The sequence below is a fragment of the Echinicola vietnamensis DSM 17526 genome (assembly GCF_000325705.1).
Classification (GTDB): Bacteria; Bacteroidota; Bacteroidia; order Cytophagales; family Cyclobacteriaceae; genus Echinicola; species Echinicola vietnamensis.
The window spans coordinates 3,550,050-4,011,422 of the sequence record NC_019904.1 but is presented as its reverse complement, the minus strand read 5'-3'; the positions used below and the strand labels follow the sequence as shown (position 1 = coordinate 4,011,422).

Sequence of the window (461,373 nt, the reverse complement as noted above, 5' to 3'; positions counted from 1 at the left end):
TAACCGCATCATAGGCGGGAAGCTGATTGTTGTACTCATCTTTCTTAAAAGGGCTAAGGATGGGCGCCTTGTAAAGGGCAGCCATCAACGGATTGGTAGCATCATTCAGGATTTGCTCGTGCAATTTGCTATTCCCATAGGTCAAGCCCATGGAAGTCACCAATTGAAACCGCTCACTCAGCTCAATTTGAGCATTGAGGCGCGTGGTATAGCGGGTAAAATTGGTATTGTCATAGGTTCCTCCTTGATTGCTGGCCCCTACGGACAGGTCATATTTCGCAATCGCATCCCCTCCTTTTACACGCAAGTGATTGGAAGTCACAAAAGCGGATTTATTGACCAGCTCCTGCCAGTCGGTTTGATTGTTGTAGAGGAAATTGTAGTAATAATCTGGATCGTCACGTAAAAACGGAAACAAGTCCAGCATATCCCCCATATCTTCATATCGGGTAAGGCCCACATCTCCAATATAGCTCTTGAAATCATCTACCCCTAACACCGGCAAGCGCTTATTGTTATAGGCCATTCCATATTGACCGGAAAATTCGATGACCGTTTCCATATCTTTTGGAGAGCTCGTCTCGATCAGCAGCACCCCATTAGAGCCCATCGAGCCATAGCGGGAAGCGGCACTTCCAGTAACCAATTTGATATTGTCAATATCATCCACACTAAGGACATTAAACATGCTGGGAGAATAGCCTTGGATGATCGCAGAATTGTTCAAATCCGGTAAATAAGGCATGCCATTGATGATGATCAGCGGAGCATTTTTACCGGTCAAGGACCGAATGCCCCGTAAATTCACCGTGGCACCCTCACCCGGCATACCACTTTTATTGATAACATTTAGCCCGGGAAAAGCCCCTTGAAGTACGTCTTCCACATACATTGCACTGGGTTTAAAGCGCTCTGCCGGCAATAATTGACCTTTCATGCTTCCCTGAGCATCACTTTTGACAGGGACTTCATAATAATCATTTCGCTGGGGAATCAGTACAATTTCAAGGTAGTCCCTTCCAAGCAAAGGAATCACCTGTTCTTGGAAGCCTGGTGCCCAAACGGTCAGGTCTCCTTCCAACTGGTTTAGAGTTATGCTGAATTCGCCTTGCTCATCCGTCTGGGCAGTATTTTCCTCATTTGCTATCGAAATGTAAGCATCACTGATAGGGTCGGCGCCAAACGGGCTGCTTACCTTTCCTTTCAGCACTTGCTGGGCATGGGCCCCGAAGGCCAACACCATCATCACTGCAATCAGCAAGGCTACTTTATGTTGTTTTATCATTGTTCCTTCCATTTTCATCAATAGTTATTTTGGGTGGGTACCAATGCCCAGTGATAGAGTTTCATTTCTTCTCTGGAGGATTTCCCCAGCAAAGCCACTTCTACCCTGATCTTAAAGGTGCGCACTTCATCTCCTTCGATGTTTACTACTCCGACCAAGCCTCCGAGACCGTCCCATTTGGTTCCTGAAACGGTATTGGTACTTCTGTCATAATTCCATGGTGAAGAAGGTTCCACGTTAAGTTCAGAAGCCACCAGTTGGTCATCGATGTAGACATTTAAGAAGGGATGGTTCTTAGACTGAACTCCCATGTATAGGTTATACTCTCCCGGGGGAACTTCCACCACCGAAGCGGTGGTCGTACCGTCTTCATTTTTGTCCAGTTTTACCGGGGTATAATCCACCGCCAGTGGTTGTCCGGGAATATTATCACCAAACAACCGGAGGATGGTGTAAGTACCTGACACATTCAAGCTGGGGAAACTATAATTGTCTGTTCCCTGCGCCCTGATCTCGGTGGCATTATGAAAGGTAAAAAGCTCGTCACGCTGCGCGTCCGGCACAAATTCATAATAGTAAAACAATTGCTTAATTGCCGATATGTGTACATTGTTCGGAATTTTCAGAAAGTTCACGTCATAGACACGACCATTGCTCATCCGTTTGTATTGTGTATTGACCCCCTGTACGGACGTTTTCCACCGGGCGCCAAATGCTGAAATCAAATCTTCTTCCGCCCCATAATCCTCAACGATCTCATCATAGAAAACCGCATCCATAATCCAATTCCATGCCGTCAAGGAATCCTCTCTTGTAAAAGGCTTGCCAAATTGGTCATATAGCCCCTGAAGGTTCTGAAAGCAATTGTCCACCACCTGATTACTGGGCAGAAACATGGTTACCTGGGAAAATTCTGACCGAAAGTCAACTTCCTCGAAAATTGGGTTTTCAATCACAAAGGCTGAATCGTAGATCGTATTTCCTGATTTATCAACCCCAACCGGAACACTGTTTTGGGCATCAAAAACCGTATCATTGGCTGCAAAAACGGAATCCCTGATCATAGAGTAATCGTCTGACAGCTTAAACACGTAATCGTAAATGCTCTCATCCGGCATCATCAGTTCACTAATTTCATGCACCACTCCATTTTGACAAAATTGATTGCCATTCGTAATGGTCGCATCGGCCACCATGATGCTATTTTCCACCTTACGGGTCACCGGAATGTATTTCCCATTTAGGGACCTTAACCTTAGCCCATCCCGTAATTTGCTCATATCATAGGTCAGGTTATTGATATGGTATCGAAGTACAAATTCGGCCTCCAAGTCCATTTGGGCGAGGGCATCCATTGCTTCATTATTGACTGCCCAAACCGATAAATACTGATCTCTGGTCAATTCCTCTGCAATTCCATTCACTTCCAATGCCTCCACAAACTTGGCATAGTCAGGATTCGATTTCAGGTAATCCAACAGGTTAAGTTCTGAAACCACTTCCGTACTTTCATCTGCTCCTTCCAAGCCATAATGCTCATCCCACGTTTCTTCACACCCCATACAGAGCAGGAACATCAGGCCTAATAGATATTTTAAATTTTTCATGCGCTTCATTTTTAGTCAACAGGTTTAAATCTGATGTGATCTAGTGTAAGTAACTCACCGTCAATCGCCACGATCCTAAGGGTATGGCTGCCGGTTTCATCAAAGGTGAATGAACTGGTCATCCTCCTCTCCAATGCCCTGTCATAGCGTCGATTGGACACGGGCCACTGGCTGCCCAGTCGCTTTCCGTCCATCGAACACTGCAGGTAACCTGTGTTTTCTCTTTCGGTATAGCTGAGGTAAGTCATGGTGATTTCATAACTTCCCTTGATCAGCACGGGCGTCTCCATCTCTATCCATCCGGACTGCCCCAAGTCCAACCGGAGGTGATCGTGATTTACCGCATCGGCATACCAGATACCATCAGCTCCACGGTTATTCCGGTAGGCCACTGCATTTGTTCGGTATTCGGGTGTGGATTTCCACGTATAACAGGTCAATTCCTCTTGGGTAAAGGTCCTGGTATAGGTAGAATTTAAACTGCTGTTTTGGTATTGATCACAAAGGGCCTGCAGGTCAGCATAATCCGTCAAGTCCCAAATGACCGTCACTCGTTCTGGGGTGAATAGCGGCATCCAGTGATCCACCTCATGCATGACCCCGTTTTTACAATTGATGTTTTCTTCTATAAACTCCACTCCCTTATGGGCTGCGGTATCATAGTTCATCACCAGACTTCCAGAGCGATCGGCGATGTTGATCAACTCATTGGTAGCCAAGGTGTTGATGTTCATAGAGGTCTCCCCTTCGGGAAACTTACCCAAATCTGCAAAAGACCTGACTTGCGACAGCAGGTGATAATCCACGTACTTTCTCAAGCCACTTTCTTCGGAAGTATAATCATTGTCTTCCACCTCCAATTTTGCAATAAGATCCGCCAAGCTCGTGATGCCGGCTTGGGAGAACACTTCATCGGAGACGGCAAAAGCTGTCATGCGAATCCTGTATTCCAAGGGATTGCCGCTAATGTCTGTTTCTTCTTCCACTATGGTATTGAGCATCTCCGCTCTTCCTGTGGCTTCCACCGCTTCCCGGAAAATGGAAAAACGCTCTTCACCCAATCGGTCCATTATTGTGGCCCTTACCGGCACCAATACATCTTCCAAACCATGGATGATGCCGTTTGTGGCTTCAATGTCCAATTCCACTATCCGGGATTCCCCATTTAAGTAAATGGCATTCAGTCCGCCTTCCCTAAACTCGATGGACAAATTATCGTCCGTCGCATTTCGGTCATTGATCACGCCATTTTCAAATTGGCTTTGGCCAATCTTTACCAGATTGATCGTGTGGTATTTTACCAGATAGGAAGCATCCTCTTTGGGAATGTCCGTAACGGAGGACCAGCCATTGGCATCCAAGTAGCGCTCCACCCCCTCATTCGTCGGAGCAAAGACCGTGTAGGTGCTTTTTAGGTTCAGCGTATTGTACATGTCCGCATGTCGCATAAGCTCCACCCACATCGAAAATTTTTCCGGTTCGGATTCCAGCAACAATGAGATCGGCAGCTCTTCGTATGCGGTAAAAGTCGTTTCCTCGTAAGGGTCCGTACAGGAGGCCAGTGCCATGACCATCCCCAAAAGGTATATGATATAATTCTTTCTAATATCCATGGCGTGGTTAATTTAGGTTATCGTAATATGGGTTTTGCTCCAGCAGCCTGTTTGCGGCCAGCTCCTCAAGATGAATAGGCAGATAATGACTGTTCACGTCCAGTAATTTGGAGCGTATAATCGGTGCAGAACTTGCAGGAGCCGTCAGCAATACCTGTGTGATCAGGTAATCTTTGTACTCATAATCGTTCCTGCTCGCCACGCGAAGGATATCGTACCAGTTTTTACCTTCTCCGACAAACTCCCTTCCCCGCTCTTCCATGACCAATTCCAGCATTTCCAGCTCCGTGGAAGCAGCCGATACGGGTTCGGAAATTTGCGCTCTTTCACGGACCTGGTTGATAAGTGCTACTGCATCGCCATAGCTGCCGGCACCTTTCATCACCATGGCTTCTGCCTTCATCAAGTAAATGTCAGCGATGCGATAGATAATCCAGTTCTGATCACTGTACACCCTAGGAATCCCGGTTTCTGACTCAGCACCCAGGTATTTCCACACACTAAAGTCTCCTTCCAAGTAGCTTGATCCCTCTCCCCGGATATCTTCATCCGATTCAGCAAACAATGCCACGGTACGCTCGGTAACATTGTACCGTTGATTGGTACCAAACCAGGACATCAGGTTGTTGGTCTGTCCTTTGTCAAAGTCAAACTGGATTTCAAAAATCCCTTCATTGGTATTCCCTTCGCTGAAGATCCGGTACCAATTGTTATTGTTATTGACCATGCCTTCCAATAACCCCAGCTGGCCACTGTTGATCACAGCATCGCAGGCTTGAATTGCCTTATCGTACTCTTCTGTCCATAGGTAAACATCTGCCAAGGTGGCGTAGATGGACCACTTGGTAGCCCTTCCTTTGGCTTCCCAAACAGTCGGCGCCACTTCCTTGGCGTATTCCACCGCCCCTTCCAGGTCCATTTTGATCTGCTGAAAAACCTCATTGGACGGCGACTTGGCCATTTCAAAGGCGGTCTGATCATCCATATAAGGTTCGGTGATCAGCGGTACATCCCGGAAATTCCTCACCAGGTAGAAATAGGCCAGGCCTCTTAGGAAATAGGCTTCTGACAAATAAGATTGCATTACATTTTCATTGAAGGAAGGATCTCTCTCCACTACCTCGGGACCATATTTGATGACCATGTTGGCATAATTGATCACTTGGTAAAACTTATCCCACTTCACAAAGTCATTTCCGGGAAGGATATCCCATTGGTTGATTCTGAAGATATCTGCCAAGATGGCTCCACTGCCGGTGGTCAGGCCATTTCCTCGCATTTCTCCCCAAACCAACTGCTGCTCCATGGTTTCCCGAAGGCGCACATAGCCCGCTCCGAGCACCGCTTCTACTTCTTCTTTATTGGTCCAGTATTCGTCACTGACCTGATTGTTTTCGGGCTGGAGTTCCAGCCAATCGTTACATGAACTGATGGCCAATGTCAATACAGCCATTAAGCATATATATGTCTTTCTCATGATTCCTTCGGATTAAAAGTTCATATTTACCCCCAGTGCAAACCGCTTTGGACGAGGCGTAGACGCACCATCCACACTAAGCATGTAAATATTGCTGGAGAGGTTGACTTCTGGATCTTGGCCGGAATAATTGGTCCAAGTATGCAGGTCCTGTGCGGTAAAGAACACATCAAACCGATCGATCTTATTGGATGACAACCAAGCTTTCGGTAAAGAATACCTAAGAGAAACGGTCTTTAAGCGCACAAATGATCCATCTTCTACAAACCGATCCGAGCCGAGGTAATTGTATCCTTCATTATAGAGGGCCCTAGGGATGTCGGTATCGTCCCCTTGGTGCCTCCACCGCTGAAGAACCGCCGTGCTTTGGTTGGCTGTACCGTACATGTTTTCGGTATTGATGCGGGTTTGGTTCACGATCTTCTGTCCAAATCTTCCATGGAAGAAGGTCGTCAGCATAAAGTTTTTCCAACGGATATTAAACCCTGCACCTGCTGTAAACAGCGGCATGGCATTGCCCAGGTACACAATATCAAACTGGTCTATGACACCATCACCATTGACATCCTCATATTTGGCATCTCCGGGATACACACGCCGGTTTCCATTTTGCATGTACACCAATTCTCCATCGATGTCATACATCAAATTTCCATCATTATCACGGGCATAGGTCTCTTCCCCGTTCTGGTAAACGCCCTCATACCGGTAGCCGTAAAATGAACCGATCGGATTGCCTTCCACGATCTTATGGGCATACTCGCCATTATCGAATTCATAATTTTCGAATAGCATATTGTCGGGAAGCTCCTCTACCTTGTTTCGGTTACGGGCAATGTTAAAGTTGAAAGAAATCCCTAAATCCTCTCGCTTGATCGCGTCATAGTTAAAGATCATTTCCCAGCCCCTGTTGTACACTTCACCGGAATTGTAGTACCTCACCTCTGAAAAGCCCGTGGAAGAAGGCAACCGATAATCCTTCTGTAACAGGTCCGTGGTCCTTCTGTCATACACCTCTGCGGTCACATAAAGCCGCCCTTCCAAAAGGGAAAAGTCGATGCCGATATTGGACTGGGTGATGGTTTCCCATCGCAGGTTTTCCAACTGGATAGAGGAAGGTGAAATGGCCACCATATCCATATAGCCTGGCGTGATGGGGCTGAAGGTTCCGATGTAGGGGAAAGCACCTCCCGGAGGGTTTCCACTTTTCCCCCAGCTGGCCCGTAGCTTGCCGAGCTCAATACCGGCAAAATCCTTCATAAAGGGCTCATCTCCAAAGTGCCAAGCCAAGCCGATGGATGGAAAACCTGCCCAGCGGTTACTGGCACCCAAACTGGAATTGGCCTCCCAGCGGTAGCCCCCCGAAATGATGTACTTCCCATTAAAGGTGTAGTGGGCATTTGCAATGGTCGCAATCCTGCGTGTCATGGAATTATCCGACTCCATTTTGGAAACGGCGGCCCCATCGGTGGGATCGCTCAGGGATACGGAAGCATTTCCGCTCGTCTGGCTCACATAGCCAAAGTTTCGGCCTTCATTGGTCTGCACCAATCCACTCAGGATAATGTGGTTCTTATCATCGATGGTCTTATTATAAATCAACTTGTTTTCGGTATTGATATACAGCTGATCGGACAGCATGTCGGAGCTTCTGTTAAAATAAGGGTCCGTCCAGAGTACACCGGTAACGGATTGTGGCAAGAAGCTGGTGTTTTTATTGGTTCGTGTATCAAAACCAACCGTTCCTTGGTACTGCAAGTCAGGGTTAAATTGATACCGCAGCCGGAATATTACCCGCGCATTGTCCGCTTGGGTCTGGTTACTGGATTCCCGCACCAATGCCACGGGATTGTAGTATTTGTTATTGGCAAAACTTCCCTGAAAATTCTCCAATGGAGAAAAATACTCAGAAGTTCTGTTGCCATTGGCATCCAGCACATAGGGGCTCATATTGGGCATCTTTCGCATGGCCATGGACCGGGCAGAAGGGAATCTGCTTTCCGTCCAGTTCGCTTCCTTCAAACTCTGGGAATAGGACATATCCGCGCTGACACTCAACTTATTGGAAAAATTATAGGTAACACTGGCCATGGAATTAAACCGGTCCAAGGAAGTACCGATGGTGGTTCCCACATCCCGGAGATAGCCGACGGACACCCGGTAGATGGCCTTGTCTCCTCCTCCACTGAGGGAAAAGTTATTGTCCAGAAAATAACCCAGCTGCGTGACCTCATTCACCCAATTGGTGTTTTGGTTGTATTCATCGAAGTACACCCACTCCGGATCAAAATTGATCTCTGGCGTCTGGAACAATAAGTCCGTATAGGCAGAACCCGACTGATAGCCCACGTCATTGATCGAGTTCCAAATCCCATCCTGCATCAAGCTGACATATTGAGAGCCATCCAACATGGGGATGGTATTTGGCTCTTTCTTGATTTCGGATTTGGTAGAGAAAGAGAACTTCGTTTTACCTTTTTTACCTTTTTTGGTTTTGAAGACCAGCACGCCATTGGCTCCTTGAGATCCCCAAATGGCTGTGGCCGCGGCATCTTTCAGCACCTCTATGGACTCGATGTCGTTGGGCGAGATGTTCACCAAAGCCCCGAAATCCTGGTCATTTGCCGTGGCAAAATTAAAGTCATCACCGAAGTTGGTAGGATAAGGAATCCCGTCCACGACAATCAAAGGATCGGAATTGGCATTGAGGGAAGATGTTCCGCGGATTCGAATGGTACTCCTTGACCCAGGGTCAGCACCGGAGATAATGTCCACATTGGCCATTCTTCCCTGAAGTCCCGATTCGATGGACGTCATGGGCACTTCCTCCAATTGCTCCACATCAAACCGCTGACTGGAAGACACCTGCTCACGTTGGCTGATGCCCAGTGAATTGGTCTGCACGCGCTCGGCCACTACTTCTGCTGAGCCGTATTCAAAGGCGTCTTCATCCAGCGTAGTATTGATGGTCGTTTGGTTGCCGATGGTCACCTTTTTGGTTTTGAAGCCAATATAGGAGAAGACCACCTTTAGGTTATTTCCCTGAGGAACGGCCAATCTGTAATTACCATTTTCATCAGAGATGGTTCCGTTTAAGTTCCGTTGCTGTTCATTCTCGATAAAGATGCTCGCGCCAATAAGCGGCTCTCCACCTGTATCGGTTATCTTTCCTGTCAAGACCGTCTGCGTCTGCTGCTCCTGTGCCCGTAAAGGCAATACCGTGAACAGCATTAGCAGGCAGCTAATGATATAAGTTGTTTTCATAAAACTGGTATTGAGGGTTTAATGTCCTGAATTGAGCACTTTATCGATCTGATAAACAGCGCCGTCCACATAGGTTTTAGGGAAAGTGCTGACCACATTGGCCGTCTCTCCTGTCGCAGACCTTAGCTGTAAGCCTGTACCATTGTCCAAAAGGGAAAGTTCACTGAAGCCATCACCATTTTCCTGAGCAGTGACCAGCTCTCCCTGAACGCCCATTCCTGGAAAAGCATAATCGCTGTAGCTATTGGTACCCGCCGGGACAAAATAATACCGGAGAAAATCCTCCAATTCACCTTCATCCTCGGGAATAAGTCCTTGTTCCTTGGCTTCCAAAATGGCTTCATTGGTCGGTGCGAACAGCATGTAATTGTCCCCAAACAAAAATTCAAATTCGTTATTGGGTTCTACCAGCCCCGCTTGGGACAGGAGTTTTGAAAACTCTGAAAATTCCTGAATTGTACTGGTCCCTGAACTGGCTGAGGCTATAATGTATTTAAAGCTTCCTTCTTCACGGATCAGTGAGCGATCGACTTCGTAGACCATACCGTTGTTCCATTCACCACTGACCGTCGTGGATGCTGCAAATTCCCCAAGGTTATAATTATTGGAAGATGCCACCCCCGCATCCGTGATGTACAGGTAACTGAAAGGATTTCTTGTTCGGTACACCTTGGTGCCAGAAATCTCCGTGATTTCCTCCGTTACAATGTGGTTTTGGACAAAGGCCCGCATCGCACCGGTACTCATCGGCACCCTGATGCCATCGGCATTTTCCACCTCTACTGCCTCGTCACCAAACTGCAAGGGATTACCTTCGTTCCAGAAAATCTCACTTCCCCCATAAATGGTGTTAAGGATGGTCTCATTGTCAGGCACAAACACGGTAAACCTCAGTGCATCTCCTAGAAATGCTTGAAGGCTACCAGAGTCATAGAGCATTTGTAAAAATATACTGTATTCCGGCTGTTGGAGCATTGGACCGACCACGCCGCGGAAAAGCGCCGGAACAATCACTTCGTTTAAGCCATAATAAACGCCATTTACCCCTATTCCTTTCGTCTCTACATCTTGTGCAGGATCAAACTGAATGGAGTTACCGAAGACACTTTGGATGTCTCCACGTTCGATTTCGGAAGGAAACACGATGCTTCCCTGGTAAACATGGTTACTCAGCAATAGCCTGATCGGCAAAAATGGAACCTCACCAAGTGTAGCGTAATGTTCGGCCCAATACTCGCTGAAAAAGGATTGCAATGCCGCATTATTGGGAGCAAAGACATTGAAGGCATTCCCAGAAAGGATAGCCAGGTTAGCATAATCCGCCAAGCCCGTACCGCCATTATAGGACCACTCAGAAGCAATTTCCGGCAAACCTGAATGGGTCTTTACGTACAAGGAATCACCTGCATCTGCATATGCCTTAGAGGTCTCATCATCATACCAAAAGCTGGTAAAACGGTCATAAACTTCAATGAAATCACTGTAATTCTCTTCTTGCTCCAACTCCGTATATACCGTCTCCAAAGGCTTGACCACCCGATCGACGATATACACATACCCGTTATCTGTCGGCAGAGCATATTCGTTTACTGTAGCATTGGAAATGTTAAAGCCACCTGAGCCGGTCCAAGTACTTTCTGGATAGAAATATTCGTAATTGGAAGCAGCATCGATGCTCTTGGAAGTAAAGATGTTGTAAGAAAAAACAGGCACAAATCGCTCTTTGTGAAAAATGGTCCGTTCTTTTCCCGCTACATGGTCCATTTCCACCGAAACGGTGTCCCGGCTTTTGGTTCGGTGCTTGTAAAACATGCCTGCCATGGCTGGCATTTCTACAGCTTGCCCCTGAGGCATATAGTTAGCAAATCGCTCTCGGGAAAATGAATAGTAGACCAGATGATAGCCTACTAACTTTTTGGCCTCGGCTGAGGTAAGGTTATCTACACTTCCGATCCCCTCTTCAGAAAAATACTCCACGAAGGCTTCATCTGGTGGGGCGATCACCGTGATGATCCCTTTTCCTTCTACCAGGCTCTTGAAACCAGCTTTCTCGACAGCTTCCAAGAAAATGGTAAAATCTCCCCTGCTCTCCAGCAATTCCCAAGCATTGCCTTTAAGCCACTCGGGGCGTTCATAATGTTCTTCCCAGCCTACTTCTCTACATCCAAACAGTAGAAAGCAAGCTGAAAAAAAGTAAGTAATCCTTTTGATCATCTTGACTTGGTTTAGGTTATTAAATTGGGTTGCTAATTTTTCCTGAGTCTTATAATAAAGTGTAAAAAAAACACGTTATTAGGTAAAACATCAGTTTAATAAAATTTACTTTCTACTATTAGTTCAGGGTCAAAATTATGTTCGTAAGATAAAAGCTTGCTCCACCTTAACTAGTCTGTACTGTACTGTTACGCCATCACAGCACGGGTAAGCTTGTATATTTCAAATATTTTTTTATATTATACTATGTACGATATTAACTCATATACATACTATTTTTGCAAAAAATAGCGTAAAACACTTCGTTAAATCGATTGCATTAAAAATAGCTGCAAATATTTACGCAAAGATTCTTATGAAAATATCAAGATAAAGCATTAAAATATGGAATCAAGTGTAATGACTGGTGATTGCCCGTTTGCTTAGTGGTGAAACAAGGTGTGTTAAAAATGTCCCAAAGGCACTAATTGGATGCTGTAATCTGCAATGAAAGAAATTTATAATTGCTTTGTGCCTTGGAACCTTAGTGGAGAATCATAATTCCGATAAACAGCAAAATTTATCGTCTTCCAGAAATTATGCTTGATCCCAAACATGCAAATTAGGCCCATTAGCATAGACTGAAGGTATTTTTAGGCTGGTGTTATGCAAAGGTTTTCACATGGTATTTTATGCCTTTAAACATAAACCAAGGCACTTTTTGGTCGTCAGCTTGTCCATTCATGCATGCTTGAAAATTGTATCAGAAGAGGCAGATATGTAAATTGGAAGCCATAATAAAACCAGAACAAAACTAGGCCCGGCCAAACCAACGTTTAAGGAAGACCCTATAAATCAAACAGATCTCATGAAAAAGCCCAATACCATAGAAAACAATCCCCTGAAGAGCATCGAGGACTGGGAAAAAGACCTTTTAAAGCGGTATCCAGATCCTGCAGACCACAACAAGTCTAAAGAAGCTTACCGCAACTATGAGGATGGGGATCGCCACGATACCGTTAAGGAATTTTATCGCTTAAATCACCAGTACCAATCCTACGACTTTGTACTTGAAAAAGAAAAGGAATTTCTGTCGTTCAACAAAAAAGAAATGGGTTTCTGGGAAGCTGTGGATTTTCTCAATACACTGGTGGATGATTCTGATCCGGACACCGATTTGGACCAATTGCAGCACCTGCTCCAAACCTCAGAAGCCATCCGGGCAGACGGCCATCCCGATTGGTTTGTGTTGACAGGATTCATCCATGATTTTGGCAAAGTCCTCTGTCTTTTCGGAGAACCCCAATGGGCAGTCGTAGGGGACACTTTTCCTGTGGGCTGCCAATTTTCGGATAAGATCGTCTTCCCTGAATTTTTTGACTTGAATCCTGATAGCCAAAACCCTGAACTCAACACCAAATACGGAATCTACTCACCAAATTGTGGACTGGATCAGGTGAAGATGTCATGGGGACATGATGAATATCTTTTTCAGATGGTAAAAGATTATTTACCAGAAGAGGCATTATACATGATCAGGTATCACTCATTTTATGCACAACATAAGGAAAATGCATATGACCACTTATTGAACGATCATGATAAAGCCATGTTTGAGTGGGTCAAAAAATTCAACCCTTACGATTTGTATTCGAAAGTCCCTACACCACCGGACGCCAAAGCCCTTCGCCCCTATTACGAAGACTTGGTAGCGAAGTACCTTCCTTCCGTGTTGAAATTTTAAGAGGGGGACTCCATCCCCCTCTAAATGCTGTGCTTGCCTCTCTTATTCCACATCCAAATCCCACTCTTCATTCATCTGGGTAATGGCATGGTAAGCCGTCATGTCAAACTGACAAGGCACCACTGAGGCGTAATTATTGGCGATCGCCCATTCGTCATTGTCCTCTCCTTTGTCGAAATTTACAAAGTTACCTGCCATCCAGAAGTATTTCCTGCCATTTGGGTCAAAACGCTCGTCAAATTCCTCTTGCCATTTGGCCCTGGCCTGACGGCAAAGCTTGATTCCCTTAATGGGCTCGTTGCGCTTTGGCGGAAAATTCACATTGAGGGCTACCCCTTTGGGCATCCCATGCTCAAGGACTTGCTTGGCGATCTTGTACACATAGTCCTCTACGTGAGAAAAGTCTGCCTTTGCACTGTAATCGCACAGGCTGAAGCCAATGGAGGGATATCCTTCTATCGCCCCCTCAATGGCTGCGGACATGGTGCCTGAATACAATACACTGATGGAGGTATTGCTCCCATGATTGATGCCGCTGACAATCAGGTCTGGCTTACGGTCATGAAAGACATAATGCTTGGCCAATTTCACACAATCCGCAGGAGTGCCGCTGGATTTGTAAGCCTCTACATCATCAAAAATCTCCTCTTCATCCAACCGCAGTGTATTGCCAATGGTGATGGCATGGCCCATTCCAGACTGGGGACTGTCAGGAGCCACGACTACTACATCGCCAAGCTTTTTCATTACACTCACCAGGACCCTGATGCCCCGTGAGGTAATACCGTCGTCGTTCGAAACTAAAATGAGTGGTTTGGTCATTAAAATGTTGTTTTATGATTTATATCCTGAAATTTTCTTTGTGCTAAAAATATGATCCTAACATGCCTAATCGATACCAATACAGGCAGCATCAGGGAAACTATAGCCCGGCTTATGCATTAGGAATCGTGGTGAAAGCAGTATTAGGTCGTAACAGATCGGCTAATGCATATTCTGGGTTTAATACCCTTCCCACTGTTCAAATTTACGATAATGCCTCTAAAAACAAAGCATGATGGAACCCCTATCCATCATGCTTTTGATACTTAATGATTTCATAAACTTCCTTCCCTAATCCTTGCCTATTGGTCTTTTAATTGATTATAGTAGGCCGTAATGCGCAGTAAGTCACCTCGTCGGTCACAGTCAAGTCTGTTTTTCCGCATGTATAGTTTGACTTCATCTTCCCGGTCCTCCATATAGCCCAACAGGTCCTTCCGCTTTTGGCTGTATTCCACGATCTTGCCGTCGGTTAAAAAGAAATAATCGAATGCCAATTTATTGGTCGAACTCATGGGTGGGCCATACATGGGAGACATGTACATGCTGTACATTCCCATATTGCGGGTATCTGTGGTGATGTATTCCCTGCACAACAGCGTAATATCCTCTCCTTCGGTCAGCAATTCGAAAAAGATCGGCACCTCGTAATTGTTATTGTTCACATCAAAGGGAAGGCTGTAAAAAGAACGCATGCCGCCATAAAACTCATCGAATATTTCAAAGCGTGAAATCGATGAGCTGTTATAGGTGTGAACACCTTCACTTTGGAGCTGCACAATGTTTTTTTCCAAGTCATACTTTACTTTTCCCTTATAAACTTCACCATTAGCTAGGTACAAAGTACCATCGTGCCAAACTTGCGATGGAAAATTCTGTGCGCCAGCAATATGCACGCCCACAAACAGCAAAACGATAATTGGAAGGAGTCTTTTCATGGCAATTGGATTTGATTCTACTTTAAACTAACGAAAATATAGACGAATTAGTTAAACATCATGTCTCAAATAGTAGTAGAAAAGTTAAAATAAACCGTAAATGAGGCTGATCTCACACGATATTTCCGAATCAAGCAGTAAAGTGCTAGCATAACTTGTACTTCGTTCCATTAGCATCGCTTGATCTTTTTTTACCCCATAAAAAAAGCTACTGACCGGAAATTACCTTTCTGATCAGTAGCCTCGTGTTGTTGGCCTTTAGCCGCAACATCTCGTATTCAACAGGCCGTACGCTGCCCGAATTATTTCATCTTGTTGATTTCCTTTTTAAGGATTTGGTGGCCCATTTTGTCGCGCTTAGTAGTCAGGTAGCGCTCGTTATGGGCATTTGGAGAGATTTCCAAGGCGACCGTTTCCACTATTTCCAGACCATAGCCCAATAGGCCAGCCCGTTTGGTTGGGTTATTGGTCAGCAGTTTGATCTTGGACACGCCAAGGTCTCGTAAGATTTGGGCACCTACCCCATAATCCCTTTTGTCCATGGGGAAGCCCAGTGCTTGGTTTGCCTGGACGGTGTCCATTCCTTCTTCTTGGAGTTTGTAAGCTTTTAGTTTATTGATAAGCCCGATTCCACGGCCTTCTTGGTTCATGTAAAGCACCACGCCTTTTCCAGCTTGATTGACCATTTCCATGGCACTGTGCAGCTGAGGTCCACAGTCACACCTGCAAGAGCCGAAGATATCTCCGGTCACACAGGATGAGTGTACCCTTACCAGGATGGGCTCCCCTTCCTTCCACTCTCCTTTAACCAAGGCCATGTGGATTTCATCTGTATTGGTCTGACGGAATGCTATCAGGTCAAAATCTCCGAATTCCGTTGGCATTTCGACACCAATTTCCCTTTTGATCAGCGACTCATTTTTCAATCTATAAGCAATGAGATCTTTGATGCTCACCAATTTCAGATCGAAACGCTTGGCCACTTCTACCAAATCAGGAACACGCGCCATGGTACCATCATCATTCATGATCTCCACCAACACGCCAGCAGGATAAAGTCCTGCCAATCTCGCCAAGTCAATGGCCGCTTCGGTATGGCCCGTTCTTCTCAGTACTCCGCCTCTTTTGGCTTTTAATGGAAATATATGGCCCGGCTTGCCCAGCTCATCCGGATGAATATCGTCATCGATCAAGGCTTTGATGGTTTTGGCACGGTCGCTGGCCGAAATTCCAGTGGTACAACCATGGCCGATCAAGTCTACCGAAACGGTAAATGGCGTTTCGTAGGTAGCGGTGTTCCGTCCTACCATCAACTCCAGTCCCAACTCCTCACACCTATCTTCTATAATGGGCGCACAGATAAGCCCTCGCCCGTGGGTCGCCATAAAGTTGATAATCTCAGGCGTTACTTTCTCTGCAGCACAGACGAAATCTCCTTCGTTTTCGCGATCTTCATCATCTACCACAATGACCACTTCACCGTTTTTGATCGCTTCTATCGCTTCCTCAATGGAATCAAGTTTAATTTCTTCAGCCATAATTTTTTCTTCAATGCTCAATTCGAAGTGCAAAAATACACCCTTTATTCTCTAAAACCGAGAAACCCCTTATTTAGTTTGGTCTATCGTGATTTAACGGTTCCCAGCTGCTTATTGATATCACGTAAAGAGCCGGTCAGGGAAATCAAAACCATCTGAAAATCTGTCACTTCATCTTCTTTACCTTCCGTTTCTGCCGCCTTGATTTTTTCCATGGTTTCATCCACCATTTTTTCCAGCACCCTTCGCTTCAAGCGAAGTATTTCATTGAAAGTGGTCCTCGGCAAGTCATCCGATTCCCGGTTCGTATAGATCATGTGTTTTTGTTCCCAATTGTCAGACATTTCGTGCCGTTGGGAAATCATATTGATCACCTCCCCTTTCAGCTGACTGTCATCCAGCTTAATAAAATATTCTGCATCAGGAAGTATCCCTTTTTTAAGGGCCCGTTTGTATTCAACAAATAACTTCTGGTATATCGGCGTCTGAAAGGAGACATCTCCTGTTTCCTGAATCAAATACTCGCACACATGCAGATCATCCGACACCTTTTCAAACCCATAGGTTACCAAAAGCCTCATCATTTCCCTTTCCTGCTTGGCCAAAACATCGGAGGAAGACCATTTGGTTTTCTCTTCTGGGAGAAAATCCTCAAAGGGTGTATCCATTGCCGGGGGAGGCCCCTGTTGCTTGTCCTTGTAATAGGCATCCTTCTGCCCTTTCAGGAGGATTTTGTTCAGCTCTGCCAGTACAATGTCCTCGTCCATCTTGAGCAGCCTGGCAGATTCTTTTACATACACCGAACGGGTGATCGGATCGGGAATTTTGGCCACGCTCTGCACGACTTGTCGTACCGTATCTGCCCGCTTGATCGGATCATGTGCTGCTTCCTCGGCATACAGCTCGATCTTAAAGGCAATAAAATCCCGGGCATGGTCATGCAAGTAGGCTTGGAATGCCTCTGATCCTACTTTCCGGGAATAGCTGTCCGGGTCATCACCCTCAGGAAACACCACGGCTTTTACATTTAGCCCTCCTTCCAGCAACATGTCGATGCCGCGAAGGGATGCCTTGATACCTGCAGCATCACCATCATAGAGGACGGTTACGTTATCCGTAAACCGTTTGATCAGCTTGATTTGACTTTCGGTCAACGAGGTTCCCGATGAAGCGACCACGTTTTCGATGCCCGAAAGGTGCATGGAGATCACATCGGTATATCCTTCTACCAAATAGCAATTATCTTGGCTTCGAATGGCCTGCTTGGCTTGGTAAATCCCATAGAGCACATCACTTTTATGGTAGATGGCCGTCTCCGGCGAATTGATGTACTTGGGTTGCTTTTTGTCATTGGTGAGTATCCGGGCACCAAAAGCAATGGGCTTGCCTGCCAAATTATGGATGGTAAACACCACCCGGCCACGGAAGCGGTCATATTTCCGGGAAGGGTCTCCCTCCTTTTGAAGGATCAACCCGCCCTTTAGCAAAATATCATCTGAGTGGCCGGCCGTGTGGGCTGCTTGGTGCAGGTGATCCCAGCTGTCCATGGCATAGCCCAAATCGAACTTTTCTATGGTGGAAAGGTTGAAGCCTCTTTCCTTAAAATAGCTCAGCCCTACCGATTTTCCTTCATCGGACTCCAGTAGGTTTTTGGAAAAATGGTCCCTTGCAAATCCTTGGACAATATAAAGGCTTTCCCGCTCATTATAGGCTTGGACTTCTTCCGGTGTGGCAGCTTTTTCCTCTTCGATCTCAATGCCATATTTTTGGGCCAAGTGCTTGATCGCCTCATTGAACCCGATGCCCTCTATGTCCATCACAAATTTCAGGGCATCCCCCGCTGCACCGCAACCAAAACATTTATAGATCTGCTTGGCCGGCGAAACAGAGAAAGAAGGGGATTTTTCATTATGAAAAGGACAGCATGCCCACAGGTTTTGACCCTTTTTCTTTAATGAAACGTAGTCATTTACGACCTCCTCAATATCTACTCGCTCCTTTACTTTTTCTGTCGTTATATTACTTAATGCCATGACTCATGCTTAATTCATCTCAAAGATAGAAAAGTCCAAGGAAAGTTCCTTTTCTAGCACCGTTCTAAAAAGAAACTATTCCCTACCAAACGAGGTTGTAGGAGTAATGGAAGGTTCGAGGTAAGCTGAAGGTTTATTTATCCTGTGCCAATTGACCAAGGATTCGATTTCCCGATAAATGAACACAATAATTTTATTTCGCACCAATTAAGCACTAAATTGCGCAAAATTTACACGTTGTAATGATCATTAGTAAAGAAAAGGTACTCAAAGCCCTGTCCACCGTAGAAGATCCGGATCTCAAAAAAGACCTTGTCACCCTTGGCATGATTCAAGATATCGAGGTCGAAGACAAGAAATTGAGTTTTAAGGTAGTATTGACGACCCCAGCATGTCCGCTCAAAGAGCTCATCAGAGGGAACTGTGAAGAGGCGCTGATAAAGGAGTTTGGTGAGTCACTGGAAATGGACATTACCATGACCTCCAATGTCACCACGGTCAGAGACAATTCTCCGCTATTGCCCAACGTCAAAAACATCATTGCCATTGCTTCTGGCAAAGGTGGTGTCGGCAAATCCACCTGCTCGGCAAACCTCGCGGTTGCCTTGGCCAATACAGGTGCCAAAGTAGGATTGGTAGATGCTGACATCTCCGGTCCTTCTATCCCCGTTATGTTTAACGTAGAAGGCGAACAGCCGGCCGTCAAGCAGGAAAATGGCAAGAACATCATCGTTCCCATCGAGCAGTATGGGGTAAAGCTGATGTCCATCGGTTTCTTGACCCCAGCAGACAGTGCCGTGGTATGGAGAGGCCCCATGGCCAGTTCGGCACTAAAGCAGTTTATTGGCGATGTGGAATGGGGTGAATTGGATTATTTGTTGATCGATCTGCCTCCGGGAACCTCCGATATCCACCTTACCATGGTACAGACCGTACCGGTAACCGGTGCCATTATCGTGACCACCCCACAAAAGGTAGCCTTGGCAGACGCCACCAAAGGATTGTCCATGTTTAAGCAGCCCCAAATAAACGTTCCCGTTTTAGGTGTTGTGGAAAATATGGCTTATTTTACACCTGAAGAGTTACCGGAAAACAAGTATTACCTTTTCGGTAAAGAAGGCGGGCAGCGATTGGCGAGGAAGCATGAAGTACCCTTTTTGGGAGAAATCCCTATTGTACAGAGCATTAGGGAAAGTGGAGATACCGGCTATCCTGCCGTGCTGAAAGAAGGCATTACACAAAAGGCATTTTCTGATTTGGCCGAGGCCATGGCCAGACAAGTCGCCATCCGAAATGCAGAAAAAAGTAAAACCAAGGTAGTACAGGTAAATACCTAATAGAAAAAATGGAAACAGCACTCATTGGAAAAATAGAAAAAGCATTGGACACCATTCGTCCGTACCTAGAAGCAGATGGTGGCAATGTCAAAATAGTAGACCTTACGGATGAAATGGTTCTCCAATTAGAACTTACCGGAACGTGCAGCTCTTGTCCGATGTCCACCATGACCCTGAAGGCCGGTGTGGAAGAAGCGGTCAAAAAAGCCATTCCGGAAATTAACCGAGTAGAAGCCATCAATATTTCCGTTTCGGAGTAAAATTTAGACAGAAGCCGTTTTTAATGAAAAGGATAATACTGATTTTAAGGATAGGGTTGGTACTATCCTTTTTGTTATTTATAAATAGTGCAACACTTTTTGCCCAGCAGCTGCTGACGCCTTCCTTAAACACTTCCTCCCAAGTCCCCCTTGAAAAGTGCACTGCTCCCCTGATGGAGCAGAAACAAATGGAAGCTTTAGGGATTTTTGGCTCGAAGGAATATTTTGAGGCTTGGATGGAAGATAAAATCCAAGACCGCAAAAGTGCCAACCTGAGGACGACAATGGATGAAGTTCGGCTCATTCCTGTGGTCGTGCACGTGATCCATAATGGAGAACCACTTGGCCAAGGTGCCAACATCCCACTTGAGCAGATCGAAGCGCAGATCCGCATCCTTAACGAAGATTATAACCGCACCAATCCAGATGCAGCCAATACCCTGACAGCCTTCCAGCCTGTAGCCGCCAACGCCAACATCCAATTTGTTCTGGCCAAGCAGGATCCCAGAGGTTTGCCCACCAATGGAATAGTAAGGGTTCAGGGAAGCCAATCAGAATATGACCAATCCGATGCTCCACGGCTCAGCCAACTTTCCTATTGGAATTCTGAAGAGTATTTAAACATATGGGTCGCCCCATTGACTTCCATTAACTTAGGTTATGCTACTTTCCCTTTATCTGATTTGGACGGGCTTAACTTTCCTCCTACTGCCAAAGAAACCGACGGGGTAACCATTGATTATGAATATTTTGGTGAAGGAGGAAGCGCCATAAATGCCTCTCAGGGCCGAACCACCACTCATGAAATAGGCCATTTCCTTGGACTAAGACATATCTGGGGTGATGGCGGGTGTGATGTGGATGACTTCGTCAACGACACTCCTGACCAAAACGGACCCAATAGTAATTGCCAAACGGACCGGGCCACCTGTGGCAACTTGGACATGATCCAAAACTACATGGACTATACCCCGGACGCCTGCATGAACCTGTTCACCCAAGGACAGCTGGAAAGGATGAATGTGGTCCTCGCCAACAGCCCTCGAAGGGTTTCCCTGATCAATAACCGTGCAACCCAGGATCCCCAAATCTTTGCTCATGACCTTGCGATTGAAACCGTTATTGATCCTAAAGATTATATCTGCTCGACCACCATTACACCGCAAATAAGTGTTTATAACGCAGGGACCAATTCCCTTACAAGTGCTGAAGTGGCCATTCGCCTAAATGGCCAGGTATTGGAACAAAAGTCATTCAGCCTTGACCTTGACCAGGGAGATGCTGACACCCTTTCCTTTGCTTCCATACAGGTGGCTCCTTCAGGCAATAATTTTGTGGCAGAGATCGTATCCGTCAATGGCGGCGCGGATGAAAACAGCACTAATAATACCCGCGCTACCTCCCCCGTCATACAGCCCAATTTATCGTTACCTTACACCTATTCATCAGGGGATTTCAATTCCGTATGGACAGTGAAAAATGAAGATGAGGCACTTACGTGGGAAACCCAACCGTTAACCTTGGACGGCCAATCAGTCGAGGCACTTCGGTTGAATTTTTATAATTATGAAACTAGTGGTGCCACAGATTACCTGATTTCGCCGCAGATTAACCTTGCACAGTTCCCTGATGCACAGCTGGTTTTTGACATGGCTTATGCGCGGTACCCACAAACGGGATTGGATGACCAGTTGATCATCGGCATATCCACAGATTGTGGTAACACCTTTGATTTTATCAATCCTCCTTATCAGAAGTCCCAAGAGCGTCTTGAAACAGCCACAGCCTCCACGGCAGAATTTATTCCCTCCTCACAGCGTAACTTCCGAACGGAAGTAGTGGACCTTAGCCCTTATGCCGACGAAGGCAATATCAGGATAGCATTCATCACCATCAATGGATTTGGGAACAACCTATATTTAAAAGACATCCGCCTCAATCCAAACCAAGCGACCAATTACAGCTATACCTTGGACGAGCTGGCCAGTCCTTCACCTTTGCCAGATGGAAGCCAGGAAAACGATGTGATCCACCTGACCAATACGGGGCAATTGGCCATTAACACCTTATTGGTAGACCGTGTGCTAAACGGTTTTGCTCAATCCCTCTTGACACTGGAAGACATGGACATTGCTCCGGGCGAACAGGTAGCCCTCGAACTCCCCTCTTTGCTCAGGGATGAATTAAATGGAGTGGAATACCGTTTTCACTCCCCTAATTACGACCAGAATGCCAGCAATTTGCAGGAATTAGAACGCTACTTTTATCAAGACGCAGCCACGGTCGCTGTTCCTTGGCGACAATATTTTGATAACCTGCCCGAACTGGATCCTTGGGTCACCGTCAACCCCGAAAATGGGCAGACCGCTTGGGAAGTGGTCACAAAAGACGGGGGCCAAAACGACAACTTGGCGGTCCTTCAAACACAAACCAATGGCAACACCTATTGGCTGGGATCACCACTGATGGATTTGAGCAATACTAGCAGGGCCAGTATTTTCTTTGACCGGGCGGCAAGTGGAATTACCGGAAACACGCGGCTAAAAGTGATGCTGAGTTTGGACGGTGGCAATACCTTTGGGCAGCAAGTGGCCATCTATGAGGGGGAAACCCTGAACACCATCACTGGAGATAGTCCTGTTAATCCCAATACCCCCAATGAATTTGTAAAGGAATTTGTTGATCTCTCCGAATTTACTGGGGATGGCAGTGAAAAAGTAAGGATTGCATTTGTCTTGGAGAATGGCACGGAAAACACACAGCCCATTTACTTGGACAACATCGAATTGTTCCTTTCTGATAATCCAAACCCGGTTTACCCCTCGGATGGAGATGCCGTTTTATACCCTAATCCGGCCACCAGTATTTTCAACTTGGCCTTTAACCTCCCTCAGCGGGAAGATGTTCGTATCCAAATTGTCAGCACCAGTGGCCAAGTGGCGCATGATGTGGTTTACCCCGGCACCCTTAACCAAACCTATTCCTTCAGTTCGGAGCTATTTGCCAAGGGCATATTCATCATTAAAATCCAGAGTGAAACGCTTTCGCTCACCAAGCGACTGATTATTCGATAAAAGGTTAGTGGTGGATGATCGCTCTTGGGCGATCATCCATGCCTGGATCTACCCTACTTGGCCATACCCCCCTGATTGAAAGACTGTTTTTGCTCACCGTGGGAATTGGTCAAGATAAATGACGCCATTCCTACATTAAGAATTGAGTCTTGAGTATTTCGTGACCGAACTTTACGGGGTCAAGCCATATTTTTGGAGGGATGAATATTGACACATTTACAGAAGTATTGTAAAGATGATAGGCTGCTTCCATCGGCCTAAAAATGGGAGTGTTAGCGGCATGGATGGATAGCTGCCTTGTAGGATAATCCCCTACCGCCTATTTGACACTTTACCACTTACTGGGGGCAATCCTTGAACGGACGGCCACTTCCCCAAACTTTTCCGCATGATCCGCGATATAACGAATACGCGTCCGTGATATGGCATGATGCCTTCCTTTTTCACTTTGCCCCTTGATTCTATTTCACATCAGCTACTAATACGCACATTTCTGGCACGTTTATTATGGTATAGCATGCTATTTATGGAAGAAATCATTCCATGGAGAAAAAATTAAAATTACCTTTACATAAGAATAAAAATTTAGAAAATCGTCGATGAGCAATTTTAAGCAAGGTGCCAAAAGGGTTCTGATCCATCTAGCAGTGATATTGGGACTTTTATTTGCCGTATTATTTATTTTCTTTCAAGTTTACTTGCCAGGCTACACCAATCATGGGGAAACCGTAACGGTTCCCGATCTGGAAAATTTTAGCTATCATGAAATAGAAAGTTACTTGGAAGCCCGCGATTTGCGTTATGAAATCACCCCTGACAGTGGCTTTGTGGCAGATGCCGAGCCACTTTCCGTGCTCAAGCAAAACCCCAGACCGGGTGCCAAGGTGAAACAAGACCGCAAAATCTATATCACACTGAATGCAGAAAACGCCCCACTCATAAAAATGCCCAATTTGGTTAATAGTCCTCTAAAAAATGCCCAAGAAGTCCTTTCTAACTATGGCCTGTTAAGAGGTGAGATCATCTATGTACCAGACATTGGTCAAAATGTAGTTTTAGAGCAAAAATTTCATGGAAGGTCTATCCAAGAGGGTTTCGAAATACCAAAAGGTTCCCAAATCGATTTGGTAGTGGGCGATGGCCTGGGTAAGCAGAGCTTGTCCATCCCTAACCTTATCGGAATGGAAGAGGAAGAGGCTGAGTTTTTGATCGTGGGTTCAGGGCTACGAATGGGCAGGGTAAACTTCGTTACCACAGATACCGTACCCAAAGGTACCATTGTCAAACAGCTTCCTCCTTCCGGGATAGAAGCCAAAACAGGAGAACTGGTAGATGTATGGGTATCGGAACTTGGAGCTACAGAGAATGATTTTTAAATGAAAGCAAATTTCGCCAAGTTGTGTCTTTTTTTATGTGGGCTATTGGGCCTCGCCCAATGCGCTTTTGGTCAGCTGCGCCAGCTTAGTGTCAATCGGCAAGAGTATACTGCCCATAAGCAGCATCAGGCCAATGCCAGGCTGTTAGCAGACACCTTGGATTTGCCTTTTTGGGATGATTTTTCCGGTGGCTTTTTAGACAGTACCAAATGGGAAACCAACGGGGCTATTGTTTCGCTTAATGGCGGAGTAGATGCGCCCTCCTTGGGTGTTGTACTCCTGGACGGAACCAAATCAAACGGCCAACCGTACAGTACCGATATTGGCCAAGTAAACCTAACCGATCACCTTACCTCCAGGCCAATTGACCTTTCAGGGCTTGACGAAGAAGCAAAAGGCAGCACGTACCTCAGCTTCTTTTGGCAGGCAGGCGGCAATGCTGAGATCCCTGATGCAGACGACTTTCTTCAGTTATCGTTTTTGGACAGTTTGGGCAATTGGAATATCATCTGGACCCAATATGGAGGAGACAGCATTCAGCCCTTTCAACAGGAGCTCTTCCCCCTTACCGAAGAATATTTTCATGGCCAATTTCAAATGCTCTTTCAAAGTTCCGGCCGGATGGTTGGGCCTTTTGACAGTTGGCTAATCGATTATGTGTATTTAAACCAAAACAGATCCGCCAGTGACCAATATTACCCTGATCGGGCACTAACCCAGCTTAACAGCAGCTTTTTGGGGAAATACACTGCCTTGCCTTTATATGAATTCAACGTCCTTTCCGATACATTATTGACCGCCATTGGCAATCAGTTTTACAATTTGAACAACCGCTTTAGGGCCATGGAATATTCAGCGGCCATTCGGGACAAAAGCAGCCAAGAACCGTTCATGGTGCTCAATACCGACACCCCTTTCAACCCTGTACCACTCGCCAATGAACGGAGGGATTTTGCCAGTGGCCTCCCTACTGCGCTGATGCAGCAAGAGCGAGAAGAAGCATTTGACTTGGAAAGCATCGTGTACCTCAGCTCAGGGGATGGTTTGCTGGTGGATGAAATCTCTGCTGAAGACACCACCTACCATAGCCAAGTGGATTTCCGGGTCAATGATACGGCCAGGACCACCATTCCCATCAGGGATTATTATGCCTATGACAGGGGAACGGTAGATTATGCCGCAGGAATCAACCAACGATCAGGGATGGTGGCGATAAAATTTAACACTTCCCTGCCTGCATTCGTCAATGCGCTCAGTATCAATTTCACCAATCCAGCGCAAGCTGGCACCGCAGTCGATCTTTTAATTTGGTCCTCATTGGATTCAGAACCGGTGTTCGCCAAAGAAGTTATTATCCAACCCAAAGATAGATTGGAAGACTTCACCAAGTTTCCACTCGACACGGCCATCCAAGTGGAAGGAGAATTCTATATCGGCTACAGACAATTTACCAATGATTTTGTTCATATTGGTTTGGACAAATCAAACGATACTTCCTCGGATGTGCAGTATAATATTTCAGGCTCTTGGGCGCCCAGTGAACAGGTAATCGGCTCCCTGATGATCAGGCCTCACCTCCAAACTGAAGCGCCATTGCCTCCAGAAACTCCGGAAGCAGCCTCGTTGATCAAGGCCTATCCCAACCCAGTGGAAAACAATAAGATTTTCCTAGAAGGCGACGTGGAAGCCGTTAAGCTTTTCGACACCTTTGGCAGGGAAATAAAAATCGATATCAGTGAGGCAGAAAATGGCAAATTCCTTAATTTTACGAGCAACAGAAAGGGAGTTTACCTGATCAAGGCCTGGAAAAACAACTCCCCGCAATTAATAAGAATTTTAGTCAAATAGAGATTATGGAAGACATTACGGTAGAAGAACTAAAGGAAAGATTAGACAATAAAGAGGAATTCCCGTTTGTAGACGTTAGGGAAGAATGGGAATACGAAGAAGACAACCTAGGAGCCCTGAACATCCCTTTGGGTCAATTGGCTGCTTCTTTGGATGAGCTGGAAGAATATAAAGACCAGGAATTGGTCGTGCACTGCCGATCAGGCGCCAGAAGTGCAAACGCCAAAAAATTCCTGGAAACCAAAGGATACACCAAGGTACGAAATGTCTTGGGCGGCATCATGGCTTACAGGGAACTGGAAGAAGAATAAACGAAATACACCTGAGGCTGTCTCATCCCAAATGGAGACAGCCTCTTTTTTTACGATACGATGGAGACAAGCGTATTTTTCAAAGAACTTTTTGATTATGGTTTTACCCAAAACCAACGGATCATTTTGGCGCTACATAAACACCCGAAAATGGCTTCAGAACGCTCTCATCTCCTGATGTCCCATATCATCAATGCCCATCACATCTGAAATGCCAAAATCATGCAGTCTACTCCCCTGATGAAGCCTTGGGATGTGCATTCGCTGGAGAAGGTTAACTCCCTGGACAAGGAAAATCTGGAAAACAGCCTCGCCATTCTTTCCAACATGGAGGTAGACCAAAAAGTATCCTATCAATTAAGGGGAAATCAAGTCTTCAACCATCCTGTTCGCGATTTACTTTTTCAGGTCATCAACCATACCACCTACCACAGGGGCCAAATCGCCATGGAATTCAGAAAATGCGGTTTGGAGCCTATTATGTCCGAATATATTATGCATAAAATGGCCGGGAAGTAACCGCAGGAAACTGGTAACCGTTTCACCATTGGACTAACAGTCCCAATTTTAGTAGCTGCTCCCACATTCCGCAATTTTCGGGTGGTATCCTAAACGTCTTCCCGCTATCTTTAACCCAGTTTATGTATTAGTAATCGTGGTGAGCGCTGAAACTGCCAAAAAACCAGGCTGTTTGGAGATTGAGGCATCCACCGCGGCGGATGGTGAGCCCGCTGCCGCTAGGTAGAATCGAAACAGCAGCGAAGTGACTGATTTTGAAGCAGTATCAGGTCGCAACCGATAGGCTAAGGCATAATCCGGGCTTAACCTGACCAAACCAATATCGCATGAAAGACCAGGAAATCATCACATACAAGCGTGTTGCGGAAGCGCTAAACTACCTGCAAAACAATTTCCAGCGACAGCCAACGCTGGATGAAATAGCGGATACTGTCCATCTCAGCCCCTATCATTTCCAGCGGATTTTCACCGAATGGGCCGGAGTAAGTCCAAAAAAATTCTTGCAGTACATCAGTATCGGCCATGCCAAAAAAATCCTCAGCCAGCCTGCTTCTACCCTATCGGAAGCTTCACTGGAAACGGGACTTTCCGGCACTGGGCGGTTACATGACCTGTTTGTGAACATTGAAGGCATGACGCCAGGGGAATATAAAAATGGGGGAGAAAATTTGGGCATCGATTACCAATTCTTCACGACACCATTTGGCAGGGCATTGGTGGCGGCAACCGCAAAAGGGATATGTCATTTGAGCTTTGTGGAAGATGATGATCATGCCCTCCAGCACCTTCATTCCCAATTCCACAAGGCTACATTTACCAAACAGCCCTCCCCTCATCATCACGAGGCCATGAAAATTTTCCATCAGGATTGGCACCAGATGGACACAATCAAACTTCATCTAAAAGGCTCTGATTTTCAGCTTAAAGTATGGGAATGTCTCTTGAAAATCCCTCAAGGGAACCTCAGCACTTACGGCCACGTCGCCCAACACATTCACCAGCCCAAAGCAGCCAGGGCAGTTGGCACGGCCATTGGCAGCAATCCGGTCGCCTTTCTGATCCCCTGTCACCGCGTCATCCAAGCATCGGGAGTAATTGGGGGATACATGTGGGGAACGCTCAGAAAAAAAGCCATCATAGGTTGGGAAGCTGCCGCCGCGGACCGAAAAGGATGAGCTAGGAAAATTCTTTTTGCAGGTAAGGCTAAGTATGACGAAATATGCGATAGAAAAAATGGAAAAAAGGGCTTCATGCATTTAACACACTTGTGGCAATACGTTTTTTTCCGCCCTTAGAAATATGGCTTGATCCCCAATTCACAGCTTGGTAAAATTTGAAAATCCATTCCATAACTCTATCTTTATTGGTCATCTTTTCATACAAAAACCTATAGAAAACCTATTATCATGACAAAAACAATCAAAGCAGCCATTGTAGGTACCGGCTTTATCGGACCTGCGCACTTGGAAGCCCTACGAAGAATCCCAAACATTGAAGTGATTGCGCTTTGTGAAGTAAACCAGGAATTGGCTGAGGAAAAGGCAAAACTTTTAGGAATTCCCCAAGCCTTTACTTTTGAGGAAATGCTCAAGCAACCGGAAATCGAGGTCGTCCACATCTGTACGCCTAACTTCCTTCATTACAACCAATCCAAGGCCGCACTGGAAGCCGGAAAACATGTGGTTTGTGAGAAACCCTTGGCCACCAAAATCGACGAGGCAGAAGCGCTGGTAGCCTTGGCCAAAGAAAAAGGCTTGGTAAATGCAGTGCACTTCAATTTACGGTATTACCCCATGGTCCGTCAGATGAAAACCATGCGGGAAAATGGTGAATTGGGAGATATTTACAGTATCATGGGCTCCTACTTGCAGGACTGGCTTTACCTCAACACCGATTATAACTGGAGGCTCGAGCCGGACAAATCAGGTGATTCCAGGGCCATTGCAGATATCGGTTCCCATTTATTGGACCTTACGGAGTATGTCACGGGACTCAAGATCACAGAGGTCATGGCGGATTTCAGCACCGTACACAAAACCAGGCTGAAACCTTTGAAGCCGATTGAGACATACTCTGGTAAAATGCTCCAAGAATCAGACTATGAAGAAGTGCCTATCAATACAGAGGACCATGCCACCGTCCTGCTGCGATTTGACAATGGCAATAAAGGATCGGTAACGGTGAGCCAAGTAAATGCAGGACGGAAAAACCGCCTGAATATTGAAATCGCAGGGTCGAAGTCCAATTTTGAGTGGTGCTCCGAACGACCAAATGAAATGTGGATAGGAAAACGTGAAAGCCCTAACCAGCAACTGATGAAAGACCCGGCACTTTTCACCCCTGAAGCAGCGGGACTGATCAGCTTTCCCGGTGGCCACAACGAAGGATTTCCCGATACCTCCAAACAAATGTTCAAGGAGGTCTATGCCGCCGTCGCAGCAGGAAAACAACCAGAAAATCCTTCCTTCCCGACTTTCAAAGATGGTTACAGGGAATTGTTGATTTGTGAGAGAATCATTGAAAGCAACCAAAAACAAGCGTGGGTAAAAATCTAAGGATTATTCTCCAATAGCTAAAAACAGTGCCTTTCTTGCCTAGCTTGAAAGGCACTTTTATCATTAGAGCATGACTGAACTTGAAATCCTCTTTGAAGACGAACATTACATCGCCGTAAACAAGCCCGCTGGCGTTATGGTCCACCGTTCCAGTATTGCAAAAGACGATGACCCGATATATGCCATGCAAGTACTGCGAGACCAAATGGGACATCATGTTTATCCACTCCACCGAATCGATCGGCCTACCTCAGGAGTATTGTGGTTTGCCCGAAACCCCGACGTGGTTCCGGCCTTTCAGGAGCAATTTATCAACCAGAACATCCGAAAATCCTACCTCACTGTAGTTCGGGGCTATACCAAAGAGGCTAAGGGCATCATCGATTATCCCTTGCGCAAAAACCTCAAAAAGGAACTCCAGGAAGCGCAAACGGAATATGAACGGATTGGCCAAGTGGAGATACCTTTCCAAAGCTCCCCACGTCATGACACCAGCCGTTATTCGCTCGTTCGGGCGCACCCCCTGACCGGACGTATGCACCAAATCAGACGACACCTTGCGCATGAGCGAAACTACATCATCGGCGACAACACCCATGGGGACAACCGTCAAAACCGGTTTTTCAGAATGCACTTTCACATGCACCACATGCTCTTGCATGCTCGGTCCACCGCCTTTGATCACCCGATCACCGGTGCACCTGTACTGGTGACGGCGCCCCTACCCGATTACTTTGAAAAAATCGTCACCACATTTGGTTGGAAATCCCTGGTTTAATTTTCCCTTATGCGGGTTAGAGGATTAAGACTCGCTGGGTACTAGGTCCCCCACATGATCCCATCACGAAGGTTTCCCATTGTGGGAAAAAAAAGCCTATCTTTATACTAAATATAACGTTAGACTAGCTTATGAAGAACCATTTTATCCATGCCACGATGGTAGGCCTGATGCTTCTGCCTTTCTCCTCCAATGGCCAAAAAGCCCTTATTGATACGTCCATTGAAGAAAAGGAAGCCATATCGCATTTCCGGTACTTGGCAGCCGATGAACTCAAAGGAAGAGATGCCGCCCGACCAGAAATCAACATTGCCGGCAGGTACATCGCAGAACAATTCCGGAAATACGGTGCTACTCCCATTGATGCCGAAAACAATTACTATCAAGCGGTTCCTTTGCGGCTTTCCGCTCCACCAAAATCTGGAGAAATAACACTTGGTGAGACTGCATTGATACAAGGAGAATCCATGCTGGTGCTGGACGGAGAATCTTTGGAAGGTGATTATGAAATGGTGGTGGCCGGCTATGGACTGGAAAGTGATTTGGAAGGTAAGGATGTGGCCGGAAAAATCCTGGTTGTTCGTGTGGGTGGGCCCGAAAAAATGGGACCTTCTCAGTTGTTTGCGGCAGGAAGGAAAAAATTGGCGCTGGCCACGGAAAAAGGTGCTGTGGGCCTGATAGAGATGTACAATCTCCAGAATCCCCCTTGGCCATTATTAATGGGATACTTAAATAAACCGCAACTCATGTTGGCAGATAACCAAGAGCCCGAAGACGCCGGTATCCCTTACATTTGGGCAAAAGACCTGAATGGAGAACTTATCAAATCCATTGATGAAGGCAAAATTGAGCAGGCGGCAGTGGCGATTAAAGGAAAAGACAATAAAGCCATCAGCAGCAACAATATCGTGGCCGTGGTGGAAGGAACGGACGAAACCTTAAAGGATGAATTTGTGATGCTTTCTGCCCATTACGATCATATTGGAGTGGGCACGCCAAACAGCCAGGGAGATTCCATTTATAATGGTGCCCGGGACAATGCTGTCGGCACAGTAGCCATCATCAACGCGGCCAAGTACTTTGCCGAAAACCCGCCAAAGCGATCGATTTTACTATGTGCATGGACTGCTGAAGAAAAAGGACTCTTGGGATCGGCACACTTTGCGGAGCACCCTTTGGTTCCCTTAGAGAAAATCATCTATAACTTGAATATCGATAACGGCGGATACAATGACACCAGTATTATCACGGTCATTGGACTGGGTAGGACGACGGCTGATTATCTGATTTATGAGGCCGTGGATGAATATGGCCTGTCTGCAAAAGGCGATCCATCCCCAGAGCAAGGACTCTACGATCGCTCGGACAATGTAAACTTTGCCAAAAAAGGCATCCCAGCTCCCACGTTCAGTTTAGGCTTTACCGCTTTTGATGAAGAAATCATGAAATACTATCATCAAGCTGCCGACCAGGTAGATAATTTCGACTTGGACTATGCTATGAAGTATTGGAAAGCTTACCTGCTGACGGCGGAGAAAATTGCCAACACTGAAGAAAAACCGGCATGGGAAAAAGGCGACAAGTATGAAGAGGCAGGGAAAGCACTCTATGGTGGCGAGTAAGGATCAGGTAAAAAGAATCAAGTGGCAAAGTTGGGGAGGAACTCCCTTTCATGATTAAACTTGGGAAGCGGCAAAGTACGAAATACGGTGTTTCAGTATTTGGTAGTTGGTAGGTTGTAGCTAACCAGCTATCATAGATTCCCTTTTTAGGAATTGCTTGCCGTTTTTTATTTCCTGACCTGAGCATAACGAAGGGTGTAATCAAGAACTCATAAGAAAGGGCTGTCTCATAAGATTTATCAAACTAATATTGAGGAAAGTAACTTCCCTCAATATTAAAACGACTACTTATGAGACGGCCCTTTTTGTCATTTTGAGAAATTAGGGGCAATAAATTTTTTCCAAATATAGAGAATGATCAGGGCTCCGATGATGGCCCAAATCAGCCCCCAACCCAAACCACTTCCTCCGGCACTATCAAAGCCCAAAGCCCGGCCGATATAACCTCCCACGAAGGCACCTCCAATACCGATCAAGATGGTAACAATAAAGCCTCCCGGATCCTTACCGGGCATAATCCATTTTGCCAATGCTCCGGCTATCAAGCCAAAAATAATCCACCAAATAAATGACATAAGCGTTAAAGGTTTAGTTGTTAATGAATGAATTAAAATAACAAAAACACCTCTAACAACCTATTGATATGCAATATTTTACAGAACCTAACGCCTACAATAGTATAAACAGCACAAAGGCAATTGAAAAAAGCACCTCAAGGGGTGCTTTTTATCTATAATGATTAGAAAATACTATTCCAATTAATTCTCAATACTGATACTTCCAGAGCTCACCGCGCCGTGCACCGTTTGGGAAGCATTGTTATTGACGTGCAAACTATTTCCACTTCGCTGATTACCGACACGGACACTTCCACTGCTTGCCCGAAGTTCATAATTGTAGTCATTCAGATCATCGGAGGTCTGGATATGGATCGCTCCAGAACTAAATTTAATTTCAGTATTTTCACTCAAGCCTGATTCCTCCGCATCAATCTTTCCTGAAGAGCCGATCAGTTTGCCCAGCTCACCAATGTTTCGCAATTCGATTTTTCCAGAGGTGATTTTGACATCGACTTTACCTGTAGCATCGGAAATTTCGATCTTTCCACTACTTCCTACTGCATCGACATTTCCTTCCACGCCATGTAGCTCCATCAGACCAGAAGAAACCTTTCCGGTAACATTTCCTTTAAGGTTTTTTCCCTCTAATCTACCTGAGCTCACTGTAAGACGCATATCGTCCACCTCCAGGTCTGAAGCATTCACCCTTCCTGAGCCGGCAGAAATATTCACTTCATCATGGATCACATTGGAAACATTGACGACTCCAGACCCGCCTTTTACCTTAAGTGCCATTTCTTTTGGCCCGATGACACTAATGAAGCCTTTGTTTCTATGGTTGCCCCAGCTGCCGAAGCCCTCTCGCTGATCCCACTCGATGACCAACCGGTCTCCTTCCATTTCGTAGTGAATCTCCACTCCTTCTGGGTTATTTGATTCCAGGTATGCATTTAATGACACTTCCGTGACACCAGCCCTTCCTTCATAGGTTACCTCAAGAGGGCCACCGTAAATTTCAACCGACTGTACACCATCAAACACCTCTTCGATGTCTGAAACGACAGTCATATTCCCGGAATACGAGCAAGCACTGAGCAGTGCAGCCCCAAAGATCAGGGCCGCCACTTGGTTTATCCAGTTATGCTTCATCAGTATTGGATTTTGGTTCATGGGTACTTGTATTTTCTGCGCTATAAGACATCATGGAAAGGGTCTCATGCGCCACCTTGATATTATATTCATAGGCCAAGCTTTTATAATTGACCAAATCCACAATGGTACCGATCCAGCATAGTCCTAGCGTAAAGAAATATAGAATACCAAGGCCAATTTGTCCCAAAACAAACCGGTGAAGTCCCGCAAACCCGAAGAATCCCAAAAGTGCCAAGATCAATACCATCTGGCTGTCTTTTCTTCTCGCTCGGTATACTTGGGCAAAAAGCCCCGCTTGCTCATCGTCCATGTTTTTGAGGATCCCTTGGATATAGCCCAATTCCATTCCTTCCAACTCCGGAAGGTGCTTTAATACATTAGCCATAATTAAGTCTAGTTTTTAGTTGTCTTATGATTTCAAATATCCTATAAGGAATTACTGCCCAGGCAAATGCTCCCATCGGGTGCATCTGAAACGATTGCCGGAATTCTCCTAAGGCAAACAGCTTCATGCTTCTTCCCAATCCACATCCCGGGCACCATTCGATCCCCGCCATGCTGAGGGGACAAAGGGTAAAATGGTGCGCTGAATTTGGGTCGATAAACATGATGCCCACCAAAGCAGCAATCCAAAACAATAGCTCTAAGGGTAATTTTGCTTGTATTTTCCTTATTGATATCATGTGTCCATACAAATACTAAAAGGATGCCAGTTACCAAAATGCAGCTCAATTAAGCATAGAGCCCCTTTTACCTCTTTAAAATTGGTCAATACCGAACAAAAAACGATCGATTCCGAACACTTTTGGTTGGATGGTTTATCGACAAGGTACAGTCTTTCATCTTGGAATACTCCCAATCTCCTAAAGATAAATATTAAGCAGATAGGTATCCCCGATTCTACCCAAAAAGTCAACCTATCTGGTATGCGACTTTCAAAGTATTACTGGAGGCATTTACCTGCTGATCCACTCATGCTCATGTTTCTTTAAAAGAAGCTTTAAATTTCAGGTGGAAAAAAAACGTCACTGCGAGGCTTAGGGAGAGATTTAGGGGTGGGAGTCGTGCCAGTCTTAGTATTTGGGGTTTGCCACACATTTTCAAACCCACACCCTCCCAAAAAGGGTTCATTGACGTTTTTAATACTAAAAATAGGTCGCGCTCAGGTTTTACCTGTTTCGACTATTTTGGGGCACTTCATGGATGTGCAAATATCCCCCGAAAACCGGCACAGGTGTAAAATACAGCCTTAAAAGCGCGAATGATCATTTGAGAAATAATGATCACCAGTTCGTCAAAACCACTTTCCTTTTGTATTTTAGCTTTTAAACAGTTTAAACCCATTGAAAACGAAAAGATGAAATACGCGCTTTGCCTGCTATTTTTTTTAGGAACTGGAGTTTTTGCACGTGCACAATCCTCCTGTGACCTGATCCTACTCGAGACCAAAAAGCTGTTTGGCAACTTCAGCATCATTCCGGGAAGTGCCCAGAAATTAACGGACCGTGAAGGCTATGACAACCAACCTTCCTTCATCAATAACGACCAAGTGGCCTTTTCATCGATCGATGAAAACGGTAACAGTGATATCATCGTGTACAGCTTTGACACAGAAGAATTCATGAACATGACAAGGACCACGAGCAAAAGTGAGTTCTCACCGCGTTTGACAGATTGTGGGCAGTATATTTCTGCTGTGACCGTGGAAGAGGACAGTACCCAGCGGCTGTGGCTTTATCCGATCAATTTTGGAGAGCCTGAACTGCTCTATGATGACCTATCACCAGTCGCCTATTATGCATGGTACGATAACATCGCTGCCATGAGCCTTTTGGGAGATCCCAATAAACTGGTTTATCCCTATAGTCGTGAACAGGTGGCCGAATTGGCCGAGAACGTAGGAAATTGCATCCAAACAAGGCCTAAAACAAGCGAAATCACCTATATCGATAAAGGGACCAGTGTGGTGCTCAATGGAAAGGAAACCTTTGAAATCAAGTCATATGACCTTGAAGAAAAAGTAGCAGGCAACCACGGTGTGGCCCTCGGTCAAGGGGATGATTTCACCTGGATCGACAAAAACACCCTTATCATGGCACAGGGACAAGAACTCTTCATCAAGAAGATCAACAAAAGCATGGAATGGGAAAAAATCGCCGCCGTATCCATGCCGGGCTATGGGGCCATCAGCCGCATCGCTGTAAGCCCCCGAAATGATAAATTGGTTTTGGTGATGGAAAGGAAATAAAACCAGCCATGATGAACTAGGCTGGCCGTAGCGTTTTACTCCCGCTTTAACCTGCTTTCAAGCTGCTCTACAGCTTTTCGGGGATCCAAGAAATTATCCAGCTGCTTTAGTTTGCTGATCGCTTGGTTGACTTCAAAAACATAATCCCTGCTCTGGGGATTATAGGGCAAATTGTTCAGTGTTTGGAGGATATCATCCATCTTACTGGCAGCTTCCAATAATTTTGGCTCAAAATAAGCCTCATTGAACTTAGACGTAATGTATTCAATGGCCAGATCATTGGGTTGCAACAGGTCACGTTCATAAAAACGATAATCCCTCAAATCACTGATTTGTAATTCGTAAGCAGGAAAATATTTCACTTCTGGAAATTCATTGACAATCTGGTGTATGGCCACACGTAAAACCGATTTGCTGACACAGTTCAATGTAATCGTATCCTTGGTGTGCATCACCGGGCTGAGCACGAAAATAATGTTTTTGATATGGTTCAGCTGCGGATAAATATGCCTAAAGGCTTCTAGTATTTTGTCCGGTGTCAGCAGTTCTTTCTCGAACTGCTCTTGAGGAGCCTTGTGACAATTGGCCACCACTTTTTTGGATTCCAGGTGTCTGAACACATAGGCTGTCCCCAAATTGATCATTAAAAACTCCTGCTTCTTAAAGCGCTCTTGCATGGTATCCACCTGCTTTTTAATGTTCTCCATCAGCTCCCCTTCGGAAGCTTGCCTCCTTAAAAAATTGTACTGAAAATGATTCCAGTTTCCTTCATACTCGGTCAGTAAGGAAGCATCCAGTTCAGTGTGTTTACCCAATAATTCGATATGTTGAAAAAGGCTTATAGGGTTATATATTCGACCAAAGGGATTACTGATGACATCCAGTCCATATTGCCGGAGGTTCTGGGCCATCATCGATGAAAATCCTGAACCCAGTGACATGATCTTGGCTTCTTTATTGATTTTTGTTGGGTTTTCTTCTATGATCAATTCACTTCTAAAGGTGCTCATATAGGTTATATTAAGTAAGAAAATATGTCAAAAATGGGTCAATCCCCATGCTAAAAACGCTTCAATTAAGTTAAAAAAAAGATCAAAGAATAAACTCGTCTAGTGAAATAAATCCCTAATTTATTTCAAATCTAAATTTAACACTTCCTTTTAGCAGCTCGGTAACCATCCCTCTAGAAATCCCCTGTCTTCTAACATGCAAAATGGAAGGATGAATGCCATAAATACGGCTGCATCTTGGACTTCTTAGGATAGAATGATTTTTTATGGGGCATGGCTCCGTTATCTGTGTTCCTTTAATTTACTTTCTCTCAATAAACGCTATCTTTGCAGCTTTACGTTAGATTGAAAACACTCAAAGATACAATGAACAACTTTATTGAAGAGCTGCGATGGCGAGGCATGGTCCAGGACATGACTCCGGAATTGGAAGAACACCTAAATAAGGGCATTACCTCAGCCTATTTGGGCTTTGATCCCACAGCAGATTCTTTGCACATAGGGCACTTAGTGGGCGTGATGACCCTTCTTCACTTCCAACGTTCGGGCCATAAGCCAATCGCGCTGGTGGGAGGTGCCACAGGCATGATCGGTGACCCTTCTTTCAAATCAGCCGAGCGAAACCTCTTGGACAAGGAAACGCTGGACAGCAACATCGCGGGTATCCAGAAGCAACTTGGGAAATTCCTGAACTTTGCGGATGATAAAGCGAACAGAGCTGAATTGGTAAACAATTATGACTGGATGGCTGAATTTTCATTCCTGGAGTTTATCAGGGACGTGGGCAAACACATCACCGTAAACTACATGATGGCCAAGGACAGCGTAAAGCGAAGGCTTGAGGAAGGCAATGGCCTCTCCTTTACGGAATTCACCTACCAGCTCATCCAGGGGTACGATTTTTACCATCTGTGGAAAAATAAAAACTGCACCATGCAGCTAGGGGGCTCTGACCAGTGGGGAAATATCGTCACAGGTACGGAACTGATCAGGAGAAAAGAAGGTGGCAGCGCCTATGCGCTAACGGTTCCTTTGATCACCAAGGCAGACGGTTCCAAATTCGGAAAAACAGAAGGCGGCAGTGTATGGTTGGATCCTGACAAGACTTCTCCTTATGCATTTTACCAATTTTGGCTGAATGTCTCCGATGAAGACGCTTCCAAGTACATCAGAATCTTTACTACGCTGGACAAGGAAACCATCGAAAAGCTGGAAAAGGACCATGCGGAAGCACCACACCTGAGAATTCTCCAAAAGGAAATCGCCAAAGAGATAACCATTATGGTCCATTCCGAGAAAGAGTATGAAATGGCGGTAAAAGCCTCTTCGATCCTTTTTGGCAAATCCTCTACCGAGGACTTGGCGGCATTGGACGAACGTACTTTCCTTCAGGTTTTTGAAGGCGTCGACCAAGTGGAACTGACCATGGAAGCCTACAAAGAAACGACCGGCATCCTAGACCTTCTCGGTGATAAAGGCCAAGGCGTTATATTTAATTCAAAAGGTGAAGCCCGTAAAATGATCCAAGGCGGTGGCGTGAGCATTAACAAAAATAAGCTCTCTGATCCACAAGCCACCACTGAAGGACTGGAACTCCTGCAAGGCAAATACCTTCTCGTCCAAAAAGGCAAAAAGAATTATTTTATCATTAAAATAATCAATTAATGATGCTGGAGGCTGTCTCTTCATGACACCTTATCGATAGCTACGATATGGGTGCATTTGAGACAGCCTCTTATACTTTTTAATCGCCCCTTTCATATTGACCCCTGCGCTCACAACCAGTAAAACACTGGTTTACAGTTAAGTAATGTATCTAACTGAAAAATAGTCATCATCAAATTTTCTATTTTTTTCCACTTTTTTAAACAACAAAGTATCAATTTTAAATAAAGTTCAATACCTTTAAACCCTATTTAACACAAATACTTTTTAGTACCATGGGAGTTTACGAAAGACAGAAAAAAGAAAAGGAGATATTGGAGGCTGCCATCCAGTTGTTTGCTTCCAAAGGCTATCATTCCACCAAAATGGATGAAGTGGCGAAACAGGCCAAAATGAGCAAAGGGCTGATTTATTTTTATTACAAAAATAAGGAAGACCTGTACATGGCAGTTACCAAAAAGGCTTATGAGCAGTTAAAGGACATCTTCCGTGACACACAAAAGACCAAAGGGAAATCCGGGATTGACCTGATCACGATGCTGATCGAGCAATTCATTACATTCTCTTCGGAAAACAAGATGTACCATGAAGCCATTCTTAACTTTATGGGGTTAATGGCACAGTTTAACGATCCAGAAAAACGGAAGCTAATGGATCCACTTATTCTTGACAGCCCAAATTTCAATGAACTGCTTGAAATCCACCATGATCCGGCTAAAATTGGGATTCAATTGATATCGCATGGCGTGCGAGATGGTTCCATGCGACCCGACTTACAGCCAGAGATCACCTTCTACACCATCTGGACCATGATGATAGGTTATGAGCGGCTAATGGGACCGATCGAATACGAGAAGAAGGAGGTCAAAATCAGCCAGGAAAATTGGAAAAACGGTTTCATAAAACTCATTCACGAAATGCTGAAAGGTACCATTCAGGCCCAAAGGCCAAAAGCGGTACAAGGCAGCTTATTCTGACAAAAGTGTATTTCTATAATCTGACATATTTCCATCCTAAAAAGCCCGGTTTTATAAATCGGGCTTTTTAATTTCCATTCCCCCTATCCTACTTGCCCAAGGATGCGAAAAACCATCATCCGTTTCAAAACTTCTAATCCATTAGGAGCAAAACATCATGTGGGTCATCAGGACAAATTGCCAAAAACAACTTAAAAACGACTATTTTTTTGAAAAATTAACATGAATTCATCCAAACTATTTCACTAAATTTCCTATCTTAATCCAACAGTTTTCGTGATCAAAACCTAGAAGAGATGGATCTATCGTCATTGTTTTCACTTAACAATAAAGTGGCCCTCATTACGGGGGCTAGTAAAGGAATAGGCTTGAGCATCGCTGAATTTTTTGCTGCCGCAGGTGCCAAAGTTGTCATTTGCAGCAGGCACCAAGAACACCTGGATGAAATTGCTAAAAAACTATACGAAAAAGGATACGATATCATGGGAATTGCCTGCAATGTCGGCCGCCCTAATGAACTCGTGCAGTTGGTCGAAAAAACCATTGAAGCCTATGGCCAAATAGACATCTTAGTGAACAATGCCGGAACCAATCCTTATATGGGACCTGTCCATGAAACCACATTGGAGCTTTTTGATAAAATAATGGACGTGAACGTGAAAGCCCCTTTTGAGCTTTCCAAACTTTGTCTTCCCCACCTCAGGAAATCTTCGCAAGCTTCCATCATCAACATCAGCTCCATCGGAGCACTGTCCCCAGAACCGCAACTGGGCATTTATAGTGTGAGCAAATCGGCCCTGCACTCCCTCACCAAAGTATGCGCCAAAGAATGGGGCCAACAAAAGATTCGTGTCAATGCCATTTGTCCAGGAATTATCAAAACCAATTTTAGCAAAGCCCTTTGGGGAAACGATCAAATCATGGATGTCATCATGAAGCGATTGGCCATCAAGCGGCTTGGTAAAACGGAGGAAATAGCTGCCTTGGCTCTATTCCTGGCCTCTCCTGCGGCGAGTTACATATCTGGCAGTATCTTTACCGTAGATGGTGGATTTACCAGTTAATCTTCCTCTATATCCTCCGTATCTTCAATTTCTTTTACTTGGATTTTCACTGCATTTTTTACCGGTTTGATACCTCTGCCGGTATTTTCCGCAATATAGAAGGTAACTTGTGCCCCATACAGAAAAATGATCACGGAATAATATACCCAAACCAAAAAGATCACCAAGGAACCGGCAGCTCCATAGGCACTACCAATATCACTATTTCCCAAGTAAAATCCGATCAAGTATTTCCCAAGTGCAAACAGCAGCATGGTACAAAAAGCCCCTAACCATACCGATCGCCACTTCACTTGGGCATCAGGTAATATCTTGTACATTAAGCCAAAAATCAATACCATCATGGCCTGTGTGATGATAAAATTCGTAATCGCAGCCAAATAGCTAGAAAGCCCTTCGAAAAGCATCGATAATTCATTAAAGAAAATCACGATAGCAGTATCAATAACCAAGGAGATCAACAACACAAATCCAATGGAGGCCACCATCGAAAAGCTGAGCAATCGGTTAACTACGAATTTAATAAGGCCCTTTTCTGGTTTAGGTTTAATGTGCCAAATATGATTAATGCTGTTCTGCAAACTCACAAAAACTGTCGTAGCACTAAACACCAGCACCCCTATGGCAATGGTTCTGGCCCAAAAACCATCCACATCCAATGCAGCATTATAAATGATTTCATCCAACATATTGGCCATCTCCATACCACTGAGATCAGAGATTTGGGCCAATAACTCATCCCTAACTTCCCCTCTACTGTAGAAGGTAGCCCCAATATTTAACACAATGACCAATAAGGCCGGCATACTGAAAATCGTATAAAATGCGATACTTGCCGCAAATGTCATCGATTCACTTTGCCCAAATGCCTTGACACTGTCAAATAGTATCGTAAAAATGGTAAATTTTCTTAGCTTCTTTATCATAAGGTGTTGATTTATAAAAATATAACAAAATGTATGCCTTCAAAAGGCTATAAACAACCTTAATATAAAATTAAAGCTCCAAATGCTTCTCCACCTTCTAATTTAGTGGATTTTAGTTGGCATCATAAATCCCTATTGACACCAGCCCATTTAATCCATTAATGGGAAAAATTGGGCTTAAGAAGGTTACAAAATCCCTTGCTCGGGATATTTTCCCGTCACATTTCTACCAAATGCTTTGATTTCTTCCATTTGCCCTTCCAGGTCTCCATTAGGATAAATCACAGGCCCAATACCGGCATGTTTCTTTTTGTAATCCAAAAATCCAATGACAATGGGTACCCCTGCACCATCCGCGACATGATAAAACCCGGTCTTCCAGCGCTTGGCATAGCTTCTGGTTCCCTCTGGCGTAACCATCATGACCAGTTCATCACTCGATTTGATGAGTTCTATCATGGCCTCCGTGTAGGTTTGTTTTCGCTTCCCTGCTATCCGCTTGCGATCAATGGACATACCGCCCAAACCACGGATAAACCAACCCAATGGTCCCATCATAACTTCCTTTTTGATGGTGAACCGCACTGGCACATCCAAGATATAAAAGGCCGCACGTGCATATAACAAATCCCAATTGCTGGTATGCGGAATTGCTACCATAACGGCCTTCTTTAACCCCTCGGGAAAATTGCCCTTCACTTTCCATCCGGTCAGCCAAAACACCAACCGGGACAATAGCTTCATCATTAATTTTATTTTATTGATTTACTTCACCGAGCTTTAACAAACCTTCATTATAGGTAATAAAACGCTGGGCCGATTCATATCCAGCCGCAAAGATATCGGCTGCTTTCTTGATATCAAAGACACCATACCGGGCCAAGCCTTGGGGTTCGATAAAAAAGTCACACTTATTTTTACGGGTATAGACATTATAATTCATGGACATGATCACCGTACGCTCAATTAACCGTTTCATGTTCGAAATATTATCTTCCTCGTGAAGGTGGTTACAGTTTACCCCGATGATATCCTCACAGTGTCCTTCCAGCGGCTCTACAGGCAGGTTGTTTAACGCACCGCCATCAATATAGAATTTATCTCCTATTTTAATGGGATCAAATATCCCAGGAATACAACAAGAGGCCATCAATGGCTTGATCAGCTCCCCTTGGGAAAAGTACACTACTTTTCCTCTACTGATCTCGGTGGCGGTAATGGTCAAAGGTATCTCAAGGCTTTCGAAGGTGTTTTCCGGCAAATGCACCTCAAAAAGCTGTTCTAAAGTATCCATTTTCAAAATCCCGGTCCAGCTGATCGCAGGCCGCAAGAATTTAAAATAGTTGGTACTGATGATGATGTCCAAAATGGCATCTGGCTTTAGCCCTTGGCAATAAAGCGCTCCCACAATTGCTCCTGCACTGGTGCCGGACACCCTACTGGGCCTGATGCCTATTTCTTCCAGGGCCTTCAAAACGCCGAGGTGAGCGATTCCCCTCACCCCACCACCTGACAGTGCTAATCCGATATTTTGATTAAAGTTCACTCAATGAAAACGTTTGGTCCAACCTCACTCCCTTTTCGGTCATTTTTACCGTACAGCATTCATGTACCGGGTCATGCTCCAAAAAAAGAATATATTCATTTCTTGCAGCCTCCTCCAAAAAGGATTCCTTTTCCTTCAAGGTCACCAACGGCCTGGTGTCGTAGCCCATGACATAAGGAAGCGGTATATGCCCTACCGAAGGCAGTAAGTCTGCCACAAAGATAATGGTTTTTCCCTTGTATTGGAGCCGGGGAATCATCTGTTTATCCGTATGACCATCGGCCGTAAAAAAGCTGAAACCCGAAAACAGCTCTCCCTTCTCCAAATCCAAAAAGTTCAACTGACCACTCTCCTGCATAGGCAAGATATTCTCCTTCAGAAAAGAAGCCTTTTCACGGGCGTTAGGGACAGTCGCCCACTTCCAATGATCTTCATTACTCCAGTATTGGGCATTTTTAAACGTCATTTCGGGCGTCCCCCCCTCCGTCTTGTAGTGCACCCCGCCTCCACAGTGATCAAAATGAAGGTGGGTCAAAAAATTGTCCGTTACATCGTCCAATGAAAAACCTGCCTTTTTTATGGATCCTTCAAGGCTGGCGTCTCCATGTAAATAGTAATGGGAAAAGAACTTCTCACTTTGTTTACGGCCTATCCCGTTATCAATCAACACCAGTCGATCCCCTTCCTCCACCAGTAAGCAACGCATCGCCCAAGTACACATATTGTTCTCGTCAGCCGGATTGGTACGTTCCCACAAGGTTTTGGGCACCACCCCAAACATGGCTCCTCCATCCAACTTAAAAAAGCCCGTATCGATCACGTGAAGTTTCATGTCCTGTATGTTTTTGAGTTTACACGTTATAAATATTCCTTAAACCCGAAATTGCTCCTACATCAGTTGCTAAGCCTTATTTTTTGATGTACCCAAGGTGGTGTTACACCCATGCTTCAAACTAACTGAAATGGCACTTCCAGCGCTTCCTGAGTTCCCTCGGTACAGGCTAGCACAATGCATAAATCGGGTTTATTGTTAACGCCTACCGACAAAAAAACCTCTGCTATTTACAGAGGTTCTTTCAGTAGGCTAAAGTTTTGCTATTCCTTTACTACGCCCATCGCAGAGAACTTATTGATGCGATCCTCAATTCGCTTCTCCGGTTTTATTTTATCCAATTCATCCAAGGCCTTTTTAATGGCAGCCTTAAGGTTTACTGCCATGCCTTTCATGTCTTTATGGGCTCCTCCAAGTGGCTCAGGGATGATATCATCCACCAACTTATTGCCCAGCATATCAGAAGCTGTCAGTTTCAAGGCCTCTGCTGCTTGTTCTTTATAATCCCAACTTCTCCATAGAATGGTTGAGCAGTTTTCTGGGGAAATCACTGAATACCATGAGTTTTCCAACATCATCACCCGGTCTCCAATCGCTATCCCCAACGCGCCACCGGAAGCACCTTCACCGATAATAATACAGATCACGGGGACTTTCAGCATAAACATGTCCCGGATATTACGGGCAATCGCCTCCCCTTGTCCTCTTTCTTCCGCTTCCAATCCGGGAAATGCACCGGGTGTATCGATTAAGGTCACCACGGGTTTGCCGAATTTCTCGGCCATCTTCATCAGACGGAGTGCTTTACGGTACCCTTCAGGGTTGGCCATACCGAAGTTACGCTCTTGACGCTGTTTGGTATTCCTACCTTTTTGCTGTCCAATAAACATCACCGACCTGCCATCAACATCTCCAAGGCCACCGATCATGGCTTTGTCGTCTTTCACCGTACGGTCGCCGTGAAGTTCCACGAAATCATTGGTGATTTCATATATGTAATCTAGGGAATAAGGCCGATCAGCGTGCCTGGACAGCTGAACGCGCTGCCATCTGGTTAAATTTTGGAATGTTTCTTTTTTCAAAGTTTGTATTTTTTCCTCCAAAGACTCAATATCGGCTGACAAATCGATTTGCTTGCCTTTAGCCAATTCCTTCATTTCTTGAAGTTTAAGCTCTAAATCAGCAATCGGCTTTTCAAATTCTAAGACCATATTTACATTTTTTTAACAGGACAAAGATAAAAAGATTATCCCGAAGTAAAATCATTGACTTGTCTGTCTTTACAAATATGACGCCATCTGATCACTTGATTTGGCGAAAGATAAGGATAATTGTTTTAAAATCAACAACTTGAAATCATTCACTTTAAACATAAAAAATAAGACAAATTCCATAATTCCGCTTGTTACCTTTTATTCTAGCAGCAAACCATTGTTATTTTACTTTATTCTGGTAAATAGCCTTAATGAACTTGTCTGTTTCACCAATACCCGTTTGTTTAAGGATTCTTAACGCTTCGGGTTGTGTCATGCTAGTAGGGGTCACTTGGGAATTTTTATAAATGATCAAATTTCCAGACCACGGATCCGGTGAACCTGGCACAAACACCAACTTATCCCCCTCGGGAAGCTCATCCACCAGAAACCCCAGCACCAAACCATCCATCGGAACTAACACCACTGGCAAATCTTTGTTTTCACGTATGCCTGCTGCTGATTGGAACGTGCTTTTCATTAATCGATATGCGGGGAACATCGTCAGAATATTATTCTCTATCCAAGTAACAAAAGACGTCCCCACAGAAGATGAAGCAACTAGCCCTAATATAAAACAAATCAGAATCAACAATATAATGGCCATCATATAGCTGAAGTCCAAAATCTTATCTTGGTCTTCATGTAGTGATTGTGAAATCTTCAAGGCCAATGGATGAATGATGCGAATGACTTTCCCCATTAGCATGAAAGTCAATATCAACGGAATGACAAAAAACAATCCGCCTTTCAATGTTTTATTGATAAAATCCATCACTAGCTTCATAGCTCTAAGGTATCACCTATTTCGTAAGAAAAACTTTACCTAAAATAGTCAGGTTTTAGATGAAAACCATCAAAGTGAATAAAAATCGTCCAATATCCTATCCATTTGTAGAGAGACCAACTGCAAAAGGAAGGAAGGGCTAAACTCCCTAATCTTAAAACCACGGACAAATAAAAACACCATGAATTCCCAAAGGGGCCAAGGCCATGCTCTAACCTGTGCTGAAAGGAATTTATAAGTGCTTTGTGCCATAGAGCCTTAGTGGCAGCCCCTTGTTCCGATAAATAAAGAAATTCTCCACCAAGAAATAAGGGATCAAGCAATATTTCTGGGGGGATGATTTTCGACATGTTTTTATGAAAGAAAATTTTACACCGCTAAAACGATGCTTTTCCTCCATCCGCTCGAATGGGGTTAAACGGAAAATGTTGAATGGGTTAATTTACCATGGGCTTCACCCATGGCTACGAATGTGTCGAGGTTGTTTCAAAAATAAATAATCCGTCATCACGAGCGGAGTGAAGTGATCTCGATGTGCTTTCATTGCACGAATGACGAGATTGCTTCTTCCGATAACCATCGGAATCGCAATGACGAGAACTTATGAGACAACCTCTGGTTTTCGAGTTTACATCATACCTAATGCCACGGATCAAGCAATATTGCTGAGGGCAACTTTATTTAAAAGGATGCTATTTCATCTATGAACTGGATGAATCCAAGCTTTGCCAAGAAGTCCTCTTCATAGCCAAAGGCAGGGGCATCGTAACCTTTTAAGTCATGTAAGCTACTGATAAAAGATTTGAACACGGATTTGCAACGCCTTAAGCATTCTATCTGTGTTTATCAGCGTTCATCCGTGGCCAAATAGCAACCAAAGGTGGCGAAGAACATATTTACCCATCGAAATAGGCTACCTCCATCTTTTCGGCTTGATCCGAAATAAGGCTTGATCCCAAGCATCCTTGGAGTCTAGCTAAAATTCTAATCGCCCAAAAATGCAAAAAGCCTCACTTTCGTGAGGCTTTTGCGGAATGGACGGGACTCGAACCCGCGACCTCCTGCGTGACAGGCAGGCATTCTAACCAACTGAACTACCACTCCAATTTTTTGATGAACCCGAATCAGCGAATATATGTTAGAAACATTACACTGCTCAAGCTACTGTATTTTCAGAAAAGAACTAAAATATTCAAGCGGAATGGACGGGACTCGAACCCGCGACCTCCTGCGTGACAGGCAGGCATTCTAACCAACTGAACTACCACTCCGTTTATCAATTACAAAAGCCAGTTTCTTAAAGAACTAAAGACTTTTGTCTGTTTGTTTTTCAATTCTTATTCCAACTCCTCGTTTGAAGTGATGCAAAGGTAGTAGTTCTTATTTTTATTGCAAAACCTATGTCAAAAAAAATACCATACACACGTTTAGTACCCTCTTTTTCAGCTCAATAATTTTCAATATTATGCTACCTTGGATATTGGAAAGCTTCTTAAAAGCTTTAAAAAGGGAGAAATCTATTTTAGGCACCTCATAATGTCGTATAAATTTCCGCAAGCCTATCTAACCCCGTATATTTGTAGTCCATTTATCAAGATGTAACATCCCCGTCATGAATCAGGTCTCCTTTCAAGGTATTATAGAAGCCAGTGAAGCACTCCAAGAAGTCCTCCATCCTACTCCGCTCCAATTCAACGAGCAATTAAGTGAGGAATACGGATGCCGAGTTTACCTCAAAAGGGAAGACCTCCAGGCGGTAAGGTCCTACAAGATCCGGGGAGCTTATCATAAAATAAGTTCCTTATCGGAAGAAGAGAAAAGCCGTGGGGTCGTCTGTGCCAGCGCAGGGAACCACGCCCAAGGGGTTGCTTTTGCCTGCAAAAAGCTAGGCATCAAAGGCACGATTTTCATTCCGTCCACAACTTCTGCCCAGAAAATCAACAGAATGAAATTGTTTGGTAAGGAAATGGTGGAAATCGTCCTTTCAGGAGACACGTATGACGATGCTTACCAAACGGCCGCTGAATACTGCGAAGAAAGAGGAGCGGTTTTCGTACACCCCTTTGACGACCCCAAAGTCATCGAAGGGCAAGGCACCATTGCCAAGGAAATCTTGGACGATGCTGAATTCCCAGTGGATTATTTATTCCTTCCCATTGGCGGGGGAGGCATGGCTGCCGGTGTCAGTACTTATTTCGAACAATCCAGTCCCGAGACCAAGCTGATCGGCACAGAGCCCAAAGGGGCACCTTCCATGCTGACATCCATCCAAAACCTAAAGAACACGGTTTTGGACGAAATAGATGGGTTTGTGGATGGTGCAGCCGTGAAAAAAGTTGGCAACATCACCTTTGAGATCTGCCGGAAGAGCTTGGACGAAATGCTCTTGGTGCCTGAAGGCCGCATCTGCACCACCATTCTCAACCTTTACAATAATGAAGGGATTGTGGTGGAGCCTGCCGGTGCCATGACCTTGGCTGCCCTTTCACTTTACGACAAGGAAAAACTCAAAGGAAAGAACGTAGTCTGTGTGGTGAGCGGTGGCAATAACGACATCATGCGAACAGCAGAGATCAAAGAACGCTCATTGCTCTACGAAGGGCTCAAACATTATTTCATGGTTCAGTTTCCCCAGCGCCCTGGAGCACTGAAAGACTTCGTCTCCAAAATCCTTGGGCCAGATGATGACATCGCTTATTTTCAGTTCACCAAAAAGAACAACAGGGAAAACGGCCCTGCAGTAGTAGGCATCGAGCTCAAGGATCCTCAAAACCTGCCCGGGATTTTTGATCGCCTGAAGGAAAATCGCTTTAAATATAATTACCTCAATGAAAACCTGGACCTACTGACCCTCCTTATGTAATCAGTTGACTATCGTGAATACGCCTCTCTTTTGACTGGAAATGTATTCCCCGTCCATACGATAGCGGTATTCCAAAAAGTAAGTGTAGGAATCGTTTGAGGCCAAATCTCCTTTAAAAGTCCCATCCCATCCCTGGGATCCGGAATAAATCAACTCCCCCCAGCGGTTGTAGATCCTTAAGGTAAATTCAATCGGACAGCTTGACACGGGTTGATATATGCTATTGACACCTCCTCCTTGGGGATTAAAGCCTGTAGGCATCCTCACTTCGGGGGGTAACTCCTGTATTCTTTCACGCGCAAAAGCTAAGCATCCATGATTGTCCTGAACGGTCACGCTGTACTCCCCCTTGGGAATAGCTTCGAGTGTTGCCTGGGTACTGCTTCCATAATCCCAAGTAAACTGATAAGGGCTGGTTCCGCCAGTAGGAATGGCCATCAATGCCCCTCCTGATTCCCCGGGACAACTCCTGGTCAGCACCTCAATCCTCGCTTCCAATGGCCTTGGCTGTGACACCTCTACTTCCAAATCGACTTGGCAATCATTGGCATCGAAAACGATAAAAGCATGGCTTCCCGCTGCCAAGGTCTTTACCCGCATTTCATTTCCATTTACCTCAGCTTCATGATCAATGCGGTACGGTCCCGTACCGCCACTAACATTTAAGACCACTTCAGCATCTGCCATGCCATAACAGCTTGTTCCTGGATTTGACATAACGGATGCTGTTAAAGGAGCAGGCTGCTCCACCTGCAAATCGGTATAATGAACTTGACAACCCAACGCATCGGTAATGCTTACATCATAGGCCCCGGTGTCCAAGTCCTTTGCCAATGGACTGTTCAATGAACCATCATGGCTCCATTGGTAAGTATAAGGACTTTTTCCCCCTGAAACTTCCAAGCGTATTTCACCAGAATTCCCTCCATGGCAGGCAACATCCTGGATAGCAGGTGTCGCGGTAATGGGATCGTTTACCCGAACCTGCAATACCTCAGAAGCCTCCATACATTGCGGAGCAGCTTTTTGATACACCTCATACCAAATCCTTTTTTCTGTTTCCAAGGCATTCCACCTGACTTCTACCCTTTCTTGATCATTGGCCGTAACCAACACTCCGCCCTCTACAAACCAACGGTACCCAAGCTCCTCCTCCGGAGCTATTACTTGATACAGATGTGAAGTTTCGGGATCCGCACATACTTCCTCCGGCCCATCTGGTGCCGCTGGCGTCGCAGGATCCCAAAGGGTTATGGCCTTGGAGATCGGCGCGCCAGGACAACCTTGCTCCGTGTAGGGCAAAAGCGAAACCGTCGCCATATCCGAGCTAACATCCCATAAAACGGTGGCCTTATTCCCTTCCGTAGAAAGCAGCTCCCCACCCGTTACCTCCCATTCAAAATGGTCAATATTCTTCATTTCAACAGCCTCGTAAGTGATCGGCCCCATCCCCTCACATACAAAATCATCTCCCAAAATTTTGGCATGGGTAGCCACGACCGAAACGTCAAAATGAATTTCTTCAATGTGGTCACAAGTGGTCGGGCCATCCGAAGCATAAACGGTCACTTGATAGGTTCCCGGTTCCTTAAATTCGTGCTGTATCTCCGCTCCGAATTTGGCCTCTTCCGCCCCTTCGATATACCAATTAAAGTAATCAAAAACAGGGTTTTCAGGAACGATCTTCCATGTAAAGGGTTGATCGAGACACGTCACATTTTCTCCTATCACCTCAAAATTATCATAATACGTATCCGTAGAAAAATCCAGGTTTTCCAAATTGGCCCCTACCGCATATCCATAGGATTCCAGGTCACCAAAACCATAGGCATACGCAATAAAACCTCCCGGATTATTCAATCGGTGAACACCACCTTCCACCTCCATCCTGGCATAGGCATAATCGGTGTTGCCGGGAACAGGCTGAAAAGCTGCCGATATATCCTCCCCATCCAATCGCATCCCATTGATTCCTGCCTGTTTGACGACAATATTGACGTAGTGAAATTGGATTTGTACGATATCCATCGATGTGAAGGTCACATCTTCCAACAATCTTTCAGAGGGGTTTAAGGTCACCATAAACGGGTCACCCAAAGCATAAAGGGGATCCTGTTGATCATTACAATTTCTACTTTTGGAAAAGGCGGTAACAGAAATGTCTTTTGATCCGCGGATGGAAACCACCTCATCAGGACCTACGTCCATGGCCATCCATTCACCTGCATCAAGCGTTCCCTTACTTTGGCCGTTCGCCATGATAGTGGTACCATTTTCTGCTGCCAACACCTTTACCAATTCACCTGAAGAGCGGGATTTTAACGGAACATGGATGGAAGATTTCCCCCAGGTATTTACGGGATACATTTGCTGAAACAAGTGATCCGGTGCCGATCCGCATTCCCCGACGCCGGACCATTTATTCCCCCCAAACACCGCAATGTTTTTACAGTCAGACGATTGGTCATCGCGCACCCTTACCCGGCTACCCGTCAAGTCTCCTTTGGCTTTTAGTTGATAGCTTTCGCCGGCCTGAAGGAGCACCGTAAAAGGCACATCCGCCTGCTTCCCATCGATGGTATTGACAGAAGGAGTGATTTCCACCGTAGTGTGATCTTCCACTCCCACCACCAGTAAGGTACTCTCATCATTCACATTCATTTCCGCTCCGGGAGTAGTATTGGGCGTGATTTCGTAATGCGAGGTGACGAGATAATCCTTCCCAAGCGTTCGTTTGGGCAATACAACTGTTCCATCAGCACTTTTAAAGCGCTCGTTAAAGGCAAAAACAGAAACTTTTCCGGTTGAGGTAATAAAAATGCCTTTATTCTCTTTGATTCCGGAATTTCTATGCAGCAAATCAAGGTCATATTCAGGAACCCGCATGGTATAGCTTTCCCCTTTCGCCAAATCAAAGGAATATACCATCCCTGCAGCAATCCCACTGAGGTCTATGGTGCCTTTTGCAGGTTCATTTGCAGAAATAACAATCACCGCTTTCCCATTTCTTCCATCTGTATTGTTGTCCATAAACCCGACCCAAAACTCCTTCCCCACCGTAGTCAGCTGGCCATGTACCGGAAGGACGGGCAGCATGTACATGCACCAAATAAAAAAGCAATAAAGGGAAATTCTTGGCTTCATGTTGACAGGGGAATTATTTAGGGTAAAAAATCACACGTTGCAAACAGGCCAACTTCACATCATCATGGCCTAGGTTACTTGATTTATCATCAACCGAAACAAGCCTTTAAATGCTTGACTTTGCAGAAAGGTAATCGAATCGATTCAAAGACCTTTATCACTTGCTGCTATTTGATAATAAAAGGTATTTTTTCAGCCTGACACTTATCGAATAAAATAAGCCGTCGCCTGCATGGTATTCTCCACACCCTTTTCCAATTTTCTCTGGATGCCACCATCAACCAAAACAAAATAATAAACCAATAATAATATATTTATAGAAATAATATTTCACTCAAACTCGAACCTAACCTAAACTAAATTCTAACAAAAACACCCTACACCTACTTTTAACACAATTAATTATTATAAAAATTACGAATAAAACAATATTTACCCCTTACCTTTTCGAACTAAGCTAACAAAGTTGGTGTTGGGAGTAAGACAAAGTTTATTTTGATCCGATAATGTCAGAAGGGGTATGAGCAAAAAGCAATATTTTGTAGTTATTTTAATTTTGGGGGCCTTGAGTACCATCAGCCCTTTTTCCATTGACATGTACCTTCCTGGGTTTCCTTCCATTGCGAAAAACCTCGGAACTAGCATTGCCAATGTCCAGCTTTCGCTTACCAGTTATTTGGTAGGAATAGCCATTGGTCAGCTTTTTTATGGCCCTTTATTGGATCGATTTGGCAGGAAAAAGCCCTTGTATATTGGATTATTGATCTATGTCCTGGCTTCCATGGCCTGTGCCTGGAGCAATAGTGTGGAAAACCTGATCTTGATGCGTTTTGTTCAAGCCATTGGGGGCTGTGCCGGCATGGTGGCTGCCCAAGCAATGGTGAGGGATATTTTCCCGGTAAACAAGACCGCACAAGCGATGGCGCTACTGATGCTTGTGATCGCAGTTTCTCCTATGATTGCGCCTACTGTGGGCGGTTTTGTCACTGCCCATTATGACTGGCACACCGTTTTCATGATCTTGGCCGGCATCACACTGGTGATTTTGATGGCTTCTTATTTCTTCTTGCCTGACGGCGCAAAGCCAGACCATGAAGTTTCCCTGAAGCCCAAGCAAGTCGTAAAAAAATACGTGGAAGTCACCAAAAACCGCCAATTCCTGGTTTATATGCTGATCGGTGGTGTGGCCGGTGCCGCTCCATTTGCCTATATCTCTGGTTCTGCTGATGTTTTCATGAACATCTATGGGGTCACTGAGCAGCAATACGGATGGATATTTGCCCTGTTGGCCTTTTCCATGATCGGCTCCACACAGCTAAACCACATTTTGCTTAAGAAATTCACCAGTGAGCAGATCATCAAGGTCGCCCTGACTTACCAGACGATCATTGGTTTTGCCATGATCTTGGGCGTTTGGAATGGATGGTTAAATGTATACACCCTGATCGGAATGATGTTTATTTTCCTTACCGGCCACGGGTTGTGTAACCCCAATGCGGCTGCCCTGACATTGGCACCATTTAGCAGAAATGCTGGAAGTGCTGCCGCCATGATGGGCAGTATGCGGATGGCCATGGGCGGTGTGGTATCAGGAGCGGTCAGTATTTTCCACAATGGCACAGCCAGTCCGATGGTCATCATGATGACCTTTTGTGCTGTCGGTGGCTTACTGACATTGGTCATTGACACAAACCAAAAAAAAGTCGAAAAAAAACGCAAAGCCTTGGAAGATGAAAAACATCACTCCATGGCGGTTTAATATCATATAACAGTTGATTAACAGCCGATTAATTTTTGAAGGGCCGTTGGTTTGTCGTACAGACCAGCGGCTTTTTATTTAATGGCCACCAATACTCCATTCAGGGCACGCTACAGCATACACTTGATAGCTTTGCAGCACTTTTAAGTAATCCGTGGCTTTAACGTGAAGCAAACGGGCAGTACCCAACTTTACGGTTGGTCCTGAATCAAAACTTAGCATAGCCGGCGGCAGGAAGCTTGGAAGGTAACCAAAGAGGATTGGACGGCATGGTCCTTTACAGATGGGGCATATTTATTTTAAAATGACTCCCATCCACCTTTTATTCTCATCAACCGCCCTTATCGGTGGCAAAAATCGTTTCTCCGCCCAATAAAATTTGTATCTTTGCCACTTGTAAAAACAGCAACGGAACGATCCATGATTTCAGTAGATAATCTTTCTTTAAAGTTCGGAAAACGAACCCTTTTTGATGAAGTAAACTTAAAGTTCACCCCAGGCAACTGCTATGGTGTGATCGGTGCCAACGGGGCAGGAAAATCCACCTTCCTGAAGATCCTTTCTGGTGACCAAGACAGTACCACCGGCAGTATAAATATCACGCCTGGCCAGCGTATGGCCGTTTTGAAACAAAACCACTTTGAATTTGATGAAGTGGAAGTACTCAAAACAGTGGTGATGGGCCATAAAAAGCTGTACGCTATCATGGAGGAAAAAGATGCGATCTACATGAAACCTGACTTTTCGGAGGAAGACGGATTGCGGGCGTCAGAACTGGAAGCTGAATTTGCAGAAATGGACGGTTGGAATGCGGAATCTGATGCCGCTGCCATGCTTTCTGGTTTGGGCATTTCTGAAGACCTTCACCATGTCTTGATGAAAGACCTTGCCGGTAACCAAAAAGTGAGGGTCTTGCTTGCCCAGGCCTTGTTCGGAAATCCAGACATCCTCATCCTCGATGAGCCTACTAACGACCTGGATGCCGAAACCATCAATTGGCTGGAAAACTTCTTGGTCAATTTCAAAAACCTGGTGATAGTCGTTTCCCACGACCGGCACTTCTTGGATGCCGTATCCACCCACATCGTGGACATTGACTTCAGTAAGATCAAAATCTACAGTGGTAATTATACCTTCTGGTACGAATCATCCCAACTGGCGGCCAAGCAAAAAGCCGATCAAAACAAAAAAGCAGAGGAAAAGCGAAAAGAGCTTCAGCAATTTATCGAGCGGTTCTCTGCCAACGTGGCCAAGTCCAAGCAGGCCACGGCCAGAAAGAAAATGTTGGAAAAGCTCAACGTGGAAGACATCCAGCCTTCTACCCGTAAATACCCGGGCATCATCTTCAAACCTGAAAGGGAAGCGGGTGATCAAATCTTCATGACTGAAGAACTCGAGCTGAAGGACGAAGGGACCACTTACTTCACCGATGTAAACCTGATGGTGGACAAAGGCGACAAAATTGCTTTCATTTCCAGGACCAAACAAGCGGTCAACAAATTCTTCCAGACCATCATGGAAGAAATTCCTACCCAAAAGGGAGAGTTTAAATGGGGCGTAACCATCAACAAGGCTTATCTGCCAAATGACAATTCGGAATACTTCAAAACCGACCTGAATCTGATCGATTGGTTGCGTCAGTATTCTTCCAACCAAGAAGAGGCATACGTGAGGACATTTCTCGGCCGAATGCTGTTTACGGGAGAAGAAACCTTAAAATCGGCTTCGGTACTCTCTGGAGGTGAAAAAGTAAGGTGCATGATCTCCAAAATGATGCTCCAAAACCCCAACCTTTTGGTCATGGATGAACCGACCAACCACTTGGACTTGGAATCCATCACAGCCTTTAACAACGCCATCATAGAATTCAACGGCACCGTGCTCTTATCCTCATATGACCATGCTTTTGTCCAGTCTACGGCCAATAGAATCATAGAATTCACTCCTAATGGCACCATCGACAGAAGGATGAGCTATGATGATTACCTTGAAAGTGACGAAATCAAGGCCCTTCGGGAAAGCATGTACCAAAAAGGGTAAACTTACCAAAAGAAAAACCATTGCCCAATCCCTTTTTGGACATGACTGCATGTCTAAAAAGGGATTTTTTAGCTCCATAGACCTATGACTACGTATCCACAAATCACCCTAAAAAAAGGCAAAGAAATATCCCTCAAAAGAAGGCACCATTGGGTGTTTTCAGGTGCGATTGCCCATACAGCTCCAGACCTCAAAAACGGTCAGCTCGTCAGCGTCTTCAGTCATCGACAAGAATTTTTGGGCACGGGTCATTATCAAAAAGGCTCCATTACCGTCCGCATTATCAGTTTCGAGCCAAAAGAAATCAATGCTGCCTTTTGGGAAGAGAAGCTCCAAAACGCTTACGAAATGCGGGCGAAGATCGGGCTGGCCGATAATCCTGCCACCAATGTGTACCGCCTCGTTCACGGGGAAGGCGATCAACTCCCAGGACTGATCATCGACCATTACCATGGTACGGCAGTGCTCCAAACCCACAGTGTGGGAATGTACCAACACCGGGAGGAAATTTCAACCGCATTGCAAACTGTTTATGGAGAAAAATTAAAGGCCGTTTACGACAAGAGTGCTGAGACACTTAAGGGCTTGGCGGGCATCGAAAACCAGTTTCTTTACGGCGCCCCCCTGACCAATGTAGTGCTGGAAAATGGCTGCAAGTATGAAATCGACTGGGAAAAAGGGCAAAAGACAGGTTTTTTCATCGACCAACGGGAAAACCGAAAACTGCTGGGAACGTACAGCCAAGGGAAAAAAGTGCTGAACACCTTTTGCTATTCCGGTGGCTTCTCCATTGCCGCCTTGGAAGCAGGTGCCGCAGAAGTGCATTCGGTAGACATTTCCGCAAAAGCCATTGAACTCACAGAGAAAAACTTACAGCTCAATCGCCAATTTGACGGAAAGCATGCTTCCAAAGTAGCGGATGTCGTCAAATACATTCGAGAAATAGAGCAAGATTATGATGTGATCGTGCTGGATCCGCCGGCATTTGCCAAAAACATGAAGGCTCGCCATAATGCTGTCCAAGCCTACAAAAGGCTGAATGCAGAAGCACTGAAGCATATTAAGCCTGGTGGCATCCTGTTTACATTCAGCTGCTCACAAGTGGTGGACAAGCAGCTATTTGCCCATACCATCACCGCAGCAGCGATCGAGGTAGGCAGGAGTGTTCGTATCCTACAGCAACTCACCCAGCCTGCAGACCATCCGATCAATGCATTCCATACGGAAACAGAATACCTGAAAGGTTTGGTCTTGTACGTGGAATAAAGGAATCAAAGCGGAAAAAGGTTCATGCAGGAATGTCCCTTTCCATTATTTAACGTCTATGTTGTACACAAAGGCCCGGTACTTCAGCAGTGCCACGAAAACGGCTCCGCCCACTGCATTTCCTAAGAGTGCAAACACTTGGAAGTTAAGGTATCGCTCAAATGTAATTTCCGGTGAGCCTATCAAACCGGCAAACACTTCCACATTTCCCACGATACTATGGTGAAGTCCGGTAAAGGCCATCATGGAAGTGATGATGAAAATAATCACTATTTTACTCAATGTGTCCCGGGAGGAGGACAATAACCACGACAGTAAGCCCATTAGCCATCCAGCCAATACCGCACTGGTAAAAATCACCAAACTGGGAAAATCCACTGCATGAAGGGCTACCTTACCGACAATCTGCATATCAAAAATACCCAGTCGCGGACCGATCCATAGCAGCAGCATTGCAATCAGGAAACCGCCAATTAGGTTACCTGAAATCACCAATCCCCAGATTTTCAGCAGACTTCCAACACTCCGTTTTTTATTCAGCACGGGCAAGGTCAATAAGGAAGTTTGTTCGGTAAACAGAATGGATTGGCCCAAAATAACCATGATAAATCCCACAGGATACACCAAAGCGGTCAATTTATAGCTGATGTCTTCAGACAGGCTTTTGGAAAAATAGGCATATACTGTACAAATCAGCAAATAACTAAACCCGATTTCCAATCCGGCCGTCAGCGAACTGAGCAGTAAACTACTTGCTTTTTTATCGTATGTTTCCAGCCCCTCAGTGATCTGCTGCTTCAGAATCTCACCATGTGACTTCGTCCCGTCATTTGAGACGGACTTGGATTTCTTAAGCTCAGAATCGATGCTTTTCTGCCGCTTCTCTTCTTCCCGTTGTCGCTTTGCTTCTTCTTTATCTTGCTTGTCTGCCATGAAGTTTCTGCTTTAAAACCGCAATAACGCACAAAATCCGTTTCCTTCATAGTTTGGTGAAAGTAAAATGGTAAAATAACCAGATAACAATATCCTATATTTCGCGGTATGTACTAGCTCATCTTAGCATTATTTAAGGCAATTCCCTCACCTTGGTGCTCCTTTTCCCTCCCGCGATAAAGCAGGAATATGTATATTTGTCCATCATAGTTTTTAGCACATAAACTGTCAAGGTTCAAAAACTTCAGGAGAGAAAAAAATGACATACGATATTGCAATAGTAGGTGGTGGCATAGTGGGCTTAGCCACTGGACTGAAAATCATACAGCAACGACCAGAATTGAAGGTGGTAATCTTGGAAAAGGAGCATGAACTGGCGAAGCACCAAACCGGCAATAATTCAGGTGTGATTCACTCCGGCCTCTATTACAAGCCAGGGTCTCTAAAAGCCACCAATTGCATCAGCGGCTACCACGAGCTGATCCAGTTTTGTGAGGAAGAAAACATCCCCTTTGAGATCACGGGGAAGGTCGTGGTCGCCACAAAAGATGAGCAGCTTCCCCTCCTGCAAAACCTGCTTAAGCGAGGCCTGCAAAATGGACTAAAAGGCACCCGCCAAATCACCTTAGACGAACTAAAGGAATATGAGCCCTACTGCAAGGGTGTGGCGGCCCTCCACGTGCCCCAAACCGGAATCGTGGATTATAAAAAAGTGGCTTTGGCCTATGGGGAAAAATTCAAATCCCTGGGCGGAGAAATCCTGCTTGACCACCAAGTCAAAAAAATCAACCATAAAGCCAATCAAACAGAGCTGATCACTACTGGTAAAACCATTCTTTCCCGGCTAATGATCAATTGCGCAGGACTATATTCGGATAAAGTGGCCGATATGAACGGTGAATTGGACCTGGACGTCAAAATCATCCCTTTCCGTGGAGAATACTATAAACTCAAAAAAGAACGGGAGTATTTGGTCAAAAACCTGATTTATCCGGTTCCTGATCCTAATTTTCCTTTCTTAGGCGTACACTTTACCCGCATGATGAAAGGTGGTGTCGAAGCAGGCCCCAACGCCGTCATGGCCTTCAAGCGTGAAGGGTATAAAAGAACGGATTTTAACCTCAAGGAATTTCGTGAATCCATCACTTGGCCAGGACTTCAGAAGGTGGCCGCCAAATATTGGAAAACTGGCATTGGCGAATATTACCGCTCCTTCTCCAAAGCAGCCTTTACCACGGCCTTGCAAGAGCTGATTCCAGACATCAAGGAAGACGACCTTGTGGATGGTGGCGCAGGTGTAAGGGCCCAGGCATGCGACCGCACAGGAGGGCTACTGGATGATTTTGCCATTACCGAAAACACCCATGCCATCAATGTCCTCAATGCACCTAGCCCAGCAGCGACGTCGTCACTTTCCATTGGCGGCACGGTCTCAGCGCGGGCATTGAAACGGTTTTTGTGATGGGATGTCGCAGGCGCAACAGCAGGAAAAATGATGACCGGATCGGTTTTCCATTTAGCTAATTTCACGCTGATATGAAGGTATTGAACGTCCAATGCGTATTGTTGGTTGGTGTCCTGATGGCCTTAACCTCCATCTCCATGGCGCAATCCAGAAAATGGAAGGAGAAAGATTATGCCGATGCCATCCAGGAAAAAATCAACGGGAAAACGGGAATATGCCGTCAAAAGTGGGCGTGTAGACCTGCTGACTGATGAGTTTGCCTTTGAAGTGGAATGGGCAAGTAAATGGAAAAACGCTATCGGCCAATCGCTCTGGTATGGACTCCAAACCAGCCAGAAACCCGGTATCATTTTGATCCTGCGCTCTCAAAAGGATTATTCTTATTTCGTCCAACTCAATTCAGCCCTCGCCTATTCCAAATTGGAAGACGCAATCACCGTATATATCTATCCAGATGACTTCCAATAGGCTTGGCTTCAAATATGGATCAGGTAATGATTGTGGTGAAAAAACTTGTGTTCATTCTTTTTTCTCTGTGACTTGGATGGGTTTTAGCGGGAACTTATAAGGAATAGGGAGGTCCACGCCGCTAAAACGGGAAACTTTGGAGGGATCATTTAACCATGGGATTCCCCTATGGCTATGGTGATGACGCCCTTACAGGGCTGATTCTGGAGAATCTGTAGGGACTAAATTCCGTTAATTTTCCAATAGATCGCCAGGACATGGTATTCACCGGAATTCGTTCATACCGTCGATATACATTCATCGTGATCCGCCAAGACCGAGAGGCCTACCTGCGGAGACTATTGCAGATCAAGCAATATTCCAGGGGGGGATAAATTTCTTTGTTTATCGGAACAATGAAATGTCACAAAGGCAACTCGTAAAACGCAATTATCCACCTTGTTTTTCTTTTATTGATTTTTATGCCCATATTTTGTTATTTACTTCTTTCATATAAACAAATCGAACATGAAAATCTCCTGTTTAATTTTTCTTTTTTTTCTAACACACACTCTCTATGCCATAGACCCCGACCATGAATATATCCTTACCCCAGATTCGGTCAACTTGTCTTATGAAGAGCTTATCATTACCACTGAAAATGGCATTAACCTCAACACTTGGATCTATGAAGCAGATAAGTCCAAAACCAAGAACACGGTCCTAGTCCTCGCTTACCCTGATGCGGGTAATATGTCCTACTTCGTTTATTATGCTGGGATCATGGCAAAGTCAGGCTACACCGTGGTCACTTTTGACTATCGTGGCTTCGGAAAAAGCGATGATTTTAACATTGACCGTAACGCTCTCTATTATTTAGAATTTGTCACGGACTTAACCGCCGTGGTAAATGAGATATCCCATAAGTTTGAAGGAAAAAAAATTGGGCTCTGGGGCATGTCAATGGGCACCATCATTACGGCTAAAGCATACCCCTTAATTCATGAAAAAATCGACTTTATTATTGGTGAAGGCTATGTTACAGACACCTCGCTTATCATTGACAGGTATCAAGCCAAAAACAAGACCTTAATACTTCCGGAGCCTGCAGAGAATTATCGGGCCTCTCTCCAAAACATGGATGTTCCTGTACTAATTCTTGCAGCTTCAGAGGATACCATCACCACCTATCAAGATGCTGTAAACTTAAAAGAAAAACTTGGCGAAAAATGCCAAATAATTCAATATCAGGCAGAGCATCTTCAAGGCTTTCAATACCAATACGAAACCTTGGGATTTGGAGGATGGTACAAAAACCAAGTTAATGCATTTTTGGAATCAATTTCTTGACCCTATCCCCTGCCTCCACAACCATGATCTTTAAATTCCGTGTAATCCCCAATTAATCCATGAAAAAATGGCTTGGGTGTAAACGGAATCCTCTGAATGATCGTTGAGAGAACAGAGGAATCAAGTAACTGATCAATTGACAACTACTTTTACACGGCAGATAAACCCGTTGGTAACCGGTAATTAAAACCAATAAATTCTTAAGGATACCAATATGAAGACGACATTAATTTTTGCATTAACCTTCCTTCTGGGTAGCACCATCCATGGCTACAGTCAAAGCCCGGATTTAAAGTGGCTGGACATTGAGCTATCCAACTATCAATACCCGTATGAGGTGCATACGATTGACCTGAGCGTGCAGGAACAAACCCTTCACATGGCCTATATGGATGTAATGCCGGACAACTATAATGGCAAAAACATCATGCTGCTACACGGTAAGAATTTCAATGGTGCCTATTGGGAAACCACAATAGAAGCACTTGTCCAAGAAGGATTCAGGGTGATCATTCCCGATCAAATCGGGTTTGGGAAATCATCCAAACCGGATCATTTTCACTATACCTTCCAGCAATTGGCCCAGAACACCAAAGCAGTGCTGGATAAAATCGGCGTAAACCAAACGGCTGTGCTCGGGCACTCCATGGGGGGAATGTTGGCGACGAGATTTGCCTTGATGTACCCTGAAATAACAGAAAAGCTCATCTTGGAAAATCCCATCGGCCTGGAAGACTGGAAGCTCAAAGTACCCTACAAGCCTGTGGAATGGTGGTACCAAAACGAACTCAAAAAAGACTATGACGCCATCAAAAAATACCAATTGGAAAACTATTATGATAACCAATGGGAACCCGCTTATGATGAATGGGTGAATTTATTGGCAGGTTGGACGTTTAATTCCGACTACAAAACCATCGCATGGAATGCAGCCCTCACCTATGACATGATTTTCACTCAGCCAGTAGTCTATGAATTCGAAAACATCACGGTTCCTACCCTTTTGATCATCGGGACCCGAGACCGTACAGCTTTGGGCAAACCACTGGTTTCGGAAGAAGTCCGGGCCACCATGGGAAGGTATGATGAATTGGGAAAGAAAACCCAAGAAAAGATTCCCAATGCCCAATTGGTCGAAATCAAAGACACCGGGCATTTACCCCATATTGAGCGTTTTGAACGTTTTATCTCTCCACTACTTGCTTTTCTAAAACCATAATTCCGAAAAAAAACACCCCACATGAAAACTATTTAATATTATAATTTATAAGTTTGAACACTTAAGACACGAGTAATTGATATTTTTACTTAAAATCAGTATATTTTACGTATACATTTTCCTAACAAATAACATCAATACTTCCATTCATGACTAAACTATCCCCTTCCACCGCCCTTCTGGTAATGGACATGCAATCTGTCATCCTAAACTTCCTACCCAACCACGAAAGCACTTTGCATAATGTCGCCAAATGCCTTAAAAAAGCGCGAGAAGAAAAAATCCAAGTAATCTACGTTCGGCTGGGATTTCGGGACAGCTTTCCAGAAATAAGCCCCAAAAACAAATCTTTTTCGAGCTTTAAAAAACACCTTAGCACAATTTCACCTGAAGAAATCAGCCAAATTCATCCGTCCATCCTTCCCTTTCCGGGAGACATCGTGGTGACCAAAAAACGGATCAGTGCGTTTTCGGGGAGCGACCTTGACATGATATTGCGGTCCTTGGACATTGATCATTTGATCCTTTCCGGTGTGGCTACCAGCGGCGTAGTACTGTGTACCTTTCTAGAAGCCATGGACAAAGATTACGAGCTCACCGTCATTGCTGATGCCTGCCAAGATAAAGATAAAGATCTTCATCATGTGGTCATGGGGAAACTGTTTCCCGGGAGAGGCAATATCATGACCACCAAAGAATGGGTGGACTGATCACATATGGGTAAAGTTCAAAATACCTTTAGGGCCCTTCAATCCTCAAACTACAGGATATTTATTACTGGACAGGCCATTTCCCGGGTCGGGACATGGATGGAAAGAACAGCCGTTAGCTGGGTGGTTTATGATATGACCCATTCCACCTTTATGTTAGGGCTCACGGCTTTTGTATCGCAATTTCCTTCTTTCCTCTTTTCGCTATATGGCGGCATTTTATCGGACAAATACCCTCGGCTAAAAATCGTGATGATCACTCAGGTAGCCTCCTTTGTCCAAGCGGCTATTTTGGCCATTATCGTGCTGGGAGGTGATACAGCCATCTGGCATATCCTTTCACTGATCACCCTTCTGGGAATCATCAATGCTTTTGACATTCCTGCCAGACAGTCCCTGGTGAACGAGCTGCTCACTGATCCTGCCGACTTATCCAATGCGGTAGCCCTTAATTCCTCAGTGGTAAATTTAGCACGCCTCATCGGCCCGGCCATAGCAGGGTTAGTGTTGAGCAGCTTTGGTGCCGGCATTTGCTTTTCTCTTAATGCCTTGAGCTATTTAGCGGTAATTGTTTCTCTCTTCTTTCTCCGCCTAAAACCACAACCCAAAAAGGCAAAAAAACAAAGCAACCTATCTGAAATTAGGGATACCCTCCACTATTTAAAGCATCATTCCGTCCTGGCCCCGACCATGCTGTACATCGCCATCATAAGCTTGCTGGTGATCCCTTACAACACCCTGTTGCCGGAATTTGCAAAAGCTGTATTTCAGGGAAACGCACAGACCTATGGGTTTATGGTCAGCAGCATTGGTTTAGGTGCATTTTTGGGCACCTTGTTTTTGGCCTCCTTGGCTCCTGAAACCAAAAAATCGCGAATACTAATCATCAATGCTGCGGTTTTAGGCGGTTGCCTCATGCTCTTTTCTGTCACCAAATTGCTGCCCTTGGCTTTATTTCTGGCAGTCATCACGGGCTTTACAGGACTCACCCAATCTACCATCTGCCTGACCATCGTGCAAACCGCATCCAGTGAAGAAAAAAGAGGGCAACTCATCAGTCTTTATGCCATGGCACTCTTTGGAATGATGCCTGTAGGAAGTTTACTGGTCGGGTTAGTTTCCAATCAAATCGGCAGTTCCACCACGATATTGATACAGGGATTAATTGCGGTGGTGATCTCCCTTTCATTCTATCGTTTCCTGAGAAAGAAAAAGCTACAAACCATGAAAAACCTCCTTCAAATTTCCTTACTTATAGTCGTTTTTTCTTGTTGCCATTCTTTAACGGCACAGGAGGTGGATACCAGCCAACTGATCGGCAAGTGGAAGCTCAAAAGTTACGATACCATAGAATTGATCCTAAGTTCTCCTGCGTTTCAGCAAATGCCGGAAAACACTAAGAAAGAGATGACTGATCGCATCGATCAACAATTAGACAATACGGTTTATCATTTTGTGTCCAACGATAGCTTGATCTACACTGATATTGAATCAGGAAAAGTAGTCCACAGAAAAGCCATCTATAACCTTAACGGTACCTACTTGACTTTAAAAGAGATCGACAGACCCTATAGCCGACAAGCCAAAATCCTAAAACTCAATAAGCAGACCTTGATTTTTACTCCTGTAGTGGAAGGAAAAGACGGCAAAGGAGAGATGGTATTCGTCAGACTACCAATTGATTAATAAAAAAGTGTACGGATTATTAAACTTTTCACCAATTTATATCGTTTACGATATAATCGCTAGAGATAAATTAAATACCATTAAATTTTATTCGTATGAAAACTATATTTGAAACACGCGCAACAGCAGTAGGTGGTAGAAATGGCCATGTAAAAAGTGAAGATGGAATTTTGGATTTTGACGTCAAGGTACCTACCGGAATGGGAGGCAAAGGCGGTGAATTCACCAATCCAGAACAGCTTTTTGCTGCAGGATATTCAGCCTGTTTTGACAATGCCGTAATCCACGTCGCTTCCATGAAAAAAGCGAAAATACAATCCCAAACTACCGCTACAGTGGGATTGGCAATGACAGATGATAAGCGTTACGAATTGACTGTATCGCTTGAGGTCTCCATTAAAGGTGCGGACCAAGCCACCGCAGAGGACATCGTAAACACTGCCCACGCCACCTGTCCATATTCCAATGCCGTAAAAGGTAATGTGAATGTAGCCATTACGGTCAAGGCAGAAGCCTAATCAATTACCATTTAGATCCATGAAGCCAATCAATTGGCTTCATGGATGCCTTTAAATCACAGATTCTCCAACCCAACATTCGAAATCATGACAACCAACCCTTCCAAAACATCCTTGCTACAACAAATATTCCGCATTTTGTTAGGCCTGAACATGCTCTTTGCAGGTGTGGGGCACATGACCTTTTTAAGGGCAGAATTCCAAGCACAAGTTCCTGATTGGACTCCCTTCTCCAAAGACTTTATCGTGCTGGCTTCTGGAGTTGTTGAAATCCTGTTGGGGCTTGCCATGGTCATAGGCACCAAATACAGGGTATATACTGGCTTGGCGCTGGCCTTGTTCTTTGTGCTGGTCTTTCCGGGAAATATCGCGCAATACATCAATGGCATTGATGCCTTTGGCCTGGACACGGATACCAAAAGGCTGGTCAGGCTATTCTTCCAGCCCGTGTTGATCGCTTGGGCAATGTGGAGCAGTGGAGCTTATCAATATTGGATTAAGCATAAAAACTATCGTAATTTGGGTTGACATCTTGTCCAAACATTCACCTAATCGGCTTTGATGCTTTGGGATTTCTCTATGGAATACCGGCATGGAGCTGATTTAGAATATCCGTGGTGAACTTGGAATAAACGACAACATGATCATGACAAAAAACGAAGACTACGAAACCTTACGGCTTGAAAATCAACTGTGCTTTCCCCTATATGCCGCTTCGCGGCTAATGATTAAAGCCTATCAGCCCCATTTGAGCAAACTAGACCTGACCTATCCCCAATATTTGGTCTTGCTGGTACTTTGGGAAAATGACCACCTTACGGTCAGTCAGATTTCCCATGCATTGATGTTGGAATCCAATACGCTTACACCGCTTTTAAAAAGATTAGAAGAAAAAAACATCCTTAAAAGGGAACGTGACAGGGAAGATGAGCGAAAGGTTTTTGTCTCTTTAACTGAAAAAGGCCAAACCATGAGGGAAAAAGCCGTTTGTATCCCCACCGAAATCATGAAGAATGTAGATATCTTGAATCTGGACGAAATGAAAGCCCTCTATGCCCACCTCGGTAAATTGATCCATCATTTAAAATAAAGGGAACAAATCCACGGTTATGGCCAAATTGGGCATAATGCATGCCAGGTGTACGCTACTTTACAGGCGAAACACCTTACCTAGCCCCTTCTTTGAACTGGAATTTGATCAGTTGATAGTCAAAAAGGCAGCCTTCAATCCACCCTATTCAACACAGAATCAGGGAAATACTTATTGGTCAAGGCAACCATTTCGTCCCCCTTCACAAACATGCTGATATCAATTTCATTGGTATGTGTGACACCGCAGGCCCCTAACAATTCAAGTACAGCGTGCATGGTATTGTGATGGAAATTAAACACCCTTTCGGCTTTGTCCTCCACCACTAAGCCTTTTACCAACATTTTATTTTGTGTGGCCACACCCGTGGGACAATCATTGGTATTGCAGCGAAGGGCTTGGATGCATCCTACCGTAAACATAAAGGCCCGTGCAGAATTACACATGTCGGCTCCCAAAGCCCGCATCCTTAAAATTGAAAAGGCCGTCAACACCTTTCCACTCGCGATTACTTTCACTTCTTGGCGCAAGCCAAATTTCTCCAACGTCCTGTTCACAAAAATCAATGCAGGCTCCAGCGGGATCCCTACTGAATCAGAAAATTCCAATGGAGCGGCTCCAGTACCTCCTTCTGCTCCATCCACCGTAATGAAATCGGGCACTACCCCACTCCGCTTCATGGCCGAGCAAAGGTCAATAAACTCTTCGGTTCTTCCCACACATAGTTTAAAGCCGATCGGCTTCCCTCCACTGAGTTCCCTAAGCTCACTGATAAATTTAATTAACCCATCAGGGTCTGAAAACTTTCGATGACTGGGCGGTGAAACAATGGTCGTATAAGGCTTTACACCCCGAATTTTGGCTATTTCCGGGGTATTCTTCTCTCCTGGGAGCACTCCACCATGCCCCGGTTTTGCCCCTTGGGAAATCTTAATTTCAATCATTTTGACTTGCTCATGTGCAGCTTTTTCCTTGAATTTGTCCGGATCGAAATCTCCATCTTCGGTACGACAGCCGAAGTAGCCCGTTCCTATCTGCCATACCAAGTCTCCTCCTCCTTCCAAGTGGTAAGGTGACAGCCCTCCTTCTCCTGTATTATGATAGAAATGCCCTTTCTTAGCTCCTCGATTTAGGGCCATGATCGCATTTTTGCTCAAAGAGCCGAAGCTCATTGCAGATACGTTCAATATAGAAGCACTGTAAGGCTTTTTACAGGCTTTACTGCCCACGATCACCCGTGGAATTTCACTTACCGGCGGGGTGGCGTAAATAGAATGGCGAATGGCCTCATAACTCTCTCCAGAAATCTCAAGTTGCGTCCCAAAAGGATGGGTGTCGTTTACGTTTTTGGCCCTCCTGTAAGCCAAGGCCCGGTGGTTTCTACTGAACGGTTTGCCATCGGTACTCCGCTCAATAAAATACTGCTGAATCTCCGGAGAAATCATCTCAAAAAAATACCGGAAATAGCCCAGAATCGGAAAGTTCCTTAGAATAGTATGACGCTTCTGAAAGCGATTATAAATCCCAATAATCGCCAACGGACCTATCACCACAAAAGCCCAAATCCATTGTTCATAATAATAGGTCAAAATGGCTACCAAAACCACCAAGATAATGGTAACATTATAAAAAAGATAACGCATATTTTCCGTATTTAATACTTAGTCAAACTACTCGGCCTTTCCATACCCAGGGCAAAAACAGCCCTTATCTTACATTAGATTTAAATATAAGCTTTTTGGAGCATGCTAAAAACTATTTCATAGCCTAAACTATCAAAACCCCAAAAGGTTTCGGGCAGCACCTCGGATACTGACTTTTCGCTAGGAATAACGTATGGTCTGACAGGACTTTGGAAAAATATTTAACGTTCCCTAGGTTCATCCTGCCTATATTTTCACCTTACTTTACCTAAGAATCTGGATCCTGAACCGTCAAAAACTGCAGTAAACGCCGCTCTACCCAGCTAAACTCCTGTCCGCTGACCGCAAAGCCCGTGTGCCCTCCTCTTTTGGGCATTTCCAAATAAACCTGATCATGCTGAGAAGCCAATTGCACTGGATAGCAACGATCCATTAACAAGGGATCGTTCAGCGCATTGACGATTAACGTGGGGATGGTAATTTGCTGCATCCAATTGTCTGGACTGACCGAATGGTAAAAATCTTGGCCATCTTTAAAACCATGCAACTTGGCGGTAAAATGATCATCAAACACATCAAAATCCTTTACTTTTTGAAGCAACTCTTCATCGATAATTCCTGGAAATTGTTTCGCCTTCTCGGCCATTTTTACTTTCAGCTTAGCCAAGAATTTATTTTTGTAAAAAACGTTCCGTGGCAAACGTAACGTAGCCGCGCTGTCAGGAAGGTTACAAGGGGTGCTGTACACTGCTGCTCCTTTAATGGAAGAAGACAACATCGCCCCTTCCTCACCCAGGTATTTAAGGGTTTGTGCTCCTCCCATACTTATGCCTGCCAAATAGATCCCTTCATATTCCCGATTGCTTACCACATGATCGACTACCGCCTTAAGGTCATCAGATGCGCCATGGTGGTAAAGAACGGGCCGCAGGTTCATTTCACCGCTACACGAACGGTTATTCCAAGCCAATACATCTATCTGATGCTGGTTAAATAATTTCACCAAGCCCGTGACATAGTGCCTCCCTGAATTTCCCTCCAGGCCGTGGGAGACGATAAGCAGCTTTTTACTTCCCACCTCACTCCAATCCAAATCCAAAAAATCTCCATCTACTGTATCGATCCGCTCACGCTGATACGTAACCCCTTGGATTTTTCGGAAAACACTGGGCAAAATGGTTTCAAAATGACCATTGAAATACAGTCTGGGCGGGCCAAGATAAGTCGAATTTTTAATTAACGGCATGGGAAGTTTACACGGTTCTAAACAACAAAGAAAAAGGACTGGCGCAAAGTAAACAACATCCTTCCTGAAAAGCTGCCCATTATCCTGAATCTTCCCTTAAAATCTCGCTTCCAAATTGCCCATACAGAAGCCCCTATCCTATTGTTCTCTCAATGGGTAAAACAAACTCATAACGAAAAAACGGGAGTAGTGTAAAATAAACCTTATTGGTACAAACACATGGTTTGCGATAGGCCAAACCAAAAATCAGTAGTAGAGACTAAAAAGCATTATCAAAAGTGAAGGTATGGCATCAAAAACATACCTGATGAGAATTGATTATTTATCATTCGTTCATTTCATTAATTTCACGAAGCAATTCATCAACAGCTTTTAGAAATTGTTCATGATGCGAATTGACCTTTTCCTCCAATTCATCATGTCTGATAATTTGTTTTCCTTCCTCTAGCACTTGGCTGAGATTTCTCAATTCAAAAATGGTAACAGTAGGCTTTACTTTATGCCTGGCTTGATGCAGTAGATCCTCATCTCGCTGTTCAATTCCTTCTTCATAACGATCCCTCAGTTCTTCTACAGAACTAGCAATCGCCTGAAGCAGTTCCTTTTGGAATTCCATATCCCCTTCCGACATTTCATGGACTTTGTCCATGTTGATATTCATACTTCTAATCATGTTAGGCATCGTGTTGATCATAGTTAGTTGTGTGTTGATAGTCCTGCAATATATCCTGTGGTCCAGGCAGCTTGAAAGTTAAAACCACCTGTAATTCCATCAATATCTAAAACTTCTCCTGCAAAAAACAAATTCGGTACCAAACGGCTTTCCATAGTAGCGGGATTGACATCTTTTAGGGCCACCCCACCAGCAGTAACGAACTCCTCTTTGAAAGTTGTCTTTCCTTTCACTTGTAATATATAGCAAAAAATATGCTGTTCCAAAATATTTATTTGTTTTTTGACACATTCACTCCACGTAAGTGACTCGTCAATTCCAGCGCTCTCTGCCAAGTGTCCCCATAACCTTTTGGGCAAATCAAACAGCGGATGAGCATGTACTTTTCGTTTAGGGTAACGCTGCTTGTACACTCTTAAGGCTTCTCGAATTTCAGCTTCTTTCATATCCGCTTTCCACCTGATGTGCACATTGGTGTGATACACATGCTCATGTAACCATTTCGCTCCAAATGCCGACAATTTCAGGACCACTGGCCCACTGATTCCCCAATGCGTAATCAGCAGCGGCCCTTCATAAGTTAACTTGGTTCCTTCTATCCTCACTTGGGCATTGGGTACGGTCAACCCGGGTAATTTTTTTAGCTCAGCTTCTGGCGTATTGAACGTAAAAAGACTGGGAATGGGGTCCACCACGCTATGTCCCAATTCCCGGTACATTTGGTAACTGTTGGATTTAGGACTGCCACCTGCTGCCACGATCACTTTATCCATCGCTCGATCTTCGCCATTTACCCTAAGAACAAAACCACTTCCATCTCGGGAAATATGTTCAACCGAAGCCCTCGTTTTGACCTTCACGCCTAATTTATCAGCCTCTTGGCGCAGGAGGTCGATGATTGTCTGAGAAAGATCTGATATCGGAAACATCCTCCCGTCACTTTCTGTTTTTAGTTTCACTCCCTTGGACTCAAACCATTCCACTGTATCTTGTACCTGGAACTTCTTGAATGCTTTTTTCAGGAACTTTTCCCCTCTGGGATAATGCTTTACCAATTGTGACAGCTGAAAAGCTGCATGGGTAACGTTACACCTTCCTCCACCTGAAACCTTGACTTTTGACAAGGTTTTTCCTGTTTTTTCAAAAATGATTACCTTGGCTCCCTTCTGTGCAGCGTGTATAGCGGCAAAAAAACCAGCAGCTCCGCCACCAATTACTCCAATTTCTCCCATAGAATACAAAAATATTCAACTCCCCCTATTTAAAAAAATCATTTCTGATTTCTCCGGATCGAAACATCCAACAGTCTAATATAGAATTATATTGAGACAATTAAAACTATCTTCGCTTTCCAGATAAAGTTCCCAAGATACTTCTGGTGAGTTCCCTGAAAATCGTCCTGCCAATTTGCCTTACCATGGTATTTTTTGACAATTCCTCAAAGAGGCTGTCTTCTTCTTTTGGGGAAGTCCTGCCGGTCGGTCGCGATGTCGCCTTCTCTTTGGCCGTCAATTCAGCTTGTACGAGTTTTTCTTCAAGGATCTCATGAGCACTTTTCCTGTCGATCAGTTGATTGTACTTGGAGGCAATGCCCGAGTGCTGGGCCAATTCGCTGATTTCATCGGCTGTAAGGACATCCATTCGCGAAACAGGTGCCCGCACAAGGGTATGTGCCAAAGGTGTCGGTATCCCTTTTTCGTTTAAGGCCGTCACCATCGCCTCGCCAATCCCCATGGATGTCAATACGGCTTTGGTGTCATAAAATTCGGAAATGGGATAGTTTTCCGCTGTCTTCCCAATGGCTTTGCGGTCTTTGGCCGTGAAAGCCCTCAAGGCATGTTGGACCTTTAACCCTAATTGCCCCAACACATTTTCTGGAATATCGGTCGGGCTTTGCGTACAAAAAAATATCCCCACCCCTTTTGATCGGATCAATTTTACAATGGCCTCAATCTTATCGATCAACTCCTTGGAGGCATTGTCAAAGACAAGGTGGGCTTCGTCTATGAACAAACAGAGCTTGGGCTTATCTGCGTCCCCTTGCTCGGGAAAGGTCTCATAGATTTCAGACAAAAGGCTAAGCATAAACGTGGAAAACAATTTGGGTCGATCCTGAATATCCGTCAGCCGGATAATGGATATCACGCCCCGATCGTCCTTGAACCTCACCAGATCATTGGCATCAAAAGAAACCTCCCCAAAAAATGATGCCGCTCCTTGCTGCTCCAATTCGATGATTTTTCGCATGATGGTGTTCACAGAGCTGGTGGATACCGCACCAAATTCCTGTTTGATCTCCTCCTTTCCTTCATTGATCACATATTGAAGCACTTTCTTTAAGTCCTGTAAATCCAGTAACGGCAATTTTTTGATATCACAAAACCTAAAAACAAGGGCTATGATACCCTGTTGGGTACTGTTCAGGTCCAAAATCTGCGAAATCAACACCGGGCCAAATTCCGTCACCGTGGCCCGCAGGCGAGTGCCCGGTTCCTGACTGATCGTCAACAGCTCGACAGGAAGACCCGTCGGCTCATATTCAATCCCAATCGCATCGCTGCGCCAAACAATATGGTCATTTGAAGTCCCCGGGCGGGCGAGGCCAGAAAGGTCTCCCTTAAGGTCCATGAGCACACTTGGAATGCCTTTCAGGGAAAGCTGCTCTGCCATCACTTGCAAGGTCTTGGTCTTGCCAGTTCCTGTGGCCCCTGCGATCAAACCATGGCGGTTGAGGGTTTTTAATGGAATCTTAACAGTGGCGTCCTTTACCGGGGCTTTTTCCAGTATGCCTGTTCCTAAGGTAAAAAAATCCTTTTTGGTTTGGTATCCAGTGGAAATATGCTGCTGAAAGTTTTCTTTTGTAGTCATAAACGATTTATGAAATTTTCATCCCTCTTTATTCACCCGCATTTCCCTTTTGCAGGTGAATAGCCTGTAAAACAATCCAACAATGGGTGCTGCTGCATTATCCCCCTCCATCTTTTTACATGTATCATTTTAAGAGGCTGTCCCCGCAGGTGATTCAGGGATTTTATGGACACCTTGAAGACAGCCTCTTGTCTTTTTGATTTAATAGCATCGATCAATGGGTCACCACTGGCTCCAATGCTTTGGCCTGGTTGATAAAATCTTCGATTTGGCTCAAGGCTGGCACCACCCGGGTAAGTTTTTTGGCTTCATTCGTCTCTGTGAGCGCCTTATGAAGATTTTCAGGATTACGGGTACGAAGTTCCTTCACCGTGTCCACGCCAGTAGCTTTCAGCAGCTCGGCAAATTGACTGGCCACGCCAGTGATTCTAAACAGGTCGGCCATGTTGACAAAGTCCAATATTTTGCCTTCATCTATTCCTGTGGCATCGGCTAAAGCTTTTCTGCCTTTTTTTGAAGCTCCTTTTTCCAAAAGTGCTTCTACTGTTTTTACATCGGCTTTGGCAAATTTCTCTTGGTTTACGGGACCGATCCCCTCAATACTAGTGATGGTTTTTGACATGGTTATTAATGAATTATGAAATTGAAAATAATATAATGTAGTAAAGGACCGTGTGATGACACGGCCAATGGTTTGTTCAATAACTGCAAAATGCAGCCATTCCAGAAAACAACGTGGATAAGGTAAAAGGGCTTACTTGAACATATTTCCCAATCCGCCTAGCATGTCCCCTGCTTTTCCCTTTAGGATATCTCCTGCACTGCCCCCAATCAGCTTCATCAGATCTCCTTTACCGGCATTCCCACCGGTTTGTCCCATGATCTTGTCCAGTACTAGCGGTAAGACAAAATTGGATATTTGCTGGGCGATTCCCTCGGAAATCCCCAGCTTGGAGATGTAGTCACTGGCCAGATTGCCGGCAAATTTCTGAAACATGCTTCCCCCAGCAGCGCCACTTCCTTGATTGATCATATTCAGCAGGCCATCGATATTGCCCCCTGCAGCCTCTTTGGTCGCTGTAGCTGTAAGCGATTCCTGGGTGGTATCTACCGCTTTGGAAGCCTGTTCCTCGGAAAGCCCAAATTGACCGGTGATTTTTGAAATCACCTCAGGCCCGACATTTTTTAAAATTTCATTGATCATGGTAAAAACAGTTATGTTATTTGTACATTAAAAAGAGGTAGTCATTGCCTGTCAATAACCAAACCTATTTTTAACAAATCCTTTTTAAGATAATAAAAATTTACAAATCATTTAACAAAATTCACCTGGATTAACCATAAATTATAAAAACCTTAACAGTAACGCAGTAATAAACCCTAAAAATATTTTCTTTTCACCCATCATGGTATCCGTTCAATGAGATCAAGTAAGGGAACATCTTTCAAGGTGATACCCCCACCAAATGGCATTGTATAGCCCATCCCCATCCATCGTATGCTAATCATAAAAATGTACCGATAATGTTAATAAACATTAAAAAAAAGGAAAAAACTGCGGACATTTCCCACAAATTTTGGTTCTTTAGGCTCGATTAGAAAGAGAGTTGATTACTATGCCGCGACAGAGAACTATTCAGGCCCTATCCTGCCTAACACTGTTAAAATCCCTTCTTGTAATGGTCTTCCTTTGGCTAGGCACGGGGCTCCAAAGTGTTGCTTTGGCCCAAGGCCGTCCAAGCTTGGGAAGGACAGACCGTTTGATGGAGATGGCCAAAACTTCCATTGCCAACAGCGAGTATGAAAAGGCGAATTATTATTTCCGTCAGATCATTGAAAGCAGTGCCTCCATCCCCCCGGAAATGCCGTACTATTTTGCAGAGACCTTGTATGAATTAAAGCAATACGACAACAGCTCAAAATTCCTTAGCAAATACCTGGAGATCAATGGATTCAAGGCCGAAAACTATGAAGCAGCCAAAGCGCTGGAAAACAAGTTGAAAGCCCCATTGGAAGCCATTGCCAGCTGTAAATTATGTGACACCAAAGGTTACCGCTACCAGGCATGCCCCACCTGTCATGGCAAGAAAGTCATCGAACAGGATTGCAGTCTTTGCAAAGGAAGAGGCATTGTGGGCTGTAGTCGCTGCAAAGCGACAGGTATTGTCACCAAAAAGAACGTATTTAACATTACCGAATACTATCAATGTACGCGATGCAAAGGGGAAGGCAGGCTCACCTGTCCCAGATGCGACGGAAGCCTCAAAGAAGTCAGTGCATGCCATACATGTTCAGGCTTTGGTGAAGTGCATTCAGAAGAACTTTGTGACCATCAGGAGCACCATGAACATACCACCGCAGAACCTGAAGTACATTAATTCCCTATCCAATCGGACTTTAACATGACAGACCATATCCCATGCCCAGCATGCCATTCGCCCTATGCTTATCCTACTGGAATTTCCATGATGTGCCCAGAATGCGGACACGAATGGAACCCGGAAACACAGGCTACCGATGAAGGCGAAGAAGGCTTTGATGTCAAAGATGCCAATGGAAATGCCCTTCAGGATGGTGATGATGTGGTGGTGATCAAAAACCTTCCCGTGAAAGGTGCTGCACAACCTATAAAAGCCGGCACAAAAGTGAAAAACATTCGTTTGGTCGAAGGGGACCATAATATCGATTGTAAAATTCCTGGCTTTGGCGCGATGGCGTTGAAATCCATTTTTGTAAAAAAAGCCTAAGAACAAACTTTCACCATCACCTAAAGCCCTTACGTCCACGTAAATCTTCCGTTTGGCCATCAACTACAATTGAAGGATGTTTTCAAATTTTAAGAGGTAGCCTCAGAAGCAATGCATAAAATTACTTGAGAAAGCCCTATATTGCTATCGTAGCTGGCGACTTGCCATTTTTTTTAATAGACTCTATTTTACCATTCATATATGGCCGAAAATCACGAAAAGCTGGACGCACTTCTGAAAAAACTTGAGGCGCTGATGGAAAAACAAGAAGCCTTTTCCAAAGAAGTAAAAGCGCTGCAAAATGAAATCCATCATCTCAAAGGATCGAACCCTATCCCGGCAGAAAATCAACGTACAACTCCCACTCCTTCTGCTCAGTCCCCCAAAACACCTTTGCGTCCTTTCCGACAGGCTAAAAAGGCTACCGCTGATATGGACTGGGACCTTCCTCCCAAACCCAAAAAGTCCAAAACAGACTTTGAAAAGTTTATAGGGGAAAATTTGGCCAATAAGATTGGCATTATCATCGTCGTAATTGGGGTGGCCATAGGTGCCAAATACACCATTGACAATCAGCTAATCGGTCCCTTAACCCGGATTATCATGGGCTATGTCGTGGGCATCGGCCTGCTGGGTGTAGCCATCAAACTCAAAGAAAAATATGAAAATTTCAGCGCGGTGTTGCTCAGCGGTGCAATGGCCATCCTATATTTCATCACCTTCGCTGCTTTTAGCTTTTACGGGCTTATCGGGCTGTCCTTGACCTTCGCATTAATGGTCATATTCACCGCCTTCACCGTATTGGCAGCATTGCATTATAATAAACAGGTCATTGCACACATTGGACTAGTGGGGGCTTATGCGGTGCCTTTCCTGCTCAGTGATGGATCCGGAAATGTAAAAATTCTCTTTGCATATATGGCCATCATTAATTTAGGAATCCTCTCCATCGCCATCAAAAAGTACTGGAAAGCACTTTACTATTCCGCTTTTGGCCTGACGTGGCTTATCTATTTGGTTTGGTTCCTGATCGATTATGCCCAAGCCGAACATTTTGGGTTGGCATTGACGTTCCCCTCCTTGTTTTTTGTCATCTTTTACTTGGCCTTCTTGGCTTATAAATTCCTCCAGAGGGAACAATTCAGTTCCTCGGATATCATCATGCTGTTGAGCAATGCTTTTATTTATTATGGATTGGGCTATGCAATACTATCCAACCATACTGAAACAGCGCATTTCTTGGGTCTATTCACGCTAGCCAATGCCGTGATCCATTTTATCGTCAGTGTTCCAATTTATCGCCGCAAACAAGCTGATCGAAATCTTTTTTTCCTGGCCATTGGCTTGGTGATAACCTTTATCACACTCGCATTCCCGGTACAATGGGACGGAAATTGGGTGACTTTGCTTTGGACTTCAGAAGCAGCATTGCTGTTCTGGATAGGAAGGACCAAACGCGTGGCCTTCTATGAAAAACTGTCCTACCCTCTTATGGTCATCGCCTTCTTCAGTCTAATCCATGATTGGTCCATCGTCTATGGCGCTTATTTCCTGGAAGAGGAGGCCAATCATTTTTCCCCATTATTAAACATTCACTTTCTTTCATCCATGTTGTTTTTGGTCGGTTTTGGATGGATATATCAGGTACAGGCCAATACAAGCAGTTCTCCCGCTTGGAAACCATCCTATGGAACGGCCAAACTCCTTGCATTTGGTATACCGGCTGTGCTGCTGTTTACTACTTACTATGCGTTCCTGGCAGAAATCAACGCTTACTGGCAGCAGCTGTACGTCATCTCCGAGGTCGAAATGAAAAGTGCTATGGACACCATCGAAATGTTCAGAAACGAGGATTTGATAAAATTTAAAATCATTTGGGGCATCAATTATACGCTGTTCTTTTTGACAGGACTGGCATTCCTAAATGGCAAAAAATACCGTAACCGATCCCTCGCATGGACCAATTTGACATTGATCGGCCTTGCTTTGCTGATGTTTTTATCCGGTGGTTTGTATGCGTTAAGCGAACTGAGGGTATCCTATTTGGCTCCTCCCCATCCGGAATATATCGAATATGGCGTAAGAAACATCCTGGTGCGGTACTTCTCCTTCATCTTTGTGGCATTGGCCTTAGGAGCAGCCTTTGCTTACCAAAAAATGCCTTTTATGAAAAAATCATTTGACATGGCTTTTGATTTCGGGCTACACCTGACGCTTATTTGGACGCTCAGCAGTGAACTGATCCATTGGATGGATATGGCCGGCTGGTCCCGGCAATACAAGCTTGGCCTTAGTATTTTCTGGGGAGTATATGCCTTGGTTTTGATAGGAATTGGCATATGGAAAAACAAAAAATACCTGCGGATTTCGGCCATTGTATTGTTCGGCCTCACGTTGCTCAAATTATTCTTCTATGACATCATCCACTTGGATACCATTGCCAAAACCATTGTCTTTGTTTCTCTGGGGATTTTATTGCTGATCATTTCATTCTTGTACAACAAATTCAAGCACCTTATCGCTGATGAGACCAATCATTAAACTCCTTTTTCCGTTCTTCCTGATGATAAGCCTTAATGCCTACGGCCAAATGAAGGATTATGCCTATAGGCAAGAACTGGGAGAGATTACGGATACTTGGCACCAAATTGATCTACCACTCACCATGTTCAGGCATGTCAACCAACAATTTGGGGATATTAGGATCTATGGCATCACCGCCCAGCAGGATACCATAGAAGCCCCCTACTTGCTTACATCCTCAGCGCCTAAAACTGAAAAAACGGGGTTGAATTTCAATTTATTGAATGCCTCCCGAAATGGAGATCGCTATTTCTATACTTTCGAAGTCACCGATGAAATCATAACCGACCACATTTCCCTTGATTTTGACGTTGAAAACTTTGATTGGAAAATCACCTTGGAAGGAAGCCATGATCAAAAAGAGTGGTTTACCCTGCTGGAAGATTATCGTATTCTGTCCCTAAAAAACACTTCCACTGCCTTCCAGTTTACCACCTTAAAATTCCCAGCAGCCAATTACCCGTATTATCGCCTGACCATTCCCAGCCGTCACAATCCTCAACTCCAAAATATGGCGGTGGAGCAACTGACCATCCAAAAAGGAACCTTCCATAACCGAAAAGTCCGCAGCACAGTCTCCCAGCAGGATACCGAAGCGAAATCTACGCTATTAGAAGTTAATTTGGCCCAGCCAGTCCCAGTAAGCCAAATTAGCATAAACGTCAACGAAGATTTTGACTATTACCGTCCAGTGACGATCCGTTACCTTGCTGACAGTGTCAAAACAGAAAAAGGATGGCATCATCAATACCGGACTTTGGCCACAGGGGTGTTGAATTCCCTCTCTGGGAATGAATTTGATCTCCCTGTCACCGTCCTTCAACAACTACAAATCACCGTTCAGCACCAAGACAACCCTCCGCTGACGGTGAGCAGTGTAGACGTGAGCGGGTTTGACTATTCCTTGGTTGCACGTTTTACTACACCTGCTGATTATTTTTTGGTCTATGGAAATGCCAATGCTAGCCCTCCAAATTACGACATTAGCCAATTTATGGATCGAATTCCCACCACTGCTAAAACGCTTGCCCTGAAGTCTGTATCCCCTATTAATTCTTCTCCAAGTTCTTCGACGATCCCTCTTTTCCAACATAAAGGGTGGCTTTGGGCGGTTATGGCTGTCATCATCATGATCTTAGGCTGGTTTTCAATCAACATGATCAAAAAAGCTTGATCCCTTTATATTTGCAGGACGGTGCTTTACGGATCTTTTACGCCCTATTCACCTCATTTCCCAATGCAAAAGAGTGTCTCTCCCTTGTTTGCGGGAGGGGTGCCGATTTTGTAAAGTACAATCCCAGAAGATGGAGCCCTCACTTCATCTAACTTTTTCCCGAAGACATTGGTGATATAACCCAAAACCTGGCCTTTTTTGATTTTATCTCCACTCCTAAAGTCGCTATAAAAAATACCGGTAGCGGGACATTTGATGTAAACCTGTTCTCTGAGCCATTTTTGATTTACGCGCTTATCATTTTCATATGGATACATATCCATCTTATTCAGCATATTCAATACCCCCGAGGTAATCATGGCCACCATTTCAGGCTGCACATTTCCTAATTTTCCCGCTTCTATACTCAGGGCTGTTTTGCCTTGCTGCACCGCCTCTTTGAAGGCATACTCAGACATGTCATCAGGTGATAAATGGTAAGGATAGATCACATTGTATTCAAAGTTGGCTGCCTCGGTAAGCCTATGGGCCTGTGCTACCTGATCTGGCTTGTCCGCACGATGGTAGTAACACACAAATGGCAACAGGTCTTCACTGGCATCCCCTCCATGAATATCCAGAAATACATCTGAAATGGGAATCACTTTCTGGCTAATCCAATGGGCAATTCTTTCAGTAATACTTCCAGTGGCATTGCCCGGAAAGGCCCTGTTTAGATTTTTGTCATCAGTGGGATTTACGAAAACAGACCTTTCATAAAAAGCCGCTTCATTCGCCATGGGGAGTACAAGTAAGGTCCCGTGAAGCTTATCAGGATCTACTTTTTTCAAAAGTTCTTGTACAGCCATGATAGGAGGATATTCAAAACCGTGGATCCCTGCCACGATGGTAAAAACAGGACCATCGAATTTCCCTTTGATGATGCTGAGTGCCACAGCATCATTATTGTCAATACGCACCAAGGTATCCTTCCGTGTCCCCTGCTGAATTGAAGTAAGGTCCTGTCCGGACACAGGATGACAAATAAACCCTACCATTATGGCGAACAATAGTATGGCGTACTTTATACCGTTCCTCATCTCTACTTTTACAATTAATTTAATCTGATGTTTCCTCTTTTAGGCCTAAAGGGTGATCCCTTCATGTTCATATCCTTTGGCAAACAACTTTTCGATCCCTTTTCGGGTCAGTCCTTTTCCGATCACCACCAAAAACGGCTTTTGCCCTACTTCTTCCAGAACGGGTGAAATGCTCAACTGTTGCCCCACGCTTTGGACAAGGTGAAGCTGTTTACGGGATGAAAGCCGGACAAACCCCTTGATCCTGTAAATTTGGTGATAATGTAGGAAAAGAGAAACCGTCAAGACACTTCGCAAGCGGCCAAGGTCAAACACGATATTTTCAAAATCCAGTAAAATGGACTTCATATCACTGTGCTCATGGGACTCTGGAGCCTGAAAAGTAAAAAGTTGCGTTTCCTGCGAAGAGGCTTTGTCGATCATCGCCAGTGTTACTTCTCCAAAATTTGTGGGAAGTACCTGTGCAAGTGGATTGATGTTCTTGATTTTTTCTTCCAGGGCATGCACATAATCTTCCGTCACCATAGCGGCTTTATTGAGCAATATCAAGTCCGCAACGGCCAGTTGCCTTCCCGCTTCAGGCACCTCATCAAGGCAATCCTCGAATAAAACGGCATCTACCACCCCTATGACTGTTTTCACCTCAAAAAACTCACGGACCGTTTCGAAGATAAATACACTGGCCAAGGCTCCAGGATCGGCCATGCCTGATGCCTCAATAAATACATTGTCTGGCGGTGAGGGCATTTGGGTAATTTCTCTGAGTACCGCGTACAATTCCTCTCCCAGTGAACAGCAAATGCAACCATTATTGAGCTCAAATACGCGCTCTTGTTTTAAGTTCACCAAATCCCCATCAACAGACTGCGAACCAAATTCATTCTCGATGACCAAATTCTTTTGATGAGCATATTCAGAAAGCAGGTTATTTAGAACTGATGTCTTGCCCGCTCCAAGGAATCCGGTTAGGATAATGACATTAATTTTTTGTTGATGCATGGCTATTTCTTTAAGTGCTTACAGCTACAAACTTAATGGTAGATTATTTTAAACGCAACATTGTTGCAATAATTAAAGCTTATAATTCTATGTTGACAAAGTAATTTTTGCGTGTGAAATAGGGAACATTTACGTATCTTTTTATTAAAATTACGTTAGATAGGACGATTAAATGACAACACTAACCCCACTGCCCATGAGTAATTTAGGCAAAACAATCCATGATCATTATTGCCATGGATTTGGCAACACCACTGAGAACCTTTCCGGAAGTATCATAGAAGCAGAAGGTAAAGATTGGATCATTTTACGCACTCCTTTGAAAGCTCCTGTATTTATAGATTTTTCCAAGCACCTCCCCAAAAAGCAACTTTTGATCGATGCGTGGTGCCAAGACCAACGACAACAAGCCTGATGTAGCCCTTTAAGATCGTCTTTAACGATTTATAATTCATTCATTTTCAATGATGAAACCATAATATTTCATACAGATACATTTAATAGGATTTTATTTACAAATAAATACTCCATATACTTTTTGAAATTTTGCAATTATTACTTAAATTATTCACAAACTACACTCTACCAGTAATTCATCAACTATGACAAAGCATCTCATCGATTTTGAGCTGTTTAAAATTTTGTTTCCATCCCTCTTAAAGTTGGAAATAAACCGATTCATGACAGCCATTGACCTATCGGAAGAAGTATATTTTTTGGAGGGAAAACGAAAAGTAAAAATTCGCTCAGTACGAGAGCTAAAAAGCATTCTCATCAAGAAACTCCCTTCTGAAACCTATAGCAAATGTTTTCCGCTCATTTAGTACGGTAATGCTATCCCTCCGTGCCGCGGGCACTCCCTTAGGAGATTGGGGTTCCACGAGCATCCTGTGGCTAAAACCGGCAATGTTAAATGGGGTAATTCACCATGGCTGAAACCTACGGCCATGGATGTGTTGCCCTTCCGGGCCAAGCATCGGGTGTGCTACAATCCAGATTCCTTGTATTCATTGAAGTTTCGCGCGCTGGGAGTTAATATTCCCCATGAAGGAAAATCCTAGTCCCAGAGGAAAACAGCTTGATCCTCATTCATGACTGTTTCTCTCGAGGTGTCGTGCGAATATTCATAGAAAATGGCTCTTAAGTCACGGCCTTACCTTTTGAATTTCAGGTTAGACCTTCCCCATTATAATCCTGCAAACTCAAAGGGTTCTGCTGCCTCAAAATGGTCAAAAGCATTTCCTTCATAGGTTTCATTATTTGCCAAGCTTAGCTTTAGGGTATTCGCCATTCCGAAATCTACCTTGTTAAGGTCTACCCAAAAGGTATTGGGAGTCAATACGGATTCAAAATAGTATGTGAGGTGCTTTTGGTCCGAAACGGTGCGCCATCTCGTAGAAGAAATATTTGGTTCATCCGCAGAAGAAATGCCATATGGGACCGAACAATTCCTAATCACACTAAAAACACTCGCTACGGCTATCTTTCTGTCGGAAGTCTTGGGAATGGCATTGATATAGTAAGATGCTCTGACAAACCGGTCGGCAGCATTATTGGTCCCTGGTAGCATCATCGTTCCCGGGATCCGCTGCCAATAGGCATTCAGCGCCAATTGCTGCTCATAAACAGGAGAATTGGTCATCACCACATAGGAGGGATCATGGTGAATCACCAGCTTTCCACCGACATACTCAAAGACCGCATTATCCCCCGAGGCATCAGAAATGGACAAATGACAGGTGGCAAATCGCTCCGTTCCGGGAATATTACTGGAAACCACCACAAAATCCTCTTTCGCCATCTTGTTTACCGCCTCATCCACCGTGGCAAAATTATCCAATATATACTGTGCCCAAGCAGCAATGGACAAGCCCGGTTTGCTCCCACTGAATGTCGGATATTCAGATTCTGTCAACCAAAGGATATTCGCCACCAAACCCTTTTCATTCATGCCATCAACGGTGGCCACATCATATGAACTGGCGACGATGCTCCCGTACTTGGATTGCCATGTGATGGAGCTGGGCCCCACCTTGCCTTCTCGCTGCATCTCTCGCGGAAATAGCCATAAGTTGGCAGGAATTTCATCATTCCAATCCATTGACCTAGCGGTGATCACCAAGTTTTCTGGCCCTTTGTACACCACTCGCGTACACGGCACCGCTATACGTGCCAAAAAAAAGAGTGCAAAAATGATTATCACATGCTTGGTTTTCATAATATGATGATTTTATACTTAAATGGAACAATGCCTTAATTGGTATAATTTAACTAAAAAATAGAATTTTTAAACAGTGACTGGTCATTAATTATTTATGAAGGCCATGCTGGTCTTTGGTCACAGTGGCTTCATCGTATATAATGCGATCGATCCACCACATAAATAAAACCGAAATCAGGCAGCATTGGCTGTTAAAATTAAGTTACTCCACCACTTGGCCAGTCAGCCAGCATAATCCCCTTCTTTGTAAGAAACTGGTAAAAAACACCATGGTAATGATGATTTAAGCAAACAAATGCTAAAATTTGAAATAATTACGTGAATTACCTGTTTATATAAATAGGAAGACAATATTCCGAAATTAATGATCATAATATCTCCCATTATAACTACCCTTCTCTCGTTGGTGTTTTCTTGGTTTGTTGGTGTCGTGTGTTGCCATTGGATCAAGGGGCATCTCCTCTATCCCAAATATGGCCACCTCTTTTTGATCCAAAACCGGAAATGGGAGGTATTCATTGCCCTAAAATGGTTTGAAAAGATCATTTCCTTATTCCCCTTGGAATATTGGGAGTTTAAATTAATGTACGGCAAAAACGAGGACCATCTCCGGCTGGATGAGATAAAGACCAAACATTTTACCCGTGAACTCGAATACCTTATTGCCGCAGCAGTATTGACTGGCATTGCTGCAATCAATTATTTCTTCGGTAACATAGGCACCTTTTACGTTCTATTAGCCACCAACATATTTGGCAATATTTACCCCTTATTGGTTCACCAACGGATCAGGAGAAAATTGAGAAGGGATTATAGGCTAGGCCATTAGTAAGCCTCCATAATGGTTTCCCCGTTTTTAAGTCCCTTTGCAGTGGCTTTTATGTGGATATTGCCTGCTTCCTTTGCCGAAACGATAAGCGTCAGCTGTCCATTAAACACCTTCATTTGGGGTTCGTGGAAAAGCTCCAAGCTCCCCGGGTCCCCATTTGCCACGGCCCTAAAGGCCCCTGCTCCTGCGACATCAAAGGAAAGCGATCGCTGATCCGTCGGACATACCCTGCCTTCCTTATCCACCACCTGCACCCGAATAAAAGCCAACTCATCTCCTTCTACAGCAATTCGTTTATTCTCCGGTACCAATTCGATGTGGTGAGGCTTTCCGGCGGTATGGAGGATCTTTTCAGCAGCTTTCTTCCCAAGACTATCATAGGCCACCACCTTCACTTCCCCGGGTTCATAGATCGCATCCATCCACATCAACCTGTATCGCTCCTGAAGGGTACCTTCTTTGTGCTTGGTCTGCTTGCCTTGGCTCTCACCATTGATAAAAAGCTCTGCTGACGGATAATTGGTGTATACAAACAGGGGTGTTTTCTGGCCTTCTCTCCCCTCCCAGTTCCAATGAGGTAAGATATGCAATGTCTCTTCTTCTGGCTTCCATACACTTTTATACAAATAGTACCTGTCCTTCGGAATTCCCGCCAAGTCCACAATCCCGAACATCGAGCTGTGATTGGGCCAAGCATCGGTATCATAAGGGGTGGGTTCTCCCAAATAATCAAAACCCGTCCACACAAACTGTCCCAATGTCCAGTCAAAGTCGTCAGCAAGTGCAAAATCATCCTCTGGCAGGTTTGACCAACTACAATACTCCAGGCCATAGGCACTGGACTGCTGGTTTTCATGTATGACCTGCGCCCCTTTTTCTACAGGAAAATGATAAACACCACGAGAACTCACGGTAGATCCTGTTTCAGACCCCAACACCAAACTGTGCGGAAGTTTCTGATATCCCTCTTCATAACGGTGGGTACGGTAGTTGAAGCCCGTCACATCGATCATTGCTGCGAAGCCATTGTCCAGTACACAGGAAATTTGATCCATTCCTGCCGTAACCAAACGGGTAGGATCTTCACGATGACAAATGTCCTGCAGGAATTTCGCCACTTGGTAACCATCGGCACTACATTGCGTAGGCACTTCATTGCCGATGCTCCACATGACCACGCTGGGATGGTTGCGGTAGTGCCTTACCATATTGACCAAATCTTTTTCGGCCCAATCATCAAAAAAACGGTGATAGCCATTTTTACATTTGGCCACATCCCATTCATCAAAAGACTCTACCATCACCATCAAGCCCATCTCATCGCACAGCTCCACCAATTCCGGAGCAGGCATATTATGCGAGGTCCTAATGGCATCTGCGCCCATGTCCTTCATCAGCTGCAATTGTCGCTTGATAGCAGAACGGTTCACAGCAGCTCCCAAAGGTCCTAAATCATGGTGCAGGTTCACCCCTTGGAATTTTCTCCGCTGCCCATTCAGGAAAAAGCCTTTGTCCGCAATAAATTCAATCTTACGGATCCCAAAACGTGTCGTAAACTCATCTATTTCACGACCTTCGATAGAAATAACGGACTTGGCCACATACAGGTGAGGCGACTCCGGAGACCACAGTTCTGGATGATCAACCGTCAAAAATTGCTCTAAAGGCCTTCCGTGGTTAAGCCTTTGGACGTTCTTTTTCTTCGCCACCACTTTCCCCGAAAGATCAAGGATAGAAGTTTCAATGGATATGTCAGTTCCTTCGGACACATGCTCCAGCTCCGTTTTGATGTTGACAGAAGCATATTCCTCCGAAACATAAGGAGTCGTCACAAAAGTCCCCCAAACCGGAACATGAATTTTGGGGGTTACCAATACATGGACATTTCGATAAAGTCCTGCTCCAGGATACCAACGGGACGATTGCGGTTTGTTTTCCAGCCTTACGGCCAATTGGTTTTTTGTTCCATCGGCGTGTAAGAAATCTGTCACATCGAAATAGAATGAATTATATCCATATGGCCAAAAACCGACTTTTTCGCCATTGACGTATACTTGCGCCTCGCTCATGGCCCCATCAAAAATAAGCTTCACCCGTTGTTTTTCCGGGTCAAAACCGGGCACTTCAAAAGCTCTCCTGTACCAGCCGACTCCCATATAGGGCAAACCGCCAGTTCGCCCGGTTTTTTTGGTGGCCACCTTCTCTCCGTTCTGGGTGACTGCCACAATTTGTAAATCATTACTTTCGTCAAAGGGACCATAGATCGCCCAGTCATGCGGGACCTGCACAGATTCCCATTCACGGTCATCGAAATCGATTTGATAAGCCTCTTCTTGCTCTCCCTTACTGAACCGCCAATCTTCCTTCAGCGGCCAGGATTTACGGACCCTTTGGGCATGTGAAAAGGAACAAATACTGCCTATCAACAACAGGCAAATCAATATCGAACGGAAACGCATAAGCTTTTTCTTGTTAGTTGAGCTAAAAAATAAAGATAGCCACTTTAAAAATTTGTCGTGTCCTGGCCATAATAATTTTATCCCTATTGTGCTGCACTGTCCTGCTTCCGGAGATATCCCCGGATCAATCGCTGGCTGTCCCTATCCTCGGTTTTTGGTTCAATTAGGGCATGAAGGTCTGTTCCATCCTCCAGTTCTCCCTGAAAAAAACCATATCCTCTGTAAACACCTTTCTCGATGAGCACCAATCCTCGTTCTCCCCTTTTTCTTCCTTTCAACAAGATCGCCTGATCGGTTTCAGGAAAACGAATAGCTTCCATATAACTGCCCACCCGTTTGTTATAGGCTTCGACGGCCTCTTCTTGGACACAAGCCCCGCGACAGGTTCTCAAGGAATATTGGAAACAGGCTCCATTGGTGGGATAGAGGCCATTGATCTTTTGACAGAGCTGATAGCGGTCGGTAATCCGAAAGAGGTATTCTTTTCCTTCCTTTTTAGCGGTAAAAGCCATTAACTCCCGCTGGTCTGTGGTAATTTTCTTTAATTGCAAGGAAAGATAACCTTCAGCTGTGTGCTCCAAATAAAGCCCCCAAAGGAAAATACTCCTTCTCAGTGCTCGGTTAAACATCGGCTTGTGGAATTTGATCAACTCCGATTCCCGTAACAAAGCCATCAGCTCGTTGCCCATGTTTTCATATTCGATGCGTCTAACTTGATTTTGCATCCTGAGTGCCTTGGCGGTGCCCTGCTGAAAATGCTGCAAGAGCCGTTTTCTGATATCGATACTCTTGCCAATGTAAATGATGCGATCACCCTCCCCCATCAAATAATAAACGCCCACAATACCTTTTGGGACTTCCTTGACCAAGGAGGATAAGTTCTCTGAGAGCATGGTATGGGTAGCAATGGTTTGACCTACTAACGCCCTGTCAAAGCGAATTGTTTTACGCCATTCATCATCAGGAGATGGCTACATCGGTTTCCTGTCCAATTTTCCTCCCCGAAGGTGCTTTCTTACCCAAATCACACGAATCAAGGAAAGGCTTCAATTTAAGTATTGTAGGCTCCCTTCCTTGCTTAAAGTGACATCTACTCCACGGGACAAATGATTGTTGGTCTTTTGTCGGGAAGTAGGTTTGTTTTGCTTGGTGGGCTTTTTCAGGCTCCATCCTATGATCAAGGCGACTATGGAAATGCATATCCAAAAAACATCCACCGCAAAAATCTGAATGTGCCCGGCAGGAAGCGTCACCCAAGGCCAATTACCCGTTACCAGTCCATTGGCTACAGGAACCATCATGCCCAATATTCCTCCACCAAGTAAGGTGAATTTATTGGTAAAATAATTGTCCCGCTTGACCGTGAAGAACACTGATAGCACCAACCAACTGTAAAAGAATACCTGATAGATAAAAGTCATGCGCGAAGCATCGAATGTGGTCAGGAAAAACTTGACCGCCAAAAAGGTAATGGCTGTTGCGGGAAACATGCTTAAACATACCCCCAGGTAAATCCAGACCACCCAAGCATTAAACCTTCGTTGTTTTTCAGGAATATTTTTTTTGTCGCGCGCTACGAGCCAGATCATCACTCCCGAAAGGATGACAAAACATGAAATGATTCCCAAGATAAAGTAGACTGCTTTTAGCGGCATTCCACCAAAATCCCCAAAATGCAACTGGGTAATAATAGCCGTTACGGCGTTTTGATAAGAGGTGGCTGTAAAAGGGTTCACTACCTTCACCTCTTCGCCGGTGGCAGCATGGTAAACAATCTCACCTCTACCGGCAAATTTGGCGTCATAGTGTGTGCGGCCTTCAATGCCGACATGCATGTTTTGGTCGCCATAATCGAATATCTCTACGTTTCGGATTTCGAAGCCCTCCCACTTTGCCTCTGCACGTTCCACTAAAGCGTTGATGCTTGGCACTTCCGTTAATGGATCATTCGCCCAAGCAAAATGGGGCGGATTAAAGCCAAAGTCTTCATAGAGCTGGTTTGTATCTCCGTCATACATAAACGTTACCACGGCCGGAGACATCACCGATGTTCCGATAATCAGACAAGTCCCCGTCACGGCATACACAAACTGATACGGCAGCCCAATGATTCCAAGGGCCGTATGGGCATCCGTCCAAAGGTTTTTCAAACTGGCTTTTGGACGAAAAAGGTAAAAATTAGAAACGATTTTCTTCCAATGCACCAATACCCCCGTTATAATCGCAAAGAGAAAAAAGAAGGCTATAAGCCCCGCTAGCAAATATCCCGATGTGCCCCACAGGTTAAGTTGCGCAAAAAAGTGCAAGCGGTAAAGAAACTCTCCAATGCTATAATTACTTTGGTAAGTGTAGGTATCCGAGGTCTCGGGATCCATATAGAAAAAAGCCCGTCCCCTAGCTGCTTCATTGGCTGTAGTGTCCTTCGATGCAGAAAGGCTTACGTTTATCCTGCGCTCATCAAAATACTTGGTAAATGCCACATCACGGGCTTGAAGTTCATGCCGTTGATTCAGCGTATCCAGCAATACATCAAAATCCAAATCGCTCAGTGTAGCCGTTTCGACAATAGGTTCATTTCTTTCCCAACCCACTATTTCATCCCTGAAAAAGGAGAACGAACCGGCAAAGAAAATCACAAACAACGCCACACTGATGACAATACCACTAACGGTATGGGTATGGAAAAGCACATTGTAAATCCTGTTGCTCATGATCAGACAATTGGGTTATAAATTTTACCGATATAGATCAGGCCTGAAAACACCAATGTGCACAGCAAATAAACGCCCCATGCTTTCCAGCCATCCCTAAAAAGGAAGGCCACTAAAAACAAGGTCGCCCAGAGCATAAATCCTCCAAATCTTAAGGTCATCAGCACATTAATATGATCTACCCAAAACCCAATAGCCATAAAAAGCGATACGGTCACTGCATATCCTCCTAAGAAACCCGCAGTGATTTTGGCAAATCGTTGTCTTTTTGATGTAGTCAGGTGTTTTTTATTCGCTGGCATATCAGAGGAATTCTAACATTAAGGAAATGGCAAATAGAACAAGAAGGCTTCTGTAGCCTACAAATTTTAGGGGGGTGACCACCACTACGAGACTCGCAACCGTCATCAAAATAACTAAGAAGGTAAACATCCCCGCTCCTACACCACTATCAAACATGGCTATCAACATGCCCAGTGATAATAACAGCAGTCCAATGGCCTTGGCTGGCCCCGGGTGAGAATGAGCCCATTTTTCCAAGTGGTTGGACAGGAGGAGTGGTGCCTTTTTGGAAGTATTATACAATGTATAAAAGCCCAGAAAGATGATTAATGTTGCTAATGTGATCATGGTCAGTCAACTTCTAACTTCACTATACAGCAAATATAGAAGCAGGAACCACCCAAAGCAACTTTATTTAGATTTAATTTAAATTAATAGCTTTAAAAAATAGTTTCGAGAAATGAAGCGTGGACGCTTCTTCACTTATGTATGAGAATTATAAAAACTCCGAATATGTGCTTCCACGTTTTTGATGACACTTTTGTACCACCTGAAACGGATTTCTTCCTTTTCTTCTTCCCTTAAGTAGTATATCTCTGGTCGGGAACGGATGATCTTTTGCTGCAAATCATACAGACATATGGAAGCACTGACCGAAATATTGAAGCTCTCTGTAAAGCCTGTCATGGGAATGTGGACCACACCATCGCTCTTTTCGATGACCTCTTGGCTTACCCCTTCATGTTCATTTCCAAAGACCAAGGCCGTTTTTTGATCTGCCTCGAGTGCATGCAGCGGAATACTTTCCCCATGCGGAGAAGTGGCCAAAATCCGATAGCCCTTTTCCCTCAATTCCTCAAAACAAACATCCACGGCCGATACGTGCGGGGTTTCTTGGTACTTGTAAATATCCACCCATTGGGCCGCGCCCCTGGTGACATAGGGGTTGACATCATAGGAATTGGCCTTTTCAATGATATGGATATCCTGAATCCCAAAGCAATCACATGTCCTGATCACCGCACTGGCATTATGGGGCTTATAAATATCCTCTAGCACCAAGGTGAAAAACCGGGACCTTAAAGCCAGGATCTCTTCCATCCTGGCTTTTTTATGGTCGGTTACGTATTGGGACAGATAAGCTAAAAGGTCGGGATCCTTTGAACTATTTTCCATTTTTAAACAATCCTAGCTGATCCTTGTCGTCATCATCATCATCCTTCTTTACATTCAGGTCGATGGTCGAGCCGACTTCCAAATCATCTTTATTTCCATTTTCTTCTTTGGTGCCTGTTTCCTTTTTTACGGGTTCAAGCAGCTTGATGCTCTTTACCGTATGGGCACTGAGCTTATTCCCCACGGATTTCCAACCCTTGACATCTATCAGCATGTCCAGGTCGTATTCCACTTTTTCCGTTTCCTGGCCTTTCTTAAGGGTAACAGCTACCTGAGGCTGTTTATCAGTAGACACGATTTCTAAGGTAGACCTTCTGTGGTCGGAGATAAAAGTAAACTTCTTCCCCATTGTACTGGTCTCGATATTGAACCGCTTGACATAGTGATTTTTGCTGGCTCCGTCGTAATAGACACAGGAAATGACGGCCTGTGGATCAAATTTCTCGATCAGCATAAGGGTATTCGGATCGTAGCGATTGGTCAGCTCATAAGAGGTCAACTCATAACTGCCGTCTTTGTAAAATGCAATGACCTTGTCATCTCCTAGGAAATTGCCGATCAACCGGCCCCGCTCATCTGTATTCAATCTGCCCACCGCTTCATCATAAAACACATCCAACCCTCCGAGGGTAGACCCCCCTTCCATTTTCAACTGGATCTTTCGAACGGGATATTTGGTCAGGATATTTCCGCCGGCCCCACGTCCTTTGATATCCAGTTCCTTAAAGTCAAAGTCAAATACTTTTACCCTTGCTTTGCTTCCTTGCGTAAGGTAAACGGTCACGATTTCGGCTTCTCCATTTGGATTGGCAGTAAAATACAGGACCTTCGAACCCTTGGTACCCTTGGTCAATACATATTCCCTGTCCCGGGTGACACTGAGGATTTGGAATCGCTTCACCATGGTACGGCCAGAAGCGCCATCCAAGTAAATCATATTATAAACCATGCGCTCATCTCCCTTTCGGAAAACGCCCACATGAATGATATCTTTCCCTACAAAGACCTTGTCTTGGATTTTGGTCACCACACAGGTACCGTCCTTCTTAAAAGCAATGATATCATCAAGGTCGGAACAATCGCAAACAAATTCATCCTTCTTCAGGCCAAGTCCGATAAAGCCATCTTTTCGGTTGACGTACAATTTGGCATTATTGGCCGCTACGACAGTAGCTTGAATGGTTTCAAAATTGCGTATTTCAGTTTTTCGCTCCCTGCCCTTACCATATTTCTTTAGGAGGTTTTTATAATAATCGATGGCAAATTCCGTAAGATGCTCCAGGTTGTATTCCACTTCCTTGAGTTCATCCTCCAATTTACGCATCAATTCATCCGCCTTGAAACTGTCAAATCTCGAGATTCTTTTGATCTTGATCTCGGTCAGCCGGATGATATCGTCTTTAGTGATCTCACGGTAAAAGTCCGGTTTATGGGGATCCAGGCCTTTATCGATGGTGTCGATCACATCTTCCCAGGTTTCACACTCCTCAATGTCCCGGTAAATCCGGTTTTCGATGAATATTTTTTCCAACGAAGAGAAAAGCAATTTCTCCATCAATTCCCCTTTGCGAATCTCCAGTTCCCTTTTGAGGAGCGCTTTGGTCTGTGTGGTATTATAAGCGAGGATGTCATTCACCCCCATAAACACCGGCTTATCATCGATGATCACGCAGGCATTTGGAGAGATGGACTGTTCACAATCCGTAAAAGCATAAAGCGCATCAATGGTCATATCCGGTGATTGGCCGGGTGCCAAAAACACCTGAATCTCCACATCCTTGGCCGTATTGTCCACCACTTTTTTGATCTTGATCTTACCCTTGTCATTGGCCTTGATGATGGAATCGATCAAAGAGGTCGTAGTAGTACCAAAAGGGATATCCTTGATCAGAAGGCTCTTCCCATCCCCTTCTTCGATCCTCGCGCGAACTTTGATCTTTCCTCCTCTGAGGCCTTCATTGTACTCAGAAAAATCCGCCAGTCCCCCCGTAGGAAAGTCCGGGACAATATTGGCTTTTTTACCTTTCAGCACATCGACAGAGGCATTGATCAGCTCACAGAAATTATGGGGAAGGATTTTGGTAGAAAGCCCAACGGCAATCCCTTCCACCCCCTGTGCCAATAGCAAAGGGAACTTCACCGGCAAGGTCACTGGTTCTCGCTTCCTGCCATCATAGGAAACTTGCCAATCCGTCGTTTGTGGATTAAAGACCACTTCCAGGGCAAATTTGGACAGACGTGCTTCGATGTATCGGGCGGCTGCAGCTCCATCACCGGTACGGATGTCGCCCCAGTTTCCCTGTGTCTCGATAAGCAGGTCTTTTTGGCCCAAGTTCACAATGGCATCACTGATGGAAGCATCACCGTGTGGGTGATATTGCATGGTCTGTCCAATGATGTTGGCCACCTTGTTAAACCGCCCATCATCCATTTCCTTCATCGCATGCAAAATCCGCCGCTGCACCGGCTTAAATCCATCTTCAATGGCAGGAACGGCCCGTTCCAAAATCACATAAGATGCATAATCTAAAAACCACTCTTGATACATGCCGGTCACCGGTACGGAATCATGCAAAGCATCTCCGTTTTCGCCCTGACCGTTATTTTCTATGTCACTCATATTCGGGGTACATTAATTGGAAAACTGTAAACTTGGAAGATTGCCGGCCTTAGAGGATACGCCAGCTATGCGCAATAGGCCTTTCATATCCGACTATACATTCCCAATTCGTCATGCTAAATTCAACCTTATTCATTCCTTGTCCTTGATTCTTCATACTGATCATGCTGCTTCCGTTTCTTCGGTGTCGGCCTTCACGCCTCCATCTTTCTCCTCCACAATGTCTTTTTCGACTTTCAAGTTATCAATGATAAAGCTCTGCCTGTTTGGAGTATTTTTACCCATAAAGAACGTCAGCAGATCGGCTATCTTGGTTTCCTTGTTCAGGATGATCGGTTCCAATCGGATATCTTCACCGATAAAACCACCAAATTCCTCTGGAGAAATCTCCCCAAGCCCTTTGAATCGGGTGATTTCCGGTTTATTTCCGAGCTTGGCAATGGCCTTTCGCTTCTCATCTTCTGAATAACAATAAATGGTTTCTTTCTTGTTTCTCACCCTAAACAGCGGTGTATCCAAAATGTATAAGTGGCCATTTTTAACCAACTCAGGGAAAAACTGCAAGAAATAAGTCATGATCAGTAGCCTGATGTGCATGCCGTCCACATCGGCATCGGTGGCAATGACAATCTTACGGTACCGTAAGCCATCTACCCCGTCTTCAATGTTCAGCGCATGCTGCAGCAGGTTAAATTCTTCATTTTCATACACCACCTTTTTGGTCATGCCAAAGCAATTTAGCGGCTTGCCCCTGAGGGAAAATACGGCCTGGGTCTGCACGTCCCTGGATTTGGTAATGGATCCTGATGCTGAGTCCCCTTCGGTGATAAACAGCATGGTATCGTTCTTCTTTTCCTCATTGGCCTTGACATCATCATAATGCACGCGACAATCCCTCAGCTTCCTGTTGTGCAAATTGGCCTTTTTGGCCCTTTCATTGGCCAGTTTTTTGATGCCGGAAATTTCCTTTCGCTCCCTTTCAGATTGCAGGATTCGCTTGAGCAGGGCATTGGCTGTCTCTTGATTCTTATGGAGGTAATTGTCCAGCTCTGTTTTTACAAAATCATTCACGAAAGTCCGTAAGGTCGGTCCGTCAGGCCCCACACTGTGCGAGCCCAATTTGGTCTTGGTTTGCGACTCGAACACCGGCTCCTGCACCCTTACGGCGATGGCTGCGGCGATGCTCTGGCGAATATCAGCGGCATCATAGTCTTTCTTGAAAAACTCCCTTACCGCTTTTACAATTGCCTCTCTAAAAGCGGCCAAATGCGTCCCCCCTTGGGTGGTATATTGGCCGTTTACAAAGGAGTGGTACTCCTCTCCATACTGATTGGTATGGGTAAGGGCCATCTCTATGTCATTGCCTTTTAGGTGAATGATCGGGTACCGCTTGCTATCATCATCTACCTTTCTGTCCAGCAGATCATGGAGGCCTTTATCGGAAAAGTATTTTTTTCCGTTAAAATTGATCGTCAACCCAGAGTTCAAAAAGGCATAATTCCAAATTTGGTTTTCTAGGTACTCCGGAATAAAATGATAATTCTTAAACACGGTGGCATCCGGACTAAAAACGATCTTGGTACCATTTCGGTCCGAACTTTTTTCCACTGGCCGGTCTTCTATGAGCTCCCCTTTCTCGAACTCAGCGATTTTCGTCTCCCCATCGCGGTAGGATTGTACCTTGAAGTACTGCGAGAGTGCATTTACCGCTTTGGTACCCACTCCGTTTAGGCCAACCGATTTTTGGAAAGCTCCTGAATCGTACTTACCTCCAGTATTGATCTTGGAAACACAGTCGACCACCTTGCCCAAGGGAATGCCGCGTCCATAATCCCGAATTTCCACTTTGTGTTCACTGATCTTGATATCGATGGTACGGCCATGGCCCATCATATGCTCATCGATACTGTTATCCAAAATCTCTTTGACCAGCACATAAATCCCATCATCCTGGGCACTGCCATCTCCAAGCTTCCCGATGTACATCCCTGGCCGCAGGCGGATATGTTCTTTCCAGTCGAGTGATCGAATACTGTCTTCGGTATATTGTACGTTCTTTTCTGCCATGTGTCATTTAAATTTTCTGCGCTACTTTATTCACTTGGTGCTTATTTGCCGGACTGGACAGTTCTCATTTTTTTGGTCAACAACACAAATAAAAGGACCATCCAAATCACAAATAAAACAGGCAAAACATATAATCCAAATCCTGATGGACGTCCTGTCTCTTCTATCACGCCATTCAATTGGAAAATGTACACTGCCACTACGATAATGGACACATTGATAATGCCCACAAAAGAATAAATCCAGGTCAGCATCTTGTCCCTGAAAGGGTCTCCTTTGGCAAATAACCGCTTAATATTAGGACTGGCACCACTCTCGATGAGTTTTGCCGGCGTCACCAAAAGGATATTCAACACCAAAAAAATACCGATCATGATGTAGAAAAATATATTCTTGTTCATCACCCCATGGGCAAACCCTTCTTCATTCAACTCAAACCCCACCATTTCTGGCAAACCCGAATAAATGTACATGAAGATGACGATAAAAGCCAATACGGAAACTACGTGGAATGCTTTAGCAAATCTATGATTCATATATGCGTGTTTTAAACTGCTAATATAAGGGTTAAGATGATAGAATGCCTGTTTCTAATGTATTAGATTTCCCTTTGTAAAAGGAGTAAATCCATTGAAAAGGTCTAATCTGCTGACAGTAAGTAATATTTGAAAGATAAGGGAAATTTGTCCTCCTTGCGCCAAATTCAGCGGCACCTTACACTTTTATGACACCTGATCTTCCTTAAAAAGCTGCCATTTTTAAGTTGATTTCTCGCTTGTTCTTCACTTTCTGGCCTACCCTCGCCGATTGCCAGTGGTTGCCACACTTGTATCCCCCCTTTTCTTAGACTACCTTTGGCACCGAATTGTAAACAAATATCCTTTCCATGAAGTCAAGCACGCTGTCCTCCATTCTGTTGGTTCTGTTATTCGGTACATTTACCAGCTGTGTATCCAAATTGGACACTGGAAAGATCAACATGGAAAATTGGAAAAATGACCGCTACGGCTGCAAAGGCCTTCGCATCCAAGACTTGGAAGAGCTGGAATCCCTGAAAAATACGTTTCTCGGCGCAACCAATCAAGAGCTAATTGTCACTTTTGGACGGCCTGATAGGGTGGAATTGCTGAATAAGAGTCAGAGCTTTTTCTTTTATTTTTTGGAACCATCCAGTGAATGTGAAAATCATGACAAAGAAAAAGAGCCCCTAAAGGCCCTTTTCCGTTTGAATGCCATAAATAAGGTCAGTGAAGTAACGATTACAACCCTTAATCCTTAAGCATCATTTTTTCACACCGAGGCAATATACCTTGCGGATCGGTTCATACATTTTTAGTAAATGCCCTCTTGAAGGCATAATCCCAAACTAAAAGCACAATGCCGCCGCACCTTGGGTACCGGCATTATTGCCCAATGTTGCCTTTTTCAACTGGAGGTCATCGGTGTAATAATGGGTCAGGTATTGCCTTACGGTCTTTTCCAGGGAAGGCATCATAAACTCCAATCCTGCAGATATTCCTCCTCCGAAATAAACTTCATTAATGTCTAAAACACGGATCGTGGAAACGATGGCCTCGCCAAGGATGTCCCCCACTTCCTCGAAAGTCATCAATGAAACTTCATTTCCCTCCTTAGCTGTATCTACCAATAAGTGGGTCCCTAATTCCTTTTCCAGTAACACCCCTGCTTTTTCAGGATAGGCATCGATCATCCTTTTCATGATACTCAAGATGCCTTTCCTGCCGATGATGGTTTCTAAGCGTGCATTGCCGCGGGAGAGCATATGCCCCATCTCCATGGCATTGCCACGGGCTCCTTTAAAAATCGCCCCTTCCACTACCGCGGCACTACCAATGCCTGTTCCCATGGTGATAAACAGGAAATTGGCAGATGGCCTGGAAGACGCAAATTTATACTCCCCCATGGCCGCAGCACTGGCATCATTTTCCAGAAAGAAACTCTTCTCGGGATATTTTTCCAACAGCGCCCCCTTCAGGTCAAAGCCATTCAATTCAGGAATGGCCGGTATCTCCAAAGTGGTCGTCCGCTCCTTGTTGATCAAGCCCGGCAGGCCAATGCCTACTTTATTGATATCGGGGTATTTTGATAGGTATTTCCCAATGACATCCACAAAACAAGTATTGAAACCTTTGGGGTCTTCCTTGTAATGACTGGTATCTTCTTTATCAAATGACACAATTTCTCCTTGCTGGCTTACTTTACCAATTTTTAGGTGGGTTCCACCGACGTCTACACCCAAAAAGTGCTCGTTTTGATTATTCATGGTTTACGGTTTAATAGGTTTTGGATTCTAAAATAGTAAACAGATCAGCTTACTTCCTAAATTCTTTGGAAAAGACTTGAAAGATTTCATGAACGGCAGGACAGACCAAGGTGTTTTTCAAGGTCAAGCCAAGGATCCCATGCATATTTTTACGATTGGTGTGCGGATATTCCCGACATGCCTTGGGCCGTGATTCATACACAAAACACTTGTTGTCATCCCCAAGAAAAGGGCATGGCGCACTATTGAGCACAAAATCCCCTTCCTCATCCCGATGCAGATAGGCATCAATAAACTCAGAAGATTTCATTCTTAGCTTTTTGGCCAGTCGGTCAATGTCTATTTGCAGAAAAATAGGACTAGTGGTCTTACAGCAATTGGCACAGTCCAAACAATCGATCCTTTCAAACTGCTCCTCATGAGCCGCTGCAAATCGTTCATCAAGCAGCTTCGGTTTGATTTTCCGCAGTCGTGCCCGAAGCTTCTTGTGGTGGTTATATTCCGAAAGGGATTTTTGTTTAAAATGTTCCAGGTCCATACCTTTTTGTTTAGGATTATCAGGAATGCGTACAGTCAAACTGGATACTTACCTTGGGTAAAGCTGTGATGCCATTAACGGACGGCCCCACCGTCTTAACAAGTCAATAGACCATATTTTCAACCATCACTGGTAAATTTCACAATAAATTGTTTGGATATTACAATATTTTTCGTATTTTTATAAGTATCCAAACCAGTTTCGACATGAAAATGCATCCTAATGAATTGTTCTTCTATTACATTCCCTCGCATTCAATCGATAAGCAAGCAAGGGCATATGCGCGATCGGTTTCTCGATATGTCAATGAGATCAATATTGAGAAAGAACACATTACTACGACTGGCTGGCGGACGATCTTGGACAAGTTGCACCTACGCCCAAAGGATCTCTTGAATCGGGCCCACCCTGAATACCAGCGTCAAATTGCGGGCAAAACGTGGGATGATGAAAGCTGGCTCCACATTTTGGCAAAACACCCTTACCTGCTCAAGGCTCCCATCGCGATCAAACGGGAAAAGGCTGTGCTGTGCACCAAACCAGGGGAAATATTCAAGCTAAATTAATCCACTAGTGCAATGCCATCCGTTTTGATTTCAATTTTCCTACTTTTATAAAGTTGACCAATGGATTGTTTAAAGTGCTTTTTACTCATCCCTAAAGTCTTTTTGATTTCTTCGGGGGATGATTTATCATGAAGGGGCAAAAAACGCTTAACTTTTAAAAGGTTTAAGATTTTTTCTGCCCCTTCTTCATATTTTTGCCGGCCAATGGGCGTTAGCTGCAAATCCAATTTACCGTCATCCCTGCGCTTCTTGATATAAGCCTTTATGTTGTCACCCACTGCAATATCCTTAAAGGTTTCATTCTCATAGAGCAGGCCTTCATAATGCTGATTAATCAGGACTTTATAGCCCAAATCCGTGGATTCGAACACCAATCCATCCACTTCTTGGCCTTCCTCGAAGATCGTGGTATCCGTGAGCATAAAATCTTGGTATTTGGACACGCCGATTAGCCTGTTGGTCTTAAAGTCCACACAGATCATCACCAAGTGCTGCTCCCCTTCCTTCATGGGCTTGCCCATTTCAGACATTGGTACAAAAAGATCCTTTGGCAATCCCCAATCCATAAAGGCCCCAAATTTGGTCACCTCTTTCACCTCCATTACGGCAAATTCATCTACCAACGCTACAGGGCGGTCGGTGATGGCCACCAGCCGGTCTTCACTGTCCGTATAGACAAACACCGCCACTTCTTCTCCTTCTTTTTCATCCCCCAAGAGATAGCCCTTCGGCAATAATACTTCAGTACCATTGGACAAATTCAAATAGGCTCCATTTGCCGTAAACCGGGTAATAGGCAATGTCGAAATATTGCCTAATTCTTTTATCGTATCCATATCCTGCAAAGGTAACTAAAAGTGAGGAAATAGTAAGAAGGTGGCGGTTATATGACCAAGGCTAACGCTTTTAAAGAGATCACCCCCATTTTCGTTTCTAAGCCGGAAGGTTTCTTCAAGCTGTTTTTTTGTCCCTAACCACCACCAGAAGCCAAAGGCTGAAGGCCTTGGGGTGATATGCCCAAACCCATTCCCGCCACAGACGGAAAGCCCAGCTCACCCTTCCACCAAGTATTTTTAACGGTATTATTCTTAATTGGCCTTACTAGCCGTAAGGAGTGCTTGTTCCCACCATTCTAGCCCAATAGGCTCCATTGGGCTGAATTAAGTTGAGGCTGTCTCATAAATAAATAATCCGTCATCACGAACGGAGTGAAGTGATCTCAATGTGCTTTCATTGCACGTATGACGAGATTGCTTCTTCCGATATCCATCGGAATCGCAATGACGAGGACTTTTGAGACAACCTCGAATTTCCCTTATGCTGCCATTAGCGCATACTTGAACATGGTAGATTTATGGACCGCCGCAAACTGGATTTTCCAAATACGTTTGCCCTAGATATATGACCTAGGCCCAATCGGAATCTTCCAATGTGAAAATTTCGCTTATTTCAACTTCAAAAATCTGAGCTAATCTCAATGCCAAAACTGTTGACGGAACATATTTCCCTAATTCCATCGCATTAATGGTTTGTCTGCTAACTTTTGCCAGTTTTGCCAATTCAGCTTGGGTTATATTTTTTTTTGCTCTTTCAACTTTGATACTATTCTTCATAGCCAACAGATCTTTTAAGTTTGGAAATTTGCCAGTTAAACCGAATAATGAAAAACAGTAAAATTGTAAACATGTTAAATATCATAACCCATAAAAAGGACAGTTCGAAAACGAATAAAAATAATACTAAAAGGATTCCGTAATTGAAATAAACAGCCCAAACCAACGATTCTAACCTGATTTTTGAAATATATTCATCCTCTAACTTTTCTTTAGAAAAAGCAACTAAAATTGAACTCAATATTATCAGAACACCTAAAATCTCATTTAGTATGTTGTTCTTTACATTCCCAATAACACGCTTGTCCCCAAAAAACTCATCAATAAAAACATTCATGAATTAGGACTTCACAAACGGGAATGAAAGAGGAGTTTATCCGTATAAGTAGAATATTCACATTCACTTATCGGTTATGTCATCACAAATTGAATTCGAACAGGTGATCCAGCGGGGCTGTGGCCTCGATGTTCACCAAAAGACGGTAGTGGCCACAGTCAGTGGCATTGACGTTGAGATTGATACCCGTACCTTCGGGACCTTTACTGCTCAGATCGAGGAGCTTAAAACATGGCTGAATTCCCTTTCCATTACCCACATTGCGATGGAAAGTACCGGAGTTTATTGGAAACCTGTCTACAACATCCTGGAAGAGGATTTTAAGATTATCCTGGTAAATGCCCGGCATATCAAGAATGTTCCCGGTCATAAGACAGATAAGAAAGACAGTGAATGGATTGCCAAATTGCTTCTAAGCGGTCTGTTAAAGGGGAGCTTTGTCCCTACCGAGTGGATAAGAGAGCTACGTGATCTTTGCAGGTATAAACGTAAGCTGATCGCACAGCGGGTCGCCCAACGCAACAGGTTGCATAAAATCCTGGAAGATGCCAATATCAAACTGGCCTCAGTGGCTTCGGATATCTTTGGGGTCACAGGTACGCTCATCATAGATGCCTTGATCCGGAAACAGGATGATCCTGAATACCTGGCCAACCTTGCCAAAGGTTCCTTGCGCAAAAAGATGGCGGACCTCAAACTTTCTCTGCAGGGAAGACTCACCGAACATCACCGGTTCATGCTGGCCACACTCCGTGATTCCATTGATTCGATCAACGCCCAGATCGGGCACATCGAGGCTAGAATTGAGCGTTATGCAGTCGAGCTTCAACAAGAGGTCGATTTACTCCAGACCATACCCGGAATAGGTAAAGAAACCGCCATGAATATCCTGGCCGAGTCAGGCAATGACATGGAGGTTTTTCCTGATCACAAACACCTGGCATCATGGGCAGGTGTCTCCCCGGGCAACAACGAAAGTGCAGGCAAGAAGAAGTCAACCCGCATCACACATGGGAACAAATACTTGAAAACTGCATTGGTCGAAGCTGCTTGGGCCGCATCACACACAAAGGACACCTATTTGGGCCGCAAATATGGGGCAATAGCTGCTCGCCGCGGATCTAAAAAGGCCCTGATTGCCGTAGCTCATAAAATCTTGACCGGACTGTATTACATCCTCAAAAACAAGGAGCCCTACCTAGAGCCTGACGATACAACCTATCAGGAAAAAAGAAAGCAGGCGCAGATTAAGAAATCCTTAGAGCGCCTGCGCGGGCTCGGAGTCCAAGTGGACATCCGTCCCAATTAAGATTAAGTGAAAGTTCGAGCTTTTATTGGTGATTTACAAGTCCCGGAATAAAAACTGAACTCATAGGCCAAGAACAAACGGTTATTGCTTCGAGCATGTAGAAAAAATTTTACTCTCTAACTTGGCCTAACTTAATTTATAGTCCTTTAAAAAACCTTTCAAAGGATAGCAAAACTATGCCCTACCAGTTTTAAAAATGACTGAACAAGCCTATTTTTAGATTTTCTCTTTCAGAAAAAATAGCAGGGACATTAAAATCCAAATAATTCGGTTCAAGATCTAAAACTAGCGTTATCAAACCAATGATGGCAGAGGGAATAGGGATTAACCATCCAATTTTCTTGTACTTGTTAGGAAACAGATATTTTAATTTCATAATACTCAGATTTAGTTCTATCTAAATGTAAAGTAATTAAATCATTTTGTCAAGTTTACTTTACATATAGTAACACAAACACTACTTAAATTTAGACACACAGCTCATGGGAAGTTAAGTGTTTGACTTGAAAGCTAGCACTCAATTAGAGTGTCAAATGTAACCTTGAACCCGATGAATTAATCAGCCAACAGTCAGCCAAGGCCTGCACATGTTCCTCCTCTTTGCGGTGGTGAGGATAGATGAGGCTAAAAGCGAGTTGTGATGAGGCTGTTATACTTTGTGCCCAACACTTGCTAAACCCAGGGATAACATTTAGTTTTAATTTAAGAATAACAAACCAAGCCATAAACCGTCCCAAGCGCTTTCATCCCTTGGGCATAATTTACTTTTATGTCAAAAATAGCCGTAATAGGATCAGGCACCATGGGGAATGGTATCGCCCATGTATTTGCCCAGCACGATCATCAAGTATCCTTAATCGACAAGGATGAAAAAGCCTTGGAAAAGGGGCTGGCGACCATTGCCAAAAACTTGGACCGACAAATCGAGAAGGGAATTATTCAAGCTGAAACAAAGGATTCCACTTTGGCCAATATCACCCCGTATTCCGACATGGAAAAAGGGGTGAAAAATGTGGCCATCGTGGTAGAAGCGGCGACCGAGAACACCGAATTGAAATTAGAAATTTTTCGACAGCTGGACCAGTTCAGTCCTAAAGAAGCCATCTTGGCCACCAATACTTCCTCCATTTCCATCACCAAAATCGCTGCTGCCACTTCGCGGCCAGACAAGGTCATTGGCATGCACTTTATGAACCCGGTTCCCGTGATGCAACTGGTGGAGGTCATCAAAGGATACAAGACATCCGAAGAAACCACCCATCAGGTGATGTCTGTCGCTAAAGCACTGGAAAAGGCACCTGTGGCAGTCAATGATTACCCGGGATTTGTCGCCAATCGCATCCTGATGCCCATGATCAATGAAGCCATTTACGCCCTTTACGAAGGGGTTTCCGGGGTACAGGAAATCGACACCGTCATGAAGCTGGGCATGGCCCATCCCATGGGGCCGTTGCAGCTGGCAGATTTTATCGGTTTGGACGTCTGCCATGCTATCTTGGATGTTCTTTACCAAGGCCTGGGCAACCCAAAATATGCCCCATGTCCACTCTTGGTCAATATGGTGGAAGCAGGAAATAAAGGGGTCAAATCAGGTGAAGGTTTTTACATCTATTCACAAGGAAGCAAAGAACTGGTCGTATCCGAGCGGTTTCAGAAGCAACCATGATCCCTTTAAAAACAGCCAAACCGACTGTCCCTGAACACTAAATTGGACGTTATGTCCGCTTACAAACCGTTAACTGCTCAATCTTATACCGAATATGCACATCGCGATAGCTGGAAACATCGGAAGTGGTAAGACCACCCTGACCAAAAAACTTGGCCATCATTACGGCTGGAAGGTCGAGTTAGAAGATGTAGAGGCCAATCCTTATTTGGAGGATTTTTATGCGGACATGAAAAAGTGGTCCTTTCATCTTCAAGTTTTCTTTTTAAACAGTCGTTTTAACCAAATCAAGGAAATTGCCCGCTCACCCGTATCGACAGTACAGGACCGAACCATTTACGAGGATGCCTATATCTTTGCCGCCAACTTGCACCAGTCAGGCTGTTTCGATGAGCGGGACTACCAAAACTACCTAAAGCTTTTCCATTCCATGATGGAATATGCCGCTGCACCGGACTTATTGATCTACCTGCGGGCAGACATTCCCAAACTGGTCGGCCAGATCGAAAAAAGAGGCCGGGATTACGAAACCACCATCAGCATCCATTACCTCAAAAGTCTCAACCAGCATTATGAAGACTGGATCAGCGGCTATGACAAAGGAAAACTGCTAATAATTGATGTCAATGACCTGGATTTTGTGTCCAACAGGGAAGATTTCAGCTTTATCGTCAATCAAATCGATCGGGAGATCAATGGGCTTTTTTCATACCCCCCCTATAAAACGGAAGCCAAACCTGCCATCCCCTAAACGGTTTTCCGCTGAAGCCAATTCAAGATGGCGTTGTAATTTTCCTCTTTTGGATTCAAGAGGAGTTGGTCGATTTTCTTTAGGCTCCCCCCGGTCATGATGTTTTCGTACATGGGAATTCGGATAATCTTATAGCCGTGAAGCCTCGTGAGTAAATCATACTGGGCATCATTATAGGCATTTAGCTTCCATCCTGCCGCGCCATTTCCGGTAAGATCCCCCGGTTCCATGGAGCTGCCAAAGCACTTAGAAGCAATCGGTGGCCCATTCCAAATCCTGTCATGCAGTCCGGCCTTATGGCATTCCCGCTCAAATGTCCTGCACAGCCGCTTATAACTGTCCAACCACGAAAAAGTAAACACCTCATAAACGGAAGTCTTCAAGGTCGCCAAACGATACCGGTTAAAATGAACGGCATCATCGTATATAAACAACATTCGATCAATCCTAAAATCAAACCGCAGCCTATCCAACAAAATTGGAGACCCTATCCCGCCCAGACATGCATAAAGCTCCGTCTGCAAATCGAGTGCTTTATCATCAAGCAATTTTTTATTGATTTCCAACCGGAAATCCTCTTCCAGCTCAATTTTATTCTCCAATAGGACCTTGATCAGGTTTTGGACTTTTAATTGGTGCACGTTAATAAATCTTTTTACAGGTAATTTGGATGATTTAACTTATTCGGAATCCGAATTGATAATCCGCTCTTTTAGATTCCCCTTAGACCCCGGAAAGGTCGTTTTGGACGAAATATCAAGTCCGATCAAGATCATGATGATCAGAAAAATAATACTTACCAAGAGAAATATTTTTTTCTTTGTTTTCATATTGAAATCTTTTCGCCTATTTTTCCAATATAAATTTTGCCAAAAATAGTTTAAACTTAACGTTCTTAAAACACTATAAGCCCCTAAAACGTTAAAAAAGCCAATTTTAGGTTTAATTCTTTACTGGCAAAACAGACAAACTATTACTTCTTAACCCTTTTCTTTCATTGTCAAATGTACGAACTTATCAATAAGGATGTTATTTTTCAGTTTTTGGGGGATGATCCAGAACTCATACGCCCTATGCTGGAAATGGTGATGAACAATAACCTCACTGAACTCGACGAACTGGACAGCCTGTTCGACGAAGGTAACTATGAAGAAGTCCGAATCAAGGTTCACAAGGCAAAATCAGCCATGGGGTATGTCGGGGCTTCATCCACCAAGAAAATGCTTCAGGAAATCGAAAAAGACGTCCCCAATATCTATCCTCAAAACATCACGGCCCTCAAAGCAGACATTGAAATCATCAAACGGGAAATCTCCGACTTTCTGGGCACCCTGTCATGACATATTTTTATTCATAAGCTTTCGTAACCATTTAACCTTTTTGCCTTGCAAGGCATCGACTTCTTGAACATATTGGGAAAAAATCCCAAATATGAAAAAAGTTTATTTCCTGTTTTTAATCGTTTTCGGCAGCATTTTGACCTCAAGTGCCCAGCAGAGCACGCTCACTGTGGAAAAAATCATGCAAGACCCCAAGTGGATGGGCACATTCCCCTCCAATATAAACTGGGGTGCAGATGGTAAAACCATTTATTTTCACTACAATCCAGAAAAAGATCCTGCCGATTCACTCTATAAAATCACACTTTCCGATACGGAAAACATCATCAAGGTGCCCGTAGAGGAAGAAGAACACCTGCTCCCCTCCTCAGGAGATTTCAACAAGGCCAAAGACCTCAAAGTTTATACGCGAAACGGTATTTTATTTCTGTACGACTTTGAGAATGGTCAAGAACAACAGCTCCTCGAACTGGGAGAGCGTATTTCCCAACCAGTATTCTTGGCCGATGAAGATTTCATCGCATTTCAGGCCACAAACAACGTGTTTACCTATCATCGCTCTTCTGGAAAAATCAAAAAGCTCACCAACATCATCAGTGGTGAAAAACCAGCGGAGAAAGCCTCTCAATTATCCGAGAAGGAGGATTGGCTAAAATCCGAAAACCTTGAACTGCTCCAAGTGATTCAAGAACGGGAAGACAAAAAAGAAAAGCGAAAAGCTTATCGCGAGGCCACCAAAACACCGGAAAAATTCGCCTTTTATACAGACAAAAAGCGCTTGGCAAACCTGAGTATTTCGCCGAATGCGGAATACGTCACTTTCAATTTGATAACCCCTTCCAAGGAACGAAAAAACACGTTTGTTCCTGATTATGCTGACGCCTCCGGGTACACCACTGACCTGGATGCCCGACCAAAAGTAGGAGACGAAGCGTCCAAGGTCGAAATGGCTATTTATAATTTGGAAAAGGACACGGTCTATTTTGTCCAGACGGATCAATTGCCGGGCATCAAAGACCTCCCCGACTATGTAAGCGACTATCCTGAGCGGGAGTGGGAAAAGAAAAACCGGTCCGTTTCCACTTCTGGAGCCTATTTTTCCCGAGACGGTCAGGCCATCGTCAATATTCGCTCCGCGGACAATAAGGACAGGTGGATTGCCTTGATCAACTTGGAAGATGGCACATTGGAAACACTTGACAGGCAGCGTGACGAAGCTTGGATTGCCGGGCCGGGCATTGGCTACAGTTTTTGGGGAGGGACATTGGGCTGGCTTCCTGATGGCAAGCATGTATACTTCCAGTCGGAAGAGACAGGCTATTCCCACCTTTACCTCTACAATGTCGAAAAGGGCACCAAAACCGCTCTTACAGAGGGTGAATATGAGGTTTTTTCACCAATGCTCTCCCGAGACGGCAAACATTGGTACCTGACCACCTCTGCCGTACACCCTGGTGAACGACACTTTTACAAAATGCCCGTCATGGGCGGAAAGATGGAAAAACTCACCTCCATGGAAGGGAACAATCAAGTAAGCCTTTCCCCGGATGAAAAGCACATGGCCATCTTACACAGTTACAGCAACCGGCCTTGGGAGCTCTACCTAAAAGAAAGCAATACCAAGGCAAAGCCCATCCAGCTTACCGCTGGTCAAAGCACTGCCTTTGAAGCCTATGAATGGAGAGATCCACAGCTGATCCACTTTGAAGCAGCGGATGGCGCAAAAGTGCCCGCTAGGCTGTATACCCCTGCCCCATCGGCAGCCAATGGGGCTGCCGTGATCTTTGTGCATGGAGCGGGATATTTGCAAAATGCCCATAAATGGTGGTCGAGCTATTTTCGGGAATACATGTTTCACAACCTACTGACTGATCTGGGGTATACCGTATTGGATATTGATTACCGGGGAAGCGCAGGTTATGGCCGGGACTGGAGAACGGGGATCTATAGGCATATGGGGGGAAAGGACCTTTCTGACCAAGTGGATGGCGCCCATTACCTGACCCAGCAGATGGGCATAGATCCGGAAAGAATTGGCATCTATGGCGGCAGTTATGGTGGGTTCATTACACTGATGGCCTTGTTCAATGAAGCGGAAACCTTTTCCTCAGGGGCTGCCTTACGCTCTGTAACGGACTGGGCGCATTACAATCACGGCTATACTTCTAACATCCTCAATGAGCCGGTCAATGATCCGATCGCCTATCGTAGAAGTTCTCCAATCTATTTCGCCGAAGGCCTGGAGGGAAACCTCCTCATTGCCCACGGTATGGTGGACGTCAATGTACACTTTCAAGATGTGGTCAGGCTCTCCCAGCGGTTGATCGAATTGGGCAAGGATAATTGGGAAATGGCCGTATATCCCGTGGAAGACCACGGATTTGTGGAACCCAGCAGCTGGACAGACGAGTACAAACGTATATTGAAGCTCTTTAACGATACACTACTGAAATAGCCCTTTCCATCAGCCAACAAGAACAGGAAGCTATGCTGGTCATAATGCTTACCAGCTAAAAAAGGTTATAAAAAGTGTGTCATTATTGAAGGTTATATCAGGGGAATGGCCCCGGTATAACCTTCTTTTGTTTGGAACTCAAGGAAAGTAAGAGGCCAATGCATCATGCGGGTTTAGGGCAAACACCACTTCCCCGTGAGCAAACCATTCCCTAATATATTTCCCAATCGAAAAATTAGGTTATCTTAGTAATCAAAACCAAAAAGCCACTTCCACTATTTAGCCCGATAACCGTTATGAAAATTCTTAAAACCATCTTGCTTTCAATCCTCGGACTAGCACTTTTGGTGCTGATTGCCGCTTTTTTTGTACCGAGGGAATTGAATGTCGAAAAAAGTGTAATGATCAATCGTCCGGTAGAAGAAGTTTTTGAATATGTAAAAATGCTCAAAAACCAGAACTCATTTTCCGTCTGGATGACGATAGATCCCAAAATGGAAAAGACCTACGAAGGAAAGGACGGCACGGTGGGGGCCATCACCAAGTGGGACAGCCAGCACCAAGATGTGGGCAAAGGTGAACAAGAAATTACAACCCTTGAGGCCAATAAAAGAATCGATTATGAGCTGAGGTTCATCAAGCCTTTTGAATCCACTGCCCAGGCCTATATGGTCACCGAAAGCACTTCTGCCCACCAAACCAAAGTGATCTGGGGCTTTCATGGCGAAAGCAAATACCCAATGAACCTCGTCCAAAAGGTGATGGGCATTGAAAAAATGTTAGGAGACCAGCTTCAACAGGGGCTGGATACGCTTAAAGATCAAATGGAAGGCTCATTTTAGGGGTAAGCCATATTTCCACGAAGATACGTTTCGACCAGTTTTAGGGAAAAAGCGTGCCCCGTTAAGAGGATGAACTTCCGCTGTTAGCCATAAAACAGGTTTAGGCGGAAACTCATGGGGATTCGCGCCAGGCAAACGCATTTTAAAAAACAGCCATCAATATATTCACCTGAGGTCAATTTTAAAACCGGCATTTCGACCCGCCGCGACGGAGAAGCCTGCCTACGGTCAGGCAGGCTTCTCCGCTCGTAATGACGGATTGTTCAATCCTGAGACGGCCTCTGGTGTTTGGTTAAGTATAGTTTTTTAATTGGCATGGGAAACGATACCACCTGACCTGCTAACTTATCTGACAAGGAAGAAAAATCATTTCATGCTTGCCTTATCATAGGCCAAAGGAGACGCTCCCCATCTGCATTCCAATACTGCCAGGAAATCAATCGCGGAATCAGCTAGGCTGCTCAAACCAACGCCTTTAGTCAATCACGACCATTTCCACACGCCTGTTTTTTTCTCTTCCTGCCGCCGTGTTGTTATCAGCAATCGGCTCACTGCCGCCCAGTCCACGTAACATGATCCGTTCAAAAGCGACCCCGTGATCTACCATATAATCCCTGATGGATCCAGCCCTTTCCATGGACAATTGCTTGTTGAGTGCTGCATTCCCTACATTATCCGTATGTCCTTCCAACCTGATCTTCTTGGAAGGATTTTCTTTCATAAAATCCACCAATTGATCGATATAGGTCAGGGAATTTTGGTCGGCCAATTCCGCTGTTCCCTTCTTGAATAACACTTCTTGCAGCACCAAACTGGTACCTTTATCAGCCGGGGTCAGCATGACCAGTTCCTTGTCCCTGAAATCGGTGACCAAGATCGTCTCAGGAAGGTAGTTTTCAGAAGAAACGGTCACTTTAGCGGTATTTTCCCGTAACGCCAGCTCATGAGCCCCCTTTAGCCCTTCATCAATCCCAAGCTTATCACCATTGGCATTTTTAAACGTTATTTTATAGGGAATCTCAGCGTTTGTGTTTTTATCCAATGCACTGACCTTGATCATCGAGTTGGTTCTTGCGGCGTCCATGGAAGGCGCTTGCTCTTCCTCGGCTTCTGCCATGGGTACCTCCTCCACGTTTTTCGCTTCTTCGACTTGTACGGCTGCACTTTCCTGAGCGATTTCAACTTCTTGTCCTTGCTCCTCGGAAACTGCAGCAGGCCTCTCCTCTTCTATTGTGGGCTGTGCAGGTGTTTCTGGCACTTTCGGTTCCTCAGGGGTTTCCGGAACCACCTCGGCGGCATTGGTCACGGATACGGAGCTGCGATCGCTCACGGGGAAATTCGCTGCCAAAAACCTTTCATCTTCCACAGGAGTCACTTCTTCCAACACGATTTCCTCTTTCCTTCTCATGAGGATGTCACCATACCCTTCACTGTTTTGGGTGGTAGTGACAAAAGCCGTATACGGGCTATTGGGGTCGATAAAATACGACAGTTCCACGCCCCTGGAATTGATATCATCTTGTAGCATTTTGGGCTTGCTCCACCGCTCCCACGAGTCATCGAGGCGCTGGGAATAGTAAATATCCCTGCCTTCACCGGTTCCATGCCCATTGGAAGAAAAGTACAACACCTGTCTATCATCCGACAAAAAAGGCGTCATTTCCTGTTCGAAACTGTTGACATCGGCGCCAATATTCTTTGGGACAGACCATTTCCCTTCAGATTGCTTGAAGCTCACATAAATATCCTCATTGCCAAAAGTTCCATACGTATTCATGGCCATGACTAGAATCTCTCCAGATGGATGCAATCGGGCGCTAAAGCTTTTGCCATTGTTCTTAAAACTGCCAAAGTCAAGCTGGTATTCATATTTCCAATCCGTCTCTCCCGTGCGCCGGTACAGGTGAATACCGTGGGGTTTCTTTTTCCCATCATGATACACCAAGGCCGTCTGGTCATCAGGAAAACCGATAAAAAGGTCGTAACCTTCGGTACTCAGGCTGGCCACAGGTTTAGCCGCTTGCCATTGGTTGAATTCATCCTTCTTGCTGTACCAAACATCACCATAATCCCGGCTGCCGCCGGTATTTTCTGGATGGAAGGCTACACTAAGGAACAATTCTTCCTGGGCAGACAACACGGGCTGCTGCTCATCATAGGGAGTATTGACTTGTTTTAGGGCATAAACACCCTGTCCTAAAGATGGTGTAAATGCACAAAAAGCAAGCACGGGTACCGTGCTTGCTTTTAGAAATGCTGATGTTAGTTTTCTTGTTACGCTCATTTTATTGATCTAATACAATCGCAAATACCAATGGGGCCACAATGGTCGCATCAGATTCGATGATGTATTTTGGCGTGTCGATCCCCAGCTTACCCCATGTGATTTTTTCATTCGGCACGGCGCCAGAATAAGAACCATATGAAGTAGTCGAGTCGGAAATTTGGCAGAAATACCCCCAAAGCGGTACATTTTCTCGCTGCAAATCCTGATGAAGCATCGGCACCACACAGATCGGAAAATCTCCCGCAATCCCTCCTCCTATCTGGAAGAAGCCTACCGTACTGTCGTCGGTAGCATTTTCGGTATACCACTCTGCCAGATACATCATGTACTGAATACCGGTTTTAACGGTATGGACATTTTTCACATCTCCTGTGATCACATGTCCTGCAAACATATTGCCCAGTGTAGAATCTTCCCATCCCGGTACGATGATCGGAAGGTTCTTTTTGGCCGCTTCTAGCAGCCAACTGTTTTTAGGGTCTATCTGATAATCCTTTTCCAGTTTTCCCGAAAGCAAGATTTTATAGAAAAACTCATGAGGGAAATAGCTTTCGCCTGCACGGTCGGCTTTTACCCATTCCTCCAAAATGACATTTTCTATCCTCCTCATCGCTTCCATTTCCGGAATACAGGTATCCGTCACCCTGTTCATGTGTCTGTCTAGCAAATCCTGTTCCTCTTGTGGTGAAAGCTGACGATAATGTGGTACTCGCTCATAATAATCATGCGCCACCAGGTTAAAAACATCCTCTTCGAGGTTAGCCCCGGTACAGGTGATGATCTGTACTTTGTCCTGACGGATCATCTCTGCTAGAGAAATTCCCAATTCTGCAGTGGACATGGCCCCGGCAAGGGTCACCATCATTTTACCGTTATTGTCCAAATGGGCCTTGTAGCCGTCTGCTGCATCGATCAAAGCGGCAGCATTAAAATGTCTGTAGTTGTGTTTGAGAAATTCTGTTATTTTCATCAAGAATATCGTTTACGTCCTCACTAAAATTACTGATATTATCTGATACAAAAAAAGCCCGGACATTTCCGGGCTTTTGATCGTTTCTATTGTCCCTCAGGATGGCTTATTCACCTGCAGCTGTACTGTCTTTTTCTGCTTCTGCTGGAGCAGCAGTGTCCCCTGCTTTATACGCTTCATTTAGGCCCTTGGTCACATCCTTGGTGACATCCATGGCCTCATGGGCATACCATACCCCTCCACCTCGGGTATAGCTCAGCACCATCTCCAAGCCATTTTCTTCCGCATAGCCTTTCATGAATTCCTGAATTTTATCGTATACCTCATTGTAAAGGTTGGTCTCATCGGCAGAAAGCTCTTGCATCAAGTTGTTCCTATAGGTCATCAGGTTTTGCTCTTTCTTCATCAAATCCTCCTGCTTGGCCCTGGATTGGTTCGGTGTCATGTTTTGAGCAGATTGCTGAAAATTGGCTACCTCCTGCTCAAATCCCTTTGCACGATTGGCCAACTCGCTCTCATAACGTTTTCCTTTCTCGGAGATCTCATCGGACTTGTCCTTGAAAAATTGATAGTTATTGATCACACTATCGGTATTGATATAAGCAATTTTCACTTCACTTAAATCCATTGTACTGCCCTTGGAATCATCAGAGCTTGTAGAGGTTCCTTGGTTTCCTTGGTTACAGGCTGTAAAAAGAATTGCAGCCATTCCTAAAATGCCTAATGCTTTGCTAATGTTTTTCACTTTTTTTCTTTATTATTTCAACTTGCCGCAAATATAAACAAAGTTCTCATTCTACAAATTGTAATTGATGATTTGAAGGCTATAATTAACACCAACCGGCCCCAATCATGCCTTTGGTGCATTATACAATACAGCACCTATTTTTGCTTTGCTCCAGAAAAACCGTTAAAAAAACAGCTCTTGGGCCAATCGGTATGTGTTGGCGTGGGCTTCAATGATATGACTGATTTTTTCGGAATATCCTCCTCCCATGCAGCACATGATGGGCAATTCATGCTGATGAGCCAGTTCCAGCACCAAACGGTCGCGCTCCTTACACCCTTCAATGCTCACTCCCAATCGTCCCAGTTTATCGGTGGACAAGACATCCACGCCGCATTGATAGATGATAAAATCAGGCTCCACCTGATCCAATAACGGCGGGAGATGTTCTTTAAGCTTCCTGATGTAGAATTCATCCCCCACTTTGTCGGGCAAGGGCACATCCAGATCCGATGTTTCCTTGTGCAGGGGATAATTGGCCGCACCATGCATGCTGAATGTAAAGACTGCCGGATTGTCTTTGAAAATTTCTGCCGTCCCGTTGCCTTGGTGCACATCCAGGTCCACCACCAACACTTGCTTGGCCAGCTTTTTCTGGACCAGGTAATTGGCTGAAATGGCAATGTCATTGAGCAGGCAAAACCCTTCTCCTCTGTCCGAAAAAGCATGATGGGTGCCTCCGGCAATGTTCATTGCTATCCCATGTTTCAGTGCAAAAAGACAACCTTGGACAGAGCCATCCATGATGTGAATCTCCCGCTCCACCAAAGCAGCACTTAGCGGAAAGCCAGTCTTTCTGATTTCAGATTTGGTAAGGGACAGTTCGGTAAGTTTCTGGAGGTAGCCTGCTTTGTGCGGGCCGACAATCCACTCCTCGCTCAGCGCGTTAGGTTCGAAAAGGTTATGCGCCGCGATGGTGCCTTCATACAACAGCTGTTCTGGGAGCAGTTCATATTTTTCCATCGGAAACCTATGCCCTGCTGGCAGCGGATGGGCATATTTGGGAGACCAAGCAATCTTTAACATAAGTAAACAAATAAAAACCGTTTGCTGAAGGTCAACAAACGGTTTGTCCAATAAGTTTTAAAAATGACAATTACTCCTCAATATCCTCCGACTGAAAAGAATAAAGGGTGTCATCCAACTTGATCGTATCATCGTTAAATTCCTTGATAAATTTTTTGATCACTGCATCGTCAATATGATCAACGTGCAATGCCGCATCCACTCCAATCCCAAAATCATGGTTGGTATCCATGTCAATAAACTCCTGTACTTTCACAGCTTCTTCCTCTTCCAAATCCATGATGATCTCCGTTATAAACCACCCGATCTCTTCTTCATCATTGTCCAAGGGTTTCAGGTTACCATTCTCATCCTCCTCATAGTGAATTCCTTTGAAGTTAGGGAATTTCTGGGCAGCCTTATGTTCTGCCAGCTCATAAATTTCGCTCGAGTGATGTAGCCTCAGCGTATAAAGCGCTGCGTCATATATCACTTCCCTTCCTTCAAACATCCCAATAAAGTAAAAGTTGACAAATTCTTCATTGTTCCCATCTGAAGGAATTACCTTGTAGGATTTACCTGAAGCCTTTAATTCTTCCTTTAGGGCTTTGATTGTCTCGGGCTTAAACCCATCATTCTTATATAACATATCTACTGTCAAAAGGGTGTATTAACTAATAATCTAATCAATTGATATAAAAATGTACATCCTGAATTGTACCAATCTACACTCAAACTTTATAAGTAATTAAATTACAATTAATTACATTAAAAAGAAATGAATGTAGAAAAATTTCAGAAGCCTTGTTCCAACATCAGCCTTATGCCAATTGAATTATGCGATTCCTCAGAAATTACCGATTCATGTCACCTCCAAATTAATTCTTTCAGGGTAACAGAACCATTCATAAACGTCGTAAAGCAGTTTTTTGTTTAAAATTGGCACATAGCCTGGAAAATCGAAATCACTTTTCATTATCGAACAAAGAAACGCCAAAAATGGCATTGATAATCGACAAAATAAAACTGAATAGCAGCGCCCACCAAAAGCCGTCTACCACAAAACCCGGGATAATTTCCGCAGCAAATAAAATAATCAGTGCATTAATTACCAGCAAGAACAACCCCAAGGTCACAATTGTAATGGGAATGGTCAAAATTATTAGGATAGGTTTTATGGTATAATTCAGTAAACTGATGACCGCTGCGATGACTATCCCTATCCAGAAATCTTCCACATATACTCCAGGCAAAAGATATCCTGTAATAATGACCCCCAAGCCCCCAACCACCAGCTGGACGAGGACATTACCCCAGCTATTGCGATTACCACTCATAATTTTTGCATTTAATCTTTAAGTTCCCCATAAAAGTATGTGCATAATACCAGTTTAAAAACGCTTATACAATAAAAATCTTTACAAAAAATCATGAATAATGTCATCTTTAACAAAATTTATCTGACCTTACTCAAATTTTACGGTTTAAGAAATTATCTTTGTAATCTTAAATCAACAATAAAATCAAGTGATACTAATCGTATTCTTCCTTCTTCACTGGTATTTCTCGCTGTTTTGCCAGAGTTTCTTTCTGCACCGGTATGCAGCACATCAGATGTTCATCATGAACAAGTTTTGGGAAAAGTTCTTTTACCTTTTCACTTGGGCTTGTCAAGGCAGTTCTTATTTGTCTCCTAGGGCTTATGCGATCCTACACCGGATGCACCATGCCTATAGCGACACCCCAAAAGATCCCCATAGCCCACATCATACGGAGAACCTCTTTACCATGATGTGGAAGACTAAAAATATTTATAACGATTATTTCAGCTTTAGGCTCAAGCCTGAAGAAAGGTTTTCCAAGGATGTTCCCGACTGGAAAAAATTTGACCTGATGGCGGACAGTATGTTTGTCCGTGTGGCCTGGGGATTAATCTACGTAGCGATCTATGTGCTGAGCATAAGTGTTTTTGAATTGGCCGGTACACATTGGTGGATGTACTTCCTACTACCGATCCACTTCTTGATGGGACCTGTACATGGCGCCATTGTAAACTGGAGTGGACACAAGTACGGTTACGCTAATTTTGACAATAACGATCAATCCAAAAACAGCTTGCTACTGGATGTACTTATGCTAGGTGAATTGTTCCAAAACAACCACCATAAATTGCCAAATCGTCCCAACTTTGCCGTAAAGTGGTATGAATTTGACCCTACTTACCCTGTGGTGAAATTATTGCACTTTACACGCATCATTAAGCTGAGAACGACCTGATGTAAATATTATCCCATAAAAGATCATATAAAGGACTGCCCTACCCGAGCAGTCCTTTTCTTTTTTCCTAAACAACTAACTTTTTAATTAAAACTAACAAAATAGTTGTTTAACTAGATTTTTCAGGCTAATTTTATCCTTGCCTAAAGGAAGATCTGTCCTTACTTGTTATTTTCAAACTAAATGATTAAGTTGACAGAAAAACATACAGAACCAAAATGAGAGAGTTAACAAGAGCAGAGGAACAAGTAATGCAAATCCTGTGGGATATCGAGAAAGGCTTTGTCAAGGATATCCTGGCCAAAATGTCATCACCCAAACCCGCCTACAACACCGTTTCTACCATTATCAGGATTTTGGAAAAGAAAGGTTTTGTGAAACACAAAGCCTATGGAAAGTCCCATGAATACTTCCCTATCGTCACAAAAGACCAATACAGAAGTTTCTCTATCAAGAACCTATTGACAGGTTATTTCGGCGGTTCATTTTCAAAGCTGGCATCTTTCTTTGCCAAGGACGAAAACCTGGACATTAAAGAATTGGAAAAATTAATGAATGAGGTAAAAGACGATGTAAAATAAACTAAATGGCACATCTGATCGACTATATCTGGCAGAGTTCATTCTGCCTGTTATTTTTTTTCGGGATATATTGGTGTTTCCTGAGGAGGGAAAAGGTTTTTGGTTTTACGCGGGTGTTTCTGCTAATCACCCCTGTGCTGGCCTTGCTTTTCCCCTTGATCGAAATCCCGGTGGAGTTTTCCAAACCCACCATATCCTTAGAAAACACGGACTTTTTACAGTATTTGACTGCTCAAGAGGCCAAAGAGGACATTGCGGCGAGTTATGGCCTTCCTGAAGTCACCGTCGAAAGCACCAAGCTTCCCATCCTGTTGGAATGGAAGGACTATTTGTTCTTGGGGTACTTGGTGATCGCCCTGTTACTCACCTTCCGACTGTTGTGGCAGTTTTTACAACTAAGGTTATTAACGGAAAAGGGCTGGTATCAAACTGTCTTCAATTTAAAAAGCAGTTACTTTTTGATTCCTACCTTCGGCCTGGCACCGGTTTTTTCTTTTTTCAATCGGCTATTTTGGGATGACAGCCAAGAGCTCAGGCCAGAAGAAAAAGAACATATCATCAAACATGAAATTGAACATATCCGGCAAGGGCATTCCTGGGATATGATGTATTATCAAGTGTTGAGCATTTTATTTTGGTTTAACCCGGGCATCCATTTGATGCGGAGTGCTTTAATTGACACCCACGAATATTCGGCAGACGCCAACGTGGTCAAGCAAGCTGCAAATAAGGATACCTACACGAATCTTATTGTCAAAATAGCATTTAAGGGACTAGATCTTCCTGTTGGCAACTATTTTATTAGATCGACAACCTTAAAACGCATTATGATGATGAAAAACAACAAAAAGACCAATTGGTTTAAGTTGCTGATGGTGGTGCCCCTTACGGGGATGTTACTGGGCTTGGTCTCCATGAAAACCATTTCCACTTCCGGTTTCTTCAACACAGAGTCAAGCATGAGCTTGGCTAATATGAAGGAGCTGATCGAGCAGGCTCAAGACACAATCAACGTAAGCACAAGAGTCGTGCACATTCCGAATCCTACCCATTATGAATATGTTTCGGATCTAAAAGACGGCAAAGTCACCGCCCAACTTGGAAACCTCCAATATGAAATTGGCGATATTTCCAATGACCAAGAATACGCTGATGTCATGGCTATGATCAATGTATTCAAGCGACACAGCAACTTCATCAAAAAATATGACACGCAGGAGCTCCATACCTCTGCTGATAAAATGCCGGAGGCAAAAGGCGGTATGGGGGAATGGAATAAGTTCCTATCCAAAAACCTAAAATACCCCACCCAGGCCCGTAAAATGGGCATGACCGGAGACATCTACATCGAGTTTGTGGTCAGTAAAGCGGGCGAGGTCTTGCAGCCCACGCTTAAAAAATCTTTGGGCATGGGACTGGACGATGAGATCCTGAGAATTTTCTCCCTTGAAAGCATGCCAAAATGGAATCCAGGCATCATCGATGGAAAACCCGTCAACACCTTAATGGTGCTCCCCATCCGGTTTAAACTCAAGGGTGAAGTGGCCAAATCCTCCACGTTCTTTTCCCCTCCCTCCTACGCTTCCGATAAGGAGGTGTTTGATGTTGTCGAAAATATGCCCTCTCCACAAGGTGGCATGGAAGGCTGGACGGATTATGTGTCCAAAAATTTGATCTATCCCAAAACCGCTCAGGAAAAAGGCGTGGAAGGAACCGTTTATGTCAGCTTTATTGTAGATGAGGATGGCAGCCTTCAAAACCCTAAAATCCTAAGAGGGATCGGCAGCGGAGCGGATGAAGAAGCCATGAGGTTAGTGGCAAACGCCCCCAAATGGACACCTGGTCAGCAGCGTGGCAAAAACGTACCAGTCGAGATGAAGGTACCCATTAAATTTGAATTGAATACCAAGGCAATTGGCACTCCCCAGCCCAACCAACTCGATGATGTGGTAGTCGTAGGATACAATACCGTAAGTATCAAGAAAGACGACAATGGCCGTCCCCAGAAGCCTGCCATAGATTCATCCGGCAAGTTCGATGAAATAGGAGAAGATCCGCTATACGTAATTAACGGCGAAGAATATCCAAAGGAAGATATCAGTAAGGTTTCCCCTGAGGACATTAAATCCATCAATGTCCTGAAAGGAGCATCAGCCATTGAAAAATATGAAGACAATGGCAAGCATGGCGTTATTGAGATTACTTTGAAAGAGGGGGTGTCACTTCCGAAAAAGCAACCTGCTAGCAGTATCCAAAAAACCAAAAATAGTGAACCAAAATTAACTTTAGGTGCGGACCCTATTTTCATGGTGGATGATGCATTCACTAGAAAATCGGAGCTGAAAAATGCCTATGATCCAGAGGATATAGAATCTATTTCAATCTTAAAAAATGGAGACGCTATTAATCTCTACGGTAAGAACGCTCAAAATGGTGTTGTACTCATTACCACTAAGAACAACCCTTAAACAGATCTATCCATAGCTCATTTGTTGTTCTCTTTTATGACTATTACCTTAGCATTTATAGATGAAATAAATTCTTAAACCGTAAAAATCATAAAAATATGGGCAAAGGAGATATGAAATCCAAAAGAGGTAAAATCCACAACGGAACCTTTGGTAAAAGCAGACCACGAAAAAATCAAAATATCGCTACGAAAAAAGAGCAATCGCAAGCCACCAAGTAAGGTTTATATTGCTAAAAATTAGAAGTCAGGCCGGATAAAACTCCCGGCCTGACTTTTTTTGTCCCTATCTACTAACCCGATTTCGGATCAAGCGGGGATCAAGCAATATTTCCGAGAAGCTAATTTTGACATGGTCTTTTAAAAGAAAATTTCATACTGTTAAAGCGATGGGCTTCCTCCCCAGGACAAACGACTTAAAAAAAAATGTTCCTATTTGCATTTATATCTGCCGTTCCTACGGAACTTACCCTTTTGTCCGTAATCATTTTTGGATGCAGGTTGTCACCTGCAACTTCTATATGACCCTCCGCCAAAGGCGGATTAGGCAAGATGCTCAGTTGCCAACGCATATTCAGGGTGTAATCTCAACCAAGCCAACCACTATACATGAGCAGATAGCTGCGACGGCTTGTACGATCCAAATCAACAACTCATTCTCATTCTTCAGCCTATTCCGCCATTCGGCAAAATAGGCTACTGCGGTTTCCAATATACAAATTGGGGCAAAGTGCCTGCGGCACGATAAATTTTTTAACCTGCAGATTCATCCGCAGGAACTTAAGCTCTCTCCTCAACCTTCCAAAGGTGTGCCAGTGGCACGGTTGGAACTTCACTTCAGGTCCCATATCGGATGCAGCGTAGGCTCCTAATAAGCGCCCAATACTGAAACGCTTTCCGCCACACAGTAATCACTTTTTGAATAATTGTCCGGTTGTTTATTTAAAGTTCCGTCACTTTTACACACATATTTCCCTATTTAATCTACTTTTGATGCCATTACGCTGATCCAGTTCATCTATCCAGGTCGTATATAGTTTTCATAAATCACAACGCACTATCTTATGAAAACTTTAACAAACACTATTTTAAAGACGACACTCATTGTACTACCCGCATTTGGCTTTTTTGCCTGTGACAATGATGAGGACATGGACATGCCCGAAAACGATGTGGCATCGTTATTTGTTTCCAGCAATACCAGCGGCATGATCACGGTCATGGATTTCTCGTCATCCGATGTCAGCAGCAGTACCTTTGCTTCAGCAGGAGCGGATGCTGACGGCATCTACTACGATGATAAAAATGACGAAATCATCCAGTTGGTTCGATCAGACAATTCCCTGAATGTTTATGCTGATATCATGGCGGCCAAGATGGATAACGGCCTGTCCATTTCTTTGGGACTATCCGGATCGGGGACTTTTGTCAGTGGACGCGAAATAGCCGTCATGAATGATATGGTCGTCGTGGCAGAGTCACCTGTAGAGGCAAATGGCAACCAAAGCAGCTTATATGTCTATCAGAAAACCAACAACGGCTTCACGCTACAAAACACTTATGAAGTGGACTTTGCACTTTGGGGCATTCACCTAGAGGGCAATACGCTCTATGCCGTCGTGGACAAAACCGCTGACTTGGCAGTGTTCAACAACTTCATGGCCAATACAGACGGCATGATCAGCCCCGATAAGCGTGTGACCATCGAAGGTCTGGGCAGAACACACGGGTTGACCTATTCCATGGAAGATGACCTGATGGTCCTCACCGACATTGGTGATGCCTCTTCAGACAGTGACGGTGGCTTGGTGATCATTACTGACTTCACCAGTACCCTAAACGGCACCACAGACGGAGGAACTATTGCTATGGCTGCGCAGGCCCGGATAGAAGGTAACAACACCATGTTGGGCAATCCAGTAGATGTGGCCTACAGCGAAGACAGCAAAATGATCTTCGTCGCCGAAAGAGCAAATGGAGGCGGTAGAGTATTGGTATATGATTACTTCTCCACCAACGGCAACCCTTCACCAGCCTTTAGCCAAGACGTAGCAGGTGCATCTGCCGTTTATTACTATGAAGATTAAACCCATCACCTAATCCATACGCGATTTGATCGCAGGTCAAACAATATTAAGAAACTACTTACTCTACTACTTCTAAAGGTGTGCTGATGTCCTCAGCCACCTTTTTTTATACCTTGCAAAACGCTTTCGATACCTTTCGGCTCAACACCCCTTCTAATTACGCTTTTCGGTATATCCTTTGAGCCAGAAACCTAAAAACAGTATTCTCTATCGATTTTATAGGGTTTTATGATCGCTTTAATTTTTAAAAAACTCTTTTTCGAATACTTGCAAATTCAAAAATTGGATTGTTACTTTGTGCTATCCTTTACTTTTTAAAAGTACAAGGATTTATACAGAAGAGGTGAGAGACAGGCTCGTAGACCCTCTGGCAACCTGGAAAATCCAAGGTGCCAATTCCTGCCGAATGTGAATATCCGCATTTGGAAATATAAATTCTTAAACAATGAATTTTATAAAAAGGATACACACAGCAATACAACTTCACACACAAAGCATCATCGAATTAATTTTTATCCAAAGGGAAAGTGCCTTGCATCAACGAATGTGCATGTGCAACTAAGCACCCTCCTATTTTGCCCGTTTCGGGCGTCTTTACTTGCTTTTATTCCCATTCTTGATGATCCCAGTTGGCCGAAGTCAACGCTAAACAAAGAGTAAAATGAATCTAACATCACCGTATCTGATTACCGATATGACACAGGAAACATTCCACTGTGAAGAGGAATTAAATCTCGAATCAGGAGAATCACTACCAGGATTTGAGATTAGCTATACCACTCAAGGGCATTTGACGCCTAAAAAAGACAATGTCATCTGGATCTTGCATGCGCTTACCGGCGACGCCAATGTACACGAATGGTGGAGTGGTCTCGTGGGAGAAGACAAGTTTTTTGACCCTACCAAATATTTTATTGTCTGTGCTAACCTGCTAGGATCTTGCTATGGCTCTACCCAGCCCCTTAGCGATAATCCCAAAACCGGCAAACCGTATTATTACGATTTCCCAAACCTCTCCACCCGGGACATGGCCAAGGCCTTTGACCGGTTGCGGCAACATTTGGGTATCCAGCAAATTGACACCATCATCGGGGGCTCGCTTGGTGGACAAGTCGCCTTGGAATGGTCATATAACCTACAGGAGCAAGTGAAAAAGACCATCATTGTCGCTTCCAATGCCAAGACTTCCCCGTGGACCATTGGCTTTAATGAAGCCCAAAGAATGGCCATAGAATCCGATAGCACCTGGGGACAGAACTCACCGGACGCCGGCAAAAAAGGCTTGGAAGCAGCTCGTGCCATCGGAATGCTCAGCTACCGGCACCAAGATATCTTTCATGCCAGCCAAGCTGAAACAGAAGAAAAAACGGATCACTTTCGGGTAAGTTCGTATTTGCGCTACCAAGGTCAAAAGCTTTCCAACCGCTTCAATGCCCTCTCCTACTGGGTACTCACCAAAGCCATGGACAGCCATGACCTGGGCAGAGGCAGAGGAGGAACCGCCAAAGCCCTGTCAGCAATCAAAGCAAAAGTGCTCTCTATCGGCATCAATACCGATTTGCTGTTTACCAAAGAAGAGTCCCAGTTTATCAGCAAAAATGTCCCTAACGGCACCTACAGAGAGATTTCTTCCATCTATGGACATGATGCCTTTTTGGTAGAAAACGAACAATTAAATTATATTCTAACATCTTTTTACTTGGAAAACAATGACTAACCGCATTGGACTGTTTGGCTTTGGAGTGGTCGGACAAGGCTATTATGAAATCGCTAAAAATGACCGCCCATCGCTTCTGCCCGAAACGATTGTCGTACAAAATAAGAATAAAGAAAGGCCCCATTCGCTCCAATTATCCTTTGACCCAAAGGACATTTTAAACACCCCGCATGACATTGGAATAGAGCTGATCTCTGATCCCATTCAGGCCTATGATTATGTCAGCAGCCTGTTGAAATCAGGAAAGAAGGTCATCTCTGCCAATAAAAAGATGCTTGCCGCCCACCTTCCTGAGCTACTGGAATTGGAGAAAAGCTATGGAGGCAGTCTTCTCTATGAAGCCTCTGCCGCCGCAGGCATTCCGATCATCACGTGCCTCGATTGCCATTTTGCGGGTGATCACATCAGCAAGCTCCAAGGCATCCTCAACGGTTCGTCAAACTACATCCTTTCCCGGTTGTTCCAGGATGACCTCAGCCTGTCGGATGCCGTAAAGCTGGCACAGGAAAAAGGCTTTGCCGAAGCAGATCCTACCTTGGACATTAATGGAAGCGATGTCAGCAGCAAATTGACCATCCTTAGCCTCCATGCCTTTGGAAGGTACATTCCTGAAAATGAAATCCTGACCATTGGGGTACAGCATGTTCATGCAGAGGATGTGGCCTTGGCCAAGTCCCTTGGCCTGAAGATCAAGCTGATCGCCACGGTACAAAGGAGCCAAGACGGATTGAGCATGTATATCCTCCCCGCTTTGGTGGGAGAAAGTGATCCATTGTTCTTGGTAGAAAATGAATACAATGCAGCAAAAGTCACTTCCCACAATTTGGGTGAGCAGTTTTTTCAAGGAAAAGGTGCAGGCAGTCTGCCCACGGGCGCTTCCGTTTATGCGGACCTGACCAAAGCCATAAAAGGCTACGCCTATAGCTATGACAAACTGCAAGGAGCGAAAATCAAGCGCGAAAAACCGCTCACCGCATCCTTGGAAGTCATCGTCAGTGCTGACACTGCTGATGCGCTGGCCCCACTGATCGGGCAAGCCACCATCCATCAGGCCCAAGAACGGTACTGGTCGATCTGCACGCTCGCTACAGAAGATCTAATCAAACACCTTCCTGCCATAGAAGCCAATAACGTTTCCATAATCGCACTTAACGGCTCCGTCCGTCAAGAACGCATCCTTGACAGCATCCAAAAGCTGGAAAATGTCCATTTAGGTTAATCCCTTAATGCGATAAGGCTTTGCATCAGGATGTGGTTGATGAAAATCCCATCGTTTTGGTTATCTTCACGTTATGGAATTTTCACAAATAAAAGAAACGTGTCTTTATATCCCTGACCTGGATCAGGCAGAAGATTTCTATCATAAAAAACTTAAGATGCCGGTGATTTCCAAGGAGAAAGGCCGGCATATTTTTTTCAGGTGTGGCACCTCCGTCCTGCTGTGCTTTGTCCCGGAAACTACCCAAAACGAACAAGTGCTGCCGCCCCATTTTGCCCATGGCAAACAACACATTGCCTTTGAGGTAGAAGCCAGTGCTTATCCCGAAAGCAAAGCAGCCTTGATCGAGCAAGGCATCATCATCACCCACGAACAAGAGTGGAAAGACGGATTGGAAAGCTGCTATTTTGAAGATCCCTTTGGGCATGTCTTGGAAATCGTCCCGAAGGGAATTTGGGAGTAGGGATCAAGCAATATTTCTGGGGGATGATTTTCGACATGGTCTTACAAAAGAAAATTTCAAACCGCTAAAACGATGCTTTTCCTCCATCCGCTCGAATGGGTTTTAGCGGGAAGTCATGGAGAATAGGGCGGTCAATGCGGCTAAAACGGAAAACGTTGAATGGGGTAATTTACCATGGACTTCACCCATGGCTATGAATGTGTCGCCCCTCTGGGGCTGGCTTTCGAGGTTACATTATACACGATACCAGGGATTTGCCATTTCTTAAGCATCCTATCTGTGTTTATCAGCGTTCATCCGTGGCAAAGCGCAACCAAAGGTGGTAAATACATTGGTGGATCAACCTATATTATTGGAGGCGATAAATTTCTTTGGTTATCGGAACAATGATAGCCACCAAGGCTCAAAGGCACTAAGAATTATTTTCCTTTAGGCCTAGATTGCAGCATCCACTGGGTGAATATGGGAGGTTGCGGCTTGCTTATTTATGCGTGGTATTACCATTTGGCCACCTGCCAGTCCCCAAAACCCATGCAGGAACCGAAGGCTGAAAGCCTTTCATCATCCTAGCCCAAGGCAAGGCCTTGGGGTGTAGTCGCCATAATCTCTTCCTTTTCAGGCTGAAAGCCTAGCTCAGCACTTCGGTAAACACCGTCCTGATGCTAATTGGGATCAAGGAATATTTCTGATCTGAACTGGAAGAAGCCAAGCTTTGCCGAGGAACCCTCTTCATAGCCAAAGGCATGTCCCAGGTAAATGTTAATCTCATTTCAAGTCACGGATAAAAGGGGTCAACACAGATTTGCAATGGTTTAAGCATCCTATCTGTGCACATCAGTGTTCATCCGTGGCCAAATAGCAACCAAAGATGGCAAGCGCAGGTATAATGGATCAAGCAATATTTCTGGGTGATAATTTTCGACATGGTCTTATGAAAGAAAATTTCACACCGCTAAAACGATGCTTTTCCTCCATCCGCACGAATGGGTTTTAGCGGGAACTGGTGGAGAATAGGGCGGTCAATGCGGCTAAAACGGAAAACGTTGAAGGGGGTAATTTACCATGGGCTTCACCTATGGCTATGAATGTGTCGCCCCTCTGGGGCTGGCTTTCGAGGTTACATTATACACGATACCAGGGATTTGCCATTTCTTAAGCATCCTATCTGTGTTTATCAGCGTTCATCCGTGGCAAAGCGCAACCAAAGGTGGTAAATACATTGGTGGATCAACCTATATTATTGGAGGCGATAAGTTTCTTTGGTTATCGGAACAATGATAGCCACCAAGGCTCAAAGGCACTAAGAATTATTTTCCTTTAGGCCTAGATTGCAGCATCCACTGGGTGAATATGGGAGGTTGCGGCTTGCTTATTTATGCGTGGTATTACCATTTGGCCACCTGCCAGTCCCCAAAACCCATGCAGGAACCGAAGGCTGAAAGCCTTTCATCATCCTAGCCCAAGGCAAGGCCTTGGGGTGTAGTCGCCATAATCTCTTCCTTTTCAGGCTGAAAGCCTAGCTCAGCACTTCGGTAAACACCGTCCTGATGCTAATTGGGATCAAGGAATATTTCTGATCTGAACCGGAAGAAGCCAAGCTTTGCCGAGGAACCCTCTTCATAGCCAAATGCATGTCCCAGGTAAATGTTAATCTCATTTCAAGTCACGGATAAAAGGGATCAACACAGATTTGCAATGGTTTAAGCATCCTATCTGTGCACATCAGTGTTCATCCGTGGCCAAATAGCAACCAAAGGTGGCGAAGAACATTTACCCATCGAAACAGGCTACCCCCCCATCTTTTCTGCTTGATCCCCTAAAACGATGCTTTTCCTCCATCCGCTCGAATGGGTTTTAGCGGGAAGTGGTGGAGAATAGGGTGGTCAATGCGGCTAAAACGGAAAACGTTGAAGGGGGTAATTTACCATGGGCTTCACCCATGGCTATGAATGTGCCGCCCCTATTGGGGCTAACTTTCGAGGTTACATCATACACCATACCACGGATTTGCAACGCCTTAAGCATCCTATCTGTGTTTATCAGCGTTCATCCGTGGCCAAATAGCAACCAAAGGTGGCGAAGAACATATTTACCCATCAAAATAGGCCACCCCCCATCTTTTCTGCTTGATCCGGGAGTAGCTGGTTTTTTTAAAAGTTCAAGTGAGAATAGCTTCCTTGAGTCCATCAGTGCGTGGAAAATTGACGAAGTGGCCTATTCTTGAACAAGCGTAAAAGTTGGGGACCGGCAGTTTACTTAATGGTAAAACCACAGATAAATAACGTAATTTATCACCCTCCAGAAATATGACCTGCCCCTCTATTCTTTAAAAGAACAGATCACCTCACTTCATCACCATTTCGTTCGCGATGACGGTTTCATCCACCTCATTACAAACCAAGCGACAGCCAAATGAAGTCGTAACCTCTTTTCCAAATGCCGAGATCCCTTCGTTGTTTCCTCACCGCGTCTTAAGGGACCATTACTTCCAAAAGTCCGCATTGTCCACTCCAGCTTCCTTGGCTTTGAAAACGGGATCTTTTCCAGCTTTAAGTTGCTTTCTGTAGTCATTAAAAGTCTTCATGGCCGGTTTTCTCAACAATACGATCGCGATGACGTTTAGCCAAGCCATCAGGCCCACCCCGATATCTCCCAGCATCCAGGCGACCTTGGCGGTTTTAATGGTGCCATAAAACGTAGCAGCCAAAATCATGACCCTCAACGCCCATAAACTCCACGCACGGTGCTTGAAACGGTTGAGATAACTTAAGTTGGTTTCTGCGATGTAGTAATAGGCCATTATGGTGGTAAAGGCAAAAAACAGTAATGAAATCGCTACAAATCCACTCCCCAGATCAGGGAAATGCGTGGCCACGGCGTACTGCGTGTATTCAGGTCCCACTTCCACACCGGGTAAATTTTCTTTGATAAACCCGCCTTCCGGGTTGACGACATTGAATTGCCCTGTAAAAAGTATCATCAATGCCGTGGCCGTGCAGACGAACAACGTGTCCACATAGACTGAAAAAGCCTGAACGAGCCCCTGTTTGGCGGGATGGCTCACCTCTGCCGCTGCAGCAGCATGCGGCGCGGTGCCCTGTCCTGCTTCATTCGAATAGATGCCGCGTTTAACTCCCCACGCGATGGCCATCCCAAAAACCCCACTGAAAGCTGCCTCCAGATTAAAAGCGGATTTTACGATCAAGGTCAAAACCGCCGGTACTTCGGTGATATTGGAGCCGATGATGACCATGGCCATCAAAATATAGGCAGCAGCCATAAAAGGCACCACCACTTCGGCTACTTTCGAGATCCGTTTTACCCCACCGATAATGATCAATCCCAGAAAAAAAGTAATGACCATACCGGTATATTCCACGGGCACGCCGAAGGCATTCTGCACGCTGAGGGCTATGCTGTTGCTCTGTACCCCGGGCATCAACAGGGTCATGCTGATGATGGTGGCAAAGGCAAATAGCATCGCATACCATTTTACTCCTAATCCTTTTTCGATATAATAGGCCGGACCTCCGCGGTATTGGCCCTCGTTTACTTCTTTATAGACCTGTCCCAGGGTCGATTCCACAAAGGCGGAAGCACCACCCAAAAAGGCAATGACCCACATCCAAAAGATGGCTCCGGGGCCTCCCATGGCAATGGCCATCGCCACACCTGCAATATTCCCTGTACCGACCCTTCCAGAAATGGCAATGGCAAAAGCTTGGAAAGATGAAACACCTTTTTCGGATGATTCGCCCCTGAAGAGCAAGCGGAACATTTCCTTCAGGTAAGTCACTTGCAGGAATCGGGTCCTGATCGAAAAGTAAACGCCTGCAGCCAAACACAATCCGATAAGGGCATTGCTCCACACCAAATTATTCACCACTTCTACAATCTCTTTCATAACGGTCTTTTTAATCGAGGTTCACCAATGAACCTTTTATATCTGGGTAATTATTCAACAAGGCCCCAAATAAAAGAAAAAAATCCGAATTTAATCGAAACAATATTCCATACTATCCTTTATTTTGTACCAGTGGTAAAAATCACGCAAAATTTTACGGACATCTGATCGTTATACTGGCAATATTTTACGGGTTTCATTTTAATCCAATATCATTGGTTTAATACAGATACCTGATTAATTTTGGAAGAATTCACAGCAGCATGGGCAAATCTTCAAGGAAAAAGAAAAGGTTAGGGAGTTTTAAATTTATGAGTGTGCTATTCAGCACCACACTCTCGCTTTTCATTGTAGGACTTTTTGGGGTCATCGTCATTCAGGCCAAGACCCTCACTTCGATCATTCGTGAAAACATCGAAGTTCAGGTATTTCTACACAAAAATATCTCCGAGGCAGACCAGGCCAAGCTTGGCAAACTGCTCGAAAGTCAGCCCTATATTCTGAAAAAAGAGGACGGCGCCCAGCTTTCCTTTATCACCGCTGATGAAGCCGCTGCCACTTTTCTGGCAGACACGGGGGAAGATTTTAGCAAATTCCTGGATGACAATCCTCTTCGGGACAGCTACGTGCTATCGATCAACGAGGAATACCAAACCTCCGAAAAGATGGAAAAAATCGTCGCCGGCATCCAGAAGATGGATGGTGTCTTCGAAGTAACGTACATGAATGACCTGGTGGAGTCCATCAATAAAAACCTGATGAAAGTAAGCATCGTTCTTGGTGCTTTCATCTTGATTTTGGTCGTTACCGTAATTATATTGATCAATAATACCATTAGGCTTGCGTTATTCAGCCAGCGCTTTCTGATTCGAAGCATGCAGCTGGTCGGTGCGACGAGGGGATTTATCCGTAAGCCCTTCCTGAACCGTTCCTTTATGTTTGGAGCCTTGGCAGGGATCATTTCCTCGGCCATGCTTTACGGACTGATCGAATATACCAAAGCCAACATAGACGGATTTGCATTACTCCAAAATAACCAAATGCAACTGATGCTCTTCGGAGGGCTGGTGCTTTTGGGTGCCATACTTTCCTTCTTCAGCACGCTCAGGGCAGTGAACAAGTATTTACGAATGTCATTGGACGAACTTTATTAAGATGAACAACAACTTACCTTTTTCTAAGAGAAATTACCTGTTAATGCTGATCGGCATTGCCATCATCGTGGTAGGATTTATCATTATTGGGCTGGACAGCGAGCCGCACGGATTTGGTTTCATGGGCCTTACATTGGGGCCATTGGTCACCCTTTTTGGGTTCATTTTTGAATTTTATGCCATTTTTTCAAAATCTAAATCTGAAGAATAAATGACCATCATTGAAGCGATTATCCTGGGCATCATTCAGGGGTTAACTGAATTTTTGCCGGTGTCCAGTAGTGGCCATATCGAACTGGGCTCTTTTCTTTTGGATGTACAGGCAGCAGACAACCTGCTCTTTACCGTGGTGGTCCATGCCGCCACGGCCCTGAGTACGATCGTAGTATTCCGGAAAGACCTGGCCAATATCATCAAGGATCTCTTTAAGTTCCAGTGGAACGACGGCACACAGTTTACGGCAAAAATCCTACTGTCCATGATTCCCATCGGAATCGTAGGCGTCCTGTTTGAGGAGCAAATTGAAATGCTGTTTGGAGGAAAAATAATATTTGTCGGTGCCATGCTTTTGGTCACCGCTGCCCTTTTGGCCTTTTCCCACTTTGCCTCCAAGCGGGAAGGTCATGTCACCTTTCCGAAGGCACTGGTCATCGGTGTAGCGCAGACCATCGCCATTATGCCGGGCATCAGCAGGTCAGGATCGACCATTGCGACCGCCCTGCTGATCGGCGTGGAAAAAGAACGGGCCACGAGGTTTTCATTCTTAATGGTCTTGCTGCCCATTCTAGGTGCATCAGGAATCAAGATGCTAAAATATTTGGAGGATCCCAGCTTGGCTGAGGGCATCTCCATGACCGTCCTATCTGCCGGCTTTATCGCAGCTTTTATCGCTGGACTGGCCGCCTGTATCTGGATGATCAATATCGTAAAACGCGGCAAACTCATTTATTTTGCCGTTTATTGTGCCATTGTGGGGCTCATTGCGCTCATTGGCGGATTAACAATGTAAAATGGAAACACCTTACGGAGAAGTATTTCTGGTCAACAAGCCATACCGCTGGACCTCTTTTGATGTGGTCAAGAAGATCAGGAATACCCTCAAAATCAAAAAAGTAGGCCATGCGGGCACCTTGGATCCGCTGGCAACAGGATTATTGATCATTTGTGCTGGCAAAAAGACCAAAAGCATCAATGACTATATGGGACAGGAAAAGGAATACACCGGGACCTTTGTCCTTGGCAAAACCACCGCTTCTTTTGACTTGGAACAAGAGGTAGAAGTGGTGGCCGATCCATCCCACCTTACCTTAGAAGCCATACAAGAAGCCTGTAAATCCCTGACAGGTGATATCATGCAAGTACCACCTACCCACTCGGCCATCAAAAAAGACGGCAAAAGGGTTTACGAGTCTGCCCGAAAAGGCATTGATGTAAAGCTGGATCCCAGACCGGTCACTGTTTTCGTTTTTGAAATCACGCGGTGCGAACTTCCGGAAATCGATTTTCGTATAGTCTGTTCCAAGGGGACATACATCAGGAGCCTTGCCAGGGATTTGGGGGAAGCGCTTCAGGTGGGTGCCTACATGTCTGCCCTGACCCGGACGAGAATTGGTGACAGCCACCTATCGGACGCCTCTGAAATCGATGAGATTGTAGAAAAAATCAAAGGAGAAGCCCATTCATGAAGATTTACGAAGGCCTTGACCATTTTAAACCTGTAAAAAATGCCGTTGTTACCAGCGGTACTTTTGATGGTGTGCACTTGGGCCATCAAAAGATCCTGGACCGAATCGATAATATGGCCGAAAGGATGCGTGGTGAAACGGTTTTGATTACCTTTTGGCCCCATCCCCGGCTAGTGCTGTATCCGGAAGAGCACAACCTTCGACTGCTGACGACTTTTGAAGAAAAGGCCCGGTTGCTCGAGATGTTCGGCATTGACCACCTGATCACCATCCCTTTTACCAAAGAATTTTCCCAAATGACCAGTGAGGAATTCATCCAACAGGTCTTGATCGAGAAAATCCAAACCGAAAAGCTGGTCATCGGCTACGATCACCGGTTTGGCAAAAACCGGGAAGGGAGTTTTGAACACTTGATGGAAAACAAGGCCCGTTACGGCTTTGATATTGAAGAAATATCCAGGGAAGACATCGATAATGTAGGCATTTCCAGTACCAAAATCCGGACCGCCCTGCTGGAAGGAAATGTCACCGAAGCCAATGAATTTTTGGGCAGGGAGTACGAGTTAAACGGCATCGTCATCAAAGGCCAACAGATCGGCCGCTCCATTGACTTTCCCACGGCCAACATCCATGTCCCCAACAATTACAAATTGATCCCAGGGGACGGGGCTTATGCCGTACGGATAGGTGTCGGGCAAGAAATGTACTACGGCATGCTCAATATCGGCAATCGCCCTACCGTGGACGGGATAGAACAAACGGTAGAAGCACACCTTTTTGATTATAATGACAACCTCTACGACAAACAAATCACAGTTTATTTCACGGAATTTTTGAGACCGGAAAGAAAATTTGCAAATTTAGAAGAGCTAAAGGCCCAATTGGAGCGAGATAAGCAAAAAGCCCGGCAAATCCTTGGACTTTGACCGTTTGAGTGTGTGCTTTTGGGAAAATTGCCTATCCGTGGACAGGTGATCGCTAAGGAAAATGGATCTTCTCCCCTTCCAGACTTTTCCTTTGCGGCATAAAAAAAGCCAGCACAAGAAAAAACGGGGGCCATATAGCCGGGTTCGATTTTAAAACCATCACTGCGAGACTTCGAGGGAGGTTTGTGGGTTGCCATGGGGTTTTGACAGTGGTTTGATGGTCGAAAAAGGGTCAAAAACACAGATGGTGCAGTCTGCTGTTTTCAGGACCTTGATCACGGGATACTGTCGACCGATCCTTGAATAGCAAAGTTCTCCATAAACGATAAAAGTATGATCAATAAAACAGTTAGCGGTGCCGAAGAAGCGGTAGAGGACATCCCCAGCAATTCCGTCTTAATGTTGGGTGGTTTTGGCCTTTGTGGCATTCCCGAAAATTGCATCGATGCCCTGCTCAAGAAGCCGATCAGTGGACTCACCTGCATTTCCAACAATGCCGGAGTGGACGATTTTGGCATCGGGCTGATGCTCAAAAAGCGCATGGTCAAAAAGATGATTTCCAGTTATGTGGGAGAAAATGCGGAATTTGAGCGGCAGCTTCTCAGTGGTGAGCTGGAAGTGGAGCTGATCCCACAAGGGTCTCTGGCAGAACGCACCCGTGCCGGTGGCGCAGGGATTCCTGCTTTTTTTACGCCTGCTGGTGTCGGGACAGAAGTGGCTGAAGGCAAGGAAATGCGGGAGTTTGACGGTAAACTGTATATTTTGGAACGATGGCTAAAAGCCGATTTCTCCTTGGTCAAAGCGTGGAAAGGTGACACCGCCGGAAACCTGATCTACAAAGGGACGGCCCGGAATTTTAACCCGATGATGGCCACTGCTGGCACCATTACCATTGCCGAAGTGGAAGAACTGGTCCCTGCTGGCACATTGGACCCCAACCAAATCCATACGCCGGGGATTTTTGTACAGCGGATTTTTCAGGGAGATCATTATGAAAAACGAATCGAAAAACGAACGGTAAAATAGGACAAGGCTCTCCACAGGAAGACGAATCCCGTTCGCGGGACGCCCCATGAAGGCCACCCACCCGGAGCCATAACGCTGAAAAGACCTGTACCATCGAACCTTAGTTTATGTGATTTAACCTTCTTTTACCCAAACACAACAGCCATGCTCAACAAAGAACAAATTGCCCAGCGGATCGCCAAAGAAATCAAAAATGGCCAGTACATTAACCTGGGCATAGGCATTCCCACCCTCGTGGCCAACTATATCCCCGAGGGATTGGAAGTAGTCCTGCAGTCGGAGAACGGGCTGCTGGGGATCGGCCCCTTCCCTACCGAAGACCAAGTGGATGCCGACCTGATCAATGCCGGCAAGCAGACGATCAGCATGGTCAAAGGTTCGGCACTTTTTAATTCCGCAGATTCCTTCACCATGATCCGTGGTGGCCATGTGGACCTGACCATCTTGGGTGCCATGGAAGTGTCTGAAAATGGGGATATTGCCAACTGGAAAATTCCCGGCAAAATGGTCAAAGGCATGGGGGGTGCCATGGACTTGGTGGCCTCTGCAGAAAACATCATCGTGGCCATGCAGCATTGCAGCAAAGACGGAAAATCCAAGCTTCTCAAACGCTGCACCCTTCCCCTGACAGGCATCCAATGCGTCAAAAAGATCGTGACAGACCTGGCCTACTTGAAGGTGCTACCTGAGGGAGGCTTCAAACTGATCGAAAGGGCACCCGGAGTGAGCGTAGAAGAAATTCGATCCAAAACCGAAGGCAGGTTGGTAGTGGAAGGAGATATTCCTGAGATGGATTTATGACCTACTTAAAAATGATTATAGGTTAATTTTTGCTGATCAAAATGTAAGCAGAAGTGTTTTTCATAGTAATACGCCTTACAAAGCAATACATTATTATCATTAGGACTGCTTTGTCCTATTTTGGAAATGAATAAAACCAGACAAGTTTTTGCAGTCCATAAAGTCTTGTAGGCTTGCCTTCAAAAAACCTGTCAGGTTTCAATCTTCTGATACAACCTGATCAAATTTGAACTAAGAACTTTTTGTATGATGAAAAATATTATTTTATCTAACAGCTTTTTGGGAAAGAAGCCTATGGTCAAACTGGAATTCCCCTACGATTTTGAACTGAAGGAACTGGTAAAAACCTTTCCCAATTGTGAATGGAACAGGCATGAAAAGGCCTGGTGGGTTCCCTACACTGATGATATTCTAGATCGCTTGATCCTATTTTTCAAAGGAAAGGTGTGGTTGGATTATTCCTCATTTAGAAAAGCCAATTTGCCCAAAACTTTCCCTGAACTCCCTCCATTAGCGCTTGAGATTTTTAAAGAAATAGAAGCATTTCAGGATTGGATGAAAAATAAGCGGTACAGTGAAAGTACCGTAATGACCTACAGGGGTAGTTTGGAAATATTTTTCAGGTTTTTGGAGAACAAGCCTTTAAGCGAGATAAAAAATGAGGATCTAGAAAAATTCACCAAAGACTTCATTATTGACAGACAATACTCGGTATCTTATCAAAGTCAAGTAATCAATGCGATTAAACTATTTTTCAATATTAAGCAAAACAGAAAACTTGATCCAGAAGTGGTTTCAAGGCCCCGGAAGCCTTCCAAATTACCCAATGTACTGAGTAAAGAAGAAGTTAAAAGGATATTGGAAGCGCATAAAAACATCAAGCACAGAACCATGCTTTCAATTATATATGCTTGTGGACTTAGAAGAAGTGAAGTGTTGCACTTAAAAATAAGCGATGTAGATTCCAAAAGAGGCTTATTGATTGTACGCCAATCTAAAGGAAAGAAAGATAGAGTGGTGCCTTTATCTGACAAGACAATAGCCTTGCTGAGGGAATATTATAAATATGAGCGTCCCCAATATTTCTTGTTTTAAGGTAAAAAGCTAAATTCTAAGTACAGTTCAGGTAGCTTGCAGAAAATACTTAAGTCAGCCTTGGGAAAATCAGGTATAAAAAAGCCAGTCACTTTACATTGGCTTAGACACTCTTTTGCTACCCATCTTTTGGAAAATGGCACCGACTTGCGCTATATTCAGGAAATATTAGGTCACAATAGCAGTAGGACGACAGAAATTTATACACACGTCACTGATAATAGTATCAGGAAGATTAAATCTCCCTTTGATGACCTTTAATAAAAATCACCAATGGTATAACAATCCAACAAATAACAGGGGCTTGTTAAACCTTTGGTTTACAGATATACAAGTTAGCTTGCATTAAAAAACCGAATCGAACATTGAACAACTTTGGAATAAAAATAAAGGAAGTATATCTACCATTTTTAGTAGTTTCAATTGGAACTATTCTTTATTATAACCTATTCAGGTGGACTTTTGACATTAAACTAGGAGTTCTTCCATTAAAAGAAGACTTGCTTAATTTTTGGATTCCTTTTGCCCTACCATGGATACCAATACTAATTTGGCTTAGAAGGAGAATCAGAGTTCTAAACATAAGAGGTAAACGAGATAACGGATATTTCGGCTATCAATTTGCTATGGCAGCAGCAATTGCAGTCCCAATAATTGTAAGCCAGACTTATATTGAAAAAGCATCATATGACTTGGTGTCGATTACCAACGCCTATGAAACTAAAAGTCAAAAAGATGAAAAGTACTTCGATATCAACTCATTTATAGTTGACAAAAACGCAAGACTTCCATATGTCACAGCAAGAACTTCAGGCAGGAACAATGACAATCTAAACTTCTATCTATATCTCGCTTGTCCTTTTGAAAATTCAGATAATGTTTGGTACGGAGTTGAGTACTCCAAAAATTTGAGCAATCGAATTAGTGACGATAAAAAAAATAGAGAATACAGAAGTTTCATTGAGAAATCTGAAAGAGAATTTGAAACTTACAATTTCCAAAATGCGAAATACTTTGAAAAACTTGGTTACTCTGACGACAGAGATGGTTTTATAGAAGCAATCAAAGAAAAGAATCCCAATATCAAGGAATCGGAACAGATCATTCTTGTTCCTAAATCTGACGTTTTTGAGGAAAGACTTGGGAATACATTTCCTTGGATATTCGGTTCATTTGGAATAGGAGCTTCTATCCTTCTATTGATGGTGGTCATTCCAAAAATTGACGAAAAAGAATTGAGAGACTTTAAAAAGGACAAACCATTAAAAGAAGACGACCTGAAAGATATGCTGGAGTTTTTAGACCCGAGAGGACCAAATAAAGCTACTGCAATCCTACTTCTTTTAAATATTGCTGTTTTCGTAATAATGATTTTCGCAGGACTGAATATTGTCTCACCGACACCTAAAGAACTCTTGGAGATTGGAGGAAATAGGCGGTTTGAAGTAGTGAATGGAGAATATTGGAGACTTTTCACTTCGATATTTATCCACGGTGGACTTATGCACCTTTTTATGAATTTGTTCGGATTGGGATTAGGAGCAAGTTTGTTAGAAGGAATTCTCGGAAGAACACAGCTGATAATAAGCTTTATAGTTTGTGGTATTCTAGCAAGTATTGCCAGTATCTATTGGCACGAGAATACAGTAAGTGTTGGTGCGTCAGGAGCAATATTTGGACTGTATGGATTGATTTTAGCTTTTACTGTTTTCAAAATCTATCCGACACATATGCGTGGAATGACTTGGATGTTATTAGGACTTTATGCCGGACTAAGTTTACTATTCGGTTTTTTAGGTGGGATTGACAATGCGGCTCATTTTGGTGGATTAATCAGCGGATTTATTCTTGGAGGAATATTGATACTAATTGAAAAAGAAAAATTAATAAAAAACGCAAGCAAACACAGTGTATAGTGCATAGCTACCCTGCGGGATAGCTACGACACCATACACAAACCGTTGTGTGCAAGCTAAAAACGACAAACATTGAATTGGAGAAAAATAGATGACAATTGGAAGTCCTTTGTAGAGGACTATAACTTGAAAGAGGAAAGTGGTGAAAACAACTACTTTTATGGAAAGCAAGAATTATATAGAGCTTCCGAAGACTTTCAAGGGTTCTATATCCATTACGAGAATAAGTTTAACAAATCAGCTGAACTTGGCTCGTCATTTCGTATTGGACACCGATTAACATTTGTTTCACCAATTGAACTTGACCAAAATTGGAACTTGACAATGGAGAAAAAATCACTTTGGACAAGAATTTTTAATTCTTCCGAAAAACTAAAAATAGAATGTTCAGACAAATTGGTAATTAATCTTTTACCGATTGACGAAATTGAGTTTGTCACCTCTTTTTTTCCTGACTTAAAGCTATCAGTTAAGAAGTTTGACAAGTTTCAAAATCAATATATAACCTACGGACAGAATGTTTTAATGATTGAGACTAAGTATCAACCTGAAGAATTTGAACATTTGAAAAAAACTCGTGAAGTAATGATTTTAATTCTTGAGAAGCTGAAAATGAATAAAAAAATAAAGCCAGCACACAACACGGTATATAGCAAATAGGGCGTTCGGTGGTTACGAGAGTTCAAAGCTATTCACAAACACCGCCAAATCATTGATTTGGCTTTTAATATGAATAAGTTAAAAACAAAATACAACGCTTTGGCTAAGTGCAAATTTGAAAGTTTATCGCTTTCTATTGCCCTACTTGCCATATACTAACCGTTGTAGCCAATGAAAAAAAGACACGAATGAGCAAAGATGATTGGTATAGAAATACGGAATGGAACGACCAAATCGAATCTGAATTTGAAGCTCGACTGAAACGCTCACGTGGAAACTCTAATAAAGCTCAATATTTACGTATTCAAGCCAGTTATCTTCTCGACTCTCAAAAGACTGAAAATCAGAAAAAGGGAATTCAGCTAATGGAAAGAGTCATAAACGATTACCCAGAAGAAACTTTTAGCACGATACACGGACACGAACAACTTGGCGACTATTACTTGCAAAACGGGAATTATAAAGAAGCCGAAAGTCATTTTAGAATTGTAACTGGCCATTATCACTCGAACACACGGAGCGGAACAACTGGACTTGCAGATTTGAAATTAAGCGAAACGATTTTGCTTTCTGACCAAGAAGACAAACTTCAAGAAGCTTATGAACTGTCGACTTTAAAATTTGACGAAACAGGTGGCAACTTATTAATGAACGACCAAAAATTCTATTATGCGACATTGATGGCTAACTTGTGCCTAAGAATGGGGGAAATTGAAGAAGCTTCAGAATACGCAAATTCAGCTTTGCAACTTTCAACAATTACAGAACCCCAATTCAGTAGACATAAGACCGTTGGAATTATTAACGCAGAAAAGAACACAATCGACAGACTGAAAAAAATAAAAGAAAAATCACTGGCTACAATAACTAAGCATTCTGACGGCTGGAACAGCCCAGTCTGAATGCAGTGTTGAACGAATTGTTTGTGGGAATAGGGTAATTATGAGGAATGCTTTTTTGTTTTTTGTGATTTTCTTCAATGATTGTCTGTTTTTTTATAGCTTACCCTGTTAAAATTCACGATAAGGCTAATTTAGGAAGATCCGGACAATCATGCCGGCTTCCTGCTTTAGCTGGATTCGTTCAACAAAACCTATAAGCAATAGTGCCCTTCGGGACGCTACTGCTCATAGCCAAACCGTTGTGCCCAATTTGAGAAAATGACCACACCTAAAGAAATTCACGATACGAAAAGAAGAAATTTTGTCAATAAAACAAGGTGGATATTCCGGAGCATGTTGACCCCATGATCCGGGAATGACCCGGAGGTTGAAAAGTGGCTTAATCGGCTGTTTTCAACTGCCATTCCGGCGGATGCTGACCCCCTAAAGTAATATTTCAGCAATAATTCCGGAGCATATTGACCCCTCTGTTGTCAGATTCCGGAGCATGTTGACCCCTTATAATGCTGGTTTTGGTTTTTTAGCGGATGATTTATATACCGCTAACCGTGATCCAATGGCAGGAAAACCAAAACCAATGAGTCAGATAAAACAATTGATCATTCTCAACAAGCAGGGCAAAGGGACCAAGACCATTGCCCGAATGCTTGGCATGAGCAAGAATACCGTAAAGGCCTACCTTGTCAAGCTTGAAAAGCTGCTGGGACAGACAGGTACGAACCTAACCATAGATGATCTGCTCGCCCTTGAAGAGCCGGAGATCCATTCCCGTTTCCATCCTGGCAACCCTTCCTATAAGGATCCCCGGTACGATCATTTTAAAATGCGTCTTGAATATTTTCGTAAAGAGCTGAAGCGTACCGGGGTTACCAGGACACTTTTGTGGGAGGAATACAGACAGTCCCATCCGGATGGTTACAGCTACTCACAGTTCTGCCACCACCTTGACCAGCATGACCTTGCCCGGTCAAAACCAACCATGGTACTTGCCCATCCGCCCGGGGAAAAGCTTTATATTGATTTTGCCGGCAAGACGATTGACTACATAGACCGGGAAACCGGAGAGGTCATTTCCTGCCAATTTTTTGTGGCCTGCCTGCCCTGTTCGGACTATGCTTTTGCCATGGCCGTGCCCAGTCAGCGTATAGCTGATTTTCTCCACGCCCTGGCCTGCTGCCTGGAACATTTGGGCGGGGTCCCTTCCCTTCTGGTCCCCGACAACCTGAAGTCGGCAGTGGACAAGGCCGACAAGTACGAACCGGATATCAACCGGGCACTGGAAGACTTTGCCAACCATTACGGCACGGCCGTCCTTCCGGCAAGGGCCAGAAGGCCCCAGGACAAGGCCCTTGTCGAGAACCAGGTCAAAGTGCTCTACTCCAGGGTATATGCCAAGCTGAGGAACATGCAGTTCTTTGACCTTTATGCGCTCAACCAGGCCATTAAAATGCGGATCAGGGCCCATAACCAGACACGGATGCAGCGCAGGCCCTACTGCCGGGAAGAGAAGTTTTTGGCCGATGAAAAACCCCTGTTGGGAAAACTTCCCGAGGACCGGTTTGAGCTACGCTACCATGCCCTGCTGACCGTGGCAAAGAACAACCATGTTTACCTGGCAAGGGACAAGCAATATTACAGTGTCCCGTATACCCTTATTGGCAAGAAAGTGAAGGCAGTCTACACCAGGTCCATGTTCTATGTCTACCATGAAGGCAAAAAGGTAGCCGTCCATGCCAGAAGCACCAAGGGCGGCTATTCTACCGTTGAAGACCATCTGTGTTCCCAGCACAGGCATTACAGGGACAGGAGCCCTGAATACTACAGGGAACTTGCCCGTAAAAAATCGGAGGTCCTTTACCGGTATGTCTCCCTGCTGTTTGAGCAGAACCGGTATCCCGAACAGCTTTACAGGACCTGTGACGGGCTGCTGGCCCTGAGCAGGAAGTCCGACCCGGACACCTTTGACAGGGCCTGCAAAATAGCCATGGACCACCAGGTCTATTCTTATGGGTTTATCAGGAACGTCCTTGAAAACAACATGGCCCATGAACAGCCCGATATTACACAAAAAGCCCTGCCCAAACACGACAATGTCCGGGGCAAGGAATATTACGACCAACAGAAACTCCAATTTTAACACCTAATGAATATGAACCAGATCGAAGCACAAATGACCAGGCTTAAACTGCACGGCATGTCCAAAACATGGACAGCCCTGAAGGAAACCCGCAAAACCCAAAACCTCACGCTGACAGAAGGCCTTGAGATGATGCTCCAGGCCGAGGAGCAGGAAAGGGACAACAGGAGGTTCAGAAGGCTGAAGTCCAATGCCGGATTCAGGTATAAGGCCTCCCTGGAAGAACTCAGGCTTGATAAAACCAGGGGGTTGGACGATATGGTGCTGGCATCCCTGTCCACCGGAGACTACATCACCAAAGGGGAGTCGGTGCTGATAACCGGGGCCACCGGCTGTGGTAAAAGTTACCTCGCATCCGCACTGGGACACCAGGCCTGTATCCAAGGATTTAAGGCCGCCTATTTTAATACCCAGAAACTGATGCTCAAAACCAAGATGGTAAGGCTGGAAGGCACCGCTATCAAGTTCTTTGACAAGTTGGCAAAAGCCGACCTGCTCATCATGGATGATTTTGGGCTGACACATCTGGAAAAACAGCACCAGATGGACTTTATGGAGCTCATTGAGGACCGGCACGGGAAGAAATCCACCATCATCGCAAGCCAGTTGCCCGTATCCAGTTGGTATGAGGTGATCGGGGAAGAAACGATAGCCGACGCCATCCTTGACAGATTGGTACACTCATCATACAGAATCGAACTTAAAGGTGATAGTCTAAGAAAAAAAATGTAAAATTGTCATACCATTGGATTCACAGGACCAAACCAACTTTTAGAGGGGTCAATATCCCCGGAGAGGGGTCAGTATCATCCAGAATATCCACAAGGTTTCATTTTGAATTTCTGACATCGGAATTTGATTTTGATAAACCGAATTATACATTCTCGGAACAATCAAACGGAACTGTAATAGCAGACATATTTGAATTTAATAATTCGGACAATAATTTGAGAATAACTATATCAAACGCATATCATCCTGTGGACTACGGATTTGAAATAAATCTGACGGATTTAAATACTGGAGCGGAAGAAATGATTCATCACGTGCTAAAAGAAAATCAAGATATCGAACAAAGCTATCTCGAAAAAGCATCGGAATTTTTAAAAACTGGATACGGACAAAGATTACGCAGAAAACACTGATGAATAAACCGAATAAAAAACTGTGTACAATAACCAAGCATTCTGACGGCTGGAGCAGCCTAGTCTGAATGCAGTGTTGAACGAGTGGTGATGGGAAAGGGATAATTATGGGGAAGGCTTTTTTGTTTTTTGTGATTTTCTTCAATGATTGTCTGTTTTTTTATAGCTTAACCTGTTAAAATTTACGATAAGGCTAACTTAGGAAGTTCCGGACAATCATGCCGGCTTGCTACCTAAGCAGGATTCGTTCAATAACAGGTATAGCGCATGACCTGTGGGACACACACCATCCCCAGACCGTTGGCAAGAATATAGAAACAGAAAAATCAATAATAAATGAAAAAAATCGGCTTAATTCTATTGACTTTAATCATGCTATCTTGTAGTGATGATACTACTAATACCGAGCCTTCTACTATTTATGAGGGCAATTATGAAATCCGTTCAGAAGCCGATTTAATTTCTTTCGCCAAATCAGGATATACAGAAATTAACGGCAACCTGGTTATTAACTACACCGAAGATATAGAAGACCTTAAAGGGTTAGAAACATTAGAAAAAGTCAATGGTATTCTCATAAGATACAACGATGAGTTAAGAACACTTGAAGGCCTTGAAGGCCTATCTGAAATTGAGTTTTTTACGCTTTCCTATAATTTAAATCTTAAATCGTTAAAAGGCCTTGATAATTTAACGAAAATAATATCAAGCATTATCATCGAGCATAATGCAAGTTTAAAAAACTTAGATGGCCTCAATCAACTTGCAGAAGTAGGTGGTGATTTTTTCATTTCACATAATGACATATTAGAAAATTTCAATGGTATAGAAAGCTTACAGAATGTTTCAAGGTTTTTAGTGTTAAATAATATCAACCTGATAGCGTTGACGGGACTTGAAAATATTGTTACCACTACACGATTTCAATTTGACTCAAATGACTTACTACATGACTTTTGTGCTTTGACTAGTTTTTTTCAACAACATCCAGACCCTGATTTATTTGGAGCAAGGCATAATGCTTACAATCCAACAGTCGAAAATATATTGAATAAAAACTGTTCTGAATAAATACTATTGCCAAAAATGCCTACAAGTAATTGCTCGTTCTCGCCTACTTCTAAAATTCCTTGAGGATTTTCAACTTGGTGTGTACTTGCAAAGTTAAGTGCTAACCCACGCAACTACTCATAGCCCAACCGTTGTAGCACATTAAAGAACACATATGAAATTGAATAAAACGATATATGTATATCCGCAATTGCACCAGTAGCCAAATAAATTAATAGTGACAGTTAGTGTCAATTGCTTCAATTGAGTTCTTACTCTCAATAAATTGTGTCAAGATAAACGGTTTTGACCATGAATATCATCAACTTCATCAATCGGTTTCCTGACGAATCTTCCTGTATCGAGTTTGTAAGGCAGAAAAGGAGCCAAGCAGGTATTGTCTGCAAAAGATGCAACTGTACCAGGCATTATTGGTTGGCAAACAAAAAGGCCTTTCAATGCACTTCCTGTAGCTTCAGGACAAGTATCAGAAGCGGAACGATAATGGAAAACAGTAACCTTCCGATCGGACCTGGTTGTTGGCCATGACCTTCATCACAGCCACCAAAAAGGGGTTCAATGCTTCTGAACTGCAAAGACAGCTGGGCATGAAGCGGTACGAACCGGTCTTCAGGATGTACCATAAACTCCGCAAGGTAATGGGGAAACGCGATGATCGCTTTTCCATGGCCCTATCCATAATGATCTGGATTTTTTTCTTAGCTTGAACTGCTAAAAATTACGGTAAGGTTAGTTTACAACGTCCTTGGCAGCCAAAAAACTACATGACGAATAAAAACCTCTTTACAAAAAAACTTTTATTTAAATCTAACCAAGAATTACAAGGCATTCTGGAGCGTAAACATTATGTTGAAGATGCCAAACTTGCTGCAAAGTGGATTCTTGAGGATCGCGGTGAACAGACAAACTATCTGCCACCACCCAAGCCGACAAAAAAGGAACATAAGCCCTGGATACTTGGAAAGACCTTAGACCCAATTAAACTAAACTATTGGTGGAGATTACTGCCTTTTGGAGTTACATGCATTATCGTTCCACTCTATTTTAACTTTCAAAACCTCATAACAACTAAAAATTCCTTAACTGAGATTAAGGGAAAAATTCGCAACTCAGAAGTCATTGTCGCTAATGTTTCAAGCAGAAGTCGCTTAGGCTATAAAACGAAGAGCCGAAAAGCAACGTTGTATTTCAGTCTAAATGAACATCAAAAACTGTTCAAACTTGTAGAGAACATCGGACAAGATTACTTACATGACGAATACAACCAAATTTCGAAACTTTTAAATAAATCCAATAGCGTAGTGGTTTGGATCAACCAGAACGAACTGGAAAGCAATCAACCAAAAGTCTTTCAGGTCGATGTCAACGAACGAACAATGTAACCGCCCTATTAACCGCGTGTTGTTTGGTTAAAGTTTTGTGGGTATAGGTCACGGATGTTCTTATGGTTGGTGGTCATGATATTTCTCAGAGCATGTTCGAGCCACTGTTGGGGATTGACGTCATGTAATTTACAGATGCCGAAGAAGGAATAGATCATGGCCGCCCTTTGGGCCGCTTTATGGGAGCCGGCAAACAGGTAGTTTTTTCTGCCGACCACCATTGATCTGATTTCCCTTTCCACGGGATTGTTGTCGATCTCCAGTTTACCGTCATACAGGTAATTGGACAGTTCGGCCCATCTGTTTGCCGAGTAGAACAGGGCTTTTCTCAGCCCACTTTTGGGCAGGGCCTTGGGCAGCTGCTTCTTGATCCACTCGGACATTTTGTTGATCACCGGCAAGGCCTCGTCCAAACGGAGCTTCTTGCGGTCTTCGGCAGAGAGGTTTTCCTTCTTGGCCTTTCTTTCCACATCGTAAAGCTTGCCGATAAAGCCCAGGGCCTCGGAAGCGGCCTTCTTGTTTTCCACCAAGGTCTCAAAAAACTTTCTCCTTGCATGTGCCCAACAGGCCAGGTGGGTGACCTGCTTATTGGCCACATAATGTTCGTACACGCCATATCCATCACTCTGCAGGTAGCCCTGAAAGTTTTCCAGTATGGCACTGGGGCCTTCCTTGCTCCGGGTAGGCCGGTAATCAAAGAGTACGGTGTTTTCCAAAGGGTTATGGTATACCCAGTAGTAACCCGTGTGGCAGGCGCCCTTCTTGTTGTCGCTGTCCAATACCCGGATGGTACTCTCGTCCACCATAAGATAGCCCATGGCCTTGGTGTCGTCCACCAGACAGTCGTACAGGGGTTCGAGTTTTTCCAGCCCCTGTTTCACCCATCCCTCAAGTGTGGTGGGCGCTATGGGGATCTTTTCCCGTTTGAAACGCTGCGCCTGCCGGTACAGCGGCATATGTTCCAGGTATTTCCTTGTAAGGATGTCGGTGAGCAGGCCGTAACCCGGGATGCCCTTTGGAATGGCCCTTTCCGGCAACAGGCCGATCTTTACCCCGGCACTGCTGTACCTGTCCTTTGGGGCATACTTATAGCGGATGTATCTTCTGCGGATATATTGGGCAGGGATATAGTCCAGCTCTTCGGTCACTTCCTTGCCGATACACTCCATGCCGGAAAGGTCCCCTTCCGGATGGATCTCGATCTCTTCCACGGGAAGGTGGTCGGGCAAGGGCTGTCTGCCCGTATGGGCGGGACGTTTCTTGCGGATGTATTCCACCTTGCGGGAAAACCCTTCCTGCTGTTGCTGTTCTTGCTCTTGGTCAGGTTCAAAGGGCAGGGCCATCTGGTCCTTGTTCCCTAAAAAGCGCTCCCGCTTCTGGGCAAAGGACATGCGCTTGAACTTCTCGATCATCGCCAACAACTGCTTCTCATAAGCTTCTTTCTCGGCCAGGATACGTTCCTTCTCGGCTATCACCCGCTCACGGTCGGCCACCTGTTGCTCTGACTTTTGCAGCAGGGCAAGCAGTTCGGCTTTGGTCAACTGGTCGAGTGGCTTTGACATGCCCGAAAATAAAACCTCCCGCTTATAAAACCATGGACTTTTTTTCCACAGCCCCTGTGGAAAAAAACCTCAGGAGATGATTTCGGCCATTCTGGCTTCAAAAAGCTGTCCGTAGGACTAACAGAAGGGCATACAGCCCCGAAAAGCTGAACACGGGTCAGTAAAAAAAATCAACCGGGGATATACCGGGGACGCTGCCGGTAGCCTTCCACCTGGATGCCCGCGACCATCAGCACCAGTTCGGGCCAATCCAGCACGCCGTCACCCCTGTCCTCCGGGAGCAGGAAAGTGCCTTTTTCCAATCGTTTGTAATAGACCACGAAACCGCCCTTCTCCCAGTGCAGGAGTTTGATCAGGTTGCGGTGGCGGTTGACAAAGACGAACACTTCCCCGGAGACCGGGTCACGGTCCAGTTCATTGGTGACGATCCCGGAAAGCCCGTTGAACCCTTTGCGCATGTCAACCGGGCTGCGGTACAGGAAATATTGGTGGTGGGAGCCCAGCGAAAACATCAGTACAGCCTGATCAGGTTGGACAACAGCGATAGGTCCTCGGACGGCACCCGCAGCTTTACCCCGTTCGGGTACACCACTTCCACCGCCTCTGCAGGAACACTGCTGCCCTGGGTACGGACCGGTAGAAAACCAGTGGGTTCCCGGACCTGTTCCCCCGCCAGCTTTCGGTACCAATAATTGAACTTGGGATAACCGATCCCCTTTCGCGCACTGAAGGATTTCTGCGTCAGACCGCTGCTCTTGTACTCTTTGACAAGGGCGGCCATTTCTTCTTGTAGGTTCATCACTTTTGCTTTTTCCACAAAGCTATGCGGTCAAAACACGCCATGAAACATGTACTTTATAAGGTGGTTACCATTTACTCGCCATTACCGTGGGTGTCATTACCATTGTTATCTTATGGGCATTCCCCAACAAGAACAATAAATCTCGGAAGTTACTGAGTTGGTCTTTTTTCATTTTGACGAGCAGTTTGGTTTATGTGTCTCTTATCAAAAGTGAATTTATCCTTAAGGTTCCGTTCGCTTATAGTATAGGGAGTGTGGTGTGTTTTTTATTTATGCCCATGGCCTATTTGTATGTAAGAGGGGTACTAAATAAGGTTTACCCCTCCTATAAAGACATTTACCATTTTATACCATTTTTTTTATACCTGTTAAACACCATTCCCTATCTGATATTACCGTTGAATAAGCAAATAAGTCTTTTGCAGGAAAACATCCTGCAAGAAGGGACGGGAGAATTGTCGACCTATGCATTGATTTCAATTCCCACTGAGGTAAACCTCTTCATCTACCATATGGTATTTGGGATCTATTGGCTTTTGCAAGTTTGGGTCATTATCGCTTTTATCAAACATGGTGATGCAGAAGTAAAACAAGAAAACAACCACGCCATAAATTGGCTGTTCTTCTTTTGTAGTCTTCAGTTCCTGTTATTCTACCCGTATTTTTTAGATAGTTATAATCCATTCCAAATGTCAACATATGCCAATTTTTCTGGAATTGGTGGTGCTCTATGTGTTATTTTTAGCGCGGGATATTTGTTCTGTAAACCTGAAATTCTGTATGGTTTTTCCGATGTCCTTACGCCCATTAAGGAAACGACAGTCCATCCCGTGAAAAAGTCTAAGATGGAAAAATCTGGAAACTATTCTTCAAAATTTTTAAGTGAGGCAAGAGTGATTGAACTTGATTCGAAACTTTCAGAACACATCCAAAACAATACCCCATACCTCAATCAGGGATATAATTTGAAGGATTTATCTGATGATCTTAATGTGCCCTTATACATTATCAGTTCCTTTATAAATAAAGAAAAAGGCCTGAATTTCAATGATTTTTTAAACAAATACCGCATTGAATATTGTAAGGAAAAGATCAGAAAAGGTGAATGGAAAAACATCACCCTGGAAGCGCTTGGATATGACTGTGGCTTCTCCAACCGTAATTCCTTTACGTCCGCCTTCAAAAAATGGGTAGGTAAAACGCCTTCTGAGTTTATAAAAGAATACAAATAGTCACTGATTTTCACAACATTATAATTCTTGGCATCAATTACTTTTTATTAGTCAACATTAATTTCACATATTCTTAAATTTAGGTCAATGATGTTTTTTTGAATCGTTCACCAGAATTCGAATTCATCCTGGTTTATACAGACATGACATCGTTAAATAACACTAGTGTTGGATTAGTTTATTTATCTGTTCACCATGCCACATCAATTGACGATTTATGCCACACTTTCATTTGTAGTTGCGATAACCGCAATGATGATTGCAGCAATCCTTTGGTGGTATCCCAATGTAACTCCAGGACAGAAAACACCTAAAAGAATTTTAGCGGTGTCATTTTTAGTCCTTTTTAGCTGGCATACCTTCCAGTTTTTAGATGCCACATATATGGAACAAGGGTACCAATATTTTCATAAGACGATGGTACTACTCAGCATGTCGCTATTTTTGCCATTAACCTATTTATATTTTCATACGCTGGCCTTTTCTTCATTCGGAAAGTCCATTTTGATCCATCTGGTCCTACCTGCCATTATTGGAATTATGGCTATTCATTATGTCCATAATTCTAACGCCATTACTTCTGATCTACCGTATTTACTGGTCCATTTACAAATGATCATCTATTGGATCTTGGAAATAAACCTTGTTATAAAATTAACCTCTATTAGCAAAAAAGGGCTTATCCATATTAATACCCATTGGATACGGTGGACATTAGGTTTTATTACTATCCAGTCATTGTTGTTCTTTCCATATTTTTTGGTCGCTTTAACAGGCATTTCGCTTCCCCCATTGTTGCGACCAGAAATAATAGGGATAATTGCAGGTTTTATGTTAAGCCTTTCGTTATTCTTCCAACCCTTTTTGCTATTTGGTATCAGGGACATAAAATCCAAGGATTTTTCCGACAAGGCTCATTTTAACCTTTTAGCCAAAGGCTTAGAGAAAATGAATGCCAACTTATCAATTGAAGAACAAAGTATTGAACGTTATGTGTCTAAACATCACCCTTATTTAAACAAAGACATCACTCTTGATCATATGGCAGCTCAAATAGGCGTTTCCAATAATTGTATTAAAAGCTATCTAAAAAAGAAGGGCGTAAATTTTGAGGAATATTTAAACTTAAAGCGTATACTTTTTAGCCAAAACATTATCAAAGAAAAGGTATATCATGATATGACATTGGATATGCTCGCCAAGCAAAGTGGATTTATAGATCGAAAGAGCTTTATTTCTTCCTTTAAAAAACATACGGGGTACAGCCCTTCAGATTATATCAAGCATTTTTTTTAGCCCTTACATGACACTGCATGCCAAAATATATAAAAGTTGGCAGGTGTATTTTTTTATGGTAAGTCAAGTGGCCAAATAGTTAGTACCTTAAGGTTTAATATCAAAGGCTGGAAATTTGCGTTCTTAAGAAACGATTAGCCTTTTAACTTTATTTCAAGATGAGAAAGCTATTATTGGTTATTTGCCTTACCCTTCCGCTCAGCAGTTATGCGCAGGAAAGAAAAATCGATTCGGTAGCCGTATTTATTCTGGATCATATGAGTGCGGTCATTGGAGACATGAAATCTTGTAGCTATAACCTTTCCACATCCAATGACATTCCTGCAGCAGAAATCAGCTACTCCAAGGAATACACGGAAAATGAAGTGTTTATGCAAGGGCCTGATAAAATGTTGGTCCACCAAAAGGGGCAACATGGTCACAGAGGCTTTTTTTATAATGGAGAATTCTTCACCCATTATTCATACAGTGAAAATAATTATACCACTGTTCATGCTCCAGACGATATCGTTTCCATGATAGATTCCATCAACCATCAATTTGGAGTGGAATTTCCAGCTGCTGATTTTTTCTACCCGACCTTTACTGATGATTTGCTTACTCATTTTGACACCCTGCTGTATTTGGGGACAAAGTACGTAAATGGCAAAGATTGCTTTCACATTGCTGCCAGCAATGAAAATCAAGATGTCCAAATTTGGATTGCTAATGATGCCATGAACCTGCCCGTAAAGTTTGTAATTGTGAACAAGCAAAAATCACAAGCTCCACAATACGAGGCATCATTTAGTAGTTGGAAGGTCAATCCTGATCTACCTCCGACAATATTTGAATTTGTACCGCCTCCAGGAGCCAGATTGATCGCCATTTTACCAAAACCTCACTAATCCCTTTGATATGAAAAGTCAGCTAAAAAAACTATCCACACTGATCATATGCTGCGGCATCATTGCCATGCTAGGGGTTCCTAATATCGCAGAGGCCCAACGACTCCGTCATGGTGGAGGAACATCCCGAGGATCAAGACCTGCTGCAGCAAGACCTGCAGGAAACAGAACGATCAATGGAGGTGCTCACCGTTCACCCTCCAGACCCACTAACCTCCAACAACGAAATTATTCCAATAACAGAAACCGGACCAATAACAATTTTAGCAATCAAGGAAATAGAAATAACAATGTTCGGACCAATAACAGTCGAAACAACAATACGCGCGTTTCGAATATAAAAAGCAATAACAGGACAGGTAGTAATAACCGGATCAACATCGACAACAGTACCAATATAAATGTAAACAGAAATGTCCGAAGAAATGTCAATCGACGAAGTACAGTAGTCATCCGAAACCCGCGCCCATATCATAGGCCACCTTACCGCTACGGTGGATTCAGCTTTTATTGCTACCACCCCTATTACTACCATCCATTTGTACCTTACTATTGGGGCCCTGTATGGCACCCATGGGGCTTTTTCGTAGCCTCTTTGGCCGCTACTGCGATTGTGATTTCGATTGAGAATGAAAAGTATCATTATGACCAAGGGGTATTTTACCAAGAAAGCAATGGTGGCTATACCGTAGTGGAAGCCCCTTCCGGTGCCACCGTCAAAACCATCCCAGGTGATTCTGAACAAGTCATCATCAATGAAACTACCAACAATTACTATTATGGTGGCACATATTACGAAAAATCAGAAGATGGCTATACGGTCGTCCCCCCGACCTCAGGATCCGTCGTAACCAATCTTCCAGATGGTGCCGAGGAAGTAAAAGTGGGCGACCAAACTTATGTGAAGTATGGGGAGACATATTACCAACCTGTCCAGGTAGAAGGAAAAAACAAATACGAAGTGGCGGATGTACAGGATGCAGATCAATGATGATCTGAAGGTGATAGAGCAGGTTTTTTAACACCTAGTGCTATCTTGATATAAGAAAATTCTCAATTACAAATTATTTCGTATGAAGCGTTTTTTAATTTCAATATGCATTATTTTAGGGGTCTCTATCAGCAGTACCACCTATGCCCAGACATTCACCATGGGCAAAAAGTGCAGGGCATTATTTGATGAAGCGAACGCCCTCTTAAACGAAGAAGCCTATGCTGAAGCTTTGGCAAAGCTGGATGAATTTTCAGGGAACTGCAAAACTAAGGATGCCAAAGAACTAGGAGCTGTAAGCAAAGCAGAAGCCTACAATAACTTGGGGCACTATGAAAAAGCCATCTCCGAGGCTGATAATGCCCTAAAAATCACCAAGGATAAAAGTTTGGCCGCTTACTTCCAAAAAGGCATAGCCCTGCAAAATTTGGGGGATGTGGAAGGATCCAAGCAGGCCCTTTCCAATGTCATCAAGCTGACCGAAATGAACCAGAATACTGGTGAACGTGCCAATAATTACGCCTTAATGGCCAGGATCTATGGCCGCCAACTCAATGAAGAAGATTCCGCGATGTGGTATTTGGATAAAGCCATTGCCTTGGATCCACAACAGTCTGATTTTTTGATCCAAAAAGGAGACCTATATCTCTATTATGATCAATATGAAGATGCTTACGCTGCGTACGATCAGGCTTTGGCCAATGGTCATGACCGTTTGGTGGTGTATCAAAGCAGAACACAAGTAGGCCTAAAAAAAATGGAAAATAAATATGGCACCAACAAAACCCAAGAGCTCCGGAAACAAATGACAGAAGAAGAAAAAAATATGCTCTGTGCAGATATCCAAAAAGCGTTGGACCTAGGATGGAGAGATATGAGTATGGACATGTTTTCGGCAATGATCTGCCAATAAATTCACTATTTAACCACCAACAACCATGATGAAACAACTTGCAATTTTTACCATGATCGCCTTCCTAATGGCCAGTTGCGCCAACTGGAACAATCAGCAAAAAGGAACCGCAATCGGTGCGGCCAGTGGTGCTGCAGTCGGCGCAGCAGTGTCCAAAGGTAGTGTTTGGGGAGTATTGGCCGGTGCGGCCATTGGCGGTACAGCAGGAAACCTGATCGGGAGAAAAATGGATCAGCAGGCAAAAGAACTACAACAAGCCATCCCCACCGCAGAAGTAAACCGGGTGAATGAAGGCATTAACGTTACATTCGATGCTAGTTTGGCCTTTAAAATCAATTCCGCTGCCCTCAGTGATAACTACAAGGAAGATCTCCTTAATGCCATCCCTGTTTTCCAAAAATACCCAGACACCAATATCCTAATTGAAGGGCATACAGATGATACCGGATCGGAAGAATTTAACATGCAGCTTTCACAGAAAAGGGCAAATGCGGTCGCTGCATTCCTTGCCGATAATGGTGTCGACCGATCCAGGTTAACCGAAAAATGGTATGGTGAAAGTCAACCCAAATACCCCAATGACAGCGAAGAAAACCGCATCAAAAACCGTCGTGTGGAAATGGCCATTTACGCCAACGAAGAGATGAAGGAAGAAGCCAAAACAGGAGAATTATAATTCATAAGCCTTTAGAATAGGATGGTTTTGCCCAAATGCATGTAAAATGTACCTCCAACCTTTCTTTTATGTTCTGCCCAATGGAAATAGAAATAAAGAAAAAACTATTCCTTACCGTTACACTTTGCCTTTTATATCATATTGGTCAAGGGCAAGTACTTATTTCCCTGCTGCTGGGAGACAAACTCAATTCGGACAAAATTGAGTTTGGGCTGGATGGGGGCATTGCCTTTACCCACCTCAACGGCCCCAATACTTCCGATATGGCCCATGCCTTACATTTAGGGTTTTATTTTGATTTTTACCTCAAAGAAAGCTTACAACTACATACCGGAGTGATCGTCAAATCCACCATGGGAGCCAAGGGGATCCCCTCCTACTCCTTAGGTGATGAAGAGCTGGATCAAATGCTTTCTACGGCTGACGTACGCAGAAGATTAGGATATTTCAGTATTCCTATATTCCTCAAGTACCGTTTTGGGAACAGTAATTTTTATGTAGAAGCTGGTCCTCAGATTGGGTGGAGGAATAAAGCTTACGATGAATTTTCGGACAGTATATTAGAAAAAAACGACTTATCGTATGAGCATAACATCAAAGGTGAAATTAAAAGGGCGGATATTGGCTTCACGGGAGGATTTGGCTATCGCTTGATGAAAGGGCATGGAATGAACTTGGGACTGCGCTATTATCTTGGCGTCATAGATATCAGCAAATCCATGCCTGATCCACTCTATAACCGTTCATTATACTTGACCGTGGGAATTCCCATTGGAGCTGGTAAGGCAGAAAAAAATAATGTAACTACGGCTTATTGACCCTCAAAATAAACAATCATGAAATGCATTAAAATCGGTATCCTTATTTTATTCTGCTTAGGCATTGTCATTACTTCATCCGCCCAAGGAATGAACCGTTCTGAAAACCCCTATTATAAGCCCTATTTTGACAGTTTAAAAAACATGGAATGGCCCTATAAATTGCCAATTTTAGGGAAGCAAGTATATAAAAGAGGTTACGATATTCCCTATGCTTACGGTGTAAGTGGCATTTATTTCACCCAAACCCAGGAAATCACCATCCAATCTATACTCCTTGGATTTAATGGAAGTAACATGGTGGATTTTAGTGAATTCATCACTTTCGGCCCTACGATAGCAGCCACCAACGCTTATACCTTTAGACCTGACATTTGGGTACTCCCATTTTTAAATGTTTATGGCATGATCGGAGGAGGAACAACCGAAACCAATGTAAGCCTTCTCAAGCCGGTTGGGCTACAGACAGACCAACATTTTAAGGCCAGCTCTTTCGGATTGGGTGCCACCTTATCCGGTGCTGTAGGGCCTTTGTGGATTGCTTGGGACAATAATTACAATTTTGTAGATGTAGATGTAGTGGTAGAGCCGATTCCAGCTTTTAACAGTAGTTTACGTGTCGGCCATTCGATCCTTAACCCGGTAAATCCCGAAAAAGCCCTTTCCGTTTGGGCTGGAGTATTTTTCCAAAATATTTCAAATGATACCCAAGGAAGTATCAGTATTAAAGAAATATTCCCCCAGCTAGGAGAAGGTATTCTGATCGATTATATGTACGAATGGGCCAATGGTCTTCCGCCAGCCCAGCGAATCGTGGCCAATCAAATCATTGGTAAAATAGAAGACATGTCAAATGAAATTGACCCGGGAAATGCCAATGTTGATTATTTATTGGATAAAAAAGTCACTTCACCATTTAACATCATCCTTGGCGCCCAGTATCAATTCAACAAAAACATTATGCTTAGAAGTGAATTAGGTGTTTTTGGGAAAAGGAGTCAATTCCTGTTAAATCTAAATTATAGATTTCCAGGGTTTATAAAAAACCCAAACAAGTAGTCTTAGGCACAGTTTTACTGTAAACATACGTCGTAATTAATCTTATAATTTAAATTAATTCAGTTTTGAAAAAATTATTTACCTTTTTGATCCTTTCACTCATCATAAATGCTGCATTTGCCAGAGAAGTAAGGGATTCACTGATATTTAAAAACGATAACGTCATCGTTGGTGAGATCAAAGCACTGGATAAGGGGGTCGTCACTATTGAAACAGATTATAGTGATAGCGATTTTCAAATCGAATGGCAAGAAGTAAAAGAAGTCTATTCCAAACAAAATTACCTCATTACCTTAATGTCCGGAGAGCGACATAACGGTTCACTTTGGACTTATGATCCTGCACATGTTACCTTACACCTGACTACAGGGGATAGCCTAAAGGTCAGGATTGAGGACATCGTATACTTCAAAACGTATGAAAATGACTTCTGGAGTAGGTTGTCAGCATCTATAGACTTTAGTTACAGCTTCACCAAAGCCAACAACTACACCCAATCCGGAATAAGGAGTTCCTTGGGATATGTGGCTTCAAGTTGGTCGGCTAGTGCTGGATACAACCTCATCCGCTCCAATCAAGATGATGTGGAACCTACCCGTAGGGAAGATGCCAATTTGAACTATAAAAAATTCCTTCCCCATGATTTTTATGTTCCGGCAAACTACGCCTTTCTATCAAACACCGAACAATTGATAGATGTCAGAAGTACTTTTTCTGCCGGTCTCGGTAAATACCTCATCCACACCAATGACTCCTACTTTGGTATAGAAACAGGTATTTCCTACCTAAATGAAGTATATACTAGCGATGATCCCAGTAAGAACAGTATGGAAGCCTACTTTGGGGCTGAACTAAATTTATATGACGTAGGAGACCTTACATTGCTCACCAAGGGAATAGTATTCCCAGGTATCACCGAAGGAGGAAGATGGAGGATTGACTATTCCCTCGATACCAAATATGACCTTCCTTGGGATCTTTACTTTAAAGTGGGCTTTACGCTTAACTTCGATAACCAACCTGTGGAAGGAGCCGGAAAGGCCGATTATGTTCTCCAAACAGGTGTCGGTTGGGAATTGTAAGGCAGATAAAGACATTATCTGAAGTGTACATTGCACCAATGTTGGATCCAGCAACAAAAGCAGGAGCTAGTGCCTTACCCTTGCCAAACCATTCATTTTTATTCGACGACAAATAGCTTCTGATACGCTCATTTTTGATGATCAAAATTGGGTGCATCGTCTCTATCTGTAGCTTATTTTTTTAGGCCAGGAGATGAATTAAGCGATTTACGTGATTTAATATTTTCTCAGGAAATCGCTTTTAACCAAAGGTGTTATATAATTCAAGCAATATAGTGTCAGACCGAGCGCTTGCCTGGCCGGCGGGCAGGGAGTCGAGGTCCAATGTCTAGCCTTCGACTCCGCTCAGGCTGACATCACTTTTAAAAGCGATTTCCCTGAATATGCTTTACCCCACGGTGGTAGTGGTATTAGCTTTATTTACCTTCTCCAATGCTTCATCAGACCAATTGGACAGAAAACGAGCTGTAAACCTTAATCCATTGGAGAATAAGAACTTGTCGATAACTTCCTCCAAAAACTGTTGGTCCACCGTTCCATTTTCATGGTATTTCAAGGCCTTTACGCTATGGAAAAACAAATGGTATTTATCAGCTAAGGGCAAATATTTCTGAAGCGATGAAGATAGATCTCCTAGCTTCGTCACATCCTCAAATCCATTGATCGGATTGATCAAGCCGTCAAAATCAGATCCAATGCAGATATGATCCCAAGGAGAGCTTTCCTCTAGCCATGGTAATTTTTCATACCCCAGCTTTACGGCATGTACGATATGAAGGCACAGTAACATCACATGACGCTCCTCCTTGGAAGGAATCAAGTTCAATGTATCGAAAAAGCCTTCTTCTCCCGGCAATTTCCCCTCTTTATAAAGTTTTTTAAACTCATGGTACGACACCTGTTCCTTTTCGTAATACTTATCCCTTATGGAATCAAAAGCAGGGTTGGATGCCCCCAATATCCGTTGGTCTAAGCTGATCCCCATCATGCCTCCTGAAGCCATGATCTCAATGATTTCTTCATCGAAGAGGTTGATGGTCCAAGGATTGGCGTACAGCCCTTTGTTCAACTTATCATTCGTACGGCCGATCTTTCTATTTTCCGGGGCTATGGTGACCGTTTTGCCGGCCACTGTTTCCGATACATCAGCTCTATAGGTTTGACGGTTGAGATAATCATCGATGGAGGTAAACGTAAATCCGGTGTGACTGGAAAGGATGGGCAACCGGTCTACCATCGGTGCTTCATCTGCCAATTGGTCCTTAAACCGATAATACTCCAATCGCGTATACAGACTCATGTGCTTGACATCAATGAGCACTGATCTGCTAGGATGTAACAAACACTGACGAATCAGTTTTTTCCCAATCTCCGTCAACCCCAATCCTACAGTAGGTAGAAAATGATCACTCCTAAAGGCAATTTGGGAAAGCTTGTTGACGCCTTGGGCAAATCCTCCAAGCCGTTGTTCCGGAATATCGCTCAGATGGCACAGGTTTATGGCCATAAAGTCCACATCATCCATTTCCTGCAAGGTCTTCATTTGATGATGCGGATAAGCTGAAAGGATGCACTCTTCGTTTCCCGCAGGAACATCGGAAAGGTTATGGCCACCCTCTATTGCTAAGGTAAACCGCCGCTTATTTCCCTTGGTGAGCAATGCTTCTATTTCATGAATCCCTTTTCCTTTAAAGTCCTTTCGCTTTAAAAACTGGATGTTATATGGCTCTTTTGAAAGCTTGTCAAAACTCTTTTGATGCTGATCTACAAGCTCCAGAAAATCCTGCCAATAGGTGGTTTGATGGGACTTAATACGGTTAAAAATCCGGTCATTGATGGGAAGAACAAAAGAAAAATCCTTGTCACAAATATGTAAGATCCTTTCTGCAAAGGCATATTCAATACTGCTCAGGGAGACCACCCCTAAATAGAGCTGACTCTCCTTAACCTGCGCGGGGGAAGATTGACTGTCAAATGAACCGCCCACCAGGTCGTTTAGCACTTTTGCAACCCCGGTAGTATTAAAATTCTTGCTAAAATCCAGTTTTAATTTCGGGTCTGCGATATAATGCTTAAACAATAAATGAAAATGGAAATCAAATATCTTTTGCATGGCTTATTTCTTTAATTCAGATTCAATTTTTTGGTGCACTTTGGAAAAGAGCTCTAAAAGTGTTTCCTGGGATACATCATCGCCTGATTCTAGGGAAGTGGTGCTTTCATTTATCAAGGTTCTTTCCAGCATCTTTGCGTAATCGGAAAGTTCCCTGCTATCCGGAGCATAAGCCTCCTGCCCTCCCCTCGGAATACCAAAAGCCCAACCATGGATTTTATTCCAAAGGGTCTTGGCCATCTCGCCATAGGCTTGGGTAACTTCCCCTAACCTTCCCTGATCTGTATTTTTGTAGGCATATTCTAATTGAACAGGCGCCACGGGGGGTGTTTTGAGCAATTTCTCCACGTCCAATATCCCATGCCCAAAGCCCACTCTTGGGAGGCGGTTTTTTCTTCTGGCAGAAACATCCACAGCCTTCCTAAAAGCTTCTACTTTTCGCCAACCTGCATATTCTCCATTGCTTAAGGTATCGTCATACTTGGCCAACCAAAGGGCGGCTGCAGCAGCCACATGAGGCGTGGCATAGCTCGTACCATTTCCGTAGGCAAACGATTCACCAGGTGTGCCATTGCTTTCAGGCTCCAAAAAGATCGGAACGTACACATCTTCTCCCGGCGCGGTGATGTCCACCGTGCTGCCACGACTAGAACCTTTCCATTCTTCATCCATAGGATTGGATGCAGCTACGGCGATAGTGCCTGGGTAAACTGCCGGAGCCACTACGACCTGTACCACATTACCTGCAGCACAACACCAGATCACCCCTGCATCATAGGCTTTCTTGGCCATGGCTGCCGTGGCCATGGTAGGCGGAAGTCCAAGGCTCATCGAAATAATGGGGTAACGCTGGGAAATACACAGATCCAATGCATCGGCCAATTCCTGCTGCCGGCGAATCAAAATGACACTTTTACAAATCCTGTAAGGAACCAGCTGAAACCCAAACTGTGAAAGCAAACCGCTATTACCATTTTTTTCGATCAACGTCACCTCATTGCCTATCAGTAAACTCCCCGTTCGAGTGGCATGTCCTGGATGCTTTAATATTCCTGCGGTAAAGCTATCTGTAGCATCATCATCCTGATCCACAAAATCCATATCCAAGTCCTTGTCAAATCCTCCCTGGACCTTTGCATGATCCGTAAATCCCGTATCAAATTGGATAATCCTAATTCCCTTATCCACTGGAGAAACGACCTGCTTATCTGCAAGGACTGAATCAAAAGCAGTCGCATACCAATTCCACTTACGGTGATACTGCGGCGTTTTATCCTGAACATAGATGCTTTGCCGTTCGTGACGGTATTTTTTTAAAAACTCATCCTCATTAAACTTTCCATAACCATCCTCTACCATTCCTTCATAGATGGAATGATCAGGATCTTTTTGATCCTTTCCTGTGTTAAGGTGGAGAGGCACATCTGTTTCTACATTGATAATTCCAGGAATCGTTGATAGATTTCTGGCCTCATCTTCAATATTCCCCACCACTGGAGCACTTAGACTAAACAGCTCCACCCTGTCCACAGCCGCAAAAGAAGGCATGGATAACTTAATTAGTGGAGTTTCTCCATATCGTGCTTTTAAGATTTCTGCAATCGTCCCCAACACTTTTGGGTTATTGATTGCAGTAAAAATATAGTCTTGTCGTGATGTTGGAGATGATTTCATGGCTATTTTGGGCTTTTGTTCCTTCTCTGGATTAACGGGAATGGGGGCTTTATTAAAACTAGCTTCTCTATTATCCCTGCCATCATTGATTTCGCCTTGGGTCTGTGTCGTTTTGTGTAAAAGCCTTTCTTTTACCGCTTGCATACCTGGAGGAAGGGCTGAATCTTTCAAGGCATTAATTATCCTGCTGATTTTGATGCCCTCATTTCCGATCCAATCAATTTCCTCGTCTGGGGTGCTGGCAGTGGCAATAGCTCCTGAGCGTGTAAGAATCCTGTTTTGACTGTCGGTTCTCGGGAGACCAGCATGATGAAGAGCGATAATCTCACCAGTTCCCAATGCCACGACCATCGATCCAGAAGATCCCGGCAGGGTATCACTCTCATACACAATCCTGGTCCTGGTCTCTGAAAAAAATGCAGTGTTTTTAAGCACAATTTTTTTGGGCATTCCCCTGGGGTGTTGGATAATGACACAGGATTCCCCTTTGATAATCTTTCCCCTGACACCATCCAAATAAATCGGCTTTACGGTCGACAGCGGGACATTTTCTTGGCTGCCTTCGGAGACAGCAATCATCGTAAAATCCAAACCCGAATAGGGAACTTCTGGATTTGCAGTATAGGATGATGTTAGAAAAAACTTGTCTGGATCAAGCGAAAAGGAAAAACTCTTTTTGATATTTTTATTGCTGTCCAACTCATAATTAAATTCGGCCATCATGCCTTGTGCATTTTCAGGCCGATCAATGACATGGTTATTGGTCATGATAACATTTTCGGAAATCAAAAAGCCGGTACCGATGGGGCGACCATGCTGGGTGATCCTACAGACGGCCTTGGATAAGGTAGAAAGCATTTCCAATATATAACTATCCTGAAAATCCACTCCCCCATTTATCCGCTCCATGATAATGGGCATCTCTCCCTCCTCACGGGCCATGCGAAGCTTGACCCTTTCCAAGTCATCTTCAAGGCTTAAGAGAGGGATCTCTTTGGCTTTCACACGTTGTAACTTCTTGGCCGCTTCTTCAAAAACCGGCTGAACTTTCCCATAACGGTTAGCAACATACTCCATTAAACTCCACCGGGTTACCATATAGACACATTTTAGTTGTAAAATTTGTTAAGCAGGAATGACCACTGTCAAGCCGTAAGATTCTCGTCTGGAAAGATGAAGGCCATCATGAAAGATTAAGCAGACCATTCGCCCTGAAATAAAAGTGTGGTGTTAAACATGTGTTGATATCTACCTAATTTACAAGATTTTAACCTCTTAAAAAATACCAATAACACGGTATTTTATTCATTTTATCTTATTTTTAGACTTATTATCGGTAACTATTGAAAGATTTTGATCGGGTAAGTGAGATTTTCTAGCATTCCATGGGATTAACCGTTCAAAAAATATGGTCTAATCTCTCTTGACCACTTGAAAGGAACATTTAAAATAATTCCAAAATTTATATAATCGATTAAAATTTGGTACAGGCTTTGTACATGCATTAATAAATTAATCTAAACACTAATCTTTAACTATTGAAACGATGAAAAAGGTATTAGCATTATTCGCAGTAGCAGGAATGCTTTCACTATATTCCTGTGGTAATGACAAAAGTGATAACGCAGAAGACAAAATGGAAGAAGCTGGCGATGCCGTGGAAAACACCATGGAAGATGCCGGTGAAGCTGTAGATGACGCGGCTGAAGACGTAGAGAAAAAAGCTGAAGAAATCGAAGAAGAAGTAAATAATTAAGTTCAATCTTTTGTTGATTAAAATCATGAAGATGCCAAGTTTTTGGCATCTTTTTTTATTTTTAAGGGATATACCTTTGTCGCCGCAAGTAACTATCAATGAATATATTAAACCATTTATTTTTCACCACTAACAGTTAATATCAGTATTGTTTCCATTTATAAATTCTTAACCAAAACTAATTTACATGTACTCTTCTACGCTACTCCAAAAAGTTGCCTACATGATAGGTATCGCAGGACTTGCCATTCCCTTACTCTGGATCGGAATATTCAAATTTACCCCTACCGAAGCTGCCACCATCAAGCCCCTTGTGGAAAATCATTTCGCCATGGGATGGCTTTACCACTTTTGTTCAGTTCAAATGGTCTCCAACGTCATTGGAGCATCAGAAATTGCAGTCGGAATAGGTCTAATATTATCCTTTTGGACAAAAAAAATAGGGAAATATGCTGGTATAGCATCTACAATTATTTTTCTAACCACCATTTCATTCTTATTTACGACACCCGGTGAATGGAGGACAGTGGATGGAATACCTGTTACGGACTTTTTTATCATTAAAGACATCGGTCTACTCGCCTTATCGGTATGGGTATGGAGCAAAAATGCGTAAAATGAGGTCAATGGTAAAAATCGAGTCCCACTCCGATTCCTTTAACCAGGCCAGGATTTTATTACCATCCTGCGAATGCTTACAAGAAGATTTACTGGAGCATTTAGAGAATGTCTCTCGTAGATTAGATGGGCGCACTGGTGGCAGGATCAACAAGCTCTGTAACCCAAGACTTGGAGGAGAATCCGCTTCATAGCCAAGGACAATAGCAAGGTAGACGTTAAACGGATAAAAGGCATGAGCGCAGACTTAAAACGCCTTCAGCATCCTATCTGTGTTTATCCATGTTCATCCGTGGCCAAATAGAGGATCGAACAATATCTTTGGGTACAGCTTCCCGAAAAGGAAAGCATTTCGACTTTGGACTGGACAAATGCATACAAAATCATCCTGAAGCATTTAGAGAAGTCTCTCGTAGATAAGATGGGCGCACTGATGGCAGGATCAAAAAGCTCTGTAATCCAAGCCTTGGAGGAGAATCCGCTTCATAGCCAAGGGCAATAGCAAGGTAGACGTTAAACGGATAAAAGGCATGAGCGCAGACTTAAAACGCCTTCAGCATCCTATCTGTGTTTATCCATGTTCATCCGTGGCCAAATAGAGGATCGAACAATATCTTTGGGTACAGCTTCCCGAAAAGGAAAGCATTTCGACTTTGGACTGGACAAATGCATACAAGATCATCCTGAAGCATTTAGAGAAGTCTCTCGTAGATAAGATGGGCGCACTGATGGCAGGATCAACAAGCTCTGTAACCCAAGACTTGGAGGAGAATCCGCTTCATAGCCAAGGACAATAGCAAGGTAGACGTTAAACGAATAAAAGGCATGAGCGCAGACTTAAAACGCCTTCAGCATCCTATCTATGTTTATCCATGTTCATTCGTGGCCAAATAGAGGATCGAGCCGAAAAGCCGGGGGCATTTTACAACATAATGAAAATTGGCCGTTCCCCCAGGGCAAACACTTTTGAACTGTTAGTAAAGAGATGTCAGCCTGAATTAAAGAATTTCAAGGGGCTAAAAGCGATTTCCATGATGGCTTTCAAGTGTGGCAAATGCATTTAGTACTAATTTCGTGTAAAGGAGCTATCATCCGTGCCGCTGGCACTCCTTCGGGAGGTTGAGGAGCCCTTAAGTTCCTGCGGATGAATCCGCAGGTTACGAAATTTATCGTGCCGCTGGCACTTTGCCCCGATTTGTACATTGGAAACCGCAGTAGCCTATGGTGCCGAATGGCGGGATAGCCTGAAAGAATGATTTGTTGATTTGGATCGTACAAGCCGTCGCAGCTATCTGCTCATGCATAATGGTTGGCTTGGCTGAGGTTAAACCCTGAATATGCGCTAGCAACTGAGCATCCTGCCTAATCCGCCTTTGGCGGAGGGTCATACAGAAGGTGCAGGTGACAACCTGCACCAAAATGATTACACACAAATGGGTAAGTTCCGTAGGAACGGCAGATATAAATGCAAATAGGAACATATTTTTTAAAGGCGTTTGCCCTGTGGAGGAAAACCATGGTTTTAACGGCATGAAATTTTCTTTTATAAGACCATGTCAACATTCGTCCCCCAAGAAATATGCTTGGTCCATAAAAGGGATGAGCACAGATTTAAAAGGCCTTTATCATCCTATCTGTGTTTATCCATGTTCATCCGTGGCCAAATAGAAACCAAAGGAGGCAAAGAATAGATTTAGCCATCAAAATAGGCTCCCGCCTTTCGTTTACACTTGGTCCTTTAATTATACTACCGATAAATGTTTTTACCATTATAAAAATAAAAACCCTCTAAACATGACATTTAGAGGGTTTTGGTTCTTTTGAAATAAATCCAGTCGTCCTCCCGGGACAATTTTCGAACCATTTTTTGGAAGATTTAAAATTATTAGCCTCGAAAAACGATGCGTAAGTAATTAAAAATCAACCACTTATATTGAATTTATTTTTCTTCGTATACAATCAGAAAGAGAAAGATTCGTCTTGGTTCGAACTAACCGGTGCAAAAGTATGAAGAAAATATCGAGAAGCAAGGAGACACCGCTGTTTTTTATCATTTTTATTTTGACAGGCTAAATTTACGCTTCCTTTCAACAAGAGATGTAAAGCTCCAATTATGAGGTTGCAGCAAAAAAAAAAATCTCCCAACTTGGGTAGAACTTGGGGAAATATTGTGCTCAAAATCATAAAGTTTGTACTTCATTTGGGAATACTTGTCTCTAAAAAGCCTGTAGCCCCATAAAATTGGCGGATATGAAACACGCTCTACAAAACATCATTTTGGAGATACACCAAAAGGAAGACAAGATTTCATCGCAAGGCAAAACATTGATTGATGAGGCCTACGAAATGACACTGTATCTCCAAGACCTACTATTCTCGGCTAAAGGACACATTATCGAGAATGGCTTCTGCAACGATGCTGAAGAAATCAACTTCTTCCGAACGATAAAACCGCAGATACTCGGTAAACTAATCTACTACAACAAGGTTTACCGCATTGAAACAGCCTGCCCCGTGGACAACGGGAAAATGTATTATGGATATTTTTCAACGCAGTTGGCCAACCTAAAACGGGAATACATGGCACATGTCTGTAATACCGATTTTTACCGTTATTACCGCTCAGGACGAACGGATCGTGACGACACCTATTTTAAGCGTGGAAATATCAATTACCACGATGGACTTAACAGTATAGTGTTCGAGATAGATCCGTTATTCTCAACTTTTTTTGATTACAAGATCGCAAGGATCATTGCCAATGAATTGCTTTATTCCTACCTGCTGACCAAAATCAATCCTGAAGAAAACCCGGACACCATATTGCAGAAGCCGGAAAGTTCCAATGACGTTTTCTGGACAGACAGCAAAAACGCGCTCATTGAATTGGTTTATGCACTTCACGCTTCCGGTGTTATTTCACATGGTAAGATCGGCATCCGAAAAATAAGCCTGATGTTCCAGATACTTTTCCGTATTCCTCTCGGAGACCTGCATCACGCTTTTCACCGGATGAAAACCCGGGCTGGTTCGAGAACCGCATTTCTGGATCAGTTGAAATTATCTCTCGAAGAATACATGGATAAAGATCTTTGACAGCATCCAAAAGGTCAAGTTCAAGGCAGTGCATTTTATGTGCTGCTTTCTTTTTGCCCATATCCGCCAATTGGTAAAATCTCTGTTCCGTTCTCCAACGATATACTCTACAAGAATTAACCCATTGTTTTTCAGCTAATTCTCATTACTGCTAAAATTTAAAAAAACAGCTAAACCAATTGGCTAGCCTTGGCAGACAAACCCTTCCACACTCCTGAATTTTGTAATGAAACAAAAACGGAGTCCTTATGAATATTGATAAAATGGAATTTACGGCATGGATGGAACGCATTATGGGGCGCTTTGACATACTTAGCGACCATTTAGAGGATGTGCAGAAAAAACGCAACTGCATAGATGGTGAGGAGTTGCTCGACAATCAGGATCTGCTCCAGATGCTAAAAATAAGTAACCGTTCCCTGCAACGCTACCGCTCCATCGGCAAGTTGCCCTATTACACCATAAGTGGAAAATTGTATTACAAGCTCTCCGACGTCCATCGCTTCATCCGTGAGAGTTTCAGGGCTCCGGTCCCCAAAACGAACGCCAACAAGTGACAAACACTGCCAGTGGATGCCAATTGAAGCAAAACGATGAGTACGTCTTTTACTTTCGGCACTGAACTTTAAAATTTTCAAGCGATGAGTGAGCAAACGTTAGATAAACCACAAGTACCGGAACAACTCTCGGACATATTGCTGGTACTGGATAAGGAGAAAAAGAAAATCCAGGCTGTAAAAAGCATTGACAAAAATGGGAAAATGGAAACGGTTGATCCTACAAGGAAAAACCAGAACCAGTTTATGCGGGTGGACAGACATGGCGATTTCTTTTCCAACTTCTTCTCCAACTTTTTCAGCCAGTTGAAGAACCCCACCAACTTCTCTTTTTTCAAAGTTCCCTCACCTATTGCCATTGATACGGCGGATAAAATGCAAAAGCAGGTAAGCAGTCCAACTCCTGAAGGCGAACACCTACTAAAACAGCACGAGATCAAACCGGAAATAAAAGAGAAACAAAAACAAGAAAATCAAAATGATATGGAAACGACACAGAAAACCCCGGAAACCAGCGAATACCGCTACAAGCTGGAACAGATTGATTGGGAAACCATGAACAATCTTGGATTAGGTAAGGAGCGCCTTGAAAAAATGAACCTCCTTGAACCTTTACTGAAAGGCTATAAGACCAACGAACTTGTACCGGTAAGCCTAAACCTTGGTACTGCGGTAACCCGAATGGACGCCCGCTTATCCCTGCAACCCAATGATGACGGACAGGTGGTGGTTGCCATTCACGGCATCCGTAAAGAGCCAAACCTGAACTTTGAGTTTTTCGGCCATAAGTTTACCGATGAGGACAAGAAAAATCTACTCGAATCAGGAAATATGGGACGTGTGGTTAACCTGACCAATCCCAAAACAGGCGAAACACTTCCGTCCATTGTCAGCGTAGACAGGCTGACCAATGAACTGGTCGCATTACGGACGGATTTTATCAGAATCCCGGATGAGATCAAAGGGGTAAAACTGGGCGATGCGCAAAAACAAGCCTTAATGGAAGGTAAACCGCTTTATCTGGAAGGTATGATTTCCAGGAAAGGAACCGAGTTTGCGGCTATGGTTCAGTTCAACGCGGACAAACGCTATGTGGAGTTTCTTTTTGACAGGAACAATTCCAATCGGCAAACACAGAGCAATGTTCAAAACAATCAGCAAAACCAGCCGCAGGAAGCTCCACGAACATTCCGGGGCAAGGAACTGGACGAAGAGCAATACAATAAGTTCAAAGCCGGTCAAACGGTGTACGTAGATGGCCTGATGGATAAAAAGGGGCAAAAATATCAGGGATATATCACGCTGAATCAGGAAACAGGCAGAACGGAATTTTCTTTCCGAAATCCTGATAAGCTCAAAGAGCAGGCAAAACCTACCGAACCCCACAAAACCCAAACAGCAGTCAACTCAGAGGGAAAAACCAACGAAGCTACCAAGAATATCAAAGAGCCTTTGAAGACAGCGCAACAAACCCCGAAAGACAAAAAACAGCAGCAACAACAGGAAAAACCCAAAACACCTGCAAAGGCCAGAAGCAGAAAAATGTAGTAAAGTATGAAAACAGTCATTGCAGAAAAACCAAGTGTAGCAAGGGAAATAGCCAGCCTGTTGGGAGCCACCGAAAAGAAGGAAGGTCACCTGACAGGCAACGGCTATTTTGTTACCTGGGCATTCGGACACCTTGTCGGGTTGGGAATGCCCGAAGATTATGGCATAACGGGATTTGACAAAGCAGCTTTGCCGATATTGCCCCATCCGTTTTTACTGGCAGTCCGCAAGGTGAAAAAAGACAAAGGCTACACCACCGACGCAGGAGCGATAAAGCAACTGAAAATCATTGAACAGCTTTTTAACCGAAGTGATGGCATTATCGTAGCGACCGATGCCGGACGTGAGGGCGAGCTCATATTCAGATACATTTACGAGTACCTGAAATGCATCAAGCCCTTTCAGCGACTTTGGATCAGTTCCCTTACGGAAAAAGCCATTAAACAGGGTTTTGACAACCTCAAAGACGGAAAGGAGTTTGACGGACTATACCAAGCGGCACAAGGCAGAAGTCGTGCAGACTGGCTGGTAGGAATCAATGCCACGCAGGCACTCTCCATTGCGGCTGGCAATGGTGTTTATTCGCTTGGACGGGTACAGACGCCAACACTAGCTTTGATATGTAGGCGTTACTTGGAAAACAAAAACTTTTCGGTACAGAAATACTGGCAGATACAGTTGTCGCATACCAAGGAATTCATCGAGTTTAAAAGCCTTTCCAAAAATAAGTGGGATAACCAAAAACTGGCAAAGGACACCTTGAAATCCATAGAGAGAAACGGGAATACGGCTGCTGTCACATCCGTAGAAACCAAAAACGTTACAGAACAGCCGCCCTTGTTGTTTGACCTGACCGGCTTGCAAAAAGAAGTAAACAAAAAACTGAACCTATCTGCGGAAGAAACCCTCAAAATTGCTCAAAGTCTTTATGAGAAGAAGTTTATCACCTATCCACGTACCGGAAGCAAGTACATACCCGAAGATATGTGGACAGAGATTCCCAATCTCATAAGAGCTTTGCAGGATAGGGACACCTGTAAACAAGCCGTTGCCAAAGTGAAATGGGGACGTTTCAATAAACGCATCGTGAATGACCTGCGCGTGACCGACCACCACGGGTTATTGACTACCGACACAATCCCATCGGCACTGAATGCAAAGGAAAATGCGGTTTATGATATGATTGCCTTTCGACTACTCGAAGCGATTTCCGGTGCCTGCACCAAGGAGGCCACTCATATTACTTTACAGGCATTGCATTACGATTTTACGACAAAGGGCTGCAAGGTGCTCGAACCCGGCTGGCGTTCCATCAAAGGTAACTTCACCGATGATGATGCAGAACCTATAGAGGATCTACCGGACATAAAAGAAGGTGATGTACTCAAAATCAAACAAGCCGCAGTTTTGGAAAAGAAAACCAAGCCTCCCGTATTATACACCGAAGCAGGGCTTTTGTCGGCTATGGAAACGGCGGGAAAGGATATCAAGAACGAGGAAGAACGGAAAGCTTTGCAGAATATCGGTATTGGCACTCCGGCTACAAGAGCCGCAATAATCGAAACCCTGTTTACCCGCAATTATATCCAGCGGGAAAAGAAATCTTTGATTCCTACGGAAAAGGGATTGCAGGTATATGAGTTGGTCAAAGACCGGAAAATTGCAGACGTGGCCATGACCGCCGAATGGGAACTGGCACTTCAGAAAATCGAAACCAGTGAAATGAATGCCATAGCATTCCAAAAGGAAATGGAGGCCTATACCAAATCCATCACCGGAGAACTGTTGCAAACTTCCATTGCCAAGGATAATTCACCCGAACTTGTCTGTCCGAAATGCAAAAAACAAAAACTGCTCATCCGGGATAAAATCGTGAAGTGTCCGGACGAGGCTTGCAATTGGGTCCAGTTTCGCATTGTTTGCGGCGTGCAAATCGGCATTGTTGATATTGAAAGCCTGGTGGATAACGGCAAAACATCGCTTATCAAAGGAATGAAAAGCAAGGCGGGAAAGACGTTCGATGCCTATATCGTCTTGAACGACAAAGCTGAAAGCTCCTTTGAATTTGAGAAGCGGAAAAAGAAATAGTTTATATAAATCTTATTCAACGGCGATAAACGCCGTTATTTTTATTTTATATAAACAAAATATTTACGTATCTTTGTTTTGACGGCGATAAACGCCGCCTAAAATAAATTATGTAAACATGGCATCCAATCCTGAAAGACGACGATTATTGGAACAGATAATACCCGAAAGTATGATTGTAACCCGTAACTGGCTTATGGAAGAGGCTTCTTTGGACAAACATGCCATAGACAACCTGGTAAAAAGCGAACAGTTGAAATTACTGTGGAAAGGGCTATATACAAGGGGGAGTATCCTGCTTTCCTGGCAAAGTATGGTCTATACCTTGCAAACCGTTATGAAAACGGATTATGTGGTAGGTGGGCTGTCGGCTCTTGAATTAAAAGGGTTTTCGCATTACATACCCGTTTCCCAAAAAGAAACCATCCGTCTATACGGTAATGATAAATTACCCTTATGGACGAACGAACTATCGGAAAACATAGCTTTTATACGCCATACCCGGAATGAACTTTTCTCCGGTATGGAAAGAGATATTTCCGGGAAATACACCAGTTCCGTTTCTTGGAAAGAAGGTTTCAAAGACCTGAAAATATCATGCCCGGAAAGAGCCTGCTTGGAAATGCTCAACGACGTTCCCAGAAAAATATCATTTGAACATGCAGATCAGCTCATACAAGGAATGACCTCCCTTTCCCCCCGAACCTTGCAACGATTATTGGAGGCGTGCACAAATGTCAAAGTCAAACGGCTTTTCCTTTGGTTCGCTTCAAGGCATAATTATACATGGTTTTCAAAGCTGGATACGGAACATATAGCCCTTGGGTCCGGCAACCGGGTAATTGCAAAGGAAGGAGAGCTTGATAAAACATATAAAATAACCGTACCCAAGGATTTTCAACCCTAACAGATGAAGAAAGACAGTATTTATTACCGGCAGGTCCAGTTATTGGTACGCATCCTGCCACTTTTGGACAGTGAGAAATGTTTTGCCCTGAAGGGCGGAACCGCCATCAACCTTTTTTACAGGGAACTTCCCAGACTATCAGTTGATATTGATTTGCTCTACCTGCCCTCAGAGGGACGTGAAGAAGCACTCGCTAATATCCGTGAAGCATTATCGAGATTGAGCGAACTGATTAAGAAAACCATTCCGGGCATTCGCATACAGAACACGCACGAACAGGGGAACGCACTCCGTCTTATTCTGCAAGTGGAAGATATACGTGTCAAAGTGGAGTTGTCACCGGTTATCCGGGGATCGGTATTCCCTGAGGTTCGCATGGAAGTTTGTGAAACCGTAGAGCGTGAATTTGGTTACGCCGAAATACAGGTAGCATCATTACCCGATTTATACGCGGGGAAGATTGCCGCGGCATTGGACAGGCAACATCCCCGTGATTTGTTTGATGTAAAGTTTCTGCTCGAAAATGAGGGGTTTACGGAAAATCTACGAAAAACATTTCTTGTGTTCCTGATCAGCCACCAGCGACCAATGGCTGAACTGCTTGCGCCACACCGCAAAGACATACGTGAAATATATGAATCAGAATTCGCACAAATGGCAGAGGTGGATATTTCCGTAGAAGTACTGGAACGGACAAGGGAGCAACTGGTGACCGTTATCAATAAAGAAATGACTCCAGATGAGAGGGCATTTTTGTTGTCTTTTAAAGAACGAAAACCGCAATGGGAGTTATTGGGTCTGCCCAATATGGAGGAAGTCGCTCATTTGCCATCTGTTCAGTGGAAACTGCTCAATCTCTCAAAAATGGACGAAAAGAAACACAGGCAAGCAGCCGAGAAACTGAAAGAGGTACTTTTCAATAACAAAACGTGATATTTTAAAAGCATCCTATTGTTGGCAGGATAATTCAAATTCTTGACAATCCCATAAATGCCCTCCGACATTCCGGAGGGTTTTTGATTTTAATTACTGTCCTGTAAAAAGCAACGATAAGCCAAGTCCTACCCTTCAACGCCAAGCCCTGCCACTTCTATAAAAATCCCTATTTGCTGCTCTAATTTTAGACTTCAAGAAAATTCTAAAGAAAATTAGTATGGATACGCAGCGAAAAGACTTGTCTTATTTCAGGCTACAGCTACAAGAACTATTAAATACCAGCTTTCCCGAAAAAGCTTTTGACACAAAATTTATAGACCAGCGTTCCTCCTGGGCTGCCAATGCCTATGAGGGCGCTTTTATGGCGGGAAATCCCATAGAACAATGCGATGAAATAGCAAATTACATTCTTTTTGAAGGCTTGCATTTTTCCAGATTCGATACCGTTTTCCAAGTGGTCTGCAATGAGTTCGACACCAATATGGCAGATGAGGAGTTGCGACCGTTCGCCCTGAAAATGCTCCCTATTTGTGAACCTGTTTTCGCTCGATATGAACTGACCGATGATTTCGCATACGGGTATGAGTTTGACCTGCTCTATATCGAACTCACCGGAACCATAGCCATCTGGATAGAGGAAAATGGGCTTCAGTAAAAGGCAACATCTCCAACAGAATATTGATGCTTTACGGATTGCTTTTAAACTGGAAAAGGAGAAACGACAAGCCACCGTAGGCGAAAGACTGCTCTTGATGCAATACAGCGGATTTGGCGGTCTTAAATTCGTGCTGAACCCCATAGCAAACGAAACAGACATCAATCATTGGAGAAAAACCGAACACGATCTTTTTCCACTTACGCAGGAACTCCACCAGCTACTCAAAGAAAACTCCCAGGACGATAAGCAATATCGCAGATATGTGGATAGTATGAAAAGCTCCGTACTGACAGCTTTTTATACCCCGCCACAAGTCATTGATGCAATTTCATCAACCTTGCGTGACAGCGGTCTGAAGATGGATAAATTTCTAGAACCCTCCGCAGGAATTGGCTCATTCATCCAGTCCTTTTCAGAAAGCCAAATCCCAAGTATTACCGCTTATGAAAAAGATCTGCTCACCGGCAAGATTCTAAAGCAGCTATATCCCGAAAGTAATATCCGCATCAGCGGTTTTGAGGAAATACCCGAAAGGGAACAGAATACTTATGATGTGGTTGCCAGCAACATCCCGTTCGGCGATACTTCCGTGTTTGACCTTTCCTATTCTAGGAGTAAAGACACGGCAAAAGTACAGGCGGCCCGGAGCGTCCACAATTACTTTTTCCTGAAAGGAACGGATATGCTCCGTGAGGGTGGTGTATTAGCGTATATCACTTCACAGGGGATTCTAAATAGTCCGAAGAACGAGCCAATCCGCCGGGCATTGATGGAGAATAATAACCTGGTTTTAGCCGCTCGATTGCCCAATAACCTGTTTACCGACTATGCCGGAACAGAGGTTGGCAGCGATCTGATTATCCTCCAAAAGAACACGGCAAAGCAAAACCTGAGCGAAGTTGAAGAACGGTTTTGTCAAAGCAGGCAAACAGAATATGGCACCCCGGGTAATGCCATTTTTCAGGACAACACAAGAATTGTACATACCGACTGGAAATTAGACACTGATCCCTACGGACAGCCTGCATTAATCTACACGCATAAAGACGGTACGAATGGTATCGCTAAAGACCTCAAACAAATGCTTTCCGAAGATTTTGGAAAGCACTTGAATTTGAATTTATACAAAGAGGAACGGAACGATCAGTCCTTTATACAAAGTCCTTTCACTCCAACGGTTAATCCTCCGGTTATCGATCCTGTCATCATTAGGCAGGAACCGAAACCCGTACCTGCCGCCTATCAAGAAAGTCCAAAAGAATTAAAACAGCTAAGCATTTTCGACCTGTTTGAAAATACAGACGAACCCGTAACAGTTGCTGCTACATCCAAAGGAACGCTACAACCCAAAAGGCAAACCTCTAAAAAAAGAAGGGCGGCAATAGGTCGCCAGACAAACCTGTTCGGTGGAGTGATGCAACAACCACATACACCACCAAAACCTAACGGAACTGCACAAATAAACGGAAAAAAACAGGAAGCTATCGGTGACCTGTTTTCACAAATAAACGGGAATGGTCAGACTGAAAAGCAAGCCGATTCCAGCATTATTGCTGAACCTGCCCCGTATAGTGGCGAATTGCAACCCTTCCACAGAAACGATTGCCTTGTAGTGGATAAGGGATGGGTGGGTCATTTGCAGGATGTAGATACAGCAGACGGTTCGGCTATTTTCCACCCGTTACAATTACCGCCTTTACAAAAGGCAAGAGCCGAAGCCTATATCGAAGTGCGTGATGTTTACCAAAAGCTCTATATCAAAGAAGCGGAACAACAGCGTGAACATCAAGAAGAAAGGGAAAAGCTTAACCGCCTTTACGACGTCTTTGTCAAAAGGTGTGGCAACCTTAATAGTGCCGAAAATATCAAGCTCATCAAAACAGACAGTTCCGGAAAGGAAATCCCTTATCTGGAGCGTGTTGTTGGCGGGGTGGTGCATAAAGCGGAAATATTCCATCGTCCTGTAAGTTTCTCTACCGCAACATTAGCTACCGACAATCCTAAAGAGGCATTGGCGGCTTCGCTCAACAAATACGGAAGCGTGGATCTGGGCTATATGTCCGAAATCAGCGGTATGACCGACGATGCCTTGAAAGAAGCCCTGCATGGTCGTATTTTTTACAACCCACTCCAAAAGGAATACGAAATATCCGAACGCTGGATTGCTGGCAATGTGGTCGAAAAGGCTGGAGAGGTACACGCCTACCTCAAAAACAATCCCGATGATACGGAAGCGAAAGCAAGTCTTACCGTTCTGGAAGAAGCCCGACCAAGGCGTATCGAGTTTGAAGAGCTGGATTTTAACCTCGGTGAACGCTGGATACCCACTGGTATTTACGCCCGTTTTGCTTCGCATTTGTTTGATACGGAAGTGCTGATCCATTATTCCGATAGCACCGATGACTTTTCGCTAAAATGCGACCGGAAGAATGTGCATATATGGGACAAATACGCCGTCAAATCGGAAAGCCGAACCTTTGACGGGATAGCCCTGCTAAAGCATGCATTGGTCAATACTACACCCGATATTACCAAGAAAATTAAGGTCGATGATAAAGAGGTCAAGGTGCGGGATATGGAAGCCATCCAAATGGCGAACACCAAGATTGACGAAATCCGAACCGCTTTTTCCGACTGGCTGCATGCGCAAAACGATGAGTTTAAAAAGCGGCTGACAGACCAATACAACGACACCTTTAACTGTTTTGTCCGCCCAAATTACGACGGAACCCATCAGGACTTTCCGGGATTGGACCGCAAGGGATTAGGTATGCAAGACCTGTATTCCAGCCAGAAAGATACCGTCTGGATGATTAAGCTAAATGGCGGCGCCATTTGTGACCATGAAGTAGGTGCAGGAAAAACACTGGTTATGTGTACCGCTGCACAAGAAATGAAGCGATTGGGATTGGCACACAAACCGATGATTATCGGGCTGAAGAGTAATGTTCACGAAATAGCCGAAGCCTACCGAACTGCCTATCCGCATGCCAAGATATTGTATCCCGGCAAGCAGGATTTTACGCCCAAGAACCGCCTGCGGATTTTCGGGGAGATTAAAAACAACGATTGGGACTGCATAATCCTTACGCACGACCAGTTCGGAATGATACCCCAATCGCCCGAAATGCAAAAAGAGATCCTCGAAATCGAACTGGACAGTGTGGAGCGGAATCTCGATGCGCTCCAAGCCCAGGGGAATGAAGTAACTCGGGGGATGCTTGCCGGAGCAATCAAACAGAAAGAAAACCTTGAAGTCAAGCTAAAGACATTGCAATACGATATCGAAAACCGCAAAGACGATGTCGTGGATTTCAAAATGATGGGCATCGATCATCTATTCATAGATGAAAGCCACCAGTTCAAAAACCTGATGTTCAATACCCGGCATAACCGTGTTGCCGGATTGGGCAATATGGCAGGGAGTCAAAAGGCGATGAACCTGCTCTTTGCCATCCGGACCATTCAGGACAGGAAGGATAGTGACATGGGAGCTACCTTTCTTTCCGGGACAACTATCAGTAATTCGCTGACAGAACTGTACCTGTTGTTTAAGTACCTCCGCCCACGTGCTCTGGAAAAACAGGGCATTAACTGTTTTGATGCCTGGGCTGCCATATATGCAAGGAAAACGACGGACTATGAGTTTTCGGTAGCCAATAACATTGTGGCGAAAGAGCGTTTCCGCTACTTTATCAAAGTGCCGGAGCTGGCTCAATTCTACTCTGAAATCACGGATTACCGAACGGCAAAGGATATAGGTATTGACCGTCCCGAAAAGAACGAGGTATTGTACAATATTCCACCCACACCGGATCAGCAGGTATTTATCCAAAAGCTGATGGAATTTGCCAAAAACGGTAATGCCACTTTGCTTGGGAGGGAACCGTTATCGCAAAGGGAGGAAAAGGCAAAGATGCTCATCGCCACCGATTACGCCCGTAAGATGTCGCTGGATATGCGTATGGTAAGCGGCAGGTACGAAGACCATCCCGACAATAAGGCTTCGCATTGTGCGGTAAACATTGCCAAATATTACAACAGGTACAACACACAGAAAGGAACACAGTTCGTGTTCTCCGACCTGGGCACCTATAAGCCCGGTGAATGGAATGTGTACTCCGAGATCAAACGCAAGCTTGTGGAAGATCACGGCATACCCGCACACGAAGTTCGATTCATTCAGGAAGCCAACAATGATAAGAAACGTAAGGAACTCATTAAGGGAATGAACGAAGGTAAAATCCGGGTGCTGTTTGGTTCTACCAGCATGCTGGGTACCGGGGTCAACGCACAGAAAAGAGCCGTTGCCGTGCATCATCTGGACACGCCGTGGAGACCGAGCGACCTTGCCCAACGGGATGGTCGGGCTATCCGCAAAGGCAATGAGATTGCCAAATTCTTCGCCGACAATAAAGTGGATGTTATCATTTATGCGGTAGAAAAATCATTGGACAGTTATAAGTTCAACCTTTTGTACAATAAACAGCTATTTATCGACCAGCTAAAATCCAACAACCTCGGCAAACGTACTATCGACGAAGGCAGTATGGATGAAAAATCGGGAATGAACTTTTCCGAATATGTAGCAATTCTTTCCGGCAATACTGACCTGCTGGACAAAGCCAAGATAGAAAAGCAGATTGCCGGATTGGAAAGCGAAAAACAAGCCTTCAACCGCTCCAAATTCAGTTCCAAGTACAAGCTGGAAGATACTATGGCAATGCTTGAAAGCGCCGAATCCCGCTTGCAGCGGATGAGTCTTGATTGGAATAATCTACAGGAGCGGATACAAAAGCGTTCGGACGGTACTGTTGCAAACCCCGTTCTGCTGTACGGATTATCACCCAATGCGGATATAAAACAAATTGGTGCAAAGCTCAACCAAATTGCTGACAAAGCCCGCACCGGAGGTGATTATCAGGAAATAGGCAGCTTGTATGGCTTTCAATTACTGGTCAAAACCGAAACATCTGAAAAAGAGGGGATGGATATACGGGTAAACCGCTTCTTGGTTCAGGGCGAAGGCAATATCAAATACACCTATAACAACGGTATCATCGCCAAAGACGAAAAGCTGGCCGCAATGAACTTTTTGAATGCCTTGGAAAAACTGCCCGGTTACATGGAGCAGGAACAGAAGAAAATAGCGGAACTTCAAAAAGATCTGCCAGTTCTCAAAGAAGTAGTAAACGGTACATGGGCAAAAGAAAGCAGATTAAGCGAGCTAAAAACCGAGTTGGCAGCTGTTGACCGTAAAATACAGCTATCCATTTCTCCTGAACCCAAGGAAGAGCAAAAAACGGCTGAGGTTATAGAACAAAGCCCTCTGGCAACCGTCGATATGGCTAACTCAAACTTGATGAGGAATGGAATTCACTGATCCCGAGGGCTATAATTTCACCCGTTTTGGGGAAATTAATTTTGCAACAGGAGTTACCCACAGTTACAGTTACACAGTTGTTATTGGGTATTTTTCTTGTCTTCGCCACGCCACTTTTCATTTGTTCTAATATCGGAATATGACACATATTGTCCAGTATTTGGCGCCCAATCAAAGTAAACTGCCTTCCCTAGTTCAATGTCCTTAGTCTGGTCTGTTGTCAGGGACAATTTTTGTTCAAATAATTTCTCCGTTTTATTGTTAGGGGTTTCAGCATATACTTCAAGTCTATATTCTCCAGAAACGAAATTCCATTGTTCATTTTTCGGCAGTAAAAAATGATGATAAACTGATATACCTGTCTTACTTGCAAAAAGTCCGCTACCTCTGACAATCCCATTGTCACCGTAAGCCCAAACATTAAAATTTTGTATTGTCTCAGCCCGGTGAATTTTCACAAACATATTTTGAATGTGTTGCCCTTGGTCAGCAGTCGCATAAAGTAATGTCCGAATAAATATTTTTGGTTCATCATTGCCATTTTGTCCAAGAAAACAGATGATTGAAGGTCGTGTCATTTTTAAACTGCCTTTCCTAATTCTCGTCAACCAAAAAGTTAGTCCAGAAATGATAAGTGATATTATTGAAATTGTCAAAGCCATGTTTTCTGTTGTCAATTGCCTGCACATCGGTTTCTGTTTTAAAAGGCCCTATGCCCCAAATATACGCATTAATCCCCTGTGTACGGAGACCATCGTAGCCCTTCCAACAATCACTTCTCATCCTGTTCATCCATCTTTTTAACAAGGCTTTCCCGCAGGGTGTCGATGAATTTGGTACGGTTGATTTTCCTGCCGCGCAGTTCCAGGTAGGTATGGTAAAAATCCCCTAGGCCAACATTGAACATCTTTTCAATTTTTTTTGTGATGACTTTTATATCAGCGTTTCCGTGGTCAAATACACCCTGAGCATGCATGGCATAGATGAGTTCGATTAAGGCCGTTTTGCTGCTCGTCCAGTTTAGGTTGGGATTTTTCGCCATTCGCTTGTCCAAGTAACGGGAATTATAAAGCTGGTCTTCGATATATACCTGTATCAGATCATTGGCTATAATTTCGGCAACCTTATAGTCGTGGGAGGAGGAAAAGTTGTGATCTGACTGGATATAGTACGGTTCTAAACAGAGTTTGTAATCGTGTTTTCCCCTGACAAAGAGGATTTCATCCAGGTAGGTGTTATTGGTGCGATAATACTTGTAAAACTCAAGATTCTCGTCAAAATACCGCTTGAGTTTGCGCAATTCCCTATTCAGGTACTTTTTAGTCGCTTTACAACCGTAAGGTTTCTTAGTCTCTATCCTGTAGATTGAGTTATAGAAAATCAGCTTTGAGACGATAATCGGTTTCCTGTGTTTGAAAAACTGAATTTCCTCGTTGGTGTCCTTAAACCCCTTTGTTAAAACATGCTCTTTAACTGTAGCCAGGCATCGAACAATAAGCTCAATTCCAGCCTCGATGCGCTGTATTGAAAAATCAGGTTCGATCTCCAATTCTTTTATTCCTGATTCCAGTTCCAGCAACCTTTGATTGAAAAATTTCTCCATAACGTAATTATGTTTGATGATAAAATTATCTTGAAAGATATGTTTTTCCGGGTATATGAACCTTTTAATACCTTCTTGCCTTAGCATCAGCGTATTATTATAGAGCTACCCGTTATTTTTGTTTTCGCTCTCTTTCACAACAAGATGCTGCAAGCTTGGATCATTTTTGATTCGCTCCAGCTCGTTCCCGACAATACCCAAAATGTCCGATTTTATCTGGCGGTAATTGTTTTCAATCTGTTCTTTCATCTTATCCTCTCCCTGCTCATCAACGAAAGAAAGAATCTGAGGTATCTCCCGATACGCTTTGGTTTCGGCGGCAACCTTTTCATTGTCCACGACAATTTCAGCGTGAAAAATCTTTTGCTCAATGCGTTCATCGTAATTATCCGATACTGATCCCACGAACATCCCCTGCGTAAGCGTTGAGATTTTGGAAGCAGGTATCAAGCTGTCCATTTGAGTGGATATGGAGGTTGATTTGTCGTTTCGATTAATGGTCAGGCTCTGGCGTTTCTGCAATACCTTGCCAAAGCGTTCCGAAAGATTCTTGGCGGTTTCACCAACCACCTGACCACTGAATACATTACCAACGGTATTTTGTATCACTTTGCTTTCCTTATCGCCGTAGTCACGGGTTAGTTGCGAAAAATCCTGAAATCCCAAACATACAGCCACTTTATTACTTCTGGCAGTTGCGATTAAGTTATCCAACCCCCTGAAATAAATCGTGGGCAGCTCATCTATGATCACGGAGCTTTTCAATTGCCCTTTTTTGTTGATAAGCTTGACAATCCTTGAATTGTATAAGCCCAACGCTGCCGAGTAAATATTTTGCCGGTCGGGATTGTTTCCCACACATAGAATTTTTGGCGCTGCCGGATTATTGATGTCCAGCGAAAAATCGTCTCCGGTCATTACCCAATACAACTGCGGACTGATCATCCTTGACAAGGGGATTTTTGCCGAAGCAATCTGCCCTTGTAACTGATCTTGTGCGCCACCTTGCCAGGCATCCATAAAGGGCGATAGATAATTTTCCAGTTCAGGATAGGAAGTCAAGATCGTGAAAACGTCTGCGTATTTTTTATTCAACAACTCGATAGCGTGTGGAAACGTACAGTATTTTCCATTATCATAAATTTTGAGAAACCAGATGATCGCTGCAAGCAATATAATTGGGGATTCCACAAAGAAATCTCCCTGCTTTTGTATCCAGCTACGGTTCAGGTTTAGCATGATGGTATAAGCTGCCTCGTAAGCATCGGATATGTCCGTCATAAAGTCGGGGTTCAACGGATTACAACGATGGCTTCTCCGTGGGTCGTCAAAGTTGATGACGTAAAACTTCGGTTTTACCTTGTACTTATCGCTGTGCTTCAATAAATGGTTGTAGGCAATGGTGGAAAGGTCGTCAAACTTAAAATCATAGATATACAGGGAGAAACCTTTCTCGATCTGCTGCTTGATGTAGTTGTTTACGATGGCATACGATTTTCCTGATCCCGGGGTTCCGAGTACTATCGTAGCCCGAAAAGGATTGACAACATTGATCCAGCCGTTGTGCTGTTTCTTGCTGTACCAGAATTTGGTAGGCAGGTTAATGGAATACTCGTTTTCCATCAATCTGGTTTCCTGCATGAAACTTTCGTTTTCGCTGTTGAACACATCATCCATAAGGTTGTTGTTAAGCAGGCGGTGCATCCAAACACCCGCCATCAATAGGGCAATGTATCCGGCAGCAAGGGTGAGTATATAAAGGGAAGTCCCAGCGACTGGCGATAGCTTCAAGAGTGGCGTATTCAGGAAAAACAATACAAACCCAATTCCCAAAGCAACAAAGATCTTGCTCCAGGTTATCTTCTCGTTCTTGACACCTTTGGTACCCAGACAGCTTAATGCCAGCAAAACCAATGCAAACAGTTTAGTATAAAGGGGATGTGAAAACAAGCCCGCCGTCCGGTTGAAATTTCCTAATATTTTGTTGATGATTTCCAGTATCCAACCACGCTCTGAAAAGAAACCGTAGCAAAACCAATAAAGGTGCATCAACACCAAAAGGATACTTACCGCACGCATAAAAGCCATGATTTTGGCCAGCCCCCGTAAATCGTCTTCTCCCTGCATTTTTTGTAATTAAATGTCCAAACGGAAATTTAAGGGAGAAGAAGACCGGCGATACGAATGTGGCAGTCAGTGGCGGAGCGTGGCAATGTTTGTCCAGATGCTATTGATGACCTCTTCGGCGTTTTTTTCTTTTCTTCATCCTATTAGCAAAAGCCTGTTCCTCATAATCTTCGCCTTGCGCTTCTGGCAGCAATCCACCCAATGCTTCGATTAGGCCACTTTCAGGCTTTTCAGAAGTATTCAAGAAGTTGAACAAGTGGTGCGGTTCTTCGGCAGGAAGAACAGCATCATTTGATGTGGATAGTTTGGATGGTGCCAGGGCAGGCTCTTTTATATCCGGTTTGATATTGTGGTTCCAGTAACCATTAAAGGTGTTGGCAGAAAATTCCTTTCCTAATCGTGAGCCGTTCCAGACCGTCTTGGAATTGTGGTCAATGAACGTCATTCCATAAATACGCCCGGTATCATTTCTCCGTGCCACTACGTTAATGCCCTGTTCAGCTAACTGCTTTTTAAAAGCCTGCTCATCGCTTGTGTTTTTCAGGGCAATGGTAACGGCTGCTTTTAAGGTCTGCTTGCTTGGGTCGTTTTTTAATGCCGTTTTACATTTTGCAAAATGCAATTCCAAAGCCGGAATCCCAGCATTCTTCCCGAAAAGCGAAGCCTTGAACGGATGTCCGGATTTTTCACCTTTTTCATTTAAGGGAATGTACAATAAACCTTGTTGGGGCTTTCCCTGTAATTCGCCCTCCACTTTTTCAGTAGTTATATTGAATAGGGAAAGCAAAGCATTGTATTCTCCCAAAGTCTGGAACTGGTAATAGCTGGGCAAGTGGCGAACAACCGAAGCGATTTGACTTTTTATATCACCTGCTCGGTAGTCCACCGGACGGAAAATCTTTTCGTTCAGCCGTCGTTCCTTATCGGTTGCAGGTATCAGACCGTACTTGCTTTCCAATTCGCGGCATACCTTCATCGACCGCACTTTCTCAAACTTGTCAGAAATCTTTTTGCCCTGCTCGTCCACGCAGACCGATACGATATGGATATGGCTTCGGTCAATATCGGTATGCTTGAATACGACAAAAGGCTGTCCACCGTAACCCATTCCCCGCATATATTCTTCCGCCATCTTCCGGAACTTCTCGTCGCTTACCTTGTCTTTCGGGTCCGGATTAAGGGAAATATGCAGAGTATGTTTTTCGGTATTGCGGTTGGCAATCAGATAAGGAGCAAAAGATTGGGCTAATTGTGGCACGGAATAATGCCCGCTTGCGTTTTCAATCATCTTATTGGCAAACAAAATCTTACCGTTTTCCTGCTCCACTTTAAGCTGATTGTACGCCAATGCCCCATATAAATTTGCGCTTCTACCGATCTTCGCAATCATTTTTACCGCTGTTTTTTCAGATATTTTGCATCAAACTCCGCGCTTATCTGAATGATTTTTTGACAAAGCACCGCCATTTCAGCCGTCTGTTTTTCCAGTTTATACAGATATGCTGCTGCTTTTTTCTCGGAAAAATGACGGTACAGCAGTTTCACCACCTGATTATAATTCACGCCAACGGAGCGGAATTGACTATGAAAGGAAGTCAAACGCATATAAAAATCCACCGTTCCTTTGTCAATTTGAATGGTCTTTACCGTGTTGTTGAAGATACAGGACATTATAAAATGTGCCTTTACCTGCATACTCGATTTGTCAAAAAGAGCAAGAAATCGAGCGTGTCGTTCTTGATTAAAGGAAATGGTGTACCGAATCTTCGCCGGATCCTTTTTTGGCCGGCGTCCGGTCTTTTTCACTTGTTTTTTGTTGTTCTCATTCATCGCTAATCCATTTTAATTACCACAGAAAACCCTGACTTCGGAAGGTGTTTTTAGCTCCCTGCAAGGGCAAGTTGTTTTGAGCATCGGAAATCGTTTGGAGATGCTCAAAACACAACTTGCCGTGTTCCGGTGAACACAAGAATCCGCCCTCCGGGACGGATTAGATATAGCAGGGAAAAACGGCTTTAGGCCGTTCCTGTTACCCCCCCCCATTTTGTCAAAAGTCCTTTGCATAAATCTGCTATTAAAAATCCTTCTACAAAGTAAAGTCCTATCCATTAGAGCACTGCACTGTTGCGCAGTGCCAAACACTGCCCCTCAACGCCAAACAGTGCCACAGCTACGCCATCGAATAATATTGATGGGTTCTTTGTCCTTGAATGTTGGCAGGAAGACAGACCGTCCGTGCTTCAGGACCAGCAGACGGCGTGCATTCAAGATGGCTGGTTATCCAGCCTGCTTGATTTCCGGAATACAAGAAAGCAAGATTGCAGGAAAGCTTGCTATCCATATATCCTGCCCACCTGATGAAATGCTTGAAGGACGGAATGAAAGCAAGACGTCAATCCTGCCTGATGAGCTACCGGAATGAATGCCGTGCTGCCGCACTGCAAGGAAGCAGGTATGATCGCAGGCAAGGCTGATAGCTATCCTGATAGAAAGCGGGAAATCAGAACGGCTTGCCGGAACGCCTGCAAGCCTGCAAACAGTAATTTGAAAACTTTAAATTTTTAAAATATGGACACAAAAAAGAGAACTCTGTTTATCGCCTTTTCTTCTCAAAAAGGAGGGGTTGGCAAAAGCACATTTACGACGCTTGCAGCGAGTACCCTGCACTATCGCTTAGGTTACAATGTAGCCGTATTTGATGCAGATTTTCCGCAGCACAGCCTGATGAAAATGAAGAAAAGGGATTTGGCCATGGTCATGGAAAACGAGGCTTTGAAAAAGCTGGCATACAAACAATTTACGACCATCAATAAAAAGGCCTATCCCATTATGCAGCACAGAGCTGACAGTGTGTTGGAAGCGGCTCAGGAGTTTGCAAATACTTCGTCTGTTCCTCTTGATGTGATTTTCTTTGACCTGCCCGGAACGGTCAACACGCCCGGAATCCTGAAGGCATTGGCTGGAATGCACCACATTTTCACCCCCATTACGGCAGACCGTGTGGTAATGGAAAGTACGCTCATCTTCACTCAGCTTTTGCAGGACGTGATTATGAAAAAGGGAGAAACTTCCATCGAAACCATTAACCTCTTCTGGAATCAGGTTGATGGCAGGGAAAGGACGCCGCTATACGCCGTATATCACAATCTCATCCATCAATTAGGGTTGAGTCTGATGCAGAGCCAAGTCAAGAACAGTACACGCTTTCGTAAAGAAAGCGAAGTGAACAGCAAGACCGTTTTCCGCTCTACCGTAATGCCTCCCGATGAACGCTTGATGAAAGCCTGCCAGTTAGACCTGTTCATCAGCGAATTTTTGAAAATCATTCAATTATAGCCTTATGGAGAACGATCATAAAAGAAAAGCCACGCCGGATATTAATGAGGAACTGATGATGAACCTGATGGTCGATGGCGTCAAAAAAGAAGGGATACGGCTTCCTCCTGAACCACCCGAAGTTCGGGAAAAGGAAGTGGCAAAAGAAGGCGTAAAACGGGAAGAATCACCACGGAACAAAGCTGTTCAAAGAGAAAAGAGCCGGGCGAGGAAAAATCTTGACGGAAGTTACGGCGACCATTTTTTGAAAAGCCACGCCATGACAAAGCGCGGTGATAAAAGCATTTATATCCGGCAAGAATACCACGAACGATTATCCCGTATTGTCCGGGTTATTGGAAAAGATGAAATACCCCTGTATGCCTATCTTGACAACATTCTGGAGCATCATTTTGAAATGTTTGAGAAAGCGATTACGGATGATTTCAATGAAAATTTTAAACCCATTTTTTAAAGCATTTGATAATGGAAATAGTAATGGTGATTTGCCTGCTGATAGTCATTGCCCTGCTTTTGCAGGACAAGATTGTCATCAATAAAAGATCAGACCAAAAACCCACGCAGGAAAAAGTGAATCCACACCTGCCTGATATTATGGGGCAACCCAAGCCTGTAAAACGACTTTCGGTGCCAAAGACTGCCAGGGAACGCCAAATTGAGGAACCGGAAGCGAATCCTGATAACTTAGACATCGAATACGACGAGAATGAGCAAGTCGCTATTCAAGTTCCGCAGGAAGAACTGGATGAAGTATTCAGCAATACGCCTGATTTTGAAGAAGAGGAAGAAGAATGGAACAGGTATGGAAATTCCGGAGGCGATAACGGTCTTGCCCAGGGGGTTACCTTCGAGGAACTAAGCACCGTGGGGATGCTGCTGCAAAAAGACATATTGGAGCCATCCCAGAAGGAAACAGCAGTAGCCATAGTTCAGAAAATACAGGGGACCGAATTATTCAGCCTACTGGAAAATTCTATGGAAAGTGCTTCCCAAAAAATAGCCATGCTGTTGGATAAAAGCCTTTCTGCTGAAACGGAAGCCGGTTCTTCCACTTTGCGGACAACTCATCTGGATGATTTTGATATCGGGAAGTTTGTGTAAGCAAGCTCCCTTTTTCACGCGAATAAATAATAGTTAATTTTTTTGTTTTTCAATCATTTATAAAAATCAGTTAAGAACATCTTTTAGGTAAAATTTTCATGCACATGCTCTTGGTGATACTCTTTTGTGCTTAACTGATAAGGTCAGTTTCATTTTCGTGGTTTTCCCAATAGTAAAATTCGACCTTTGTTAAAACTTATGCTACTTGAAAAGCTTCCTCCCCAAGTTGTGCTAATTGCTTTTTGTAATAAGCAACCAGCTTATCTCTCTTAAAATTGTCGAGGTGGTCTGCTCCCAGTTCTTCGTAATCTACCTTGTCCTTGAGTATGTGGTAGGAGGCAATCAGGATTTTATGTCCTAAAGCAATAATGGTTTTCTTTTGCCCCGTCTGCCCACCAAAATTTTGTATTTTGTTTCAAAATAGATGTTTTTTGTCCTGGATGCTGCCCAGCCCAGCTCCACCAGTGTGGAACGTAGGTATTTGTTGCCATAGGTTGGAACCTTCAAGGGTTGGACTACATGGCAACAATCAGAAGATTAGGATTGATAGCTTACCGAATCTGCATGATATTTTCCGCTTTGCGGATCATGGAAGTGCGCCACATTATACACGATAAAAATATTGGCGCATTCGACAGTGCCACTGGAGAAATATTATCCAATAGCTGTCAAACAGGCGACACTTCCCATAAACTGATTTGTGAGGAAAGGGATTTTCAAGCTTCGCTTTCAATGGTCAAAGTACTGGTTAAGCATTCAAGCAAAGTATTTGGAGAACTTCCACAAGAAGAGCCTAAGCCAACTCGCATGAATAAGAAGGAGAAGTTTCTGTATGCCTTACCACAAACCTTCAACCGTCAGAAGTACCTCGAAGTAGCAAAAGTAATGAGCATTCCGGCAAAGACAGCCGAAGGCTACATTGCCAACTTTGTGAAATCAGGTCTTATCCATCGTGAGGCACACGACCAGTACATAAACACCTCACTTGAGGAATCGAATTAAAAAATGTTAATTTGCAATACCCTTGCACATTAACATTTTGCGTGTGTCTACGGGTATATGAACTCCATCTTATCCATATCGTTCAGTTTTCTGTTCCTGATGCAATTGCAATCCAAACTACCAGTAGGTCAAAAGACAGTTAATTTCCGCTGACATTTAACAGACAAATCGGCATGATGAGGGGCTGAGGTTATCAGCCCCTCCTTCCAAGCAGATTTTTACAAGCGGCTTCTCCCAAGGTCGCTTGTGGAATGTTGCCATAACTAACGGTCATGCTTGCATCAAAAGCCTCAACCGAAAGAACAGTAATCTCAGTATCCAACTTCAACCGGTGACTATTCAGGTAGTGAAGAAATTCTTCACTGGAATTCGCAACTGCCAGCAAAGTGAATTTATCACCTGCCTTGCAATCGCTGAGCTTGTTATATTTCGGTTTTTCAACATTTCCCTCATTGTCAGGAATCGGAGAGCCATGTGGATCAATGGTCGGGTAGCCCAAAAGCTTGTCCATCCGCTCAAAAAACAAAGGTGAATGCACGTGCTCCACCTGTTCGGCTATTTCGTGCACCTCCTCCCAGCTAAATCCCATCTTCTCTACCAGGAACATTTCCGTGAGCCGATGCTTTCGCACGATGAGCCCTGCTTCTTTAAGCCCCCGACTGGTCAGTTTCAGAGGTTTGTAACTTTCGTAATGCACCAAACCTTTTTCAGCCAGCTTTTTCATCATGCTGGTGGCTGTGGGCATTTTTATAGATAACTGATCCGACAGATCCTTGACGCTCACATCTCCATTTTCATGGGAAAGGTGAAAAAGAATCAGGAAGAGGTGAGGAATAATGGATTTTCAGCCAAGAATGCTGAAGTCACCATCGTTGGCCAGTTGGTTAAGAACGAAAATGCATGGCAAGTAAATGTTAATGGGGAGACTTTTATTGTGAGTTCTGATACACCTTCAGAAATAGTCAAATCCCTAAACACCGGGAAGATCAAGCTAAAAGTTTTTGGGAAAGATAAAGAGGACAATCACTTAAACGGTACTTGGGATATAAGGATAGTTGAAGTTCTAAAATCTTGAATTTTACAATGAAGAAAATACATTATTAAGCGTAAGCCTGCTTTCTGTTATCATCTGTTAAAACCGAAGGAAGGGGATTGTTGCGTGTATTGCTCCTATGGCTCAGCACCTTGTCCACCAGTACAATTGGATTCTGATCAAGCATGTTGCTAGCGTAGACAATGCTTTATGTGACATACATCATGTTTTGACATGTGCAATGTCATAGCCCTCTCAATAACCGTTGCGTACTTTTGAGTCATATTGAAGTGGATACTAAATAGATTCCCTTTCAATGAATGGCATTTTACATTAAAAGGCTCATGAAGCGCAACTTATATATCGTCCTGCTCATTGTAATGCTTCTCCCTGGCAAAGGGATGGCAGTGTTTCAGCACTTTTGCGGGGGCGAACTGATCAGCTTCGAGCTTTTTCTAAAACACTACGAACCATGCTGTGAGGATCATAGCAACCCTTGTGATGGCTGTGAGGATCAGGAAACCATCTTCTCTCTCGATGATTTCAGGACACTTCATTCTGACATTTCGGTCATTGATTTTTCACATGCGGCAATGGCTCAGCCATCGTTCCATTTGCCTTCTACACAATTTTTCGAGTCAAGAAACTACACAACTCCTAAAAAGGCTCCCCCCGGCTGGTCAGGGCGGTATCGCTCTATCCTGTTCCAGTCATTTCTTCTGTAATTCTACATTTGACGTTCAATTGTATTGTCACACACACAGCTTCCTGTAGTGTACAATACTTTATCAAATGTAAAATCTAAACAAAAGAAGAATGTAGTCGGTAACTGACAATGCACCAAAAATGGAAAACAGGAATGCGCCACTATTGGCAACATGGGTGCGCCAGGGGCTCGAAAACCTCGGTTTCCAAATAGCCTGCATCCATTTGGGTGAGGCAGTGATTATTGGGGAGCTCAATGATGAACGGATCAGCCTGATTCAGGAATTCCTAAAGCAATCAGGACTTGAACTTATCGAAGAAAAGAAGCTCCGGCTCATTGAGCACATCAAAAGCCTTGTAATCGATTACGCACGCTCCGGGTACCAAGTGCAGGAAGAAAAAATTTCAAGCTATCTGTGCCGACATCTTGAACACGATTACGGCTATTTAAGCACCCTGTTTTCGTCTTTTGAAAACATTACCATTGAACGCTACCTCATCCTGCAACGGATTGAGCGGGTGAAAGAACTGCTGATCTACAATGAACAAACCTTGAGCGCCATCGCCTTTCAGGCGGGTTACAGCACGGTTCAGTAAATGACCAGCCAGTTTAAGCAATATACAGGAATGACCCCTAAAGAATTTCAAAAGCTCTTTCTCAACAGGAGAAAGTTTATTGATCGGCTATGCTAGTCAATAATTCTGTAAAAAACGGATATACAGACTATAATTTCCTGAACGAACGCTATTCAAAATGTGAGATAGCTTGAATTTATCACAATTAAATAGTTGATAATCAATAATGTAGATGATTTTAAATTTTAAACTTCAAAATGGAACACCAAGAAAATTACGTAAAAGATCAGGCTTGTTGAGCCAATAAATTTGCAGGCGTTTGGCGCTATTTGGATTCGTTCGGTTGGCGGTCTACAACCAAACGCAGGATGCGAAAGGAACAGACTAAATGTCAATTTGACTGATGTGTCAATGTTAGAAAGTATTCATTTAAATAAATAAACCATGTTACCAAAAACCATGAAAGCGGCTGTGGTCACAGAGTTTGGCCAACCGCTTAAAATTGAAGAGATACCTGTAAAGGCCCCAAATGAAAACCAAATCCTGGTGCAGGTAATGGCATCAGGAGTATGCCATACGGATTTGCATGCAGCTGATGGCGACTGGCCTGTCAAGCCCAGGTTGCCGCTCATTCCTGGCCATGAAGGCATTGGCTATGTGGCGGCTGTGGGCTCCAATGTAAAAAACACCAAAGAAGGTGATATAGTGGGTGTTCCCTGGCTCTACAGTGCCTGCGGTCATTGCGAGCATTGCATTACAGGTTGGGAAACACTGTGCGAGTCGCAGGTAAACGGAGGCTACAGCGTAGATGGCGGCTATGCGGAATACGTATTGGCAGATCCCAATTATGTAGGGCGGTTCAGCGGAGCCATAGACTTTGTGCAAATGGCCCCTATTTTATGTGCGGGTGTAACGGTGTATAAAGGCCTAAAAGAAACCGAAGTGCGACCAGGACAGTGGGTGGCCATTTCAGGCATAGGTGGCCTGGGTCATGTGGCAGTGCAATACGCAAAAGCCATGGGTTTGCATGTGCTTGCAGTGGATGTGTCAGATGACAAATTGAACCTGGCCAAAAAGCTTGGAGCTGATAGAGTGGTCAACGGTAAAAATCCCGATGAAGTGATGAATGCCCGGAAAGAAACGGGTGGTGTTCATGGCGTGTTGGTCACGGCTGTGTCACCGGTGGCTTTCCGGCAGGCACTGGACCTGCTACGCAGAAAAGGAACGTTGGTAATGAATGGACTTCCTCCAGGTAGCTTTGACCTGCCCATTTTTGAAACCGTATTGAATCGCTATACGGTGCGTGGCTCCATTGTTGGCACCAGGAAAGACCTGCAGGAAGCTATCGACTTTGCAATGGAAGGAAAGGTAACCACCACGGTAAAATCCGCTCCGCTGGAGGATATCAACCTAATCTTTGATCAAATGAAAAAGGGACAGATAGAAGGCCGTATGGTGCTGGATATTGGTCATTAACCCACCTAACAATGAAACGATTCATAAAAATAAAAACTTATATCCTGCTTTTAGCAGGAGTGGCGCTTTCCCTACCGGCAACTGCACAACAGCACTATGAGCTGATGGGCAGTCAATCTTTAAAGGTAACAGGAACCTCCACTCTACATGATTGGGAGATGGTTTCTGAAAAATCGGAGGGTTCGGCAAGTATTACGCTGAGCGGTGAGCGGATCAAGGAAATAGCGTCCTTGTCGGTAAGCATACCGGTAAATACGTTGAAAAGCGGCAAAAGTGGGATGGACGAAAATGCCTATAAGGCGCTGAAAGCGAAGCAACATCCTAACATCCACTTTGAGCTTACCACGGCACAGGTGGATGACCTCACCATCTTTGCCGGTGGCAGGCTCACGATTGCCGGTACCGCCAGGCCAGTTGAATTCAAAGTAAACTATCTGGTTTCCGGAAAAAACATTCGCTTCAAAGGAAGCCTGCCCGTGACTTTCAGTCAGTTCAATATGGAACCGCCCACAGCAGTATTTGGCACTATAAGGACAGGGAATGACCTGAGGATTTCTTTTGAAACCATTTTTAAACAATCAAACAATTAAAAGTTCAAACAAAATGAAAATGAAAAATAAAATAACTCAATCCATGCTTGTTGCCTTTCTAATATTGGCATCTGGCGTAGTTTATGCCCAGCAACCGACCTTGCAGTATTTCAGGCCAAATGACAGGGCCGGTGTCAATGTATTTGAGCCTTCAAAGGAAGATACCGTTGCTTTTGACGGAGTAAAAGTCCGGGTAGGGGGTGATTTCGCCTTGCAATTTCAAGCCTTGAACCAATCCAATGATCTGGATAGTTTGGTAGAACTCGGCTCCAACTTCAATCTGCCTACTGCCAATTTGAATTTAGACGTGCAGCTTTATGAGGGTGTACGGATGCATTTGAGGACTTACCTTTCTTCTAAAAACCATACTGAAGCCTGGGTAAAAGGTGGGTATGTGCAAATTGACAAACTGGATTTTATCAAACCCGGGTTTCTGGAAGGCATCATGGACGTTACCCGCATCACCGTAGGGTTAGATGAGTTCAATTATGGAGATGCTCACTTCCGCAGAAGCGACAATGCCCGTGCCATTTTCAATCCGTTTGTAGGCAACTACATCATGGATGCTTTTTCTACAGAAGCATTTGGTGAAGTTACTGTGATGAAAAACGGCTTTCTGGGTGTTTTAGGGCTAACCAACGGAAAGCTTAACCAAAGTGTGGTGGTAAACGACAATTCCGATAACAAAGCATCATTCTTTGGAAAACTGGGTTATGATAACCAGATAAACAATGACCTGAGAGTGCGTCTTACAGGCTCATGGTACATCAACAAGGGCACTACCACGGGGAATTACCTTTACGGTGGAGATAGGGCCGGATCCCGTTATTATAATGTAATGCAAACACTCGATGGTGATGGGAATGCTTTTGAGGGAAGGTTTAACCCACGGTTCAGGCAACTAACAGCTTTTCAGGTTAACCCATTTATCAAATTTAAAGGCTTGGAGTTTTTTGGCATCTATGAAGTAGCTTCCAACAGCGATGAGGAAGGAGCTGGTTCTTTTACGCAGCTTGCAGCAGAAGTGCTTTACCGCTTTGGCAACACGGAACAATTTTACTTCGGGGGAAGGTACAACACCGTCAACGGGAAAATGTCTGACACAGCAGCAGATCAAAGCGTAAACCGATTGAATGTTGGTGCCGGTTGGTACCTCACCGGCAATGTGATGGCTAAATTGGAATATGTGACCCAAACTTATGAAGATGATGGCTGGGCAGGCACAAAATATGCCGGAGGAGAATTCAACGGTATTAACCTTGAAGCTGTAATTAGTTTTTAGGCTTGGGGTTTTCCGGGTGGAGAGATGCTCTCCACCCGGATTTTTTAAATACGATGAACTGGTTTGAATACAGCAAGCTCAGCCTGAAAAAGGTAAGCTTTGATAAAAGCCTTTTAAAGAAGGAGCTTAATAAATCACTGACAATGCTCGGACAGGAGGAGCGCCAAAAATTACTTCGCTGGTACCGGGAAAAGTTCAAAAACAAACAGAACAAGAGCTAGCCAAATGAATACCCTTTTTAGAACCAAAGGAATTTACCCAACACTTGTGCTGTTGATTTTACTGATGTTTGGAAGTTTCACGATAAACAGTCAGGGCAGTAAAGTTTGGCTCATAACAGGAGATAGCCGACTTGAATTGACCGTAGGCAGCAATGTCAAAGACTTTCACTGCCAGTCAATGGATTACCACGGTACGGACACGCTTGTGCAGGTTTGGGAAATTAGTTCAGGGCGCACCATTTTCAATGGCAAAGTTACCCTGAAGGCATCCTCTTTTGATTGTCATAACCGATTTATGACCAGGGATTTTCACAATACAATAAAGGCTGGTGAGTTCCCAACGGTTATAATCCAGTTTGAGCAGTTGGTGAAGCAACCTGATTCCGACTTGATAAATGGAGAAGTTATAGTTTCCCTGGCGGGAAAGTCTGAAAAATACAATGTTCGATGCAAAATTACAGACTATACCAATGATGGCATGCACATTGAAGGGAGCCGGTCATTTTCACTTTCAGATTTTGATCTGGAGCCGCCTCAAAAATTATTTGGTGCTATCAAAATAAACGATTTAGTTCTGGTTGACTTTCACCTGGTAATGAGGTATTTATGAAATAATGGGTTTAAAACCATAAGTTACCAAGCAATATAATGCTAATTGCTTCGTTTTACCCCATTATAATTTGAACATTCTGAACTAAATTCCGTAAATTCGCATTAGACTTTCTACAAAGTGCAACGTTTTAGAAAAATATCGGCCATCCTGCTTTCCATATTGGTGCTGCTCAGTTCCACGAGCTTCACCCTTGGGATGCACTTTTGCATGGGGCAGTTGGAGAACATTGCATTCTTTTCAGGAGCTGAGCCCTGCGAAATGGCCACACAGAAATCACCTTGTGCCACGGATAAGCATGATCCAGATTGCGAACATCAGCAGGTCACTAAAAAGGGTTGTTGCGAAGACCAGGCTGTAGTAATGGAAGGACATGAAGACCTTACCCAAGTGTCCAAAGTGGCGGTTCCTGACTTTCAAATGATCGCAGTGCTCTACGCTGTGGTATCGTTTCTTTTCAGAGCCCCTGCAGTTGATTATTATTCGTTTAACGACTATTCCCCCCCATTGATTGAGCGTGACATTATTGTACTCGTTCAGTCCTTCCTTATTTAAGCATTTCATTCAAATTTTTCACTGAGTCGTAGCGTCTTGCTACGCCCCAAGTGCATGCTTTGGCGTGCGCTTTTCTCAATTGGCGTGCGCTTTTCTCAAAACAGTTTCAAAGAAAATTGAATGAAATCATGCTTAATAAAATCATTAAATACTTTCTTGAGAACAAGTTAGTTACCGTTCTCATCTTAATTGGCTTCATTGCCTGGGGCATTGTGACCGCCCCTTTCGGTTGGCAGATAGGCGCATTACCTTCTGATCCCGTTCCGGTAGATGCTATTCCGGATATAGGAGAAAACCAACAGATTGTCTTTACCCAGTGGCAGGGCCGATCACCACAAGACATAGAAGACCAAATTTCCTATCCGCTGACTACCTATTTATTAGGTATTCCGGGCGTAAAATCTATACGGAGTTCTTCTATATTTGGCTTTTCCAGTATCTTCATTATTTTCAGTGAAGATATAGAGTTTTACTGGTCACGTTCCCGTATCCTTGAGAAACTAAGTTCCTTGCCTTCCGGCTTATTACCGGAAGGGGTCCAGCCTGCACTTGGGCCTGATGCCACTGCGCTGGGCCAGGTGTATTGGTATACCATTGAGGGCAGAGATAAGGATGGAAACCCTACCGGAGGATGGGATCTCCACGAAATCCGTACCGTACAAGACTTCTACGTCAAATATGGATTAAACGCAACAGAAGGCGTTTCGGAAGTGGCTTCTATTGGTGGCTTTGTACAGGAATATCAGATTGATGTTAACCCTGATGCTCTAAAAGCCTATGATATCCCATTGCATAGAGTAATGCAGGCGGTACAGAAATCAAACAAAGACGTGGGGGCTAAAACCATTGAGATCAACCAGGCAGAATATCTGGTACGTGGTTTGGGCTACATCAAAAAAGTAGAAGACATTGAAAAGGCCGTGGTGGCCGTTCAGGAAAATGTTCCCGTCCGTATTAAAGACATTGGTGTAGTCACCTTGGGGCCATCCACCCGTAGAGGTCTGCTGGATAAAGACGGTGCTGAAGTGGTAGGTGGCGTAGTGGTGGCCCGCTATGGTGCCAATCCCTTGCAGGTCATTAACAACGTCAAGGATAAGATCAAAGAAATAGCCCCGGGACTGCCGAAAAAAACGTTGGCAGATGGAAGGGAAAGCCAGTTAACCATCGTTCCGTTTTATGACCGCTCCGAGCTTATTTATGAAACATTGGGAACCCTGGAAGAAGCCATTTCGCTTCAAGTGCTCATTACCATTTTGGTAGTGATCGTGATGGTGTATAATCTCAGGGCTTCATTTCTCATTTCAAGTATCCTGCCCATTGCAGTATTGATGGTGTTTATCGCCATGCGCTATTTTGGTGTAGATGCCAATATAGTTGCACTTTCCGGTATTGCCATTGCCATTGGTACAATGGTGGATTTGGGAGTAATACTTTCCGAAAACATTATTAAACATATAGATGAGGCTCCTCCTGGTCAAAAACTGATAGATACCATTTACAATGGAGCTTCGGAAGTGGGTACTGCTATTCTCACCGCTGTTTCCACCACCATTGTCAGCTTCATTCCGGTATTTACCATGCAAGCAGCTGAAGGAAAGCTCTTTGGACCTTTGGCATTCACAAAGACCTTTGCCCTGGTAGCTGCGCTGTTAGTGAGTCTATTGATCATGCCTACCTTGGCACATTGGTTCTTTGGGTTCAAAATCAATAATAAATTTCTTAAGAAATATGGCGGCTATGCATTAGTACTATTTGGAATTTTAGGGCTCTTCACCGGTCAGATATGGGGTGGCGTATTGCTGGTACTATTTGGTACAATCGGAATTTTAAAGAATATTTTTGACACTAAAAAAGCAAACTTTTCTAAACCTGTATTATTTCTCTACAATTATGCCGAGCTGATCATTGTACTAATTGGCGTAACCTGGCTTTTAGCTAAATACTGGCTACCGCTAGGAGCCTCAAAGTCTCTGTTACTCAACTTTATTTTTGTGACCTTATTGGTAGGATTTATCCTGGGGTCGTTCACGCTTTTAGAATATTACTACAAATCTATATTAAAATGGTGCCTGGATAATAAAATAACTTTTTTATTGATACCTACTTTCTTGATTTTGCTTGGCGCTAATGTTTGGTTGGGTTTTAATACCATTTTCGGGTTTATTCCTAAAGCATTGGACAATCTCGGCTGGGATGTCCGGACAACTACAGTTTGGTCAGGCTTGACCCATACTTTCCCGGGTGTAGGAAAAGAATTTATGCCTTCTCTGGACGAAGGAAGTTTCTTGCTCATGCCCACCTCCATGCCACATTCCGGTATTGAGTTCAACCGTAAAGTAGTTGGTCAGTTGGATATGCTCCTGACCAACATCCCGGAAGTAGAATTAACGGTAGGCAAATTAGGACGGGTAGAATCTGCCCTTGATCCGGCACCTATTTCCATGTACGAAAATGTCATCAACTATAAACCGGAGTACATGCTCAGTGAAAAAGGGCACCGAATAAGGTTCAAAGTTGATAAGGAAGATCGCTTCATACTCAATAGCGGTGATAGCCTTTCTAATGAGGAAGCCATTAACCGAGGTGTTGTTTTGGAGGAACTCATCCCTGATGATAACGGGAATTATTTCCGCAACTGGCGGCCGCAAATTGAATCTCCAGATGATATCTGGAATGAAATTGTTAAGGTCACCAAAATACCGGGAGTAACTTCAGCACCTAAGCTGCAGCCTATTGAAACCCGCTTGGTGATGCTACAAACAGGTATGCGAGCCCCCATGGGTATCAAAGTATATGGTCCGGATCTGAAAACGATAGAAGACTTTGGGCTGCAACTGGAGGAAGTGCTTAAAAATGTTCCTTCGGTAAAAGCGGAAGCCGTGTTTGCCGACAGAATTGTAGGTAAGCCCTATCTTCATCTTAACATCAACAGGGATGAGATTTCACGCTATGGGCTTAATGTGGAAGATGTACAGCAGACCATTGAAACAGCCATTGGAGGAATGAAAATTACTTCAACTGTGGAAGGAAGGGAGCGTTTTCCAGTGAGGGTACGTTATCCACGCGAACTCAGGGACGATCCTGAAGCATTGGGTAAGATCCTTTTGCCTACACCTACAGGAGCACAAATACCGATCAGCCAGGTGGTGGACTTTGAGTATGTGAGGGGACCACAGGCGATCAAAAGTGAGGAAACCTTTTTGGTGGGTTATGTACTATTTGACAAAAGGGACGGATACTCGGAAGTTGGAGTGGTGAATGATGCCCAGGCAGCTATTCAGGAAAGAATAGATACAGGTGATTTAGTCGTTCCTGCCGGGGTCAGCTACAAGTTCTCAGGAAGCTATGAAAATCAGGTAAGGGCTGAAAAGAGGCTTTCAATCATTGTTCCGTTGGTATTGGGTATCGTCTTCCTCATCCTTTACTTCCAATTCAAGTCTGTAGCGACTTCATTAATGGTGTTTACTGGTATTGCCATGGCATTTAGTGGAGGCTTTATCATGCTATGGTTGTATGGCCAGACCTGGTTTGCGGACTTCTCCCTTTTCGGTACGAATTTCCGAGACTTGTTCCAAATACATACTATCAATTTGAGCGTGGCTGTTTGGGTCGGGTTTATTGCCTTGTTTGGTATAGCCACTGATGATGGGGTATTAATGGCTACTTATTTAGATCAAAGTTTTAATCGTAATAAAACAGACAGTCTGAAAGGAATAAGAGCGGCAACAGTGGAAGCTGGTCAACGAAGAATAAAACCTGCCGTGATGACCTCCGCCACCACCATCATTGCCTTGCTGCCTATACTTACCTCAACGGGTCGCGGAGCAGACATCATGATCCCAATGGCTATTCCAGCATTCGGAGGTATGTTCTTCGCAGCCGTCACCTTCTTCATCGTGCCGGTTTTATACGCTATGAGGGAAGAAAGAAAATTTAAAAAGACACAATCATGAAGATTATTGTAAATATTGTAATACTTGTTTTTCTCGGAACCAGCGTAAGTCAGGCGCAGGTCCTGGATGACTATTTTAAAATAGCAGCGGAAAACAATCCGGGTCTACAAGCGAAATATCGGGAATTTGAAGCGGCCATACAGAAGGTGGAGCAGGTAAATACTTTACCGGACCCTAATTTCTCTTTTGGTTATTTCATTTCACCGGTGGAAACGAGGGTAGGACCACAAAAGGCAAGGTTTTCCCTAACGCAGATGTTCCCCTGGTTTGGGACGCTACGGGCACAGGGAAATGCCGCAGCTTTAATGGCGGAAGCAAAATATCAAGCCTTCTTAGACGCTCGGAATAGGTTGTATTACCAAGTGGCAGCGGCCTATTATCCGCTTTATGAACTTAATCAATGGAAAGAGATTGAGCGGGAGAATATTGAAATACTGGAGTCTTATAAAACCATTACCAACAAAAAGTTTGAAAATGGAGTGGGTACGATGGTTGACTTCTTGCGTGTGGATATTATGTTGAAAGACGCCACTACAAACCTTTCCATTCTGAACGATAAGGAAGCTCCTCTGCTGACCCGGTTTAATAAACTACTCAACAGAGAGGAGGACGCATTGGTAACCGTAGAGGATTCACTCGTTGCTCAAGCCTTGCCTGATAATTTCAGAAAGGACTCTTTGCTTACGAACAACCCGGTATTGGAAGAACTGGACTTAAAAATAGCCTCCAGTGAGGCAAGTGAGGAGGTCGCTTACAAACAAGGACTTCCAAAGTTTGGTCTGGGCCTTGACTATGTGTTGGTTGGAGAACGTACGGATTTAGCCTCCGACATGGCTGCTCCGCAAGGCAATGGCAAAAATGCGATGATGCCTATGGTTTCCGTTAGCATTCCCATTTTCAGGAGTAAATACAAAGCCGCTGTTAAAGAAGCGCAACTCATGCAGGAAAGCTATTCACTCCAAAAAGAGGATTTTGCCAATACCCTTACGTCAAGCTACGAAATGGCCTGGTTTGAAATTCAGCAACAGCAAGAATTGATTGATCTATACGATCAGCAAATTCAGGAATCCATTCAGGCTTTAAATCTATTATTTACGGCTTACAGTAATTCAGGAAATGAATTTGAAGAGGTACTGCGTATGCAGCAACAGCTTTTAAAATATGAAAAGATGAAGGCAACGGCCGAAACACAATATCAAATTGCCCTTGCTAAACTCAATTACTTAACCGCAAAAACATATTAAGATGAACGCGAATAAAAAAATAATAATCGTAGCACTGTCAACACTGGCAATAGGGTTATTGCTGGGTTGGTTGATTTTTGGTGGTTCATCATCTGAGAGTAAAATGGATGATGAGCACCAGCACACGACAGAAATAGCCGGAGAGACCGTATGGACCTGCTCTATGCACCCACAGATCCGTCAGAGTGAACCCGGAGACTGTCCTATTTGTGGAATGGACCTCATTCCTTTGGAGGATGATCAGGATGAAGTACTTGACCCAATGGCAGTAAGTATGTCGCCTACCGCCATGCAACTAGCTGATATTAGAACTGCCACTGTGGGTACCATGGATCCAGTGAAAACAGTTAGATTAAACGGGAAGGTACAGGAAGATGAGCGGCTTGTTTCCTCTCAATCCAGTCACATTCCAGGTAGAATTGAACGACTGAATGTTAACTTCACAGGTGAATATGTGCGCAGGGGACAGGTAATTGCCTATATCTATTCGCCTGATTTAGTTACTGCTCAGGAGGAATTGTTTGAAGCGCAAAAAATCAAAGATACACAACCACAATTATTTAAATCAGCCCGGGCAAAACTCAAAAACTGGAAGCTTTCAGACGGTCAGATAGATAAAATATTAGAAAGTGGTACCCCTTCCGATGAATTTCCAATTACGGCAGACATTTCAGGCTATGTGTTGAGCAAAAATGTTAATGTGGGTGACTACATCAAGCGAGGGGAACCTATTTATGAGATTGCAAATTTATCACGCGTATGGGTGCTGTTTGATGTGTATGAGTCGGATATGCCCTGGATAAATAAGGGAGACCAGGTGCGGTTTACAGTTCAATCACTCCCGGGCCAAACGTTTGAAAGCAAGATAAGCTTTTTAGATCCGGTAATTAATCCAAAAACCCGGGTAGCCAAGGCCCGGGTAGAAGTGCCCAATAAAGACAATCAGCTAAAACCTGAAATGTTTGCATCCGGTACGGTAGAAGCTACATTGCCGAAAAAGTCCAACAATGTTATCGTTCCGAAAACAGCCGTAATGTGGACGGGTAAACGCTCTGTAGTCTATGTGAAAAATACCTCCGGCAGTGGAGTAAGTTTCATGATGCGTGATGTAACGCTTGGGCCGGGTTTAGGTGACAGCTTTATTGTGGAGAGTGGCCTGGAGGAAGGTGAGGAAATAGCCGTGAATGGTACCTTCAGTATAGACGCAGCGGCTCAACTGGTAGGGAAACCGAGCATGATGAACCCTGAAGGTGGCCCGGCCATGACAGGCCATAATCATGGGGGTATGGACATGCCCGCTTCGTCAGGCCAGGTCAAGAAAAAAGAGACTGAGCCAGTGTCAATTAGTCAGAAGGCGAAAGAAGCATTGCGGCCCCTTTATACTGAATACCTCAAATTTAAGGATGCCTTAACGGCCGATGAATTTGATCAGGCTCAAAAAGCCGCTTCCGATCTCAAAACAACACTGGATAAGGTGAATATGTCTGCTTTTACCGGTGAGTCACACAATGCCTGGATGAGCTATAGCAGTGACCTGAAAAATGCATTGCAACATGTTCAGCACCTTAAAACGATAGCCGAACTACGCACTACATTTCAGCAGGTATCTGAAGGAATGATTGCCATGACCAAAGCCTTTAATCCATTGGATCAGACACTGTACGTTCAGTTTTGCCCAATGGCAGATAATAACAAAGGAGCTAACTGGCTAAGCACCGAAGAGGAGATCCGCAATCCCTACTTCGGGGAATCTATGCTCACTTGTGGGGAGGTAGAGGAAAATATCAAGTAAAATGAAAGAATGCTGTAAAACAGGGGATGAAAAAGCCCCTTCAAAATTAAAAATGTGGACTGGACGAATCGTCTGGGGTATAGTAATTCTTATTGTGATTTGGATAGCCACCATACAAATTTTGAATCTTTAATATTAATGTTTAACCCGGCCTGTCGGTTGACAGGCTATCAAATTGAAAACAAAAATGAAAAACACAATTCTAATAGTTTCAATGGCTTTAGTAAGCTTTGGAGTATTTGCGCAACACGATCACGGTAGTCATGATGAAAAAAAGGAAATGAGCCAAAAGATGGAGCCTATGTTCAAAGACAAAAAATTGGGTATTGCTTACGGCCATTATATCCACTTGAAAGAAGCCCTGGTCGCTTCACAGATGAATGAGGCCAAAAAGGCTGCAACCAAACTGGAAGCGTCTTTAGGCTCCGAAGATAACTGGCAGGAAGCTAAGGCGGAGGCGGCAAAGGTGGTTTCAGCTACTACTTTGGATGGCCAGCGCAAAGCTTTCGCTTCGTTGAGTAATGAAATGGCCTCTTTAGTAAAAAGTGGTGAACTTTCTATGGGTGAAGTGTACCTGGAGTATTGCCCCATGGCAAATAACAATGCCGGTGCCTATTGGCTATCCAATCAAAAGGAAATCAAAAACCCATACTTCGGTGACAAAATGCTGAAGTGCGGGAGTGTAAAAGAGACAATAAACTAATAACTAATATAAGCCCTGTTGGAGAGTGGCCCTTGTGCAGGTTGTCATGCATACAATCCTGCCGCCACTCTTCCATCAAGCACCAAACGGAAAAGTCATGAAGAAGAAAAGCAAAAAGGACAACCCTAAGACATCTACCCGGAATCTGGTCTATGCCTACCTGACCATTGCGGCATTAGTAGTGACAGCCACAGCATTGGTGTACTGGATTAACTATCAGCAGCTAAAGCCTTCTATAGGCTATAGCCCAGATGAAATTGAGCGACCGGTGGAACCAAGCCTGGTATGCATGGTGAATGACGCCTACATGGGCAAGCCGCAAATCCCGGTACCGGTCAATGACAAAACCTATTATGGTTGCTGTGAAATGTGCGTGGATAAGCTTAACAACCTGGAAAGCGCAAGGATCGCGATTGACCCCTATAGTGGTAATCCTGTAGATAAATCAGAAGCATTTATAGTAGTGACTAACCAACAAGGTGCAGTTGCCTACTTTGAATCAGAGGCCAATTACAACGCATTGAAGAAAAACTAAAAACAATCCTGTAACCCCAAATCTATGAAATTGACAATGAAAAATATTCTAAAAGCAGTTGTATTGGTACTATTCACCACAGCAACCCTATCGGCACATGACGGCCATAAAAACAAACAAGACAGTACCGCCCAACAGGCGGATACCGTGATGAATGCTCATTCCACCGGGGAAGAGCATAAAGACCACACCCATGCCAGCGAGGCAGACAGCCACGATTCACATCCACAAGATGCTCACTACGAAAAAAAGGTCACGGCTGATCTTGCGGACTTTCCCACAATTCATCCGTTAATTGTGCATTTCGCTATTGTATTGCTGATTGTGGGAGCCATTCTGGCGGTCGTCAACATCTTTTTCATCAAAAGGGAATTGGCGTGGACAGCATTCGCTATGGTGCTGGTAGGTTTTGTAGCTGCCTACTTAGCTGGCAGAAACTTCCATCCGCATACTCACGGACTAACAGAACATGCCAAGCTCGTATTGGAACAGCACGACTTCTGGGCTGACTGGACAATCAATCTTGGGTTTATCGGCCTGCTGTTACAAGGGATCAATCTATTTATTTTCAAATCGAAAAGATGGGCAATGGCTATTGTGGCAGTTGTGCTATTGAGCGCAGCGTATGCTGTGGCACATGCAGGGCATTACGGAGCACAATTGGTACACATAGAAGGTGTAGGTCCGGAAGGTAAATTTTTAGAACTGGAGCATGACCACTAATTGACTTGAAATCACCAGTATGCCTGGGTTATTTTTTGATTCGGTACTTACCTGTCCGGTATGTGGCCAGCAGCAGGTTCGCAGAATACCTTATAACGAGCGGCTGGATAGCTTCATTTGTAAGGGATGCGAATGCGAGATTACTGTTCCGGGCGATCAATGCTGCATTTTTTGTGCATTCGGGTCACATAAATGCTTGGTCAGCCAAGGCTGGGAAAAATTAGAACAAAAACAATGGAGAGAAAAAATGAAAAACACAGACCATAAAAAAGAAAAGGAATTCATCCCTGCATTAAGCTATAATTTCCTTACCGGCCTTTATGATACCACCATAAGACTGACCATGCCTGAAAAGAAATTTAGAAGCGAACTAATAGACCGTATAAAGCCCGAACCTCATGAGCAAATTTTTGAGTTTGGCTTTGGCACAGGGGCTAATCTGGCGATTGCCTCTTCACGGTCTCCCAACTCTTCAATTTTCGGATTAGACATTGACCCTAAAGTACGGGAGATTGCCTTTTCAAAGCTCAAAGACAAAGACATTCTGGTTGAACTCCAACTCTACAATGGGGGCATTTTTCCGTATGATGATGCTGTTTTTGACAAGGCCTACAGTTGTCTGGTATTTCATCAGTTAGATGATGAAACTAAAGCGCATTGTTTCAGTGAAATCTACCGGGTTCTAAAGCCCGGAGGCAAGCTCATCATTGGCGATTGGGGCAAGGCAAAGAACCGATGGATGCGCACAGTTTTTTACACCGTGCAGCTTCTGGACGGTTTCAAAACCACCACAGCCAATGTGAAGGGCTTGCTGCCGGATTAAATCCGTGAGGCAGGGTTTTCGGATGTGCAGGAGACAGGCTTTATTAATACCAGGATCGGGTCATTTTGCTATTATGAGGGAACTAAATCATTGAAAATCAAAAATCAAATTTAATTACGGAAATCATGAACTTAAGATTCTACTATATTTTGACCATTTCTTTTTCGTTGCTTAGCCTGTCTACGAGGGCACAAAACCTCACTGAAAAATCAGTCGAAGGCAACACTGATAATCTTCCTGTAAGAGAATATGCCATTTCCATAAATGAGCTGGCAGTGAACAAGGCAGGCAAAGAAGTCATGGGAATGGCCATTAATGGCAGTGTCCCGGGACCCACACTTACTTTTACTGAAGGTGAATATGCCGTAATATATGTAAAAAACGAGATGGATGAAGAAACTTCCATTCACTGGCACGGTTTGTTGTTGCCAAATTTTTATGACGGGGTTCCTTACCTCACCACTCCGCCCATCGCGCCTGGGGAAACACAGAAGTACGAATTTCCCCTGAAACAAGCCGGTACCTATTGGTATCATTCACATACCATGCTGCAAGAGCAGAGTGGTGTTTTTGGCTCTATCGTCATCCATCCTAGAAAAGAAAACCTGGCCTATGACAAAGAGCTCGTTATAATACTTTCGGACTGGACGAATGAAAAGCCTATGAACGTACTCCGTTTTCTGAAACGAGGAACCGAATGGTACAACTGGCGAAAAGGTACGGCCACACCCCTCAACCGCGTTATTGCCAGAGGTGCAATGGGAGCACAGTTAAATTTCTGGAGGCAGAGAATGGAAAGTGCAGACATTGCCGATATATATTACCCGGCCTTTTTAGTTAATGGTGAACAAGTTCAGGAATATTCCAATTTCAAACCCGGAGAAAAGGTTAGGCTTAGAATTATTAACGGGGCAGCTTCTACCTCGTTTTGGATGACGTTTGGTGGTGAAATGCCGACCTTAGTTGCGGCCGATGGACTAAATGTTGAGCCGGTCAAGCGCAATAAAACATTTATTGCCATTGCGGAGACCTACGATTTTATTGTAAGTGTTCCGGAAAGTGGAAAGATGGAATTTCGGGCCACCGCTCAGGATGGTTCGGGAACAGCCTCTGCTTTTTTGGGCCAAGGTGAAGTTTTAGCAGCCGAAGATGTTCCCCGCCCTGATAAAATAGGGATGATGATGCAAATGGCAAAAATGGACATGCGCATGGGGGCTCCTGCCCTAAAATTTAATCCTAAAAAGGACGATCCCCAAAAAATGATGGAGAACTGGGGAATGCAAATGAAAGGCGACAAAAACCCGGATAATGATATGCCGGGTATGAATATGGCCGGAAATAAGGAAGAGGTCTCCCAAATGGATCATTCCTCAATGGATATGTCTGATGATAAAAACTCCAAAATGGATCCGCCAAGTGCTCCCATGGCTGAAATGCCCGGGATGGAAAACATGGACATGTTTTCAGAATTCAATTACAATTATCTGAAATCACCTGAAAAAACGGTTTATGGTAAGGATGTTCCAGTCAATGAAATCCTCCTCAATCTTACTGGGAATATGAACCGCTACATCTGGAGCATGAATGGTATTCCCCTATCTGAAACCGATAAAATAAAAATCAAAGAGGGGCAAATTACCCGAATCACCCTTAACAACCTGACGATGATGCACCATCCCATGCACCTGCATGGTCATTTTTTCCGTGTCATCAACGAAAGCGGTGATTACTCACCCCTGAAGCACACGGTGAATGTGCCCCCCATGCAAAAAGTAACCATTGAGTTTTACGGGAACGAATATGGGGACTGGTTCTTTCATTGTCATATTCTCTATCATATGATGGGTGGTATGGCACGGGTAGTCAGCTATGATACACCGGAAGACCCTAGAATGAAACCCTTTCCAATTTCCAAACTGATTCACGAAACCAACCGCTTCTATAGTTGGGGAATGACAGATGTTGCCTCACATAATACAACAGTCAATCTGACCACTTCAAACATTCGCAATCAATTCAATTTATCAATGGAATACGGATGGAATCAGAACCTGGAAGCTGAATTTTCTTATGAGTATTATCTGTACGATTATTTGAGGGTTTTTGGAGGTATTAATGTTGAGAATACCACCAGGAATAGTTTGGATGATATGAAGACAATTGCCGTGGCTGGTATCCGGTGGTTTACACCTTATATGTTCAATGTTGACCTAAGGATAGATAATGAGCTTCGGCCTAGAATTGGAATCGGTCGATCGCTGATGATATTTCCGAAGTTATCAATTTTTGGCTATTACGAATATCAAATTGATGCAGGATTGGTAAACGGTCTGGAGGCCGGCCAAAATTACAAAGAAGAAATTGTATGGAGTGCCGGTGCACAATACATGCTTTCTAAGAATTTTTCACTGATGACAAGCTATGACAACCGCTTCGGAGCAGGGGGCGGATTATCTGTCATGTTTTAATTAGGAAGTTATGGAAGAAAGTTATAAAAAAGGAAGTTTAAGTTTATTAGGATCAATTGCTTTAGGCACTGGTGTAATGATCGGTGCAGGAATCTTTGCATTATTGGGCCAGGTGGCTGAACTGTCAGGGACCTGGTTTCCTTACATTTTCGTTTTGGGAGCTCTCATTTCAGCATTTAGTGCTTACTCCTACATCAAAGTTTCAAATACGTATCCTTCGGCTGGGGGGATAGCCATGATTTTGAAAAAAGCTTATGGTAAATCAACCATAACAGCTTCTGCATCATTATTAATGGCACTATCCATGGTAATCAACGAAAGCCTGGTTGCCAGAACTTTTGGCTCTTATACCCTACAACTGTTCGAAGTTGAAAACAAGGAACTTTGGATTCCCATATTGGGTGTTGCTCTTTTGGTTAGCGCTTTTTTGATTAACATATCTGGCAACAAGCTGATAGGAAAGTCATCACAGTTCATGTCATTTATCAAAATTATCGGAATTCTGATTTTTGCCATAGGAGCTCTCTGGGCAGTGGGTTTTTCTCTGGAAGGGTTGATACCAAAAGCCATCAAAAACACTGATTATTCAGCAACCAGTTATATTGGGGCTTTAGCACTTTCCATTTTGGCCTACAAAGGATTCACTACAATAACTAATAGTGGTGGCGAAATTACAGAACCTCAAAAAAATGTTGGCCTGTCTATTATTATTTCTTTGTTGATATGCACAGTGGTGTATTTTCTGGTTGCTTTCGCTGTAAACTCAAGCCTTACAATCTCTGAAATTATTCAAGCCAAAGATTACTCCCTTGCTGAAGCTGCCAGACCTGCTTTTGGAGATTTTGGTCTTCATTTTACCGTTGCTATTGCCATAATAGCTACTATTTCGGGAGTGATTGCCAGCATTTTTGCAGTCTCTCGTATGACGGCTATGCTTACAGATATGGAACTTATTCCACATAGTCATTTGGGCATGTCAGGCCGAATACAGAAGCATATGTTGGTGTATGTGGTGTTTATCGCTATCATCCTGACTATTTTCTTTGATCTGTCCAGAATTGCTTCCATAGGAGCCATTTTTTATATGGTGATGGACATCATTATTCATTGGGGTGTATATAAGTATTTGAGGAAAGAGGTGAAAGCCAATGGAACAATTGTACTCACAGCGATGGTGTTGGATTTCATCGTATTGGCAGCTTTCTTATGGATCAAGGCATCATCTGACCTTTTGGTTCTTATTGTTTCTGCATCTGTGATGCTAATAGTTTTTGCAGGTGAAAAATGGTTCTTAAGTCGAGCAGATAAATCTACCCAAAAATGAAACGAAACAGAAACTACTACATCCGAAAAACACACCGGTATCTGGGGATTTTTATAGGCATTCAGTTTATTGGGTGGACGGTCAGCGGCCTCTATTTCAGTTGGACGGATATTGACGAAATCCATGGAGACCAGTTTCACCATGAGCATGTCACGACCCATTCACCCCGGAACCTGATCAGTCCGGCACAATTGGATTCAACGATTGGTATTTCATCCCTTGAACTTCGCTACATCAATCACCAACCGCATTATTGGGTCAACGATAGTCTGCTTTACAATGCCCTGACCGGGCAAATCAAAAAGGGCATAACCGAAACGGAGGCGGCCGAAATCGCACAGAACCATCTCGTAAAAAACCTGGAAATCCTGAAAACAGAATGGATTACTGAAACCGACAACCATCATGAATACCGTGGCAGGCCGCTACCAGCCTGGGCTGTCCACTTTGAGCATCCCGAAAACCTTACGGCCTACGTAGATGCCCGTAACGGCAACTTCGAACGGGTACGCCACAGCCGTTGGCGTTGGTTCGATTTTCTTTGGATGTTCCACACCATGGATTATGCCGGGCGGGACAACTCTAACAATTGGCTGCTCAGGGCATTTTCAGTCTTTGGCCTTTTTACAGTGCTATCAGGCTTTACACTTTACGCAGTATCCTCTAAAACTTTCTTAAAAACCACTTCAAAACTTAAAAAGAATAAATGATGAACAAACTGATTTACATACTTGCACTGGGATTACTGATCGTATCCTGCCAAAACAAAAAAGGTGAAAATGGTGGTCACGAACACCATCAGCCGGAAAAAGCACCTACTGAGCAATCGGACAACTCGAAAAAGAGCATCCCTCAGGAAGCGCATGGCAATGTGGGTGATACGCACATTACCATCAAGTACCACTCACCCGCAGTGCGGGAAAGGGTCATCTGGGGAGGTTTGGTACCCTATGGCGAAGTTTGGGTGACAGGTGCACACAGTGCCACCAATATAGAATTTTCCAAAGCAATCCAGGTCGAAGAAACTACGATACCAAAAGGGAAGTATGCATTCTTTACCATTCCCGGACAGGACCGTTGGACATTGATCCTAAACAAAAACTGGGAGCAGCACCTGGCAGATGATTACGATCAGGCCGATGATGTCATCAGGATTGAGGTAACACCGGAAACGGGAATGCCACTTACCGAACGGCTAACTTATACCATAGAAGACAAAGGAGAGGGCTCTGGCGCTATCCGCATGTCATGGGAAAAGCTAAGTGTTTCACTTCCATTCAAAACAGATTAACCACTAAAATTTTTACTCATGGAAAAGCATAATCACGAACACCACAAGCATCATACACACGCGGGTCACCAAAAGAGCCAATCATCAGATCATCAAACCATCAACAAATCAGACCATCAGCATGGGCACCATGACCACCATGCCATGATGATCGAGGATTTTAAAAAGCGTTTTTGGATTTCTCTGGTGCTCACCGTACCGATCCTGGCACTATCTCATATGATCCAGCAATTACTGGGATTTGAGCTAACCTTTTTTGGTGATCAGTACGTCCTTTTTGGGCTTTCCACCATTGTCTTCTTTTATGGGGGCTGGCCTTTTCTCAAAGGACTTTGGGACGAGTTGAACCCGGATTATGCATTAGAGTACTTAAAAGGGTTGTTCAGAGTTGATATTTGTGCAAAAATCCCTTCCATCCAGGGCCTTCGTTTCGTAGGCAAAGAGATCTTGAGGACCTTTTTGTTGGCGTGCGAAGCAGTCCATGCCCCTAATGCAAAGCAATAGGATCTGAGAGTTCCCAAAGTTGCCCAGTTATGGTGGTTTAGTGCAAAATGCCGGAATAGACTCATGAGGTTGTAGGCAACCATAATGAATCTAAATGAGGCTTCAGTAGCCCAGAAGTCCTGTAGGCAGAAGTTTTCCAGACCAAAGTCATACTTGAGTTCCTTGATTCTGTTTTCACAGTCTGCTCTGTTGTTGTACATGTTCCATATCTGATCCAGCGGAAGATCCATATTGGTCACATAGCAACTGTAGCGATAGCCGGGCTCGTCCTCAAAGAGCATCTTGCCCCCTGAGTTTGGCCTGATTTCGATTTGCTTTTTTATCAGAATGTACCGTCTGGGTTTTCCGTTTTCGTGGCTGAACGTCATCTCGCTGAGTTCGATTCCTTTGGCCAGTTTGATCCAGTCTTTGATGGCCCAGACTTCACTTTTCACATTAGGATACATCTTTACAGCTATGATGTAGTTGAGTTGTTCTTCTTCCAGGTATGACATTAACTCTTCGGTATAAAACCCGCTGTCTGCACGAACAAGACCTATTTCCTTGTCCTTGAGCACTTGTTTGAAGGTCTCCTCCATGAACTCCTTGCAGCTGCTACTTGCAGCGGTGTCTCCCGGACGCATCCAGGCATTGGCCACCATGCGTGTCTGCTCCACAAAAGCCATCAGCGGATGGTGTGAGTTTCTGCCTCGTTTGTTAGGGTTGTATCCTTTGGCGCTGCCCTGCTGATCTCCATATCGGGTGATGACCGAACTGTCAAAATCTACGGTGAGGCTGCCGATATTCAGCTGGTCAAAAAACCAGTGCTGCAGGTCAGGAAAAATCTCTGTATTGAGAGATTGGGAAAACTTGCCAAAAAAACGACTGTATGTACTCTGAGATGGCATCGTATCCCAGCCGAATATGGAATGGAGAACCTGATCATAGCGCAGCCAGTCACAATGAATGAAGCGGCTTGCCCCAGTCCAAATCCCCAGCCAGAAGCTCTCCACGATCTGTTTGGGATCATACCCCCGGTTGGAGCCTGGTTGGGGAAGGTTAAGCGCTTCCAACTTTTCACGGATCCCTACCTGATCAATAAATCGTTTCATCAAACTCATCCCTCCAAATGGGGTCACTGGCTTGGAGGAATACTCTATTGGAAGGTTAACCATTTTGGTGCTACTCTTCATAAGTCATAAATAGCTTGTACAGCAAAATCTAACCACTTCTGAGCTAAATTTGAAATCCTATTGCATAATCACGGTTGAAGGACAAAAACCCGGGCATGATGACCCTGATTGCAGTGGCCATTACTGTGGCTTATGTGTACAGCTCGGCTGTGGTGTTTGGCTTGGAGGGGATGGATTTTTTCTGGGAGCTGGCGACCCTTATTGTCATCATGCTGCTGGGGCATTGGATCGAGATGAAATCGGTAATGGGTGCATCAAGAGCGCTCGAATTACTGGTGCAGATGATGCCTTCCGAAGCTCATTTGGTTCAGGGAGACCAAATCAAGGACATCAAGGTTGATCAACTGAAAAAGGAGGATATCATCCTGATAAAAGCCAATGAAAAAAACCTGCGGACGGTACAGTGGTGGATGGGGAAAGCCACCTGGACGAAAGCATGCTCACCGGTGAGAGCAAGCCGGTGAAAAAATCCAAGGGCGACCCGGTCATTGGCGGATCAGTAAATGGCAGCCAATCCATCAAGGTGAAAGTGTCCAAAACCGGGAAAGAAAGCTACCTCAACAAAGTGATCACGCTGGTTGAAGAAGCTCAGAAAGCTAAATCGAAAACTCAAAACCTGGCCAATGTTGCCGCAAGATGGCTCACTTTCATCGCCATTGGTGCGGGTACTATTACGTTGTTTACCTGGATCAGCTTGGGTAAGCCTTTAGATTTTGCATTGGAACGAATGGTGACCGTCATGGTTATATCCTGTCCACATGCGTTGGGTTTGGCCATACCACTAGTTGTAGCCATTTCCACTGCTGTTTCAGCAGGAAAAGGCTTGCTGATCCGCAACCGTACTGCTTTTGAAAATGCTCGGAAGATTACCGCAATGGTGTTTGACAAAACAGGCACGTTGACCGAAGGCAAATTTGGTGTCTCACGATATGAGAGCCTTTCTGATGATATGAACAAAAATGAACTGCTGTCCTTTGCCGCTTCGCTGGAGCAGCAATCGGAGCACCCAATTGCACAAGGCATTGTGAAAGCAGCGAAAGAGGCAGGCCTGGCATTGAAAAAGGTAGAAAATTTTGAATCATTAACGGCCAAGGGCATTCAAGGCAAGATCGAGGGACAAAATTGGAAAGTAGTCAGCCCCGGCTACCTGAAAGAAAACGACATAAATATCCCCGATCAGGCAGGATCTGATGAGGCAGAAACCATCGTGTATGTGCTGCAAGAGAATCTAATAATAGGCTTCATAGCCTTGTCCGACCAAATCAGGGAAGAAAGCCCTAAAGCCATCGAAACGCTTCGGGAAAAAGGCATGAAGCTATACATGGCTACCGGGGACAATGAGAAAACCGCCAAGGCAGTCAGTGAAAAACTCGGGCTGGATGGCTACTACAGTGAGGTACTGCCCCATCAAAAAGTGGAAATCATCAAGAAACTCCAAAAAGAAGGCCACTTTGTAGCCATGACGGGTGATGGTGTGAATGACGCCCCTGCACTGGCACAGGCTAATGTGGGTATTGCAGTAGGTTCCGGTACCGATGTGGCTGCTGAGACAGCCGACATCATCCTGGTCAACAGCAACCCAAAGGACATTGCCAACCTGGTTCTGTTTGGCAGGGCAACCTACAACAAAATGATTCAAAACCTCGCCTGGGCTACCGGTTACAATGCCATCGCATTACCTTTGGCCACCGGCTTTATCCCCGGCCTGGTTATAAGTCCTGCCATAGGCGCAGTGTTCATGAGCCTGAGTACGGTCATAGTCGCCATTAATGCGCAATTGCTGAAACGAAAAATTAAGAACTGACTACCCCTGCTCAGATTTGGGAAGACAAGGTAAAATCTGCTGTGTTTATTATTTGAACCAGTTCATGCAGTAAATAGACACTATGAAAATGAAAAACTCACTTTTTAAATGCCTGAAAATTATAACCAACAATATGAAGATTTAGAGGACAAACTTAGAATGATCGATCTGGAGGAAGATAACCTCCTCAAAAAATCAGAGCTGAGCTTTCAAAGGGTTCTAATTGCCATTAACAGGTTACAGAATGTCTTAACTAAAAACCTTGTAGATTCTCAAGCCGGTGAAATACTCTTCTTTAAGGAGATTTAACCCAAATACGCCTGCAAACTCATTTACAATCTCAACGTGTTCAATTTTGGAACTAACAAGCCCAATAGGGATTAAGATTAGGCGCAAGTATTATCAAAACGAATTAGATAAGCTCACAGGCTTCTTTGACAATATCTTGGAGTTTTACCTACGCAATTAAAAACCCAAAGACCACCAAAAGCCGCTTGGAAACAATGGAGTGATGAGGCACCTAGAGAGGTTCTGGAAGATGGTGACCATGGCTGTAAAAATGGAATGGGTAAGCCGGGATCCCTTTGAAAAGTATCTGCTCAAATTTCATCGAGTTGATAGGGATTTCCTTAATCACGAAGAGTTGGAGGCAGTAGAAAACAAGGACTTCAAGATTGTGCGTTTGCAGTGGGTCAGGGATCTGTTTGTGTTCAGTTGCTATACCGGACTGGCCTACATCGATGCGATGAACCTGACACCATCCAACATCACGATTGGCATTGATGGGGAGTACTGGCTTTCCACCTGCCGCCAGAAAACCGACCAACCTGTCAGGGTTCCCATCCTTCCCAAGGCCTGGGAGATTATTGAGAAATACAGAACCCACCCAAGGGCTTTGCAAAAAGGATCTGTATTCCCTATGATCTCTAATCAAAAGCTTAACTCTTATTTGAAAGAAATAGCCGACCTGTGCGGGATTGAAAAGAACCTCACCTTTCACCTGGCCAGGCATACATTTGCCACCACCGTTACTCTTTGCAATGGTGTCCCGTTGGAGACTGTGAGCAAGATGCTGGGTCATTCAAAAATCACCACTACTCAGGTTTACGCTAAAGTGGTGGAGAAGAAGGTAAGGGAAGACATGCACACTCTCCGGGAGAAGCTGGCAGCACCAAAATTGATGAGAAGGGCGAAGTAGCCCTTCGAAGTAGCCCTTTTTTGTATTTAAGTGATTGCTTAAATACATTTAATTCCTTAGCTTTGTTAAGCAAATGCTTAAATACGAAGTTATGAATACATGTATCCGTGTCTTTGCCGATAGCGACCAGATCAATAGGTGCAGGGAAGACTTGAAGAGTAAAGAAGAAGGCTTTTTAGAACTGGCAGATGTACTGAACCTGGCTGGTAATGCGGTTCGCCTCAAAATCCTGTATCTCTTGAAACAGGAAAATGAACTTTGTCCGTGCGACTTGTCAGACATCCTAGGCATGACAGTGCCGGCCATTTCCCAACATCTGAAAAAGCTGAAGGATGCAGGAATCGTGACAACCAAAAAATCCGGACAAACCATCTTCTATTCAGTAGAAGCGCACAGTCAGCGGATCATTTCATCAGTGCTCGATTTGTTTAATCTCCCAAATACAATTCCTGCCCTATGATACCCAGTGATCTTACCCAAAGCATAAAGGTTTCCTTAAAAACTGCTACCGGGCAGTTGGGATATATCCTCAGTAAAATTGACGATGAGGACCAGGTGGAAAACATACTTCTCCAGTTGAAGGCGGTACAATCCACCCTTACCAAGACTACTTATGAATTATTGGATGATACCTACAGAAAAGCATTAGCAGAAAGAATCTCGTCAGCTTACCAGAACTGCCCCGGTAACTGTGGTAATGAAGAAACAATAGAAAAGCTGAGAACACTATTTCCAGAGCTTAAACTCGAAGAAGTGCCTGAAAAACTAAGGGAAGCCCGGACCGTGGAAGAAGAATTGAAGAAATTTTTATCCGAACGTTTGGACACCCCCTCCCCCCGTGACTGAACTTTGGAGAGATGTTTCAATAAAATAGTATTGATATGAAAAGTAAACTCATGATTTTGGCCACAGCGGGTATTCTCGCCATTGGTGGCCTTGCTTACGGGATCAACTCATCCCCAAAAGCTTGTCCTTTGGAAGGTACTCCAGATTGTCCAAAAGTTAGCTGCCCTTTAGCAGGCACTCCGGAATGTCCTTATGATTTGAAAGTGGCGGAAATACCCGCCTGCTGCAAGAAAAAGTAACCGGGAGGGCGCAGAGCCATTCTTTTTTTGAAATGAAAAAGTATATGAAAAATTCGCTTTTAACCAGCGGTATTATGGCTGCACTCTTAAGTTCACTTTGCTGCATCACCCCGGTGCTTGCACTAGTGGCCGGTGCAAGCGGGATTGCCTCCACTTTTTCCTGGCTGGATCCTGCACGGCCCTTTTTTGTGGGCATTACGGTTGTAGTGTTGGGTTTTGCCTGGTACCAAAAACTTAAACCAAAGGCCAAAGGTGAAATAGAATGTGCGTGTGAGGAGGACCTACAGCCCTCCTTTTGGAAAACAAGGAAATTCCTTGGGATAGTCACCGTTTTTGCGACCCTGATGCTCACATTCCCGCTTTATGCTCACATTTTCTACCCTAAATCTGAAAAGCAAGTGATCATCGTTGATAAGTCAGACATTCAGACCGTAAATTTTCAAATCAAAGGCATGACTTGCCAGGGTTGCGCAGATCATGTTGAACATGAGGTAAATAAGCTCAGCGGTATCCTTAAAGTAACCGCATCCTACGAACAGGGCAATGCCATTGTAGAATTTGACAATACCAAAACAGGCATCCTTGAAATTGAGTAAGCTATCAACTCGACCGGATATTCCGTGACCAATAAAACAGAGAAATAAATGGAAATCATATTAGAATCAACCATCACCTGCCCGGAATGCGGGCATCAAAAAGAAGAAACCATGCCCACTGACGCCTGTCAGTATTTTTACGAATGTGAAAATTGCCACCAGGTACTAAAACCGAAGGAAGGGGATTGCTGCGTGTATTGCAGCTATGGCTCAGCACCTTGTCCACCAGTACAATTGGATTCTGATCAAGCATATTGCTAGCGTAGACAATGCTTTATCTGACATACATCATGTTTTAACATGTACAATGTCATAGCACCCTCAATAACCGTTGCGTACTTTTGTGTCATATTGAAGGGAATACCAAATAGATGCCCCTTCAATGGATGGCATTTTACATCAAAAAGGCTCATGAAGCGCAACTTATATATAGTCCTGCTCATTGCAATGCTCCTCCCTGGCAAAGGGATGGCAGTGTTTCAGCACTTTTGTGGGGGCGAACTGATCAGTTTCGAGCTTTTTCTAAAACACCACGAACCATGCTGTGACGATCACAGCAACCCTTGTGATGGCTGTGAGGACCAGGAAACCATCTTCTCTCTTGATGATTTCAGAGCACCTCATTCTGACATTCCGGTCATTGCTTTTTCACCTGCGGCATTGGCTCAGCCATCTTTCCATTTGCCTTCTACACAATTTTTCGAATCAAGAACATACACAAATCCTAAAAAGGCTCCCCCGGCTGGTCAGGGCGGTATCGCTCTATCCTGTTCCAGTCATTTCTTATTTAGATACATCTGATTATCAGTTAGTTGCCTGGGTTATGAAACCTTCGAGCAATGTCGGAAATGGTTCTGTAAAATATAGCTGTTCCGGGATATTCGAACAGCATTAGAACACGATCTATCCGACAAAACTATCATCAAGTTTCTTTAATCAGACTTTCAATAAAATAATTTCTGCGTGCAATTGTCCGGCAATCGCTCCATGCAAATCAAACCTCTACCGGATCTGGTTGCTTATCGAAAAAAAATAACAGCATTGGAAAAGGAAATTTCAAAGTTAAAATCGGCCATAGCCAAGAGCAAACAGTTCAATCAAAAAGTGGAATTGAACCAACAGCTAAAAGCCGCTGAAAAGGAGCTGGAGTGGCTATTTGCAGATGGGAAAGGATCAAATTGATGGAGTTCGGAATTCCGAAATACTTAACTTCGATAAAACATTGTCTAAAGGAAGTCGGCCGAAAATCATGAATTTAATTTTCCCAGATGATGCTTAGGATGGTTTTATACCGCCTTGTTGGAATGCAATACTCATAGAAGTCTGTATCTTCATCATATTCACTTAGATTGAACCATGTTGATTTGTTAATGTTCTGTGCTTTTTCTTCAAGTTTATACACAAACTCGTAATCTTTTTGAATATACTCTGCGGCAACTGAATCGGAAGGTGGTGCTAACTTGGTGTAATCGCCCAACCAAACTTTTAAGTCGTTGGACTTTTTCCAATATTTCACTTTCCCATTCTCGATAAAGACAAGGCAAAGAGGGTGTAACTGCTCAAACTGCAAATAGCGAAAAATAGTTGCTGTCAAACTAGTTTTAAATCGTTCTGAAAGTTGCTTGATCAAAAGGGGTGAAAACTTCTTGCCTTTTGCTTCTTTAAGGAATAAATTTTCAGGCATTAGAAGTTCACTGGCGAATTCATTTGCTTCCAATTCTTGCCTCCCGTTTTTCAATGTATTTTCCGTACCTTCAATAATGTTAAAATTAGTGAATGTATCATCGGGAAGCTGCATATTTCTATGCATCAAGAGATGCCCTATCTCATGGGCTGCAACGAAGCGTTTTCTCTCCTGGAACTGTATCTTTGAATTTACCTTTATAACCGCCTTATTGTTTCCAAACACAATTTTTCCATCACAATTAGAGAGCTCTTCTTCGATAAGTATTGCATCATGCCCAGCAACCACTAATCCGGCGACAAACAGATCCATGTCCAAATCGGTTATCTCATCCAATCCACAGTCGTCTAAAAGTTTGCGAGCCTGTAAGCGCGCATTATTGACGCTTCTCATCGTTCTCCAATTCTTCAATTAGTTGAACAAAGTTCTGATCCTTGATTATTTCGATAATATCCTCTTTGGACAATTTATCGAGATTTCGGTACAAGGCCAAAGAAGCATTACCCTGAATAAATTGTTTGAGCATAGCCACAGGCTTCTCAATATTCGCTTCGATGGCTTGTTGAAATTTACTGACTAATTTCAATAAATTGTCATTCCGTTCCTTCTGTGCCTTTGCCCTTGCCAAAAAAACAAGTTGCTTCTTTTTTTTGTTGTACGCATCGATATCTGATACATCATCTTTCAGCATATCGGCGAGGGCATCCTTGTCCACTTCTTTGTAGAAAGCAATCAGAGCATCGTCAATTCTATTTTTAATATTATTGCTCATATGATACTTTTTGCTTGTTCTCTTATTTTGGGCAATCTTCGTTCCAATCGTTTCACGGTCCTGTAAATCTCCTTTACATCAATGCCGAGATCCTCTGCAATTTCTCTTGGTTTGCAGATACCGTCCATCCAATACTCGAACACCATTAATTCGTCATCATCCGCTCCAGCCTGTTGCAATAATTCTGAAACTTGTTGCCTTTCTTCTTTAATATCATCTTGATGATTATACGCGTGACTCTCCAAAAGATCCTGCGTTTGCCCAACCAGAGATCCCTTTAAAAAATTGCTGATTTCACTTCGAAGACTCCCGAACATAAAATCGGTAAACGAACAATTCGCATTTTCCCAATCACGGGTACCTTCAATTACCTTTAAAAGTAAATCTCCAACAAAATCAAAAGGCTCTTTTCCTCCCAAATCCTTTAACCCGGCTGACTTCAAACGATTAGTCGCATACGAGGTCAACCTGTCTAACAGGTCGTCCAAGTCAATAGATTGCAATTCGTCATAAAGATTCATCAGCACTTGTCTATAATAATATGCTAAGATGGGGAAAAAATTTGCCACTCGTAAAAAAAAAATTCTTGGTCGTGGCAAAAAATTGAAAAACATCAGCATGTATATATAAAGGCTCCCATTAAAGAAGGGGACGAAGAATATTAAAAATTAACAAATAATAAAGACATGGCTAAAAAAAATCAACATGTGGTGCCGAGGGGCGACAATTGGGCAGTCAAAGGTGCCGGAAACGAAAAGGCTACAAAAATTGTAGGAACCCAGAAAGAAGCAATTAAGATAGCACGGGAAATTGCTATCAATCAGCAATCAGAAGTTGTTATCCATAGACCGAATGGTACAATCCGGGATAAGGATTCCTACGGCAACGATCCTCACCCTCCAAAAGACACAAAGCATTAGTCGATGAAAGGAAAAGTAAGTTTGGTTATCGGCCTTTTAGGGTTCCTCTCCTGCTTTTTTCTGGCAGGGGACGAACCAAAAGGCACAGTGTTTAAGATCTCTTTAGGTCTCGTAGTCGGTGGCATGGTAGAGTTCTGTGTATTCTTGTTGGAGAACCGAAAAAAATGGAGGCTATTTAAGACATTGATTATAAAACGTAATCAACCAGTCAGGGTCACGGTCGCTTATTTGTTTAGAATTGAAGTGAATGGCAGATACCTATTAATCAAGAGGCACAAGAATGACAATCCCGGCTACCAACCGGTTGGAGGTGCATACAAATATTTGAAGGAAGAAAACAGGGAATTGTTCGATCGGCTGGGTGTTGAGCCCTGCAATCACGTACCGAGAGACGAGGATACCGAAAACGATTTACGGATTATTGTTAAAAGGAGGAAAAATCTAATTGATTTCCTGAAATGGTTTGAAAGCAGAAAAAACCGTGAAATGGATCCAACCAGAGAATTCCGTGAAGAGCTGATCGATGCCAACATATTACCTGGTGATATTTTCAAGCACATTAAATACGTGTTTATAGGGAAACACATCGAAGGCGTTTTAAAATCACCGGCATACCCTATCGATGAATTACGATATGCAGACATCTTTGAATTGAGGACTGAAAATGATGCCCAAAAGCAATCTATCAATGCCCTGATAAGCAAAAGGGACGAGGTTTACTTTGCTACGCCAAATGAGATCCGGAACGGGTCAACCATAAATGGTGAAAGGATTTTGCCACACACATTTAAAATTTTACCAAAATGATACTATTAGGAAAGAAAGCTACACAAATTGATGATCTGCTCGATAGGATGGCAGAAGAGGTTCAACTGGACAAGACACGGCGTGATCGTATGAAAAGTAGTTACGAGGCCGTGAAAGAGTGGATTGAAGCGGATGAAAAATTCTTCAAGCCATACAAGTATGATGTGTATCCTCATGGGTCTGTTCGAATAATGACAACTGTCAAGCCTTTCGGAAGAGAAGAGTTTGATTTGGATATTGCAATACACCTGAAATACGGAACCCCACATAGTCCTGAAAGGATATACAATGAACTGAGGCGACGATTAAATGAGCATGGATTGTATAGGGATATGTTAGAAGCCAAAAACCGATGTATCCGTTTAAAATATGCAGGGGATTATCACATGGATATTTTGCCAGGGGTTCAGGAAGTTGAATATGATAGAAATCGTATCATGGTTCCTGACCGTGAATTAGGAAGCTGGGTCAGTAGCAATCCGCGAGGTTATGCTGACTGGTTTATAGCGCAATCAAATCTTGTTAAGGAAAGCCTGCTTGAGAAGGCACTTAGAGCCGAAAATCTGCCTGTTGACGATTTCAGTAAGAAAAAGCCATTGCAGCGCGGAGTACAGTTAATTAAGCGCTACCGAGATATCTATTTCCAAAAGGATGACAGCTACAAAACATCAAGCGTGATCCTGACAACGATAGCCGGCCAATTTTATCAAGGCGAAGACAGTATTTTTAACACCGTTGATAATATTGTTTCTACGATCCAAAATAGCATTGGGCAGTCCTATGGGAGACTTAAAATACTCAATCCGGTGAATGCAGATGAAGACTTTACCGATAAATGGGATAAGGAGCCTGAATATTACGAAGCATTTAAACGGTTTTCATTTCATTTACATAGTGAATGGCAAAAATTGAAGAAGGATAACGGCATCATTGAAGAAAGTCGGATTATGAAAGGCCTGTTTGGTGATGATCTGTTCGTGAAAGCGCAAGGTAGTCAAGCGATGGAGATTGAAAGATCTCGAAAAAGTAATGCACTTGGGGTAGCAACAGGTACTGGGGTATTGGCCTCGACCAGCTCACTGGGCAGTATCCCGATTAAGAATAACACTTTTTTCGGCGAATGAGAGCTAGTTACACGTCAAGGATCAGAGAGAAAAAACTATCGGAACAGATAGCTTATATGAAGACGAAATTTCCGCAATTTGCGACCAAGTTTACCTCTCCAAGCTCTATGAAAGTGGAAGGAGCTCTGCGGCCCAGTGCCCGAAGTTGTTTATATGAATTTGTCTTAAAATATAAGCTTTCAGACATGCCAAACATAACCATCGTTTCACCAAAATTGGAACTGAATGCAAATGGGGAAAAGGTACCTCATTTGTATTCATCTGGGAATCTATGTTTATATAGACCGAAATATAATGAGTTCAAGAAATCTGATTTTTTGGCGGATACAATTATTCCCTGGACGGCCTTGTGGTTATATTACTATGAGCTATGGCACACAACTGGTGATTGGCTGGGAGGCGGTGAGCATCCGAATTGAAATGAAAAAAAAGCAGATTACACCCCGAGTTCTATTTGCCCCACTCGGGAGACAACCATTTGTCGCTCATTAGCTTGCTTTTAAGCAACCTATTTAATAAGTTGAATAAATTCGGAAGCATATTTTTCTGCTAATTCACGACTGTTTTCGACTAACAGTCTCCCTATTCCAATTGGCTTTTGTTGTCCAGTTATAAGAACCATGAATAACCGTTTTTAAGTCGATAATACAGAATTTGTGATGCATTATATTTTCATATTTCCCACTTTTTGGAACTCTTTTAGCTTCAAAATATTTTTCAAACTCAAACCCGTATTTTGAGTTTATTTCATCATCTAAGACTACAATGCGGACACTGACCCCTTCAAGTTTTTTGTTATAAATCTCCCTCATAAGGGTTTTGTTGGTGAACCAAGCAACCGCTATCCAGATTGAGAATTTGGCGTTTTGGATTTGTTCGACAATTTGTGCTTCGATGTCTTCAAAATGTACTTCAACCTCAATGTTATCCGGTAAGTCGGCACCTATTATTTTGTATTGTCCATTAAATTCATCAAGTCTATAGCCATCTTGTTGCAAGAGTGGATTAATTTGTTCAACAGCTTTTGCGATATCCTTACTTGTATCCCCCGCAAAATGTCTTGGATCAAAGATCATTTGCATTAGTGCTACCATTTCCTTTCTTCCATTTATTTCAATGAGTTTCTCCAAAACATAAGCGTTTCGACTAAGACCATTTGGCATTCCTCCATCTCTGTACTTATAAACATCTTTAAAACCAATCCGGTTAAAGAGTTTTAAAATTTCTGGGCCTGTAAGATAAGGCGTCAACTGGTTATCCCCCGAAATAAATTCCTTTATGCTATCTATTGTTAACTCTGATAATTTCATTAATTATTTGGATGATTTTTGTTTATGCTAAAATAGCAACTATCCACCAATAGAATGTATAGACAAACTGCAATTCCCTTTTAAATCTGAGACATACCGCCACTCACCGCCAAGTAATTCCTCTCACTGCCACTTAGTTATACCTCCTCCCTTTTTGAAACACCTTTGTCCCGAAAGCCCGCAAGGCGCGGGTCGAAAGCAACAAATTAAAGTGTTTCAATTATGGAAAAACAAAGCAAAAAAGCGCTTTTGGCAGCGGTAGCAGTGCTGTCAGGCTTTAGTGCGTTTGCCCAGCAGGGCAACGGTTCGGCCGGGATCAATGAAGCCACCCAAATGGTAACATCCTATTTCGATCCGGCCACACAGCTTATCTACGCCATTGGTGCGGTCGTTGGGTTAATCGGTGGTGTTAAGGTGTACAACAAGTTCAGCAGCGGAGATCCCGACACGAGCAAGACGGCGGCTTCGTGGTTTGGAGCCTGTATTTTTCTCATTGTTGCGGCTACCATCCTGCGTTCATTCTTCCTTTAATCCCTTGCCTTATGAGTACTTACAACATCAATAAGGGCATTGGGAGAACAGTAGAGTTTAAGGGATTGAAGGCTCAGTACCTGTTCATCTTTGCCGGTGGACTGCTCGGCATACTTATCCTGGTGATGATCCTGTACATGGCGGGCGTAAACTCTTATATCTGCCTGTTTCTTGGAGCGGGCGGTGCTTCGCTGATCGTGTGGCAGACCTTTTTACTGAACAGAAAATATGGCGAACACGGACTGATGAAGATAGCAGCCAACAAACGGCATCCCCGATACATCGTCTGCCGCAAGCCTGTACGCCGCTATTTAAAGTTTCCCCTTAAATCCGGTGCCGTATGAGAAATGTAGCAAAGACCTCCACACTGGAAAGCAAGTTCCCTTTACTGGCAGTAGAGAATAATTGCATCCTTTCAAAGGATGCGGATATCACTGCCTGTTTTGAGGTGCGATTGCCGGAATTGTTTACCGTAGCTTCTGCGGAATACGAGGCCGTTCATTCCACCTGGCACAAGGCCATCAAGACCTTATCGGATTTTACAGTCGTTCACAAACAGGACTGGTACATCAAGGAAAGTTATAATCCCGATTTGGATAAGGATGGTTTTAGCTTTTTAGGCAAATCCTACCAACGTCATTTCAATGAGCGTCCGTTCCTGAATCATTATTGCTACCTGTTCCTGACCAAGACCACTAAAGAGCGTATGCGGATGCAGAGCAATTTCTCTTCGCTTTGCAAAGGCACACTGATCCCAAAGGAAATCAGAAATAAGGAAACGGTACACCGATTCATGGAAGCCGTGACACAGTTTGAGCGTATCGTGAACGATAGTGGCTTTATAAGCTTGCAACGGCTAAGTGAAGAAGATATCGTTGGTACCGATCAAAAACAGGGATTGCTGGAACAGTACCTTACATTATCAAAGGAAGCCGGTACACCCATGCAGGATATTGCATTGGGAAGTGAAGAAGTCCGTGTCGGTAACAAAAGATTGTGCCTGCATACGCTTTCCGATACAGACGACCTTCCACCAACGGTATCGGCGGATACCCGATATGAAAAATTATCCACTGACCGTAGTGACTGTCAGTTGTCTTTTGCTGCTCCCGTGGGATTACTGCTTAGCTGCAATCACATTTACAACCAGTACCTGTTTTTGGACAACAGCGAAGACAACCTGCAAAAGTTTGAAAAGTCCGCAAGGAATATGCACTCGCTGGCTCGGTACAGCCGTGCCAATCAGATCAACAAAGAATGGATTGAGCGCTACCTGAACGAAGCCCACAGCTTCGGGCTATCATCTATCCGGGCGCACTTCAATGTGATGGCCTGGTCGGACGACCCTGGCGAATTGAAGCAGCTCAAGAACGATTGCGGTAGCGCATTGGCATTAATGGAATGTAAGCCGCGGCACAACACCACGGACGTCGCTACCTTGTTTTGGGCAGGAATGCCGGGCAATGCAGGCGATTTTCCGAGTGAAGAAAGCTTTTACACTTTCATCGAGCCTGCTTTGTGTTTCTTCACCGAAGAAACCAATTACCAAAGTTCACCCTCGCCATTCGGTATCAAAATGGCTGACCGCCTGACCGGAAAACCCCTCCATTTGGATATTTCGGATTTGCCCATGAAACGTGGCATCATCACGAACCGGAACAAGTTTATTCTTGGTCCGTCTGGCTCGGGGAAATCTTTTTTTACCAACCACATGGTACGGCAATATTACGAGCAAGGCGCTCACGTGCTATTGGTGGATACCGGTAATTCCTATCAGGGATTGTGTGAACTCATCAAGGGGAAAACCAAAGGCGAAGACGGAGTGTATTTCACCTATACGGAAGACAATCCCATTGCCTTTAATCCCTTCTATACCGATGATGGTGTATTTGACATTGAGAAAAGGGAAAGTATCAAAACTTTGATACTGACACTTTGGAAACGTGATGATGAGCCGCCAACCCGTTCCGAAGAGGTAGCTCTGTCCAATGCCGTGAGCGGTTATATCGAACGAATCCGGCAAAGTGATGAATATCCATCTTTCAATGGTTTTTATGAATATGTACGAAGGGATTACCGGAAGATACTGGAGGAAAAACAGGTCAGGGAGAAGGATTTTGATGTCGCCGGCTTCCTGAACGTACTGGAACCTTACTACAAAGGCGGTGAGTATGATTACCTCCTCAACTCCGACAAGCAACTCGACCTGCTTTCCAAGCGCTTTATTGTGTTTGAAATTGATGCCATTAAGGATCACAAAATCCTGTTTCCCATTGTGACCATCATCATTATGGAGGTTTTCATCAACAAGATGCGTAGGCTGAAAGGCATACGAAAGCTCATTTTGATTGAGGAAGCCTGGAAAGCCATCGCAAAAGAGGGAATGGCAGAGTACATCAAGTATCTTTTTAAGACCGTCAGAAAGTTTTTTGGTGAAGCCATCGTGGTTACGCAGGAAGTGGACGACATCATCCAGTCACCCATCGTCAAGGAGAGTATCATCAACAATAGTGATTGCAAAATCCTGCTTGACCAGCGCAAGTACATGAACAAGTTTGACGATATCCAGACCATGCTCGGGCTAACGGATAAAGAAAAGGCACAGGTACTTTCCATCAACATGAATAATGACCCAAGCCGGCTTTATAAAGAGGTGTGGATTGGCTTGGGTGGTACGCACTCCGCAGTCTATGCCACGGAGGTTAGTCTGGAAGAATATCTGGCTTATACCACGGAAGAAACCGAAAAGATGGAAGTGATGCAGCTTGCTTCCGAACTGGATGGCAATGTAGAACTCGCTATTAAGCACATCGCTATGCAAAGGCGGGATAAAGTAAATCAATAGTCATTAACATTTTAAAAATCAGAAACAATGAAGAAGATCATGTATTTGGTGTGTACGGCAATCATGCTTGCCGTAGCACCGTCCGCAAAAGCCCAGTTTGTAGTAACCGACCCGGCAAATCTGGCTTCGGGTATTCTCAACAGCGCGAATGAGATCGTACAGACTTCCTCCACGGTAAGTAATGTGGTGAAAAATTTCAAGGAAGTTGAAAAGGTCTATAAGCAGGGTAAAGAATATTACGACAAGCTGAAAGCGGTAAGTAACCTGGTCAAAGATGCCCGAAAAGTACAGCAAACGGTACTCTTGGTGGGTGACGTGTCCGAGATGTATGTACAGAATTTCGGCAAGATGATGAACGACCCGAATTTTTCCGCACAGGAATTAACAGCCATATCCAACGGTTATTCCGCATTGCTTAATGAAAGTACTGAACTGCTGAAGGAACTCAAACAGATCGTAAGTGCCACAAGCCTGTCGCTGAATGATAAGGAACGGATGGATATTATCGACCGGGTGTACAAAGAGGTTAAGGAATACCACAGTTTGGTGCGCTACTATACCACCAAGAACATCTCCGTAAGTTATCTCAGAGCCAAAAAACAGAACAATACCCACCAGGTGCTGGAACTCTATGGAACGGCTAACCAAAAATACTGGTAAGCCATGGAGTTTAGTAATCTACACGAAGTCCTGCGCTCATTATACGATGAGATGCTGCCCCTGTCCGCCGATATGGCGGCAATAGCCAAAGGGTTGGCAGGTTTGGGGGCTTTATTCTATGTGGCCATCAAGGTATGGCAGGCATTGAGCCAGGCAGAGCCGATTGATATATACCCTTTGCTCCGTCCTTTTGCTTTGGGCATCTGCATTATGTTTTTTCCGACCATCGTGCTGGGAACCATCAATGCCGTGTTGAGCCCTGTAGTGCAGGGTACGCATACTATCCTCGAAGACCAAGTGCTTGATATGACCGAATTACAGGAGAAAAAAGACCTGTTGGAACGGGAAGCGATGCTCAGAAATCCTGAAACCGCTTATCTGGCATCTGATGAGGAGTTTGATAAAAAACTGGACGAATTGGGCTGGTCACCATCCGATTTAATGACGATGTCGGGCATGTACATCGAGCGGGGCATGTACAATATGGAACAGGCAGTCAAAAACTGGTTCCGGGAACTGCTGGAAATTCTGTTTCAAGCGGCAGCATTGGTAATCGATACCATACGTACTTTTTTTCTGATCGTCCTGTCCATACTCGGTCCCATAGCTTTTGCTATTTCCGTATGGGACGGTTTTCAGTCCACGCTCACGCAGTGGCTTACGAGGTACATCAGTGTCTACCTATGGCTGCCCGTTGCAGACCTGTTTAGTGCCATGCTCTCCAAGATTCAATCCCTAATCGTCGAAAAGGATATCGAAAAGCTTGCCGACCCGACATTCATTCCCGACACCTCCAATACCGTCTATATCATCTTTATGATTATCGGAATCGTGGGATACTTCACTATCCCGACGGTAACAGGTTGGATTATCCAGGCAGGTGGCGCAGGAAACTTTACCCGTAACGTAAACCAGACCGCAATGAAAGCAGGGAATGTCGCAAGTGCCGGAGCAGGTTCAGCAGCTGGAAACATCGGCGGTCAGCTACTCAAATAATGTAAAACGATTAATCCGTAAAAAATGGAATTTAAGACGCTAAGAAATATCGAAAACAGCTTCCGCCAGATACGCTTGTACGCAATCGTATTTGCCGTTCTCTGCACTGGAGTGGTGGGATATACCGTATGGAAATCCTATCACTTCGCAGAGCAGCAACGCCAGAAAATCTATGTGCTGGACAGTGGAAAGTCATTGATGTTGGCGCTGTCACAGGATGCAAGTATCAACCGTCCGGTTGAGGCTCGGGAGCACGTGAGGCGCTTTCACGAACTGTTCTTTACGTTGGCACCTGACAGGAATGCCATCGAAAGCAATATGAACCGGGCATTTAACCTTGCCGATAAAAGTGCCTTTAACTATTACAAAGACCTTTCAGAAAAGGGGTATTACGGTAGGATCATATCGGGGAATGTCCAACAGCGCATTGAAGTGGATAGCGTGGTGTGCAATTTCGACAACTATCCTTATTCGGTACGAACCTATGCCAAACAGTTCATCATCCGATCGAGCAACGTGACCCGGCGAAACCTGATTACTTCCTGTTACCTCGTCAATTCCGTCCGCTCGGACAACAATCCCCAAGGGTTTAACATCGAAAAGTTTGCCGTCATGGAAAATAGGGATATGGAAGTGATTGAACGCTAAAAAAACAATGTAATGGAAGCATTATCAGATTTAAACACATTCGCGAAAATCCTTACTGACAAAGGATATAACGGCTATTTCCACACACAGGGTGCATATCCGGGGAAATTAAAAGAAAGCATAGGGGAATACCTTGAAAGCTGTCAAAAAGGTAATGATCATCTGCCTGAAAGGGAATTGCTATTGACGAGCTACCTGCTCTGGGCTGGCGAAGACAAGCCACGGATAGAATGTAATATGTGGGTGAAATACCTGAACAACAAATTCTTCGTCGACAGCATGGAGATTACGAAGAAAGACCGCTTTGGTCAACTATTGAAACAATCAAAGCTGACTAACCTATCGGTGTTTACCGTCCCAAAAGCAGCAGAAGCAGTGGCTTTGGTAAACGAAGTACCGAAGCAAAAAGTAGATCTAAGCCCCAAGCGTTTCAAGCTATAACAACAGAAATAGTATGAAAAAGATCAGAGCAAATCTGGACAGGTATTTTGACAGGCTGGACGAGCACTGGAAAGCCTTACCCGTTCGAAAACAGCGTAGGTACACCTTATACTTTTTTACAGGTTACCTGATGCTTACCGCCGGAGTAATTACCAGTGTCTGGCTCGATACAGGAAAGTCTGCCAACGATATGGTCATTGAGCATATCGAAAACCCTGTTCTTAAAAAGAACGAAAGCCCTGCAAGCTTGCAGGATACATTATTCACAAACTCAAAAGATAAGACTGATGAAAGAAAATGAGAACCAAAGAACGGTTGTCCGGGTGACCGAGGGTGATCCGGGAACAACCAAAGATATGCTGCAGGACAGCACACAGAACAAAACCGAAAAGTTCAAAAAGCCCCTCATATTCGTCTTGATGGGGGTCGTATTTCTCGGTTGTATGTACCTGATATTTAAACCATCCTCCGATAAAAAGGAGGTCGAAAATGTCGGGATCAACGATGCCGTTCCCCAAGCTACAGGAGCAGGACTCCCCGCCGATAAAGGCAAAGCCTATGAGCAGGAAATGATGGAACGTAAGGAACAGGAAAAACGCAATGCGATGGCAACACTTTCGGATTATTGGAATACCAATGACCAGGAAAAACCAATGGAGGAATTTCCCGAAGAAGACGAAAATTACAGCTATACGGGTGGTAGAAGCGCCGGACGGTCCGGTAATCCGGCACTCAGCAGCTATCGTTATGCACAGAATACATTAGAATCCTTTTATCAGGAAGATGATACCGAAACAGCTGAACTTCGCAGGCAACTAGATGAATTGAAAGAACAGCTGGCGGAAAAAGAGGTACCACCCGCCGTCACTGTGGATGACCAATTGGCGCTGATGGAGAAATCCTATCAGATGGCTGCAAAATACCTTCCTTCAGGCACGAATGCGGGACAAGCTGTGTCAGCTGACGGTGTAGCCAAAGTCGCTGCTCCTACACAAAAGGTACATTTTGTCGCATTCACGCCAACAAGGAAAAACACGGTATCCGCACTGTACCGTGAACCAGCGGATAGTACCTTTTTAGCCGATTGGAGTGAATCCCGAAACAGGGGTTTCTTTACTACGGGTTCCGTCGGGCAGGTGGTACAATCGAAAAACAGTATCAAAGCCTGTGTACATGAAACGCAGACCATTACCGGTGAAAGTGGAGTTCGGCTTCGTTTATTGGAGTCTGCCCAAACACCTGATCGTACGATCCCCAAGGGGACTGTTTTAACGGCAAATGCCAAGTTTCAGGGCGGCCGCTTACAATTGAATGTATCTTCCATCGAACTGGAAGGCAATATCATGCCGGTGGATATTGCCATTTATGATCTGGATGGACAGCAAGGTCTGCACGTTCCGTATTCGCCGGAAATGAATGCACTGACCGAAATGGCGGGTAATATGAGCCAGACTTCGGGAACAAGCCTGATGCTTACCCAATCCGCCGGACAGCAGATGGCCGCAGACCTCAGTCGTGGTGTGGTGCAGGGCATATCCGGCTATTTCTCCAAGAAAGTAAGGACACCGAAAGTCACCCTTAAAGCAGGGCACCAGCTCTTCCTCGTCCCTAAACAATAATGTTAAACTCAAATAAGTAAAACAATGAACAGTCTTTTTAAAACACTGGGAGCAATAACCCTGATCATCGGCTTTGCCATGCCGTCATTTGCACAGGACAACGCGACAAGAAAACCTCTTGCCCTGGGCAAGATAGAACCGTACCAGATGGAAGTCACCTACGATAAGACTTCGCATTTGATTTTCCCGACCGCTATACGTTACGTGGATTTGGGAAGTGAGTACCTGATTGCCGGAAAAGCGGACGATGCGGAAAACGTGTTACGTGTAAAGGCCTCGGTAAAGGATTTTGAACAGGAAACCAATTTTTCGGTCATTACCAATGACGGACGTTTCTACAGTTTCAATGTCCATTACAGTGCCAATCCACTGGCTTTGAGCTACGACCTCCTTACCATGCAGAAAGCCGTGGAGAAAGCGAATGGAAACGACGTTCTGTTTGAAGAGCTGGGAAGCAGCTCGCCATCGCTTGCAGGTCTGCTAATGGAAACCATTTACAAAAAGGATAAGCGCATCATAAAGCACATCGGTGCTAAAAGCTTCGGCATTCAGTTCATCCTGAAGGGAATTTATATCCATAACGGTAAATACTATTACCATACGGAGATCCGGAACAAAAGCAATGTGCCGTTCGAGATTGATTTCATCAATTTCAAGGTAGTGGACAAACAAGTCGCTAAACGTACCGTCGTGCAGGAGCGACCACTGATACCACTCCGTACCTATAAGCCATTGGGAGGAATTTCAGGAAATATGACGGAGCAGAATGTATTCCTCTTGGATCAGTTTACCATCGGCGATGACAAGATTCTCCAGATTGAGATTTTTGAGAAGAACGGAGGTAGGCATCAAACACTTCAGGTGGAAAATTTGGATTTGATCAAGGCTCGTCTGATTGACGACATGCACCTGAAAATTTGATAACCCTTTGACAGCGAAATATGAAAAAGTATATCTATACCGTGATGTTCACGCTCTTGGGCATCACGATGGCACAGGCACAACGGATGTTGCCCAAGCAGAAAGGATTGGAAGTAAGCGCCGGTGTATTATCCAATGACAAAATCGGAAACGATTATTACCTCCAAATCGGCATGACTGTAAATGGCAAAAACGGGAACTACCAGCTTTGGGCTTTGGAATATGCTCACCAGTATTACGACTATAAAGACCTTCGCATACCACATGAAACCTACATGGCAGAAGGTGGTTACAGCTTCTTTTTGTTGGGCGATACCCGGAAGAATTTCACATTCAATCTTGGAATTACAGGTGTTGTCGGCTATGAAAACATCAATCGAGGTGAGCAAATGCTATACGACGGTGCGAGGATATTAAGTGAAGACAACTTCGTTTACGGCGCAGGCGGACGGCTCAGTTTAGAAACATACCTGTCCGACCAGGTTGTATTCCTCATACAAGGACGTACAAAAGTTCTTTGGGGAACGGATCTGGAGCAGTTCCGTCCATCGGCAGGCGTAGGATTACGATTTAACTTTTAAAATGACTTATGATGAAACGATTATTCAGAAAATACAGTCTGCATTTTCAAGCTACATTTATGCTTGCAGCAATGTTCATTTGTTCAGTGGTTTTGTTTTCTTGTGAAAAGGACGAACTCGAAATCCAGAACGACTTTCCCTTTGAAGTCGATGTAATGCCCGTACCCAATGAGGTGGCAAATGGCAGTACCGTGGAGATCAGGGTAACGATACAGCGAAACGGCAACTACGCAGATACCCGGTACTTTCTCCGCTACTTCCAGTTTGACGGACAGGGAAACTTGCGGTATTACGATGAACCGCCATACCTGCCCAATGATTTATACCCTTTGCCAGCAGAGCAGTTCCGATTATATTACACCTCGGCATCCACCGTATCACAATCGTTTGAGGTGTGGATTTCGGATAATTTCGGTAACGAGAAACAATTGAGTTTCCGGTTTAACAATAGTGATTAAAGGCTTCCGAAATCAATCAAAAAAGCGACTTGTATCCTTATTTACAGGTCGCTTTTTTCATTTTTTGCTCCCCAAATAGGAGGTTTTTCCTTAAATTTACTTGGATTATCAGCTCAATGCAATGGATGCAGTAACTTCACAATTAATGCTTGGTATTATTCCCGTTGTGGTGGGGATTGGGCTTATCTACTGGATAAGCCGCAGGAAATTTTACCGCCGCAATATGGCTGGTGTGGAAGGCTTTTCGAGCTTTGAATCTTCAGTATTCACCCGTTTATTGGAACGTATCGGCAAATGGCTCGCATATGCGCTGATTATCATCGGCATTCTTTTTCTATGGTCGTATTCCAGAATGAAAAGCGATAAGGAACAGCAAACCACCGAAATTCATAGCCCGAAATAGTCGGTTCAATAATACGATAAGATTTTTTAGGCGATAAAGTGGTTAAAAACTTGCTTGCAAACAGCACTCCAACAACGCCAGGATAGTGGAAGCAATATCTATTCAGTTCTAACCAAGCGGCGTTCTTTTGCTTCTCCTATGTTTGTATAATATAATCTAAGTGAAGAAGAGCGAGAGCAGATTTTGCTTTAAATAGCCTTATGGTATATTCAAGAAAAGAGACTGCCTCCTCTTCTTTAACCTTTTAGAATCTGAACAGAATGTAAGGAATTTGTATCCGTCCTTCAAATTCAGAACCTGCAATTTTTTTAAAATGATTGTGGTGAATTATCATTTTTTTAAATAGGAGGTTTTTTAAGAAAAATGAGAAAACCAATAGCAACTAAAATAATGCTTCCTGCAATTAGAAATGGATAATAAAAACCACCGGTAACCAACCAAGTTCCTAAAACGGGACCTAAAATCTGACCAACGCTGTTTGTTGAACTTTGTATTGAAATATTTCGCCCTGTATTTGTTTTGGATAACAAGGATACCGCAGACAACAAATTAGGTGTAACCATAGCACCACCAGCAGCAAACACCACAATTAAACCGTACACAACAAATTCATTTTTGAAAAAAGGAAAGGCAATTAATGAAATTCCTGAAATGAATAACCCAAAGCCAATTTGCTTTTTAGTAGATAGAATCTTTTCCCCATAACTCGCAAATACAGGCTGCAAAACAGCCATTATTGAACCACACAGTATAAAACCAATACCAACCTGGTTGCTGTTAAACCCTAATTCGTCTTTACCGTAGATTGAAAAAACAGTTTCAAACAAGGTCACTACAAATTGGATGACAAATGATAGCGCCAATAGAACAAGAAAATATTGGCTGAACGAGAAGCGAAAAGTGAATTTTTGAGTTGTAAATTTATGGATGCGAACTGAATTTTTCAGGCATTTTACAACAATGACTAAAACAATAAAACCTAATAATGCAGCGAATAAAAAAGGTGTGGAAAATCGACCCAAATGTAGTTGACCAATTGCATACTCAAAATGAAGGTCTGATTGCGAAAGAAAGCCACCGATAACGGGTCCAAAAATAACCCCTGAACTAATGGCTACACCAGACCAGGCCATTATCTTCGTTCTACGTTTTTCTGAAGTAATATCACTTAAATATGCGTTGCTGACAGGAATAACTGATGAAGTGAAAACACCACCAAAAATCCGAGCGATATATAGCATCGTTAGTGATGTTGCAAGCCCAGTTAGCAATTGCATTATTACAAAGCCAATCAAACCAATAATAATAACGGGTTTACGACCATATCTGTCAGATAACTTCCCCCAAACGACAACAAAAATTAATTGAAATAATGGATAAATGCTGGTAAGCAACCCAATATGGAAGTTGATTAAATCGGTGTCGAGATTGTCTTTTAAAGCTAATCTTTCGGTATAGTAGGGAAGGGTTGGCAATAAAATACCATAACCCAACATCACTACAAATAAACTCAACAGGATTAAAGATATGCTGTTGAGTTTTTCTTTTTGGTTCATTTATTTTTTACCGATTTTTCGCTTTAATAGTTGCGCATTAATGGCCACTATAATCGTACTTAAACTCATAAATACCGCTCCTACAGCTGGTCCTAAAACAAAGCCTGAAGAATATAATACACCGGCTGCTAAAGGAATAGCCACTACATTATATCCTGTAGCCCAAATCAAATTCTGAATCATTTTATTGTAGGTGGCTTTTCCAAAGAGAATTAAGTTGGCAATATCCTGTGGGTTACTGTTGACCAGAATGATATCTGCTGTTTCGGCGGCAACGTCCGTACCTGAACCAACTGCAATTCCCACATCAGCTTTGGCAAGTGCGGGCGCATCATTTACACCATCACCCGTCATCGCTACAAATTCGCCTTTGTTCTGTAACTCTTCTACAATTTCAACTTTTTGATGTGGCAATACTTCGGCGTAGTAACCATCCAATCCAAGTTTTTCACTCACAGCCTTAGCGGTTTTTTCATTATCGCCAGTTGCCATCAAGACTTTAATATTGTTTTTTTTGAATATTTTTATAGCTTCCGCAGATTCAGGTCTTATTTCATCAGCAAGAGCAATGTATCCTGCTAGCTGGCCATCTATTAATACAAATACAACAGTTTCAGCAGCGTCACTATAAGCATCTTCAGGAATAGTGATTTTTTCATCCCTTAAATAACCAGGGCTGACCACCTTCACTTGTTTACCATCTACATTTGCCTCTACACCTTTTCCTGTAATTGCATTAAAGTTTTCAGGTTTTGGAATAGTAATGTTATCTTCTTTAACTCTTTTAATAATACCAACTGCAATGGGGTGTTCTGAGCTTTGTTCCAATGCACTTGAAAGTCTTAAAATTTCCTCTGTTGAATAAGCTTCTTTAACAGATTCGATTCGAGTGACACCAAAATCACCTTTGGTTAGTGTTCCTGTTTTATCAAAAAGCAAAGCTGAAATTTTTCTTGACTCTTCAAAAGCAGTTCTATTTCGGATAAGCAATCCATTTTGAGCAGATACTGCCGTAGAAATCGCAACCACAAGGGGAATGGCAAGACCCAATGCGTGTGGACAAGCAATGACCATAACGGTAACCATTCTTTCTAAAGCATAGACAAATGGAAAGCCTAAAATCAGCCATACCGCTAATGTTCCAAAACCAATAGCCAAAGCGATATAGGTTAACCATTTTGCAGCCCTGTCTGAAAGATTTTGCATCTTGGATTTGGTTTTTTGCGCTTCTTCGACCATTTTGATGACCTTGTTGAGAAAGCTATCTTTTCCAGTATGCTCAACCTTTACTTTTAAGGTACTGTTACCATTTACCGAACCACCAATAACCTTATCGTTTTCATCTTTTTTTACAGGTTTGGATTCGCCTGTAAGCATAGATTCGTTCAGGTAACTTGAACCGTCTACTATAATCCCATCAGCAGGAACTTTTTCACCTGGTTTAACCAAAATCACATCATCCTTTAGTAAATCTTCAAGAGGGATGTCTTCAATAGTATCTCCCTTCACCCTGTGGGCTTCCGCAGGCATCATACTCACCAACAACTGCAGCGCTTTTGACGCACCCAAAACACTTTTCATTTCTATCCAATGACCAAGCAACATTATGGCTATAAGTGTTGATAGTTCCCAGAAAAAGTCTTCACCTCTTAAGCCAAATACAGTAGCTGTACTATAAAAATAAGCTACGGAAATTGCCATAGAAATCAAGGTCATCATTCCTGGTGCACCTTTTTTGACTTCAGACCAAAACCCTTTTAAAAATGGCCAACCACCATAAAAATAGACAATAGTGGAAAGTGCAAAAAGGATGTATGGATTTCCTGGAAGTAAAAATTCATAACCAAAAAATTCTTGTATCATTGGTGAGAAGAACAATATGGGGATGGTAAGCACGAGTGTTACCCAAAACCGTTTTCTAAAGTCCGCAATCATCATTTTATGATGGTCGTGACCCATTTGACCGTGACCCGGATTGTGACCCGAATGGTCCCCACCTTTGTGGTTCATTTTAGAATGGTCTTCTTTTTTGTGTTTCATCTTCGAATGGTCCATTTTAGAATGGTCCATTTCTTCGTGATTGTGGTGTTCGTGATTTTCCATTATTGTCTTGTTTAAGTGTTATCGTAATTTTTTTCTCATAGCTTCCGAAATGTTTTCGGCATAGACGCCATAGGCATCTACCAAAAGTCCTTTAATCCCATTTTTTGATGAAATAGCATAAAGCACACTGTTATCGTCGGTACTGCTCATACCTTCAAAACGATGCATCTCGTCAACATTAAAATCTTCTGGGTGTATTTCAATTTTTAGTGAGGCACACTCCAAACATTCTGGTTTTAGGTTAAAATCGTATGTATAACCTTTTCGCTGTAAATCGTTTATGGCTTCTGAAAGGGTGTCGTAGTTGTTCATTTTCGTTCTATTTATAAGTCATTGTAAAATAACTATTGTCTTCTTCTGTAAATTTCTGAAAGGTCAATAGGCCATTCCTGTTTAGTTTTTCGTTGACGGTATAGTTGAGTTGTTTAATGCGAATGCCCCACGCATAGGCCTTAATATTTATTTTTGAATTAATGTTGGTTTTGTTGTCCTTCAATGTTCGGTCGTAAATCTTTATGATGCTTTTTGAACCAAAAAAATCCAGCAGTCCTGAATCAAAAGTCATTTCCAATTCTATATCTTCAAGATTGTCCAAATCGTAGAGGTCTTTAAATTTTTTAGAGGTGGTATTAATTTCGGTCTCCTTTGATTTTGGATTCGAGAATGGAAAAGCTATTACCATTACACTTGCTTCATCAGGCTTACAGCGATAGGTTGTAGTGTATTTGTCGGTCAATTTTTTGTCTTTATCAAACAACTCAGTAACTACTTCAATTTCATAGGATCCATTTTTCTTTATTGTTTCACCAGCTTCAAAAGTTTGTTTGTTTAAAAAAGAGCCTTTTTCATCAAAATTTTCCCGAACGATAACTCTGCCCGAAATCTGTCCAATAAGCATTTCAGTTTGTCCATTCACTGTGATGCTGAATAAGATAAATAATACTATAAATCCTTGTTTTCTCATATCTGGTGCATTAATTTTTTCACCTCTTTTGCCATAATATCACTTAAATCTATTCCATTTGAAGGATGCGGGATGGTATTACAAGTCACTATTTTTTCCACCCCGGAACCCAATAAATCTTTATAGGAATTTCCTGAAAAAACGGCGTGAATGCCTACGCAGATAGGAGGTTTCATTCCTGCTTTTTTCAAATGTTGTACGGTTTCAATCATTGTTCGGGCTGTGGAAATAATATCATCTACCAAAATGGGTGTAGCATCTTTATATATATCCACATCGGGAACAGAGACCTCTACATCACGGTCACCGTGGCGCATCTTTTGTAATACTATAAATGGTGCTCCAGCATTTTTGGCGACTTCTGAAACCCATTGTTCACTTTCCGAATCAGGTCCGATAAGTACCGGGTTTTCAATGTTTTCCTTGATCCAATCTGAAATGGCATCGGCAGCGTGAATCACTTTGTTGGGAATTTGATACACTTCACCCAACGAGCTAATTCTATGTAAGTGCGGGTCAACTGTGGTAATGCTATCGGCGAAACCAGAAATCAATTTTCCGAAGAAACCAGAAGTCACTCCTTCACCTTCATTAAATACTTTGTCCTGCCGCATATACGCCAAATAGGGTGCTACCAAACAGGTACACATTGCTCCCAATGATTTGGCTGTGTGGCTTAAAAAATATAGAGGCAACAGTTTCTCGTCCGGTTCGTGCAAGGTGCATACCAGTACCACACATTTGTCTTTAACATCAGATAAGATACGTGTATAGGATTCTCCATCAGGGAAGTTGCGCAAAGTGGCTTTGCCCACTTCAGCATCCATTTTTGTAGCCATTAGTTCTGTGAGTTTTTCGTTTCCGGGAAGACTGAATAATATTGTTTTCATAGTTTTTTAAATTATAGTTATGATGTCATTATGGTTGTTTTTATATTCCAGAGCATAGTTGAGTTCGCCTTTGGATTCAGCATATATGGTATATAACAATTGGTCTATTTCAATTTTTTCATTTAAATGGACATTCAAAAGAATCCCTGCCGATTTAGATTGTGGTGCTCCAGAAAGCTTGGCAAGTTTTGCGATTTTTCGGTTATCAATTCGTTGCAAAACGCCTGACTTTTCAGCTTTAATTTCAATTTTATAAGGTGCTAAAACTGGTTTTGAAAATTGACCTTGCGCCTTACAAATGGCTATGAATTTTTCATATGCTTTTCCAGATTTGAGAATTTTATGTGCGGTTTCCAGTCCCTTCCCTTTTTCTACTTTTCCAGAAAGTTCTAATAGTTCAGTAGCTAAAAGCAACGCTCTTTCTGTTAAGTCTTTAGGTGCATCTTCCTCATTTTTCAAAACTTTTAATATATCTATGGCTTCTAATGTTGGACCGATACCCCTTCCAACCGGCTGAGTGCCATCCGTAACTACAACTTTTACATTCAACCCAACAGCAGTTCCAACAGTTTCCATATGATTTTTTAGTTTTTCTGCCATTTCGGTACTGCGAACCTTGGCGGTTTCTCCCACGGGAATATCAATGACCACGTGAGTAGAACCAGCTGCTGCCTTTTTAGAGAGTACTGAAGCAATGAGCTGACCTTCGCTATCAATATCCAAGGCTTTTTCAATTTTAATGAGCACATCATCGGCAGGACTTAACTGCGCTGTACCGCCCCAAACAAAACATCCGCCTTCTTTTTCTACTACGGTCTTTATTTCCTCGGAAGAGAGCGTAACATTGGTCAGTACTTCCATTGTATCTGCTGTGCCTGCTGGTGAAGTGATTGCCCGTGAGGATGTTTTTGGCATAGTAAGCCCATACGCGGCAACAATGGCTACTACCAATGGGGTTGTTCTATTGCCTGGTAAACCACCAATACAATGTTTGTCGACCACGATATCCTTGTTCCAGTTCAGTTGCTTTCCGGAAGCAATCATTGCTTTAGTAAGGTCACTTATTTCATCAATATCCATTCGGTCGCCAGCACAGGCAGTAATAAATGCCGAAAGATGGATGTTGGAATAATCGCCTTCAACGATATCGGTTATGATGTTGTTATAGGCCTTATAATCCAGTTTTTTGTTATAGATTTTTGCCCTGACGTGGCTTAACGATTCTATAGGTTCTAAATGGGAAACATACAATGTATCGTTTTGGGACACATTGAGTTTTTTCGCAGCAGCATCTGATAGTCCGATTTCATTGGGCAACAAGATATCAGAATTCAAAACATTAAGACTTGCCACGATTGATGTATTTGCATTGGATATTCTTATTCGGGTAAGTGCCTCAAACCCTTCTGAAATACAAACGTGGCAATCTTCGCGCATATACACTACATTCTCGTTTTGGGTATAGATGCCGAGGTGTTTGTATTTTAATATGTTTGAGTGTGTGTCCATATTTTTTTTGATTGTTGTGATTTATTCTATTTCTTCGATGGTGTATAATTGCGGAATTTCTGCATCCCACCCATAAGTTTCCTTGATGCCTTTTTGCAATGCTTCTGCACTCTCTTTTTCACCGTGTATAATGAAAATGCGTTTGGGTTTGTTTTTTATACTGTCCATCCAGTCCATAAGCTCTGCGTGGTCTGCGTGTGCCGACAGCCCTTCAATTTCTGCTACTTGCATTTTAAACGGCACCCATTTTCCATATACTTTTAGTTCTTTTTCACCTTCCAATAATTTTCTGCCACGAGTGCCTTCAGCTTGATAGCCTACAAAAAGTAAGGTGTTATTTGGATTTTGTGCCTGTGTTTCAAGATAGTTAAGCATTCTTCCGCCTGTGAGCATTCCGCTTCCTGCAATCACGATTTTGGGTTTGTTATCTGTTCTTAATTCCATTGTTTCACGATAGCTGCTAATGACTGTAAAGTATGAGCACATTTCGTCACATTCATTGTCTTCCAATCTGTGCCAATCCCGAGTTCTATGAAACAGTTCCAATACGTTGGCACCCATCGGGCTGTCCATTATCATTTGTACTTTGGGGATTTTGTTTTCCTTGAGTAACCTCCAAAAAATAAGCATCATCAATTGGGCACGTTCTACCGAAAAACTTGGGACAAACAAGCTGCCACCTCTGTTGATGGTGTCATTGACCAATTTTTCAATTTGTGGAAGTGCTTCTACTTCATCAGGATGAAATCTTCCTCCGTAGGTGGATTCAATAAATAATACATCTGCTTCTTTTGGCTTTAATGGCGGAAACAGTAATAAATCGTTTGTTCTGCCTATATCGCCAGAAAATACGAAACGTTTTCCGCGTATATCTAACTCAATGTATGTGGCACCAAGGATGTGTCCGTTGTATTGAAACCTCGCTTTCACATCTTTGAGAATGGGTAGCCATTGCGAGGGTGGTACTCCTTTGAAGTAAGGGATTGTTTTTTCTACATCATTTAAATCGTAAAGTGGTTCCGCAGGACTGTGTTTGGAATAGCCCTCTTTATTGGCACGTTCGGCTTCCTGTTCTTGTATTTTGGCACTATCATTCAATATGATTTTTGCGATGTCCAAGGTGGGATTGGTGCCGTAAATGGGCCCTTTGAAACCTTGCTTTACCAATCTCGGCAAATACCCTGTATGGTCCATATGGCCGTGGGTGAGCAAAACAGCGTCAATATCAGCAACATTAACGGGTGGATACTCCCAGTTTTTAAGGCGCAATTCCTTCAATCCCTGAAAAAGACCGCAGTCTATCAGTATCTTTCTATCTCCTGTATCAACCAGATATTTTGAACCGGTTACTGTGCCTGCCGCTCCTAAAAAATGGATGTTTATTTTGTTGTTTGTCATCATTATAGCATTTATTTAGTGTCCACCACAGCAGGACGGTGTATTGCTTTGGTTTTGGCTCGATTTGTATAATTTTGTTATCTCATTATATAGATTTCGTGAATCCTCTTTGATATAAAGTGCTATCTTCTTAATTGAGTTGGGTTCTAACTCTACCATATCCAATAGTATTTCTAAGGCTTCTTCAAGTAATTTTGGCTCGTCTTCGAGAGCTTCGTAAAACGGCTCAAAATCTAATTGGTTCTGTTGTTGTGAATCTTCTTTTTTCATTTGATTTTTTATTTAGAATTACTGATTGTTGCATTGTTTTTTATTGATGTACTGAACATAATTTTTCTGAATCTTCAAGAATCTTTTTATGTCTTTTTTTATCAATTCCTATTTTTTCCAAGAGCTTCGGACTTTCGTGAAGCTCTTTACAGAGCACGATGCCTTCATCCAATAATTTTGTTTTTTCAGCTTTGGTAAGTGTTGTTAAAGCGGTTAAGGGATGTAGCCCAGAGTTATCTATTCTGTCCTTGAGACCATTTCCTCTTGGATAATCCCAACTGCTCATAAGCATTCCAACACATTTCCCGTACTGAATGGCATCGGTTGTGAAACGCGTATTGGTGTACACACCTCCTTTATGAAGTTTAGCCTCGTGACCTTTTTGGTGTTCCCATTGCTTTTCTACGTCCAAAAACCGTGAATGGATATATAATGGGATTTTTACATTACAAAACCTACCTTGGTCGCTATGGTATTTGCATTCAATCATATAGTGTTTGTTTTCTTTTTCGGCGATTACATCAACTTCGTGCTGTACACAATTACCTTGAACAATAACTCCCACGTTTGTACTAAAGCCTTCCATCTCTAAAATCTTACCGACAAATTTTTCAAAAGGAAATCCTGATGGCCCTAATTCCATAATCGCCTTTTTGAGCTTGTATTTTGAGGCACTTACCCTTGATTTACTTTTAAGTATTTTGAATGCCATCTGATAGATTTTTTTTGTGGTAATTCCATCATAAAGTTGCCCTTCAACTTGTTCAACAATTTGCTGAACCACAGTATCGCTTGCCTGAGACCGTTTCAGGGAATTGATGAGTTTGTCCACATCAAATTCAACGACGTCTCCAGAGTATTTTTTTATTAAGACTGATTTATTCATTGTTACATTTTAATAGTCATTACTGGTAATTCGGAGTGATTGGTTACACCCTCTGCGATGCTTTTAGAGAATAAGCTTAAAAAGCCTGTACGTCCGTGAGTACACATTGCGATTAAATCGGCATTTTTATATCGTAAAAAATTGTTTATCCCTGTTTCTACGTCTTGTTCGTTATATACATTCATTGAGAAGTTATCCAAATCGGGGAATTTTTTCAGGAACTCCTTGATGGGATCCAACCCTTGTTCTATACTGTTAAAATCGGTCTGAGTATTGACCCTCAATAAATGGATATGTGCACCGCATTTTTCAGCAATCGAAATAACCTGCTTAAATGCATCGCTTACATCTTGAAGAAAATCTGAAACAAAAACGATATCCTTAAAAGGAAAGGATACTTCTTCATCCTTGACTACAACAACCGGTACATCAGCTTTCCTAACAATTTTTTCTACGTTGCTTCCCATTAACTCACGTATACCGCCTCGGGTGCCACTACTTCCCGTAACTATAAAATCGTGATGGAAATGACCAGAATGTTCTAAAATATCTTTCTGTCCCGAATCAAATTGAAGAAAAGTTCGACATTTAAGACCTTCGTGCTCAGCCTTTTTTTCCAGTTCCCGCAATTTTGATTTAACGACTCCAATTTCCTTTAAAGTTTCGGGATACCTTTTTTCTTTTTGTTTATCCAGTTTTACCCAATCAACAGAGGTTTTCATCAAATGGAAAAAATGGATTTCGGAATTGTAAAGCTTTGCCATTTCAATTCCGAGTTCTTCTGCTTTATTGCAATTTTTTGAAAAGTCTGTTGGTACGAGTATGTTTTTCATAATATTTGTTTTTAACTATTAATTAATGCTAATTTCATTTCCAGAAGGTTTTTGTTTTTCAAAACAATCCAGATTATATATGGTTGTTTCTGCAATATTGGTCAATGCGGTTTTGGTTAAAAAAGCTTGATGGCTTGTAATTAGTACATTGTTGAAAGTCATTAAGCGTGCAATCACATCGTCTTGCAAAATGTCATCGGAATGGTCTTCAAAGAACAATCCTTCTTCTTCCTCATAAACATCCAGTCCTAAATACCCTATTTTTTTAGTTTTCAATCCTTCGATAACTGCCTTGGTGTCCACCAACCCACCACGACTTGTATTGATGAGCATTACTCCAGATTTCATTAGTGCTATATGCTCTTTATTTATTAAATGTTTTGTTGAAGCTTTTAATGGCACGTGCAGGCTTATTATATCTGCGTGCTTACAGAGCGTCGCACAATCTGAATAGATTAGGCCATATTTATCAATTAGGTCTTTGCTTTCTTCTATATCCTGGGCAAGAATATTGCAGCCGAATCCGTGAAGTATTTTTACGAGTACAGACCCTATTTTTCCTGTTCCAATCACGCCAACGGTTTTCCCATTTAGGTCAAAACCAGTGAGACCGTTTAATGAAAAGTTTTGTTCGCGCACTCTATTGTGGGCTTTAATCAGTCTTCGGTTTAATGCAAGTATCAAAGCCATTGTATGTTCTGCAATGGCATAAGGTGAATAGGCTGGGACACGTGCCACTTTTATATTCAATTCAGCTGCTTTTTCTAAATCGACGTGATTGAAACCTGCCGAACGTAATGCGATAAATTTTATGCCTAGTTTGTGTAAAATATCCAAAACTTCCGAAGAGGCATCGTCATTTGAGAAAAGTGCTATGGCCTTTGAACCTTCTGCCAATAAGGCGGTTTCCTTTGTTAGCCTAAATTCCAGAAAATTCAATTGATGTTTTCCTTTATTAGCGTTTTCAATGGAAGGCTTATCGAATTTATGTGTGCTGTATATTGTTGTTTTCATAATTTATGTTCCAAATAGTTCTAAAAGTTCGTGCAATTCTTTATTGACCTGATGTTGCTTGACCACCTCATTAAAAGGGGTTAAGTGCAATTGATTGTTTAAAATCCCGATCATTACATTCTTTTTACTTTGTAAAAGCGATTTTACGGCTTCCACCCCAAGCCTTATGCCCAACATTCTATCCAAAGCAGAAGGATTTCCACCTCGCTGTATGTGGCCAAGCTTTGTTATGCGTAAATCGACATTGGGATTGACTTCCTTTATTTTTGAAGAAACAAGATCGGCACCAATTTCGTCACCTTCAGAAACTACGATTAGAAAAGCATCCTCGCTATCGTAATTTTTCACCTTACCCAAAAGGTTAATAAAGTCCGTACCGCTCTCCGGAATTAATATGGCGTCCGCACCAACCATCAATCCAGAATGAATACCGATGTAACCCGAATCCCTTCCCATTACTTCAACAATGAACACACGGTTATGGGATTCGGCAGTATCCCTTATTTTATCAATATTTTCAATGGCTGTGTTAACTGCGGAATCAAAACCAAGGGTGTAATCCGTACCCGAAATATCGTTATCAATAGTTCCGGGAATCCCTATGAATGGGATATCGCATATCTCTGAAAAAGCAAGTAATCCTTTAAATGTACCATCACCACCAATGGCAATTAAAGCGTCTATTTTGTTTACATTTAGAGTTTGCAAGGCTTTTTTTCGACCTTCCAGTTCGAGAAAACGTTTGCTTCGGGCTGTCTTAAGGATAGTGCCACCCTTTTGGGTCAGTTTTTGTAATTCGTGTGATTTTAATTGAACCAAGTCACCGTCTATCAATCCTTCATATCCTTTTCGAAAGCCGCTTACGTTTATACCATTTACTTCAGCCGTTTTTGTAATGGCGTACAAGGCTGCATTCATCCCTGGACTATCACCTCCAGAGGTAAATACACCTATATGTTTTATAGTACTATCCATAGTTATAAAGCTTCTTTTTTAAGAATTTCAGTATTTTTATATCATACAACCTATTAAAAACCATACAAGCTGTAAGGTCACCCATTACGTTTACAGCAGTCCTGAACATTCCCAACAATCTTTCTACACCAATGATAATGATGATGCCTTCGGCTGGAATACCGACACTTCCCAAAACAGAAGCGAGTATCACCACACCACCTCCGGGAATGGCAGGTGTGCCGATTGAAGCAGCAACGATGGTTACAATGACCACAATAATATTGAGCAAACTCATTTCCAGTCCATAGGCTTGGCTATAAAAAGGGTTGTTATCGTTTGATAGAGTGCTGTTCCATCCATATTGACGGTTGCGCCAATGGGAATGATAAAATTGCTAATGGTCTTGTCCACCTTTAGTTTTTCTTCGGCTGTTTGAAGAGAAAGTGGCATCACAGCGGCAGAGCTTGTGGTTGAAAAAGCCAATAATTGAACGTCCCTTATTTTTTTTAAGAAATGCATAGGGTTTGCTTTTCCAAGAAGCACAATTAGCCCTAAATAGAAAATTACTAAGAATAACAGACCGAGCAAGACGACACCCACATAGTAGGTGAGGCCAGATAGAGAACTCAAACCAACACTAGAGGTAAGCTGTGCCATAAGTCCGAAAACAGCAATAGGGACTAATAACATAGACCATTTTACCACCGTCATACAGACTTCCTGAATGGCACTTAGAAGCAGCTTTACTGGGCGCAGTAAATCATTTTCAAGAGATAGCACAGCTACACCAATAATGATTGTGAAAATCACAATACTTAACATTTCACCACTTACCATAGATGCCAATGGATTTTCAGGAAGCAGGTTTGAGATGGCATCAGGAATCGTTTCAACTCCGAAGGAAAGCTCGGGTTCATCAGTTGAAACTGCCGTAATTTCATTATGCTCTTTTAGTGCTTGTTGATGAAGAAAACGACCCGGTCTAAAAATTTGGGATAGTATCGTACCAATGCTAACCGAAACTATTGTTGTGCCCAAAAAATATAGTAAAACACCACCACCTAATTTTTTTAAACTGTCCTTATCATTACTTGCGATTCCTGTGATGATGGAAGCCACAATCAACGGAATCATAATCATTTGAACCAGTTTCAGAAATAGTACACCGGGCAATGCCAGCCAATTCCCCGCGATATCTGCTGTTTCTTTAGAAATCCATCCATTTTGTGGACTCAATAACAGACCAAATCCAACACCTAACAACAAAGCAATGATTACTTTAAGCCATAGACGGCTTTCTACCAGTTTAAGGAGGTAGTGGTTAAGTGATTTTAATGATTTTATTTCCGTATCGAACATTCTTTTTTTAATTAAGCAATACTTATTTTTTGGTCCAAATAGACGTCTTGTACAAATCTTAAGAGCTCAATCCCTTCAGTGAATGGTTTTTGAAAGGCTTTTCTTCCCATTATCAGCCCAGAGCCACCAGCCCTTTTATTGATGACGGCAGTTGTTATCGCCTCAACCAAATCAGATTCTCCTTTGGAACCGCCTCCTGAATTTATAAGTCCTATTTTTCCCATATAACAATTGGCAACTTGTAATCGACAAAGGTCTATGGGATGGTCTGTCGTCAACGTTTTATACATTTCATCATCATATTTTCCAAATCCTATTTCTTTAAACCCGAAATTATTGGTTGGTAATTTTTGTTTAATGATATCCGCTTGAATAGTTACGCCCAAATGATTGGCCTGCCCAGTAACATCGGCAGCTGCGTGGTAATCTTCTTTTTCGGTTTTAAAAGCTTCATTTCGTGTATAGCACCATAAAATGGTAGCCATACCCAGATTGTGAGCTTCTTCAAAAGCCTCAGCTATTTCTTTGAGTTGTCGGTTACTTTCCGCTGAACCAAAATAAATCGTAGCTCCTACGGCAATTGCTCCCATATCCCAAGCGGTTTTTACCTTACCAAAGAGCGTTTGGTCATATTTATTAGGATAGGTGAGTAACTCATTATGGTTAATCTTAACGATAAAAGGGATTTTATGGGCATATTTTCGGGCGTTCAAACCCAAAACCCCAAACGTGGACGCCACACCATTACAACCTGCCTCAAGGGCGAGTTTTATAATGTTCTCAGGGTCAAAATAATCTGGGTTTTTGTAGAATGAATATGCTGCGCTATGCTCAATGCCTTGGTCGACAGGGAGGATACTTAAATAACCAGTTCCTGCCAAATTTCCGTGATTGTATAACTGGGAAAGGCTACGAAGTACCTGTGGATTTCTGTTGCTATTTCCAAACACCTTATCTATACTATTCTTGCTTGGGGTCTGCAACTCATCTTTAGTTATTTTTTCACAAATGTGTTCCAAATAGAAAGATGCTTTTTCTCCTAAAAGTTCTACTATATTCTTGTCTGTTTTCATTTTGATAGTATTTAATAGATTCCTAAACTTTCATTTGTTTTGACTATGGATTTTGTACCATTTGTTTCAATTCCGGTAAGTGCTCTAATAGCATCTATGGTTTCTGGTATAACAATAGCTTGGTTATCGACTACATAAGCATAAAAAAGTTCGTCTCCCTGTACTTTCAGCATATCTTCCCAAAGAGCCACTTCATACATATCTCCCCAAGGTCTTCCCATATCCAGAAACATTTCCTTAATGGTGTTGTTAGAGACCAAGCCTTGGTCATATCGAATTAATTTAATACGGCTTGATGTTTTAAATGCATTTAGTACTTCTTCCTTTGTCGCCTGCTTTTTCAATTTCACATTCCAGTAGTGCATATGGCTCAATGTTTCGGGTACTTTTACCGCTGCGGTGATGACATCCAGTTCTGGGTCAACACTTTTAGCATCTGGACCTTGATGGCTTGGGATATCTTTTTCGGGAACCATTGTATTCATAATACCACCTAAATGACTTTCCCAAGGGTCTGTAGCTCTTCTTAAAAGTGTACCTCTGGCATAATCCAATAAATCGGCTCTTTTTAAAGCGGTCAAGGTTCTTAAAATAGACGTAGTATTACAAGAAACTACTCTTGTCGCATTCAAGTTTAGAGCCGATTTGTAATTATTTTCTGCACTAAAGGAATGCCCTGTGGTTTCGTGTTTTTCGCCACCGTGTAGAATAAATTTGATGTTTTGCTCCTTGTAGATAACGACATTCTGAGCGGCAATTTTTTTGGGTGTACAGTCCACAACAAGATCTGATTTCTTTAAAAGTTCCTGTAAGCTTCCTTTTACTGAAATTCCTTTTGAGTCCATATCATTGGCTGCTTCTTCGGTAGCTGCATAAATATCATACTCCTTTCTTACGGCATTTTGAATGCGCCAATCGCTGATTATATCGCAAACGCCCGAAAGCTTCATATCATCTTGTAATTTGATGGCATCTGCCACTCTTTTTCCTATGACTCCGTATCCTATAACTCCTATTTCTTTCATATAAATTTTGTTTTAATTAGTTATTCTTCTGTATTATCGATTAATGATTTTGGCTTAAAATTTCTAATAATCAAGCGGTTGCTCTTTTCATAAGTGAAATAGCTAACCGCCCAATTAAAACCAACCATCAATCTATTTCTAAATCCACTTATGGACATCAAGTGAACAACGGACCACAGCAACCAGGCGAAATAGCCTGCAAATTTAAATTTGCCCAAATCGGCAACTGCCTTGCGTTTTCCTACAGTGGCCAAGGAGCCTTTGTCTTTATATTCGAAAGGTTGTGTGGGTTTATTATTTATGAGGTTTAATATAGAATTACCCAGATATTTTCCTTGTTGAATTGCTGCCTGCGCCACCTGTGGATGCCCTTTGGGTCTTTCTTCAGAAATAAGCGCAGCTATATCGCCTATGGCAAAAATGTTTTCGTAGCCTTCTACTTTTAAATTAGCATCGGTTTTAATCCGGTTGCCCCTGACTATGTGTTTTTCATCAATACCATTTGGGAATTGTCCTTTTACGCCAGCCGTCCAGATAAGGTTTTTAGCCAAAATGGTCTTACCACTTATGGTAGTGACTTCCTTTCCATCATAATTGCTTACAGCTTCATTTAATAATACCTTTACATTTAAATCCTCTAAATATTTGAGGGTTTTCGATGATGCCTTATCAGACATTGTGCTTAACAACTCATCAATGGCTTCTATTAAATAAATATTCATAATGGAAGAAGGGTACTCTGGGTAATCTTTGGGAAGGATGTATTTGCAAAACTCTGCCAAAGCTCCTGCCATTTCTACGCCTGCTGGACCACCACCTACTATTACAAAATTTGTCAGTGCGTCGCGTTCTTTATTATCACAAGTAATAGCTGCCTGTTCCAAATTTTGCAACATCATATGACGGATGTTGAGGGAATCGCGAATATCCTTCATCCCCAAACTATTTTCGGCTACAGAATCCATCCCAAAGAAATTGGTGGTCGTGCCAGTAGCCAACACTAAATAGTCATAAGAAACACTTCCCTTATTGGTCAATATAGTATTTGAATCAGGTTGAATTTCCACAACTTCTGCCAAACGAAAGAAAACATTTTTATAGCCATTGATTTGTTTTCTGAATGGAAATACTATGCTATCAGGTTCCAACGCACTCGTTGCCACTTGATATAATAAAGGTTGAAATTGATGGAAGTTATTTTTATCGAGTAAAACCACTTGAACTTCTTTGTGTTTCAGTTTTTCAACCAATGCCAAACCTGCAAATCCTCCACCAACGATAACCACACTAGGTAATTTGGTATCGGGAAGACAGATTTCATCTGTTATCTTACAAGTGGATTCTAATGTAATGCTATGTGTTTGCTTTTCTTTCATTTTTTATTTCTATCTCTTGCAATGAGTACTGAACATTTGGCATTTGTGGTCAAATATTGGGATACAGAGCCCAATACTAAGCGTGAAAGTGCACCGTGACCCTGAGAGCCTACTACGATTAAATCTGCACCCCAATCTTCTGCTTTTTCATAAATAGTACTTTTGGGCAGGCCACTAACAACACTTGTGGTTATGGTAAGTGCCTTGTTTTCGGCCTTGATTTTATCGAAAGCTTCTGAAACGATTTTGTTTCCCAATTTTTGAGCGTTACTTCTAATTTCTTCTATGTAATTTCCTATCCTGCCGCCCATAGTATGCAATCCCAGGCCGGTTGTTTTCGGAACTTCATAAACATTTATAATATGAATTTCACTATTTGAGGATAGGGTCATTTTTATAAGTTCGTGAATGGCTACTTTACTGAAATCTGAACCATCTATGGCCAATAGTATTTTCATAGTTTGAATGTATTAGTTGGTTGACATTTCTTTCGATTTTATAAGTTTTCTCCAATACAAGTGTTCATATAATCCAGACCAATACATGCCAAAGGTGAAAGCGAACAGTAACTCTTCAATTGGGATTCTCAAAACAAGAATATGGGTCAGGTTGTCCAGATTCCAGTACAACTCCACATATTGGGGATAGAACGGAAGGATGCTTCCGAAATAAATGAAATACAGTATGGTAAACAAGATTCCACCAACCCATATTTTTCCTTTTAAATCCGGGCGACAGTACAATGTTGCCAAACCACCAAAAAACATTGCAATGATGCCACAATAGATGTGGTTAAGCGTGGTGAAAAGACTAAATATGACAAATACAATGGCTGGAACAAAAAGTATATAAATATGTAGCTTATGTCTTTGGTGGCCTCGTTCGGTATGAGGCATATCTATATAGCTTTTTTTGAATATTAGGTTATACAATACCGTCCCAATTCCGCCAATGGCAAAAGAGAATATAAGACTCTCAATATCGAAGCCTGTTCTTTCTGCTAAATTAAATAGGGAAGGTGGAAACCAATATTCAGGTACAAACAAAGGTTCGGTCAATCCAAAGGGCATAGTAATAAGGCTCATTTTGAGCATTTCTTTTCTATACCCCTTTTTTGACAAATAGATTATTGCCCAAAGAGCAAGAATTATAAGAGACCATATGAACCAGACATATTGCATAAATTTTATTTTACTCTCTTATTTTTTGACTTTTATTTGCGCATTATAAAAAGCCGCAATACAGGCACCTATTAGCCATCCTAAAATGAATATCTGTACTATTCCCAAACCAGCTTCCCATAGTGGCACATCCATCCTGATAATGCTTGTGGTATCTAAACCGTGCAATAGGCTGTTGAAAAAATCGATAGTGGCTTCTCGACCTGCTGTTGACATAACTATCATACAGCCTAAGTAAATTAGTGCCCCCGTAAGACCGAAAGCAAATCCGAGTTTTTTTACGTTTAATCGATACATAATTTTAAAGTTTTGAGTTAGTTGTCTGATTTTAATATCTTTTTTGATTCCTCAAATTCTTCCTTGGATATTTCGCCTTTTGCAAAGCGGTTTTTAAGAATATCCAGTGGGCTGTCCTTCTTTGTTTTTTGATAAGGGATATCTGCTGGGATAAAGAATATCCAAGCCAATAAAATAATCCATATAATCCACCATATTAGGTGCATACCTCCAAAATGTCCTTCGTAAAAATGCATAATTTTTGGTTTTAAGTTGTTGTTAATTTAATTCTGTAATTGTATAACCATTGAGCCCATCAAGTTGCTTTTGTAATTCGGCAACAGAAAGTGCTTCATTCATCGTGATAAGTGCAGCACCTTTTGGTGCCAAAAAGATCTCTGCTTTTTCTATATTGGGATGTTCTTCTAAAGTCTTTTTTACTCTTGATACACATCCACCGCAGCTGATTCCGCTTATTTGAAATTTTTGTTTCATCATTTAGTATTTAATGGTGATGATGCCCTTTGTGTTCATCTTTTGGTTCTGTTTTTGAAACATCTTTACCGTGTTCGTTTTCTCTTTGTCTATTCTGTGAATGATTGTGCCCACCGTGGCGATGTGAACCGTGAGGCATAAATAAGTGACAAGCAAACATAAAGAGGATGAAGATGAATAGAGACGAACTGCTTCCTATACCTAATGATGGTGCAAAAAAGATAAACAGTAATGGTAATCCACAACCGATGACCATCCATATCCAGTGATTATTTTTCATTGTTGTTTATTTTAAAAGTTAAAATTAATGATGCTCGGTATGCTCACCTTTGGTTGGACTATCCATATCGTCCATCTTGTCCATACCCTGCATATCCATTCCTTTTTCGCCCATCATCTTTGAGCAGGATTCCATACAGTCTTCGCTCATCATCCCTTTTTCGTGCATCATTTTCATCATAGTGCCCATCATTTTGCCGTCATTCATCATTCCGTCCATCATTGAGTGCATCATTGTACTGTCTTTCATCATCATTTGCATTCCTTCTCCTTGCATCATTGAGCTCATCATTTTTTTGTTGCCCTGCATCATTTGCATTGCGTGTTGGTTGTCGTGCATACTTTCCATAAATTCGGTCATATAGTCGTGATTTTTGGAAATGGCATTAAAAACTTCTGTGCGAGTTTCAGGGTTTTCCATTAGTGCCTGAGTGTTTGTTTCTTGTTTGCAACTGTTTAAGCTTAAAAGCCCAACTGCCGATAAAACAATTAGTAGTGTTTTCATAATTTATTTTTTGAGTTAAACATTTATTTTAATTTTTATAAACCCATTCCCAACAATCTAAATGTTTATAGTTGAGGGAATGGATTATCAACTATTAATTCGCAGATTTTAAAAAGGTTATAATCTTTTTGAATTTCTTATATGTTATGTGTATTTTCAATATTATTAGATTTTTTTTATACGCCACTTCTTATTATTACCTTTAACTGCCACCAAATTTTCCGAAATCAATTTTGATGTGATGGCAGGTGGATTTTTATCATTCTTATCTTTTGGCGAGACGTGAATGGCCAATTGCGTTAAATGGTCAATGGTATTACCATTCTCATCTATAACAAGCTCAAAATAATGGTAGTTTACCACGTCTTTTTTGAAAATGTCATTATAGCCAATGGTTTCTTTTTCAACTTTTAACACCAAGGCTTTGCCATATTGAAAGTTGTTGGCATTGAGGAATTGTGGAGTGATGACAGTTTTTCCAGTTTTATCGATATAGCCATAATAAAGAACACCGTTTTTTTGATGGGCAATTAAGCATTTCCCATTACTGAATATGGGATAGGCAGCATTTTCCGTTTTAGTTAGCACTAAATCATTTCGAAAATCAACGGTTAATTGTCCATCGCGGTCAATGAATCCCCATTCGTTTCCTTTTTTAATCGCAGCCACGTCATTATTAAAGGGCGAGATATAATCTATATTTTCTATAGTTTGTGCAATCCCCAGAAAAGGAATCAAAACTAATGTGATGAGTAGTTTTTTCATTTTTTTTGATTTAATACGGTAAAATTAACAACTGGCACAGGCATTTATCTGCACAACTTTCGTTGTTATCTATATAATTTCATCATAAAAACTTCGTTTCCAGTTTTCAGTATTTTTATAATCGGTCATACTCATACCAACAACGTCTTTAAACTGTCTAGACAGGTGGTTTACACTACTGTAGTCCAATAAATATCCTATATCTGAAAAGGAATGTTGTTTAAGCTGAATGAGCTCTTTAACTTTCTCTATTTTTAATTTGATAAAGTACTTTTCAATGGTTGTCTGTTGATTTGCTGAAAATAATCTGCTCAATGTCTTGTAATCTTTATGAAGTCTTGAAGCCAATAGTTCAGATGTTTTTACCTTAATATGTAGCGGTAGCTCTTGCAATTGTTCTATTAGAATAATCTTGATTCTTTCTGTGAGCATTTCTTCTTCATTCTGAACAATTTCAAAATCATTGGCGTGAAGTACACTTGTAACGGCATCGATAATTTCATTGTTCGCTTTTTTTGGTGCTTCTACCAGCAACCTTCCCAATTCAAGGGAAAGCACTGTTACTTCAAGTTCTTGTAATTCTTGCTTAATTACTTTTAAGCAGCGGTTACAGACCATATTCTTAATCCAAAATTCTTTTGGTTTGTTCATAGTATAGAATGTATTGTCATTGAGTTTAGCTCAATGGTCTGATAGGTTTAGCCTAACAGGATTAATATTGTGTGGCGTTGTTGAGAATAGGGTACAACAAATGTTAGCCAGAAGTGAAATATTGGCTATAGAGGTAATGCAGATTAATTTTAACCTGCGATGTAGAAAATCAAATTATAGAGGTGACCAGTTAATATCATATTAAGTCAGCAATATGGATTTTTTTCTTACTGACCATTCTGGTGATCAAATTGTGGAAGATCGTGTCCTTGCTCTGTGAGCGGTTGATTCTGTAGGAAAACTCACTTAGGTAGCGGTCTATATGCCTTTTGCTTACCCAGGAAAACGTCGTCCTTAACCACGATTTTACCTGATGGATCATGGTGTGAATTGCTTTAAAATTTAAGCCTAATTCACTGGGAGTCTGTTTGATGGTAAAGTCATTTTTGATAGGACGATACCCTTTCCATTCGTCTGTCTGAACTTGGGCACCCCTGTCGATGTGGCTCTCAAAGATGGGACGTAGTGATTTGGCTGAAAAATCCTTGATCTGTAAAGCATAAAACCGTTTGACTTTTCCTGCATCAGTAAGTTCTACCGCGCATACTACCTTCTTTTTCTTACCTCCATAGCTCCTTCCGGTATGTCCGGCTTCTTGGCCCCCTACTACGAATTCGTCCACATGAACTTCTCCCTTCATCGGATGATTTCCGCTCGATTTCATGGCCTCACGTACTTTATGCATGAAGCTCATGGCTGTTTTACGGTTAATGCCATACCGTTTGGCCATATACATCGCAGAGAGACTTTTGGTACTTGTGCTCATCTCAAAACAGATATAAAATGCCTTTACAAGACCAAATTTGACTTTATGGAAAAGGGTGCCTGCGCCAGCACTTTCTGTATCGCTACATTTATTGCAGGTACGTGCGTAATCCTTTCTGATCTGGCTACCCTGATGACCACACTTGCGACACGTAAATCCATCTTTCCACTTAAGTTCGGACAAATATTTCTTACAATCCAACTCGGTCTGGAACCTTCTACTGAACTCTATAAGCTCTTGTCCTTTGAAAACATCCATTATCTGCTTGTTTAAAAGCATAAATATATGAAATTAAACGGTCACCTCTATCAAATTAAAAAGGACTCGTTGAGAATTACAAGGTCTGTGGATAGCAATGGTGGCCTATAAGCCTTAAAAGGAACTGTGTTTTTCTCTAAACCTTCAAAAAGGTTGATATAAGAATAGACGAAATTGTTTAAGAAAACTAAAGTTTCAATCTCTGAAATTTTATTGGCCTTCTTGAAGGTGTCATCTCCTTCTTTCACGATGGTTTGATTATCGCAACAGTCTTTTTCTTGTAACGTAGTGCACTGCTTTAACGGTGAATCTTTCTTTTGAACCTTTTCTGTGCAGGTTTTTGCTTTGTTCCAAACAGCTATATCTACCAATTGATTACAACAAAAATGCATATCTACCGTAAAAGAAGAGGTAGAAAACAGTATTAAAACTGCTAAAAAGAAAGACAATATTTTAGTAAAAAATGTTTTCACATTGTAAAGTTAATAAATTTTGATTAACATTAAAGGATTTTGGAAAATAATAAAATTCAACTGTTCAATTATTTTATAGAGGTGACCAGTTAATATCATATTAAGTCAGCAATATGGATTTTTTTCTTACTGACCATTCTGGTGATCAAATTGTGGAAGATCGTGTCCTTGCTCTGTGAGCGGTTGATTCTGTAGGAAAACTCACTTAGGTAGCGGTCTATATGCCTTTTGCTTACCCAGGAAAACGTCGTCCTTAACCACGATTTTACCTGATGGATCATGGTGTGAATTGCTTTAAAATTTAAGCCTAATTCACTGGGAGTCTGTTTGATGGTAAAGTCATTTTTGATAGGACGATACCCTTTCCATTCGTCTGTCTGAACTTGGGCACCCCTGTCGATGTGGCTCTCAAAGATGGGACGTAGTGATTTGGCTGAAAAATCCTTGATCTGTAAAGCATAAAACCGTTTGACTTTTCCTGCATCAGTAAGTTCTACCGCGCATACTACCTTCTTTTTCTTACCTCCATAGCTCCTTCCGGTATGTCCGGCTTCTTGGCCCCCTACTACGAATTCGTCCACATGAACTTCTCCCTTCATCGGATGATTTCCGCTCGATTTCATGGCCTCACGTACTTTATGCATGAAGCTCATGGCTGTTTTACGGTTAATGCCATACCGTTTGGCCATATACATCGCAGAGAGACTTTTGGTACTTGTGCTCATCTCAAAACAGATATAAAATGCCTTTACAAGACCAAATTTGACTTTATGGAAAAGGGTGCCTGCGCCAGCACTTTCTGTATCGCTACATTTATTGCAGGTACGTGCGTAATCCTTTCTGATCTGGCTACCCTGATGACCACACTTGCGACACGTAAATCCATCTTTCCACTTAAGTTCGGACAAATATTTCTTACAATCCAACTCGGTCTGGAACCTTCTACTGAACTCTATAAGCTCTTGTCCTTTGAAAACATCCATTATCTGCTTGTTTAAAAGCATAAATATATGAAATTAAACGGTCACCTCTATTATTTTATTTGAATTAGGCATTTAATAAATGAATTCCTTATATGGATAAGGAGGCTTTGCTACCATCCTCTGCATTAAATTCTCAAAGAGTCCCTCTTTCATTTTATGACGGTTAAACCGGTAAGTGTACTCGTTGATATATGGCTGTAAGTTCATGACCGAATGGTGGGTGCCCCTAAGCCAGGCCTTGAACATCATAATCACCCGGTGCATCTGCTTGAAGTTCTCTCCCTTCTTTCCTGATTTTTCACGGGTCAGTTTCGGAAAATGGGCTTCCATTCCAGGCACTATCTCCGCACCCGTCATTGTGGAGCATTACCGATACGATAAGATGGTTTTCCGCTCCTTTTGCTATGGTCAGTTGCAGGTTTCCTGTAAACTCCAACTGCGCTATCTGATTGAAGAAATTTGTGTTCATCGTTTAAAGTTTTTTTAAAGGCTACCACCGAATAAGGCGGTAGCCTGTGATTATCTAATTAAGGTTCAGGATGTCCGCACCGTCTGTTGCAAAGGCATTACACCATTCAAAGGCTTTCTGCGATTTGAGTTGGGCAGTACCACCCAATACAATGCTCTGTAACTTGGCTTCCTCGTTCCTGTAATTGCGAACATTCTGATAGTAGCCTGTAACGGCATTATACGCCCCGAACAACGTGCCTTTGGTCGTGTCCATTTGCTGTGTGTCGCTTATCATGGCATAGGCGAAGGCATCATCCACGGTGTTTTTGAACACGGTGGAAATTTCATCTTCCGCACCTTTTTTGATAAGGTCAAGGGTTTCCTTGTTCGGGCAAAGTGCTAACTGGATGAGCTTTCTTACTTCTCGGTCGGTCACCTTTACCTTTGTCCATTCGTTGAAAATGCCTTCTAACTGGTTGCTCAACGTGTTTGCCAACCCCATTATCCTGTGGGCATTCTCGATACGCTGTTTTGCGCCTGAAGTGTGTTTGATTCGCACTACATTGGTCATATTGCGAAGCGAAGCATTCAGCGTATTTTGGCATACGATACGGATAGGTGTGAAAGCTGCCGTGATACTTCCGCTACCGTCATGCGAAGTGGTCAGGAAAATGTATTTTTCCGTCACGTCATCGCCATTTCCCACACGGATATAATCGGGCAGTTTGGCTGTGATAAATATGCGCTCCCCATTGCCCAACGCTCCTGCAGTTTCGTACAGGATACCTTCGCCACCGCCTACGATGGCATCAAAGAAATTAAAGGCTTCACGGTTCTGTACAATATGGTAATCTTTGCCCACTACGCCCAATACGACATTGTTGTCGGTGCGGATATTGGCGAAATAGTTGGGGACTTCCAGTTCATTACTGCCTATCTCTATGCCATTAGCTGTTTCGATTATGCCCGAACCTTTGGTGAACAGGGGGGATTTTACTACCTCGTAATCTAACCCTGCATATTTGATAGCTTCCTCGCTTGTCGGGTACTGCTCCACGATTTGTCCCAAACCGTGCCACGCTTTCTGCTGTACGCTAAAGAATGAATAACGTCCTGTACGCTCGTTGAAATTCAGATTATGTGCCATGATATTTGAAATTTTGATGTTTGAAAATGAAATGAATACTGTTGTTAAAATGGGAGGTCGTCCTCCGTTCCCTGCACCGTTACCTTGTTGTTTTCGGGTTGCTGGGTAGCCTGTGTGGTTTCCGCTCTCTTACCGCCTCCATGCAATTTAATTTGTGAAGTATGGAAGTTCAGTCCTGCACGGGTTTCACCGTCTTTGCCCGTCCACGCCCTGGCGCTTACCCTGCCTGATAATTCTACCAATGTACCTTTGGTCAGTAGCCTTGCTACGCTTGAGGAAATCCAATAGGCGCAATCGAAATATGCGGTCTGTTCTACTCGCTCACCCTGTTTGTTTCGGTAGCTGTCGTTTACCGCTACCGAAAAGTTTACTACCTGCTTTTCGTTTGACAGGGTACGTACTTCCGCATCCCTTGTCAGTCTTCCGATGATGTTCATAATCGTACTGTTTTTAGAGTTTGACATTTTGTTACGTTCGCTTTTCCTCGTTCCCTGTTTCCTGTTGTGGTCTGCTCCGCTTCGCTTCGCATAAATTTTTCCAAAAGAAAAACCGGAAAAAAGAAAGCAGGTAACCGGAGTGGGCATGGCGCAAAACCAAAAGGAAACGGAATAATTGGAGGGGACCCCCCGGGGAGGAAACCGTTTATGCCGTAGTCTTTTGGTTGGGCTTGCGCGGTGGCTGCCCACTACATCTTAGCTGCCTTTTTACCGGTTTCGTATTGGAAAATATTATTCTGACAATTTCCTTTTGGGTACTAATGATAGGGCTGTGAAAGCCCGGTGAACAGGGATTGGAAAAACGCAAACGGAAGACTGCGGCGGGGTTACGGTTTTCTATTTCCTGTTTCAGAGGTAGCCAGCAAGCTCTTTTGCAGTAGAGGGAATGTGCAGGGAAGCAAATGTGCTTGGGCTACAAAAAAGCTAAAACGAATGTGGAAATCTATTTAGCCAAATACTTCCTTTAATCGCCAATCACTGCATCATTCCAACGTCCGGGCTCCTTTGCCTATAACTTTCAGGATGAATGGCAATTGGAGGATAGCTTATGGAAGCAATAGCACAAAATATAAAAGTAACACCGGATAAAATCGTCAGTATGTTAAGGCCGCAGCAGATTGAAGTCAGCAAGGAAGAAGCTGCTAAGCTTCTGGCGTTCTTGAAGAAACTGGCAAAGATAACGGTAACAAAATACCTGGAATCGGATGAGCGTTGAAAGAGGAAAGAGAGCTGATCTATACGTCCGCGTAAGTACCGATGAACAGGCAGACAAGGGTTATTCACAGCGTAACCAGGAGGAAATGCTGCGAAAATACTGTGACAATCATTGGATTGAAATACGGAATATTGTCTATGAGGATCATTCTGCTAAATCCTTCAATAGACCTGAATGGAAAAAACTGCTTTCCTACCTTAAAAAACACCGGGGCAAAATCGATCTTGTCCTGTTCACCAAATGGGATCGGTTCAGCAGGAACGCAGGTGACGCTTATCAGATGATAAATGTTCTCCGTGATTTCGGGGTTGAACCACAGGCCATCGAACAACCGTTGGATCTATCCATTCCGGAGAACAAGATGATGCTTGCCTTTTATCTTGCCGCACCCGAGGTAGAAAATGACCGTCGCGCGCTCAACGTATTCTACGGCATGCGAAGGGCGAAGAAGGAAGGTCGTTATATGGGACTCGCTCCCGTAGGTTACAAAAACAAGATAGACCAGGGTGGGCATAAGTACATTGCTCCCAAAGAACCGGATGCCACCATACTCTATTGGGCATTCGAAGAGTTGTCAAAGGGTGTATTCAATACCGAACAGGTCTGGAAAAATGCAAGGGAAAAAGGTTTGCAATGTAGTAAAAATGCGTTTTGGCAATTGATTCGAAATCCCGTGTACTGCGGAAAGATATTCCTGCCAAAGTTCAAGGATGAAGAAAGCCGGTTTATCCAGGGACAGCATCAGGCCATCATATCAGAAGAGTTGTTTGATAAGGTACAGGAGATATTGGACGGAAGAGGCAGGAAATATAGACCCAAGATCAATACCCGAAATGATTTTCCATTAAGAGGTTTCCTGATATGCCCGGTCTGCGGTAGCCTTCTCACCGCCAGTAGATCAAAGGGAAGGACAAATCATTACAGTTACTATCACTGCCGTAAGGGATGCCCTTACCGGATAAGGGTTGAAGAACTCCACCAGGTGTTTGAGGGGGAGTTGCGAAAGTTCATCCCCAGAAAAGAGATGTCGGCTATCTACCGAAAAATCATCGCGGAAGCGTACTATGAGCTTACCCAAAATGAGCAGAAAATAAAAAAGCAATTGTTACATCAGCTAAAGGATTACGAGAACAGGGTATCGCATATCCGTAACCTGCTGGCCATGCAGAAAATTGAACCAACCGATTATCTCGAAATCAAGCGGCAATACGACTCGGTCTTAACCGGATTGAAAGAAAAACTGGATAATATTTGCCGAAGCCTGCCCAAAATAGAATCCTTATTGGAAAAAGACATCATGGAATTAATGGCGTTGGACAGCATCTTTGAAGAAAGCAAAACAGAGGACAAAAGATCCCTTATACACACGATATACCCGCAAAAGCTGTTGTTTTACGGCACATTAGCCGAAGAGGTTAAACCCGATGACATCCTAACGCTTGCCTATCACTATAACACGGAAAAAACGAAATAAGGACAGGCTGATTTTTCCCGTTTTAAAACTACCGCAATCCATTTTCTATTCCAGGTCACTCATCTACAGGCAGCCCTAATTTTACTATTTAACAGTCTTTTACTTCGATTTTAATCGTTAAATTAGTAGCCATCGAGAGCCAAATGCAACCAATGAAGGACAAAGAACTTCATTGCACTCCGAAAGACTGGCTCTTCTTGCACAAAATTCGATTAGAGGTATGGGATATTTAGCGGATCTATATATTCGGGTAAGCACCGACGAACAGGCGGACAAAGGGTACTCTCAGCGGAACCAAGAGGAGATGTTGAGGAAATACTGCATCAACAACAAGATAGAAATCCGCAATGTGGTCTATGAGGACCATTCGGCGAAATCTTTCAACCGCCCAAGGTGGAAGGAATTGATACAAAGCTTAAAGAAGCGGAAGAATAGCGTTAATCTGGTACTGTTTACCAAATGGGATCGTTTCAGCCGTAATGCTGGGGATGCCTACCAGATGATTAATGTCCTTCGTCGCTTAGGCGTGGAACCGCAGGCAATTGAACAACCTTTGGATCTGGAGATTCCGGAAAACAAAATGATGCTGGCGTTTTATCTGGCTGCCCCGGAAGTGGAAAACGACCGCAGGGCATTGAACGTATTTTACGGCATGCGCCGGGCAAAGAAAGAAGGACGGTACATGGGACTGGCACCGGTGGCATACGTAAATAAATCGGATGAGTACGGCAAAAAATATATAGCACCTAAAGAACCGGATGCCGAAATCCTGAAATGGGCTTTTAACGAAGTTAACAAGGGAGTCTTTAACACGGAACAAGTCTGGAAGCAAGCGAGGACGAAAGGGCTTAAATGCAGCAAAAATGCTTTTTGGCAGGTGCTGAGGAATCCGCTTTATTGCGGAAAGCTATTCGTGCCGCCGTTTAAAGATGAGGAAGGATATTTTGTTAAGGCGCAGCACAAGCCAATCATCTCTGAGAGTTTGTTTAATGAGGTTCAGGATACATTGGACGGTAGAGGCAGAAATTACCGGACGAAGGTCGAGACAGTAGATGAATTCCCTTTTAGGGGATTTCTGGTATGCCCGGAATGTGAAAAGCTCCTGACGGCCAGCAAATCAAAAGGGAGATATCGTTATTACGCATATTACCACTGCAAGGGAGGCTGTAAACATCGTACAAATGCCGGAAAAGTGAACGATGCCATCCAAGCAGATTTGCTACGGTTTATCCCCGAAATTCAGGACAAGAAATTATATCAGGAGATAGTCACCAAGGATTACCTTGAACAGACAAGGGAAGTACAAACCGAAAAGAAAGAAATCCTCAATCAGATCAAAGACTATGAAAGTCGGCTTTCTCATGTAAGGGAGCTATTGGCCACACGGGAAATCGATGCTTCTGATTACCGGGAAATGAAAACAGAATACGGGGCAAAGATATCAGCTCTGGAATTGCAACTGACCAAGTTCAATCATGATATCGACAATGTGCAAACGCTTATTGAGCAGGGGTTGACAAAAATCAAAGAGATAGGCACATCGGTTAAAAATGGGAACCTTTCAGAGGTCAGAAAAGATATTGGTTCGATTTATCCCGAAAAAATCGTTTTTGACGGAAGCAAAGTTCGAACCAGAAGACGCAATGAATTCGTGAGTTATATTCAGTTGATTAATAGCGAATTAGGTAAAAATAAAAACGGGACAAAAATAGATTTTTCTACTTTGTCCCGTCAAGTCGGGGTGGCAGGATTCGAACCTGCGACCTCCTGCTCCCAAAGCAGGCGCGATGACCGGGCTACGCTACACCCCGTTTATAATACATAGATTCTTTTGGTCCTGTTTCCTTTAGCGATGAGATCCATTGACCTTTTCAATCGCTAATGCAACGCCATGATCGACTATGCCTTTTTATCAATACTGTTATACGAGATGAAATGTCACCAAAATGGTTTACAAGAAATCTAATTCTATCAGTATCAAAAAAAAGGATTCCATAAAGAATCCTTTTGTAGAGAGTGGGGGATTCGAACCCCCGGTACGGTTTGACCCGTACGACAGTTTAGCAAACTGCTGGTTTAAGCCACTCACCCAACTCTCTAATTATGCCCTAAAACACGTTTTGTTTTCCCTAAAGGCGTTGCAAATATAAAGGATTATTTTTCACTAAAGCAAACACCATAATGCAAAATAATAGGCGTTATTGGATGTTTTTCCCCTTCTGATACTTAAGTTTCTGTGATTCAATAAGAAAAATATTTCAGGTTTTTATGAAAGTTGAGCTCATATTTTTTCTTACACGATTATTTCGATACTTCAATCATGGACATCATCTTGCCTACCCCCGAACTGGCGAAGTCTTCTATCTTGATGAGATTGTTGATATGGCCTATTTTTGGGATTTTCACATCAATGATGTATTTAGGTATTTCCTCAGCAGTATACTGAATCAGTCCAGCTGCAGGATAAACAAGCATAGAGGTGCCAATAACAGCAAAAATATCCGCCTCTTGGGCTGCTCTTGCCGCCGGCTCCATCATGGGGACCATCTCTCCGAACCAAACTATAAATGGCCTTAATTGGCTTCCTTTTTCGCATTTGTCCCCTAGCTTTATCTCCCAGTGATCGAGCTCATAGACCAGTGAAGGATCTAAAGTACTTTGGGATTTTGCAAGCTCCCCGTGGAGATGGATGACATTGGTCGATCCTGCTCGTTCATGGAGGTTGTCTACGTTTTGGGTGACGATGGTGACATCAAAATCCTTTTCCAGTGCTGCCAGGCCAAAATGTGCTCCGTTAGGTTCTACTTCCAAGGATTGCTTTCTGCGTTGATTATAAAAATCAAGGACCAATTTTTTGTTTTTTTGCCAGCCCTCTGGAGTGGCCACTTCCATGACATCGTGTCCTTCCCATAGGCCGTTGCTGTCTCTGAAAGTCTTGATGCCACTTTCTGCTGATATGCCAGCTCCTGTTAATACTACCAGTTTCTTTTTTGCCATATGCTATAAGTCTGTGTTGGTTCAATCGTTGCAACTAGAATGGTTATAGGCTTTTGCTTTAACCATCCTCCGTTGGTTATAGGGCTTATTGTAGAAACCGTTTTTTATCTTAAAAACGACAGATTTTTGCTTTAAACAGCTTTTTTTAAATTACGTATTTTGAAAATAAAAATTAAATAGTTACTGGATTCGATTACGTAAATATTAAAAAAATACTCCTCATGGGGTACGAACTAGCTAGTCTTTGCCGATTTTTTAAAAAAATGAAACAAAAAAACCGGATCTAAATGATCCGGTTCTTATTTATTTTTTCTTTTTGGAAAACCTTCCTTTTTTCTTTTCAGGTTGGTTTTCGATGATCTCTATGGTTTCTTCATAACTGAGATCTTCTGCTACTTTATCCTTGGGGATTTTATAGTTCTTTTTGGCAAACTTAATATAAGGCCCCCAGCGACCATTGAGGATTTGGATGTCAGGATTTTCATCAAACGACTTGATGTGTTTCTTGGCATCCGCTTCTCGCTTATCTTTAATGAGCTGTATGGCTTCTTCTTCATTGACACTTAAGGGGTCATACTCCTTGCCCAAAGAGACAAATTTCCCGTCATGACGAATATATGGGCCGAACCTTCCAATGGCCGCAACGATCTTTTTGTCCTCAAACATCCCAACATCCCTTGGCAACTTAAAGAGTTCCATGGCATCTTCAAAAGTGATGTTTTCGATAAATTGCCCTTTTTTGAGGCTTGCAAACTGCTTTTCTTCATCGTCTTGGTCTCCTATTTGCACGAGTGGACCAAATTTACCCAGTCGAGCTATCACTGGCTTGCCCGTTTTGGGGTCTTTGCCCAGCTCTCTAGAGGAACTTACATTGGCGCGTTCGACGGTTTCTGCCTCTTCTACGGTATTATGGAATTTACCATAAAAATTCTCGATCATATTATCCCATTGCTGTATGCCATGGGCGATGTCGTCAAATTCCTTTTCTACCTTTGCCGTAAATTTATAGTCAATGACATTCGGGAAATGATCAACCAAGAAATCATTTACCACCATAGCGATATTGGTAGGAAACAATTTGTTCTTATCCGAACCGTAGTTTTCGGTCTTTTCTGCTTTGGAAAATGAGCCGTCCTTGATGATCATTTCGGTGTAATTACGTGGCTTCCCATCCCTGGATTCCTTGATGACATAATTACGTTTCTGTATCGTCGAAATGGTCGGAGCATACGTAGAAGGTCTACCGATGCCCATTTCTTCAAGCTTTTTCACCAATGAGGCCTCCGTATAACGCGCAGGCGGTCTGGTGAAGCTTTGACGGGACTTCATTTCGATCAGGTCAAGGTCTTGACCAATCGTCAGTGGTGGAAGCAGTCCTTTATTGTCATTGTTTTCTTCTTCCTCTTCATCATCGGTGCTCTCCAGATAGACTTTTAGAAAGCCCTCAAACTTGATGACTTCTCCACTAGCGCTGAGCGTAAGATCTGAATTACTGATGCCAATGGTCACAAGGGTCTTTTCCAATAGGGCATCGGCCATCTGTGAGGCGATGGCCCGCTTCCAGATCAACTCATAGAGCCGTTGTTCATTCCGTTCTCCGGAGATTTCCTCGTTCGCAAAATTGGTAGGACGAATGGCTTCGTGAGCCTCTTGGGCACCTTCAGACTTTGAAGTATATTTTCTGGATTTATGGTACTCCGGACCAAAAGCAGATATGATTTGGTTTTGGGCACTTTCCATGGCTTCTTGAGACAAGTTAACACTGTCTGTCCTCATGTAAGTGATTTTACCTGCCTCATAGAGCCGTTGGGCCAATGTCATCGTCTGAGCCACCGAGAAGCTCAATTTCCTACTGGCTTCCTGCTGTAGAGTGGAGGTGGTAAACGGTGCTGCTGGCGTCTTTTTGGCTGGCTTTTTTTCCAAGTTCTTGATGGAAAAATCAGCTTCAAGACAGTTCTTGAGAAAGGCTTCAGCCTCTTCCTGCGTTTCAAACTTCTTGGGAAGCTCGGCATTGAGTTCTTTGCCCTTGACATTGAAAATCGCCGTAACTTTATAAGAAGATTTGGATTCGAATTTATCGATTTCACGCTCACGCTCTACAATGAACCTTACGGCAACGGACTGCACTCTACCGGCAGAAAGTCCAGCTTTCACTTTTTTCCACAGTACTGGAGAAAGCTCAAATCCCACCAACCGATCCAAAATTCTTCGGGCTTGCTGCGCATTCACCAAGTCAATGTCTATGCTTCTTGGGTTTTCAATGGCTTTGGTGATGGCATTTTTCGTAATTTCCCGGAAGACAATTCGCTTGGTTTTGTCGTTATCGAGCTTTAGCACTTCTTTTAAATGCCACGAGATAGCTTCTCCTTCACGGTCATCATCACTTGCCAAATAGATGGTATCAGAATCTTTCACCATTTTCTTTAGTTGCTTGATGACCTCTTTTTTATCGGAAGTTACCTCATAGGTAGGTTTGAAGTGGTTTTTTATATCTATAGCCTTGTCTCCTTTGGGAAGATCCCTGACATGTCCGTAACTTGAAGTTACTTTATAGTCCTTACCAAGATAGCCTTCTATGGTTTTGGCTTTGGCTGGAGATTCGACAATGACTAGATTTTTTGGCATAATGGTTTTACTTTACTTGAAGTGCTGAGAGCTGTCCTCAACAAAATCCAAAAATAGAAGCGATTATATTCTCCTCCAAATATTAATCCATCTCATATTGCTTTTGGCACGGTTATTTTATTGTAATTTTATAGTGATTTTTAAATCTAATTCTACCCAAATGACTAAGTTAATAGCTTTACTGAGACACGGGGAGGCGGAATATGGCCAAAGCCAGCATCGTGATTTCTCCCGAAATTTATCTGCATCCGGAAAATCAAAACTAAAAAGACTCTCGAATGTTTTGAAGGAACGTGGGTTACATTTCGATGCTGTGGTTTCTAGCTCGGCAGCCAGGACACGCCAAACCACCGAGATCATGCTAAATGGTATTGAAGCTGAGGAGACCACTTTTCTGGATTCCCTTTATTTGGCCGATGTCCAGACGATCATTGACTTTTTTGGGAACTTACCGGAAAAGTACTGTAAAGTACTATTTGTAGGCCACAATCCCAGTATTAGTGCTTTTCTTTCATACGTTACGGGAGAATATCATATGAGCCTGCAGCCCGGAATGATGACGATGGTTGATTTTGAAGTAGACAGCTGGGAGATCGCCATCAATAGAGGGATGGGAAATCTGACAGAAGTATTGCAGTAACGGCAAAATCAAGAAACAAACCATTTTTTGGTTTATTTTACTATCGATAAAAGAAATGCTAAATATGGTTTTAGGAGTTGGGTAAAAACCAAATTTAATGTAAATTATAACTATGATTAACTGCTCACTAGAAACAATTTACAGTTTGTCAGGCAGTTATAAATTTTAAGGAAATATGACTACAAAAAAACAAAAAGCAATTGACAAATTCGACCCAAATGGGGTATCCTCCGAAGGGAGCATTTTTGGATTGCCATTTGATGAGGAAACTGCTTCAGTTGTCATCGTACCAGTGCCTTGGGAAGTGACTGTTTCTTATGCTCCGGGCACCGCAAATGGTCCACAGGCGATATTGGATGCCTCTTCACAGGTGGATCTTTTTCAGGATGATATCACGGATGCATGGACAATGGGTATCCATATGCTGCCGATCCCAGAAAATGTATACAGTAACAATACAAAATATCGGATCTTGGCAGGAAATTATATTGATTGGCTGGAAAGAGGGTCTCCAAAGGAAGAAAGGGAGCGTTTTGGAGCCGTTCCGGCATTAATCGATAAAGCCTGTCAAAGCATGAACGATTGGGTTTATGAAACCGCAAAAGACCAGTTGAATCAAGGGAAATTAGTGGCATTGGTTGGCGGCGACCATAGTACTCCGTTGGGGCATATCAAAGCGTTGTCTGAACGGTATTCAAGTTTTGGTATATTGCAGATAGATGCCCATGCTGATTTAAGGGATCAATATGAAGGCTTCAACTATTCACACGCTTCCATTTCCCATAATTTCCTAAATATTCCTCAAGTCGAGAAACTTGTTCAAGTTGGCGTGAGAGATTATTGCGAGGAGGAATCGGACCGAATTGATGGTGATGATAGAATCACTACTTTCTTTGATCACCATATTAAGGAACAATTGTATGAAGGGGTCACATGGAGAACAATCTGTGATCAGGTAATCGCTTCTTTGCCCAGAGAGATTTATATTACCATTGATATCGATGGATTAGATCCAAAGCTTTGCCCTCATACGGGAACGCCCGTTCCAGGTGGCTTTGACTTGAACCAATTGCTGTATTTGATGAAGCTGATTGTCAAATCCGGCCGTAAAATCATTGGATTTGATTTGGTGGAGGTAGCTCCTGGGGAAGATGATAGCGAGTGGGACGGTAATGTTGGTGCCCGGTTACTTTATAGGATGTCCAATCTAATGGGCGTTTCCCATGGAAAGTTATGGTGGAAATAGGCACTTGATTCATTTATCGATAATAATGTGCCTGTCAACTTTACCTTGAGGGTTTGACAGGCATTTTTTGAAGGTTAAGGGTGCCGAATGAATGGGAAATAACAAATCAAAAATAATTTTTACCAAAGCATTGTTTTAATTCAAGTTTGTTTATTTCTTTGCCATCCCAATAGCGGAAAACGCTAAGTTAAGCGGACGTGGCGAAATTGGTAGACGCGCTGTCTTCAGGCGGCAGTGCCTTTGGGCATGAAGGTTCGAGTCCTTTCGTCCGCACAAAAAGGTCTCTTTCTGAAATTCAGAAAAAGACCTTTTTTCTTTTATTAAAGGTGTAATATTCTCCATTAGTGGTCTTTGTATTTTGTGATTATCAATAAGAACCGGATCAAGCGGAAAAGTTAGGGGCATTTTACTCCATAATGAAAATTGGCAGTTCCCCCAGGGCAAACACTTTTAAACTATTAGTAAAGAGATGTCAGCCTGAATTAAAGAACTTCAAGAGGCTAAAAGTCCTTTCCCTGATGGTTTGTCAAGTGTGGCAAATGCATTTAGTACTAATTTCGTATAAAGGAGCCATCATCCGTGCCGCTGGCACTTTGCCCCAATCTGCTCATGTATAGTGGTTGGGGCTTGGTTGAGGTTAAACCCTGGCTATGGCTTAGCAACTGAGCATCCTACCTAATCCGCCTTTGGGGAAGGGTCATATAGAAGGTGCAGGTTTTCACTTGCACCAAAAATGATTACACAAAAAAGGGTAAGTACCCTAGGAACGGCAGATATAAATGCAAATAGATTTTTTTTAAAGGCGTTTGCCCTGTGGAGGAAGCCCATCGTTTTGAAGTTATGAAATTTTCTTTTATAAGACCATGTCAACATTCGTCCCCTCTGAAATATTGCTTGATCCATAAAACACAATATCGAAACTACCACACCGCACTAAATTTTATGAAGCTTATAGCTTCTACAAAATCCAATTTGTCTAAAACACGAGACTTGTTGGTCAATCGGTAATTCCCTTATCAATTTCCATTCAAAAAACTTGGCTTAATCCATAATAAGCTATTCGGTAAGGTCAAAAAAATAAGCCCGGCCAATTATAATTGACCGGACTAACGGTAAGTATCAATAATTCAGGGATGTTTATCGTAACAATGACACGCTACCAAACCTATAAACTACAAAGCAATCATACTTTCCTTTCCGTCCAGGTTACAGCATCCGTTTGGTGCTTTTGGGAGGTTGTTACATTTTTAGTTATCCGTGGCTTTAACATTAAGCCAACAGCCAATCCCCACCTTTTCTGATTAATCCCAACTTAGTACCCTGGATTTTGTTTCAAACCAGGATTTACCTTTAGGCTGCTTTCAGGAAATGGCCAACGGTATTGATGGGATGAAAATGTCCTATCTTCAATCTTAAGACTAGTCATCTGTCCATTTTCCTCTCTGGTGTGCCCCAAAGCTGGTTGGTTTAAAACATCTTCAGCTATTCTCCAGCGTAAAAGGTCTGCATAACGCAACCCCTCTCCAGCAAACTCCACTCTTCTTTCGTTTTGAATCAAGGTCATCCAATCCTCTTGTACATAGCTGTTATAGCTCGGTAAATTCACATCTGCTACTGTCATATCCAGCCCGGCACGTTCTCTTACCTGATTAATGCACTCTTTGGTCAGGGCATCTACTTCTCCCATCATGATCTTTGCTTCAGCATATGTCAGCAGTACTTCTGCGTACCTCAAGAGCCCGTATTCCATATTTCCATTCCGAAACGCATCGTTTTCGGATACGAATTTCTTAAACCAATACCCCGATTTACTGGCCCGCTGATTTTCATAAAACATTGGATTATTGGAATTGTAAATATCGATGGGTTCACCGTAGAATACATCACCATGCCCCATGATGGAAGCTTCGTACCGAGGATCACGGTTCAGGTTGGGATTTAACTCATATTCCTCTTTGGTATGAAGCGGACAATCCTCAATCGGGCGTCCTTGAAGTGTCCAATAACTGTCCACTAAGGATTTTAACGGTACACAGTACGATTGACCGTTTCCTGTGCGAAAGTGCGGACCCAAATCCCTGAAAGAATAGGTGGTACTGCCACTGTGGCTTTCCTCGTCCAGATGGACAATAAACTCATTGTTATTCGAAGCAGCTTCATACTGAAAAAGGTCCCCATAAGATGGATGCAAACTATAGTTTCCGCTATCTATGATTTCTTTGGCCAGGCTGGCTGCCAACTCATACCGTTCATGGTATAGGGCATACCGCATGATGACTGCCTTCAGGGAAAGCTGGTTAAACATGTACTTATTCGACGTGTATTCATCTATGGGAAGCTGTTCTGCAATTTCCACAGCCATCGGAAAGATGATCTCCAAGATCTCCTCTTTGGGCCGCGCAGGTTGTCGGGCATCATCCAAATTGGCAGGATCCAACATAAAGGGGACATCTCCCCAATAAAACGTAAGCCTAAGATAATGCCACATGCGAAGTCCTTTCAGGATGTTTTCATAGCGTGTCCTGATCGTTTCATTTTCCACATAAGGCTCATTGATGTTATCGATATAGGTGTTTAGCCTTCCCACGTGTTTCATGTATGTCGCATAATAATACTCCATACCGATACTACTGGCGTTCAGCGTACCGTTGGCAATTGCTTGGTGGTGATCACTGAAATCCCGTGCGTAGGCATTGTCAGAACGACCATCCAGCATGTAAAGAAGGCTTCTCCTGTTACTATGGTGAGTAAACACATCATAAAAACTACTGTAGGTCACCCTACGAAGATCATCTTCATCATTGAAGAACTCTGTAAAAGAGGTTGCCGTCGGATCTGTTTTATCCAAAAAGCTTTCACATCCCGACATGGTAATTACTAATACAATTATGCAAACTATCTTTTTCATGGTCATTTCTTAATTAGAGAATTGTGAATTTTACACCCAAACTATAACTGGCCATCCTTGGGTAATTGCCAGTGCCACCGTTTCTTTCTGGCTCCAGTCCTTCCCAATTGGTGAAAGTAAAAGCATCTTGGGCATTAATGTAGACGCGCATATTCTTAACACCTTTGGTGATATGGGGAAAAGTGTAGCCCAATTGTAGGGTTTTGATCCTAAAAAATGATGCATTGCTCAACCAAACATCACTAAGTTCTGAATTTGGAGTAGTTCCAGTCCATACACGTGGGAACCGACTGTTTGGGGTTTCTGGCGTCCATCTATTATCCATATAATACTGGCGTGGCGCTCCCAAATCATTATTTTCTCCATCCATGAACACTGGAAATCCTTCTTGACCTCCTAGCCTTCCAGTTCTTCTTCCCACACCATGGCCAAGGAAGCTGAAATCCCAATGGCGAAATCGAAGGTCTAGGGTAATGGAATAATTCATGTGAGGGAAAGGATCTCCCAAATCTACACGGTCCTTGTCATTAATTACGCCATCTCCATTTTGGTCAACATACCGAATATCACCGGGCAGTGTATTGGGAAGTTTAGCAGAGGTTTCATCTACTTCCTGTTGATTTTGAAAATAACCATCGCTTTCAAAACCGTAATAATTGTCCAAAGCAATGCCGCGATACCAGATTTTCTCATTGTTATCTTTAAAGATGAGCGTGTCTGATTTGTTATACCCTGCCTTCAGCACCTTATTGTTATTCTCAAATAAGATTCCGCCAATGGTATAGGACAATTCCCCAACCTGGTCACTCCATGATCCTGATAGTTCCCAGCCTTTGTTCTCCACCTCTCCAATGTTGACAGCTGATTCCAAGCTATTCGAACCGGTCAATGGGGGAACTGGAAATTCTGAATAGATCAGGTCAAATGAATGTTTTCTGTAAAATTCTGCCGTAAACTTAAAGCGGTTATCAAACATGCCTAAATCGATACCGATATTGGCCTGACGCTGTTTTTCCCAACTAAAACTTGGATTGGGAATTCTCATCGTCCATCCCCAATTGTTTACCACCTCTTGCCAGAGGTATGGATTCACATTTTCGTTTCCTATCAAACCATAGGAAAGTCGAATTTTCATGTTATTGATCAGTCCACTTTGGGTAACCCCAGATAGAAACCTCTCATTATGAATATTCCATGCCAATGCCCCGGATGGAAAAAATCCCCACCGGTGTCCTGGGGCAAATTTACTACTGCCATCCCCCCTAGCCGTTACTTCCAGCAGATACCTGTCGTCAAAGGAATAATTGAGTTTGGAGTAAAATGAAGCTTTTGCAATCTCCCTGTAATCGGTATAATTATAGTTCATGATCTCAGTACCCGCAACCAAATAGAGTTTGTCCTGCTCTTTCCTCAAATCACGTTCATAGTTAATATTTGCCCTGGCCGTGAGCTGGCTGACACTTACGCCTTGTTCCGAATCCACATCGTTTGCCCAAGTCGCCACAGGAATCCCATCTCCATCGAAAAACTTAAAGGTTTCCCGCTTGTATTTATTGGCGGATTTATTGATCATATATGAAATATTACCATTGATGTGCAAATTGTCATTGATATGATAGCGCGGACGAAGATTTATGGTGCTTCTGTCATATAGGTTGTTACGCTCGCCTCCATGATTAATGGAGGCAATTGGGTTCATCTCGTTGTGTAGTATATAATGATCGGGAAGATCCGAATCATAAAATACAGCTTGGGTAGGATTCATTCTCCAGGCAATTTTATAAAGCCCATGGCCATCTGAATTGGCTTGGAGCCTATTTACCTGTAACCTTCTGGCATAAAAGTCTGCCAAAAGGACAAATTTGTCATCAATATGGATATCGGTATTAAACCGGGCACTGAACCTTTCCGATCCTTCGTAGGTATTCAATCCGTTTTCTTTAAGGTAACCAAGCATCAGGTTAAACGTCCCCACTCCGCCGCCACCAGAAATATTGGCAGACATGTTATAGGAATGCGCCCGTCTTTCCATGACCTCATCCAGCCAGTCCGTATTGGTGGTATTTCCATTCGTGGCATTGGTGATTTCCTCATCGGTGAATTGCGGCGTTTGTCCTTGAAATTCGCGAGCTTCATTGTTCAATCGCATATAATCAGCGGAATTTACAAAAGTGGGCATATCTATCGGGTCATTCACGGCAGCCCACGAATGCAGGTCTACTCTAAACTGCCCTGTAGTTCCCCTATTGGTCGTGATGATGATCACACCATTAGCTCCCCTTGAACCATACATTGCTGCCGAAGCAGCATCTTTTAGCACACTGATACTTTTGATTTCATTGGGATCGATATCGGTAAGGCTTTGCTCCATTCCATCCACAATAACCAATGGATCGGCATTCTGTAACGTACTGATGCCTCGTATATTAATGGTCCCTGGGACACTTCCGGGTAAATTGCTACCCTGCAACATGGTGACGCCTGGAAGGGTGCCACTAAACGCTTCCTGCAATTTGAAAATGGGACGCATCTTTGCCCTTTTCATATCCAATTCAGCAATCGATGAAGCGACGTGTTGTTTTTCAACGGAGTTGTAGCCCATAACCACCACTTCATCCAATGCTGTACTCTCTTCCTTGAGCGATACATTCACAGTACTTCGGTTGTCAATGTTCACCTCTTGGTTTTGATAACCTAGCATACTGAAAATCAATACACCTTTCTCTTCGGCATGGATGCGATAATAGCCATCATTATCGGTAACCGTTCCCACGTTTGTCCCCTTGATAAGGATGGTAGCTCCAGGCATAGGCGCTCCATTTTCATCGGTCACACGCCCTGTAATATCTATCTTATCATAGGCATTTTCAGCCATTTTCACGGAAATATGATCTCCTTCCCGCATAAACTTAAGCCCTTTTTTCTCCAGTAAGCCCAGGAGCTCATTCAAGCTGATATTTTCACGATTTAAGGTAAACCGTTTATCACTACCAGAAATATCATCATCGTATAAGAATACAAGATCTGTCTGAGCTTCAATCTGATTAAAAACATCTGTGTAAGGGGCTTCTTGCGAAAAAAAGGAAATCATGATCTGCCCTTTATTTTGGCCATTGGAAGTATTAGCCAAAAGCAACTGCATCATAAACAGTTGCACCACAAACACATAAACTAGTCGCTTCGATAAAAATATCGATTGTTTTAAGATGGTGGAATACATAAATTTCTAAATGTTAACTGAGGTTAATAAAATTGTTTTGGCCCATGCCTGTTGCGACCAGACATGGGCTGCTTTTTAGATGTTGATTGACAAAGTGTTACATAGGCATTTTATTTACAGTCGTTTCCAATAAATACTACATTATTCTCCTCCTTTATTTCCCAATCAATCTCTTTGATGAACTTAATCTGATTGAGTAAAACTTTCAGATCTCCCATCTTGAGCTTCCCTGAGACGGTACAGTGTTCCAAGGATTTTGGCTCAAAATGAATCTGATATCCATACCACCGCTCCACGGTTTTGGCCAAGTCTTTAAGCGAGGTTTCATCTAAATAGGTGATTTGATTTCTCCATGCTCCGGCGAGGTCGAGATTGGCAGGGTATTTTAGAAGCGTACCATTATCATCAAAAGATGCTGCTTGGTTGGCCGACAAAAGTTTTTCCTGATCGGGAGAATTTATACTCCCTACTTTTACATTACCTTCAAATACGCTGACTTCTGTTTTTTCGGAAGGATAGGCACGAACATTAAATTGGGTCCCTAATACAGTAGTCGAAAGCTCATCGGTATCCACAACAAAAGGTTTGTCTACATCAGGTGCCACGTCAAAAAAAGCTTCCCCTGTAAGTGCTATGTTTCTGCTTTCACCGTCAAAATCCGCCGGATATCGAATACTTGAAGCTACATTGAGCATGACAATGGACCCATCAGGGAGGGAAATGGTCCGTTGTTCGCCAATACCGGTTGAGGCAGTTATCCAGTCTATTTGCTGGATTTGGCTCATCATGAGCCAATATCCTCCTATCAAGACAATCAATGAAGCTGCAACAGCCTTCCACCAGAAACCGGTATAAGTGAGAGAGGCTTCTTTTCCTTTGCCTGAACTTTTTTGCGCTTCTATACGTGCCCAAATATCCTTTCTTATGCTTAACAGTTCCAGGTTAGATTCTTCAGGTTCCTTAGAAAAGCTTTTTCGAAACCATTGATCCACTATGAAGACTTCCCTTTTACTGGCCTTCCCCTTCAGGTACCGTTTGAGTATATCGTTAAATTGTTTTTTACCTACCATCCGTTGTGTCCTTTGAACAGATAGTGGAGATAAAAGACCTTCGCACCTAAAAAAAATTAAGGACCCGGCCTGATTTAACGATTAAATAACAATTTTAAAAAATAGGTAACATCGCTAAGCGTCTATTAACGAAAAGGCGATGATAAAAGCCATCTTTACTTCAGGGGAATTCCGTAAATGGTTTAAGGCCTTGTTGATATGGTTCTCTACAGTACTTTTGGATATTTTAAGTTGCTGGGAAATTTCATGATTGGATAGGTGATCATAGCGACTAAGGTAAAAAATCCGCTTGCACTTTGGAGACAATTCCTCTAAGCTTTCTTTGATTGTCAATTCCAGTTCTTTATGGAAAAGATAATCTTCAACGGGACAATGAGACAGGATTTGATTAAACTCTTCCAGAAACTGCTCCTGTTGCTCTTGCTTTCGAATATGTTCAATCAATCGATATTTAGAGGCTTGGTAGAGATATGCGTAAAGGTTTTTAATGGCTAACTTTTCCCGCCTATTCCAAAGGTCCAAGAATATCTCCTGAACAATATCCTTGCTCAGCTCCTGATCTTTGGTGACGGCACTGCTGACGGCATAAATTTTTTCCCAATACTTATCATAAAGGGATTCGAAAGCTTCCCAAGACCCCTGTCTTAAACCGTCCAATAATGTCATATCTGAATGCGGATAGCTTTCCATAGATGTTCATTTTTCCAAGCCAAGAGCCTTGGACTTCTAATAACATTTACAAAATATCAATTAGCATTTCTCTATTTTACAATTGTTTTGAAATCCTACAAATACTCCGTATAAATTACTAAAACTTGATGCTCAACAGGTTTTAGCGCTTTCTAATTCCTCTTAACCCAAACGTTTGATGCCAAAAATATGCAAGTAATTGTTAAAATTCACCAGTGCTAAAATAAGTTAGTGTTAAGCTTTGTAAACCCATAAAAAATTAAAATAAAAAAATCCTCTTTACTGAGACACACATATAAAAGTTTACGTCAAGACCATACGACTAAAACTTATTTAACCATGAAAAGATCCTTACTACGATTTTTATTGTTTTTCGCGCTTCCGATGATATTCTACAGCTGTGAGAGCAACTTGGACAGCACCGATCCCAAGTCGGATTCAAGTAACGGTGAATTGGATAGTTTTTATGCCGGTGAAGGAAGCGGGACACCTAATGGAAGCGGAAACGGCCAAGCCCCCCCACCGCAGCCAGGATTGATCACTGCAGGGGAATGGAATGACTTGGACCATTGGGAATTTTGGCAAAACCTGTTGAATGAAAAGGATTTTGGAAAAATGCCCGACTACTGGGGTATTAACCTTCGGCATCGGATCCCTCTTCAGCTCAATAGGCCCAATGGAAGTCCCGCCGTCAATGTGAAGGTAGCCCTGAAATCAGGTAATGAGACCATTTGGGAAGCAAGAACGGATAACAGTGGCCGGGCAGAATTATGGGGAAATATCTTCTCGACTCCCCAGTCAAGGATGCTACTAGAAAACTTGACCATCTCCATCGAAGACGGAAATAAACTTATCGAGCTTTCCCAAACCAATTACCAACAACCTCAAGTGATCACATATTTACCCCAACATTATGCAGCCAATCAAGCGGAAATTGCCTTTGTAGTGGATGCTACCGGATCCATGGGCGATGAACTGGAATATTTGAAAACCGAACTGCTTGATGTGATCCAGCGGGCCAAATCAGAAAATCCCTCTACCACATTCCTGACTGGAACTGTATTCTACCGGGATATTGGTGATGAATATGTGACGCGACAGTCACCCTTTACCACAGACATAACCTCGACTTTATCGTTTATCAAGGATCAAGAGGCAAACGGTGGTGGAGATTTTCCAGAAGCGGTGCACACGGCTCTCTCCAAAGCAATCAAAGCGCTCCAGTGGACTTCTTCTGGAAGGGCAAGACTTCTATTTCTCTTGCTGGATGCTCCGCCACACTATGATGCCCAGGTGATTGATGAAATCCATGGACTGACCCAATTGGCAGCAGCCAACGGGATCAAAATCATCCCTGTCACCGCAAGTGGAATCGATAAGGAAACAGAATTTTTAATGCGTCTTTTGGGCAATGCCACCAATGGCACCTACGTCTTCATCACCAATCACAGTGGCATTGGCAATGATCATTTGGAGCCGTCAATCGGGGAATATGAAGTGGAATTCCTCAATGATCTGATGGTAAGGTTAATTGGTGAAGCGGTACAATAGAACGTCATAACTACTTACTTAACTGGTAAAGGGCAATAACGTCAACATGTAATACAGCCGCTTTCGAATACTTCTAAGGGAACTACTACTTTGATCGCCGTGGATAAAGGATACAATTCCTTTGCCACGGCTTTCTTTGCTTTTAGCATAAGCTACAATCTCTAAAAGGAAAGGCAAAAATCAGCTATCCCTCTTACTTCACCGTTACCATAACAATACAGGATTGATATGTGAAATGGATCCGTTAATTTCGGTTCATTAAATCGTTACAAACTTTAAACACATAAATCCAAGATTCATCCATGAAAAGGTACCTCTTTCTACTCATTGTACTACTTACCAGCATAAGCCCACTGATGGCCCAAGAAGAAGTCTTTCCGGACGGCTCGCCCATTCCGGACTGGTTTAGGCAAATCGAACCTACCGATATCGATCAACTCGGCAAGCACTATCGGATCACCGATTATGGTGTGGTCAATGACAGTACGGTTTTACAAACTGAGAAAATCCAAGCGGTCATTGATCAGGCTTCCGAGCAAGGAGGTGGCATAATCATCATTCCTGCTGGCACCTTCTTAAGTGGCTCACTGTTTTTTAAACCCGGTACACACCTGCACCTCGAAAAAAATGCTGTCATCAAAGGAAGTGATGACATTACCCATTTCAAATTATTGGAAACACGAATGGAAGGCCAAACGCTAAAATATTTTGCTGCGTTGGTAAATGCCGATGGAATGGACGGGTTTACCATATCAGGAAGCGGTACCCTTAACGGCAATGGACATCGCTATTGGAGGCATTTTTGGATTCGTCGCCAATTCAATAAAAACTGTACCAATATGGATGAGATGCGTCCCCGAGTACTGTACATATCCAATAGCAAAAATGTGCAAGTATCAGGCATCAGCTTGATCAACTCTCCTTTTTGGACTTCGCATTACTACAAATGTGAAAATGTAAAAATCCTGAACCTTCATATTTTTGCGCCCCACACCACTGAAAAAGCCCCAAGCTCGGATGCCATTGACTTGGATGCTTGCAAAAATGTTTTGGTGAAAAATTGTTTTATGTCCGTCAATGATGATGCAATAGCTCTCAAGGGCGGAAAGGGACCCAATGCAGATACCGATCCGAACAATGGCGGCAATTATAACATCATTGTAGAGGATTGTGAATTTGGCTTTTGCCATAGTGCCTTGACATGCGGCAGTGAGTCTATCCACAATAGAAACATTATTTTGAGAAGGATAAAGGTTACCGATGCCAAGCGTCTTTTTCTCTTGAAAATGCGTCCAGACACCCCACAGCATTACGAGTACATCACCCTTGAAGACATTAAAGGTAGCGCCAAAAACATGTTTAATTTTAGTCCATGGACACAGTTTTTCGATCTCAAAGGAGAAAAAGACATCAAATTCTCCAAGGGTAACCATATTACCTTCCGAAATATTAAACTGGACTGTGACCGAATCTTTAACTCAAGGGCTTCTGATCAATATAACGTGTCCAATGTCACTATGGAAGACGTCAAGCTTTCCACCTCTCCAGACCAAGTGACCAAACCGGAATATATTGATAACTTGATCATGAAAAACGTTAAGATCAATGGTGATAAGTTATAAAATCCCTTGATCACCCATCATGAACAGGAGTCAATTATTTGTCCGCTCTATCAGTAAAGAGGAAAAATAATTGACTCCTGACTTGATACATGTTTCATCCACCCTAAAATGTGGAGTATGAGGCATTGCAATGATTCCCTTTTCAAAATTGGATCCTCCAAGCAGGAAATAAACCCCGGGAACCTTTTCCTGAAAGTACGCAAAATCATCCCCACGGCCATCTGGAATGACACCATATAAAGGAATAGCGCTGCCTTGACCATAAATCCCCGCAATCCCCTGAATGGCCTGCTCCGTGAGAGAAGAATTATTTTGGATATTGGCTCGCTGGGTAGAATAGAGGAATCCTTCCGTGGCAAATGCAATGTCCATAAATCGATCCGCAAAGTCAGACTGATCGATCGAACGCTGTAAACGTCTCGGGATGGCATCCATTAGGGAAGCACTGCTGGCACTCAATATGCCACTTATACGGACCTGCCCGTCTTGACGACTTACCGTAACATTCTCTTTTACGGTGATATAATCCTGAAAAATGGTTTCGGGGTTTCCTATTCCTATGGTCGGGTCCATCAGGTTTTGGGTATCCCAAAATTCACTGGATGCTGGTACATTTTGAAGTCCTGACAACAAGTTTTTTGTAAAGGCTATCACTTCTTCATCGGCCGCGCTGGCCTCATAAGTCACATGAATTTCTTTATAGTCGGCAAATAAATAGCCGGGTTTGGAGGCCACCAACCCTGAAGGCATGGGCGAAATATGGGCTGCATACATTTCCTCCGGAGCTATTCCTTCGAAAAGCCCATCGGAGATCATGGACTTTGCTCCTTTGTAGTTTTCTTCGGAAGGTTGGAAGATGAAATAAACGGTACCTTTTATCTGCTCTCTATGGTGAGCCAGGACGTTTGCCATCCCCAATGCTATGGTTACGTGAACATCATGTCCACAATAATGGTTGATGCCCTTATGAATAGAACCAAACACTTCCGGGTCCTGTGCATCAAATTTGAGGGCATCCATATCCGCACGCCAAGCGATTTTTTTCCCTCCTTGTTTTCCTTTCAAAATGCCCACCACTCCATAACCGCCAACTCCCACTTTTACTTCCAAACCCAGAGCCAATAAGTAATTGGTAACAAACTCGGCCGTTCTTTTTTCCTGACCAGAAATTTCTGGATGGCGGTGCAAGTCACGTCTCACCAGCACCAAACTATCGAAAATAGCATCCGTACGTGCTTGAATAGCTTTATGTATCCCATCAGGGGCCTTTTTCTCTTGGGCTGGGCAAACCGCCCCCCATAAAAAGCAGGTACCAATTACCAAATAATTGATCTGCTTGAAAATTTGTGTTGTTCTTTTACCTGTTTTTATAGCCCTAAGATGCAGTAAAGGAACTTTTGGTTCCTGACACATATGTGACAAAGTCATTTGGAAGCAATTCTTTTTCTGATCCGACTTAAGGATTGTCGCTCAATGCCTAAAAATGAAGCCAAATGGGTCAGGCTCACCCGGTTCATCAGGTCTTCATGGTTGGCCAAAAAATTCAAATACCGCTCTTCTGCTGTCAGAAACAAGAAGCTTTCCACACGATCACTCAAAATCGTCAGCACCTTTTCTGCAATCAATCTCCCTTGCATTTCACTTTGCCTAAACTTCCGATAACTTTCCTGAATCACCTCATAGGGTAAATTTACGACAATGGATGGCTCCAGACACTGTATGTGATATTTGGATGGTTGTTGCCTGATAAAGGCTGGATAGTCCGTTACATATTCATTTTCTTGGATAAATCCAGTGGTAATCTCATTTCCTTTATCATTGATAAAGAACCTTCTGCATAATCCCTCATATACAAACCCCATATCGTGCTGTATTTCTCCACTGCTTAGGTAATATTCACCTTTGGGAATTTGGCGAATGCTGAGGTAAGGCTGAATGAATTCGGCTACTTCTGGCCCGAGATGGCTAAATTGTCGAAGATACACTTGGATATACTTCTCCACTTCCTTTTTCATGAATGTATAATTGTTGATCCAAACTGTGTTAATTACCAATTATATATATTATTTACTTTAAATGTCCTCGCTATTCGCTAACCACTGCCAGATTCTCCATTAAGTGAAGAAATTTGTTTAAGCGCCTTAATATTATTTACTTAACATTAAAAACCATTTATAAACATGAATAAAAAAACCACCATATACCCTACGGAACCATTACTTTCCAAAACATCACTTTCCTCTCCTGTTTGCTATTTGAATAGCCCGGAAATACTGGCAGATTATAAAATCCCCGCTATTCCAATCCCTGATAAAGGTAAGAAGAAGGAAAGATTGAAGCCCAAATCATAGATTAAAGTCACCTTTTCTAAGGCTGGTTTAGTCGTGCTGACCATAAAGCCAATAAAAAGGATCAAGCCGAAAAGATGGGGCAGCCTATATCGATGGGTAAATATGTTCTTCTCCTCCTTTGGTTGCTATTGGGCCACGGATGAACGCTGATAAACACAAATAGGATGCTTAAGGCGTTACAAATCCGTGGTATGGTGTATGATGTAAACTCGAAAGTTAGCCCCAAAGGGGCGGCACATTTGGAAATGGTTGAATTGATGGATTGTTTCATGGTAATTTGGGTTAACGTACATCATTCATAAGACTAACTTCAAAAAAGAAACACTAGCTGAACAATAGCCGTCTTTTAAACCATTAATTACATCTTTTTAACCAAAAATCTTATCCATCATTTGATTAAAGGAATTAAAATAGTAAAAATTACTCATCCAAAGATTCTCTTACGCTAACCCAAAATTCGGGCAAGTCCGTCTGTACCATATTGGCTCCTTTTTCCAACCATTTACATGATGCCTGCACGTCAGGAGCCCTCTTCAAAGCCTTATCGCGATCGCCAAGGGAATTGATCCAAATCCTCAAACCATGTTTATTGGCCAATTTGATGGTTTTAGCAGTATAAAAGCTGGGATCTATATGGATGGCCACTGGATCCAGTCGCTTCACCGCCTTTTTAATATCATTCGGCTTATATGCCCGGGGCATCAGGTGGGCTCCATCCAGCTTATGGCTTATTCTTTCCAGCACCTCCCAATCGGCATCGAAAAAGATCAGCTGATCTATTGCCCCTATTGCTTTTACCACCTCAACCACTTCATCGATTTTATCGGTCTTCATGTCCATATCCACCATGACCTTTCCTTTGCACAGCATTAGGGCCTCCTGTAGCGTAGGAATGGACTGATCGGTCACTTTGCCCTGGTGAAGCAATTTCAGGGAATGAATGTCCCCATAATCCAACTGCTCTATATCCCCTATTCCCGTGGTGGTCCTGTCGATCGTTTGGTCATGCATGATCACCGGAACACCATCGCGCGTCACACGAATATCCAATTCTATAATGTCCACCCCAATGGTAATGGCTTCCTGGATCGCTGCCAAACTGTTTTCTGGATAGTGCTGATGGGCGGCCCGATGAGAGGCAACCATCAAATGGTCACTGTGTAAAAAACGCTCTTGGATGGCTGCTACCTGTCCATGACAAAGCGATCCACAGCTCATTAAGGCCAGTACCGCCCAAAAATAAATCGGTCGTATCTTTATTCGATTCATCACATGCATGGGTTACGGTTCCCCTACCCGCTCTGGGCTATCTGGGATCTGATTGATCAATTTATTTTTTCCTGTGGCGTCCTTTTCAAGGGTAAATGCATCATAAAGCTCTCCTGTAGCAGTTAGAGATTGATATTCAAGTCGATCGTCATGGACATTTATCCATTGGAAAAGCTGTGTCATATAAGCCCTTCGATCCATCCAGGGATCATCGCCAATCTCATACATTTTTGGGCCGCTTACGGAAACCACATACATCGGCCCCTCACCCAAAACTTCCTGACCGTTTTGTGTGGTCACGCGTCCCCTGGCGTAGGCATGATCATGCCCTTGCAACACTAGATCCACCTCATATTCCTCCAAAACAGGTTTAATGTACTCCAACATATCTTCGTTAACACGGTTTGGTTTGGTGGAATAAATCGGGTAATGAAAGGTGATAACGGTCCATTTTTTAGGGTTATTTTCCAAAATATTCCTTAGCCATTCCACCTGTGCCATTTTCTGGGCAGGAATCTCATCTATCTGCTCTCCATCCAATGACACCACCTTTAGGTCGGGGTAATTGATTTCATAGGCCATCTCTTCCAGCCCCTTAGGACCATTTTCTGGCAAATTAAACTGCGGTTTCCAGTGTTTTGACAGGATAACTCCCTTGGCATATTCGTGGTTTCCGGGCGTCATCATAACGGGGACAGAAGCATGAATAAACCCTCCCGCTTCAAACCATCCCCCCCACTCGAAATCCGCATCTTCATGATTGATCAGGTCACCGGCGTAAAGCATAAAATCTACCCGTGGAAATTGAAAACTAGCTTCACGAATAACCCTGCTCCACTTGGAAGCGACATCATTTTGGGCATCGCCAAAATAGAAAAAGCTAACTGGACCCTCCTTCTTGGGCATTTTAAATTGGTACCACTCACTCCAGACCTTATCAGATCCCACGCGATACACATACACCTGACCGGGAGTCAAGCCGTTCAAGTCTACCTCATGATAATGGGCCTCGATGGTGGGTTCATCATCTTGCTGGGTCTTCAGGTAGCTTGTCTTTGCGGCAATGGTTTGGGCATGCTCACTAAACTCAGGCCCAGCAGTAGCAATAGCATACTGCAAATATGAAGTGGACTCCATGGTGCCGGTTCGCCAATTTACCCCTACCGTTTCCAAGGGATTTTCGGCTAAATTGAGGATGATGCGATCCGGCTTTACGGTAGGCAATAAATGGGCATTTTGCGATAAGTCCACCGTATCCCATGCTGATAGGATTGTCCCGAATGCTTGCCGTTGGAACCCAAAGGACAACAACAATAACGCACTCATTACCAATGGTTTTGAGCTGATCATATTTTACTTTTGACTTGTGGTTTATAATTATTTAAGTAATTTTACGCTGTCTTCTTCTTTTTAAGCGCCTTACACTAATTAAACTTTGGACCGGCCCTTTTGGGCTATTGTTAGTTATTAATTTTATATGAAGATGCACCGTTTACATCATGGACTGTTAATCGTTTTATTTGCTTGCTGCTTATCGGTTCCTGGCTTTACTCAGGAAAAGCATGCAGCCATCACCAATTTCCTCTCCTCTCCTTCACCCGAGTTTACGGTGGAATGGGTGGATGAAATCGGTTTACCTCATCAAACCCAATATGAGCTTCTATTGACTTCGCAGGAGTGGAAAGGCTATACTTGGAAACACCGCCTGGTGATACTGGTACCTGAACGAGTCCAGTACGATCAAGCCTTGCTTTACATCGGTGGAGGACGGCTGGAAAACAACCTGCCCAAACAGCGGGACCGTGACGATGCGGTCGTTAAAGGGCTTGAAAACCTGGCCGTGGACAATAATGCAATCGTGGCGGCCATCTTTCAAGTGCCCAACCAGCCCATATTTGATGGAAAGGTAGAAGACGAAATCATTAGCTATACCTTACACCAATACCAAGAAACGGGAGACGAAACCTGGCCCCTGCTCTTCCCAATGGTAAAATCCGTCCAGCGTGCCATGGATGCTGTATCGACCTTTACAAGGGATGAAACAGGCCATGAGGTTCATGATTTTCTATTGACCGGACTTTCCAAAAGAGGTTGGACTACGTGGCTGACCGGAAGTCAGGACGATCGGGTCAACGCCATTGCCCCCATGGTAATCGATGTACTGAACATGCCTGTCAGCTTACAATATCAAATAGAAATGTGGAAAGATTACAGTCCAGAAATTCAGGATTATGTGGACTTGGGCATTCCACAAACGTCCAATACTCCTGAAGGAACGGCGACCATCTCCATGGTGGATCCCTATGCCTACCGCAATCAATTGGACATGCCAAAGCTAGTCTTTATGGGCACCAATGATCCTTATTGGCCCATCGATGCGGCAAAAAACTACTGGCATGAAATCCCTGGAGACAATGACTTGGTATACATTCCCAATGTGGAACATGGCTTGGGGGATGGCCAAATTGCCCTGCAAAACCTCAGTGCCTTCTTCGAATATCAATGTCTGCAGCAAGCCCTACCTCAAGTGAAGATGGATGTAAGCAAGTCTGGCCAGAAAAAGCTGACGGTCTCCTGTAGTTTTCCATCCCACGTCCCAGATAAGGTCTTGATTTGGGAGGCCAAATCACCAGAAGACATGGATTTCAGGGATGAAAAGTGGAAATCAAAATCCGTTAAAAACAACCAAACCAAGGTCACCTTACCCAAGAAAGGCCAGAAAACGTTTTACATTGCCTATCACTTCACCAGTCCATTAGGGAAACCTTATTACATCTCCAGTCAAATCGTCCGCTGTGATGCTGATGGCGTGATCAAGTGACAATAGGTGCCAGGAAGTTTGGCGTGATGTGTCATTAATCCGAGGTCTTGACTCCCTGCCCTCCGGGAGGCGGGCGCTCGACCTGACATACTGAAGTGTCACCTTGAGTCCTTCGGCACTTCTACTAGCTCAGGATAAACGAAAGTCGAAAGGTTATTTTATGACTAACTTAACACCAGTATTTCCAGCTATCCCTAAAGTGCACTACAAAAAACAACTTATTAGCACCTTTGGGACTTTCTGGCCAAACGGCTACATTTAGCCATGGATTTATTTAGCCAAAACAGCCTGCCCAATATTTTGCCTTTTGATGGCACGGTACATTACTATGGCAAAATCTTTAGCCAAGAGCAATCCACTGATTATTTCGATAAGCTGTTCCATCACATCGAATGGAGACATGATGAGGCCGTGCTTTATGGCAAGCATTACGTTACCAAACGCAAAGTAGCTTGGTACGGAGATAGCCCCTTTGAATACCGCTATTCGGGCACGACAAAGCAGGCCCTTCCCTGGACGCCGGCATTGAAAGAACTTAAAGCCATAGTGGAGGCTAAATCCGGCAACATCTTTAATTCCTGCCTGCTGAATCTCTACCATGAAGGCAGCGAAGGCATGGCTTGGCACAGCGATGGGGAAAAGATGCTTGGCGATGATCCCATCGTGACTTCCCTGACCTTTGGTGCGGAACGCAAGTTTTCCTTCAAACATAAAACCACCAAACAGACCGTTAGCCTGATCCTTGAAAACGGCAGCTTGCTTGTCATGCGGGAAGGTTCCCAGAAAAACTGGCTCCACCGCCTTCCTCCTACCAAGAAAGTCACCCGCCCAAGGATCAGCCTCACGTTCCGTCGCATTATTGAGTAAGATTGGGAGATTATAAAATTGGAAGATTTTAAGATTATCGCTGTCGCGGATTTATAATCCATGATGACGGATACTGGGGATTTGTAATCCCCCATAAAAAAAAGTGGAGCCAAGAGCTCCACCTTTTCCGCGAAAACATATGTCAAATCAAGTTACCTTTAGAAAGTCGTTGTTCCGTTTGGCTGAAGGACGTATCGGAAGGTATAATGATACATATCCTTGAGTTCATATTCTTCTGCGGGTGGATTACCTTTAAAGAAACTTAAAATCTCCATTTTAACGTAATTCCCTGAATTTGTTTGAAAGATGAGAACAACTGCCGCTTTTGGAGTGACAAAGTGTGTACTCATATCATAGTTCCACCACCCTGATTGCATACCGTTAGGAATTGCATTCATTTCTTCAGTATCAACAGTTAATTCCACATCATCAGATAAAACTTTAAGTTCCTCGAACACGGTTCCAGATAATAATGCTCCCTTTACATTTCCGTTACCGTTGATGCCCCCATTTACAATTATCTCTGTTGATTTGAAAGCGATGTCCCAGTCCTCATCTTTGGAATCGACCACTGTACTATTTTCAAAATTAAAATACACATAATCATACTCTTGACTATCGTCAGACCCAGGATTACTATTAGGCGCAAAAAGGTCCTCAACCAAAACCGCTTCCAATTCTCCTTCTACTTGTGGTTCGGTGTCATCATCATTGGTACAGGCAGCAAATAGAGGTAATGCCATCATGGCCAGCGCTATAAAGTTTACTTTTTTCATGTTTATAAATTGTTTAAATGTTGCAAGTTTTGAACGTTTTCTTGTTGGAAGGCCTGAAAGTTGCAGGCTGCCTTGATCATTCTTAATTCTACATTCTTAATTCATTATTCCCCAATCAACCGATCCAGCGATGCGGTGACCCGGACAAAGTAAGTCCTTCCGGGATTGGTGCTGTCATATTGGTTGAGGGCATCGGTGATGTTCCTTACACCCGTTTCTAGCCTTATGCCTCTGTCAAATTCTTTATACAGGGTCAAATGCAATTGCATCAGGCCATCGGCATATTCCGAAGGGTCATCCAGAATCTGGTTGCCATTGATATCGCCATAACCGTATTTTCCGCGATAAATTCCCCGCAGGGCTACATTGATCCCGCTGTGTCTTTCCCAGAAATTCACCTTCACATTGCCACTATGCCGGCTGCGATTAAACAAACCACCATAATCTGATCTTTCTACCCTTCTGGTCTGATTTTGGGCATTCCTTTTGAAATATTCTCCATTTTTGATTCCCTCGATCACCTCTTCATCACGGCTGTCCAGGTACACATAGCCAAGGGAGAATCTCCATTGACTGCCCAACCGGTAGTTGGCTTCCACTTCTGCTCCTTGTGTGATCACCTCGTTGAGGTTGATGTAACTGTAGACATTTCTGCCATTGGTCAACCTGGCCACTGCTGCAGTTTCGATGAGGTTGGAAATTTGGTTTCTATAGAAGTTGGTATTCAACAGCAGGTCGTCTGTCAGCTTCCAGCGAAAACCGGTGTTTATGGCCCAGCTATTCTCCGGCTGCAAGTCCCCAAAGGAAGACGGATCCATCAGCAACTGCTGCACCTGGCCCTGCTCCTCCAACTGTCTTACCCCTTCTTCCACCAACATGGCCCCATAGACATAATAGCCCACTGCTGCATTATTGAAATTGAGCAAGAGCTGACGGAAGTCGGGTGACTTAAATCCTGCGCCCACGGAACCTTGCCAGCTAAAGTTATCCGAGAACGCATACATCGCGGCTATCTTGGGACTGATCCTCCCAGCATATTCACTGTGCAGGTCTCCCCGGACTCCTGTCACCACGTTCCACTTCTTGGTGGGATTCCATTGGTGTTGGAGGTAAAGGTAGCCGGAGTTGAACCGGTTATTGTCATCATACCTGGTAGCATCCACTGTTTCGAGTTGGTGCCCCACCCCTATGGTCAGCAGCTGCTTTTCATCCAATCTGAAATCGGTCTGCATTTCTGTCCGGTGATAGCGCTGGCTAAAGTTTTCCTCGTCCACCACTTCCCCTGTTTCGGCAAAAACAGTGTTCGAATGGGTATCATACAAGGTGGTCATGTTCCGCAGGGTAAATGTCCAGTCCGTGTTGGGCTTGAAGCGAACAGAAGGGTTGATGTTAATATCCCTGCTGTCTCCTGCCATATCAGCTGTCAAGGTCTCACCGCCGGAGCTAACACCGATAACGTCCTGGTAATCGTCTTTATAGATTCTGCCGTTAAGGTTAAATTTCCATTTTTCTCCCAGGGACTTGCCAAGTTTTAATTGCCCCGTCTGGGCTTTATGGGGAGCCTTGGTCTTCCCTATATTCTCTGTGTTCAGGTCATAGCCTTCCGTAGAAAAATAATCATAGTATCCATACACATTCCAGCCGTTGGTATTGAGTCCTACTTCAGCTCCTAGATCCAGTGAATTAAAAGAGCCATATTGGCCGATCACATTGGCACTGAATCCCTCTCGTTGCTTTTTGGTAATGATATTAACCACCCCGGCCATGGCTTCACTGCCATAAATCGCACTGGACGGTCCGCGTAGGATTTCGATCCGCTCGATATTGCTTACACTGATCCGGTCCAGGTCAAAGGTACCGGCTGTCCTACCGATCAACGGCTCTCCATCCAAGAGAATCAAAATATACTCTGAGTCAAGTCCTTGCATCTGAAGCCCCGTGCCATGATCAGCCACCAACTGCAGGCCTGTCTGCTCACCTAAAATATCCGAGAGCCTGAATGCCCCGGTTTCACGAATCTTTTCCTGGGTCAAAATGGTCACTGGCATCGGTAAATCTTCCACACTCCGGTCCGTCCGTGTAGCGGACAGCACATACTCATCCATCTGTCCAAGGGACTCCTTCAGAACTACCCGGGGATTGTTCATCAGCTCGCCCACTGTCAGTTTCAATTGCTCGAAACCCATGGCATAGATCTCCAACTCTACGGATGCCGAATAAGCGGAGATATCGACTTTAGCCTGTCCATTGCTATTGACAGACAACACCTTTCCATCACCTATCTTGATGATGCCATGGGTAATGGGACTGCCTTTTACGTCCTGAATCAGAATTTCCAAGGGCTCCTTTGAAGCAAAGGAAACCAGACTGATCAAGCAAAACAGCCATGTACATGTAATTTTTTTAATCATTATTAACCCTAGTAAATTTTGCGGTCAAACATCCATTGCCACTGTCTCCATGAGGGTTTTTGAGCCCCGGGCCTTCTGCCCGGGGTTATCAAAACAACTCAAAAAGTAAAGAGACAATCACAAAAAATGCTTTATAAGGATCTTTTAGGTAAGGCATCCATCAGTTTCTTCCAGGCAGCATTTTGGGGGATGCCTGGCTTACGGAGCCCAAAATACTGGGCGATTAATTCACCCGATGGGTCAAACAACTCCAGGGAAGATACCACGCCATCATCGGTATTTTTATGCACCACCCAAGCTTCATCGATCGTATCCTCATTCAAGTGCATCACAAAATCCGGATCCATGACATTGAACCAGTTATCGATTTGGTGCAGGTTTTTCACCTTTCCCTGATGGATCTGGATATTGCCGCGGTTACCGGCAAATACCATGATGGGCAGTTCCTGTTCGGCCGCTTTTTCCAGTATATCCCTCACCACCAATCGATCTACACGATAGGCCCACTTATCTCCAATCTTCCGGAGTGCTTCTTGCCGATGGAGCTTGTACCGCTTGAGCATTCCGAAAAAGGCATGCGTATCTTTCATTTCTTCCCATTCCTTCCTAAAAGCGGCTTCGTCTATATCCGTGGTATATTCAGGAACCTCAATCGCTTCAATGTCAAGATCCGCCATTTGGTCTAAGGCTTTGTATTCGTTTTTAAGCTGCTCAAAGACATCTTCATTGCTTTCTTTTTGCAGATAAATTTTCATGATGGCCTGCCCTGCCTGGTCAAAAAACTGGAAGCTCTTCATCAAGCCCCGCACTCCCTGAATTTCAGCGGCAAAGCCAAATTTCCAGTTGCTAAAGAAAATACGCTGCTCTATCGGGCCTATCACTGTGGCCACCTGATGTGGAGCAGACCCATGAATGCTGATTTTTTGGAAGGTCCCTTTGTGCTCAAGCACACATCCCTCTGATCTGGTCAAGGCCATTATCCTTCCTAAATCCCGACATTGCAGGATAAAATCCGCCCAATTCCCTTCCAGTCTCACCACCCCTTCGCCAATGGACGTAGACAATAATTCTGCCTCGGAAACCCCTAACTTTTTAGCGGCTTCCCTGATCCTTACCTTGGAATTATGATCCTTAAATTGTTGGTATCTTTCCTTTATATGTTGTGCTGTTTTAATTTCCGTATTCATCATCTTAAGCAGTTTTAAATGAAGCGTATGTGTGATTATTTGATGTTGTTTCTGAGGTAATGACCACTTGTTTTTCGTCCATCGGATGGGACATCACGGAGATGGGATGCCCATAAACATGAGAAAGCTTAGTGGCTGTCATGATGGCACTAGTGGGACCAAATCCCACTACTTTCCCATCCTTCATCAACATGACCTTGTCGGAATATTGAGCGGCCAAGTTCAAATCATGAAGGATGGTCAATACGCCAATATTCCGTTGACGCAGGAATCGCAACAGCCTTAGCACTTGATGCTGCTGGGCAATGTCCATGCTGGAAGTCGGCTCATCCAATAACAGGTACCGCGCATAAGGCTTGTCTTCCCAAATCTGCAAAAGCGCCCTAGCCAAGTGGACCCGTTGCCGCTCTCCTCCGGACAATCCTTTAATCATCCTTTCCCGCAAGGCAGCGGTTCCCGTAATGTCCATTACTTCTTCCATGAGTTGATCGGAAGACGAGTGGGGATCGTGCGCTAGCTTTCCGAGGGCAATTATTTCTTCCACCGTATAGGGAAAATTGACCGAAGAATGCTGCGGCATCACCGCCCGATATTTTGCCAATTGCCTTGGCTTTAGCTGCTGTAGCAGTACCTGATTGATGGAAATCTTGCCCGTATCACAAGTGTTCTCCCCGCTCAACAGCTTCAGCAGGGTGGACTTCCCCGCTCCATTTGGTCCAAGGATCGTCAACACTTCTCCAGGATAAATTTGGAGATCTACCTGGTCCAAGATGGGACGTTTCTGGATGCAGAAATGAATATTTTCAGCACTGATCATCATAGGACACGTTGCTTTTTGAAATTCATGAGAATGGATATAAAAAACGGGGCACCTATCAACGCGGTGATAATGCCAATTGACAGCTCCGCCGGAGCCACCACGAGCCGAGAAACAACGTCCGCCACCAGCATCAATATCGCTCCGAACAGAAAGGCCATCGGCAAAAGTATGCGATGGTCTGCTCCCAAGAGCATCCGCACCAAATGGGGCACCACCAATCCTACAAATCCTATGGCACCCGTCACCGAAACGCCTGCTCCTACCGCCAAAGCACTGAAAAAGAGCAGCAGGTGTTTTACTCGCTGCACATTGATCCCCATATGGTAGGCTTCGGCCTCTCCCACCGCCAAGGCATTGAGCGACCTGGGGAAGGACAGCATCACCACAGTTGACAAGAAGATGAAAACACCCACAATGTACACTTTGGACCAAGATGCTCCTCCCAGACTGCCCAAGCTCCAAAAGGTGAAGTTTCGAATAGCATGGTCGTCCCCATAGTAAATGACTAGCCCGATCAGTGCCGCAGATAGCGCATTGATCGCTACCCCGGCAAGGATCAGGATGGAGATATCGGTTTTGCCGGCCTTACTGGCTAGTCTATACGCCAAAAAGGTATTTAACAAGCCTCCAGTAAAAGCCGCCAAAGGCAAAGCAAATGCACCAAATACAGATTGCAACTGCCAACCGATGGAACTAGAAAACACAATAACAATTACGGCAAACAAGGCACTGCCTGAGCTGACACCTATAATGGCCGGCTCCACCAAGGGATTCCTGAACAATCCTTGAAGACACGCTCCGGCCACGGCCAAGCTTCCCCCTACCAAGACGCCCAATACTACTCTCGGAAACCTTATTGCCCACAAAACGGCCATTTTTTCAGCAGCTATCCCCTCTTTCGATGCAAAGCCAACCTTGGAAGCCAGAATCTCCGCCACTTCGTTTATGGAGATGGCATAGGCTCCTGTCACCAATGAAAGCAGCACGCACATCAGCAATAACACAGCCGACGCTGAAATAATCATTGACCGATGCTTGCTGACCGTTTTGTAGCCAAGGGATAAGTGCATATTGCTAAGGTTACTTTATGATCAAGGATGGGTTTTCTCAAACAATTCTATAGCCGCCTGCCCTAATCGGGGACCAAAACTGGACACATAATGTCCATCCATTACGACGAACTGATCCTTCTTCCAAGCGTTGGTCTCCGTAATTCCCTGAATGGCACGCAGGCCTTCCTTCCCACCAGAGGCTTGGAAGCCCGACTCAAACATCAGGATATAATCTGGATTCAGAGCGGGCAATGCTTCTGGAGTCAACGGTTTCATGCCCTCAAAATCTACCTCAACAGGCTGACCACCGGATAAGGCTATCATGGCCGAGGCAAAAGTATTTTTCCCGGCCAAAAAGACCATTTCTGGCCCTCTGGACATGATAAAAGCTACTTTTGGCTGGGTGTCATTTTCGGCTTTTAGCCCCCGTAAGGTTTCCAAATCCTGCGTCAACTGCTCTATTAATCCTTCAGCCCTTTCCTTTTCCTCAAGCATTCCTCCTATTTCCTTAATAAGTGCAGCTGCCGCTTCTTCGGATTGTGGTTTAGGAAGAACCGTGACCTGTTTACCGCTGTTTTGTAGTTGGGTCACTACATCTTGGTTGAGGTAATGTTCTTCCACTAGAATCCAATCCGGATTAAGCGATAAAATTCCTTCAGCTTGAATTTGATTTCTATAACCGATGGAGGGCAAGGTTTGCATTTGCGAAGGATATGTACTGGTACGGTCTGTCGCTACTATGGCATCTCCATGCCCCAAAGCATGGACAATTTCAGTGATCGTTCCTCCTGCCGTAATGATTTTGGGATCATCCTGCTCTGGTGTTGCCGTCACGTGCTCACGGTTCCCTTTACTGCTACATGCCACGGTCAATAGCAGGACAAAAACATAGGCTATATTCTTTCTCATTATTTAGATTAATTATAGATAACATTGCAAATGTATATCTATTTAGACTTAATCCAAATAAATTATAATTGATAATATTTATGAGATTTCTAAAATCATCACCCTATTATGAATTCTAAAAAGCCATAGCTTTACCCTATGAGGCATTTAATCAGATTAATTTTGGTAAGGAGTGGGGATCAAGCCAGTGAAAAATCAATCCTCCAATGCTTTACAAAAATACCCTCTCGACAAAAGGAAATATTCAATCTGTTGGTCGTCATATTGATCGGTGACCACCCGAAGGATATTGTCACAATCTTCAAGGTCTACGTTCCAAGTGGCCTCTTCACCTAAAAAATGATTCATATCCGATGCGATATTATCCAGTTCCGACATGCTTTTAATGGATGTTTTAAAAACTAAAATCATAGGGTTCATCTTTAAAATCAGGTAAACGATAAGACAAAAGAAACAATCACCAGTGACAGCCCTATGTCAGGAGCTTGGAATTTTTTTAAGCCTCTCCCACTTTTCTTGCAGTTTTGCACTCGCCTTATCTTTAACATGTTCTGGAGAAATGATATCAGCATATTCGGCAAACATGAAAAACCACCTGATAAAATCGTCCTCGTAAGGAAGCATAAAAGTCATTTCCGTTTGGTCGCCTTTGTCAGACTGGTACACTAAACCATAATCATATTTGTCCCCATTTAAGTACGGAACTACCCGATTATCCACCTGAACCACAATCTTGGTCAGTTCTTTTTGGTTTTCCAATTCCTTTAAATACGCCTGCAAAGTGGGATGTTTGTCTTCATAGTGTTCTCCTGATTCCACCAACTTGACAATCCGATCAATCCGAAAAGTCCTGTAGGCCTCCCGAAGCCTACAATATGCGATCATATACCATTGGTCAAAATAATAATAAATCCCCATCGGCTCTATAGCTCTCCACGATGGCTCGTCCTGGCCAGTGGCTTGGTAGTCCATCTGGAGTACTTCTTTTTTCACTATACCCGACAGGATCGTAGGAATGGTTTTCGGCCGATCATTTTGCAAAAGACTATTGGGGCGTTTTCGGATGGCAATATGGGATTCTGCCAACTCATATACATCCTTCTCTGCACTTCTCAACACCGATCTGATCTTATACATGGCTTCCCTAAAATGGCCTGCGCTTTCTTTATCGGTAAGCTTTTCTACCATCTTTTCGGCCATGACAAACGCCATGGCCTCCTCTTGGGTAAACATCACTGGCGGAAGCCTGTAGCCTTCCAAAAGAGAATACCCTGCCCCCGCTTCACCAATGATCGGAACACCCGCTTCTTCCAGCGCCCGTATATCCCTATACACGGTCCGCAAGCTTATATTAAATCGATCTGCCAAATGTTGCGCCTTGACCAATCTTTTGGTCTGAAGGTGTGTCAAAATAGCAGTCAAACGGTCAATTCTATTCATCGCCTTTTATCCATAGTTGGATGTTAAATTTACCACTTTTTACAATGGCATGTAGCCTTCACCATCTTCGAATGATAGAAAGTAGACACCAATTGTCTCAATTATATCATCATAAGCTCATAGGAGCCTTGCATTGGTCAAATGATCACGATGGAGGTATAATGCCCTTTCCGAAAATCAGGGCTAATGAAGGCTAAAAAAGGTAGTTGACCTTGGTTCAAATCCAACCGTGGAAGCAAAGATTTCTTCAGGGAACCCCATTGCATCCAATAATTCTATTTTTCGGTGTTGGTAGTCATTACATTGAAGGTTAGTTGACTATCACCAAAACCTCTCAAAAAAACGCTTTTACCTACCTATTCTACCATAACTTTTATAGGTTTACAGGAATTAGCAACATTAGACACCTGTACACCCTATCATCCATGAAATAAAGCATCGATATACAGACCATTGATAAAAATTAATTTGCCTGTCGTTAGGACAAATCCTATATTCGTTAGCTTTTGATTAAAACTAAAACACATTAACAAATGAAAAACCATCATAACCCTAGAAGGACTTTTTTAAAAAATGCTGCACTGGGCAGTGCTTTGGCGACACTGACCAGTGGAGCCTCTTTTGCCCGCACGAATCCAACACCCCATGTGCCCCAAAAGTTTAATTTAAATTACGCTCCCCATTTTGGTATGTTTAGGAATCATGCTGGTGATGACTTGGTAGATCAAATTAACTTTATGGCTGAACAAGGCTTTCCCGCATTGGAAGATAATGGGCTCATGAAACGTTCCGTAGAAGACCAAAAGCGTATCGGGGCGGCCTTGGAAAAAAACGACATGACAATGGGGGTTTTTGTGATCGACCCCGGGTTCAACTGGGAAGTGGCCTTGACGACGGGAAAAGAGGAGTACAAGGAAGCATTTGTAAAAGAATGCAAGAAGGCCGTAGAAGTGGCCAAAATTGTCAATGCAAAATGGATGACAGTGGTACCGGGATATTTTGAACGGAATCTTCCACTTGACCAACAAACCGCCCATATCATTGATGCCTATAGATTAGGAGCAGATGTTTTTGAACCACACGGGCTGACGATGGTGATGGAACCGCTCAGTGACAATCCCCACCTTTACCTCCGACATTCCAATCAAGCCTATATGATCTGCAAGGCCGTGGCCAGTCCAGCTGTCAAAATCCTTTACGATATTTATCATATGCAGCGAAATGAAGGTAACCTCATCCCCAATATGGAGCTTTGCTGGGAGGAAATTGCCTATATCCAAATTGGTGACAACCCTGGCCGGAAAGAACCTGGCACAGGTGAAATCAATTATCAGAATGTCTTTAAGTGGATTCATGAAAAGGGATTTACCGGCATCTGTGGGATGGAGCACGGCAATGCCCATTCTGGAAAAGCTGGTGAGCAAGCCCTTATAGACGCGTACCACCAAGCTGATTCCTTTATTAGCTAAGCTAAAAACCCTTCTTCACTTCCATCGTATTGCTTCTTCCCATCTCCACTGGAAGAAGCAATACTTTCATTCTTTGTTCCATTAAGGTCTCCAGATTGCTGCCGAAGTGAGCTATGAACGCACGCCGATCTTGGGCACTAAAAGATGAATGATCAACCAAGCCAGCAGGTAAGCGGATGACGCGATGATAAAGATTGGGAAATACCCCCATTTTACCAATATGATCCCTGCAAAGGCTGCAAAGATGGTCCCTCCTATTCCTCCCACCATTCCTGCCAAGCCCACTACCGATCCCACTACTCTCTTTGGAAAAATGTCGGAAGATAAGGTGAATAAGTTTGCGGACCAGCCTTGGTGAGCCGCGGCTGCCAAAGCCACCAATACCATCGCAACGTATACATTGGCGACTTTTGCTGCAAAAATCAAGGGAACCACCAACAAGGCGCACAGCAGCAGCGTGACTTTTCGGCTCTTATTTAGCGACCAGCCCATATTGATAAACTTGCCCGATAACCAACCAAAAAACACACTGCCCAGATCAGATGTGAAATAAATAAAGATAAAGGGAAGCGCCAGTCCCGTCAGGTCAAGTTTGGTTTCCAAGGCCTCATTGCTATTAAAGAAATCCGGCAACCAGGTGAGGTAAAACCACCAGATCGGATCCGTCAAAAACTTCCCCAAGGCAATCGCCCAAGCGCCTTTGGTCTTTAGCAAGTCTTTCCAGGGGACTTTTTCAGCTTCGTGTTCACTTTCCTCGTCAGCATGAATATGTTCCTGCTCATCTTGGCTCACTTTCGGGTGTGCTTTCGGCGGTTTGTAAATCAAAAGCCAACAGGCCAACAACACCAAGCCCAATAATCCAGTACAAAGAAATGACCATCGCCACCCCAAATTCAATATTAAGGCCGGGACAATCAAAACCGTTGCCATGATTCCTACATTGGCTCCGGCGTTATAAATTCCGGTGGCAAAAGACCGCTCCTTTTTGGGGAACCACTCCGCGATGGTTTTGATGGCCGCGGGAAAATTGGCGGATTCCCCAAAGCCGAAAACAAACCTCGTAAAGCTAAGCCCTCTAAAGCTGCTGACAAATGCCGTGACAATTCCTGCAAGACTCCAAATAGCAATAGCGATACTGTAGCCTTTCCTGACCAAAACCCGATCGATAAAATATCCCATCAATACAAAACCGATGGCATAAGCAAATTTAAAACTGGCATCGACATAACCCATCAGGATTTTGAATTTACCGATCAATTCACTGGATAGGGCTGTCGTATCCGAAACACCTAACATTTCCCGCCGAAATCCTTCATCAATCATGGTAAACGAAAGGACATTCCGGTCGATATACTTAATAGCAGTAGCCAAAAAAAGCAAGGCCACAATACGCCACCGATATCCTTTAATAATACTATTTAATTTGATTTTAACCATTTCCTTTCATTATTTAGAATGGACCATGTAATTATTCATCGATGATATACTCCAATTATATTATTTTGAAACCGTCCATTTATGTTTTTACAAAACATTATTTACGAAATCGATTCCGTAAATAAAATATAATATCACCTTGAATTCAGTCAATAGTATCCCTAATTTATATCATCCCTAATGTATCTATTTCAAAAAGCAAAAGATCATTAGAATATTTAAACCCTTTTAATGATTAACATTAAACCAAATAACTATGCAAACCAAAATTTACTTTTGGGTGGGGGCACTTGTGTTCCTGCTATTCCTTTCCGGGCCTATTCTGGCCCAAAATGTACAAGTCACTGGGACCATTACCGATGAAAACGGGATGCCTATTCCAGGCGCAGCAGTCTTAATCAAAGGCACCAGCAATGGCACGGCCGCAGACATCGATGGAAAATACACCATTTCGGCCAGTGCAGACCAAACTTTACAATTTTCCTTTATTGGCTACAAGACTACCGAGGTGCTCGTCGGCAATCAAACCACCATTGATGTCGCTTTAACACCGGATGTGTCAGACTTGGAAGAGGTGGTGGTCGTGGGATATGGCTCCGTCAAAAAAAGTCAGCTTACCGGGGCCATTTCTTCAGTAAGCTCAAAAGAAATTACCGACCAGCCCATCACCGATGCCCGCCAGGCATTGCAAGGGCGTTCGTCTGGGGTGGACGTCACCTCCCCTGGCAGTAAGCCCGGTGCTGCTCCCCAAGTACGGATACGGGGCAGAAGATCCTTTAACGCCAGCAATGAGCCGCTCTACGTGGTAGATGGAATCCCCATCGCCGGGGGCATCAACGACATCAACCCAAATGACATTACGTCCATGGAAATCCTAAAGGATGCCTCTGCTACGGCCATTTACGGTTCGCGGGGCGCCAATGGCGTCGTGTTGGTCACCACCAAAAGGGGGACTACAGGCAAAACGGTAGTTTCCTTGGATTCCTATTATGGTTTCAATGAATCACTAGGAACGATAGAAGTGTTTAACGGTCCCGAATTTGCCGAATACAAACGTGAGTCGCGCAGGGCTACGGGGAATTATCCAGAAGGTCCTGCTACCCAAGAGGCAGACGAAGCCCTATTTGAACCTGTAGAGCTGGAAGGCATTGCTGCGGGAAGAACGACCGATTATGTAGGAGCCCTCACCCGGACAGGTGCCATCCAAAGTCATCAATTATCGGTTTCCGGAGGAAGTGAAAAAACCCAGTTTTTTGTCTCCGGAGGCTTCTTTCAGGATAAAGGCGTGGTCATCAACCAAGACTACACAAGGTATAACTTCCGTGCAAACGTTGACCATAAAATCAACGATAAAATCCGCTTTGGGACCTCTACGTTAGTTTCTTACAGCGAAAGAAACGGGGAAAACTTCAACCCGATCGGTGGTGCCATGCAGGAGAACCCACTCGGCAAGCCTTATGATGAAGATGGAAACCTTATTTTCCTGCCCACCTCTGACGGCCTCAGGACCAACCCCCTAGCGGAAATCGTGCCTGGCGCCATCATTGACCTTACCAAAAGGTACAGGATATTCAACAGTATTTATGCAGAGTGGAAGATCATAGACGGTCTGACGTACCGGGTAAATTTTGGTCCGGACATCACGATCGACCGAAACGGCAGGTTTACAGGTTCGCAGACCAATTCCAGAAGAGGTGGCGATCCCATAGGCAGTGTGAATGAAGATTTCAGGTTTAACTACACATTGGAAAACATCATTACCTATGACCGAACATTTGGCGAAGACCATACCTTTAAATTCACCGGTCTCCAATCCATCCAAAAGGATAATTTAGAAGAGACTTTTCTAAGTGTCCAAGGTATTCCCGCCGAAAGTCAAAGCTATAACAGGCTCGGGGACGCCAGCCAAATCACCGGAGCCAACACCAATTTGACCCAATGGACCCTGCTGTCCTTCATGGGGCGACTTAATTACAATTTCAAAGGCAAGTACCTCATTACAGGTACCTTAAGAGCTGATGGATCCTCGAAATTTGGAGAAAACAATAAATTTTCCTACTTCCCATCCGTGGCAGTGGGCTGGAACATTAGTGACGAGCCATTCTTTAAAGCCAGTGAAACATTTGACCAACTCAAGCTAAGGGTAAGTTATGGATCCATCGGTAACCAGGCCATCGATCCTTATCAGACCCAACCGCTATTGGGCAGAAGTACTTATGCTTATGAAAACAGCCCTGCATTCGGGTATGGTCCCAATACCATTGGCAATCCGGACCTTCGATGGGAAACGTCTACTACCCTAAACACGGGCTTGGATTTCTCCTTAATAGCAGGTCGGATCAGCGGTAGTTTGGAATATTATGTTACGACTACCAAGGACCTCCTGGCGCCACAGCCTTTGCCCAACTCCATCGGCTTTGGAGGTTATACCACCAATGTAGGCAAGACCCAAAACCGAGGTGTTGAGCTCACCATAAACAGTGTCAACATAGACAATAGCAATTTCACTTGGACAACAGACTTTATTTTTAACCGCAACAGAGAAGAAATCCTAGAGCTTCCAAACGGCGATGATATTTCTGCCGGACGATTTGTGGGAGAAGCGTTAACGGTATTTTATGATTATAAGAAAATCGGCATTTGGCAGACAGACCAGGCGGATATTGCGGAATCTTACGAAGACAATGTCGGAGAAATCAGGATAGAAGACATCAATAATGATGGCCAAATCAATGCAGATGATCGCCAGATTCTGGGCTCAGCAGTACCGGATTTCGTGTTGGGGATGACCAATAGGTTTTCCTATAAAAACATTGACCTATCCTTCTTTATCTATGGTCGATTCGGTTCCATGATCAGAAGTCGTTTCCATGACCAATTTAACGGGCTATACGGCCGATACAATAACCTCGCCGTGGATTATTGGACTCCAAACAACCCCACCAATGAATTTCCTCGTCCTAACCAAAACCAGGAAAGCCCCAAATATGCAAGCTCTATGTCCTATTTTGATGGGACTTTTATAAAAGTGCGGAACATCAATGTGGGCTACAACTTTCCAGATAAAATTGCTGGGAAGATCGGTATGAGCAGTCTAAGGCTTTACAGTAGTATCCAGCAACCTTTCATATTTGCTGAATACCGCACCAAGCACAAGGGCATCGACCCTGAGGTTTACTTGGATGGTGATCAAGGAGCTGGCGCTGGAGAAGTAAATGCCAATATCTCACCGGCCGTTACTTCCTTTACTTTTGGTATAAATGCAAAATTTTAATGAGGATTTAAAAGAACAGAACTTATGCGAATCAATAGTTATAAAAACAAACTGTCCACCGTTTTTCTTGCTTGCTCCTTAGGATTGGGAATGGCCTTGCTGCCGTCCTGTGAAGGCGTATTGGAAGAAGAAGTTATTGCCAATATCGGGGATAATTACATGAATACACCCAGCGGTCTCCGTGATGGAGTGAATGCTGCCTATAGTACGTTCAGGTCTTTCTATGGAACCGAAAGAGGCAATAACTTTACGATTTTCGGTACCGACACCTACACCAATGGCGCCGACGGGAGCTGGAAATTCATGAACCAATATACTTCACAATTTGATCCTAGGACAGGCCATGTACGGGAAGTATGGAACAATTTTTATACAGGCATTAACACTTGTAATGCTGTTATCGATCGTGCACCAGCGGTGACTGGATTGGAAGAAAGCCTAAAGACCCAGTACATTGCTGAAGCCAAATTTATCCGTGCCCATCACTATTTCGTATTGACCCAACATTTTGGAGGGGTAGACCTTCAGCTAAGTGAGACAGTCGTTCCCACCAACGAGGTGGGGCGCGCCTCCTTGGCCGATATGTACACCGCCATTATTGCAGATTTAGAAGCTGCCATTCCAGACCTCGAACCTACCATGCGTGCCTCATCTTACGGAAAAGCCACCAGGCCAGCAGCAGAGCATCTTTTGGGATTGGTTTACTTGACCAAAGGCTACTCGGATGCCAGTGAAGGAAGTGATTTCTCCAATGCGGAATCCTATTTCCAAAAAGTGATTGATGATTATGGCTTCCAATTGCTTCCAGATTTTGCAGATGTCTATGCCTTCGGAAATGAAATCAATGACGAAGTCATTTTTAGTATTCAGTACACTCGTGATCCCCTTACCAATGGCGGAGGAAACAACACCCACCTCTATTTCCTAATGGAATACGATGTCCAACCGGGCATGCAGCGGGATGTTGCCAATGGTAGGCCTTGGAAAAGATACCGCCCGACAGCATACACCTTAAATCAGGCATTTGTCAATAGGGATGTGGATGCCCGCTATCAAAAATCGTTCAAGAATGTCTTTTATTCTAACAATCCCGGAGATTACAACACCACTTTTGACCTGAGCAAAAGCACCGTCTCCTTTGCGGAAGGAGATACAGCCATTTATATCCCTGGATATGAGATTCCTGAAGCTGAACGGGCCGCAAAACCTTATCAGATCCTCACGCCCAGCATGTACACAGATAAACTGTACCCTACGCTCAACAAACATTTAGATCCGGGCAGGCAGGATAAAACCCAAGCTGAGGGCGGAAGGGACTATATTGCTTTCAGGCTAGCGGACACTTACCTAATGCTGGCAGAAGCACAGTTCCAGCAGGATAAAATAGACGAGGCCTTAGAAAACATCAATATGATCCGGCGACGGGCTGCATGGCCTGGCAAAGAAGCCGAAATGGAAATCACTTCTGCTGAGCTCAACTTGGAATTCATCATGGACGAGCGTGCCAGGGAATTACTCGGAGAACAAAAGCGATGGATGGACTTGGCCAGATGGGGCGTATTGGTAGAGCGGGTTCAAATGTACAATGAAGCAGGTTCCCCAAACATTAAAGCGACCCATATTTTAAGGCCCATCCCTCAAGACCAAATTGACAGGACAGCTGGAGGAAGCGGCGCCTTCCCTCAAAACCCTGGATATTAACCCATTTTATTTACCACCAACCTATCAAACGCCAGCTGGACCTGTTTCAGTTGGCGTTTTTTTATTGCCTTAAAAAACCACCTTCAATTCTAGGATATAAAAAAGACTTCAAATAAGCGTGTGAATGTAAAATGCTATATGGAATCCTATGAATGCGAGGCCGATCGTCCGCCTATTGAACTCAGTTGAGACTATACAACATCCTTCTACTCGCTGCCGGACAAGCCTCAGGATGACTATCGAGCCAAACTTTTCCGTAGGGTGAAATCCCGTCAATTATGGGCCATTGAAGACTTTCTAATATGCATGGTAGAAGGCAAAACAATTACTTCATCCTCAAAATCAGGAGCATTCTTTTTGGTCAGCTTATTCATCAATAGGCTAGCTGCTTGCCGCCCAAATTCATGCGTGGGCTGGGCCACGGTGGTCAGACTCGGCGCCAAAAGATCTGCAATTTTCATGTTGGAAAAACAAGCTACCTTTAACTGATCGGGAATCGTCAACTGCAGGTCCCTGGCCACGTGATACGTGCTAATAGCCAGTTTTTCTACCGCCGCCAATACACCATCTGGGTTCACTTCGCTACATAAAAAATCTTTTATGATACGATGATTATCTTCGTCCGCATTCACGCATTTCAGCACCAGGGAATCATCCTGTGCGATACCATGATCTTTAAGGGCATCCAAATAGCCCCTGAGACGCTGCTGGCTGATCGATATTTCTTGGGACAATAATAAAAAAGCAATCCGCCTACAGCCTTCTTTAATCATATGGCTGGCCAGTTCGTACCCACTCTCGTAGCCGTTGGTGACAAATTTGGTGGTTGGAATGGTTTCGCAAATCCTATCAAAGAAGATGATGGGAATTCGTCTTTCATAAACATTGTGCAGGTGTTCTATGTCTTTTGTCTGGTGGGAAACTGACATCATAATGCCATCGACTCGCCCATTAAGCAAATGCGTCACGATTTCTTTTTCTTTTTCCACGTCTTCATGCGTATGATAAACCAACAAGTGGTAACCAAATTGCTGTGTTATCTCCTCTACCCCTTCGATCACTTGTGCAAAAAAATTATTGACCAAATCGGGAATGATCATCGCAATGGTCTTGCTTCTATGTTCCCGAAGACTTCTGGCAAATGGATTTGGCTGATAATTCATCTGCTTGGCCATATCCAGCACCCGTTTTTTGGTCTTCTCACTGATCTCATAGCTATCGTTTAATGCCCTGGATACCGTGGAAGGTGCCAGATTAAGTGCTTCGGCCAGTTTCTTTATGTTTACTCCACTCATTATTAATTATACAGCAGTTATGATATCAAATTTAAGTTATTTCGGGAATCCATTTTAAATTCAAGCCGATAAATACGTCCGCCATACTGCCCTTACCTGCCATCCAAGCGAAAACGATTCCGTGATTAAAGTATGTGATTTTTTTACAAAACCAGTAAACATTAGTTATTATTACTCAATAAAGGATTTCCCGGTAACACTTTAACCATCTTGGAACGGCCATCTCAAATGGAAGGTAAAATATTATTTCATTCCAGGCAGCCAACTATCATTTAACCTATGAAAATTGGGTGAACATCCAATTTTCAAAAGACCATTTTAGTGTTATCTCGTTAAAGGGCCTTAAAAATAAACCGTTAAAATTATGAGTAATGTTGAGCCCAAAGTAAAGGCTACTTTTATCAAAGAAAATTTCTTGTTACAAACTGAGATGGCAAATGTGCTCTATCACGATTATGCCAAAAACATGCCCATTATCGATTACCACTGCCATCTTTCTCCGAAAGACCTGGCCGAAAACAGGAAATTCGATAATATTTCCAAAATCTGGCTGGCAGGAGATCATTATAAATGGAGGGCCATGCGGACCTTGGGAATTGATGAAACGTATATCACAGGGACTGCTTCGGATAAAGAAAAATTCCAGAAATGGGCCTATACAGTTCCTTATACCATGCGGAACCCACTTTATCATTGGACACACTTGGAACTCCTCAGGTATTTTGGAATAGAAGAATTACTATCAGCCGATAATGCAGATGAAATCTACCAACAAACCAACCGCCAGTTGGAACAGGATTCACATAGTACCCAATCGCTCCTCACCGGAATGAACGTAGAAACGGTGTGCACCACGGACGACCCCACTGACTCCTTGGAATTTCATCGTAAAGCCGCTGAAAACGATATGCCGATTGGGCTTTTCCCTACTTTTCGTCCCGACAAATCCTTTGCTGTAGAAAACCTGGGGCAGTACAAGGCCTATTTAGAGCAGCTTGGTTCAGCCAGTAATATGGAAATCAACAGTCATGAACAGCTCATGGCGGCATTGGAAAACAGGATCGACTTTTTCCATCAACATGGCGGAAGACTTGCGGATCATGGCTTGGAGCAGCTTTATTATTTCCCTTTAGGGACATTTGATATTGAAATCCTTTTCAAAAAAATCCTTGCTGACAAACCACTTGACCGGGAAGAAACGGCCTATTTTAAGTTTGTCACACTCTTGGAGCTTTGCCGGCTTTACCATGCTAAAGGCTGGACGCAGCAATTCCACCTAGGGGCACTTCGCAACACCAATGAGCGCATGCTGGAAACGCTTGGACCGGATACAGGTTTTGATAGCATTGGAGACTTTGACCAAGCAAAATCCCTTTCCCAGTTTCTGAATGAACTGGACAAGACAGACCAACTATGCAAAACCATTCTTTACAACCTAAACCCTAGGGACAATGAGGTGATGGCCACTATGACGGGCAATTTCAATGACGGGTCCATCCGAGGAAAGGTGCAGTTTGGATCAGGGTGGTGGTTCTTGGACCAAAAGGATGGTATGGAAAAACAAATGAACACCCTTTCAAACATGGGCTTGCTTAGTTGTTTCGTGGGGATGCTGACGGATTCCAGAAGCTTCCTGTCCTTCCCCAGGCATGAATATTTCCGCAGAACCCTCTGTAACCTCCTCGGCAATGATGTAGCCAATGGAGAACTTCCTGCAGATGAAAAATGGCTTGGCAAGCTGGTTCAGGACATCTGCTATAACAACGCCAAAAGCTATTTTAACTTCCAATAAACAAACGCAATTAGAACCATGTCTGAATTATTTTCTGTAAAAGACACGATCATACTTATCAGTGGTGCCACGGGCGTCTTGGGCAACCAAATCACGCAGCACCTGGCCGCGGAAGGGGCTCAAGTAATCATTTTGGGAAGAAACCCCAATAAAGTAAAAGACTTAGTATCCTCAATCACCAATAAGGGAGGAAAAGCTTCTGCCCTCATCGCTGATGTGACCAATAAAGATGCACTGGAATCTGCCGCCCAACAGGTAGAAAGAGAGTTTGGCAGGATCGATGTGTTGATCAATGCCGCTGGTGGTAACATGCCCGGTGCCATCGTCACTCCAGATCAAAAGATTACTGACCTGGAGATAGAGGAGGTCAAAAAAGTCATGGAGCTCAATTACCTGGGAACGCTTCTTCCCATTCAGGTATTTACACCACTCTTACTTCAAAATCCTGCGGCCAGCATCATCAACATTTCATCGATGGCCGCCTCTCGACCACTCACCAGGGTAATGGGCTATGCTTCCGCCAAAGCTGCCATAGATAACCTCACCAAATGGCTGTCCGTAGAATTCTGCCAAAAATATGGAAAGCAGTACCGTGTCAATGCCATAGCTCCGGGATTTTTCCTTACTGAACAAAACCGAGCATTACTCACCGAGGATGATGGTAGCCTGACCGCTCGTGGCAACCAAATAATCAGCCATACACCAATGGACCGATTTGGAGATCCTGAAGACCTCTTTGGTGCAGTTACCTTTTTGTGCAGTAACGCATCCAAGTTTGTTACAGGAACCATCATTCCTGTGGATGGAGGCTTCAGTGCTTATGGTGGTGTTTAATAAATCACTACTAGAAAAAAATTAAACCATCAATAATTAAAACATTGTTTTTCAATTACTTATGAGTGACTTGATAAAAATGGAGCAAACCATGCGATGGTATGGTCCACAAGACCCAGTTACCTTAGCGGACATTAGGCAGGCAGGTGCTACCGGCATCGTATCTGCCCTTCACCATCTGCCCAATGGCGTCATATGGTCCCGTGAAGAAATAAAAAAACGTAAAGACACCATTGAAGCTGCTGGACTAACTTGGTCAGTGGTCGAGAGTATACCTGTCCATGAAAACATCAAGACGAGAAGTGGAAATTATCAGGAATACATTGCGAACTATAAAACTTCCATCGGAAACCTCGCGGCAGAAGGCATTCATACTGTTTGCTATAATTTTATGCCCGTGCTAGATTGGACCCGGACAGACCTGGCCTATGAACTGCCCAACGGGGCCAAGGCATTGCGTTTTGAATTACAGGCTTTGGCAGCATTCGATCTTTTTATCCTCCAGCGGCCCAATGCCGAAAAGGACTATAGCGAGCAGGTCATCAAACGTGCAGAAGCGTATTTTAAGGAAATGACTGAAGATGCCGAACAATTGCTCACCAATAATATCATAGCCGGTTTGCCCGGAGCAGAGGAAGGATATTCCTTGAAAGCTTTTCAGCAAGTCTTGGACACCTATCAGCATATCGATGCAGACAAGCTGGCCACAAACTTGAGATTGTTTTTGGAGGAAATCATACCTACTGCAGAAAAAAACAGGGTGTTTATGGCCATCCACCCCGATGATCCACCCTTTCCGATGTTTGGCCTTCCCAGGGTTATGAGCACGATCGACGATGTAAAACGGCTGGTCACGGAGACCCCGAGTGAATACAATGGAATCACCTTTTGTACCGGATCCTTTGGAGTACGAGCAGATAATGACCTGCCACAGATCATCCGTGAACATGGAGATCACATCCATTTTATCCATCTAAGAAGCACCCAACGGGACGCTTATGGCAATTTCCACGAAGCCAACCACTTGGAAGGTGATGTGCCTATCGTGGCAGTCATCAAAGAACTCATCAAAGTCCAATCAAGACGACAAAAATCCCTCCCGATGCGCCCGGATCACGGCCATCAAATGCTGGATGATCTCCGTAAAACCACCAATCCCGGTTACACTGGAATTGGAAGGTTGAAGGGATTGGCTGAGCTAAGGGGGCTAGAAATGGGGTTACTTCACGGATTAGAATAATCTTGCCCTTAATCCTTACCAACCATTAAGCGTGGGAAGTGTATGGCTTCCCACGCTTAATGACTAGAAGTGTATTCTTTTTTACTAAACATAACAGATCACTAAGTGCTTATCTACCCCCCTTCAAGTATCCATCTAACTAGCAGGCACTTGTATTTTTGAGGTGATCATTTAAGTCCATATCCCTTTGAATAAGGTAAAAAAGGTATGTTTTTTGTCTCTTAAAATAGAGTAAAACACCAACTATCATGAAGAAACTACTCATCACATTACCATTTTTTGCATTATTGTCTTGTGCTGCTTTTCGCATCAATGCTGATATTGGCATGTCCACCGAAGCATTTGAAGATTCCAATTTGAATGAGGAAATCATCGAAATGGATGAAACCTACACCGTATATACCATTCCCACCTCAGAATATGAAGAAAAATACTTTTACTTTAAAAACGACAAGTTGATCCGTATGGACGAGGGATATTACCTTCGAAAGGTGCTGTATCTGATGGATGCGGAATAAGACGGTCAAGGTAAAGTCCTAACACTTGATCTCAGCGAAATAAACAGCCATCAACCACCACTGGATCCTTGTCTCCTATCCATACCTTTATCAGGATCCTTAAGGTTAAAGCAGGACACACAATTAAAGGTTGATCTCTTTTCCTTTTTGAGAACTTTCATAAATCCCTAAAATTACCGCTAGGGATTTATTGGCCGTTTCGCCCGTAACCAAAGGGCCCTTGTCCTCGCGGATAGCCATCACCATGTCTTCGATTTGCATCATATGCAAGGCATGGCCAATGGCCATTGGGTCACCAGCCCCACTGCTTCCTTGACTTGAATGGGGCACTTTTGATGCTTGCCCCTTAATATTCCAAGCGACTATTTTTCCTGCCTCTAAGATCACACTACCTGCAGTTCCATATATTTCCAGTCGCTCGGGATATCCTGGAAAAAGGGATGTTCCTGCCGTAATATTACCGAGTGCACCATTTTCAAACGTCACCAAAGCAGTTCCGGTATCCTCCCCTTCAATGTCATAAAGTGCGGTCCTCACCTTTCCAAAAACAGAACTAACTTCTCCCATAATATCAAGCAATAGATCGATGGTGTGGATCCCTTGGTTGATGAATGCACCTCCCCCATCTCCTTTTATGGTTCCTTTCCAATCACTGCTTTCGTAATACTCCCTGTCCCGGAACCATTTGACATAGGCATTTCCCATGAGTAATTGGCCTAACTGACCATTCATGACAGCCGACTTAAGCAGCAGGTAGCCTTCATTAAAGCGATTTTGAAAAATCACGCCCAATTTCACTCCATGCGCTTTACAAACTCGAATCATGGTATTTGCCCGCTCCAAGCTGACTTCAATGGGCTTTTCGACCAAAACGTGCTTCCCCGCTTCGGCGGCCTTGACAGCAGGTTCCATGTGTTGGCCACTGGCCGTGCAGATACACACTACCTCCAGTTCGGGATGAGCCATAAATTCCTCGAGATTATCATAACCTTTTACCTGAAACTGGTCCTCAGCTCTTTTGGCTCTCTCTGGAGAAGAACTGCACACCGCCACCAATTCGGTAGATTTCAATTCATTGATGGCCGATGCATGTTTTTGGGCAATGGCACCTGTCCCGATAATCCCAAACTTGATTGGTTGAAGCATATTGAATGTGACTGATAGGGTAAACGGTTTAAGATACAAAAGCTAATGGTCTTTGCATAAAAATGGTGTTTTTAAAATCAAGATCCTACCATTCACTATAGCTTATGAGAAAACAAATTGGATGCCATTACAATAGCCCTAAAGGGACATCATATCAACCTCCAAGGGTGCTCCCATGGTTAAATGAACCATTCCAACATTCACGCTTACTCCCATTCATGGTCATTGGAGATAGCCATTTACTAAACGGCATGAACGGTCTTACCAACTAAACTTGCTAAAATAAGGGCTCCAAAAATAGGATGAAGCGGAAAAGTTGGGGCCTAACCTATTTCGATGGCTATAATACATATGCTTTGCCACTTTTGGTTTCTATTTGCCCAGGGATATACACGGATAAACACCGATGGGAAGCTTAAGGCATTGCAATTATGTGTCTATCAATTTTATCTTTGACTTAACGATGTTATGGACTTGGAAAGTGCTAAAATGGCCAGTTTATTGGTTGCTGGTGCTGGACTAGCAAATTGCCCAATCGTAACGGTAACTCCGTAAAATGCTCCATTAACATAAAAGGCTGCCTCCATTGCCAAAAAGACCAATAAGGGGCAGCCTTTTTTAGCTGGCCATTTTGGTGGTATCGCTAATGGCAAGCTCCATTCCCTACTTTTCAGGAGATAAATACTTATACACCCAACCGGCCAAGATCGCACCCACTATCGGGGCCACCCAGAAGAGCCATAACTGACCCAAAGCCCAATCGCCTACAAATATCGCCTGACTGGTGCTTCTGGCAGGATTTACAGAAGTATTGGTCACAGGAATACTGATCAGGTGGATCAGCGTCAGGCATAATCCAATGGCCACACCAGCCAATCCTTGCGGAGCCTTGGAGTGCGTTGCTCCTAGGATCACAAATAAGAACGCAAAAGTCATGACCACTTCTGTAACCAATGCAGCGGTCATCCCATATCCACCGGGAGAATGCTCCCCATAACCGTTTGCTGCAAAGCCACCCAATTCAAACGCAGGATTGTCCGAGGCAATTACGTAAAGCACCGCAGCTGCCACCAAGCCTCCCAGCACCTGTGCCAAGATGTAGGGCAGCAATTCCTTGGCTTCAAACCTTCCCCCTGCCCATAACCCAATGGAAACGGCCGGGTTCAAGTGACAACCTGATACATGTCCAATGGCATAGGCCATCGTCAAAACAGTAAGACCAAATGCTAAAGCTACGCCAGCAAATCCAATCCCAAGTTCCGGGAAAGCCGCAGCAAGTACAGCACTGCCGCAGCCACCTAATACAAGCCAAAAAGTTCCAATAAATTCTGCAATCAGCTTTTTCATGATATATATGGTTTAAGTGTAAATCCATACGCTGAGAGCAGGAACACGAGTACCTTACGTCATCATCCTTACGTCTGTGGGTTCACTGCTAATCAATGAAAGCCTTCCGAATCCGACATGATAGGTGGTTTCACAACCTAATCATGTATTCAGGAAAACTTTCCATTTTCTTTATTCCAAAAAAAGACTGTATCATCCTTCTAAACACGTCATCAAAACATTCAGAGCCTAGCGATCTACCTGTGAAGAATGTGATCTCATAATACTTTCAATGTGAGAATAAAGATCACCATTTCCACTAGACAGAAAAGCCATGACGTGGACGATTGATACAGTCCATTATCCTTGCAAAAGGAGTAATAATGTTAATTCAGTTTAAAGACCAATCCACCACCTAAGCTAAATTGGTAGATGGAAGAGTAACTGTTTACACCAGCTCCAGCACCTCCTGTCCCAAAATAAAATCCGCCGCCTACGGATTGGACAGCAGAGAGCAATTGGGCCTGTACTTTTATGCCGACACGTTCTGATCCCCACATAATTCCTCCTCCTTTTAGGCCCCAAGCCATTTTGGTGGCATTGTTGCTATTTCCATTGTCAGGGTTATACAGTTCCGCCACCACTAATCCTCCCATCACGCCAAAAAAGCCTTCCAAGTTTCCACTTGGTGCTTTAAAATACCTGGCAGGAGCCACCATGATATAGTTGATGCCCAAATCAAAGTTTGTGCGTTGGTCCACAAAACCGGAATAACTATAACGGGTCGGACTATTCGTGTCTTGTCTCAGGTAAAGCACTTCGACTCCGACCACATCATTCACTACATATTCGAGTCCTCCTCCCCATTGAAAGCCATCCTCAATCCTGCCACTGTAATAGTAATTATTTCCGACATCCCAATAAGAGTCAAACTTATCAGCAAAAGCATAGGAGCCGTAAACATTTAACCTAACGTCTTGAGAAAACCCCTCGAAGGAAAACAAACACAGCATCAAAACTGCACAAATAAACTTTTTCATGTCTACTATAAATTTTAGTTCTTTTTCACTGAATGGGAAAGGACATTTCCATGTCAAAAAGACCTTCTTGACAAGAAACTGCAAACTATTCCTCATATACATAGTTACTTAAATCCTGCCCGATACCTACTAAAAAAAGCCCGTTATCGGTAAAAGATTATAATTTTGTGCATAATAATGCCAATCAAAGATGGGGGTAGCCTATTTCGTTGGGTAAATATGTTCTTCGCCACCTTTGGTTGCTATTTGGCCATGGATGAACGCTGATAAACACAGATAGGATGCATAAGGCGTTGCAAATCCGTGGTATGGTGTATGATGTAAACTCGAAAGTTAACCCCAAAGGGGCGGCACATTCATAGTCATGGGTGAAGCCCATGGTGAATTACCCCATTCAACGTTTTCCGTTTTAGCCGCATGGACCGCCCTATACTCCACAACTTCCCGCTAAAACCCATTCGAGCAGATGGAGGAAAAGTATCGTTTTAGCGGTGTGAAATTTTCTTTCATAGGAACATGTCGAAAATCATCCCCCCAAAAATATTGCTTGATCCATTATACCTGCGCTTGCCACCTTTGGTTGCGCTTTGCCCACGGATGAACGCTGATAAACACAGATAGGATGCTTAAGGCATTGCAAATCCGTGGTATGGTGTATGATGTAAACTCGAAAGTTAGCCCCAGAGGGGCGGCACATTCATAGCCATGGGTGAAGCCCAGGGTAAATTAGCCCAACCAACGTTTTCTGTTTTAGCCGCATTGCCCGCCCTATTCTCCACAACTTCCCGCTAAAACCCATTCGTGCGGATTGAGAAAAAGCATTGTTTTAGCGGTGTGAAATTTTCTTTCATAGGAACATGTCGAAAATCATCCCCCCAGAAATATTGCTTGATCCATTATACCTGCGCTTGCCACCTTTGGTTGCGCTTTGCCCACGGATGAACGCTGATAAACACAGATAGGATGCTTAAGGCATTGCAAATCCGTGGTATGGTGTATGATGTAAACTCGAAAGTTAGCCCCAGAGGGGCGGCACATTCATAGCCATGGGTGAAGCCCAGGGTAAATTAGCCCAACCAACGTTTTCTGTTTTAGCCGCATTGCCCGCCCTATTCTCCACAACTTCCCGCTAAAACCCATTCGTGCGGATTGAGAAAAAGCATTGTTTTAGCGGTGTGAAATTTTCTTTCATAGGAACATGTCGAAAATCATCCCCCCAGAAATATTGCTTGATCCTGTATTGTTCGCAAGTGAAAAATCCCCCAAAGGAACCAAAAAAACATCCCCTGTGGCTCGACTGGCCTACAGGGGATGTTTTTATCATGTGACGTTCATTTTATTTTGAAGGCACGACCACTTTATCCTGATATTGGTCCACGAGTTCGTCCAGTTTTTGGTGCATCTGGGCTTTTACTTCTGCATAAGCAGGATCCTCGTACACATTGTTCATTTCATGTGGATCTTTCTCTAGATCATAAAGCTCCCATTCATCCACATCGTAATAAAAATGGATCAATTTATACCGGTCGGTCCTTACGCCATTGTGCCGCTTTACCGCATGGATGCCTGGATATTCATAATAATGATAGTACAGGGCATCTCTCCATTCCACTTGCTCGCCCTTCAGTAAAGGGAGCATGCTCTTCCCTTGCATTTCTTTTGGGATCTCCACCCCCGCGGCATCCAAAAATGTCTCTGCGAAATCCAAATTCTGCACCAAATCTGTATTTCTGCTGCCTTCCTTGATCACCCCTGGCCATTTGATCATCAGCGGTGTCCTGAAGGATTCCTCATACATAAAGCGTTTATCAAACCACCCGTGTTCTCCCAAGTAGAACCCTTGGTCAGAAGTATATACAATAATGGTGTTTTCGGCCAAGCCATTTTCTTCCAGGTAATCCAGCAACCTGCCAACGTTTTCATCCACAGATGCAATGCTAGCCAAATAATCCTGCATATACCGTTGGTATTTCCACTTGGTCAATTCCTCACCGCGCAGGTCTGCCTGTTCGAATTCCTCGTTAATTGGGCCATATACCGCTTCCCAAGCTGCCCTTTCAGTCTTGCTCATCCGGTCAAGGTTGTTATGATACGCATTGGGATACCAGGTCAGAAAATTCTCATACCTCATTTTCTCGGCAATGTCAGGATGTATTTTATTATCGCTGGTGACGCCCATATGGGTAGCGATGCGCATTTCTGCCTCCTTGGCAGCAGTTCCTCTACCGCTATAATCATCAAATAAACTTGCCGGCTCAGGAAACTCCTTGGTCGTATACTCGCGGAAGTTTTCTTCCGTTGGAAGCCACTCTCTGTGTGGTGCCTTGTGCTGGTACATCAACATAAAAGGCTTATCTTCCTTTTTAGCCCCTTCCAACCAATCAATCGCAAAATCGGTGATCAAATCCGTTACATAGCCCGAGTCCAACACCGTTCCATTTTCAGTTCTAAATTCAGGGTTGTAATAGTGACCCTGACCTGGCAAGACCTTCCAGTAATCAAACCCCGTAGGCGCTGTCTTCAAATGCCATTTACCGATCATGGCAGTCTGATAGCCATTTTCCCGAAGTATTTTGGGGAAGGTCATTTGGGTACTGTCAAACTTTACGGCATTGTCTACCAATCCGTTCATATGGCTGTGCTTACCTGTCAAAATAACCGCCCGGCTAGGAGCACAAATGGAATTACTGACAAATGCCTTTTCAAAAAGCATTCCCTCGTTTGCAATTCTATCAATATTAGGAGTCTGGATCAACTTGTCGCTGTAGGCACTAATGGCCTGATAGGCATGGTCATCCGACATAATGAAGATGATATTGGGACGCTCATTGCTCGTCGCTTCCCCTTCTTCTTTTTGGGTAGTGCAGGAAAACAGTGCGGCAATGAGGCCTATGGCCATCAATGTCCGTGTAGTTTTTCTTCCTGCCGAATTAGTTTTGGGATACATGAAATACAACTGTTATTGGGTTATCAAAGTGTAAACTTAGGCAAAAAGACCTAGTATATCAATCCTATCTTTTCGAATATCTTTACATAAGCCACGCAAGCTTTTGCAAAATTATTAGGGTGATCTAGCGATAAGATACGTGTTCGCGCAAGGCAACTTCCTATAGCAGTTCTACAAAGGTTCCCAGGAGAATTGCTATTCCAAAGCTAATCAATGTACCGATCAAAACATATTCGGCCTTCAAAATGTCGTCATTTTTAAACCTTAAAATGGACTTGGCAGCAATTAAAAATCCAACGGCCTGAAATTCTCCCAATAAAATAAACGTGAGCACCAATATTCGTTCTAAAACACCGATCAGTTTTCCGGCATTGGGGAGGTCGTTTGTACCCGGAACTTTGATTTCATAAGCCTTCAGCGTTTCTTTGATAAAGATGTTTGAAGGCTTCAAACATACCATATACGCAAAAATTATCATGAGTGAATGAGCGGACAACTTCATTTCCCACCAAGGATTGATTCCCAAATAAAGCCCATAGCCCATCGTCACCACTACAATCACCAGCAGGTGTAATGCCTGATCGATAAAGAAGGCGTACTTTCCTAACCACTTGCTTCTGTTTAGGTACACTTTCAGCCCATCGATGATGTAATGTGTCAAGGCAATCACCAGTGCTCCATATATGAAATAAGCCTGAAATGATAGTCCCCACGACAGTAAAAACACGATCAATATATGCCACTTTAAAAAGGGGCTCCTAAAGCCATGGGTGTTTTTCTGAGCTGCCAAACGGTCATTTTGGAAATAAAAATCTGCCAACATATGGGCAAGGAGCTGTAAAATAAAAAGCTGGACTAGATTCATGAGTGGTGACGCATTATGGTACGATGATAATAGGCTACGGTTTCTTCAATGGCATTCCAGCCAACACTGGTGCTGTGCTGATTGATCACAGACTGGCTTACACCAAACTTCTGCGCGATCTCATCTTCACTCAACCCCATCAATTTCCAGTATAAAACCTCAGACTGACGGGCAGTAGCCTTGCTGATCAGCACATCCAAGAGCCCCATCACCGGATCAAATTGGTCCTTTAATGTTGCTTCATTTGATTCGAAAAACAAGGTCTGTTTGATCACGATCCTTTGCTTCTTACGGCCACTGTGTTCGTTCACCTTTCGTCCAGAAAGGTAAATGGCCTCACCATCGATCACCCCCGTGTCCGTATCAAACGTAGAAAGCTCTCCATAACCTAAGGCCAAGCGAATACCATGGGTCTTGAACAATTTAATACGGTTTTGATCACTGCTGTCTTCGCCGTCTTGTACCTCAATTGATTTTACATAGCTCTTAATGGCCAACGCCACTGCAAGCGACTCTGCTGGCATCCTGCACACACACTCTATGTAATCTCCCTTCAGGACTCTCCCATAAGTATCGAATTTTGAGGATAGCTGACCGAACAAATCCTTTAAACGGTCATGTAACATTAGCCTATCTTCTTTTACCAAGCTGGTAGAAGAAACGACGTCTCCTGATATTACCGTAACTTTTGCCATATAGGGATCCTATAACCGTTCTAAATATAGCACTTAGTACTTATAAAATCAATTTATAAGCTAAAAAACTTATAATTATTATTTATAGGTATTTAAACTTATAAATATATTTTATATTGTTTTTAACTTATATTTGAACACTTCCCAACAATTGCTTCCAATATTTGATTGGTTCTGCTTCCAGATACCCCGTCTGATGGACTTAAAGTCAATCCTAAGAGATCACCCACTACCAACTGAATCAAAGGCATTTGAATATGCTTAGGCAAAGAAAATTCAAATAATTCTTTCCCGTGATCATCGGTTTCAAGCAGTACATTACCAGCCCCAAACGTTTCGTAGCTAATGCTCCCTTTACTCCCATAAATGACGGTAATGTCCTTCACATCTGTTTTACTGGAAGCGAAACACCAGCTGCCACTTCCCAGTACACCAGATTCAAATACAAAAGACGCTACTACCATATCTTCTGCTGCATACAGCTCCGCTTGATTCGCGGCCATTCCTTTGGCAGATTGGATAGGCCCCAAAGCAAAATCCAAGAAGTCCAGCTGATGACTGGCCAAATCATAAAAATACCCTCCACCGGCTATGGAAGGATCCACCCTCCAGTGATGCTTCTGATGCTTGACCACCTCAGGTTTGGGCACCTGATTCATCTGGATAGAAACATGACGAACGTCTCCGATGGCTCCTTCATCAATCAAGCTTTTGATTTTCAGGAAATGGGGTAAAGCCCTTCTGTAATACGCCACGTAAAGGGGAACCTTCGCCTTTTCACAGGCCTGAATCATATCCTGACATTCTGCATAAGTTCTGGCCATGGGTTTTTCCACATAAACGGGCTTACCCGCTTCGGCGGCCATTAACGTATAGTCTTTGTGAACATCGGGAGGTGTCGCGATATAGATGGCATTGACATCAGGATCATTTATCAATGCCTCCCCATCGGTATACCATTTGGGGACTTGATGTCGCTTGGCATAATCCTTCACCTTTTCCTCATTTCTACGCATTACGGCTACCAATCGGCTGTTTTCCACCAAATTCATGGCAGGAGCACTCTTGACTTCGCACACGTCCCCTACTCCTATAATCCCCCACCGGACTTCATTATCCTTGATTTTCTTCATGCAAGTATTTTTTTATATCACGCCAGATATCCTCATCCACCGGAACCCCATTTCGAGTGTTATAATCCCTTGTGTTGAGTGTTTGTTCACCAGGATAGCGGAGCGAGTCGCCTTCCTGAAAGACACCGCTTTTCTTCAAGTCCTGTATGACCTTGTCAAGCCGCTCTTCCATCCATTCCTCCAATCCAAAACCTTTAGGATCTAGTGCCAAAAAAACCTGGGAAAGCCCTCTTTCACCCTCATGCGTTCCTACCTCGTGAGTGGCATCACCACCGGACAAGACCATCGCAAGCATATCCAACACCAAGGAAAGCCCGGCACCTTTCCACAAACCAATGGGCAGGGCCATTTCCTTTTCGATAATGGCCGATGGGGAACGGCTAAGGTTTCCGGCTTCATCAAACCCTGCGTCATAAGGCATTTCTTTGCCCGCTTTGGCATGAATGGCCATTTTTCCATAAGCAAACTGGGACATCGCCATATCCAAGACGATAGGGCCATTTTGACGGGGTATGGCCACCACTAACGGATTGTTCCCCAGCTTGGGCTCACTTCCTCCCCAGCCTGGCATATTCGGTTTGGTATTGGTAAAACAGATCCCTATACACCCCGCCTCCACGGCTTGCCAACCGTAATTCCCGGCTCTCATCCAATGGTTGGTATGCTGCAGTGCTACCACACCAAAACCAGTGGATTTTGCCATGGAAATAGCAGCATCCATAGCAGCATGGGCATTGAGGTTCCCAGGCCCTGAATGCCCGTTCCACCGCTCAAAACTCCCGAATTTGGCCACAACTTCCGGATCAGCTGTAGGAATGATCCATCCCAGGTCTACGTACCTTAGGTAATCCAAAAACCGATTCAGGCCGTGCGAAGGCACGCCGTCCAAACTGGCTTTTGCAAATAGATAGGCACTAAGGGCCGCCTTTTCATCTGTAAATTGATGATGCAAAAGCACTTGTTTTAAGGTCGCTTGAATTTCTGAAAAATCAACTCTTTTTTCCATAACAAATAATCCACTTCAATTTACCGAATATATGACCTCATCCAAAAAAGAGTTGTGCAATTTTAAAATTATGGTAATTGATGGTCAAACGAAAAATGAGGAACTGAACACGGGTCAAACCATATGCATTGGAATAGCTATTCGTTACCAGGCATGGCCACAGGGATCAAAAACTAAAAATTCTTTTTTACTTGATCCCTGTAGCCCAAAAATTTCCAATGACACACTGATGATAGGTCCCGTTCGCCCGCAGCTCCATGGACATTTTCCTAGCTCCCCACAGGTTAATTGTCGGACACCAAACTATTTAAGTAGACCTCCACACTTGTATAAAACTCATGGAGGGTATTTCCAGCCGCATCAGTAGGGTCATGACTATCCAGTCCCATTTCCTTCTCCCAAGCATCAGGCATCCCATCGCTGTCGGTGTCTTTTGGCGGCTTTTTTGACCTTAACGTGGGCCATCCGCCTACATCGTCCTGACTATCGATGATACCATTTTGGGCATTTCCAGCGGAACTGTTGCCCTTTTTCACCTCCTTTAGCAGGCGTTTATCTACTTTGTCACGCTGATAGCTCGCCCCGGCATGGTTAAGCACTCGCAAATAAGCTATAGACGCTTTTTCCGTCCCTTGATCCATCAAAAAAGGAAATGGTTCATGCACCAGTACCGCATTTACATCCGGCACGCCATCCACTCCTAAACGGTTATCTTTTGAGATTTTACAGTCTTGGGCATTGACGTTTCCGGAGAGATAAAATTGCCCATAAGGTTCGTAAGGCTCAATGATCCGATCTTCATTGGACGCAGTGGCAGGGCCGGGTTGATAATAATTGCCCACCATATTATAATGCCCCTGCTCACCGCCATACGCGTTGTTGTTCTTCCAGTTATAAATGACATTGTTCCTGAAATCCACCACTTCATGGGCTGGATTTTTACTGGTTCGGGCACCATTAAACCGGGGTAGTCTGCTGGCATGATTAGCGATCAGGTTATGATGAAAACTGGCTTTGTTCCCACCCCAGATCCCTCCATAGCCATGGTTTCCCTTTTCGTGAACAGATGCATTCAGACTCTCCGATACGATACACCACTGCAGGGTGAAATTTTCATTGTCATAAAAGGATCCACACTCATCCGTGGCCCAACTTAGCGAACAATGGTCGATGATCACATCCTTCTGCCGCAAACAGCTCATGGCATCGTCCTGAACTCCCTTTTCATCACCCATACGACTCCGAATATACCTGATGATGATGTTTTCTCCTTTGATCTTTATGGGATAATGCTGCAAGGTAATCCCTCCACCCGGAGCACTCTGTCCGGCAATGGTAAGGTCTCCATGGTTAATGTCCAAGCTGGATTCCAATTGGATATTTCCGGATACGGCAAAAACAATAATCCGGGGCTCTTTCTTTCGGATGGCTTCCCTCAAACTTCCCGGTCCTTCATCATTTAGATTGGTCACTACATACACTTTGCCTCCACGGCCTCCGCTAGTATACTTCCCAAAACCATCTGCTCCTGGAAAGGCAATTGCCCTTTCATTTGATTCCCTGTCAGGATCATGTTGACCATGGGAGGAAAAAGAAAACAGTAAGTATAACAAAAACAGGCCAAAACGATATTTACTCTTCTTGCCCATAACTCACCGCTTTGCCATTGATGGTAACATTCTTAAATCGCACTCCTTTCACATTGGAAAACGTATAGGCCTCTTCGGCATTTTTAATGTTGACATTTTCCAAGGTGATATTTTCTACTGGGGAATTTTCATATCCTTCCAAGAGGACCCCTACTTTTCCGCCATTCTCCACTGTCATGTTTTCCACATGGATATTGCGGACAGTGGGCACATAGGCCCCGCTATCTTCATAAAACATGTTCACCCTGACCACTTGCTGGGCTATCTGCCCCACGTCGATATTTCTCAGGTAAATATCTTCTATGATCCCGCCCCTCATGGAACTGGTTTTGATGCGAAGGGCCCTGTCCAAATGAGGACTGTTCATTTCACAGTTTTCTGCGAAAACATTCCTTACCCCTCCAGAAATCTCACTACCGATCACCACTCCACCATGACCATCGGCCATTTTACAGTTTTGGATAATGATATTTTCACTGGGCACGTTGATTCGTCTACCGTCGGCATTCCTGCCTGATTTGATGGCAATGCAATCATCACCGGTATTGAAATAACAGTCTTTGATCAACACATTCTTACTGGATTCCGGATCACAACCGTCTGAATTAGGGCCGTGGCTCTCTACAGTCACGCCTTCAATGGTCACATTCTCGCACAATACAGGATTTAATATCCACATTGGTGAATTGACGATTTTAACACCTTCCACCAGCACATTTTTGCAGCGGTATGGCTGTACAAACTGAGGCCGGAGGTAAAATCCCTCACCAAACTTTCGCTCTTCAACAGGTACACCATCTTCTGCCATCTGGAATAGGGCATGCCTTTTATCGGCATCTTCTTGTTGCGGGTCTCCTTCCGTATAGCCATACTGGGTTTTTCCTTTCCAAGGCCACCAATTGGTCTCATTGGCCTGACCGTCAAGTATTCCTTCACCTGTGATAGCGATGTTTTCTTCCTCAAAGGCATATACCAAGGGAGAGTAATTCATCAGCTCTACGCCTTCCCAGCGGGTATAGACGAGTGGCAAATAGTCTTTTGGATCAGTGGAAAACATCAACCTTGCGTCCTTCTCCAAATGCAAATTCACATTGCTTTCCAAATAAATGGGACCTGTGGGATAATCCCCCGGTGGAACGACCACCTTACCTCCTCCAGCTTCTGCGCAGGCTTGAATGGCCGATTTGATCGCCTGACTAGCGTCTGTGCTCCCATCTCCCACGGCGCCAAAATCAGAAATCACAAAAGTCTGATCGGGAAACGAGGGCTTTTGGATACTTTCTAATATGGCCGGAACCTGATCCCAAACACTGGGAACAATGGTGTTTTCCGATTGCTCCTTTTTGCTACAACTGACCATCAGTGTCAAGCCGAAAAGCATTCCCAATAGCGAGGTGAATTTATATCGATGTGTCATGATTTCTTTTTCTTTATTTTATTTTTTACAATCGGTCAATATAATTGACCTCTGTTCAATTCAATAAACAGATCAACCCTATAGATTAATAGAGCGCTAATGATTAAAGCTTGAGCATGGGTTTAGCGCGTTTGCAGAGCTGCAAAGCCAAGCCCCAGGGATCCTTTAACATGACCAAGTGCGATCCGTCCTCAAGGACATCATCACTGATCACTTCGGCCCCTGCAGCAACTAATCTGTCTCGGTCAGCCGCGGGATCTTCCGATACCAGCGCCAAATGAAGCACCAAAGGGTGTTGGCTATTAAATTCCAGTACAGGTGCTTTTGGATTGTTATAAATCTCCAACATGATGGTATCACTGTCATCTGCAAGAAAAGTCATGTAAGGACTGGAGTCTTGCTTGCTCACAACACTAAGGCCAATATGCTTTTCATACCAATCTGACATGGCCCGAGGTTGGGCTACATTGATCGCAAAATGCTCAAATTTCATAGTGATTATCTATTTAATTAATTCGGACAAATCCTCTAAAAGGACATAAGGATCCCAGTTGTCCGTTACTTTATTTTCAGCATAGGTTGATTGGAGAACTTCGAGGGTTTCATAAGCCCCAACTTCATCCTCATCCAATTGCCTGGACCAACTGACCCTTTGGGTAGTAGTTGCCCCTGCTCCTGTATTCCCATACTCTACAAATCGGGCAGTCTGTTCATTGTCACTGTTTCCCCAATTGTTCCATCCTGCCGGTTTGATAAAACCGCCCATTTCACACTGGATATAGGCGACGGCAGCATATGGTCTCCATGGCCTCCCCAGGTCCGTCTTCACCCCTGATTCGGCGGTAAGGGTACATTCCCGAAATACCAACCCATAATCCACATACGACTCGGTGGAAGCTGCAGTGATGGAGGTTCCTCCATAGGAGTGGATTTCACAGTTTTCAAATACCGCTGTGACCGGGCCAAAGATGAAATCAACCGTACCTTCAAGGTAGCAGTTTTTAAGAAACATTCGCTTTCTATTCCCATAAAAAGTATCCTGTCTGCCTAAAAAACTGCAATGGTAAAACAAAGCCCTGTCGCTATTGACATAAACGGCCAAACCTGGCCCATGCTCCGTCCCAGCACTGTTCTCAAAGGTCATGTTCACGGCCACAAATCCTTCACCGTGAATATAAGTACTGGCCGATCCACTCGTTCCAAATGGCGCTCCTGTCTCCTCATCGATTTTCTCCGCGGCATTGTCAAACGTTAACACCACCTCGCCTTTTGTTTCACCGATCAGCACCAAATTATCTTTTCCCTTTGGGATCTCTATTTCTTCCTGATAAGTGCCATTTTTCACCAAAATGTACTGATGATCCTGCTGAAAGGAGCGTGCGGCATCTATCGCTTCCTGAACAGATAAAAAATCACCTGATCCCTTTTGGTCTACTATAAAATCGTAGGTAATGTCACCTGTTGCTGTGTCCTTTTCAGGTGTCATTTCCTCACTCCCAGAACAGCTTATAGGAGGAAGTAACAACAGCAGCAAGCCCGTTTTCATTAGGCCTTTTGCTTTGCGAACATCAATCATAAGGTAAATTTTAAGGCAATGGGAAATCGGTAACGAGACTATTGAGGTATATTTCCAAGTAGGTATATGGCGTCCCGGGTTTGATCTCACGACCATCATCGGCATTTTCAGGATCCAATTCATGGGTAGTTTCCCAGTCGTCAGGTATACCATCTTCATCCGTATCGATCACAGGTTTCCCTGCTTCCAGCATCGGCCAGCCCCCCACATCACTTTGGGTGTCGATGATGCCGTTGGTGCTTCCGTTGGAGCCCTGTGCGTCAAAATCCCCTTCTTGGACACTGGCAATTATCCGGGAATCCACCTCATCTCTTTCTAAATTGGCTCCTGCCTGACCCAGTACGAGCTCATAGGCCTCTTCAGCGTCATGCGTCGTCACCGTAAAACCTTCCAGTTCATGCGGTTGGTTCATTTTCATGGCTGCCTTATCGGCATCACTGACCGTGCCATAACTGCTGTGGAATTGGTTAAACACACCATAAGTCCAGTTGTCATTTGACGTCTGTGAGCTACCCTCTACCACGTTTCCATCAATATAGAACTTGCCCCAAATGTCATAAACCTCCGTCCCTTCATTTTTATTTTTATCGATGGACATGATCCGGTTTCGTTTACTTCCCGAAGGACTTGCCGGCCCGGGTTTGTAATAACAGTTGACGATATTGACATTCATGGCTTCACCGCCATAAGCCGCGTTATTTCCCCAATTGTAAATCACATTATTCCGAAGATCCACCAAATCCGTCAGCGCAAAAGCTTTTCCCGCTTCTTCTCCCAGTCGTGGATTTCTGCTATCATGATGGGCCAGTAAGTTATGATGAAAGGAAGCATACCGACCACCCCAAATGCCTCCATATCCATGACTGCCTTTTTCATGAACGGAGTTCTTAAGGCTCTCAGCGATAATGCACCACTGTAAGGTGAAATTCTCATTCGCATAGAATGAAACACACTCATCTGTAGACCAGCTCATGGAACAGTGGTCAATGATAATGTCTTTATGAAACCGACCACCAAGGGCATCCCCTTCTTGGTCTGCCGTGTCCCCCATCCTGAAGCGAAGATAACGGATGATGATATTGTCCGCATCGATGGTCACGGGATAATTCCTCAGGGTGATCCCGCCCCCAGGAGCAGTCTGACCTGCGATGGTGACATCGCCCCTACTGATATTCAATTTTGATTTTAACGCAATCGTCCCTCCTACATTAAACACAATCGTTCGTTTACCTGCTTGGTTTATAGCGTAGCGCAGAGAACCCGGACTATTGTCATCGTCCAATCTAGTTACATAATAGACCTCTCCACCACGACCTCCAGTGGTATATTGTCCATAACCTTCTGCTCCTGGAAAAGCATATTCCGGTCCTTCATACACTTCATCCTCCTCTTCCTCATCAGGCGTTGGTGCAGGCTCCGATTCACTGCAACTGATGTTTAGCATCAACATGACGATCAAAAATAGAGATCGAAAAATTAAATGGTTAATTCTCATAATGATCAGGGTTTATTGAAAAAGGGCTGCCCCATAAGTCCACACGCTAGGCCATAGCATCATCTACCAGACCTTTACTTGTTGACTTATTAAGAGACAGCCCTCTTATGGTTCATAAATGATTAACGAATCTCAAAGGTTACAATTTCACCCTCCACCGAGGATCACCACTGTCAAACCGACCAGCAAATCCCCTATCTTGGAAATTGAAGTCGTTGTTTGCAGGATCCACCCATAGATCTGATTGGGCTCCACTATAATTCCCTACCGGGAATCCAGGGATTTCACCACTGGAGAAACTAAAATCATTGGTACTGTATACATTTACAATGTCGAAATTGGTATTTTCCAATCCATCATAAATACCCCTTATGGCATAATCCTCCTCCATGGCTTCGTCCCATCCATGACCGAAAATACTGTTATGGATCACGATACCTTGGGTCACGTTGTTATTGCCGTCTCCACCTCGGTAGCGGAAAAATCCACTGCCTCCACTGACAAAGTTGGCAAACGTACAGCTCTCGATAACAAATGACTCAGACTGACTTCTGGAGGTCACCCCAAACTGTACTTTGTTAAACGTACTGTTTTCCCAGCGGATATTTTTGATCATGGCAGTGCCTTCTGTGTCCACTGTGAATAGGCCGTAACCACCGATACTGTCCACTACGGAATTTTTAATAACGTAATTATCGATTACAGTACTCGTACGCACCCTGAGGATTCCTCTGAAGGTTCCGATCTCACAATTTTCAAAACTCAATTCACCCACATGAACATTTTCACGGTTCGGGTTGAACACATAATCTCCGCCATAATCTTCCCCTCTCAATTCTAAGTCTATAAAGCGGATATGGTCGATGTCGGAATTATCATCAACGTCCCAATTGCCAGTGGTATATAGCTTGGCTTTTTGCTCACCAAAGCCATAGGCCGCACGGATGGTGATAGACTTGTTCAAATTATCATCGGGGAAATCATAGGTCACGCCACGTTTCACCAAAATGGTGGCTCCATCAGGCGCCATGGCTACCGCATCGGATACGGCTGATGGACTGGTATTTTCCCGTATGTCAATCACTCCTGGGCCGTTGGGATCTATATCCTGAGGGAGTGTCGTATAGTTTACCCATCCGCGCAAGACATCATCACTGTAGATGGCCACTTGGTATTCGGTCTCCGGCTCCAGCCCGGTCAAGATCATGTCACCGGCCTCCTGCTCAGCACTGCTTACCTCTTGCTCGATCAATGGCGTCTCTAAATACAAATCCTCTGCGCTATAAGCCTTCACCTCGGTGACCCCCGCGCCAATGGTTTGCCATGTAACGTGGGCCGCGACATCAATCACATCGTAGCTTTCAGGATCATTTAGGATCGTCGGAAATCGCTGTGTCCGCACCGAACCGAGGTCGGAGATCTTACTGTCATACTCGGGATCATCGGCATGAGCGGTAGCCCTTACTTGATAGAGCATATCCCAAAACAATGCTTGCCCGAGAAGTTCCTGGTTAAGTTCCACATAATTGGTATCCGTATCGATGACATACTCTGGGGCCGTAGCAAAGGAATCCCTGCTGACCTCCAACGTATAAGATACGGCTTCTTTCATCTTGCCCATGTTTACGATGATGGTATTTTCCTCAGCATATAAATCCTCGATCAACACGGGCCTGAAGAGCCTTGTTCTGTCAAACATTTCATCATCTTCCTTACAGCTACTGATCACCACCAGTCCCAGCATAAGGATGCAGATGCTTTGATATATATTGTTTTTGATAAATTTCATTGGTTCCATTTTTAGCATTAGAGGTCAATCCTTAAAATCCATAACCGTCATTCGTCAACGTTCCCTGGCTATTGGCGATAGCCTCCGTTGGAATCGGGAAAATATAGCGAACCACGCCCGGTTGCGGACCATTGATGTAGTTCTCCCAATCCTTGGTCACCCACTCCTGATAACCGAATTCATCGCTGTGCAAGGCAAGCAGGAATGATTGCTGCGTCCACGTATCATCCGGTGGAGCCACCACCCGCTTATTAGGGTTCAAGATGGTAAAGTTTCCGTTTTCATTCACCTTCCAATACATGTAATCAGGATACCTCGTGGTACCGTTAAACGCATTATCTGCCAGTTCTTTCAGTCCTTCCACGGTCTCGGCCATCTTCTCTGAATAAATTCCCCAGCGGATCAACTCATACTTACGGATCATTTCTCCACCAAATTCCCAAGCGCGTTCATCTACGATCGCCTCAAAAAAGGTATCCTTTCCGCCGGAAACCTGTCCTACATATGCATCTACCTTTTGTCCCCAATGGGCGGCGTCAAAGGCTCTTCTTCGCACGCGCTTCAGGGCTTCCTGAGCGTCTGCAGTCGGACCATTGAGTTCATTCTCAGCCTCAGCAAACATTAGCAGCACATCTGAATAGCGCATCATCGGCCAATTTATGCCGGTACCTTTGGCAGTGGATTTGCCGGGAGGCGTAGGCAGAAAGTGACGGCTCCATTTTCCTTGGCCGATATCCAATCCACCATTGACAAATTCATAGGTAAACTCTGTGGTTACCTTGTACAGAGAACAGGTTACGTCCCTTCTGATATCCAAGGTGTCAAAGGAAAGATAATAGGTAGGAGGAATGGCCATATAGTTGTTTCCTGAGCCATAATCATGGGAAGCGGTATTGCCTCCATCTACCCTTACGCCAATATTCCATCCTACATCGCCATTGCCCAAGGCAAAAGGCACTTCAAACAGGATGTCATCATTTTCTGGTGACTGGAACGTACACTGGTTCATAAATACCTGACGGAAACTAGGATTAAGCTCCCGATCCTTTAGGCTGATCAGTTTTTGAGTATAGTCTTTAGCGATCTGATAATAGTCTAGGTAATCGCTTTCCCTTTCCATGGTCAATTCTGGAGTCAGAAAATACCCTCCCCTTTGTAAGGAAAGACGGGCTATCATCCCTAAGGTATATTCCCGGTTCACCTGCTCGATACCATTGGGCAACTGATCTGCCCATAGCATGTTTTCTTCCAGATTAATCAGGTTATTGATCTCCTCTGCCAGGATTTCATTCCTGTTCTTTTTGGGCAAATTAAAATCAAGTCCAGCCTTGGGTGCTTCTATCATATAAGGCACATCACCGAAATAATAAGTCAGCATGCTGTACCAATACGCCCGTAACGTATAAGCTTCCCCTAACAGGTGGTTCATGGTCTGAGCGGTGGAAGCATCATTAGACTCCAACATCCCACTGGCTTCCAAGCCCTCAATGGCAATATTGGCGTCCCTGATGGCACGATATGCATAGGTCCATACGATCTGCAGGTCACGGTTGCTCTCCAATGCCTCCAAATCCCAAATCTGATAACGGTCACCGTTACTGCTCCACCCGCTGGAATGCTCAATATCCGTGTTACCGGTCATGTTATTGGATAACCTGGAACGGAAAGCATCCTGACCAAAGTGGGAATAGATGGCGTTAACACCTTTTCTGGCATCATCCACATTTGAATAAATATAGTTTAAATCAAAGGTAGATAGCGATTCTGGCTCCAGGAAGTCCTGACAAGAACTCATCATGGTCGCCGTAGCCGCTGCTATAATTATATGTTTTATTTTCATGATACGTTTCGTGTTTAGAATGTCACATTAACACCTACTGTATAGGATCGGCTTCTTGGGAAAGAAGAATAATCCACACCTGGAGTCAACGCAGAATAACTGCTGCTTCTGCTGGTACTTACCTCTGGATCGTAGCCAGTGTAATCCGTCCACAACTTCAAGTTGTTTCCTGTGGCGTATATCCTAAACTGGGAAAGGCCAATGCGGGAAATCAACTCCGTAGGAAGGGAATAACCTACGGTAAGGTTATTAAGCCTGATGAATGAACCATCCTCGATCGCCCATGAGTGAATCACAGCTCCTGCAATCCCATAACTGTTGTGGGACCAGATGTTCTTACCAGCGTTCATTTCCTCTAGCTGGCCAAGATCGGTGACAATCTCACCAGGTGTTCCGGTGTAAGTGCCGTCCACATCCAAATAGGTATAGCGGTTTTCTGATGACATGGTGGTCAGCATATTTCCGTATGTCACCCTTCTGAATTGGTTATACTGGATCTTACCGGTATTGTAAACATCATTTCCAAACTGGTAATTGAAGAAGATGGCTGCATCAAAACCTTTCCATCTAGCATTCACCCCAAATCCACCTTGATTTTTAGGAAGGGTATTGCCGATCACTTTTCGATCATCGGCATCAATTTGACCATCATCGTTCAGGTCTTTTAGCTTTAAGAAACCCGGTCTGATATTGGTATTGCCTACTACTGAAGTCGAGTTGGGCACATCTGCCTTCAAAATATACTCACCCGCTGCCGCATCATATCCTTCAAAATCATCCTCGGTATAGTATCCATCGGTCACATAACCGAACACGTCGCCAATCTTTCCTCCCACACGAAGGTAAAAGTCGTTGATATTGTTCAGGTCCGTGCTGGCCCAATTGGATTGGAAGAATCGTTCATTGGTTCCATCCAGTTCCTCTACACGTGCTTGGTTAAGCCCTGTGTTAAAGTTAACCGAGAGGGAAAAGTCCGGCTTGTCGATGATAAAGGCATTGATGCCCAATTCCACCCCTTGGTTGGAAGTACTTCCGACATTATTCCATTGGGTAGAAAAGCCCGTATTCGGCGGAATGGCAGATTGAAGCAAAAGGTCTCTGGTGACATTTCGATAAAAGTCCAAACTACCTTCCACCTTGGCCTTGAACAACGTAAAGTCCAAGCCAATGTTTTTGGTAATGGTGGTTTCCCATTTCAAGTCTGGATTATAAAGCGTACTGCTGGACGGTTGGTAAAATACATTGTCCGTATTGCCAAAACCAGGGCCTCGGTTGGTGGAAGCACTGAAAAGAAACTGTGTGGCGGTGGTTTCGATCCTATCGTTACCCGTCTCTCCCCAGCTCAATCGCAGTTTCAACTCGTCCACCCATGATGATGCCTTCAAGAAATCTTCCTCAGAAATTTTCCAGCCCACGGCTACAGCAGGGAACACCCCTACTCTGTTGTCTTTGGAGAACTTACTGGAAGCATCTGACCTTACCGTGGCCGTGAAAAGGTACTTGCCTTTAAATTGGTAGTTGGCCCGACCGAAGAGTGAAAAACGGTTGGAGTTAGTGTAATCTTCTGTCTCATGGCGGTCTGCCCGACCAAAAGTCATGTTGGCGAACAACTCTTCCGGTGTAATGGACAGCCTGAAGTCCTCCGCTCGCAGAAAACTTCTCTTTCCTCCGCTGGAATAAACCTCTTGACCTACCAAGAAATCAAGGTCATGATCAGTGCCCAAATCATCAAACTTATAGGAAACACTGTTTAACCAGCGGTAGGAAAAGCTTGAGCGATCTTCTCTTTGTCCCAAGGGCATATTATTACCGTTGTTGAAGGATTCACCGGTCAATGGCCCATAAAACCTCAGGTTCTCTCTGAAGTCTCTGGAACCGTTAAAGGTCGACTTAAAATTAAGGTTATCGATCACCTCCCAAGTCAAGCCTGCATTGAAGACATAATCATACTCTGTCCGCTTTCTCCAGTCTTGCTTTGCCAATTCTACAGGGCTTACCAAGCTGAGCAGGAAGGATTGGAAATCATCTTCGGAGTTGATTTGGTTCATATCAATGTCCAATTCATCCGCAATTCCGTTGGTGGGCCTGGTCTGCACAGCATCTTTAATGCTTATTTGGGCATTTCCAGAAGTACCTGCCCCGTCAATCACGGTGTGGGTTACCCTGGCTCCCACGTCCATGGTCAGCCTGTCGGCCAATTGATGGTTCAATTTAAAGTTGATCACATTTCTCATGTAACCTGAATTCAGCATCAAACCTTCATCGGTATTATTAGTAAGGCTCAGCATGAATTTGGTCTTTTCTGTACCACCGCTAATGCTCAAGTTATGGTATTGGCTGAGCTTAGGATCACCAAAAAGTTCATCCTGCCAGTCGGTCGTCGGCTTTTGCTGATAAAGTTCCAAATCGTCGTACACACCATAAAACTTTTCAAAGTTTCTAACGGCAGCATTCGATTGCAATTTGGCATACTCATAATTGGCAAGGACATATTCGTAGGCATTAAGGACATTATACCGTCGGTCCTTGGGAAGGCTTTTCCACTGGAAGAAGTTATTGTATGAGATAGAAGTCTTGCCTGCTTTTGGGGTTTTGGTGGTCACGACGATAACCCCATTGGCTGCTTGTGCACCATAAATGGCCGTAGCCGCCGCATCTTTTAGCACCGTGATCGACTCAATGTCAGTCGGTGGAATATCCCGTATACTTCCCACAATAAATCCATCGACTACATAAAGTGGTGAGTTATCCTGGGTAACGGATCCTCCGCCCCTTACACGGATCACCACATCCGCTCCTGGCGAACCATCTGTGGTCAATACCCGAACACCGGGAAGCCTACCCGTGATGGCCTGTGCAGCACTGGCCACAGGGATCTTGGCCAATTCCTTTCCGGACATGGAAGCAACCGAACCGGTCATGTCGGTCTTCTTTACCGTTCCGTATCCATAGTCTACTACTTCCACCATGTCAAGCTGTGCCACATCCATCTCCATGGTAACATCGATGGTAGATCGGCCATTGATGGGGATTTCTTGCTTGATCATCCCAATGGAAGAAAACATTAATGTCCCATTGGGGTCGTTTACGGTCAGTTTATAGGCTCCATCCATGTCTGTGCTGGTTCCTGTACCTGATCCTTTTAGCATAACGGTGACACCCGGTATGGTCTCACCTTCTGAGCTTCTGACTACTCCGGTAATTTCCGATGTCTGGGCCTGGAGGTCCATCACACCCATCACCATCAGCATCAAAAGCAATGAAATGCATCGGGTAAAACCCGAAAGATTTTTGGTAAACATCATTTCGATATTGATTGGGTTTTGTTAATAAATATGAAAGTACTCCAGTAAGGGATGACCTACTGGTAAGCGGTAATTCATGCGTAAATTGGTACTTGTACAGCGAGATGCTTTTGCCTCGGGGATGTAAGATATGGGAGGGCTTTTCATGGTTATTTTAATTAAGGGTTTACTAATCAAGTTGACTTTGAGTGCAGCAAACAGGTTAAAAATGCGCAATCGATTGCATTTTAACTAATAATTTTTACACTTACAAATTAATTTTACAGTTATCCGTTATTTCCATATAAAAATTTATTAACAACAGTAATGTTAATATAAATCATCAGCCATAACTATCCTTACAATTCCTAAAGCACTAAATCGATTCAATATTGTGCAATCGATTTCCTATTACGGAATCGTTTCCTTAAAATCATCTTAAAATTGGCCTTACCACACGCTTTTTAGAAATGAATCCACATAATCTACCGTTTGTTCAAACCACGGATTAAACAACCAAAATGGATGAGGACTGCGCTCAAATCCATGCACTTCGCTGTAAATTCCTCGCTGATCCAATTGCTGGATCAAATCATCCTGCCCGGCATGGAATCGTGGATATTGACTGTTCAGAAAAAGGCTCGGGACGGCTCGTTCACTCACCTGATGTAAGGCGGAGGCAGCCTCCCAGATAGCAGGAACCTCATCATACGTGCCCCCCAGCCATTGGGCGGCTACTTCTCCCTCTGATGATTCAGGATGATGAAAGGCCAAAACTCCGTCCATGTCTATGAGCGCTTGCACGGTCGAAGAAGCGTGTTGATCCCCATTATTGGTTTCCTCATATGCCAGCCGTCCATTGGTCATGGCCACCAATGCGGCGAGCTGTCCTCCTGCGGACCCTCCCGATATGGCCACCCTACTGGTATCCAGCCCAAAATTATCTGCATGCGATTTTAGCCATTTGACAGCATCTTTTACATCATACACTCCAGCCGGATATGGTGCCTCCAAGGATAACCGGTAATCCATCACTGCTGTTACATACCCCCTCTTCGCCAACGCTTTTGCCAAGGGAGCTTGAAGGGATCGATTTCCGGAACGCCATCCCCCTCCATGGACCAATAAAATACCCGGGAGCTTACTTTTCTCCTCAGGATAAAAAACATCCATTTCCAGGCTCCTATAGCCTAGGTCCTTGTATTTTACATTCGTTGTTTCCACCCCTTCTATGGCTACATTAGAAACTGGCTGGATATCGGGAAAGTACTTCTTGTACTTTTCATAGGAATCGTCAAGATTAAAAGAACTGTCTACCGCATACCCATACCAAGGAAAGCCATAAGCACCTTTTGGGCAGGTGTGGCCAGCAAATATATTCGCAATCGTATATGCATCCGCTTCCTCGTCCGCAAGTTGATGCGACCATGTCGCTCGCGCTGATCTATTGGCACCAGGCCCGTATGAGCCATATTCGGCATAGAAGGTCGTTTTCTCCGTCTCTTCCCTACCCCAATTATGCCATCCTTCTGGAACGATATGCGAGCCCATTTCACAATTGATAAAAACAGTTTTGGCAAAATCCCGCCAAGGTCTTCCCAGATACACTTTTTCAACCCCTTCTGCTGCCGTCAACCTGCAATTTTTAAAAACGTAGCCGAATTTCACCCACTCCGATGTGGATGCCGCGGTAATGTAGGAGTTGGATTTACTGTGAATTTCACAGTCTTCAAATAATGCTGTGGCACCACCAAATATAAAATCAGTAGTTCCCTCGATATAACAGTCTTTAAAATACTGCCGGCTGTTTTCACCGGAAGCAAACATCGTATCCTGATCACCTCTAAAGTGACAGTTTTCAAACACCAAACGGTCTCCCTCTGCATGAAGGGCCACAGCCTGTCCTACTGAACCTGCTGTATTCTGAATGGTCATATCCTTAAACGTCAAGCTGTTTCCCCAAACCAACAAGGTATAGGAATCAAAAGTATCCATATAGTCTTTCCCCGTATGGTCATCATAAGTGATAATGGTCTTGCCTGGCCCGTCTCCTTTGAAGGTCACATTGGTAATCGTCCCTGGAATCTCTAACTTTTCCTTATAAACGCCTTCCTTGATGTGAACGGTAATGGGCTTGGGAAGGTAAACCCTGATGGCTTCGAGCGCATCTGCGATATATAAAAAATCACCACTGCCATCCTTTGCGACCACAATATCTTCTTGGACTTTACCCTTTAGGTCACGCACCTTTCCATCTTTGGGATAAGAATTGACATGCTGGGCTTGGAGCCCTGTCATGACCGAAAAGGCTAAAAGAAAAACGGTGGTTATTTGGTGTCTTAGCATGGGAAAGTATAATCAAGGGTTAGGTGTGTGCGGGATTTCTTGTGCCAACTCGATCATGGCTTCATAAACCAGTTTTGCTACTGCGCGAGCTCCTTCCGGTTGGAAATGCGTATTATCATTACTTCCATCGGGATACGCTTCATACAGACCTGCTTCAAAATTCATAAAGTAATGCGAGGTCACATAGTCTTTCCCCATTTCGGAAAAATGCTCCATGGACAGCTTGGTCAAATCTATCATCCGGGCCTTCATCTCTTTGGCCACCTCCACTGCTGCAGTATAGTATTCACCGTGTACGTTTTGCAGTTGGCCGTCTTTCCAAGGATAATTCCGGTTGACCGGAGTGACAATGATTGGAATACCGCCTTTATCCCTGGCTTGGGATACAAACAGGCGAATGTACTCTTTATACCCTTCTGGGGTTACATATCGGGCTGGCTTGCTCTCTGCGGCATCATTATGTCCAAATTGCATCAACACCACATCATCGGGCTCTAGGGCCGTATAAACATCCCGCCATCTGCCTTCTTCAAAAAACGTCCGAGTACTCCTTCCTCCTCTTGCCCTGTCATCCACTACGATAGAGTCCGCGTTAATCAGCCCTTTCAAATCAGCTATGTGCTCTTTGCTCATAAAAGGCTGAAACACTTGTCCCCAACCAGTCACCGGATAGCGCGTCTTCATATAATCCTTTCCAGGATCATAATCATCACTATAGTCTGCCATGGTGGAATCACCGACCAAATAGACCGTTACGATTTTTTCCTTATCATTAAATCCCATCAAAAGCATAAATGGCAGCAAGGACAATAGTATCTTGACTGAGCATTTCATTATTCTTACGTTTTCATTTTAATACAAAGGAGGAATACCTCTTTTAGAATAGTTGTACTGTTTGGGATCTAACCTCCAACTCTGCTACAGCTTCTATCGCTGAACTAAAATCAAAAACTGGAATCGATATTTACCAGTACCTCCATCACACCAACTAATCTTTCAAAAAGATCACCAACTCAGGCAACTCCTGTTTCAGCTCGGCCACCGCCAAATCACACACTTTGAATGCTCCCGTGGGGCTTAGATGGGTATTGTCTTCTTGTCCTTCTTTAAACCGTTCGTAATCTCCCGGTTTGTAATGGAGAAAGAGCTCCTTTGATTTCTCTTCCCCAAATTGCTCGATCACTTCAACCGTTTTGCTGTGTAGGTCAAAAAGTGGGATATTATACTCCGCTGCCACTTCCCTTACCACCTCTGAATACCGTCCGTGCGTATCCACCAAGACGCCATCTTCATAACTTCGTCTGGAAATGGGCGTGGCCAATACAGGCTTTCCTCCCCTTTCATAAGTCTCCTCAATGTACCGAATCAAGTTGTTACGATAATCCGTATCGGGTGCAGCATACCGCTCAGGCGATTTTGACTTCTGGTCATTATGGCCAAATTCAATGATGACATAATCCCCCGGCTTGATGGACTGGTAGACTTTGTCCCAATGCCCTTCGTCGCGAAAGCTCTTGGTACTCCTACCATTCAAGGCATGATTTTCCACACGCACGCCATCATTGAAATATAAACCAAATACCTGCCCCCAGCCTTTCTCAGGGTTGCTGCCCGAATAAGGTTTATTGGCCATCGTGCTGTCGCCTATCATAAAAATGGTGATGTCTTGATCCTTTCGGACAAAAGAAACCAACAGTCCTGCCAGGACGATGATTGGAATGATTGATCTGGTTAAGTTATTCATGCTTATTTGAGGTTTAATGCATTGGAAGGAAGTCCTTTCCCCTTTGTCACTTGTTCTTCCACGTTGGAAAAATCTGCTTGGTCAAATTGTATATCGCTGGACAATTCGCCCAATACGCGAACGGGAGTTTTTCCATTATCTCCAAAAGAAAATTCCGTCACCTGTACGTTTCTGCTATTGTAAATGGTCAAAGCAGAAGTTTTTGCAGCCCTTACTTCCACATTTTTAAGTACCAGGCCATCGGTATCGATGACAGTAATCCCATTTTTTGCTTCCAACAAGGCATTTTCAAGCCGGACATTTTCCAAGCTCTTTTCTGGTAATCCCATGAAAAATGCAGCAGTTCCAGAACCGGTTGCCGTAATGTTTTTCATGTAAATATCCTTAAAAGCTGGCGTTTCCTCCGTCACCGGAACGATGGTTTCATCCCTGGCTTCATCTTCTGCATCTTGGTCTTCTTCCAACACGGGAGAGTTCCCGCCGTAAAACATGTTGAAACGAATTGCATCTGTAGGAATATTGATCATATCAATATCGGAAATATGGATATTTTCCACGACACCGCCCCTGCCCCGGGTGCTTTTAAACCTTAAGCCCACATCGGTGCCGATAAAGGTGCAGTTGGACACATGCACATTCCGAACGCCACCTGACATCTCACTTCCCACAACAAATCCGCCATGCGCATGATATACTGTATTATTTTTCACAATTACATTTTCGGTGGGCATTCCCCGGTCTCTGCCGTCTTGGTTTTTTCCTGACTTAAAGCAAATGGCATCATCTCCCACGTCAAAGGTGTTGTTATAGACCAGGGCATTTTTACAGGATTCTAGGTCAAGCCCATCTCCATTTTGGCTGTACCATGGATTACGGACGTTAAGGTTGCGGATGACCACATTTTCACTCATCAGCGGGTGAATGTTCCAAGCAGGTGAATTCTGAAAAGTAGGTCCATCCAACAGCACCTTGTTACATTTCACCAAACTCACCATGACAGGACGCAAAAAATCCTTAACAGATGCCAATTCATCATCGCTGATTAAATCTGGCACATTGAAATTACTGCTACTGGTATATCCTTTTTTTGAATTGGCAGTTGGGAACCACATCTTTTCATCATCAGAAAGGACGCCACCCGACTTCACCAGTTTATCCCATTGACCTGGCGTCATTTTTCCCTTTTTCACTGGTCGCCAAGCATCCCCATTTCCATCGATGACACCCTTACCGGTAATGGCTATATTTTCTGCCTCAAAGGCATTGATGGGTGAAGTACACCGCACCGTGTTCAAGCCTTCAAAGCTGGTTTTGACCAAGGGGTAATCGTCAAAGTCACGCGAAAATAGCACCAGAGCACCTTCCTCAAGATGGAGGTTGATATTGCTCTGTAGCGTCACGGGGCCTGTAAGCCAGATTCCCCTCGGAACGATCACCCTACCGCCGCCTGCTTGGGCCACCTCATCAATGGCCTTGGCAAATGCCGCTGTGTTTTTCTCGATGCCATTGCCTACCGCTCCGTAAGCAGTTATGTTCACTTCATGGTCTGGAAAACTCGGAAGCTGTACTTGGGGCATTTCGATTTCCACGCCCTCGTAAATCGTTGCTTCCACAGGATCGATTTGCCTTCCTTTCACCCTACTGCTCATGACTACCAAGACGGCAATCAGGAATAAATATTTATAGCTTGTGTTTATCATTTTGGGGTTTACCTATTTTAAATTGTTCGTGAGTAAAATCTTCAACAGGACCGATGATCATCCAAAAGTGAAGATTATGGATCATATTTAAACTTAGTGGTGGCCAATCCATGGAGGAAAGGCTTCCACGCAAGCCGTCATTTTGAAAACCTGAACCAATCCACATCTGCATAACCAGAGTCATTGATCTTGTCTTCTCTCGCGGCAAAGAGCCCCACTTTGGCACCAATCCACTTTCCGGGTACGGCAGTAAAGGTATCTTCTATGGAGGTAAATTGTTCTCCATCTTCGCTGTAAGCAAATTGACAAACAGCTCCCTCTTTTACGGTTACCCGAAGCTGGACTTTGTTATCGGAGAGTTTCTTGATCACTGTTTCCTTCTCCGGCTTACCATGCTCAGCATCGTCACATTCGACATACTTCAGGTAAACGCCATCCGATTCACTCTCCAATGCTAAATATGCATAGCTCATCCCCATCACGATAAAACCTACTTTCTCATTTTGGAGCTTTTCGTTTGGATGGAAGGTCAATTCGGTCGTAGTAGTAAATTCTTCTGCTGGAAATTTCTGCAAAAGGAGATTGGAGGCGGCCCATAAGTTTTCGGCGTCCTCGGGCAGCTGATCCGTATAAATCCTTAGCATCCCTTTGGATGGATTGGCAAATGCCCAGGTGGCTTTCGGATTTGCGTGCCATTGCCACTGCACACCGATATCATCGCCATCAAATTCATCCGAATCGTCAACGGTAGTAACAGGATACGTCTTGCCAACATCTGGTTTCTTGTGACGCATCACAGGCTGTCCAGTCCCATCACCATTGGTATCCTCTCCCATCGTAGGCCAATCGTTTTCCCATATCATCGGCTGCATATGCACGATCCGCCCATAGGCTTCCTTGTCTTGAAAATGGACAAACCAGTCCTCTCCACTTTCCAAACTTACCCATCCACCTTGATGGGGGCCATTGATATCCGTCTCTCCTTGCGTCAAGCTGATATGCTCTTCGTATGGTCCGTAGGGATGTTTTGACCGCAGGATAAGCTGCCACCCCGTGGAAACGCCACCTGCCGGGGCAAAAAGATAATAATAGCCGTTTCGCTTGTAGAACTTGGTTCCTTCCACCGTAGGATGGTCTTCGTGGCCATCAAAGACAATCTTACCCGCTCCGGTGGTTTTGGTGCCATCTGCACTTAGTGGTTTGACCACCAAAATACTCTTGATACCTGCCCGACTCCCCGCAAAGGCATGGGAAAGGTAGGCGTTACCATCTTCGTCCCACAACGGGCAAGGATCGATCAAGCCTTTTCCAGCTTCTACCAAAACAGGGTCTTCCCACTCTCCTGCTGGGTCCTTGGTCTTCACCATATAAATCCCAAAGTCGGGATCGCCCCAGTAAATGTAATATTCACCTTTGTGATAGCGGATGGCAGGTGCCCAAACACCATTACCGTGTTGTGGCTTACTAAAATGATCAAAAGGGGGCTGCCGATCCAGGGCATGCCCTATCAATTCCCAGTTTACCAAATCCTTGGAATGGAGAATGGGAAGTCCGGGAGCTACATTAAAACTGGAAGCGGTCATGTAAAAGTCATCGCCGACCCGACACAGATCGGGATCAGAATAGTCCGCATGGATGATGGGATTGATATAGGTACCATCGCCTTGGTCGGCTACCCAAACTGCTGAAGGGCTGTCGTCCTGGGCAATCACGGGCACAGCACAGCTTACACCGAAAGCTAATCCGGCCAATAATGGTTTAAGTAATTTCATAAAAAGGTTATTATTGGTTGAATAATGTTTTGCGAAAATTCATAACACGAACGCTACAGCACTCAATCACCTTCCTGTTCGGCATGAAGAATATCAAGAGGATTCCAGTCATCTTCCCCACCGAGCACATTTTCCACGGTATAGGCTTTACCGATATCCGAAGTAAGCTGCCAAGACCACATGACCCGCTCCTCTGGAGCAGCCCCCGGTCCATAGGAGCGAAATTCAGCATAAAAGCAATTTTCTTCCGCTGAAGGTTTATCCCAATTATGCCAGCCTTCGGGCTTAATATGTGCGCCCATTTCACAACTTATAAATACTGTCTGAGCATAATCGCGCCAAGGGCGGCCCAAGTAAACGCTCTGCTCAGGAGCGTCTCCGGTCAATTTGCACTTTATAAATACAAACCCATGCAGGCTCTCTTTTTCGGTGGATGCGGCCGTAATATAGCTTCCCCCATCCTTGGAAAATATTTCACAGTTTTCAAAAACCGCTGTGGACCACCCAAAAATAAAATCCGTCGTGCCTTCGATATAACAATCCTTGTAATATTGCCTACTGTTTTTTCCATGTGGATACAAGGTGTCTTGATATCCTAAAAAGCGACAATTATCAAAAATCACCTTATCCCCGTTTACCCTTACCGCTACCGCTTGGCCAACAGGTCCAGAGGAATTTTCGAAGGTGATATTTTTGGCTAAGAATCCGTCGCCAAAAACAAAAAAAGAGCTCGACCCAGTGGTTCCCATTTCTTCCCCAAACTTATTTTCTTTGGAAGCAAAGTCATCATAGGTAATAAGAGTATTGGAAACATCACTCCCAATCAAATGGACATTTGTCTTGGTGGATGCCAAGGTCAATTTCTCCTTGTATTCTCCCGGCTTCAAAAGAATACGTGTAACCGATTTCCTAAAATCAGGAATGTTATTAAAAGCCTCTTGGATGGTGGTAAAATCACCTGAACCATCTTTGGCAACTGTAATATCAAACTTCTGTGCCCATAAAAGGGGAGACAGCAGGAAAAGGAATAGCACTAACGGGTACTTAAAACAGGTTACTTCTTTTTTTGACATGGGGGTGAGGATTGAGGTCTATTGTAATCTTTTCTGTTTTGGAAAATAATGATTTTTTGCCAAGGCAACTCACTTCAATGCCTCAAATTGAAGTGAAGCCAAGATAAATGGTCCCACCCCTTTGGGATCATTGTCCCTTTGAGGCTCACTAATGTAATATTCATAAGAACCATCACGATATGGATCGCCACCTAACCCGGCCACGGCACAAACATTGGTGATACTAATCCCTCCATCAGGATCTTCCCTGATGAATTCATCCAAAAGACCTTGATAGGCTTTTTTCCCATTTTCCAAGTATTTTTCATCCAAGTAGCCTTTGCTCACTCCTTTCAATAAAAAGTAAGTGAACATACTGGAACAAGAGGATTCCAAATAATTTCCTTCTCGATCACCCTGATCCACTACTTGATACCAAACACCCGTTTCATCCTGATATTGGATGATGCCGGCAGCTATCTTCTGGGCCACCTGTATGATCATATCCCTTTTGGGATGATCCTCCGGAAAATAATCCAATACATCCACTACGGCCATGCTAAACCAGCCGATGCTCCTGCCCCAATAATTTTTGGATAATCCCGTTTCAGGATCGGCCCACTTTTGTTCTTTACTTTCGTCCCAAGCGTGGTGATAAAGGCCTGTTTCTTCACTGTAACCGTACTTGTCCATCAAATAAATCTGGTTGGCCACATCGTCAAACAAGGCAGGCTCATTGAATTCGGTGCCGTATCGTGCTAAAAACGGGGATCCCATATAAAGTCCATCTAGCCACATCTGGTGTGGATAGCGCTTCTTGTGCCAAAACCCACCTTCCGATGTCCTTGGGTGCTCCCGCATCTGATCGCGAAGTTCCTCGATGGCCAGTTTATATTTTTCCACTTGGGTTTCATCATATAAACCTATCAGAAAACAGCCGCCATTTACACGGTCGATGTTATAATCACTTTTTTTGTAAGTCTTTATGGCACCATCCTCTTCCACCATGAAATCGGCAAAGTTTACGATGTAGTCCAAGTACTTTTGATTGTTCGTCTTTTCATAAACCTCTTCCATTGCCGTCATTATAAGACCATGGGTATATTCCCATTTTGGCTTTTCGTTAAAATCCAGGGTCCACCCTTCTGGGTTCCTTTTAATTTCCGAATCTGCCATCCAACTGGAATATGGGGTTTTCTCTTCGGATACTTCCGCTGTGCTTGTGGTTGTTTCGGAGGTGTTTTTTGAGGAACACGACACCAAAGCAAAAGACGCTAAAACTACAGGAAGGGCTGCACTCAATCGGATTGGGAGGAGCTTAAACATGATATTTTGGTTAGATTGAAAACTATTATTTGGAAGGACGATCAAATTTATGGGATCGAGATCTGACGGGAACAAGCACAGGAGCGGTTGCTGGCTTACTTACCAACGACATAAAAAAATGCACCATGCGCGTAGCTATTCTCTTTTTCAGGTTTTTCATTATTCTGGGGTTTTATGGTTAATTGAATTCTTTATCACGTTTATTTAAGGCTTAAGTTGAAAAGTCCCCCTCAAGCGAAGGGGACATTTCACATCATTAACCCTAAACTAATTACATTCAAAACAAATTCACAATTGCTGGTAATGGTTCCTCCATCGTCCTCTCCTACACTAGCGATCATAAACCATTACTTTGAGCAATCGATTGCATATTTAATTATTTTTTTTCACAGATTAAAATTTTATCCTAAAAAATCCCCAAACTAATTTTAAAAAGTAAGGATTGATAGCAAAGAAGCATCATTATACTTTAAATCACAGGTTCTTCAATAAAAAAATAATCCACTTATTACTTGGCTATAATTCAATAAAAAAACTATATTGCGCAAACGATTACATTATATTTTAGGACGATTACGGACTAAAAGGATACCCATAATAACCAGAAACGTCAAAACCCACGGAGTATGTCCTAATAAGACAAATGCCATGAAATTTAAGGAATTGTCTTACATTTGAGGTTTTGGCAACCCGTTCGGAAAAATGAATAAAAGAAAGAAAGCGACGATCCATGACATAGCTTCGAAGCTAGGCATTACCGCGAGTACCGTTTCACGTGCGCTAAACAACCACCCTAGGATAAGTGATGCTACCAAAAAGCTGGTCACCAAAACCGCTAAGGACATCAATTATCAACCTAACAACATCGCGGCAGCACTTCGTAATGGCAAAAGCAGGTTGATCGGGATAATTGTCCCTACGGCAAACCGGAATTTCTTTTCCTCTGTAGTCAGGGGAATAGAGGAAATCGCCAATCAACTCAATTATAAAGTGATCATTAGCCAGTCCTATGAAAATTACGAGCAAGAAGTGCAGATCGTGGACACGCTTTTAAGTGCCCGAGTGGATGGCATTATTATGTCAATCGGCAAGAACACAGAAGACTTTGACCATTTGGAACGGATCGTGGACAAAAGTATTCCATTGGTATTGTTTGATAGAATAACGGATGACGTGGAAGTAAACCAAGTGGTCATAGACGATTACATGGGGGCTTATAAATCCGTCGAACATCTTATCGAAAATGGATACAAGCGGATTGCACACTTTACCAATCCACGAAAAATAAACATTTACAGCGAACGGCTCAGAGGGTACATTGATGCCTTACATAACCATGGTATTCCCTTTGACAAAAAACTGATTATTGAAAGCAATATGCAGTTGGAAGATGGCCAACGATCTGTTTTGAAAATGCTGGATGAAGGATTGGACTTTGATGCTATTTTTTCTTCCAGTGACTATGCGGCAATGGGTGCGCTGCAAATGCTCAAGGAAAAAAACATTAACGTTCCCGAACAAGTGGGACTTGTGGGATTTGGTAATGAACCCTTTACTTCATTTACCACTCCTTCCCTGACCACGGTGGACCAAGTGAGTATTCCAATGGGCAACGTGGCAGCAGAATTGTTTTTTGAGTTGCTTAAGGCAGATCCCAAAAAGTATGTCCCGCAAAAAACCGTGCTCAAACCGGAACTGATCATCAGGGAATCTTCCGCGCGGAAAGTAGCACAACCTTTAAATAAATAATTTAGACCTTTTGAATATACCTTAAACAGACAAAAGCACATGTTGGACGAAGTGAGCAATCGATTGCGCAAAACCAAAAAGACCTTCTTATCGGAAGATTTTCTATTGCAAAGTGAATTTGCACAAGTTCTTTATCATGACTATGCGAAAGAACTGCCCATCATAGACTATCACTGTCATTTGTCCCCGAAGGACATCACCGAAAACCGAACATTCAAAAACCTAACCGAAATCTGGCTTGCTGGCGATCATTATAAATGGCGTGCCATGAGGACCCTTGGGATAGATGAGAAATACATTACCGGAAAAGGATCAACTGACCAGGAGAAATTCCAAAAGTGGGCCGAAACAGTACCTTACACCCTAAGGAATCCCCTTTACCACTGGACACACCTGGAATTGAAAAGGTATTTTGGTATTGAGGAGCTGCTCAGCCCGGATACAGCGGATGATATATACCAAAAAGCCACCGACATGCTCCAACAACCCTCCCACCACACCAGAGGATTGTTAAGCCAAATGAATGTCGAAACGGTTTGTTCCACTGATGATCCCATCGATAGCTTGGAATACCATATTAAGGCCAAGAAGGAAGGAATACAACCAAACTTATTCCCGGCTTTTAGACCGGATAAGGCCTATGCCGTCGAAAACCCAGCCGATTACATGGCTTATCTGGAAAAACTTCAAGAAGCCAGTGGCGTGACCATTAGCAAATATGGAGACCTTTTGGCAGCTTTGGAAAATCAGATAGCATTCTTCCACGAACACGGAGGCAGGCTCTCTGACCATGGTTTGGAGCAGCTATATTTCTTCAAACTGGGCCAATACAGTGCTGAGGATCTTTTCCAAAAACTTTCCGAACAAAAGGCCCTTTCCAATGAGGAAATCCAGTACTTTAAATTTGAAACATTGCTCCACCTTAGCCACATGTATCATGCAAAAGGCTGGACACAACAATACCACCTTGGAGCACTTAGAAACACCAACGAGCGAATGCTAAGGGTCTTGGGGCCTGATACTGGGTTCGATTCTATTGGTGACTACTCGCAAGCAGAAGCTCTGGCCAAATTCCTGAACCAATTGGACAGTACCGACCAGCTTACCAAAACGATCCTGTATAACCTTAACCCTCGAGACAACGAAGTATTGGCCACCATGATTGGCAACTTCAATGATGGCTCCATCCGTGGAAAAGTACAGTTTGGCTCAGGTTGGTGGTTTCTGGACCAAAAAGACGGTATGGAAAAACAACTCAATGCACTTTCCAATATGGGACTGCTGAGCTGCTTTGTAGGCATGCTGACGGACTCCAGAAGCTTTCTTTCCTTCCCTAGACATGAGTATTTCCGAAGGACGCTTTGTAACTTGATCGGCAGGGATGTGGAAAATGGGGAGTTGCCGGCAGATGAAAAGTGGCTGGGCAAGATTGTCAGCGATATTTGCTATTACAACGCCAAAAATTACTTTGAATTTGAACAATAGAAATTCACGATAAACCATGAAAACACTTAACAGACAAACTGTCGACGGAATTACCGAAAGACCTGTAAAAGTCCTCCAGTTTGGAGAAGGAAACTTTTTAAGGGGCTTTGTGGACTGGATCATCGACACCATGAACGAAAAAACAGACTTCAACGGTGACGTCCAATTGGTCCAGCCTATCCAGCATGGAATGGGCAAAATGATCAATGACCAAGAGGGCCTGTACCATGTACAGCTCAGCGGCATCCAAAAAGGGGAAGCCAAAGAGGAAACCCGACTCATCACCTGCGTCAGAGGAGTCGTCAATCCTTATGAGAGCTATGAAGCTTACCTGAAACTGGCCGAAAACCTAGATCTCCGTTTTGTGGTATCCAATACCACGGAAGCAGGTATTTCGTACAACCCCGAAGATGATGACCGGGAAAAACTACCCAGTTCATTTCCAGGTAAATTGACCGCTCTTCTTTATAAAAGATTTGACACCTTTAATGGAGACAAGGCCAAAGGGCTTCACATCATCCCCTGTGAACTGATCGATAAAAATGGCGCCAAGCTAAAAGAGATCATCCTTCAATATGCAGCCCTATGGCAGCTACCCAATGGCTTTATCCAATGGATCAATGAGGCCAATACCTTCTCCAACACCCTAGTGGACCGTATCGTCCCTGGATTTCCGAAGGAGACCATTAAAGAAATTCAAGAAAACATTGGGTACGAAGATAATTTGGTAGTAAAAGCCGAACCTTTCCATCTTTGGGTAATCGAGGGACTAGATGCAGTCAAAGCAGAATTTCCTGCTGAAGAAGCTGGACTCGACGTGAAATTTGTCAAAGACCAATCCCCATACAGGACCAGAAAAGTAAGAATCCTCAATGGCGCCCATACTTCGTTGGTGCCCGTAGCTTACCTGCATGGGCTGAGAACGGTAAGGGAATCAGTAGAAGACCCTGTGATCGGGCCATTCCTGAACGAAACCATCCAAGGTGAAATCATCCCTACGCTGGACCTTCCGAAAGAGGAGTTGGAGCAGTTTGCCAATGACGTGATGGACCGCTTCAAGAACCCATTTGTAAAACACCTTTTGAGCTCCATAGCCTTGAACTCCATTTCAAAATTCAAAGTAAGGGTGCTGCCTTCACTACTGGAATATGTGGACAGGAAAGGTAAATTACCTTCCAACTTGGTTCGCTCGCTGGCTGCCCTGATCGTTTTCTATAAAGGAAGCTATAATGGCGAAGCCACCCCGGTACAGGATGACGAGGAAATCGTCAATTACTTCAAGACGATCTGGGAAAGCGATGACCTGGATGAAGCGGCTGGCGAAGTCCTGAAAAATGTCAATTTCTGGGACACCGACCTTACCAAAGTCGAAGGCCTCCAAGCAGCCGTGTCGGAGCAGTTAAGCCAATTGGTGGACAAGGAAAAAGTATAGCAGATAGACCTCTAATTTTAGATTTAGAAAAGAAAGGAAGCCGAATTGGCTTCCTTTCTTTGGTTTGCAGCTAAGGAAACTAGAACAAGCAAAAAGAATTGCTAAATAGGTCTTCATTTCTTCAACCTGTTATCATTCCTGTTAAGTTATGGAAACAAAGACAGTAGATAACTTTTCCCATATATCATGGTGTTTTACGAAAATATAAATGTAGGAAGCTCCATTCATCCGCTTCGGAGTACTCCAGCTGTAAAACAAAAAAGCATATAAATTTCCTTTTGAATCTTGTTGGAAGATAGGAAAAGTAATTCTTTCCAATCTCCCAGTACCAGTGTGTTCATACCTTAGTTTACTTATTTTCAACTGTTTCCTATCAAGGTGGACAATTTTTAAGTTTTTCAATTTATGATCGAGCTCCATACGTTGCGATGCATTGAATATCGTATCAAAATCCAAATACCTGTCCATTTCTGTGATTACACTTTCCTTGCGGTTATTTTCATTTATCATATTATAATCCATCATCCCATAAATACTAGGGTGATCAGCTTTCAATGTCTTATAAAACAATCCATTGTCAGAAAGTGAAAGTAAATTGATCACTTCGTACGCTAGATCATTCCTCGTTTCATTTTTCATCAACAAAGGAGAAGTGGCACACGCTGTCATTAATACTATCACAAGGAATAAATTAGTTACATTTATCACCTTTTGCTTTCCGGTTTCCAGTTGCTTCATTTTCTAAAATTTCTAATACTTTATTTCTTTCCCAAGAATTGGGGAAATTGGCTTTAAACGCTTCTGTCATTGGACCATCTTTTCCATGATGTGTTAATCCTCCCCATGCCATCTCTTCTTCATTGACCGTCTGGCATCCCGCCAGATAGACCAATGCAATCAATACACTGAGTAACAGGTTCTTTTTCATTGTAAAAATCCGTTTATGAAAAATATTTAGGAGAATAAAAAACTGCTTGCAAACAATTTATTATTTAATAAAAAGAAAAAAATCAAAATATTAGAACATAAATTAATTAAAACCCATAATTTAATATCAAAAAAATCAATAATAAGTAAAAACAGAATAAATATTTAAATTTTCACCAATAAGAAAAAAGCCACTGATAAAGGGTAACAATGAATGATCGTCCCTCAATCAGTGGCTTGTTTATAAAACTTGCATTGTAAAATTCGAAATATCAGGGAGGCTGTCTCGTAAATAAATTATCCGTCATCACGAACGGGGTGAAGTGATCTCGATGTGCTTTCATTGCACATATGATGAGATTGCCTCTTCCGATATCCATCGGAATCGCAATGACGAGGACTTTTGAGACAGCCTCGTATCTGGGTTCGGGATTACAAATCCCAAACAGCAATAAATAACATTTTATTCTGACAGCTCATATTTCAGGGTCCGTCCTTTTTCCACAGCGGGCAGCCCTTCTGTCATCCATAGCGGGGCTGGCGCTCCTTTGAGATAGTGGTCAAAGAACTGACTTAGTCGGATGGAAAGGTCCTTTCTGTTTTTCCTTTTGCGCAGGTTGTGGTCTTCACCATTGTAAACCAACAGCCATGCAGGGGTTCTGTTCCGTTTCAGGGACATAAAAAACTCTATTCCTTGGTACCAAGGCACTGCCCCATCTTTGTCATTGTGCATGATCAGCACGGGAGTATTGACCTGGTCTGCAAAGAACAGCGGTGAATTCTCGATATACTCCATGGGCTTTTCCCAAAGCGTCCCTCCTATTCTGGACTGGGTCTGCTCGTACTGGAACATCCTGCTCATACCGGATCCCCAGCGGATTCCGCCGTAAGCTGAAGTCATATTGGCCACGGGAGCTCCCGCACCTGCTGCCTTGAACATGTCCGTCTGCGTGATGAGGTAAGCCACTTGATAACCTCCCCAACTTTGCCCTTGAATGGCCATATTGTCGGTATCCACATAGCCTTTTTCCACGACAGACATCACGCCAGGCACTATACAGTCATAGGCACTTTTTCCAGGATGGCCGATATCGTATTTAATATCCGGCACAAAAACCACGTAACCATTGCTTACAAAATAGGAAATGTTAATGATCGAAGCACTCGGGGCCGGACTGATATAGTTGTGAAAGCTATCCGATCTTCTTTCATAGAAATATACCATCAACGGGTACTTTTTGTTAGGATCGAAATCCTCTGGCTTATAGATCATTCCTTGTAGACTGTCCCCTTTCAGGGTCATAAACTCCGTCAATTCCACGGTTCCCCAATTGATCTCTTTTTGTTGCGGATTGGCATGGGAAAGTTGCGTCAACGCACCCATATCCAAATCCGTGGCATACACATCTGGATATTCCTGGAAGGTGGAGCGTCTCACAATAACTTCATCAGCTGCCTTGGCCTTCTCCAGCCCATAATACCGATGATCCGTAAAAATCAATTCCTCAGGAGTTTCGTCCCCATTAATATCACCTTTAAAATATCCACTCTTTTTATTTTGCTCATTGAAGGCGGATAGGATCAAGGGAGCTTTGGGATCGATAAACTCTTCTTCCCTGTCCAGCACTTCTCTTCTGAAACTGGTCTTTTGCGCTTTACCCGTTCCTCCAGTAATGTTTACAGGATCCTTTTTGCCACTTGGATCTATTTTCCAAATATCATAGCGGGAGTAAACAATGAACGCCTGATCGTCCTTGGTCCATCCTGCTGACCCATAGGATCGAGGCATGCTAGGACTGTCATGAAGTTGATCATAAAAGTCGTCTTCAATAGTATTGGTCAGGTTGACTGTCTTTTGTCCAGCAATATCATAAGCTAGCCAAGCACTGTCCGGATAACTGTACCAATGCACATACTTGGCAGCCGGAGAAAGGCTAGGATAACCTTTAGCATTCTTTGCAATCATCTTTTTTTGGCCTGTTTCCACATCGATAAGGTAAATATCCCTGCCAATCTGGATATCCCAGCTATAATTGATGCGATAAGGGCGATCATCAGTGGCGATCACTAGGTCAAACTTTGCGTCCTTGTCCAAGTTGACATTGTCCACTTCACGGTCACCCAACTGGACCACTGACTTGTCTTTAAGATCATAGACCGCTAAAAATGATTTATTGGCTTCCCGATCTTTATTCTCCAGTTGCATCGGCTGGATTTCATCATCCTTCCAGCTCCAGATATCCAAAGAAACGCGGTCCTCATCAAGAATGGTCGTATCATCTTCGTAAGCATAGGTTTTGTAGTCTTCATTGACACCGAAAAACAGCCTGCTTCCATTTTCTGAAAACTTCAGATTGCCGCTTTTAGCCACCTTGCCTTCTGCCAAAAGCCCTTCTGTATCTTTGGTTACAATGGCCTCACTTCCATCTTTACCGATGTTATGCAAAAACAGTTGGTAATAAGGCTCCTCTGCTTTTGCCGAATCTCCAGAAGCCAAATAGGCGAAATGTTTCAAGTCCTTTGAAAAAGCCGCATCACTGTATTTGGTCATTCCAGAATCAAGCAACGTCCTTTCACCGTTTTTCAATGCAAGCAGCCCGATGGCTGCATTGTCAAGGGTATCTTCTTCCGCTTGCACAAAATAAAGGTAATCACCTTTCTCGGAGAACCCGTATTGGGCTACACGCTGAATTTCATAACTAACAGATCCGTCAAAATTCCTCACAGTCAAAAGCGTTCCATCTGTTTTAGGATGTTTCTTCTTATGTGTGCTGTCGGTTTCTGTACTGTCTTTTGCGGATTTATCTTTGGATGCATCTTTATCCTCTTTCTCAAAATGGATAGCAAGCCAATTACCTTCTTTTTCAGGAACCTTGAAGGACTTTATCCGAGAAAGCTTTTCCAAACCACCTTCTTCCAAGGAAAGGATAAACAGGCTATCCTTTGGCATGTCCTTGGCTTTTTTCTCGGCTAGTTTAAGCATTCTCACCGTATCCTTTTGCGGCAGAATTTTTCCCACCACCCAATGACTGTCATGGGAAAAAGTGTAATGATCTCCTCTCTCAATCGAAAAACTATTCCCTTGGCCATCGTGAGGCTTTACTTCCACCCTGCCGTCGCCATCTTGCGGATTGATCTCAAAACCAACCCAGTGGCCATCCTTGCTGAGCGAAGTGGAGGATACCGACTCCCACCCGTCGTAATCTTCATGTTTAAGGGGTCTTTTTTGCTGGCCAAATGCATTTAAGCTCACCAGCACTAATAACAATACAACTCTCAATCTATTCATTTATAAAAGGGCTTTAAGGAAAATATTAAAATTCTTAAAATGAAGATCAAAAGTTAATGATATATCCACAAACTATTCCCTATTTGTTGGATCAATGGTAGGATTTAGATGTGATTAGGAATTAGTCATTATCATTGGGTGTCTTTTTAGGAGCCAAGCGAAAAGTTTAGGGCAGTTAGTAGGATGATAAAATGCTTTTCCACCTTTCCTAGCCTTTCCTGTGAGGAGAGGAACCGAATGGGAATGATGCAGAGCTTGGTGGAATAATGTTAGGCCACGAAGGCTCGAAGGCACTAAGTTTTTTTTGTCACATAGGTGTAAAACTGAAAGAAACTTATCCTTCTGGATTTTGCCAATTTACCCCCGCTCCCTAAAACCGTTCATTAAAAATCCGTGTTCATCTGTGTTCATCCATGGCCAACAGTTTTCACCTCTCCTAGCCACTCCTGCGAGGAGAGGAACCGAATGGGAATGATGCAGAGCTTGGTGGAATAGTGATAGGCCACAAAGGCTCGAAGGCACTAAGGTTTTTCTGTAGCTTCAGTTCAAAAAGCTTAGGTCAAGCCTGTAGAGATGCTTTACCATCTCCTTTTATGTCTTGTCAATTTCCGTACTCTTTATCTCAATACCCTTAAATAATATCTGTGTTCATCTATGTTCATCCGTAGCCAACAGTTTCCACCTCTCCTAGCCACTCCTGCGAGGAGAGGAACCGAATGGGAATGATGCAGAGCTTGGTGGAATAGTGATAGGCCACAAAGGCTCGAAGGCACTAAGGTTTTTCTGTAGCTTCAGTTCAAAAAGCTTAGGTCAAGCCTGTAGAGATGCTTTACCATCTCCTTTTATGTCTTGTCAATTTCCGTACTCTTTATCTCAATACCCTTAAATAATATCTGTGTTCATCTATGTTCATCCGTAGCCAACAGTTTTAACCTCTCCTAGCCTCTCCTTCAAGGAGAGGAACCGAATGGGAATGATGGAGAGCTTTGTGGAATAAAGATAGGTCACGAAGGCACGAAACAATACTAAATTCCTTTCAATCTAGGTTAAAGCATCCTTTTGGAGCCATTGGGACGTGTGGCATTTTGATTTATCTGTGTTATTACCTCTAAGCAAACTGGCAATCCCCAACTTTTCCGCTTGACCCGAAATTATGCTTGACCTCAATTCTGGTCTAAATTACCTGCACCATAAAAACAAAAAAGTCTTGCCAGTAGCAAGACCCTTTTCAGAATATAAACCCAAATATAACTTTAGAGATTAAAAGTTTCAATATAAAAACCATTGTTTTGGTAAGCATTTTCACAAAAAACAATCATATATTTTAAATCAATCGATTGTTTTCAAAACATTTACCGTCTTTAACAATGTAATCCCAAAGTAAATACATTTTTTGATATTTTGCAAATCAAAAAAAATGTTCGTGTAAATTTTGACAATTCAATAATTTGAATGCATCTTTATTCAAATAAAGGTAACCAAATAATTAAATAATGGATAAAAATTTAGATATTGACAATGTTGATTTGAAGATCATTTCATTACTTAATGAAGATGCAAAAACCCCCTATACGGAGATTGCCAAGAAGGTTTACGTTTCTTCTGGTACCGTGCATGTGAGGATGCGCAAATTGGAAGATATGGGAATTGTCAAAAGTGCCACACTCAACATTGATTTTTCGAAATTGGGTTATGATATTTCAGCATATCTGGGAATTTACCTTGAAAAAAGCTCACTTTATGACAATGTTATCGAAAAGTTGAAAGAAATTTCTGAGGTTGTAAATGCATATTATACCACTGGAAATTACAGCATCTTTGCCAAGATAATCTGTAAGGATACCAACCACCTCAGAGACGTCCTGAACAAAATCCAAAAAGTGGATGGAATCGACCGAACAGAAACACTCATCGTCTTGGAGGAAAGTATAAATCGACCGATACAGCTTTTTGAGCAAGATGCTAAGTAGTTTTTCTTAGAAAATATAGTTATTTAGATTAAATCTAATTTAAAAACTATAGTAAATATTCAGTGTTTGAATTGACTTTTACCAATATAACCAAAAGTGCGGTTTTCGTGCTTTTGGTTATAAAAACTTTTGTTTTTCACACCCAGCACATTGTTTTTTTCTATTTCCCATAAAGAATTTTCATTGTCATTGAACATATAATTTTAGATTAATGTTATATCTTTGCGGTACAAAATGTAATTAGTCTAAATAACTCGCTTTATGAGCAAAGACAACGAAATTTTAGAGGAATTCACCTCGAAAGAATATGAACACGGCTGGTCTGTTGATTTTGAAGCTGATGAAGCTCCTGCCGGTTTGAATGAAGAAATTATCCGTTGGATTTCGGCCAAGAAAGAAGAGCCTACCTGGCTCTTGGAATGGAGGCTTAAGGCTTTCCGTACTTGGCAAAATATGACCGAGCCCGATTGGGCCAATGTCAACTACCCTAAAGTAGATTTCCAAGCCTTAAAATATTATTCTGCTCCCAAGCAGAAAAGCAAGCCAAAAAGCTTGGACGAGGTAGATCCTGAGTTGCTTCAGATCTATGAAAGACTGGGCATCAGCCTCAACGAACAAAAGAAACTCCAAGGCATTGCAGTAGATGCAGTACTTGACTCCGTTTCGGTAGGTACTACGTTTAAGGATACCCTTAGCAAGCTTGGAATAGTTTTCTGTTCCTTCAGTGAGGCTGTCCATGAGCATCCCGAGCTGGTCAAGCAGTACTTGGGTTCCGTGGTTCCCATGACAGATAATTATTATGCAGCACTGAACTCCGCCGTATTTTCGGACGGGTCTTTCTGTTATATCCCTAAGGGCGTAAGATGCCCCATGGAGCTTTCCACTTATTTCAGGATAAACGCTGCCAACACAGGGCAATTCGAAAGAACCTTGATCGTGGCAGAGGATGAATCCTATGTATCTTACTTGGAGGGCTGTACAGCACCACAACGAGACGAAAACCAATTGCACGCCGCCGTAGTAGAAATTTATGCAGCCAAAGATGCTGAAGTAAAATATTCTACTGTACAAAACTGGTTCCCAGGCGATAAAGATGGGAAAGGCGGTATTTATAATTTTGTAACTAAAAGGGGCATTTGTGCCGGAGACAATTCCAAGATTTCTTGGACACAAGTCGAGACGGGATCTGCCGTTACCTGGAAGTATCCTTCTTGTATCCTGAAAGGAGATAACTCTGTCGGTGAATTCTATTCAGTAGCGGTAACCAACAATTACCAGCAAGCGGATACAGGGACGAAAATGATTCACATTGGTAAAAACACCAAATCGCGCATTGTGTCCAAAGGTATCTCTGCCGGTCATTCGCAGAATTCCTACAGAGGCCAAGTGCAGGTGATGAAAAGGGCCGTCAATTCACGGAACTTCTCCCAGTGTGATTCCCTTTTGATGGGAGACCGATGTGGAGCACATACCTTTCCTTATATAGACATTCAAAATCCCACCGCCAAGGTAGAGCACGAGGCTACGACCTCCAAGATCGGTGAAGACCAGATTTTCTACTGCAATCAGCGTGGGATCGACAGTGAAGATGCCGTAGCCTTGATTGTAAACGGCTATGCCAAAGAGGTATTGAACCAGCTTCCAATGGAGTTTGCGGTAGAAGCCCAGAAGCTTTTGGCCCTTACCTTGGAGGGAAGTGTGGGATAATTTCTCCCCCACCCTTTGTTAACCAAATTCAGTGGATCCAAACCGGATACCATTGGATCCATATATTACCAACTTATTAGAAAGAAATCAGTTCAAATCATGTTATCCATAAAAAATTTACACGCATCTATCGAAGGAACACCAATCCTGAAAGGAATTAACCTTGAAATCAAACCGGGGGAAGTCCATGCCATCATGGGACCAAATGGTTCTGGTAAATCCACCTTGGCATCAGTATTGGCCGGAAGGGAAGAATATGAGGTTACCGATGGAGAAGTAACGTTCAATGGCAAAGATCTACTGGAAATGAATCCAGAAGACAGGGCCAGAGAAGGTGTATTCTTGGCTTTCCAATACCCTGTGGAAATTCCTGGTGTAAGCACCACGAATTTCCTCAGAACTGCAGTGAACCAAGTGAGAGAATACAGGGGCCAAGAGGCACTGGATGCTGTGAAATTCCTTTCGTTAATGAAGGAAAAAATGAAGCTGGTCGAAATCGATCAAAAACTGATGAGCCGTGCCCTGAACGAAGGCTTTTCAGGTGGAGAGAAGAAAAGAAATGAAATCTTCCAAATGGCCATGCTAGAGCCAACCCTGTCTATTTTGGATGAAACTGATTCAGGTTTGGACATTGATGCCCTTAAGATCGTTTCAAACGGCGTCAACCAACTTAAATCAAAAGACAATGCCACGATCGTCGTAACGCACTATCAACGATTGTTGGACTATATTGTCCCTGATTATGTGCACGTGCTTTACAAGGGTAGAATTGTAAAATCAGGTTCAAAAGAACTGGCATTGGATCTTGAAGAAAATGGTTATGACTGGATCAAGGCAGATGTAGACGGAGCTTCTGTCTAATCTTCGACTTGTCCGATTGTCAAACCCACATATTTCTTGAATATTCATGACTACAATAACTAAAAATAAATTAACGGATACTTTCTTGGATATCGCCCGTAAAGGGGCAAATGGTACTTTGCCAAAATTGAGGGAAATGGCCATTGAAGTCCTTGAAAAAGATGGACTGCCGGCTCCTAAGGCAGAGGAATATAAGTTTAGTCCTATCAGCAAAAAACTGGAGAATGGTATTTCCAATCTTCAGATAGCCGGAAAACTTACGCTGACATCAGAACAGGTAAAAGATGTATTGATTCCTGAGCTTGAAGCCGATATTTTGGTTTTTAACAATGGTCAATTTGATGCTTCATTATCTGATTATGCAGCGGAAAACTATACCATCGCTCCTTTTTCAAAAATTGACACCAATGCTGCCAATCTAATTGGTACGATTGCTAAGCCGGAAAAGGAACCGTTCAATGCGTTGAACTCGGTGTTATTTGCAGATGGTATCCATATCCACATTGCCAAAAACAAGGTAGTGGAAAAGCCGATTCTATTGCTGCACTTCTGTCAAGCAACAGACGGCCAAGTAGTAGCGCCAAGGGTATTTATCCATGGAGAAGCTAATGCCGAGGCCACCTTTATCGAACGCATCATCAGTGTGGATGAGGAGCCGTATTTCCTGAACAGCTTGACCGAGGTGAAGGTAGATGACAATGCCCACCTATACTTTCATAAAATCCAAAACGAAAGTGATGCTGCCATCGACGTAAATAACTTCGAAGCCGACATCCATCGTGATGCCACGCTTACTACAGTGACATTGTCGCTTAAGGGGGATTTCATCCGAAACAACCTTACCCTTAACCTAAGAGATAGCGGCTGTGAAGGCAATATGTACGGGCTTTACCTGCTAAACGGCGGAACCCATGTGGACAACCACACCAATGTGGACCATACCATGCCACATGCAGATTCCAATGAGCTTTATAAAGGGATCCTTGCAGACAAATCCAGGGGTGTTTTTAACGGAAAGATCTTTGTGCGACAAGACGCTCAAAAGACCAATGCTTTCCAGCAAAACAACAATATCCTTCTGTCAGAAGATGCCATCATCAATACCAAACCGCAATTGGAGATTTGGGCAGACGATGTCAAATGCTCCCACGGCTGTACCACAGGCCAGTTGGATGAGGAAGCATTGTTTTATCTTCAAGCAAGGGGCATTGGTAAAGTAGAAGCCAAAAACCTACTGCTCTATGCCTTTGCAGGAGAAATTCTTGACCATATTAAAATAGAGCCGTTGCGGGAATACTGCATAGCGCTCGTTCAAGAACGATTGGGTAAGCTATAACCCGCCTGACAGTACCATGATAAATGGGGCTGTAAAGCCCCATGCTCTTTTACCTTGATGATAAAGGCCTGTCACTCCTGTCACGGAACAATGTCCTTCTTTTCATCAATCAACCAATAACCGCCTTTCATGACGCTGAATACTGAACATATCCGAGGGCAATTCCCAGTACTTCACCAAGAAGTGAACGGAAAGCCTCTCATTTACATGGATAATGCCGCCACTACCCAAAAACCAACAAGGGTGCTGGAGGCATTGTCTGCTTATTACACCCATGATAATTCCAATATCCACCGCGGTGCCCATACATTAGCTGACCGAGCCACTAGGCACTATGAAAAGACCAGAGGGCAAGTAAAAGAATTCATTAATGCCGCGGAGGATGAAGAGGTTATTTTTACTAAAGGCACCACAGAAGGCATTAACCTCGTAGCAGCTACCTTTGGCAGAAAGTTTATTGAAAAGGGCGATGAGATTATCATCAGTACATTGGAACACCATTCCAACATCGTACCTTGGCAAATGCTCTGTGAAGAAAAAGGTGCTAAACTTAAAGTGATCCCTATCAATGAAAAAGGGGAGCTGCTCATGGAAGCGTTTGACGACATGCTCAATGAGAAAACCAAATTGGTAGCGGTCGTCCATGCTTCCAACGCCCTGGGCACCATAAATCCAGTCAAAGAGATTATTGAAAAATCCCATAAGGTCGGTGCAAAAGTTCTGATTGATGGTGCTCAATCTTCTGCCCATTTGGACATTGATGTGCAAGCGCTGGATTGTGATTTCTTCGTGATGTCAGCCCATAAAATCTATGGTCCGACCGGTCTTGGAGTTCTTTATGGTAAAAGGGAAATATTGGAAGCTATGCCTCCTTACCAAGGCGGTGGAGAAATGATCAAAGAAGTCACCTTCGAAAAGACCACTTTCAATGATATCCCGTTTAAATTTGAGGCGGGAACCCCTAATATTGCAGATGTCATTGCTTTTCAAAAAGCGTTGGAATTTGTCAATGAAATTGGGAAATCCGCTATCAGAGCGCATGAAGAGAAATTACTTCAACATGCCATGACCCAACTAAATGATATTAAAGGCTTCATTCCTGTGGGTACGGCCGATCAAAAGGTGAGCGTGCTATCCTTTTTGATAAACGACATGCACCCCTTTGACGTGGGGATGATGCTGGATGCTGCCGGAATTGCCGTGAGGACAGGTCACCATTGTACCCAGCCGCTCATGGGCCGATTTAATATTGAGGGAACTGTTAGGGCTTCCTTTTCTGTTTATAACACCAAAGAAGAAGTGGACAAGCTCTGTGAAAGTGTTCGCAAAATTGCCAAACTGAAAAATAAATGAGCGATATCAAGCAAGTTCAGGAAGAAATCATAGATGAATTTTCCATTCTCGAAGGAGATAGAGAATCTACCATATTCTATATCATGGAATTGGGAAACCAATTGGATGCATTTCCTGAGGAAGCCAGATTGGATGAAAACCTGATTAAAGGCTGCCAGTCCAAGGTATGGCTTACCACAGAAATAAAGGACCAAAAAATCATCTTCAAAGCAGATTCCAACACAGATATTACCAAAGGCCTGATCAGTTTGCTGATCAGGGTACTTTCCGGTAGGTCTCCCAAAGAAATCATAGATGAAGACCTTTACTTTATCGAAAAAATAGGCATGGGCAATATCATCGGATCTCAGCGATCAAACGGCTTGGCATCCATGATCAAACAAATGAAGCTTTATGCCCTCGCCTATCAATCAAAATTAAACGTGTAGAATATGTCAGAAGAAAACCAAACTGCACAACCGGCCAATATCCCTGATTTAAGGGACAAGGTAATACAAGCCATCAAACTGGTGTATGACCCCGAAATTCCCGTAGACGTTTATGAATTGGGACTGATTTATGAAATCAGTGTCTTTCCTGTAAACAATGTCTATGTTTTGATGACCTTGACATCCCCAAATTGTCCCTCTGCAGAATCTATCCCGGCAGAGGTTAAGGACCGCATCCAACAAATTCAAGGCATTAACGATGTAGAGGTCGAACTTACCTTTGATCCGCCTTACTCGCAGGACATGATGTCCGAAGCAGCCAAGTTGGAATTGGGATTTATGTAAGAGCACTAATTTAAACTGAAGATATTATGTACCCTGAAGAATTAGTAGCACCAATGCGTGCTGAATTAACAGAAGTAGGTTTTAAGGAATTTAAAACCGCTGAAGATGTAGAGAATCACTTAAAGAATGACAAAGGAACCACCTTTATCGTCATTAATTCTGTTTGTGGCTGTGCGGCAGGTGCTGCAAGGCCTGGTGTAAAGTATGCGCTTGACAAAACCGATGCAAGACCTACCACATTGTCTACGGTATTTGCCGGAAATGATACAGAAGCAGTAAACAAGGTTAGGGAACTTTGCCTTCCTTACCCACCTTCTTCTCCTGCCATGGCCCTCTTTAAAGACGGCGAGTTGGTGCATTTTGTTGAAAGACACCATATAGAAGGGAGAAATGCCCAAATTATTGGAGAACATTTGGTAGAAGTTTTTGAACACTTCTGCAAGTAATCCTTAAAAGTAGTCCACCTCCGTGGACTACTTTTTTTTTAACCATCAGCTCGATATAGCTAACACAAGATTTTATTTCGAGTTATGGACCATTTGCCCCATAACACATTAACCCAAGTAAGGTTGCTTTTCCGATTATTGCGCAATTTGAATGCAACAAATAACTGAGAAATAAAATTAAGTAAAATTACTTAATTTTATTCGTGTAATATATACTGTTTATTATGAAAATAAGGCGGTTTTTTATTAACTTAAGGCCGCCAAATACGGTTTCATGATTGAACAAAACCATAAATAGATAAACGTAAAACTTATGTCTGAAATAGCTAAGTTATCCTTCAACGGTACCGAATATGAATTACCAGTAACAGAAGGAACTGAAAATGAGAAGGCAATAGAAATTGCCAAATTAAGAGGCCAATCTGGATTAATAACACTAGACCCAGGATTCAAAAACACCGGATCTACCAAAAGTGCCATCACTTTCTTGGACGGTGAAAAAGGTATCCTCAGATACCGCGGGTACAACATCGAAGATCTGGCTGAAAAGTCTAACTTTTTGGAGGTTTCTTATCTATTGATTTATGGTGAGCTTCCTACTCAAGAGCAATATGATCAGTTTGCAAATGAAATCACCTATCATACTTTAGTGCATGAAGACATCAAGAAGATCCTCGATGGCTTTCCATCCGTAGCCCACCCAATGGGAGTACTGTCTTCTTTGATCTGTTCTTTGACTGCCTTCTACCCTACTTCTCTGGATCCAAACAGGACCGATGAAGAAATCAAATTGAGCATCGTAAGATTAATGGCCAAGTTGCCGACTTTTGCCGCTTGGGCCTATAAAAATAAAATGGGGCACCCAGCCAATTACCCTGACAATAGCTTGGACTACTGCTCTAACTTCATGAAAATGATGTTTGCCCTTCCAGCAGAGAAGTATGAAGTAGATCCAATCATTGCAAAGGCCTTGGATAAGCTGTTGATCCTCCATGCTGATCACGAGCAAAACTGCTCCACTTCTACGGTAAGAATAGTAGGATCCAGTCAAGCCAGCATTTATGCTTCCATATCAGCTGGGATCAATGCCCTTTGGGGACCACTTCATGGTGGCGCTAACCAATCCGTAATCGAGATGCTGGAAGCGATCAAGGAAGATGGTGGAGACACCAAAAAGTACCTTGACAAAGCCAAAGACAAAAATGATCCATTTAGACTTATGGGCTTTGGCCACAGGGTTTATAAAAACTTCGACCCAAGAGCTAAGATCATTAAAAAAGCAGCCGATGATGTATTGGGTAAATTGGGCGTAAACGATCCTGTTTTGGAAATTGCCAAAGAACTGGAAGAAGCAGCGCTTAACGACCAATACTTTGTGGACAGAAAATTATATCCTAATGTGGATTTCTATTCTGGCATCATCTATAGAGCCCTTGGCATCCCGACAGACATGTTTACCGTAATGTTTGCGCTGGGCCGTCTTCCAGGCTGGATCGCACAGTGGAAAGAAATGAGGGAAAACAATGAACCAATTGGTAGACCAAGACAAGTGTATACCGGACCTAATGAGCGTTCATACGTTTCTATGGGAGATAGATAAATTATAATCTAAACAGTAACTGTAACTAATAACTAAAGCGGGGTGTAAACATCCCGCTTTTTTATTTTCTTACCTTCCCCCCCCCAGATCCAGCCATATTACTGGAGAAAGAGTCATTCACAACGGTTGAGATAATACTTCTTCCTTCAATAATAAATAAGTTGTAGCGGGCACTTGTGGGGTACCACTGGCTTCGATATTACTACACGTCTGTAACCCATACATATATTTTAATCCTATCTTATCATTTATCAAAATATTCGTGATTTTACGACGTGCCCCTACCCCTATCGTACCAAATATTTTTCTCCATGATGCCTTTTTATTTATTATTTATTTTAATAACACGGTAGTCTAATTTGTATAAACCAATTATTTCACATATCTTTGCAGCTCAATTAAGAAAGAACTTTTCTGAGTCATGAGGTTCCTTACTCGGTAGCGTTGGGTTATATCAAGGGAAATCAGGGCGCAGGAGTAAGGAAAAATTCATGGAAAACGAAACATTATTCGCAGACCTGGGAATTTCAGCAGAAATTCTACAGGCAGTGGAAGGTATGGGCTATACCCAACCTTCAGAAATTCAAGCACAATCAATCCCTTTAATGCTAGAAGGCCATGACGTCATTGGTCAGGCACAAACTGGAACGGGGAAAACAGCATCTTTCGGAATCCCTATCGTGGATCGCGTGGACAGTAGCAGCAAGCAGCCTCAGGCATTGATTTTATGCCCTACTCGGGAACTTGCCGTACAGGTAGAAGGTGAAATCACCAAACTTGCCAAGTACAAAAAAGGCATTTTCAGCACTGCTATTTACGGTGGTGAGGCAATCGATCGTCAAATCAGAACACTTAAAAGAGGTGTTCAAATCGTAGTGGGTACTCCAGGCCGTGTGATGGATCACATGAACCGCGGTACGCTAAAACTAGACACGGTAAAGACCATCGTACTGGATGAGGCTGATGAGATGCTGGACATGGGTTTCAGAGAAGATATCGAAACCGTTCTTAGCCAAATGCCAGAGGACAGGCAAACGATCTTTTTCTCAGCTACTATGGCCAAGCCCATCATGGACTTGACCAGAAAGTACCAAACCAATCCTGAGATCGTCAAAATCCAGCGAAAGGAACTTACTGTGGAAAATATTTCCCAGGTATATTACGAAGTGAAGCCACCATTGAAGATGGAGTTGATCACGAGACTGATCAATATCCATCAGTTTAATCTTGGTGTGGTTTTCTGTAATACCAAAAGGGCTACGGACGAAGTGACTGAAGGCTTGATTGCCAGAGGAATTATGGCCGAAGCACTACACGGAGACCTTTCCCAAGCTCAACGGGACAAGGTAATGAACAAGTTCCGAAAAGGTCACTGTACCGTGTTGGTTGCTACGGACGTTGCAGCTAGAGGTATTGACGTGGACAATGTGGAAGTGGTCTTCAATTATGACCTTCCGCTTGATGAGGAATATTATGTTCACCGTATCGGTAGAACAGGTAGAGCAGGTCGATCTGGAATGGCCATTTCTTTCATCACCGGAAGAAAGGATATATTTAGGCTTAAAGATCTGGAAAGATATATCAAGACAACTTTGACCAAAATGAATCCTCCTTCTGTGGCTGAAATGATCGACCAGAAAAAGGATCAGTTGGTAAAAGAAGTTACCACTTCACTTTCTAAAGAGGAAGACAACCAAGTATTTGAAGCGGCACTAGGCCAAATGCTTGCCGAAGGGTTAAGCATGGACCAAATTGCCCTTGGATTGGTGAAACTACAAATGGGCAAATCCATCCAGGAACTTTCTGACATGAACTTTGATCTCAATCTAGGTCGTGACAGGGATCGAGGAGAAAGAGGTGGCCGAGGTAGAGATCGTTTTGAAAGAGGCGGTAGAAAAGGTCGTGGTGACCGTCCAGCAGGCCGAAAAGGTGGACGTGAAAGAGGAAGAAGGGAAGCTAACATGTCCAGACTTTTCCTTAATCTCGGCAAAAAAGACCGCATCAGACCAAATGATATCGTTGGTGCCATCGCAGGAGAAGCCGGAATTTCAGGCCGCCTGATTGGTGGAATCGATATTTTTGACAATTTCTCCTTCGTGGACGTACCGTCAAAAGATGCCAGTCATGTCATTAATGTGATGAAAAGGAATACCATTAAGGGTAAGCCAGTCAATATGGAACTTTCTAAGGATTAAATTATATAAAGGTTAATTAAGGTTAGGAAAAGCGCAAATCGTATGATTTGCGCTTTTTTTATTGGCATAGGGCTGGTAAGCTGTTTATCTTTGCTTAAAATCCACAGGTTCATGCAATTATTTTATCAAAAAGACATCCCTGAGTCCGGTAACATCACCCTTCATCCCGAGGAGTCAAAGCATTTGGTCAAAGTCCTGAGGAAAAACGTGGGTGACGAGGTGTTTATGACAGATGGTAAGGGCCATTTATTTTCCTGTCAAATTACAAAAGGTGACCTTAAAAGAGCTGAGCTTAGCATCATCGAAAAAAAGGCAACTCCCCTGCCCGACCATCACATCCATTTGGCCATTGCCCCCACCAAAAACACGGACAGAATGGAATGGATGCTGGAAAAAATCACTGAGATTGGTTTCAGTAAATTGACATTTATAAAGACCTCCAATTCGGAACGAAGCTTTTTAAAACCTGACAGGCTTGAAAAAAAGATGGTTTCGGCATGTAAGCAAAGCTTAAAAACCCATTTCCCCATCATTGATCCGCTTACCTCGTTCGAGGAACTCCTGGATAAACATGCCCAAGATGACCTGCAAAAATTCATTGCCTATGTTGATGAAAACCACCGCCACCATTTATTTGAAGTAGCAAAGGCTAAAGGTGCTTACCTGATCCTAATCGGCCCCGAAGGAGATTTTTCGCCCGAAGAAATTAACTTGGCTAAAGCAAAAGGGTTTATTCCCGTCAGCTTAGGACATAGCCGATTGCGGACAGAAACTGCCGGTCTTGCGGCTGTGCATACGTTAAGTTTATTGAACAATTAATAAGGTGGTGGTCTCAGATTTTTTATATCACCAATATGGACTTTCTGAATCGGCCATAAGCATATTGGCTGACTCCGGAAATATCATGACGTTCGACAGAAACCATAACATCATCCAAGAAGGGAAAACAGAAAAATCAAGCTACCTCATTATCAGCGGTTGCGTAAAGGCCCACCTTAACCATGATGGTAAGGAGGTTACTTTTTGGTTTGGGTTTGAGGGAGATTTACTGTTTTCCTACAACAGCAAATTCCTGAACAGTCCTGGATATGAAAGCATAACTACTTTGGAAAAGTGTAAACTGTGGGAAATCAAAAACGAGTGGTTAGAAAAGTGCTGTCATGAAAATATTGAAATTGCCAATTGGTGGAGAAGAATGATTGAAAAGGAGCTGCTTAAAACCGAAAGGCGATTGATCGACCGACAAATTAAACCTGCGGCACAGCGTTATCTGGACCTTATAAATGATTACCCGCAAATCCTCCAGCGAATTTCCTTAGGCAATATTGCCTCCTATCTAGGAATTAGTCAAGTATCGCTCAGCAGGATCCGAAGAGGCCAATAGAATCGATTTTTTTTAACCTATGTAAAATGTCCTTAGAGGATACAGCAGTATCTTTACAAAAAAAACAGCGTTATGGCTTGGTTGACATTGATCTTTGCAGGGCTTTTTGAAGTAGCCTTCACCACTTCCCTAAAATTGGCCGATAACTTTAGCAATCTAAAGTGGTCCGTTGCCTTTTTTATTAGCATTTGTGTGAGCTTCTACCTACTGAACCAAGCTATTAAAACCATTCCCATGGGGACAGCTTATGCAGTTTGGACGGGAATTGGAGCAGCGGGTACCGTCTTGGTGGGGATTTTCTTTTTCCAAGAACCCGCTAACTGGCTAAGAATAGGCTTTTTAATGTTATTAATAGGTTCCATCATTGGCCTGAAGGCTGTAGCCTAAAAGACGTCCTCCCGATCATTGGTAATTTCGCTGATAAAACGCAATTGCCCGATCCAAATCAGCCTTGGTATCAATGGCCACTGCCTCATGGGTCGTTTCCACCATCTTAATCCGAATACCATTCTCCAACAACCGTAATTGCTCCAGCATTTCAGCTTTTTCCAGCATGGTTTTTTCCCAGTTGGTATACGTCATGAGCAGTTCCTTGGTATAGGCATAAACGCCGATGTGTCTAAAGTAATCCGGCTGAAACTTGTCTCGGACAAAAGGAATAGGACATCGACTAAAGTAAAGTGCAAAACTATTTTTATCTACTACCACTTTAACTGAATTAGGATTGATGACGTCTACATCATCTTCAATTTTACGCATAAGGGATGCCACTCGTACCGATTTATCTGTAAAAGCATTCACCAAGCCGGACAATGATTCCTTATCCTGAAAGGGTTCATCCCCCTGCACATTTACCACCACATCAGCTTCCACATCAGCTACCGCTTCAGCAATACGATCCGAGCCACTTTCATGTGCTTTTTGGCTAAAAAAAACTTCCCCGCCTTCTTGTTCTATTTGGGTTGCGATCTGTTTATGATCAGTCACCACAATCACCTTGTCAAATAATCCGGTGGCCATAGTACTCAAATAGGTTCTTACAATAACGGGCTTGCCACATAAATCTGACGTAAGCTTTCCAGGGAAACGTGTGGCACCATAACGTGCGGGAATCATTGCAACTATTTTCATATGCAATTTTAAAAAAAATAATGGTGAAGTTAAGCCTGTAAAGTGCTTTTTGGCGCTTTTTATAGAGGAAGAAAAGAGCATATTCCAGTTTAGTTTACGATACAGGCCATTATGGGATTTTATTTAAATTTAATTTAAATTAATATTGACAGAATATTATTCTTTAGAACTTTAATTATACCAATTCTAAATTCCGTAAACACCCCCGAAACATTGAACTACACTCTGATAATTTCGTTATGTTTGTAACAAGAACTTAAAATTAAGGGATTATGAAAACGAAAGAAAAGGAAATAGTAACGCTGCAACGTTCATTATTACACGATACAGAAAAGATGTTGAACAAACAGATTGAAATGGAAGGTAAGTCATCGGCTTCCTACCTAAGCATGGCATCTTGGTGTGACATGATGGGCTACAACAATGCAGCCAAATTACTTTATGAACACGCGGAGGAAGAAAGACAACATATGTTGAAGCTATTCCACTATATCAATGAAGCAGGTGGTTTGGCCGTACAGCCAGAAATTACTGGAATCAAGCATCATTTCAACTCCCTAAAAGAGATATTCCAACTCACATTGGAGCATGAAATTCAGGTGACCAAGTCCATTAACATCATCGTTGACCATTGTTTTGGTGTGAAGGATTTTGCCACCTTCAGCTTTATGCAGTGGTATGTTACTGAACAACGTGAAGAAGAAACCTTGGCCCGTCGTGCGTTGGAACTGTTTGACATCATTGGTGAAGAGGGTATTGGACTTTGGACCATTGATCAAGAGCTCGGTAAACTGCACGACAATACAAGTGATGCTTAATGATACATCTCTTTAAATCATTATTAAGCGACCAATTGAATTGGTCGCTTTTTTTTTGCTCTTTATAGCGATAACCGCTCTCCCATACCTGAATTTCTTTGGTAGGTTTTGAATAAGGGAATTTTTCAGGCCCTAAACTTAACGTGACTTGATCTTACGCCTTCAAGACACTGTGCACCATTATTTCCCGAAAATTCCTAGCTAAAACCTAAAATTTACGTTATTTTATCATGTAAAATTAATTTATTTCCACACTACATATTAAAATAACACTAAAGCTATGGTCAATCAACTCCTTCAAATTGAAAAAATCGGTCAAAAGGTACTCAGGATTGTAATGTCAGCATTTTGGGTGGCCGTTTGTTGCTATGCGATATTTGGGGAAGAAGCGACTTATTTGGTTTTTTCGGGAAAATTATCGTGGTCAGTTCCAGCTGTCATTACCGCTGTGCTCCTTTTAGCCCATTTCAAGTCACCAAAATTAGGCATCGTCGGAGGTGGATTAAGCGCCCTGATTTTTATTGCTGTCACCATCTATTGTATCAAAGCCCTACCTTTTAACCTCACCATTATCCTTAACTATCTGCTATTGGTCATATCCTCTGTGGTGCTTTTGGGAGAATCTGCAAAAGAAATGGTAAGGGAGCGAATCACCCAACCGTTTCCAAAAGCATAACCTGATACTCTAAAGCATGAAAATAGAGGCTAAAACCCCACAAGAATACCTTACCAAGGTTCCTGAGAACCGCAGAGATGCTCTAATAAAACTACGAGAAACGATTCTTAACAACCTTCCTCTCGGTTATGAAGAAACCATGAACTATGGGATGATCGGCTATGTAGTGCCACATGCTATTTATCCCAAAGGATATCACTGCAATCCTAAGCTCCCACTGCCCTTTATTTCCATCGCCAACCAGAAAAACTTTATCGCACTTTACCATTGTGGCATGTATGCAGACGACAAGATCATGCAATGGTTTGTTGATGAATTCCCCAAATTCAGTAGGTTCAAATTGGACATGGGGAAAAGTTGCATTAGGTTTAAAAAACCCGATGCTATTCCTTTTGAACTTATTGGTAAACTGGTAAAAAGGATTAGCGTAGAAAACTTTATCGAGTTGTATGAGCGCAATACCAAAAAACACTAAACCCCACATATCCGTTTCACGTAGCCTTATTGAGCAAGCACAACTAGATGATTTTGGTCACTATTTCCTGCACAATTTTACAAATGGCCTTTTACCTCCAATTAATTCCTTATTTTGGTGCAATCTTTCAAGGATATACTTTTCATTTAATTAGCAAGCGCATAACTTGTCCATTGAACCTAAACTGGCTACAAAATAGTAATATAAGTAACTATGAAAATATCATTCAATAAAAACCCCATTGGTAGCACCATGCTCCTAGCCGCCACAGCAGGACTATTATGGGCCTGTAGTGAAGAAAAAAATACCGAAGAAGTCGCAAATAATCATTCCAGCACCAGCTCTCAATCTTCCGTCCAAGAACAGGGCAAACAGGATGGAATGGTATGGATCCCCGGTGGGGATTTCATGATGGGAACTGACGAACAAGATGCTTACCCTGTGGAAAGGCCAGCTGTCAAACGTCATGTAGAAGGTTTCTGGATGGATGAAACCGAAGTGACCAATGCAGCTTTCAAGAAGTTTGTAGATGAAACGGGATATGTGACCATAGCAGAAAAAAAACCTGAATGGGAGGAGATGAAAAAGCAATTGCCCCCGGATACGCCTAAACCTGCTGATTCATTGCTTCAGCCAGGGTCTTTGGTTTTCGTGGCTCCTGACAGGCCTGTAGATACTAGGGATATATCTAACTGGTGGAAATGGACCCCAGGAGCCAGCTGGAAGCATCCAGAAGGGCCTGGTTCCGATCTTCAGGGAAGAATGGACCATCCAGTAGTTCATATCGCCTATGATGATGCCGTTGCATATGCAAAATGGGCTGGGAAAAGACTTCCCACTGAAGCAGAATGGGAATTTGCCGCAAGAGGTGGGTTAATTGAAAAACGGTATTCTTGGGGCGATGAACTCCGACCTCAAGGGAAATTTATGGCGAATACTTTTCAAGGAAGATTTCCCAATGGTAATCAAGGAAAAGACGGTTTTATGGGAACTGCGCCTGTCAAAAATTACCCATCAAATGATTATGGACTTTATGATATCATCGGTAATGTTTGGGAACTGACCGATGATTGGTTTGATGCGATCAAATTCCAGCGCCTTACCGGAAATGCCCCAAAACTAGATGCCAACATGAACCAATGCTATAATCCTACCAATCCGTACGCAAAAGAAAGGGTCATCAAAGGCGGCTCATACCTATGCTCTGACAACTACTGCATCAATTACAGGCCCAGTGCCCGTCAAGGACATGCTTATGACAGCGGCTCTTCCAATGTGGGCTTTAGGTGTGTAAAGGATGTTCCTGAAAAAACGCTGGGAATGAATTAACCATTCATATTTACCAAAGAACAAACCGGGTTAAGTTAAAGCTATCCCGGTTTTTTTGTTTCAGTAGCATGTTCTTGAATCAAGCAGTATTTCTGGGGCATCAATTTATTTATCAAGAAAGTCATACGCCACGAAGTCACTAAGGCACAAAGCAATTTTCAGTTCCTTTCAGGACAGGTTTTAGCATCCGTATGATGTCTTGGGGTGGTTGTGGAATCTCTATATGTACATGGCTTTTCCATGAAGCTAATAGACTCTTTTCTATGCCATACCCGTCGGACCCTAAAGCTGAAACATGCCGTTAATCGTTCATTCCCTCTTCATCAATATTCATCCTTTATTATCTGTGACGTGGATGGGTTTTAGCGGAAATTTAAGAGGGAGTAGTGAAGACCATGCCGCTAAAACAGGAAACCTTAGATCAATGATTTAACCATGGGTTTTCCCCATGGCTACTGTGATGACGCCCTTCCAGGGCTTGTGCTGAGGAATCTGTAGGGACTAAATCCTACTGCCACATCATTTCCTTACCTATGGCACTGACGGGATGTTTTCTTGCCTTCCATTAACAGGCTTTTGCTACCAACAGAGGATCACTGCAGATAAAGCTGTATTTCTGGAGGGCATCAATTTATTTATCGGGACAATCATACGCCACGAAGTCACTCAGGCACAACGCAATTTTCAGTTCCTTTCAGGGCAGGTTACAGCATCCAATTGGTGTCTTTGCGGCTTTGTGGTATTTATAGCTATCCGTGGGTTAACCATTACGTAAACGGACACTCCACAACTTTACATTTGGCACATACTTTTCTTGAAACAATTTCCCATAAAAAAGCCGTGACAAAAATTTCTGCCACGGCCTTCATTCCATTTATGGGAAGTCTAATAATACCTTACCTCACATTCAGGATTTGATTCTTTGAATCGATCGATTTGCCTGCTATTGATGCGGGTATTGAAGCAGCTGAGTTTTTTTAATCCTCTTAGGTCTTCTATATCCCTAATGCTGCGCACATCGGTACTGGCAATATCAAGTTCCTCAAGCTTATGCAGCGTATCCAGTCCTCTCAACCGTCTCACGCTTGTTCCCGACAGAATCAACGTTTCTAAATCCGTCAATCCCTCTAGCGGACGGAGATCCTCTATCCCCGTATTGGATAGGTTGAGATGCTCCAAGGTTTTTAAACCAGCCAAAGGCTCTACTGTGGTGATCGGTGCTTGGGTGATGCTCAGATTTTTGATCAGTTCAAAACTTGCTAAGTCTGAAATATCATGTAATGGCACATCGTAGATTTGAAGCGTTTGCAAATTGATAAAATCTACCAATGGCCTTAAGTTCTGAATACTTTTCCGTTGAATCTTCAAAACCCTATTGGAGGTAAGTTTGTGCAATTCCCTTGAATTAGGTTCCGTAGAAATATTAAATTGTTCCACGAAAATAGATTGCCAAACACCATCCAAACTATTCCACCAACCTTTCAGCTCATCTGATCTGAAAATTATATTGGCGTCGGGAACTACTTGTAATACCGTCTGTACCTCCCATTTGGGCACGTCTGTATGATCAATGTCAAGAAATTCGAGTCGATATAATTTCTGCAACGGCTCGATACTACTGATCAGGGTTTCCTTCAATGAAATTCTCTCCAGCCCATTTACCTTACCGATATCTTCCACATTGGTTATTGGGGTGAAATTAGCCGATAGCTGCTTCAAAGTTTGAAGCTCTCTCACTGGGCTTAGCTCATGGATCTTAGTATCATCAAATTTCAATGAGATCAATTTCTTAAACTTGATAACGGGACGTAAATTGATGATTTCACTGCCTGAAAGGTCCAATGAATCCATGCCCACTATCCTACTGATCTCTTCCACTGAAGGCATGCGACTCCTATTCCCCGGAATATACTTCCTGAGAACAGCTTCCCAACCTTCAGGAAGCGTAGTCCACCACGTCTGTAAATTTTCAACATTATGGATCAATAACACCCTCCTGTTGCTCACCGCGAAGGCATTGGCCTGTTCCTCTGCAATTTCAGTTCTGTCTGCATAAACTGTCGCCAAACCATCCTTTTGATCCAAAGGCTCGAGACTATTCACCGTGGTTTCATTGATTTTAACCACTTCCAAATGCTCCAGGTCTTTTAGCGGCTCCAGGCTGCCTACATTCGTCCTTGAAAGATTAATTTCTTCTAGATTCTTAAGATCGGCTAAAAACTCAAAATTGATCAAATAATTACCACTGATATTTAACCGTTTTAAATTGGTCAACTGATGGATGTTCTCCACATTGTTTAGACCACTTTTCTCCATGTTAAGCTCCTCTAATCCCGAAAATGAATTTAACCCAGCAAAGCTCATCAAAGGGGTGTTTTCGGCAACCAGCACCTTTAAATTCGTCAAAGAGGTAAGGTCATCGATATTTTCGATCAAGGTATTGGATATGTTCAGGTATTCTAAATTATCGGAATACTTCACAAACTGAATATCTGCAGTGGGCGTATTGGAAACATCCAAATAAGCCAAATAAGTAACATTACTGATCGGCCCAAGCTCCTGAATCATGGTATTGCTGATATCAATGTACTTAAGATCCCGCAAGGATTCCAGTGGACTCAGGTCTTGGATAAGGCTATTTCCAGAAAGGTCCAGACTGTCCATCGCACTGATTCTATTCAGATGGTCAATGGTGATGGAATCTTCCATCAATCCAAATTGCTCTCTGAAATACGTCTCCCACTCCAACGAAAGATTGCTCCACCATTCGGTAAGCTCCTCGTCCCTGCTGAGTTTAGTGGTATAAATACTGGCTATTTTAAGCTCATTGGACTGAGGATTCAGGTTTACTTCCACAAATCGCGGTTTGGTATTCTCGATGGCCTCATCATCCAGCCCTACCGCCGTCAGTGTTCGATCCATGGAGACTAAAAAGGACAGTTCATCGTTATCGCGGAGAAAGGGCTTCACATCCCTCACCTTGAATTTAAAACTGGCATCTTTAAAGAAAAACTCTACGTCCTTTAGGTACGCCGGCACATCCTTATTTGTAATGACCTGTCGATCCAGTAAGAGGTCATCCTCTACCTGTACCTTATCATCACGAAAAATCTTCTTATAACTTTCCGTGATAATCACATCCTTATCCCGCGCAGAAGTCTCTTCACTTCCTACGGTATTGAGGAAATACTCCAGAAATTGTATCTGATCTTCCACTTTTTGGGAAAAGTCTTTCACTTCCTGCTTGGAATAAGATCCCAAATCTTGGGAACATACCATTCCTGGCACAAGGATCAATCCCCATAAGATGATATATAGCCTACTTCTGATCATAGATATAATTTAAAATAGCCTGCTTTTCTTCTTCATTGTCCACCTTAGTAAGGTTACTCATGAGCCAACCGGTATTGAATCCGGGACGGTTAAATTGAGAAACTTCAAAATACCAATCTTCAATTTGGAAGAAGTGAAACTTAACTCCATTCACCGTTTCAAATTTCATATTGCCACTTTTGATCTCGTAAAGAAACAGTGTCAAATAATCGGGTTCATAATCATCTGGGGTATAGGATTCAGGAGTAGAATTATCCTGAAGTGCCTTTCTGAGGTTCATAAAACCTAATTCATGGCTTAGTGGATGCAGAAATGGTTTGTTTTGACCTTCTTTCTTGTCGAAGTAAGGTTTGAAACCATCAAAGGCAACCTTTTTAATGACCCATTCAAAACCAAGCCCTTCTGGCTGAATCTCCATAAATAGGGTTACATTGGTCCTTTTCCCTTTGAATGTAAATACAGACGACACCTCAGCAAACCAATTGTCCCTGTGAAAATTCAAATATTGCGGGTAATTTTCAGCCGTCACATGGGCAACAAAGTCCTGCTTTAGGCTTTTGGTAATATTTGAGGTTTCATTATCAAAAAGTAAATTGACATATTTTATGCGAAGGTCACGGTTATGATACATTTCATCTCCCTGATGATAACGCGTCATGCCGTCCTCACTCTCTTCGGCATTAAATCTTCTAAAGAATTGGTTTAGTTGTTTGGTAGAGGCAGCGAATCTGCCATCATCCTTAATTTGCCCGGGGCCGCCTAAGCCCTGCCCCGAGACAAATTGTATGGATGAAATAATGATAATTGCTAATAAGCTTAATTTCTTCATGCGGAAGTTTCAGTCACTCTAATATCACCCAGCATCACATCCCAAAACTCGATAGTTCTTCCGGCTACCTGCGTTTGTTTTTTCTCTACGTAAATGGTGATGTCTTTTTTGGTGGTATCTTTATAATTTAGACCTGTCTCTACAGAAGTTCCTTCAAATCGCTGATAGATCGTCACGACTCCAACATACCTACCGTCAGGTTGTCTTTCCAGATCAGAGATATAGTGGATATCATACCAGCTAATGGTCACATTATCATAATTGAGGGCCATTAACCGCTCGAAATACCTTCTCACCGGATAATAAGCTACATCTTGAGAGCTCAAGGAAGAAACACCCATTTCAGATCCCGGTGCAAATAGCTCCTCTGCACGGTCCATCACACGGTTTGCCTCAGAAAACTGGGTATCCTTGCTGCCGATAATGCTGATGTATTTACTAAGGTCTTTTACCTTTTCTAGTGCCAATGAATCAATGGCCTGCTTCCTTTGAGGGCTGATGTTATCAGATTGCGCTGCCGCTATAAGGCCGGTCGCAAAAAACAGTAATATGAATGCTTGAATATGTTTTTTCATGGTTATTTAATTCTGTGTTCCTTTATTATCTACGACGAAGTTCCAGTTCAGTGATTTTTCCACTACCATCCAGTCTTACATCACTGATGAAGTTTAGGTTCTTCTTGGTATCCTTAAGGTAATTAAGGTACTTGGCAATGGTCGTAGGCTCATCATAATCCTTAATACCATTTTCCTCATGAATTACGATCAAAACAGGTGTGTTTTGATTCGAAAACATACTCAATGCTTCTTGGATAGAACTGTTGGCACTTTGTACGCTGCTGGCAGATGCGATGGTGGAGAAATACCCTTCCAATTTCCCTACGGCTACTTCTTCTGCGGTAGGCTCTGGTTCTGGAGCAGGAGCAGGTGCCGGCTCTTCCACTGGTGCGGGCTCTGGAGCAGCTTCTACTACTTTCTTCTTACTCTTACAAGCACCCATGGCTAACAACCCAAAAAGGACGAGGGTGACTAACCTGCTTAGTGGTGATTTAAAACTACTTTTTTTCATGTTAGATAGATTAATAATTAAGTACGATGGATATTTAAATTCCGGCTATTGCTCTTGAACAAAAAGCATTCCATTATTCGAAAATTTCTTTTAATTTATTTTCCAAAGCCGGCCCTCTCAGGTCCTTTGCAATAATTTTCCCCTCAGGATCAATCATATATGTAGCAGGAATCGCATTGATTTTATAAGTAGCCGCAGCTTCGGAATTGAAATATTTCAAATCCGACACATGTGTCCATGTAAGGTTATCTTCTTCAATGGCCTTGGTCCATGCATCTTTGCTTCTGTCCAAAGAAACACCAAACACTTCAAACCCTTTCTCATGGTATTCATTGTACAGTCTTACCACATTAGGGTTTTCCTCTCTACAAGGTTTACACCAAGCAGCCCAAAAATCAATCAGGACATACTTACCTTTAAAATCTGAAAGTTTGATCTCTTCTCCTTCAGGATTGGGAAGCGCTATCTCCGGGGCTGGCTGCCCTATGCTCAAAGCACGCATTTCATCAAGCTGCTGCTTCAGCGCCACGATCATCTTGGTTTCTGGATATTTCGTATCCAACTCCGTCACCAAACTATCGATGTAGGAAAAATCGTTTCGTGGGTTCAGCATTCCTACGGCTGCCAAGGCTGCAAAACTCCCATTCATCCCATCAATGGTACTTTTTACCTTTTCAGAATGATCAGACTCCAAGCTCAACGCTTTTTCTTGGATACTTTTTACTGCTGCCTCATCCTTAGCGGAGAGCGCTTCATAATATTCACTGTTGAGTTGGTTGATTTGCGCTTGATAATCCTCTGCCAATTGATCTACTTTTCCCACTTGCTCCGTATCAAATGACCCGCTGACGGCCAAACTCTCTTCATTATCAAAATCATAATCCACGGTTACATCTTCATTATAAAGCGCCAATCGCACCTGTTTTACACCAAAAAGATCCAGTTCGTAAAACGCTGGCCCCTCCAAGCTAAGGCTGTATTCAAACTTCCCATTGTCCTTTACTTTTAAGGTATCAATCGGCTCTACACTATTATCCGTATATTTTGAAAGTATGAGCTCACCTTCTGGCGTATTTGCCAGCTTTCCACTGATGATGACTTCACCATCAAAAGCTTCTTCTTTCACTTCATTCGAACAGGCTGCCACCATCAAAAGGGCAGCAAGGACAAACATATAATTGAACTTGGTCATATAATTAGTTTTCTAGGAGTTCTGTTAAAATTTTATTGGCCACTTTAGGGTCTGCCTTTCCTTTGGACTTTTTCATTACTTGGCCCATAAACATACCAAGCAACCCTTTCTTACCGGATTTGTACTCCGCTACTTTTGCTTCATTTTCTGCCAACACACTCTCTACGATAGGCTTTAGCGATCCTTCGTCACTTTCTTGGATAAGATTAAGCTTTTGAGCGATTTCCAGTGGTGACTGAGAAGGATCTTTGATCATTTCAGGATATACCTTTTGAGAGGCCACCGAAAAGTTCACTTTGCCTTCGTCTATCAATGCGATCAAGCTGGCCAATTGTTTTGGTCGAACAGGAAAATCTTCAATATGAAGGGTCAACTCATTCAAATAGGACTTCACAGGTCCCATCATCCAGTTGGATGCCGCTTTGTAGTTATTGGTTTCTCCACATAGCGCTTCAAAATAAAGGGCGATTTCCTTACTGTCCGTTAACACGTTGGCATCATATTCCGGCAAGCCAAACGCATTCACAAATCGCTCATGCAGTTCTCTGGGGAGAGAAGGCATCGACTCGCTGATTTGTTGCAGCCATTCATCTGAAATCACCACTGGGCTCAAATCAGGCTCTGGAAAATACCGGTAATCGTTCAAGTCCTCTTTTGTACGCATACCCGCTGTAAGGCCTGTGGTAGCATCAAATGTCCTTGTCTCTGAGATGATCGTTTCGCCTTTTTCCATCATATCGATCTGACGATCAAATTCATGCTCTATGGCGCGGGCCACGTTACGGAAGGAGTTCATGTTTTTCACTTCCACTTTCTTGCCCAACTCCGTATCACCTTTAAGTCGGATGGAAATATTGGCGTCGCACCGCATGGATCCTTCTTCCATGTTTCCATCACAGATTTCTAAATATCGTACCAATTTCCGGATTTCTGACATAAATTGGTAAGCTTCTTCGGACGCCCTGATGCATGGCTCGGTCACGATTTCCAACAAAGGCACCCCTGCCCTGTTAAAATCCACCAAGGTATCCACTTCCCCAGCGAGGTGCATGGATTTACCGGCATCTTCTTCCATGTGGATCCGGGTAAGCTCAATTTCCCGCGTAACTCCTGACTTTTCGAGCGTGATGGGTACGGTTCCCCCGACACAGACGGGATTTTTATCCTGGGTAAGCTGATATCCTTTTGGAAGATCAGGATAGAAATAGTTCTTACGGGCAAAAATATTGTGCCGCGTAATCTCACTTTTACAAGCCAAACCAAGCTTCATCGCAAATTCGACGGCCCGTTTGTTCACCTTGGGAAGGGTGCCGGGATGGCCCAGTGTGATGACTGAAATATTGGTGTTTGGCAGGTTTCCGAATTCCGTAGAATCAGAAGCGTACATCTTACTTTTGGTCAGCAGCTGAACATGGACTTCCAGTCCTACTACCAATTCGTATTTATCTTTGATCTCCTGTGAAGGCATTTTACTTAATGTAATATTGTGTTCTATCGTTAAATTAACCAAAAATGGCAGAGTTTTACCCCAAAACCAAATTCATAACAGGCTATTACGGGATTAGATGGAAGAAAACATCTCTTTGGCCTTGATCACCACCTGATCCAGTCCTTCCAACTGCTTACCTCCCGCTGTCGCAAAAAACGGCTGTCCGCCACCGCCACCTTGTATGGCTTTGGCCAGTTCCCTAACTGCATTACCGGCATTCAGGGACTTTTCCTTAACCAATTCCTCCGCAATGACCACGGCAATTTGTGGCTTGCCGGCAATATCAGCAGCAATGACAGCGATCACCTGATCTACCTCGTTCTTCAATTCAAATGCCAGCTTCTTTAAAGCATCTGCAGAAGGAAGGGTCACTTTGGCAATAACCTGATTGGTTCCGCCTACTTGCTGGACAGCTTGGAGAAGTTCATCCTTCAACGCACCTGTTTGTTTTAAGTGCAGGGATTCGATTTCCTTTTTCAGTTCGTTTCGCTCATGCACCAATGCTTCCACTGCCTTGGCTATATCTTTAGGGCTTTTCAGCAATTCCTGAAGGGACTTGACTACCTCAAGTTGTTCATTGACATACGCTTCAGCCGCATCCGCTGAAATGGCCTCAATTCGCCGTACTCCAGATGAAATGGACCCTTCAGACACGATCTTAAACAGCCCTATTTTACCGGTGGATGCCACATGAGTTCCCCCACAAAGCTCCACGGAATAGGATTTGTCAAAGGTAATCACCCTGACAAATTCACCGTATTTTTCACCAAACAAGGCGGTAGCCCCCATCTTTTTGGCCTCTTCGATAGGCACATTCCTTTGCTCGAGCAATGGGATATTTTCCCGGATCTTTTTATTGACGATATGCTCCACTTGGGTTATTTCATCGTCGCTCAATTTACTGAAATGGGAAAAATCAAAACGCAGAAGCTGATCATTGACCAAAGATCCTTTCTGCTGCACATGATCCCCCAACACCTCTTTAAGTGCCGCATGAAGTAAATGGGTCGCCGTATGGTTGTTCATGGTCAGTCCCCGTCGCTTACCGTCCACTTTGGCCGTAAAGGTAGCTTCCGGATGTTGAGGAAGTTTTTCCACAAAATGCACAATAAGGTCATTCTCCTTTTTCGTGTCCAGCACTTTGATGATTTCATCCTCACTGACCAAAACACCCTTGTCCCCTACTTGCCCGCCACTTTCAGCATAAAAGGGAGTTTCTTCGAGTACCAATTGGTATTTTGTACCCTTTTTCTCTTTGATTTCCCTGTACTTGATGATATTGCTCGTGGTCTCCAGGCTGTCATAGCCCACAAACTGGACATTGGCTTCTTCGCTGACCTGCACCCAATCACCTGTTTCCTGTTCCGCTGCAGCACGGGAGCGTTTTTTCTGTTCGGCCATTTCCGCATCGAAGCCCTTTTCATCCACAGCGATGCCATTTTCCCTTGCTATCAAGGAGGTCAGGTCCAACGGAAACCCAAAGGTATCATACAGCTCAAATGCCACTTTACCGGAAATGACCTTTTCACCCTTATCTGCTAAGTCTGATTTGATCTGATCCAACCGCTTTAGGCCATTGTCCAAGGTACGCAAAAATGCGGCCTCTTCCTCATAAATGACCTTGGCGATGAATTCTTCCTGAGAAGCAATCTCTGGAAACATCTCCCCAAAATGTTCCGACAATAATGGCAACAGCTCATAGAGGAAAGGTTCTTGAAAACCCAGGAAGGTATAGCCATACCTGACGGCCCTTCTCAAAATCCTGCGAATCACATAGCCCGCCTTGTTATTGGAAGGCAATTGACCATCTGCAATGGTGAATGAAATGGCCCGGATGTGGTCCACGATCACACGGATTGCGATGTCTATTTTTTCATCTTCACCGTACTTCTTTCCCGCTCTCTTCTCTACGGCAGCGATAAATGGGGTAAAGACATCGGTATCATAATTGGAAGTTTTGTTCTGGATCGCTCTTACCAATCGCTCAAAGCCCATCCCGGTGTCGATGTGTTTTGCCGGAAGTTCGGAAAGGCTTCCGTTGGCTTGCCGGTTAAACTGGATAAAGACCAGGTTCCAGACTTCAATGACCTGGGGATGATCTGCGTTTACCAGTTCTTTTCCTGGCTTGGCCTTGATTTCCTCTTCTGTTCGCAGGTCTATATGGATTTCAGAACATGGGCCACAGGGACCTACATCCCCCATTTCCCAAAAGTTATCTGTTTTGTCCCCAAAAAGGATCCTATCCTTGTCCACGTGGGCAGTCCACATGTCAAAAGCTTCCATGTCACGCTCCAGCCCGTCACCTTCATCTCCTTCAAAAACCGTCACATAAAGCCTGTCCACAGGCAGCTTGTAAACTTCTGTCAACAACTCCCATGACCAAGCAATGGCCTCTTTCTTAAAATAATCACCAAAAGACCAGTTCCCCAACATCTCAAACATCGTATGATGATACGTGTCTACCCCTACTTCCTCCAGGTCATTGTGCTTACCGGAAACTCTTAGGCACTTTTGACTGTTAGTGGCTCGAGTAGTGGCAGGCGTCTCATTCCCAAGGAAATAGTCCTTAAACTGGTTCATTCCTGCATTGGTAAACATAAGCGTCGGGTCGTTCTTGACCACGATTGGTGCAGAAGGTACAAATTGATGTTGCTTGGATTGGAAGTACTCGATGAAAGTGCTTCTTATTCTTTTAGCGTCCATGTAAAATGTTATATACTTAAATAATTCGGATTATACAACTGATATACCTATATTGGCATGTTTCAAGCGAGCAATTCCACCCGAAACCCATTCATAGGGGTACAAAAATAGGAGAAATACCATTTAATTAATAATGAGTAGAATAAAATATTACTACGATCCCAAAACCTGTAAATACGAACGATACACTAAGAGCAAATGGGACATTTTATTAGGGGTCCTTGGCTTTCTTTCTCTATCTTCGATTTTTGCAGTGGGGATACTAATGATCTTTAGTTACTATTTCGACAGCCCCAAGGAGCTGATGCTAAAGCAAGAAAACGAAGAACTAAAGCTATACTACGAAATGATGGAGAAGGAAGTCTCTCACCTAAATGAGATGATGACCGACTTAAAGGACCGCGATGACAATCTTTACCGCGTGATATTCGAATCAGAGCCCATCCCCACTTCCATCAGGGACGCGGGCTACGGCGGTTCTGACCGTTTTAAAGAGCTCAAAGAAAAAGGACTCCAACAAGAGGACCTCATCATGGACGTCATGAGCAAAGTGGGGAAACTCAAAAAGCAAATGTATATCCAATCCCTTTCTTACGATGAACTAGCCGAAAAGGCACTGAACAAGGAAGAGTACTGGGCATCCATCCCTGCGATTCAGCCCATCCACAATGAAGACCTTAAGAGACTTGCCTCTGGATATGGAATGCGAATTCATCCTATTCTAAAGGTGCGTAAAATGCATACAGGAATAGATTTTTCTGCCCCAAAAGGCACTCCTATCTATGCGACGGGTGACGGCACAGTAGTCGAAGTCAAGACGGAATTTGGTGGATACGGAAAATCAGTAACCATCGATCATGGTTTTGGTTTTGAAACCCGGTATGGGCATATGAATGAATTTAATGTACGGAGAGGCCAAAAAGTAAAAAGAGGAGACCAAATCGGAACGGTAGGCAATACCGGTTCTTCTACAGCCCCACACGTGCATTATGAAGTGATCAAGGAAGGACGCACCATTAACCCTGTCCATTACTTCTTCAAAGATCTTGAACCTAGCGAGTTCGACAAAATCCTTGAACTTGCCTCCAAAGAGAATCAGTCACTTTCTTGATATAAGTACACTGCAGATCGCCATCAGCTGACCATTTCCCAATTCTCAAATGAAGTGAAAGCCTGAGCTCAAGCCATATTTCCAAATTGGGGATAAAACCATTTATCCGCATGCTATACACCCTCCTTTTAGGGGATTTAGCATGCAGACTAGATTTATGCGAACAATATGACGTCATGGCCCATCATGGAAACGCTTATCGTTGAGGAGCTAGATCCGCTGATAGCAGGATCACCAAGCAGCTTACCCAAAGCTCTAGCAGGATCCAAAACAAGGCCCATGATAAACATTAAAACTGTATTGGTTCCAAATAAAATGGGGGAACACAGTTTTGCAATGGTGCAAGATCTGAACTGTATTTAGGTAGAAAGGACGATCATAAGCCTTAGAAATAGGCTATTCACCACTTTTGCGCTTGATCCCAAATAGATGGGATAAGGTACAGTAGAGGGGTTTTATATTGGTATTTGGTGATGGAGGAACCTTTCCTTCTATTTTGTCAGCCTTCCCGACCAGCCCATCGCTGTTTGATCATGGTAACCTAACAAAAACTCCCCTAATCAATTGTCCATTGTAAGCTGTTAGCGCATGGCCATTATATCGACCTAAGATTGGTAAATGGACATGGAGTCAAGTAAAAAGCGTCGAGGAGACTAGGGCATTAAAAACGAAAGACCAAAAGCCACAAGGTATCCTGCCAAAAAACTAAAGAATATAGGCTCGGCAAGTTTAAATTTCTTGTATTCGGGAATATTTTTATGAGCATATTTATAGCTGAACTTTCGCAAATATTTTTCAGGGTAAAATGAAAGAAAGCACAGCCCATAAGCTATTGCAATCATCAAGAAAGTAAGGCCAGTCTCCATCGCGTGTGTAAGTTTGCCCAAAGTTAATTTACTTTTAAGAAATGACCTACATTTTCCCTGAAAATTAACCCAATGTTAAAACAATATCTCAGCAATGTTAACACTCTTGTGATCAAAGACTTTTACTCGTGGAAAAAAGCGCATTAGTCTTAACCTTTTTTCTAAAAGAAATCCCAAATGCGATCACCGAACGGACTCCCTTACGATCAAGTCAGCATCCAGCACCACCTGCTCATTGGGACTATCCAATCCATTGTTGATTTTATCGATCAACAAGGCTGTAGCTTTTTCCCCCAGTTCAAAGCCGGGCTGATGAACCGTGCTGAGCGTAGGACTGATAATTTCACCAAGCTGCCAATTGCTGAAACCAATCACCCCTACTTCATTGGGCACATTTATAGCTGACTCTCTCAGATATCGCATTACTCCCAGCGCCACCAAGTCGGTAACGCAAAATATGGCGTCCGGTGGACTCTCTGATGCCATCAACGATTTCGCGAAATGGTAGCCTTCTTCTTGGGTCAAGTGCTCACAAACGTTTATATAATGTTCTGGATAACTGATGTCATTTTCAGACAGTGCGGCTGCATACCCTCTAAAACGCTCATTAGAGTGATGGACATTAAGTCGACCACGGATATGGGCAATTTTCCGATACCCTCTTTTTATCAATTCAGTTACGGCCTGATGGGCTCCACTGTAATCATTGACGATGACCTTTGGCGTATCAAAGCCCTCAATAATCTTGTCTACCTGAACTACCGGGATTTCTGCAGCCAAGAATTCTTCCAAATGCGCCACTTCAGTAGTTTCATTGGAAAGGGAAATAATCACCCCGTCCACTCGGCTGTTCAGCAAGGCTTTGGCCACTTTTTTTTCATCGTCCACATGTTCATTGGACTGGCAGATCATGACATTATATCCATGGGCATTGGACTCACTGAGCACCCCACTGATGATAGATGAAAAAAACTGATGAACCAGTTCAGGGATAATCAGGCCAATATTAAAGGTTTTACTCTTCCTGAAATTTACTGCCAAGAGGTTTGGGACATAGTGATGCTTTTCAGCATACTCCTTCACCAATTTGATGGTTTCTTCACTGATGTCAGGATGTGACTTCAGTGCTCGAGAAACAGTAGAGACCGCCAACCCGAGCTCCCTGGCAATATCTTTTAATGTTAACTGATGCTTTTCGGACATTTAGTTATGTGCTTATCCATCCAAAATTAAGAACATGAACCTACATAAACCCTATCACAAGCCCAATATTTTAGCAGATTTATTTAGAAGCCTTATAAATTATCGTTCCGAAAATGATTGCACAACCGTTTGCGGAAACTTTATGTTTGGAGCATCGGAATATTTTAGATTACTTTAATCAAGCATAAAAACAACATCCTATCAAAACCTATAGAACCCTAAACTGGTGGCCCTCGTGTCACCTTTTTTTTATGGTGAAGTCCGCAGTCCACTTTCCACAGCACCAGGCATTAAGTTAACCACTGATACACACAGATCAACACTGATTTGATGTGGGCCTCTTAGGCAGAAGCTTTTTTCCTAAAACCGGGACAGGTACTGTGTTCATTCCTAATCCCTCATTCCTCATTTTCAATTCATCATTCATTCACGCACTTCCATCTTCCCCCTTCGTAGTTCCCTCTTCATCCCACAATCCCCGGCCTTGATCACATTTTTTTGGGAACCGTTTCCACAAAAGCTATCATTGCTTTATCATTATTTAGCAAATTTGAACATGAAAGAAAAAGCTTTACAATTTAAACAAATGGAATGGTGGATGGTCGCAGGGGTATTCTTCCTGATCATCCTGACCAATATATTGGGCGCTACAATCAGTATCGGCTACATTGGCGGAAATTCGGACGAAATGGCCCGGTACTTTTCGACCATTTTTATTCCTGCCATCCTCTTCGCTGCTTTCTACTTTATGCACATTAAAGTGGTTCCAAATTATCAGACTGAACATAAAATATGGAAGCTTATCCTTTTCAGTTTGTTGATTTTTATAGTTTCTTGGATAGCTACTGGCGCCTTTTATATGGGTGCTGAATGGGGAGATGACATGTTCATTCCGTTTTACTTTGCCGCTGTGGCCCTCTATGTGGGGTATATGTTTGTGGTATCATTCTTGAAAAAGGCCGTCAAGGCCCAGCGAAACCCTAACTATTTGGTCTATAATATTTCCAGAATTGGGGCACTATATATCTTCTTGCTGACATTCCTCTTCAAGTTTCATCACTTTTTCAATCCGATCATCTTGATCATTTATGCGATCGTAATTCCATCACTTATTGTCATTTTTATTTATAATTACTTTCTCGTCTACCGAAAAAAGAAAAAAGGTCAAACAAAAGCCTCAAAGGTATATTATGGGCTATTGATAGGCTTAATGGCCGGCATATTCTTCACCATTGCGGCTGCCTCTGGTGAGGAAGAAATTATCTTGGTCGGTTTGGTAGCGATTGCCCTTCTGGTACTGGTGATCAATCCCATTTCAAACGCGTTATTCCTTAAATACCAAGGATATATCGAAAAGCTGGACAAACTCAATGTACAACTGGAGGAAAAGACCACTGATCTCAAACAACTCCGCAACCAGATCAACCCCCATTTCCTTTTCAATGCCCTCAATACCATTTATGGCATTTCGCTTCAGGAAAACGCAGAAAAAACGGCTGAAAGCATCCAAAAGCTAGGCGATATGATGCGCTTCATGCTGCATGAAAACACACAGGAAACCATCCCACTGGACAGGGAAATTGACTATTTGATCAATTATGTAGATCTGCAGCAATTAAGAATTGAAACTCAGGAAAATATCACCATCGAATTCAATCGTAAAGAGGAGCACTGTAAAGGCAATATCGCTCCAATGCTGCTGATTCCCTTTATTGAGAATGCATTTAAACACGGCATCAGCCTCCAAAAAAAATCATGGGTAAAAATTAACCTTAGGTGCTTGGAGGGCTCGCTACACATGGATATTTATAACAGCATCCATCGAAAAAGCGAAGATGACCCCGAAGGCAAACATTCCGGTATCGGCCTGCCAAACGTCAAGCAACGGCTCCAGCTGCTCTATCCAACGCGCCACGAGCTGGTGATCCGGGAAAATGACATGGAATTTTTCGTACATTTATCCATACAATTGACCAAATCCTAATCCATGCTGAACGCTATCGCCATCGACGACGAACCCATGGCCTTGGAAGTAATCAAAAGCCATACTTCCAAGGTTTCCTTTGTGGACCTAAAAGACTCCTTTACCAATGCCTTTAAAGCCTTGGACTATTTGCAGGACCATGCGGTGGATTTGATATTTTTGGATATTAAGATGCCCGATATTTCGGGAATGGAATTCGCGCTACTCCCCCAGCAGAAACCGATGATCATCTTCACCACTGCCTATTCGGAGCATGCGGTCAAAAGTTTTGAGCTCGATGCAGTAGATTACCTGCTGAAGCCCTTTTCACTCCCCCGCTTCATAAAAGCTTGCACCAAAGCCAATGAACTATGGATGCTGAAAAACCAGCAAACGGCTGAAGCCTCATCCATATTTCTCAAAACTGGCTATGAGCAAGTAAAGGTTCAGCTGGATGACATCCTCTTTCTAGAGGCGGCTGGAAATTACGTTACCTTCCAAACCACCGAAAGTAAAATCCTGACACGCATGACTTTTACGGATGCTGAAAAAATGCTTCCCTCCACCTTTTACCGAATCCATCGCTCGTTCATGGTCAACAAAGCAAAAATTGACAAAATCGAAAGGCACCAAGTAACCGTACACAAACATACAATCCCGATCGGAAGCAGTTATGCTGATAACCTTAAGTCAAATCTCATTCCATAAAGACTCCCATAAATTTTAGCGATGCTGTGCTGCATAAACTGTATAAAAAGGGCAAAAATCTCCTAAGTTTTGCGTTAATTTGAATATCAAAAATTAGAAAAGACATGCAAACAGGAATTCAACACCTTCACTCCGGTATGGCCTATTTGGTTTTGGCTGGATTGATCGCGGTTTTTATTTATGCACTCATTGGTGCCTTGGGAAACAGGAATTTTACAGACAAAGACCGTAAATTCGGACTTATCGGCTTGATTCCACTCCACATTCAGTTATTGGTAGGCATCATCATTTATTTCATCAGTCCATTGGGCTTTAGCAATATGACCAGTGGAAATGCCATGGCGGATTCAGTCAGTCGATTATACGCCCTTGAGCATCCGCTCATAAATATTATCGCAGTGGTCTTGGTTACGGTAGGTTATAGCCGCGCCAAAAAGCTTACGCAGGACAGGGCCAGCTTCCGAAGCCTTTATATGTTCTATGGAATTGCTTTGCTTTTGATCCTTTCGAGGATTCCATGGAGTGCATGGATGTAGGCAATTGAATTAAAAAAGGAGCATCGATGCTCCTTTTTTAGTCCTCTTCCAAAATATTTTTCACTCTTCCGACTTCTCCAGTATCGAGCTGCACCTTGATTCCATGGGGATGTTGCGGTGACTTGGTCAAAATTCGCTTTACCAATCCTTCCGTGAGTTCTCCACTCCGTTGATGATGTTTTTGGACCACTTCTACTAAGTCTCCTACTTTAATGTCTTTTCTACTTCTTCCGTCAGGCATAGGTCGTATGTTTTTGAAAACGCTAGTATTCAGCATGGTGAATTCACCCTTGCAAACTTACCAAAACTTGCTTAAAATCACTCCAAATCCCGTAGTTACTTTCCAACATACCAAATCATAGAAGAATGAAAAGGGATCAAGCAATATTTCTGAGGGCAGCTTTATTTGAAAGGATGCTATTTCGTCTATGAACTGGATGAATCCAAGCTTTGCCGAAAAGCCCACTTCATAGCCAAAGACATATGCATCGTAAACTTTTAAGTCATGTAAGCTACTGATAAAAGATTTGAACACCGATTTGCAACGCATTAAGCATCCTATATGTTTTTATCAGCGTTCATCCGTGGCCAAACAGCAACAAAAGGTGACGAAGAACATATTTACCCATCGAAATAGGCTATCCCACCCCATCTTTTCTGCTTGATCCATGAAAAGTACCGGATCAAGTGAAAAAGTTGAGAAAGGTACGAAGTTGCAATTCTCCCCTAATGCGCCTATCCCCCATTGTGGCGCACTCAAAACATTCATTCAATAATACCACTCGTCCCAAAGCACCGCTAAGGACTATTATTGAAACCTGTGCCGAAAGTGATCATTAACTTTCAAAAATTTAACGAGTTGAAGCCTTCGTAGCCTATCACTTGGTAGCAATAAACAATGAAACTCGATAGATCATACGGAATGGGTTTGATTGACAGACCGAACGGCCTTATAGTCTCCTTTGAAGGTATCCTTTACCATCACCACCTGCCAAAGTTGATTTTTCCTGGCCCTGAAAGATCCTGCACAGCAGGTCAAGTAATACTCCCACATCCGGTAAAACGTTTCTCCATATTCCTTCCTTAAGCTACCCCAAGCGATCCTAAAACGCTCCAACCAAGCCATCAAGGTATAGTCATAGTGCAATCCGAAATTATGCCAGTCTTCAAGCAGTAGATAGCCCTCCATGGCCCGCGTCAATTGTGCAGCGGAAGGAATCAAACTGTTTGGAAAAATGTATTTATCGATCCACGGATCCGTATATTGGAAAGAAGCATTGTTCCCTATGGTATGCACCAATGAAATACCATCATCCTTTAAATTATGATAAACCGTTTTCATGTATTCACGGTGGTTTTTGGCCCCTACATGTTCCATCATTCCGATAGACAAGATCCTATCAAACGGTTCGTCAACATCCCTGTAATCCTGCAACCTTATTTCCACAGGGAGTCCTGCACACCGCTGTTTGGCCAGTTTGGCCTGTTCCTCAGAAAGGGTAATCCCCACCACTTCCACATGGTAATTCTTCGCAGCATAGGCCGCAAACCCTCCCCAACCACAACCAATATCCAATACCCGCTGGCCTGGCTTGAGCTTTAATTTTTGACAGATCAGTTCTAATTTGTTTTCTTGGGCTTCATCCAGGTTATCCACGTCTTGCCAATATCCACAACTATACATCATGTATTCATCCAGCATCTTTTCATAAAGGTCATTTCCTACATTATAATGCTGAACAATGATGTCCTTAGCGTGACTTTTGGTTTGCAGGTTAAACAATCGAGCTTTCATACCTTGCCAAAGCACCTTGAAGTTGCCTTTCACTTTTTGGTCGAGGTTGGCGCGTAAAACCCGATAAAAAAATTCATCAAGTCGGTCACAATCCCACCATCCTTCCATATAAGCTTCCCCAAGGCCCAGGGATCCTTCTCGCATCACTCGTTTGTAAAATTGATCGTGATGTATTTGCGGATCATAGGGTGCTTTTCCATTTAACTGAATACCTGCAAATTCCAACAACTCAGTTATGGTCTTTTTATAGGAGTCCATGAGTGCGTTATTTTGGTTGCTTAATTCAAAAAAACTGATGCTATCCCACTGTAGGAACAACATTATCATAATTTATTAAATTGTAACGAAAATATAAACACCTGTCACTAGTAAAATTCACTTACTTCCTCTTATTTATGGCGCAACCATCGGAACAACCTATTTCTTCTCTGTAGTGCAATCTCCAAGGAAAAGAGGCTTGGCCACTGGGTTTTCGAAGTACCCTTGTCCCGGAATCCTTGGTAGGGAAACTTTATGATGCATATGAAAACACGGCCCTAATTACCACCAATCTCCAAAAAGATCACGCTATCGATAGCTGCATCGGGTACCCAGAAAACCATGTTTCACCATTCGCTTTATTTCAAAATCCTCTAATGAAGTTTAACTTTACAATTAATAACCCACACCAAACTTGAATTATTCGCAATAAAAAACTAGTTTTGTTTCAAATTAATTAACAAAAATCGTTCAGGTAGTGAAAAGTGTTATTAAACAATGGTTTTGCCCTGAGCACTTTTGCTAAAAATCAAAATTTTATTTGGTTTCTTGGCAAAAGCACTACCTTTGCAAATCTGATGGAAAACACGGTTATCATAAAGTCCACCCCTACTCCGCCCTGAGTAGAATTTTTCAAAGCAATATCCGGTTTGGTAGCTTCTTTCGAGGCCTATCACATTTACTATACAATTCATTTCATACGATCTATAAATAGCAAAAGACATGACGCAAATGTTCTTTAACCTATTTCGCCCGAAGCAATCCAGCTTAAAGGACGAAGTACTTTCTGGCTTTACTGTCGCCTTGGCCTTGGTGCCCGAAGCAGTAGCCTTTTCCTTTATCGCACAGGTTTCACCATTGGTTGGGTTATATTCAGCCTTTTTCATCGGGCTGATCACTGCTATCCTAGGTGGCCGACCAGGGATGATTTCTGGAGCCACTGGCGCCATAGCCGTGGTGGTCGTTGCTTTGGTGGTGACCCATGGTGTGGAGTATCTTTTTGCAGCTGTCGTCTTGATGGGAATCATTCAAGTGCTGGTGGGAGTATTGAAACTGGGAAAGCTAATCCGACTGGTACCGCACCCGGTGATGTACGGGTTTGTCAATGGACTCGCGGTGATCATTTTCACTTCCCAATTTGAACAATTCAAAATTGAAACCAGCCCAGGAGTAAAAGAGTGGATCTCAGGCCCTCCCCTTTGGATCATGCTAGCTTTGGTGGTCTTGACCATGGTGATCATCAAGTTTCTTCCCAAAGTCACTAAAATCATTCCTTCTGCTTTAGCAGCCATCTTGGTGATCTCAGGAATTGTGATTTTCGGAAATATTGATACCCGGACAGTTGGTGACATGGCCTCCATCTCTGGTGGACTTCCTGAATTTCACCTGCCCATGGTGCCTTTAAACTGGGAGACCTTTATGATCATTCTACCATATTCGGCGATTATGGCGGGTGTAGGGCTCATTGAAAGTCTTTTGACCCTTACTTTGGTGGATGAAATTACCGAAACCCGCGGCAATGGAAACAAAGAGTGTATTGCACAAGGGGTTGCCAATGTCACTACAGGCTTCTTTGGTGGTATGGGTGGCTGTGCCATGATTGGCCAAAGCCTTATCAACGTGAATGCAGGGGGTAGAAACCGGATTTCAGGAATTATCGCTGCTTGCGGCCTCCTAACATTCATTTTATTCTTTTCTTCTTATATCGAAATGATCCCAATGGCTGCCCTAGTAGGGTTGATGTTTATGGTGGCGATCGGCACCTTCGAATGGGCTTCCTTAAAAATCTTTAAAAAAGTACCCGCTTCTGACGTGTTGGTCATGATTGTGGTCATGTTGGTAACGGTTTTCTTGCACAATTTGGCCTTGGCTGTGTTGGTGGGCGTGATTATCGCAGCCTTGGTCTTTGCTTGGGAAAATTCCAAGATGATCCGTGCTAGAAAGCGTGTGGATGAAAACGGCGTAAAGCACTATGAGATCTACGGACCTTTGTTCTTTGCTTCTGCTCAAGCATTTGGGGAGAAATTCGATCCTGTAAATGACCCCGATGAAATTATCATTGACTTTGCTGAAAGCAGAATCGTGGACCACTCCGGAATCGATGCGGTGCACAAGGTGACTGAAAGATATGATAAGGCTGGAAAAACCGTCTACATACGTCATTTGAGCACCAGCTCAAAAACATTATTGGAAAAGGCCGAAAAGATCATCAATGTCAATTATGCCGACAATGATCCTAGTTACAAGATTGTGATGGATTAAGTCGACAAACACCTCCTTTGGATCAAAACAGGTGGCTTCCAATATGGAAAAGCCACCTGTTTTATTTTACCATCAAACTGAAAGCATCATCATCTTATCTGGATAGGGATTTTACACTAATAAGAGTTATGCTAATGCACTGTTTTGGTTAATTTTGGTTAGTATTACATTCACTTAGCCTAAATCATATCATGTCCATCACACAAGAATCTGACCTTATAGGAATGCATCGCGTGAGTGAGGCAGTCGGCCAAACACTCAAATTGATGCGTCATTACGCGGAGCCCGGAATGAGCACAAAAGAGCTGGATAACTATGGAGGAGTTATTCTGAAGGAGTTTGGTGCGCGATCTGCCCCTTATGAAACGTATGAATTTCCAGGCTTTACCTGCATCAGTGTCAACCAAGAAATCGCCCATGGCATTCCGGCTAAAACTAAAATTCTTCAGGAAGGTGATCTGATCAACATCGATGTATCTGCTGAGCTGAATGGATTTTGGTCGGATAATGGAGGATCATTTGTCCTAGGACAAGACATCTATCATCACCAACCGCTCGTCGATGCTTCCAAGGAAATATTGAAAAGGGCCATTTCTAACATAAAAGGAGGGATAAAAATAGCGGATATTGGTTTTGTGATTGAAAATGAAGCAAAAAAAAGAGGCTACAAGGTCATCAAAAACCTAGCGGGGCACGGTGTGGGCAAAAGCCTGCATGAAAAACCTGAGGATATCCTAAATTATCGTGTTAAAAGCAATCGAGAGCGTTTCCAAAAAAATACTACGGTAGCTGTGGAAACTTTCATTTCGACCAAATCCACCTATGCAGACACCTTGAGGGACGGCTGGATACTGGTGGGAAACAAAGGTGGTTTTGTCACCCAGCACGAACACACCATTTTGATTACTGACGGGACGCCGATGATTTTGACGAAATCAAATGGGATTTGGGATTAAAAAAATAGATCAAGCCTTATTTCTGTCGGTTAATTAATCAAATAAAAATGTATTCCTCCAATGCTGTAAATCATTTTGAACCAAAGGTGAAAAGGAGAAACACAGATTTACAATGGCTTAAGAGCCACATATGTATTTATCTGTCGCCATCCATGGCCATACAGAAACCAACAGTGGAATAACATATATTCAACCATCGAAACATGCTCCCCCTACTAGTTACTAGACCAAAAAACACCCCCTTACCTTTTTCTTTCCATAAAAAAACCCGACAGAATTTCTTCTGTCGGGTCATACATAATATATGATAAGGCTATAAATTAGCCCTTATTGGCAATATAAGTAAGTAGGTCTACCACTTTGTTAGAGTAACCCCATTCATTGTCATACCAAGATACAAGTTTCACAAACTTGTCGCTCAACTGGATACCAGCACCTGCATCGAAAATGGAGGTTCTTGCATCACCAATGAAGTCATTGGAAACGACTGCATCTTCAGTGTAGCCCAATACACCTTTCAAGTCACCTTCAGAAGCTTCCTTCATTTTGGCACAAATCTCTTCATAGGTAGCTGCTTCTTTAAGTCTTACCGTAAGGTCTACTACGGAAACATCAGGAGTCGGTACACGGAAAGCCATGCCTGTCAGTTTACCATTAAGCTCAGGAATTACTTTCCCAACAGCCTTAGCGGCACCTGTAGACGAAGGAATGATGTTTTGTCCAGCACCTCGGCCACCTCTCCAGTCTTTCATGGAAGGACCATCTACAGTTTTTTGGGTAGCTGTAGTGGCGTGAACGGTTGTCATTAACCCCTCTTCGATTCCCCAGTTGTCATTTACCACTTTGGCAAGTGGAGCAAGACAGTTGGTCGTACAAGACGCATTGGAAACAAACTGCATATCAGAAGTGTAAGAAGACTCATTCACACCCATTACGATCATAGGAGTATCGTCTTTGGAAGGTGCAGACATGATTACTTTTTTGGCACCAGCTTTAATATGGCCTTGTGCTGTTTCTTTGGTCAAGAACAGACCAGTAGATTCTACCACGTATTCCGCTCCGATATCAGACCATTTAAGATCAGCAGGGTTCTTTTCAGCTGTCACACGGATAGTGTTACCGTTTACCACCAACTGGCCATCCTTCACTTCTACCTCACCTTTAAACTGTCCGTGAGTAGAATCATATTTCAACATATAAGCCATGTAATCCACATCGACAAGGTCATTGATTCCTACGATTTGGACATCGGTTCTTTCTTGGGCCGCTCGGAACACCAGTCTTCCTATTCTTCCGAATCCGTTAATTCCTACTTTAATCTTTGTCATTTTTAATTAAGGTTAATAGGTAAAATTATGTTGTTATTTTAAATCCTTTTTCTCACTCCCCACTTACAAACATTTCAGGCGCAAAAGTGGATCGTATGCTAAAAACATCTTGCAACCTCGTATAGGATGGTGATTTTTTGCTATGCCAAATTTATTGAATTAAAATTTAGTAAAGAAATTAAGCCCACAATAATCTAGCATATTTCGTGTGATTTTGCGCTTGTCTTGAGCATATTTCCATTAAAAACCGAAATTAGGTGCAAATTCCATAAAACCTCTTGGCAAGGCTTTTCCCTCGCGTATTACTGTTGCAATATCCAACGAGCAATATCAGCCATCGCTTCTTCACTAAAGGTTTCTGCTATGGTCCCGTATTCGGCCAATGCACCAGTACCGCTGTGCTGAAAGAGGTGGTTTAGTTCCGGATACATTTTTATGGTGAAATCCCCTTTTCCATTTTCTATTTTTATCCTCTCCAAGACCTCGGCATTAATACTGCCGTTCACTTGGATATCTTTACCTCCAAAAAGCGCCATAACCGGAATCTCAGTCTTTTTGATATACTCCTGAGGATTGATTTTAGCAAATGCAAAAAACCATGGATTAAGAATGTTCGCATACTTTGCCACAAAATCCTGAAGCTCATCCTCGGTATAATTCTCCCCGGAGTCTTTGAGATATTTATCTAACCTTTCAGGAAGGATGATCTTCAGACTATCATAGTCGTTGGTATGCGACAATACGTCATAAATGATCCCCACTACTTCTTCTTCGCGTACCTTCTGCTCATCGGAAGCCTCCACTGATGCTAACATATCCCTGACTTGCTGTTTCATCAACTGCGGTATAGGAACCACTGGCCCAGCAATCGAAACCGCATAACTACCTCCTTTACCATTTGCAGCCATCATCCAAGCGATCATGCCTCCCTCACTATGTCCTATCACCCCCACTTTTAGCTGATTGACAAAAGGGAACTTCCTCAGATGGGCCATTGCTGCTTCTGCATCATCGGCAAAATCAAAAGTAGTGGCATCCTTAAAATCCCCGGTGGACTCCCCTACTCCTCGCTCATCATAGCGAAGCACGACGATGCCCTGCCTTGTAAAATAATCTGCTAAAACCCAAAAAGGCTTATGGCCAAACATTTCTGCATTTCGATCTTGAGGGCCAGAACCACTTACCAAAATCACTGCAGGAAACGGCCCCATACCCTTAGGTTTTGTTACCGTGCCTTTCAGCGTAATTCCTGCAGGCACATTCTTGAAGGACGTCTCCATCTGATCGTAATCAAAAGGCCCTTGAGGTTCCTGAGGCCTCTTCCCCATTCCCTTATCATCCTTAGCCATCCTCCAAAGCACCAAAGGAAAATCCGTTCCGTTCTGAGAAAATGTCCCCCGGATGGTATCCTTTTCCAACCTTCCTTCATACCGGATATTGAACCGCTTCACCGCCAAGTGAAGATTCATAGAATCAACCGATACATCATTTAAAGGAATGCCAGTAGCTCCTTGTGCCGGGCTGTCCATCGTACCTTTCCAGCTTTGGTCTACTTCCTTTAAATGGAAAACCAACGGAAGCTTTTGTCCCATTACTTCCAAAACACCCTTCCAGTCTCCCTGGACGCCGTATTGGGCTTTCAATGGGCTGTTACCAATCGAAAACAACAGGGCTATCAATAAAAATCCTACCTTATACATGCTCATATCACCAAAATTCATTGCCCTTCAGGCATATCTGCCAAGAACTACCAAAAGGAACACATTTCTATTCAAATTTAAAATCTTTTTAGAATATCTTCGTGCATGCAAAAAGAAATACTAGTGGACTTGATCACCAAAAAAATGCCCTTCGGTAAATATAAAGGTCGCTTGATCTGTGATATCCCTGAGCATTACCTGGTATGGATGCACGGAAAGGGTTTTCCTGAAGGGAAGCTTGGCATGTGGCTCCACACCATGTACGAAATCCGGATCAATGGCCTGGAATACCTTTTGGTAGAACTTAAAAAGAAAATCAAATAGGCTTAGGTATGGTCAAAGCTACCTGTCAGCCCTCCATCCCTTTACGGACATTTGTGTACCGCGATGGGATCACACTCCCCATCCGGATCATCTTTAACAAGACCGTCCTTCACTGGTCCCCCCAAAAGAATCAATCCAGCCACATGTGGTGCTGCGTAAGAGGTGCCATTACGGAAGTTATATTGACCTTTTATCCATGTCGATAGGATCCCCACTCCAGGAGCACACCAATCAATAGGTGGATTACCATAATTGGAAAACGTTGCAAACACATCGTTTTCATCCATCGCAGAAACCGTCGTGAAATATTTACCATTGAGTCTTCCAGGAGAATAGTTATTGGCATGGTCACTGTTATTTCCTGCAGCAAAAACAAAATGGATGCCTTTTTCTGCCGCTTTGATGATAAGTGCCTCTAGCGTCGGTGTTGGAGGTCCGGTAACACTCATATTGACGACATCCCCTTTGCAGCCATCCTTCAGGATATGATCCAATGCAGCCAGTACTCCAGAATAGGTCCCATTTCCGTTTTTGTCCAAAATCTTTATTGGAACTACCGTAGCCCCTGCTGCCACACCAGCAATTCCCTCACCGTCCATTTTTGCTCCTATAATGCCTGCGACATGCGTTCCATGTCCCAGTAAATCTTGCAGGCTTTTACTGTCGTCTCCATCATAAATGCCATTGAATCCTCTAGAAACGTTCACATTCAATTCCTTATTTCCCAGGTCAATACCACAGTCAACGATATAAACGACTTGCTTCCCTTTATACTCCACCGGGCCACCTACCCTTTTCACTCCCGCGGGTATTAAATCCCCATGGGTTTTGTTTAAGATGTTGACTGGTGCCGTTCTTGCTCCAGGGTCTGCTATCCCATTTATATCGGGGAAAGAAATAGACACATCTTGCTCCACGCGGATGATCCTTCTGTCTCGACGAAGCCGCTCCGCATCTTCCTTGCTCAGATAGGCCGTAAAACCAAAAAAACCTTCGCTATAGAGATGGACTATTTGTGTTTCTGCAATAGAAAAATCAGCAATAGCCTCCCGTAAACTCTTCTCATCAAGTAATCGTGAAGACTGTACCGAGGAGTTTGATTTAGCCGATACCACTTCATCTGAAATAACAACAATGTACCTGTTCCCTAAAACTGGGGTGACATGTCCTACCAAGTCGTCTTTAGAAAGGAGATCGGGACTAGGCAGTTCTTCATGGCAAGACCACCCGGCTAGTAGAAGAAGGGCTAAAAAACCCCTAATTAATGCGCGTTTCATGAGGAATATTATCTATCCAGGGAAAAATCCTAGAGTAAGGAACAAAGTTAATTCTAAAAAAAATCAAATAAAAAAACGAATATAACATACTACTTAAATATGATACTAACACGCACTTATTGTATACAATCAACGTTTTAAAATAAACATAATACATTAATGTAGATATTTAACCCAAAACCTAGTCTTTCCCCATCATTTCCACCAGTACTATCCGGAAAATAATTATTAACCTTTCTCCTACTTACGATGCTATCGGGAAAATCAAATAAGGGGAGCCGTTTCATTTAATCACCTACAATCCCTTCACCATCGAGTAAGTCTATAAACCCAATAATTCTCTCTTTTAATGCATTGGCATAATTGATAAGAATATTACCAAGGAAGAATACAGCATCAAACAACCAGTTCAACTCCATTTGACAAAATCTTCCTTCATTCATCAAATTCCACCCTAAAATTTACCCACTCAACTTAATAACTTTCCACTCATAGAATAAACTGGTCTTTAGGTAAACCTTTACGTAATTTAGTAGTCTAATATAATATAAGGTATCAACTAAAAACAATCCTAACTTACTCAAATACAACACTATGCGCAACACCTACCTCTTACTTTTTTTCTTTATGATACTGTGCGGAAATGTTCTAGGACAGAACATGCTCCAAGGAAAGGTAGTGGACAAGGAATCCAACGAAACCCTTCCCGGAGCTTACATTTTCTTAAAAGATCAAGATAACAATACGCTATCCAACGCCTATACAGACGAAAATGGTGAGTTTAAAATCACCAAACCATCCAAAAACACCTTCACATTAGAAATCAGCTTTATTGGTTATAAAACTTTACGCAAGAATTTTGAAAATAGTGATCTTTCTAGCTTTGGAACCATCGCATTGGAAGAAGATGCCAATCAACTGCAGGAAGTAGAAATCCAAGGGCAGGCCATGACCGGGGAAGTAAAGGGAGACACGGTTTCTTTCAATGCGCATGCTTATAAAACACGTTCCCAAGCCAGTGCAGGTGAGTTGGTCAGAAAAATGCCAGGTGTTAGAATGAATGGCGGAACCATCGAAGTCCAAGGTGAAACTGTTGGTAGGGTTCTGGTGGACGGTGAGCCATTTTTCGGAGATGATCCAGCCATGGCCATGCAAAATTTACCTGTAGCTGTGATTGATAAAATTGAGTTTCTTGATCAAAAAAGTGATCAGGCACGCTTGACAGGCTTTGATGATGGTGAAACCATCAAAACCATCAATATTATCACCAAAGAAGAAACCCGCGGCGGAAAATTTGGACAATTATTTGCAGGATATGGTACGGATGACAATTATTTGGCAGGCGGTGCCGTCCATTTTTTTGAAGGGGCTCAGCGTCTATCGTTGCTCGGCCTGAGCAATAATATTAACCAGCAAAACTTTTCTGCAGATGATCTTACAGGAGCATTTGGATCCGGAAATAGCCGAGGATGGGGAAGACGGGACAGTGATGACATTACAGTCAGAGAACGTCCGGGTATTACCAAAACGAATGCAGTAGGTACTAATTTTACAGACAAATTCGATGATGGTAAAGCAAGATTTTCCGGAAACTACTTTTTTAACGACAGCGAAAATGTGCTTAACAGGATGTCGACGCGGGAATACATCCTTCCCAGTGATAGTTTGCAGTTTTATGATGAAGAACGACACGAAGAAAACAACAGCCAACTTCACCGCATAAACATGAAGTTGGAATATGACATCACCGAAAAACATGCTATTATCTGGAGACCGCGGTTTTCCTATGAAAAAGGAAATTCCACCAATCGGCTAGCCGCTGTTAACCTATATGATCAATCCACACCGATCAGTGAAACGGTAAACGCAACGGAAAGCACCAATGAAGGACTCAGGTTTGATAATGATTTTACCTATCGCTATAAATTCAACAAACCTGGCCGAACCATCTCCACCAGTATCGAAACAGGCTATCGAGATAATAAAAGTGAATCCAGGCTCATCTCAGTAAACCAAAATTACCAAAGTGGTAATTTGGATAGCTTGATCCAGAGAACCAGCAACGAAAATGGTTCTTTTGAATATGAAGCTGAAATCGAGTATACAGAGCCAATCGGCGAGCATTCCCAATTAAGAATCGAATATGAAATAGGGAACGACAAAAGTGACAATCTACAAGACGTCTCCCAACGGGAAATGGAATCTACGATCTTCGAAAGGGACAGTACACTGAGCAATAAGTTCGAAAATAATTATCAGCGCCAAGAACTAAGTTTGGGCTATCGATATGCGGGTGAAACTTGGAGGTTATTTTCTTCCCTTAACTATGAGGTCGCCAAACTTAACAGTGACCGCTTATTTCCTGGATACGAAAATACCAAAAGGACATTTAAGAACTTCGTTCCACGACTGTACGTCGATTATGAACCAAACAAATCGCTCAGCATTCGCTTCGGCTATCGGACAGATACCGATGCCCCTTCCGTCCGTCAATTACAGGATGTCATTAACAACAGCAATCCATTGCAAATCTCAATGGGTAATCCGAACCTAGAGCAAGAATATGAACACCGCATATTTTCTCGTATCCGTAAAATCAACCTGGAAAATTCAAAATCGTTTTTCATGTGGTTTTCTGCCGGATTGCGCAATAATTTCATGGGTACCAGCACGTTTATTGCGTCGCAAGACACCCTTATCCAAAACGATGTACTTTTAAGACAAGGGGGGCAATTAAGCATGCCTGTCAACCTCAGCAGGGCTTGGAATGCCAACACCAGCATTTCATTTGGTTTTCCTTTAAACTTCATGAAAAGCAATCTTAACCTGGACACCAGGATCAGGTATTCCAATACCCCAGGCCTCATTAACGACCAACTTAACAACAACCATAACCTTGGGCTCGGCCAGGGAGTGGGCATTAGCAGTAACGTAGGAGAAAAACTCGATTTCAATGTAAGTACCTCTGGTAACTATAACTTGGTCAAAAGCTCCATTCAAGAAAACAGAAATACAGAATACTACTCGCAGGAAACACGTCTGGATCTGTACTGGAACTTCTGGAAAGGATTCTTCATCAGTACAAATGTAAACAACCAGTTTTACATCGGGCTGGGTGAAGCTTATGATCAATCGGTATGGCTGATGAATGCAGACTTTGGTTATCGCTTCCCACCAACCCAAAACCTGGAACTAAAAATGACTGTATTTGATCTGCTAAACCAAAACACCAGTATCAATAGAAGCGTCACGGATGTATATATTGAAACGGAAAGAACAGCCGTATTAAATCAATTCTTTATGTTGACGCTTACTTACAATCTTCGAGCTTTTGGAGGCAATAAGCCCGTATATGATAATTAATGAGCTAATGATTTGAGCTTTAAGCTATGACCGCCATGCATAATAAGGTTTAAAAAAACATAGTTTGGAGCATGGGCATGAGTAAGAATGTTAAAAACATTAACTAAGCCAAGGCACTATTACAGTAGGCCCGCCATTACTAGATTGGTAATGGCGGGATTTTTTCGTTCGCATCGTTTACCTTTTTCATGAAACCTAATTGCATTAGGCAACGTTATTGCACTATATTTGTCCCCTCATGATCAAAATGTTCATTAGAGTAATCCTTGTCCTAATTTTTGCAGCAAATTGCCTTCCCGCATTATCACAGGTAAAATGTGCTTTTGATGTAAAAGGGAAAGTGATCGACCAAGAAAGCCAAGAACCGGTCGAAGGGGCATACATTTGGATAAAAGAGTTGGAAAAGGGCGCAGTCACTAATCACAATGGCAATTTTCATTTCCGTGACATCTGCGAAGGCCATTATGAACTAAATGTTGAAATTTTGGGGTATGCAAGTAAAAACATTCAGCTTAATGTTCACGAAAATGTAAACATGACCATTAGGCTGGAATCCAAAGATTACCTGATTGACGGAGTGGAAATCGTCGGGCATAAGGATGCTGTTAATACCCTGAATAGTATTACCCATTTGGGCAAGGACCTATTGGACGAAAATCGCGGCGGAAACCTCGGTGAAACCCTCAAGGCACTTCCGGGAGTCACGACCTTCACCACTGGGGCTAATATCAGCAAACCTGTCATCCATGGGATGCACAGTAACCGTATCATGATCCTCAACAACGAAGTTCGACAAGAAGGCCAACAATGGGGTGGAGAGCACGCTCCTGAAGTAGATCCCTTTATGGCAGAGGATATTTCAGTGATAAAAGGCGCCGAAACCGTGCGGTTTGGGTCGGAAGCCATGGGCGGTGTCATATTGGTTACCCCACCAAAACTTCCTGTCGCTGCGGGAACATCAGGAACGGCCACCTTGGTAGGAGGATCAAACGGTTGGAATGGTGCAGCTGCTTTTAGCTTTGAAGGAGGACTAAAGGACCTAGAGGGGTTTGGTTACCGTATCCAGGCCTCCTCAAGGATAGGTGGAAATATCAAATCCCCTGCCTACTATCAGGACAATACCGGCATGAAGGAATTAAACTTTTCTGGGGCAGTAGGCTATAATTCCAAAAAGTTGGGAATGGAGCTCTTTTACAGCAGATTCGCCACCACAATAGGAATATTGAGCGATTCACATACTGGAAATTCGTCTGACTTGGAGGAATTAATCGCGAATGGCAGGCCTTTTTCTAATCCTGACTTCACCTATCACATTGAAAACCCTAGACAGGAAGTCACCCATCAACTCTTAAAAGCAAAAGGACATTATCACCTCAATAACGACGGTGTCATTAATCTTACATATGCATTCCAGCAAAACAATCGGCAAGAATTTGATATCCGTAGAGGTGAATTGAATGACCGTGCAGCACTTGACCTAGAGCTCTTCACCAATACACTTGATATAAACTACGAGCATCCTTCGAGCAAAAACTGGAATGGTTCTATCGGGATAAGTGCTTTGCAGCAAGCAAACAATAACATCCCCGGAACCGGTGTCACACCACTCATTCCAAACTATGACATGGTTAATCTTGGCGCTTTCATGATCGAAAAATATACCAAAGGTCCTCTAGAACTTGAGGGCGGGGCCCGTTTTGACTATCGTTATGTAGATGCAGCACGCTATAACCAAGGAGAATTGGATGAGCAGGATTTCACCTTTCAAAATTTCACTGCCTTTTTAGGTGCGGGATACAGTTTAAATAAAAATTGGCTCCTGACCACGAATCTAGGTTCGGCATGGAGACCTCCAAATATCAATGAGCAATTTAGCCAAGGCCTTCACCATGGTGCTGCTGCCGTAGAAATCGGCGATCCCAACTTGGTCAGTGAACAGGCCCTCAAGTGGGTAAACACCGTCAATTACAGCAGTGAAAAGTTAAATGCGGAGCTTACGGGCTATTACCATAAAATAAACAATTACATCTACCTTAATCCTACCGGCGAAGAATATGTTTCGCTCAGAGGAACGTTCAATGTCTTTGAATACCTGCAAACGGACGCCGGTTTTTGGGGCATTGACCTGACCACGGATTACACGATTCTCCCCTCCCTAGAATGGTTTATCAAAGGAAGTTTGATAAGGGCCAAAAACCTTACGGACCAAAACTACCTCCCCTTCATCCCTACCGATCGATTGGAAACAGGGCTGGTTTACCAAGCAGATAAAATTGGCAAACTGGAACTTAGCCACCTGTCAGTCGCCAAACAAAGAAGGGAACCGGATGTTGACCTGGCTCCTGCTCCCCCCGGCTACAACCTGTGGACTGCAAGGATCAGCAGAGACCTATTGGTCAAAGAAAAGTCCAGTTTAAAAGGAAGTTTAGGGATAACCAATATTTTCAATACGGAGTATAAAGATTATATGAACCGCTTTAGGTATTTCACCCATGAAATGGGAAGGAATTTCACGCTAAGGCTTAAATATGAATTTTAATCTAAATTTTAACGAGCATGAAAAAACTATCAGTTTTAACCCTAATAGCAATGGTTTCAGTTGCTTTACTGTCCTGCAGTAAAGATGATCCAGTTCCTGAACTGGATCAAGAAGTCATCACAAATGTATCCCTTACCTTCACAGAAGTGGATGAAAACGATGACATCATCGGGTCTGCCATGGAATACAATGCCTCCTCTGACGAGGGCTTAGGGCTAGGTGGAGATGTGGTCATCGATGATATCGACGGACTAGTGTCTGGAAAAAGGTATTTATTGAAGATCACAGCTTTTAATGGAATCGCCAACGAAGATGTAACGGAAGAAATCGAAGAAGAAGGCGATCACCATCAGTTTTTCTTTGTAGGAAGTGCATTTATAGGCAACACCAGTTTTCTGGAATATGCCTACGCTGACGAAGACGAAGATGGGAATCCAATTGGCCTTATGGGCTATGTAACCGTTAACGAAAATGCAGGCAGTGAAAACGGTATCTTTAACTTGGTATTACGTCATGATCTTGACAAAAATCATGAAGGTGCCGATAACCCTAGCTGGGAAAATTTTGTTCAGGCAGGGGGCGAAAGCGATTTGGATATTGACTTTGATGTCATATTCTAAATTGTCATAGCTTAGTAATTAAAAAAGCCCCGTTTTATGTTCGAAAACGGGGCTTTTTTAATTGAAATAATGATCACTGACCGGCTGCTTTTCCTACATTGCCAGCTACTAAAATAACGTTATACTCTGGTCCTGAAGATGCCAAATGAACCTTGATATGATAATCATCCTGCATTAATTCAGAAAGGCTGTAGCCTTCAAGCACTGTTACACTTCGCAGGGGTCGAATATCTACTCCATTCAGCATACTGGCCATACCAGCATCCACTCCAGCTTCATAGGCTCCGAAATGCAAATGGGCGGGAAAATAATATTCATCCTCCGATGCATCACCATAAAGCTGAATGGTTACCTCTACCCCTTTACCATTGGAAAACTCCTTAAATATCACTTCACCAGTATAACCATATTCAGTGCTTACGGTATGTAGATCGTAGGTCAGCACATTATCTTCATAGAGGGAATCAGTCAGCTCGTTGCAAGATGAAAGAGAGAAAATCAACATTACCAACAAACTAAGCTTTACTTTTATATTCATAGTTGGTTTCTTTTAAGGCATCGATATCATACAATTCTAAAGATACAATTTATGCCAATATTCATGATCATTGATGTGCGGTTTTTCATGGATAGCCTATGCAAGTGGCTTGGTTTTTTGCTACTTATATATATTTTTCCTCAGCATCTTTTTTATCAGAAAACTTTTACACTTTATATTGATTATATTTATAAATCAAAGATCAAACGATAAACAAACCTATTGAAATGAAAAATCCTATTGCAAGCTTATCAGTCACTCCACCCTTGGTCATATTTGCACTTATATTAGTTGGCAGTGTTTCTTGCGCACAAGACAAACGTCCAGAAGTGAGGGAAAATACCCCACCCATCGAAGACGATCCCAAAAACTACACGACCGAGACAATCGTGGAAGACATCAATAATCCTTGGGGCATGGCCTTACTTCCGGATGGTGGTATTTTGGTGACCGAAAAGGCCGGTGAACTGATTTATGCTAAAGATGGCGAGAAAAAGATCATACCCGGCACACCTGATGTCGTATCCAAAGGCCAAGGAGGGCTCTTGGACATCATTCTGCACCCAGATTACGCTACCAATGGCTGGATCTACTTCACCTATTCTTCAGGAGAAGGAGAAGAGGATGGCGCCCATACAGCGGTAATGAGAGCCAAGTTTCATGGCAATAGCTTAACCGACCAAGAGGTGCTTTATAAAGCCACTCCAAATACGGACAAAGGACAGCATTTTGGTTCAAGGATGGCTTTCGATGAAGAGGGATACCTCTATTTTTCAATTGGTGAAAGAGGTGAAAGGGATGTAAACCCTCAGGACATCACACGAGATGGCGGTAAAATATACCGGATACATGATGATGGCAGCATTCCTAATGACAATCCATTCTTCAATGAAGAAGATGCCAAAAAGGCAATTTTTTCTTATGGCCACCGCAATCCACAAGGAATGATTTTCCACCCGGTCTACAATGAAATTTGGGTCAATGAACATGGCCCTCAAGGGGGGGATGAAATCAATATTGTAGAAAAAGGAGGCAATTTCGGATGGCCAGTAGTGTCCTATGGCATCAACTATGATGACAGCATTCTTACTGAAGAAACCAGCAAAGAAGGGATGGAGCAGCCACTTTATTATTGGGTGCCGTCGATTGCTCCGTGTGGATTTGCCCTGGTACCTGAAGAAACGTATCCCCAATGGGCTGGTAACCTCTTGGTAGGATCGTTGAAATTTCAGTATTTGGAGATGCTTTCATTGGATGGCAAGCAAGTTACCAAAAGAACCAAACTGATGGACGGGGCAGGCCGATTGAGAAATGTCAAAATTGGTCCTGATAACCATATCTATGTGGGTATTCAAGGTACAGGTATTGTCAAGATTATCCCCAACCGCTAATGGTGAAGTGATAAAGCTAAAATCGCTTGGAGCACTCCCGCTGAGTGTAGATACACACAGTTAAGTTATTTCATAAAAAGGCTGTCTAAATCATCACACCTTATTGTCACTTTGCGAAAGTGAAAAGATCATTTCATCGAATCCTAACGTACAAACCAATTCATGATAATGATTCTCTGTCGCAATGAACACGATGATGTAAAAATATTTTTAGACAGCCTTCTTTTTTTGCATCACTTTCAATTTGGGAACTGAAATAGTCGGCAATAAAAAGGATCAAGCAGAAAAGGTAGGGACTAGCCTATTTCGTCCTATGCCATCTTTAGTTTCTTTTTGGCCATGAATGAACGCTGATAAATACAGATCGGATGTTTAAGGCATTGCAAATTTGTGTTCATCCTTTTATCCGTGGCAAAATATCTTGATCCTATAATGAAAGCTTACCTGATTTTTCGATCTGGAAAGTACCGGTAAGCGTCACCATTCCGCTATCAGCCAACACTCCTTTAAAAGCCCCTCCCCTTTTACTTAATTGTAAGGAATTTAGATGCTTCTTTTCCAATCGCTTTGCCCAGAAAGGCACCAGCATCGCATGAGAAGATCCTGTGGCATGATCTTCCTGCTGCATCGTATGAGGCACCAAGGTCCGACTGACAAAATCCACGGTTTCACCTTGGGCAGTTACAGCATACCCGAAGATGTCACATTGGGACAACCTTTCAAAATCAGGATCCATTTTCGCAATGTCCTGTTCGGATTTGGCCAAGATGATATGTTTATTATCCGTTCGGTACATGGCCAGCAAAGGAATGCCTAACCCTTCTAAAATGGGTTCTGGGAATTCGGTAATTTCTTCTATGACGGCAATCGACTGAGCGCTGATGGATACGGTCTGGTCAGCATTTAATTCACCTTCCAGTTTTCCTTCAGGATAAACGAAGGTGAACTTTCCGAAACCATTCTTTTTTTGCCCCAAATAAGCAGTCGCAGCTGCCGTGCCATGTCCGCAAAGGCCAATCTCAGCATCTGGCGCAAACCACCTGATGGCAAAACGGTCCTCTCCTGGTTCCTTAGCCAAAAAGGTTGTAGCCGGTTGTTTGAGTTCTTTGGCAATACTCTGCATATCCCTTTCGGCGGGAAGTTTATCCAATAGGATCACTGCTGCAGGGTTTCCTGTATAACCTCGATTTTGATCAGTAAAAACTGAAATGATTTGGTAATCTATTTCCATGCGAAGAAAAATAAGTTTGGTTTTAGAATAGCATTTGTACTAAAAGGATTTTTATCTCCAACAAGTTCATTCCTTCACTAGTTTGCCCTCCAAAAATAGGGCGTAAAGAGCACCAAAATAGTAAACAATTCCAATCGGCCCAATAGCATAATAGCAGACAGGAAAACTTTGGTAAAAGGATCAAAGAAGGAGAAATTATCCAGTGGTCCTACATTACCAATTGCTGGCCCCACATTTCCAAGGCAAGTGGCCACCGCCCCAAAGCTGGTCAACATATCATATCCTACGATGGACAGCAGCACGCTTCCCACGACAAACACCATCAAATAAATCAATAAAAATATCATGATATGGGTGATGATTTTGCCCGTGACGCGTTCATTATTGATTTTCAAGGTCACTATCGCTCGGGGGTGAACGATCCGCTTAAATTCCAAGAGGGTATTTTTAAAGAACGTAAGGTGCCGGATAAATTTAATTCCCCCGGCAGTGGATCCCGCACAGCCCCCCACAAAAAGAAGCAGAAAGAACAAAATGGTTAGGCCATGACCAAAACTGGTATAATCCGCCGTCACAAATCCTGTCGTGGTAATGAGCGAAACTACTTGGAAGGCCGTATCCCTAAATGCCTTCTCAAACCCAAATCCACTGGCAAGAAACACCGGCACGGTCAATCCGACGATGATCAAAGCAACGACCAAAACGTAGGCTTTAAATTCATCACTTTTCCAGACCCGATCAAACTTGCCCATTATCCCAAAATAGATTACCGTAAAGTTGGTTCCTGCCAAAAACATAAAAAGAATGGCAACATACTGGATAAACGGCACATCAAAATAGGCCATACTGGCATTTTTTGTAGAGAAACCACCTGTAGCCAACGTCGTAAGCGAGTGGTTAACGGCATCATAAAAATCCATTCCACCTATATAATACAATCCTGCACAAAGGATGGTAAGTCCCACATAAACATACCATAGTCTCTTGGCCGTCTCCCTAATTCGCGGATGCAGCTTATCTGAAGTCGGCCCCGGGGATTCGGCTACAAACAATTCAATGCCACCAATGCCCAATAATGGAAAAATCGCTACCGTCAAGACGATAATGCCCAATCCACCAATCCACTGTGTCATGCTCCGCCAAAACAGGATACCTTTTGGCAGTGCCTCTATATCATTCAAGACAGAAGCCCCAGTAGTGGTCAAACCTGATACTGTCTCAAAAACCGCATCTGACAAATTGGTAAGCGTTCCACTCACCAGGTAAGGTAACATTCCAAAAATGGACATAAAAATCCAACTCAATGCCACGATCAAATATCCCTCACGCTTTCTAATATTTTGGTCTTCCTTGGAAAAAGAGAAAAACAAGAGTCCTCCGATGGCCATGGACACAAAGGCCGAATAAATCAGTGGCATATGGTCACCACTTTTATAGTAGAAACTGAATGCGATACCGGGGAGCATCAGTAAGCCCAACAGCATCAATAACCCTCCCATGACTTTTGCAATCGCCTTATAATGAATCATAGGCTAATTAAATAATTTCTCCAGACTGGACTTTGCAGAAGGAAGGGCCAAAACTATTGCCTTATCATTCAGCTGCAATTTAAAATCACCATCAGGAATAAAAACGGCATCTCCACGAATCACTCCTGCTACGATTGCCGTTTCCGGAAAATGAAGCTCTCTTAATTGCTTTTTCGTAAGCCGGTTGTTTTTGGATATAACGTATTGGATAAATTCGGCATCTACCCCATAAATGCCTGAAATGGCCTCTACCTTTCCTTTTCTCAGGTGTCGGGCGATTTGATTGGCCGCTACTAATTTTTTATTGATCAATGAATCCACCCCAATGCTATGTGAAATATGGATGTATTCCCGCGTATCCACATGAGCAATGGTCTTGTAAACGCCGTGGTTTTTGGCACTGAGGCTGGTGATAATATTGGTCTCCGAGCTTTCTGTCAAGGCCAAAAAAGCCTGCATTTCCTCCAGCCCCTCTTCTATCAACAACTCGATATTTTTATAATCACCGTTTATGACCAGTGTGGAATGCAGCCGTTCTGAAAGCCACTTGCATCGCTCCTTGTCATTATGAATTAACGTCACCTTATATTCTGGCTCAAGCTTTAATGCTGAAGTAAACGCCAAGTCATCGCCGCCGATAATCATGACGTTTTTAATATCTATCTCACGCTGGGCAGTAAGCTGGGCAATGGATTCACTGGCTTTCTTATTGGATACAAAGTAAACGTGGTCATTGTTTCGGAGCATGGTATTTCCGCCGGGAATAATCGTCATCTGATCCCGTACAATTGCAATGATCCGTACATCTTCGAAAATCGACATCGTCCGCGTATCGGAAAGCCTTTTGTTTACCAATGACGAAAACTGGTCTAAAATCACTCCCATGACGTTGATTTTCCCCTCCTCAAACTCAAAAATATCTGAAAAAGTAGAGTTCTTTACCATGCGATGTATCTCTCCAGAACAAAGCATGGTGGGAGAAATAATATCATCAATGCCCAAATTATGAAAATATGCTACATTTTCCTCTAACAAATAATCATGGTTTCTTACCCGAGCAATCACCCGCTTAGCCCCTAACTGCTTCGCCAACATCGCAGTCACGATATTGGTTTTCTCCGAAGTAGTGACGGCCATGACCATATTGGCATCTTTCACATTGGCATTTTTCAGGACATCGATGGATGCAGAATCCCCCATCACGGTAAGCACATCTAGCCTTGAGGCGACATGTTCCAAAATATCCTTGTCCGTATCGATCAGAGTAATGTCCTTGTTCTCGTAGCTGAGTGATTCTGCAAGATGAAATCCCATATCACCAGCCCCCGCAATTACGATATTCATAGCCATGGGCGTAAAGATAAGTTGTTTTGTACCTCAATGACAAAATTGTAAATCAATTTTTACGAAGCATTCCATAGAATACCTTTGCTAAAAATAGCCCTATTTTAATGATATCATACTGATTTTTGATTTAACTTTTATGTGGTAGGCGGTAATTCCCTAAACCTCCTCAATTATCGACTCCCCTTTGGAAAAATCACCAGAAGTCCACTGCCACTGCTCATGAAGCCTGATTTTACCACTGGTGGACGGGCTTGGCTTAGAAGTGCATTTGCCGGATTTGATCTCTCCTTTGGAATTGATATGACAGTATTTCATTTTAATGACTCCATGCTCATCTACGGTCCCGATCAAATTCCCTTTTTGGATGCCCCCACCTGAATACGACCCGGACAAAACATTCCCTTCCTGCTTATACTTAAAGACGGTTTCTTCCGAAACTTCGCCATTGGTACTGTTGGACAGGGATTTGAAAGTTTTGTTATTGTAATCTATCATACGATAAAACGGTTGAAAGGTGGTTCTAAAATAAACATAATACGCCAAATTCAAAAGAGCTTTATTCTCACCTCTTTGAACATAAACTTCATTTTTTATTTTTTTAAAAAGCAAAATCAAAGCAATGATTATCCTCACTATTCACTTCCTCCTTCCCTAAGCCTAGCCACGAATTACCTAAACCCCATATTTTTGAAGTATACTCAATCAAATCTATCCAATACTCATTGTACTCGTTAAATACTAATTCACAGGAAATTAACCCTAACTTTTAGTGAAAAACACTTAAATTTATACCTACCAACATGTTGATAAATAACTACTTAAACAACAAAACCACATCATCAGTATCTCAGGCCTGCTGAACTTCAACAGCCAGAAAACTTGGGCCCGGCGATTATCCGTCGCTTCGATGATTTTTAGCGTTTAAATGGATCCTAACCTGTTAGGAATATAAGAATTAACCAGCAGTTTTTAGCCAAACACATGTATTACAGCGTGTTGGCGTGGCCGACATGGACATCTAGATATCATGTCAAGTAATCGCTTATCGAAGATAAGCTTAACCATACTTGAAGAAAAATCCTGCAAAACCACTTTTAGCGTTAAATGTCTTTGCCTAAACCAAATTACAACCGTAATAAACTGGTAGTCAATGCATTTAAGGAACCTCACATGACGTCTCGGTGCATTTCACCTACTGCACACACTGTACTAACCAATTTAACCAAAACATTTTTAACCATGACAATTTATGACGATCCTGGCTTCTCCGAAGCCACCCTTTCAGAAAACTCCTCGATTCAAGAAGAACCGAATCAAGAGCATCAATTGAACACGAATGATGAAGCAGCCTCAAATGGGCATGCACATGAGCATCATGCAGATCATCCATCCATGGAAGCACCTCCCGAAGACATTACTTATCCTGAAGCAAATGTCGAAAATGGGGTACAAGCATACGGAATTGGAGATTTAGAAGACCGCATTATTATAAAAGATAAACTGGTCATTCCACGTTTGGCCGTAAGTGGTAGCTATATCGGAGTTCAGGGAAGTTGGCGGTTGGAATTAAGAGTAGATGTGGACCGCGCAGGAGCCCTCAACAAAGCGAGTTTTGATTTCTTCCACGTAGGATCCACCACCACCTATTGGGGTTCATTCAGCATGAACTACCCCAGCATCACCTACACCAGCACAAAAGCCACCTTGGTAGGATACCTTACCGGCACGCGGTCCATGTGGGCAAATAAGGCCAAGATTGTGATTCCGAGAAATTACATTTTCTATTCCCCCGCGGCCGCGACCATCACTTTTATGCAGTATAATCTGTCCGGAGCTTCATATACCTGTAAATTCCGCTCCAGGTATTTTAGGACCGTCAGACTGGAAACGGATGTAGAAGCAGGCACCAGTCTTTTTGGGAGCTATCATACGGGAACCTTTCCAAACCCGGGACCATCAAGGGACTTGACAGTAGTAAAAGCCTTTCAGGAAGCTGGCATCAACATGGCATATACAGGTCATAATAATGTGATCAACACCAGTGAAGCGGGAAGCGATAACCGATGGACAGAATCGGAAATGCATGCGAGTATGGTAAGGCACTTTAGCGTCTTCCGTAACCTTCCGCAATGGACCGTTTGGCTATTTGCCGCAAAAAGGGCCGTCATCAACACCCTACTCGGGATCATGTTTGACTATCAAAACAAAAAACCTCACCGACAAGGTTGCGCCGTTTTTCAAGACACCTTGGCCAATTACCATTCTGGTAACGATTACGTCAGAAATCAACTGTACACTTATGTTCACGAATTGGGCCACGCCTTCAACCTGCTACATAGCTGGGACAAAAGTCGACCCGACAGCTTAAGCTGGATGAACTATCCTTGGAAATATGATCAAGCAAATGGAATCGGTCAATTTTGGAATAACTTCACGTTTAAGTTTGACCAGGGAGAATTGACTCATATGCGTCACGGCTATTATAACAATGTGGTCATGGGCGGTAACGACTGGGCAGTCGGCGCAGGACATGAAGCACCACACGCCCACTCAGAGGATTTTGTGTCCGAAGTGATCGAAAATCACACCGGCCTGAAATTGGAAATCGTTCCCGTCAAGTCCGCTTATACGCTCGGTGAGCCTGTAGTGGTCGAAATAAAACTTCGCTCCAGAAATAGGGATGAGCGGGTAGTAAATGCCCACATCCACCCCAAATACGAACAAGTGCGTATCGGAATCATGAAGCCTGACGGAAAGGTGATCGATTACGAACCCGTAGGACATAACTGTGTTGCCGAAAAACTGGAAACCCTGGACGAGGAAAAACATACCCTCTACACCAGTGCATACATCGGCTACGGCAGCAAAGGGTTTTATTTTGATATGCCCGGCTTTTACAAGATCAAGGCTGCCTATAAAGCAGAAGATGGCTCGGTCATCCAAAGCGAGGAAATAAAAATCAGAATAAAAAGTCCTTTGAGCAAGCAAGACGATCAAATTGCAGACGTATACTTTACGGATGACGTGGGAATGCTATTTTATTTGCTAGGAAGTGACAGCCCGAGCCTCAAAAATGGTAACGCACAACTGCAGGAAGTCGCTTCCAAGTATGCTAAAAACCCCATGAGCGTTTATGCGGATTTTGTCCTTGGAACCAATGAGGCCATGACCTTCAAAACCGTGGATCCAGAAACCAATGGACTGCAAGTGCGGTCTCGAAATGTCAAAGAGGCCTCTACGCACTTGGATAAGGTTTTTGCCAAATCCTCCGGCTCAGAGGGGTTGGATAACATTTCACTTAACTGGGCTTACCGCAGAATGGCCGAGGCATTGATCAAAGAAGATGACCAGAAAGGAGCTGAACAATTGCTGAAAAAAATGGAAAACACATTTAAGGCCAAAAAGCTAAATCCAGTGGTCATGGGAACCATTAAGGAACAAATCAAAAGCACCCTTAAAGGATAAGAACAGGTAAAAGGCTTCTTGTAAGAAAGCCAGGTTGTAAAAAAAGGAGAAGCCGTACTGCTTTGGCTTCTCCTTTTTTTTAATATTCAAAAACCATGTTTATGCCACCTGCTCTAAAAACAGATCAGCATCAGGACAGATGCGGTTTACATCAAGTCTACATGAGTATTCATCACTGTAGAATGGGGTGTTTGACGGTAAAGAATCTTTGGCAATGGGGGACATGATCATCCCCCATTGACCTGAGACTTTTCTCCTTCACCTCTTATCACCTTAAGTTTTGTCTTGTTTTTTGGGCATATTCCGTGAAAATTCATTTAGAATTTTATCGACTGAGACGTCAATGTTTTTATACTTTTGTTTCACGTTATTTACCTCACCCACAGCACTGATCCGCAATATCACCTCGTCTGCCTTTGGATCAATAAAATCAATCACCACTTCACCCAAATTGTACTTTTCTATTTCCGTGCTACTAGGCCAATAGGGCGCACCATATGGGTAACGATACATATAGGGATTATACATTCCATATGGCCCGAAAGGTGACATTCCATAATAATCATTGTTCCTTACCTCTTTCTCACCTTCACTGAGTAGTGTATTGTATCGGAGGATCAGGTCTGGCTGCTGGCTATTCTCCTCAAATCCCCGCGCTTGCATCCCTTTGGCCAATCCATCCCTTAAGTTTCTGTCCAATGTTGGCGAATTCCAAGCTTCCTTTCCTTGATATTGATTAATGATCGCAAAAGTCTCATAGTTTCGAGACGGTTTGACCTCTTCTTTCTCTAAGTAAACTTTTACAGGATTGCAGGCAACCATGATCAGCATCATGGCCAAAAATCCCATTCCTATTTTCACTTTCATAGTTTCTTCTTTTTTAGAAAAAACGTTCAATGAACGCCAAAGTTGCATAAGGAAATGTGAAATTTATCCTGCACTGGCGCTCAGCTATCCAAAAATTTACCCTTTTCATCTTCGGGCAATGCTTCCACATCCCGTAATCTTCGCTGGATTACACGTGTTCTCGTGCCCACTAATGTGTCCAATTCATTATTGGCCTCATGGAGCTTTTTCTGGGCCTTTTGGATCAAGTCACCAAATTTACCAAACTCCGTCTTTACCGCTCCCAGGACTTTCCATACTTCGCTGCTGCGCTTTTGAATAGCCAAGGTTTTGAATCCCATCTGCAAACTGTTTAGCATCGCCGCAAAAGTAGTTGGTCCTGCCACCACTACCTTAAAATCCTGTTGGAGCTGCTGCGCCAATCCCCCTTCACGGATCACTTCTGCATACAAACTCTCCATTGGTAAAAACATCACCGCAAAATCAGTTGTGTACGGGGGATAAATATACTTTTGGCTAATATCCTGCGCTGATTTCCTTACTGCCCTGTAAAGAGCAGTCTTAGCCACTTCCATGGCACTCTTATCTCCTCCCTCATAAGCTTCCAACAAACGATGATACGCTTCTTGAGGAAATTTAGCATCTACCGGAAGGAAGACAGGTGACTCATTGTTCCCCGGCAGTTTGACGGCAAACTCCACCCGTTCGGAACTTCCCCGTTTCATGACGGCATTTGAGATGTATTGGTCAGGGGAAAGGATGTTTTCTAAGATGCTTTGAAGCTGATATTCGCCTAAAATCCCACGGCTTTTCACATTGGTGAGCACCCGCTTTAAGTCCCCCACACCAGTGGCAAGTTGCTGCATTTCTCCCAATCCCTTTTGTACCGCTTGAAGCTGCTTACTTACGGCCTCAAAAGACTGCCCTAAACGGGTTTCCAGTGTCTTTTGAAGCTTTTCATCCACCGTCTCCCGCATCTTCTCAAGCCTAGCCTCTGTTGCCACTAACATTTTTTCCTGGCGCCGCTCCAATTCAGAGAACTTCTCTCGCTGTAAATCATTGAACTCCCGTACATTTTCCCTGAAGAGTTTGCCAAAGTCTTTCAGTACCGCTCCCTGGTCTTTACCCGATTCACGCACCATGTCCATAACCAACTTGAATTGCTGGTTCATTTGCAAATTCAGTTCCTTTCTGTTTTCGGCCATCTGAACATTCAAATCCTGTTTAATGGCTGCAAGGTCTTCCGTTACCCGCTCATTAGCAGACCTGCCCTGTCCATGCTTTATGATCATCCAACTGCTCAGGAGCAGGTTCATCACAATGAGTCCAATTAGGATCAATTCCATTTCTTCCTGATTTTTGATGCAAATTAACGGACAGCTATCACTTAAACTAACCTTCATTTGCAATAGTGCGACAGTTACCGTCCCACACTCCCTTCACATTAGAATTACTCCAGTACCTAAGGTTTAAATCGAATTAATATCACGGGATTTCACTAGATTGCTTCCAGGGTAAAGTCGAAAAATAAGATGGAGCATGTTTAAAAAGCTTACAATATACGTTGGCCCAGGGCCATTGGTAGCCGCTGCATTTATTGGTCCTGGCACCGTAACGGTTTACAGCATGGCTGGGGTTAATTTTGGCTATGAATTACTTTGGGCCCTACTATTGTCCATGATAGCCACGATCACCTTGCAGGAAATGGCCGGCAGAATAGGCTTGATTACCCAAAGATGGCTCCCCCACATCATCAAAACTGAAATCCGCCCCAAAGCCTTTGCCATATTGGCATTGGGGTTGGTCATTGGGGCGATAGTGGTCGGAAATGCTGCTTATGAAGCAGGAAACCTCAGTGGTGCCGTGATGGGGCTGGAAACATTTCTACCCGAAAAGGTGATCTCACCTTTTGGAGTGTATTTCCGACCATGGCCTCTGCTAACGGGACTGTTTGCCTGGATACTCTTGATGCGGGGCAGCTACAAGCACATCGAACGGTTGATGATCGGAACGGTAATGATCATGAGCGTAGTGTTCATGATCACCGCTGTGGCGGGAAAACCGGATCTTTCCACCCTGATAGCAGGTTTTGTTCCCGAAGTTCGCACAGATAACATCCTGACCATCGTAGCCCTGATAGGAACTACCGTGGTACCTTATAATCTTTTTCTCCATTCAGCATTGGTGGCCCGTATGTGGAATAGTCCCCAATCGCTCCGCTACGTGAGAGCTGACATTTTCATTTCGGTGATTTTAGGAGGACTGGTCTCCATGGCCATTCTAGTGACCGGCACGTTAGGCAATGCCAACCATGTGGAAGTGGTCAGTGACCTGAGTGAAAGTTTGGTTCCCTTATTAGGGCCAACTGCTCCGTATTTTTTGGGTGTTGGGCTATTTTCAGCAGGTATAACATCTGCCATTACCGCTCCGTTGGCAGGTGGATTGGTGATCTGCGGTTGCTTTGGGTGGAACAATCGCCTTTCCGCTCAGCCCATGCGCTGGACCTTCAGCATTATTCTGCTATTAGGGGTGATTTTTGCTTCCCTTGGAATAAAACCCATCCAATTGATTGCATTCGCTCAGCTTACCAATGGGATTTTATTACCTGTTTTGAGTACCTTTATCCTTTGGATGGCCAATAAAACCTCTTTGATGGGGCCATTCAAAAACCACCTTATCGCCAATATCTTTGGTATTGCCATTTGGGTAATTACTTTGGTATTGGGATGTAAAAGTATGCTGAGCGTAATACAAAACTGGAGTTTATGACAATAGATATCAATTGTGATCTCGGGGAAGGAATGGAGTCGGATGCTGACGTAATGGCTTATATTACCAGTTGTAACATAGCCTGTGGCGGACATGCTGGTGATGCAAAATCTATGGCTGACACCATCAAGTTAGCTCAAAAACACCACGTAAAAATAGGGGCACATCCCGCTTTCCCTGATCGGAAAAACTTTGGGCGAAAAGTCATGGAAATGCCTCCAGAAAAATTAGTGGAAAGCCTCCGATCACAGCTGAAGAGTTTTCAAGATATCCTGACGCAAAGCAATGCTGCACTGCATCATATCAAACCCCACGGCGCCTTATATAATTTAGCGGCAAAAGATGCGGGAACGGCCAGTTTATTAGTAGCACTTATTAAGACCCACTACCCGGAGGTGATTGTATATGCGCCCTATGGATCGGTCATGGCAAAAATTGCCAAAGAAAACGGACTGGAGGTTTGGCATGAAGTTTTTGCCGACAGAAACTATCATGAGGATTTGAGTCTTGTTTCCAGGGACGACCCCGAAGCACTCATCCATAACACAAAAGATGCGGTAAGCCATTTGGCAAATATGGTCATAACAGGGAAAGTTCAGACACTTTCAGGAAAAATGATCCCCATAGAGGCAGATACAGTTTGTGTCCACGGAGACAGTCGGGGAGCCTTAGCGCTCACCAAAGCCATCCATGAGACGATGAAATCAGCTAATTGACAGTTATTTTTCAAACAGAAAACACCACATTCATGCCACATTTATTCAAGTACAAACACATTTCACCCACTATTTTGGAGCTGTATTGGCCTCCTTCCATCGAGGAATCCACCCTGATGGAAATGATGTCCATGAAAACTCAAATCCAAGGAATTTGGCAGCAGGAATTGCTTGAAGTCACCATGGGCTACCATTGTTTAAGCCTTCGCTTTAAATCGACATTCCAACTTCAAGACATCCTCAATGAATTAGAGCTTTTGGCAGAAAAGAGTGTCCACTCCGACTCCAGTATGAATAGAAAAAGATGGACCATTCCCGTTTGGTACTCAGGTAAAGACCTTGACCACGTAGCTTCTTATGCGAGCATGTCTACTGACGAGGTGATTTCCCTGCATCAATCTTCCCATTACTTGCTTTATTTTTACGGTTTTATGCCCGGTTTTATGTATTTGGGCGGACTGGACCAACAACTCTTCGTACCTAGAAAAAAACAACCGGATCCCCTGATCGAGAAAGGTGCCGTAGCCATTGGCGGGAAACAAACGGGCATTTACCCCCAAAACAGTCCTGGGGGATGGCATGTCATAGGCAAAACACCTGTGCCATTATTCAACGTCACATCAGATCCCCCCATCAAACCTCAGCCTGGAGACTACATCACATTTAAGGCGGTCTCTGCAGAACACTATCAGGATATCATTTCACTATTGAAGGAAAACAATTACCAACTGGACTATGAAGAAATCTGAAGGCAACATGGAAGTCATCAAAGCAGGGTTTTATGGCACCATCCAGGATCTTGGCAGGTTTGGGTATGCCCACTGGGGGATTCCTGCTGCTGGAGCCATGGATGAACAGTCCTACCTACTGGCCAATCACCTCCTTCAAAATGATCCATCTGACGCCTGTCTGGAACTGACCATGGTGGGTGGAGAATTCCGCTTTCACCACCCTGCCACCATTATCATCACTGGTGCCCCAGTAAAAGTCCAGGTAAATGATCAGGAATATTCCATCAACCATGTCATCAATGTGGGTGCGGGGGATAAACTCCGGCTATCACCCGTAAAAAAAGGATGTAGGATTTACCTTGGTGTCCAAGGCGGCTTCCAAACAGAAAAAATCCTGGGCAGTAAAAGCTGGTACAATGGTATAACCAAAAATGCAAGGCTAGAAAAGGGAATGACCTTGCCCTACCTGCCCAGTCCAAAGGCGCACTCCGCTTCCCATGCCAAAGTCGCTGTAGATGATGCACTGTTTGAAGAGGAGACCTTAGCGGTCTACCCAGGAGCAGAAGCAGCAGAAATGGATGAAGGGCTTTTCGAACAGCTGTTGGCAAGGGATTTTCACCTTTCTGCCAAACAAAACAGAATGGGCATCCAGTTGGAAGAAAAGTTTGAAAACAACCTGAAGGAAATTCTGACCGCCCCTGTCTACCCCGGAACGGTACAGCTTACCCCTGGTGGCAAATTGGTGGTGCTCATGAAAGATGCACAAGTTACCGGTGGTTATCCCAGGATCCTACAGCTCTCCCAACAGGCAATTTCTTGCCTTTCCCAAAAAAAGCAAGGAGATAAAATCCGCTTTAAGCTGATAGATAAATGGTAACCGAACTTAGGCCACCCGACCAACGTACTAATACGAACAACCAAAACTCCTGGCACATTCATGAAAAAAACCGTTAGCAGCATTTTTCTTGCAGCAATTATATTTTTGATTTCTTTTTATAGCAGCGCTTATGTTTTGACCTTATCAAGGGACTTTAACCTATGGGGATTTGGAGCTCTACTTGGATTCATGTTGATTTTGGCTATTGATGCCTTGGTAATCCGACAGCTATCAAATCTCATCCCTTCAAAATGGGTCATTTCAGCCTCCCTCTTTGGGATCTTGCTTTTTGCATTTATCAGCCTTCCCAGTCTAAGATTTGCCATTAAGGTATTGCCTACATTTATCTGTCTGGTGCTAGGAAGTTTAGCTGCTGCCATCATGACGGCCAAAACCATCAAGAACCGCTATACCTATGGCTTTAGCCTTTTCCTATTTCCCTTCGTTTTAAACCTTAGTGTTTATGATACGTGGGTTCATTATATAGAATTTGGCAATACATCTGGACAAGTGACCGAAGAAACCTCCGTATCATTTAAGGCTACTGATGAGAAGGGGCATGAAATCACAAATGAACAGCTAAAAGGAAAAGTAGTGCTGTTGGATTTTTGGTTTATCGGTTGCGCGCCATGCTGGAAAAAATTCCCCGATTTGCAGCAGCTTCATGAACAATACCTAGACCACCCAGACCTCGCAATCTATGCGATGAACCGCCCGATGTCCAGTGACCGTCCTGGCCAAGCCTTTGAAGCCATTCGTGACAAAGGCTACACGTTTAACGTCTTACAAGGAACACAAAAAATCATGGATGATTTTGGCGTATACGTCTACCCTACCGTTGTGGTATTAAACAAAGAAGGAAGCGTGGTCTACATGGGCTCACTCGACAGAGCACAAGATATCATCGAATCTCTTTTGTAACAGGCGTGTCATGAAGATCTTTTTTCATTCCCAGCACTTCATTGCCCTTACCGTAAGGGATAAAATTAAGAAATTCCTCAAAATACCATTTGATAAAACAGGATATCGGTTATCTTTAATAAACCCAAATTAATTCACTATGAAAATCGTTTACCATATTGTTTTCGGCTTGGCATATGTCCTCTCCGCTTCTGTGGCCTATTGCCAAACGGGAAAAGTCTTCGATGACCTCAGCCTTCCAAGCGAAATTTTAGGAGGAGAAAGAAAATATGCAATCTACCTTCCTCCTGATTACGAAACTTCCGAGCGCAGCTACCCGGTCCTATACCTGCTACATGGTGCAGGAGATGACCAAACGGGATGGGTCCAATTTGGGGAGGTCCTTCACATAGCCGACCAATCGATCAGCAGCGGAGAAGCCACTCCCATGATCATCGTGATGCCCGATGCCGATACAGGACGTCGCGGCTATTTTAACCAAATTGATGGCAAATGGAACTATGAAGATTTTTTCTTTGACGAATTTATGCCGCACATAGAGAAAAAATACCGTATCAAGGGTGAAAAGCGCTATCGGGCAGTGGCGGGACTTTCCATGGGAGGCGGAGGAAGCATGATTTATGCATTGCATCACCCGGAATTATTCTCCTCTTCAGCTCCCCTAAGTGCCTATGTGGGACCACTGTCCCTTGAGGAAATGAAAAGAAGAATGGATACGGAAAATTACACCGACGAAGAACTCAAAGCATATTATGAAAACCACAACGCATTATCTTTAATTGAACAGGTTTCGGAAGAAGATAAAGGAGCCGTCCGGTGGTATATCGACTGTGGAGATGATGACTTTCTTTATGAAGGAAACAGCTTGGTACATATTGCCATGAAAAAGCAAGAAATACCCCACGAATTCAGAATAAGAGATGGAGGGCACACTTGGACTTATTGGAGAAAATCTTTACCTTCAGTACTGAAATTTGTTACCCAAGCCTTTCACCAATACTAACACTGATACCCAATACTACCCATTCTACTTTAAATGAGTTTCGTTAAATTCGTTACATAAAAAGCAAAAAAAATTAGTTAAAATACATTTTTTTATATAAAATTGACTGATTGAATTATTTAAGAATACTAACACAACCTTTTAAGTAGTACATAAACCCAATTATTAGAACATAATTACCATTTTAATTATTGTTTTTAATTATAAGTAATAAAGAAATGATTGAGGAAGCAGTAAAAGAGAAAATTACCTTACAGGGAAGAGATCCTGAAAAGATCGAAAAACAGATCTCAAACTTCAAAAATGGCTTTCCATTTTTACCTATTGACGAACCTGCAACCATTGGGAATGGAATTGAAGAAATCACCGATGCACAAATTGCAGCATATGAAAAAAAATATGCTTCGGTTACGTCAGATAAAGAAATCGTAAAGTTCGTTCCCGCCAGTGGAGCAGCCACCAGGATGTTTAAAAATCTCTTTGCCTACCTGGAAGCTGAAGACCGAACGCTAGAGGCCAATCCGTTTGTAAAGACTTTTATCTCCAATCTCAAATCATTTGCTTTTTATAAGGATTTGGACGAAAAACTTTCTGCTGACGGTTTTGAGATAAAAGAGCTCTTGGACACGGGAGATTTCCCTACCATTATAGCCTATTTGCTTGATGATAAAGGGCTAGCGTATGGGAAATTGCCCAAAGGCTTACTCAAGTTTCACGCTTACAAGGACGCCAACCGCACCCCGGTACACGAGCATTTTATTGAAGGCCTTCAATACGGACTTGGAAAAGAAAATACGGTAAGACTTCATTTCACCGTTTCCCCGGAACATCAAGAACGGTTTAAAGAACATGTCCATGAGCTACAGGACAAACTAGAAAAGCAATTTAAGGTCAAGTTTGAAGTGAGTTTTTCCCAGCAAAAACCTTCCACAGACACCATTGCGGTAAATATGGACAACACTCCTTTCCTAGAGGATAATGGAGAAATCCTATTTAGACCAGCTGGCCATGGTGCGCTTCTGGAAAATCTAAATGAAATCGATGCTGATCTTATATTTATAAAAAACATCGACAATGTAGTCCCTGACAGACTCAAAGAAACCACAAAAAAATATAAGATCGTCATTGCGTCCATACTTTTGGAAACACAGGCAAAACTTTTCAACCTGCTTGAAAAATTAGATGACAACCCATCGGAAGAAACCATTGGTGCTGCAGCTGAACTTCTGGAAGATAGCTTGGGCTTACGGCTACCTTCTAAATTTAGCAGTCTTTCCAAAAGCGAAAAGATAAGCTATCTGCAAGCAAAGCTCAACCGGCCACTGAGAGTATGTGGAATGGTGGAAAACACCGGGGAGCCAGGCGGCGGCCCCTTCTGGGTAAAGGAAAAAGACGGCTCATTCTCTCTCCAAATTGGTGAGACGGCTCAGCTCGACCTAAACGACAGTAAAGTAGCCAAAATCTTCAGAAGCTCATCCCACTTCAACCCCACTGACTTGGTTTGCGGGGTAAAAGATTACAAAGGCAATAAATTTGACTTACTTCAATACCGGGATCCAGAAACGGGATTCATCACCCAAAAATCAAAAAACGGGAAAGACCTCAAAGCCCAAGAGCTGCCCGGACTATGGAACGGCTCCATGGCGGACTGGAATTCCATATTTGTAGAAGTGCCTCTCGGAACTTTTAATCCTGTCAAAACCATCAATGACCTGTTGCGAGAGCAGCATCAATCCTAATATTTGGCTTTTAGTCATAAACCAGTAAATTTATAAACGATACTTGCGTAGGAAAGGAGTATAGACTCAGTTCCTGCGCAAGTTTTATGGGTTTATAATTTTATGGAACATTATAGCTATGAGGGCATTGGTAATTTCGGGAGGTGGAAGCAAGGGGGCTTACGCTGGAGGAATCGCAGAATTTTTATTACGGGAATGCAATTTTAAGTATGATCTGTTTTTGGGCACATCCACGGGAAGTCTGCTTATCCCTCACCTATCCATCGATGATGTCGAGAAGATCAAAAATGTCTATACCACGGTAAAGCAAAAAGATATCTTCACCATTTGCCCCTTTGTCATCACCAAAGAAAACGGGAGCTACAGAAGCCGAATCAACCACTGGGGAATCATCAAAATGTTTATCCAGCAAAAGAAAACCTTCGGCGACACTACCAGTCTTCGCAAACTCATCGGCAAAAGCATCCTTGAAACAGATTTTAATGAGATGAAGGAAAATAGTGCTGATGTGGTCATTACGGTATCTAACCTTAGCACCAATCAAGTAGAGTATAAATCCCTAAAAGAATGCTGTTACACGGACTTCTGTGATTGGATTTGGGCTTCGGCCAATATGGTTCCCTTTATGAGCCTGGTCGAAAAAGACAACATGGAATATGCGGATGGTGGAATGGCAGATCTTATCCCCATCTCAGAATCGATTCGAAGGGGAGCGACAGAGATCGATATCATCGTCCTAAAAACCAACAAGCCTACTTCCCCAAAAAACCCTGTTAAAAATGCCATGGAACTCACCACAAGGACGTTTGACTTTATGCTCAACCAAATATCCAACGATGACATTACCATTGGAAAACTCCAAGGGTCTCAAAAAAAAGTCAACCTGAACTTCTATTACCCTCCAAAAGTTCTAACAGAAAACTCATTGATTTTTGACCCCAACCAAATGCGCAAGTGGTGGCAAGAAGGATATGATTTTGCCAAACAAACCTCACCTATCTGTAAATGCCTCGGACAGGCTCCAAGTGTTTAAAAAACGGCGCCACTCTTTTATCCTATCACCTCATATCATCACTCCAAACCGAGATCACTACAAGGGGCTAAAATCAGAACTATTCTTAAAAACGATCTCGAAAAATGGCATTACACATAAAGTAAAGCGCATCAAGCAATATTTCTGGGGGGATGATTTTAGACATGCTCTTATGAAAGAAAATTTCATATCGCTAAAACGATGCTTTTCCTCCATTCGCTAGAATAGGTTTTAGCGGGAAGTTGTGGGGAATTGGGCGGTCAACGCGGCTAAAACGAAAAACGTTGAATGGGGTAATTTACCATGGGCTTCACCCATGGCTATGAATGTGCCGCCCCTTTTGGGGCTGACTTTCAAGGTTAAATCATACACAATACCACGGATCAAGCAACATTTCTGAGAACAACTTTTTTAAAAAGGATGTTATTTCATCTTTGAACGGGATGAATCCACACTTTACCGAGAAGTCCTCTTCATTGCCAAAGGCATGGGCATCGTAAACTTTTAAGTCAAGTAAGCTACTGATAAAAGACTTAAACACGGATTTGCCATTTCTTAATCATCCTATCTGTGTTTATCGGCGTTCATCCGTAGCAAAATAGCAACCAAAGGTGGCGAAGAAAATATTTATCCATCGAAATAGGCTAGCCCCCAACTTTTCGGCTTGTTCCTGTAAAGATCAAGCAATATTTCTGGGGGAAAAATGTTGACTTGTTCCTAAAAAAGAAAATTTCATGCCGTTAAAACAATGGACTTCCTCCACATGGCAAACGCCATTAAAAAAATGTTCCTATTTGCATTTATATCTGCCGTTCCTACGGAACTTACCCTTTTGTGTGCAATCATTTTTGGTGCAGGTTGTCACCTGCACCTTTTATATGCCCCTCCGCCAAAGGCGGATTAGGCAGGATGCTCAGTTGCTAGCGCATATTCAGGGTTTAACCTCAACCAAGCCAACCACTATACATGAGCAGATAGCTGCGACGGCTTGTACGATCCAAATCAACAAATCATTCTTTCAGCCTATCCCGTCATTCGGTAAGATAGGCTACCGCGGTTTCCAATGTACAAATCGGGACAAAGTGCCAGCGGCACGATAAATTTTGTAACCTGCGGATTCATCCGCAGGAACTTAAGCGCTCCTCAACCTCCCAAAGGAGTGCCAGCGGCACGGATGATAGCTCCTTTACACGAAATTAGTACTAAATGCGTTTGCCAAACTTGATAACCATCAGGGAAATCGCTTTTAGCCCCTTGAAATTCTTTAATTCAGGCTGACATCTCTTTACTAATAGTTTAAAAGTGTTTGCCCTGGGGGAACTGCCAATTTTCATTATAGAGTAAAATGCCTCCAACTTTTCGGCTTGATCCGCTAAAACACAAAAAAATCATAAGTTGATTTATATCAATAGTAAATATCACTTAAAGCTATTCATAAAAAAGAAAAAAGCAGGGAAAAATTCCCTGCTCTTTACTTTGAAAACTAAACCAACTATTATTTAACTACCACAGTTAAACAAAAATAATAAATTCCGTGAACAAACAAAATATTTATCTAAAAAGGAATGTTGTCTACTCTTTTTTGTTGCTTACCTTATACAGTAATCCGAGAGATAATCCCTGGCTATATTGGATACCTGGATCTTGGTCATAATCGTATAAGTTAATGCTCGTAAACGTTACGCTGATGATTTCTGTTATTTTCGCTGTTAAGGTAACATCCAGTCGATGATCAATCTTCTTAAAAGACAATGTTTCATAATTTGCGTACATTTGATACCTGGAAAGGATATTAAAATTATCACTAATATCCTTATCCCATTCAGCAAATAACTGTAAAGCGAGCCACTCAGTCCTTACCTTTTCTCCTATCGGCACCCCATAATTTTCTTCTACGTTATCAGCAATGGATAAATCCGTCACAAAGGTCCATCTGGGTGAAAATGGGCCGATTCTTAAAACAAATTCTTCGTTTGGCTTATACTCAAAACCCAAAGAAGTGGTCAGGTAAGCAGGGGACATAAATCCAGAGATTAATGTCCGGGGATCTTCATCATAATTATAGCCATTGGCAAATTGGGAGAGGAAGTTTGCAGAAAAATAAGCATCCCAATGCTCAGAGACACTGTAACCCACCTTCGAATCCAAAAATATTCTATCATTCGACTTTCTACCATCTTCCCCTTCATTTTTCACTACCCCATAAAGCATTTCCATCTGGTTATCCCAGCTCCATCTTCCCTTAAGGTAGTTTGCCTTTCCCTTGAGGATCGCGCCCAAGGCCACAGAGTTTACCCCCCCAGCAGACCAGTTACTACTAAAAGCACCTTGGTTAAAATTGAGTCCAGCAGAAAACTCTTTTGTCCAATAAGTGGTGTCTTTGGCCACCTGTGAGACACTGTCAGCTTGATCTTGTGCGTGCGTTCCTGCTGAAAGTAAGGAAGTGAAGGCCAAAACAGCTATAAATTTCTTCTTTGAAAAAAACATTTTTGATAGATTTATTATGATATTAATATAAATATACGGTCCAAAATTATGGAAAAAGAATCTGAAAATGAATTAATAGTCAGAGATTATCTAGCCCGTCAGCGAACTAAATTGGCCAACAACAGGACCCTCCTTTCCTATATCCGGACCAGCTTGTATTTTTTGGTCAGCGGTACCGCCTTGGTCAAGGTCGAAGACTTAGAAAATATAAAAGGGTTGGGATATATTTCATTTGGAATTAGTGTCGTATTTTTAATTGTTGGATTCATTAATTTTTTCACCATCAGAAGAAAAATTAAGAGGGGCCACTATGCCAAAATGTAACGTATGACACCTGAAATCATAACTGTTCTCGCGATCATCGCAGTAGCCATGGTCTTATTTCTTTCTGAAAAATGGTCCATCGATACCGTTTCGATTATGGTCATGCTAGCCTTCATGGTGTCGGGCATCCTTACGTTTGAGGAAGGAGTAGCAGGATTCAGCAATCCCGCGACCATTACGGTAGGTGCCATGTTTGTGATCAGCGCGGCGGTTTTCAGAACAGGCTCTCTAAACACCATCAACATCCTATTCTTAAGGATGGGTAGGAAGAATGAATATGCCTTTATGTTTATACTCATGGTCTTTTCAGGGGTATTATCTGCTTTCATCAATGACACTGCTGTAGTGGCCCTGTTAATGCCCACAGTGCTTAAGATCGCCAAAGACACAGGCATCACTCCTTCCAAGCTCTTGATGCCCCTTTCTTTTGGAGCACTAATGGGCGGAGTGTGCACGTTGTTGGGGACCAGCACCAATATCCTTGTGAGCGGTATCGCCCAAAGCCACGGAGCAAAGCCATTTGGGATTTTTGAGATGAGTGGAATGGGCCTGATATTTCTGGCTTCAGGGATTGCTTATATGATGACCATAGGGCAATGGATCATCCCCAAGCGACAACCATCCCGGAATATTTCTGAAACGTTTGACATGGGTGATTATATCACGGAGGTATTTGTAACCAAGAAATTCGAAGACACTGGAAAGTCCATTAAAATGTCACGGTTGTTTACCGACTATAACATGGATCCCATCCAAATTATCCGAAAGACCGGTGAAGTCATCAATGCTTATAAATACACGGTCATCCGAGAAGAAGACACCATCAGAGTGCGCTGCGATAAGGATACCCTCACCCAAATCAGGAATATCCCTGGAATTGAACTCAAAATCGACCTAAAACTAAAAGACGAAGATTTCCGCTCACAAGGACACAAGCTCTATGAAATGGTGGTCCCTCCAAATTCCAGCCTGATCAACAATACCGTGAAATCCATCGATTTTAGAAGAACCTATCCCGGCCTTACCGTATTGGCTATTCGGCACCGAAATGACATTTTGCATACCAAATTAAAAAACACCAAAATTTCAGCTGGTGACGTCCTGCTCGTACGGGGAGATGAAGAAATGGTCGATCAACTCAAAGGTAGTGATAGCCTTTTGGTCATATCTGAGGACACCTCCCCGAGAATGGTTTGGAAGAAAATTGCCTTCACCATTTTTATTGTGGCGGCTGTCATTACTGTTGCGGGATTTAAACTGTTGCCGATCCCCATTGCGGCAATTTTTGGCGTGGTCCTTCTAATCCTTTTTAAATCCATCAGTGCAGAGGATGCTTATCGCTCCGTGGACTGGAAAGTACTCTTCATGCTAGCGGGTATATTATCCATGGGAACGGCCCTTGAAAAAACCGGAGCGGCCAACCTCCTTGCCAATACGTTGGTAGCGCAATTGGGAGATTTTGGTCCGAGGACCATCATGAGCGTAGTCTTTTTGGTAACTTTCCTCTCGACCAACATCATGTCAAACAACGCCACTGCAGCACTGCTGGCTCCTATCGCCATCAGCATTGCCTCAGCATTGGATGTAAGTGACCGTCCGTTTTTGATGGCTGTCACGTTTGCTTCCTCTTTGAGTTTTATGACGCCCATGGGCTATCAAACCAACACGATGATTTATACTCCCGGTAATTACAAATTCACGGATTACTTAAAAGTAGGCACTCCGCTGAACATCATGTTCTGGATCATTGCCACCTTTTGTATTCCCATTTTTTTTCCTTTTGATAAATAAGCATTCACCAATAGCCTAACAAGAGCTCAGCATTTCATGAATTATAAATTTCGATAAGCCATGAACTATATCCAAGAAGAAAGCACTACCTTATTCATTTTCGGTATCCTAATCGTAGGTTTACTCTTGATAGATTTATTGGTTTTTAATAAAAAGTCACATAAAGTCTCCATGAAGGAGGCGCTCAAATGGTCCATTATGTGGATCGGACTGGGAGTACTTTTCGGTGGGTACATTTACCTCGATATGGGACTTGAAAAGGCCTCTGAATACTACACGGCATTCCTTATCGAAAAGGCATTGAGTGTCGATAATCTTTTTGTCTTCATCATGGTGTTCAGGTATTTCAATGTCCCTGATGCTTACCAGCACAAGGTTCTCTTTTATGGAATTTTGGGAGCCATATTTATGCGTGCCATTTTCATCTTCTTCGGGGTCACCCTGATCGACCTGAGCTACCTCTCTCCTGTTCAAATCGCTGGCCACAGCATAAGAATAAATATTGTCATGACCTTATTTGGAGGTTTTCTGATCTATGCTGGATTTAAATCTTGGCAATCAGAAGAGGAAAACACCGATGATTATAGCCGTTCTTTTGGCACCAAGCTAATTCATAAATTTTTCAAAGTTGATCCTCATTATCACCGTGACCTATTCTTCGTCCGTATCAATGGAAAACGCTATGCCACACAGCTACTCGTGGTAGTAGCTGTAATAGAGTTTACAGACCTATTATTTGCCGTGGATAGTATCCCCGCCATTTTTTCGGTATCAAAAGATCCTGTGATCCTGTATACTTCCAACATCTTTGCTATCCTCGGCCTCAGAGCTTTATATTTTCTGTTGGCTGGGGCATTTGACATGTTTCATTACCTAAAGCATGGACTGGCCTTTATCTTGGTGTTTATTGGTATTAAAATGATCATAGCACCGATCTATCATTTCCCAAGCACTTGGTCTTTACTGATCGTTGGATTTATTTTGATCCTATGTATCCTGTTATCGATATACCGCTACCGGACACAAAAGCAAACATCCTCTTCCAGCAATTAATGGCGTAATCTTTTGGTTTGGTAGGTTTTTTGTAATGGAAATAACGTATCTAAATTGTTTGTCATGAAATTAACTGGATTTATTCTCATCATTATTGGCATCGCCATGTTCATTTTTACGGGATTTTCATTTACTACCGAAGAAACCGTCATCGACGCAGGTCCCTTGAAAGTAAATAAAACGGAAGAAAACGACATCGGATGGCCCCCATATGCCGGCGGAATAGCGATCGCTGGTGGCATTATATTATTGGCAATATCTCGAAAGAAATAACTTGAAGCATTAATTTATTTACGTAATTACTTTAAAATTTATAATTTTGGGAAGCGTTTTTATTGAATTCAACTTTAACAAAACCACTTACCTAAAGATATTTTGAAGTTAGCAGCAGTAGATATTGGGTCTAATGCCATTAGGCTCCAAATCACCCACGTCACCCACCACCAGGAGCAGATTAATTTCAAAAAATTGGAATATGTCCGATTCCCCCTAAGGCTAGGGAAAGATGTATTTCATAGCAAAAAGATTAGTGAGGAAAGTAAGGAAAAATTCATCAAACTGATGAAAGCTTACAAATTGCTCATAGATCTTTATGAGGTAGACGATTACATGGTCTGCGCTACATCAGCGATGAGGGAATCAGAGAATGGCAGAGCAATTGCTCAAGAAGTAAAGCAGGATATCGGGCTAAAAATCCAAATTATCGACGGTAACCGGGAGGCTGATCTCATTAACATTGCCTTATGGAATTACATCGACCATAAGCCCTATTTGCATATTGATGTCGGAGGAGGAAGCACCGAGCTTAACATTTATCAAAACCGTCAAAAGATAGCTTCAAAGTCCTTTAAAATCGGTTCCGTGAGAGCCTTGGACCACAAGGAATCCCCGAAGGTTTGGAAGGCCATGAAAACATTTATCCAAGAAAACATTGATAAAAGGCACGCCATTACCTGTATCGGTACCGGAGGAAACATTAATAAGGTGTTCGAATTGTCAAAACCAAGAAAAAACAAACGGTACTTGGATTTTGCAAAAATCCAAGAGATGCAAGCTTACTTGGCATCTTTTACGTTCGATGAACGCGTAAATGTCCTCAACCTAAACCCTGACAGGGCAGATGTTATCATCCCGGCAACTTCTATTTACCTCACAGCCATGGAAGCTGCTCATTCCAAAAGAATGATCGTCCCGGATGTGGGACTAAAAGATGGTGTGATGAATGTCCTTTATGAACGGAATAAAAATAAAGCATAAAAAAGCCGGTATTTACCGGCTTTTCTTTTTACAGTAATGATACATTTTCTACGATATCCGGTGTCACCCGGTAGAACTCTTTATGGATGTTAAACTCCGATTCCCCCTCTTCTGGGGATTTGGCCAAATATGATCCGTCTTCTTGCATGATGTACGCATTCACATTATCCCTAAGGTTATAGGCCAAAATGTTCATCAATTGCTTTTCCAAGAACGGATCCTGTACCCTGAAAAGTGATTCAAGTCGCTTTTCAAAACTCCTGACCATCATATCAGCACTTCCTACATACGTACGGGAATCACCATTATTATGGAAATGGTATATTCTGCTATGTTCCAAGAAATCCCCGACAATGGAATACACCTCAATATTTTCACTGAGCCCTTTCCTTCCAGGGCGGAGACAGCAAATTCCTCTTACAATTAATTTGATAGGAACACCACTTTGGCTGGCCCTATAAAGCGCATAAATGGTCTCACTGTCTTCTAAACTGTTGACTTTTATAACAATACCACAAGGAAGTCCCCTTTTGGCATTTTCTGCTTCATGCTCCACAAACTCAATCAACTGCTTTCGCATCCCTTGCGGTGCTGTAATCAGGTTTTTGTAATTTGATGGCATAGAATGCCCCGTAATGACGTTAAAAAACTCAGAAACATCATTGGCCAGGACCTCGTTAGTCGTCAATAAGCCCAGATCCGTATACAGTTTTGAGGTATCTTCATTGTAATTTCCAGAGCCTAGGTGCACAAAGCGCGTCACCTTGTTTTCATCCTTCTTCACGATCAGCAAGAGCTTGGTGTGGGTTTTAAAATTACTCACCCCATAGATCACAAAACAGCCTGCTTTTTGTAACCTTTTGGCTTCTTGCATGTTATTTTCCTCATCAAAACGCGCCTTCACTTCAAATAACACCGAAACGTGCTTTCCATTCTCTGCAGCTTTTAGTAACGCTTGGGTAATCCTTGAATGTTTGGCCAACCGGTAAATGGTCATCTTGATGGCCATTACACTTGGGTCTTCGGCTGCTTTGTGCAAGAGGTCCATGATAGGTTCCATGCTGTTGTAAGGATGGTGTAAAAGGACATCCTTTTGCTTTAGCACTTGGAAAACATCCTGGCTTCCTGTAAGCGGATAACTTAACGGAGGGACCTGCATGGGCGGTTGCGGAATACGATCTTTAAACCGCTTGTCTCCAATAATCTGCCAAAAACAGGTAAAGTCAAGCATACTCTCCTTTCGGATTTTAAAGACCGAATCATTCTGGAGATTCCACCGGTCTTTCAGCAGGTTCATCATCCATTTGCTATATCCTTCCTCCACCTCTACCCGTACCACTCGACCGGTCTTCCGTTCATTCAGCTTGCGCTTCACTTCTTCCAAAAAATTGGAATCCATGTCCTCTGTTTCCTCTAGGGTAAAATCCCCGTTACGAATAATCCTAAAGAGATTTATGCTCTCAATGATCACATTCCTGAACAAGGAAACAATATGCTCTCGAATCACCTCTTCGATGGGCACATATACCATTTCATCCTCCCGCTCAATCTCAAAGAAACGTGGGATATTGGAAGGAATCTGTACGAAAGAGAGTTTTCTATTGTCTTTCTTATCTCCCGGATTGATGGTCACTACCCCAAAGATCAGCAGTTTGTTCATCAAAATAGGGAAGGTATGATAGCCATCAAACACCATTGGTGTGAGCATAGGATACACCGCCTTGTAAAAATACTCTTTGATGATTTCCTGCTCATCATTGCTGAGATTTTGGACATTACTGAGCTCAAAACCAGAGGCTTTTGTTTTTGGCAATATTTCATGTAGAAAATGCTCATGCTGGGCAAAGTGAAATCCCTGGGCATCATCCATCAACTTCGCCTTAAAAGGGTCTTCCCTCAATCCCGAATAATCAATCCGCTCCTTATCATAATCCAGATAGTTATATAACGATCCTACCCGAATCATAAAAAACTCATCAAGATTAGAAGCAGTAATGGCCAAAAATTTCAACTTTTCGAAGATGGTCCTTGACAATTTCTGAGACTGGTCAAGCACCCTATAATTAAACTTGATCCAGCTCAAATCCCTGCTGATCAAGTCACTACTTTGGATCTTGATATCAATTCTATCTCGCTCTGATGTCTCCATGGTATGCTGCTCCATAATTTTTTCTTTTAACCACCAACACCACGCAATATATAGTCCCGTTGGCGCTGTATGAAAACAGCAGCCCTATATCGCTATGGCATCGGAAAAATACTGATAAAAACGCAAAAATAATATAAGTAAAAAGGGGCATATAGCCCCTGAAAATTAATTTTACATTAACCTTTCGAATCAGGTATCGATTTTAGCATATTTAGCATTTTTCTCGATAAACTCCCTTCTCGGAGCTACCTCATCCCCCATTAGCATACTAAACAAGTGATCTGCTTCTGCTGCGGATTCTATGGTTACTTGTTTTAGTGTACGGCTTTCCGGATCCATTGTCGTGGTCCACAGCTGCTCTGGATTCATCTCTCCGAGACCTTTGTAACGCTGTATGCCCACATTGTCGGTCTTGCCATCACCTGCCATCTCCTTAGTCAGCTTTATCCGTTCATCTTCACTCCAACAGTACCGCTCGTCTTTTCCTTTTTTCAGGAGGTAAAGTGGTGGCAATGCAATATAAACATATCCATTTTCGATCAACGACCTCATGTACCTGAAAAACAATGTCAAAATCAAGGTTCTAATATGTGAACCATCAATATCAGCATCGGTCATGATCACGATTTTATGGTACCGAAGATTGGTAAGATCTAGCTCCTTTTCATCTTCGGCCGTTCCAAACTTAACGCCCAAAGCGGTAAGAATGTTTTTTATTTCGTCATTATCATAAATTTTATGTTCATGTGCCTTTTCGACGTTAAGAATTTTACCTTTCAGGGGTAAAATAGCTTGGAAATCACGGTCTCGACCTTGCTTAGCAGATCCTCCCGCAGAGTCCCCTTCCACCAGATAAAGCTCACAAACTTCAGGATTGGTATTGGCACAATCCGCCAACTTTCCGGGAAGGCCACCACCTCCAAGGACATTTTTCCGCTGAACCATCTCTCTCGCCTTCCTGGCGGCATGACGCGCTTGCGCAGCAAGAACGACCTTTCCGACAATGATCTTTGCTTCCTTAGGGTGCTCTTCAAGCCAATACTGTAGCACTTCTGACACCGCACTGTCCACCGCACTGACCACTTCTGAGTTACCCAATTTGGTTTTGGTCTGCCCTTCAAATTGTGGCTCGGCCACCTTTACCGAAATCACGGCTGTTAATCCTTCCCTAAAATCGTCTCCAGAGACATCAAACTTCACCTTATCGAGCATGCCTGATTTATCCGCATAGCCCTTTAACGTCCGCGTCAATGCCCTTCTAAATCCGGAAACATGCGTTCCTCCTTCATAGGTATTGATGGTATTGACGTAAGAAACCACATTTTCAGAAAAGGACGAATTATAGCTCATGGCCACTTGTACAGGCACTGCATTCTTCTCTGATTCGATGTAAATTGGCTCTTGGATGATTTTTTCTCGTGTTTCGTCCAGGTATTCTACAAATTCTATCAAACCACCCTCAGAGAAAAACTCATCTGATTTCGGGTTACCTTCTTCGTCCAATTCGCGCATATCCTTAAAGAATATCCTCACGCCTGCATTCAAGAAGGCCATTTCACGTAAACGATTGGCAATGGTTTCGTACTTATATTCCGTCACCGTAAAAATATCCCCATCAGGGACAAAGTGGATGATCGTACCACGCTTTTCCGTCTCGCCAATTTCCGTTACGCCCGTTTGTGGAACACCTCTGGAATATTCCTGCTCAAAAACCTTTCCGTTTCGATAAACGGTTGCTTTAAGGTGGGTGGAGAGTGCATTTACACAGGAAACCCCTACACCGTGGAGACCACCAGAAACTTTATAGGTGTCCTTGTCAAATTTACCTCCAGCGTGCAACACTGTCATCACCACTTCCAGGGCTGACCGCTTTTCCTTTTCGTGCATGTCCGTAGGTATTCCTCGGCCATTGTCTTCCACTTGAACTGAATTATCTTCAAGGACAGTGACGTGAATCGTATCACAATGCCCGGCAAGGGCCTCATCAATGGAGTTATCGACCACTTCCCATATCAGGTGATGGAGGCCTTTTACCCCTACATCACCAATGTACATGGCGGGCCTTTTCCTTACCGCTTCTAATCCTTCTAAGATTTGAATATTCCCCGCGGAATATTCCCCTAAATTCGACGCTTGTTCTTTACTCATAATTGGATTTATAAAAGAATAAAGAGGAATATATCCTCTTACTTCAATTTCAGTTTCAGCCTCTAATAATACGACATTTTTGCCACAAAACAGTGACAAAACCCCAAAAAATCAACACTCATTATTGATCTTTACCGCTAAAATTGCCCGGTTCTGAGCATCACCAAAGTACAAGCCTCTACAGCCTCAATCCCTTCGGCTTCAAGTCGCTCTTTAAATGATTGATTTTCAGCACCAGGGTTGAATATGACACGTTTTGGCTGTAATGAGATGAGATAATTTTCCCATTCAGGCTGATGACTTGAATTGATATACAGCGTCACCGTATGCACGTCAGGCACTGCTGGCTTCTCTTTCAGGTCTAAGATGTTTTCCCCCAGTACTTCCCCTCCATGGATACTCAAGGGGACAAAGGGCTGCCCATGTTCCTGAAGCATTTCTGCTGCCAAAAAAGCATATTTCTGGGGATTGCTTGTAGCCCCAATAATCACTGTCTTTTTTAAAGTCTTATTTCCCATAGGTTTCCATTAATTTTTCCGCACAACGCTCACCATCCATCGCAGCAGAAACAATGCCACCTGCATATCCTGCCCCTTCACCACAGGGATAAAACCGCTTCACCTCTGTGTGCTCAAAACGCTCCCGGTCCCGAGGGATCCGCACAGGAGAAGAAGTCCTGCTTTCCACCCCTACAATTTGGGCATCATTGGTCAAATACCCGTTCATTTTCTGGCCAAACCCCTTAAATGCCTGCTGCAATCTTACTGAAATAAATTCCGGCAATACCTCTTTGGCCATGTTTACAGGTGCCAGTCCCGGCTGATAAGAAGTGTCGAGCAGAGATTGACTTGTCCTGCCTTCGACAAAATCCACTAAACGCTGTGCAGGTGCCACTTGGGTACTCCCTGCTGATTGCCAGGCAGCCTTCTCCACATCGGCCTGAAACATCATCGCTGATAAAGGACCGAAGCGATGATACTGCGCCGGAATATCTTCCAGTTCCACAGCCACTACAATTCCAGAATTGGCAAATTTGCTATCCCTTCTACTTGGACTCATGCCATTAACGACCAGCTCTCCTGGCGAGGTGGCCGCCGGAACGATAAACCCTCCCGGACACATACAAAAAGAAAATACACCACGCTGCTTCCCACCAAACATGGTTTGCTGTACCAATGCATAGGACGAAGCCGGTAAATAGGGCCCCCTTTCGCTGGTACAGTGATACTGAATCTGATCGATCAGTCCCTGGTCATGCTCCACCCTTACCCCTAGGGCAAATGGTTTTGCTTCTAAAAAGACGCCTTTTGAATGAAGCAAATGAAAAATATCCCGAGCAGAATGGCCCGTGGCCAAAATTACCCCGATACCTTCGATCCGCTTCCCTTCAGCGGTCACTACTCCAATCATTTCTCCGTCTTTCAGAATAAAGTCCGTAACTTTGGTATCAAAAAAGATTTCTCCACCTGCCCCCAAAATGCTCTCCCGAAGCTTACTTACCAGCTGAGGCAATTTATTGGTACCAATGTGTGGATGAGCATCCACCAGTATATCTTCACGCGCCCCATGGGCCACCATGATCTCAAGAATCCGCCTTACATCTCCTCGCTTTTTGGATCGGGTATAGAGTTTTCCATCCGAATAGGTACCTGCCCCTCCCTCGCCGAAACAGTAGTTGGATTCGGGATTTACAAGGTGTTCCTTATTAATGGCCGCCAAATCCCGACGACGCGTACGTACATCCTTTCCCCGCTCCAACACGATCGGTTTTCCTCCCAGTTCTATGACTCGAAGTGCCGCAAAAAGTCCTGCTGGCCCAGCCCCCACGATGATCACAGTTTTTCCATTACTGATAGCGGGATAATCTACAGAAGCCGTAATCCTGGGCGGAGGGGTTTCGTTCAAAAATATTTCGACTGTAACATTGACTTTCACTTTCCTCCCCCGCGCATCTATGGAGCGCTTTAACGCCCGAATGATAACGTTATCTGACTTCACGTCCAAGCCTAATGACTTGACCACAATACTTTCAAATTGCTGCTGGTCAAAGGCCTCTTCGGGGCTCAACTTAAGCTCTATTTCTTTTCTCATTTTGTAGGATATTATCCGTAAACCCGAATGATACATGTCAATTGATAACCTATCCAGACGACCGTTTTGGATCCATTGAATTGATAAAAAACAGCCTGTTTGCCGACAGCGTTTCTGGATCGCTCGTGGCCTATCCGGAACCAGCAGACTAAAGGCTTTTATTTCGCTTCAGATCGTGATAGATTGGCTAATGTATATTTCAGGTAATTCATTCTATTCTATAGCTAGAACAGGCCATGTGGTTTACTTTTTACTCCACATTCTCCTGCCCAAAGATCTCCTTGACAACCCAACCTTTACCCCATTCCTTCATTTCCTGCTCCGTCCAAAGTTCAGGATAAAAGACTACTTTTTGAAAACGCGGTGGAAGGTATTTTTGCCAATTGGTCCCTCCTGTTGCCGCAATATCGGCAGGAGCCTTATGGAGATATCTAACCGCCGATTTATAATGAGCCAATGGCCAATAGACATTTGCCTTAAGGTCCAGTGTCCTCATCATCTCCGTCAATTCTTCGTCAATATCAGGACAGTGTTGGTATATTTTCCACAAATTCTTCTTCCTGCACTTCAGGATCAGTTCCTTCAATTGCTTTCCATATTTTTCCTCAAAGGTCTTCAAGGTAAGGGTTTTCTCTCCGGTAGCCAGCTCTTTGGCCCCAAATTGCCAATAGAGAATGTCAAAAAGACTGTCCACATTGGTGAGGTTAATATCCCGGTAATCCTCTCTTTCCTGTAAATTCACCAAGCACTGAATTTCGGTAGACATGATTTCAATAATGCGGTACTGGGCACTCTGAAACCCACTCGATGGCAGAAGAGACATCCTAAACTTTAAAAACTGCTCTTTTTCCATCCCTTTCCACATCACCGAAAAGGACGATATCAGTTGGTCAAAATACATGATGATTCGTTCCAACCGCAGCTTTAAAAATCCCCCATCTACCCTATCCTTTTCACATATTTGCTCCAACTCCCATATGATCAGGTTAAAGTAAAGTTCGGTTATTTGATGATAAATGATAAAGATTTTTTCATCCTTAAAAGACGTTTTGGGTTGCTGTAAGGTCAGCAGTGTATCGAGGTTGATATAATCCCAGTAGGTTAGGTAATCGGCATACAACAGCCCCTCCAAATAGGACAGCATGTCCTGGCCGGAGGCCTTATACTTTTCATGTAACAACTGGATTTTTTCGATGATCTCCTTAGATGGTTGCTCCTTGCTCATGGATATATTTTTTGCAGCCTTGCTGTCATTTTTTCAAACTTCTTGGCTATATTTTAGAGGCTTTAGAGAAGTTTTGATCAAAATATAAAGTGTAAAATTCCATCTAAAAACCCAATAAACCAAAATTATATGTCGTCAATTCAGGATCACAGCGCATCTGCCAAACAAGACCTCTTTGAGGGAGTTGATTTTTATGGCCTCGATGACCTGTTTACAGCAGAACATTTACTGATTCGACAATCTCTCCGGGATTTTGTCAAAAAGGAAGTATCTCCTTACATCGAAGAATGGGCACAAGATGCCCATTTCCCTTCAGAAATTGTCCCCAAGTTTGGAGAGATTGGGGCTTTTGGGCCACAAATTCCCGCTAAATATGGAGGGGGTGGACTAGATTATATTTCATATGGGTTGATCATGCAGGAAATTGAACGGGGAGACTCCGGGATGCGCTCCACGGTTTCTGTCCAAGGATCCTTGGTCATGTATCCGATCCACGCATTCGGATCGGAAGAGCAGCGGGAAAAGTTTTTACCAAAACTGGCCTCAGGAGAATGGCTCGGGTGTTTTGGCCTTACCGAACCAGATCATGGCTCCAACCCTGGCGGCTTAACAACATCCTTCAAAGACAATGGCGACCACTACTTACTAAATGGTGCCAAAATGTGGATTTCTAATGCTCCTGAAGCCGATATAGCCGTAGTATGGGCCAAAGATGAAAACGGACGAATCCATGGACTTATCGTAGAAAGAGGCATGGAAGGCTTTACCACTCCAACAACCCACCATAAATGGTCCCTTCGTGCCAGCTGTACCGGTGAACTTGTCTTTGACAATGTGAAAGTCCCAAAAGAAAACCTCTTGCCGGGGAAGTCTGGACTCAGCGCTCCACTGATGTGTCTTGATGCCGCGCGGTATGGCATTGCCTGGGGAGCCATTGGAGCAGCAATGGACTGCTACGAATCTGCAAAACGATATGCCATGGAACGTATCCAATTTGACAAACCTATTGCCGCATTTCAATTAGTCCAGAAAAAATTAGCGGAAATGCTTACCGAAATCACCAAGGCCCAGTTACTGGCATGGCGCTTAGGAACATTAAAAGACCAAGGCAAAGCCACGTCAGCTCAAATTTCCATGGCCAAACGCAATAATGTCGCCATGGCACTGGAGATCGCGCGAGAAGCTAGGCAGATTCACGGCGGAATGGGAATTACCGGTGACTATCCCATCATGCGCCATATGATGAACTTAGAATCGGTCATCACCTATGAAGGAACCCATGATATTCATTTGCTGATTTTAGGCCAAGAGATTACCGGTATTCCTGCCTTCAAGTAAGTGCTTTAGTCAATCCTACTTTTAAACACAATGGTTCGGGTAGGATTTAGAGGATCATTACTGAATATTGACACCATTTTATGATCAATTCCCAAGCGACCTGAAGGATCAAAAGTCAGTGTTAGCGTTACCTTGTCTCCTGGGGACAAATCATAGGATGGCAATTGGAATTGCATACAATCACAATTGGTCACCACCTTCCGAATATTAACTTCCTTAGGGCTCATGTTGCTAAGCGTAATCTCATGATGGACGGTCTCTTTACTGGAAATCCGACCCAAATCCACCTCCACTTCTGATACCCCCAACCGGGGAACTTGGTTGACCTCACTTTTTGGAACAGGGGCAAAATACTCCTGAACGGTGGTCAATAACCTCAATTCAACGCCTTGATCACCTCTAGATTCAATTTTAAAAGCCACCTGTTCATCAAAGAAACCTAAGTCATTTTTCTCTGCACCATCATATTGGATGGCCAGTAAACCACGGGATTTAGCTGGGACAATAGCAGGAATCATGTTAATTTTTACATGAGCAGGCAAACCACTATGGTCATGATCCAAGGTTATGGGAAGGTCCTTGAAATTATAAAAATCGACATATTTGATTTTGGGTTCATTCGTAAATACATCTCCCATATTGATAGAACTAAACCTAAATCCCAAACTTCCTACTTTATAGTCATAATAGGAAGCCACATTTTCTGGATAGGGAATGTTAAACCCTTCTAGGTAAAGCGTATCGCCAGCGGGGTTGATATTGGTTTTTACGACAACTTTTTTCTCAAAATCACCACCAAAACCAGTAGGCTGATAGTCCACCTTGATGGCGCCAATTTGGTTATGAAGCAAGGTATCCGATACAAAATCAACCGTAGTACAGCCACAATCGGTTTCTACTTCTTCAATGATCACAGGCGCATCACCATCATTGGCCACAAAAAATTCTGTGGTAACTTTTCCATATTCTTCCATCACCGAACCAAGTGATGCCTTCTGCCTTTCCCAAATGAGCGGAGATTCCACAACAGCCTGAGCATGAACAGATAATAAAAAAGCAAAATTAATTAGTACACTTAAGGATATGAACTGGATATTTTTCATGCTCACAAATAACGGTAAAATTCGGGCGAATTGTGTCCTATTTTATTTAATTTGCAACAAAAAATTAATCGATGGCAAGAGTATTAACTGGAATTCAAAGCTCTGGAAGGCCTCATTTAGGAAACATCCTAGGTGCGATCATTCCAGCAATTGAACTGACGAAAAAAGACGATAACGATTCATTTATTTTTATTGCGGATTTTCACTCGCTCACTACCATTAAGGATGGCGAACAGCGAAAAGAAAATATCCATGCAGTAGCAGCTGCTTGGCTGGCTTTTGGTCTGGATATCAGTAAAACCACCTTTTATCGCCAATCCAGAATTCCTGAAATTGCCGAACTGACTTGGTACCTCAGCTGCTTCACTCCTTTCCCTATGCTGGCCAATGCCCATAGCTTTAAAGATAAATCCGATAAGCTATCCGATATCAATGCCGGGTTGTTCACTTACCCTGTACTCATGGCATCGGACATCTTGATCTTTGATGCAGATATTGTCCCCGTAGGCAAAGACCAGCTGCAGCACCTGGAAATGACACGGGACATCGCCAATGCATTTAATCATAGGATGGAAGAAGAAATCCTGGCGATTCCAACTTCTAGGGTAAATGAAAATGTCATGATCATACCAGGGACCGATGGCCAAAAAATGAGCAAATCCTATAATAACTATATCGACATCTTTCTACCTCCCAAGCAGCTCAAAAAGAATGTCAATAGTATCGTAACCGACAGTACTCCACTAGAAGAGCCAAAAGACCCTGACACCTGTAATGTATTTAAGCTTTATAGCCTGATTGCCACACCAGAGCAGACAAAGGCCCTTCGTGAAAAATACCTTGGCGGAAACTTTGGTTATGGCCATGCTAAGAAAGAATTTCTTGAGTTGATCTTAGAGAAGTATGGTAAGGAACGAGAGATTTTTGACTACTACATGAATAACCTGAATGAGCTGGATGCCAAACTGGCTGAAGGTGAAGCAAAAGCTAGGGAAATAGCCCAAAATACACTAGATCGCGTAAGGACAAAATTAGGATATAGATAGGCAATCGCCATCATTAAATACCCATCGAAGCCGGGACTGTAATGTCCCGGCTCAATTTTATATATATTTAAAATACAAATTTTATATTTTAAAATACTTTTTAATATATTCGTAACGACATAATTGTTTTTTTCTTTAAAATCTGTCGTTATTATGCTGTTCAACTCCATAGAATTCGCATTCTTTCTTCCTATAGTGTTTTTCATTTACTGGTTGGTACTTAAAAACACCGTAAAAGGTCAAAACATTTGGTTGCTTATCGCCAGCTATTTCTTTTACGGGTGGTGGGATTGGAGATTTCTATTTTTGATTCTTTTTAGTTCGATCGTTGACTACACCATTGGGTTAAACCTTCATAAAGCTACAAAAGTATCCCAACGCAAACTCCTATTGTTCTTAAGTGTATTTATCAACATCGGTTTTTTGTGCTATTTTAAATATTTCAACTTTTTTTTAGACAGCTTAAACGACGCCTTCACATTACTCGGAAAACCCCTAGAAGCGAGCAGGTTGAGCATTATCCTACCCGTTGGAATTAGTTTTTATACTTTTCAAACCCTTAGCTACACTATAGATATTTACAAGAGAAAGCTTGAGCCCACTAAGGACATTGTAGCATTTTTCACGTTTGTAAGTTTCTTTCCCCAACTCGTCGCCGGACCTATCGAACGTGCAAGCCATCTACTGCCCCAATTTTCAAGAAAGCGAAAATTCTCCTACGACATGATCTCACAAGGTGGAAAGCTAATGCTGTGGGGCTTGTTTATGAAAGTGGTGGTAGCTGATAGGTTGGCCATTTACGTAGATGATGTATACATGCTACTTGAAAGACACTCTTGGCTGACATTGTTTACAGCCCATGCCTTTTTTGCATTCCAGATCTATTGTGATTTTGCAGGCTATTCGCTTATTGCCATAGGCTGCGCCAAACTTTTTGACTTTCATTTAATGGATAATTTTCGTCGTCCTTACTTCGCTACCTCCTTTAAATCATTTTGGAGCAGATGGCATATTTCTCTCTCTACTTGGTTTAAAGACTACGTCTATATTCCGATAGGAGGAAATAGACAGGGTGATTTTAGGGCTGGAATAAACTTAATGATCACTTTTATCATCAGTGGTTTTTGGCACGGAGCCAACTGGACGTATATCATCTGGGGAGCACTCCACGGATTCTATCAGATCATGGAAAAATACGTCTTGAAATTTAAGCTTCCCAAAGCCATCAATTGGCTAATTGTATTCGGATTAACATGCCTGGCTTGGGTATTCTTTAGGGCACCATCGGTCAGTGATGCCATGACTGTGCTCCAAAGAATTGTCACCTTCCAAGGTACTGGTCTCTACTTTGGGGACAAAGGGATATTTCTATTCGGGGTGATGGGACTGTTCATACTATTACTACATGATTATATAATGGAATTTAAGCCAAATTACCAGTTCCTGTATCATCGAAGTCCTATCGTACGCTATGCTGCCATCGTCATCCTAATGATGTTTATTACCACTTTTGGGGTATTTGACAACAGTCAATTTATTTACTTTCAATTCTAAAAAAATGGTGCCATGAAGAAATTGATTAAAAACACATTCATCATCATAGCAAGTTTCATTGCATTGGATTATGTGATTGGTCTGGCCTTGGATATGACCTTAAAAAACAGTCCAGATGGCCGGTTTTATAAAATCCAGTACACCCTTAAAGAATGTGAAGAGGATATTATAATTTATGGCAGTTCACGTGCAGAAAGCAATTACGTTCCAAGGATATTTGAAGAATCTTTAGGACTTACATGTTGGAACTCAGGTCGTGGTGGACAGAGCCTACCCTTCATGTATGCCATGAACGAAGGTGTTACGAATAGGCATTCCCCTAAAATCGCCATTATCAATGTAGAAGATATATTTTTGGAATATACTGAAGAAGAGTATTCCTTCTTTGATAGAGCCGCAGGAATTTTACGTCCATTTTACATCAAGCATCCAGCTGTTCGAAGTATCGTAGACCGTAATTCCTATGCCGAGCCCTTTCTAAATTACTCCAAACTTTACGCTTACAATTCATCATACTATTACCTTTTTCGGCCATATGCCATTGAAGGGTTAGACGGGAAATTAGAAGATGACGGCTGGAAACCCAAACACGGTAAGCTAAAAGATGAAAATTATGAACAACGGGTGGTTCAAGAAAAAAATGAATTAAATCCTGAGTACGTTGCCCTTTTTGATAATTTCATCTCTTCATTGCGAGAAAAAGGAACACAGGTTTTCGTAATCACCTCTCCTAATTATAAGGAAAAAGTCATCAGTACAAAAACAATAGAATACCTCAAAAACAGAAAGGACATTGTTTTTATCGACTATTTAAATGACACTCGCTTTACGAGAAATAAAACATTTTACAATGATCCAAACCACATGAACCTTATAGGGGCTGAAGCCTTTTCCACAGATATTGCAAATAAAATAAAATCTCAAGCCACTTACCTAAGTGCTTCAAAACCTTTATTTTAACATTACACATATTCAAAACCATTTGTCTTGAAAAAAACAACACTGCTTTCTATTCTATTTTTGATCTCTTTTTGCACATATGCCTTTACGACTAGCGAAGGGGATATAATCTTGAAAAAATATAGATCTGTATTACTTCGGAATACTGTCAAGGATAACAACGTATCCAATCTTATCGACAGATTCGATAAAAGCACCGGAAAGTGGAAGGACCTAAACTATCAAGACACGGATAAAACTGGTTGGGATCCCTCTTCCCATATTTATCGTATCTCGTACCTTAGTTACGCTTATTTCGATGCTCACTCAGATTATTATAACAACCAAAAACTTGTTGACATCGTAAATGCCGCGCTAGACCATTGGTTAAATGAAGATTATGTAAACAGAAACTGGTTTCCCATGCAAGTTTCCATTCCCAGGTCTTTACTGAATACAGCTATCCTTTTAGGCGACAAACTCACTGCTGCTAATTACCAGAAAATCCTGGACTACGCCTCCAAGATCAAAATTTATAAGTCAGGAGCTAACCTCATTTGGTTAGCTGATAACGTTCTCCACTACGCCTTACTCGTAGATGATCAGGAAAAGGCCAAGGAAGCCATAGCAAAAATTGTGAACGAAATCCAGATCGGCGCACCGTCTGGAATCCAAGAAGATTACAGTTTTTACCATCACAAAGAGCGCCTCCAACAGTTTAGTTATGGTGGGGCATATTTAGAAATCAGCGCTAGAATCGCCTGGGAACTTGACGGTACTTCCTTTGCCTTTCCGCAAGAAAAAGTTGATATCCTTCGAAAATTCTTAACAGAAGGTATGTGGTGGATGGCACGTGGACCCTACACGGTACCTCCTACAATTGATAGAGCCGCTAGCAGAAAATATGCTTTGGAAGGTACGGTATCTTCAGAAACGGTCAATTTTCTTAAGGATCTCGATCCTGAAAACCCAAAACCGTATGATTCAATTTTAAAAAGTCTCACGGGACCGCTCCCCATCACACCTGAAGGAACACGGTCTTTTTATAAATCTGACTTTTTAACTCACCATTCCAATGAGGCCAGTTTTTTTATCAAAATACTTTCGAATAGGAATCTCCCTGTCGAAAGTTTTAATGGAGAAAACCTAAAAGGTAAATTCATGAATTACGGCAATACTTATTTTCTTAAAAGCGGAAAGGAATATTATAATCTGATGCCCTTTTGGAATTGGGACTTAATACCGGGATTTACACACGTAGAAGGTACGGATGGTTACAGGCGAAAACCATTTACAGGTAGTCTTTCGGCAGATGCCGCAGGAGTAGCTGTAATGGACTATGAATTGAAAAACCACGAGGAAAATACGATTCTTACGGCTCATAAATCATGGTTTACCTACAAAAATGTCATGATCGCAATGGTTTCAAATCTCCACTCATCAAATGGTGAATCCATCACCTCTCTTGACCAGTCTCTATGGGCCGGTTGGGTGAAATCAGGAGAAAAGGTATTTCCTACCAGTGGTGATTATGACCTTACCGATGAAGGATGGGTATATCACGATGGGTTTAGCTATGGCTCTTCCTCCGCAAAAAAGTTTGGGGTAAAATTATCCAATACCAAAGCATCCTGGGGAGACATTAATATAAAGTACAGAGGAGAAGCATCCCGTCAAAAAAAAGTTTTTCTTCCGTACATTAAACATGACATAGGAAACTTCGATTATTATGTCGCAAACGTACCTTCCTTAGAAGCTGCAGACAACCTCCACCAACAACCCTTTTGGAAAATATTAAGCAACTCAGCTGACTTACAAGCCATTGAATTTAGTGATGGGCTCATGGCAGGCGTAATATGGACGCCGAATAAAGAAATGAAAATGGGGAAACTGACAGTCACTTCTGATGTTCCTGTGTATTTCATTAAATCTTCAGAAGGTCTTACCCTTACCTCCCCTGATCCGAGACATAAAAATATAAAGATAACCATAAACGGTAAGCAGCATCAGATCGAAAACAATCTCCTATCCGGAACCTTAATATCACTTTAAGTAAACAAAAAAGCCGAACTGTGTTTTACCACTGTTCGGCTTTTTTAGTTTTATCGTGATCGCCACAAATCTTTCATTGGTACGCCATTTATTTGCATGACAAAACGCGTAGGATTGGGAATGATGATGATCCGCACATCCTGCCCATCAAACTGTTCCGACTCAATTGGCACCCCTTCTTTACCTTTTACTTCATAAGAAACAACCCCTTTTGCATCAGGCAACATTGGGATGTATTTATTGGCCAAATAGGCAGAAGGAAGAAGAATATCCGTATCTGAATCAAGCTTTTCGTAAATTTTCTCCAATTCTCCCTCCAACGCATCCCCAAACTCCTCATTGAAATCATCTTCCAGATCATGCATCGCCTCCTCGATAACATCATAGTCTTCATCTGCATAGGTCAACTTACTCAGTTCAATCCTCTTCTCTACAATAGCGGTTAGGTCCTTATCTAACTTATTTAAATCCATTATTATGTTACTTGATTTTCAAATGAATCATGAAATTAGATAATCCACTGAGAGTTTCCAAAAAGAAAGCTTTAATCTTAATTTATCCCCAAAGTATTTCCTAAAAACCTCAAGGCCATATACCAGTATAACAAACTATCAATACAGAAACAGGCCATATGAAACAGTATAATTCCCCCTCAAAACACATAATTAATAATAATTGGCAAACAGCTTTTCGAGCTCCTTCCGTACTGTTAATTTCACTTATTAACTATTATATTTGATTTAGATATAAACCCAAAACACTTTACCATGAACAATGATTTTCTTCCCATTAACGGCACCGACCACGTCGAATTTTATGTGGGAAATGCCAAACAATCCGCCATGTATTACCAAGCAGCTTTTGGCTTTGAACTTGTGGCGTATGCAGGGCCTGAAACCGGTATCAGGGACCGTGCTTCTTATGTCCTCAAACAAGGAAAGATTCGACTCGTCCTCACCACGGCGCTATACCAAGACCATCCAATAGCCAAGCATGTCTCAAAACACGGAGATGGTGTAAAAGTCTTGGCATTGGGGGTAGACGATGCGGATAAAGCTTGGCAAGAAACCACATCAAGAGGAGCCGTCAGTCACGAATCTCCCCGCATTACCCAAGATTCCAATGGCTCGGTAAAGGTTGCTTCAATTTGTACATATGGAGAAACCATTCATACTTTTGTAGAACGTAAAAACTATAGCGGGCCTTTTTTGCCTGGCTATCGGGTTGAAAAAGGCATCAACACGACCTCCGTCGGGCTTAAGCACATTGATCATTGTGTGGGCAATGTAGGCTGGGGAGAGATGAACGAATGGGTAAGTTTTTATAAAAAGGTCATGGGCTTCAACCTATTGGTCACCTTTGATGACAAAGACATCTCCACCGAATACTCTGCCCTTATGTCAAAAGTAGTTTCAAACGGCAATGGTTATATTAAATTCCCCATAAACGAACCTGCCAAAGGAAAAAAGAAATCCCAGATCGAAGAGTACCTTGATTTCTACAATGGACCTGGAGTCCAGCACATCGCCATAGCTACCGATGATATTATTTCTACAGTAAGTGAATTGCGAAAGCGGGGAGTCTCGTTTCTGATGGTACCAGATAATTACTATGACAACTTAAAAGATCGAGTAGGCAAAATAGACGAGGCTATTGAGGCGTTAAAACAACTGAACATTTTAGTAGACCGGGATGAAGAGGGATACCTGCTACAGATCTTTACCAGACCCGTACAAGACCGCCCTACCCTTTTCTATGAAATCATTCAGCGAAAAGGAGCGCAATCATTCGGAAAAGGTAATTTCAAAGCACTGTTTGAAGCTATCGAACGAGAACAAAACCTAAGAGGTAATTTGTAAGTTTGATTTGGAAGAACAACCTATGATGTACAAAAAGTAAATGTTTTTTTACATTTTGTACATCTCTAATCACCTAGAGTGGCATTAAACGCAATAATGCTTAAATTAGAATTTCATTTTAAGCTTTTTATTAAACATGACAGACACATCCATTATTACCAAAGCCCAATCGTGGCTAAACAGCAACATTGACCAAGAAAGTAAAACTAAAATCCAACAGCTATTGGACGCATCAGATTCTTCAGAACTTGTGGATGCCTTTTACAAGGACCTGGAGTTCGGAACCGGTGGGCTTCGTGGCGTAATGGGAATTGGTTCTAACCGCATGAATGTGTACACCGTAGGCATGGCCACACAGGGATTGGCCAATTACCTGCTTGCCTGTTTTCCTGGTGAGGATATTAAGGTCGCCATCACCCATGATTCCAGGATAAACAATACGCTTTTTGCAGAGACTACTGCCAATGTCCTTACCGCCAACGGTATCAAAGTAAAGTATTTTGAAGAAATGCGTCCAACGCCTATGCTTTCCTACGCCATCAGGCATTATGGATGCAAAAGCGGCGTAATGATTACCGCTTCCCATAATCCAAAAGAATATAATGGCTATAAAGCTTATTGGGAAGATGGTGGACAGATCGTCGCCCCACATGACAAAAACATCATCATGGAAGTGCAGAAAATCAAATCCATTGATGATGTAAAATGGGATAAAAATGATGCATTGATCGAATATATCGGTGCAGAGATGGATCTGACCTACCTCAATGACATCAAAAAATTCAGCCTTTCGCCAAAAGCCATCCTTAACCAACGGGATATGTGCATCGTGTTTTCTCCCATTCATGGAGCTTCGGGAAAAATGGTTCCTGCTGCCCTAAAAACCTTTGGGTTTGAAAACATACATGTTGTGAAGGAGCAAGAAGCGCCTGACGGTACTTTTCCTACAGTGGTTTACCCAAATCCAGAGGAAGCCGAAGCCCTTAGCCTTTCGCTGAAACTTGCTAAGGAAGTCAATGCTGAACTTGTGCTGGCCTGTGATCCTGATGGAGATCGTTATGCCGCTGCCATTCCTAACGAAAAGGGCGAATACGAACTGCTCAATGGCAACCAAACCGGTAGCATTCTTACATATTACCTGCTAAACCAGTGGAGAGAGCACGGCTTGTTCACCGGAGATCAGTTTATGGTCAATACCATCGTCACGACGGAGCTTATTGAAGAGATTTGCCACGGATTTAACATCCCATGTTACCGCGTTCTGACAGGTTTTAAAAACATAGCTGCCATCATCCGTGAACTGGAAGGAAAGAAGCAGTTTGTCGGAGGTGGTGAGGAAAGTTATGGTTTCTTAGTGGGTGATGCCGTAAGGGACAAAGATGGTGTTTCTGCTTGTGCCATGTTGGCCGAAGTAGTGGCCTATTACAAAGAAAAAGGCATGACCCTCTTTGATGTGCTCGCGGAGATTTATCAATCGTATGGATTTTACAAAGAATCCCTCATATCCGTAACCAAAAAAGGCAAAGACGGCGCCGAACAGATCCAACAATTAATGCACGGTTTTAGGACCAACAGGCCTGAGGCCATCAACGGTACCAAAGTGGTGAAAGTAGTTGATGTAAAGGAAAGCAAAGTTTATAATATCGCAGATGGAACAGAAGAGGACTTGGACTTGGACAAAAGTAATGTCATCCAATTTTACCTTGAGGATGGCAGCAAGATTTCTGCCCGTCCATCTGGAACAGAACCAAAAATCAAATATTATATTTCAGTCAATGAAAGCCTTCCCAATAGGGACGCCTATAGAAAAGTAGAAGCTTCTCTCGCACAAAAAATCGAAGGACTTAAAAAGTTTTTTGAATAATCGAAGTCTAATTATTAAGAGCCCTTTTCAGGAGAAGAGGGCTCTTATTTTTTAAACAGGACCTGGTTTAGCACTAATCCGCGAGCAGGTGCTTTTTCACTCAAGGGAAATACATTCCTATGACCTTTCAGGGCTTCTTGGAGTTCACGGATGGTTAACTTCCCTCTTCCAATATCATAAAGCGTCCCCATCATTAACCGCACTTGGTTTCGCATAAACCCCTTGCCTTTCACACTAAAACAGTAAGTAGGAGCCTGCAAATCCCACTCCATCTCTGGTTGTTTATATTCCTTCACGGATGAAGCAAAAACTTCCCTCGTAAAAACCGCATCCGACTTTGGTTTGGTACAAAAATTTCGAAAATCGTTTAAGCCTTCAAAATACAAGGCCGCTTCCTGCATCAATTTGACGTCAAGCTGTTCCGGAAAAACCACCACAAAAGGCGCAGAAAACGGATGAGGTTTGGCACCATAGGAAAAATAGTAGCGGTACTCCTTTTCCCTGACATCTTGGATAATATTAAAATCCTGCCCGATAGGTTCCACGGACAATAGCCGGATATCATCCGGTAAAAATGCATTCACCCCTTTTACCATCCCATCCAACTGTTCCTCTGTGGCAGAAAATAGCTCAAAAGCTCCTTGCATACAGGAAACCCCTGCATCCGTCCTCCCTGCACCAAGAAGCTTAAATTCACCATGCCCTAGCCATCCCTTGAAACTCCTTTCCAGCATCTCTTGGACAGTTTTCACTCCCGGTTGTTTCTGCCAACCGTGATATCGATACCCAAAATATTGGACATAAAATAAATAGGTAAAAGGCTTACTTTTCATGAACGGTTTTCTTCAAAGGAAGGCGAAGATACCATACCCCTATCAAGAAACAAAACCTTCATTGCTTCTGCCAAAGGGCATCGGTAAAATAATGGTCAGGATCATCAAAATCCCGAATTACCCGAAAGCCACTTTTCACGGCCAATTCCTCCAATTCTTCATGGCTATATTTCTTGGAAATCTCGGTGTGAATAGCCTCCGCATTTTCAAAATAAAAAGTCCTTTTCAAATCCTTGACCTCTACTTTTTGCTTTTCTGAACTCACCAAATAGCTACGGCACTCCCCTGTTACTGGATCATAGGTGGGCCAATGCTTAAATTTTGCCATATCGAAATTCCCTCCGAGCTCTTTATTGATCCGTGAAAGAATATTGAGATTAAAATCTCTTGTAACGCCTTCAGCGTCATTATATGCCTTCAGTATTGTGGCAGGATCCTTTTTTAAATCAAAGCCGACCAATAAATAATCCCCTGATTTTAGGGATCTAGCAATCCTGTTCAACATGCTAAACGCCTCTTGGTAGGTGAAATTACCAATATTCCCCCCAAGAAAAAGTAATAGCGAGGGATGTTGATTTTCCCACTTCCTTTCTTCTAATGCTCGTTTGTAAGTACCCTTAATGGGCTGAACATCCAATGCAGGAAATGACTGTTGGAGGTCTGTCTTAAGTTCCCTTAATACAGAGCCTGATATATCAATAGGATAATAAGTGAAATTGGCCTTTTCATTTTGTAAATACCGTATTAAAATTTTTGTTTTCAAACCATCTCCTGCTCCCAATTCTACTAAATTGAAGGAAGGGGATGCCAATAAATCAGCCAAAATTTCGACTTTATGGCTATCCAAAATAGAAAACTCCTTTTTGGTAAGGTAGTATTCTGGTAGGCCCATAATTTTTTGAAAAAGCTTGTCTCCTTTTTCATCATAAAAATACTTAGAGGAGAGGTGTTTGGGTTTTGCTGAAAGTCCCTCCAGGACATCCTTAGCAAATTCAGTATCGGTTTTGATGGTCGATTCCATGAAAGAATGGGTTATTTTTTACAAAGTCTGATTCCAGTAAATTGCCATTGGTATTGGGGATGGAAAAAATTCCGGTATGTACTTCTCGAATGACCTGGAGATGTAGCGACAGAAGCGCCACGCAATACCATCTGGTTAATCATAAACTTGCCGTTATATTCTCCAATGGCTCCAGGTGCTTTTTGGTACCTTGGATACGGTAAGTAGGCCGAGTTTGTCCATTCCCACCTATTCCCCCATGAAAACTTTCTATTCGCCACTTCCCATTCAGCTTCTGTTGGAAGCCGACACCCCGCCCATTCGGCATAAGCCGCTGCCTCATAGTATGAAACGTGTGCCAGTGGAGCATCCAAATCCAATTCCTTTTTGCCATCCAACGTATAACAACTAATATCCCCGCCCTGCTTAATCCAATACAAAGGTCCAGTAATAGCCTCCTGCTGGACCCATGTCCATCCATCTGAATGCCAAAAATCAGGCTTCTCATAGCCTCCAGCTTTTATGAATTCCAAATACATCCTATTCGAAACAAGTTGGGATCCGATTTCAAAATCATCAAGGTATACCTTATGTTGGGAGCACTCATTGTCATAACAAAAGCCTTCTCCTTCATGACCGATTTCGTAGATTCCCGACTTCATTTTTATCCAGCCTCCTTCTTCTTGCTTTAGATATTCCTTTATGTTGATTACCGCAGGCAGGAGTGGATTTTGCCAAAGGTTATATTTAATATCCGTCAGGAGAAGTTCTTGGTGCTGCTGCTCATGGTTAAGTCCGAGCAAAATGGTTGCTTCTACTTCCTCCGTCAATCCATTTTCGAGGACTGTTTTCATTTGCTCATCAATGTAACCACGATAGTCAAACACTTCTTCAGTGGTAGGACGGGTCATGAGCCCTCGATGATTTCTAACCGTCCGTTCCCCTACAGCGTTATAGTAACTATTGAAAAAAAAGCTAAAATCAGGATGGAATTCCTGGTAATCTGAAAGATATGGTTTAAGCACAAACGTTTCAAAAAACCAACTCGTGTGGGCGAGGTGCCACTTGGCAGGACTAACGTGCTCTGCTGCTTGAATCACAAAATCCTCAGTTTCCAGATTGGCACAAAGCTGTTCGCTCCGTTCACGAATCTGAATATAGCTTTCAAAAGTCATGTTCATATCTTTAACAAGAATAATGCCTAAAACACCCTAATTTCCTTCTATAACATTCAATAAATCAATCTTTCCCAATATGAAACAAGGCATCACCCGCGTTTACCACAGGAGAATTGTTCAAGCCCACCACGTAACCATTTGAGCTGCTCTTCACAGGTACTTTCACTTGTCCATAAGGATCAGAAATCCTAGCCAACACCTGTCGCTTCTTTACTTCATCACCAATTTGGACCACGGGAGTAAAAATCCCCGAAATTTTAGCCCTGGTCCACGAGCTTTCTTTAATGATGATCGGCTCATCCATAGGAATATCTTCATCGATCACTCCCAAATAGTTTAGCATCCTTTTCGTTCCCTTTATGGCTTCTTCCACAGAAAATTCATCCAAACGCATGGATTCCCCTCCCTCATAAACCAATATATGCTTCTTTCGCTTAAAAGCCTCCTTTCTAAAAGACTTATCAATATGGGACGAGTTCAAAACAAACCTGGCCCCAAAGGCTTTGGCCATTTCCATGCCCACTTTATCTTTAAAATCCACTCTTATTTGGGGATAATTCCCCAGCATACGTCCCCCAGTATGGATATCGATACCATAATCGATTACCGGGATGATCTCATTGGTGAGAATGTAGGCAATCTGAGAAGCTAAAGAACCCTTATTATTGCCAGGAAAACTTCTATTCAGATCCCTACCGTCAGGAAAAGTCCTGCTGTTACTCAAAAAGCCATAGACATTTACCAATGGAATATAAATGATCGTTCCCCGTACAGGCTGAAGGAGCTCTTCCTCCAGCATTCTCTTAACGGCCACGATGCCATTAATTTCATCACCATGGACCCCACCACTGATCAGTACCACAGGACCATCTTCTTTGGACCTTCTGATAAACACAGGAAGGTCAATCAACGTATGGGTGGGTAATCGGGCAATGGCTATTTCAATATTGATTGATTGGCCCGGTCTGATTCGGACACCGTTAATGATCATTTCTTTCATCCTTTCAAAAATCTTTGTTTGGCTTATCGTTTCTTTATTTTTAAAATCTTATTTATTTCGCAATAACTAAAGATATCCCATATCTATCTTCAACTTTGCTCGTTACACCACTAATACAATAATTAAACTAGTTTACCAAGCTATTTAACATTCATGAATATACAAGAAAACATTTCTTTAAAGCCATATAATACTTTTCAAATTGACAAAAAGGCGAGGTTTTTTATAGAAGTAGAATCCGTACATGAAATTAAAGAGACGCTTCAATATGCCCGTGAGCAAAACCTTCCGGTACTTATTCTGGGAGGAGGAAGTAATGTGCTGTTGACAAAAGATGTATTCGCGCTGGTCATAAAAATCAGTATTAAAGGTATCGAAGTGCTCAAAGAAGATGACTCCCATGTCTGGGTAAAAGCAGGTGCTGGAGAAGTATGGCATGATTTTGTCCTCCATACGATTAGCCATCAATGGGCAGGGGTGGAAAATCTTTCCCTTATCCCCGGCACCGTAGGGGCCTCTCCTATGCAGAATATCGGAGCCTATGGGATAGAAATTAAAGAAGTCTTTGACCACTTGGAAGCCATCAATCGGGACAGTTTAGAGACCGTTAAGATTGATAAGGAAACCTGTAAGTTTGGATATCGAGATAGTATTTTCAAGAATGTTGCTCGAGACCAGTACATCATCACCCATGTAGTTTACAGACTTTCAAAAAAACCTACGTTTAACGTAAGTTACGGCGCCATACGTTCTACACTTGAAAACATGGGACATCAGGAAAGCTCTTACAGCCTTAAGCATATCAGCGATGCTGTCATCAAAATCCGACAGGAGAAACTCCCCGACCCTAAAAAATTGGGAAATGCTGGCAGCTTCTTCAAAAATCCGATCCTCACCAAAGCACAATTTGAACAGCTGAAAAGAGATTACCCGACTATCCCCTTCTACCCACAAGAAAATGGTGTAAAAGTACCTGCTGCCTGGCTATTGGAAATGGCGGGCTGGAAAGGAAAAACCTTCGGTGATGTGGGTGTTCATAAAAACCAACCACTGGTACTGGTTAACTATGGAAATGGAGATGGAGAAGCCATCAAAGCCTTATCAGAAAAAATCCAAAGAGATATCAAAGAAAAATTCAATATCCACCTTTACCCTGAAGTCAATTTCATTTAAATAAGGTGGTCTTCATAGATGATCTCTTTATCATAATGCTCTACTTCCACGCCAAATTTTTTAAGGAACTCGACGCCTTCATCATATGGAAGGCCTTTATATGCAGCATAAGAATACATATAAACTACTTTGGCCACGCCCATGCTGTATATAATACGGGCGCAGGCAAGGCACGGAGCCAAGGTAACATATAACGTAGACCCTTCCACGGAGGCATTATTTTTCACAGCATATAGAATGGCGTTTTGTTCGGCATGAATGGCCAGGGAACAACTTCCTTTACTATCTCGGCTACATCCACTTTCCGGAAATTCTTCATCACAATTGTGCGTACCAGATGGAGGGCCATTATACCCAATGGATATAATCCTAGTTTCCTTAGTCAACACAGCCCCCACGTGCTTTTTAATACAGTGTGACCTTTTGGCCAAATTCACGGCCAGTTCCATAAAAATATCATCAAAATCAGGTTTGCTCATCACGTTCTCCCATTTACCGTTCCCCAAAAGTACATAAGAAATAAAACATGGCGAGAAATAATCCTTTTTAAATGCCATTAGAGACGCATTTTTATAATGTTACAAAATACGAAAAAATAACCTTGAAATGCATCAGAAAGCAATCTTCAACTTTTTTATGTATACAAACATCATTTTTTTTAATTTAAAATTGTTTTATCGAATATTTTTTTTTTACCTTTAAGCAATGTTAACGGACAAAACTTTTACAGATACTATCCAACCTAAATACAATGAAACAAATAAGAAACTTAACAATTTTCTGCTTAATCGGCCTTCTGTCTTTCAGTTGTATATCCAACAAGAAGTTGATCTATTTACAAGAGCAGGATGCAGACAAAATGGTGGCCACTTCGGGTGATCTGAAGGTACACAAGTATGAAGATTACAAATTGCAGCTAAATGATGTACTTGATGTAAACATCAGAACCACAAGTCCAGAACTTAATTTACTTTTTAACGATTCGGATGCTTCATCAAATAGCAATGCTATGCGAGGTGGCCTCGCGGACGGTGGAGACGTTTATTTCATGACAGGATATACTATTGATGATGAAGGGTTTATAGAACTACCTGTTATCGGAAATCTTAAAGTGGTAGGCCTTACCGTCGAAGAGGCTAAAACCCTGGTTGAGGAAGAAGTGATCCAATATGTCAATTCAGCATCGGATTACTTTGTCAGAGTCCGCCTAGGCGGTATGCGATACAGCGCTTTAGGAGAATTCAACAATCCTGGAAAATACACCATTTTGCAAAACAGGGTAACCATTTTGGAGGCTATTGCCAATGCTGGAGAAATGACAACAGTCGCTAACAGACACGAAGTTACGCTCATTCGTCAATACCCTGAAGGATCCAAAGTATACAAAATCAACCTTTTGGATGAGCGGATCATGGAATCTGATTTATACTTTCTACGCCCAAATGACCTCATTTATGCAGAGCCTATGAAAGTTAGGGAACTTGGAACGGGCGCTACCTTCGTCCAAACCTTCCAACTTCTTGTGACCACCCTAACCCTTGGCGTTTTAATCTATAATGCCACCAATAACAACTAAATTATTACACCATGAACAACAACGAATTTGATTATTATACTGAGGGAAGTGGAAGTAACGACACTTTTGACTTTAAAGAACTCTTCTCCAAATATTTACGTTTTTGGCCAATTATCCTTTTGTCCATGGTTCTATTTGGATCAGCAGCCTATTTTTATAACCAAACCCAGCCTTCTGAATACAAGGTAAGTGGGAAGTTGCTAATCGAAGAGGATCTTCAAAGAGGCAACATTCTTAACTTAACCAATATGCCTCAGGATTTAAACAACTCATTGATCAACAAAATGGCCAATGATGGACACCAACTAAAGTCCTATAATCTGGCCAATGAGGTTTTGGATAAAATGGATTTTGATGTAGAATACTATCAAGAGGGTATCTTTAAAGATCACGAAATCTATCAATCATCCCCAATAAAAGTTGAAGTGGACTGGAATCATCCACAATTAACTGAGAACAAATTTAAAATTGAGTGGAAAAATGCCGAAAACTACATAATTAGTTACATTAGCGATGAATATATGCTAGATACACCCAGTGATGGAAAATTGGAGCATATAGAAATAAGCACCACTCCGAAGGCTTTTCCTTTCAATCGCTGGATAGAAACTGCTCATGCGCGTATAAAGGTAACTCCAGTAGAAAAGCTTGCTCCTGGAGCAGTCAAAGTAATCCTCAGAAGTCGAAAAAGTTTATTAGCCCAATATACTGGGGAAAACCTTACGATAGCTCCAGTAGATGCAATGAGTTCTATTCTAAATGTTTCTTTGATCACCACAGTACCTGATAAAGGAAGCGATTATGTTAACACATTGTTAGAAACGTTTCTTGATAACTCTTTGGAAGAAAAAAACCTCCAAGCTAGAAAAACGGTTGACTTTATAGACAATCAAATAAGCGGTGTATCTGACACGCTATCCACTATTGAAAATAAACTTCAGTCTTTTAGAAGTCAAAACAAAACCTATAACATTGGTACGGAAGGAAGTTCTATTTTTCAAAAAATCACCGAACTGGAGTCTGAACTCAATCAGGAAAACTTTAAAAATGATTACTATAAAAACCTTCAGAGTTATCTTACAAAAGAGGATTATAGCGATATTATTCTCCCTTCTGGGATCGGTATAGACGACCCCATTTTAAATAAATTAATCCAAGACCTAATCCTTCTCCAATCAGAACGTTCACAATACCTTGCGACCCAAACAGCTTCTGCTCCCAATGTGAAAGAGGTCAGTAAAAAAATTGAAGACTTAAATAAATCCATCATCGAGGTATTGAAAAATACCATCAGTAATTCCGACAGGCTAGTTTCCAGTTTACAAACAAGACTAAATAGACTGGAAAGTGAGTTCAAGAAACTTCCATCTACTGAGCAAGATTTATTGAGAATACAGCGTTCATTTACTTTGAATGAAAACATCTATACCTTCTTGATGCAAAGAAGAGCAGAAGCAGCCATATCCATGGTTTCAAACACAGCACCTGATAAGATCATGGAAAGTGCAAAGCCCTCTTATACCCCACTTCCCCTTAAACCACTCACCAATTATATCATTGGTATTGCCGTAGGGTTTATTTTGCCTGTATTAATTATCAGTATAATGATCTTTACAAATGTCAAAGTAAAAGATCGCAAAGAACTGGAATCAAAACTGAACAACCCCGTCCTAACATCTGTCGGACATAATAGTAATAAGAACAATTTAGTCGTCCTTAACAAAAACAAATCTTCCATTGCCGAAGCATTTAGGTCTCTTCGAACCAATCTGACGTTTATTGTTCCTAAAGAAGAAAAGATCACCATAGCCATCACATCTTCCATTGCTGGCGAAGGGAAAAGCTTTACATCAATGAATTTAGCTTCAGCATATTCTATTGCAGACAAGAAAACGATTTTGGTTGGATGTGACATGCACAAACCAAAGCTTTTCAATGATTTCAAACTAAGTAATGCCGTTGGGCTGTCCACCTACCTTAGCAAACAGGTAAATGACGTAAATGCAGTGATACAAAAATCCCCCTACCCTAATTTGGATTTGATGGTAGCGGGTCCCACCCCTCCCAATCCAGCAGAATTACTCATTGGGAATCAGTTTGAAACGATGATTAAAGAACTGAAAGAAATATATGATGTAATCATTTTTGACACCCCTCCAATAGGACTAACCAGTGAAACACTGGCTGTATTAAAGATGGTGAATGTCACATTATGTGTGGTAAGGTATAACTATAGTGATCACAGTTTTATTGAGGACATCAATAGCCTTAAAGACAAAAAAGGATTTAGAAATATATATACGGTATTTAATGATGTTCCTTCGAAAGAACTTAACTATGGAGGCTATGGCTATGGATATTATTCTGATGACAAGAATAAGTCTAGCATGATCAATAAAATATTTAAAGGAGGAAGCGGAAGAGCTGCAGTATAAATGCAGCCTTACCTACCCCATGTGTGTTCGTCTTTTCACAATTTACTAAAGAGGAGTTACACTCCTACCTAGACTAAAATCAAACATCCCTGCTAAGTTCTACGAGATGGGACTGACGGGGCGAAGCTCTATCCGGGGACTAGGAGCCTAATCAGTAGAACTTTTAATCCTTAATTCTAACCAGAACTAACCCATGTTCAGTGTAGTTATTCCCTTATATAATAAATCAGAAAACATTACCCGGACTTTGAAGTCTGTTCAAGAGCAGACTCATACCGATTTTGAAATAGTAATAGTTAACGATGGTAGCACTGATGACAGTGTCGAAAAAGTAGAAGATTTCAAAGACAGCAGGATTAAGCTTTACCATAAAAAAAACGGAGGGGTTTCAGATGCGAGAAACTATGGCATAAGCCGGTCCACCAGACCTTTCATCGCCTTTATGGATGCTGATGATTTATGGAAACCAAATTATCTCGAAGAAATGGCTAAACTCATAGAGGAATATCCTGAAGCCGGAATGTACAACTGTGCACATTCAACTATTTACAAAGGCAAGTCCTATGACATGAATCATGATCTCAAAAGAGGAATAATAGAAAATTATTTCAAAACATGCCTCAAATATGTAATTGCTTGGACGAGCGCTACAATTGTACGAAAAAACGTCTTTGATAAAGTTGGTGGTTTCCCTGTTGGAATGATTTCAGGGGAGGATGTATACACATGGGCAAAAATTGCTCTTAATTATCCTGTGGCATTTCATCCTGATTCGCTTACTATATACATTAAACAGGACGGCTCAATTGTACATAGAAGTAACAAAAAAGACAATTGTAAAGAGACTTGGCAAGATCTATATCAGAAGAATAACAATGATGCCAACGTCTACATAGCAATGAAAGCTATTCTCAAAGGAACTCGCTACGCTTGGGGAGGCTACTTATCAGAAAGTAAGAAAATAGAAAAAGACTTCAAGTACATCAATCAATATCCTGGTATCCAACATTCTTGGAAAAAGCTTTATTTACTTAACAGAACCCCCAGTTTCGTTAAGAAATTGATTCTAGGATATAAACAAGTGGTCGCTCAGTCAAACACATCTACATCATGATACTTATTCTTTTATCCCTCATACTAATAGGCTATTTTATTTTTGATCAAAAGAACTTCATCTATGCATTAATGGTATTCTATTTAGTATTCGACATGTTTGATGGATTTTATAAGGATTTAAAGGTTTTTGCAGCCATTCGTTATATTTTGCCTTTAATTATGGTTTTGGCGTATATTTTTGCCAATAAGGCTATTAAAAAAAGTGATTGGGTCTTTTCCTTAGTAGCCCTTTACATTATAGCTCTTCTGATATTTAACCCTGGAGATTTTATTTTATCCGCAAAAACAGCATTTGCTTTGATCATTTCCTTAAGTATGGTAATCGTAGGGAATTTCTTTGGATCTAAAAGGGATTTTATAAAAGAATTCGAACCTTACAATAGATTCATGCTTATTGCCATTCCTCTCTATTTGATCATGGCAAACGTCCTTCATATAGGTGAAGCGGTCTATGGTGGCAGTTTTACCACCGGTTTTCTAGGTACCTCTAGAATGTACATAGCTCCGATTATAATATTCATATCAATCCATTACGTACTTGAAAGTAAAAGCAGTTCACTATTTCTGCGAACAATTGATATTACATTTATTACTTTAAATATTATTTTCCTTGTCGTAATTACAAGGAGAACCTCTGTTGGAATGTTAGCCTTTGCGATTATTGCTTATGCAATTCTTAATCGAAAAGTTGTATTTAAATTAGCCATGGTGGTAGTGGCACTCTTAACCATAATGGTTCTTACTTATCCCTTGTATCAGGAACAACTTAATGCACAATTAGCTGAAAGAGAAAGAATTACAGAAGTGGACAATTATGCTGAGACAGAGCCTAGGTATATGGAAACCTTATTTCTCTACAAGCACTTTAAAAATACAGAAGATCCAAAAGAGTTACTATTTGGGATTCAACTTTTTGACACGATAAATTTTGGAATAAAGAATTTCGGCTATGGTAGAAGTATACATAGTGACATTAACATGTTATTATACAGTACAGGAATAGTTGGAATGGTGCTCTTCTTAGTATTCTTTTTACACTATTTCGTTATTGGAAATCATAAAATGAATACTGAAAATCAGCGAGTTTTCTATCCACTTTTGGTTATGCTTCTAATTGTATTAGTACCAGGTAGATTTATTGGCACCTTCACTTTCGCCCCCTTGTTAATTTTCCTTTTATCAGCCGTTAAATCAAGCAGACCTAAAAAAATAAAAAGGCTAACATCAATTAAAAATACTTTAGTCAATCGACCCCCAAAATACCCTCTAAGGCCAATAACAATTTGAAGTTCTTCGAGCCATAAACCCACTATAGCCTTTCATTTTAATATCCATTGACACTATTTAAACATTATGAAAACAAGAATACTTATTACCCACATTTCGCAAACACTAAATTATGGTAGTGCCATGATGGCATTAAACCTAATTAGCAGAATGAAACCGTTGCTTCCAAATTCAGAAATCTATTGTGAATGTGACGACTACCACTTAGACAGGCTTAAAGTTGGAACAGGAATCCATGATCTGAAAAAATTTGATGCTCTTTTCAACACGAAATTAACCCCCATAACAAAAGTTAAGCGGTACATTTTCGGAAATGATGAATCCATCAAAAAAATCACAGACAATTTTGACTTTCTAATTGTATTGGGAGGAGATGATCTATCTGAAACCTATAAAAAGGGTGCATTACTAAAAGGATCTGTTTACAAATCCATTAATAAAAAATGCAAGGTAATTTTAGCTGGGCAATCTTTTGGACCATTCTTTGGATCTACCAGGACAATGATTAGAAATTTCTATAAAGACATCAGTATTATCACTCGAGATGACAACAGTTTTGAATTCTCTAAAGAACTCGGCATCAAGAAATTGGTAAAAAGCAGGGATTTGGCCATGATGCCACTTCCTCATCAACAAGAATTCGCCAAAATAGTTGAAGATTATTCAGATTTACATCCAAATAAATACATTACGATGGTTCCCTCAGGATTATGGCATAAGTATACGGAAGACAAAGAAGGGTATATAGATATGTGGAAACAACTTATCAAAAACCTTACAAAGCGATATCCAGAATTCAAATTTGTTATTTTAGGGCATGTCTTGGGCCCCGCCAAATCGGATGATCGATTCGTGATAAAAGAAATAGAAAAAAGCATGAGTTCTACAGAGCGTGAAAATCTCATTTTTATCACCGAAACCATACAGCCTGCTGAGGCTAGGCAAATTCTCGGAGGCAGCTTTATGGTCATTACAGGAAGAATGCATGCAGCAGTATCTACATTCTTTATGAGAAAGCCCGCCATTTCATTGGCTTATAGTGAAAAGTATGCTGGCGTAATTGGTCGAGGGCTGGAGCTACCTGATCTAATTGTCGAATCCAGAAACCAAACTTGGGGCAAACAATCTCCATTATTGGAAGAAGTAGACAAAAAAATCACCTATGTTGAAAAGAATTATAAAGAATTAACAAAAAAAATTGACATCAAAGTGGCAGAATGCACGGCATTGGTAGAGGATCAAATAAATTTCATCGTCAGTGAAATACTTCAATGCAAAAAAAAGTCTGCTTAACCTTGGAGGTTACATTAAGGTAACCACTTCTTTAGACCTATCCACATAAGCAAAACCCAAATAACTTTCTATATATTATATTTTGTTAC

At 43.2% G+C, this 461,373-nt stretch carries 397 protein-coding genes, 5 tRNA genes, 8 pseudogenes and 1 riboswitch (1 of these 411 cut by a window edge); of the genes and pseudogenes, 217 read left to right on the top strand and 193 right to left on the bottom strand.

Features of this window, described 5'->3' with window-relative positions; genetic code table 11:
- The 6 genes in view from ECHVI_RS16525 to ECHVI_RS16500 are tightly spaced (at most 18 nt apart) and all read right to left on the bottom strand, a layout consistent with a single transcriptional unit that may run on beyond the window.
- Positions 1-1,285 carry the beginning of a SusC/RagA family TonB-linked outer membrane protein gene (locus ECHVI_RS16525; protein WP_041739941.1) on the bottom strand. Its footprint begins 1,805 nt before the window's first position, so the window shows 1,285 of its 3,090 coding nt (coding positions 1-1,285); it begins with the start codon at positions 1,283-1,285; its stop codon lies off the left edge, out of view.
- Between the two features lie 17 nt (positions 1,286-1,302).
- Positions 1,303-2,892: a fasciclin domain-containing protein gene (locus ECHVI_RS16520; RefSeq protein WP_015267159.1), complete on the bottom strand. Its 1,590-nt coding sequence runs from the start codon at positions 2,890-2,892 to the stop codon at positions 1,303-1,305.
- 11 nt (positions 2,893-2,903) lie between these two features.
- Entirely contained in the window at positions 2,904-4,505 is a 1,602-nt protein-coding gene (locus ECHVI_RS16515; protein WP_015267158.1) for a fasciclin domain-containing protein, read from the bottom strand.
- Between the two features lie 7 nt (positions 4,506-4,512).
- Positions 4,513-5,982: a RagB/SusD family nutrient uptake outer membrane protein gene (locus ECHVI_RS16510; protein WP_015267157.1), complete on the bottom strand. Its 1,470-nt coding sequence runs from the start codon at positions 5,980-5,982 to the stop codon at positions 4,513-4,515.
- A 12-nt stretch (positions 5,983-5,994) separates the two neighbouring features.
- Entirely contained in the window at positions 5,995-9,246 is a 3,252-nt protein-coding gene (locus ECHVI_RS16505; RefSeq protein ID WP_015267156.1) for a SusC/RagA family TonB-linked outer membrane protein, read from the bottom strand.
- An 18-nt stretch (positions 9,247-9,264) separates the two neighbouring features.
- The gene (locus ECHVI_RS16500; protein ID WP_015267155.1) at positions 9,265-11,460 is read right to left on the bottom strand and encodes a fasciclin domain-containing protein; all 2,196 of its coding nucleotides are present in this window, start codon (positions 11,458-11,460) and stop codon (positions 9,265-9,267) included.
- Positions 11,461-12,307: 847 nt separating this feature from the next.
- Here ECHVI_RS16500 and ECHVI_RS16495 point away from each other — a divergent pair.
- A complete protein-coding gene (locus ECHVI_RS16495) occupies positions 12,308-13,183 on the top strand; it encodes an inositol oxygenase family protein (RefSeq protein ID WP_015267154.1) in 876 nt (291 codons plus the stop codon).
- 42 nt (positions 13,184-13,225) lie between these two features.
- Here the strand turns inward: ECHVI_RS16495 and surE are convergent, their stop codons facing one another.
- The 4 genes from surE to dnaG all read right to left on the bottom strand — a co-directional run bounded on the left by surE (position 13,226) and on the right by dnaG (position 18,514).
- Complete coding sequence (gene surE / locus ECHVI_RS16490) at positions 13,226-14,005, bottom strand: 5'/3'-nucleotidase SurE (RefSeq protein ID WP_015267153.1); 780 nt, start codon at positions 14,003-14,005, stop codon at positions 13,226-13,228.
- A gap of 302 nt (positions 14,006-14,307) precedes the next feature.
- On the bottom strand, positions 14,308-14,943 hold the full coding sequence (locus tag ECHVI_RS16485) for a hypothetical protein (protein WP_015267151.1): 636 nt from the start codon (positions 14,941-14,943) through the stop codon (positions 14,308-14,310).
- Positions 14,944-15,245: 302 nt separating this feature from the next.
- The gene (locus ECHVI_RS16480; protein WP_041739938.1) at positions 15,246-16,481 is read right to left on the bottom strand and encodes a bifunctional 3,4-dihydroxy-2-butanone-4-phosphate synthase/GTP cyclohydrolase II; all 1,236 of its coding nucleotides are present in this window, start codon (positions 16,479-16,481) and stop codon (positions 15,246-15,248) included.
- 83 nt (positions 16,482-16,564) lie between these two features.
- On the bottom strand, positions 16,565-18,514 hold the full coding sequence (dnaG, locus tag ECHVI_RS16475; RefSeq protein ID WP_015267149.1) for a DNA primase: 1,950 nt from the start codon (positions 18,512-18,514) through the stop codon (positions 16,565-16,567).
- Between the two features lie 242 nt (positions 18,515-18,756).
- Between dnaG and ECHVI_RS16470 the strand changes: the two genes are divergently transcribed.
- The 11 genes from ECHVI_RS16470 to ECHVI_RS16420 all read left to right on the top strand — a co-directional run bounded on the left by ECHVI_RS16470 (position 18,757) and on the right by ECHVI_RS16420 (position 32,194).
- On the top strand, positions 18,757-19,851 hold the full coding sequence (locus tag ECHVI_RS16470) for an Mrp/NBP35 family ATP-binding protein (protein ID WP_015267148.1): 1,095 nt from the start codon (positions 18,757-18,759) through the stop codon (positions 19,849-19,851).
- Between the two features lie 8 nt (positions 19,852-19,859).
- Entirely contained in the window at positions 19,860-20,111 is a 252-nt protein-coding gene (locus ECHVI_RS16465) for a NifU family protein (protein ID WP_015267147.1), read from the top strand.
- A gap of 23 nt (positions 20,112-20,134) precedes the next feature.
- Complete coding sequence (locus ECHVI_RS16460; protein WP_015267146.1) at positions 20,135-23,185, top strand: T9SS-dependent choice-of-anchor J family protein; 3,051 nt, start codon at positions 20,135-20,137, stop codon at positions 23,183-23,185.
- A gap of 599 nt (positions 23,186-23,784) precedes the next feature.
- Positions 23,785-24,561 (top strand): PASTA domain-containing protein, encoded by a 777-nt coding sequence (locus ECHVI_RS16455; protein WP_015267145.1) that lies wholly within the window; start codon positions 23,785-23,787, stop codon positions 24,559-24,561.
- The gene (locus ECHVI_RS16450; protein ID WP_015267144.1) at positions 24,562-26,409 is read left to right on the top strand and encodes a T9SS type A sorting domain-containing protein; all 1,848 of its coding nucleotides are present in this window, start codon (positions 24,562-24,564) and stop codon (positions 26,407-26,409) included.
- 5 nt (positions 26,410-26,414) lie between these two features.
- Complete coding sequence (locus ECHVI_RS16445; RefSeq protein WP_015267143.1) at positions 26,415-26,720, top strand: rhodanese-like domain-containing protein; 306 nt, start codon at positions 26,415-26,417, stop codon at positions 26,718-26,720.
- 222 nt (positions 26,721-26,942) lie between these two features.
- Positions 26,943-27,239, top strand: a complete 297-nt coding sequence (locus ECHVI_RS16440; protein ID WP_083891982.1) for a DinB family protein — start codon at positions 26,943-26,945, stop codon at positions 27,237-27,239.
- Positions 27,240-27,565: 326 nt separating this feature from the next.
- Positions 27,566-28,414 carry a methylated-DNA--[protein]-cysteine S-methyltransferase gene (locus ECHVI_RS16435; protein WP_015267142.1) on the top strand — a complete coding sequence of 283 codons (849 nt, stop codon included), beginning with the start codon at positions 27,566-27,568 and terminating at the stop codon, positions 28,412-28,414.
- A 231-nt stretch (positions 28,415-28,645) separates the two neighbouring features.
- Positions 28,646-29,794: a Gfo/Idh/MocA family protein gene (locus ECHVI_RS16430; RefSeq protein WP_015267141.1), complete on the top strand. Its 1,149-nt coding sequence runs from the start codon at positions 28,646-28,648 to the stop codon at positions 29,792-29,794.
- A 70-nt stretch (positions 29,795-29,864) separates the two neighbouring features.
- Entirely contained in the window at positions 29,865-30,572 is a 708-nt protein-coding gene (locus ECHVI_RS16425) for a pseudouridine synthase (protein ID WP_015267140.1), read from the top strand.
- Positions 30,573-30,703: 131 nt separating this feature from the next.
- Complete coding sequence (locus ECHVI_RS16420) at positions 30,704-32,194, top strand: M28 family peptidase (protein WP_015267139.1); 1,491 nt, start codon at positions 30,704-30,706, stop codon at positions 32,192-32,194.
- A 308-nt stretch (positions 32,195-32,502) separates the two neighbouring features.
- Here ECHVI_RS16420 and ECHVI_RS16415 read toward each other — a convergent pair whose 3' ends face one another.
- The 4 genes from ECHVI_RS16415 to ECHVI_RS24105 form a co-directional block, all read right to left on the bottom strand.
- Entirely contained in the window at positions 32,503-32,769 is a 267-nt protein-coding gene (locus ECHVI_RS16415) for a GlsB/YeaQ/YmgE family stress response membrane protein (protein ID WP_015267138.1), read from the bottom strand.
- Between the two features lie 183 nt (positions 32,770-32,952).
- Positions 32,953-33,903, bottom strand: a complete 951-nt coding sequence (locus tag ECHVI_RS16410) for a DUF4097 family beta strand repeat-containing protein (protein WP_041739935.1) — start codon at positions 33,901-33,903, stop codon at positions 32,953-32,955.
- Positions 33,893-34,291 carry a TM2 domain-containing protein gene (locus tag ECHVI_RS16405; RefSeq protein WP_015267136.1) on the bottom strand — a complete coding sequence of 133 codons (399 nt, stop codon included), beginning with the start codon at positions 34,289-34,291 and terminating at the stop codon, positions 33,893-33,895. The genes ECHVI_RS16410 and ECHVI_RS16405 overlap by 11 nt, the downstream gene beginning before the upstream one ends.
- Positions 34,284-34,463 carry a DUF2752 domain-containing protein gene (locus ECHVI_RS24105; RefSeq protein WP_281168856.1) on the bottom strand — a complete coding sequence of 60 codons (180 nt, stop codon included), beginning with the start codon at positions 34,461-34,463 and terminating at the stop codon, positions 34,284-34,286. The genes ECHVI_RS16405 and ECHVI_RS24105 overlap by 8 nt, the downstream gene beginning before the upstream one ends.
- A gap of 800 nt (positions 34,464-35,263) precedes the next feature.
- On the opposite strand from ECHVI_RS24105, the gene ECHVI_RS16395 reads away from it, so the two are divergent.
- Positions 35,264-36,154: a TolB family protein gene (locus ECHVI_RS16395; protein ID WP_015267134.1), complete on the top strand. Its 891-nt coding sequence runs from the start codon at positions 35,264-35,266 to the stop codon at positions 36,152-36,154.
- 35 nt (positions 36,155-36,189) lie between these two features.
- Here ECHVI_RS16395 and ECHVI_RS16390 read toward each other — a convergent pair whose 3' ends face one another.
- Complete coding sequence (locus ECHVI_RS16390; protein ID WP_015267133.1) at positions 36,190-37,164, bottom strand: GSCFA domain-containing protein; 975 nt, start codon at positions 37,162-37,164, stop codon at positions 36,190-36,192.
- A 366-nt stretch (positions 37,165-37,530) separates the two neighbouring features.
- Here ECHVI_RS16390 and tyrS point away from each other — a divergent pair, with 366 nt between their 5' ends.
- From tyrS to ECHVI_RS16375, 3 genes are all read left to right on the top strand, one after another.
- A complete protein-coding gene (tyrS, locus tag ECHVI_RS16385) occupies positions 37,531-38,829 on the top strand; it encodes a tyrosine--tRNA ligase (protein WP_041738785.1) in 1,299 nt (432 codons plus the stop codon).
- Between the two features lie 275 nt (positions 38,830-39,104).
- Positions 39,105-39,806, top strand: a complete 702-nt coding sequence (locus tag ECHVI_RS16380; RefSeq protein ID WP_015267131.1) for a TetR/AcrR family transcriptional regulator — start codon at positions 39,105-39,107, stop codon at positions 39,804-39,806.
- A gap of 296 nt (positions 39,807-40,102) precedes the next feature.
- A complete protein-coding gene (locus ECHVI_RS16375) occupies positions 40,103-40,870 on the top strand; it encodes an SDR family NAD(P)-dependent oxidoreductase (protein ID WP_015267130.1) in 768 nt (255 codons plus the stop codon).
- Here ECHVI_RS16375 and ECHVI_RS16370 read toward each other — a convergent pair.
- The 9 genes from ECHVI_RS16370 to ECHVI_RS16330 form a co-directional block, all read right to left on the bottom strand.
- The gene (locus tag ECHVI_RS16370; protein ID WP_015267129.1) at positions 40,867-41,796 is read right to left on the bottom strand and encodes a YihY/virulence factor BrkB family protein; all 930 of its coding nucleotides are present in this window, start codon (positions 41,794-41,796) and stop codon (positions 40,867-40,869) included. The genes ECHVI_RS16375 and ECHVI_RS16370 overlap by 4 nt on opposite strands.
- Positions 41,797-41,982: 186 nt before the next feature.
- Positions 41,983-42,543: a 1-acyl-sn-glycerol-3-phosphate acyltransferase gene (locus ECHVI_RS16365; protein WP_041738783.1), complete on the bottom strand. Its 561-nt coding sequence runs from the start codon at positions 42,541-42,543 to the stop codon at positions 41,983-41,985.
- A gap of 10 nt (positions 42,544-42,553) precedes the next feature.
- Positions 42,554-43,342 (bottom strand): patatin-like phospholipase family protein, encoded by a 789-nt coding sequence (locus ECHVI_RS16360; RefSeq protein WP_015267127.1) that lies wholly within the window; start codon positions 43,340-43,342, stop codon positions 42,554-42,556.
- On the bottom strand, positions 43,332-44,174 hold the full coding sequence (locus tag ECHVI_RS16355; RefSeq protein ID WP_015267126.1) for an MBL fold metallo-hydrolase: 843 nt from the start codon (positions 44,172-44,174) through the stop codon (positions 43,332-43,334). The genes ECHVI_RS16360 and ECHVI_RS16355 overlap by 11 nt, the downstream gene beginning before the upstream one ends.
- A 263-nt stretch (positions 44,175-44,437) precedes the next feature.
- Positions 44,438-45,385, bottom strand: coding sequence for an acetyl-CoA carboxylase carboxyltransferase subunit alpha (locus tag ECHVI_RS16350; protein ID WP_015267125.1), 948 nt, complete (start codon positions 45,383-45,385; stop codon positions 44,438-44,440).
- A gap of 223 nt (positions 45,386-45,608) precedes the next feature.
- Entirely contained in the window at positions 45,609-46,214 is a 606-nt protein-coding gene (locus ECHVI_RS16345) for a DUF502 domain-containing protein (protein WP_015267123.1), read from the bottom strand.
- A gap of 681 nt (positions 46,215-46,895) precedes the next feature.
- Positions 46,896-47,024 (bottom strand): hypothetical protein, encoded by a 129-nt coding sequence (locus ECHVI_RS24250; protein WP_281168823.1) that lies wholly within the window; start codon positions 47,022-47,024, stop codon positions 46,896-46,898.
- 220 nt (positions 47,025-47,244) lie between these two features.
- A tRNA-Asp gene (locus ECHVI_RS16335) sits at positions 47,245-47,318 on the bottom strand.
- Between the two features lie 93 nt (positions 47,319-47,411).
- Positions 47,412-47,485 (bottom strand) — tRNA-Asp (locus ECHVI_RS16330).
- Positions 47,486-47,826: 341 nt separating this feature from the next.
- Here ECHVI_RS16330 and ilvA point away from each other — a divergent pair.
- Positions 47,827-49,077: a threonine ammonia-lyase IlvA gene (ilvA, locus tag ECHVI_RS16325; RefSeq protein WP_015267122.1), complete on the top strand. Its 1,251-nt coding sequence runs from the start codon at positions 47,827-47,829 to the stop codon at positions 49,075-49,077.
- Here the strand turns inward: ilvA and ECHVI_RS16320 are convergent, their stop codons facing one another.
- Positions 49,078-52,221, bottom strand: a complete 3,144-nt coding sequence (locus ECHVI_RS16320) for a gliding motility-associated C-terminal domain-containing protein (RefSeq protein ID WP_015267121.1) — start codon at positions 52,219-52,221, stop codon at positions 49,078-49,080.
- A 520-nt stretch (positions 52,222-52,741) separates the two neighbouring features.
- On the opposite strand from ECHVI_RS16320, the gene ECHVI_RS16315 reads away from it, so the two are divergent.
- From ECHVI_RS16315 to ECHVI_RS16305, 3 genes are all read left to right on the top strand, one after another.
- Positions 52,742-53,980 (top strand): Bcr/CflA family multidrug efflux MFS transporter, encoded by a 1,239-nt coding sequence (locus ECHVI_RS16315; RefSeq protein ID WP_015267120.1) that lies wholly within the window; start codon positions 52,742-52,744, stop codon positions 53,978-53,980.
- A gap of 420 nt (positions 53,981-54,400) precedes the next feature.
- On the top strand, positions 54,401-56,020 hold the full coding sequence (locus tag ECHVI_RS16310; protein ID WP_015267119.1) for an ABC-F family ATP-binding cassette domain-containing protein: 1,620 nt from the start codon (positions 54,401-54,403) through the stop codon (positions 56,018-56,020).
- An 84-nt stretch (positions 56,021-56,104) separates the two neighbouring features.
- On the top strand, positions 56,105-57,286 hold the full coding sequence (locus tag ECHVI_RS16305; protein ID WP_015267118.1) for a class I SAM-dependent rRNA methyltransferase: 1,182 nt from the start codon (positions 56,105-56,107) through the stop codon (positions 57,284-57,286).
- 45 nt (positions 57,287-57,331) lie between these two features.
- On the opposite strand, the gene ECHVI_RS16300 is transcribed toward ECHVI_RS16305, so the two are convergent.
- Positions 57,332-58,219 carry a formate/nitrite transporter family protein gene (locus ECHVI_RS16300; protein WP_015267117.1) on the bottom strand — a complete coding sequence of 296 codons (888 nt, stop codon included), beginning with the start codon at positions 58,217-58,219 and terminating at the stop codon, positions 57,332-57,334.
- Between the two features lie 259 nt (positions 58,220-58,478).
- Here ECHVI_RS16300 and lhgO point away from each other — a divergent pair, with 259 nt between their 5' ends.
- The 9 genes from lhgO to ECHVI_RS16255 all read left to right on the top strand — a co-directional run bounded on the left by lhgO (position 58,479) and on the right by ECHVI_RS16255 (position 66,704).
- Positions 58,479-59,681, top strand: a complete 1,203-nt coding sequence (lhgO, locus tag ECHVI_RS16295) for an L-2-hydroxyglutarate oxidase (protein ID WP_015267116.1) — start codon at positions 58,479-58,481, stop codon at positions 59,679-59,681.
- A 180-nt stretch (positions 59,682-59,861) separates the two neighbouring features.
- Complete coding sequence (locus ECHVI_RS16290) at positions 59,862-60,152, top strand: hypothetical protein (protein ID WP_015267115.1); 291 nt, start codon at positions 59,862-59,864, stop codon at positions 60,150-60,152.
- 507 nt (positions 60,153-60,659) lie between these two features.
- A complete protein-coding gene (locus ECHVI_RS16285; RefSeq protein WP_015267114.1) occupies positions 60,660-61,481 on the top strand; it encodes an alpha/beta hydrolase in 822 nt (273 codons plus the stop codon).
- Between the two features lie 214 nt (positions 61,482-61,695).
- Complete coding sequence (locus ECHVI_RS16280; protein ID WP_015267113.1) at positions 61,696-62,700, top strand: alpha/beta fold hydrolase; 1,005 nt, start codon at positions 61,696-61,698, stop codon at positions 62,698-62,700.
- A gap of 149 nt (positions 62,701-62,849) precedes the next feature.
- Positions 62,850-63,410, top strand: a complete 561-nt coding sequence (locus tag ECHVI_RS16275; RefSeq protein WP_015267112.1) for a cysteine hydrolase family protein — start codon at positions 62,850-62,852, stop codon at positions 63,408-63,410.
- A gap of 6 nt (positions 63,411-63,416) precedes the next feature.
- Positions 63,417-65,096, top strand: coding sequence for an MFS transporter (locus ECHVI_RS16270; protein ID WP_015267111.1), 1,680 nt, complete (start codon positions 63,417-63,419; stop codon positions 65,094-65,096).
- A gap of 95 nt (positions 65,097-65,191) precedes the next feature.
- A complete protein-coding gene (locus tag ECHVI_RS16265; RefSeq protein ID WP_015267110.1) occupies positions 65,192-65,614 on the top strand; it encodes an organic hydroperoxide resistance protein in 423 nt (140 codons plus the stop codon).
- A gap of 87 nt (positions 65,615-65,701) precedes the next feature.
- Positions 65,702-66,142, top strand: coding sequence for a DoxX family protein (locus tag ECHVI_RS16260; protein ID WP_015267109.1), 441 nt, complete (start codon positions 65,702-65,704; stop codon positions 66,140-66,142).
- 112 nt (positions 66,143-66,254) lie between these two features.
- On the top strand, positions 66,255-66,704 hold the full coding sequence (locus ECHVI_RS16255; protein ID WP_015267108.1) for a MarR family winged helix-turn-helix transcriptional regulator: 450 nt from the start codon (positions 66,255-66,257) through the stop codon (positions 66,702-66,704).
- A gap of 134 nt (positions 66,705-66,838) precedes the next feature.
- On the opposite strand, the gene ECHVI_RS16250 is transcribed toward ECHVI_RS16255, so the two are convergent.
- From ECHVI_RS16250 to ECHVI_RS16220, 7 genes are all read right to left on the bottom strand, one after another.
- On the bottom strand, positions 66,839-68,347 hold the full coding sequence (locus tag ECHVI_RS16250; protein WP_015267106.1) for an FMN-binding glutamate synthase family protein: 1,509 nt from the start codon (positions 68,345-68,347) through the stop codon (positions 66,839-66,841).
- 268 nt (positions 68,348-68,615) lie between these two features.
- On the bottom strand, positions 68,616-69,593 hold the full coding sequence (locus tag ECHVI_RS16245; protein WP_015267105.1) for a YheT family hydrolase: 978 nt from the start codon (positions 69,591-69,593) through the stop codon (positions 68,616-68,618).
- A 325-nt stretch (positions 69,594-69,918) separates the two neighbouring features.
- Positions 69,919-70,266 carry a hypothetical protein gene (locus ECHVI_RS16240; RefSeq protein WP_245553351.1) on the bottom strand — a complete coding sequence of 116 codons (348 nt, stop codon included), beginning with the start codon at positions 70,264-70,266 and terminating at the stop codon, positions 69,919-69,921.
- Positions 70,267-70,289: 23 nt separating this feature from the next.
- Positions 70,290-71,498 (bottom strand): BaiN/RdsA family NAD(P)/FAD-dependent oxidoreductase, encoded by a 1,209-nt coding sequence (locus ECHVI_RS16235; RefSeq protein ID WP_015267103.1) that lies wholly within the window; start codon positions 71,496-71,498, stop codon positions 70,290-70,292.
- Positions 71,499-71,604: 106 nt separating this feature from the next.
- Positions 71,605-73,134 (bottom strand): helicase HerA-like domain-containing protein, encoded by a 1,530-nt coding sequence (locus ECHVI_RS16230; protein WP_015267102.1) that lies wholly within the window; start codon positions 73,132-73,134, stop codon positions 71,605-71,607.
- A 214-nt stretch (positions 73,135-73,348) separates the two neighbouring features.
- Entirely contained in the window at positions 73,349-73,756 is a 408-nt protein-coding gene (locus ECHVI_RS16225) for a DUF4332 domain-containing protein (RefSeq protein WP_015267101.1), read from the bottom strand.
- 132 nt (positions 73,757-73,888) lie between these two features.
- Positions 73,889-74,338 (bottom strand): DUF937 domain-containing protein, encoded by a 450-nt coding sequence (locus ECHVI_RS16220; protein ID WP_015267100.1) that lies wholly within the window; start codon positions 74,336-74,338, stop codon positions 73,889-73,891.
- A 475-nt stretch (positions 74,339-74,813) separates the two neighbouring features.
- On the opposite strand from ECHVI_RS16220, the gene ECHVI_RS16215 reads away from it, so the two are divergent.
- The 4 genes from ECHVI_RS16215 to ECHVI_RS16200 all read left to right on the top strand — a co-directional run bounded on the left by ECHVI_RS16215 (position 74,814) and on the right by ECHVI_RS16200 (position 79,638).
- A complete protein-coding gene (locus ECHVI_RS16215) occupies positions 74,814-75,512 on the top strand; it encodes a tetratricopeptide repeat protein (protein ID WP_015267099.1) in 699 nt (232 codons plus the stop codon).
- A gap of 24 nt (positions 75,513-75,536) precedes the next feature.
- Positions 75,537-75,881, top strand: a complete 345-nt coding sequence (locus ECHVI_RS16210; protein WP_015267098.1) for a zinc ribbon domain-containing protein YjdM — start codon at positions 75,537-75,539, stop codon at positions 75,879-75,881.
- 201 nt (positions 75,882-76,082) lie between these two features.
- On the top strand, positions 76,083-78,422 hold the full coding sequence (locus ECHVI_RS16205; RefSeq protein ID WP_015267097.1) for a DUF2339 domain-containing protein: 2,340 nt from the start codon (positions 76,083-76,085) through the stop codon (positions 78,420-78,422).
- On the top strand, positions 78,406-79,638 hold the full coding sequence (locus ECHVI_RS16200; protein ID WP_041738776.1) for a DUF3999 family protein: 1,233 nt from the start codon (positions 78,406-78,408) through the stop codon (positions 79,636-79,638). The genes ECHVI_RS16205 and ECHVI_RS16200 overlap by 17 nt, the downstream gene beginning before the upstream one ends.
- Positions 79,639-79,691: 53 nt before the next feature.
- On the opposite strand, the gene ECHVI_RS16195 is transcribed toward ECHVI_RS16200, so the two are convergent.
- Both ECHVI_RS16195 and ECHVI_RS23025 read right to left on the bottom strand, forming a co-directional pair.
- Positions 79,692-80,717, bottom strand: coding sequence for a succinylglutamate desuccinylase/aspartoacylase family protein (locus tag ECHVI_RS16195; RefSeq protein ID WP_015267095.1), 1,026 nt, complete (start codon positions 80,715-80,717; stop codon positions 79,692-79,694).
- A 45-nt stretch (positions 80,718-80,762) separates the two neighbouring features.
- Entirely contained in the window at positions 80,763-81,716 is a 954-nt protein-coding gene (locus ECHVI_RS23025; RefSeq protein WP_015267094.1) for a CobW family GTP-binding protein, read from the bottom strand.
- 196 nt (positions 81,717-81,912) lie between these two features.
- Between ECHVI_RS23025 and ECHVI_RS16185 the strand changes: the two genes are divergently transcribed.
- Positions 81,913-82,131, top strand: coding sequence for a hypothetical protein (locus ECHVI_RS16185; protein ID WP_015267093.1), 219 nt, complete (start codon positions 81,913-81,915; stop codon positions 82,129-82,131).
- 771 nt (positions 82,132-82,902) lie between these two features.
- On the opposite strand, the gene ECHVI_RS16175 is transcribed toward ECHVI_RS16185, so the two are convergent.
- Positions 82,903-83,934, bottom strand: coding sequence for a linear amide C-N hydrolase (locus tag ECHVI_RS16175; protein ID WP_015267091.1), 1,032 nt, complete (start codon positions 83,932-83,934; stop codon positions 82,903-82,905).
- A gap of 367 nt (positions 83,935-84,301) precedes the next feature.
- Between ECHVI_RS16175 and ECHVI_RS16170 the strand changes: the two genes are divergently transcribed.
- Positions 84,302-84,766, top strand: coding sequence for a glycosyl-4,4'-diaponeurosporenoate acyltransferase CrtO family protein (locus ECHVI_RS16170; protein ID WP_015267090.1), 465 nt, complete (start codon positions 84,302-84,304; stop codon positions 84,764-84,766).
- Here the strand turns inward: ECHVI_RS16170 and galB are convergent.
- The 9 genes from galB to ECHVI_RS16125 form a co-directional block, all read right to left on the bottom strand.
- Entirely contained in the window at positions 84,763-87,225 is a 2,463-nt protein-coding gene (gene galB / locus ECHVI_RS16165) for a beta-galactosidase GalB (protein ID WP_015267089.1), read from the bottom strand. The genes ECHVI_RS16170 and galB overlap by 4 nt on opposite strands.
- An 83-nt stretch (positions 87,226-87,308) precedes the next feature.
- A complete protein-coding gene (locus tag ECHVI_RS16160) occupies positions 87,309-88,118 on the bottom strand; it encodes a GIY-YIG nuclease family protein (protein WP_015267088.1) in 810 nt (269 codons plus the stop codon).
- Positions 88,119-88,271: 153 nt separating this feature from the next.
- The gene (locus tag ECHVI_RS16155; RefSeq protein WP_015267087.1) at positions 88,272-89,936 is read right to left on the bottom strand and encodes a PepSY-associated TM helix domain-containing protein; all 1,665 of its coding nucleotides are present in this window, start codon (positions 89,934-89,936) and stop codon (positions 88,272-88,274) included.
- Between the two features lie 2 nt (positions 89,937-89,938).
- Positions 89,939-90,238: a hypothetical protein gene (locus ECHVI_RS16150; RefSeq protein WP_015267086.1), complete on the bottom strand. Its 300-nt coding sequence runs from the start codon at positions 90,236-90,238 to the stop codon at positions 89,939-89,941.
- Position 90,239: 1 nt separating this feature from the next.
- Positions 90,240-90,566 carry a hypothetical protein gene (locus tag ECHVI_RS16145; protein WP_015267085.1) on the bottom strand — a complete coding sequence of 109 codons (327 nt, stop codon included), beginning with the start codon at positions 90,564-90,566 and terminating at the stop codon, positions 90,240-90,242.
- A 135-nt stretch (positions 90,567-90,701) separates the two neighbouring features.
- Positions 90,702-91,394 carry a TrmH family RNA methyltransferase gene (locus ECHVI_RS16140; RefSeq protein WP_015267084.1) on the bottom strand — a complete coding sequence of 231 codons (693 nt, stop codon included), beginning with the start codon at positions 91,392-91,394 and terminating at the stop codon, positions 90,702-90,704.
- Positions 91,384-94,014 carry a DNA gyrase/topoisomerase IV subunit A gene (locus tag ECHVI_RS16135; protein WP_015267083.1) on the bottom strand — a complete coding sequence of 877 codons (2,631 nt, stop codon included), beginning with the start codon at positions 94,012-94,014 and terminating at the stop codon, positions 91,384-91,386. Before ECHVI_RS16135 ends, ECHVI_RS16140 begins: the two co-directional genes overlap by 11 nt.
- Before the next feature lie 162 nt (positions 94,015-94,176).
- Entirely contained in the window at positions 94,177-96,081 is a 1,905-nt protein-coding gene (locus tag ECHVI_RS16130) for a DNA topoisomerase IV subunit B (RefSeq protein WP_015267082.1), read from the bottom strand.
- 41 nt (positions 96,082-96,122) lie between these two features.
- Complete coding sequence (locus ECHVI_RS16125; protein ID WP_015267081.1) at positions 96,123-96,617, bottom strand: hypothetical protein; 495 nt, start codon at positions 96,615-96,617, stop codon at positions 96,123-96,125.
- A gap of 350 nt (positions 96,618-96,967) precedes the next feature.
- Here ECHVI_RS16125 and ECHVI_RS16120 point away from each other — a divergent pair, with 350 nt between their 5' ends.
- Positions 96,968-97,360 carry a hypothetical protein gene (locus ECHVI_RS16120; RefSeq protein WP_015267080.1) on the top strand — a complete coding sequence of 131 codons (393 nt, stop codon included), beginning with the start codon at positions 96,968-96,970 and terminating at the stop codon, positions 97,358-97,360.
- Between the two features lie 87 nt (positions 97,361-97,447).
- Here the strand turns inward: ECHVI_RS16120 and ECHVI_RS16115 are convergent, their stop codons facing one another.
- Positions 97,448-98,365 carry an ROK family protein gene (locus tag ECHVI_RS16115; RefSeq protein WP_015267079.1) on the bottom strand — a complete coding sequence of 306 codons (918 nt, stop codon included), beginning with the start codon at positions 98,363-98,365 and terminating at the stop codon, positions 97,448-97,450.
- 49 nt (positions 98,366-98,414) lie between these two features.
- A complete protein-coding gene (locus tag ECHVI_RS16110; RefSeq protein WP_015267078.1) occupies positions 98,415-98,903 on the bottom strand; it encodes a YkgJ family cysteine cluster protein in 489 nt (162 codons plus the stop codon).
- Between the two features lie 206 nt (positions 98,904-99,109).
- Between ECHVI_RS16110 and ECHVI_RS16105 the strand changes: the two genes are divergently transcribed.
- Complete coding sequence (locus ECHVI_RS16105; protein WP_015267077.1) at positions 99,110-99,469, top strand: arsenate reductase family protein; 360 nt, start codon at positions 99,110-99,112, stop codon at positions 99,467-99,469.
- On the opposite strand, the gene ECHVI_RS16100 is transcribed toward ECHVI_RS16105, so the two are convergent.
- Both ECHVI_RS16100 and ECHVI_RS16095 read right to left on the bottom strand, forming a co-directional pair.
- Positions 99,466-100,296, bottom strand: a complete 831-nt coding sequence (locus ECHVI_RS16100; RefSeq protein WP_041739929.1) for a CvfB family protein — start codon at positions 100,294-100,296, stop codon at positions 99,466-99,468. The two genes, ECHVI_RS16105 and ECHVI_RS16100, sit on opposite strands and share 4 nt — an antisense overlap.
- 579 nt (positions 100,297-100,875) lie before the next feature.
- Positions 100,876-101,082 carry a helix-turn-helix transcriptional regulator gene (locus ECHVI_RS16095; RefSeq protein WP_015267075.1) on the bottom strand — a complete coding sequence of 69 codons (207 nt, stop codon included), beginning with the start codon at positions 101,080-101,082 and terminating at the stop codon, positions 100,876-100,878.
- 413 nt (positions 101,083-101,495) lie between these two features.
- On the opposite strand from ECHVI_RS16095, the gene ECHVI_RS16085 reads away from it, so the two are divergent.
- Positions 101,496-102,728: an IS110 family RNA-guided transposase gene (locus ECHVI_RS16085; RefSeq protein WP_015264485.1), complete on the top strand. Its 1,233-nt coding sequence runs from the start codon at positions 101,496-101,498 to the stop codon at positions 102,726-102,728.
- Positions 102,729-102,918: 190 nt separating this feature from the next.
- Here the strand turns inward: ECHVI_RS16085 and ECHVI_RS16080 are convergent, their stop codons facing one another.
- Complete coding sequence (locus tag ECHVI_RS16080; protein ID WP_041738770.1) at positions 102,919-103,104, bottom strand: hypothetical protein; 186 nt, start codon at positions 103,102-103,104, stop codon at positions 102,919-102,921.
- 393 nt (positions 103,105-103,497) lie between these two features.
- Here ECHVI_RS16080 and ECHVI_RS16075 point away from each other — a divergent pair, with 393 nt between their 5' ends.
- Both ECHVI_RS16075 and ECHVI_RS16070 read left to right on the top strand, forming a co-directional pair.
- On the top strand, positions 103,498-104,394 hold the full coding sequence (locus tag ECHVI_RS16075; RefSeq protein ID WP_041738768.1) for a 3-hydroxyacyl-CoA dehydrogenase family protein: 897 nt from the start codon (positions 103,498-103,500) through the stop codon (positions 104,392-104,394).
- Between the two features lie 94 nt (positions 104,395-104,488).
- The gene (locus tag ECHVI_RS16070) at positions 104,489-105,145 is read left to right on the top strand and encodes a deoxynucleoside kinase (protein WP_015267073.1); all 657 of its coding nucleotides are present in this window, start codon (positions 104,489-104,491) and stop codon (positions 105,143-105,145) included.
- Here the strand turns inward: ECHVI_RS16070 and ECHVI_RS16065 are convergent.
- Together ECHVI_RS16065 and ECHVI_RS23880 are read right to left on the bottom strand one after the other, a co-directional pair.
- On the bottom strand, positions 105,142-105,786 hold the full coding sequence (locus ECHVI_RS16065; protein ID WP_015267072.1) for a DUF7255 family protein: 645 nt from the start codon (positions 105,784-105,786) through the stop codon (positions 105,142-105,144). The genes ECHVI_RS16070 and ECHVI_RS16065 overlap by 4 nt on opposite strands.
- Positions 105,787-105,825: 39 nt before the next feature.
- Complete coding sequence (locus ECHVI_RS23880; protein WP_015267071.1) at positions 105,826-105,975, bottom strand: hypothetical protein; 150 nt, start codon at positions 105,973-105,975, stop codon at positions 105,826-105,828.
- Between the two features lie 174 nt (positions 105,976-106,149).
- On the opposite strand from ECHVI_RS23880, the gene ECHVI_RS16060 reads away from it, so the two are divergent.
- The 3 genes from ECHVI_RS16060 to ECHVI_RS16050 all read left to right on the top strand — a co-directional run bounded on the left by ECHVI_RS16060 (position 106,150) and on the right by ECHVI_RS16050 (position 109,782).
- On the top strand, positions 106,150-106,485 hold the full coding sequence (locus ECHVI_RS16060) for an Hpt domain-containing protein (protein ID WP_015267070.1): 336 nt from the start codon (positions 106,150-106,152) through the stop codon (positions 106,483-106,485).
- Positions 106,486-106,576: 91 nt separating this feature from the next.
- Complete coding sequence (locus ECHVI_RS16055; protein ID WP_015267069.1) at positions 106,577-108,940, top strand: S9 family peptidase; 2,364 nt, start codon at positions 106,577-106,579, stop codon at positions 108,938-108,940.
- 296 nt (positions 108,941-109,236) lie between these two features.
- Entirely contained in the window at positions 109,237-109,782 is a 546-nt protein-coding gene (locus ECHVI_RS16050; protein ID WP_015267068.1) for an SRPBCC family protein, read from the top strand.
- 475 nt (positions 109,783-110,257) lie between these two features.
- Here ECHVI_RS16050 and ECHVI_RS16045 read toward each other — a convergent pair whose 3' ends face one another.
- The 6 genes from ECHVI_RS16045 to ECHVI_RS16020 form a co-directional block, all read right to left on the bottom strand.
- A complete protein-coding gene (locus ECHVI_RS16045) occupies positions 110,258-112,066 on the bottom strand; it encodes an OmpA family protein (RefSeq protein ID WP_041738765.1) in 1,809 nt (602 codons plus the stop codon).
- A gap of 1 nt (position 112,067) precedes the next feature.
- A complete protein-coding gene (locus ECHVI_RS16040; protein WP_015267066.1) occupies positions 112,068-113,039 on the bottom strand; it encodes a deoxyhypusine synthase family protein in 972 nt (323 codons plus the stop codon).
- Positions 113,040-113,145: 106 nt separating this feature from the next.
- Complete coding sequence (locus ECHVI_RS16035; RefSeq protein WP_015267065.1) at positions 113,146-113,784, bottom strand: OmpH/Skp family outer membrane protein; 639 nt, start codon at positions 113,782-113,784, stop codon at positions 113,146-113,148.
- Between the two features lie 165 nt (positions 113,785-113,949).
- Positions 113,950-114,852 carry a histone deacetylase family protein gene (locus ECHVI_RS16030; RefSeq protein WP_015267064.1) on the bottom strand — a complete coding sequence of 301 codons (903 nt, stop codon included), beginning with the start codon at positions 114,850-114,852 and terminating at the stop codon, positions 113,950-113,952.
- 70 nt (positions 114,853-114,922) lie between these two features.
- Positions 114,923-115,480: a hypothetical protein gene (locus ECHVI_RS16025; protein WP_015267063.1), complete on the bottom strand. Its 558-nt coding sequence runs from the start codon at positions 115,478-115,480 to the stop codon at positions 114,923-114,925.
- Positions 115,481-115,796: 316 nt separating this feature from the next.
- Positions 115,797-116,168 (bottom strand): phage holin family protein, encoded by a 372-nt coding sequence (locus ECHVI_RS16020; RefSeq protein WP_015267061.1) that lies wholly within the window; start codon positions 116,166-116,168, stop codon positions 115,797-115,799.
- 190 nt (positions 116,169-116,358) lie between these two features.
- On the opposite strand from ECHVI_RS16020, the gene ECHVI_RS16015 reads away from it, so the two are divergent.
- The 8 genes from ECHVI_RS16015 to ECHVI_RS15985 all read left to right on the top strand — a co-directional run bounded on the left by ECHVI_RS16015 (position 116,359) and on the right by ECHVI_RS15985 (position 125,642).
- A complete protein-coding gene (locus ECHVI_RS16015) occupies positions 116,359-117,108 on the top strand; it encodes an acyl-CoA desaturase (protein WP_015267060.1) in 750 nt (249 codons plus the stop codon).
- Between the two features lie 218 nt (positions 117,109-117,326).
- Positions 117,327-117,689, top strand: coding sequence for a BlaI/MecI/CopY family transcriptional regulator (locus ECHVI_RS16010; RefSeq protein ID WP_015267059.1), 363 nt, complete (start codon positions 117,327-117,329; stop codon positions 117,687-117,689).
- A 5-nt stretch (positions 117,690-117,694) separates the two neighbouring features.
- Positions 117,695-120,157: a M56 family metallopeptidase gene (locus tag ECHVI_RS16005; RefSeq protein WP_015267058.1), complete on the top strand. Its 2,463-nt coding sequence runs from the start codon at positions 117,695-117,697 to the stop codon at positions 120,155-120,157.
- Positions 120,158-120,255: 98 nt separating this feature from the next.
- Complete coding sequence (locus ECHVI_RS23375) at positions 120,256-120,378, top strand: 30S ribosomal protein THX (RefSeq protein WP_015267057.1); 123 nt, start codon at positions 120,256-120,258, stop codon at positions 120,376-120,378.
- Between the two features lie 842 nt (positions 120,379-121,220).
- Complete coding sequence (locus ECHVI_RS16000) at positions 121,221-122,243, top strand: hypothetical protein (RefSeq protein WP_015267056.1); 1,023 nt, start codon at positions 121,221-121,223, stop codon at positions 122,241-122,243.
- Positions 122,244-122,570: 327 nt separating this feature from the next.
- Positions 122,571-122,680: riboswitch (SAM riboswitch) on the top strand.
- Between the two features lie 224 nt (positions 122,681-122,904).
- Positions 122,905-123,960: a homoserine O-acetyltransferase MetX gene (gene metX / locus ECHVI_RS15995; protein WP_015267055.1), complete on the top strand. Its 1,056-nt coding sequence runs from the start codon at positions 122,905-122,907 to the stop codon at positions 123,958-123,960.
- A complete protein-coding gene (locus ECHVI_RS15990) occupies positions 123,953-125,179 on the top strand; it encodes a homoserine dehydrogenase (protein WP_015267054.1) in 1,227 nt (408 codons plus the stop codon). Before metX ends, ECHVI_RS15990 begins: the two co-directional genes overlap by 8 nt.
- 73 nt (positions 125,180-125,252) lie before the next feature.
- A complete protein-coding gene (locus ECHVI_RS15985; RefSeq protein ID WP_015267053.1) occupies positions 125,253-125,642 on the top strand; it encodes a VOC family protein in 390 nt (129 codons plus the stop codon).
- A gap of 628 nt (positions 125,643-126,270) precedes the next feature.
- On the opposite strand, the gene ECHVI_RS23735 is transcribed toward ECHVI_RS15985, so the two are convergent.
- The 3 genes from ECHVI_RS23735 to ECHVI_RS15975 form a co-directional block, all read right to left on the bottom strand.
- Positions 126,271-126,411: a hypothetical protein gene (locus ECHVI_RS23735; RefSeq protein WP_157501480.1), complete on the bottom strand. Its 141-nt coding sequence runs from the start codon at positions 126,409-126,411 to the stop codon at positions 126,271-126,273.
- 747 nt (positions 126,412-127,158) lie between these two features.
- The gene (locus ECHVI_RS23730; protein ID WP_157501477.1) at positions 127,159-127,299 is read right to left on the bottom strand and encodes a hypothetical protein; all 141 of its coding nucleotides are present in this window, start codon (positions 127,297-127,299) and stop codon (positions 127,159-127,161) included.
- A gap of 825 nt (positions 127,300-128,124) precedes the next feature.
- Entirely contained in the window at positions 128,125-129,546 is a 1,422-nt protein-coding gene (locus tag ECHVI_RS15975; protein ID WP_015267049.1) for an alanine/glycine:cation symporter family protein, read from the bottom strand.
- A gap of 263 nt (positions 129,547-129,809) precedes the next feature.
- Between ECHVI_RS15975 and ECHVI_RS15970 the strand changes: the two genes are divergently transcribed.
- The 17 genes and pseudogenes from ECHVI_RS15970 to ECHVI_RS15890 all read left to right on the top strand — a co-directional run bounded on the left by ECHVI_RS15970 (position 129,810) and on the right by ECHVI_RS15890 (position 145,446).
- Entirely contained in the window at positions 129,810-130,700 is an 891-nt protein-coding gene (locus tag ECHVI_RS15970) for a cell division protein FtsX (RefSeq protein WP_041738761.1), read from the top strand.
- Between the two features lies 1 nt (position 130,701).
- Complete coding sequence (locus ECHVI_RS15965; protein WP_041738759.1) at positions 130,702-130,911, top strand: DUF3098 domain-containing protein; 210 nt, start codon at positions 130,702-130,704, stop codon at positions 130,909-130,911.
- Complete coding sequence (locus ECHVI_RS15960) at positions 130,912-131,709, top strand: undecaprenyl-diphosphate phosphatase (protein WP_015267045.1); 798 nt, start codon at positions 130,912-130,914, stop codon at positions 131,707-131,709.
- A gap of 1 nt (position 131,710) precedes the next feature.
- Positions 131,711-132,385 (top strand): tRNA pseudouridine(55) synthase TruB, encoded by a 675-nt coding sequence (truB, locus tag ECHVI_RS15955; RefSeq protein WP_015267044.1) that lies wholly within the window; start codon positions 131,711-131,713, stop codon positions 132,383-132,385.
- The gene (locus ECHVI_RS15950) at positions 132,382-133,311 is read left to right on the top strand and encodes a bifunctional riboflavin kinase/FAD synthetase (protein WP_015267043.1); all 930 of its coding nucleotides are present in this window, start codon (positions 132,382-132,384) and stop codon (positions 133,309-133,311) included. The genes truB and ECHVI_RS15950 overlap by 4 nt, the downstream gene beginning before the upstream one ends.
- Positions 133,312-133,644: 333 nt before the next feature.
- Positions 133,645-134,337 (top strand): CoA transferase subunit A, encoded by a 693-nt coding sequence (locus ECHVI_RS15945; protein ID WP_015267042.1) that lies wholly within the window; start codon positions 133,645-133,647, stop codon positions 134,335-134,337.
- A 144-nt stretch (positions 134,338-134,481) separates the two neighbouring features.
- Complete coding sequence (locus ECHVI_RS15940; RefSeq protein WP_015267041.1) at positions 134,482-135,138, top strand: CoA transferase subunit B; 657 nt, start codon at positions 134,482-134,484, stop codon at positions 135,136-135,138.
- A 246-nt stretch (positions 135,139-135,384) separates the two neighbouring features.
- Positions 135,385-136,494: pseudogene (gene xerA / locus ECHVI_RS15935) on the top strand (site-specific tyrosine recombinase/integron integrase).
- A gap of 104 nt (positions 136,495-136,598) precedes the next feature.
- Positions 136,599-138,149: a rhomboid family intramembrane serine protease gene (locus ECHVI_RS15930; protein WP_015267040.1), complete on the top strand. Its 1,551-nt coding sequence runs from the start codon at positions 136,599-136,601 to the stop codon at positions 138,147-138,149.
- Between the two features lie 72 nt (positions 138,150-138,221).
- Positions 138,222-138,809 carry a hypothetical protein gene (locus tag ECHVI_RS15925; RefSeq protein WP_015267039.1) on the top strand — a complete coding sequence of 196 codons (588 nt, stop codon included), beginning with the start codon at positions 138,222-138,224 and terminating at the stop codon, positions 138,807-138,809.
- 188 nt (positions 138,810-138,997) lie between these two features.
- Positions 138,998-139,711, top strand: coding sequence for a tetratricopeptide repeat protein (locus ECHVI_RS15920; RefSeq protein ID WP_015267038.1), 714 nt, complete (start codon positions 138,998-139,000; stop codon positions 139,709-139,711).
- A gap of 577 nt (positions 139,712-140,288) precedes the next feature.
- Positions 140,289-141,848 (top strand): IS21 family transposase, encoded by a 1,560-nt coding sequence (gene istA / locus ECHVI_RS15915; RefSeq protein ID WP_245553347.1) that lies wholly within the window; start codon positions 140,289-140,291, stop codon positions 141,846-141,848.
- Positions 141,849-141,860: 12 nt separating this feature from the next.
- Positions 141,861-142,580, top strand: a complete 720-nt coding sequence (gene istB / locus ECHVI_RS15910) for an IS21-like element helper ATPase IstB (RefSeq protein WP_015267036.1) — start codon at positions 141,861-141,863, stop codon at positions 142,578-142,580.
- Positions 142,581-142,582: 2 nt separating this feature from the next.
- Positions 142,583-142,993 (top strand): hypothetical protein, encoded by a 411-nt coding sequence (locus ECHVI_RS15905; RefSeq protein ID WP_015267035.1) that lies wholly within the window; start codon positions 142,583-142,585, stop codon positions 142,991-142,993.
- A gap of 336 nt (positions 142,994-143,329) precedes the next feature.
- Positions 143,330-144,064, top strand: a complete 735-nt coding sequence (locus ECHVI_RS15900; protein WP_015267034.1) for a receptor L domain-containing protein — start codon at positions 143,330-143,332, stop codon at positions 144,062-144,064.
- Positions 144,065-144,355: 291 nt separating this feature from the next.
- Positions 144,356-144,732: pseudogene (locus ECHVI_RS15895) on the top strand (transposase); the annotation flags it as partial.
- Positions 144,733-144,828: 96 nt separating this feature from the next.
- Positions 144,829-145,446 carry a hypothetical protein gene (locus tag ECHVI_RS15890; RefSeq protein ID WP_015267033.1) on the top strand — a complete coding sequence of 206 codons (618 nt, stop codon included), beginning with the start codon at positions 144,829-144,831 and terminating at the stop codon, positions 145,444-145,446.
- Between the two features lie 8 nt (positions 145,447-145,454).
- Here the strand turns inward: ECHVI_RS15890 and tnpC are convergent, their stop codons facing one another.
- The 3 genes from tnpC to tnpA all read right to left on the bottom strand — a co-directional run bounded on the left by tnpC (position 145,455) and on the right by tnpA (position 147,825).
- Positions 145,455-147,008 carry an IS66 family transposase gene (tnpC, locus tag ECHVI_RS15885; RefSeq protein WP_015267032.1) on the bottom strand — a complete coding sequence of 518 codons (1,554 nt, stop codon included), beginning with the start codon at positions 147,006-147,008 and terminating at the stop codon, positions 145,455-145,457.
- 170 nt (positions 147,009-147,178) lie between these two features.
- Positions 147,179-147,520 (bottom strand): IS66 family insertion sequence element accessory protein TnpB, encoded by a 342-nt coding sequence (gene tnpB / locus ECHVI_RS15880; RefSeq protein ID WP_015267031.1) that lies wholly within the window; start codon positions 147,518-147,520, stop codon positions 147,179-147,181.
- Positions 147,520-147,825 (bottom strand): IS66 family insertion sequence element accessory protein TnpA, encoded by a 306-nt coding sequence (gene tnpA / locus ECHVI_RS15875; RefSeq protein ID WP_041738757.1) that lies wholly within the window; start codon positions 147,823-147,825, stop codon positions 147,520-147,522. Before tnpA ends, tnpB begins: the two co-directional genes overlap by 1 nt.
- 383 nt (positions 147,826-148,208) lie before the next feature.
- On the opposite strand from tnpA, the gene ECHVI_RS15870 reads away from it, so the two are divergent.
- The 9 genes from ECHVI_RS15870 to ECHVI_RS15830 all read left to right on the top strand — a co-directional run bounded on the left by ECHVI_RS15870 (position 148,209) and on the right by ECHVI_RS15830 (position 156,764).
- Positions 148,209-149,042 carry a helix-turn-helix domain-containing protein gene (locus ECHVI_RS15870; protein WP_157501474.1) on the top strand — a complete coding sequence of 278 codons (834 nt, stop codon included), beginning with the start codon at positions 148,209-148,211 and terminating at the stop codon, positions 149,040-149,042.
- A 195-nt stretch (positions 149,043-149,237) separates the two neighbouring features.
- Positions 149,238-150,338, top strand: coding sequence for a helix-turn-helix domain-containing protein (locus tag ECHVI_RS15865; protein WP_083891981.1), 1,101 nt, complete (start codon positions 149,238-149,240; stop codon positions 150,336-150,338).
- 158 nt (positions 150,339-150,496) lie between these two features.
- Positions 150,497-151,225, top strand: a complete 729-nt coding sequence (locus tag ECHVI_RS15860) for a DUF2092 domain-containing protein (protein ID WP_015267027.1) — start codon at positions 150,497-150,499, stop codon at positions 151,223-151,225.
- A gap of 10 nt (positions 151,226-151,235) precedes the next feature.
- Entirely contained in the window at positions 151,236-152,216 is a 981-nt protein-coding gene (locus tag ECHVI_RS15855) for a DUF6515 family protein (RefSeq protein WP_015267026.1), read from the top strand.
- Positions 152,217-152,298: 82 nt separating this feature from the next.
- Positions 152,299-153,129 (top strand): tetratricopeptide repeat protein, encoded by an 831-nt coding sequence (locus ECHVI_RS15850; RefSeq protein WP_015267025.1) that lies wholly within the window; start codon positions 152,299-152,301, stop codon positions 153,127-153,129.
- A 25-nt stretch (positions 153,130-153,154) separates the two neighbouring features.
- A complete protein-coding gene (locus tag ECHVI_RS15845; protein ID WP_015267024.1) occupies positions 153,155-153,805 on the top strand; it encodes a YiaD family glycine zipper/OmpA-like lipoprotein in 651 nt (216 codons plus the stop codon).
- Positions 153,806-153,885: 80 nt separating this feature from the next.
- Positions 153,886-154,623: a porin family protein gene (locus ECHVI_RS15840; RefSeq protein WP_015267023.1), complete on the top strand. Its 738-nt coding sequence runs from the start codon at positions 153,886-153,888 to the stop codon at positions 154,621-154,623.
- 18 nt (positions 154,624-154,641) lie between these two features.
- Positions 154,642-155,682, top strand: a complete 1,041-nt coding sequence (locus tag ECHVI_RS15835; RefSeq protein ID WP_015267022.1) for a hypothetical protein — start codon at positions 154,642-154,644, stop codon at positions 155,680-155,682.
- 65 nt (positions 155,683-155,747) lie between these two features.
- A complete protein-coding gene (locus tag ECHVI_RS15830; RefSeq protein WP_015267021.1) occupies positions 155,748-156,764 on the top strand; it encodes a DUF481 domain-containing protein in 1,017 nt (338 codons plus the stop codon).
- Positions 156,765-157,152: 388 nt separating this feature from the next.
- On the opposite strand, the gene ECHVI_RS15825 is transcribed toward ECHVI_RS15830, so the two are convergent.
- The gene (locus tag ECHVI_RS15825) at positions 157,153-158,877 is read right to left on the bottom strand and encodes a membrane dipeptidase (protein WP_015267020.1); all 1,725 of its coding nucleotides are present in this window, start codon (positions 158,875-158,877) and stop codon (positions 157,153-157,155) included.
- Positions 158,878-158,880: 3 nt separating this feature from the next.
- Positions 158,881-161,628, bottom strand: a complete 2,748-nt coding sequence (locus ECHVI_RS15820; protein ID WP_169316422.1) for a S8 family serine peptidase — start codon at positions 161,626-161,628, stop codon at positions 158,881-158,883.
- Positions 161,629-162,097: 469 nt separating this feature from the next.
- On the opposite strand from ECHVI_RS15820, the gene ECHVI_RS15815 reads away from it, so the two are divergent.
- The 10 genes from ECHVI_RS15815 (at position 162,098) to ECHVI_RS15760 (ending at position 178,098) form a co-directional block, all read left to right on the top strand.
- Positions 162,098-162,307, top strand: coding sequence for a hypothetical protein (locus tag ECHVI_RS15815; RefSeq protein ID WP_015267018.1), 210 nt, complete (start codon positions 162,098-162,100; stop codon positions 162,305-162,307).
- A 187-nt stretch (positions 162,308-162,494) separates the two neighbouring features.
- Positions 162,495-162,923 (top strand): DUF417 family protein, encoded by a 429-nt coding sequence (locus tag ECHVI_RS15810; protein WP_015267017.1) that lies wholly within the window; start codon positions 162,495-162,497, stop codon positions 162,921-162,923.
- A gap of 2,252 nt (positions 162,924-165,175) precedes the next feature.
- A complete protein-coding gene (locus ECHVI_RS15795; protein WP_015267014.1) occupies positions 165,176-166,021 on the top strand; it encodes an RteC domain-containing protein in 846 nt (281 codons plus the stop codon).
- 248 nt (positions 166,022-166,269) lie between these two features.
- Entirely contained in the window at positions 166,270-166,578 is a 309-nt protein-coding gene (locus ECHVI_RS15790; protein ID WP_015267013.1) for a helix-turn-helix domain-containing protein, read from the top strand.
- An 84-nt stretch (positions 166,579-166,662) separates the two neighbouring features.
- Positions 166,663-168,126, top strand: a complete 1,464-nt coding sequence (locus ECHVI_RS15785) for a DUF3945 domain-containing protein (RefSeq protein WP_015267012.1) — start codon at positions 166,663-166,665, stop codon at positions 168,124-168,126.
- A gap of 6 nt (positions 168,127-168,132) precedes the next feature.
- Entirely contained in the window at positions 168,133-170,214 is a 2,082-nt protein-coding gene (locus tag ECHVI_RS15780; protein ID WP_015267011.1) for a type IA DNA topoisomerase, read from the top strand.
- Between the two features lie 118 nt (positions 170,215-170,332).
- A complete protein-coding gene (locus ECHVI_RS15775) occupies positions 170,333-171,121 on the top strand; it encodes a type IV toxin-antitoxin system AbiEi family antitoxin (RefSeq protein ID WP_015267010.1) in 789 nt (262 codons plus the stop codon).
- 3 nt (positions 171,122-171,124) lie between these two features.
- Positions 171,125-172,054, top strand: a complete 930-nt coding sequence (locus ECHVI_RS15770; protein WP_015267009.1) for a nucleotidyl transferase AbiEii/AbiGii toxin family protein — start codon at positions 171,125-171,127, stop codon at positions 172,052-172,054.
- 220 nt (positions 172,055-172,274) lie between these two features.
- A complete protein-coding gene (locus ECHVI_RS15765; RefSeq protein WP_015267008.1) occupies positions 172,275-172,712 on the top strand; it encodes a DUF1896 domain-containing protein in 438 nt (145 codons plus the stop codon).
- Positions 172,699-178,098 (top strand): N-6 DNA methylase, encoded by a 5,400-nt coding sequence (locus ECHVI_RS15760; RefSeq protein ID WP_015267007.1) that lies wholly within the window; start codon positions 172,699-172,701, stop codon positions 178,096-178,098. Before ECHVI_RS15765 ends, ECHVI_RS15760 begins: the two co-directional genes overlap by 14 nt.
- Before the next feature lie 80 nt (positions 178,099-178,178).
- On the opposite strand, the gene ECHVI_RS15755 is transcribed toward ECHVI_RS15760, so the two are convergent.
- The 5 genes from ECHVI_RS15755 to mobA all read right to left on the bottom strand — a co-directional run bounded on the left by ECHVI_RS15755 (position 178,179) and on the right by mobA (position 183,658).
- A complete protein-coding gene (locus ECHVI_RS15755) occupies positions 178,179-178,760 on the bottom strand; it encodes a hypothetical protein (protein WP_174316899.1) in 582 nt (193 codons plus the stop codon).
- Between the two features lie 110 nt (positions 178,761-178,870).
- A complete protein-coding gene (locus ECHVI_RS15750; RefSeq protein ID WP_041739922.1) occupies positions 178,871-179,701 on the bottom strand; it encodes an RteC domain-containing protein in 831 nt (276 codons plus the stop codon).
- A gap of 105 nt (positions 179,702-179,806) precedes the next feature.
- Entirely contained in the window at positions 179,807-181,828 is a 2,022-nt protein-coding gene (gene mobC, locus ECHVI_RS15745; protein WP_015267003.1) for a conjugal transfer protein MobC, read from the bottom strand.
- 100 nt (positions 181,829-181,928) lie between these two features.
- Positions 181,929-183,218 (bottom strand): conjugal transfer protein MobB, encoded by a 1,290-nt coding sequence (gene mobB, locus ECHVI_RS15740; RefSeq protein WP_015267002.1) that lies wholly within the window; start codon positions 183,216-183,218, stop codon positions 181,929-181,931.
- A 2-nt stretch (positions 183,219-183,220) separates the two neighbouring features.
- Entirely contained in the window at positions 183,221-183,658 is a 438-nt protein-coding gene (gene mobA / locus ECHVI_RS15735; protein WP_015267001.1) for a conjugal transfer protein MobA, read from the bottom strand.
- Positions 183,659-184,396: 738 nt separating this feature from the next.
- Between mobA and ECHVI_RS15730 the strand changes: the two genes are divergently transcribed.
- The 4 genes from ECHVI_RS15730 (at position 184,397) to ECHVI_RS15715 (ending at position 187,267) form a co-directional block, all read left to right on the top strand.
- On the top strand, positions 184,397-185,164 hold the full coding sequence (locus tag ECHVI_RS15730) for a ParA family protein (RefSeq protein ID WP_015267000.1): 768 nt from the start codon (positions 184,397-184,399) through the stop codon (positions 185,162-185,164).
- Positions 185,165-185,168: 4 nt separating this feature from the next.
- The gene (locus ECHVI_RS15725; RefSeq protein WP_015266999.1) at positions 185,169-185,618 is read left to right on the top strand and encodes a DUF3408 domain-containing protein; all 450 of its coding nucleotides are present in this window, start codon (positions 185,169-185,171) and stop codon (positions 185,616-185,618) included.
- Between the two features lie 11 nt (positions 185,619-185,629).
- Entirely contained in the window at positions 185,630-186,265 is a 636-nt protein-coding gene (locus tag ECHVI_RS15720) for a hypothetical protein (protein ID WP_015266998.1), read from the top strand.
- Between the two features lie 519 nt (positions 186,266-186,784).
- Positions 186,785-187,267, top strand: coding sequence for a hypothetical protein (locus tag ECHVI_RS15715; RefSeq protein ID WP_174316898.1), 483 nt, complete (start codon positions 186,785-186,787; stop codon positions 187,265-187,267).
- Positions 187,268-187,460: 193 nt separating this feature from the next.
- On the opposite strand, the gene ECHVI_RS15710 is transcribed toward ECHVI_RS15715, so the two are convergent.
- On the bottom strand, positions 187,461-188,084 hold the full coding sequence (locus ECHVI_RS15710) for a metal-dependent transcriptional regulator (RefSeq protein WP_245553520.1): 624 nt from the start codon (positions 188,082-188,084) through the stop codon (positions 187,461-187,463).
- Here ECHVI_RS15710 and ECHVI_RS15705 point away from each other — a divergent pair.
- From ECHVI_RS15705 to ECHVI_RS15615, 22 genes and pseudogenes are all read left to right on the top strand, one after another.
- Positions 188,064-188,342: a hypothetical protein gene (locus ECHVI_RS15705; protein WP_015266997.1), complete on the top strand. Its 279-nt coding sequence runs from the start codon at positions 188,064-188,066 to the stop codon at positions 188,340-188,342. The two genes, ECHVI_RS15710 and ECHVI_RS15705, sit on opposite strands and share 21 nt — an antisense overlap.
- A 21-nt stretch (positions 188,343-188,363) precedes the next feature.
- On the top strand, positions 188,364-188,495 hold the full coding sequence (locus ECHVI_RS24245; protein ID WP_425386812.1) for a GDCCVxC domain-containing (seleno)protein: 132 nt from the start codon (positions 188,364-188,366) through the stop codon (positions 188,493-188,495).
- Between the two features lie 149 nt (positions 188,496-188,644).
- Complete coding sequence (locus ECHVI_RS15700; RefSeq protein WP_015266996.1) at positions 188,645-189,025, top strand: HYC_CC_PP family protein; 381 nt, start codon at positions 188,645-188,647, stop codon at positions 189,023-189,025.
- Between the two features lie 121 nt (positions 189,026-189,146).
- Entirely contained in the window at positions 189,147-189,602 is a 456-nt protein-coding gene (locus ECHVI_RS15695; RefSeq protein ID WP_015266995.1) for a helix-turn-helix transcriptional regulator, read from the top strand.
- 423 nt (positions 189,603-190,025) lie between these two features.
- Complete coding sequence (adhP, locus tag ECHVI_RS15690; RefSeq protein ID WP_015266994.1) at positions 190,026-191,057, top strand: alcohol dehydrogenase AdhP; 1,032 nt, start codon at positions 190,026-190,028, stop codon at positions 191,055-191,057.
- An 11-nt stretch (positions 191,058-191,068) separates the two neighbouring features.
- Positions 191,069-191,647 carry a YceI family protein gene (locus ECHVI_RS15685; protein WP_015266993.1) on the top strand — a complete coding sequence of 193 codons (579 nt, stop codon included), beginning with the start codon at positions 191,069-191,071 and terminating at the stop codon, positions 191,645-191,647.
- Positions 191,648-191,660: 13 nt separating this feature from the next.
- Positions 191,661-192,929 carry a hypothetical protein gene (locus ECHVI_RS15680; RefSeq protein ID WP_015266992.1) on the top strand — a complete coding sequence of 423 codons (1,269 nt, stop codon included), beginning with the start codon at positions 191,661-191,663 and terminating at the stop codon, positions 192,927-192,929.
- A gap of 53 nt (positions 192,930-192,982) precedes the next feature.
- Entirely contained in the window at positions 192,983-193,150 is a 168-nt protein-coding gene (locus ECHVI_RS23875; protein ID WP_169316421.1) for a hypothetical protein, read from the top strand.
- 4 nt (positions 193,151-193,154) lie between these two features.
- Positions 193,155-193,760, top strand: a complete 606-nt coding sequence (locus ECHVI_RS15675) for a YceI family protein (RefSeq protein WP_015266991.1) — start codon at positions 193,155-193,157, stop codon at positions 193,758-193,760.
- A gap of 120 nt (positions 193,761-193,880) precedes the next feature.
- Positions 193,881-194,315, top strand: a complete 435-nt coding sequence (locus ECHVI_RS15670; protein WP_245553344.1) for an HYC_CC_PP family protein — start codon at positions 193,881-193,883, stop codon at positions 194,313-194,315.
- A 128-nt stretch (positions 194,316-194,443) separates the two neighbouring features.
- Positions 194,444-198,268, top strand: coding sequence for an efflux RND transporter permease subunit (locus ECHVI_RS15665; protein ID WP_015266989.1), 3,825 nt, complete (start codon positions 194,444-194,446; stop codon positions 198,266-198,268).
- The gene (locus ECHVI_RS15660; protein ID WP_015266988.1) at positions 198,265-199,512 is read left to right on the top strand and encodes a TolC family protein; all 1,248 of its coding nucleotides are present in this window, start codon (positions 198,265-198,267) and stop codon (positions 199,510-199,512) included. The genes ECHVI_RS15665 and ECHVI_RS15660 overlap by 4 nt, the downstream gene beginning before the upstream one ends.
- 1 nt (position 199,513) lies before the next feature.
- Complete coding sequence (locus ECHVI_RS15655; protein ID WP_015266987.1) at positions 199,514-201,304, top strand: efflux RND transporter periplasmic adaptor subunit; 1,791 nt, start codon at positions 199,514-199,516, stop codon at positions 201,302-201,304.
- Positions 201,305-201,491: 187 nt separating this feature from the next.
- On the top strand, positions 201,492-202,007 hold the full coding sequence (locus tag ECHVI_RS15650; RefSeq protein WP_137404711.1) for a DUF3347 domain-containing protein: 516 nt from the start codon (positions 201,492-201,494) through the stop codon (positions 202,005-202,007).
- Positions 202,008-202,104: 97 nt separating this feature from the next.
- Positions 202,105-202,542, top strand: coding sequence for a hypothetical protein (locus ECHVI_RS15645; RefSeq protein WP_157501471.1), 438 nt, complete (start codon positions 202,105-202,107; stop codon positions 202,540-202,542).
- Between the two features lie 24 nt (positions 202,543-202,566).
- Positions 202,567-203,265: a DUF2231 domain-containing protein gene (locus tag ECHVI_RS15640; RefSeq protein WP_015266984.1), complete on the top strand. Its 699-nt coding sequence runs from the start codon at positions 202,567-202,569 to the stop codon at positions 203,263-203,265.
- A 19-nt stretch (positions 203,266-203,284) separates the two neighbouring features.
- Positions 203,285-203,461 (top strand): annotated as a pseudogene (locus ECHVI_RS24305) (GDCCVxC domain-containing (seleno)protein); the annotation flags it as partial.
- A gap of 51 nt (positions 203,462-203,512) precedes the next feature.
- Positions 203,513-204,088, top strand: coding sequence for a class I SAM-dependent methyltransferase (locus ECHVI_RS15635; RefSeq protein ID WP_015266983.1), 576 nt, complete (start codon positions 203,513-203,515; stop codon positions 204,086-204,088).
- Between the two features lie 125 nt (positions 204,089-204,213).
- Positions 204,214-206,556, top strand: a complete 2,343-nt coding sequence (locus tag ECHVI_RS15630) for a multicopper oxidase domain-containing protein (protein WP_015266982.1) — start codon at positions 204,214-204,216, stop codon at positions 206,554-206,556.
- A 10-nt stretch (positions 206,557-206,566) separates the two neighbouring features.
- Positions 206,567-207,880, top strand: a complete 1,314-nt coding sequence (locus ECHVI_RS15625) for an APC family permease (RefSeq protein WP_015266981.1) — start codon at positions 206,567-206,569, stop codon at positions 207,878-207,880.
- A complete protein-coding gene (locus ECHVI_RS15620) occupies positions 207,877-208,590 on the top strand; it encodes a PepSY domain-containing protein (protein ID WP_015266980.1) in 714 nt (237 codons plus the stop codon). Before ECHVI_RS15625 ends, ECHVI_RS15620 begins: the two co-directional genes overlap by 4 nt.
- The gene (locus ECHVI_RS15615) at positions 208,587-209,171 is read left to right on the top strand and encodes a DUF2911 domain-containing protein (RefSeq protein ID WP_245553343.1); all 585 of its coding nucleotides are present in this window, start codon (positions 208,587-208,589) and stop codon (positions 209,169-209,171) included. Before ECHVI_RS15620 ends, ECHVI_RS15615 begins: the two co-directional genes overlap by 4 nt.
- A 353-nt stretch (positions 209,172-209,524) precedes the next feature.
- Here ECHVI_RS15615 and ECHVI_RS15610 read toward each other — a convergent pair whose 3' ends face one another.
- A complete protein-coding gene (locus ECHVI_RS15610) occupies positions 209,525-210,847 on the bottom strand; it encodes an IS1380 family transposase (RefSeq protein ID WP_015266978.1) in 1,323 nt (440 codons plus the stop codon).
- Positions 210,848-210,921: 74 nt separating this feature from the next.
- On the opposite strand from ECHVI_RS15610, the pseudogene ECHVI_RS15605 reads away from it, so the two are divergent.
- The 11 genes and pseudogenes from ECHVI_RS15605 to ECHVI_RS15565 form a co-directional block, all read left to right on the top strand.
- A pseudogene (locus tag ECHVI_RS15605) lies at positions 210,922-212,651 on the top strand (heavy metal translocating P-type ATPase); the annotation flags it as partial.
- 108 nt (positions 212,652-212,759) lie between these two features.
- On the top strand, positions 212,760-212,960 hold the full coding sequence (locus tag ECHVI_RS15600) for a hypothetical protein (protein ID WP_041738740.1): 201 nt from the start codon (positions 212,760-212,762) through the stop codon (positions 212,958-212,960).
- A 181-nt stretch (positions 212,961-213,141) separates the two neighbouring features.
- Positions 213,142-213,234, top strand: a pseudogene (locus ECHVI_RS24385) (phage integrase SAM-like domain-containing protein); the annotation flags it as partial.
- Positions 213,211-213,849, top strand: coding sequence for a site-specific integrase (locus tag ECHVI_RS15595; protein WP_483782861.1), 639 nt, complete (start codon positions 213,211-213,213; stop codon positions 213,847-213,849). The pseudogene ECHVI_RS24385 and the gene ECHVI_RS15595, both read left to right, overlap by 24 nt.
- A 91-nt stretch (positions 213,850-213,940) precedes the next feature.
- Positions 213,941-214,309, top strand: a complete 369-nt coding sequence (locus ECHVI_RS15590) for an ArsR/SmtB family transcription factor (RefSeq protein ID WP_137404716.1) — start codon at positions 213,941-213,943, stop codon at positions 214,307-214,309.
- Complete coding sequence (locus ECHVI_RS15585) at positions 214,306-214,695, top strand: metal-sensitive transcriptional regulator (protein WP_015266976.1); 390 nt, start codon at positions 214,306-214,308, stop codon at positions 214,693-214,695. The genes ECHVI_RS15590 and ECHVI_RS15585 overlap by 4 nt, the downstream gene beginning before the upstream one ends.
- A gap of 35 nt (positions 214,696-214,730) precedes the next feature.
- Positions 214,731-214,934: a hypothetical protein gene (locus ECHVI_RS15580; RefSeq protein ID WP_015266975.1), complete on the top strand. Its 204-nt coding sequence runs from the start codon at positions 214,731-214,733 to the stop codon at positions 214,932-214,934.
- Between the two features lie 44 nt (positions 214,935-214,978).
- The gene (gene merTP, locus ECHVI_RS15575; protein WP_217189898.1) at positions 214,979-215,530 is read left to right on the top strand and encodes a mercuric transport protein MerTP; all 552 of its coding nucleotides are present in this window, start codon (positions 214,979-214,981) and stop codon (positions 215,528-215,530) included.
- Between the two features lie 48 nt (positions 215,531-215,578).
- Positions 215,579-215,791, top strand: a complete 213-nt coding sequence (locus ECHVI_RS24095) for a GDCCVxC domain-containing (seleno)protein (RefSeq protein WP_015266973.1) — start codon at positions 215,579-215,581, stop codon at positions 215,789-215,791.
- 150 nt (positions 215,792-215,941) lie between these two features.
- Entirely contained in the window at positions 215,942-216,331 is a 390-nt protein-coding gene (locus ECHVI_RS15570; RefSeq protein ID WP_041738738.1) for an HYC_CC_PP family protein, read from the top strand.
- Between the two features lie 186 nt (positions 216,332-216,517).
- On the top strand, positions 216,518-216,712 hold the full coding sequence (locus tag ECHVI_RS15565) for a DUF4391 domain-containing protein (protein WP_041738736.1): 195 nt from the start codon (positions 216,518-216,520) through the stop codon (positions 216,710-216,712).
- 73 nt (positions 216,713-216,785) lie between these two features.
- Here ECHVI_RS15565 and ECHVI_RS23020 read toward each other — a convergent pair whose 3' ends face one another.
- The 3 genes from ECHVI_RS23020 to ECHVI_RS15550 all read right to left on the bottom strand — a co-directional run bounded on the left by ECHVI_RS23020 (position 216,786) and on the right by ECHVI_RS15550 (position 218,507).
- Positions 216,786-217,526: an ImmA/IrrE family metallo-endopeptidase gene (locus ECHVI_RS23020; RefSeq protein WP_157501465.1), complete on the bottom strand. Its 741-nt coding sequence runs from the start codon at positions 217,524-217,526 to the stop codon at positions 216,786-216,788.
- Positions 217,527-217,590: 64 nt separating this feature from the next.
- Complete coding sequence (locus ECHVI_RS15555) at positions 217,591-217,986, bottom strand: hypothetical protein (RefSeq protein ID WP_015266969.1); 396 nt, start codon at positions 217,984-217,986, stop codon at positions 217,591-217,593.
- Positions 217,983-218,507, bottom strand: coding sequence for a sigma-70 RNA polymerase sigma factor region 4 domain-containing protein (locus ECHVI_RS15550; protein ID WP_157501462.1), 525 nt, complete (start codon positions 218,505-218,507; stop codon positions 217,983-217,985). The genes ECHVI_RS15555 and ECHVI_RS15550 overlap by 4 nt, the downstream gene beginning before the upstream one ends.
- A gap of 165 nt (positions 218,508-218,672) precedes the next feature.
- Between ECHVI_RS15550 and ECHVI_RS15545 the strand changes: the two genes are divergently transcribed.
- The 4 genes from ECHVI_RS15545 to ECHVI_RS24380 are packed head-to-tail and all read left to right on the top strand — an operon-like array spanning position 218,673 to position 221,256.
- Positions 218,673-218,906 (top strand): DUF2188 domain-containing protein, encoded by a 234-nt coding sequence (locus ECHVI_RS15545; RefSeq protein ID WP_015266967.1) that lies wholly within the window; start codon positions 218,673-218,675, stop codon positions 218,904-218,906.
- Between the two features lie 3 nt (positions 218,907-218,909).
- The gene (locus ECHVI_RS15540) at positions 218,910-219,713 is read left to right on the top strand and encodes an SMODS-associated NUDIX domain-containing protein (RefSeq protein WP_015266966.1); all 804 of its coding nucleotides are present in this window, start codon (positions 218,910-218,912) and stop codon (positions 219,711-219,713) included.
- Complete coding sequence (locus tag ECHVI_RS15535; protein ID WP_015266965.1) at positions 219,710-220,837, top strand: nucleotidyltransferase domain-containing protein; 1,128 nt, start codon at positions 219,710-219,712, stop codon at positions 220,835-220,837. The genes ECHVI_RS15540 and ECHVI_RS15535 overlap by 4 nt, the downstream gene beginning before the upstream one ends.
- A complete protein-coding gene (locus tag ECHVI_RS24380; protein WP_015266964.1) occupies positions 220,834-221,256 on the top strand; it encodes a type II CBASS E2 protein in 423 nt (140 codons plus the stop codon). Before ECHVI_RS15535 ends, ECHVI_RS24380 begins: the two co-directional genes overlap by 4 nt.
- 135 nt (positions 221,257-221,391) lie before the next feature.
- Here ECHVI_RS24380 and ECHVI_RS15525 read toward each other — a convergent pair whose 3' ends face one another.
- Positions 221,392-222,147 (bottom strand): phospholipase D-like domain-containing protein, encoded by a 756-nt coding sequence (locus ECHVI_RS15525; RefSeq protein WP_015266963.1) that lies wholly within the window; start codon positions 222,145-222,147, stop codon positions 221,392-221,394.
- Between the two features lie 222 nt (positions 222,148-222,369).
- Here ECHVI_RS15525 and ECHVI_RS15520 point away from each other — a divergent pair, with 222 nt between their 5' ends.
- From ECHVI_RS15520 to ECHVI_RS15460, 13 genes are all read left to right on the top strand, one after another.
- Positions 222,370-222,678, top strand: coding sequence for a DUF4134 domain-containing protein (locus tag ECHVI_RS15520; RefSeq protein WP_015266962.1), 309 nt, complete (start codon positions 222,370-222,372; stop codon positions 222,676-222,678).
- 11 nt (positions 222,679-222,689) lie between these two features.
- Entirely contained in the window at positions 222,690-223,022 is a 333-nt protein-coding gene (locus ECHVI_RS15515; protein WP_015266961.1) for a DUF4133 domain-containing protein, read from the top strand.
- On the top strand, positions 223,019-225,523 hold the full coding sequence (locus ECHVI_RS15510; protein WP_015266960.1) for a TraG family conjugative transposon ATPase: 2,505 nt from the start codon (positions 223,019-223,021) through the stop codon (positions 225,521-225,523). Before ECHVI_RS15515 ends, ECHVI_RS15510 begins: the two co-directional genes overlap by 4 nt.
- A gap of 27 nt (positions 225,524-225,550) precedes the next feature.
- Positions 225,551-226,183 carry a DUF4141 domain-containing protein gene (locus tag ECHVI_RS15505; protein WP_015266959.1) on the top strand — a complete coding sequence of 211 codons (633 nt, stop codon included), beginning with the start codon at positions 225,551-225,553 and terminating at the stop codon, positions 226,181-226,183.
- Positions 226,184-226,186: 3 nt separating this feature from the next.
- A complete protein-coding gene (gene traJ / locus ECHVI_RS15500) occupies positions 226,187-227,179 on the top strand; it encodes a conjugative transposon protein TraJ (protein ID WP_015266958.1) in 993 nt (330 codons plus the stop codon).
- A 24-nt stretch (positions 227,180-227,203) separates the two neighbouring features.
- The gene (gene traK / locus ECHVI_RS15495; protein WP_015266957.1) at positions 227,204-227,827 is read left to right on the top strand and encodes a conjugative transposon protein TraK; all 624 of its coding nucleotides are present in this window, start codon (positions 227,204-227,206) and stop codon (positions 227,825-227,827) included.
- Between the two features lie 12 nt (positions 227,828-227,839).
- Positions 227,840-228,268 carry a hypothetical protein gene (locus ECHVI_RS15490; protein WP_015266956.1) on the top strand — a complete coding sequence of 143 codons (429 nt, stop codon included), beginning with the start codon at positions 227,840-227,842 and terminating at the stop codon, positions 228,266-228,268.
- A gap of 13 nt (positions 228,269-228,281) precedes the next feature.
- Positions 228,282-228,569, top strand: a complete 288-nt coding sequence (locus ECHVI_RS15485; protein WP_015266955.1) for a hypothetical protein — start codon at positions 228,282-228,284, stop codon at positions 228,567-228,569.
- A complete protein-coding gene (traM, locus tag ECHVI_RS15480; protein WP_015266954.1) occupies positions 228,556-229,887 on the top strand; it encodes a conjugative transposon protein TraM in 1,332 nt (443 codons plus the stop codon). The genes ECHVI_RS15485 and traM overlap by 14 nt, the downstream gene beginning before the upstream one ends.
- Positions 229,888-229,911: 24 nt before the next feature.
- Positions 229,912-230,808, top strand: coding sequence for a conjugative transposon protein TraN (gene traN / locus ECHVI_RS15475; RefSeq protein WP_015266953.1), 897 nt, complete (start codon positions 229,912-229,914; stop codon positions 230,806-230,808).
- Positions 230,809-230,828: 20 nt separating this feature from the next.
- Positions 230,829-231,389, top strand: coding sequence for a conjugal transfer protein TraO (locus ECHVI_RS15470; RefSeq protein ID WP_015266952.1), 561 nt, complete (start codon positions 230,829-230,831; stop codon positions 231,387-231,389).
- An 8-nt stretch (positions 231,390-231,397) separates the two neighbouring features.
- On the top strand, positions 231,398-231,847 hold the full coding sequence (locus ECHVI_RS15465) for a DUF3872 domain-containing protein (protein WP_245553342.1): 450 nt from the start codon (positions 231,398-231,400) through the stop codon (positions 231,845-231,847).
- Positions 231,848-231,947: 100 nt separating this feature from the next.
- A complete protein-coding gene (locus ECHVI_RS15460) occupies positions 231,948-232,250 on the top strand; it encodes a molybdenum ABC transporter permease (RefSeq protein ID WP_425386802.1) in 303 nt (100 codons plus the stop codon).
- Between the two features lie 338 nt (positions 232,251-232,588).
- Here ECHVI_RS15460 and ECHVI_RS15455 read toward each other — a convergent pair whose 3' ends face one another.
- The 32 genes and pseudogenes from ECHVI_RS15455 to ECHVI_RS15310 all read right to left on the bottom strand — a co-directional run bounded on the left by ECHVI_RS15455 (position 232,589) and on the right by ECHVI_RS15310 (position 258,216).
- A complete protein-coding gene (locus ECHVI_RS15455; RefSeq protein WP_015266949.1) occupies positions 232,589-233,806 on the bottom strand; it encodes an MFS transporter in 1,218 nt (405 codons plus the stop codon).
- Entirely contained in the window at positions 233,807-235,909 is a 2,103-nt protein-coding gene (locus ECHVI_RS15450) for a copper-translocating P-type ATPase (RefSeq protein WP_015266948.1), read from the bottom strand.
- 18 nt (positions 235,910-235,927) lie between these two features.
- Entirely contained in the window at positions 235,928-236,221 is a 294-nt protein-coding gene (locus ECHVI_RS15445; RefSeq protein WP_015266947.1) for a hypothetical protein, read from the bottom strand.
- A gap of 7 nt (positions 236,222-236,228) precedes the next feature.
- Positions 236,229-236,873, bottom strand: coding sequence for a hypothetical protein (locus ECHVI_RS15440; protein WP_015266946.1), 645 nt, complete (start codon positions 236,871-236,873; stop codon positions 236,229-236,231).
- The gene (locus ECHVI_RS15435) at positions 236,870-237,763 is read right to left on the bottom strand and encodes a ribose-phosphate pyrophosphokinase (RefSeq protein ID WP_015266945.1); all 894 of its coding nucleotides are present in this window, start codon (positions 237,761-237,763) and stop codon (positions 236,870-236,872) included. Before ECHVI_RS15435 ends, ECHVI_RS15440 begins: the two co-directional genes overlap by 4 nt.
- A 6-nt stretch (positions 237,764-237,769) precedes the next feature.
- A complete protein-coding gene (locus ECHVI_RS15430) occupies positions 237,770-239,272 on the bottom strand; it encodes a thymidine phosphorylase family protein (RefSeq protein WP_015266944.1) in 1,503 nt (500 codons plus the stop codon).
- Between the two features lie 21 nt (positions 239,273-239,293).
- Positions 239,294-240,673 carry an MBL fold metallo-hydrolase RNA specificity domain-containing protein gene (locus ECHVI_RS15425; RefSeq protein WP_245553340.1) on the bottom strand — a complete coding sequence of 460 codons (1,380 nt, stop codon included), beginning with the start codon at positions 240,671-240,673 and terminating at the stop codon, positions 239,294-239,296.
- 12 nt (positions 240,674-240,685) lie between these two features.
- Positions 240,686-240,940: a hypothetical protein gene (locus tag ECHVI_RS15420; protein ID WP_015266942.1), complete on the bottom strand. Its 255-nt coding sequence runs from the start codon at positions 240,938-240,940 to the stop codon at positions 240,686-240,688.
- Between the two features lie 40 nt (positions 240,941-240,980).
- Positions 240,981-241,826, bottom strand: a complete 846-nt coding sequence (locus tag ECHVI_RS15415) for an ATP cone domain-containing protein (RefSeq protein WP_015266941.1) — start codon at positions 241,824-241,826, stop codon at positions 240,981-240,983.
- A gap of 2 nt (positions 241,827-241,828) precedes the next feature.
- Entirely contained in the window at positions 241,829-242,659 is an 831-nt protein-coding gene (locus ECHVI_RS15410; RefSeq protein ID WP_015266940.1) for a universal stress protein, read from the bottom strand.
- Between the two features lie 18 nt (positions 242,660-242,677).
- On the bottom strand, positions 242,678-243,673 hold the full coding sequence (locus tag ECHVI_RS15405) for a 2-hydroxyacid dehydrogenase (RefSeq protein ID WP_015266939.1): 996 nt from the start codon (positions 243,671-243,673) through the stop codon (positions 242,678-242,680).
- Positions 243,674-243,676: 3 nt separating this feature from the next.
- Positions 243,677-244,648 (bottom strand): ATP-dependent 6-phosphofructokinase, encoded by a 972-nt coding sequence (locus ECHVI_RS15400; protein WP_015266938.1) that lies wholly within the window; start codon positions 244,646-244,648, stop codon positions 243,677-243,679.
- Positions 244,641-245,989, bottom strand: a pseudogene (locus ECHVI_RS15395) (dicarboxylate/amino acid:cation symporter). The gene ECHVI_RS15400 and the pseudogene ECHVI_RS15395 overlap by 8 nt, the downstream one beginning before the upstream one ends.
- A gap of 11 nt (positions 245,990-246,000) precedes the next feature.
- Positions 246,001-247,062 (bottom strand): class I fructose-bisphosphate aldolase, encoded by a 1,062-nt coding sequence (locus tag ECHVI_RS15390; RefSeq protein ID WP_015266937.1) that lies wholly within the window; start codon positions 247,060-247,062, stop codon positions 246,001-246,003.
- Positions 247,063-247,073: 11 nt separating this feature from the next.
- Positions 247,074-248,087, bottom strand: a complete 1,014-nt coding sequence (locus tag ECHVI_RS15385) for a type II glyceraldehyde-3-phosphate dehydrogenase (RefSeq protein WP_015266936.1) — start codon at positions 248,085-248,087, stop codon at positions 247,074-247,076.
- Between the two features lie 20 nt (positions 248,088-248,107).
- On the bottom strand, positions 248,108-249,463 hold the full coding sequence (locus ECHVI_RS15380) for an NAD(P)/FAD-dependent oxidoreductase (RefSeq protein ID WP_015266935.1): 1,356 nt from the start codon (positions 249,461-249,463) through the stop codon (positions 248,108-248,110).
- Entirely contained in the window at positions 249,460-249,921 is a 462-nt protein-coding gene (locus ECHVI_RS15375; RefSeq protein ID WP_008616424.1) for a universal stress protein, read from the bottom strand. The genes ECHVI_RS15380 and ECHVI_RS15375 overlap by 4 nt, the downstream gene beginning before the upstream one ends.
- A gap of 12 nt (positions 249,922-249,933) precedes the next feature.
- Entirely contained in the window at positions 249,934-250,548 is a 615-nt protein-coding gene (locus tag ECHVI_RS15370; protein ID WP_245553339.1) for a lycopene cyclase domain-containing protein, read from the bottom strand.
- Positions 250,549-250,662: 114 nt separating this feature from the next.
- Positions 250,663-250,941 carry a DUF5676 family membrane protein gene (locus ECHVI_RS15365; protein ID WP_008616426.1) on the bottom strand — a complete coding sequence of 93 codons (279 nt, stop codon included), beginning with the start codon at positions 250,939-250,941 and terminating at the stop codon, positions 250,663-250,665.
- Between the two features lie 17 nt (positions 250,942-250,958).
- The gene (locus ECHVI_RS15360; RefSeq protein ID WP_008616427.1) at positions 250,959-251,177 is read right to left on the bottom strand and encodes an SHOCT domain-containing protein; all 219 of its coding nucleotides are present in this window, start codon (positions 251,175-251,177) and stop codon (positions 250,959-250,961) included.
- Positions 251,178-251,199: 22 nt separating this feature from the next.
- Positions 251,200-251,418, bottom strand: a complete 219-nt coding sequence (locus ECHVI_RS15355) for a heavy-metal-associated domain-containing protein (protein WP_008616428.1) — start codon at positions 251,416-251,418, stop codon at positions 251,200-251,202.
- Between the two features lie 7 nt (positions 251,419-251,425).
- Positions 251,426-251,695: a hypothetical protein gene (locus ECHVI_RS23355; RefSeq protein ID WP_008616429.1), complete on the bottom strand. Its 270-nt coding sequence runs from the start codon at positions 251,693-251,695 to the stop codon at positions 251,426-251,428.
- A 24-nt stretch (positions 251,696-251,719) separates the two neighbouring features.
- Positions 251,720-252,199, bottom strand: a complete 480-nt coding sequence (locus ECHVI_RS15350) for a hypothetical protein (protein WP_008616430.1) — start codon at positions 252,197-252,199, stop codon at positions 251,720-251,722.
- Between the two features lie 165 nt (positions 252,200-252,364).
- Positions 252,365-252,964, bottom strand: coding sequence for a WG repeat-containing protein (locus tag ECHVI_RS15345; protein ID WP_015266933.1), 600 nt, complete (start codon positions 252,962-252,964; stop codon positions 252,365-252,367).
- 69 nt (positions 252,965-253,033) lie between these two features.
- Positions 253,034-253,615 (bottom strand): helix-turn-helix domain-containing protein, encoded by a 582-nt coding sequence (locus tag ECHVI_RS15340; RefSeq protein WP_015266932.1) that lies wholly within the window; start codon positions 253,613-253,615, stop codon positions 253,034-253,036.
- A gap of 196 nt (positions 253,616-253,811) precedes the next feature.
- Positions 253,812-254,699 (bottom strand): IS1595-like element ISEvi1 family transposase, encoded by an 888-nt coding sequence (locus tag ECHVI_RS15335; RefSeq protein ID WP_015266931.1) that lies wholly within the window; start codon positions 254,697-254,699, stop codon positions 253,812-253,814.
- A 50-nt stretch (positions 254,700-254,749) separates the two neighbouring features.
- Positions 254,750-255,172 carry an HYC_CC_PP family protein gene (locus ECHVI_RS15330; RefSeq protein WP_015266930.1) on the bottom strand — a complete coding sequence of 141 codons (423 nt, stop codon included), beginning with the start codon at positions 255,170-255,172 and terminating at the stop codon, positions 254,750-254,752.
- A 95-nt stretch (positions 255,173-255,267) separates the two neighbouring features.
- A complete protein-coding gene (locus tag ECHVI_RS15325) occupies positions 255,268-256,155 on the bottom strand; it encodes an IS1595-like element ISEvi1 family transposase (protein WP_015266931.1) in 888 nt (295 codons plus the stop codon).
- 72 nt (positions 256,156-256,227) lie between these two features.
- Positions 256,228-256,449 (bottom strand): annotated as a pseudogene (locus tag ECHVI_RS15320) (transposase); the annotation flags it as partial.
- Between the two features lie 4 nt (positions 256,450-256,453).
- The gene (locus ECHVI_RS23350; protein ID WP_245553337.1) at positions 256,454-256,624 is read right to left on the bottom strand and encodes a hypothetical protein; all 171 of its coding nucleotides are present in this window, start codon (positions 256,622-256,624) and stop codon (positions 256,454-256,456) included.
- Positions 256,625-256,678: 54 nt separating this feature from the next.
- The gene (locus ECHVI_RS15315; protein WP_015266928.1) at positions 256,679-257,752 is read right to left on the bottom strand and encodes a DUF932 domain-containing protein; all 1,074 of its coding nucleotides are present in this window, start codon (positions 257,750-257,752) and stop codon (positions 256,679-256,681) included.
- 44 nt (positions 257,753-257,796) lie between these two features.
- A complete protein-coding gene (locus ECHVI_RS15310; protein WP_245553336.1) occupies positions 257,797-258,216 on the bottom strand; it encodes a single-stranded DNA-binding protein in 420 nt (139 codons plus the stop codon).
- A gap of 580 nt (positions 258,217-258,796) precedes the next feature.
- Between ECHVI_RS15310 and ECHVI_RS23725 the strand changes: the two genes are divergently transcribed.
- The 3 genes and pseudogenes from ECHVI_RS23725 to ECHVI_RS24090 form a co-directional block, all read left to right on the top strand.
- Positions 258,797-258,964 (top strand): hypothetical protein, encoded by a 168-nt coding sequence (locus ECHVI_RS23725; protein WP_157501459.1) that lies wholly within the window; start codon positions 258,797-258,799, stop codon positions 258,962-258,964.
- Positions 258,954-260,438, top strand: a complete 1,485-nt coding sequence (locus ECHVI_RS15305; RefSeq protein ID WP_015266925.1) for a recombinase family protein — start codon at positions 258,954-258,956, stop codon at positions 260,436-260,438. Before ECHVI_RS23725 ends, ECHVI_RS15305 begins: the two co-directional genes overlap by 11 nt.
- 220 nt (positions 260,439-260,658) lie before the next feature.
- Positions 260,659-261,645, top strand: a pseudogene (locus ECHVI_RS24090) (recombinase family protein); the annotation flags it as partial.
- A 529-nt stretch (positions 261,646-262,174) separates the two neighbouring features.
- Here the strand turns inward: ECHVI_RS24090 and ECHVI_RS15300 are convergent.
- The 4 genes from ECHVI_RS15300 to topA form a co-directional block, all read right to left on the bottom strand.
- Positions 262,175-262,249: transfer RNA gene (locus ECHVI_RS15300), tRNA-Pro, on the bottom strand.
- Between the two features lie 199 nt (positions 262,250-262,448).
- Positions 262,449-262,537, bottom strand: a tRNA-Ser gene (locus tag ECHVI_RS15295).
- 202 nt (positions 262,538-262,739) lie between these two features.
- Positions 262,740-263,435: an SIR2 family NAD-dependent protein deacylase gene (locus ECHVI_RS15290; protein WP_015266923.1), complete on the bottom strand. Its 696-nt coding sequence runs from the start codon at positions 263,433-263,435 to the stop codon at positions 262,740-262,742.
- A 303-nt stretch (positions 263,436-263,738) separates the two neighbouring features.
- On the bottom strand, positions 263,739-266,060 hold the full coding sequence (gene topA / locus ECHVI_RS15285) for a type I DNA topoisomerase (RefSeq protein WP_015266922.1): 2,322 nt from the start codon (positions 266,058-266,060) through the stop codon (positions 263,739-263,741).
- Between the two features lie 160 nt (positions 266,061-266,220).
- Between topA and ECHVI_RS15280 the strand changes: the two genes are divergently transcribed.
- The 3 genes from ECHVI_RS15280 to ECHVI_RS15270 all read left to right on the top strand — a co-directional run bounded on the left by ECHVI_RS15280 (position 266,221) and on the right by ECHVI_RS15270 (position 268,219).
- Positions 266,221-266,700 (top strand): SixA phosphatase family protein, encoded by a 480-nt coding sequence (locus tag ECHVI_RS15280; protein ID WP_015266921.1) that lies wholly within the window; start codon positions 266,221-266,223, stop codon positions 266,698-266,700.
- Positions 266,701-266,875: 175 nt separating this feature from the next.
- On the top strand, positions 266,876-267,946 hold the full coding sequence (locus tag ECHVI_RS15275) for an agmatinase family protein (RefSeq protein ID WP_015266920.1): 1,071 nt from the start codon (positions 266,876-266,878) through the stop codon (positions 267,944-267,946).
- A gap of 191 nt (positions 267,947-268,137) precedes the next feature.
- A tRNA-Leu gene (locus tag ECHVI_RS15270) sits at positions 268,138-268,219 on the top strand.
- 1,039 nt (positions 268,220-269,258) lie between these two features.
- Here the strand turns inward: ECHVI_RS15270 and ECHVI_RS15255 are convergent.
- The 4 genes from ECHVI_RS15255 to ECHVI_RS15240 form a co-directional block, all read right to left on the bottom strand.
- Positions 269,259-270,854 (bottom strand): RagB/SusD family nutrient uptake outer membrane protein, encoded by a 1,596-nt coding sequence (locus tag ECHVI_RS15255; protein WP_157501456.1) that lies wholly within the window; start codon positions 270,852-270,854, stop codon positions 269,259-269,261.
- A 13-nt stretch (positions 270,855-270,867) separates the two neighbouring features.
- Entirely contained in the window at positions 270,868-274,074 is a 3,207-nt protein-coding gene (locus ECHVI_RS15250; protein ID WP_015266917.1) for a SusC/RagA family TonB-linked outer membrane protein, read from the bottom strand.
- 110 nt (positions 274,075-274,184) lie between these two features.
- Positions 274,185-275,144 (bottom strand): FecR family protein, encoded by a 960-nt coding sequence (locus ECHVI_RS23015; RefSeq protein WP_015266916.1) that lies wholly within the window; start codon positions 275,142-275,144, stop codon positions 274,185-274,187.
- Between the two features lie 114 nt (positions 275,145-275,258).
- The gene (locus tag ECHVI_RS15240; RefSeq protein ID WP_015266915.1) at positions 275,259-275,834 is read right to left on the bottom strand and encodes an RNA polymerase sigma-70 factor; all 576 of its coding nucleotides are present in this window, start codon (positions 275,832-275,834) and stop codon (positions 275,259-275,261) included.
- 339 nt (positions 275,835-276,173) lie between these two features.
- Here ECHVI_RS15240 and ECHVI_RS15235 point away from each other — a divergent pair, with 339 nt between their 5' ends.
- Both ECHVI_RS15235 and ECHVI_RS15230 read left to right on the top strand, forming a co-directional pair.
- The gene (locus ECHVI_RS15235; RefSeq protein WP_015266914.1) at positions 276,174-277,385 is read left to right on the top strand and encodes a vWA domain-containing protein; all 1,212 of its coding nucleotides are present in this window, start codon (positions 276,174-276,176) and stop codon (positions 277,383-277,385) included.
- Between the two features lie 302 nt (positions 277,386-277,687).
- Positions 277,688-279,007 carry a rhamnogalacturonidase gene (locus tag ECHVI_RS15230; protein WP_015266913.1) on the top strand — a complete coding sequence of 440 codons (1,320 nt, stop codon included), beginning with the start codon at positions 277,688-277,690 and terminating at the stop codon, positions 279,005-279,007.
- 30 nt (positions 279,008-279,037) lie between these two features.
- Here ECHVI_RS15230 and ECHVI_RS15225 read toward each other — a convergent pair whose 3' ends face one another.
- Both ECHVI_RS15225 and ECHVI_RS15220 read right to left on the bottom strand, forming a co-directional pair.
- Positions 279,038-280,207: a M20 metallopeptidase family protein gene (locus ECHVI_RS15225; protein ID WP_157501453.1), complete on the bottom strand. Its 1,170-nt coding sequence runs from the start codon at positions 280,205-280,207 to the stop codon at positions 279,038-279,040.
- Between the two features lie 224 nt (positions 280,208-280,431).
- Complete coding sequence (locus tag ECHVI_RS15220; protein WP_015266911.1) at positions 280,432-281,022, bottom strand: Crp/Fnr family transcriptional regulator; 591 nt, start codon at positions 281,020-281,022, stop codon at positions 280,432-280,434.
- 165 nt (positions 281,023-281,187) lie between these two features.
- On the opposite strand from ECHVI_RS15220, the gene ECHVI_RS23720 reads away from it, so the two are divergent.
- Positions 281,188-281,358, top strand: a complete 171-nt coding sequence (locus ECHVI_RS23720) for a hypothetical protein (RefSeq protein ID WP_015266910.1) — start codon at positions 281,188-281,190, stop codon at positions 281,356-281,358.
- 420 nt (positions 281,359-281,778) lie between these two features.
- On the opposite strand, the gene ECHVI_RS15215 is transcribed toward ECHVI_RS23720, so the two are convergent.
- The gene (locus ECHVI_RS15215; protein WP_015266909.1) at positions 281,779-282,627 is read right to left on the bottom strand and encodes a glycerophosphodiester phosphodiesterase family protein; all 849 of its coding nucleotides are present in this window, start codon (positions 282,625-282,627) and stop codon (positions 281,779-281,781) included.
- A 12-nt stretch (positions 282,628-282,639) separates the two neighbouring features.
- The gene (locus tag ECHVI_RS15210; protein ID WP_157501447.1) at positions 282,640-283,953 is read right to left on the bottom strand and encodes a purple acid phosphatase family protein; all 1,314 of its coding nucleotides are present in this window, start codon (positions 283,951-283,953) and stop codon (positions 282,640-282,642) included.
- Positions 283,954-284,110: 157 nt separating this feature from the next.
- On the opposite strand from ECHVI_RS15210, the gene ECHVI_RS15205 reads away from it, so the two are divergent.
- Positions 284,111-285,448: a PhoPQ-activated pathogenicity-related family protein gene (locus tag ECHVI_RS15205; protein WP_015266907.1), complete on the top strand. Its 1,338-nt coding sequence runs from the start codon at positions 284,111-284,113 to the stop codon at positions 285,446-285,448.
- A 264-nt stretch (positions 285,449-285,712) separates the two neighbouring features.
- Positions 285,713-286,315, top strand: a complete 603-nt coding sequence (locus ECHVI_RS15200; RefSeq protein ID WP_015266906.1) for an alpha-ketoglutarate-dependent dioxygenase AlkB family protein — start codon at positions 285,713-285,715, stop codon at positions 286,313-286,315.
- 158 nt (positions 286,316-286,473) lie between these two features.
- Here ECHVI_RS15200 and ECHVI_RS15195 read toward each other — a convergent pair whose 3' ends face one another.
- The 8 genes from ECHVI_RS15195 to ECHVI_RS15160 all read right to left on the bottom strand — a co-directional run bounded on the left by ECHVI_RS15195 (position 286,474) and on the right by ECHVI_RS15160 (position 294,910).
- Positions 286,474-287,091, bottom strand: coding sequence for an HmuY family protein (locus tag ECHVI_RS15195; protein WP_015266905.1), 618 nt, complete (start codon positions 287,089-287,091; stop codon positions 286,474-286,476).
- A 104-nt stretch (positions 287,092-287,195) separates the two neighbouring features.
- Positions 287,196-289,502 carry a TonB-dependent receptor plug domain-containing protein gene (locus tag ECHVI_RS15190; protein ID WP_015266904.1) on the bottom strand — a complete coding sequence of 769 codons (2,307 nt, stop codon included), beginning with the start codon at positions 289,500-289,502 and terminating at the stop codon, positions 287,196-287,198.
- Positions 289,503-289,633: 131 nt separating this feature from the next.
- Entirely contained in the window at positions 289,634-290,692 is a 1,059-nt protein-coding gene (locus ECHVI_RS15185) for a hemin-degrading factor (RefSeq protein ID WP_015266903.1), read from the bottom strand.
- Position 290,693: 1 nt separating this feature from the next.
- Positions 290,694-291,509, bottom strand: coding sequence for a heme ABC transporter ATP-binding protein (locus tag ECHVI_RS15180; protein WP_015266902.1), 816 nt, complete (start codon positions 291,507-291,509; stop codon positions 290,694-290,696).
- Positions 291,506-292,579 (bottom strand): FecCD family ABC transporter permease, encoded by a 1,074-nt coding sequence (locus tag ECHVI_RS15175; RefSeq protein WP_015266901.1) that lies wholly within the window; start codon positions 292,577-292,579, stop codon positions 291,506-291,508. The genes ECHVI_RS15180 and ECHVI_RS15175 overlap by 4 nt, the downstream gene beginning before the upstream one ends.
- A gap of 21 nt (positions 292,580-292,600) precedes the next feature.
- Entirely contained in the window at positions 292,601-293,470 is an 870-nt protein-coding gene (locus ECHVI_RS15170) for a heme/hemin ABC transporter substrate-binding protein (RefSeq protein WP_015266900.1), read from the bottom strand.
- 195 nt (positions 293,471-293,665) lie between these two features.
- Entirely contained in the window at positions 293,666-293,881 is a 216-nt protein-coding gene (locus tag ECHVI_RS15165) for a hypothetical protein (RefSeq protein ID WP_015266899.1), read from the bottom strand.
- 66 nt (positions 293,882-293,947) lie between these two features.
- On the bottom strand, positions 293,948-294,910 hold the full coding sequence (locus ECHVI_RS15160; RefSeq protein ID WP_015266898.1) for a helix-turn-helix transcriptional regulator: 963 nt from the start codon (positions 294,908-294,910) through the stop codon (positions 293,948-293,950).
- A 533-nt stretch (positions 294,911-295,443) separates the two neighbouring features.
- Between ECHVI_RS15160 and ECHVI_RS15155 the strand changes: the two genes are divergently transcribed.
- A complete protein-coding gene (locus ECHVI_RS15155; protein ID WP_015266897.1) occupies positions 295,444-296,379 on the top strand; it encodes a hydroxypyruvate isomerase family protein in 936 nt (311 codons plus the stop codon).
- A gap of 111 nt (positions 296,380-296,490) precedes the next feature.
- Here the strand turns inward: ECHVI_RS15155 and ECHVI_RS15150 are convergent, their stop codons facing one another.
- Positions 296,491-297,816: an MFS transporter gene (locus ECHVI_RS15150; protein WP_015266896.1), complete on the bottom strand. Its 1,326-nt coding sequence runs from the start codon at positions 297,814-297,816 to the stop codon at positions 296,491-296,493.
- 256 nt (positions 297,817-298,072) lie between these two features.
- On the opposite strand from ECHVI_RS15150, the gene ECHVI_RS15145 reads away from it, so the two are divergent.
- Together ECHVI_RS15145 and ECHVI_RS15140 are read left to right on the top strand one after the other, a co-directional pair.
- A complete protein-coding gene (locus ECHVI_RS15145; protein WP_015266895.1) occupies positions 298,073-301,090 on the top strand; it encodes a SusC/RagA family TonB-linked outer membrane protein in 3,018 nt (1,005 codons plus the stop codon).
- Between the two features lie 24 nt (positions 301,091-301,114).
- Positions 301,115-302,791, top strand: a complete 1,677-nt coding sequence (locus ECHVI_RS15140; protein WP_015266894.1) for a RagB/SusD family nutrient uptake outer membrane protein — start codon at positions 301,115-301,117, stop codon at positions 302,789-302,791.
- 272 nt (positions 302,792-303,063) lie between these two features.
- On the opposite strand, the gene ECHVI_RS15135 is transcribed toward ECHVI_RS15140, so the two are convergent.
- The gene (locus tag ECHVI_RS15135; protein ID WP_015266893.1) at positions 303,064-304,086 is read right to left on the bottom strand and encodes a LacI family DNA-binding transcriptional regulator; all 1,023 of its coding nucleotides are present in this window, start codon (positions 304,084-304,086) and stop codon (positions 303,064-303,066) included.
- 364 nt (positions 304,087-304,450) lie between these two features.
- Between ECHVI_RS15135 and uxaC (ECHVI_RS15130) the strand changes: the two genes are divergently transcribed.
- From uxaC (ECHVI_RS15130) to ECHVI_RS15110, 4 genes are all read left to right on the top strand, one after another.
- On the top strand, positions 304,451-305,878 hold the full coding sequence (gene uxaC / locus ECHVI_RS15130; protein ID WP_015266892.1) for a glucuronate isomerase: 1,428 nt from the start codon (positions 304,451-304,453) through the stop codon (positions 305,876-305,878).
- Between the two features lie 18 nt (positions 305,879-305,896).
- The gene (locus ECHVI_RS15125; RefSeq protein WP_015266891.1) at positions 305,897-306,712 is read left to right on the top strand and encodes an SDR family oxidoreductase; all 816 of its coding nucleotides are present in this window, start codon (positions 305,897-305,899) and stop codon (positions 306,710-306,712) included.
- Positions 306,713-306,773: 61 nt separating this feature from the next.
- Positions 306,774-307,952 carry a mannonate dehydratase gene (gene uxuA, locus ECHVI_RS15120; RefSeq protein ID WP_041738722.1) on the top strand — a complete coding sequence of 393 codons (1,179 nt, stop codon included), beginning with the start codon at positions 306,774-306,776 and terminating at the stop codon, positions 307,950-307,952.
- Positions 307,953-308,200: 248 nt separating this feature from the next.
- Entirely contained in the window at positions 308,201-308,470 is a 270-nt protein-coding gene (locus ECHVI_RS15110; RefSeq protein ID WP_015266889.1) for a hypothetical protein, read from the top strand.
- A gap of 123 nt (positions 308,471-308,593) precedes the next feature.
- Here ECHVI_RS15110 and ECHVI_RS15105 read toward each other — a convergent pair whose 3' ends face one another.
- The 23 genes from ECHVI_RS15105 to ECHVI_RS14995 form a co-directional block, all read right to left on the bottom strand.
- Positions 308,594-309,616, bottom strand: coding sequence for a Gfo/Idh/MocA family protein (locus tag ECHVI_RS15105; protein ID WP_041738717.1), 1,023 nt, complete (start codon positions 309,614-309,616; stop codon positions 308,594-308,596).
- A gap of 663 nt (positions 309,617-310,279) precedes the next feature.
- On the bottom strand, positions 310,280-310,963 hold the full coding sequence (gene aqpZ / locus ECHVI_RS15100; protein WP_015266887.1) for an aquaporin Z: 684 nt from the start codon (positions 310,961-310,963) through the stop codon (positions 310,280-310,282).
- Between the two features lie 365 nt (positions 310,964-311,328).
- Positions 311,329-311,982, bottom strand: a complete 654-nt coding sequence (locus tag ECHVI_RS15095; RefSeq protein WP_041739897.1) for a hypothetical protein — start codon at positions 311,980-311,982, stop codon at positions 311,329-311,331.
- A gap of 1,336 nt (positions 311,983-313,318) precedes the next feature.
- Complete coding sequence (locus ECHVI_RS15090; protein WP_015266885.1) at positions 313,319-314,929, bottom strand: sulfatase family protein; 1,611 nt, start codon at positions 314,927-314,929, stop codon at positions 313,319-313,321.
- 160 nt (positions 314,930-315,089) lie between these two features.
- Entirely contained in the window at positions 315,090-315,794 is a 705-nt protein-coding gene (locus ECHVI_RS15085; RefSeq protein ID WP_015266884.1) for a DUF3307 domain-containing protein, read from the bottom strand.
- The gene (locus tag ECHVI_RS15080; RefSeq protein ID WP_015266883.1) at positions 315,791-316,489 is read right to left on the bottom strand and encodes a helix-turn-helix transcriptional regulator; all 699 of its coding nucleotides are present in this window, start codon (positions 316,487-316,489) and stop codon (positions 315,791-315,793) included. The genes ECHVI_RS15085 and ECHVI_RS15080 overlap by 4 nt, the downstream gene beginning before the upstream one ends.
- A 122-nt stretch (positions 316,490-316,611) precedes the next feature.
- Positions 316,612-317,622, bottom strand: a complete 1,011-nt coding sequence (locus ECHVI_RS15075) for a Gfo/Idh/MocA family protein (RefSeq protein ID WP_015266882.1) — start codon at positions 317,620-317,622, stop codon at positions 316,612-316,614.
- Entirely contained in the window at positions 317,603-318,628 is a 1,026-nt protein-coding gene (gene yiaK / locus ECHVI_RS15070) for a 3-dehydro-L-gulonate 2-dehydrogenase (protein ID WP_015266881.1), read from the bottom strand. The genes ECHVI_RS15075 and yiaK overlap by 20 nt, the downstream gene beginning before the upstream one ends.
- A 284-nt stretch (positions 318,629-318,912) precedes the next feature.
- A complete protein-coding gene (locus ECHVI_RS15065; RefSeq protein ID WP_015266880.1) occupies positions 318,913-320,277 on the bottom strand; it encodes a pectate lyase family protein in 1,365 nt (454 codons plus the stop codon).
- Positions 320,261-321,694, bottom strand: coding sequence for a glycoside hydrolase family 28 protein (locus ECHVI_RS15060; protein WP_015266879.1), 1,434 nt, complete (start codon positions 321,692-321,694; stop codon positions 320,261-320,263). Before ECHVI_RS15060 ends, ECHVI_RS15065 begins: the two co-directional genes overlap by 17 nt.
- 103 nt (positions 321,695-321,797) lie before the next feature.
- A complete protein-coding gene (locus ECHVI_RS15055) occupies positions 321,798-322,187 on the bottom strand; it encodes a VOC family protein (RefSeq protein WP_015266878.1) in 390 nt (129 codons plus the stop codon).
- 9 nt (positions 322,188-322,196) lie between these two features.
- Positions 322,197-323,270 (bottom strand): pectinesterase family protein, encoded by a 1,074-nt coding sequence (locus ECHVI_RS15050; RefSeq protein ID WP_015266877.1) that lies wholly within the window; start codon positions 323,268-323,270, stop codon positions 322,197-322,199.
- Positions 323,271-323,280: 10 nt separating this feature from the next.
- The gene (locus tag ECHVI_RS15045; protein WP_015266876.1) at positions 323,281-324,765 is read right to left on the bottom strand and encodes a pectate lyase family protein; all 1,485 of its coding nucleotides are present in this window, start codon (positions 324,763-324,765) and stop codon (positions 323,281-323,283) included.
- 139 nt (positions 324,766-324,904) lie between these two features.
- On the bottom strand, positions 324,905-326,554 hold the full coding sequence (locus ECHVI_RS15040; RefSeq protein ID WP_015266875.1) for a DUF4957 domain-containing protein: 1,650 nt from the start codon (positions 326,552-326,554) through the stop codon (positions 324,905-324,907).
- A 31-nt stretch (positions 326,555-326,585) separates the two neighbouring features.
- Positions 326,586-328,394 carry a RagB/SusD family nutrient uptake outer membrane protein gene (locus ECHVI_RS15035; RefSeq protein ID WP_015266874.1) on the bottom strand — a complete coding sequence of 603 codons (1,809 nt, stop codon included), beginning with the start codon at positions 328,392-328,394 and terminating at the stop codon, positions 326,586-326,588.
- Between the two features lie 14 nt (positions 328,395-328,408).
- Entirely contained in the window at positions 328,409-331,699 is a 3,291-nt protein-coding gene (locus ECHVI_RS15030) for a SusC/RagA family TonB-linked outer membrane protein (protein WP_015266873.1), read from the bottom strand.
- 429 nt (positions 331,700-332,128) lie between these two features.
- Entirely contained in the window at positions 332,129-334,024 is a 1,896-nt protein-coding gene (locus ECHVI_RS15025) for a pectinesterase family protein (RefSeq protein ID WP_015266872.1), read from the bottom strand.
- Between the two features lie 12 nt (positions 334,025-334,036).
- On the bottom strand, positions 334,037-334,858 hold the full coding sequence (locus ECHVI_RS15020) for a rhamnogalacturonan acetylesterase (protein WP_015266871.1): 822 nt from the start codon (positions 334,856-334,858) through the stop codon (positions 334,037-334,039).
- A 154-nt stretch (positions 334,859-335,012) separates the two neighbouring features.
- On the bottom strand, positions 335,013-335,768 hold the full coding sequence (locus tag ECHVI_RS15015; protein ID WP_015266870.1) for a rhamnogalacturonan acetylesterase: 756 nt from the start codon (positions 335,766-335,768) through the stop codon (positions 335,013-335,015).
- Positions 335,769-335,770: 2 nt separating this feature from the next.
- A complete protein-coding gene (locus ECHVI_RS15010) occupies positions 335,771-337,468 on the bottom strand; it encodes a glycoside hydrolase family 28 protein (protein ID WP_015266869.1) in 1,698 nt (565 codons plus the stop codon).
- A gap of 137 nt (positions 337,469-337,605) precedes the next feature.
- Positions 337,606-339,240 carry a glycoside hydrolase family 43 protein gene (locus ECHVI_RS15005; RefSeq protein WP_015266868.1) on the bottom strand — a complete coding sequence of 545 codons (1,635 nt, stop codon included), beginning with the start codon at positions 339,238-339,240 and terminating at the stop codon, positions 337,606-337,608.
- Between the two features lie 62 nt (positions 339,241-339,302).
- Positions 339,303-340,313, bottom strand: a complete 1,011-nt coding sequence (locus ECHVI_RS15000; protein WP_015266867.1) for a pectinesterase family protein — start codon at positions 340,311-340,313, stop codon at positions 339,303-339,305.
- A 69-nt stretch (positions 340,314-340,382) separates the two neighbouring features.
- Positions 340,383-341,618, bottom strand: a complete 1,236-nt coding sequence (locus tag ECHVI_RS14995; RefSeq protein ID WP_015266866.1) for a glycoside hydrolase family 88/105 protein — start codon at positions 341,616-341,618, stop codon at positions 340,383-340,385.
- 702 nt (positions 341,619-342,320) lie between these two features.
- On the opposite strand from ECHVI_RS14995, the gene ECHVI_RS14990 reads away from it, so the two are divergent.
- From ECHVI_RS14990 to ECHVI_RS14980, 3 genes are read left to right on the top strand one after another with little or no spacing between them, the layout of a single operon-like run.
- The gene (locus ECHVI_RS14990; RefSeq protein WP_015266863.1) at positions 342,321-343,367 is read left to right on the top strand and encodes a LacI family DNA-binding transcriptional regulator; all 1,047 of its coding nucleotides are present in this window, start codon (positions 342,321-342,323) and stop codon (positions 343,365-343,367) included.
- 39 nt (positions 343,368-343,406) lie between these two features.
- Positions 343,407-344,852 (top strand): glucuronate isomerase, encoded by a 1,446-nt coding sequence (gene uxaC, locus ECHVI_RS14985; protein WP_015266862.1) that lies wholly within the window; start codon positions 343,407-343,409, stop codon positions 344,850-344,852.
- A gap of 16 nt (positions 344,853-344,868) precedes the next feature.
- On the top strand, positions 344,869-346,284 hold the full coding sequence (locus ECHVI_RS14980; protein ID WP_015266861.1) for a tagaturonate reductase: 1,416 nt from the start codon (positions 344,869-344,871) through the stop codon (positions 346,282-346,284).
- 141 nt (positions 346,285-346,425) lie between these two features.
- On the opposite strand, the gene ECHVI_RS14975 is transcribed toward ECHVI_RS14980, so the two are convergent.
- The 3 genes from ECHVI_RS14975 to ECHVI_RS14965 all read right to left on the bottom strand — a co-directional run bounded on the left by ECHVI_RS14975 (position 346,426) and on the right by ECHVI_RS14965 (position 350,500).
- Positions 346,426-347,022, bottom strand: coding sequence for a hypothetical protein (locus tag ECHVI_RS14975; protein ID WP_015266859.1), 597 nt, complete (start codon positions 347,020-347,022; stop codon positions 346,426-346,428).
- On the bottom strand, positions 346,976-347,212 hold the full coding sequence (locus ECHVI_RS14970) for a hypothetical protein (protein WP_015266858.1): 237 nt from the start codon (positions 347,210-347,212) through the stop codon (positions 346,976-346,978). Before ECHVI_RS14970 ends, ECHVI_RS14975 begins: the two co-directional genes overlap by 47 nt.
- A gap of 462 nt (positions 347,213-347,674) precedes the next feature.
- The gene (locus tag ECHVI_RS14965; protein ID WP_015266857.1) at positions 347,675-350,500 is read right to left on the bottom strand and encodes an alpha/beta hydrolase family protein; all 2,826 of its coding nucleotides are present in this window, start codon (positions 350,498-350,500) and stop codon (positions 347,675-347,677) included.
- A 1,493-nt stretch (positions 350,501-351,993) separates the two neighbouring features.
- Here ECHVI_RS14965 and ECHVI_RS14960 point away from each other — a divergent pair.
- The 13 genes from ECHVI_RS14960 (at position 351,994) to ECHVI_RS14900 (ending at position 364,512) form a co-directional block, all read left to right on the top strand.
- Positions 351,994-352,470 (top strand): Lrp/AsnC ligand binding domain-containing protein, encoded by a 477-nt coding sequence (locus tag ECHVI_RS14960; RefSeq protein ID WP_015266856.1) that lies wholly within the window; start codon positions 351,994-351,996, stop codon positions 352,468-352,470.
- Positions 352,471-352,731: 261 nt separating this feature from the next.
- On the top strand, positions 352,732-354,177 hold the full coding sequence (gene sufB / locus ECHVI_RS14955) for a Fe-S cluster assembly protein SufB (protein WP_015266854.1): 1,446 nt from the start codon (positions 352,732-352,734) through the stop codon (positions 354,175-354,177).
- Positions 354,178-354,276: 99 nt separating this feature from the next.
- Positions 354,277-355,038 (top strand): Fe-S cluster assembly ATPase SufC, encoded by a 762-nt coding sequence (sufC, locus tag ECHVI_RS14950; RefSeq protein WP_015266853.1) that lies wholly within the window; start codon positions 354,277-354,279, stop codon positions 355,036-355,038.
- 46 nt (positions 355,039-355,084) lie between these two features.
- Complete coding sequence (sufD, locus tag ECHVI_RS14945; RefSeq protein ID WP_041738713.1) at positions 355,085-356,374, top strand: Fe-S cluster assembly protein SufD; 1,290 nt, start codon at positions 355,085-355,087, stop codon at positions 356,372-356,374.
- Positions 356,375-356,503: 129 nt separating this feature from the next.
- Positions 356,504-357,727, top strand: coding sequence for a cysteine desulfurase (locus ECHVI_RS14940; protein ID WP_015266851.1), 1,224 nt, complete (start codon positions 356,504-356,506; stop codon positions 357,725-357,727).
- Positions 357,724-358,155, top strand: a complete 432-nt coding sequence (locus ECHVI_RS14935; RefSeq protein ID WP_015266850.1) for a SufE family protein — start codon at positions 357,724-357,726, stop codon at positions 358,153-358,155. Before ECHVI_RS14940 ends, ECHVI_RS14935 begins: the two co-directional genes overlap by 4 nt.
- Positions 358,156-358,158: 3 nt before the next feature.
- The gene (locus ECHVI_RS14930; protein WP_015266849.1) at positions 358,159-358,500 is read left to right on the top strand and encodes an SUF system Fe-S cluster assembly protein; all 342 of its coding nucleotides are present in this window, start codon (positions 358,159-358,161) and stop codon (positions 358,498-358,500) included.
- Between the two features lie 26 nt (positions 358,501-358,526).
- Positions 358,527-358,946: a BrxA/BrxB family bacilliredoxin gene (locus tag ECHVI_RS14925; RefSeq protein ID WP_015266848.1), complete on the top strand. Its 420-nt coding sequence runs from the start codon at positions 358,527-358,529 to the stop codon at positions 358,944-358,946.
- 313 nt (positions 358,947-359,259) lie between these two features.
- Entirely contained in the window at positions 359,260-360,546 is a 1,287-nt protein-coding gene (locus ECHVI_RS14920) for a citrate synthase (RefSeq protein WP_015266847.1), read from the top strand.
- 491 nt (positions 360,547-361,037) lie between these two features.
- Positions 361,038-362,741 carry a DEAD/DEAH box helicase gene (locus ECHVI_RS14915; protein WP_015266846.1) on the top strand — a complete coding sequence of 568 codons (1,704 nt, stop codon included), beginning with the start codon at positions 361,038-361,040 and terminating at the stop codon, positions 362,739-362,741.
- Positions 362,742-362,852: 111 nt separating this feature from the next.
- Positions 362,853-363,560, top strand: coding sequence for a 16S rRNA (uracil(1498)-N(3))-methyltransferase (locus ECHVI_RS14910; RefSeq protein ID WP_015266845.1), 708 nt, complete (start codon positions 362,853-362,855; stop codon positions 363,558-363,560).
- Positions 363,561-363,645: 85 nt separating this feature from the next.
- Positions 363,646-364,125 (top strand): Crp/Fnr family transcriptional regulator, encoded by a 480-nt coding sequence (locus ECHVI_RS14905; RefSeq protein ID WP_157501444.1) that lies wholly within the window; start codon positions 363,646-363,648, stop codon positions 364,123-364,125.
- Positions 364,126-364,197: 72 nt separating this feature from the next.
- The gene (locus tag ECHVI_RS14900; protein ID WP_015266843.1) at positions 364,198-364,512 is read left to right on the top strand and encodes a DMT family transporter; all 315 of its coding nucleotides are present in this window, start codon (positions 364,198-364,200) and stop codon (positions 364,510-364,512) included.
- Positions 364,513-364,527: 15 nt separating this feature from the next.
- On the opposite strand, the gene kdsB is transcribed toward ECHVI_RS14900, so the two are convergent.
- Complete coding sequence (gene kdsB / locus ECHVI_RS14895) at positions 364,528-365,256, bottom strand: 3-deoxy-manno-octulosonate cytidylyltransferase (protein WP_041738710.1); 729 nt, start codon at positions 365,254-365,256, stop codon at positions 364,528-364,530.
- A gap of 272 nt (positions 365,257-365,528) precedes the next feature.
- Between kdsB and ECHVI_RS14890 the strand changes: the two genes are divergently transcribed.
- The 4 genes from ECHVI_RS14890 (at position 365,529) to ECHVI_RS14875 (ending at position 368,554) form a co-directional block, all read left to right on the top strand.
- The gene (locus ECHVI_RS14890; protein ID WP_015266841.1) at positions 365,529-366,074 is read left to right on the top strand and encodes a ferritin; all 546 of its coding nucleotides are present in this window, start codon (positions 365,529-365,531) and stop codon (positions 366,072-366,074) included.
- Positions 366,075-366,354: 280 nt separating this feature from the next.
- The gene (locus ECHVI_RS14885) at positions 366,355-366,750 is read left to right on the top strand and encodes a hypothetical protein (RefSeq protein WP_015266840.1); all 396 of its coding nucleotides are present in this window, start codon (positions 366,355-366,357) and stop codon (positions 366,748-366,750) included.
- 16 nt (positions 366,751-366,766) lie between these two features.
- The gene (locus tag ECHVI_RS14880; RefSeq protein WP_015266839.1) at positions 366,767-367,225 is read left to right on the top strand and encodes a DUF1801 domain-containing protein; all 459 of its coding nucleotides are present in this window, start codon (positions 366,767-366,769) and stop codon (positions 367,223-367,225) included.
- A gap of 213 nt (positions 367,226-367,438) precedes the next feature.
- Complete coding sequence (locus ECHVI_RS14875) at positions 367,439-368,554, top strand: formylglycine-generating enzyme family protein (RefSeq protein WP_015266838.1); 1,116 nt, start codon at positions 367,439-367,441, stop codon at positions 368,552-368,554.
- An 885-nt stretch (positions 368,555-369,439) separates the two neighbouring features.
- Here the strand turns inward: ECHVI_RS14875 and ECHVI_RS14870 are convergent.
- From ECHVI_RS14870 to alaS, 7 genes are all read right to left on the bottom strand, one after another.
- Positions 369,440-371,887 (bottom strand): leucine-rich repeat domain-containing protein, encoded by a 2,448-nt coding sequence (locus ECHVI_RS14870; protein WP_015266837.1) that lies wholly within the window; start codon positions 371,885-371,887, stop codon positions 369,440-369,442.
- Positions 371,874-372,716 (bottom strand): hypothetical protein, encoded by an 843-nt coding sequence (locus ECHVI_RS14865; RefSeq protein WP_015266836.1) that lies wholly within the window; start codon positions 372,714-372,716, stop codon positions 371,874-371,876. The genes ECHVI_RS14870 and ECHVI_RS14865 overlap by 14 nt, the downstream gene beginning before the upstream one ends.
- Positions 372,713-373,291 carry a hypothetical protein gene (locus ECHVI_RS14860; RefSeq protein WP_015266835.1) on the bottom strand — a complete coding sequence of 193 codons (579 nt, stop codon included), beginning with the start codon at positions 373,289-373,291 and terminating at the stop codon, positions 372,713-372,715. Before ECHVI_RS14860 ends, ECHVI_RS14865 begins: the two co-directional genes overlap by 4 nt.
- Positions 373,292-373,316: 25 nt before the next feature.
- Complete coding sequence (locus ECHVI_RS14855) at positions 373,317-373,784, bottom strand: hypothetical protein (protein ID WP_015266834.1); 468 nt, start codon at positions 373,782-373,784, stop codon at positions 373,317-373,319.
- Between the two features lie 73 nt (positions 373,785-373,857).
- The gene (locus tag ECHVI_RS14850) at positions 373,858-374,976 is read right to left on the bottom strand and encodes a TlpA disulfide reductase family protein (protein WP_015266833.1); all 1,119 of its coding nucleotides are present in this window, start codon (positions 374,974-374,976) and stop codon (positions 373,858-373,860) included.
- A gap of 4 nt (positions 374,977-374,980) precedes the next feature.
- A complete protein-coding gene (gene gatB / locus ECHVI_RS14845) occupies positions 374,981-376,444 on the bottom strand; it encodes an Asp-tRNA(Asn)/Glu-tRNA(Gln) amidotransferase subunit GatB (RefSeq protein WP_015266832.1) in 1,464 nt (487 codons plus the stop codon).
- A 93-nt stretch (positions 376,445-376,537) separates the two neighbouring features.
- On the bottom strand, positions 376,538-379,168 hold the full coding sequence (alaS, locus tag ECHVI_RS14840; protein ID WP_015266831.1) for an alanine--tRNA ligase: 2,631 nt from the start codon (positions 379,166-379,168) through the stop codon (positions 376,538-376,540).
- A gap of 133 nt (positions 379,169-379,301) precedes the next feature.
- On the opposite strand from alaS, the gene ECHVI_RS14835 reads away from it, so the two are divergent.
- Positions 379,302-380,279, top strand: a complete 978-nt coding sequence (locus tag ECHVI_RS14835; RefSeq protein WP_015266830.1) for a M23 family metallopeptidase — start codon at positions 379,302-379,304, stop codon at positions 380,277-380,279.
- Positions 380,280-381,328: 1,049 nt separating this feature from the next.
- Here the strand turns inward: ECHVI_RS14835 and ECHVI_RS14825 are convergent.
- Positions 381,329-382,348 carry a LacI family DNA-binding transcriptional regulator gene (locus ECHVI_RS14825; protein ID WP_015266828.1) on the bottom strand — a complete coding sequence of 340 codons (1,020 nt, stop codon included), beginning with the start codon at positions 382,346-382,348 and terminating at the stop codon, positions 381,329-381,331.
- Between the two features lie 556 nt (positions 382,349-382,904).
- On the opposite strand from ECHVI_RS14825, the gene ECHVI_RS14820 reads away from it, so the two are divergent.
- From ECHVI_RS14820 to ECHVI_RS14810, 3 genes are all read left to right on the top strand, one after another.
- On the top strand, positions 382,905-384,332 hold the full coding sequence (locus ECHVI_RS14820; RefSeq protein WP_041738705.1) for a sensor histidine kinase: 1,428 nt from the start codon (positions 382,905-382,907) through the stop codon (positions 384,330-384,332).
- A 3-nt stretch (positions 384,333-384,335) separates the two neighbouring features.
- Positions 384,336-385,019 carry a LytR/AlgR family response regulator transcription factor gene (locus ECHVI_RS14815; protein ID WP_015266826.1) on the top strand — a complete coding sequence of 228 codons (684 nt, stop codon included), beginning with the start codon at positions 384,336-384,338 and terminating at the stop codon, positions 385,017-385,019.
- 104 nt (positions 385,020-385,123) lie between these two features.
- Positions 385,124-385,555 carry a hypothetical protein gene (locus tag ECHVI_RS14810; RefSeq protein WP_015266825.1) on the top strand — a complete coding sequence of 144 codons (432 nt, stop codon included), beginning with the start codon at positions 385,124-385,126 and terminating at the stop codon, positions 385,553-385,555.
- Positions 385,556-385,592: 37 nt separating this feature from the next.
- Here ECHVI_RS14810 and ECHVI_RS14805 read toward each other — a convergent pair whose 3' ends face one another.
- From ECHVI_RS14805 to cfa, 3 genes are all read right to left on the bottom strand, one after another.
- A complete protein-coding gene (locus ECHVI_RS14805; protein ID WP_015266824.1) occupies positions 385,593-385,796 on the bottom strand; it encodes a YwbE family protein in 204 nt (67 codons plus the stop codon).
- A gap of 57 nt (positions 385,797-385,853) precedes the next feature.
- Positions 385,854-386,105 (bottom strand): hypothetical protein, encoded by a 252-nt coding sequence (locus ECHVI_RS23870; protein WP_015266823.1) that lies wholly within the window; start codon positions 386,103-386,105, stop codon positions 385,854-385,856.
- Between the two features lie 363 nt (positions 386,106-386,468).
- Positions 386,469-387,671: a cyclopropane fatty acyl phospholipid synthase gene (gene cfa, locus ECHVI_RS14795; RefSeq protein ID WP_015266822.1), complete on the bottom strand. Its 1,203-nt coding sequence runs from the start codon at positions 387,669-387,671 to the stop codon at positions 386,469-386,471.
- A 660-nt stretch (positions 387,672-388,331) separates the two neighbouring features.
- On the opposite strand from cfa, the gene ECHVI_RS14785 reads away from it, so the two are divergent.
- Complete coding sequence (locus ECHVI_RS14785) at positions 388,332-389,870, top strand: SulP family inorganic anion transporter (RefSeq protein ID WP_015266821.1); 1,539 nt, start codon at positions 388,332-388,334, stop codon at positions 389,868-389,870.
- Between the two features lie 191 nt (positions 389,871-390,061).
- Positions 390,062-390,826 carry a type I methionyl aminopeptidase gene (gene map / locus ECHVI_RS14780; RefSeq protein ID WP_015266820.1) on the top strand — a complete coding sequence of 255 codons (765 nt, stop codon included), beginning with the start codon at positions 390,062-390,064 and terminating at the stop codon, positions 390,824-390,826.
- Positions 390,827-391,146: 320 nt separating this feature from the next.
- Here the strand turns inward: map and gap are convergent, their stop codons facing one another.
- On the bottom strand, positions 391,147-392,154 hold the full coding sequence (gap, locus tag ECHVI_RS14775; RefSeq protein ID WP_015266819.1) for a type I glyceraldehyde-3-phosphate dehydrogenase: 1,008 nt from the start codon (positions 392,152-392,154) through the stop codon (positions 391,147-391,149).
- 302 nt (positions 392,155-392,456) lie between these two features.
- Positions 392,457-393,860, bottom strand: coding sequence for an alpha/beta hydrolase family protein (locus ECHVI_RS14770; RefSeq protein WP_041739887.1), 1,404 nt, complete (start codon positions 393,858-393,860; stop codon positions 392,457-392,459).
- A gap of 99 nt (positions 393,861-393,959) precedes the next feature.
- On the opposite strand from ECHVI_RS14770, the gene ECHVI_RS14765 reads away from it, so the two are divergent.
- A complete protein-coding gene (locus ECHVI_RS14765) occupies positions 393,960-394,178 on the top strand; it encodes a DUF3820 family protein (protein ID WP_015266817.1) in 219 nt (72 codons plus the stop codon).
- A 41-nt stretch (positions 394,179-394,219) separates the two neighbouring features.
- On the opposite strand, the gene ECHVI_RS14760 is transcribed toward ECHVI_RS14765, so the two are convergent.
- Positions 394,220-395,455 carry a S8 family peptidase gene (locus ECHVI_RS14760; protein ID WP_015266816.1) on the bottom strand — a complete coding sequence of 412 codons (1,236 nt, stop codon included), beginning with the start codon at positions 395,453-395,455 and terminating at the stop codon, positions 394,220-394,222.
- A gap of 287 nt (positions 395,456-395,742) precedes the next feature.
- Entirely contained in the window at positions 395,743-395,898 is a 156-nt protein-coding gene (locus tag ECHVI_RS23715) for a hypothetical protein (RefSeq protein ID WP_157501441.1), read from the bottom strand.
- A gap of 184 nt (positions 395,899-396,082) precedes the next feature.
- Here ECHVI_RS23715 and ECHVI_RS14755 point away from each other — a divergent pair, with 184 nt between their 5' ends.
- The 3 genes from ECHVI_RS14755 (at position 396,083) to ECHVI_RS14745 (ending at position 401,977) form a co-directional block, all read left to right on the top strand.
- Positions 396,083-398,818: a TonB-dependent receptor gene (locus tag ECHVI_RS14755; protein ID WP_245553333.1), complete on the top strand. Its 2,736-nt coding sequence runs from the start codon at positions 396,083-396,085 to the stop codon at positions 398,816-398,818.
- A 238-nt stretch (positions 398,819-399,056) separates the two neighbouring features.
- Positions 399,057-401,357 (top strand): TonB-dependent receptor, encoded by a 2,301-nt coding sequence (locus ECHVI_RS14750; RefSeq protein ID WP_015266813.1) that lies wholly within the window; start codon positions 399,057-399,059, stop codon positions 401,355-401,357.
- Between the two features lie 17 nt (positions 401,358-401,374).
- Positions 401,375-401,977 carry a hypothetical protein gene (locus ECHVI_RS14745; RefSeq protein WP_015266812.1) on the top strand — a complete coding sequence of 201 codons (603 nt, stop codon included), beginning with the start codon at positions 401,375-401,377 and terminating at the stop codon, positions 401,975-401,977.
- A gap of 73 nt (positions 401,978-402,050) precedes the next feature.
- Here ECHVI_RS14745 and ECHVI_RS14740 read toward each other — a convergent pair whose 3' ends face one another.
- The gene (locus tag ECHVI_RS14740; RefSeq protein WP_015266811.1) at positions 402,051-402,515 is read right to left on the bottom strand and encodes a hypothetical protein; all 465 of its coding nucleotides are present in this window, start codon (positions 402,513-402,515) and stop codon (positions 402,051-402,053) included.
- Between the two features lie 227 nt (positions 402,516-402,742).
- Between ECHVI_RS14740 and ECHVI_RS14735 the strand changes: the two genes are divergently transcribed.
- Positions 402,743-403,906 (top strand): PQQ-dependent sugar dehydrogenase, encoded by a 1,164-nt coding sequence (locus ECHVI_RS14735; protein ID WP_015266809.1) that lies wholly within the window; start codon positions 402,743-402,745, stop codon positions 403,904-403,906.
- A gap of 427 nt (positions 403,907-404,333) precedes the next feature.
- Here the strand turns inward: ECHVI_RS14735 and ECHVI_RS14730 are convergent, their stop codons facing one another.
- From ECHVI_RS14730 to ECHVI_RS14715, 4 genes are all read right to left on the bottom strand, one after another.
- Entirely contained in the window at positions 404,334-405,137 is an 804-nt protein-coding gene (locus tag ECHVI_RS14730; RefSeq protein ID WP_015266808.1) for a PhzF family phenazine biosynthesis protein, read from the bottom strand.
- A 77-nt stretch (positions 405,138-405,214) separates the two neighbouring features.
- The gene (locus ECHVI_RS14725; protein WP_015266807.1) at positions 405,215-406,666 is read right to left on the bottom strand and encodes a TrkH family potassium uptake protein; all 1,452 of its coding nucleotides are present in this window, start codon (positions 406,664-406,666) and stop codon (positions 405,215-405,217) included.
- 3 nt (positions 406,667-406,669) lie between these two features.
- Positions 406,670-408,016 (bottom strand): Trk system potassium transporter TrkA, encoded by a 1,347-nt coding sequence (gene trkA, locus ECHVI_RS14720; RefSeq protein ID WP_015266806.1) that lies wholly within the window; start codon positions 408,014-408,016, stop codon positions 406,670-406,672.
- Between the two features lie 153 nt (positions 408,017-408,169).
- On the bottom strand, positions 408,170-408,508 hold the full coding sequence (locus ECHVI_RS14715; protein ID WP_041739886.1) for an avidin-fold protein: 339 nt from the start codon (positions 408,506-408,508) through the stop codon (positions 408,170-408,172).
- A gap of 744 nt (positions 408,509-409,252) precedes the next feature.
- On the opposite strand from ECHVI_RS14715, the gene ECHVI_RS14710 reads away from it, so the two are divergent.
- Positions 409,253-411,478 carry a zinc metalloprotease gene (locus ECHVI_RS14710; protein ID WP_015266804.1) on the top strand — a complete coding sequence of 742 codons (2,226 nt, stop codon included), beginning with the start codon at positions 409,253-409,255 and terminating at the stop codon, positions 411,476-411,478.
- A gap of 273 nt (positions 411,479-411,751) precedes the next feature.
- Here the strand turns inward: ECHVI_RS14710 and ECHVI_RS14705 are convergent, their stop codons facing one another.
- Both ECHVI_RS14705 and ECHVI_RS14700 read right to left on the bottom strand, forming a co-directional pair.
- On the bottom strand, positions 411,752-412,345 hold the full coding sequence (locus ECHVI_RS14705; protein WP_015266803.1) for a DUF4136 domain-containing protein: 594 nt from the start codon (positions 412,343-412,345) through the stop codon (positions 411,752-411,754).
- Positions 412,346-412,425: 80 nt separating this feature from the next.
- Complete coding sequence (locus tag ECHVI_RS14700; protein WP_015266802.1) at positions 412,426-413,670, bottom strand: DNA recombination protein RmuC; 1,245 nt, start codon at positions 413,668-413,670, stop codon at positions 412,426-412,428.
- 193 nt (positions 413,671-413,863) lie between these two features.
- Here ECHVI_RS14700 and ECHVI_RS14695 point away from each other — a divergent pair, with 193 nt between their 5' ends.
- The 8 genes from ECHVI_RS14695 to ECHVI_RS14660 all read left to right on the top strand — a co-directional run bounded on the left by ECHVI_RS14695 (position 413,864) and on the right by ECHVI_RS14660 (position 422,113).
- Positions 413,864-415,093, top strand: coding sequence for an Nramp family divalent metal transporter (locus tag ECHVI_RS14695; protein ID WP_015266801.1), 1,230 nt, complete (start codon positions 413,864-413,866; stop codon positions 415,091-415,093).
- Positions 415,090-415,809: a 5-oxoprolinase subunit PxpA gene (gene pxpA / locus ECHVI_RS14690; RefSeq protein ID WP_015266800.1), complete on the top strand. Its 720-nt coding sequence runs from the start codon at positions 415,090-415,092 to the stop codon at positions 415,807-415,809. The genes ECHVI_RS14695 and pxpA overlap by 4 nt, the downstream gene beginning before the upstream one ends.
- 32 nt (positions 415,810-415,841) lie before the next feature.
- Complete coding sequence (pxpB, locus tag ECHVI_RS14685; RefSeq protein ID WP_015266799.1) at positions 415,842-416,558, top strand: 5-oxoprolinase subunit PxpB; 717 nt, start codon at positions 415,842-415,844, stop codon at positions 416,556-416,558.
- A complete protein-coding gene (locus tag ECHVI_RS14680) occupies positions 416,545-417,417 on the top strand; it encodes a 5-oxoprolinase subunit C family protein (RefSeq protein ID WP_015266798.1) in 873 nt (290 codons plus the stop codon). Before pxpB ends, ECHVI_RS14680 begins: the two co-directional genes overlap by 14 nt.
- 60 nt (positions 417,418-417,477) lie before the next feature.
- The gene (locus ECHVI_RS14675; RefSeq protein ID WP_015266797.1) at positions 417,478-418,338 is read left to right on the top strand and encodes a TlpA family protein disulfide reductase; all 861 of its coding nucleotides are present in this window, start codon (positions 417,478-417,480) and stop codon (positions 418,336-418,338) included.
- A 139-nt stretch (positions 418,339-418,477) separates the two neighbouring features.
- Positions 418,478-419,341, top strand: coding sequence for an alpha/beta hydrolase (locus ECHVI_RS14670; RefSeq protein ID WP_015266796.1), 864 nt, complete (start codon positions 418,478-418,480; stop codon positions 419,339-419,341).
- 218 nt (positions 419,342-419,559) lie between these two features.
- A complete protein-coding gene (locus tag ECHVI_RS14665; RefSeq protein ID WP_015266795.1) occupies positions 419,560-421,080 on the top strand; it encodes a DUF4301 family protein in 1,521 nt (506 codons plus the stop codon).
- Positions 421,081-421,198: 118 nt separating this feature from the next.
- The gene (locus ECHVI_RS14660; RefSeq protein ID WP_015266794.1) at positions 421,199-422,113 is read left to right on the top strand and encodes a patatin-like phospholipase family protein; all 915 of its coding nucleotides are present in this window, start codon (positions 421,199-421,201) and stop codon (positions 422,111-422,113) included.
- A gap of 1,572 nt (positions 422,114-423,685) precedes the next feature.
- Here the strand turns inward: ECHVI_RS14660 and ECHVI_RS14650 are convergent.
- A complete protein-coding gene (locus tag ECHVI_RS14650) occupies positions 423,686-424,600 on the bottom strand; it encodes a DUF3078 domain-containing protein (RefSeq protein WP_015266792.1) in 915 nt (304 codons plus the stop codon).
- Between the two features lie 48 nt (positions 424,601-424,648).
- On the opposite strand from ECHVI_RS14650, the gene ECHVI_RS14645 reads away from it, so the two are divergent.
- The 5 genes from ECHVI_RS14645 to ECHVI_RS14625 all read left to right on the top strand — a co-directional run bounded on the left by ECHVI_RS14645 (position 424,649) and on the right by ECHVI_RS14625 (position 429,025).
- Positions 424,649-424,924 carry a YidH family protein gene (locus tag ECHVI_RS14645; protein ID WP_015266791.1) on the top strand — a complete coding sequence of 92 codons (276 nt, stop codon included), beginning with the start codon at positions 424,649-424,651 and terminating at the stop codon, positions 424,922-424,924.
- A gap of 3 nt (positions 424,925-424,927) precedes the next feature.
- Complete coding sequence (locus ECHVI_RS14640) at positions 424,928-426,715, top strand: SLC13 family permease (protein WP_015266790.1); 1,788 nt, start codon at positions 424,928-424,930, stop codon at positions 426,713-426,715.
- A gap of 60 nt (positions 426,716-426,775) precedes the next feature.
- Positions 426,776-427,768, top strand: a complete 993-nt coding sequence (locus ECHVI_RS14635) for a TerC family protein (protein WP_015266789.1) — start codon at positions 426,776-426,778, stop codon at positions 427,766-427,768.
- A 63-nt stretch (positions 427,769-427,831) separates the two neighbouring features.
- The gene (locus tag ECHVI_RS14630) at positions 427,832-428,041 is read left to right on the top strand and encodes a hypothetical protein (RefSeq protein ID WP_015266788.1); all 210 of its coding nucleotides are present in this window, start codon (positions 427,832-427,834) and stop codon (positions 428,039-428,041) included.
- Positions 428,042-428,143: 102 nt separating this feature from the next.
- A complete protein-coding gene (locus ECHVI_RS14625; RefSeq protein WP_015266787.1) occupies positions 428,144-429,025 on the top strand; it encodes a Ppx/GppA phosphatase family protein in 882 nt (293 codons plus the stop codon).
- A 28-nt stretch (positions 429,026-429,053) separates the two neighbouring features.
- Here ECHVI_RS14625 and ppk1 read toward each other — a convergent pair whose 3' ends face one another.
- From ppk1 to ECHVI_RS14600, 5 genes are all read right to left on the bottom strand, one after another.
- Positions 429,054-431,189, bottom strand: a complete 2,136-nt coding sequence (ppk1, locus tag ECHVI_RS14620; protein WP_015266786.1) for a polyphosphate kinase 1 — start codon at positions 431,187-431,189, stop codon at positions 429,054-429,056.
- 174 nt (positions 431,190-431,363) lie between these two features.
- The gene (gene gyrB, locus ECHVI_RS14615; RefSeq protein ID WP_015266784.1) at positions 431,364-433,322 is read right to left on the bottom strand and encodes a DNA topoisomerase (ATP-hydrolyzing) subunit B; all 1,959 of its coding nucleotides are present in this window, start codon (positions 433,320-433,322) and stop codon (positions 431,364-431,366) included.
- Positions 433,323-433,459: 137 nt separating this feature from the next.
- Positions 433,460-433,840 (bottom strand): CoA-binding protein, encoded by a 381-nt coding sequence (locus tag ECHVI_RS14610; RefSeq protein ID WP_015266783.1) that lies wholly within the window; start codon positions 433,838-433,840, stop codon positions 433,460-433,462.
- Positions 433,830-435,413 carry an NAD(P)/FAD-dependent oxidoreductase gene (locus ECHVI_RS14605; RefSeq protein WP_015266782.1) on the bottom strand — a complete coding sequence of 528 codons (1,584 nt, stop codon included), beginning with the start codon at positions 435,411-435,413 and terminating at the stop codon, positions 433,830-433,832. The genes ECHVI_RS14610 and ECHVI_RS14605 overlap by 11 nt, the downstream gene beginning before the upstream one ends.
- A gap of 250 nt (positions 435,414-435,663) precedes the next feature.
- Entirely contained in the window at positions 435,664-436,638 is a 975-nt protein-coding gene (locus ECHVI_RS14600; RefSeq protein ID WP_015266781.1) for a tryptophan 2,3-dioxygenase family protein, read from the bottom strand.
- 129 nt (positions 436,639-436,767) lie between these two features.
- Between ECHVI_RS14600 and ECHVI_RS14595 the strand changes: the two genes are divergently transcribed.
- The gene (locus ECHVI_RS14595; RefSeq protein ID WP_015266780.1) at positions 436,768-437,976 is read left to right on the top strand and encodes an acyl-CoA dehydrogenase family protein; all 1,209 of its coding nucleotides are present in this window, start codon (positions 436,768-436,770) and stop codon (positions 437,974-437,976) included.
- Positions 437,977-437,981: 5 nt separating this feature from the next.
- Here ECHVI_RS14595 and ECHVI_RS14590 read toward each other — a convergent pair whose 3' ends face one another.
- Positions 437,982-439,079 (bottom strand): DUF1573 domain-containing protein, encoded by a 1,098-nt coding sequence (locus ECHVI_RS14590; RefSeq protein ID WP_015266779.1) that lies wholly within the window; start codon positions 439,077-439,079, stop codon positions 437,982-437,984.
- Between the two features lie 71 nt (positions 439,080-439,150).
- Here ECHVI_RS14590 and trpS point away from each other — a divergent pair, with 71 nt between their 5' ends.
- From trpS to ECHVI_RS14570, 4 genes are all read left to right on the top strand, one after another.
- Positions 439,151-440,125 carry a tryptophan--tRNA ligase gene (trpS, locus tag ECHVI_RS14585; RefSeq protein WP_015266778.1) on the top strand — a complete coding sequence of 325 codons (975 nt, stop codon included), beginning with the start codon at positions 439,151-439,153 and terminating at the stop codon, positions 440,123-440,125.
- Positions 440,126-440,278: 153 nt separating this feature from the next.
- Complete coding sequence (locus ECHVI_RS14580; protein WP_015266777.1) at positions 440,279-441,679, top strand: MBOAT family O-acyltransferase; 1,401 nt, start codon at positions 440,279-440,281, stop codon at positions 441,677-441,679.
- 12 nt (positions 441,680-441,691) lie between these two features.
- A complete protein-coding gene (locus tag ECHVI_RS14575; protein WP_015266776.1) occupies positions 441,692-442,639 on the top strand; it encodes a hypothetical protein in 948 nt (315 codons plus the stop codon).
- Between the two features lie 111 nt (positions 442,640-442,750).
- Positions 442,751-444,670: a polysaccharide lyase family 8 super-sandwich domain-containing protein gene (locus ECHVI_RS14570; RefSeq protein WP_169316420.1), complete on the top strand. Its 1,920-nt coding sequence runs from the start codon at positions 442,751-442,753 to the stop codon at positions 444,668-444,670.
- Between the two features lie 50 nt (positions 444,671-444,720).
- On the opposite strand, the gene ECHVI_RS14565 is transcribed toward ECHVI_RS14570, so the two are convergent.
- Positions 444,721-445,143 (bottom strand): hypothetical protein, encoded by a 423-nt coding sequence (locus ECHVI_RS14565; RefSeq protein WP_015266774.1) that lies wholly within the window; start codon positions 445,141-445,143, stop codon positions 444,721-444,723.
- 294 nt (positions 445,144-445,437) lie between these two features.
- Between ECHVI_RS14565 and hppD the strand changes: the two genes are divergently transcribed.
- Positions 445,438-446,529, top strand: coding sequence for a 4-hydroxyphenylpyruvate dioxygenase (hppD, locus tag ECHVI_RS14560; protein ID WP_015266773.1), 1,092 nt, complete (start codon positions 445,438-445,440; stop codon positions 446,527-446,529).
- A gap of 136 nt (positions 446,530-446,665) precedes the next feature.
- Positions 446,666-448,393 carry a phospho-sugar mutase gene (locus ECHVI_RS14555; RefSeq protein WP_015266772.1) on the top strand — a complete coding sequence of 576 codons (1,728 nt, stop codon included), beginning with the start codon at positions 446,666-446,668 and terminating at the stop codon, positions 448,391-448,393.
- A 44-nt stretch (positions 448,394-448,437) separates the two neighbouring features.
- On the opposite strand, the gene truA is transcribed toward ECHVI_RS14555, so the two are convergent.
- The 4 genes from truA to ECHVI_RS14535 all read right to left on the bottom strand — a co-directional run bounded on the left by truA (position 448,438) and on the right by ECHVI_RS14535 (position 452,404).
- Positions 448,438-449,226, bottom strand: a complete 789-nt coding sequence (gene truA / locus ECHVI_RS14550) for a tRNA pseudouridine(38-40) synthase TruA (protein ID WP_015266771.1) — start codon at positions 449,224-449,226, stop codon at positions 448,438-448,440.
- A gap of 58 nt (positions 449,227-449,284) precedes the next feature.
- The gene (egtD, locus tag ECHVI_RS14545; RefSeq protein ID WP_015266770.1) at positions 449,285-450,247 is read right to left on the bottom strand and encodes an L-histidine N(alpha)-methyltransferase; all 963 of its coding nucleotides are present in this window, start codon (positions 450,245-450,247) and stop codon (positions 449,285-449,287) included.
- 11 nt (positions 450,248-450,258) lie between these two features.
- A complete protein-coding gene (gene egtB, locus ECHVI_RS14540; protein WP_015266769.1) occupies positions 450,259-451,401 on the bottom strand; it encodes an ergothioneine biosynthesis protein EgtB in 1,143 nt (380 codons plus the stop codon).
- A 64-nt stretch (positions 451,402-451,465) separates the two neighbouring features.
- Positions 451,466-452,404, bottom strand: a complete 939-nt coding sequence (locus ECHVI_RS14535) for a succinylglutamate desuccinylase/aspartoacylase family protein (protein ID WP_015266768.1) — start codon at positions 452,402-452,404, stop codon at positions 451,466-451,468.
- Positions 452,405-452,557: 153 nt separating this feature from the next.
- On the opposite strand from ECHVI_RS14535, the gene murB reads away from it, so the two are divergent.
- Positions 452,558-453,577, top strand: coding sequence for a UDP-N-acetylmuramate dehydrogenase (murB, locus tag ECHVI_RS14530; RefSeq protein WP_015266767.1), 1,020 nt, complete (start codon positions 452,558-452,560; stop codon positions 453,575-453,577).
- Here murB and ECHVI_RS14525 read toward each other — a convergent pair.
- Positions 453,574-454,056: a deoxycytidylate deaminase gene (locus ECHVI_RS14525; RefSeq protein WP_041739880.1), complete on the bottom strand. Its 483-nt coding sequence runs from the start codon at positions 454,054-454,056 to the stop codon at positions 453,574-453,576. The genes murB and ECHVI_RS14525 overlap by 4 nt on opposite strands.
- Positions 454,057-454,328: 272 nt before the next feature.
- Between ECHVI_RS14525 and ECHVI_RS14520 the strand changes: the two genes are divergently transcribed.
- The 5 genes from ECHVI_RS14520 to ECHVI_RS14500 all read left to right on the top strand — a co-directional run bounded on the left by ECHVI_RS14520 (position 454,329) and on the right by ECHVI_RS14500 (position 461,284).
- Positions 454,329-455,153: a polysaccharide biosynthesis/export family protein gene (locus ECHVI_RS14520; RefSeq protein ID WP_015266765.1), complete on the top strand. Its 825-nt coding sequence runs from the start codon at positions 454,329-454,331 to the stop codon at positions 455,151-455,153.
- 11 nt (positions 455,154-455,164) lie between these two features.
- Complete coding sequence (locus ECHVI_RS14515) at positions 455,165-457,588, top strand: GumC family protein (protein ID WP_015266764.1); 2,424 nt, start codon at positions 455,165-455,167, stop codon at positions 457,586-457,588.
- A 193-nt stretch (positions 457,589-457,781) separates the two neighbouring features.
- The gene (locus ECHVI_RS14510) at positions 457,782-458,702 is read left to right on the top strand and encodes a glycosyltransferase family 2 protein (RefSeq protein ID WP_015266763.1); all 921 of its coding nucleotides are present in this window, start codon (positions 457,782-457,784) and stop codon (positions 458,700-458,702) included.
- Complete coding sequence (locus ECHVI_RS14505; protein WP_015266762.1) at positions 458,699-459,991, top strand: hypothetical protein; 1,293 nt, start codon at positions 458,699-458,701, stop codon at positions 459,989-459,991. Before ECHVI_RS14510 ends, ECHVI_RS14505 begins: the two co-directional genes overlap by 4 nt.
- Before the next feature lie 66 nt (positions 459,992-460,057).
- A complete protein-coding gene (locus ECHVI_RS14500) occupies positions 460,058-461,284 on the top strand; it encodes a polysaccharide pyruvyl transferase family protein (protein ID WP_015266761.1) in 1,227 nt (408 codons plus the stop codon).
- Positions 461,285-461,373: the final 89 nt, after the last annotated feature.

Coding starts and splice junctions, on each gene's coding strand:
- ECHVI_RS16485 (WP_015267151.1), bottom strand. CDS start 14,943: ATGAAAAGACTCCTTCCAATTATCGTTTTGCTGTTTGTGGGCGTGCAT.
- ECHVI_RS15010 (WP_015266869.1), bottom strand. CDS start 337,468: ATGATAAACACAAGCTATAAATATTTATTCCTGATTGCCGTCTTGGTA.
- ECHVI_RS15520 (WP_015266962.1), top strand. CDS start 222,370: ATGGAAAAACAAAGCAAAAAAGCGCTTTTGGCAGCGGTAGCAGTGCTG.
- ECHVI_RS14880 (WP_015266839.1), top strand. CDS start 366,767: ATGAAAATAGAGGCTAAAACCCCACAAGAATACCTTACCAAGGTTCCT.
- gatB (WP_015266832.1), bottom strand. CDS start 376,444: ATGCCTTCACAGGAGATCAAAGATAAATACGAATTGGTAGTAGGACTG.
- ECHVI_RS16430 (WP_015267141.1), top strand. CDS start 28,646: ATGACAAAAACAATCAAAGCAGCCATTGTAGGTACCGGCTTTATCGGA.
- ECHVI_RS15890 (WP_015267033.1), top strand. CDS start 144,829: ATGACGAATAAAAACCTCTTTACAAAAAAACTTTTATTTAAATCTAAC.
- ECHVI_RS15485 (WP_015266955.1), top strand. CDS start 228,282: ATGAAAAAGATCAGAGCAAATCTGGACAGGTATTTTGACAGGCTGGAC.
- ECHVI_RS16470 (WP_015267148.1), top strand. CDS start 18,757: ATGATCATTAGTAAAGAAAAGGTACTCAAAGCCCTGTCCACCGTAGAA.
- ECHVI_RS15860 (WP_015267027.1), top strand. CDS start 150,497: ATGAGAAAGCTATTATTGGTTATTTGCCTTACCCTTCCGCTCAGCAGT.
- ECHVI_RS16210 (WP_015267098.1), top strand. CDS start 75,537: ATGACAGACCATATCCCATGCCCAGCATGCCATTCGCCCTATGCTTAT.
- ECHVI_RS16105 (WP_015267077.1), top strand. CDS start 99,110: ATGAAAATGCATCCTAATGAATTGTTCTTCTATTACATTCCCTCGCAT.
- ECHVI_RS15850 (WP_015267025.1), top strand. CDS start 152,299: ATGAAGCGTTTTTTAATTTCAATATGCATTATTTTAGGGGTCTCTATC.
- ECHVI_RS15205 (WP_015266907.1), top strand. CDS start 284,111: ATGCACCGTTTACATCATGGACTGTTAATCGTTTTATTTGCTTGCTGC.
- ECHVI_RS16270 (WP_015267111.1), top strand. CDS start 63,417: ATGGGTAAAGTTCAAAATACCTTTAGGGCCCTTCAATCCTCAAACTAC.
- ECHVI_RS23880 (WP_015267071.1), bottom strand. CDS start 105,975: ATGAAAACAAAGAAAAAAATATTTCTCTTGGTAAGTATTATTTTTCTG.
- ECHVI_RS14665 (WP_015266795.1), top strand. CDS start 419,560: ATGATTGAGGAAGCAGTAAAAGAGAAAATTACCTTACAGGGAAGAGAT.
- ECHVI_RS16000 (WP_015267056.1), top strand. CDS start 121,221: ATGAAAACTTTAACAAACACTATTTTAAAGACGACACTCATTGTACTA.
- ECHVI_RS16140 (WP_015267084.1), bottom strand. CDS start 91,394: ATGGAAAATAGTTCAAAGGATCCCGACCTTTTAGCTTATCTGTCCCAA.
- ECHVI_RS15920 (WP_015267038.1), top strand. CDS start 138,998: ATGAGCAAAGATGATTGGTATAGAAATACGGAATGGAACGACCAAATC.
- mobC (WP_015267003.1), bottom strand. CDS start 181,828: ATGCAGGGAGAAGACGATTTACGGGGGCTGGCCAAAATCATGGCTTTT.
- ECHVI_RS16280 (WP_015267113.1), top strand. CDS start 61,696: ATGAAGACGACATTAATTTTTGCATTAACCTTCCTTCTGGGTAGCACC.
- ECHVI_RS15275 (WP_015266920.1), top strand. CDS start 266,876: ATGACTACAAAAAAACAAAAAGCAATTGACAAATTCGACCCAAATGGG.
- ECHVI_RS15095 (WP_041739897.1), bottom strand. CDS start 311,982: ATGAAAAAGTTTATTTGTGCAGTTTTGATGCTGTGTTTGTTTTCCTTC.
- istB (WP_015267036.1), top strand. CDS start 141,861: ATGAACCAGATCGAAGCACAAATGACCAGGCTTAAACTGCACGGCATG.
- ECHVI_RS15125 (WP_015266891.1), top strand. CDS start 305,897: ATGTCTGAATTATTTTCTGTAAAAGACACGATCATACTTATCAGTGGT.
- ECHVI_RS16285 (WP_015267114.1), top strand. CDS start 60,660: ATGAAAATCTCCTGTTTAATTTTTCTTTTTTTTCTAACACACACTCTC.
- ECHVI_RS24380 (WP_015266964.1), top strand. CDS start 220,834: ATGAGAGCTAGTTACACGTCAAGGATCAGAGAGAAAAAACTATCGGAA.
- ECHVI_RS14820 (WP_041738705.1), top strand. CDS start 382,905: ATGAAAGAAAAAGCTTTACAATTTAAACAAATGGAATGGTGGATGGTC.
- ECHVI_RS14555 (WP_015266772.1), top strand. CDS start 446,666: ATGACAGACACATCCATTATTACCAAAGCCCAATCGTGGCTAAACAGC.
- ECHVI_RS14920 (WP_015266847.1), top strand. CDS start 359,260: ATGTCTGAAATAGCTAAGTTATCCTTCAACGGTACCGAATATGAATTA.
- ECHVI_RS15045 (WP_015266876.1), bottom strand. CDS start 324,765: ATGAGAATTAACCATTTAATTTTTCGATCTCTATTTTTGATCGTCATG.
- ECHVI_RS15230 (WP_015266913.1), top strand. CDS start 277,688: ATGAAAAGGTACCTCTTTCTACTCATTGTACTACTTACCAGCATAAGC.
- ECHVI_RS14745 (WP_015266812.1), top strand. CDS start 401,375: ATGAAAAAACTATCAGTTTTAACCCTAATAGCAATGGTTTCAGTTGCT.
- ECHVI_RS14525 (WP_041739880.1), bottom strand. CDS start 454,056: ATGAGCAAACCTGATTTTGATGATATTTTTATGGAACTGGCCGTGAAT.
- ECHVI_RS24095 (WP_015266973.1), top strand. CDS start 215,579: ATGGAAATCATATTAGAATCAACCATCACCTGCCCGGAATGCGGGCAT.
- ECHVI_RS23870 (WP_015266823.1), bottom strand. CDS start 386,105: ATGCGTTGCAAATCGGTGTTCAAATCTTTTATCAGTAGCTTACATGAC.
- ECHVI_RS15635 (WP_015266983.1), top strand. CDS start 203,513: ATGAAAAACACAGACCATAAAAAAGAAAAGGAATTCATCCCTGCATTA.
- ECHVI_RS14605 (WP_015266782.1), bottom strand. CDS start 435,413: ATGAGAAAAGAAATAGAGCTTAAGTTGAGCCCCGAAGAGGCCTTTGAC.
- ECHVI_RS14695 (WP_015266801.1), top strand. CDS start 413,864: ATGTTTAAAAAGCTTACAATATACGTTGGCCCAGGGCCATTGGTAGCC.
- ECHVI_RS15150 (WP_015266896.1), bottom strand. CDS start 297,816: ATGGTTAAAATCAAATTAAATAGTATTATTAAAGGATATCGGTGGCGT.
- ECHVI_RS15180 (WP_015266902.1), bottom strand. CDS start 291,509: ATGATGATCAGTGCTGAAAATATTCATTTCTGCATCCAGAAACGTCCC.
- ECHVI_RS15785 (WP_015267012.1), top strand. CDS start 166,663: ATGAGTGAGCAAACGTTAGATAAACCACAAGTACCGGAACAACTCTCG.
- ECHVI_RS15705 (WP_015266997.1), top strand. CDS start 188,064: ATGGGAAAGGTGAAAAAGAATCAGGAAGAGGTGAGGAATAATGGATTT.
- ECHVI_RS15535 (WP_015266965.1), top strand. CDS start 219,710: ATGATACTATTAGGAAAGAAAGCTACACAAATTGATGATCTGCTCGAT.
- ECHVI_RS14850 (WP_015266833.1), bottom strand. CDS start 374,976: ATGACCAAGTTCAATTATATGTTTGTCCTTGCTGCCCTTTTGATGGTG.
- ECHVI_RS15005 (WP_015266868.1), bottom strand. CDS start 339,240: ATGAAATTACTTAAACCATTATTGGCCGGATTAGCTTTCGGTGTAAGC.
- ECHVI_RS14600 (WP_015266781.1), bottom strand. CDS start 436,638: ATGAGCAAGGAGCAACCATCTAAGGAGATCATCGAAAAAATCCAGTTG.
- ECHVI_RS15210 (WP_157501447.1), bottom strand. CDS start 283,953: ATGAGTGCGTTATTGTTGTTGTCCTTTGGGTTCCAACGGCAAGCATTC.
- ECHVI_RS16170 (WP_015267090.1), top strand. CDS start 84,302: ATGATCATAATATCTCCCATTATAACTACCCTTCTCTCGTTGGTGTTT.
- ECHVI_RS15165 (WP_015266899.1), bottom strand. CDS start 293,881: ATGATTTTAGTTTTTAAAACATCCATTAAAAGCATGTCGGAACTGGAT.
- ECHVI_RS15175 (WP_015266901.1), bottom strand. CDS start 292,579: ATGCACTTATCCCTTGGCTACAAAACGGTCAGCAAGCATCGGTCAATG.
- ECHVI_RS15195 (WP_015266905.1), bottom strand. CDS start 287,091: ATGAAAAAAGTAAACTTTATAGCGCTGGCCATGATGGCATTACCTCTA.
- ECHVI_RS15385 (WP_015266936.1), bottom strand. CDS start 248,087: ATGAAAGAAATAGGAGTTATAGGATACGGAGTCATAGGAAAAAGAGTG.
- ECHVI_RS15630 (WP_015266982.1), top strand. CDS start 204,214: ATGAACTTAAGATTCTACTATATTTTGACCATTTCTTTTTCGTTGCTT.
- ECHVI_RS14710 (WP_015266804.1), top strand. CDS start 409,253: ATGACAATTTATGACGATCCTGGCTTCTCCGAAGCCACCCTTTCAGAA.
- ECHVI_RS15990 (WP_015267054.1), top strand. CDS start 123,953: ATGACTAACCGCATTGGACTGTTTGGCTTTGGAGTGGTCGGACAAGGC.
- ECHVI_RS14785 (WP_015266821.1), top strand. CDS start 388,332: ATGACGCAAATGTTCTTTAACCTATTTCGCCCGAAGCAATCCAGCTTA.
- ECHVI_RS15540 (WP_015266966.1), top strand. CDS start 218,910: ATGAAAGGAAAAGTAAGTTTGGTTATCGGCCTTTTAGGGTTCCTCTCC.
- ECHVI_RS15680 (WP_015266992.1), top strand. CDS start 191,661: ATGAAAATGAAAAATAAAATAACTCAATCCATGCTTGTTGCCTTTCTA.
- ECHVI_RS16435 (WP_015267142.1), top strand. CDS start 27,566: ATGAAAGACCAGGAAATCATCACATACAAGCGTGTTGCGGAAGCGCTA.
- ECHVI_RS15215 (WP_015266909.1), bottom strand. CDS start 282,627: ATGAATCGAATAAAGATACGACCGATTTATTTTTGGGCGGTACTGGCC.
- ECHVI_RS15545 (WP_015266967.1), top strand. CDS start 218,673: ATGGCTAAAAAAAATCAACATGTGGTGCCGAGGGGCGACAATTGGGCA.
- ECHVI_RS16345 (WP_015267123.1), bottom strand. CDS start 46,214: ATGAAGCTAGTGATGGATTTTATCAATAAAACATTGAAAGGCGGATTG.
- ECHVI_RS15840 (WP_015267023.1), top strand. CDS start 153,886: ATGGAAATAGAAATAAAGAAAAAACTATTCCTTACCGTTACACTTTGC.
- tnpC (WP_015267032.1), bottom strand. CDS start 147,008: ATGTCAAAGCCACTCGACCAGTTGACCAAAGCCGAACTGCTTGCCCTG.
- ECHVI_RS15760 (WP_015267007.1), top strand. CDS start 172,699: ATGGGCTTCAGTAAAAGGCAACATCTCCAACAGAATATTGATGCTTTA.
- ECHVI_RS15640 (WP_015266984.1), top strand. CDS start 202,567: ATGAAATTGACAATGAAAAATATTCTAAAAGCAGTTGTATTGGTACTA.
- ECHVI_RS15950 (WP_015267043.1), top strand. CDS start 132,382: ATGAAGATTTACGAAGGCCTTGACCATTTTAAACCTGTAAAAAATGCC.
- ECHVI_RS15060 (WP_015266879.1), bottom strand. CDS start 321,694: ATGACACATCGATATAAATTCACCTCGCTATTGGGAATGCTTTTCGGC.
- ECHVI_RS15645 (WP_157501471.1), top strand. CDS start 202,105: ATGAAGAAGAAAAGCAAAAAGGACAACCCTAAGACATCTACCCGGAAT.
- ECHVI_RS15965 (WP_041738759.1), top strand. CDS start 130,702: ATGAACAACAACTTACCTTTTTCTAAGAGAAATTACCTGTTAATGCTG.
- ECHVI_RS16030 (WP_015267064.1), bottom strand. CDS start 114,852: ATGTTAAAGATTGCTTGGTCTCCCAAATATGCCCATCCGCTGCCAGCA.
- ECHVI_RS16050 (WP_015267068.1), top strand. CDS start 109,237: ATGAAAATTCTTAAAACCATCTTGCTTTCAATCCTCGGACTAGCACTT.
- ECHVI_RS15845 (WP_015267024.1), top strand. CDS start 153,155: ATGATGAAACAACTTGCAATTTTTACCATGATCGCCTTCCTAATGGCC.
- ECHVI_RS15190 (WP_015266904.1), bottom strand. CDS start 289,502: ATGATTAAAAAAATTACATGTACATGGCTGTTTTGCTTGATCAGTCTG.
- ECHVI_RS15585 (WP_015266976.1), top strand. CDS start 214,306: ATGATACCCAGTGATCTTACCCAAAGCATAAAGGTTTCCTTAAAAACT.
- ECHVI_RS14675 (WP_015266797.1), top strand. CDS start 417,478: ATGAAAAAAACCGTTAGCAGCATTTTTCTTGCAGCAATTATATTTTTG.
- ECHVI_RS16300 (WP_015267117.1), bottom strand. CDS start 58,219: ATGGCAGACAAGCAAGATAAAGAAGAAGCAAAGCGACAACGGGAAGAA.
- ECHVI_RS15015 (WP_015266870.1), bottom strand. CDS start 335,768: ATGAATAACTTAACCAGATCAATCATTCCAATCATCGTCCTGGCAGGA.
- ECHVI_RS15185 (WP_015266903.1), bottom strand. CDS start 290,692: ATGATGAATACGGAAATTAAAACAGCACAACATATAAAGGAAAGATAC.
- ECHVI_RS14595 (WP_015266780.1), top strand. CDS start 436,768: ATGTCGTCAATTCAGGATCACAGCGCATCTGCCAAACAAGACCTCTTT.
- ECHVI_RS14860 (WP_015266835.1), bottom strand. CDS start 373,291: ATGAAAAAACATATTCAAGCATTCATATTACTGTTTTTTGCGACCGGC.
- ECHVI_RS15655 (WP_015266987.1), top strand. CDS start 199,514: ATGAACGCGAATAAAAAAATAATAATCGTAGCACTGTCAACACTGGCA.
- ECHVI_RS15940 (WP_015267041.1), top strand. CDS start 134,482: ATGCTCAACAAAGAACAAATTGCCCAGCGGATCGCCAAAGAAATCAAA.
- ECHVI_RS15620 (WP_015266980.1), top strand. CDS start 207,877: ATGAAACGAAACAGAAACTACTACATCCGAAAAACACACCGGTATCTG.
- ECHVI_RS15440 (WP_015266946.1), bottom strand. CDS start 236,873: ATGAGAAAACAAGGATTTATAGTATTATTTATCTTATTCAGCATCACA.
- ECHVI_RS16020 (WP_015267061.1), bottom strand. CDS start 116,168: ATGAGTGGTAATCGCAATAGCTGGGGTAATGTCCTCGTCCAGCTGGTG.
- ECHVI_RS15290 (WP_015266923.1), bottom strand. CDS start 263,435: ATGGCAAAAAAGAAACTGGTAGTATTAACAGGAGCTGGCATATCAGCA.
- ECHVI_RS14865 (WP_015266836.1), bottom strand. CDS start 372,716: ATGAAGAAATTAAGCTTATTAGCAATTATCATTATTTCATCCATACAA.
- ECHVI_RS15820 (WP_169316422.1), bottom strand. CDS start 161,628: ATGGAGTATGTTGCTAACCGTTATGGGAAAGTTCAGCCGGTTTTTGAA.
- ECHVI_RS15590 (WP_137404716.1), top strand. CDS start 213,941: ATGAATACATGTATCCGTGTCTTTGCCGATAGCGACCAGATCAATAGG.
- ECHVI_RS14835 (WP_015266830.1), top strand. CDS start 379,302: ATGAGTAGAATAAAATATTACTACGATCCCAAAACCTGTAAATACGAA.
- gap (WP_015266819.1), bottom strand. CDS start 392,154: ATGACAAAGATTAAAGTAGGAATTAACGGATTCGGAAGAATAGGAAGA.
- ECHVI_RS16315 (WP_015267120.1), top strand. CDS start 52,742: ATGAGCAAAAAGCAATATTTTGTAGTTATTTTAATTTTGGGGGCCTTG.
- ECHVI_RS16415 (WP_015267138.1), bottom strand. CDS start 32,769: ATGTCATTTATTTGGTGGATTATTTTTGGCTTGATAGCCGGAGCATTG.
- ECHVI_RS16135 (WP_015267083.1), bottom strand. CDS start 94,014: ATGAGTGACATAGAAAATAACGGTCAGGGCGAAAACGGAGATGCTTTG.
- ECHVI_RS15615 (WP_245553343.1), top strand. CDS start 208,587: ATGATGAACAAACTGATTTACATACTTGCACTGGGATTACTGATCGTA.
- ECHVI_RS24105 (WP_281168856.1), bottom strand. CDS start 34,463: ATGGCGGGGATCGAATGGTGCCCGGGATGTGGATTGGGAAGAAGCATG.
- ECHVI_RS15750 (WP_041739922.1), bottom strand. CDS start 179,701: ATGGAGAAATTTTTCAATCAAAGGTTGCTGGAACTGGAATCAGGAATA.
- sufC (WP_015266853.1), top strand. CDS start 354,277: ATGTTATCCATAAAAAATTTACACGCATCTATCGAAGGAACACCAATC.
- sufB (WP_015266854.1), top strand. CDS start 352,732: ATGAGCAAAGACAACGAAATTTTAGAGGAATTCACCTCGAAAGAATAT.
- ECHVI_RS15720 (WP_015266998.1), top strand. CDS start 185,630: ATGGAAATAGTAATGGTGATTTGCCTGCTGATAGTCATTGCCCTGCTT.
- ECHVI_RS14885 (WP_015266840.1), top strand. CDS start 366,355: ATGGTCAATCAACTCCTTCAAATTGAAAAAATCGGTCAAAAGGTACTC.
- ECHVI_RS16250 (WP_015267106.1), bottom strand. CDS start 68,347: ATGCGTTATCTTTTTTATAATGTTACCATTATCTTGGTGGTTTTGGTA.
- ECHVI_RS16045 (WP_041738765.1), bottom strand. CDS start 112,066: ATGAGCGTAACAAGAAAACTAACATCAGCATTTCTAAAAGCAAGCACG.
- ECHVI_RS15310 (WP_245553336.1), bottom strand. CDS start 258,216: ATGTCAAACTCTAAAAACAGTACGATTATGAACATCATCGGAAGACTG.
- ECHVI_RS15770 (WP_015267009.1), top strand. CDS start 171,125: ATGAAGAAAGACAGTATTTATTACCGGCAGGTCCAGTTATTGGTACGC.
- ECHVI_RS15145 (WP_015266895.1), top strand. CDS start 298,073: ATGCAAACCAAAATTTACTTTTGGGTGGGGGCACTTGTGTTCCTGCTA.
- sufD (WP_041738713.1), top strand. CDS start 355,085: ATGACTACAATAACTAAAAATAAATTAACGGATACTTTCTTGGATATC.
- ECHVI_RS15550 (WP_157501462.1), bottom strand. CDS start 218,507: ATGAATCTTTATGACGAATTGCAATCTATTGACTTGGACGACCTGTTA.
- ECHVI_RS15815 (WP_015267018.1), top strand. CDS start 162,098: ATGAAAAAGGTATTAGCATTATTCGCAGTAGCAGGAATGCTTTCACTA.
- ECHVI_RS23350 (WP_245553337.1), bottom strand. CDS start 256,624: ATGAACACAAATTTCTTCAATCAGATAGCGCAGTTGGAGTTTACAGGA.
- ECHVI_RS16235 (WP_015267103.1), bottom strand. CDS start 71,498: ATGGGAGAAATTGGAGTAATTGGTGGCGGAGCTGCTGGTTTTTTTGCC.
- ECHVI_RS15595 (WP_483782861.1), top strand. CDS start 213,211: ATGGAATGGGTAAGCCGGGATCCCTTTGAAAAGTATCTGCTCAAATTT.
- ECHVI_RS16275 (WP_015267112.1), top strand. CDS start 62,850: ATGACTAAACTATCCCCTTCCACCGCCCTTCTGGTAATGGACATGCAA.
- ECHVI_RS15360 (WP_008616427.1), bottom strand. CDS start 251,177: ATGCATTTTTACGAAGGACATTTTGGAGGTATGCACCTAATATGGTGG.
- ECHVI_RS15570 (WP_041738738.1), top strand. CDS start 215,942: ATGAAGCGCAACTTATATATAGTCCTGCTCATTGCAATGCTCCTCCCT.
- ECHVI_RS16410 (WP_041739935.1), bottom strand. CDS start 33,903: ATGAAGCATAACTGGATAAACCAAGTGGCGGCCCTGATCTTTGGGGCT.
- ECHVI_RS15600 (WP_041738740.1), top strand. CDS start 212,760: ATGCCTGAAAATTATAACCAACAATATGAAGATTTAGAGGACAAACTT.
- ECHVI_RS15405 (WP_015266939.1), bottom strand. CDS start 243,673: ATGAAAACAACAATATACAGCACACATAAATTCGATAAGCCTTCCATT.
- ECHVI_RS15055 (WP_015266878.1), bottom strand. CDS start 322,187: ATGAAATTTGAGCATTTTGCGATCAATGTAGCCCAACCTCGGGCCATG.
- ECHVI_RS14965 (WP_015266857.1), bottom strand. CDS start 350,500: ATGAATAGATTGAGAGTTGTATTGTTATTAGTGCTGGTGAGCTTAAAT.
- ECHVI_RS16055 (WP_015267069.1), top strand. CDS start 106,577: ATGAAAAAAGTTTATTTCCTGTTTTTAATCGTTTTCGGCAGCATTTTG.
- ECHVI_RS14925 (WP_015266848.1), top strand. CDS start 358,527: ATGTACCCTGAAGAATTAGTAGCACCAATGCGTGCTGAATTAACAGAA.
- ECHVI_RS15970 (WP_041738761.1), top strand. CDS start 129,810: ATGGGCAAATCTTCAAGGAAAAAGAAAAGGTTAGGGAGTTTTAAATTT.
- ECHVI_RS14990 (WP_015266863.1), top strand. CDS start 342,321: ATGAATAAAAGAAAGAAAGCGACGATCCATGACATAGCTTCGAAGCTA.
- ECHVI_RS15445 (WP_015266947.1), bottom strand. CDS start 236,221: ATGAACAACTACGACACCCTTTCAGAAGCCATAAACGATTTACAGCGA.
- topA (WP_015266922.1), bottom strand. CDS start 266,060: ATGCCAAAAAATCTAGTCATTGTCGAATCTCCAGCCAAAGCCAAAACC.
- ECHVI_RS16005 (WP_015267058.1), top strand. CDS start 117,695: ATGGCACATCTGATCGACTATATCTGGCAGAGTTCATTCTGCCTGTTA.
- aqpZ (WP_015266887.1), bottom strand. CDS start 310,963: ATGAAAAAGCTGATTGCAGAATTTATTGGAACTTTTTGGCTTGTATTA.
- ECHVI_RS14815 (WP_015266826.1), top strand. CDS start 384,336: ATGCTGAACGCTATCGCCATCGACGACGAACCCATGGCCTTGGAAGTA.
- ECHVI_RS16465 (WP_015267147.1), top strand. CDS start 19,860: ATGGAAACAGCACTCATTGGAAAAATAGAAAAAGCATTGGACACCATT.
- ECHVI_RS15510 (WP_015266960.1), top strand. CDS start 223,019: ATGAGAAATGTAGCAAAGACCTCCACACTGGAAAGCAAGTTCCCTTTA.
- ECHVI_RS16520 (WP_015267159.1), bottom strand. CDS start 2,892: ATGAAAAATTTAAAATATCTATTAGGCCTGATGTTCCTGCTCTGTATG.
- ECHVI_RS16040 (WP_015267066.1), bottom strand. CDS start 113,039: ATGAAAATAACAGAATTTCTCAAACACAACTACAGACATTTTAATGCT.
- ECHVI_RS15075 (WP_015266882.1), bottom strand. CDS start 317,622: ATGAAGAAAATCAAGGATAATGAAGTCCGGTGGGGGATTATAGGAGTA.
- ECHVI_RS15250 (WP_015266917.1), bottom strand. CDS start 274,074: ATGTATTCCACCATCTTAAAACAATCGATATTTTTATCGAAGCGACTA.
- ECHVI_RS15505 (WP_015266959.1), top strand. CDS start 225,551: ATGAAGAAGATCATGTATTTGGTGTGTACGGCAATCATGCTTGCCGTA.
- ECHVI_RS14610 (WP_015266783.1), bottom strand. CDS start 433,840: ATGGGAAATAAGACTTTAAAAAAGACAGTGATTATTGGGGCTACAAGC.
- ECHVI_RS15255 (WP_157501456.1), bottom strand. CDS start 270,854: ATGAAAAAGATAGTTTGCATAATTGTATTAGTAATTACCATGTCGGGA.
- ECHVI_RS15110 (WP_015266889.1), top strand. CDS start 308,201: ATGAAGAAACTACTCATCACATTACCATTTTTTGCATTATTGTCTTGT.
- ECHVI_RS16460 (WP_015267146.1), top strand. CDS start 20,135: ATGAAAAGGATAATACTGATTTTAAGGATAGGGTTGGTACTATCCTTT.
- ECHVI_RS15160 (WP_015266898.1), bottom strand. CDS start 294,910: ATGAATAGAATTGACCGTTTGACTGCTATTTTGACACACCTTCAGACC.
- ECHVI_RS16010 (WP_015267059.1), top strand. CDS start 117,327: ATGAGAGAGTTAACAAGAGCAGAGGAACAAGTAATGCAAATCCTGTGG.
- ECHVI_RS16145 (WP_015267085.1), bottom strand. CDS start 90,566: ATGATCACATTAGCAACATTAATCATCTTTCTGGGCTTTTATACATTG.
- truB (WP_015267044.1), top strand. CDS start 131,711: ATGGAAACACCTTACGGAGAAGTATTTCTGGTCAACAAGCCATACCGC.
- surE (WP_015267153.1), bottom strand. CDS start 14,005: ATGACCAAACCACTCATTTTAGTTTCGAACGACGACGGTATTACCTCA.
- ECHVI_RS14855 (WP_015266834.1), bottom strand. CDS start 373,784: ATGAAAAAAAGTAGTTTTAAATCACCACTAAGCAGGTTAGTCACCCTC.
- ECHVI_RS16125 (WP_015267081.1), bottom strand. CDS start 96,617: ATGAATCATAGATTTGCTAAAGCATTCCACGTAGTTTCCGTATTGGCT.
- ECHVI_RS16130 (WP_015267082.1), bottom strand. CDS start 96,081: ATGGCAGAAAAGAACGTACAATATACCGAAGACAGTATTCGATCACTC.
- ECHVI_RS15565 (WP_041738736.1), top strand. CDS start 216,518: ATGCAAATCAAACCTCTACCGGATCTGGTTGCTTATCGAAAAAAAATA.
- ECHVI_RS23020 (WP_157501465.1), bottom strand. CDS start 217,526: ATGGATCTGTTTGTCGCCGGATTAGTGGTTGCTGGGCATGATGCAATA.
- ECHVI_RS15555 (WP_015266969.1), bottom strand. CDS start 217,986: ATGAGCAATAATATTAAAAATAGAATTGACGATGCTCTGATTGCTTTC.
- ECHVI_RS15665 (WP_015266989.1), top strand. CDS start 194,444: ATGCTTAATAAAATCATTAAATACTTTCTTGAGAACAAGTTAGTTACC.
- ECHVI_RS14995 (WP_015266866.1), bottom strand. CDS start 341,618: ATGTTTAAGCTCCTCCCAATCCGATTGAGTGCAGCCCTTCCTGTAGTT.
- ECHVI_RS16205 (WP_015267097.1), top strand. CDS start 76,083: ATGGCCGAAAATCACGAAAAGCTGGACGCACTTCTGAAAAAACTTGAG.
- ECHVI_RS15780 (WP_015267011.1), top strand. CDS start 168,133: ATGAAAACAGTCATTGCAGAAAAACCAAGTGTAGCAAGGGAAATAGCC.
- ECHVI_RS14935 (WP_015266850.1), top strand. CDS start 357,724: ATGAGCGATATCAAGCAAGTTCAGGAAGAAATCATAGATGAATTTTCC.
- ECHVI_RS14730 (WP_015266808.1), bottom strand. CDS start 405,137: ATGGAAATAGATTACCAAATCATTTCAGTTTTTACTGATCAAAATCGA.
- ECHVI_RS15975 (WP_015267049.1), bottom strand. CDS start 129,546: ATGAAAGAGATTGTAGAAGTGGTGAATAATTTGGTGTGGAGCAATGCC.
- ECHVI_RS16150 (WP_015267086.1), bottom strand. CDS start 90,238: ATGCCAGCGAATAAAAAACACCTGACTACATCAAAAAGACAACGATTT.
- ECHVI_RS14575 (WP_015266776.1), top strand. CDS start 441,692: ATGAAGAAATTGATTAAAAACACATTCATCATCATAGCAAGTTTCATT.
- ECHVI_RS14510 (WP_015266763.1), top strand. CDS start 457,782: ATGTTCAGTGTAGTTATTCCCTTATATAATAAATCAGAAAACATTACC.
- ECHVI_RS16370 (WP_015267129.1), bottom strand. CDS start 41,796: ATGATAAAGAAGCTAAGAAAATTTACCATTTTTACGATACTATTTGAC.
- ECHVI_RS15865 (WP_083891981.1), top strand. CDS start 149,238: ATGCCACATCAATTGACGATTTATGCCACACTTTCATTTGTAGTTGCG.
- ECHVI_RS14680 (WP_015266798.1), top strand. CDS start 416,545: ATGAAGAAATCTGAAGGCAACATGGAAGTCATCAAAGCAGGGTTTTAT.
- ECHVI_RS15155 (WP_015266897.1), top strand. CDS start 295,444: ATGAAAAACCATCATAACCCTAGAAGGACTTTTTTAAAAAATGCTGCA.
- pxpB (WP_015266799.1), top strand. CDS start 415,842: ATGCCACATTTATTCAAGTACAAACACATTTCACCCACTATTTTGGAG.
- ECHVI_RS16200 (WP_041738776.1), top strand. CDS start 78,406: ATGAGACCAATCATTAAACTCCTTTTTCCGTTCTTCCTGATGATAAGC.
- ECHVI_RS16310 (WP_015267119.1), top strand. CDS start 54,401: ATGATTTCAGTAGATAATCTTTCTTTAAAGTTCGGAAAACGAACCCTT.
- uxuA (WP_041738722.1), top strand. CDS start 306,774: ATGAGTGACTTGATAAAAATGGAGCAAACCATGCGATGGTATGGTCCA.
- ECHVI_RS14735 (WP_015266809.1), top strand. CDS start 402,743: ATGAAAAATCCTATTGCAAGCTTATCAGTCACTCCACCCTTGGTCATA.
- ECHVI_RS16120 (WP_015267080.1), top strand. CDS start 96,968: ATGAAGTCAAGCACGCTGTCCTCCATTCTGTTGGTTCTGTTATTCGGT.
- ECHVI_RS14915 (WP_015266846.1), top strand. CDS start 361,038: ATGGAAAACGAAACATTATTCGCAGACCTGGGAATTTCAGCAGAAATT.
- ECHVI_RS15000 (WP_015266867.1), bottom strand. CDS start 340,313: ATGTCAAAAAAAGAAGTAACCTGTTTTAAGTACCCGTTAGTGCTATTC.
- ECHVI_RS16110 (WP_015267078.1), bottom strand. CDS start 98,903: ATGGACCTGGAACATTTTAAACAAAAATCCCTTTCGGAATATAACCAC.
- ECHVI_RS16420 (WP_015267139.1), top strand. CDS start 30,704: ATGAAGAACCATTTTATCCATGCCACGATGGTAGGCCTGATGCTTCTG.
- ECHVI_RS16220 (WP_015267100.1), bottom strand. CDS start 74,338: ATGATCAATGAAATTTTAAAAAATGTCGGGCCTGAGGTGATTTCAAAA.
- ECHVI_RS16160 (WP_015267088.1), bottom strand. CDS start 88,118: ATGCTCTCAGAGAACTTATCCTCCTTGGTCAAGGAAGTCCCAAAAGGT.
- ECHVI_RS15725 (WP_015266999.1), top strand. CDS start 185,169: ATGGAGAACGATCATAAAAGAAAAGCCACGCCGGATATTAATGAGGAA.
- ECHVI_RS14980 (WP_015266861.1), top strand. CDS start 344,869: ATGAAAACACTTAACAGACAAACTGTCGACGGAATTACCGAAAGACCT.
- metX (WP_015267055.1), top strand. CDS start 122,905: ATGAATCTAACATCACCGTATCTGATTACCGATATGACACAGGAAACA.
- ECHVI_RS14890 (WP_015266841.1), top strand. CDS start 365,529: ATGAAAACGAAAGAAAAGGAAATAGTAACGCTGCAACGTTCATTATTA.
- ECHVI_RS15960 (WP_015267045.1), top strand. CDS start 130,912: ATGACCATCATTGAAGCGATTATCCTGGGCATCATTCAGGGGTTAACT.
- ECHVI_RS15795 (WP_015267014.1), top strand. CDS start 165,176: ATGAAACACGCTCTACAAAACATCATTTTGGAGATACACCAAAAGGAA.
- ppk1 (WP_015266786.1), bottom strand. CDS start 431,189: ATGGAGCAGCATACCATGGAGACATCAGAGCGAGATAGAATTGATATC.
- gyrB (WP_015266784.1), bottom strand. CDS start 433,322: ATGAGTAAAGAACAAGCGTCGAATTTAGGGGAATATTCCGCGGGGAAT.
- traJ (WP_015266958.1), top strand. CDS start 226,187: ATGGAGTTTAGTAATCTACACGAAGTCCTGCGCTCATTATACGATGAG.
- ECHVI_RS15650 (WP_137404711.1), top strand. CDS start 201,492: ATGAAAAACACAATTCTAATAGTTTCAATGGCTTTAGTAAGCTTTGGA.
- ECHVI_RS16355 (WP_015267126.1), bottom strand. CDS start 44,174: ATGAAACTTCACGTGATCGATACGGGCTTTTTTAAGTTGGATGGAGGA.
- uxaC (WP_015266862.1), top strand. CDS start 343,407: ATGTTGGACGAAGTGAGCAATCGATTGCGCAAAACCAAAAAGACCTTC.
- ECHVI_RS14565 (WP_015266774.1), bottom strand. CDS start 445,143: ATGGATTTAAATAAGTTAGATAAGGACCTAACCGCTATTGTAGAGAAG.
- ECHVI_RS15080 (WP_015266883.1), bottom strand. CDS start 316,489: ATGGCAAAAGTTACGGTAATATCAGGAGACGTCGTTTCTTCTACCAGC.
- ECHVI_RS16230 (WP_015267102.1), bottom strand. CDS start 73,134: ATGACTACAAAAGAAAACTTTCAGCAGCATATTTCCACTGGATACCAA.
- ECHVI_RS15235 (WP_015266914.1), top strand. CDS start 276,174: ATGAAAAGATCCTTACTACGATTTTTATTGTTTTTCGCGCTTCCGATG.
- ECHVI_RS14810 (WP_015266825.1), top strand. CDS start 385,124: ATGCAAACAGGAATTCAACACCTTCACTCCGGTATGGCCTATTTGGTT.
- ECHVI_RS16380 (WP_015267131.1), top strand. CDS start 39,105: ATGGGAGTTTACGAAAGACAGAAAAAAGAAAAGGAGATATTGGAGGCT.
- ECHVI_RS15660 (WP_015266988.1), top strand. CDS start 198,265: ATGAAGATTATTGTAAATATTGTAATACTTGTTTTTCTCGGAACCAGC.
- ECHVI_RS14910 (WP_015266845.1), top strand. CDS start 362,853: ATGCAATTATTTTATCAAAAAGACATCCCTGAGTCCGGTAACATCACC.
- ECHVI_RS14520 (WP_015266765.1), top strand. CDS start 454,329: ATGAAACAAATAAGAAACTTAACAATTTTCTGCTTAATCGGCCTTCTG.
- ECHVI_RS15025 (WP_015266872.1), bottom strand. CDS start 334,024: ATGCTAAGACACCAAATAACCACCGTTTTTCTTTTAGCCTTTTCGGTC.
- ECHVI_RS15435 (WP_015266945.1), bottom strand. CDS start 237,763: ATGAAAACAATATTATTCAGTCTTCCCGGAAACGAAAAACTCACAGAA.
- ECHVI_RS16375 (WP_015267130.1), top strand. CDS start 40,103: ATGGATCTATCGTCATTGTTTTCACTTAACAATAAAGTGGCCCTCATT.
- ECHVI_RS16290 (WP_015267115.1), top strand. CDS start 59,862: ATGCCATCCAGGAAAAAATCAACGGGAAAACGGGAATATGCCGTCAAA.
- ECHVI_RS15580 (WP_015266975.1), top strand. CDS start 214,731: ATGAAAAGTAAACTCATGATTTTGGCCACAGCGGGTATTCTCGCCATT.
- ECHVI_RS14905 (WP_157501444.1), top strand. CDS start 363,646: ATGACGTTCGACAGAAACCATAACATCATCCAAGAAGGGAAAACAGAA.
- ECHVI_RS16025 (WP_015267063.1), bottom strand. CDS start 115,480: ATGTTATATAAGAATGATGGGTTTAAGCCCGAGACAATCAAAGCCCTA.
- ECHVI_RS15200 (WP_015266906.1), top strand. CDS start 285,713: ATGGATTTATTTAGCCAAAACAGCCTGCCCAATATTTTGCCTTTTGAT.
- traK (WP_015266957.1), top strand. CDS start 227,204: ATGGAATTTAAGACGCTAAGAAATATCGAAAACAGCTTCCGCCAGATA.
- ECHVI_RS16075 (WP_041738768.1), top strand. CDS start 103,498: ATGTCAAAAATAGCCGTAATAGGATCAGGCACCATGGGGAATGGTATC.
- ECHVI_RS15105 (WP_041738717.1), bottom strand. CDS start 309,616: ATGCTTCAACCAATCAAGTTTGGGATTATCGGGACAGGTGCCATTGCC.
- ECHVI_RS15855 (WP_015267026.1), top strand. CDS start 151,236: ATGAAAAGTCAGCTAAAAAAACTATCCACACTGATCATATGCTGCGGC.
- ECHVI_RS16215 (WP_015267099.1), top strand. CDS start 74,814: ATGGTCTTCCTTTGGCTAGGCACGGGGCTCCAAAGTGTTGCTTTGGCC.
- ECHVI_RS15835 (WP_015267022.1), top strand. CDS start 154,642: ATGAAATGCATTAAAATCGGTATCCTTATTTTATTCTGCTTAGGCATT.
- ECHVI_RS14875 (WP_015266838.1), top strand. CDS start 367,439: ATGAAAATATCATTCAATAAAAACCCCATTGGTAGCACCATGCTCCTA.
- map (WP_015266820.1), top strand. CDS start 390,062: ATGTCCATCACACAAGAATCTGACCTTATAGGAATGCATCGCGTGAGT.
- ECHVI_RS16455 (WP_015267145.1), top strand. CDS start 23,785: ATGAGCAATTTTAAGCAAGGTGCCAAAAGGGTTCTGATCCATCTAGCA.
- ECHVI_RS23015 (WP_015266916.1), bottom strand. CDS start 275,144: ATGGTAGGTAAAAAACAATTTAACGATATACTCAAACGGTACCTGAAG.
- ECHVI_RS16515 (WP_015267158.1), bottom strand. CDS start 4,505: ATGGATATTAGAAAGAATTATATCATATACCTTTTGGGGATGGTCATG.
- ECHVI_RS15315 (WP_015266928.1), bottom strand. CDS start 257,752: ATGGCACATAATCTGAATTTCAACGAGCGTACAGGACGTTATTCATTC.
- traN (WP_015266953.1), top strand. CDS start 229,912: ATGAACAGTCTTTTTAAAACACTGGGAGCAATAACCCTGATCATCGGC.
- cfa (WP_015266822.1), bottom strand. CDS start 387,671: ATGTTGTTCCTACAGTGGGATAGCATCAGTTTTTTTGAATTAAGCAAC.
- ECHVI_RS15790 (WP_015267013.1), top strand. CDS start 166,270: ATGAATATTGATAAAATGGAATTTACGGCATGGATGGAACGCATTATG.
- ECHVI_RS14900 (WP_015266843.1), top strand. CDS start 364,198: ATGGCTTGGTTGACATTGATCTTTGCAGGGCTTTTTGAAGTAGCCTTC.
- ECHVI_RS15425 (WP_245553340.1), bottom strand. CDS start 240,673: ATGATGACAAACAACAAAATAAACATCCATTTTTTAGGAGCGGCAGGC.
- ECHVI_RS14640 (WP_015266790.1), top strand. CDS start 424,928: ATGACACCTGAAATCATAACTGTTCTCGCGATCATCGCAGTAGCCATG.
- ECHVI_RS14765 (WP_015266817.1), top strand. CDS start 393,960: ATGCAAAAAGAAATACTAGTGGACTTGATCACCAAAAAAATGCCCTTC.
- ECHVI_RS14770 (WP_041739887.1), bottom strand. CDS start 393,860: ATGAGCATGTATAAGGTAGGATTTTTATTGATAGCCCTGTTGTTTTCG.
- ECHVI_RS15675 (WP_015266991.1), top strand. CDS start 193,155: ATGAATACCCTTTTTAGAACCAAAGGAATTTACCCAACACTTGTGCTG.
- ECHVI_RS15765 (WP_015267008.1), top strand. CDS start 172,275: ATGGATACGCAGCGAAAAGACTTGTCTTATTTCAGGCTACAGCTACAA.
- ECHVI_RS15715 (WP_174316898.1), top strand. CDS start 186,785: ATGGCAACAATCAGAAGATTAGGATTGATAGCTTACCGAATCTGCATG.
- ECHVI_RS23355 (WP_008616429.1), bottom strand. CDS start 251,695: ATGAAAAATAATCACTGGATATGGATGGTCATCGGTTGTGGATTACCA.
- egtB (WP_015266769.1), bottom strand. CDS start 451,401: ATGACTTTTGAAAGCTATATTCAGATTCGTGAACGGAGCGAACAGCTT.
- ECHVI_RS15625 (WP_015266981.1), top strand. CDS start 206,567: ATGGAAGAAAGTTATAAAAAAGGAAGTTTAAGTTTATTAGGATCAATT.
- ECHVI_RS23725 (WP_157501459.1), top strand. CDS start 258,797: ATGGAAGCAATAGCACAAAATATAAAAGTAACACCGGATAAAATCGTC.
- ECHVI_RS15370 (WP_245553339.1), bottom strand. CDS start 250,548: ATGAGCCTTATTACTATGCCCTTTGGATTGACCGAACCTTTGTTTGTA.
- ECHVI_RS15415 (WP_015266941.1), bottom strand. CDS start 241,826: ATGAATAAATCAGTCTTAATAAAAAAATACTCTGGAGACGTCGTTGAA.
- ECHVI_RS16320 (WP_015267121.1), bottom strand. CDS start 52,221: ATGAAGCCAAGAATTTCCCTTTATTGCTTTTTTATTTGGTGCATGTAC.
- ECHVI_RS16305 (WP_015267118.1), top strand. CDS start 56,105: ATGACTACGTATCCACAAATCACCCTAAAAAAAGGCAAAGAAATATCC.
- ECHVI_RS16115 (WP_015267079.1), bottom strand. CDS start 98,365: ATGAATAATCAAAACGAGCACTTTTTGGGTGTAGACGTCGGTGGAACC.
- ECHVI_RS23730 (WP_157501477.1), bottom strand. CDS start 127,299: ATGAGATTAACATTTACCTGGGACATGCATTTGGCTATGAAGAGGGTT.
- ECHVI_RS14645 (WP_015266791.1), top strand. CDS start 424,649: ATGGAAAAAGAATCTGAAAATGAATTAATAGTCAGAGATTATCTAGCC.
- ECHVI_RS15020 (WP_015266871.1), bottom strand. CDS start 334,858: ATGAAATGCTCAGTCAAGATACTATTGTCCTTGCTGCCATTTATGCTT.
- ECHVI_RS16395 (WP_015267134.1), top strand. CDS start 35,264: ATGAAATACGCGCTTTGCCTGCTATTTTTTTTAGGAACTGGAGTTTTT.
- ECHVI_RS15220 (WP_015266911.1), bottom strand. CDS start 281,022: ATGAAAAAGGAAGTGGAGAAGTATATCCAAGTGTATCTTCGACAATTT.
- ECHVI_RS15090 (WP_015266885.1), bottom strand. CDS start 314,929: ATGTATCCCAAAACTAATTCGGCAGGAAGAAAAACTACACGGACATTG.
- ECHVI_RS14705 (WP_015266803.1), bottom strand. CDS start 412,345: ATGAAAGTGAAAATAGGAATGGGATTTTTGGCCATGATGCTGATCATG.
- kdsB (WP_041738710.1), bottom strand. CDS start 365,256: ATGAAAATAGTTGCAATGATTCCCGCACGTTATGGTGCCACACGTTTC.
- ECHVI_RS15685 (WP_015266993.1), top strand. CDS start 191,069: ATGAAACGATTCATAAAAATAAAAACTTATATCCTGCTTTTAGCAGGA.
- istA (WP_245553347.1), top strand. CDS start 140,289: ATGAGTCAGATAAAACAATTGATCATTCTCAACAAGCAGGGCAAAGGG.
- ECHVI_RS14755 (WP_245553333.1), top strand. CDS start 396,083: ATGATACTGTGCGGAAATGTTCTAGGACAGAACATGCTCCAAGGAAAG.
- ECHVI_RS14660 (WP_015266794.1), top strand. CDS start 421,199: ATGAGGGCATTGGTAATTTCGGGAGGTGGAAGCAAGGGGGCTTACGCT.
- ECHVI_RS15240 (WP_015266915.1), bottom strand. CDS start 275,834: ATGGAAAGCTATCCGCATTCAGATATGACATTATTGGACGGTTTAAGA.
- ECHVI_RS14740 (WP_015266811.1), bottom strand. CDS start 402,515: ATGAATATAAAAGTAAAGCTTAGTTTGTTGGTAATGTTGATTTTCTCT.
- ECHVI_RS16155 (WP_015267087.1), bottom strand. CDS start 89,936: ATGAGCAACAGGATTTACAATGTGCTTTTCCATACCCATACCGTTAGT.
- ECHVI_RS15900 (WP_015267034.1), top strand. CDS start 143,330: ATGAAAAAAATCGGCTTAATTCTATTGACTTTAATCATGCTATCTTGT.
- ECHVI_RS15810 (WP_015267017.1), top strand. CDS start 162,495: ATGTACTCTTCTACGCTACTCCAAAAAGTTGCCTACATGATAGGTATC.
- ECHVI_RS15325 (WP_015266931.1), bottom strand. CDS start 256,155: ATGGATGTTTTCAAAGGACAAGAGCTTATAGAGTTCAGTAGAAGGTTC.
- ECHVI_RS15040 (WP_015266875.1), bottom strand. CDS start 326,554: ATGAAATTTATCAAAAACAATATATATCAAAGCATCTGCATCCTTATG.
- ECHVI_RS16225 (WP_015267101.1), bottom strand. CDS start 73,756: ATGTCAAAAACCATCACTAGTATTGAGGGGATCGGTCCCGTAAACCAA.
- ECHVI_RS16245 (WP_015267105.1), bottom strand. CDS start 69,593: ATGCCGTTAATTAAAAATTCGACTTATCTTGGCCCGCCCAGACTGTAT.
- ECHVI_RS23375 (WP_015267057.1), top strand. CDS start 120,256: ATGGGCAAAGGAGATATGAAATCCAAAAGAGGTAAAATCCACAACGGA.
- ECHVI_RS14635 (WP_015266789.1), top strand. CDS start 426,776: ATGAACTATATCCAAGAAGAAAGCACTACCTTATTCATTTTCGGTATC.
- ECHVI_RS14715 (WP_041739886.1), bottom strand. CDS start 408,508: ATGATAGATTACAATAACAAAACTTTCAAATCCCTGTCCAACAGTACC.
- ECHVI_RS14580 (WP_015266777.1), top strand. CDS start 440,279: ATGCTGTTCAACTCCATAGAATTCGCATTCTTTCTTCCTATAGTGTTT.
- ECHVI_RS23735 (WP_157501480.1), bottom strand. CDS start 126,411: ATGAGATTAACATTTACCTGGGACATGCCTTTGGCTATGAAGAGGGTT.
- ECHVI_RS14505 (WP_015266762.1), top strand. CDS start 458,699: ATGATACTTATTCTTTTATCCCTCATACTAATAGGCTATTTTATTTTT.
- ECHVI_RS14940 (WP_015266851.1), top strand. CDS start 356,504: ATGACGCTGAATACTGAACATATCCGAGGGCAATTCCCAGTACTTCAC.
- ECHVI_RS15490 (WP_015266956.1), top strand. CDS start 227,840: ATGGAAGCATTATCAGATTTAAACACATTCGCGAAAATCCTTACTGAC.
- ECHVI_RS16260 (WP_015267109.1), top strand. CDS start 65,702: ATGACAACCAACCCTTCCAAAACATCCTTGCTACAACAAATATTCCGC.
- yiaK (WP_015266881.1), bottom strand. CDS start 318,628: ATGGAAAAAAGAGTTGATTTTTCAGAAATTCAAGCGACCTTAAAACAA.
- ECHVI_RS14870 (WP_015266837.1), bottom strand. CDS start 371,887: ATGATCAGAAGTAGGCTATATATCATCTTATGGGGATTGATCCTTGTG.
- ECHVI_RS15280 (WP_015266921.1), top strand. CDS start 266,221: ATGACTAAGTTAATAGCTTTACTGAGACACGGGGAGGCGGAATATGGC.
- mobB (WP_015267002.1), bottom strand. CDS start 183,218: ATGATTGCGAAGATCGGTAGAAGCGCAAATTTATATGGGGCATTGGCG.
- dnaG (WP_015267149.1), bottom strand. CDS start 18,514: ATGGCATTAAGTAATATAACGACAGAAAAAGTAAAGGAGCGAGTAGAT.
- ECHVI_RS15700 (WP_015266996.1), top strand. CDS start 188,645: ATGAAGCGCAACTTATATATCGTCCTGCTCATTGTAATGCTTCTCCCT.
- ECHVI_RS16405 (WP_015267136.1), bottom strand. CDS start 34,291: ATGGCTAATGTATTAAAGCACCTTCCGGAGTTGGAAGGAATGGAATTG.
- ECHVI_RS14590 (WP_015266779.1), bottom strand. CDS start 439,079: ATGAAAAATATCCAGTTCATATCCTTAAGTGTACTAATTAATTTTGCT.
- ECHVI_RS15430 (WP_015266944.1), bottom strand. CDS start 239,272: ATGGACACACACTCAAACATATTAAAATACAAACACCTCGGCATCTAT.
- ECHVI_RS23025 (WP_015267094.1), bottom strand. CDS start 81,716: ATGCATCAACAAAAAATTAATGTCATTATCCTAACCGGATTCCTTGGA.
- ECHVI_RS16265 (WP_015267110.1), top strand. CDS start 65,192: ATGAAAACTATATTTGAAACACGCGCAACAGCAGTAGGTGGTAGAAAT.
- ECHVI_RS16175 (WP_015267091.1), bottom strand. CDS start 83,934: ATGAAAACCAAGCATGTGATAATCATTTTTGCACTCTTTTTTTTGGCA.
- ECHVI_RS16365 (WP_041738783.1), bottom strand. CDS start 42,543: ATGATGAAGCTATTGTCCCGGTTGGTGTTTTGGCTGACCGGATGGAAA.
- ECHVI_RS15695 (WP_015266995.1), top strand. CDS start 189,147: ATGGAAAACAGGAATGCGCCACTATTGGCAACATGGGTGCGCCAGGGG.
- ECHVI_RS14760 (WP_015266816.1), bottom strand. CDS start 395,455: ATGAAACGCGCATTAATTAGGGGTTTTTTAGCCCTTCTTCTACTAGCC.
- ECHVI_RS14515 (WP_015266764.1), top strand. CDS start 455,165: ATGAACAACAACGAATTTGATTATTATACTGAGGGAAGTGGAAGTAAC.
- ECHVI_RS15170 (WP_015266900.1), bottom strand. CDS start 293,470: ATGAGAAAGAATATAGCCTATGTTTTTGTCCTGCTATTGACCGTGGCA.
- ECHVI_RS14805 (WP_015266824.1), bottom strand. CDS start 385,796: ATGCCTGACGGAAGAAGTAGAAAAGACATTAAAGTAGGAGACTTAGTA.
- ECHVI_RS15390 (WP_015266937.1), bottom strand. CDS start 247,062: ATGAAAACAGACAAGAATATAGTAGAACTTTTAGGAGAAAAAGCATCT.
- ECHVI_RS15030 (WP_015266873.1), bottom strand. CDS start 331,699: ATGATGTTTACCAAAAATCTTTCGGGTTTTACCCGATGCATTTCATTG.
- egtD (WP_015266770.1), bottom strand. CDS start 450,247: ATGGAATCGACCATCAAAACCGATACTGAATTTGCTAAGGATGTCCTG.
- ECHVI_RS15365 (WP_008616426.1), bottom strand. CDS start 250,941: ATGTATCGATTAAACGTAAAAAAACTCGGATTTGCTTTCGGTCTTACG.
- uxaC (WP_015266892.1), top strand. CDS start 304,451: ATGAGTAATGTTGAGCCCAAAGTAAAGGCTACTTTTATCAAAGAAAAT.
- ECHVI_RS15375 (WP_008616424.1), bottom strand. CDS start 249,921: ATGAAAATACTATTGGCCATAGATGGTTCAGATTTCAGTAAAGTAGCC.
- ECHVI_RS15730 (WP_015267000.1), top strand. CDS start 184,397: ATGGACACAAAAAAGAGAACTCTGTTTATCGCCTTTTCTTCTCAAAAA.
- ECHVI_RS15420 (WP_015266942.1), bottom strand. CDS start 240,940: ATGAAAAAAGAAGATTCACAACAACAGAACCAATTAGATTTTGAGCCG.
- mobA (WP_015267001.1), bottom strand. CDS start 183,658: ATGAATGAGAACAACAAAAAACAAGTGAAAAAGACCGGACGCCGGCCA.
- merTP (WP_217189898.1), top strand. CDS start 214,979: ATGAAAAATTCGCTTTTAACCAGCGGTATTATGGCTGCACTCTTAAGT.
- ECHVI_RS15345 (WP_015266933.1), bottom strand. CDS start 252,964: ATGAAAAAACTACTCATCACATTAGTTTTGATTCCTTTTCTGGGGATT.
- ECHVI_RS15140 (WP_015266894.1), top strand. CDS start 301,115: ATGCGAATCAATAGTTATAAAAACAAACTGTCCACCGTTTTTCTTGCT.
- ECHVI_RS16425 (WP_015267140.1), top strand. CDS start 29,865: ATGACTGAACTTGAAATCCTCTTTGAAGACGAACATTACATCGCCGTA.
- ECHVI_RS23715 (WP_157501441.1), bottom strand. CDS start 395,898: ATGAATGAAGGAAGATTTTGTCAAATGGAGTTGAACTGGTTGTTTGAT.
- ECHVI_RS14825 (WP_015266828.1), bottom strand. CDS start 382,348: ATGTCCGAAAAGCATCAGTTAACATTAAAAGATATTGCCAGGGAGCTC.
- ECHVI_RS23720 (WP_015266910.1), top strand. CDS start 281,188: ATGAATAAAAAAACCACCATATACCCTACGGAACCATTACTTTCCAAA.
- hppD (WP_015266773.1), top strand. CDS start 445,438: ATGAACAATGATTTTCTTCCCATTAACGGCACCGACCACGTCGAATTT.
- ECHVI_RS16240 (WP_245553351.1), bottom strand. CDS start 70,266: ATGATTAGAAGTATGAATATCAACATGGACAAAGTCCATGAAATGTCG.
- ECHVI_RS15050 (WP_015266877.1), bottom strand. CDS start 323,270: ATGATTGATGTTCGCAAAGCAAAAGGCCTAATGAAAACGGGCTTGCTG.
- ECHVI_RS16390 (WP_015267133.1), bottom strand. CDS start 37,164: ATGAGCACCTTTAGAAGTGAATTGATCATAGAAGAAAACCCAACAAAA.
- ECHVI_RS15355 (WP_008616428.1), bottom strand. CDS start 251,418: ATGATGAAACAAAAATTTCAAATAAGCGGAATCAGCTGCGGTGGATGT.
- ECHVI_RS16440 (WP_083891982.1), top strand. CDS start 26,943: ATGCAGTCTACTCCCCTGATGAAGCCTTGGGATGTGCATTCGCTGGAG.
- ilvA (WP_015267122.1), top strand. CDS start 47,827: ATGAATCAGGTCTCCTTTCAAGGTATTATAGAAGCCAGTGAAGCACTC.
- ECHVI_RS14535 (WP_015266768.1), bottom strand. CDS start 452,404: ATGAAAGAAATGATCATTAACGGTGTCCGAATCAGACCGGGCCAATCA.
- ECHVI_RS15065 (WP_015266880.1), bottom strand. CDS start 320,277: ATGGGCAAGAAGAGTAAATATCGTTTTGGCCTGTTTTTGTTATACTTA.
- ECHVI_RS16080 (WP_041738770.1), bottom strand. CDS start 103,104: ATGAAATTAAAATATCTGTTTCCTAACAAGTACAAGAAAATTGGATGG.
- tyrS (WP_041738785.1), top strand. CDS start 37,531: ATGAACAACTTTATTGAAGAGCTGCGATGGCGAGGCATGGTCCAGGAC.
- alaS (WP_015266831.1), bottom strand. CDS start 379,168: ATGGACGCTAAAAGAATAAGAAGCACTTTCATCGAGTACTTCCAATCC.
- ECHVI_RS16060 (WP_015267070.1), top strand. CDS start 106,150: ATGTACGAACTTATCAATAAGGATGTTATTTTTCAGTTTTTGGGGGAT.
- ECHVI_RS14700 (WP_015266802.1), bottom strand. CDS start 413,670: ATGGAATTGATCCTAATTGGACTCATTGTGATGAACCTGCTCCTGAGC.
- ECHVI_RS14650 (WP_015266792.1), bottom strand. CDS start 424,600: ATGTTTTTTTCAAAGAAGAAATTTATAGCTGTTTTGGCCTTCACTTCC.
- ECHVI_RS15340 (WP_015266932.1), bottom strand. CDS start 253,615: ATGAACAAACCAAAAGAATTTTGGATTAAGAATATGGTCTGTAACCGC.
- ECHVI_RS15350 (WP_008616430.1), bottom strand. CDS start 252,199: ATGAAAACACTACTAATTGTTTTATCGGCAGTTGGGCTTTTAAGCTTA.
- ECHVI_RS16480 (WP_041739938.1), bottom strand. CDS start 16,481: ATGGCTGAAGAAATTAAACTTGATTCCATTGAGGAAGCGATAGAAGCG.
- ECHVI_RS15400 (WP_015266938.1), bottom strand. CDS start 244,648: ATGGATAGTACTATAAAACATATAGGTGTATTTACCTCTGGAGGTGAT.
- tnpB (WP_015267031.1), bottom strand. CDS start 147,520: ATGTTTTCGCTGGGCTCCCACCACCAATATTTCCTGTACCGCAGCCCG.
- ECHVI_RS16095 (WP_015267075.1), bottom strand. CDS start 101,082: ATGAAGAATAGTATCAAAGTTGAAAGAGCAAAAAAAAATATAACCCAA.
- traM (WP_015266954.1), top strand. CDS start 228,556: ATGAAAGAAAATGAGAACCAAAGAACGGTTGTCCGGGTGACCGAGGGT.
- ECHVI_RS15945 (WP_015267042.1), top strand. CDS start 133,645: ATGATCAATAAAACAGTTAGCGGTGCCGAAGAAGCGGTAGAGGACATC.
- lhgO (WP_015267116.1), top strand. CDS start 58,479: ATGACATACGATATTGCAATAGTAGGTGGTGGCATAGTGGGCTTAGCC.
- ECHVI_RS16450 (WP_015267144.1), top strand. CDS start 24,562: ATGAAAGCAAATTTCGCCAAGTTGTGTCTTTTTTTATGTGGGCTATTG.
- ECHVI_RS16510 (WP_015267157.1), bottom strand. CDS start 5,982: ATGAGAAAGACATATATATGCTTAATGGCTGTATTGACATTGGCCATC.
- ECHVI_RS15515 (WP_015266961.1), top strand. CDS start 222,690: ATGAGTACTTACAACATCAATAAGGGCATTGGGAGAACAGTAGAGTTT.
- ECHVI_RS15825 (WP_015267020.1), bottom strand. CDS start 158,877: ATGCAAAAGATATTTGATTTCCATTTTCATTTATTGTTTAAGCATTAT.
- ECHVI_RS14500 (WP_015266761.1), top strand. CDS start 460,058: ATGAAAACAAGAATACTTATTACCCACATTTCGCAAACACTAAATTAT.
- ECHVI_RS14670 (WP_015266796.1), top strand. CDS start 418,478: ATGAAAATCGTTTACCATATTGTTTTCGGCTTGGCATATGTCCTCTCC.
- ECHVI_RS14630 (WP_015266788.1), top strand. CDS start 427,832: ATGAAATTAACTGGATTTATTCTCATCATTATTGGCATCGCCATGTTC.
- ECHVI_RS16185 (WP_015267093.1), top strand. CDS start 81,913: ATGAGTAATTTAGGCAAAACAATCCATGATCATTATTGCCATGGATTT.
- ECHVI_RS14975 (WP_015266859.1), bottom strand. CDS start 347,022: ATGAAGCAACTGGAAACCGGAAAGCAAAAGGTGATAAATGTAACTAAT.
- ECHVI_RS15335 (WP_015266931.1), bottom strand. CDS start 254,699: ATGGATGTTTTCAAAGGACAAGAGCTTATAGAGTTCAGTAGAAGGTTC.
- ECHVI_RS14970 (WP_015266858.1), bottom strand. CDS start 347,212: ATGAAAAAGAACCTGTTACTCAGTGTATTGATTGCATTGGTCTATCTG.
- ECHVI_RS15085 (WP_015266884.1), bottom strand. CDS start 315,794: ATGAATCTAGTCCAGCTTTTTATTTTACAGCTCCTTGCCCATATGTTG.
- ECHVI_RS23875 (WP_169316421.1), top strand. CDS start 192,983: ATGAACTGGTTTGAATACAGCAAGCTCAGCCTGAAAAAGGTAAGCTTT.
- trpS (WP_015266778.1), top strand. CDS start 439,151: ATGGCAAGAGTATTAACTGGAATTCAAAGCTCTGGAAGGCCTCATTTA.
- adhP (WP_015266994.1), top strand. CDS start 190,026: ATGTTACCAAAAACCATGAAAGCGGCTGTGGTCACAGAGTTTGGCCAA.
- ECHVI_RS16505 (WP_015267156.1), bottom strand. CDS start 9,246: ATGAAAACAACTTATATCATTAGCTGCCTGCTAATGCTGTTCACGGTA.
- ECHVI_RS15450 (WP_015266948.1), bottom strand. CDS start 235,909: ATGGAAAATCACGAACACCACAATCACGAAGAAATGGACCATTCTAAA.
- ECHVI_RS15465 (WP_245553342.1), top strand. CDS start 231,398: ATGATGAAACGATTATTCAGAAAATACAGTCTGCATTTTCAAGCTACA.
- ECHVI_RS15775 (WP_015267010.1), top strand. CDS start 170,333: ATGGCATCCAATCCTGAAAGACGACGATTATTGGAACAGATAATACCC.
- ECHVI_RS16445 (WP_015267143.1), top strand. CDS start 26,415: ATGGAAGACATTACGGTAGAAGAACTAAAGGAAAGATTAGACAATAAA.
- ECHVI_RS14725 (WP_015266807.1), bottom strand. CDS start 406,666: ATGATTCATTATAAGGCGATTGCAAAAGTCATGGGAGGGTTATTGATG.
- galB (WP_015267089.1), bottom strand. CDS start 87,225: ATGCGTTTCCGTTCGATATTGATTTGCCTGTTGTTGATAGGCAGTATT.
- ECHVI_RS15610 (WP_015266978.1), bottom strand. CDS start 210,847: ATGAAGAGTAGCACCAAAATGGTTAACCTTCCAATAGAGTATTCCTCC.
- pxpA (WP_015266800.1), top strand. CDS start 415,090: ATGACAATAGATATCAATTGTGATCTCGGGGAAGGAATGGAGTCGGAT.
- ECHVI_RS16255 (WP_015267108.1), top strand. CDS start 66,255: ATGATCATGACAAAAAACGAAGACTACGAAACCTTACGGCTTGAAAAT.
- ECHVI_RS16195 (WP_015267095.1), bottom strand. CDS start 80,717: ATGAGGAACGGTATAAAGTACGCCATACTATTGTTCGCCATAATGGTA.
- trkA (WP_015266806.1), bottom strand. CDS start 408,016: ATGGCTATGAATATCGTAATTGCGGGGGCTGGTGATATGGGATTTCAT.
- ECHVI_RS16085 (WP_015264485.1), top strand. CDS start 101,496: ATGTCATCACAAATTGAATTCGAACAGGTGATCCAGCGGGGCTGTGGC.
- ECHVI_RS15470 (WP_015266952.1), top strand. CDS start 230,829: ATGAAAAAGTATATCTATACCGTGATGTTCACGCTCTTGGGCATCACG.
- ECHVI_RS16350 (WP_015267125.1), bottom strand. CDS start 45,385: ATGGTCTTAGAATTTGAAAAGCCGATTGCTGATTTAGAGCTTAAACTT.
- ECHVI_RS15380 (WP_015266935.1), bottom strand. CDS start 249,463: ATGAAAGAAAAGCAAACACATAGCATTACATTAGAATCCACTTGTAAG.
- ECHVI_RS16070 (WP_015267073.1), top strand. CDS start 104,489: ATGCACATCGCGATAGCTGGAAACATCGGAAGTGGTAAGACCACCCTG.
- ECHVI_RS15135 (WP_015266893.1), bottom strand. CDS start 304,086: ATGAGTGGAGTAAACATAAAGAAACTGGCCGAAGCACTTAATCTGGCA.
- murB (WP_015266767.1), top strand. CDS start 452,558: ATGAATATACAAGAAAACATTTCTTTAAAGCCATATAATACTTTTCAA.
- ECHVI_RS14750 (WP_015266813.1), top strand. CDS start 399,057: ATGATCAAAATGTTCATTAGAGTAATCCTTGTCCTAATTTTTGCAGCA.
- ECHVI_RS15755 (WP_174316899.1), bottom strand. CDS start 178,760: ATGGCTTTGACAATTTCAATAATATCACTTATCATTTCTGGACTAACT.
- ECHVI_RS14960 (WP_015266856.1), top strand. CDS start 351,994: ATGGATAAAAATTTAGATATTGACAATGTTGATTTGAAGATCATTTCA.
- ECHVI_RS15410 (WP_015266940.1), bottom strand. CDS start 242,659: ATGAAAAACATACTCGTACCAACAGACTTTTCAAAAAATTGCAATAAA.
- ECHVI_RS15305 (WP_015266925.1), top strand. CDS start 258,954: ATGAGCGTTGAAAGAGGAAAGAGAGCTGATCTATACGTCCGCGTAAGT.
- ECHVI_RS15985 (WP_015267053.1), top strand. CDS start 125,253: ATGGAATTTTCACAAATAAAAGAAACGTGTCTTTATATCCCTGACCTG.
- ECHVI_RS15455 (WP_015266949.1), bottom strand. CDS start 233,806: ATGAACCAAAAAGAAAAACTCAACAGCATATCTTTAATCCTGTTGAGT.
- truA (WP_015266771.1), bottom strand. CDS start 449,226: ATGAAAAGTAAGCCTTTTACCTATTTATTTTATGTCCAATATTTTGGG.
- ECHVI_RS14930 (WP_015266849.1), top strand. CDS start 358,159: ATGTCAGAAGAAAACCAAACTGCACAACCGGCCAATATCCCTGATTTA.
- ECHVI_RS16500 (WP_015267155.1), bottom strand. CDS start 11,460: ATGATCAAAAGGATTACTTACTTTTTTTCAGCTTGCTTTCTACTGTTT.
- ECHVI_RS15035 (WP_015266874.1), bottom strand. CDS start 328,394: ATGAAAATAAAACATATAATTATAGCAGCGGCTACGGCGACCATGATG.
- ECHVI_RS15525 (WP_015266963.1), bottom strand. CDS start 222,147: ATGAAATTATCAGAGTTAACAATAGATAGCATAAAGGAATTTATTTCG.
- ECHVI_RS16495 (WP_015267154.1), top strand. CDS start 12,308: ATGAAAAAGCCCAATACCATAGAAAACAATCCCCTGAAGAGCATCGAG.